This is a genomic window from Arthrobacter sp. B2I5 (assembly GCF_030816735.1).
GTDB lineage: Bacteria > Actinomycetota > Actinomycetes > Actinomycetales > Micrococcaceae > Arthrobacter.
Genome location: NZ_JAUSYF010000001.1, coordinates 730,922 through 1,185,433, shown reverse-complemented (window position 1 = coordinate 1,185,433; position 454,512 = coordinate 730,922). Strand labels below are relative to the sequence as shown.

Genomic DNA, 454,512 nt, shown 5'->3' with positions numbered 1-454,512 from the left:
CCCTCGTGGTCGGCGCTGGGAAGGCCGGTGCCGTCGGGCAGGTATTCCACCAGCAGCGACCGGTCCAGCCCCGTGGCCGACTGGCCTTCGGGCAGCCGGCGCAGGCCGCCGTCGTAAAAGTTCTTGCTCAGCTGAAGGACCAAGTCCTCATCCACCGCCCGGTACACCACGTTGAGCCGCCATACCGGAAGCACGGCGGAGAGCGCGGTGAAGGCACTCTCCACCCGCTGGTGGGCGGACTCTCCCGGCGCCAGCCGCTCCACCCCAACGGTGAAGGTCCGCGGCGTGGCAATGCGCGAATCGCCGAAGGCGATGATCTGCCGGGCACGGGCGATCGACGGCAGGACGGCCTGCAGGGACGTCGCTTCCGCATCGAGGATCACGACGGCGTCGAAATGCTGTTCAGCCGGAAGCAGGCCCGTCATCAGGTACGGGCTGACGGACCATACCGGGACCAGGGTGCCGATCAGGTCCGGAGCCTGCGCGGTCAGGGCCGGCAGGGACACCCGTCCGTCCTTGAGCAAGCTGCGCAGCAGATCGGCCTGGCGCGGCTGGGCGGCGATGGCGGTCCGCCACCGCTCGGCCAGGTCCCAACGCAGGCGGGCGGCGCCGCTGGCGATGTGGGCGTTGTCCGCCAGCCGGTACTCCGCTTCAAGCTGCCGCAGTGCATCGCCGTCGGACATGGCCAGGTAGTCGTCACCGCTGATCATTGCCTCAAGGGCTGACTGCCACCAGGCGAGCTCCAGTTCTGCGGCTACGGACCCTTCGGGGACTTCCCGTTCGGCGAGGTCGGCAAGGAGTTCGCCCAGGCCGTGTTCGCGCATGTTCTCGATGAGGAGTGTGCGTTCGGGCAGGGTCTTGAGCGTATCGGTGTCTGCCACCAAGCGCTCCAGGCGTTCCATCAGCCGCGCGTAGGGAACGGTGGACAGCGACCCGCCGCCCTCCGTATGCTGCAGCGCCTCGCCCAGCTGTGCCAGCTCCTGGTCCAGGGACCGGTACATGGCGTTCATTTCGGCCAGGCCGGAGGGAACGGCGGGGTGCCGCTGGGTGGTGGCATACCCCGCCCACAGGGCACGCTGTTCCTGGACCAGCACCAGGGATGAGTGCAGGTCTGCGATGTGGACACCCGGGCGGACGTATTCCTTGGCTACCCGGCGCAGCCTGGAGCGCTGCATGGCCGTCAGCTCGATCCCGCGCTCACGCCGCCAGGAAGAAAGGGCAGTGGCGGAAATAAGGTCCGTCACGGGCCGGTCGAAGATGTCCGGGGTGAACTTGTCCAGGCTTCCACGGACGGCGACCAGCAGTTCCAATTGCTCGCCCCACTCGGCGAATGACTCGCCCAGGCGGATTTCGGCGTGCTCCGCGACGGCGTCCATGCGGTCCCTCAGGAGGGGCAGGCTCTTGGCGACGGAGCGGACCAGGTCCTGGGCTTCCTCCGTTTCCTTGCGGGTCAACAGCCGGGCCCCGTGCCAGGGGCTGGTGGTGGCCGCTTTGCTGAAGCTGCCCAGTTCCGCGGCGCGCTTGAGCCTGCCGGCCAGTTCCTCGCGGTCCCGGATGCTGTCCAGCACGCTGCGCTTGAGCCTGACGGTGGTGGCGGGCGCAGGATGGATGGAGGTGAGCTCGGCCAGTGACTGCATGGCCTGGTAGGGCGAGCAGCCCCAACGCTCGCGGACGTTGTGGAGCGACGCCACGTGGTCCATAAGCGCGTGCCGGTGCTCGACCAGGGTGTTGTGGAGGTTCCCGAGCTGCGGTTCCAGTGACTTTTCGTTCCGCACAATGGCCCGGACCAGCTGGCCCTTCAGCTGCTGCGCGGTGACGTTTCCGGTGAGCTGGAACAGGATGGACTCCAGCCCCAGCGACTCGAGGTGTCCGGAGACCTCATTGAGGCTGGCGCGGCGGTCGCCCACCACCAGTACTGTCTTGCCGGCGTCCACCAGGGCACCGATGGTGTTGATGGCCGTCTGGGTCTGGCCGGTGCCGGGCGGGCTGCTGACAACGAGGGAGTCCCCGGCCCGGGCCGCGTCAATGACGTACTGCTGGTCAGTGTCCGCATCCAGCAGCAGCAGCTCGTCCTTGGGATCCCTGTTGTCCAGGTGGGGAAAGCGGGACGGGTCGGGCTGGTCGATGTCCACCATTTCGCCGCCGGCGGCAGTGGCCAGCGCGGACACCACGGGATGGGAGTCGTTGATCCAGGGGTCGTCGAGGTTGCCGGAGAGGTCAGCGAAGGTGGAAACGAGCAGGTTGTGCTGGGTTTCCGCTCCGTGGATGGGCCAGATCAGGGTGGCCAGGCGGTCCAGGACAGGCTGCGGGTCGAACCGGGCGGTGCTGTAGGCGAGGCGGGTGACGGCGTTGACGTCGAAGACGATTCCGTGGATGTTCTTCAGGTGCCGCACCAGGGCGGGGTTGATGTGCGCCTGCTCGGTGAGCTGCAGTTCGAAGTCGTCCTCCCCCGGCCGCACGGTGAGGGAGATGGCGGTCAGCATGACCGGGGCGGACACCCGCTGGGGTTTGCCGCCGACAGCCGATGTCCACACCACGGTGCCCGCGGACAGGTATCCGGCATCGATGCCGCGGTCGTTGGCGAGCTCGAAGATCTTGGACCGGATGTTGCGCGAAGCCCGGGCGGCTACCACATACTGCTGCCTGTCACGGATCAGCGTGGACAGGCGTGTGCGGCGCCCGGCCATGAGCTGGGCGAGCCCGGAGGGGTGCGCCGATGTCAGGTCGATGGAGCCTTCGGGCGTCTTGGTGAAGCGCAGCATCGTGTCCGCACCGGTGACGGGTTTAAGCCCTGACAGCCATTTACGAAGCTCTTCCGAGCCTTCCGGGTGGCCTTGACCAACTGACACTTCTGCCTTCTTTTCTGCGTTTGCACGTGACGTCCTGGACCATACCGGCATAGATTCGAGAGTAGCCGGTCCGGCGCCGGACTTGAGAGACCGCAACACTGGAGCACGGGAAATTGCCGAAGGATTCGTCCGGGAAAAGCAGTGGCCGGCCCCCGCTGGCGGAGGCCGGCCACTTAGGATGCTATTCCCATTCGATGGTTCCCGGCGGCTTGCTGGTGACGTCCAGCACCACGCGGTTGACGCCGTCCACCTCGTTGGTGATCCGGCTGGAGATCCGGGCCAGGAGGTCGTAGGGCAGCCGTGACCAGTCCGCTGTCATGGCGTCCTCGGAGGAGACGGGGCGAAGCACGATGGGGTGCCCGTAGGTGCGGCCGTCACCCATGACGCCCACGCTGCGGACGTCTGCGAGCAGGACCACGGGCATCTGCCACACTTCGTTGTCCAGGCCGGCTGCCGTGAGCTCGGCGCGTGCGATGGCGTCTGCCTTGCGCAGCAGGTCCAGCCGCTCCTTGGTCACCTCGCCGACGATCCGGATGCCCAGGCCCGGGCCGGGGAACGGCTGGCGGCCAACGATCTCCTGCGGGAGGCCCAGCTGGGCGCCCACGGCGCGGACCTCGTCCTTGAACAGGGCGCGCAGGGGTTCAACGAGTTCGAACTGCAGGTCCTCGGGGAGGCCGCCCACATTGTGGTGGCTCTTGATGTTCGCGGCACCTTCACCGCCGCCGGACTCGACGACGTCGGGGTACAGGGTGCCCTGGACCAGGAACTTGATCTTTTCGCCGTGGGCAGCTGCCTCGGCGATGATGGCAAGTTCGGCTTCTTCGAAGGCGCGGATAAACTCGCGGCCGATGATCTTGCGCTTGGTTTCCGGATCGCTGACGCCGGCCAGGGCCGAGAGGAAGCGTTCCTGTTCGTTGGCGACGTACAGCTTCACTCCGGTGGCGGCCACGAAGTCGCGCTCCACCTGTTCGGCTTCGCCCTCACGCAGCAGACCGTGGTCAACGAACACACAGGTGAGCTGGTCACCCACGGCCCGCTGGACCAGGGCTGCTGCCACTGCGGAGTCAACGCCACCGGAGAGGCCGCAGATGACCCGTGCGTCCCCCACCTGCTGGCGGATGCGCTCCACCTGCTCTTCCAAGATGTTGCCGGTGGTCCAGTTGGGCTCGAGCTTGGCGCCCTTGAAGAGGAAGTTCTCCAGCACCTGCTGGCCGTAGTCCGAGTGCTTGACCTCCGGGTGCCACTGCACCCCGTACAGGCATTTTTCCTCGTTGGCGAATGCTGCGACCTCGGCGCCGGCCGTGGTGGCCAGGACGTCGAACCCGGCAGGTGCCTCGTGGACGGAGTCGCCGTGGCTCATCCAAGTCTTCTGGTGCTGGGGCATGCCTTCCAGCACAGAGCGGCCATCACCCAGGATGGTGGTTTCGGTGGAGCCGTACTCCCGCAGTCCGGTCTTGTCCACCTTGCCGCCCAGGGCATTGGCCATGGCCTGGAACCCATAGCAGATGCCAAAGACGGGGACGCCGGCTTCAAAGAGGTCGGCACCCACGCTCGGGGCGCCGTCGGCGTAAACGCTGGAGGGCCCCCCGGAGAGGATGATGGCGGCGGGGTTCTTGGCCAGGAGCTGCTCGGTGGTGTACGTATGCGGAACCACTTCCGAATACACATTCGCTTCCCGGACGCGGCGGGCAATCAGCTGCGCGTACTGGGCACCGTAATCAACAACCAGCACCGGCTTCTGGGAAGTCTGGGATGCAGTGGGAGTAGTCACCGTAATAGCCTACTTGGCGCCCTTGCACCGGCGCACCTTGAGACGCCGCGCTGTGACGGAGCAGACGTACGACGGCGGATGGCCACCAGGCAGGGCCCGGCACCTCAGCGGCCGGAACGGCAGCGGCTAGTAGCGCTGCGGCGCCTGCGGGTTGGCGGCCAGTTCGGCCTCCACCTCGGCGTGGAACTTCTTTTCGACAATGAAGGACAGGAACGGAACCACACCGCCAAGGGCCAGCAGGACCAGCTTCAGGAAAGGCCAGCGCATCAGGGACCACAACCGGAAGTTGGAGATCAGGTACACGACGTACATCCAGCCGTGAACGATCAGGACCGTGACGGAGATGTTCACGCCGTTGAGCACTCCCGGCGGCTCCGCGTCGGCGAACCCGAAGCCGAACGGCTGGCCGGTCACCGCGTTGGTGCCGCCGGCGAACAGGTACTGCCCGAAGCCGTACCGGGCCACAAGTTCAGCGCACAGCAGGAGCAGCATAATGCCGGTGAGGTAGGCCATGACCTTGTAGAACTTCAGGGCAGACCGGATCTGGGCCTCGGTACCGCCGAAGCGGCGCTTCTTGCCGGCCTTGCCGCCGGGGGCCTGTGCTGACGGGGTGGCCGGTTTCGGATCAATCATGGCTGTACCTTCTGCTGGTGCTGGTCAGGCTGCTGGGGTGGCTGGTGTGGTTCGTGGGGCCCGTCGCCGTCGGTATTTTCGGCGTCATCGAGGGCTTCTTCGAGGTCCCGGTGGTAGTCATCCTTGACCAGCCGCCACCAGATGAAGAGGGCAAAGCCGGCGAAGACCACCCACTCGATGGAGTAGAAGAGGTTGAGCCAGTTGATGTGCTGTGCCGGCGGCTGGGGGCCGATGTCCAGCGGCAGGAGGCTCCCCGGTACGGCGGCGGCACTGACGTCCTGGCCGCCCACCACCTCTGCAGTGGCCGACACGAAGCCCGCATAGCTGCTCACGTCCCAGTAGTTGATGAGCTCGGCCACGGACACAGCCGAGGCCTCCCCCGGCTTCGGTGCTTTCCCGGCCACGGGCGCCTCGGACGGCAGCAGCCTACCGGTCAGTTCAACAAGGCCCGACGGCGGTGCTGCCGCGTCCTGGGGTTCCGCCACCCACCCGCGTGCCACGGGGATCCAGGTCTGTGGTGTTGCGGCGGCTCCGGTCAGTGTGGGGGCACCCTTGACGGCGAAGGCCGAGACCACCCAGTAGCCGGTCTTTCCGTCGTGGAGCCGGCCGGGGACAAGGACCTGTTTGTCCGCGCTGTATGTTCCCTGCGCGGTGATCATCTGGTCCGCCACGCTGCCGTGGAAGAACTCACCTGGCTGCAGCGTGCTTGTCAGCGGCTGGACCTGCTCGGTGGCCGGGTTAACGGGCACTTCGGGTTGGGTGGAGCGGCCGAACTGCCACTGGCTTAGCAGCACGAAGACCCCGGAGAGCGCGATCGCGAAGATAAAGCCTGCGATCCATCGGGGCTTGAGGGCTGTTTTCCACACGTCTTAACCGTACTTCGTACTCTTGTAGAACAACTAAACGCCTGGGGACGCCCGGAGCTGGAAAGGGCGGGCGGACGGAGGCTGGGGGGGCCAGCCGGGCCTAGTGGTCGAAGAACACCAGGCTGGAGTTGATGAGTTCGGCGATCACTTCGGCGTCGTACGCCCGCCGGAGCGACTCCCGGAAGGATTCCTTGGACAGCGACCGTGCCAGGGTGGCCAGCACTTCGAGGTGGTCCGAGAAGGAACTGGCGGGGGTGGCTATCAGCAGGATGACCGTGGCGGGCCCGTCCGTGGCGCCGAAGTCCAGGGCATGGCCGTACTTGGCGATGCCCACCGCGATGGAGGTTTGGGAGACGAATTCGCTGCGCGCGTGCGGGAGCCCGATGCCGCCCGGGAGCCCTGTAGCCAGCTGGTGCTCGCGGGCATTGACGTTTTTCAGGAACCCGTCAAGATCCGAGATCCGCCCGGCAGCGTGCAGCCGTTCCGCCAACTGGTTGGTGGCGTCGGTCTTGTCCTTCGCTTCCATTTCCAGGATCACCATGTCGGCAGTGGTGAGGTGGGCGTCGTACGGGTCCAGTGGTTCCGCCAAGGCGTATCCCTTCAGTCAGCGGTGCAGGGCTAGCGGGCCCCTCAGCGCAAGGGCACGATGTCTTCCGCGCCCAGGCGGGCGGCGTCTGCGGATTCGTCGTCCGGCTGTTGCTGGCTGAGGCGTTCGGCTTCCACGCGGGCAATGTAGTGGCGGATCTCGTTTTCACGCTGCGCGTCACTCCAGCCAAGGACGTCACCCATCAGTTTAGCGACAACGGGGGCAGCGGACACGCCGCGGTCCCAGGCTTCGATGGAAATACGCGTCCGCCGGGTCAGGACGTCCTGGACGTGGCGGGCACCCTCATGGCTTGCGGCGTAGACGGCCTCGGCCTGCAGGTAGTCGTCGGCTCCCGGGAGGGGCTCGGCCAGTTCCGGGTTCTGCTCGATGATGGCCAGCACCTCGGGCGTCATCGATCCGTACCTGTTGAGCAGATGCTCGATCCGGGCCACGTGGACCCCGGATTCCTCAGCGGTGCGGTTCCGGCGGTTCCACGCGGCCCGGAAGCCGCTGGCGCCCAGCAGCGGGATGGTTTCCGTGCAGCTCGGCGGGACCCGTTCGTCCATGGTTCGCGTTGCCTCGTCCACCGCGTCCTTGGCCATGACCCGGTAGGTGGTCCACTTGCCGCCGGCCACCACCACCAGGCCGGGGACCGGGTGCGCCACCACATGCTCGCGGGACAGCTTGGCCGTGGAGTCGTTTTCGCCGGCCAGCAACGGCCGGAGCCCGGCATACACGCCTTCCACATCCTCCCTGGTCAGCGGCCGTTTCAGCACCTGGTTGACGTGCTCCAGGACGTAGTCGATGTCCTTGCTGGACGCAGCCGGGTGGGCCTTGTCCAGGTGCCAGTCGGTGTCGGTGGTGCCGATGATCCAGTGGCGTCCCCACGGGATGACGAAGAGCACCGATTTCTCCGTGCGCAGGATCAGGCCCACAGTGGACTGGAAGCGGTCGCGCGGAACCACCAGGTGGATGCCCTTGGAGGCCCGGACCTTCAACTGGCCCCGGTCGGTCACCATGGCCTGGGTTTCGTCTGTCCAGACTCCCGTGGCGTTGATGACCTGCTTGGCGCGGATACCGAACTGCGTTCCGTCCTCGCGGTTTTCCACCTTGGCTCCGACCACCCGCTCACCCTCGCGGAGGAAGTCCACCACGGCCACCTGGTTCACGGCATGGGCCCCGTAATAGGCGGCGGTCCGGACCAGGTTTGCGACGTATTTCGCGTCATCCACCTGGCCGTCGTAGTACCGGATGGAGCCCACGAAAGCGTCATTTTTCAGGCTGGGGGCGGCGCGCAGGGTACCGCGCTTGCTCAGGTGTTTGTGGAACGGGACCCCGCGGCTGTGTCCGCTGGAGACGGACAGGACGTCATACAGGGCGATGCCCGCCCCGACGTAGGGGCGCTCGATGAACGGCTTGGTGAGCGGATACAGGAAGGGCACCGGCCGGGCGAGGTGCGGGGCAATTTCGGAGAGCAGCAGCCCGCGCTCCTGCAGGGCCTCCTTGACCAGGGCGAAGTCGAGCATCTCCAGGTAGCGCAGGCCGCCGTGGATGAGTTTCGAAGACCGCGACGACGTGCCGGCAGCCCAGTCGCTCGCCTCGACGATGCCGACGCTCAAGCCCCGGGTGACCGCGTCCAATGCGGCTCCCGCGCCCACGATGCCGCCACCGACAATCAGGATGTCCAGTTCCTGGCCTGGTTCGGTGGTGGCGCGCAACCGCTGGATGGATGCTTCCCTGGCTTCGGGGCCAAGGACCCCGCCGTTTGCAGGAACACTCTTCATTGAACGCCTCCAGTGCCGCTAGTGCCGGTAGTAAACCCACACTACTTGCTGGCGGCGTGCTTTGGGCAGGGCGGGAGGTGCCCGCCCTGCCCTGCGCGTCAGTTGCCTGCGTAAGGCGATACGACGACGTCGACCCGCTGGAATTCCTTCAGGTCCGAATAGCCGGTGGTCGCCATGGAGCGCCGCAGCGCGCCAATGAGGTTGGACGTGCCGTTGGTGTGGTGGCCGGGTCCGAAGAGGACCTCCTCCAGCGGGCCCACGGTACCCACGTTGGCGCGGTCGCCGCGCGGCAGTTCCAGGTGGTGCGCCTCCTGGCCCCAGTGCCAGCCCTTGCCCGGCGCCTCTTCGGCGCGGGCCAGCGCGCTGCCCAGCATGACGGCGTCGGCGCCCATGGCAATTGCCTTGACGATGTCACCCGAGGTGCCCATGCCGCCGTCGGCAATGACGTGCACGTAGCGGCCGCCGGACTCGTCCATGTAATCACGGCGGGCGGCAGCGACGTCGGAGATGGCGGACGCCATTGGCGAGTGGATGCCCAGGGCGCGGCGCGTGGTGGTGGTTGCGCCGCCGCCGAAGCCAACCAGCACGCCTGCCGCGCCGGTGCGCATAAGGTGCAGCGCGGGGGTGTAGCCCGCCGCGCCGCCGACGATGACGGGGACGTCGAGTTCGTAGATGAACTGCTTGAGGTTCAGCGGTTCGTGGTCCTTGGAGACGTGCTCGGCGGACACGGTGGTGCCGCGGATGACGAAGATGTCGACGCCGGCAGCCACCACGGTTTTGTAGTGCTCCTGGGTGCGCTGCGGGGTCAGCGAACCGGCGACGGTGACACCGGCCTCCCGGATCTCGGCCAGGCGGGACGTGATGAGTTCGGGCTGGATGGGGGCCTTGTACAGTTCCTGCATCCGGCCGGTGACGGCGGGGCTGTTGGTCTCGTCCTGGAGCGCCGCGATCTCGTCGAGGATGGCCTGCGGGTCCTCGTAGCGGGTCCAGAGGCCTTCGAGGTCGAGGACGCCCAGGCCGCCGAGCTTGCCCAGGGTAATGGCGGTCGCCGGGGACATGGCGGAGTCCATCGGGGCCGCGATGACCGGCATGTCGAACTGGTACGCGTCGATCTGCCAGGAGACGGAAACGTCCTTGGGGTCGCGGGTGCGACGGTTGGGGACGATTGCAATGTCATCCAGGGAGTAGGCACGACGCCCACGCTTGCCACGGCCGATCTCGATCTCATAAGTCACTGCTCTAGGTTATCCCAGCGGCCCCGCAGGTCCCGGACGGTGGTTACAGTGGCTTGATGGGCAGACGCTGGGTCTTCGACGGGCATATCGCCGGCATTGGCACGGCCTCCGGGCTGCGCGCGGTGGTCGGCATGTGGCAGGAGTCCCCTTTCGGGGCCTTCTCGGACGTCATGGTGCAGCGGCCTTCCGGACACCGGCTGTTGCTGGCGCCGTCCCCCGAGGTGGCGGAATTCATCGCGTCAACGTACAGCTTTGATGAGGTGCAGGTTGTGGACGTCCGGGCGTCGCTGACGGAGGGAACCTTGGCGGTCGACGCCGGCCCGCTGGCGATCCGGGCAGTCATCGGAGCGAGGACGTACCTTGGTTCGGCGCTGCGGGCTGTGCCCAGGCGCCTTGCAGTCCATCCGCGGTGGCTGTCAGCGGTCAGTCCAATGGCCGCCCTCGCAGCTCCCGGCGCCCGCACCTACGGCACGGCGGGCAGCGGCAGGGCGGAGTATTACGGGGTGACGGACCTGCATCACGTGGCCTCCGCCGTCGTGTCGTGGGAAGGCGCCGACGCCGGGGCACTGGCCCCCATAAGCCCCGCGGTGACCTTCGGCTTCAGCAGCGTCCCGCCGCGGCCCAGTGTGGCGCGGGTGCGCACCACCGTTGTGGAGGCTTAGAGCCCTGTCGGCTCTGGGCCCACGCCAGCAGGGTTACCTGTCCGAGCTTGCGAGGTCAGGGAGCTGGTGGGGACCGTGAGCTGGGATTCGAACATCCGGAAGTAGCGTCCGCGCAAAGCCACCAGTTCCTTATGGGTGCCCTGCTCCACGATCTGCCCGTCCTCCAGCATGTACACGATGTCGGCCTTCTCGATGGTGGCCAGCCGGTGGCTGATGGCAATGATGGTGCTGCTGCGGTCTGCGAAGAGGCGGGTAAAGATCCTGTGCTCGGCCAGCGCATCAATGGCCGAGGTGGGCTCGTCCATCACCATGAAGGACGCGTCGCGGTAAAAGTTCCGTGCCATGGCCAACCGCTGCCACTGGCCTCCGCTCAGGCCGCTGCCCTTCCGGCCGCGCGGGTCCTCCATCCAGTTGCTGACGTGGTTGTCCAGGCCGTTGGGCAGTTTGTTGATGAACTCCAGGGCCTCAGCGTCGGCGGCGGCGCGCCGGATCCGCCCGTCGTCGCGCGGGCTGTCCACATCGCCGAAGTAGATGTTTTCCGCGGCGGTGGCGAACTCGTACTTGAGGAACTCCTGACTCAGGACCGCCAGATGGCGGTGCCAGGAGGTGACGTCGACGGCGGCCAGGTCAACGCCGTCGAGCAGCACCTGGCCGGAGTCTGGACGGTAAAGGCCGGCGAGGATACGGATCAGCGTGGATTTGCCGGCGCCGTTCTCCCCCACGATGGCAATGTGCTGGCCTTGGCGGATGGTCAGGCTGATTCCCCGGATCACTTCGATGTCGCTTCCCGTGTACGTGAAGCGGATGTCCTTCAGCTCGACTTCCCTGGGCGCTTCCGGCAGCGGCGGGGCGTGTTCGGAGTGCACGGGCATCGCCATGAACAGCTCGTAGTCCTTCAGGTTGGCCAGGTCCTCGTCGATGGAGCTTAGGGAGGAAACCAGGTTGTTCGCGGTGGACAGGGCGCGGCTGACGATCTGCTGCACGTACAGGAACTGGCCGACGGGCTGGGCGCGCGCGATGATCTGCCCCACCACCCAGATCAGGGAGACCACCTCCGCGCCGTACTGGAGCGCATCCGCGGCCAGTTGTTTGGGGATGTAGCGCCGCTGGTAATCGAGGCGTCGCCGCTCATCCGCGTCCCGGAGCCGGGCACGGAGGTCCATGAGGAAACCGACAATGCCGTAGAGCCGCATTTCAGCAATGTGCTGCGGGCGGAGCAGGTTCTGCTCGATCATGCGGCGCTGCCGGCGTGAATCAACCTGAGTGTTCCAGTGGGCGATCTGTTCGCGGGACAGCTTGAACTGCAGGTAGACGCTGGGCACGATTGCCACGAGGACAATGACGGCGATCCACCAGCTGACCAGCAACAGGGCGCCGATGGCAAGGATGACCGAGACCAGCTGCGTGAAAATGGCAGCGATTCGGTCCAGCACGCGGGCGTAGGAATCTGAAAACCTCTTGGCGCGGTCATAGAGGTCAACGGTTTCCTTGTCGTCGTAGCGCCAAAACTCCAGGGCCAGGAAGCGCTCATACATTTGGTCGCCTACGATCGCGCCCACCTTGAAGCTCATCAGCTGCTGGATATAGCGGTCCACGCTGTTGAAGGCACCCCAGAACAGGCCGAGCGCGGCGGTGATGATGACGTAGACAATTGCCCGCTGCCCTGCACCGGCGTCACCGGCGTACGCCGCTGCCAGGGCCGTCGTGGTGAGCGATGCGAAGAATGTGGTGACCAACGGCAGCACAGCCGAGATCAGCGAGCCGAGCACCTTCATGACCACAGCGCCCGGTGAGGCGCGGAAACTGACCCGCAGCACCTGGGCTACGGCCTGGACATAGGGACGAAGGGCCAGCCGCTTTTGCGGATCACGTTTGGGCGTCAGTTCCGCCGGATGGCGCGGTTGGGACATGGATTCAGCCTAGTGCCGGGCCAGAGCTAAAAGGGCAGCGCCGAACGATCCGTCAAGGACGGGAGTCACGGGTTAGACCGGCAGCACGAACGGCTTCGCGAAGAAGTCCGCCCACACGGGGTCCTCCGGGGACAAGTCGTTGGGATCGATGAGGGTGCCGTCGTCCGGTTCCCACGGTGGGAGATCCTCGGGGAGGGCGTCGACGCACTGCCTGGACGTGGACATCAGCCATTGTGGCCAGTGGGTCGGGTTGGGGTCGGGGTGTTCGGGGTTGTAGTGGCGTTCGGTGGGTGAGGTCCAGCCGGGCGGCCCGTTGTGGGTTGCGGGGTCGGGGATCCATGGCCGGGCGTGCTTGAGCCGGTGATGTCTTGGGCAGAGCTGTGCCAGGTTGCGGACGTCTGTTCGGCCGCCGTGTTCCCAGGCGGTGAGGTGGTCGGTGTCATTGTCCGGGGTGTGGTTGTTGCAGCCGGGGAAGGTGCATTTTCCGTCCCGCATCCGGATCCATTGTTTGATGGTCTCCGGGAGCCGGTAGCGGGTGCGGCCGATCTCCAAGGGTGCCCCGTCGCGGGGGTCGACCAGGACCCGGTAAAACGAGTCCGCCCCGTCCGCGACCAGTTTCCGGGCCATGGAGGCCGGGATGGGGCCGTGGCCGTCGAGTTCTGCGGGTTCGTCGGTGATGCCGAAGAGGGAGAACACCGGGACCATGACCAGCACGTCCGCCCGCGGGGTGGGGACTTTCCCGATCTCACCGGTGCTTCCGTTGGCTTGGGTTGCGTCGGTGGCGCTGCTGGCGCTGCTGGCGCCGAGGAGCAGGGATGCCGCGATGTCGGGGCGGAGTTGGGTGATGGTGCGGGGTTCGTCGGGGCCTTGGAGGCCGCGGGCGGTGGCGGTGGTGCGGTTCCAGATCGCCGAAGCGGTGTGCCCGGGAAGGCGGAGGGAGATCCAGGCCATGCCGTCGCGGTCCGGGGTGTATTCCATCCGCCGGTCCGCAACGCCCTTCGCGTGGCGCTTCTCCAGGGTTTCGGGGTGGTGGCGCTCCCGCCAGCCCCGGACCTTCGCCCGGAGCCGGGAGGGAACGAGTTCCGCGGGCCCGGCGCCGCGGGCCGGGTTTGGCGCATCCGGGTCGAAGAAGTGTGCCACCAGGGCGGCGGCACCGTCCGGGGTGAGGCCTTCTGTTTCGTCCGCAACGATCTTGGCGTGCTGCCAGGACAGGTCCCCGGCGGCCAAAGCGTCCATCACCGGCGGCAGGGAACAGGCCCGCCGGGACTGGTCCACAAACGCCCTTGCAGCGCCGGAACTGATGGTCAGGACCCCGGCGATCTCCTCCACCGCTGACATCTCCGCGAACGTGCGCTCATGCACCGGCGCGTCCGGAGCAACCATCGCGTGCTGGATCTCAACGGCCTCGGCAACATCACGGGCTTTCACCGCGGCGAGCTGCGCCTCCAGCCGCTTCACCACCTCCAGCCGTTCCAGCCGGAGCTCATACCGCCGCTGCAACACATCAACATCAGGACCGACACCTGCCCCGGCAGCCAGGAAAGCATCCTCACGGTCCAGCGCATCAAGGGCAGCAACAGAGGCATGGATTCCTTCCAAAGCCACTCCACCACTGCCGCTGATCGTCATGGAAACATCATCCAACGAGGCACTGACATTCAAAGACAGGGATGCAGCGCGGAGGGAAGACAAAGGAGGCAAGGCCGAAACCTTGCCTCCTCGTGTTCACGCTCTAGTCAGCGAAACGCGACGGCCCGCCTAGCGGGAACCGTAGTTCGGTGCTTCGACCGTCATCTGGATATCGTGCGGGTGCGATTCCTTCAGCCCGGCAGACGTGATGCGGACAAACTTGCCGCGGGCCTTCAGTTCGGGGATCGTTGGCGCGCCGGTGTAGAACATGGTCTGGCGCAGGCCGCCCACCAACTGGTAGGCCACGGAGGACAATGGTCCGCGGTAGGCCACGCGGCCTTCGATGCCTTCGGGGATGAGCTTGTCGTCGCCGGACACGTCGGCCTGGAAGTAGCGGTCCTTCGAGTAGGACGTGTTCTTGCCGCGGGACTGCATGGCACCCAGGGAGCCCATGCCGCGGTAGGACTTGAACTGCTTGCCGTTGACGAAAATCAGCTCGCCCGGGGACTCGTCGCAGCCGGCCAGGAGCGAGCCCAGCATGACGGTATCCGCTCCGGCCACCAGCGCCTTGCCGATGTCGCCCGAGTACTGCAGGCCGCCGTCGGCGATCAGCGGCACGCCGGCCGGGATGGCAGCCTTGGCGGATTCGTAGATGGCGGTGATCTGCGGGACGCCCACGCCGGCCACCACGCGGGTTGTGCAGATGGATCCGGGACCGACGCCCACCTTGATGCCGTCGGCGCCGGCGTCGATCAGTGCCTGGGCGCCTTCGCGGGTGGCAGCCTGGCCGCCGATGATGTCCACGTGCGCGGCGACGGGGTCCGACTTCAACCGGCGGATCATGTCCAGCACGCCCTGGGAGTGGCCGTTGGCGGTGTCCACGAATAGGGCGTCGACGCCGGCATCGACCAGTGCCATGGCCCGCTCCCAGCCGTCCCCGAAGAAGCCGATGGCGGCGCCCACGCGGAGGCGGCCTTCGTCGTCCTTGGTGGCCAGCGGGTACTGCTCAGCCTTGGTGAAGTCCTTGGTGGTGATCAGGCCCTTGAGCCGGCCCTGGTCGTCCACCAGCGGGAGCTTCTCGATCTTGTTGGTTGCCAGCTTGTGCGAGGCTTCCTCACGGCTGATCCCCACGTGCCCCGTGACCAAAGGCATCTTGGTCATGACGTCGCTGACAAGCCGCAGCGGGAAGTCCGATTCGGGGACGAAGCGGGTGTCGCGGTTGGTGACGATGCCCAGGAGGCGGTTGTCCTCATCCACCACGGGCAGGCCGGAAACACGGTAGTGGGCGCAGAGATCGTCCAGTTCACGCAGCGTGGCTTCGGGGCGAATGGTCAGCGGGTTGGTGATCATCCCGGATTCGCTCCGCTTGACCCGGTCCACCTGGTCGGCCTGGTCGGCGATGGACAGGTTGCGGTGCACCACGCCCAGGCCGCCCTGGCGTGCCATGGCGATGGCCATGCGGGATTCGGTGACGGTATCCATGGCCGCGGAAAGCAGCGGGGTCTGCACGGTGATCCGCTTGGAGATCCGCGAGGAGGTGTCTGCCTCGGACGGGATGACGTTGGTGTGGCCCGGCAGGAGCAGGACGTCGTCGTAGGTCAGGCCGATAAAGCCAAAGGGGTCGTGTTGGGGCTCGGTCATGAGTGCGCCTCTTACCTTGGTTGCTGGGTCACGGGTAGGGGTTGCAGCCGATGACCAGCCCGTTATTACGGAACTGGCCTGTGCAGACGATCCTGCGGGAGCACCATGCAAGGACGGCGTTCCGGGGGCAGAAAGTGTTGAGTAAATATTAGAACCTCGGCGACGATCCCCCTATTCCACGCCGCCAATGTGAGCAACCGCACCCGAAAGACGCGCTCAGCTCCAGCCGGTCGCGGCCAGCAGCCGCTGCTCGAACATGGGGATCATGGTCTCCACATAGGTCCTGGTGAGGTGGTTGTCGTCCTTGTAGACGTACACGTTTCCCACCACGGCAGGGCAGACGCCCCGGGCACAGATGAAGTCGCTCATGTCCATGAGGTGCAGCCCGGTCAGCTTGCCCCGGTAATTCTCCAGCGGCGACGGCTCCACCAGCGATTCGGCCAGCGGCGGGTTGCAGGCAGGCGCGTCGGCACCGTTCCGCTGCGCGCACTGGGGCATGTTGAAGGTGAACCGCGGATTGTCGCGGATGCCCACGATCTCGATTCCCGCGTCAGCGAATGGCTTCACGCCATCCAGGTATCCCGGCACTTCGGTTTCGAACGGGGCGTCCTCATGGGTCAGCGACGCCACGGTGAACACCGCATCCGGGCGGTGTTCCAGGACGTAGGCGGAGCTGGCCTTGTTGTAGGCGTTGCATTCGGCATTCCTGGCCTCCGATTCGGCGCCGAACCGGCATGCGGGCATCAGCAGGGTCACCAGTTCCCAGCCGCGGGCGGCTGCCACGGGAGCCAGCGCGGCCAGGTACTGCTGGGCATGGGAGTCCCCCAGCACCACGATGCGCCTGGTGGCCGGTTCCTCCGGGAGCTCCTGCCGGCATCCCTCCAGGATGGGGTCGCTGGTGGCGTTGGCGCCGGTGCAGGGCGAGTCGATGCCGGCCCAGTCATTGTCCAGGGCGGTGGGCCCGGGGATGGTTCGAGCCCTGGGCGCGGGCGTGTTTTCGTTCTCCGGGGTGAGCGCCCGGGCCCCAGGCGTAAGCTCACGGGGTTGTGCCGCCGTCGCGCTTTCCTCTGCGGTGAGCGACGTCTGCCAGACGGCGACGGGCCCGGCCAGCAGGGCACCGCAGGCAACAATGACGACGGCGGTCCGCCAGGCGCGCAGCTTGGGCCAGTGCCAGTCGCGCAGCGGCTTTTCAACAAAGCGGGTGGTGAGGACAGCGAGCACGATGGAGGCGCCGACGATGCCCAGTCCCTGTTTGAGGTTGGGCGCCTCCACGCCGGTGGCCGCGAGCGCCAGCACCAGGACGGGCCAGTGCCAGAGGTAGAGGGCGTAGGAGTTGTCACCCAGGGCGACGGCTGGGCGGCTGCTGAGGAGCCGGTCCACGCCGAAGCGGCTGCCGGTCTGTCCCGCAACGATGATGGCCGCAGCAGCCAGCGTGGGCCACAGCGCCGCATAACCGGGGAAGGACCGGTCGACGGTCAGGACCAGCCCGCAGGACACCATGGCTGCCAGTCCGGCCCAGCCCAGGGCCACCCTCACTATGCGGCCGGGTTTCAGGTAGGGCAGCACCAGCGCCAGCAGGGATCCGAGCGCGAACTCCCAGAGCCGGGCGCGGGTATCGAAGTATGCGTACGCCTGGTTGGTGGCGGTCTGGTCAATGGAGTAGGCCAGCGACACCGCCAGCACAGCGCCAAAGACCACTGCCAGCACCCCTCGGTAGGTCAGCCCCTGCAGGCGGGGAACCCGGCGCAGCAGGTTGAGCACGGCAGCGGTGGCGGCAAAGATCAGCGGCCACAGGATGAACACCTGGCCCTGGATGGACAGGGACCAGAAGTGCTGCAACGGGCTTGCCCCGGCGTGGTCCTGCGCGTAGTAGTCCACGGCAGTGTCTGCCAGGAGCCAATTCTGCCGGTACAGCAGCGACGCCCATGCCTGGTCCAGTACCTGCGGCCAGCGGCCCTGCGGCAGGATCAGCCAGGTGCCCGCCAGGACCCCGAGGATCACCACGACGGCGGCGGGCAGCAGGCGCTTGAAAAGGTGCAGCCAGTGCGCCAGCAGGCGGAAGGGGTGGCCCGATTCTGCCTTGCGGACGAAGGACAGGGTGAGCAGGAAAGCCGAAATCAGCAGGAAGATATCCACGCCGCCCGAAACGCGGCCCAGCCAGACGTGGTAGGCCACCACCATCAGGACTGCCAGGGCCCGGAGCCCCTGGACTTCGGGGCGGAAGGTGGGTTTTCGTTTCCTGTTTGCGGCACCGGACTGCGGTTCAGGTGCCTTCGGGGTTTCCGTTATCGACACTAGAACCTCTCAGAATTCCCACCAGCCAAAACAGCAAGCCTAGCCAAGGCGGTCTGCAACGGCCAATCACAGCCCGGGGTCGGACTATGCTGGCCCCAACCATCGAAGGGAGCCGGCGTGGTTGTCCAACTGCGGATTTGCGTGCCCGGGGAGCTGTCCGCCGTGACCCTGAAGACGTGCCGCGAGCAGCGGGGCGCGGCAGAAGTTGCGCTGGTACCGGGCGCGTCCGTGGTGCCGCAGGGTGACGTCATCGAGGTCCTGATCGCCCGGGAGTCGGTGGAGGAACTGCTCGAGAAGCTGGAAATCCTGAAGGTCCAGGACATGGGCTCCATCGCCATGAGCGCACCGGAATTCGTCCTCTCCAAAAATGCCGACCGTGCGGAGCAGGCGGCACCCGGGGACGGCGCAGACGCCGTAATCTGGGATGACGTGACGCGGCAAACGGGCGAGGATTCCCGCCTGACGTGGAACTTCGTTGCCTTCCTGGTACTGGCAACCCAGCTCGCCGGTATCGGCATCGTGACGGACTCCCCCATTGCCATTGTGGGGGCCATGGCGGTGGGGCCTGAGTTCGGACCACTGGCCGCACTGGCCGTCTCGCTTGCCACCCGCCAGTGGAAGCTTGGCCGGCGCGCGGCTGTTGCGCTGTGCGTTGGCTTCCCGGTTGCCATGCTGTTGGCGGCGCTGACGGCGTGGCTGTCGGTGCCGCTCGGTCTTTTCCCGCGCGATGCGTTGGACAAGGGCTCCGCGGTGGAATTCATCTACCATCCGGGCCCGTATTCAATGATTGTGGCCGTCCTGGCCGGGATCGCCGGAATGCTCTCCATCATCGGCCGGCGCTCCGCGGCACTGATCGGCGTCTTCATCTCGGTAACCACCGTCCCTGCGGCAGGCTACGTTGCGGTGGCCTTGGTCCTTGGTGAATACCAGAAGGCGGCCGGCTCTGCCCTCCAGCTGCTGCTCAACCTCGTGGGCATCGTGGTGGCCGCCCTGGCGGTTTTGCTCTTTTACCGGATGGTTTACAGGCGGGTGCCCCACGGTGTGGCGCGGAGCCTCAGGCGGCAGCGGACAAGGAGCCGCGGTTAGCCGGGGCCGGGAGGCGCAGTTTGTTAAGGACGCAGCAGGCCGCGCAGGGTCTGGATCGTGTCCGCTTCAGCAGGAGCCTTGTCGTCGCGGTAGTGCTTGACCCGGGCGAACCGCAGGGCGATGCCGCCCGGGTAGCGCGGTGACTGCTGCACGCCGTCGATCGCGATTTCGACGACGGTGACCGGCTCAACCCAGACAGTGCCGGCAGTGCGCCGCACCTCAAGCTCCTGGAATCTCTCCGTCTGCCACCTCAGCAATTCATCGGTGAGGCCCTTGAAGGTCTTGCCCACCATCACGTAGCCGCCAGGTTCACCGAACTCCCCCTCAGGGTCAAGGGCGCCCAGGTGCAGGTTCGAGAGCGTCCCGGTGCGGCGTCCGGATCCCCACTCGCAGGCCAGCACCACCAGGTCGTACGTGAGCACCGGCTTAACCTTCACCCAGTTGGACCCGCGCCGGCCGGCCGCATAGGTGGAACCAATCGCCTTCACCACGACGCCCTCGTGCCCGGCGGCGAGCGCCTCCTGCGACACCCGCTCCGCGACGACCGGATCAGCCGTAACCTCTCCCGGTATCCGGTGCTCAGGCGCAATGCGCTCGAGCTCACTGATCCGGGCGGACAGTGGCTCGTCGAGCAGGTCCCGCCCGTCGAGATGCAGCACGTCGAAGAACCACGGATGCAGCAGCGTTTCCCGCGCTGCATCCGCACCAAAGCGCGCCATGGTTTCCTGGAACGGCCGCGGGCCGCCTTCCTCGTCCAGGGCCAGGGTTTCGCCGTCGAGGATCACGTCCCGCAGCGGCAGTCCGCGCACTACCTCCACTACCTCGGGGAGCCGGTGCGTGACGTCGGCGAGGTTGCGGGTGAAGATGCTGACGTCGTCGCCGACCCGGTGCACCTGGATGCGGGCGCCGTCGAGCTTGTATTCCACGGACGCCTCCCCGGTGGCTTCCAGGGCTGCGCTTGGACTGCCCGCGGTGGCCGCGAGCATGGGCTGCACGGGGCGGCCCACTACCAGGCCGACGGCGTCGAGCTCGGCTTCGGTGCCCGTAAGGGCGAGCAGGGCGGTTCCGCCCAGGTCCCCGGAAAGCATTGCAGCGCGGCGTACGGCGGCAACGGGCTTCCCGGCGGCCCGGGCAACGGCATCCGTCAGCACGCCCTCCAAAGCTCCGGTGCGGAGCTCGCCAAGGAGGACCCCGGCGATAAATGACTGCTCCGGCGCGGTTGCCGCCCCCATCAGCTTCCGCAGTGTAGCTGCGCGCCCGGCGCCCGATCCGGTACCTGCCATGGCAAGCAGCCGGTCCAGGCCCGCGTCAAGGTCGGCCACGGTGAGGGTCGGCTCGACGGCGGGCTCCTCCCTGGCCGCCGCCACGGCGCTCCAGCCGACACCCACGCGTCCCTGGCGGGGCTTGGCAACCAGCCAGCCCACCGCCGTCGGAATTTCCGCAGGCTCAAGCCGGACCAGCAGCTGGGCCAGCGCACCCACTTTCGCCAGCCGGGAACGGGTGGAGGTGACGGCCTCCGCGGTCTTGACGAGCTCAAGGAGCAGCATGGCTCCATCCTGCCACGGCACTGGACAGGCCCACGGTCCGGTTCCACAATGGGCGCATGGGACTCATCGCTGCGAACCTGTTCATCACCCTCGACGGCGTCTACCAGGCGCCCGGCGGCCGCGAAGAAGACCCGGAAGGCAGTTTCGCCTTTGGCGGCTGGCAGGCACCGGTCTCCGACGATGAGTCCGGCGCCGCCATTGCAGCTGGAATCGAGCAAATGGATGCCCTGCTCCTCGGGCGAAAAACCTATGACATCTTTGCCGCCTATTGGCCCCACCAGTCAGGGGACATCGCGGAGACGCTCAACCGGGTCCCCAAATTTGTGGTGTCCGGCTCCCTCACTGATCCGGCATGGGCAGGCACCACCGTGCTGCCGGATGCCATGGCGGCAGGCAGGCTGCGCGACGAGTACCAGCAGGTGCACATGTTCGGCAGCGGGGTCCTCATCCGGTCACTGCTGGAGGCAGAGGTGCTGGACCGCCTTCATCTCTGGCTGTATCCGGTCACTTTGGGGCAGGGCAAGCGGCTTTTCGACGCCGGGACGGTACCCGCCACGTTCCGCCTCGCCGAGCCGGCACGCAGCTACCCCAAGGGAGCCGTGTCGCTGGTCTATGAGCGGGCAGGTGGGGTCGAAACCGCGGAGATGGGAGCCGGCTGATCCCGAGCATCCTTACAGGAATACAAAAAACCGGCCCAGCTGATGCTGGACCGGTTTTCTGTATAGCGCCTGCCGCGCCCCCTGTGGTGGGCCCACGCCGTCAGGGTTCCCTGACCGAGCGAAGCGAGGTTAGGGGGACGGTGGGGACTAGTGGCTGTGGCCTGCGTGCTCGTCCTCTTCGGCCGGCTTCTCCACGACAAGGGTCTCGGTGGTGAGAACCAGGGCGGCGATGGAGGCCGCGTTGCGGAGGGCAGCACGGGTGACCTTGACGGGGTCGATGACGCCCGCGCCGATCAGGTCCTCGTACTCGCCGGACTTGGCGTTGAAGCCGTTGTTGGTTTCGAGGTCGGCAACCTTGGAGGTCACCACGTAGCCGTCGAAGCCGGCGTTCTGGGCGATCCAGCGCAGCGGCTGCACCAGCGCACGGCGGACAATGCCGACAGCTGCGGCAGCGTCGCCTTCGAGGGCCTTCACAGAAGCATCCTCATCCAGTGCCTTGAGGGCGTGAATCAGGGCCGAGCCACCGCCGGCCACGATGCCTTCTTCGAGGGCAGCGCGGGTGGAGGACACGGCGTCCTCGATGCGGTGCTTCTTTTCCTTCAGCTCAACCTCGGTTGCGGCACCCACCTTGATGACCCCGATGCCGCCGGCCAGCTTGGCCAGCCGCTCCTGGAGCTTTTCGCGGTCCCAGTCGGAGTCGGTGCGGGTAACCTCGGCGCGCAGCTGGGCAACGCGTGCGGCCACGTCCTCGGCCGAACCGGCGCCGTCCACGATGGTGGTGTTGTCCTTGGTGACGGTGATGCGGCGGGCGGTACCCAGCACCTCCAGGCCAACGGTGTCCAGGCTCAGGCCCAGCTCCGGGGAGACAACCTGCGCACCGGTCAGGGTGGCAATGTCCTGCAGCATGGCCTTGCGGCGGTCACCGAAGCCGGGAGCCTTGACAGCAACAACGTTCAGGGTGCCGCGGATGCGGTTGACGATCAGCGTGGACAGGGCCTCGCCCTCGACGTCCTCGGCGATGATGAACAGCGGCTTGGAGGCCTGCAGCGCCTTTTCCAGCAGCGGCAGGAATTCCTGGATGGAGGAGATCTTGCCCTGGTTGATCAGGATGAGCGCGTCCTCGAGGACTGCTTCCTGGCGTTCGGCGTCCGTGACGAAGTACGGGGACAGGTAGCCCTTGTCGAACTGCATGCCCTCGGTGAGGACCAGTTCGGTCTGGGTGGTGGAGGACTCTTCGATGGTGATGACGCCATCCTTGCCCACCTTGCCGAAGGCCTCGGCCAGCAGCTCGCCGATTTCGTCGCTCTGGGCGGAGATGGCGGCAACGTTTGCCACCTGGGTGCCTTCGACGGGGCGGGCGTTCTCCAGCAGGCGGGCAGCCACGGCTTCAACCGCAACTTCGATGCCGCGCTTGATCTGGCCGGGGGCAGCACCCGCTGCCACGTTGCGCAGGCCTTCCTTGACCAGGGCCTGGGCCAGGACCGTAGCGGTGGTGGTGCCGTCGCCGGCAACGTCGTTGGTCTTGGTGGCTACTTCCTTGGCCAGCTGGGCGCCAAGGTTCTCGTAGGGGTCGTCCAGTTCCACTTCGCGCGCGATGGTGACGCCGTCGTTCGTGATGGTGGGGGCACCCCACTTCTTGTCCAGGACGACGTTGCGGCCGCGGGGGCCGAGCGTCACCTTGACGGTGTTCGCGAGCTTATCGATGCCGGCCTCAAGGGACCGGCGGGCAGCGTCATTAAACGCAAGCTGCTTTGCCATGGTTTTGTCCTTTCAAAGACAGAACCCCGCACTGCCGGCCAGCATGAGCATGGCCGGCGGCACGGGGATCCGAAAGAGTTACTTTACGACGACAGCCAGGACGTCGCGGGCGGACAGCACGAGGTACTCGGTGCCGCCGGTCTTGACTTCGGTTCCGCCGTACTTGGAGTAGATGACGACGTCGCCAACGGCTACGTCAACGGGAACGCGGTTGCCATCTTCGAAGCGGCCGGGGCCTACTGCAACAACTTCGCCTTCCTGCGGCTTCTCCTGCGCGGAGTCCGGGATGACCAGGCCGGAAGCCGTGGTCTGCTCGGCTTCGAGCGGGCGGACAACGATACGATCCTCAAGAGGCTTAATAGAGACCGACACTCGGACCTCTCCTTTTCGTCAGCAAATTCGTGGACTGGAAAGCTTTCCGCCGTAGCTGGCAAACCGTCGTCGCGGTGCCGGCAGCAGCCTGGCTGGCAGCTCTTCATGTGTTAGCACCCTCCTAGGGAGAGTGCTAATGAAGACTCTATGTAAGGGTTAGCACTCGGTCAAGGTGAGTGCCAACGTTTCGTCATCGGCGTACGCCTTTTCCAGGGTCCGACGACGGCGGCCCGGGGCAACGGCCACGCTCCCCTATCGGCCCAGGTCGTCGAAGTCCACGTCTTCGCCGCCGTCGGCATCGCCGCCGCCTGCCTTACGGGCGCGGAAGAGCACCCAGCCCGCCCCGGCTGCGGCGAGCGCCGCAATGACGAGGACGAAGATGCTCCCCATTCGCGCGCCGTCGTACAGCCCCCGGATGTCCCGGGACTCCTGGGTGTTGTCCTGGATGTCGTTGCCGCCCACGGAATAGACGGTGGCGTTGAACGTGTCCAGCAGGAAAATGATCACCAGCAGGGCGATGCAGACCACCGCCACCACGGCGGCAGCGATCAGGACGGGACGGGCAAACCTTGCCGGGCCGCGGTCCCTGGGTTGGTGTCCGCCGAGCTCCACGGGGGCTGTGCTCTCATCCATGGTTTCAACAGTATCGGCATCCCGGCCGCGCGCTCCTCCACTAGGCTGGAACCCATGGCTCACGCTCCCCAGGACCAGATTGCACCCCTTTTGACCCCCGAAGGCTGGGACTTGCTGGCGTCGCTGGGTCCCTACCGGGATGAGGACTCCTTTGAGCTCAATTCCGCGCTCCGGAAGGCCGGGCACCCCGCCGGACTCGTGTCCGCCGTCCTGACGCAGTCGCGGCTGCGCACCAGGGCAGAGGCTAAGTTCGGCGAGTTTGCCCGCCAGATGTTGTTCACCCAGGCCGGCCTGGAGCAGGCCACGCGCCTGAACGTCGCTGCGCACCACGCTCAGCGGTTCGCTGCTGCAGGGATCAGCCGCGTGGCGGACCTGGGCTGCGGGCTGGGCGCCGATGCCATGGCCCTGGCATCCCTGGACATCAATGTCACCGCCGTGGAAATGGACGAAACCACCGCGGCCTGCGCCACCATGAACCTCATCCCGTTCCCCAATGCCACAGTGGTCCACGCCGACGCGGCATCAGTCCCGCTGGAAGGGATCGACGGCGTCTGGCTGGATCCCGCGCGCCGCGTCACCTCCACGTCCGGAACCAAGCGGATCTGGGACCCCGAGGCGTTCTCCCCGCCGCTGTCCTTCGTGGAGTCGCTCGCTGCTGGCGGGAAGGCCGTGGGCGTGAAGATGGGCCCGGGCATGCCGCACGAGTCTGTTCCTGCGGGCTGCGAAGCCCAGTGGGTGTCCGTGGCCGGTGACGTCACTGAAGTGACCCTCTGGTTCAACGCCGTGCGCAGGCCCGCGGTCCGCCGGGCAGCCCTGGTCCTGGGTTCCCAGGGGCCCGCCGAGCTGACCAGCGCGGACGATTTCGGTGCCGGCCCGGCCGCGCCGGTGGGACCAGTGGAAGGCTACCTGTACGAACCCGACGGCGCCGTGATCCGCGCCGGGCTGGTGGCCGACGTGGCGCTGCAGCTCGGCGGCCACCTGGTGGACGAACACATCGCCTACATCTGTGCCCCGGACCTCTCTGGACACCCCGTTCGCCCGGGCCTACAAGGTCCTGGAGGTCATGCCCTACAACGTCAAGGCACTCAAGGCCTGGGTGAAGCAGGAGGGCATCACCGTGCTGGATATCAAGAAGCGCGGCACCGCGGTAACCCCGGAGGAACTGCGGAAGCAGCTGCTGCCAGCCGGAAAGAACTCCAAAAAGGGTTCCGCGAGGACCGCCACCCTGGTCCTGACCCGTATTGGGGAGGACCGGGTGGCGATCGTGGTGGAACCAGTCCCGCACACCCTGAGTCCAGCCGCTACTGCGCGCGCATGAACTCCTCGGCTGCCCGCACCTGCTCCGCGGTGGGCCGCACGCCGGTGTAGAGCACGAACTGTTCCAGCGCCTGGATGGTGGCCACTTCCGCGCCGGTGATCACCGGTTTGCCTGCTGCCCGCGCGGCACGGACCAGCGGCGTCTCCGCCGGGAGCGCCACCACGTCGAAGACCAGCCGGGCAGCCTCGATGGCCTCAGCGGGGAACGACAGGCTGTCCGCTTCGGCGCCGCCGGCCATGCCGATGGGGGTGACGTTGATGATCAGGTCCGCCGTGCCGCCGTCGAGCGCTGCCCGCCACTGGAAGCCGTACTGGTCGGCGAGTGCACGGCCGGCAGCCTCATTCCGGGCGATGACCGTGACGTCCCTGAAGCCGGCATCGCGGAGGGCGGCAACCGTCGCCTTCGCCATGCCGCCCGCGCCCTGGACCAGTACCGAATAGTCTGTGGGGACCGCGTTTGACGCCAGCAGTTGTTCGGTCGCCGTGTAGTCGGTGTTGTACGCCTTGAGGTGGCCGTCCGTGTTCACGATGGTGTTCACGGAGTCGATGGCCTTGGCGGAGGGGTCCATCTCGTCCACCAGGGCGATGACGTCCTCCTTGTACGGCATGGAGATGGCACAGCCCCGGATACCCAACCCGCGGACGCCGGCGATGGCCTGTTCCAGGTTGGTGGGCGCGAACGCTTTATAGATCCAGTTCAGGTCGAGCTGCCCGTACAGGTGATTGTGGAAGCGGGTCCCGTTGTTGCTGGGCCGGGCTGAGAGCGAGATGCAGAGGGTCATGTCTTTATTCAGAATGGGCACCTGACCATTAAAGCGTCCCCTCTCAACTGAGTAGCGCCAAGTGTCGTTTTGAGCGGTCAAAACGACACTTAGCGCTACCTACTTGGGGGTCAGGGGCAGCCGGTTCCCGCAGGAAAGGGCCCGACGGCGGCAGGCAGCTTCCCGGGAGCGGGCGCCTTTCCTGCCAGCACGGCGGCCAGCGCGTCGAAGGCGGTGTCGGTGCGGCCATACAGTGCCAGCTTGACCGGGGCCGTGGAGTTCTGCAGCGGCCAGGGGGCGTCGAGGGCCACGGCGATGTCCCCGCCCGCCGCCTTCCCGCCGAGGCCGATCAAATTCACCAGCGGACCTGATCCAACCGCCAGGCCGGCGCGGGCCGCGGCTGCTTCGAAGCGCTCCCGGTCCCCCGGTCCCCCGCCGGCCACGCGGACCGCACCGGGAACAAGGGGGCCGCTGCAGGGACCGGAGACAACGGTCAGGGCCGATGCCGACACCCGGGCCGACAACGCGGCGCCGCTTCCGGCTGCAGCACCTGCACGCGCGGTTCCGGCGGCCGCCGTGGTCCGTGCATGCCAGATCATCATGGTGGCCACCCGCTGCACGGCCTCGTCGAGCCGGGCGGCCGGAAGGGTCCCGGCGGCCAGGGCCTGGAGGATGGCGGCGTGTGCCTGTTCCACGTCAGCGGGCATCAGCAGCAGGTCGGCGCCGGCTCCCAGGGCTTTCACCGCTGCCGCTCCGGCGGGGTACTGGTTGTCCACGGCCCCCATGTTGAGGGCGTCGGTCACGGCCACGCCTTTGAAGCCCAGGTCCCGCATCGCGGCGTAGCTTGGTGCGGAGAGCGACGACGGCACACCGGGTTCCAGCGCAGGCACGGCGATGTGCCCGGTCATGACAATGGGCAGGCCCGCGGAAACGGCTGCCTGGAAGGGTTTCCAGTCCCGGGCCCGGAGTTCGTCAATCCCGGCGGGCTGCACGGGCAGGCTGAGGTGGGAGTCCGTTGTCACCGAGCCGTGGCCGGGGAAATGCTTCACGGTGGGAAGCACACCCGCGTCCAGCATGCCTTGGGAGAAGGCCACCCCGTGGGCTGCGGCGGCGGCCGGATCGGCAGACATGGAGCGGGCACCGATGGTGGGGTCGCCGGGCCCGATGGTCACGTCCGTATCGGGCGCGAAGTCGAGGTCGAAACCCAGCGGCACCAGCTCACTGGCCAAACCCTTCCCTGCTTCCCGGGTCAGGGCCTGGTTGCCGGCCGCACCGTAGCTCATGGGCGTGGGCCATTCGGTCAGCGGGCGTCCCAGGCGCGCCACGGCGCCGCCTTCCTGGTCCACGCCGATGATGCCCGGCCAGCCCCGGCCGTCGGCGGAAGCGGCCTGCTGCAGCCGCTGGTTCACGGCACCCATGCCGGCAACGTCCACATTCCCCTGCGGGGTCCCGGGGCACGTTGTCGCCCATGATGATGGACCCGGCCAGGTGCAGGCGCTGGATGAGGGCGGCGTGCGCCTCCACCTGGCTGCCCTTGAAGAACGGGACCAGCACCTGCCCGGCCTTCTGCTCCGGCGACATGGCTTTGATAGCGGCTGCCGCGGCGTCCTGGTCGCGCTGCTCCGGGCCCCACCCCAGCGGGCGGGAGCCTGGGTCAGGTGAGGCGGAAGCGGTGGGAGGCGCCGCCGTCGTACTTGCTGATGCGGAAGGTGACGCAGTGGTGGGCGCCGCCGGGGACGACGGCGGGGCCGCGTTTGGCGAGGCGGTGCAGGAAGCCAGGGCCAGGGCAGACAAAGCAAGGAGGAGCGGGAGGGATTTGGCGGGGCTGGTTTTGGCGGCGCTGTGACGCAGGGGGAACGGGGCCATCAATACGATGCTACCCCTGCACTAGACTTGAACCACCCGTTCGCCAGCCGGCGCAGCCTGTGAGCGGCATCAGCCAGCGGCAAACCGGACAGTAAGGAAACGTGTGAAGATCGACTTCGCGTCATCGAGGCAGTCAACCCTCGGTGTTGAGTGGGAGCTTGCCCTGGTGGACGGAAAAACGGGCGAGCTCGCGTCCGTGGCCAACCAGGTGCTCCGCGGCGTGGCCTCGCGCCACCCGGAACTCAACGAAGACGACGAACATCCGCACATCAAGCAGGAACTGCTGCTGAACACGGTGGAACTGGTCACCGGAATCTGCGAAACAGCCGCCGAGGCCAAAGAGGACCTCAGCCGGTCCGTTGCCGCCGTCCGCGAAATCACCGATCCCATGGGCGTGGAGCTGTTCTGCGCCGGCAGCCACCCGTTCAGCCCGCCGCAGCTGCAGCCCGTGACGGACAAGGCGCGCTACGCCAAACTCATCGACCGCACCCAGTGGTGGGGCCGGCAGATGGTCATTTACGGCGTCCACGTGCACGTGGGCCTGGACCGCCGGGACAAGGCACTGCCCGTCCTGGACGGCCTGGTCAACTACTTCCCGCACTTCCAGGCACTCTCCGCATCCAGCCCGTTCTGGGGCGGCGAGGACACCGGCTACGCCTCCCAGCGCGCCCTGATGTTCCAGCAGCTTCCCACCGCAGGCCTGCCCTTCCAGTTCAAGTCCTGGGAGGAATACGAGTCCTACGTGCAGGACATGACCACCACCGGCGTCATCGACACCATCTCCGAGATCCGCTGGGACATCCGGCCGGTGCCTGCGCTCGGGACCATCGAGATGCGCATCTGTGACGGCCTGGCCACGCTGGAGGAAGTGGGCGCCATTGCGGCCCTCACCCAGTGCATGGTGGACGAGTTCTCCACCACCCTGGACAACGGCGGCACCATCCCCACCATGCCGCCGTGGCACGTGCAGGAAAACAAATGGCGCGCTGCCCGCTACGGCATGGACGCCATCATCATCCTGGACGCCGCAGGCCGTGAGCAGTTGGTCACCGAACACCTGCTGGAGACGCTCAACCGGCTGGAGCCGGTGGCGGCCAAGCTGCGCTGCCTGGACGAGCTTGCCGACGTCGAGAAGATCATCCGCCGCGGCGCCGGGTACCAGCGCCAGCGCCGCGTTGCCGCCGAGAACGGCGGGAACCTCCAGGCCGTGGTCCTGGACCTGGTCAAGCAGATGCGGAACGGCCCCACCGCCTGACGTGCTCCGTGACTGACGTGCCCCGTCCGAAAGGGGGCACTTCGACACGGACACGCCGGCCGCCGTCGTGATGTACGACGCCGACTCCCCCAAAGTGCCCCGCGACGGGTAGGCGGGGCCTACTGCCTTCAGCCCGGGAGCGACACCGAGGTGACGGGCATGGACGAGTCCGGAGCGAAGCCGATGCCGCTGGGGTCAACGCCGGCCATCACCAGCTGCGCACCCAGGGCCGCCACCATGGCGCCGTTGTCCGTGCAAAGGTCCAGGGGCGGCACGTGCAGCCGGATGCCGGCGGAGGCGCAGCGCTGGCCGGTCAGTTCGCGCAGGCGGGAGTTGGCTGCCACGCCGCCGCCCAGCAGGACGTCCCTGATGCCGTGTTCGCGGCAGGCCAGCACCGCCTTGGACGAAATCACGTCCACCACGGCTTCCTGGAAGGCGGCCGCGATGTCAGCAACAGGGATCTCCTCCCCCCGGGCCTCGAACTGCTCCACGCACCGCGCCACCGCCGTCTTGAGTCCGCTGAAGGACCAGTCGTACCGGTGCGGCCCCGGTTCCTCCGCCGTGCCCATGTACTTGGGCTGGCTGAGGCCGCGGGGAAAGCGGATGGCCTTGGGATTGCCGCCGCGGGCCACCTTGTCGATGGCCGGACCGCCCGGGTAACCGAGGCCCAGGATGCGGGCCACTTTGTCGTAGGCCTCGCCCGCGGCGTCGTCGATGGTGGAACCCAGGAGCTCCACGTCGCTGGTGATGCTGTTGATTTGGAGGATTTCGGTGTGGCCGCCGGAGACCAGCAGGGCGCCCAGGTTCTCCGGCAGCTCCTGCTTCCGGCCGTTGGCGCGGTCATCCAGGAGTCCCACGCCCACGTGGGCCACCAGGTGGTTAATGGCGTACAGCGGCTTGCCCGTGGCGACGGCGAGCGCCTTGGCAGCGCACACGCCCACCATGAGGGCGCCGGCCAGCCCGGGCCCGGACGTTACGGCGATGGCGTCCACCTCGTCAAGGCTCACACCGGCGTCTGCCAGCGCCTGTTCCAGGGTGGGGACGAAAGCGTCCAGGTGCGCACGCGAAGCGATCTCGGGAATGACGCCGCCGAACCGGACGTGCTCGTCCATGGAGGAAGAGACGGTGTTGGTCAGAAGCGTGGTGCCGCGGACGATGCCCACGCCGGTTTCGTCGCAGGATGATTCGATGCCCAGCACCAGGGGCTGTGAGCGGTTCATGGCTGGCCTGCCTCCGTTGCGTGTTGGCCATCAGTTTCGGCTGCGGCGAGCTGGAGCCGCATGATCAGGGCATCCACCCCGTCTCGGTAATAGCGGGGACGGATGTGGATCTGCTCGAAACCGAACCGCACGTACAGCTGCTGTGCCCGGGGGTTGTCCGCGCGGACTTCGAGCAGGACGTCGGCCGCACCGCGGTGCCTGGCCTCCCCGATCAGTTGCGTGAGTAGGGTGCTGCCAATGCCGCGCCCCTCATGGTCAGGGACGACGGCGATGGTCTGGATGTCCGCGATGGGCTCGATGCACATCAGCCCGGCATAGCCCACAATGCCGTCGCTGGTCTCCGCCACGAGGTAGCGGCGGGTCTCCGGCTGGGAGAGCTCGTCGATGAACATCTGCACGGGCCAGGCGTCAATCGGGAACAGCTGCTGCTCCAGCGCACCGACGCCGGGCACATCGTCCAGGGTCATGTCGCGGACGGTGACGCCTGCCATGCGGGGTTCCCGGCTGGTACTCACAGTGCCCGCTTCCGTGGTCCGGGAATCTGCGCGTCCGATTCGCGCAGGTACAGGGGTGTGGTGTCCGGCAGGATATCCCCCGCAGCCAGCCTGGCCAGGGCGAACTGGCCAAGGTACAGAGCGTCAGGCTGCTCCCCCGCGAACTCCGGATGGGCGTGCAGGACGCCATCGTAGAGCCCGGCACCGGCGCCGAATGCGGGCAGGTCCGGCAGATCGGCGGCGAATCCGACATGCGGACCGTCCTCCAGCTGCGGCAACTGGCCGTCGTCCAGGCTGTAGCGGGCCCAGTAGACCTCTTTCCGGCGGGCATCGGTCACCACCAGGAACTCCGGGACGGCGGCAGTGGATTCGGCCACCTCCAGGGCCACCGCGTCCAGGCTCATCAGCCCGTGCAGGGGCTTGCCCCAGACAAACGCGAGTGTCCGTGCCGTGGCGATGCCGGAGCGCAGCCCGGTGAAGGGGCCAGGACCCACCCCCACCACCAGCGCATCAATGTCCTGCCCGGTGACGCCGGCGTCTGCCAGCATGGCGTGAATGCCCGGCGCGAGCACCTCGGCATGGCTGCGGGTGTCTTCGGTGGCGAAGCTGGCCAGTACGCCCTCCGGGGCTTCATTGGACAGCAGCGCCGCGCTGGCCACCGCGGAGGTGTCAATCGCGAGGATCAGCATGGGACGTCTCCTCCCGGCGCACCCAAGTCAGGCTGGCCCAGTTCAGGGGCGCCCAGTTCCGGGGCACTTGCCCACCGCGGCCCGTACCCGCGCATCACAATGGTGCGGGGCTCGTCGGTGTCCTCGCCGTCGAAGTCCAGGGTCCCACCTCCGGCTCCACTGCCCGGGGCACCAAGCCCGATGGCACGGAGGAGGTCGATCTCCAGCCGGCTGTCGCTCAGGTGCTCCACCCGTTCATGCCCCCACTCCACCACCGTTACGGAGGAGTCCATGGTGTTTTCGAGGTCAATGTCGTCGATCTCCGCCGCCGAACCCAGCCGGTACGCGTCCACGTGCACCAGGTCCGGGCCGCCGGGACGCGGACCATCGGGCAGGTTGGGATGGATCCGGACCAGGACGAACGTGGGCGAGATGATGCCCGCGCGGACACCCAGGCCCTCGCCCAGGCCCTGCGTGAACGTCGTCTTGCCGGCACCCAACTCACCGGACAGCACCAGCAGGTCCCCGGCCTGCAGCACCTCCGCCAAACGTGCGCCGAACGCGTGCGTCTGGTCCGCCGTCGTCGCCGTGAATGTCTTTTCCCAGTTGGCGGCCTGGTTGGCGGGCATCTCTTCCGGCGCGCTCATGCGGCCCCCGCCGCACCGGGCACGCCCACCAGGCCCTGGCCGTTGACCGCCGGTTCGTCCTCGTTGATGAAGCGGCGCGGAACACGGGGGCTGATGCGGGTCACGATCTCGTAGTTGATGGTTCCGGCGGCGCGGGCCCAGTCCTCCGCGGTGGGTCCGCCGTCGGCACCGTCGCCAAAGAGCACCGCTTCCGTACCCTGCAGTGCCGCCCCGGATGCCGCCGGCCCAAGGTCGATGACCATCTGGTCCATGGCGATCCGGCCCACTACAGGGTAGGACTTCCCGCCCACGCGGACGGGCCCGCCGGTGGCAATCCGGGGGACCCCGTCGGCGTAGCCCATGGGAATCAGGGCCAGGGTGCTCGCGGTCCTGGTGCGGTAATGCAGGCCGTAGGAGACGCCCTGCCCTTCGGGAACCTCCTTGCACTGCGACACCAGGGTGCGCAGCGTCATGGCGGGCCGGAGGCCAAGCTCTGCCGAGGTCTGCCCGTCAAACGGCGAAAGCCCGTAGATGCCCAGGCCAACCCTGACCAGGTCGAAGTGGGTGTCCGGCCGGGACAGGGTGGCGGGGGTGTTGGCGAGGTGCCGGACCTCGGGGTCCACGCCCGCGTCCTCGGCGATGGCCAGCGCCTCCCGGAATGCGGCCAGCTGTTCGTCCGTCTCGGGCCGCTCCGGCTCGTCAGCCACGGCCAGGTGGGAGAAGATGCCCACCACGCGCAGGAGGCCCTGGTCCTGGTACTCCACGGCCTCCCCCACCAGGCGGTCCCAGGCCTCGGGAGTGGCTCCGTTGCGTCCCAGCCCGGTGTCCACCTTGAGGTGCACCCGGGCCGGGCGCTCCTGTTCACGGGCCGCGGCCACGATGCGCTCCAGCTCCCAGCCGGAACAGCCAATGTCGACGCCGGCGGCCACGGCGGCGCCGAAGTTGCTGTCCGTGGTGTGCAGCCAGGCGAGGAGCGGTGCGTCGATGCCGGCGGCGCGCAGCGCGAGGGCCTCGGAAATGTGGGCCACCCCGAGCCAGGCGGCACCGGCCTGCAGGGCTGCGCGGGCGACCGGAACGGCGCCGTGCCCGTACGCATCCGCCTTGACCACTGCCATGACTTTCGCGGGGGAAGCGGCGGCAGCAAGCCGGCGGACGTTGTGCCGGATGGCGTCCAGGTCGATCACGGCGGACCGCTCATGGCGGGGGTCCGGCCCGGAGGCAGCGCTGAATTCACCGGTTGTTGCGGGGTAAGTCACCTAAGTGATTCTAGTGCGGGCACTTCGCGCCGAATAATCAGGGCCTCCAGCACTCCCTAGGCGTCCGACAGGTGCGCGATGGTGGCGGCCGCCCGGCGCTGGGCTGCCAGCGGCACATCTTCGATGATGTCCGCGAGAAACCCGAAGCGCCGCAGCCATTGACTCGTTTGCCGTTCCGGACGGGCATTGGCGCGTCTCCACCAGTCGGCGATGTCGCCCCAGCCCGGGGCGGCCAGCGAACCGCCCACCTCCTGTACCGCCAGGGCTGCGCACAGGTTAGCGAACCGCAGCCTGTCCCCCAACGGCCAGCCGGCCAGGGTTCCCACAATGAACGCCGCATCGAAGCAGTCGCCGGCTCCGGTGGGGTCATGTGCCTTGACCGGAAGCGACGGGACCCACTCCTCCTCACCGGTTTCCGAGTCCACGGCCATGGCGCCCTGGGGGCCCAGGGTCACCACGGCCACCGGAACCCGGTCTGCCAGCGCATACAGTGCACTCCACGGATTGTCCTTGCCCGTGAACGCCATGGCCTCGCGCTGGTTGGGCAGGAAGGCATAGAAGTACTGCAGGTTCTCAAGCCGCACCGGGGCCCATTCACCGCTGGGGTCCCACCCCACATCCCCGAACAGTTTCAGCCCGGCGGCATGGGCTGCCCGGGCCCACGGCTCCACTTCCAGGCCTACTTCGGCGATGCCGGCGAGCGCCTTGGGCGGGTCTCCGATCAGCTCGGAGTTTGTCACGGGGGCGGAGTGTCCGTGGGTCACCAGGGAGCGGTCCTGGTCCACGCAAAGGGACACCGTTACCGGGGAGTGCCAGCCCGGGACGCGCCGGGAGAGACTGAGGTCCACGTGCTCCTGGCCGGAGAGGATCTTCCAGTTGAAGTCCCCGTAACCGTCGTCGCCGAACGCGGCGGCCAAACCAGTGCGGAGCCCCAGCCTGGCAGCGGCGATCGCCTGGTTCGCCACCCCGCCGGGGCAGCTGCCCATGCCGTCGCTCCAGATTTCGGTGCCCGGTTCGGGCCCGTGCGGCAGGCCGGTGAAGATGATGTCCTGGAACACGGTTCCGGCCAGCAGGAGGTCGAATCCGGGTTCCCCGGGTGAACGGACGGCAGCCAGGGGGTCGAAGGGGCGTGCGGGGATGGCGTCCATAGTGCGCAGGATACGCTGTGCCACTCAGCTGCGATAGGGGCGTTGGACAGGTGTGGACCGGCTGTCGGAGGCTGGTCCTAGACTGCAGGTATGCGGCTTCTGATTGCCGGCGGCGGGGGTTTCCGGGTTCCGTTGATCTTCCGGGCCCTGGTGTCCGGCCGCTTTTCCGGGCTGGTCACCGAACTGGTGCTGTACGACGTCGATCCCGCCCGCCTTGATGCCGTCACCGCGGTGCTGGAGAGCATGCCCGGGGGTCATGGTGCCCGTCTTCCGGTCCACGCCACCACCAATCTCGCTGAAGCCCTGTCCGGCACCACGATGGTGTTCGCCGCCATCCGGCCGGGCGGCACGGCGGGGCGCGTTGCGGACGAGAAGGTGGCGCAGGACCTGGGGCTGCTGGGACAGGAAACCACGGGAGCCGGGGGGATTTCCTATGCGCTCCGGACAATTCCGCACATGCTGCGCCTGGCCCGGTCAATACGGGAATACTGCCCGGACGCGTGGCTGATCAATTTCACCAACCCGGCCGGAATGGTCACCGAGGCGCTGGTCCCGGTCCTGGGGCACCGGGTCATCGGGATCTGTGATTCTGCGGGCGGGCTGGTGCAGCGGGCGGCGGCCGCTGCCCGCGTGCCGTTGCCGGAAGGGCGGCTCGACGGCGTGGGCTACTACGGGCTGAACCACCTGGGCTGGCTGTACCGGCTGGAGTCCGGCGGCCGGGACGTGCTGCCTGCCCTGTTGGCCGACGCCGGAGCCCTGCAGTCGTTCGAGGAAGGCCGGCTCTTCCCGCAGCCGTTCCTGGCGGAACTGGGCATGCTTCCCAACGAGTACCTGTACTACTACTACCAACGCGATGCAGCCCGGCTGGCCATGCAGGCAATGACGCAGACCCGCGGCGAAAGCATCCACCGCCAGCAGCAGGAGCTGTATCCCCGGCTGGCCTCTGCGGGGCCTGACGCCTACAGGTTGTGGGAGGAGGCGCGGCGCTCCCGGGAAGAGGGCTACCTGGCCGAGGCGCGGCAAGAGGGCGAGCGCCGGGCCGAGGAGGACCTGGCCGGCGGCGGCTATGAGAGGGTGGCGCTGGCGGCCATGCGGGCCCTCGCCGGCGGCGGAGACACCCAACTGGTCCTGAACACCCGGAACACGCTGGTGCCCGCCGGGCAACCCGAAGCCCGCCAGCCCGCGTCCACCACGGCTGCCGCAGCCGCTCCCCAACCCGCCATTCCCGGCCTACCCGCGGACGCCGTCGTCGAGGTTCCCTGTACCGTGACTGCGCACGGTGCGGTCCCCCTGCCGCAGCAGGCACCGGACGGCGCGCAACTGGAGCTGCTCCAGCAGGTCAAAGAGGTGGAACGGCTCGTGGTCCGCGCAGCCACCACCGGCAACCGTGATGCTGCCCTGGAGGCCTTTGCCCGGCACCCGCTCGTGGATTCGCCGGACCTGGCGGCGAAGCTTCTGGCGGGTTACGAGCAGGCTTTCCCGGTTTTGGGGAAGATGTGGGAGGGCGGCAGGCGTTAGCGGAAGGAGTAATGTTTTATCGAATGCGCACTGAGCCGGCTCCCCTCACACCTGCCGGCTGCCGGAAGGAGGTCCCGTGGCACTGATCCGCAGGGTCGCGTTACTTTCCCTCCACACCTCCCCCATGGAACAGCCGGGCTCCGGTGATGCCGGCGGAATGAACGTCTACATCCGCGAGCTGGCGTCCGCGCTGGCCGAGGCGGGCGTGGAGGTGGAGATCTTCACGCGCGCCACCTCAGCCGACCAGCCCGCCGTCGAACACCCCGATCCAGGTGTGTGCGTGCACAATGTCCTGGCCGGCCCGCCGCGGAAGATCCCCAAAGAGGAGCTTCCCGGGCTGCTGCACGCCATGGTGGCCCAGATCGAGCAGATCCGGCGCCGCCAGCCGCACGGCCGCTACGACGTCATCCATTCGCATTACTGGGTGTCCGGGATCGCGGGGCTGGAACTGTCCGAGCTGTGGGGCGTGCCGCTGGTGCACACCATGCACACCATGGCCAAGGTCAAGAACCTGCTGCTGGAGTCCGGCGAACAGCCCGAGCCCCGGCGGCGCGAGGTGGGCGAGCACCGCATCGTGGACGGTGCGGCCAGGCTTATTGCCAACACCAGTTCCGAAGCAGCCGAGCTCGTCTCCCACTACGGCGCAACGTACGACCGCATTGACATTGCCCCTCCCGGGGTGGACCTGGCCACCTTCACCCCTGCGTTCCGTGCCCGGTCCCGGACACAGCACGAAATCAGCCCGGACACCTTCCACCTGGTGTTCGCCGGGCGCATCCAAAGGCTGAAAGGTCCGCAGGTCCTGGTCAAGGCGGCGGCCCTGTTGCGGAAACGTCGCCCGGACATCGATCTGCGCGTCACCATCCTGGGCGCCTTGAGCGGCAACAAGGAATTCAACCTGCGCTGCCTGATTGCGGAGGCAGGAATGGACGACGTCGTCACGCAGCTTCCGCCCGTGAAGGCACCTGAACTGGCGTCCTGGTTCCGTGCGGCGGACGTTGTGGTGATGCCGTCCTTCAGCGAGTCCTTCGGGCTCGTGGCGCTCGAGGCGCAGGCCTGCGGCACGCCCGTGGTGGCCACCCGCGTGGGCGGGCTTTCGCGCGCCATCTTCCACGGCCGGACCGGCCTGCTGGTGGACGGGCACCACGCTGCCGACTGGGCCGATGCCCTGGAAGCCCTGTACGACGACCCCGCCACCCGCGAGGACCTGGGCCGGGCCGCAGCCATCCGCGCCCAGAACTCCGGCTGGCAGCGCACAGCCGCCATCACGCTGGAAAGCTACCACGCCGCCGTCGAGAACTTTGTGGGCAGGCGCCTGGCCCCGGTTATTCCCGCTTCCTGATTTTCCTTCGCCGGATTGCTCGCAGGCGCCCTGGGTGCTGTTAGCTTAGGGGCATGCGCCCGGCGCCTGCCGGTGCAGGAATGGACTGCGCAGGACGAACTGCGTGGGAAAGGACAAGGATGTCTGCTCTCCCTTCTGATCTTGAGATAGCCCGTGCCGCCCGGATCGAGCCGATTGCGGACATCGCCGCTGCCGCAGGGGTGAACCCGGAAGCCCTGGAGCAGTACGGGCGGTATAAGGCCAAGATTGATCCGGCCAGGCTGGCAGCCCCGGCGCCCTACGGCAAAGTGGTGCTGGTGTCCGCCATGTCCCCCACTCCGGCGGGCGAGGGCAAATCGACCACCACCGTGGGGCTGGCGGATTCCCTCGCCCGGGCTGGCCGTAAGGTGATGATCGCGCTGCGGGAGCCGTCGCTGGGCCCGGTCCTGGGGATGAAGGGCGGCGCCACCGGCGGCGGGTATTCGCAGGTGCTGCCCATGGATGAGATCAACCTGCACTTCACCGGTGACTTCCACGCGATCACGTCGGCCAACAACGCCCTGATGGCGCTGGTGGACAACCATATCTACCAGGGCAACACACTGAATATCGATCCCCGCCGGATGACGTTCAAGCGCGTGCTGGACATGAATGACCGGGCCCTGCGGGAGGTGGTCATTGGCTTGGGCGGGCCTTCACAGGGCGTGCCGCGGCAGGACGGGTTCGACATCACGGTGGCCTCTGAGGTTATGGCCGTTTTCTGCCTGTCCAAGGACCTGGCAGACCTGCGGTCGCGGCTGGGCCGCATTACTTTCGGCTACACGTATGACCGGGTGCCCGTGACGGTAGCGGACCTTGGGGTGGAGGGCGCCTTGACGCTGCTCCTGAAGGAGGCCATCAAACCCAACCTGGTCCAGACCATCGCCGGCACGCCGGCCCTGGTCCATGGCGGCCCCTTTGCGAACATCGCCCACGGCTGCAATTCGTTGATTGCCACGCAGACTGCCCGGCGGCTGGCGGACATTGTGGTCACGGAGGCCGGTTTCGGCGCTGACCTTGGGGCCGAGAAGTTCATGGACATCAAGGCCCGGTACGGCGGCCTGGCGCCATCGGCCGTGGTGGTGGTGGCCACGATCCGGGCCCTGAAGATGCAGGGCGGGGTGGCCAAAAACCAGCTGGCCCAGCCGGATGTGGTTGCCCTCGAAGCGGGGGTGGCGAACCTGCGCCGGCATGTGCGGAACGTGGAGAAATTCGGGGTCACCCCTGTGGTGGCCATCAACAAGTTCTCCTCCGATTCTCAGGAGGAACTCGACTGGCTGCTGGCATGGTGTGCTGCCGAGGGCGTGGCGGCCGCCGTGGCCGACGTGTGGGGGCGTGGCGGCGGCGGGGACGGCGGTGACGAGCTGGCGGCCCTGGTCCTCCAGGCTACCGAGGGGCCCAACAGCTTCCGGCACCTGTACGCCCTGGGGCTGCCGGTGGAGGACAAGATCCGGACCATTGCACAGGAGATCTACGGCGCGGACGGCGTTGACTTCTCTGTGCCGGCATTGAAACGGCTGGCCGACATCGAACGCAACGGCTGGAGCGGTCTCCCGGTGTGCATGGCCAAGACGCAGTACTCCTTCACGGACGACGCCTCCCGGCTCGGGGCCCCGAAAGGCTTCACCATCCACGTCCGCGACCTGCTGCCCAAGACCGGCGCGGGTTTCATCGTGGCGCTCACAGGGGCCGTGATGACCATGCCCGGCCTCCCCGCCGTCCCGGCAGCCCTGCGCATGGACGTGGACGCGGACGGCAACCCCGTCGGCCTCACCTGACCTCCCCGAGTTGCTCTATCAGATATGGTCCCTAACGCCGGATTTAGGGACCATATCTGATAGAGCAACGAAAGGGTGTGGACAACTTCTGCAGGGCCCGGGACTTACGGGCAACAATGATCCCCATGCGACCCGTCCCGCCACTGCCGGCCCATCTCGCAAGTTCTCCCTTCACGGTCCTTGAAGCGAGGGCCGCAAGCCTCAGCCCGGGACGGCTACGCTCGTCCGATCTGACTACCGGAGGCCGAGCGCTGTATCTGCCCTCCACGTGGGAGTTTGAGCTTCCGGATCTGGCACGCGCCTTATCGGCAGCAACTCCCGGAGCATGGATTTCACACCAGACAGCAGCGATCCTTCTGGGACTCTGGCTCCCGCCGTGGCTGAAGGATTGCAGGGATCTGCACCTCAGTAAACCGAGATCGTTGCCGCAGGTCAGACGCGAAGGTGTCATCGGACATACCGTTCTCACCTATGAGAACGAAACGATGGACTGGGAACAGATGAGGATCTCAACCCCGGCGCGGACGTGGCTGGACTTGGCTCGCCTGCTTCCTTTGGAACATGTCGTAGCTATCGGTGATCAGCTCGTCCGCCAACCTCACCAGGGACTTGAGCCGCGAACACAGTGTTGGTCGAGCATTACCGAACTTCGCCAGTTGCTGAAGCGGCACCCCAAGATGCAGGGCATCGTCAAGGCGCGCGCCGCCGTCGACATGATTCGTGTGGGAGCAGACTCCGCGCCGGAAACCTTCCTTCGCCTTGCCATGATCGAAGCAGGGCTTCCGGAGCCAGAGCTGCAGGTTCAGATTGTCCCGGGAGACGCCTACTCGCCTGCAGCCGATTTGGGCTATCGGCGGCACCAGATCGCTGTGCAGTACGACGGCGGCCATCACCTTACGCGCGAGCAACAGTCCCGCGATAACCGGCGGGACGAAAGCTTTCACTCTGCGCACTGGCGTTATTTCAAGTTCAACGCTGACGATCTTGCCGATGACTTCCGCCGGGCGGTACAGCAGATTCGGGCCGCGCTGCGGGACTCTTAAACACAGGTTGCTCTATCAGTTGTGGTCCCTAACCTTGGGGTTTAGGGACCACAACTGATAGAGCAACGAGGGGTGTGGAGCTTAGCGGTCCAGGTCGCCGCGGATGAAGGCTTCAACCTTCTCGCGGGCGAGGTCGTCGTTGAACTGCTCCGGCGGGGACTTCATGAAGTAGCTCGAAGCCGAGAGCAGCGGGCCGCCGATGCCGCGGTCCAGGCCGATCTTCGCCGCGCGGATCGCATCAATGATCACACCGGCGGAGTTGGGCGAGTCCCAGACTTCCAGCTTGTACTCAAGCGACACGGGGGCGTCGCCGAAGTTGCGGCCCTCAAGGCGGACGAACGCCCACTTGCGGTCATCGAGCCACTGCACGTAGTCGGACGGGCCGATGTGCACGTCCTTGGCGGCCAGCTCGGCCTCGACGTTGGAGGTCACGGCCTGGGTCTTGGAGATCTTCTTGGACTCCAGCCGGTCGCGCTCCAGCATGTTCTTGAAGTCCATGTTGCCGCCGACGTTCAGCTGGTACGTCCGGTCCAGGGTCACGCCGCGGTCCTCGAACAGCTTGGCCATGACGCGGTGGGTGATGGTGGCGCCGATCTGGCTCTTGATGTCGTCGCCCACGATCGGAACACCGGCGGCGGTGAACTTGTCAGCCCACTCCTTGGTCCCGGCAATGAAGACCGGCAGGGCGTTAACGAACGCAACGCCGGCGTCGATGGCAGCCTGGGCGTAGAACTCCGCCGCTTCCTGGGACCCGACGGGCAGGTAGCAGACCAGGACGTCAACCTCGGCGTCCTTGAGGGCCTGGACCACGTCCACGGGCTCTTCGGTGGATTCCTCGATGGTCTCGAGGTAGTACTTGCCGAGGCCGTCCAGGGTGTGGCCGCGCTGGACGGTGACACCGGTGGGCGGGACGTCGGCGATCTTGATGGTGTTGTTCTCGCTGGCCAGAATCGCGTCAGACAGGTCAACGCCGACCTTCTTGCCGTCAACATCAAACGCGGCGACGAACTGAACATCGCCCACGTGGTACTGGCCAAACTCAACGTGCATCAGGCCGGGAACGGTCTCAGCGGGATCGGCATCCTTGTAATACTGGACGCCCTGCACCAGCGAGGCGGCGCAGTTGCCCACGCCAACGATTGCAACACGGATCGGATGTGAAGACACAGAACTCCTTTGGGGACAAACGTCAGCCGGCCGGGTTTGCCTCGCAGAAAGTACGACGGCGGCCGGCTGGCACGGCGCCGCGCGGCGCCTTTTCATACTACCCAACGCAGCGGGACCGGGCGCGGTTGCGCCCGGTCCCGCCACGTAAGAAATCATCCGTCAGGCGTTTTGCTTCCAGAGGTTGATGTCCGACTCCACCGCGAATTCGTCGATGGCGGTCAGTTCGTCGTCGGAGAAGCTGAGGTTGTTGATGGCGGACAGGCTGTCCTCCAACTGCCGGACACTTGAGGCGCCGATCAGGGCGGAGGTAACGGGCGATCCCTTGGGCTGGTCCCGCAGGATCCACGCGATGGCCATTTGGGCCAGGGACTGTCCGCGGCCTTCGGCGATCGTCCGCAGCCCACGGACCCGGTCCAGCTTCTCCTCCGTGATGGAGTCCTCCGAGAGGAAGCGGGCCTTGGCTGCCCGGGAGTCTTCGGGGATGCCGTGAAGGTAGCGGTCCGTGAGCATGCCCTGTGCCAGCGGCGAGAAGGCGATGGATCCAGCCCCCACCTGGTCCAGCACCTCGTACAGGTTTGGCGAGCCGTCCTCGGTCCAGCGGTTGAGCATGGAGTAGCTGGGCTGGTGGATCAGCAGCGGTGTACCCAGTTCCTTGAGGATGCGGGCGGCCTCAACGGTCTGCTCGGGCGTGTAGGACGAGATGCCGGCGTACAGTGCCTTGCCGGAGCGGACGGCGTAGTCCAGGGCGCCCATCGTCTCTTCCATAGGCGTTTCCGGATCAGGCCGGTGGCTGTAGAAGATGTCCACATAGTCAAGCCCCATGCGCTGCAGCGACTGGTCCAGACTGGAAATCAGGTATTTGCGGGAACCCCATTCACCGTAGGGTCCGGGCCACATGTAGTAGCCAGCCTTGGTGGAGATGACCAGTTCGTCGCGGTAGGGCTTGAAGTCGTCCCGCAGGTGCCGGCCAAAGTTGGTTTCGGCGGACCCGTCCGGCGGGCCGTAGTTGTTGGCAAGGTCGAAGTGGTTGACGCCGAGGTCGAAGGCGCGGCGGAGGATGTCCCGCTGTTCCTCGAAGCGCTTGTCGTCGCCGAAGTTGTGCCACAGGCCCAGGGAGATGGCCGGGAGCTTGAGGCCGCTGCGGCCCACCCGGCGGTAGGGCATTGATTCGTAGCGGTTGTCCGCTGCTGAATAAGTCATATGTTCCATCCTGCCAGTTGTGACGTGCGCTACACATCAGGCGTTAGCGCTCAGCAGAAAAGTTACGCCGCGGACTGTGTCCGCGGCGTAACCCTTCGTTTTAGGACTTGAGGATCGCGGCGCTCCAGGGCGCCAGGTCCAGGGATTCGCTGTCCAGGGCGGTTCCTTCGTCCGTGGCCAGCAGGACGCTGCCGGAGGCTTCGTCCAGCCGGACCTTCGAGTCGGAGAAATTCACCAGCACCTCAACGCTCCCCCGCCGGAACCGCAGCCAGCCGGCGTCGTCGTCGAACGACACCTCCGTCTCGCCAAAGCCGAGCCCCGCCAGTTCCGGATGCTCGCGGCGCAGCGCCGTCAGCGCCCGGTACAGCTCGAGAAGCCGTGCATGGTCGCCGGTGGAGGCCTCGGTCCAGTCCAGCTTGGACCGGCGGAAGGTTTCCGGGTCCTGCGGGTCGGGCACGACGGCGGGATCCCACCCCATGCGCTCGAACTCCTTGATGCGCCCTTCCGCGGTGGCCTTCCCGAGCTCCGGTTCCGGGTGGGACGTGAAGAACTGCCACGGCGTGGTGGCGCCGTATTCCTCGCCCATGAACAGCATGGGCGTGAACGGCGATGTCAGCGTGAGGACCGCGGCCACGGCCAGCTGCCCGTAGGACAGGGACTGGGAGAGCCTGTCCCCGGTGGCGCGGTTGCCGATCTGGTCGTGGTTCTGGTTGCAGACCACCAGCGCCGCCGGGTGTGCCAGGGAGGCGTTGATGGGCCGTCCATGGTGGCGCCCACGGAAGCTGGAATAGCTGCCATCATGCAGGAACCCGTCCTTCAGCACCTTGGCCATCACGGCCAAGGACTCGAAGTCCGAGTAGTAGCCGGTGGTCTCACCGCTGACGCTGACGTGCACCGCGTGGTGGAAGTCATCGCTCCACTGCCCGGCCAGTCCGTACCCGTTGGTGTCCCGGGGATAGATCAGGCGCGGGTTGTTGAGGTCCGATTCCGCGATGAGCGTCTTGGGCAGCCCGGACTCGGCCGAGATGGAGTCGCCCAAAGCCCCCAGCTCCTCCAGGATATGCACCGCGCGTTCATCCTTCAGCGCGTGCACGGCGTCCAGGCGGAGCCCGTCCACGTGGTAGTCGCGCAGCCAGAGAGCGGCGTTGTCCAGGATGTAATCGCGGACCACGTCCGAACCGGGGCCGTCCAGGTTCACGGAGTCGCCCCAGGTGTTGGCGTCCCCCTGCTTCATGTAGGGGCCGAACTTGGGCAGGTAGTTCCCGCTGGGGCCCAGGTGGTTGTACACCACGTCCTGGATGACGCCCAGCCCTGCGGCGTGGGCGGCATCAACGAAACGCTGGTACGCCGCCGGGCCGCCGTAACCTTCGTGCACGGTGTACCACTGAACACCGTCGTAGCCCCAGTTGTGCGTGCCGTTGAAGCCGTTGACGGGCAGCAGCTCCACGAAGTCGATGCCCAGGTCCGCCAGGTAGCCCAGCTTCTCCACGGCCGCGTCCAGGGTTCCTTCGGGGGTGAAGGTGCCCACGTGGAGTTCGTAGATCACCGAACCCTGCAGGTCCTTGCCGCGCCAGTCCGAATCCTGCCATGCATAGGCTGCGGGATCGTAGGTCCTGGACTGCTCATGCACGCCGGAGGGGAGCCGCCGGGACCTGGGATCCGGGATGGGGGTGGTGTCCCCGTCCAGCAGGTATCCGTAGTCCACGTCACCGTCCGCAGGAGCGTCGGGGGCGGTCCACCACCCTTCGGAGCCCGGCTCCGTTTCCTTCGCCAGCATGGGGTACTGCCGGCCGTTTGCCAGCAGGATGACGGACTTGGCGTCCGGTGCCCAGACGTCGAAGCGTTCGGGTCCAACGTTGACCAGGGTCATGCCTTTTCTCCAACCGCGGGTACCAGCAGGGCCACCGGGTAGGTACCCAGGACCTCTGCCACCGAAACCGGGCCGGGTCCGTAGCTGGCCCCCGTGAGTTCGTCCCGCATAGTGGTGGAAAGCTCGACGGCGGTGTCCCGCCAGCCGCCGCCGGCCTGCAGTCCGGCGGGGAGCCGGGTGGCAAGCGTGAGGGCGCCGGAGGAGGCGTCGGTTCCCCGCGTGAACGCGAGCAGGTGCTCCGCTGCGGCGCCGGTGGCGGCCACCGGCGTGTATCCCTTGAACAGCTCCGGCCGGTCCCGGCGCAGGCGGAGGGCCCGCGAGGTGACCAAAAGCTTGCTGGCCTCCGTGCCCGCGTCAGGCAACGTGCCGGCGTCGAGCTTTGCCAGCTCCGCCTGCCGGGCGCTGAAGTCCACGGGACGGCGGTTGTCCGGGTCCGTCAGCGAACGTTCCCAGAACTCGCTGCCCTGGTACACGTCGGGCACGCCGGGCATGGTCAGCTGGACCAGCTTGGCGGACACCGAGTTGGCGGGTGAGTAGGTATCGATGCGGGCCACGAAGTCCGCCACCACCTTGGCAACCTTGTCGTTGTCGAAGACTGCGTCCACGGCGGCTTTTACTGACGCCTCGAATTCCTCGTTGGGGTCGGTCCACTTGGTGGAGTTGCCGGCTTCCCGGGCCGCCTTTTCGGCATAGCCCTGCAGCCGTTCCCGGCTGGCCGGCCAGGCGCCGATGATTGCCTGCCACAGCAGGTTCTCGTACGGGCCGTCAGGGATCGGTGCCAGGCCGCGGAGAGTCTCCAGCGTTTCTGCCCACTCCTGCGGCAGCTCGGCGATGACGGAGATCCGTGCCCGGGCATCCTCACTGCGCTTGGTGTCGTGGGTGGACAGGGTGGTCATGGACAGCGGCAGGTCCTGCTGGCGCCGCTGCATCCGCCGGTGGAATTCCTCCGGCGGCACGGCGAACTCGGTGGGTTCGGCCCCCACCTCAGTCAGGGTGCCCAGCCGGGTGTAGCGGTAGAACGCCGTGTCCTCCACCCCTTTGGCCATCACCATGCCGGAGGTCTGCTGGAACCGGATGGCAATGGGATTGGCAGGATCCAGGAGCAGCGGCAGGAGGGTTCCCACCGCCACGTCCAGGTCCGGCCGGTGCGCGGCGGCTGACTCGCAGGCCTCCTTGAGGACGTCGGCGCCCACCGGCAGGTAGGACCGGTACACGGGGAAGGACGCGATGATCTCGGCGATCGCGTCGGCCGCCTGGTCCAGTTCAAGCCCGTAGGACTCTGGAACCAGCCGGGCCAGGCGCAGCACCTCAGAGCGCAAGATGCCGTCGGCGATCATCCGCTTGGTGCCGCGGATCATCTCTGCATAGTTAGCTGGCTCCGAGGAACCGCGCAGCCTGGCATCCAGTGTGTCCAGTGCCTGCTGCCCTGCCGGGTCCACGAAGACCCGGTCCACGTCCGCCAGGGCGTCGTATCCGGTGGTGCCTTCGCACGCGAACTCCTGCGGGAGCACTTCCCCGGGTTCAAGGATCTTCTCCACCAGGACATATGCCCCGCCGCTGAGGTCCTTGAGCCAGCGCAGGTAGCCAGCGGGATCGGCCAGGCCGTCCGGGTGGTCCACGCGGAGCCCGTCCACCAGGCCCTCGGTGAACCAGCGGCCCACCTCGGCATGGGCCTCTTCGAACACGGACGGCACCTCAACGCGGATGCCCGCGAGCGTGGTGACAGCAAAGAAGCGCCGGTAGTTCAGCTCGGCGTCGGCACGGCGCCAGTCCATCAGCTGGTAATGCTGGCGGCTGTGCACCTCCTGAGGGGAGTCACCGTCGCTGTACGTGCCCTCGGCCAGGGGGAACCGGTGGTCGTAGTAGCGGAGTTCGCCGTCCTTGACCTCCAGCTTGTCCAGGTCGTCGTCCGAGCCCAGCATGGGGAGCCGGACCTTTCCGGCGCCCAGATCCCAGTCGACGTCGAACGCTTCGGCGTAGGGTGAGCCGCGGCCTTCCTTGAGGAGGGACCACCACCAGGGGTTCTGCGGCGGGGATGCTACACCCACGTGGTTGGGCACGATGTCCACCAGGACGCCCATGCCGTGCTCGCGGGCCGCCCTGGACAGCGCCAGCAGGCCTTCCGGCCCGCCGCGGTCCGGGTCCACCGCGGAGGGGTCGGTGACGTCATAGCCGTGGTCCGAGCCCTTCTCCGCGGTGAGGATGGGCGACAGGTACACCCAGTCCACGCCGAGATCCTTCAGGTACGGGACCTGTTCGGCGGCGTCGAACAGGGTGAAGCTGCTGCGGATCTGGAAACGGTAGGTGGAGACCGGGGTCCTCATGCCTTCGTTGCCTTTGCCTCGCTTGCTTCCGCTGCCTTGGTCTGAGCTTCCACCATCTCCTCCTGGGCTTCCTCATGTTCGGCCATGGACGCCAGGGATGCGGCTGCCGACGTGTCCACTTCTTCCTCGGGGCCGGAGTAGGCGCGCAGCACCACCATCGACTTCGCTTCCAGCGTCAGTGTCGCCTTCGCCTTGAGGGGCTCGTAGGCATCGGCCTGCTTGGCCGTATCAATCAGCACCTCCCAGTACTGCGAGTACTCGTCGGAGGGCAGGCAGAAGTCCACAACGTCGTCGTGGGCGTTGAACGCCATGATGAAGCTGTCGTCCGTGATCCGGCGGCCGCGGGAATCCTGTTCCTGGATGCCGTCGCCGTTGTAGAACACGCCGATGGTCCGGCCGAAGCCGCTCCCCCAGTCCTCCGGCAGCATCTCGGTGCCATCGGTCTTCAGCCAGACGATGTCCGGCAGCTTCTCGCCTTGGCCGCGGCGTACCGGGCGGCCGTCGAAGAAGCGGCTGCGGCGGAACGTGGGGTGGTCATGGCGGAGCTTGTTGACGAAGGCGGTGAACTCCACCAGCGGCTGGTCCATGGCTTCCCAGTGGATCCAGCTGAGCTCGGAGTCCTGGCAGTAGGTGTTGTTGTTGCCCTGCTGGGTGCGGCCGAGTTCGTCGCCGTGCAGCAGCATCGGCACACCCTGCGAGAGCAGCAGGGTGGCGATGAAGTTGCGCTGCTGGCGGGCGCGCAGGGTCAGGACCTTGTCGTCGTCCGTGTCGCCTTCAACGCCGCAGTTCCAGGACCGGTTGTGCGATTCGCCGTCGTTGTTGCCTTCGCCGTTGGCCTCGTTGTGCTTCTCGTTGTAGGAGACCAGGTCCCGCATGGTGAAACCGTCGTGGGCGGTGACGAAGTTGATCGAGGCCACCGGCCGGCGGGCGGAGCTCTCATACAGGTCGGCGGAGCCGGTCAGCCGGGACGCGAACTCGCCCAGGGTGGAGGGCTCGCCGCGCCAGAAGTCGCGGACGGTGTCGCGGTACTTGCCGTTCCATTCGGTCCACTGCGGCGGGAAGTTGCCCACCTGGTAGCCGCCGGGGCCAACGTCCCACGGTTCTGCGATCAGCTTGACCTGGGAGACTACGGGGTCCTGCTGGATGAGTTCGAAGAAGGTGGAGAGCTTGTCCACGTCGTAGAACTCACGGGCCAGGGTGGAGGCGAGGTCGAAGCGGAAGCCGTCCACGTGCATTTCGGTGACCCAGTAGCGCAGGGAGTCCATGAGCAGTTGCAGGGAGTGCGGGTGGCGCACGTTCAGCGAGTTGCCGGTGCCGGTGTAGTCCATGTAGTGCTTGAGGTCGTTGTCCACCAGGCGGTAGTAGGCCTGGTTGTCGATGCCCTTGAAGGACAGCGTGGGGCCCAGGTGGTTGCCTTCGGCGGTGTGGTTGTAGACGACGTCGAGGATCACTTCGATCCCGGCGCGGTGCAGGTCGCGGACCATGGCCTTGAATTCCTGGACCTGGTGCCCGACGTCGCCGGTGGAGCTGTAGGTGTTCTGCGGGGCGAAGAAGCCAATGGTGTTGTAGCCCCAGTAGTTGTTCAGCCCCTTCTCCACCAGGGTGCCGTCGTTGACGAACTGGTGGACCGGCATCAGCTCGATGGCGGTGACGCCGAGCTTCTTCATGTGGTCGATGACCGCAGGGTGGGCCACACCGGCATAGGTGCCGCGCTGTTCTTCGGGGATCTCCGGGTGCAGTTCGGTGAGGCCCTTGACGTGGGCTTCGTAGATTACCGACTGGTGGTACGGGATCTTCAGCTGGCGGTCGCCGTCCCATTCGAAGAAGGGGTTGATAACCACGCCGTGCATGGTGTGCGGGGCGGAATCGGCGTCGTTGCGGGAATCAGGGTCGCCGAATTCGTAGGAGAACAGCGCGGGATCCCAGTCGATCTGGCCCTGGATGGCCTTGGCATAGGGGTCCATCAGCAGCTTGTTCGGGTTGAAGCGGTTGCCGCTGGCGGGATCGTAAGGGCCGTGCACGCGGTAGCCGTACTTCTGGCCGGGCTGGATGTGCGGCAGGTAGCAGTGCCACACGTAGCCGTCCACCTCGGTCAGTTCGATCCGGGTTTCGGTCAGGTCATCGGACAGGAGGCAGAGTTCAACCCGCTCGGCCCGTTCGCTGAACAGGGCGAAATTGGTGCCGGTGCCGTCAAAGGTAGCTCCCAGCGGGTAGGCATTTCCAGGCCAGACTTCCATCGTGCTCCTCATTTTGTGGTCAGCAGCGAGGGCATCGGAACGCCCCTGCTGCTGGTGCGAACTAATGCCTACCGTAGTGGCTGGCTGTGACTATTACGTTTCCAGGCTCCATGTTTACTAAGCATGCTGACTTTACCCCAAATTTCCGGTATGGCATTCGCAACCCCGCCAGCGGTAATGGGACCGCCTGACACCGCCTCCGCCGCTACACGGCCGGCACGGCCGTGCAGGGCGGCCCCAAGTGCGGCGATGGCGGCCCACCGCCCGTCCGCCGCGATGCCCGCCGCACTGAAGGGTCCGACGTCGGGCCCTGCCTGGGCAAGCAGCGCACCGATGACGCCGGCAAGGACGTCCCCGCTGCCGGCAGTGGCGAGCCACGGCGTGCCGTCCGCCTGGCTGAAGGTTTCGCCCGAGGGCGCGGCCACGAGCGTGCTGGCGCCCTTGAGCAGGACGGTGGCTCCGGTGCGGCCGGCAGCTTGGCGGACGGCCGCGAGCGTCCCCGCCTCCACCGCATCGCGGTCCTCACCGCCGCCCAGGCGCTGGAACAGCGATGCCAGCTCCCCCGCGTGCGGTGTCAGCACCACGTGCGGGGCGAGGGTTTCGGGCAGCGCGGGCAGGGCGCCGGCGTCCGCAACGACGGGAAGGCCGGACGTGATGGCGTCACGCGCGCGGGCCAGCTGGTCGTGGTCCTGCGGGCCCATGCCGGAGCCCACTAGCCATGCCTGGACCCGGTTCTCGGCCACCATCCCGGTGCTGCACACCACCTCCGGGCAGGATTGCCGCACCAGGTCTGCCACCGACGGCGGACCAAGGTACCGCACCATGCCCACTCCTGCGGCAAGGGCGCCCCGGCATGCCAGGACGGCGGCTCCCGGGTAGTCCTCGGAGCCGGCCACCACGCCCAGCACGCCGCGGGAGTACTTCTGTGCCCGCCGTGCCGGCTGCGGCAGGAGGCGGGCCACGTCGGCGTCCTCGAGCCGGCGCAGGCACGGCTGCGGCAGGTGCTCCTCAATCCCGATCTCCACCACCAGGACGCGTCCGGAGTAGTCAGCGCCGGGGTCTGCAAGCAGGCCCGCCTTCGCTCCCCCGAAGGTGACGGTCAGGTCGGCGGGCAGGACCGGAAGGTGGGCCTCGCCGGTATCGGCGTCCACGCCGCTGGGAAGATCGCAGGCCACCACGAAGCCACGCCTGTTTCCGTCACTGACGGCCTGGACCAGGTCAGCGGCACTTCCGCGCAGCCCGCCCTTGGCACCGGTCCCCAGCACGGCGTCAATGACGACGTCGGCCGCGGCGGCTTCCCGCGCCACTTCCGGAAGTGCCGAATCAGCGAGCCGGTGCACCCGGCCGCCCGCGCGCTCAAAGGCCACCAGACCAGCCGGATGAGCCGCATCCCCGGTGAGTACCGCCGTCGTACGCATGCCGCGGGAGGCCAGGAAGGCGCCGGCGTAAAGGCCGTCACCGCCGTTGTTGCCCTTGCCCGCCAGCACCACCACGCGGGCACCGTTCAGGCGGCGGCCCCGGGACGTGAGTTCGCGGACGATGGCGTTGGCCAGGCCGTGCGCGGCGCGCTGCATGAGCACGTCCCCGAGGCCGGCGGCCAGGAGGGGTTCCTCGGCTGCCCGGACCTGGGTTCCGGTGTAGGCACTGATCATGCGGCGGCCGCCGGGTCAGCCTTCGGCCAGGACCGTGGCCGTGGCGATGCCGCCGTCGTGGCTGATGGACAGGTGCCAGCGCTTGACGCCCTTGGCCTCCGCAACCGCCAGGACGGTTCCCTTGACCTGGACGGTGGGTCCGTTGTGGTCAAGGCCGATCCAACAGTCCTGCCAGTTCATGCCGGCAGGGGCACCCAGGACCTTGGCCACGGCTTCCTTCGCGGCGAACCGGGCTGCCAGGGAGCGGGTGTTCAGCTCCCGCTCCGCCGGCACGAACAGGCGGTCCCTCAGGCCCGGCGTCCGTTCCAGCTGGCGGCCGAACCGCTCGATGTCTACTACGTCTACCCCAATGCCAACGATCATGCGCTTCATTCTACGGGGGCGGCCCTGGCCGCAAGCCGGCGCACGCCGCGGTTCAGACCGGATACTGTGCTTGTCCGCCATCAGCGCAACCATATGGTTTTGGCACTTGCGTGTTAAAGCAGAGAAAGCCCCAGACCGCAGGGTCTGGGGCCTCCCGCTAGCTTGTCCGCTATTCGACGGTGACGCTCTTGGCGAGGTTGCGGGGCTGGTCCACGTCGTAGCCCTTGGCGGCTGCCAGTTCCGCGGCGAAGATCTGCAGCGGGACGGTGGTGAGCAGGGGCATGAGCAGGGTGGGGGTTTCCGGGACGTAGAAGACGTACTCGGCGTAGGCCTTGACGGCTTCGTCGCCTTCCTCGGCGATGACCAGGGTGCGGGCGCCGCGGGCGCGGACTTCCTGGATGTTGGAGACCACCTTGGAGTGCAGCGAGTCGCGGCCGCGCGGGGAGGGGACCACCACGAACACCGGCTGGCCGTCGTCGATCAGGGCGATGGGGCCGTGCTTGAGCTCACCGGCTGCGAAGCCTTCGGCGTGGATGTAGGCGATTTCCTTGAGCTTCAAAGCACCTTCCAGGGCCACGGGGTAGCCCACGTGGCGGCCCAGGAACAGCACGGACTTCTCGTTGGCCATGGACCGGGCCAGTTCGCGCAGCGGGCCGGCGTTGTCCAGGATGGTCTGGATCTTCGCGGGGATCTTGTTCAGGTCCGCGAGGACGTCCTTGATCTGGCCCGAGAAGATGTTCCCGCGCAGCTGCGCCAGGTACAGGCCCAGCAGGTACGCGGCGGTGATCTGCGCCAGGAACGCCTTGGTGGACGCCACCGCGATTTCCGGGCCGGCGTGCGTATAGAGCACGGCGTCGGATTCCCGCGGGATGGTGGAGCCGTTGGTGTTGCAGATGGAGATGGTCTTGGCGCCCTGTTCCCGGGCGTAGCGGACGGCCATCAGCGTGTCCATGGTCTCGCCGGACTGGCTGATCGAGACCACCAGGGTCTTTTCGTTCAGGATGGGGTCGCGGTAGCGGAACTCGTGCGCGAGTTCCACCTCGGTGGGGATCCGGCACCAGTTCTCGATGGCGTACTTGGCCACCATGCCGGCGTAGGCGGCGGTGCCGCAGGCCAGCACGATGATCTTGTCCACCTGCTTGAGCAGCTCGGGATCGATCCGGAGCTCGTCCAGGGTCAGCTTGCCCTTGATGTCCGAGCGTCCCAGCAGGGTCTGCGCCACGGCGTCGGGCTGGTCATGGATTTCCTTCTCCATGAAGGAGGAGAAGCCGCCCTTTTCCGCCGAGGCCGGGTCCCAGTCCACGTGGTATTCCTTGCCCTGGGCGGGGTTGCCGTAGAAATCGGTGATCTCCACCGTGTCCGCGGTGATGGTCACGATCTGGTCCTGGCCCAGCTCCACGGCGCGGCGGGTGTAGTCGATGAACCCGGACACGTCCGAGCCCAGGAAGTTCTCGCCCTCGCCCAGGCCCACCACCAGCGGTGAGTTGCGGCGGGCGGCCACGACGACGTCGGGCTGGTCAGCGTGCACGGCCAGCAGGGTGAAGGCACCCTCCAGGCGCTGGCAGGCCAGCTCCATGGCGTGGGTCAGGCCGCCGTTGGCAGTCTCCCCGCCGAGCTTGTTCCGGAGGATGTCGGCCAGCAGGGCCGCGGCGACCTCGGTGTCCGTCTCGGACAGGAACGTGACGCCCTTTTCCAGCAGCTCGAGCTTGAGCTCGGCGAAGTTTTCGATGATGCCGTTGTGGATCACGGCCAGCTTGCCGCCGTCCGCCAGGTGCGGGTGCGCGTTGCGGTCCGTGGGGCCGCCGTGCGTGGCCCAGCGGGTGTGACCAATACCGGTCACCGACTCCGGCAACGGGCGGGCCTCCAGCTCAGCGATCAGGTTGCTCAGCTTCCCGGACTTCTTCCGTGACTCGATGGCGCCCTGGGACACCACCGCGACCCCGGCAGAGTCATAACCGCGGTACTCCAGGCGGCGCAGTCCCTCAAGGACAACATCCAGGGCACTGTGACCGTTAATTGCACCGTCAACCGGACGGCCTACGTATCCCACGATTCCACACATAGGCACAAGACTATCGGCAGCGTGGCTGTTGCTCTAAACCGGCAGGCCGTCCGGCACGCCGCCCTGCACGGCCAACGTGACGTGCGCCGCCGCGCTGAGCAGGGGCGTCATTTCGTGATGGGCCGGGCGCGGGGCAGAATCTTTACCGTGACTTCGCAACGCAATGAAGCGAACGGGGAGGGTGCCTCGCCGTTCGTGGAGCTGGACCGGCAAACCTGGTCCCGGCTCGCAGCCCAGATGGAACAGCCCCTTAATGAAGAGGACGTGCTGCGCCTTCGCGGGCTCGGTGATCCCCTGGACATCAGCGAAGTCAGGGACGTCTACCTGCCGCTGTCACGGCTTCTGCACCTGTACGTGGAGGCGGCGGGGCAACTGCACGCGGCCACCACCACGTTCCTGGGTGAGCAGACCCAGCGCACCCCGTTTGTGATCGGCGTTGCCGGTTCGGTTGCCGTCGGCAAGTCCACCATTGCCCGCGTGCTGCGTGAGATGCTCCGCCGCTGGCCGGGCACCCCCAATGTGGAGCTCATCACCACGGACGGCTTCCTCTATCCCCTGGCAGAGCTCAAGCGCCGGCAGCTGCTGGACCGGAAGGGCTTCCCGGAGTCCTACGACCGCCGCGCGCTGCTGCGCTTCGTCAGCGAGATCAAGGGCGGCGCCGAGGAAGTGCGCGCGCCCTGGTACTCCCACGTCACCTACGACATCGTTCCCGGCAAGGAAGTGGTGGTCCGCCGCCCGGACGTGCTGATCGTGGAAGGCCTGAACGTGCTGGCTCCGGCGCGGCCGCGGCATGATGGCCGCCAGGGCCTGGCGCTGAGCGATTTCTTCGACTTCTCCATCTACGTAGATGCCAAAACCTCCTACATCGAGGAGTGGTACGTGGACCGGTTCCGGAAGCTGCGGAGCACCGCGTTCGCGCAGCCGGAGTCCTACTTCCACCGCTACGCCACGCTGTCCGACGATGAAGCCGAAAGCACGGCCCGTGACATTTGGAAGCGGATCAACGAGCCCAACCTGGAGGAGAACGTCCTTCCCACGCGGGGCCGGGCGCAGCTGGTGCTGACCAAAGAGGCGGACCACTCCATCCGCCGCATGCTCCTCCGGAAGGTGTAGCACAGGTGTGCTACCAATGCGGGTCCCCCAGCCGGCGCAGCTTCACCCGTTTCCTCGCAGCGGGGGCCGGGCTGACTGTCCTGGCAGCCTGCACGCCTGCGGCACCCAAGGCCGTGCCGCCGTCGTCCGCTGCTTCCTCCGCGTCCCCCTCCCCCGCAGCCGTCACCGCTTCAGCGGGCCCGACGGCGGAAGCCGCCACGGTGGGCCAGTCACCCGAGGTGCCGTCCCCGTCGCCGTCCGCCACCTTGGCGCGGCAGTTCTCGCTTGATGACCCGGCCAGCCAGTGGGTCATCGTTAACAAGCACCGCCCCCTGAAGCCGGCGGACTTTGTGCCGGCTGACCTGGTGCGTCCCGCCGTCGCCATCTCCGCCGCCGGCGAGGCAGCGCTGCTGAACAGTACGACGGCGGCGGCGGCCGAGGCGATGTTCGCGGCGGCCGCGCAGGACGGAGTGGCGATGGTCCTGGCCAGCGGCTACCGCTCGTACAGCACGCAGGTGACCACCTACAACGGGTACGTCGCCGCACGTGGACAGGCCGACGCCGACACGGCCAGCGCGCGCCCCGGCCATTCCGAGCACCAAACGGGGTGGGCGTTCGACATCGGGGACGGCGGGGGCGCCTGCAGCTTCCAGCCGTGCTTCGCCGACCAGCCCGCGGCGTCCTGGGCGAAGGCGAACGGGCACCGGTTCGGGTTCGTGGTGCGGTATCCGTGGATGCTGCACCCGGTCACGGGCTACTACTACGAGCCGTGGCACCTGCGGTACGTGGGCGTGGAGGCGGCCACGGACATGGCGAACCGCGGCATCGGCACGCTGGAGGAATATTTCGGCCTGGAGGCGGCGCCCGCGTACCTGTAATGCCGGTGCGCTAGGTTGGTTTCCATGCTTAGTGGATTCAAAAACTTCATCATGAAGGGCAACGTGGTTGACCTTGCCGTCGCCGTCGTCATGGGTACCGCGTTCGGCGCGGTGGTGACGGCGCTGGTGAACAAGGTGCTGATGCCCTTCGTCTCCGGCCTGGTGGGCGCGCCCAACTTCGACAGCTTCGCGAGGGTGGAGCTGAACGGCAACGCCATCGAATTCGGGGTCCTGCTGACCGCCATCGTGAACTTCCTGCTGATCGCCGCGGCCATCTACTTCGTGGTGGTGATGCCGATGAACATCATGATCGAGCGCCGCAACCGCCGGCTGGGGATCAACAAGGACGTGAAGAAGGACGCCGCGGAGGATCCGCAGGTTGCGCTCCTGACCGAGATCCGGGATGCGCTGAAGGAGCGCGCACTGTAAGTTATTGCTGAACGCAAAGTGGCCCGCCTCCCTGCTGGGCGGCGGGCCACAATTCTTGGTGCGCTAGTTCGAGGCGAGCTCCAGCGCGAGCTCTGTCCGGACCACCTGGGCAAGGTGCTCGGCGATGGACTGGGCCGTCTCTTCGTCGGCGGCTTCCACCATCACGCGGACCACGGGCTCCGTGCCGGAGGGGCGGAGCAGGACGCGGCCGGTTTCACCGAGCGCTGCTTCCGCCGCTGCCACGGCCTGGGCCAGGACGTCATTGCTGCTGACCCGGCTGCGGTCAACGCCCCTGACGTTGATGAGGACCTGTGGGAGCTTGGTCATCACGGTGGCCAGCTCCTTGAGCGGCTTCTGAGTCAGCGCTACCTGCGCGGCGAGCTGCAGGCCAGTGAGGAGGCCGTCACCGGTGGTGGCGTGGTCGGAGAAGATGACGTGGCCGGACTGTTCGCCGCCCAGGTTGTAGCCGCCGTCGCGCATGCCTTCCAAGACGTATCGGTCCCCCACTGCGGTCTCCACGATAGTGATACCGGCCTCGCGGAGGGCGATCTTGAGGCCCAGGTTGCTCATTACGGTGGCCACCAGGACGTCGTCCTTCAGCTTCCCGGACTCCTTGAGCGCGACGGCGAGGATGGCCATGATCTGGTCGCCGTCCACCTCGTTGCCCTCGTGGTCCACGGCGAGGCAGCGATCCGCGTCTCCGTCGTGGGCGATGCCGAGGTTGGCGCGGTACTTGACCACGGCTTCCTTGAGCGGGCCGAGGTGGGTGGAGCCGACGCCGTCGTTGATGTTCAGGCCGTCAGGATCTGCGCCGATGACGATGACGTCAGCGCCGGCGTCCTTGAAGAGCTGGGGCGAGCAGCCGCTGGCGGCACCGTTGGCGCAGTCCAGCACCACGGTGAGGCCGTCCAGGCGGTGGGGAAGGGTGCGGAGCAGGTGGACGATGTAGCGGTCCTCGGCGTCGGAGAAGCGCTGGATGCGGCCCACGTCGGCACCGGTGGGGCGGACGGCTTCCTTGCTCATCTGGGCTTCGATGGCGTCCTCCACCTCGTCGGGGAGCTTCTGGCCGCCACGGGCGAAGAACTTGATGCCGTTGTCCGGAGCGGGGTTGTGCGAGGCGGAGATCATGACACCGAAGTCCGCATCCAGGTCCGCCACGAGGTAGGCGGCAGCGGGGGTGGGCAGGACGCCCGCGTCGTAGACGTCGATGCCTGAGCTGGAGAGGCCGGCTTCCACGGCTGCGGCAATGAATTCGCCGCTGGCGCGGGGATCCCGGGCCAGCACGGCGCGGGGCCTCTCCCCGTTGGCAGCACGGTCATGGCCGAGCACGACGGCGGCCGCCTGGGCCAGCTGCAGGGCCAGTTCTGCTGTCAGCAGGCCGTTGGCCAGCCCCCGGACACCATCTGTTCCAAATAATCTAGACACCGGTCAAGTGTAGAGGATGGGCCAGCCCGCACCTGCGTAAGCGACGACTAAACTCACACGCCCGCGGTGCCGAAGCTGCGAGTTTCTAGCTATCGCAACCGATGAATTTGTAGAGAACTGCCGGGCCCTGCTGGTCAACTTTCTGGAATGCTGATGAGCTCTCGGCGCCGTCCAAACCTGGAAAGTCATTTACTTCCGGTCGTTTCGGATCTATGTAGCGACCCCCCAAATCCAGGAGGAATTGAATGTTCTCCCGCTTGGCTGCCGCACAGACCTCGGACCCGCGGGTGGCTCGATTTAGCTCCTTTGACACCAGTAGCTTGTCTGCATTGGAACCCGTAATCGCGTGGACAAAAAGCACCCGTCGATCGGCTATGGCATATGCCGTGGAACTCCCGTCCCATGGGTTATTTGCCATGACCGCGCCCTCTGGTACATCGGCAGGGAGCCGCTTCAATAATTCGAGCTCATCCGGAGTCAACAGAGGTGAAGATTCATTGAGAGCGTAGGTGCGTTCTCGGCCGGGCGTAGTGTCGGAATTTGTCGGCAAGATGATGACGGACGCGGCCAACACTGCAATACCCATCGGAACAATCCACTTTATTCGGTACCGGGAGACGCTCTCGAAGATCCAGGCAGCAGTTGCTCCGGCAAATACGGCCCAGAACATTGGCAGAAGAGCAGCAAGGCGAGGTGGATCACCATACCAGGCCCCAACAACAAACACTCTGAGAAGTGAATGAGGAACCGCCGCCGCCACTATGTACAGCGTAACTGCACCCAAGTAGGACGCCAGAAACCACCGTTCGGTTGACCTCAGAATCAGCAGGCCCGTTCCCGCTACGACGAGCGCAGCCAGACCCCAAGCGACGTCGCCGTGTGTAGGTGCGGTCAGGAGCACACTCCCGGCTGCGGCAGGAAGTGAATCAATTGGATCCCACGAGTAGGTCCAAGGGCGTACGACTGCCCAAATTAGCAAATTACAGACGCAGACACTGATCCACAGGGCTGTCCACTGCAGATATTTGAAGAGTCCGGACCGACGTCGCTTGAGCTCCCGGAACGATCGCCACGCAGCCATGGCCGAAAAAAAAGATGAAAGTCCAACAAGAGCCACCAAGCCCGACATATGGGTGCTAACGAGTCCAGGCAGCCCGATAGCCAGCGTAATAGCGGCCAAAGGCCATGGTATCTGTGTGGTTTTGCCAAACTTCAATACCGCCGCTAGGACCGTAACGAGCGACGGCAAAAACGTCACCGCCAGCATATAGGGAAAGAGCGGTCCGAAGTCGCTCTTTTGGCTCTGCATCACTGTGAAAGGAAAGGCGAAGAAGCCCGCGCTAGCAACAGCGGCACATAGAAGGGCAACGATATTGGGCCCGATAACCACATAGACAAAAAGAAGGACGCCCAGTGGCCAAGCGACCGCCACTATCGCTAGGTTGAGGGCGTTCGAGGCTTCAACCACTGGCAACCGCGTCGCTTCAGCGATCAAAGCTGCGAGCGCGTGCCAAACCTGTGGATAAAAATCAGCTGAGCCCCCCATAAGCTCCCGCACAGAGAAGGGTGATCCGTCACCAGAATCTATAATATGCTGCGCCAAATTCACGTGGAACGGTGTATCAATGCCCTGGTTGATGTTGCCTGGGTGCTCAACGATCTGGGCATAACGCATCGTCAGCAAGATTCCGCCCGTCAAGAGAGCGATCCAGTACGCTCTCCCCGCTGAGTGGCTCACCGGTTTCCGTGCAAAGCTCTCCGGCCATCGTCTGCCCGCAAAACGGACCACCAAGAGAACGAATCCGGTAATCAGCACGGTGGTGACGCTGAAGATGCCTATGTGCCAGTTAACCTGCAACCACCAACAGGCCAGCGTGGAAACTGCAACAACTGACGCCGTCAGAACGGGTGCAAGTGAAATCACCCATGCGTGCCGAAGTCCTAGCGCCCAGCCCAAGAGCAGCCCGGGAATCATGAGCACTGCGATTGCCCCTGCGAAACTCGGCAGTGCAGCTAGCCAATCCATCAAGGATTTCCCCAATTCGTCAAGGATTCCTTAGGGAATTCATGAGAATCCCAAAGGTTTCCGCGCATCCCTAGTATGCCCCCACTGGCATCTGATCATACATAGCACAAATCCGAGCACTAGGGGCGCTGTCGGTTGAAATTGTTGTACCGGTCTTGGATGAGAAATTTATAATGGACAAGAGCATCAGAGAACTCGCTTATGTTTCAATCTGGAAGTGTCAACACGTGGCAGATTGCCATCACCGACAACGCCAGCACAGATAACACAAACAGCTATTGCCGCACCTTGCAGCCCTCACGGAGCGCGATTTTCAGCCCGAGGCTGCTCATCGCCGTAGCCACGAGGACGCCGTCCTTGGGATTGCCGGCCTTCTTCAGAGCAACTGCGGGGATAGCCATCCCCAACGCCGTCGTCGATGTTGTGGCCGTCCGGGAACAACGACGTCGGCGCCGGCGTCTTTGAAGACCTGGGGGAGCAAGCGCTGGCCTCCCCGTGGGCGCAGTGGATGCCTACTTTGAGGCTTTCGAGGTTGTGCGGGAGTGTGCGCAGCAGGTGGACGATAAAGCGGTCTTCGGCGTCTGAGTAGCGGTGGACGCTTCGGACATCGGCGCCGACGGGACGGACGGCTTCCTTAAAATCTGTTCCTCGATGACGTCTTCCTCTTCGTCGGGGAGCTTCTGGCCGCCGCGGGCAAAGACCTGATGCCGTTGTCCGGTGCCGGGTTTGCGGGAGGCGAGATCTTCACGCCGAAGTCCGCGTCAAGACCGGCCACAAAGTATTGTCCCCGCGGGAGTGCGGAGGACGCCGGCATCATAAACATCAGCGCCCGAACTGGAGAGCCCGGCCTCCAACTGCGGCCAGGAACTCGCCTCTACTGCCCGACATCAGGAGGTTCAAGTTGGGCCGCCGCACCATTTGTCATGAAGGGCGGTTGGCGCCCGCCGTTCGGCGGTGCGCACGCAGCCCTGTTTCTGGGCAGCCTGACCGCTGGTCTTTTTGTCGCGTCATTCTTCATGAACGGTATGACGGGCCACTTGCCTGTGACGTTCTCCAACCTTGTAATGATCCCCGGATTTTTGGTACTGATCGCCGCTTGCGCTGATGGTGACGTGTCGGGGAAGAAGGGCCTGCTTCGTTCCACCGGAATGATTCGGCTCGGCCAGTGGTCTTATGCTTTGTACCTTATTCATGAGCTCGTTATCAGGATGGTACGAGGGTTTGCTGCCGGCGCATCTGTAGGCGAGTCAGCCGTTCTCGCGGCCTTCGTCGTTGTGACATCCGTCGTCTTGTCTGGGTTTCTCCACGAACTTGTGGAGAAACCTGCCGAGAGATGGCTTCGGCGTAGACGCACCACACAGAACCCGCAGCAAGTACAGCACTCGTAACAAACTACTCCCACTGCCTTCTTGGTTGACCCAAGTACTCGACTACTTGGATTCAGCCTTCGAGTACCTGTCTTTATCCAAAAGCCTCGCGGGTCGGATTTAGCAGCCTCTACGATCCATGCATGACACCTAGCTATGGGGGCTTGGCGCTCGAAATTGTTGTACCGGTCTTCAACGAGGAATCGGTACTCGAAAGCAGCATCACGAGGCTCGCCGAATACCTGACGAACGAAATGCCGTCGACGTGGAAAATAACCATCGCCGATAACGCAAGCACCGACCGGACACCGGTGATTGCCGCTCGTCTCAGCGAGCACCTGCCGAACGTTGAATATCGGCGCCTCGAAGTCAAAGGCCGAGGCTTCGCATTGCGGGACGCATGGGGCGCCTCCGAAGCAAGAGTGCTTGCTTATCTGGACGTGGACCTCTCAACCGACCTCGTAGCGCTTCCGCCACTTGTCGCACCGTTGTTATCGGGACATTCCGATATCTCCATCGGCACGCGGCTTGGCCAAAGTTCTCGGGTCAGCCGAGGCCCGAAGCGCGAGTTCATCTCGCGGTCATACAATTTTCTGCTTCGACGGACGATGCAGGTGCGGTTCTCTGATGCCCAATGCGGTTTCAAGGCGATCCGTGCCGACGTCGCCCAAAGACTGCTACCCCATGTGGAAGACAACGGCTGGTTCTTTGACACCGAGTTACTGATCATTGCTGAGCGCTCGGGACTTCGGATCCATGAGATCCCTGTCGACTGGGTAGATGACCCCGACAGCCGAGTTGATATCAAACAAACTGCTCTTGATGATCTCAGGGGAATGATACGGGTTGCTAGTTCCCTTGTCCGAGGATCTATCCCTGTTCAGGCCATTTACGCAGAACTGGGCCGCCGGCCAATCGCTCCTCCGGGACGCCCCAGCTTCTTTGGCCAGGTCATCCGATTCGGGCTCGTGGGCATGGTCTCGACGCTCGCCTTCGCACTGCTCTACTTGGTGCTACAAGGACCCTTCAGCGCTCAGGAGGCCAACTTCCTGGCCCTACTCCTTACTGCCGTCGGCAACACCGCAGCCAACCGCCGTTTCACCTTTGGCATCAGTGGACCCTCGAAGCTCTTTACTCAACAGATTCAAGGGCTAATCGTCTTTCTCCTAGCCTGGGCGATTACTTCATCGTCACTCATCGTTCTCCATGCAGCCACGCCAGGCGCAATTCCCGGTGTGGAACTACTGACTCTTACCGGCGCCAATGTCTTCGCGACCCTTATGCGCTTCGTGTTACTCCGCCTGTGGGTATTCAGAGTGCGACGGGCCGATGAGATGGTGGTCCCCCTCGCTGTGGCGCAAATTGGTGGGGCACCACGATGAGCGTTGCAGAACCGCGTCAGGCCACGCCTTCTCAGGGCGTCCCCCCGGGGCATAAGACTTTCCCGTGGGACAAACATCGACTCTGGCCAAATCTTAAAAGACTGCTGCGCGGCCAGCTATCCCAACCCGCTTGGGAGCGTCCAGCGTTGCTAATCATTCTGGCTCTGAACGCAATAATCAATTTTTGGAATCTGGGCATCAACGGCTGGGCCAACTATTTCTACTCGGCAGCAGTGCAATCGGGCACCAAAGATTTAACAGCAGCCTTCTTTGGGTCGTCTGACTGGGGAAATTCCATCACTGTGGACAAGCCGCCGCTGAGTCTCTGGATCATGGAACTTTCGGCTCGGACCTTTGGGCTCTCGACCGTCAGCGTGCTGGCACCCCAAGCAATCCTGGGAGTGGCCTCCACTTTTCTAATTTACGCCATCATCCGTAGGCATTTCGCCCCAATAGCTGCCCTACTGGCTTCTCTCATCTTTTGCACAACGCCAATCGTGGTTTTGATGTCGCGATATAACAACCCCGATCCACTAATGATTTCACTCATGCTGAGCGCCATATATCTCATTCAAGCGGCAATCCTCTCAGGTAAAGGAAAATTCGTCATTTGGGCAGCGATCGCCTTAGGTCTCGCATTTATGGCAAAGCAGCTTCAAGCCCTTATGGTGCTGCCGAGCGTGGGCGTGGCGTACATAGTCTGGATTCCAAGCCCCTGGCCGAAGAAGGCCACGCAACTCCTTGCTGCTTCCGGGGCGTTGGCCATATCAGGCGGACTTTGGATGCTCGTCGTTGATCTCCTCCCGGCCGGGCTACGTCCATATGTGGGCGGCTCGCCAACGAATAGCGTCTTGGAACTGACGCTGGCGTACAACGGAGTGGACAGGATAATTCAAAAGGCCGATGAGACGACAGCGAATCTTGTTCCCTCACAATTCCGCCAGGTGGACTCGGACGCTGGTCCCCTACGGCTGCTCAACCCTAATTACGGCCAAGAAATCGGGTGGTTTCTTGTTGCTGGCGCCATCTGCACCCTCGCTATCATGCTGCTCTGGAAGTTGCTGCCGACCTGCGGCGGCGCTAGAGCCACGGCGTTCTTGGCAGTAAGTTGGTACTTGGTCAATTTCCTCGTGTTGAGCTTCATGGGAGACCAAATCCACACCTACTACACAGAAGCGCTTGCCCCACCTCTAAGTCTTGTTATTGGCGTTGCTCTCGGCCTATTTATCAAGCACAGGCGTTCCTCGGTCCTAGTGCGGCTCAGTACAGCGGGCGCGGTGCTGGCAGGAACAGGTACATCTTGGCTCCTACTCAACACCGTTGTCGGCTGGCCCGGGTGGCTGCCGGCAATCGTGCTTTGCTTGGGGGCTATCGGAACTTCGATGCTGGTTTTTGTGGCACCCAACCGCGGTCTCCTGATCCTCGGCAGCCTCGCCGCAGTGGCTGCCCTTTTGATCGGCCCCGTGCTGACATCACTGCATAACGTGACGGTTCCCCACAATGGGTCGAACCCCGTCTCTGGGCACCTCACAAAGAATACTGGCAGCATCAACAGATTCCTTGATGACATGCAAAACGGACACTACGGCTGGGCCTACAACATGGCGTTTGGCCAGGTACCTGAGCCCAGCGTCGTCAATAAGCTCAGAACGTCCACGGGGTGCACTTGGGCAGCAGCTACTTATGCATCGCAGACGGCTGCACGGTTGCAATTGGAATCGGACCGAGCGGTTATGCCGTTAGGAGGGTTTGCAGGCACTGACCCATCGCCGTTATTGCAGGATTTTGTCCGCAAAGTTGAAGAGGGAAAGATCTGTTATTTTCTCGCTCACGATGACTTCATTGCGAGCCAGCCGGAACCCACCGCTGTCGTCGAAATTACCCACTGGGTCAAGGCCAACTTCCCATCGGAGTCCCTGGACGGGCAGGCCGTATACGACCTTCGCGAGCGGGGTGAGGCGCCAGGCCAAGAATCTGACGGCACATAAAGAGGAACAAAAAGCCCGCCCCGCCGAATGGCGGGACGGGCTTGTGTGCAAGCGGGTTTAGCGCTTGGAGTACTGCTGAGCCTTACGGGCCTTCTTAAGACCGGCCTTCTTACGCTCGATGACACGGGCGTCGCGGGACAGGTAACCGGCCTTCTTCAGGGTGGCGCGGTTGTTCTCGACATCGATCTCGTTCAGGGAACGGGCGATGCCAAGGCGCAGGGCGCCGGCCTGGCCGGAGATGCCGCCGCCGTGAATACGGGCGATGACGTCGTAGGCGCCTTCGAGATCAAGGATCTTGAAGGGCTCGTTCACGTCCTGCTGGTGCAGCTTGTTCGGGAAGTAGTTCGCCAGCTCGCGGCCGTTGATGGTCCACTTGCCGGAGCCGGGCACAACGCGGACGCGTGCAACGGCTTCCTTGCGGCGGCCAACAGCTGCGCCGGCAACGGTCAGGGCCGGGCGCTCCTTCTTGGGAGCAGCTTCAGCAGCTGAGCTCTCAGAGGTGTAGCTGGTCAGGTTTTCCTCGGCCTCGACGACCTCGGTGGTCTCTTCGTTCTGAGCCACGATTCTCCTTGTATAGATAAGTTGTTTGGTGGCCAGGACTACTGGGCGACCTGGGTGATTTCGAAAGTCTTGGGCTGCTGGGCGGCGTGCGGGTGCTCAGCACCGCGGTACACCTTCAGCTTGCCCAGCTGCTGGGCAGCAAGGGAGTTCTTGGGGAGCATGCCCTTGATGGCCTTCTCAACGGCGCGGACCGGGTTGGATTCCAGCAGTTCCGCGTAGTTGACGGAGGTCAGGCCGCCCGGGTAGCCGGAGTGGCGGTATGCGCGCTTCTGCTCCAGCTTGGCGCCGGTCAGGGCTACCTTCTCAGCGTTGATGATGATGACAAAGTCGCCCATGTCCATGTGGGATGCGAAAGTGGCCTTGTGCTTGCCGCGCAGCAGGATTGCGGTCTGGCTTGCAAGACGACCAAGGACAACGTCGGTGGCGTCAATGACGTGCCACTGGCGGTTGATATCGCCGGGCTTCGGGGTGTACGTACGCACGGTGTTTGCCTCGTTCTTGTTCTGGCGTTCTTGTTTAGGTGTCGCTAGCTCGCGCACCTACTGTCTGCGCGCTACCGGAACAGAGGTGAGGGCTCCATGTAACCAGTCATCCTGAAGTTCCGAATGTGCACGTTGAGTAGTTATCCTGCAACCGGATCCTCAAGCGGGCACGCACCATCGGAATAGGACACGCACAACGACTACCAAGATTAGCGCGTTAAGCGGTTCGGGGTCAAAATGGGGTAGCCGGACGCCGCATCAGCGCTTGCCGGCCTGAGGAAGCAGGGGGGTCGCGGTGTTTGCAATGGGTTACGAAGGCTCCGCGGGATGGTTCCTCGTCATTGGAGCGGCCCTTCTGGGGTTGGCCCTCTCCCCCATCGCCGAGATTCTGATCGCCAGATTCCTTCCCAGGCTGGGGCGGGCGCCTGGCATGAGGGTGCGAATTACGACGGCGGCGATCACCGGCCTCGCATGCGTCGCCTTTGCTTTGCATTTTGGAATTACTTTCACCCTCCCCGCTTTCCTATTGCTTGCGATGCTGGGCGTGCAGCTGGCCCGGATCGACGTGGCGCTCCATCTGCTGCCCAACCCCTTGGTACTGTCACTGCTCGCCGGCGGTCTTTTACTGCTTTTATTGCCAGGGCTATTTAATAAGCAACCTGGCGATCTATTCCGAGCGGTCCTTGGAGCCGCTATTTTGTTCGCCGCTTACCTGGTTTTGGGACTTATTTCTCCCGGCGGCATCGGGATGGGAGACGTGAAGCTCGCAGCGCCGGTCGGGCTGTATCTCGGGTACCTAGGTTGGCCCCAGCTCCTCTATGGGGGGCTCCTTGGGTTCATCTTGAATGGAGTCGTCTCGTTACTGGTGGTAAGCAGAAAAGGCCGGAATCAAGCCACGGAGGTGCCCCATGGCCCCTCAATGCTCGGCGCTCTAGCAGCCGTCACGTTCTTCATCGGATAGATTTCCTCAGCCGAAAGCACGCCCCGCTCCGAGTAGTCGATCGGGCACCTGGCCTGCCTTCCGAGTACTGCTCACAATTTTCGAGTACGCACTCTTGCCACGTTCAGGAAAAGTCGAGTACCACTACGCATTGTTGCCCCATGCACCCCAGTGACAATCTCTTCTTAGCGAAGTCCAGCCGCTAAAGATTTATGGGGGCAGCTGGAAATTCGTTGAAATCATAAATTCATTCATTTCACCGAATTAAGGACAAGAAAATGACTTCTCTCATGGTCTCGATGATGGCTTTCGTTGCCGGCATCAAGGATCGCTTCTCATCTGAAAAGGGTGCCACCGCAACGGAGTACTCACTGCTCGTTGGCCTGATCGCCCTCGTAATCGTTGTTGGTGTCGGGCTCTTCGGTACCAACCTCAACGCCTTCTTCAACGGGCTTGCCGGCAAGGTCGGCGGCTGGTAGCGAGCAAGTCCAGAGGGAAGGTACGAAACGATGTCCAATTTCAACGCGTTTCTTGGAAAGTTGGTAGTTGCTGTTCGGACGATCATTTCCACCGAAAAGGGTGCCACGGCAACTGAATACTCGCTGCTGGTGGGTCTCATTGCCTTGGTGATCGTCGCCGGTGTCACGTTGTTCGGCACGAACCTGAACACCTTCTTCAGCAGCCTCGGCACCACAGTGGGCGGCTGGTAAGTCATAAAAGATCGGTGTGCCGTGCTGTTCAGCGCGGCACACCGTCCCTTTTCAAGCTGCAAATGTCCAGGGGGACCCTTTGAAACGCAGCAACAGAACTTCTGACAACGGTGAACGGGGTGCCGTTGCAGTCGAATTCGCACTTGTCGCCCCGATTCTGATCGCTTTGATCATCGCCATCGTCGAGTTCTCCAATGCATACAACATTCAGGTCTCTGTGACCCAAGCATCCCGTGAGGCTGCCCGGACGATGGCCATCACCAAGGACGCGACGAAAGCAACAACAGCTGGCAAGGCCGGCGCACCTTCAATCAACTCCTCTCTGCTCACCTTCGACTACTCGTCAGCGACCTGCCCGGCAGCAACGCCAGGATCGACTGCAGTAGTAACCGTCAAGTACAGCGGCTCATCTCTGACGGGGTTTTTCGGCCCCAGTCTCACAGTTACAGGTAAAGGGGCTATGCAATGTGGCGGCTAGTCAAGAAGGCAAGGGGTGCGAATGAGGGTGAACGCGGAGCAGCAGGTGTGACCGTCGCCGTCATGATGCTCGTCCTCATAGGCGCCGGTGCCATGGCGGTTGATGTTGGGCAGATTTATGCCGAGCGCGCGCAACTGCAAAATGGCGCCGACGCGAGCGCCCTAGCCGTTGCTCTCAGTTGCCAGGCTGGCTCCTGTACTCCTGCCCTTGCTGATGGCTTGGCAAACTCAAACTCAAACGACGGCGCCAGCACGGCCTCCGTGGATCTTTCGACGCCGGGTCAAGTGACAGTCACGACGTCCACAAAGAATGGTTCGTCCAGTTTTCTGACGAACTTATTCGCGAATGCAATCAACGCTGGCCCCGTAACGGTTGGCGCGCAAGCCGTCGCAGCTGCGGGCCCCCCCGGTGGCGGTTCCGGATTCCCGCTGGCCTTGTCGAACAACTGCTACAACCTGGCCTCAGGGATCCAGACGGCGGAAGTTCAGAAGATGTCATACAAGCCGGGAGGGACATGCACAGGTCCCTCCGGAACACAAATTCCAGGCGGTTGGGGCTGGCTTGATGAAGACTCGCCGTGTGTGGCCAGCACCCAAGTGGGAACAAATGATATGGGCTCCGACCCCGGCAACAATCCTCCAAGTGGCTGCGCGACGATTCTCGGTGACTGGAAGACCACGATCCAAGCAGGAGGGGAAGTCAAAGTCGAATTTCCCGTGTTCGACACTTCGTCTGGTACTGGGCAGGGTGGCTCGTTCCACGTCATCGGATACGCAACATTCAAAATATGGGGCTGGAAGTTCGGCAACAACGGCGTATACGAGTTCCGCAACACGGCCAGCGACCCCGGAATGACAAGTTCCCTGGCCTGTTCAGGCGGCAACGACCGCTGCATCATCGGTCAGTTCGTCAAGTACTCGGTTATCGGCTCCGGCAACTACGTTCCCGGAGGCCAAAACCTTGGCACATCGGAAATCCGACTTATCAAGTAGTTCCAATTGAGGGGAAGAAGAAATGAAAGTACGCCTACTGGGAGGCATAGCCGCGCTGGTCGTAGCAGTTTTAGGCACGGTTCTCCTTTTTAACTACGTACAGGGCGCGGACCGCCGCGCGTTGGCGAACACCGAAACAGAGGATGTACTGGTTGTAAAACAGAACGTCCCTGCCGGGACACCGGCCAGTCAACTCGCGCAATACGTCACGACGAAAGCAGTGCCACGCACCGCCGTCGCCGCCGATGGAGTTCACGACCTGGGCTCGTTAGGCACAACCGTCACTTCGGTGGCGCTGGTCCCGGGCGAACAGTTGCTCAGCAGCCGCTTGGTAGACGCAAATGCCTACCTCGGCCCCTCACGAGTTGCAGTCCCTGCCGGGCTCCAGGAGATCACTCTTCGCCTGGGTATTGAGAGGGTCGTTGGCGGCAAGATCCAGGCCGGCGACACAGTAGGCGTTTTCATCTCCATGGCTGATTCCGCCGGTGGCAACGGGACACAGTTGACGTTCCACAAGGTCCTCGTCACGGCCGTTCAGTTCAGCTCGGGAGCTGCAGCACAAACGCAGGCACAGGCAACACAGCCAAACTCAGCCGGCGCCATGAACGCAGCTAGTGAAAACAAACCAGCAACAAGTGACTCGTACCTGATCACCTTCGCGCGTGACGCTGTCGACACCGAAAAACTCGTCTACGCCGCTGAATTTGGGAAGGTCTACCTCTCGAAAGAGCCGGCCGACGCCACCGAAGGCACCGCAGGTGTCGTCAATCAGACAAAGGTATTCAAATGAGCCGCTTCATTTTGATCTCTCCCTCAACGGACTACGAACGGAAAGTTCGGGCGTCGATAGCACCCCTCAGTGGCTCGTTGCAGTATTTCCAAGCCGCTTACCTCCCGGAGTCCCCTGAGGACATCCTCCGGCAGCAAGCAGGCGAACCCCCGGAAGTGCTCATTCTTGGCCCTGGTCTTCCACAGGACGAGGCTCTCAAATTCGCCGCGGTCATGGACCTGCAGTACCCGGAAATCAGCATCGTTCTGGCAGCGGATGACGACGGCGAGCTGGCCTTGAACGCCATGCGTTCCGGCATCCGCGACCTAATCCCGCCCGCAGCAGACATGGACCAGGTCCGTGCACTAGTGGAACGGGCAAGCCTCGCCGCCGCCGGACGCCGGCGCGGTTTGGCCCCAAACACTGCAGAACGTCCTGCCGCTGACGGAGGGCGGGTCATCGCCGTCATGTCTCCCAAAGGCGGTGTGGGCAAGACGACAGTAGCAAGCAACCTGGCGATCGGCTTGGGACAGGTTTCACCCATGAGCGTCGTGGTTGTCGACCTGGATCTCCAGTTCGGGGACATCGCAAGCGGCCTGATGCTCGAGCCCGACTTTACAATCACGGACGCTGTGGTGGGTGCCGCGAGCCAGGATGCAATGGTACTCAAGACCTATCTGTCTCTCCACCCCGGAAACATCTACGTCTTGTGCGCGCCCCGCAATCCAATCGATATGGATCGGATAACCGGCGAACATATCAGCCACCTGCTTCGTCAGTTGCGGGCCGAGTTCCAGTATGTGGTGGTCGATACCGCACCCGGCCTTGGCGAACACGTGCTGGCCACGCTGGAGCAGGCCACGGACGCTGTCTGGGTATGCGGCATGGATGTTCCCAGTATTCGTGGATTGCGTACCGGGTTCCAGATCCTTTCGGAACTCGATCTGCTACCCGATAACCGGCACGTGGTTCTAAATATGGCGGATAGGCGGACAGGCCTGACCGTCCAGGACGTTGAGGCCACTATTGGCGCTCCTGTCGATGTGGTTCTTCCCAAGTCGCGCGCGGTGACGTTCTCGACGAACAAGGGAATCCCGCTTCTTCAGGATGGCAGCCGGGATGGAGCGGCTAAGGGGCTGCGAAAGTTGGTCGAACGGTTCAAACCTAATTGGGAAGCGCCACGCAAGAAGGTCCACAGAAGGGCGGTAGTGCAGTGAGTCTCTCCAACCGTTTTGCGAAGTTGCGTGGCGAGACCGATGCCGATGCTTCCGTTACTGCCCCCCACCTCCCCTCGACCCTGGGGGTCATTCAACAAGCTCAAGCAGCAGAACAAGCCCAAGCCCCGGTGGCTGTCGAAGTAACGGGTGGAACTGCGAGCGAAGCACTCACAGGCCTCAAAGAACGTGCCAGCCAGGCACTCTATGAGAGGCTTGGCTCCCGGATCACGGACTCATCCCTTGAGGAGGCTGAGCTCCATCAGTTTGTAAAGGATGAGCTACGGGCCGTCGTTGAGGAGGAACAAGTCCCCCTGTCACAGGGTGAACGACAGCGACTCACGCGGGAGATCATCGACGATGTTCTGGGGCACGGGCCGCTGCAACGATACCTCGATGACCCGTCCGTCACGGAGATCATGGTCAACAGAGCAGACCAGATCTACGTCGAGCGAAACGGCCGTCTGTTCCTCACAGACACTAAGTTCAGTAGCGAAGATGCGCTTCGGAGGGTCATTGAACGGATTGTCACCCGCATTGGGCGACGAATCGATGAATCGTCCCCCCTTGTAGATGCTCGCCTGACTGATGGGTCCCGTGTAAACGCGATCATCCCCCCGTTGGCTGTGAACGGCGCGTCGCTGACCATCCGTAAGTTCGGGCGTGAAGCGCTGACAGTACAAAAACTGATCAGCTTCGGAAGCCTATCTCCCGAAATGGCTGAATTGCTCCAGGCTTGCGTCTTGGCACGAATGAACATCATCGTTTCCGGCGGCACGGGCACCGGAAAGACAACTATGTTGAATGTCCTGTCCTCCTTTATCCCCGCTACGGACCGCATCGTGACCATCGAGGATGCCGTTGAACTGCAACTCCAACAGGATCATGTGGTCAGACTGGAAAGCCGGCCACCGAATATCGAGGGCAAGGGCGAGGTCTCGATCCGTGACCTGGTCCGCAACTCGCTTCGTATGAGGCCGGACCGCATCGTTGTCGGTGAGGTACGTGGAGGTGAATCTCTGGACATGCTCCAGGCGATGAACACCGGCCACGACGGCTCGATCTCGACCGTGCACGCCAACTCACCACGTGATGCAGTAGCCCGCCTGGAAACCTTGGTCCTGATGGCAGGGATGGACCTGCCGCTCAGGGCAATCCGGGAGCAAATTGCATCCGCGGTAAACCTGATCGTGCATATCTCCCGGCTCCGCGACGGAACTCGCCGGGTGACCCACATAACTGAAGTCCAAGGCATGGAAGGCGACATCGTCACGCTTCAGGATGCCTTCGTCTTCGACTACTCAGCGGGCATTGACGCGAACGGCCGATTCCTTGGGAAGCCCGTTCCGACGGGAGTCCGGCCCCGCTTCACAGACAGGTTCGAGGAACTGGGAATCAGAATTTCCCCGGCTGTTTTTGGTGCCCAAGGGCCAAGGAGCCGATAGATGGAAACTTCAGAAGCCCCGGTCATGATCATGGTCGCGGGGGTGTTGATGATCTTCGCGTCAATCATTGTCACCTTCGTTGTCGTACTGAAACCCCGACACGCGATCCCGCTCTCACGGCGCCGGCCGGATGTGCCCGCAAGTGCATCCAGGCTGACCGTCCTCACCGACACGGCAGTTGGCGCCATCAACAAGCGTATGAAAGGAAGAAAGGACTTCCTAGTCAGCCGCGAAAAGCTGGAACGGGCCGGGTTGAAGACCCAGCCCGCCGACTTCCTGCTCATGATGGGCGCCGGCGCGCTGGCGGGAAGCGTGTTCGGTTTCCTGCTCGGGGGGCTCTTCTTCGCAATCATTCTGCTAGCAGTTGTTCCCGCCGGAATGCTCGTCTACCTTTCGATACTTACTTCCAGGCGCAAGAGCAAGTTCGACGAGCAACTGCCGGACACCTTGCAGATGCTTACAGGAAGCATGCGGGCCGGTCATTCCCTCTTGCGGGCCATCGACGCGTCAGCCCGTGAAAGTGACGCACCTATGTCGGAAGAACTGAGCAGGATCGTCAACGAAACCAGGATCGGTCGCGACTTGGGGGAATCAATGACGGAAGTGTCTTCCCGCACCGGCAGCGAAGACTTCGGATGGATTTCCCAAGCCATCGAGATCCATCGGGAGGTGGGCGGAGATTTAGCGGAAGTGCTTGACCACGTCGGCGAAACCATCCGTGACCGTAACCAGATACGCCGTCAGGTAAAGGCCCTGAGCGCTGAAGGAAAAATGTCGGCTGCCGTTCTCATGGGACTGCCAGTGGTTTTGTTCTTCGCTCTGATTCTGATCAACGGTCAATACGCGAAAACGTTCACGAGTACAGTTCCAGGTTTCCTGATGCTGGGCGCTGCGGCTGTAATGCTCACTGCCGGTGGCTTCTGGCTCAGCCGGCTGATTAAGCCAAAGTATTAGGAGAGCGACATGTCACCCATTGCACTCGGAGCCATACTTGCCATCGTTTTGCCCGTCACATACCTCGTGTGGTCAGTAGCAGCTACAGATCGGGTTGCCCTTCGGAACATTCAGGCAAACCTGGGACAACGCGCCAGGAACGCAGCTCCGCAAAGCTTGACCTTGGAATTCAGCGCAGTAGCCCGCAAGGTTACGCCAGTTCGCTATGTCGCTTGGCTGGACAAACAGCTCGCTGCCCTGGGACGCCCTAAGGAGTGGCCCCTTGAGCGACTCCTGGTGGTAAAACCGCTGCTGGCTCTCGGAGCCGGACTTCTGGCCCTGTTTTACTTCCTCGCCTCGCCAGAGCCGGCACGCTTTGCGATCCTCATTGCCGCTCTTGCGTTTGGCTACTTTGCGCCCGACCTGTTGATTCGCAGTAATGCGGAGAAGCGGAGAGACAAGATTCGGCAGGAGCTGCCGAACACTCTGGACCAGATGCTGATCTCTGTCCAAGCGGGCCTAGGATTCGAAGCCGCTATGGCGCGCACGGCGCAAAACGGCGACGGCCCCCTGGCTGACGAAATGATGCGAACACTGCAAGACATGCAGGTGGGGCGTTCCCGCAAGGAAGCCTACTTGGCCATGTCTGATCGTGTTGACGTTCCCGACCTGCGCTCGTTCATCCGCGCAATCGTTCAAGCGGATGCATACGGGATTGCTATTGCGAAGGTGCTCAAAGTTCAGGCGCAGGAAATGCGTATGAAACGCCGCCAGCGGGCCGAGGAACATGCCATGAAGATACCTGTGAAGATCCTCTTCCCGCTCATCTTCTTCATCTTCCCGACCCTGTTCATCATTCTGCTCGGGCCGGCGGTCATGAACATCATCGCTGCGTTCTCCTAGGAGGAGCTATGAAAACCCTCATCCAGACTTTGTCCCTATTTCGGCATTTCGCCCCGCGGTTCAGAAGTGAGGAAGACGGCGCCACCGCGACAGAATATGGAATCACACTCGGTTTCATCGCCGTCGTAATTGTGGCTGGAGTTGGCTTATTCGGGCTCTCGCTCAACGGTTTTTACGACCATCTCACCACCGGGATAAAGACCGCACTCGGCATCCCCTAACAGAAGCTGTCAGCTTCGCGCCCTATGGCGCCAATCGACCGGACCCCCTCGGCACCCAGAACCGAGGGGGTCCTTTTTGCGGACTCCAAGTTCCTCAGAAACGCAGTTTTTGCGCAGTGAATGGGCAACAAAAGTGCAGGGAGCCAACAGTCCAAAGAGGCTTTGCGCAGGATGTTGCAAGATCCGGTCAAGGGGGTGATTTCCGTTGCTAACTTCGTATTAGCGCTGGTGCAGGGCCAGCCAAACTTACTCGCTCAGGAGTCAAAATGCTTTCTCTCATCGCTACCCTTCAGACCCTAGGTTTCAACCTCAAGAACCGCCTGGCCAGCGAAAAAGGCGCCACGGCCGTTGAATACGGCATCATGGTGGGCCTCATCGCAGTCGTCATCATCGTTGCGGTTAGTACTCTCGGCGGCACCTTGGGTGACTTCTTCGACAGCATCAACTTGAAGCTGGGCAAGCCCACGCCTGCCTGATCTCGGAACAGCGGGTTCCGGACCCCATATCGGAACCACGATAAGTGCCCTGGCTATTCAAGAGGAGGTGCAGCAGATGAAGCGAGACTCGGAACGCGGAGCAGCCGCCGTCGAATTCGCAATCCTACTGCCCCTCCTCTTGATGCTCGTACTCGGAACAATCGAATTTGGGCGGGCATACAACGCCCAGATCACCCTCACCAACGCAGCCCGCGAGGGTGCCCGAGTAATGGCCATAAATAAGATTCCCGCGGAGGCCAAGGCCAAGGCTCAGGACGCCGCGGCCCCAATCAGCACCAGCATCCCCACTACCGACATCATCCTCAGTACCGACACCTGCCCCGTTGGCACGCAAGTGACGCTCACCATCAAGTACACGTTGTCGACCATTACCGGCATCGCTGGCCCGTTCCCTATGACAGGTAAGGGAGTCATGCTGTGCGGCGGTTGATATCCGTGCAGGAAGACAAAGAACACGGAGCCGTTTCCGTGCTTGTCGCCATCCTCCTGGTGACTCTCCTAGGCTTCGTGGCGATCGCCGTCGACGTCGGGCTCATCTATTCAGAGCGGGCGCAACTGCAAAACGGTGCAGATGCTTCTGCCATCGCCCTGGCCCAGACTTGCGCCCGTGATGCCAAAAGCAATGCGTGTTTGACGCCGTCCACGATGGCGGGCAGCCTTGCAAACCAAAACGCGTTGGACGGCTCGAGCAACGTCAGCAGTATCCAGCTCAATGCAACAGCGGGAACGGTCACCGTCACCACTGGTGCCAAGGAAGCCGGGGGCATAGCCGACTCGGTGTCGCTATTCTTCGCCCGTGCAATGGGCATACCCACGAAAGAAGTTCGGGCTCAGTCTTCGGCGGTCTGGGGCGGCCCCATCAAAGGCCCTACAGCCTTCCCGCTGGCCTTTTCCATCTGCCAAGTCCAAAACATGGTCGACGGCGGTTCGCAGGTCCTGCAGAACAAGGACAGTAAGTCAGCGAACCCCGGCTGCACCCTCCCTTCCGGTGGGACTGTGCCAGGCGGATTCGGGTGGCTCGCCCAGGCCCCGGGCGAATGCGGCGCCAGCATCGATCTGAGTATCGACAAAGGCGGCAGCGACCCGACCAATACCAAGACAGGCAACAGCGCCCCCCCCAACTGTGACGACACCCTTAACGCCTGGGCTAACGGCATCACAGCCGGCCGCAAAGCAATCGTTCTGCTGCCAGTCTTCGACAAAGTCACCGGGACCGGCGCTGGGGCTGTTTACCACTTGCAGGCGTTCGCCGCCTTCAATGTCGTTGGCTGGAAGTTCAGCGGCCAGGACAACACCACTCCATTGTCATTCCGCAACACAGCGCCTAAAGGGTCCGGGTCCACTGCCACAGCGACATGCACCGGCGACTGCCGCGGCATCATTGGCGAATTTGTCACCTATGTCTCCCTCGCGGACGGCTACAAGCTTGGACCCGTAGGCCCCTACCGCGCAACCATCGCCCGTCTCACCCTCTGATCCATAAACCACACCACGGAGTTCAACGTGAAGTCTCGCCTGCTCGCCGGAACGGCCGCCGTCGCCCTGGCGCTTGTGGGAGCCCTCCTCATCATCTCCTACGCCAACGGAGCCGATCAGCGGGCCGTGGCCAACATGGAGCCCAGAGCTGTCCTCGTTGTAGCAAAGACTGTTCCCGCCGGTACCGGAGTGGAAAACCTGTCTGCCTCGCTTGTGACGAAGCATCTGCCGGCATCAGCCGTGTCCAGCAGCGCACTAAACACCCTGGACAGCAAAGCAGGCACCGTGACCGCCACCGACCTCGTCCCCGGCGAGCAACTCCTGTCCGAGCGGCTCATTCAGCCGGCCGATGCAAAGGACGATGGGACCGTGAAGGTTCCTTCAGGTTTCCAGGAAGTTTCCTTCCAGCTCGAGCCGCAGCGCGTTGTAGGTGGCCGAATTGCCCCTGGCGATCATGTTGGTATTGCCATGAATTTCAAGGCCGGTGCGGACAAAGCCAAACCCGGGGAGACCACCCAGTTGACCCTGCGGAAAGTACTGGTTACCACTGTTCAGGGCGCACCCCAAGAGAACTCCAAGGACGACAAAGCCTCCCAAAACCCAGCTGTCCCGGCGGGTGCACTCATCATCACCGTTGCCGTAAATGACGTGGATGCTAACAAAATCATCTTCACCTCAATCAACGGTGAGCTCTGGCTCACGAAGGAACCTATGGACGCGGCAGACAGCGGCCCCCGCATCGAGCACACGGACACGGTGTACAAGTGAGCCGCTTCGTCCTCCTCTCCCCCAACGCCGACTTCGACCAGAAACTGCGCAACGCCGTCGCCCACGGCCTGCGCGGCAGCGTCCAGACCATCGCGAGTGACATCCTCCCCGCCGGCCCGGCCGAACTGTTCGCCCTCCTCAACCAGGAACAGCCGGAAGTCCTGATCATCGGACCGGACGTTCCCTACGAGGAAGCACTCAGGTTCGCCAAGGTCTTCGACGTCCAGCTCCCCGGCCTCAGCCTGGTCCTGGTCAGCGACGTGCAGCCGGAATTCCTGCTGCATGCCATGCGCGCCGGCATCCGGGACATCCTCAGCCCGCAGGCCGACCCGGCGGAAATCAGGGTGCTGCTCGAACGTGCCTGCCAGTCCTTCGCCACGCGCCACCGCAGCCCCGAGGCACAGCAAACAGAGAACGGCAAAGGCCTGGTGATCGGCGTCTTCTCCCCCAAGGGCGGTGTCGGCAAAACCACGCTCGCCACCAACATCGCCATCGGCCTGGGCCAGATCGCGCCCATGAGCGTGGTGATCGTAGACCTGGACCTTCAGTTCGGCGACGTCGCCTCCGGCCTGTACCTCGACCCGCAGCACACCGTCACCGATGCCGTCACGCCCGCCGCCGCCCAGGACTCGCTGGTCCTCAAGGCCTTCCTCACCGTGCACCCGGCCGGGATCTACGCCCTCTGCGCGCCGCCCAATCCGGTGGACGCGGACCACATCACCCCAGAACAGGTCAGCCGCCTGGTGGAACAGCTGTCCCACGAATTCCAGTACGTGGTCCTGGACACCGCCCCCGGCATGCCGGAAATCGGCCTCGCCGCCATGGAGCAGTGCACGGACGTGGTGTGGGTCAGCGCCATGGACATTCCCAGCCTCCGCGGCCTCCGCTCAGGCCTGGAAGTCCTCCGGCAGCTGGACATCATGCCCGAATCCCGGCACGTGGTCCTCAACATGGCGGACGCCAAAGCCGGCCTCAACGTGCAGGACGTCGAATCCACCATCGGCGCGCCCGTGGACGTCAGCGTCCCCCGGTCCCGCGCCGTGGCACTGTCCACCAACCGCGGCATCCCGGTCCTCCAGGAATCCAGGAAGGACCCCGCCGTCAAAAGCCTCCGCCAGCTCGTGGAGCGCTTCAACCCGGCCTGGCGCGCCCAGGCACAGAAGAAGCTTCACCGAAGGGTGGTCATCTGATGAAACTCTCTGAACGCATCAACGCGGTCCAGACTCGCGACCAGGCCTCCGGCTCCGGGTCGGGCACGGGCACCGCCGTGCTCGAGGCCCCGCGCCCGGCGCCTTCACCGTTCCCCGCGGAAGCTGCGGAACGGCACCTTCCCGCGCATGCCGCCGTCGTGCATTCAACGCACGACGACGGCGCGCAGCAGGTGCCTACGGCACCCAAGGTGGACGTCTTCGCAGCCATGAAGGACAGGGCGGCCACCGCCCTGTTCGAACGCATGGGCACCCGCTTCAACGACGCCGCCGTCACCGAGCAGGAACTGCGGAGCACCGCCAAGAAGGAACTCACCCGCATCATCGACGCCGAACAGGTGCCGCTGACGCCGGAGGAACGCACCCGCCTGGTCCAGGACGTGGCCGACGACGTGCTGGGCTACGGCCCCCTCCAGCGCCTGCTGGACGACCCCGCCGTCACCGAAATCATGGTCAACCGCATGGACCAGATCTACGTGGAACGCAAAGGCAAGCTGACCCTCTCCGAGTCCCGCTTCAGCTCCGAGGAGCACCTGCGGAAGGTCATCGAACGGATCGTGTCCAAGGTGGGCCGCCGCATCGACGAGTCCTCCCCTTTGGTGGACGCCCGCCTGGAGGACGGCTCCCGCGTCAACGCCGTCATCCCGCCCCTGGCCGTTGGCGGGTCCTCCCTCACCATCCGAAAGTTCAGCAAGACCCCGTTGACGGTCCGTAACCTCATCGACTTTGGCACCCTGACCCCGGAGATGGCCGAACTGCTGAACGCGTGCGTGAAGGCCAAGCTGAACATCATCGTTTCCGGCGGTACGGGCACGGGCAAGACCACACTCCTCAACGTACTGTCCTCGTTCCTTCCGCACGACGAACGCATCGTCACCATCGAGGATGCCGTGGAACTGCAGATCCAGCAGGACCACGTGGTCCGGCTGGAAAGCCGCCCGCCCAACACCGAAGGCAAAGGCGAAGTCACCATCCGCGAGCTCCTCCGCAACTCCCTCCGTATGCGCCCGGACCGGATCGTGGTGGGTGAGGTCCGCGGCGGCGAATCGCTGGACATGCTGCAGGCCATGAACACCGGCCACGACGGCTCCCTGTCCACGGTCCACTCCAACTCGCCCAGGGACGCCGTGGCCCGTCTCGAAACCCTGGTGCTGATGGCCGGCATGGACCTTCCGTTGCGCGCCATCCGCGAGCAGATCGCCTCCGCTGTGAACCTCATCGTCCAGATCTCCAGGCTCCGCGACGGCTCCCGCCGCATCACCCACGTCACCGAAGTGCAGGGCATGGAGGGCGACATCGTCACCCTCCAGGACGCCTTCGTCTTCGACTACTCCGCCGGCGTTGACGCGCAGGGCCGGTTCCTGGGCCGGCCGGTGGCCACGGGCATCCGGCCCCGGTTCATCGACCGGTTCGAGGACCTGGGCATCCACGTGTCCCCCGCAGTGTTCGCCGGACCGCTGTCGCCGGGCGCGAAGTAGGGACGCGGCCATGATCATCGCCATCGGAAGCGTCATCCTGCTGGCAGCCATCTGCCTGCTCGGTGTGGCCGTGCTCCTGCCGAGCGCCCCCGCAGTGCCGCTGGACCGCCGTCGTCCATTTGAACCCGAGCCGCCGTCCTCCCTGTCCCGCCTAGCCCTGTCCGGCGTCAGGTCCTTCGAACGGCTCCTCGGCGGCCGGAACGTCAAGCTGTTCGCCCGCCCGGAGCTGGAAAACGCCGGACTGCGCCTCAGCCAGGCAGAGTTCTTCCTGCTGGTGGGCATCGGCGCCTGCGTCGGCATGCTCGTGGGCATCGTGACGGTCGGCCCCCTGGTGGGGGTGCTGCTGGCACTGCTGGCACCCTTTGTGGGCAAACTCGTCCTCGGATTCCTGGCCGGCAAGCGGCGCAACGCCTTCGACAGCCAGCTCGGCGACACCCTTCAGCTGCTCTCCGGCGGCCTCCGCGCCGGCCACAGCATCCTGCGCGCCATCGACGCCGCCGCCACGGAGTCCCAGAAACCGACCTCGGAGGAGATGCGGCGGGTGATCACCGAAACCAGCCTGGGCCGCGACCTGCTGGCCGCGCTCAACGACACAGCGGACCGGATGAAGAACGAGGACTTCGTGTGGATCTCGCAGGCCATCCAGATCAACCGCGAGGTGGGCGGCAACCTGGCGGAAGTCCTGGACCAGGTGAACGAAACCATCCGCGAGCGCGCGGAAATCAAGGGCCACATCAAGGCCCTGGCCGCGGAAGGAAAATTCTCCGCCTACATCCTCATCGCCATGCCCTTCGGCATCGTGGCCATGCTGCTTGCCGTGAGCCCCAGCTACATGAACTCGATGTTCACCCATCCCCTGGGCTGGGTGATGATCGGTGCCTCCTTTGTCCTGATGACCATCGGCGCGCTCTGGATGCGCAAGATCATCGACCTGAAGTTCTGAGGACCCCATGAACCTGATCGTCCTCCTCGCCATACTCCTGGTCTGCGTCCCCCTGGCGGCCGTGACATGGTCCATGCTGACCGTGGACAAGCAGGGGCGCATCGCCGCCGCCGAGCTGTTGGGCCGCGGCGCCCCGGCGGCCCTCACTGCCCCTGCCGGGAAACCGGGCATCCTCGAAACCGTGGGCCGCCAGCTGACTCCCCCGGCCTATGTTGCCTTCCTGGACCGCCTCCTGGCCCTCGCCGGCCGGCCCGCCTCCATGCCGATGGGCAAGGTCCTGGGCTCCAAGCTGGGCCTCGGAATGGCTGGTCTGGCAGCGGGCCTCTGGCTCGTGAGCATCGGCGCGAGCCCCCTCATGAAGCTCGCCGGCTTGTTCCTCATTGTCCTGGGCTACTTCATCCCGGACCTCCTCCTGTACAGCAAAGGCCAGGAGCGGCAGAAGGCGATGCAGCTGGAGCTGGCCAACACCCTGGACCAGATGCTGATCTCGGTGGAAGCCGGACTGGGCTTTGAAGGCGCCATGGCCCGGGCGGGCGAGAACGGCAAGGGCCCCCTCGCGGAGGAACTGGTCCGCACCCTGCAGGACATGCAGGTGGGACGCAGCCGCCGCGAGTCCTACGTCGCCCTCGCCGAGCGGACCAGCATCCCGGAACTGCGCAGCTTCGTGCAGGCCGTGGTGCAGGCCGACACCTACGGAATCGCCATCAGCCGGGTCCTCCGGGTCCAGGCGAAGGTCATGCGCGTCAAACGGCGCCAGCGGGCCGAGGAAAAGGCCATGAAGCTGCCCGTCATGATCCTTTTCCCGCTGCTGTTCTTTATCTTCCCGGTCCTCTTTATCGCCATCCTGGGGCCGGCCGTGATCAACACTATTGCGACCTTCAGCGGCCAGTAAAGATACTCAGTGCGGCGGCAAGGTTGCCTCAAGGTTTACACAGAATGATAAGAAAACGGACGCCGACGGATATCCAGGAAGTAGCCTTGAACAATGAACAGTCCCGATCCCGGCTCCAGCGGAAAGAGCCCCGCTGCGGACTACCCGCTGTCCGGGGTCGGTTTGCCCGCCGCTCCCGTTCCGGCCGCCGGCGCGGCCCCGTTGCTGGAAGAGGCCGCTCTCTTGCCGTTGGTTGATGCCGCCGTGCTGGCGGAACTCGAAGATGAGCTGGCCGGATCCGGGCTGGCGCAGCGCTTCGCCCGTGACTACGCCGCCATGTGGGACCTGCGGCTGGCCCGGCTGGGAACAGCAGTGGAGAGCCGGGACGAGGACCTCGCCCTTGATGCCGTCATCAGCCTCAAGATCAGCTCCGCCATGGTTGGTGGGCTAAGGCTCGCCAGGCTCGCCGAACTCCTTGAAGGCCTGATCAGGCAGGGTGACTTTGCCCAGGGCCAGGCGATGATGGCCGGTGTGGCCCTGGACGGGGCACGGACTGTGTCCGAGCTGCAGGCAACCTACATCCTGGAAAACGGTTAGCAGCTACGCATCGTCCGGCCGGCGCGGCGCCAGCCGATACCCCACCCCACGGACCGTCTGCAGCCACCGCGGGGACAGCTGATCCTCTTTGAGCTTGCGCCGCAAGTTCCCTACGTGAACCTCCACAGCGCGCTCGTCCGCCTCACTGATGTACGTGTCCCGGTCGTAGAAATCGCCCCGTACCGCCCGCACCAAATCAGCCCGGGTGCACACGGCGCCGCCGCCCTTCAGCAGGACATGGAGCAGGTCGAATTCGCTGCGGGTCAGGCCCAGCGGCTCACCCTTGATCTCCACAGTGCGCGTCCGGTGGTTCAGCAGCAGCCCGTTGTGCTGCAGGACCCCGGGCTCGGGCTGTGCGGGGGCAGGAGCCGCGGCCTGTCCCCACTGTGACGTGTTCCGCCCGGTCACCTCGTGGCGGGGCCGGCGCATCATTGCTGCCACCCTGGCCCGCAGTTCCCTGGGCCTGAAGGGTTTGGCGATGTAGTCATCCGCCCCCGCATTCAGGGCGGACAACAGGTCCGGTTCGTCCGTACGGCCCGTCAGCATCACCACGTAGGCGTTGCTGAAGTTGCGGATCCGCCGCAGGACCTCGAACCCGTCGATGTCCGGCAGGCCGATATCCAGCGTCACAACGTTGGCCTGCTTACTGCGGACCACCTCAACCCCGGCCCGCCCATCAACAGCTGTATGCACTTCGAAGCCCGCCTGGGTCAAAACACCTTCAAGGAGGTTGCGTACGTCGTCGTCATCCTCGATGACCACAGCTACACCAAGATCGTCCATTGCTATCCCTGCGCCAGGCGGAAATGGCCCCCCATTGACCCAGCGCCAATGCCAATCCCGCTCCAACCATTTATACGCTACTAGTAAGCCGGGCTGATGACAGCCGAATCGGCGCCGAAAATTGAAAAGTCAATTATTATGACAAGACATGTGCAATATCCAAAGGAAAGGGTGGATACCAAGGTAACCGGGGGAATTGCTGCACCTTGGCCTCACCTGCTTTCCAGGACCTAAAGGGGTACGAGTCAGAAACATGGCTGAGCCGTTGTTCCACCGGGGCCCCGGCCGCATCTTCCGGCGGCTGGGAACCCGCGCCCAGGTTGCGCTGTGCCAACTCCCCCTAACGCTCATTGTCGCGGCGATCGCCGTGGCAACCCCCTTCGCCTGGCCCTCGCTGATGCACAGCCCGTTGTACATGGCCGGCATCGTCCTTCACGCAGTCCTGTTCCTTGGCTGCTTCCTGGTGCCCTGGGAACGGCTGGCACATCGCCCGTACCTGCTGATCCCCGTGCTGGACTTCGCCGCTATTGGGTTCCTGCGCAACGGCGCCGCACCGCTCCTGCCGGGACTGGCGGTGCTGGTGGTCTTCCCGGTCATCTGGCTCTCCGCCTCCGGCATGCTGGCGCGCAGCAGCCTCGTGCTCAGTTTCCTGGGACCGTTCCTGATCATGGTCCCCTCGGTGGTGGCCCACTTCCCCGACGTCACAGCATCCGACATCACCAGCGCTGTCCTCTTCCCCGTCATGATGCTCGCGGTGTCCCTGGCAATCCGGTTCGCGAGCGTGAGTCTCCGGCAGCAGCAGGCCGAGCTCGCGGACAAGGACCGTGAACTCCGGGACCTGCTGGCCGCCAGCCGGGAACGGGAGAAGCTGCTCGAAACCGTACTGGACGCCACCGACGTCGGTATTGCCGCCGTCGACCGCTCCGGCCACTTCCTGGTGTCCAACAGCCGCCAGCGCAACTTCCGCCGTGTCACGGGGGCGGATGACGCCGTTCCCGGCCAGGGGCACCAGCTCATTTTCGGGCAGGACCGCCGCACCCTGCTCCCCCATGACCGGCGCCCCATCAACAGGGCCATGGCAGGCGAGTCCTTCGCGGACTACCTGGTGTGGGCCGGCGAGGGCCCGGAGCAGCGCGCCGTGTCCACCGCCGCCCGCCCGCTGGTCAATGAAGACGGCCAGCTGACCGGGGCTGTGGTGGTCTACAGCGACGTCACCGGCTGGGTGGAGTCCCTGGCCGCGAACCAGGAACTGGTCTCCAACGTCTCGCACGAATTCAAGAACCCGCTGAACTCGATTCTCGGCAACGTGGACCTGGTGCTGGACGACGCCGGCAACCTTCCCAAGCCCGTGGCCCAGCGCCTGCTCGTGGTGCAGCGCAACGCGGAAAGGCTGCTGGACCTGGTGGCCGACCTGACCGCCTCCGCCTCCACCACCCTGAACGTCCATCCCAAGCGGACCGACCTGGCCAGCCTGGTGGAGACCAGCGTGGGTTCGGCCCAGGCCCTGGCGCAACGGTCCCACGTGGAAATTGCCGCCGAGGTCCCTTCACCCCTGTGGGCCTACGCTGATCCGCTCCGGATCGGGCAGGTGCTGGACAACCTGGTCTCCAACGCCATCAAGTACTCCCCCGACGGCGGCAGGGTCAGCATCAGCGCGGACGCGGACCGCCAGTGGGTCCGGCTGAGCGTCACGGACACCGGGATGGGCATGACCGGCGAGGACGCGGCGAGGGCATTCAACCGTTTCTTCCGCGCCGAGTCCGCCCAGAAGGCCGCCATTCCGGGCGCCGGTCTGGGTCTTTCGATCACCCGGATGATTGTGGAGCGGCACGGCGGCACCATCGTGTGCCAAAGCGGCGAGGGACAGGGCAGCACCTTCACGGTGACGCTTCCGGCCGAGGGCCCGCCGCCCGCTTTCTAATCATCGGTTGCTCCGTACCTGCCGTTTTGAGCCTCGAAAACGACATCTACGGAGCAATCGATGGGTGGGGGTTAGTGCTCGCGGAGGGTTCCCTGGCCGAGCCTGCGAGGTTAGGCGATGGGTGGGGCTCAGTGCTCGCGGAGGGCGCGGGTCTGTTCGGCGCGGGCCAGGAGTTCGCTGTCCGAGGGGTAAGCCACTTCCTCCAGCACCAGCGGATGCGGGGCGGCCAGGACCGACTTTGCGTCGCGCTTTTGCAGCAGGAGCCGCTCGTACAGCCAGCCCGGCTCCTCCACGCCCTCCCCCACGTACAGCGCGGAGCCGATAAGTGCGCGCACCATGTTGTGGCAGAACGCATCAGCCTGGACCGTTGCCACAACGACGCCGTCCTCGCCGCGCCGGAACTCGAAGCGCTGGAGTTCCCTGATGGTGGTGGCGCCTTCCCGCGGCTTGCAGAAGGACAGGAAATTCTGCAGCCCCAGGAGCTTGGACGCCCCCTCGTTCAGGAGCGCCACGTCCAGCGGGTTCTTGTGCCACAACGTGAAGTACCGCTCCAGCGGGTCCCACCGGGCCGGCCCGTCCGCAATGCGGTAGCTGTACCGGCGCCAGAGGGCGGAGAAGCGGGCGTCAAAGCCCACAGGCGCCAGCGAAATGCGGTGCACCTCCACCGCGCCGGTCAGGTCGCCCAGGACACGGCTGAGCGCACCGCGGAGCCTGCGCATCATGGCGACGGCGGGATCCAGTTCGTGCCCGCGCGGCAGTCCCTGCCACTCGTCTTCCGTGAGGTCCAGGTGGACCACCTGGCCACGGGCGTGCACCCCGGCATCGGTCCGCCCGGCGACAGTCACGCGGATGGCCCGCCGGACCAGGAGGTGCAGGGCTTCCTCCAGGACGCCCTGGACCGTGCGCAGTCCCGGCTGCAGCGCCCACCCGCTGAATGGGCCGCCGTCGTAGGAAAGATCAAGCCGGATACGCAAAAACCCGCCGCCCCCTGGAACGGGGGCCGCGGGTTTTTGGTGGTTCACAGACCTAAGTCTATGCCAAGAGAATCAGCGAATTACTTCGCGTCCTTCTCCTCGGCAGCCGGAGCCTCGGCAGCTTCCTCAGCGGCCGGGGCCTCTTCGGTTGCAGCTTCTTCAGCGGCGGGAGCCTCTTCGGCCGGAGCCTCAGCAGCTTCAGTCTCGGGAGCTTCTTCTGCAACGGGAGCAGCAGCAGCTTCCTTCTTGTCGGCATCGCGCTTGGCAGCGGAAGTAGCCTCGGCTACGACAGCCTGCTTGGCGGAAACGGGCTCGAGGACCAGCTCGATGACAGCCATGGGAGCGTTGTCGCCCTTGCGGTTGCCGATCTTGGTGATGCGGGTGTAGCCGCCATCGCGGTTCTCCACAGCCTGGGCGATGTCGGTGAACAGCTCGTGGACGATGCCCTTGTTGCTGATCAGGCCGAGAACGCGGCGGCGGGAAGCGAGGTCGCCACGCTTGGCGAAGGTGACCAGGCGCTCTGCGTACGGCTTCAGGCGCTTGGCCTTGGTGACCGTGGTGGTGATCCGCTTGTGCTCGAACAGGGATGCTGCCAGGTTCGCGAGCATGAGGCGCTCGTGAGCCGGGCCGCCGCCGAGGCGCGGACCCTTAGTGGGGGTAGGCATAATTGTTTCTCCTCATGTGGAAGCCGTGGGCGGCACACCATGGTGCTGCCCGCCGGCCAAGGTCTGGTTTAGAGTTCGTCGTCGCCGAAGGCGGCGTCGTCCTCTTCGATTGCTGCGGCGCGTGCTGCGAGGTCAAAACCGGGAGGCGAGTCCTTGAGGGACAGGCCCAGTTCAACCAGCTTTGCCTTGACCTCGTCAATGGACTTTGCACCGAAGTTGCGGATGTCCATCAGGTCAGCCTCGGAGCGGGCAACGAGTTCACCCACTGTGTGGATGCCCTCACGCTTGAGGCAGTTGTAGGAACGGACAGTGAGGTCCAGATCCTCGATCGGCAGTGCCATGTCGGCTGCCAGGGCAGCGTCGGTGGGCGACGGGCCGATCTCGATACCTTCAGCTGCGGTGTTCAGCTCACGGGCCAGACCGAACAGTTCCACCAGGGTGGTGCCTGCGGAAGCAACGGCATCGCGCGGGGCGATGGCCTGCTTGGTCTCGACGTCGACAATCAGCTTGTCGAAGTCGGTGCGCTGCTCAACACGGGTTGCTTCCACGCGGAAAGTAACCTTCAGCACCGGCGAGTAGATGGAGTCGACCGGGATACGGCCGATCTCTGCATCGCCGGACTTGTTCTGAGCTGCCGAAACGTAGCCGCGGCCGCGCTCGATGGTCAGTTCGAGCTCGAACTTGCCCTTCGAGTTCAGCGTGGCGATGTGCAGATCCGGGTTGTGGAATTCGACGCCGGCCGGCGGAGCGATGTCCGCGGCGGTGACGACTCCGGGGCCCTGCTTGCGCAGGTAAGCCACGACAGGCTCGTCGTGCTCGGAGGAAACCGACAGGCTCTTGATGTTAAGGATGATCTCGGTGACATCTTCCTTGACACCCGGAACCGTGGTGAACTCGTGCAGCACACCATCGATCCGGATGCTGGTTACGGCAGCACCGGGGATGGAGGAGAGCAGGGTACGGCGGAGGGAGTTTCCGAGGGTGTAGCCGAAGCCCGGTTCCAGCGGTTCAATGATGAAACGCGAACGGTTTTCGGAGACTACCTCTTCGGAGAGGGTGGGGCGCTGTGCAATGAGCACTTAGGTTTCCTTTCGGCGAGCATCCGCTATATGACGCAACACAGGTGGTGGAAATTCGGTCTGAAGACTTAACGCGCTGGGCTTGCCCGGACCATCACTGGTCCGGGCAAGCTCCTGCTGCGGAAAAGAATTAGACGCGGCGGCGCTTCGGCGGGCGGCAGCCGTTGTGCGCTGCGGGGGTGACGTCCTGGATGGAGCCAACCTCGAGGCCTGCAGCCTGCAGCGAACGGATTGCGGTTTCGCGTCCGGAACCCGGTCCCTTGACGAAAACGTCTACCTTGCGCATGCCGTGCTCCTGCGCACGCTTGGCAGCGGCTTCGGCAGCCATCTGCGCAGCGAACGGGGTGGACTTGCGCGAGCCCTTGAAGCCAACCTCACCAGAGGAAGCCCAGGAAATAACAGCGCCGGACGGATCCGTGATGGAAACGATGGTGTTGTTAAAGGTGCTCTTGATGTGCGCCTGGCCAAGCGCGATATTCTTCTTGTCCTTCTTACGCGGCTTGCGAACCGCGCCACGAGTCTTCGGGGGCATTTTTTCTCCTACAGAAAGTTATTGGGGAAAGTCCGTAAATCCCGGGCGGGGATTTTAACGGGCCTTCTTCTTGCCGGCGACGGTACGCTTCGGGCCCTTGCGGGTACGCGCGTTGGTCTTCGTACGCTGACCGCGTACGGGCAGGCCCTTGCGGTGGCGCAGGCCTTCGTAGCTGCCGATTTCAACCTTGCGGCGGATATCTGCTGCTACTTCGCGGCGAAGGTCACCCTCAACCTTGTAGTTGCCTTCAATGTAGTCACGCAGCTCAACCAGCTGGGCGTCAGTCAGGTCCTTGACGCGAACGTCAGCGCTGATGCCCGTGGCAGCCAGGGTTTCGTGTGCACGGGTCTTGCCCACGCCGTAGATGTAAGTAAGCGCAATTTCCAGCCGCTTTTCGCGGGGAATGTCTACGCCAGCGAGACGAGCCATAGTGGCAGTACTCCTTGATAAACCGGAGGTCGTAGGCAGTACACCCGCACGTTCCGTGCGGCCCCAGCCTCCGACCGGGGGTTAGCTGCCCGGGCTCCATACGTCCCAGGTCAGCTTGTGCTGCCTTTATTTACTTGCGTGGGTTAGCAACCCAGGATTTCCTTCAGGGAAGGAAATTAGCCCTGGCGCTGCTTGTGGCGCGGGTTCTCGCAGATCACCATGACCCGGCCATTACGGCGGATCACTTTGCACTTTTCGCAGATCTGCTTGACGCTCGGCTTGACCTTCATGGCGTTCCTTTGCGTGTAGCAGTGTGGTCAACTGGAGCGGCGGTCAGCGTGCGCTGAAGCCGCCCAGCAATTTACTTGTAGCGGTAGACGATACGACCACGGGTGAGGTCGTACGGGCTCAGCTCCACCACTACGCGGTCCTCGGGGAGGATCCTGATGTAGTGCTGACGCATCTTTCCAGAGATGTGTGCCAGAACGATGTGCTTGTTGGTGAGCTCAACGCGAAACATCGCGTTAGGCAGCGCCTCGGTCACAACGCCTTCGATCTCAATGACCCCGTCCTTCTTGGCCATACCCTCCGCTAACTGTTGTTGCCGCAGCCCCGCCGGATTGCACCGGGCATGACCACGAACGTTTTTGTTGGATCGATTGCCGGCTCCAGGCCCAAAAGGGCGTGGCAGTCCAGACAACCAACAAACAACACTACCCTGTTGGCCGGTAAAAGTTAAATCGGCCATAGTAGCCTACGCGGTGCGATACGCACCATATTCACCCGCTGGAGTGCTGACGCCCTTAGCACTTGCCACCCCGTCCAGGATGGCTGAACGGACGACGTAGGCTGCCGCACTCTGCAGCGTAATCAGGCTCAGCTGCCGGGCAGCTTCGTCGCTGCGGTTGAGTGCCATAGCACCAGTTGCCAGGCAGAAAACAGTGTCCCCGTCAGCCAGTGTGTGGGAGGGGTTCAGCGCCCGGGCGATCCCGGCGTGGGAGGCAGAGGCCGTCCGCTTGCATTCGGCAACATCAAGAACAGCATTGGTAGCCACGACGACAAGGGTGGTGTTGAGGGGTGTCCCCTGGCTGGCTTCCGCCCCACCAGCCGAAGCCCTCGGCGTGCTCGCTCCTTCGTCGCTTAGACGCACGCTGCCGGGCTCCGCCAGCTGGGGCGTTGTGCCGAAAGGAAGTCCCAGCGCATTCACTACGGCAAGGGCACCGACAATCACCCCATTCTCCAAGGCGACGGCCGCGCTGCCGACGCCGCCTTTGTACGTCCTGGCGATGACTGCCCCGGTTCCTGCACCGACGTTGCCGCGCCCGACGTCGTGCCCTTCCTTTTGTGCCGCCGCGGCGGCCGTTGCCGCGTAGCCCATCTCCGGCGTCGGACGTGCTGTGAAGTCCCCTCCCCTGCCCAGGTCGAAGATGGCGGCGGCGGGAACGATGGGCACGACGCCGCCTGGAACGGAGAAACCCCTGCCGTTTTCCTCGCACCAGCGCTGGGCGCCGGCAGCGGACGCCAGCCCGTAGGCACTGCCGCCGGTGAGGACTATGGCGTCCACCGTGCTGACCAGGGTGGTGGGGTCAAGGGCGTCCGTTTCGTGGGTGGCAGGCCCGCCGCCCTGGACATCCACGGAACCCACAGTGTCCGGGGGCGGCAGGACCACGGTGACGCCGGTCAGCCATCCCCCACTGTCCCTTTGGACATGGCCGACCCGGATGCCCGGAACGTCACTGATGCTTCCCATCCCCCTATTCTCCCCTCCGCGGGCGTGCCCCTGCCGCATTGGGAAACTTTGTGCGAGACTGCATTCAACACAGCGTTAACGGGCGACGAAGCCTTGGATAACAGTCCCCTGACAAGGGCATATGCGGGTTTCAGCCCTCTGACGGTCTGGTGTAGTAGTGCCTAGATCAAGCCAGGGCCGGCCACAAGCAGGCTCCCAACCCGGGAGAGACACGCATGACCCGTCAACTCGCCCCGCACCCAGCCGCCAAACCCAAGAGGCCTCCGGGCCGCTCGGCGAAAGTCCCAAAGCGGCGGTGGACCGCGCGGACCCGGCGGGACTTCTTCGTTTTCCTCGCCATGGCGCTGCCCAACCTGGTGCTGATCGCCGTCTTTACCTACCGTCCGCTGTTCAGCAATATGTATTACTCCACACTGGACTGGACCCTGGGCTCCCCCACCGCAACCGTGGTTGGCCTCGCCAACTACGTCACCTTCTTCAGCAGCAATGACGCGCCGAAAGTCCTGGGGACCACCGCCGTGTTCACGCTGGTTACCGTGGGTGGTTCCATGGTCCTGGGCCTGCTGGTGGCGCTGGCCCTGAACGCGAAGATCCGTGGCACCACGTTCGCCCGTTCAGCCGTCTTTGCACCGTACGTCCTCTCCGGCGTCGGCGTGGGCCTGGTCTGGCTGTTCATCTTCGATCCCGGCTACGGCGTCCTGGCCTGGCTGCTGCGCGGCATCGGGCAGCAGAGCCCGCAGTGGATCAACGACCCCCAGCTCTCGCTGGTCATGGTGATCCTGGTGTACGTCTGGAAGAACCTGGGCTACTGCGCCGTGGTGTATCTCGCCGGGCTCCAGTCCCTTCCGCAGGATGTCATGGAGGCGGCGTCCCTTGACGGCGCCAACGGCTTCCGCCGTTTCACCAGCATCTCGCTGCCGCTGCTGTCCCCCACCACGTTCTTCCTGCTGATCACCACCATGCTCAGTTCACTGCAGGCCTTCGACCTCATCCGGATCATGACGCCGCTGGGCACCGGTACCAGCACCCTGATCTACGAGGCCTACCTGCAGGCCTTCGGCGCCTACAACAGGGCAGGCTACTCGGCAGCCATTTCCGTGGTCCTGTTCGCGATCCTCCTGGTGATCACCGTGCTTCAGCTGCGGTTCGTGGAACGAAAGGTGCATTACTCGTGACCTCCCTGTCCCCGGTCAGCCCCGACCCCACAGCTCCCGCCATCGCCCCGGAACCGGGCCTTCACCGCGACCGCCCCTTCTCGCGCCGCAATCTCGTCCGGACCGTGGTGGGCGGCTACCTGCCGCTGCTCGTGGCCACCCTGGTGGTATTCCTGCCCCTGCTGTGGATGGTCCTGAGCTCCTTCAAGCAGTCCGGCGAGATCGTCACCACGGACCTGAAAATCCTTCCGGAAAGCCTGAACCTGGAGAACTACCGGACCGCCATGACCACGGTGCCGTTTGGACAGTTCTTCCTGAACAGCACCATCGTCACGCTGGCCGGGGCCACCATCAAGGTGCTGCTGGCCATCCTGACGGCCTACGCTTTGGTGTTTGTCCGCTTCCCGTTCCGGAACTTCATCTTCCTGCTGATCCTGGTGGCCCTCATGGTGCCGCCGCAGGTGTCCATCCTGCCCAACTTCATCCTGATCGCGGGCATCGGTGGAAAGAACACGCTGTGGGGCATCATCCTCCCCGGCCTTGGCACCGCGTTCGGGACGTTCCTGCTGCGCCAGCACTTCCGCACCCTCCCCGCCTCCATCCTGGAATCGGCCGAGATGGACGGTGCTGGCCACTGGCGCCGTTTGTGGCAGATCGTGGTTCCCGTTTCGGTCCCGTCCATCGCCACGGTGGCACTGGTGACCATCGTGACCGAATGGAATGACTACATCTGGCCCCTCATCATCACGGACCGCCCGGAAACCATGACCCTGCCCGTGGGGCTCACCCTGCTGCAGAACAACGAAAGCAACGCTGCCGGCTGGGGTGTCCTCATGGCCGGGGCGGTCCTGGTCATCGTCCCCATCCTGATCATCTTCGCGGCCCTGCAGCGCTACATCGTTGCGGGCCTCACCCAGGGCAGCGTGACCGGCTAAGCTGCCGGCCGCCGTCGCACTTTCCAACCCTTACAAAGGCACCAACCGAAAGGAAACTGTCATGACACTGCACCTCGACCGGAGGCATTTCCTGGGCCTGGCAGGGGTATCCGCCTCTGCCGCTGCCCTTGCCGCATGCGGCGGACCATCCACATCGGGTGGCGGCCAGGCCACCTCCCAGGCGGCCGAGATCGACTTCAAGGACGTGAAGCCGGCGGCCAAGATCGACTTCTGGTCGAGCCACCCCGGCCAGTCGCAGGACGTGGAGAAGAGCCTGATCGAGAAATTCCACGCCAAGAACCCGGACATCACGGTCAACCTGGTTACCGCCGGGGCAAACTACGAGGAAATCGCCCAGAAGTTCCAGACCGCCCAGGCGGCAAAGTCGGGCCTGCCAGGTGTGGTGGTCCTGTCCGACGTCTGGTGGTTCCGCTACTACACCAACGGCAGCATCATTCCTGTTGACGGCCTGATCAAGCAGCTGGACATGAGGATGGACGACTTCCAGCAGTCGCTGGTGAACGACTACAAGTACGACAACAAGCAATGGGCGCTGCCGTACGGCCGGTCCACGCCGCTGTTCTACTACAACAAGGACCATTTTGCGGCGGCCGGCCTTCCCGACCGGGCACCGAAGACGTGGGACGAATTCGCTGAATGGGCGCCCAAGCTGAAGGCCAGCTCGGGCGCGCAGTACGCCTACATCTACCCCGCCCTCGCCGGGTACGCGGGCTGGACGCTGCAGAACATGCTGTGGGGATGGGGCGGCGGCTGGTCGAAGGAATGGGACATCACGTGTGACTCCACCGAGTCCGTTGCCGCGCTGCAGTGGGCGCAGGATTCGATCTACAAGGACAAGTGGGCCGGCGTCTCGTCCAAGGAAGCCGCTGATGACTTCTCTGCCGGCCTGACGTCCACCACCATCTCGTCCACGGGTTCGCTGCTGGGAATCCTGAAGTCCGCCAAGTTCAACGTGGGCGTTGGTTTCCTGCCGGGCGGGCCCAAGGCGCAGTCGAACGTGTGCCCCACCGGCGGCGCCGGCCTGGGTATTCCCAGCGGCATCACCAAGGAGGAGCAGCTCGCGGCCGGAAAGTTCCTGGACTTCGTCACCCAGCCGGCGAGCACCGCGGAGTTCTCTGCGGCCACCGGCTACATGCCCACCCGCAAGTCCGCGGACATGGCGTCCGTCCTGGCCAAGACGCCGCAGATCAAGACCGCCATGGACCAGCTCGCCGTAACCAAGGTCCAGGACAACGCCCGGGTGTTCCTGCCGGGCGCCGACCAGGAAATGGCCAAGGCCGCCGCGAAGATCCTCACCCAGCAGGGCGATGTGAAGTCCACCATGACGGACCTGAAGAACACGCTGCAGAGCATCTACGACCGCGACGTGAAGCCGAAGCTGAAGTCCTAGCCGCTTCCCCCCAACTGAGTAGCGCCAAGTGTCGTTTTGACGGGTCAAAACGACACTTTGGCGCTACCTACTTGGGCTGCCGCCCGGAACTACGGAATCGGCACCGGGGTGACGCCGAGGGGCACCAGGTGCTCCGCACCGCCGTCGGGCGCTGACAGCACCCAGATGCCCTTTTCATGCACGGCCACGGAGTGCTCCCACTGGCAGGACCGCTTGCCGTCGGTGGTGACCACGGTCCAGTCGTCGTCCAGGACTGCGGTGTCAATGCTGCCGCGCACCAGCATGGGCTCGATGGCCAGGCACAGGCCCGGTTTGAGCCTGGGACCGCGGTGGCTGGTGCGGTAGTTCAGGACGTCCGGCGCCATGTGCATCTCGGAGCCGATGCCGTGGCCCACATAGTCCTCCAGGATGCCCAGCGGCTTGCCTGGAACAGATGAAACGTAGTCGTCGATCGCGGCCCCAATATCCCCCACGTGCGTGCCGGTGGCCAGCGCCGCGATCCCCCGCCACATGGCTGACTGGGTGACGTCGGAGAGCCGCTGGTCCTCGGGGTCCGCGGTTCCCACGATCACCGTGCGCGCCGAGTCCGAATGCCAGCCGTTGACGATTGCGCCGCCGTCGATGGAGATGATGTCGCCGTCCTGCAGGACGCGGCTGCCGGGGATCCCGTGCACCACTTCCTCATTGACGGACGTGCAAATGGTGGCCGGGAAGCCGTGGTAGCCCAGGAAGTTGGACTTGGCGCCCGCCTCATTAAGGACGGCGGCGAAGACGTCGTCCAGGTGCTTGGTGGTGACCCCCGGCACCGCGGCGGCAACGGCGGCATCCAGTGCACGGCTGAGGACCAGGCCGGCCTCATGCATGGTGCGCATCTGGGCGTTGTTCTTGAATTCGATCCGGGGCTGGCCGAAGGCCATGGTGTTTCCTTTCAAATGGCTGAGGCTCCTCCCGGATGCCGGGAGGAGCCTCGATAAACCGGGCGCCTTGGTCAGGCTGCCTGAGCGGCCTTGATGGCCTGCATCACGCGGTTGGTAACTTCGTCGATGGGACCGATCCCGTCAACCTGGGTGAGGATGCCGCGCTCGGCGTACTTCGCCACCACGGCTTCGGTCTGCTCGTGGTAGAGGTCCAGGCGGTGGCGGATGACGGCTTCGTTGTCGTCGCTCCGGCCCGTTTCCTTGGCCCGGCCGAGCAGCCGGTGAACCAGTTCCTCGTCATCGGCGGTCAGCTGGAGGACCACGTCGAGCTTCTCGTCGCCATCGGCGAGGATCTCGTCAAGGTAGTCCACCTGCGCGGTAGTGCGCGGGTAGCCGTCCAGCAGGAAGCCGTTTTCGACGTCGGACTCGCCCAGGCGATCGCGGACCATCTTGTTGGTCACGCTGTCCGGAACGAAGTCCCCGTTGTCCATGTACTTCTTGGCCTCGAGGCCCAGCGGGGTTTCACCCTTCACGTTGGCACGGAAGATGTCGCCGGTAGAGATGGCCACAACGCCGAGGCGTTCTGAAATCCGCTCTGCCTGCGTTCCTTTTCCGGAACCGGGAGGTCCAATAATCAGCATTCTCGTCATCGCAAAAGCCCTTCGTAGTGACGTTGTTGTAGCTGCGCATCAATCTGCTTTACGGTCTCCAAACCAACGCCCACCATGATCAGGATCGAGGTGCCACCGAACGGGAAGTTCTGGTTCGCGTTGATCAGTACCAGTGCCACCAGCGGGATCAGTGCCACGAAACCCAGGTAGAGGGCGCCGGGCAGGGTGATCCGTGAGAGCACGTACTGCAGGTAATCAGCGGTCGGCCTGCCGGCGCGGATACCTGGAATGAAGCCGCCGTACTTCTTCATGTTGTCTGAGACTTCTTCAGGGTTGAAGGTAATCGCGACGTAGAAGTAGGTGAAGAACACGATCAGGACGAAGTAAACCGCCATGTAGATCGGGTGGTCACCGCGGGTGAGGTTGTTGTTGATCCACTCAACCCACGGTTGCATTGACTCGCCGTTCCGGGGCTGGTTGAACTGAGCGATCAGCCCGGGAATGTAGAGCATGGAGGAAGCGAAGATCACCGGAATGACGCCGGCCATGTTCACCTTGATGGGAATGTAGGTGCTGGTGCCGCCCACGGTGCGCCGGCCAATCATCCGCTTGGCGTACTGGACGGGAACGCGCCGCTGCGACTGCTCCACGAAGACCACGAGTGCCACGGTGAGCAGGCCCACGGCCAGGACAATGAAGAACGTCCCGGGGCCCTGCGAGGTCCAGATGGCACCCAGCGAGGTGGGGAACTGCGCGGCGATGGAAGTGAAGATGAGCAGCGACATGCCGTTGCCCACGCCCTTCTCCGTGACAAGCTCGCCCATCCACATGATCAGGCCGGTGCCCGCCGTCAGCGTGATGATGATGAGGATGGTGGTGATGATGCTGGTATCCGGGATGATCGGAAGCTGGCAGCCGGGAAGCAACTGCCCGGAGCGCGCCAGCGATACCAGGGTGGTGGCGTTGAGCAGGCCCAGCGCGATGGTGAGGTAGCGCGTGTACTGGGTCAGCTTGGACTGGCCCGAGGCTCCCTCTTCGTAAAGCTGCTGGAACCGGGGAATGACCACCCGGAGCAGCTGCACGATGATGCTCGCCGTAATGTAGGGCATGATGCCCAGGGCGAAGATGGACACCTGGAGCAGCGCACCGCCGCTGAAGAGGTTAACGAGCTGGTACAGCCCGCCGGCGGTCTGACCGTTCTGCAAGCATTGCTGGACATTCTGGTAGTTCACACCTGGCGAGGGAATGAAAGCACCCAAGCGGAATATGGTGATGATTCCCAGCGTGAACAACAACTTGCGTCGCAGATCAGGCGTGCGAAAGGCCCGGCCAAATGCGCTAAGCAAGCGTCCTCCTGTGGTGTCAATAAGAGTGGGGTGGCGGAACTTGATAAATCCCGACAACCGAGTCTAACGGTTCAATGTGCCGTGCGAACAATCCGTGCCGGCGCCCATGCGCCGGATGGCGGGAAAAATACGTCCGGCGGATATGGAAAACTCCCGGTATCCGGGGCCGTAGCCCATGGATACCGGGAGTTTCAACAGCTGGCGCCGCCCCTAGAGGGCGGTGGTGCTTCCGCCTGCTGCAGCAATCTTTTCAGCGGCACTGGCCGAGAATGCGTGGGCGGTGACGTCAACCTTGACGGTGATGTCGCCGGTGCCCAGCACCTTGACGGGCTGGTTCTTGCGAACGGCACCCTTTTCGACCAAGTTCTCCACGGTGACTGCGCCACCTTCCGGGAACAGCTCGCTGAGCTTGTCCAGGTTTACAACCTGGAACTCAACCCGGAACGGGTTCTTGAAGCCACGCAGCTTCGGCAGGCGCATGTGCAGCGGCAGCTGGCCGCCGGCAAAGCCAGCCTTCACCTGGTAGCGGGCAGCAGTACCCTTGGTACCGCGACCGGCGGTCTTACCCTTGGATGCCTCACCACGACCAACACGGGTCTTGGCGGTCTTGGCACCCGGAGCGGGACGCAGGTGGTGAACCTTCAGGGCGTTCTGCTTCTCAGCAGCCTGTGCCTTATCAGCAGTGTTCTCTGCCATTTACTTCGCCTCCTCTACCTTTACCAGGTGCGGAACCGTGTTGAGCATGCCAACGGTCACGGCATCGGCGGTGCGGACAACGGTGTGTCCGATCCGCTTCAGGCCGAGGGACCGCAGGGTGTCGCGCTGGTTCTGCTTGCCGCCAATGGCGGACTTGATCTGAGTGATCTCCAACTGGGCGTCGGAGGGAACCAGGTTCTTAGCCATGACTAAACACCTGCCTTCGGAGCCAGGAGGGCCTTCACCAGTGCCGCCGGAGCGATCTCGTCCAGCGGCAGGCCGCGGCGTGCTGCCACTGCTGCCGGCTCTTCGAGGCGCTTCAGGGCATCAACGGTCGCGTGAACGATGTTGATGGCGTTGGAGGAACCGAGCGACTTGGAGAGGATGTCGTGGATGCCCACGCACTCCAGTACTGCACGGACCGGACCACCGGCGATAACACCGGTACCGGCGGAAGCCGGACGCAGCATTACGACGCCGGCAGCGGCTTCACCCTGAACGCGGTGCGGGATGGTGTTGCCAACGCGGGGAACGCGGAAGAAGGACTTCTTGGCCTCTTCAACGCCCTTGGCGATAGCAGCGGGAACTTCCTTGGCCTTGCCGTAGCCCACGCCGACCATGCCGTTACCGTCACCAACGACGACCAGTGCGGTGAAGCTGAAGCGACGACCACCCTTGACGACCTTGGAAACGCGGTTGATGGTGACAACGCGCTCTACGAACTGGTTCTTTTCGGCTTCACGGCCACCGTCGCGGCCGCCACGGCCACCGCGGTCGCCGCGGCCCTGGCCGCGGTCGCCACGCTCGCCGCGACGGGCGCCACCACGGCGGTCCTCGGCAGCGGGGGCAGTGGTCTCAGCAGCGGCGGCCTCGGGGGCCTTCTGATCTGCAGACACAGTGTCCTTTTCGTTGTTTGCTTCGGTCACAGTGACAGCCCACCTTCGCGTGCACCGTCGGCGACGGCGGCAATGCGGCCGTGGTACTTGTTGCCACCACGGTCGAACACGACAGCCTCGACGCCGGCAGCCTTGGCACGTTCGGCAACGAGCTCGCCAACGCGCTTGGCCTTGGCAGTCTTGTCACCGTCGAATGCACGAAGATCGGCTTCCAGGGTGGATGCGCTTGCTACGGTCTGGCCAATGCTGTCATCGACAACCTGGACAAATACGTGGCGTGCGGAGCGGTTGACCACCAGGCGGGGGCGGACAGCCGTACCGGAAATGCGCTTGCGGATACGAAGCTGGCGGCGGCTGCGGGCAGCAGCCTTGCTCTTGTTCGTACGCTTCTTGTTAATGGAGATGGCCATGGTTACTTACCAGCCTTTCCGACCTTGCGGCGGATGACTTCGCCGGCGTAACGGATGCCCTTGCCCTTGTACGGGTCAGGCTTCCGCAGCTTACGAATGTTGGCAGCAACTTCGCCGACCTGCTGCTTATTGATACCTGAGACAGAGAGCTTGGTCGGTCCCTCTACTGCAAAGGTGATGCCGGCCGGAGCTGCAACGCTGACCGGGTGGCTGAAGCCGAGAGCGAACTCAAGGTCAGATCCCTTGGCCTGAACGCGGTAACCGGTACCAACGATTTCAAGCTTCTTCTCGTAGCCTGCGGTGACGCCCTGGATCATGTTGGCGATCAGGGTGCGGGTCAGGCCGTGGAGTGAACGGGAGGCGCGCTCGTCGTTCGGGCGGCTGACGGTCAGGGTGTTCTCGTCCAGGGCAACCTCGATGGGGCTGGCCACAGTGTGGGTCAGCTCCCCCTTGGAACCCTTGACGCTGACGACAGAGCCGTCAACCTTGACCTCAACGCCGGCAGGAACGGTGATGGGGAGACGTCCAATACGTGACATTATTCTCTTCCTTTCCCGTTACCAGACGTACGCGAGGACTTCGCCGCCCACGCCCTTCTTGCCGGCCTGCTTATCAGTCAGGAGGCCGGAAGAGGTGGACAGGATTGCGATACCCAGGCCACCGAGCACGTGAGGCAGGTTGGTGGACTTCGCGTAAACGCGGAGACCCGGCTTGGAGATGCGGCGTACACCGGCGATGGAACGCTCGCGGTTCGGACCGAACTTGAGGTCGAGGGTCAGCTTCTTGCCAACCTCAGCGTCCTCTTCCTTCCAGCCGGCGATGAAACCTTCGGCCTTGAGGATGTCGGCAACGCGTGCCTTGAGCTTGCTGTAAGGCATAGACACGGAGTCGTGGTATGCCGAGTTTGCGTTACGCAGGCGCGTAAGCATATCTGCGACAGGATCTGTCATTGTCATGTGGGCTCATGCCCTTCCTCGTAACGGTTTCCGCCGTTCCGTCCTTGACGGAGCGGAGCGGCCGGACCTTTTACGTAGTTAATTAAGCTTCGGTTTTGAACGGGAAACCAAGCGCCTTGAGCAGCGCGCGGCCTTCGTCGTCGGTCTTGGCGGTGGTGACGACCGTGATGTCCATACCGCGGACGCGGTCGATCTTGTCCTGGTCGATTTCGTGGAACATAACCTGCTCGGTCAGACCGAAGGTGTAGTTTCCGTTGCCATCAAACTGCTTGCCGCTCAGGCCGCGGAAGTCGCGGATACGGGGCAGTGCCAGGGTGACCAGACGGTCCACGAATTCCCACATACGGTCGCCACGCAGGGTTGCGTGTGCACCGATGGGCATGCCTTCGCGCAGCTTGAACTGTGCGATCGACTTGCGGGCCTTGGTGACCTGCGGCTTCTGGCCGGTGATCTGGGTGAGGTCGCGGACAGCGCCGTCGATCAGCTTGGAGTCCTTGGCGGCATCTCCAACACCCATGTTCACAACAACCTTGACCAGACGGGGAACCTGGTTCACGTTGGCGTACTTGAACTCATCCTGGAGCTGGCCCTTGATGGTTTCGGCGTACTTGGTCTTCAGACGAGGAACGATCTTCGTTGCCGGAGTCTCGAGAGTCTCAGTCATTAGATGTCCTTCCCGGAGCTCTTGGACACGCGGATGCGGACGGTCTTCTGGACGCCGTTCTTCTCCACGGTGTCGAGGCGGAAGCCCACGCGGGTCGGCTTCTTGGTCGACGGGTCAACCAGGGCCACGTTGGAAATGTGGATCGGGGCCTCTACGACCTCGATGCCGCCGGTCTTGGTGCCGCGCTGCGACTGTCCAACACGGGTGTGCTTGGTGACGCGGTTGATACCCTCAACCAGCACGCGGTTGGTGTCGGTGAATACACGCAGAACCTTGCCCTGCTTGCCACGGTCGCCGCCGCGCTCAGCCTTGGCGCCAGTGATGACCTGAACCAGGTCACCCTTCTTGATCTTTGCAGCCATGGACTAGAGCACCTCCGGAGCCAGAGAAACGATCTTCATGAACTTCTTGTCACGCAGTTCACGACCAACCGGTCCGAAGATACGGGTACCGCGGGGGTCACCGTCGTTCTTCAGGATCACAGCTGCGTTCTCGTCAAACTTGATGTAGGAACCATCCGGACGGCGGCGTTCCTTCTTGGTACGGACGATGACGGCCTTGACCACATCGCCCTTCTTTACGTTGCCGCCAGGGATTGCATCCTTGACGGTGGCGACAATGACGTCACCGATGCCTGCGTAGCGACGGCCGGATCCACCGAGAACGCGAATGGTAAGGATTTCCTTAGCACCCGTGTTGTCGGCGACCTTGAGTCGCGACTCCTGCTGAATCACTATTTACTCCTTGCGTCGCGCCGGTTCTCAGGCCGTGGTCTTGCTACGGAATGAGCCTTGCGGAACGGTTGATCGGGGTGTCTCTTGACCTGCCTGGATTTTGCCAGACCAGGCCTAAACGCCCGTGCCAGAAGCAGTTGCTCCCATCCGGTCCGGGACGGATCCCGGGCGCACAGGGGCACTATGCTGTGGCACGCTTGTTTACGAGGTTGATGATGGCGCGCGAAAGGCGCCATACAAACTCAATATCCTAGCACGTTTTCCGCCGGTCCCCATATCACCACCGTCCCCTGCCCTGCAAGACGGTAGGACGTCCCTGCAAGACGGACGACGGCGTCACGCACGGCAGTCTTTCGGCGCACCCAGGGTGCCGCTCCCCCGCCAGCCCGGGCCCCGCCGTCGTCCGCTGCCTCCAAAGCCGGCCTGGCGTGACGCGGGCGGCAACCACGCTGCCGGTTAAACGAGGAAGCCCCCGCTCCCGGAAGGGAGCAGGGGCAACAGCTAAGCAGCAGGTGCTACTTGGCCTTCTCGAGGATTTCCACGAGCCGCCAGTTCTTGGTGGCGGACAGCGGACGGGTCTCGGCGATGACTACGAGGTCGCCGATGCCGGCGGTGTTCTCTTCGTCGTGCGCCTTGACCTTGGAGGTGCGGCGGATGACCTTGCCGTACAGTGCGTGCTTCACGCGGTCTTCAACCTCGACAACGATGGTCTTTTCCATCTTGTCGGAGACCACGTAGCCGCGACGGGTCTTGCGGTAACCGCGCTGCCCAGCCTTGGCTGCGGTAGCAGTTTCGGTCACGTTCTGGTCCTTTTCACTCACTTGGCGTCCTCCTCGGTCTCAGCCTTTTCAGCCTTGTCGGCCTTCTTGGTTGAAGCCTTCTTGGACTTCTTCTCTTCCTTGGCTTCCACAACCGGTGCGGCAACCTCGGCACGAATGCCCAGCTCGCGTTCGCGGAGAACGGTGTAGATGCGGGCGATGTCCTTCTTTACCGCGCGCAGGCGACCGTGGTTCTCCAGCTGTCCGGTGGCGGACTGGAAACGCAGGTTGAACAGCTCTTCCTTGGCCTTGCGGAGTTCTTCAACGAGACGCTCGTTGTCGAAACCGTCCAGCTGTGCGGGAGCCAGATCCTTGGATCCTACTGCCATTTCTATTCACCACCCTCGCGACGCACAATGCGTGCCTTCAACGGCAGCTTGTGGATTGCAAGGCGCAGGGCCTCGCGAGCTACCTCTTCATTGACACCGGAGAGTTCGAAGAGAACCCGGCCCGGCTTGACGTTGGCGACCCACCATTCCGGTGAACCCTTACCGGAACCCATGCGGGTTTCGGCCGGCTTCTTGGTCAGGGGACGGTCCGGGTAGATGTTGATCCAGACCTTACCGCCACGCTTGATGTGGCGGGTCATCGCGATACGAGCGGACTCGATCTGACGGTTGGTGACGTATGCCGGGCTCAGGGCCTGGATGCCGTACTCACCGAAGGAGACCTGGGTACCGCCCGTAGCAGCGCCGGAACGACCCGGGTGGTGCTGCTTACGGTGCTTTACTCGACGTGGGATAAGCATTTAAGCCTGTCCTCCTTCTGCAGCAGCAGGTGCTGCTTCAACTGCCGGTGCTTCAGCAGCAGGAGCTGCGTCAGCGGCCGGGCGGTCGTTGCGACGGCGGCGGTCACCACGGTCAGCGCCCCCCGGACGGCCGGGACGTTCGCCACGGCCACCGCGGGACGGTGCGGCAGCAGCCTGTGCAGCCAGTTCCTTGGCGGTGACGTCACCCTTGTAGATCCAGACCTTCACACCGATGCGGCCGAAGGTGGTCTTGGCTTCGTAGAAGCCGTAGTCGATGTTCGCGCGGAGGGTGTGCAGGGGCACACGGCCTTCGCGGTAGAACTCCGAGCGGGACATTTCAGCGCCACCCAAGCGGCCCGAGCAGGCGATACGGATGCCCTTGGCACCTGCACGCTGTGCGGACTGCATGGCCTTCTTCATCGCACGGCGGAACGCCACGCGGGAAGTCAGCTGCTCTGCAACGCCCTGGGCCACAAGCTGGGCTTCCATCTCGGGGTTCTTGACCTCGAGGATGTTCAGCTGGACCTGCTTGCCGGTGAGCTTTTCGAGCTCGCCGCGGATGCGGTCTGCTTCTGCTCCACGGCGGCCGATGACGATGCCGGGACGGGCCGTGTGGATGTCCACGCGGACACGGTCACGGGTGCGCTCGATTTCGACCTTGGCGATACCGGCGCGCTCCATGCCCGTGGACATGAGCTGGCGGATGCGGATGTCTTCGCGAACGAAGTCCTTGTACCGCTGGCCGGCCTTGGTGCTGTCAGCGAACCAGTGCGATACGTGATCGGTGGTGATGCCGAGTCGGAACCCGTGCGGGTTTACTTTCTGTCCCACTTAGCGAGCCTCCTCTTTCTCCGGGGTAGCGACTACCACGGTGATGTGGCTGGTGCGCTTCTTGATCTGAAATGCACGACCCTGGGCACGCGGCTGGAACCGCTTCATGGTCGGGCCTTCATCAACAAACGCTTCGCTGATGATGAGGTCGCCTTCGTCAAACGCCACGCCGTCGCGGTCCGCGAGGACCCGGGCGTTGGAGATTGCCGACTGAACTACCTTGAATACCGGCTCCGAAGCTGCCTGCGGGGCAAACTTCAGAATTGCCAGAGCCTCATTCGCTTGCAATCCACGAACAAGGTTGACGACGCGCCGGGCCTTCATAGGCGTTACGCGGATGTGGCGCGCAATTGCCTTGGCTTCCATTGCTTTCCTTCTCTCGTCTTTGACGTAAACGCAGGCGCCTAGCGGCGCTTGCCCTTACGGTCGTCCTTGACATGGCCGCGGAAAGTCCGCGTGGGAGCGAATTCGCCGAGCTTGTGCCCGACCATCGACTCAGTGACAAACACCGGGATGTGCTTGCGTCCGTCGTGTACGGCGATCGTGTGCCCGAGCATGTCGGGGATGATCATCGAACGGCGGGACCAGGTCTTGATGACGTTCTTGGTGCCCTTTTCGTTTTCCCTGGCTACCTTCACAAAGAGGTGCTGGTCAACGAAAGGACCTTTTTTCAGGCTGCGTGGCATGTGTCCAGGCTCCTATCGCTTGTTCTTGCCAGTACGACGGCGACGCACAATAAGCTTGTCGCTCTCTTTGTTGGGGCGGCGGGTGCGGCCTTCCCGCTTACCGTTCGGGTTGACGGGGTTACGTCCACCGGACGTCTTACCCTCGCCACCACCGTGCGGGTGGTCAACCGGGTTCATGGCAACACCACGGACGGTCGGGCGGACGCCCTTCCACCGCATACGGCCGGCCTTGCCCCAGTTGATGTTCGACTGCTCGGCGTTGCCCACCTCGCCGACGGTTGCGCGGCAGCGCACGTCAACGTTGCGGATTTCACCGGAAGGCAGGCGCAGCTGGGCGAAACGGCCTTCCTTGGCAACAAGCTGGATGGATGCGCCGGCAGAGCGGCCCATCTTGGCGCCGCCACCCGGACGCAGCTCCACTGCGTGGATGACGGTACCCACCGGGATGTTGAGCAGCGGCAGGTTGTTACCGGGCTTGATGTCAGCACCGGCACCTGCCTCAACAACGTCACCCTGGGAGAGCTTGTTGGGAGCGATGATGTAACGCTTGGTGCCATCAACGTAGTGCAGGAGGGCGATGCGAGCCGTGCGGTTCGGATCGTACTCGATTTCGGCAACGCGGGCGTTGACGCCGTCCTTGTCGTGGCGACGGAAGTCGATCAGACGGTACTGGCGCTTGTGTCCGCCACCCTTGTGACGGGTGGTGATCTTACCGGTGTTGTTACGGCCGCCCTTTTTGGGCAGCGGACGTACCAACGACTTTTCCGGCGTCGACCGCGTAATTTCGATGAAGTCCGCTACGCTCGAGCCACGACGGCCCGGGGTAGTCGGCTTGTACTTACGGATTCCCATAATTTATTTCCTCGTTAAAGTGGTCTCCGCTACGCGAGCGGACCGCCGAAGATGTCGATGGTGCCTTCTTTGAGGGTGACAATCGCACGCTTGGTGTTCTTGCGGGTACCCCATCCGAATTTGGTGCGCTTGCGCTTACCGGCACGGTTGATGGTGTTGATCGATTCGACCTTGACGGAGAAGATTTTCTCCACGGCCAGCTTGATCTCGGTCTTGTTCGAACGGGGGTCCACCAGGAAGGTGTACTTGCCCTCGTCGATCAGGCCGTAGCTCTTTTCCGACACGACGGGTGCAAGCACGACGTCGCGGGGATCCTTGATGGTGGCTGCACTCACTTGGCATCCTCCTCGTTCTTAGCTGCCTTAGCGGCAACGAATGCGTCGTAGGCAGCCTTGGTGAAGACAACGTCATCAGAGACGAGAACGTCGTAGGTGTTCAGCTGGTCTACGTACAGAACGTGAACTCCGGCGAGGTTGCGCACGGACAGTGCGGCAACGTCGTTATCGCGCTCGATGACGACCAGCAGGTTCTTGCGGTCGGAAACACCGCGGAGCGTTGCCAGTGCGGTCTTGGCGGAGGGCTTGGTACCTTCAACCAGTTCTGCGACAACGTGGATGCGACCGTTGCGTGCCCGGTCAGACAGTGCGCCGCGCAGTGCAGCAGCAATCATCTTCTTGGGGGTGCGCTGGCTGTAGTCACGCGGGGTGGGACCGTGGACAATGCCACCGCCGGTCATGTGCGGAGCACGGATTGAACCCTGGCGGGCGCGGCCCGTGCCCTTCTGCTTGAACGGCTTGCGTCCTGCACCGGAAACTTCAGCGCGGGTCTTGGTCTTGTGGGTTCCCTGGCGGGCAGCAGCGAGCTGGGCAACGACAACCTGGTGCAGCAGCGGCACGTTGGTCTGAACGTCGAAGATCTCTGCAGGCAGGTCAACCTGGACAGTGTTAGCCATTGAATTAGGCTCCCTTCACGGCGGTGCGTACGAGGACGACCTGGCCGCGGGCGCCGGGAACGGCACCCTTGATAAGGAGCAGCGACTTCTCGACGTCAACCGCGTGGACCGTGAGGTTCAGCGTGGTGTGACGAACGGCGCCCATGCGGCCGGCCATTTTCATGCCCTTGAAGACGCGGCTCGGGGTGGATGCGCCACCGATTGAACCGGGCTTACGGTGGTTCTTGTGGGCACCGTGGGAAGCTCCAACGCCGTGGAAGCCGTGACGCTTCATAACACCGGCGAAGCCCTTACCCTTGGTGGTGCCGATGACGTCGATCTTCTGGCCGGCTTCGAAGACCTCTACGGAGAGCTCCTGGCCCAGCTCGTACTCGGCAGCATCTGCGGTACGGAGTTCGACGACGTGGCGGCGAGGCGTGACGCCTGCCTTTTCAAAGTGACCAGCCAGCGGCTTGGTGACCTTGCGGGGATCGATCTGGCCGTAGCCGATCTGAACGGCGACGTAGCCATCAGCTTCTGCGTTGCGCAGCTGGGTGATGACGTTCGAGTCTGCCTGGACCACAGTGACGGGGATGAGCTTGTTGTTCTCGTCCCAGACCTGGGTCATGCCGAGCTTCGTGCCCAGCAGGCCCTTTACGTTACGGGTTGCGGTCATAGTTTCTCAGCACCTCCCTACAGCTTGATTTCGATGTTCACGTCAGCCGGCAGGTCAAGACGCATGAGCGAGTCAACAGCCTTCGGCGTGGGATCGATGATGTCGATAAGACGCTTGTGCGTGCGCATTTCAAAGTGCTCGCGGCTGTCCTTGTACTTGTGCGGAGAGCGGATTACGCAGTACACGTTCTTCTCCGTCGGCAGCGGCACGGGGCCGACTACCGTTGCGCCTGCGCGCGTGACCGTCTCAACGATCTTCCGTGCTGAAACGTCAATGACCTCGTGGTCGTATGACTTCAGCCGGATGCGGATTTTTTGTCCCGCCATGTCGCCTGACTCTCTTTCAGTCTGTGCTTCCCCGGTTTAGGGCTGCCCTGTTCACTTACTCGTTGTATGGCTGCCGAAGCATTTGAGGTCGTAACCACCATCCGCCGCACAAGCTGAATCCGAATGACTCCGGGTTCCTCAACCTGCCGGCGTAACCGACCCCCGCGGTCGGGCGTGTCGCGCTGAACACGCATACAAATCCGCAATTCCATTGGGGTGGGTTATGTTTGGTCTTCAGCTTGGACCCTGCACCCGGCATTATCCGGATCGGGACGCGAAGAAGCGCTTGAACAACTCATCTAGTATGCCGGAAATCCGCTGCAGATGCGAATCGGCTGACGATTGGGCCTGTTCAAGAGCCATTGCCGGGCATTGCCGGGGACCGGTACGCGCTGGATGATAGGGGAATGACTCTGGAAGGCACTGAATCGGTGACCGAACTGGCCGGACGCGTGCCGCCGTCGTTCACTCTTGGCGTCGCAGCGGCGGCGTTCCAGATCGAAGGCGCACTCAAGGCCGGCGGCCGTGGACCATCGGGCTGGGACGCCTTTGCGGAAAAGCCTGGCGCCATCCAGGACGGCCACTCCCCCGCCGTGGCCTGCGATCACTACAACAGGTTCCCCGAGGATGTGGCACTGCTCAAGGAGCTGGGCGTTGACTCCTACCGGTTTTCGCTCTCCTGGCCGCGCATCCAGCCGGACGGCCAGAGCGGTTTCAATGCGGAGGGCCTGGACTTCTATGACCGGTTGATTGACCAGCTCCTCGAGGCCGGCATCTCCCCCATGGCCACGCTCTACCACTGGGACACCCCGTTGCCCCTGGAACACCGTGGCGGCTGGCTGAACCGGGACACGGCAGAGCGGTTTGGCGAGTATGCCAGGGTTGCCGGTGAACGATTCGGTGACCGGGTTGCGGAATGGGTCACCCTGAACGAACCCGTTTCGGTCACCTTGAACGGATATGCCCTGGGCGTGCATGCACCCGGGCGCCGGTTGATGTTCAACGCGCTTCCCTCCATCCACCACCAACTCCTGGCGCACGGGCTGGGCGTGCAGGCGCTGCGGGCGGCCGGAGGTACTGGGGGCATCGGCCTGACCAACCTGCACTCGCCCGTGAGGCCCGCCAGCCGGAAGATCGGTGACCGGCTGGTGGCGCATCTGTACGACCTGCTGGCCAACAGAATCTACGCGGACCCCGTCCTGCTGGGCCGGTATCCCACCCTGCCGTTGTACGCCAAGCCCTGGCTCCGCTCCCTCGGAAAAATCTCCGATGCCGACCTCCGCACCATCCACCAGCCGCTGGACTTCTACGGGCTCAACTATTACTTCCCGGTCAAGGTGGCCCTGGGGCCCGGCATCACACCAATGCCTGCCGACATGCACAAGGAAGTGGCCAAGCTGCCCTTCCATGAGGTTGGCTACGCGGAGTTCGGCAGCACCGGATTCGGCTGGCCGGTAGCCCCGGACCATCTGGGAATCCTGCTGCAGGAAATGCGGGACCGGTACGGGGAGGCCCTCCCGCCGGTGTACATCACTGAGGGCGGTGCCAGCTTCCCTGAACCTGACAGTGTTTCGGAGACGCTGGAGGATACGGACAGGGTGGAGTACCTGGCGACGCATCTCGGCGCGGCACTCGAGGCTACTGCCCCTGGCGGCATTGCGGAGGGCGTTGACCTGCGCGGCTACTACGTGTGGACGCTGATGGACAACTTTGAGTGGGCCGCAGGTTACTCTCAGCGGTTTGGCCTGGTGCACGTGGACTTCGAGACTCTTGAGCGGAAGCCAAAACGGTCCTTCTACTGGTACCAGGCGCTGTCCAGGGCGCGGAGCCACCGGCAGGTGTAGTGCATAGCGGGACCGTTAACCCTGCCCCAGCACCGTAAGGAAGATCAGGACGCAGTTCAGGCCGACGATCAGGGTGGCGCTGGTCCATCCGGCGATCCGCAGCGGCTTCGAGTCGGCGTGGATGCCCATCACCTTGCGGCTGCCGGTGAGCCGGATCAATGGAATCAGGGCGAACGGAATGCCGAAACTCAGGAGGACCTGGCTGAGGACCAATGCCAGCGTGGGTTCGATGCCGGCGCCCAGGACCGCAAGCGCAGGAATCAGCGTGACTGTGCGGCGCGCCAGCAGCGGAATCCGCACCTTCAGCAGGCCGCCCATGATGGTGGCGCCCGCATAGCATCCCACCGAGGTGGATGCCAGGCCGGACGCCAGGAGGCCCACGGCGAAGACGACGCCGATCACCGGCCCGAGTGCGGACGTCACCGCAGCATGGGCACCGGCAATCGTGTCGGTGCCCTCCACGCCGCGAAGGCTGGAGGCGGCCAGCAACAGCATGGCGATATTGACGACGCCGGCAAGCAACAAAGCGCCGGCGACATCCACCCGGGTGGTCCGGATCAGGCGGGTCCTGACGGCTGGATCTTCGGAGAAGCCGTGCCGGTCGCGGGCAAGGGCTGAGTGCAGGTAAATGGCGTGCGGCATGACGGTGGCGCCGAGCATACTCGCCGCGAGCAGAACCGTATCGGTTCCCTCGAACCGGGGCACCAGCCCGGCCAGGGCTCCCCCGGCATCCGGCGGTGCGACGAACAGTCCCGAAACGAACCCGACCGCAATCACGCCCAGCAGGGTGAGGATGGCGAATTCGAAGGATTTTTGGCTGCGGTGCGATTGCAGTGTCAGCAGCAGCATGGACGCGAGGCCGATAATGACTCCGCCCGTCAGCAGGGGCAGTCCGAACAGCAGGTTGAGGGCCACGGCCCCACCGATGACTTCAGCCATGTCGGTGGCCCCGGCAACCACCTCAGCCTGAACCCAGTACGCGCGACGGCGGCGCGTACCCAGGCGCTGGCCGAGAATTTCCGGCAGGCTCATGCCGGTGGCAAGCCCCAGCTTGGCTGACTGGTACTGGATCAGCACGGCCATCCCGTTGGCCGCCACAAGAACCCAAACCAGGAGGTATCCGAAGCTGGCACCGGCGGTCAGGTTCGCCGCGACATTACCGGGGTCCACATAGGCAATGGCTGCGACGAACGCAGGCCCGAGCAGCAGCAGGCGGGACCAGAACCCGGTGGTGGCGGATTCCGCCGTCAATGTTGAAACAGCCATCACGTGTCCTCGTCGTTGCGGGCGTCAATACAACGAGGATAGCGCGAATTTAGGCATACCGAAAAGTAGGAATAAGGGCTACCGGCAGATGGCTGCTTTGCTGCTCTGCTTACAGGTTCTTGTTTGCCCTGTTGATCCGCTTGGCCCGGTCAATCTCGCGCCGGAAATGCTTCCGGGTCCAGATCACTCCGGCTACAACGGCAACCGCGATGATCAGGAAAATAAGCCATCCCATGATGATCTCCTTTCAGTGCTGCAACAGTATCAGTGGCCTGTTAACGAAAAAGGACAGCCCCGCTGCTAGTGCAGCGGGGCTGTCCCTTCAGTTCAGCAAGTATTACTTGATGATCTTGGTAACACGTCCCGAACCAACGGTGCGGCCGCCTTCGCGGATAGCGAAGCCGAGGCCCTCTTCCATAGCGATCGGCTGGATGAGCGCAACGGTCATCTCAGTGTTGTCGCCAGGCATAACCATTTCCGTGCCCTCGGGCAGGGTGATAACGCCGGTTACGTCCGTGGTACGGAAGTAGAACTGCGGGCGGTAGTTGGAGTAGAACGGGTTGTGACGTCCGCCTTCGTCCTTGGAGAGGATGTAGACGTTGGCCTCGAAGTCGGTGTGCGGGGTGATGGAACCCGGCTTGACGACAACTTGGCCACGCTCGACATCGTCGCGCTTCAGACCGCGGAGCAGGAGGCCACAGTTCTCGCCGGCCCATGCTTCGTCGAGCTGCTTGTGGAACATCTCGATACCGGTAACCGTGGTCTTCTGGACCGGGCGGATGCCGACGATCTCGACCTCGGAGTTGATGGCGAGGGTTCCACGCTCGGCGCGGCCCGTAACAACGGTGCCACGGCCGGTGATCGTGAAGACGTCTTCGATCGGCATCAGGAACGGCTTGTCGCGGTCACGTACGGGGTCCGGAACGGACTCGTCGACAGCAGCCATCAGGTCCTCAACGGACTTGACCCACTCGGGATCGCCTTCCAGAGCCTTCAGGCCGGAAACGCGGACCACGGGAGCTTCGTCACCATCGAAGCCCTGCGAGCTCAGGAGCTCACGAACTTCCATTTCAACGAGGTCCAGCAGTTCCTCATCGTCAACCATGTCAGCCTTGTTCAGGGCCACCAGCAGGTAGGGAACACCAACCTGGCGGGCCAGCAGAACGTGCTCGCGGGTCTGAGCCATCGGGCCGTCGGTAGCGGCAACCACGAGGATTGCGCCGTCCATCTGGGCAGCACCGGTGATCATGTTCTTGATGTAGTCAGCGTGACCCGGGGCGTCTACGTGTGCGTAGTGGCGCTTTTCGGTCTGGTACTCCACGTGGGAGATGTTGATGGTAATGCCACGCTGACGCTCTTCGGGAGCAGAGTCGATCGACGCGAAGTCGCGCTTCTCGTTGAGATCCGGGTACTTGTCGTACAGCACCTTGGAAATGGCGGCCGTCAGCGTCGTCTTACCGTGGTCAACGTGACCAATGGTGCCGATGTTGACGTGCGGCTTAGTCCGCTCGAACTTTGCCTTTGCCACAGGTTCCTCCTAGAACGTTTTCAAATGACATACCCTTCTGCCGCTCTTGCCGCGGCAGAAACTCAGGTAAGTCTACTTGGGGGGCTTTGGATTGGTGAAATTGCAGATTCAGGAACTAATACTAATCCCCTGAGCCTGTTCGCGCAGGGGCCGGACCGGCTTGCCGGATAAATCCGGCCGGCCCGGCCACCTGCACCGGCTGAACTGTCCGCTGGCGGACGGCCCAACCGAGGTGTTCGCTTTGAAAGTCCGGAAGGACTACTCGCCGCGGGACTTCTGGATGATCTCGTCGGCGACAGCCTTCGGGACCTCGGCGTAGCTGTTGAACGTCATGGAGTACACAGCGCGGCCCTGGGTCTTGGAGCGCAGGTCACCGATGTAGCCGAACATGCCGGACAGCGGAACGTGCGCACGGATGACCTTGACGCCCTGTGCATCTTCCATGGACTGCATCTGGCCACGGCGGGAGTTGAGGTCACCGATAACTTCACCCATGTATTCCTCAGGGGTGCGGACCTCGACATCCATCAGCGGTTCGAGCAGGACCGGGTTCGCCTTGCGTGCAGCTTCCTTGAAAGCCATACGGCCGGCGATCTTGAAGGCCATTTCGGAGGAGTCAACATCGTGGTACGCGCCGTCAATCAGCGTGGCCTTGATGCCGACAACCGGGTAGCCCGCCAGGACGCCGTCGTTCAGCGCGTCCTGGATGCCCGCGTCAACAGACGGGATGTACTCGCGGGGAACGCGGCCACCGGTGACCTTGTTCTCGAACTCGTACAGCTCGCCCTCGGCGGTGTCCAGCGGCTCGATGGCAATCTGGATCTTTGCGAACTGACCCGAACCACCGGTCTGCTTCTTGTGCGTGTAGTCGTGGCGTTCGACGGCGCGCTTGATGGTTTCGCGGTAGGCGACCTGGGGCTTGCCCACGTTGGCCTCGACCTTGAATTCGCGTCGCATGCGGTCCACCAGGATGTCCAGGTGGAGCTCGCCCATGCCGGCGATGATGGTCTGGCCGGTGTCTTCGTTGAGGGACACCTGGAAGGTGGGGTCCTCAGCGGAGAGCTTCTGGATGGCCGTGGAGAGCTTCTCCTGGTCACCCTTGGTGTTCGGCTCGATGGCAACCGAGATCACGGGCTCCGGGAAGCTCATGGACTCGAGCACGATCTGGTTGGCGGAGTCGCACAGGGTATCGCCTGTGGTGGTGTCCTTCAGACCGATCGCTGCATAGATGTGGCCGGCGGTAGCGCCCTCAACGGGCATTTCCTTGTTGGCGTGCATCTGGAACAGCTTGCCGATGCGCTCTTTCTTGCCCTTGGTGGAGTTGACCACCTGGGCGCCTGCTTCCACGTGACCGGAGTACACGCGGATGAAGGTGAGCTGGCCGAAGAACGGGTGCGCAGCAATCTTGAAGGCCAGTGCGGAGAACGGCTCTTCGGAAGAAGGCTTGCGGGTCAGTTCCTTCTCTTCGTCGCGGGGGTCGTGGCCGACCATCGGCGGGACGTCGAGCGGGTTCGGCAGGTAGTCCACAACTGCATCGAGCATGGGCTGAACGCCGCGGTTCTTGAAGGCGGAACCGCAGAAGATCGGGTACAGCTCAGAGTTGATGGTCATCTTGCGGATGCCGGCCTTGAGCTCGTCGATCGAGATCTCTTCACCCTCGAGGTACTTCTCCATGAGTTCCTCGGAGGACTCTGCGACCGTCTCAACGAGGTTCGCGCGGTACTCCTCGGCCTTTTCCTGGAGGTCAGCCGGGATCTCACGGATCTCGTACTTGGCACCCATGGTCACGTCACCCTTGGCATCGCCGGGCCACACCAGAGCGCGCATGTAGAGCAGGTCCACGACGCCGATGAAGTCGTTCTCGGCACCGATGGGCAGCTGCATGACCAGCGGCTTGGCACCGAGGCGGCTGATGATGGTGTCTACGGTGAAGTAGAAGTCAGCGCCCAGCTTGTCCATCTTGTTGACGAAGCAGATACGCGGGACGTTGTACTTGTCAGCCTGGCGCCAAACGGTCTCAGACTGCGGCTCAACACCTTCCTTGCCGTCGAACACGGCAACTGCACCGTCGAGGACGCGCAGGGAGCGCTCAACCTCAACCGTGAAGTCCACGTGGCCCGGGGTGTCGATGATGTTGATCTGGTTGTTTTCCCAGAAGCAGGTCACGGCGGCAGACGTGATGGTGATGCCGCGTTCCTTTTCCTGTTCCATCCAGTCGGTGGTCGAAGCGCCGTCGTGCGTTTCGCCGATCTTGTGGTTCACACCCGTGTAGAACAGGATGCGCTCGGTTGTGGTGGTCTTGCCGGCATCAATGTGGGCCATGATGCCGATATTGCGGACCTTACTAAGGTCGGTAAGCACGTCCTGTGCCACGGGGTCTCCTTTTGGGATGGACTACGCGTTCGCCGCCGGCTCGATCGAGCCGGCGGCGTCCGGGGAGTATTACCAGCGGTAGTGTGCGAAGGCCTTGTTGGACTCGGCCATCTTGTGGGTGTCTTCGCGACGCTTCACAGCGGCACCGAGACCGTTGGAGGCATCCAGGATTTCGTTCTGGAGGCGCTCGGTCATCGTCTTTTCACGGCGGGCCTTGGAGTAGCCAACCAGCCAGCGCAGGGCGAGTGCGGTGGAGCGGCCCGGCTTGACCTCAACCGGAACCTGGTAGGTGGCGCCACCGACGCGGCGGGAGCGGACCTCGAGCGAAGGCTTGACGTTGTCCATGGCCTTCTTCAGGGCTGCAACGGGGTCGCCGCCGGACTTGGCGCGTGCGCCTTCGAGTGCACCGTAGACGATGCGCTCTGCCGTGGACTTCTTGCCGTCAACGAGCACCTTGTTGATGAGCTGGGTTACCAGCGGGGAACCGTATACCGGATCCGAAACGAGCGGCCGCTTGGGGGCCGGACCCTTGCGAGGCATATTACTTCTTCTCCATCTTTGCGCCGTAGCGGCTGCGGGCCTGCTTACGGTTCTTCACACCCTGGGTATCGAGGGCGCCACGGACGATCTTGTAGCGGACACCCGGGAGGTCCTTAACACGACCACCGCGAACGAGCACAATGGAGTGCTCCTGCAGGTTGTGGCCAACACCGGGGATGTAGGCGGTAACTTCCACGCCGCCGTTGAGGCGCACACGGGCCACCTTACGCAGAGCCGAGTTCGGCTTCTTCGGGGTGGTGGTGTAGACGCGGGTGCAGACACCGCGGCGCATGGGGCTGCCCTTAAGCGCGGGAGCCTTGGTCTTTGAGACCTTAGGCGTGCGGCCCTTGCGGACCAGCTGGTTAATCGTAGGCACTCTCGTGTTCTCCGTTTTTCCGGAGTGGCTGTTTCCGGCCACTCTCCTGTTGCGTTGCCCCGCCGCCCGGGCCTTGAAGAAGATCTCCAGGGCGGCGAAGGCGAAGCCTTAATAGTCGGATCGCATTCCCGGGGGCGACTGGTGTCGGACAAGTCCCTAGGCATGCAAAAATGTGGCATACGTTGCACAAGAACCCTGCAAACCGGAAACGTCGCTCTGGCCCAGCCTTTCAGCTGAAACCGGCGCTCTCATCCACTGCCACAATAACAATTGGTAACAAGTCTAGCATGGACGGGCTCCATGCCTTAATCGGGGTCCCTCCCCCATCGATTGCTCCGTAGTTGTCGTTTGGAGCGATGAAAACGACAGGTACGGAGCAATCGATGGGTTAAAGCGGGATGGTCCCCCACCTTGCGGTGCGGGACCATCCCTTTGTAAGGCTCTACCGGAGTTGGTTACCGGAAGTCGTTGCCCAGGTCGTAGTCATCCAGCGGGATGGCATGGAACTCGGGAGCCCCGTCACCGCCCAGGGTGTCGTACGAGAAGTCACTGAATGCGCTGGGGCCGGTGAACAGGTTGGCCTTTGCTTCCTCAGTGGGCTCCACGGTGACCTCGGTGTAGCGCGGGAGGCCCGTGCCGGCCGGGATCAGCTTACCGATGATGACGTTTTCCTTCAGGCCGAGCAGCGGATCGCTCTTGCCTTCCATGGCCGCCTGCGTCAGGACGCGGGTGGTCTCCTGGAAGGAAGCTGCGGACAGCCAGGACTCGGTGGCCAGCGACGCCTTGGTGATGCCCATGAGCTCAGGACGTCCGGAAGCCGGAGTCTTGCCCTCGGACACAACGCGGCGGTTCGCTTCCTCGAACCGGCTGCGCTCGGCGAGCTCGCCGGGCAGCAGGTCCGATTCGCCGGACTCGATGACCGTGACGCGGCGCAGCATCTGGCGGACGATAACCTCGACGTGCTTGTCGTGGATACCGATGCCCTGGCTGCGGTACACGCCCTGGACTTCGTCCACCAGGAACTTCTGTGCCGCACGCGGACCCATGATGCGCAGGACCTGCTTGGGGTCCACCGGGCCGTTGATCAGCTTCTGTCCAACGGAGACGTGGTCGCCGTCTTCGATCAGCAGGCGTGAACGGCGCAGGACCGGGTAAGCGATCTCTTCCGTTCCGTCATCCGGGGTGATGACCAGGCGCATCTGGCGCTCGGACTCTTCGATGGTGATGCGGCCGGCTGCTTCAGCAATCGGGGCAACACCCTTGGGAGTACGGGCTTCGAAGAGCTCCTGGATACGGGGCAGACCCTGGGTGATGTCGTCGCCACCGCCGGCGGAGACAGCACCACCGGTGTGGAACGTACGCATGGTCAGCTGGGTACCGGGCTCACCGATGGACTGTGCGGCGATGATGCCCACGGCCTCTCCGATGTCCACGGTCTTGCCGGTGGCCAGCGAACGGCCGTAGCACAGGGCGCAGGTGCCGACGCTGGACTCACAGGTGAGTACGGAGCGGACCTTGACCTCGGTGATGCCTGCCTTGAAGAGCTCGTCGATAACGACGTCGCCGCAGTCGGTGCCGGCGGCTGCGAGGACATTGCCCTCGGAGTCCACGACGTCGACGGCCAGCGTACGTGCGTAGGCGCTGTTCTCGACGTTCTCGTCCAGGACGAGCTCACCGTTGGAGTCGGCGACGGCGATCGGCGTGACCAGGCCACGTTCGGTGCCGCAGTCCTCTTCACGGACGATGACGTCCTGCGAGACGTCCACCAGACGACGGGTCAGGTAACCCGAGTTGGCGGTACGCAGGGCGGTATCGGCCAGACCCTTACGGGCACCGTGCGTGGCGATGAAGTATTCCAGCACCGACAGGCCCTCACGGTAGGAGGACTTGATGGGGCGCGGGATGATCTCACCCTTCGGGTTGGCCACCAGGCCACGGATACCCGCGATCTGGCGGACCTGCATCCAGTTACCACGTGCACCAGAGGACACCATGCGGTTGATGGTGTTCATCGGGGACAGGCTTTCACGCATCACTGAGGCGATGTCGTTGGTGGCCTTGTTCCAGATCTCGATCAGTTCCTGGCGGCGCTCGTCGTCGTCGATCAGGCCCTTGTCGTACTGGCCCTGGATCTTGGCGGCCCGCTCCTCGTACCCGGCAAGGATTTCCGGCTTGGCGGCCGGGACCTCGATGTCGGAGATGGCGACGGTGACGCCTGAACGGGTGGCCCAGTAGAAACCGGCATCCTTCAGGTTGTCCAGCGTTGCCGCGGTGACAACCTTCGGGTAGCGCTCGGCGAGGTCGTTGACGATGCGGGAAAGTTCGCCCTTGTCGGCAACAGCCTCAACCCAGGGGTAGTCCTCGGGCAGGGTCTCGTTGAAGAGAACCTGGCCCAGGGAGGTCTGGACGAGTGCGGGCTGACCCGGCTCCCAGCCTTCCGGAGCTTCCCAGCCGGCGTAAGGCACGAAGCCTTCGAGGCGGATCTTGACCTGCGAGTTCAGGTGCAGCTCGCGGGCGTCGAACGCCATGATGGCTTCGGAAACCGAACCGAAGATGCGGCCTTCGCCGGCTGACCCCTTGCGCTTGGTGGTCAGGTGGTACAGGCCGATGATCATGTCCTGCGAGGGCAGGGTGACCGGGCGTCCGTCAGAGGGCTTCAGGATGTTGTTCGAGGACAGCATCAGGATGCGGGCCTCAGCCTGGGCCTCGGGGCTGAGCGGCAGGTGGACTGCCATCTGGTCGCCGTCGAAGTCGGCGTTGAAGGCGCCACAAACCAGCGGGTGAAGCTGGATTGCCTTGCCTTCAACAAGCTGCGGCTCGAACGCCTGGATACCCAGGCGGTGCAGGGTAGGTGCACGGTTGAGCAGCACCGGGTGTTCGGTGATGATCTCTTCCAGCACGTCCCAGACCTGCGGGCGGTAGCGCTCCACCATCCGCTTGGCCGACTTGATGTTCTGGGCGTGGTTGAGGTCAACCAGGCGCTTCATCACGAACGGCTTGAAGAGCTCCAGTGCCATCTGCTTGGGCAGGCCGCACTGGTGCAGCTTCAGCTGCGGGCCGACCACAATGACCGAACGGCCGGAGTAGTCGACGCGCTTGCCGAGGAGGTTCTGGCGGAAACGGCCCTGCTTGCCCTTGAGCATGTCGCTCAGGGACTTCAGCGGACGGTTGCCCGGTCCGGTGACCGGACGGCCGCGGCGGCCGTTGTCGAAGAGGCTGTCAACAGCTTCCTGAAGCATGCGCTTCTCGTTGTTGACGATGATCTCCGGAGCACCGAGGTCAAGCAGGCGCTTGAGGCGGTTGTTGCGGTTGATCACGCGGCGGTACAGGTCGTTGAGGTCGGAGGTCGCGAAGCGGCCACCGTCCAGCTGGACCATGGGGCGCAGTTCCGGCGGGATCACCGGGACGGCGTCCAGGACCATGCCAAGCGGGCTGTTGTTGGTGGTCAGGAACGCGTTGACCACCTTCAGGCGCTTGAGGGCGCGGGTCTTGCGCTGGCCCTTGCCGTTGGCGATGACGTCGCGCAGCAGGTCGGACTCGGCCTGCATGTCGAAGTTCTCAAGGCGCTTCTTGATGGCTTCGGCACCCATGGAGCCTTCGAAGTACATGCCGTAGCGGTCGCGCAGTTCGCGGTACAGGCCTTCGTCACCTTCGAGGTCGGCGACCTTGAGGTTCTTGAAGCGGTCCCAGACCTGCTCGAGGCGCTCGATGTCGGCGTCGGCACGCTTGCGCACGTTGGCCATCTGGCGGTCGGCGGAGTCGCGGGCCTTCTTCTTGTCGGCAGCCTTGGCGCCTTCGCCCTCGAGGCGTGCGATTTCGCCTTCGAGGTCGCGGGCGATCGCAGCGATGTCAGCGTCGCGGTTGTCGATCAGCTGCTTCTTCTCGATGTCGTGCTCAACCTGCAGGTTGGGCAGTTCCTCGTGACGGGCAGCTTCATCGACGCTGGTGATCATGTAGGCAGCGAAGTAGATGACCTTTTCAAGGTCCTTCGGAGCCAGGTCAAGGAGATAGCCCAGGCGGGAGGGAACACCCTTGAAGTACCAGATGTGGGTTACAGGTGCGGCCAGTTCGATGTGGCCCATGCGCTCACGGCGGACCTTGGCGCGGGTGACTTCAACGCCACAGCGCTCACAAATGATGCCCTTGAAGCGCACGCGCTTGTACTTGCCGCAGTAGCATTCCCAGTCCCGGGACGGGCCGAAGATCTTCTCGCAGAAGAGGCCGTCCTTCTCGGGCTTGAGCGTGCGATAGTTGATGGTTTCCGGCTTCTTAACCTCGCCGTACGACCAGCCGCGGATGTCTTCCGCGGTGGCGAGGCCGATCTGCATGAGGCCGAAGGAGGATTCGCTGGACATATGGTCCCTGTTCTCTCTTGTTCTCTAAATTCTGAAGTCTTAGGTGCGGGATGAGGGAGGGGGCGTACGACGGCGGGTGGTCACCCGCCGTCGTCAACCGCCTGCTAGACCTCTTCTACGGAGCTGGGCTCTGCGCGAGACAGATCGATGCCCAGTTCCTCCGCAGCCGTGAAGACTGCGTCATCAGAGTCACGCATTTCAATTGTGGTTCCGTCCGTGGAAAGAACTTCCACGTTCAGGCACAGCGACTGCATTTCCTTGATCAAGACCTTGAAGGATTCGGGAACGCCCGGTTCGGGGATGTTCTCGCCCTTGACGATCGCTTCGTAGACCTTCACGCGGCCGTGGATGTCATCCGACTTGATCGTGAGGAGTTCCTGGAGCGTGTAGGCGGCGCCGTAAGCTTCGAGCGCCCACACTTCCATTTCTCCGAAGCGCTGGCCACCGAACTGTGCCTTACCACCCAGCGGCTGCTGCGTGATCATGGAGTACGGGCCGGTGGAGCGTGCGTGGATCTTGTCGTCCACCAGGTGGTGGAGCTTCAGGATGTACATGTAGCCGACCGAGATCGGATCCGGGAACGGCTCGCCGGAGCGGCCGTCAAACAGGCGGGTCTTGCCGGAGGAGTTGATCAGGCGGTCACCATCGCGGGTCACGTTGGTGGAGTCCAGCAGGCCCGTGATTTCCTCTTCGCGGGCACCGTCGAACACCGGCGTTGCAACAGTGGTGGGACCACTCTCGCGCGGCAGGTTCGGCAGCTGCTTGACCCACTCGGGCTCGCCTTCGATCTTCCAACCGGTCTTGGCAACCCAGCCAAGGTGGGTTTCGAGCACCTGGCCCACGTTCATACGGCCCGGAACACCCAGCGGGTTCAGGACGATGTCAACGGGGGTACCGTCGGCAAGGAAGGGCATGTCCTCAACGGGAAGGATCTTGGAGATAACACCCTTGTTGCCGTGGCGGCCGGCGAGCTTGTCGCCGTCGGTGATCTTGCGCTTGGCGGCCACGTAGACGCGGACCAGCTGGTTCACGCCCGGGGGCAGCTCGTCGTCGTTGTCGCGGTCGAAGACGCGTACGCCGATGACGGTGCCGGACTCGCCGTGGGGCACCTTCAGGGAGGTGTCGCGGACTTCGCGGGACTTCTCGCCGAAGATGGCGCGCAGGAGGCGCTCTTCCGGGGTCAGTTCGGTTTCACCCTTCGGGGTGACCTTTCCAACCAGGATGTCTCCTGCTTCAACCTCGGCACCGATGTGGATGATGCCGCGCTCGTCCAGGCCGGCCAGGACTTCCTCGGACACGTTGGGGATGTCACGGGTGATTTCCTCGGCACCAAGCTTGGTGTCGCGGGCATCGATCTCGTGCTCCTCGATGTGGATGGAGGAAAGGACGTCCTCGGCAACGATGCGCTGCGAGAGGATGATGGCGTCCTCGAAGTTGTGGCCTTCCCATGACATGAATGCCACGAGCAGGTTCTTGCCCAGTGCGAGTTCACCCTGGTCAGTTGCCGGGCCGTCGGCGATGATGCCGCCAACTTCCAGGCGCTGGCCTTCGTTCACCAGGACGCGGTGGTTGTAGCAGTTGCCCTGGTTGGAGCGGGCGAACTTGTTGATGCGGTAGTTGGTCTCGGTGCCGTCGTCGTTGAGCATGATGACGAGCTCGGCGGAAACCTCGGTGACCACACCGGCCTTCTTGGCGATGACAACGTCACCGGCGTCGACGGCGGCGGCGCGCTCCATGCCGGTGCCCACGAACGGAGCCTCGGAACGGACCAGCGGCACAGCCTGGCGCTGCATGTTGGCACCCATGAGTGCGCGGTTGGCGTCGTCGTGCTCCAGGAACGGGATCAGGGCGGTAGCCACGGACACCATCTGGCGCGGGGAGACGTCCATGAACTCAACGTCCTCGGCGGGAACCAGGACGGGCTCGCCTCCACCACCACGTGCACGCACCAGGACGGTGTCTTCAGCAAACTTGTTGTTCTCGTCCAGCGGCGCGTTGGCCTGGGCGATCAGGACCTCAGCCTCGTCGTCGGCCGTCAGGTACTGGACGTCGTCGGACACAACGCCGTCCTTGACCAGGCGGTACGGGGTCTCGATGAAGCCGAACGGGTTGATGCGTCCGTAGGATGCCAGCGAACCGATCAGACCAATGTTCGGGCCTTCAGGGGTTTCGATGGGGCACATACGTCCGTAGTGGGACGGGTGCACGTCACGGACTTCCATGCCGGCGCGGTCACGGGACAGACCACCGGGGCCAAGGGCCGACAGGCGGCGCTTGTGGGTCAGGCCCGAGAGCGGGTTGTTCTGGTCCATGAACTGCGACAGCTGGGAGGTTCCGAAGAACTCCTTGATGGCAGCAACCACGGGGCGGATGTTGATCAGGGTCTGCGGCGTGATGGCCTCGACGTCCTGGGTGGTCATACGCTCGCGGACAACGCGCTCCATGCGGGACAGGCCGGTGCGGACCTGGTTCTCGATGAGCTCGCCGACGGCGCGGATGCGGCGGTTGCCGAAGTGGTCGATGTCGTCGATCTCGACGCGCAGGTCCACTTCCTGGCCATCGCGGGTGCCCTTGATGGTCTTCTCGCCGGCGTGCAGCGCGACGAGGAACTTGATCATGGCCACGATGTCTTCAACGTGCAGGACAGAGGCTTCCTTGTCGCCAAGGGAGCGGTCGATGCCCAGCTTGCGGTTGATCTTGTAACGGCCAACCTTGGCCAGATCGTAGCGCTTGGAGTTGAAGTACAGGTTGTCCAGCAGGGACTGGGCAGCCTCGACGGTGGGCGGCTCGCCCGGACGCAGCTTGCGGTAGATGTCCAGCAGGGCGTCTTCGCGGGTCTCGGTGGCGTCCTTCTCCAGGGTTGCCCGCATGGAGTCGTACTGACCGAACTCTTCGAGGATCTGGCCTTCGGTCCAGCCGAGGGCCTTCAGCAGCACGGTGACGGACTGCTTGCGCTTGCGGTCGAGGCGGACACCGACCTGGTCACGCTTGTCGATCTCGAGCTCGAACCACGCACCGCGGGACGGGATGATCTTCGCGGTGAAGATGTCCTTGTCGCTGGTCTTGTCCGCGGCGCGCTCGAAGTAGGCGCCCGGGGAACGGACCAGCTGGGAGACGACGACACGCTCGGTGCCGTTGACGACGAAGGTGCCTTTCTCGGTCATCAGCGGGAAGTCACCCATGAACACGGTCTGCTGCTTGATTTCGCCCGTGTTGTTGTTCATGAACTCGGCCTTGACGTACAGCGGAGCCGAGTACGTTGCGTCCCGGTCCTTGCACTCGGCCATGGTGTACTTGGGGTCAGCGAACTCCGGATCGGAGAAGCTCAGGGACATGGTGCCCTGGAAATCCTCGATCGGGGAGATCTCTTCGAAGATGTCCGACAGGCCGGACGTGGTGGCGACGCTGAGATCGTTTTCTTCGACAGCCTTTGCCACGCGTGCCTGCCAGCGCTCGTTGCCGACCAGCCAGTCAAAGCTGTCCGTCTGCAGGGCAAGCAGATTCGGAACGTCAAGAGGTTCGTGAATCTTTGCGAATGAGAGCCGGCGAGTGGCACCATCAGTGCTGTCGGCAGTGTTAGCGGTTTCGTTATTAGAGGTGCTCGAGGCGACCAAGAGGGATCCTTCCACAGACCTTCAGGCGTTTTCAGATCTCCCCCGCTGTGCACCCTGCGGAGTGACTCCGCAGCGCTACCATCCGGTTCCGCTATATGACCCGGGGCCTGGACTGACTATGCTGTGACCGTTGTTACGGCACGTTGATTGCCAGCTGCCAGGCAAAGCCCACCGCTATATGAAGGCTGAAGGTAAACAGGGAAGACGCAAATATCTACGATACGGCAAAACAACCTACGTGTCTACCCCACTTCCGGCCGGATTGCAAGCACTTGATTTCGCGGACTCCCGCAGCAACCTCCCCGCGCCTGCGCTGGCGCCTGCTAGAGCCGCAGCGTGACACCTTCCGCCGTGCAGGCCGCGGAGTTTGCGAAGACTGCATCCCGCACGGCGTCCTGGGACTCCTGGGCCGGCTTGCCGCCGGACTCCGCTGCGGATGAGTGGTCGATGGCCAGCAGGCTAAGTGAAGCGAACAGGCCCTGCAGGTCCCCGGTGACGCTGTCCTTGGCGTCCTGGGCCTTCAGGTAGACGTCCTCGTAGCCCTTGGAGTCGGTGGGTGAAACTGCGGCGTAGTCCACCACCAGTTTGTTGAAGAGTTCGCAGGCTTCCCGGGTTCCGGTTGCCTTGGCGCCCTGGCTTGCGGTGCCAGCACCGGCTGCAGGGCTGCTGGCGGCGACGTCCCGCGTTGACGCAGGGGACGCCGTCGGCTTGACCGGTTCCGCCGGGGCCGGCGTGGACACCGAACAGCCGGCCAGCACCCCGCCCGTCAGTGCAGCCGTGGCGGCGATGACCCCTGCGGTAGCCTTCTTCACGTTCTCGCTCCGTCCGTCCCGGCCGCGGACCTTATGTCCCCCTGCAAAGCACTCCCCCTGCAAAGCCTCGCCGTCTACCCTACGCAAGCGGCCGGCGTCGTGCATAACGCCGGCAATGGGGACTTCTCCCCTGCCCCAGGAATGCACATAGCGGTTCCAGCGTTTGAATAGATGGGTGACCAGGCTCACGATAGCCTTGGTGGCTTACACCGGAACCGGATTGAAAGTGGTAACCATGGCCAACTCTCCTGACAGCAATGACGTTGTCATCCTTGGGGCAGCGCGGACTCCGCAGGGCCGGATCAACGGCCAACTCTCCAGCCTTACAGCGGTGGACCTCGGCGCCCACGCCATCAGGGCCGCCCTGGAATCAAGCGGCGTGGACGCAGGTGATGTGGAGGCCGTGATCATGGGCCAGGTGCTGCAGGCAGGAGCGGGGCAGAATCCCGCGCGCCAGAGCGCCGTCGGCGCCGGCGTCGGGTGGAATGTCCCCTCGGTGACAGTTAATAAGGTGTGCCTGTCCGGCCTGACTGCGGTGATCGACGCGGCGAGGATGATCCGCGCCGGCGAGGCCGCCGTGGTGGTGGCAGGCGGCCAGGAATCGATGAGCCGGGCGCCGCACCTGCTCCCGGGTTCCCGCCAGGGGTGGACGTACGGCTCGATCCAGGCCCTGGATGCTGCCGCGCATGACGGGCTGACCGACGCCTTTGACGGGCAGTCGATGGGCCTGTCCACCGAGACCCGCAACCTCACCCTGGGCATTGACCGCACCTCGCAGGACAACGTGGCCGCGCAGTCCCACCAGCGGGCGGCGCTGGCGGCAAAGAACGGAACGTTCGACGGCGAGATCGCACCAATCAGCGTCAAGCAGCGTAAGGGTGAGCCCTTGGTGGTGGACACCGATGAAGGCGTGCGCCCCAACACCTCGGTTGAGTCGCTGGCCGGCCTGCGGGCAGCCTTCGTGACCGATGGGACCATCACCGCCGGCAACTCATCTCCCCTGTCCGACGGCGCAGCCGCCCTGGTGCTCGCCTCCCGCGGCTATGCGGAGGAGCACGGACTGGAGTACCTGGTCGTGGTGGGAAAGCCGGGGCAGGTGGCCGGCCCCGACAACTCACTGCATTCCCAGCCGTCAAACGCCATCATGAACGCCCTGGGCAAGGCCGGGTGGAGCACTGCAGACCTCGACTTCATCGAGATCAACGAGGCTTTCGGCTCCGTGGCCGTGCAGTCCCTCAAGGACCTGGACTACCCCCTGGAGAAGTGCAACATCCACGGCGGTGCCATCGCCCTGGGGCACCCTATCGGGGCATCGGGGGCACGGCTTGCGGCCCATGCCGCCCATGAGCTGAAACGGCGCGGAACGGGCAAGGCCGCGGTGTCCCTCTGCGGCGGGGGCGGGCAGGGCGAAGCCCTCCTGCTGTACCGCGACTGATGGCGGGCCCAACTCCAAACGGGACGGACGGCGTCGGACGGGAACGCTTCCTGGCCGACGCCGCCGCCCGGGGCCTGCAGGTTGACGTGGTGGAGCGCCCCGCTGCCAAAAGCCTCGAAGAGGCCGCCGGCATCCTGGGCATCAGCCCGGCGGACATCGTCAAGTCCCTGGTGGTCAAGCACAAGGACGGCACCTTCCTGTTCGCCCTGATCCCGGGCGACCGGCAGATCTCCTGGCCCAAGCTCCGGGCCCTGGTGGGAGTCAACAAGCTGTCCCTCCCGCCCGCCCACACCGCCCTGGAGGCCACCGGTTACGAACGGGGCACCATCACCCCGCTGGGGAGCACCACCCCCTGGCCGGTCTATGCCGACGCCACGATCACCGGACGCCGGATCTCCATGGGAGCCGGCGCCCACGGTTACAGCGCCTTCGTCGACGCCGACGCCCTGACCCAAGCATTGGACGCCGTGGTGGCGGACATCAGCGACCCCGTGTAAGCAGGAGCGCCGCTTAAAGCAGGAGTGCCGCTTAAAGCAGGAAACCCCGCCCACCGGAGTGGACGGGGTTTCCGAAGGAAAAGGCGTTGTTACTTGAGGGTAACGGTAGCGCCTGCAGCCTCGAGCTGCTCCTTGGCCTTCTCGGCAGCTTCCTTGTTGGCGCCTTCGAGGACAGCCTTGGGGGCACCGTCAACCAGGTCCTTGGCTTCCTTGAGGCCGAGGGAGGTGATGGCGCGAACTTCCTTGATGACTGCGATCTTCTTGTCGCCGGCAGCTTCGAGGATGACGTCGAAGTCGGTCTTCTCTTCAACCTCTTCAGCAGCTCCGCCACCGGCGGGGCCGGCAACTGCAACAGCAGCGGCGGTAACTTCAAAGGTCTCTTCGAAGAGCTTGACGAACTCGGAGAGCTCGATGATGGTCAGTTCCTTGAAAGCTTCAATGAGCTCTTCGTTGCTGAGCTTCGCCATGGTAGGCGTCCTTCCTGTTGTGGTGTCCGAACGGCGTGTGGCCGGACGGGCACCGGAGTCTGGTGGGGGTAAGAGAATTAGTTCTCTTCGGCAGCGGGAGCTTCAGCGGCAGCTTCAGCTTCAGCGGCAGGGGCTTCTTCAGCGGCGGGCGCTTCGGCAGCTGCCGGTGCACCGTTCTCTTCTTCAAGCTTGAGGCGCAGTGCGTCGATGATGCGTGCGGCTGCGGCAGCGGGGGCCTTGAGGAGACCTGCAACCTTGGCGAGCTGCAGCTCACGGGACTCGAGGGCAGCAAGTGCGGCAACCTCGGTGGCGTCCAGCGCCTTGCCCTCGAAGTAACCGGTCTTGATGACCAGCTGCTTGTTGGCCTTGGCAAAATCCGTCAGGCTCTTGGCAGCGGCAACTGCGTCACCCTTGATGAACGCGATTGCAGTGGGGCCGGCAAGCTGGCCGTCGAATGCTTCGACGCCGGCTTCCTTGGCTGCAATGGCGGTCAGGGTGTTCTTGACGACCGCGAACTTGGTGTCCTGGCCGAGAGAAACACGCAGCTGCTTGAGCTGTGCAACGGTGAGCCCGCGGTATTCGGTCAGGACAGCGGCGTTCGATTCCTTGAAATCGTTAGTGATCTCAGCTACTGCTGAAACCTTGGTAGGCGTTGCCATAACCCTCCTTCCGGGGATAGTGCCGGTATTCGACGGTCCCCGCTCAAGAGAGCTAAAACTAAAAACGCCCCGCGCAGATGCACGGGGCTTGGCTCAACACGGCTGTACCGTGGAACTTTGCTTCGTTCACCTGCGCCGGCCGCCCTGCGTTGAGGGTCCTTCGTCCGGAAAGCCACTGTGGCCTCCAGCGCACAACTACAGAGTTGAGCCATGTTCAGGAGAGTGGATTTCCAACAACCGACGGTCTTTGGTACTTCCAGCTTACGCGAGGCGTTGCCCCTCCACCAAATCGGGCACTCAGCTGGTGCTGGTATGCAGACTGGGAAGCTCTTTTTGCCAGATCCCGGTCACGCCGGCCGTTTGGAATCCGAGTTGCCGGTTGACGGTCAGAAGGTACCGGTTCTCCGGGGCGTTCCAGGTGTAAATGATGCGGGCGTCCGGGAACTGCTCGCTGAGCCGCTCCATGTTGGCCACCTTGATCAGCAGGCCCAGTTTGTTGCCGCGGTGTTCCTGCAGCACCAGGGTGTCGTCCTGGAAGACGACGTCGGCGCGGTGCGCCAGCACCGTGATGGTGGTCAGGCCCACCAGGGCTCCGGTGGCGATGTGCTCGACGGCGGTGACCACCGTTCTGCGGCCCTGCGCGATGGCGACGTCCTCCGCTTCCCGCAGCAGACCGCCGTCGAACACCATTTCCTGCTCAACAGGCGCGTCAAGGGACGGGTCAAGTTCGGCCCCCGCCTGGTTTTCCAGGACGGCGACGGCCTCCAGCCAGCGTTCCGGGCACCGGTCGGTCCAGTGGTGCAGGCGGTACCTGCCGTTGTTCGCTTCGTCGGCCTCAGCCTGGAGATCGGCCACCAGCTTGGTATCCAGGGGCAGCAGGCAGGAACTGAACTGTTCAATGTGCTGCAGCGTGTACCCGGTTTTCTGGGCGAACTCCACTTCGCGGCTCTCCAGCGGCACGAACCCCTGGCCGGAGCCGGGGACCAGCTGCGCCTGTTCGAACTCGTGCAGGGATGCGCCGGGATGGTTGGTGTCCACCAGGATCATGGAGCGGCCTTCGCCCCTGGCCAGCTGTTCGGCGGCCTCGAGGAGCCGCCGGCCCACGCCCTGCCGCTGGAATTCAGGCAGGATGTCCAGGGTGAGCTCGGCGAGGTCCAGGTGGTCTGTCAGCGGCAGCGCAATGTCGACGGTTCCAACGATGACGCCGTCCACTTTGGCCACGAGGATCAGCTGGCGCTCATACGGGTCCGCGAACTCAAGCAGCTTCTCCAGCGGACCGTAGGCGAGATCGTCACTGCCCCACGTCTGCATCCGCACCTTGCGGCCCACTTCGACGGCGGCGAGGAAGTCCGCTGCGTCGGGAGTGTCCAGTGAGTCGGGGATCCATAGCTGTTCGATCTTTACGTCTATTGCCATTCGGGCATCATCCCAGCCGTTTCTGCCACTCACCTTCATAGCCAGCGGGCCTGAATCCAAGTGCGGTATTTATCGCCAGCATATGCTGGTTTTCGCTGGCATTCCATGTCAGGACCGAGCGCGCCCGCGGCCACTTTTCCTGGGCGCGGCGGAGGTTGGCCGCCTTGACCAGCAGGCCCAGCCGGTGGCCGCGGTGCTCCTCCGCCACCAAAGTGTCCTGCTGGATCAGCGACTCCGGCACCAGCGGGCGCCAGGTCAGGACACTGTAGGCCACCAGCTCGCCGGTGGGTCGGTGCAGGGCTGCCGCCACGGAGGACTGGACGCCGCCCCGGACCAGCACCAGCTCGTCGTCACGCACGCGGTCTGCATCCCAGTCCTCGCGCTCCCAATCCATGCCGGCAGTAGGGGCATCAGTGCTCATTCGTGCCCTTAGCCCGGCGTAAGCGGCAACGAGCGGATCCGGGCAGCGCCCGTCCCAGCCCGTCAGCACATAGTCCCCTGCGTGGCCAAAGGCGTCAGACTCCAGCCGGTCCAGCAGTTCCGCGGGAACAGGAAGCTTGAGCCGGCTGGAACGCTCCACCTGTTCCAGCCGGTACCCTGCGGCCAGGGCAAACGCAGTGGCGGGGTCGTCCAGCGGCAGTTGCCCTGCCCCGGATTCCGCGGCGACCAGTTGCGAACCAGCCCGCACTGCGTCGAGCGGCAGTTCATGGAAGGAATCGAGGGAGGACCTGCCGTGAGTCCGCGCCACGGCTTCGGCATACTCCAGCAGGGCACGGCCCACTCCCCTGCGCCGCCACCGGGGAACCACCAGCACATCGATTCCCGCGGTGGCCAGGTTCTCGCGCCGCGCGGCAGCGTAACCGAACACAGTCCCACGGGTTCCGGGCCGATCCGTGCCAGGAACAAATGCCGCTCCTCGTACCGGCTCCCACGCCAGAACTCCAGCGCCTCGGCCAGGGTGAGGCAGCGTTCCAAGTCCCCCCAGACAGCCATGGCATGGGCCTCCCTCATGGCCTGGCACACCAGGAAATCCGGGGACAGTTCGACGGCGCCATTGTCACCCTGGGTGCCTTGGCCCTTCGCTGGCGGAAGGCCGACGGCGGCAATCACCAAACCATCGAGGCCAGGAATTGGCGCTGGTTCGGTCGGCTCGGTCCAGTCCATGCAGCCAGCTTAGGCAAAGAGGGCGGACAAAAAAGAAGACCGTCCCGGCGCTGATGCGCCGGGACGGTCTTCGGTTGCGCCGAAATGAATCCGGTGCAGGAACTTCTTTCAACGACTATGCGTCGGTGAGCACCTTGGTGACGTTGGGGTCAACGGAGATGCCCGGGCCGAACGTGGTGGCCACGGTGGCCTTCTGGATGTAGCGGCCCTTGGCTGCGGACGGCTTGAGGCGAAGAACCTCTTCCAGTGCGGCTGCGTAGTTCTCGGCCAGCTTCACGGCGTCGAAGGAAACCTTGCCGATGATGAAGTGCAGGTTGGAGTGCTTGTCGACGCGGAAGTCGATCTTTCCACCCTTGATGTCGTTGACGGCCTTGGTGACGTCGGGGGTCACGGTGCCCGTCTTCGGGTTCGGCATCAGGTTACGCGGGCCCAGGACCTTACCGAGGCGGCCAACCTTGCCCATGAGGTCAGGGGTGGCAACCGCGGCGTCGAAGTCGGTCCAGCCGGCTGCGATCTTTTCGATCAGGTCGTCGGAACCAACGAAGTCGGCGCCGGCTGCGATTGCGGCCTCAGCCTTGTCGCCCGTGGCGAAGACCAGGACGCGGGCGGTCTTACCGGTGCCGTGGGGCAGGTTGACCGTACCGCGGACCATCTGGTCAGCCTTGCGGGGGTCAACGCCCAGGCGGAAGGCAACCTCAACCGTGGCGTCGAACTTGGACGGGTTGGTGTCCTTGGCCAGCGTTACTGCCTCGAACGGTGCGTAGTGCTTCTCCGCGTCGATCTTGGCGGCTGCTGCCTCATATGCTTTGCTGCGCTTTGCCATGCTGCTTATTTCTCCTTGTGCAGTTGTGGTCTGCGGACCGCGCTGGGCCCTGCCACAGTCGGTGATCCGGTTCGTTACCCGGCCCGGATGACCAACATTTCAATTGTTTGGTGCCGGTGTCCCGGCGGTGCCGCCCGTCGTCGTCAATTAGCCCGACGCTGGACAGCGGAAAGGGGTATTAGCCCTCGACGGTGATGCCCATGGAGCGGGCGGTGCCGGCGATGATCTTCGCTGCGCCTTCGAGGCTGGTGGCGTTGAGGTCTTCCATCTTGGTGGAGGCGATCTCGTTGACCTGGGCTTGGGTCAGCTTGGCAACCTTGACGGTGTGCGGGGTTGCTGAACCCTTGGCGACGCCTGCAGCCTTCTTGATGAGTTCTGCAGCCGGCGGGGTCTTGGTGATGAACGTGAAGGAACGGTCCTCGTAGACCGTGATTTCCACGGGGATGACGTTTCCGCGCTGGGCTTCCGTCGCAGCGTTGTACGCCTTGCAGAATTCCATGATGTTGACACCGTGCTGGCCAAGCGCAGGACCGATCGGCGGGGCCGGGTTGGCGGCACCTGCCTGGATCTGCAGCTTGATGAGGCCGGTGACCTTCTTCTTGGGAGCCAATGTAGGGTCCTTCTCTCAATAACGTCCTGGGGCACAGGAGCGTGCCTCAGGTTTGTGGCCGCCATGGCAAGGCGGCCGGCCGTTCCGGTGCCGCTAAGCAGGCGGCGCCGGGACGAATTCTAGGATTCTCAGATCTTGGTGACCTGGTTGAACGCCAGGGTGACGGGCGTTTCGCGCTCGAAGATGGAGACCAGGACCACGAGGGTCTGGGACTCGGGCTTGATCTCGGAGATCGTGGCGGGAAGGGTCTCGAAGGGGCCTTCCTTGACGATGACGGACTCGCCGACCTCGAAATCGACGGCCACGGGAGCCTGGTTCTGCTTGTTGACCGGCTTGCCCTTCTCGGCCTGCTCCTCTTCGAAGACAGGGGCGAGCATGGAGAAGACCTCGTCCAGGCGCAGCGGGACCGGGTTGTGGGCGTTGCCCACGAAGCCGGTGACGCCGGGGGTGTGGCGGACGGCGCCCCAGGAGGCGTCGGTCAGGTCCATGCGGACCAGGACGTAGCCGGGGATGCGGACGCGGTTGATCACCTTGCGCTGGGCGTTCTTGATCTCCACGACTTCTTCCATGGGCACCTGGATTTCGAAGATGTAATCTTCCATGTCCAGGGTCTGGATGCGGGTTTCAAGGTTGGCCTTCACGCGGTTTTCGTAACCGGCGTAGGAGTGGATGACGTACCAGTCACCCTCCTGGCGGCGCAGCTTGGCCTTGAACTCCTCTGCGGGGTCCACGGCTGCGGTTGCTGCCGCTGCGGCAAGTGCGTCGGCTGGCTCGTCTTCCCCGTCAGCGTCTGAAGCGTCGCCTTCGGCGGCTTCTGCATCATCGGAGGCGGCGTCGTCGAATTCGGGCGTGGAGGACTCAACCTCGGACTCTTCACCGGCTTCTGCCGTGACGTCCGGGGATTCTTCCAGCCCCGTCTCGGTTACCTCGAGCTCCTGCTCAGACACTTGGTCTCCTGCTTCCTCATTGCCTAACATGCCTATTTAAATGGCTCAATCCCGCACGCCAACGCATCCCTTCCGGTTTCCCGGGTGGAACACGCGGCCTGCGGACCGTGCAGCCTTAGCTGTCCTTGGGGCCGGTGCCGCCGAAGATCCAGCTGACAGCGGTTCCGAAACCGATGTCCAGCAGGCTGACGATGACCATCATGATGGCCACGAACACCAGCACCACGAGCGTGTAGTTGATCAGTTCCTTGCGGGTGGGGGCAACAACCTTCTTCAGTTCGCCAATAATCTGGCGGACAAAGAGTGCAATGCGGGCGAAGAAGTTTGCCTTGGCTTCCTTCTTAGCTGGGCGGCCCTTGGAGCTGCTGGCAGCTGTTTCGGTCACCTGGTCCTCGCTCATCTTTGCAATGGTGGATTACCCGGCCCTGATCAGAACCATGGTTGCTGCGCCTGCCCCGGGCTTTCGCCCGGAGCAGCTTGCGCAGGGCAGACAGGACTCGAACCTGCAACCTGCGGTTTTGGAGACCGCTGCGCTACCAATTGCGCCACTACCCTATGGAGTGAATTCCACTCTTTGACGGCCAGGCACCAGTTTGAACTGGGGCGCACGCCATCATCCGTGTTTCAACACCGGTGAACCAGTCTACGCAAGAACTTCGCGTAGGTAAAACCAGCCTGGCCCGGTCCGTCCGAAGTCCGGCCTGAAAGGTGCTGCCCGGGGCAGTCATAAATCAAAACCGGCTCCCCGGAGGGTCCGGTGAACAGCATAGAGTAGAACTCGTCGAATCCCACATTCCAGCCTCCCGGGCTGCCTGCGAAGAACGGACCTGCCATGTCTGCCGCCCGCGTTTCCCAACGCATTTCCGCAATTGCCGAATCCGCAACCCTGGCCGTCGACGCCAAGGCCAAGGCGCTGAAGGCAGCCGGCCGGCCCGTTATTGGTTTTGGCGCGGGCGAACCCGACTTCCCCACTCCGGACTACATTGTGCAGGCGGCCATCGAAGCTGCCGGCCAGCCCAAGTACCACCGCTACTCCCCCGCGGGCGGCCTGCCTGAGCTGAAGAAGGCCATCGCAGAGAAGACGCTGCGTGATTCCGGCTACCAGGTGGACGCCTCCCAGGTCCTGGTGACCAACGGCGGCAAGCAGGCCGTGTACAACACCTTCGCCACCCTGGTGGACCCGGGCGACGAAGTGATCGTTCCCACCCCATTCTGGACCACCTACCCGGAGGCCATCCGGCTCGCCGGCGGCGTCCCCGTGGAGGTTTTTGCCGGGCCCGAACAGGACTACCTCGTAACGGTGGAACAGCTCGAAGCAGCCGTGACGGACCGCACCAAGATCCTGCTGTTCGTCTCGCCGTCGAACCCCACCGGCGCCGTCTACTCCCCTGAGCAGGTGGCGGAGATCGGCAAGTGGGCCGCCGCCAAGGGCCTGTGGGTGGTCACGGACGAAATCTATGAGCACCTGACCTACGACGGCGTGCCGTTCACGTCAATCGCCACCGCGGCCCCCGAACTGGGCGACAAGGTGGTCATCCTCAACGGCGTCGCCAAGACCTACGCCATGACCGGGTGGCGCGTGGGCTGGATGATCGGCCCGGCAGACGTCATCAAGGCAGCCACCAACCTGCAGTCGCACGCCACCTCCAATGTCTCCAACATCATGCAGATCGCTGCACTCGCCGCCGTGTCAGGCCCGCTGACGGCCGTGGACGACATGAAGGTTGCCTTTGACCGCCGCCGCAAGGCCATTGTTGCCGGCCTGAACGCGATCGACGGGGTGGAATGCCCGACGCCGAAGGGCGCCTTCTACGTATACGCGGACGTGCGAGCGCTGCTGGGCAAGGAGTTCCCGACGGCGTCCGGCACCGCAACGCCGCAGACCTCCGCCGAGCTGGCCTCGCTCATCCTTGACGAGGTTGAGGTGGCAGTGGTTCCGGGCGAAGCCTTTGGCCCCTCCGGCTACCTGCGCCTCTCCTACGCGCTGGGTGATGAGGATCTGGCCACCGGTGTCCAGCGCCTGCAGGACTTCCTGGGCAAGGCCCAGTAGACGCGCCAAACACCTGATGCTCCATCACTTTTGGTTCCTAAAGAGCGTTTTAGGAACCAAAAGTGATGGAGCATCTCTCGTTTAAAGGAGGCGGCGTTCGGCGGCCCACTTGGTCAGTTCGTGGCGGCTTGAGAGCTGGAGCTTGCGCAGCACTGCTGATACGTGGGTCTCCACGGTCTTGATGCTGATGAAGAGCTCCTTGGCCACCTCCTTGTAGCTGTAGCCCCGGGCGATGAGGCGCATGACCTCGAGTTCACGGGCGGAGAGCCTGTCCAGCTCGTCATCGGCAATATCGGCGGGAGCGGTACCGAAAGCATCCAGCACGAAGCCGGCAAGGCGCGGGGAGAAGACGGCATCGCCACCGGCAACCCGGAACACGGCGTCGGTGATCTCGGCCCCGGAGATGGTCTTGGTGACGTAGCCGCGGGCACCGGCGCGGATGACGGCCACCACGTCCTCTGCCGCGTCGGAAACGCTCAGGGCCAGGAAACGGGTGGTGGACAGGAGCGGGGCGGAGCCGGCAATGACTTCGCGGCCGCCGCCGCCCAGGCCGCCGGGAAGGTGGACATCCAAGAGGACGACGTCGGGCCGCTGCTGGGCGATCACGGCGATGGCCTGTTCAACGGTGGCAGCCTCACCCACTACCTGAATGCTGGAATCCAGGTCCGCTTTGAGTCCGGACCGGAAGATGGCGTGATCGTCCACGATGACAACCCGCACGGAGTTGGCCGGGCGGGCGCCTCCGGCACCTGTGCCCTGGGTGGTGTTCATGATTTTCCTTCCGCATGTTCTGCTGCAGCCGACAGCCTCAGGCGGACCTCGGTACCGTCCCCCGTGCTGAGGATGGCCGCCGAACCGCCATGCCGTTTCATCCTGCCGATGATTGATTCCCTGATGCCGAGCCGGTCCGCCGGGACATCCCCCAGCTGGAAACCGGACCCCCTGTCCTTGATGAAGATCTCGGCCTGGCCCTCCGATGCTTCAAGGTAGACGGACACGGTTCCGCCGCCGTGCCGTGAGGCGTTGAGCATGGCTTCCCGGCTTGCCTGGACCAACGCCTCGTGCGCCTCGGTCATGGCGGCATCACCAACGGTGACGACTTCCACGGGATTGCCAAGCAGGTCTTCCACCTCAGCGGCAACAACCTTAATCCGGTCTGAAAGCTGTCCGCTTTCGCGGCCGGGATCCTGGAACAGCCAGCCGCGCAGCTCGCGTTCCTGGGCCCGGGCAAGCCGGACGACGTCATGCTCATTGCCAGCGCGCCGCTGGATCAGCGCGAGTGTCTGCAGCACGGAATCGTGCAAGTGGGCAGCAATTTCCGCCCGTTCCGTCTCCCGGATCCTGCCGGCCCGTTCCGTTTCCAGGTCCCGCCAGAACTTCAGCGCCCACGGCAGCAGGACCAGCACCACGCCGCCCAGGACGGCCACGGAAGCCAGCAGGGCAAGCCATGTCTGTTCCCAGGAGCCCGAGCCGGACACCATCACCAGGACCCCGGCCACCACCAGCGCCAGACCTGCAGCAAGCCTGCCCCACCCGCCTGCCTGGTCCGCTTTGGTTTTGTCCACCAGCCCTGCGCGCCGGGTCTCATCCAGCTGCATCCACGCGATCGACGCACCGCCCAGCACCGCTGCAGCGGGGATCAGCGTCCCCAGGGACACATCCACCCCCAGCATCTGCGCGATCATAATGCCGGCCACCAGCAGGAGCCCGCAGCCGAGCAGGATCTCCTTGCCGTACCGCATCCCGCGCACCCGGAACCAGGGAGACTCCGTGGCGCCGTCTGATGCAGCGGGTCCAAAGGCACCTGCGGATGTTCCGCCGTCGGACGGCGCTTCCTGCATCGGCTGGCTTTGCAAGGGCAGACCCTGTGCGGGCTGGCTGACGGCGGGAGCAATGGGCGACGCCGGCCGTCGGGCATTGCGACGCGCGGCCTCATCCGCCGTGGGCACCATGATCCAGAGCCAGGCGTAGAAGACCAGGCCGGCCCCTCCGGCGAACGCGGCCAGGACCATGCCAACCCGGACGTTCCGGACCGGCCAGCCCAGGTGCGCGGCGAGGCCGGAACACACCCCGGCGATGACGCGGTCGCTGCTCCGCGCCAGGGGCGGGCGCACCGGGAGGGTTGTCATGGATCAATCCAAACACGGATCAGGGTTGCCCGGACCGCATCCGGCCGCATACCGGGGACGGGTCAGGGGCCGTTCAGGGTTTCCCCCAGTAGAGCGGCGAAGGGGCCGGACGGGAGGATCGAGGTATGAACTCGCAGACTCCCTCCCCTGACGACGAACACCCTTCCGGGGCCTTCCCCGGTTCCGACAGCGAGCGGCCCACAGAGCCGCTGCCGTCCCCCTCCGCAGCGCCTTCGGACCCAGCGTCCGGTCCAGACAGTGGCTCCAGCACGAACCCGGGCACAGGTTCCAGCACGGGCCCTAGTACGGGGTCCAGCACCGGCCCTGCCGCTGGTCCGGGCATTGGTCCGGCTGACCCACCCCAGGGTTACGCATTCCCGAGCAGCTCCGCCGCCCCAACTCCTTCCACCGATTTCTTCGGCTGGATCCGCAGCAACGGCATCTACCGCGGCAACGACCGCTGGATCGGCGGCGTCTGCAGCGGCATCGCCCACCGGCTGAACGTGGACCCGATCATCATCCGCGGCGTCTTCATTGTCCTGACCCTCCTGGCCGGCATCGGCGTGTTCCTGTACGGCCTGGCATGGGCCTTCCTCCCGGAACCGGACGGGCGGATCCACGTCCAGGAAGCGGGCGCCGGACGCTGGTCCAGCGGCATGACGGGCTCCCTGATCGCCACCGTCCTGGGGCTCACCGGCCTGGGCGGCGGCTTCTGGGGCTGGAGCCACAACGGCCTGGGCGGACTGCTCTGGACCATCTTCTGGGTGGGCGGCGCGATCTACCTGGTCTACTACCTCTCCCAGCGCAATAAGGCCCACCCCACCATGGCCGGCCACACGGCCGGGGCTCCCGGCGCGGCCCACCCGGCGGGACGCCCAGGTGTGAATTACACCTCCGGGGAATACACCTCATCATTCTCTGCAGGCACCTCCGCAGGCATGGGCGCTGGCACCGCCCCAGGATCCGGCCCGGGCTTCCCCGCGGCACCCCGCTACACCGGCGGCGCCACCAGCGGAACCGGTACCGGAACCTACGGCCAAGGTGCCGCCGGCGTTCCTGTCCCCGGCGGACCTGGCGCAGGCGGGCCTGGCGCTGGCGGGGCTGGCGCAGGCGGGGCTGGCAGCGGAATCCCCGGGGGCAGCAGCTACCCCGCACCGTGGGTGCCGCCGCGGCCGCAAAAGCCCCGCCCCGCCGGTCCCGGCGCCCCAGCCGTCGCCATCGCAACCGGTTCTGCCCTCCTGGTGGGCGGTGGCCTCAAGGCGCTCGACGCGGCGAACATCATCGACCTGGGTGGCTCCGCCAACGCCATTGTGTGGGCCAGTGCGGCAGCAGTCCTGGGACTGGGCATCCTGGTGGCGGGCTTCCGCGGCCGGACCTCCGGCGTCCTGAGCCTCTTTGCCGTGATCGCACTGGTGACCGGCGGCATCTACAACACTCTGGACGACGGCCGGATGCGTTTCCAGCAGGTGGACTGGAACCCGGCCAGCATCGAGGAGGCACGCGGCGGCATCGACATCACCGCCGGACGGGGAACCGTGGACCTCACGGACCTCGCCCCAACCGCCCCGCTGACCTCCGACGTCGTGGTTCCCCTGGACATCACCGCCAGCAACGTCACCGTCGTGATCCCGCAGAACGTGCCCGTCGACATCAAGGCGGACATGACCATGGGCAACCTTAACGAGGCAACCGGCCAGCGCGGCGGCACCACCACCCGCGAAAGCAGCTACAACGCGGACAAGCCCGGCAACCACCTGGTGGTGCGGATTGACGGCACGTTCAGCAACGTCACAATCCAGGAAGGCAACTGACATGGACAACAGCAACAATCCGACGACGGCGGGCCAGGACAGCACCGGAACGGCACCTCCCAGGGTGGGGACGGTGGTGTGGGGACTGATCGTTCTGGCGCTGGCAGCACTGATCATCGTGGCGCAGCTGGGCATCGTGACCCTCAACGGCACCTACGTCCTGATCGGGCTCATGATCGGCGCAGGCGTGGCCCTGGTGGTTGGCGGCCTGCTCTCAGCCAGGAAACGTGACAACGAACCAACGACAGGGAAGTCTTGAACCATGGATAAGTTCTTCAGCATCGTCAGGGGCCTCGGCCTGCAGCGCGGCCCGGAGCGGTGGCTCGGCGGAGTCTGCGGCGGCATAGCTGCCAAGCTCAATGTGGACGTTGCGTTTGTCCGCATCGCCTTCCTGCTCTTCGCCCTGCTGCCAGGCCCGGCATTCGTCTTCTACCTCCTGGCCTGGGTGATCCTCCCGGACCAGCGGAACGAGATCGTGCTCCAGACGTTCCTGGACCGGCGGTCGCTCAACTGACCACCACGGGCTGGGCCCACTGGCCCGGCCCACCGGGCCGGCCCACGGGGCAGGGCCCAAGGCTCCTGATTTCGCTGACAATCCACGAAATCAGGGGCCTTTCCCATGTCCCGGGGTGTCCCTGCCCGGGCGCCTCCCCATGTAACCGGTTTGTGTCGTACCCCACACACCCCACTACACTTCTAGGTGAGCTCAGCGTGGCGCTCTGCCTGTAAACCCTCTCCCCAGGATTTGAGCCGAACATGAAAATTGGAATCCTCACCAGCGGTGGCGACTGCCCCGGATTGAACGCCGTGATCCGCGGCGCCGTGCTGAAAGGCATTGCCGTCCATGGCCAGGAATTCGTCGGATTCCGTGATGGCTGGCGCGGCGTGGTGGAGGGCGACATCATCGACATCCCCCGCACCATGGTCCGCGGCATCGCCAAGCAGGGCGGCACCATCCTGGGCACCTCCCGCACCAATCCCTTCGAAAACGGCGGCGGCCCCGAGGCCATCAAGGCCCACATGGACCGGCTGGGCATCGACGCCATCATCGCGATCGGCGGTGAGGGAACACTGGCAGCCGCCAAGCGCCTGACAGACGCCGGACTCAAGATCGTGGGTGTCCCCAAGACCGTTGATAACGACCTTGACGCCACGGACTACACCTTCGGGTTCGACACCGCCGTGCAGATCGCCACCGAAGCGATCGACCGGCTCCGGACCACCGGCGAATCCCACCACCGCTGCATGATCGCCGAAGTGATGGGCCGGCACGTGGGCTGGATCGCCCTGCACGCCGGTATGGCCGCAGGCGCGCACGCCATCCTCATCCCGGAGCAGAAGGTCAGCATCGAGCAGATCACCGAATGGGTCAACGAGGCCCACGCCCGTGGCCGCGCACCCCTGGTGGTGGTGGCTGAAGGCTTCGTTCCCGAGCACATGGAAAGCCCCCACTCAGAGCGTGGCCTGGATACCTTCGGCCGCCCCCGCCTGGGCGGCATCGCCGACCAGCTCGCCCCGGAACTGGAGGCCCGGACCGGCATCGAAACCCGCGCCACCATCCTGGGCCACATCCAGCGCGGCGGCGTCCCCTCGGCCTTCGACCGGGTCCTTGCCACCCGGCTGGGCATGGCCGCCATCGACTCCGTGGTGGAGGGCTACTGGGGCACCATGGTGGCATTGAAGGGCACCGACATCCGGCACGTCGCCTTCGAGGAGGCCCTGGGCCAGCTGAAGACCGTCCCGCAGAACCGCTACGACGAAGCCGCGGTCCTGTTCGGCTAAGCCACTGCGCCGCCCTAGGCTGGGACCATGACACTCGACCCCGGCTCAGCGGCCATCATCCAGCTGGCGTGGGCGCGCCGGCTGGGCCTTGACGACGACGCATTCGGTGACGCCCTGGCGTCGGGCGAACGGATTGTCCGCGCTGACGAATCGGCCCGCACCGTTGAATTCGTCCGGCTGTTCGGAAGTTCCGCACTGGTGGCCCCGCAGAACGTCATCGACGCAGCAACGCACATCCCTGACGAGGAGATGGCCCAGCACGTGACGCTGCTGAAACTGACCAGGGACCAGGGCGGCCACGGACTCGGTGCCGCCGCCCTGTTCTTCGCCGACGACCTGCCGCTTCAGCAGCCCTCCGAGGAACTGACGGTCTCGCACGGGAACCCTGAGGCCATCGAGCTGGAGGGCCGCTGCCCGCCGGATGACGTCAACGAAGTGGGTCTCTCCGACCTCGAAAACCGGTACACCATCGTGCACGAAGCGGACGGCAGGCGGGTGCCCCTGGCCTGCGGCGCCTACGGGGAATGGGAGGGCCTGCTGGCGAACATGGGGGTGCTGGTGGATCCTGAGTGGCGCCGCCGCGGCCTGGGCTCGCTGGCAGGCTCCATCGCCGCCCATGAAGCCCTGGCCGCCGGGCTGACGCTGCAGTGGCGGGCGGACGTCAGCAACACTGGCTGCCTGGCCCTGGCAAGGCAGCTTGGCCTCTCAGCCGGCGGAATCCAGACCAGCGTCCACCTTCGCTGACGCCCGGTCCTGCCCCTGCGTTCCCCAGCCCTGGACCGGCTGCGGCTTGGCAAAGAACAGCGCCACCGCAGCGCCCACCAGGATCACTCCGGCGGGCAGCAGGATGGACTGGCCCATCGCCGTCGAGAATGCTGCATGGAGGAACTCCGGCAGCGAGCCGCCCATCGCCAGCCCTTCCCCGGCGGATCCGCCGGGCCCGCCCGAGGGAAGCTCGGCGGCAAGCCGGGACTGGATCAGCACGGCGATGGCGGCACTTCCCAGGACCGCGCCGATCTGACGGGTGGTGTTGTAGACGCCCGAACCGGCCCCTGCCTGGCGCGGCGGCAGGTTCCTGGTGGCAGTTGTGCTGAGCGGGGCCCAGATGCCGGCGTTGGCGAAGCCCAGGACGGCGCTGGGCAGCAGGAACAAGAGGATGGGTGTATCCGGCTGCATCAGGGCCGAGTTCCATAGCAGCGCCACAGCCATGAGCACCAGCCCGGTGGCGGTGATGTATTTCGGGTTCACCCGGTCCACCAGCTTGCCCACCACGGGGGCAAGCCCACCGGAGATCAGGGCCATGGGCACCATCATCAGGGCGGACTGCGTGGGGGTGAGGCCCCGGACCAGCTGGTAGTAGAAAATCAGCGGCAGGCTGAAGGCGGTCACGGTGAAGCCAACGGTAGTGATCCCGATATTGGCCAGGGAGAAGTTGCGGTCCCGGAACAGCCCCAGCGGCAGGAGCGGCTCACCCTTGTTGAACCGCTGCCACAGGACGAAGCCGATCAGCACCACGATGCCGGCGATGATCAGGCCCCACACGCTGATGGGCCCCGTGATGGTGCCCCAGTTGTAGGTCTCGCCCTCCTGGATCCCGAACACCAGCAGGAAGAGCCCGACGGCGCTGAGCAGCACGCCGGGAATGTCGAACTTGTGCGGGTGGGTGCTCAGGGCCGGAACGTTGCGCAGGGCAAGGATGAAGCCAACGACGCCGATGGGCACGTTGATGAAGAAGATCCACTCCCAGCCAAGGCCGTCCACCAGGACGCCGCCCAGGATGGGTCCCACAAGCGTTGCCATCCCGGCGGTGGCACCCCACACGGCCATGGCTGATCCGCGGCGGTCCGGCGGGAAAATCCGGGTAATCACGGCCATGGTCTGGGGAGTCATCATCGCGGCGCCAAGGCCCTGGAGGACGCGGGCTGCAATCAGGATCCGGACGTCGCCGGAGAATCCACACCACAGCGAGGCGAGGGTGAAGACCACCAGGCCGGAGAGGTAGAGCTTCTTAGGCCCGAACCTGTCGCCCAGCCTGCCGGTGATGAGCAGCGGGACGGCGTAGGCCAGCAGGTACGCGCTGGTCACCCAGATCACCGAGTTGATGTCGGCGTCCAGGCCCTCCATGATGCGGGGGTTGGCCACGGACACGATGGTGGTGTCGATCAGGATCATGAAGAACCCGATCACCAGTGACCACAGTGCCGGCCAGGGCTTTGCTACGTTTTCCACTCGGTCTTCCTTCAGGAGTTTTTTGTACCGGGCGGAACCCGGGTGAAGCTAGCCCAGCAGGTCCAGGATCTCCGTGCGGGCGAACATTTGCGCTGCGGCGCGTGCCGACGGCGCGCCGGCGTCCGGATCCGCGCCGGCGCCCAGCAGGACGCGGGCCACTTCCGGGTAGCCCTTGAATGCCGCGCCGGCCAGCGGGGTCTGGCCCCGGTCGTTGGCGGTGTTGGGGTCGGCGCCGTGCTGCAGGAGCAGCCCGACCGTGCCGGCCTGGCCGTGGTAGGCGGCCAGCATGAGCAGGGAGTCACCGGCGGAGTTGGTCAGGGTGGCGGGAACCCCGGCGTCCAGGTAGGCACCCAGCAGCCCGTCGCTACCTTCCCGCGCCGCCTGGAACAGCGTCTGCGCCAAAGCCAGCGCGTCGTCGTCGTGCCCTTCCGCTGCCTGCGCCCCAAGGCCCGCAGGCGTGGTTCCGGTGTGTTCGGTCATCAGCGTGGCCCTTTCAGGAATCCGGTCTGGCGCCCCACCACCTGGCCGGCATCCGGGGCGACAATGAGTTCCTGGACGGCCGGATACGGCTCATCGCCGTCCAGGACCGTCAGTATTTCATCCGGTGCAACGGAACGCTTTATGACTGCCAGTGCCACCGGACCCATCTCGTAGTGCTGGGCCACCGAGGTCACCGTCCCGACTTTCCGTTCCCCTGCCATGACCGGGCTTCCGGCGGCGGGGAGGGTGTGTTGTGAGCCGTCCAGCTGCAGGAACACCAGCCGGCGGGGCGGGTGGCCCAGGTTGTGGACGCGGGCGATGGTTTCCTGGCCTTTGTAGCAGCCCTTGGCCAGGTGGACGGCGGTGCGCAACAGGTCCAGTTCGTGCGGGATGGTCTTGTCATCCGTCTCGGCACCAATCCGGGGCCGCCACGCAGCGACACGCAGGGATTCGGCGGCGAGCACACCGGCCAGCGCACGCCCGGAAACGGCTTCCTCCAGCTCCGGTGCTGGGATGAGGTACTCGAACCATGGGCGCTCAAGGCCAGGATGGTTCTCCTCGGAGACGGTGGCGTAAGAATATCCGCCGGCTGACACGTGCGGCCAGGGGTCCTGCCAGGCAAGGCGGCCCGACCATTCCGGCACGGCCCGGGTGCTGCCCACGACAGCCCAGTCCGCCGAAACGTCTGCGATTTCCACCCGCAGCATGAACTTCATCCGGTTGAGGTACTCTGCCAGCGGCGCTGCTTCGGCGGCCTCGACGATCAGCCAGGTGGTCCCGCCGTCGTCAACCACCCGGGCGTTAAAGTCGATGCGGCCCTGGACGCTCAGGAGCAGCAGTTCGCTGGACTCCCCCGGCTTCAGCGCCGCCACCTGTTGGGAGGACAGCGTATTGAGCCAGCTGAGCCGGTCCGGCCCGGTGACGGTGACCACGCCGCGGGAGGAAAGGTCGACGACGGCGGTTCCGGCAGCGAGTGCGCGCTGCTCGCGCAGGGGCTCGCCGTAGTGGGCGGCGACTCCTGCGTCAGGGCCGCCGGCCTCGACGGCGCCGGGGCGCGACAGCAAAGGGCTCGGGGTAGTCATATGAAGTAGAAGTCCTTGAAGGCTAACGGTATTCCGGGTTTTCGAAATCGAAATGGGTTCCGGCTTTCCATTCGTTGGGCAGGTTGCCGTAGGCGGGGTAGCCGCCCGCATTCTTCAGGATCTTTGCCAGGTGCAGCAGGTTCCAGGTCATGAAGGTGGTGTTGCGGTTGGTGAAATCACTTTCGGGGCCGCCGGAGCCTTCGTCCAGGTAACTCGGGCCGGGGCCAACAGGGCCGATCCAGCCGGCATCGGCCTGCGGCGGGATGCTGAAGCCGATATGCTGCAGGCTGTAGAGGACGTTCATGGAACAGTGCTTGATGCCGTCCTCGTTGCCGGTGATCAGGCAGCCGCCCACCTTGGGATAGAACGCCCACTGCCCATTGCTGTTCAGCTCACCGGAATGGGCGTAGAGGCGCTCAATGAGCTTCTTGGTCTGGGACGAGTTGTCACCCAGCCAGATGGGCCCCGCCACCACCACGATGTCGGCCTCCCGGACCGCGGGGTACAGCTCCGGCCATTCGTCTGTGGCCCATCCGTGCTGGGTCATGTCAGGGTAGACACCGCTGGCGATGTCGTGGTCCACGGTGCGGATCACCGTGGTGCTGACACCCTGTTTTTCCATGATGCCGCGGCTGATGGCGATCAGGCCGTCCGTGTTGGATGTCTGCGGCGACTTCTTCAGGGTGCCATTGAAGAAGACGGCTTTGAGGCCGCCGTAGCCGCCGGGCTTCCCCGCTTGTTCCATGCCGTTTTCCACGAGGGGGCCCTTTCCAGGTCAGGAGACCCTGTTGTGTCAGGAGACCCTGTGCAGGTACGCGGAGGCGTGGGCTTCGAGGCCGCTGCCGCTCTCTCCCCCTGTTGCCACGTCCCACCGCCACAACAGGTTGCCGTCCACCAGGCCGAAGATCCGGGTGGCTGCGCTGTACTCCTTGGAGTGGCTGCCGCGCATCACCATGTCGGTGCTCAGCTGGATCTGCGGGCCCTTGATCTGGCCGTAGTACAGCTCCGTGATACCGCCGGGGTGGGCGATGGACACCGAGATGTCGAAGCCGCCGTCCTTGTTGCGCAGCGCCTCCACCTCGTCGGCGCTCTTCAGCACCGGGACGATGTCCGCGGGCACCAGGCCGGGGCCGCCGTCGGCATCCAGCTGCTTGCGCTCCAGCGCCCAGAAGCCGGTCTCAACGGTAAGCGGCCGCAGGCGCGTGCCCTCGTCGTCGGTCAACCAGCTTTCGGCCCGGTACTGGAGGTACGGCAGGCCGTTGTGGGTGAAGGAGACGTGCTGCAGGAAGTGTTCCGAGTCCTCGTCGCCGCTGCCCAGCCGGCCGCGGCCCTCCCACTCACCAATGAGCCATGAAAGTGGGACGAGTTCAGGGGTCAGATCTGTAGGAATCTCAATGGGCATTGGTATTACCTCGAGATACGGCTGGCTCCGGAAAGGGGGTGGCTACTTCTGGCCCTTGAAGAGGCGGTAGACCACGAAACCGGCGAACCAGGCCATGGACAGGCTCGCGATGCCGAGCAGGACAAGGAAGAAGATTTCAAAAGCAAGTACGGACATGGTGCCATCCTAACCCGTTAGTAGATGAGTAGTTTGTCTATGAAGTAGGCGAGGGACCCCACCGCAGAAACCGGGGCAAGGCCCATGCTCAGCGCGGCAGGAAAATTCAGGGGCGCGCCGCGGAGCGTGGCCAGCCTGCGGAAGCTTGCCAGGACCGCACCCACCACCACCCCGAAGACGGCGGCGGGCAGGACGGCGATGTCCGACAGGACCAGCCCCGCCAGAGGCCCAGCCAGGCCGGCGAGGACAATGCCCAGCGGCGCAATGATGCTGTCCGGCCAGCGGATGAGGCCGGCGAGCAGGGCAACGGCTGCGCTGACGGCCGCCACCAGCAGCATCTCGCGGACGCCGTTGAAACGGGCACCGGCAATCCAGCCCGCTCCAAGGCAGGACAGGAGGACGCCTGCGCAGCAGCCGAGCGTGGACTCCAGCCGCTGGGCCTGGCCCGTGCCGCGGACCAGCTGCACCACGAAGACCGCCATCATTCCCAGCGCCACGAATGCCGGCGTCCAGTCCAGGTAGCCCGGAGCCGGTGTCAGTCCTGCGGCCACCGCAGCGCCCGCACCCGGCAGGGCAATGACGGCGGCGAGGGTCTTCTTGGCGGGGATGCGCAGGAAGTGCGGCCACCCGATGCCCACCGCCGCGGCAATGACGATGCCGACGGCGACGAGCGCAACAGGAGAGGCATAGAGTCCGGCGATGATGGCGATAAGGCCCGCGATCCCGATGACGCCGATGGCCCAGGAACCAAGCGAACGCACGGGTGCCTGCAGTTCCGCCGTCATGCGGGGCCCGGCCTGTGGTTCGTCGGTGCACTCACTGCGGTGTTTTCCCATCCTGGCGTCGGCCGGAAGGCTGGTCCGCCCCCTCATGGCAGGGCGGGTCCGCCCTGCTTCAATCCTGCCTTATGTGAACCGCATATGTCGCAAAACGTGCCTGTCCGCGGCCTGAATCTGTGGTCTGGAGGAGGCCGCCGGGTATACTCAAGGTTCAGCTACGCTCCCTGCTGAGGTGGCTGGCCGGCGGCGTGCTGACGGCTGGGAACCTCGTGCAGGAAGCCCGTACCGGCCGGTGAGAATCCGGTTCAGTCGCCCAATGATGCGCGGACGGCCCTTGGAGGAACAATGTCGCACATCCTGTTACTGACCAACAGCACCGGTTCTTCGGTGGACATCCTGCCTGCCCTCGAATTGCTGAACCACCGGGTCCATATCCTCCCTGCCGAGCCCACGGCCCTCCTTGAGACGGACCCCTGCGACATCGTCCTGCTGGATGCCCGCAAGGACCTTGTGGGCGCCCGTTCGCTCACCCAGCTCCTGAAAGCCACCGGACTGAGCGCTCCGCTGGTCCTGATCCTGACCGAAGGCGGCATGGCCGCTGTCTCCTCGGCGTGGGCCGTTGACGACATCGTCCTCGACTCCGCCGGACCCGCCGAAGTGGAGGCGCGCATCCGGCTCTCCGTGGCCCGGGCCGTGCCTGAGCAGGAAGACGCCCCGAGCGAGATCCGTGCCGCCGGCGTCATCATCGACGAGGCAAGCTACACGGCACGGGTCAACGGTGCGCCGCTGAACCTGACCTTCAAGGAATTCGAGCTCCTGAAATACCTGGCCCAGCACCCCGGCCGGGTATTCACCCGCCAGCAGCTGCTCACCGAAGTCTGGGGCTACGACTACTACGGCGGCACGCGCACCGTGGACGTCCACGTCCGGCGGCTCCGCGCCAAACTCGGCGCCGACCACGAGAACCTGATCAGCACGGTCAGGAACGTTGGCTACCGCCTCACCCTGGTCCGGCAGCAGGAAGACGAACTCACCGAGGCCTGAACCCCGGCCCGCCATTGACGTATAGCCTTGGCTCATGACTCCAGCGCATCCGCAGAAGTGGCCCGTCCATGTCGTCCGGGGCGGAGTTGACCAGCAACTCCTCAAGGACTGCCGCGACCTCCTGGCCGCGGCTGAGGAATCGGATGGAAACCCTTCCATTTCCGAGCAGACCGTGGTGACCATGCGTGCCGGGGATTCTGCGGAGCATACGCTGCTTACGCTGGCCCTCTATGCGCCCGATGAGGACTCAGATCCGGCCACCGGACAGGATCTGGCGGGGTTCGCCGTCGTGGTTGAGGAGCCGGACGGCCACGGCATCCTGGAAATCGCCGTCCACCCCTCCTACCGGAACCAGGGAGTGGCGGACCGGCTGGTCGGCGCACTCAAGGAGGTCCGGGGCTTTGAGGGGCTGAACGCCTGGTCCCATGGCAACCATGAGGCCGCCGCTGACCTTGCTGCGCGCTACGGGTACGCGCCGGTGCGTGAGTTGTGGAAGATGCGGATGACGACGGCGGGCGCGGACCTTCCCGAGGACGGCCTCCCGGACGGGGTGACCATCCGCCCCTTCGTGCCGGGCAAGGATGAGGACGCCTGGCTGGCCGCCAACAGGGCAGCCTTCGCCCACCATCCCGAGCAGGGGAACCTCACCCGGGCCGACCTCGAGGCGCGCATGGCGGAGGAATGGTTCGATCCCGCGGGGTTCTTCCTGGCAGAGGACCGGGACGGCCGCCTGCTGGGCTACCACTGGACCAAGGTCCACCCCCGGCACGGCTCGCACCCGGCGATCGGTGAGGTGTACGTGGTGGGAATAACGCCGGAAGCCCAGGGCATGGGCCTGGGCAAGGCCCTGACCATCGCCGGCATCAAGCACCTCCGCGACGCCGGGCTGAACGGCGTCATGCTCTATGTGGACGCCGACAATACCGCCGCTGTTGCCCTGTACCGGCGGCTCGGTTTCACGCGCTGGGACATGGACGTCATGTATGGACCGGCGGCAGGGTAGGAAGGGCAGCCACACCGTTCCCCTGCAGGGCGTAAAACTAGGGCCGTGGGGCAGGTGAATGCTTGTAAGGTTGAAAGGGAACCGCGCGGGGCGGAAGCGCCGGCACCACAGCGCAAGCTAAAGGAGAAGCCATGAACCCGGAACCCTCCGGAACAGCTACGTCCCAGGAAGTGGCGGTGCCCGTCCGGGCACGCTTCGGCTCCTCCGAGGTACCGGCGTCCAGGGCCACCCAGGACCGCATCGACATTCCGGAATTCGCCCCGAACCTGCAGCCGGAAGGCGACATCCGTCCGGACCGTTTCCTGGACCGTGAGCTGAGCTGGCTCGCCTTCAACTCCCGCGTACTGGAACTGGCCGAGGACCCCACCCTGCACCTGCTGGAACGCGTCAGCTTCCTCTCCATCTTCGCCTCAAACCTGGACGAGTTCTTCATGGTCCGCGTCGCCGGCCTTAAGCGCCGCATCGCCACGGGCCTCGCCGTCCCGTCGCCCGCCGGCCTGAGCCCTGTCGAGGTGCTGGAACGCATCAGCGAGGAAGCCCACCGGCTCCAGGAACGGCACGCCCAGGTCTACGCCGACCAGATCCGCCCCGCCCTGGCCTACGAGCACATCCACCTCATGCACTGGGACGAACTGGACGACGCCGCAAAGCAGCAGCTCAGCGTGATGTTCGCGGAAAAAGTCTTCCCCATCCTCACCCCCTTGGCCGTTGACCCCGCCCACCCCTTCCCCTACATCTCCGGCCTGTCGCTGAACCTTGCCGTGGTTGTCCGGAACCCGATCAGCGACAAGGAACTCTTCGCCCGCGTCAAGGTCCCGGACCAGCTGCCGCGCCTGATCTCCATTGACGGTCCGCGCGCCGGCGCAATCCCCGGCCGGGTGGCCCGGTTCATCGCGCTCGAGGAAGTCATCGCCGTCCACCTGGACAAGCTGTTCCCGGGCATGGAGGTCCTGGAGCACCACACCTTCCGCGTGACACGCAACGAGGATGTGGAGGTGGAGGAGGACGACGCCGAGAACCTCCTGCAGGCCCTCGAGAAGGAACTCCTGCGCCGCCGCTTCGGCCCGCCGGTCAGGCTCGAAGTCACCCATGACATCAACCCCAACATCCGTGCGCTGCTGATCCGCGAGCTGGGCGTGGAGGAGTCAGAGGTCTACTCGGTGCCGGCACCGCTGGACCTCCGGGGCCTGTCCGTCATCGCCGCCATCGACCGGGCGGACCTGCACTACCCCAAGCACGTCCCGCACACCTCGCGGTACCTGAACGAGTCCGAAACCTCCAAGGCCGCGAACGTGTTTGCCGCCATGCGCCGCCGCGACATCCTGCTGCACCACCCGTACGATTCGTTCTCCACGTCCGTGCAGGCGTTCCTGGAACAGGCTGCGGCGGACCCCAAGGTGCAGGCCATCAAGCAGACCCTGTACCGCACCTCCGGCGACTCCCCCATCGTCGACGCCCTGATTGACGCGGCCGAAGCCGGCAAACAGGTCCTGGCCCTGGTGGAGATCAAGGCGCGGTTCGATGAGCAGGCCAACATCTCGTGGGCCCGCAAACTGGAGCAGGCCGGCGTGCACGTGGTCTACGGCATCGTTGGGCTCAAGACGCACTGCAAGCTTTCCCTCGTGGTCCGGCAGGAAGTGGACGGGTTGCGCCGCTACTGCCACATCGGCACCGGCAACTACCACCCCCGGACCGCCCGCTACTACGAGGACCTGGGCCTGCTGACCGCGAACGAACAGGTGGGCGAGGACCTGTCCAAGCTGTTCAACCAGCTTTCCGGCTACGCCCCCAAGTCCACCTTCAAGCGGCTCCTGGTGGCGCCCCGTTCCGTCCGGTCCGGGCTGATCGACCGGATCGAGACCGAGATCCGCAACGCCCGGGCGGGTGTGCCCGGGCAGGTGCAGATCAAGGTGAACTCCATGGTGGATGAGGCCATCATTGACTCGCTGTACCGCGCCTCGCAGGCAGGGGTCAAGGTGGATGTGGTGGTACGTGGGATCTGTTCGTTGCGCCCCGGCGTTCCCGGTTTGAGCGAAAACATCACGGTCCGCTCCATCCTGGGCCGGTTCCTGGAGCACTCGCGGGTGTTCGCCTTCGCCAACGGCGGGGAGCCGGTGGTGTACATCGGCTCGGCAGATATGATGCACCGCAACCTGGATCGCAGGGTGGAGGCGCTGGTTCAGCTGACCAGCGCGGACGACATCACTTACGTCCTTGACCTCCTGAAGCGTTACATGGCACCGGAAACATCCAGTTGGCACCTGGACAATGAGGGCCGCTGGACCCGGCACCACCTGTCCGAGGACGGGAAGCCGCTGGAAGACGTCCAGTCCTGGCTGTTGGCTTCCCGGCCGCGCCAACGCAGCCTGAGCCGGCGATAGGCAGCCGCGTTGTCGAGCGATGCACTCGTAGCTGACCAGACTGACCACCCGGGGGAACCCGTAGCCGTCACCGCGGCGGGTGCCATCCCGTGGCGTGTCAACAAGGACGGCCTGGAAGTGGCGCTGATTCACCGTCCGCGCTATGACGACTGGTCCTGGCCCAAGGGAAAAATTGACGACGGCGAGACCGTCCCGGAGTGCGCGGTGCGTGAGGTGTGGGAGGAGATCGGCCTCCGGGCGCCGCTAGGGATACCCCTGCCGCCCATCCACTACCACGTATCATCCGGCCTCAAGGTGGTCTACTACTGGGCGGTCAAGGTCAACGGCAACACCCTGGTCCCGGACGGCAAGGAGGTGGACAGCGTCATGTGGTGCGCACCCGAGAAGGCGGCCCGCCTGCTGTCCAACCCCTCCGACGTCGTCCCTCTTGAATACCTGCGCGACGCGCACGACCGGGGAACGCTGGACACCTGGCCGCTGCTGGTGCTCCGCCACGCCAAAGCCAAACCGCGCTCATCCTGGAGCAAGGCGGAGGGCGAACGTCCGCTCGCGGCCACCGGCACCCGGCAGGCGCAGGCAGTGGGCCGGCTCCTGCAGGCGTGGAAGCCGATGCGGGTGGTCACCAGCCCGTGGCTGCGCTGCGTTGCCACCGTGGCCCCCTATGCGAGGGCAACGGGAGCCAAGGTGAAGCTGGCGGAAGGCCTGACAGAGCACAAGCACCAGCGCAGTCCGAAGAAGACGGCCGCCGTCATCGAGTCCCTTTTCGACAAGCAGCGGCCCGTGGTTGTCTGCACACACCGGCCCGCGCTGCCCACCGTCCTCAAACAACTGGCGGAGCACATGCCCTCTCACCTCACGAGGCTGCTGCCGGCGAAGGAACCCTGGTTGTCCCCCGGCGAAGTGGTGGTGTGCCATGTGGCCAACGGCGGGAGGAAACGGGTTGTGGCGGTGGAGCAGTTCAAGCCCTTCGACGATTAGGCGCGGACCTGCAGCTTGACCCAAGGCTCTTGTCGGCATTGACTTAGTGGCACGACGCACCGTTCTGGGGGAAAACGTGCAGGCTGCCGCAATCGCTGTTGTCACCGATGTTCCACCGATGGTTCTCCTGTGGCCGTTCGTGCTTGCCGGCGGCGTGTATTTCCTCCTCCGGTCCCTTATTCGGGGAGGCAGTGGGAGTGACCGCGTGGCAATCGCGTCCCGGCATGCTTTCTGGGTGGGCCTGGTCGGATGGCTGGTAAGTTCGTTGTTGCCCGCCGCCAATGCCGGGATCCTCCCGATGTCCCCTACTGGCACTGCGCCTGCGAACATCCCCACTGCCCTTGCGTGGCCCGTCCTTGGATGCCTGGCCGTTCATGCGCTGGGGCAACTCAGCTACCCCAGAGACGCCCTAACGCTTCAACAATCCGAAAACCCTCGGCGGGTCCGGGATCTTCTCCCACGCAGGCTCGGTTGGACCGTCCTGGCGGTCTTTGGAGGGTCCGCCGCGCAGATTCTGTGGACCTCCACCTTGCCTGGCTTCGCCCCACTCCCCTACGAATCGCGGCCCGACGACGGAGGCGGCTACTCAACCGTGGGCGGAGATGGTCGCATTCCCGGCGCGGAGCTGGCAGGTTATCTCGGCGGCGCCCTGCTGGTGCTGGCGGCTGGAACCCTGGTTGTCCTGGTCCTGATAACCCGCCGCCGCGCCTTGGCCGGACTTACTTCTATCCAAGATGGCCTTCTCCGGACCATCACCATGAACCGGCTGCTGCGGACTGTTGCCACCGTTGCCTCCGGCCTGGCAGCCATTGCGGGCAACCATGCGGCACGGCCTGATCCAGCGTTCGGAGCCACCAGCTGGCTGAACCCTGCGGGCGCGCTCAACCTGGCCGTCCTGCTGTTGATGCTGGCCTGGGCCCCGCCCAAGCTGGAAGGCCCATGCGGGCTGCACCCTGGCGCCCCCACCGCGGCTCAGCCGGCCACGCCGTGATCCCTGTGGGGACGTCCGGCCGCGGGGCGCCCGGCCTTTCCCAACGGCCAGCCAGTAGACTTGGGGCGTGAGCATCCCTACGCCTTATGAAGACCTCCTGCGCGATGTCCTGGCCTCCGGCACCCATAAATCGGACCGCACGGGAACCGGAACCACCAGCGTTTTCGGCCGCCAGATGCGGTTTGACCTGGCCAAGAGCTTCCCGCTGATCACCACCAAGCGGGTCCACTTCAAATCCGTGGCGGTGGAACTCCTGTGGTTCCTGCGCGGCGAAACCAACATCAAGTGGATGACGGACCAGGGCGTCACCATCTGGAATGAATGGGCGGATGAGGACGGCGACCTGGGCCCGGTCTACGGCGTGCAGTGGCGCAGCTGGCCCACCCCGGATGGCGGCCACATTGACCAGATCGCCGAACTCATCGAGAACCTGAAGTCCAACCCGGACTCCCGGCGCCACATCGTCTCTGCCTGGAACGTCTCCGAGCTCAACGACATGGCACTCCCGCCCTGCCACGCGTTCTTCCAGTTCTACGTGGCCAACGGCAAGCTCTCCTGCCAGCTCTACCAGCGATCCGCGGACATGTTCCTGGGCGTGCCGTTCAACATCGCCTCCTACGCGCTGCTCACCTGCATGGTGGCCCAGCAGGTGGGACTTGAGCCCGGCGAGTTCGTCTGGACCGGCGGTGACGTGCACATCTACGAGAACCACATGGACCAGGTCCTCAAGCAGCTGGAACGTGAGCCCTATGACTACCCGCAGTTGAAGATCACGCGCAAGCCGGCATCGATCTTCGACTACACGCTGGAGGACTTCGAAGTGGTGGGCTACCAGCACCACCCCACCATCAAGGCGCCGATCGCCGTATGAGCACCGAGAACTTCACCGATCCCCAGTCCTTCACGGAGGAACTGGCTGCATCCATCACCGGCGTCGGCCTGGTCTGGGCGCAGACCTCCGACGGCGTCATCGGCAAGGACGGGGACATGCCCTGGCACCTGCCCGAGGACCTAAAGCACTTCACCCGGCTCACCACGGGGCACCCTGTCATCATGGGCCGCAAGACCTGGTTGTCCTTCCCTGACAAGTACCGTCCCCTGCCCGGCCGGACGAACATCGTCATTACCCGGCAGAAAAGCTGGGCCAGCACGCCTGAGGCGGAGGGCGCCGTCGTGGTTCCTTCCCTGGATGATGCGCTCCTTGAGTCGCAGTTTGTCGACGGCGGCGAGACCGTGTGGATCCTGGGCGGCGGGGAGGTCTTCCGCCAGTCCACGGACCTCGCCAACGTTGCTGTGGTCACCACCATCGACGTGAAGGCCGAAGGCGACACGTTCGCTCCCGAGCTCGGGCCCAGTTGGGAGGCGTCCGCCTCCGTTCCGCCGGACGGCTGGCTGACCGCCGCCAACGGCACGCGCTACCGATTCACCAAATGGTCACGGACCGAGGGCTAGGAACATGCTGAAGAAACCCGAAACCCTGTTCGTGCTGGGCTACATGCTGCTGCCGCTGCTGGCGCTGCTGTCCGCGATCGTGGGGCTGACCATGATCCTGGGCGGGAACAAGATCGCCGGTGCCATCGTGCTGGTCATCGTTACCCAGGTCTTCGCCTTCGGAGCGTTCTTCGCGTTGCGGGCCCGGAAGGCTGCTGTGCTGGAGGAGTCGGACCGGGGCTAGTGCATATTGCCGTGCATGGGCAGGACAACCCATCGCGGCAGTTGTGATCCTGCCTTAGGCTGGGCCTGCAGCAGTCTGAACTTCTGCGGGATGAATATTGGGGGGATTCCTGGTGGCAGGAACTTTATGGGGTGCCGACGACGAATCCGGGGACCAATGATGGCTCTGGATCCCGCGGTACAAAAGTTGCTGGTAGAGCGGCCGTACTTCTATGCCACGGGCATGGAACGAACCGTATATGCCTACACGAAGGAAGAGTGGGGCATCGGTGGATCCCAGCCAACCGGTAACTACTCGGTCCACACGACCACCGGGCTATTCGTGGTGACAGCTCTCATGACCGTCCCTGCCCTGTGGGCACCTCTTATGCTCATCATCGCCCTGGCCAGCCTTAATCTGATTGTGGTTGTCTTTGGGTTGCTGGCCACCGTCCTCTTTACCGGCGGCTGGCTGCTGGGCATCAAGAATCTTCGCCACGAATGGCGCGCTTCCAAGCTGCGGAGGCTGAAGGGGCTGCCCAAGCTTCGTTTCGCCCTTACCGACGACCACGCCCGTGCGTGGTTTGAAGCTAATCCTTCAGGTATCGACATCACCCGGAACAACTTCCCTGACAGCACCCGCCCATTTCCTGGGGAGGCCTAATGCGACGAAGAATTGATCAGCACAACGACGACCGGGAGCGGCGCAACGACGACGTGTATGCCGAGCACAAGGCGGCGCTTGCCCGGGGTGAGAAGCGGGTGCTGCGAAAGACCAACACCGGCGAACTGCACAGCTATCCCGCCGAAGAAATTGGCTATTCTCCCGGTCGTGGCCAGGCGCAGGTCCGGACATGGTGGGGCATGGGAATCCTCACCGCCGTCATGGTGGTCCTGGCAGTACTGTCCTTGGTAATACTGTTGATACCCGTTCCAGACGGTGGCCAGCCGTTCTGGGGCGGCCTTGTTCTGACCGCGTTCGGCGTTTTTGGAGCCTGGTACACCTTCGGCATGGCCAGGGATGAGTACCGGGCCAAAAAGCTGCGCAGGGAACGGCATGCCCCCGAACCAGGAGCAGGACATGTCTCCCAGTAACCCGAAGGACAGGCACGAGGTGCGGGCCGCAAAGAATAACGAGCGGATCCTCCACCCCACGGTGACCGGGGAACTGCACAGCTACTCAAGGGAAGAACTCGGAATAATCATCGCCAGTTCACACGCCCAGGTGCGGTCTGCCACTGGCTTTCTGGTTATGGCTGTCTTCCTCGCTGCCGTCGCAGCCTTCTCCATCCTGCTGGTGGCAGGACCTGCCAGCAGGGGTCAAGACCCGATGTGGAGTGCCCTGTTCCTGACCGTGTTGGGATCGGCCGGCGCCGTCTACGCCGTTCGGATGGCGAGGATTGCCTCGAGGGCTAAACGCCTTCGCGCGGAGCGGGGACTCCCCGAGCCCAGCGCCCGACAGTTGGACTGGAACCAGGACCAGCATGGCCAGGCGTAGCCGCGACACTAGCGCCTAAGGCGCGGACCGCCGTCGTGCGCCAATCCCTGCCCTGACGTGACGTAACCGACTGCGCCCTGCCGGTCGCGCCGTCTAAAATAGTCCAATGACTACAGCAGCTACCCCCTCCGTCGGCCTGGTCGGATGGCGCGGCATGGTCGGTTCCGTCCTCATGCAGCGCATGCAGGACGAGGGCGACTTCGCCAACATCAACCCGGTGTTCTTCTCCACCTCCAACGCGGGAGGTGCCGCGCCTTCGTTCGCTGAAGGCGCCGGCAAGCTCGAGAACGCGTTCGACGTCGACACGCTGGCCAAGCTGCCCATTATTGTCACCGCCCAGGGCGGCGACTACACCAAGCAGGTCCACGGCGAGCTGCGCAGCCGCGGCTGGGACGGCCTCTGGATCGACGCCGCCTCCACCCTGCGCATGAGCGACGACTCCATCATCGTTCTGGACCCCATCAACCGCGACGTTATCGACAAGGGCCTGGTCAACGGCACCAAGGACTTCATCGGCGGCAACTGCACCGTCTCCTGCATGCTCATGGGCCTCGGCGGCCTGTTCAAGAACGGGCTGGTCGAATGGGGAACCTCCATGACGTACCAGGCTGCCTCCGGCGGCGGTGCCCGCCACATGCGTGAGCTTCTCAGCCAGTTCGGCACGCTCAACGCCGAGGTCAGCACGGAACTGGACGACCCCGCGTCGGCCATCCTGGACATCGACCGCAAGGTCCTGGCCCACCAGCGCACGGACATCGACGCCACCCAGTTCGGCGTCCCCCTGGCCGGCTCCCTGATCCCCTGGATCGACGCCGACCTGGGGAACGGGCAGTCCAAGGAAGAGTGGAAGGCCGGGGTTGAGACCAACAAGATCCTTGGCACCTCCGAGGAAAACCGGGTGATCATGGACGGGCTCTGCGTCCGCATCGGCGCCATGCGCTCGCACTCCCAGGCACTCACGCTCAAGCTCCGCGAGGACCTCTCCGTCGCCGAGATCGAGAAGCTCCTGGACGAGGACAACCAGTGGGCCAAGGTGGTTCCCAACACCAAGGAAGCCTCCATGGCCGAGCTGACCCCCGTCGCCGCTTCCGGGACCCTGGACATCCCGGTGGGCCGCATCCGCAAGATGGAGATGGGCCCGCAGTACATCAGCGCCTTCACCGTAGGCGACCAGCTCCTCTGGGGCGCCGCCGAGCCGCTGCGCCGCATGCTCAACATCGCCACCGGCAACCTGTAGCCCTTACAGCTGCCCCACGAGCGGCCCTTGCCTACCAGGCAGGGGCCGCTTTTGCGTGGAAGAGGGTCAGGTGGCCAGGAACGTCGTGTAACGGAACGCTGCCTTGGCAAAGGCTGCCTGGGCTGCCGGGCCCGGCGGCTTGGTCCCATCAAAGAGTTCGGGGACGACCGCGGCACCCCGGCCCGTGCCCTGGAGTGCCCAGGTGCCCACCACCTTCCCCGCCGCCACCACCGTCTTCTTAAAGACGCCGTTGCCGCCGGGCACGATCAGGTCGAAATGCTCCGGTGCCAGGACTGGGGTCCGGTCCGTGTAGCCGAGGACGAACTCATCGAATCCGGGCAGCAGGTGGACGGAGCGGCCGCCGGGGACTCCGGAATCCAGGAGGGCGGCCACGTCCGGTGAGAGCCAGTAGCCGGTGCCATCGATTTCCAACTCCACCAGCTGGCCCCGGACCTGCTGGAACGCGGCGCGCACCTCGGTCAGCGGCAGCTGCGTCCACCAGGAAAAGTCGCGGATGGTGGCCGGACCGTGGCTCCGGAAGTACCGCAGCGCAAACTCGGCAATGGCTTCCTGGCGCTCCATCCGGCGGGACTCCGGAATCCACTCGTCGAAGGCCGCGATCAGCTGCTGGTTGCCGGAAAGCGGCCCCGGCACCAGCCAGCCGTGGCGGCAGAGCGTCCCCAGGAGATGGATGCCGCGCTGCCCCTGCGTGGGCTGGCCGCCGGCGTCGAACACCTTGAACAGCCCGGATCGGCTGACCGGACCGTCAGCGAGAATGCGGTCCAGCGCCAGATCGCGCGCCTTCTCAACATCAGCCCAGGTGATTTCCAGCTGCCGGTGCCTGGCTGCGATACTCCTGGTGAGCCGCTCGGCGGTGAGGTCCAGCATCCAGCCCAGGTCGTCGGGGGCAACCAGATGGAGTGTTCCCCGCATGGGCCAGGACCGGACCACAGTCCCGGAATGTATGGCAGCACGCACTTCCGAGATCCCCGCACCGGGCACCCGCACCCCGACTGCCCACAGCGCGGCCGCCAGGTCCTGCGCCTGCATTGCGGTCATCCACCGCACCAGCCCCGGCACTGTTGGGGCTCCATCCCCCGCGAGCTGCTGGGATGCCAGGCGGAGCCTGCCAATCATCCTGCGGTCACGCGGGGAACCAGATACAGCCATGCGCCCATCCTAGGCCGGGCGCAGCCCTGGCGGGACTCCTACAGGTCCAGGCCGATGAGCAGGGGCTCCGGGTGCAGTTGGATGCCAAAGCGGCGTTCGACGCCGGCGCGCACCTCGCGTGCCACCGCCACCATGTCGGCGGCGCTGGCGGAACCGCGGTTGGTGATGGCCAGCGTGTGCTTGGTGGACAGCGATGCGCGGCCGCCGGCCACACCCTCCGGTTCCAGGCCAAAGCCCTTGCCGAACCCTGCCTGGTCAATCAACCAGGCTGCGGAAAGTTTCACCTGTCCGTCCTGGCCTGCCGGATACCGCGGTGCCGATTCCGGCAGCGTATCCGCCACGTCCGCGGAGACGATGGGGTTGGTGAAGAAGGAACCAGTGGAGTAGGTGTCGCGGTCGGCGCCGTCCCACACCATGCCCTTGGAGGCGCGCAGCCGGAGCACTTCCCGGCGGACGTCATTGGCGTAGGCGCGCTTGCCCACCTCCACGCCCAGGGAGCGGGCCAGCTCGGCGTAGCGGATGGGAGCGCTCATCCGCCCCAGCGGCAGCTGGAACTCCACGGTGAGGACCACGTACCGTGGCGAGCCGTTGACGGTGGTGCGCTTGAGGATGGAGTCCCGGTAGCCGAACTTCAACTCCGAGTTGGTAAACGTTTGGACGGCGTTGCGTTTGCGGTCCCAGGTGCGGACGGCCGCGATGGTCTGGGAAACTTCAGCGCCGTAGGCACCCACGTTCTGGACCGGGGTGGCACCCGTTGAACCCGGGATGCCGGACAGTGCCTCGATTCCGGACCAGGCGTGCCGGACCGCATGCTCCACGAGCTTGTCCCAGTTGTGGCCGGCCTGCACCACTACTGCCACTCCCCCGCAGGAGTCCTCCGCGTTGACCGTGAACCCCTCCGAGGCGATTTTGACGACCGTCCCGGGGTACCCGTCGTCGGACACCAGGAGGTTGGACCCGCCGCTGATGATAAGGACCTGCTCGCCGGCCGCATCCGAGGTCCGGACGGCATCGATTATCTCTGCCTCGGTCCGGGCCTCGATGAACTTGCCGGCGGGGCCGCCGACGGCGGAGGTGGTCAGGGAGGAAAGCAGGGTGGGAGTCACCCGTCAACAATACTAGGGAAAGCTAGCCGGCCTTCCGGGCCACCGGGGACAGCACGAAGCTCACAGCGAGCATCACCATCACGGCGAGGAGTGAGTGCAGGATCCCCACATGTTCGGCCAGCAAGCCCAAGAGCGGGGGCCCGCACAGGAACGCGCCGTAGCCGATGGTGGACACCACTGACACGCGGGCCGCGGCCTTGGCGGGGTCATCGGCCGCGGCGGACATGCCCACCGGGAAGCCCAGGGATGCGCCCAGGCCCCAAGCGGCGAGGCCAACGTACGCGAGCCACGGCGCGGGGGCGAAGACGAACACCGCCAGGCCCAGGACCGCAAGGGCGGCGCACCAGCGCATGACGGGCACACGGCCGAAGCGGTCCAGCACCACCGTCCCGGCGAACCGGCCGATGGTCATGAACGTGACAAAAAGCCCATAGCCGGCAGCACCGGCGGCATCGCTCTGCCCGTGGCCGTCCGCCAGCGCAAGGGCCACCCAGTCCCCGGCGGCGCCTTCAGCCAGGGCGAGGCCGAGCACCAGGACGCCCAGCAGCAGCGTCCGGCGGTCCCGCCACGCCTGGGCGATCTTCCGCTTGTTGTCCAGGGGCGGGTCAGCCGGGCTTCCGGCGGGGATCACGGGAATGGGGCCGGTGGTGGGGTCCTCAAAGTTGTCCGGGGTGTAGGTCCGCTCCCCCGCCGTGGTGATGTCGGCGCGGAACCAGGACGCCGCCGTCGCCACCGATACGGCCACCACCGCTCCTGCCGCAGCAAGGTGCCAGAACACGGGCACAGACGCAGCAGCCGCAGCGGCGCCCAGTCCTGCACCGGCCACGGTTCCCAGGCTGAACGCGCCGTGGAGCCGCGGCATGATGTGCCGCCCCACCGCACGCTCCACTGCCGCGCCCTCCACATTGGAAGCAGTGTTCCAGCTCCCCGTTCCCAGGCCGATGATGCCCAGGCCGACAGCGGTAGCCACAGGACTTGACAGCACGGTTGTACCAAACCCCGCCGTCAGCAGACCGACGCCGGCCATGATGCTGCCGGTGCGGATGGTCCTCTTGGATCCCAGCCGAAGCACGATGAGGCCGGAGGCCGAAACGGAGGCGAAGGAGCCAAGCGTCATGCAGAGCAGGATGATCCCGACGGTGCCCGGGCTGAGGTCCAGCGCGTCCCGGATGGCGGGCAGCCGGGACACCCAAGAGGCGAAGGCCAGGCCGCTTGCCGTGTAGGCCACCACCACGGCGTTCCGCCAGTGCCTGACCTGGAGGGACGTGGCGTCGATTCCGGTGCCTGCGCTCAAGGGTGCGGGCTCAGGACAGCTTGACGACGGCCTGGGCCTTCATCAGGACTTTTTGCCCGGCCGAGACAACGGTGAGGTCGACGCGGGCGGTGCCTGCATCGACGTCGAGCTTTCCGATGGTGCCGCTGACCTCGATGGTAGCGCCGGGCTCGTCTGTGCCGGTGGTGTCGGTGACCAGGACGGGCTTGGTGAAGCGGGTCTGGAAGTCGACGACGGCGCCCGGGTCCCCTGCCCAGTCACTGACGAGCTGGACGGCTGAGCCCATGGTGAACATGCCGTGCGCGATGACGCCTGGCAATTCCACGCCTGTGGCGAAGGCCTCGTTCCAGTGGATGGGGTTGAAGTCGCCGGAAGCTCCGGCGTACTTGACCAGGTCGGTGCGGGTGACCTCGATGGTACGGCTGCCGATTTCCTGGCCGGCGCTCAGTTCGTTGAAGGTGGGGCTCATGGTTACTGTCCCTCTCCGCGGACCAGGATGGATGACGTGGTGGTGGTGACCGGTTCCCGGGAGTCGCCGGAACCGAGGGCGAAAATTTCCGAGCGGGTGGTGATCATGGCGCCGCCGCCCATGGCCCGGACGCCGTCGACGTGCAGTTCCGCGACGAGGCGGTCGCCGGCAACGATGGGCCGGTGGTGGGTGAAGCGCTGGTCCGCGTGGACCACGCGGGAGAAGTCGATGCCGGCGTCCGGATCCTCGATGAGCTGGGCATCGGCACGCTGGGCGATGATGATGGCGAAAGTGGGGGGCGCCACCAAGTCACTGTGGCCCAGGGCCGTGGCTGCATCGACGTCGAAGTGCGCGGGGTGGGTGGCCTTCACGGCGCGGGCGAACTCGCGGATTTTCTCACGGCCAACGTCGTACACCTCTGCGGCAGGGTAGCTTCGGCCCTGCAGATCCGGATTGATAGTCATGGATTCCAGCCTATCCCCGGCGCACCCGGGACAGGTTCCGCAACCCACTGGTATGATGGATTCATCATTTCATCAAGCTGCAGGAGCCACTCCCTTGCTGTCTTCCGCCCAAGCGCCGCTGTACGAGATCAAGGCCAACCTGTTCAAGGGCCTGGCGCACCCGGCACGTATCCGGATCCTTGAACTGCTGGCCGCAGCTCCGCAGGAAACTGCGGCCGTCAGTTACCTTCTGGCAGAGACCGGGCTTGAAGCCTCGCACCTCTCCCAGCACCTGGCCACCCTGCGCAGGCATAGGGTGGTGACCTCCGTACGCACCGCCAACGCAGTGACCTACCAACTGGCACACCCAGGGGTTTCGGAACTGCTCGCCATTGCCCGGACCTTCCTCCTGGACAGCCTGTCCGAATCGAATGAACAGCTCCGGCTTGCACAGCAGCTGCCGGCGGAGCACCTCTCCCGCGAATCAGCCTCGTGACGGCCACCTCCGCCACCGGCCGCGCCACAGGCGGGGCTGCCCAGAGGCTTACGCGGTTCCTCCCGTCACGGCAGGATTATGCCGGTCTTCGCACATCGTGGCGCACCGACCTGCTGGCCGGCATCACCGTGGGCATTGTCGCCCTGCCGCTGGCCCTCGCATTCGGGGTGAGCTCCGGGGTGGGCGCAGAGGCAGGCCTTATCACCGCCATCGTGGCCGGCATGGTGGCAGCCCTCATGGGCGGGTCGTCAGTGCAGGTTTCGGGGCCCACTGGCGCCATGGTGGTGGTCCTGGCACCCGTCGTGGCCGTCCACGGCCCCGGCAGCGTAGCGCCGCTCTCACTGATGGCGGGGCTGCTGGTCTGCATTATGGGATTCAGCGGCCTGGGGCGGGCCGTCGCCTTCATCCCCTGGCCGGTGGTGGAGGGCTTCACACTGGGGATTGCTGCCATTATCTTCCTCCAGCAGGTTCCTCTCGCTACGGGCACGTCCGGCGTCCCGGGACACAACACTGTTGTCGCCGCCGTTGAAGCTGCCTCAGCCGCGCAGGCGCCCACTGTCCTGCTGACGCTGGCACTCGTAGTGCTGGTCGCCGTCGTGATGGTCCTGCTGCAGAAGCTGTTCCGGGCCCTTCCGGCGAGCCTGGTGGCGGTCCTCCTGGCCACCGCGTCGGCCGAACTCCTGCAGCTGGATGTCCCACGGATCGGCCCCCTGCCCCACTCCCTTCCCGCGCCGGCAATGCCCGCCGTGGACGTGGCCACCTTGGGCAGCCTTGCCATGCCCGCGGTAGCCATCGCCGTCCTGGCCGCCATCGAATCACTGCTCTCAGCCAGGGTGGCCGCCGGGATGGCCAGCCCGGACGGCAGACCCACCGGGCCCTACAGCCCGGACCGTGAGCTGACCGGCCAGGGCCTGGCTTCGATCGCCGCCGGACTGTTTGGCGGCATGCCGGCCACCGGAGCCATCGCCAGGACCGCGGTCAATGTACGTTCAGGGGCCCGGACCCGCCTTGCCGCAGCCGTTCACGCCGTCGTGTTGCTGGGCATCACCTACCTGGCGTCAGGAATGGTCAGCCGCATCCCGCTGGCAGCTCTGGGCGGGATCCTGATGGTTACGGCAACACGGATGGTTTCCCGGCGCACCGTTGCCGCGATCCTGCGTTCCACCCGGGCAGATGCAGCAGTCTTTGTCCTCACGGCGATCATCACCGTAGCCTTCGACCTGATCGTCGCCATCCAGATCGGACTCGCCGCGGCGGCGCTCTTCGCGCTACGGAAATTCGCCTCCTTGAGCGGCGTCCAGCGCGAGCCGGTCCCCGGGCCTTCCGCCGACGGCGATGAGCACATAGCGGTCCTTCGGCTGGACGGAGCCATGTTCTTCGGCGCCGCCGAGCGCATCCTCCAGGAAATCAGCCAGGTCAAGGATATCCAGGTGGCCATCATTAGGCTCTCGCAGCTGCGGATGCTTGACGCCACCGGCGCCCACGCCCTGGTGGAGGTCATCGCTGCGCTGGAACTGCGCGGAATTACCGTGCTGCTCAAGGGTGTGCGGCCGGACCACCTGGACCTGGTGACCAACGTGGGCGTGATCCGTTCGCTGCGGCACCACAAACACCTGTTCCAGCATCTTCCGGACGCTGTGGAACACGCCCGCAGCCACGTCCTGCGGAACGCAGCAGCTAGCGCCTGAGGTTTCTGCGGATCGACTGGCCGCGGACCACGATGCCCACCACGTGCAGGACAAGGCCCAGCCCGATCAGCGGCAGGGAGGCCATGGCCAGGGTTTGGTTGCCGCCGGTGTTGCCGATGATGTTCAGGATGATGCCGACAGCGATCAGTCCCATCGCGCTGAAGACGAGGACTTTGTAACGGGTTGGCGCGGTGGCCCAGAATTCGTTCAGCACCGTGCAAGTCTACCGTCCAGGCCTTGCGGGCCCTGTTAGAACAGGGACTCCTGCACTGCCGGGACCTCCGAAGCGTAGTCACCCAGGGTGATGATGCGGGCGGCCAGTTGGGACAGGTTCACCACGAACACGGCGTCCGTGCCGTCGAGCCGGGCCAGCACGTTGGCCCCGCTCAGGGCCGTGATCCCGAAGCCGTGCTGCCCCTGGTCCAGGGCATGCGGGTAGGGATGCCGTTGGCCTGGCCCGTGCAGTGCGTCAGCCTGCACCGGCCGCACCCACTGCTCCGCCACAGTTTCAAAGCCGTCGACGGCGGTGCGCGCCAGCAGCGCGCGTACCTCGGCGGCCGCGCGGGCATTGGTGGCCAGCAGGTCCGCCGCCGGGAGCGGCTGCAGCAGGGCGTCCGCCTTGGCCGCGGACCGCACTTGCTGCGTGAGGCCGACGCCGGCCGTCACCAGGTCCTCAAGGATCCGCACCACGCGGCCGTCCTGCGCCCTGGCAACATAGGCGGCCGCTGCGGCCCCCTGCTCCGCAAGCCTGTTCCACTTCCGCGGACCGGAGGCGGTACCCACCTTGGTGGCACCGCCGGCGAACGTGGCAACGTACAGCCAGTGTTCCTGCATCAGGTAGTCGCGAAGCCCGGGAGTGACCCGGCCGTCCCGGTGGAAGTCATGCATCAGCCGGGACTCATCCAGCACGAAGCACCGCTCGCACTGCTTTCCCCTTGCGGCCGGGGCCCGGGAGGCGCACAGGATGTGGCTGCGCGAGCTTGCCGACTGGACCTGGACGTGGCCCAGGCAGGACCTGCCCGGCTGTACCACTTGGAAGCCGAGGCGTGCGCCGGAATGCAGGCCCAGCTCCCGGAAGTCCCCCTCCGGTGACTGGAGGCGCAGAACCGGGCCGCCCGCGTCGTACATTGCCTTGGCAGGGTCAGTTGCCTTTGAACCCGCCGCTGGGCTGGAGCCCGGTGGCGGTCCATCCCAAAAGACCCCGTGGACCAGATAGCGGGTATCGGTCACGGGGTCTCCTGCAAGGTGATTGGTGGGGCTACAGCGCGGGCTGCACCCCGAAGGCGACGGCGAGTTTCATGATCTTCTCGGCGCGGCCCAGGCGGGGAAGGTCGGAGCCGTCGCGAATGACGCGGCCATTGGCTTCGAAGTCGTTCATGAAGTCGGTGGCCCAGGCGACGTCCGACGGCGTGGGGCTGATGACCTCGTTGATCACCGGCGTCTGGTCGATGGCCAGGCACAGCTTGCCGGTCATGCCCATCATGACGGTGATGCCGGTCTGCTCGCGCAGGATGGGGTGGTTGGTGCCGACGGTGGGGCCGTCGATGGGGCCGGGCAGGTTGCCCACGCGGCTGGCGACGACGAGCTTGGCCCGCGGGTAGGCCATGGCCTCCGGGGTGGCGGCCATGCCGGTGTCGCGGCGGAAGTCGCCCGAACCGAAGGCCAGGCGGAACGCGCCCTGGGCCTTGGCGATGTGGTTGGCTTCCTCGATGCCGAGGGCCGATTCCACCAGGGGGATCACGGGGGTCTTGCCGTCCATGCGGTGGAAGCTCTCGGTGACCTGGTCCGCGGACTCGGTCTTGGCGAGCATGACGCCAAGCAGGCCCGGAGTGCCGCGCAGCCCGGCGAGGTCATCGGCCCAGAACGGGCTGGTGGCGTCATTGATCCGGACCCAGGCCTTGCCGCCGGCGGTCAGCCAGTCGATCACGTTGCCGCGGGCCTGGTCCTTCTGCGAGGGGTCCACCGCATCTTCAATATCCAGGATGATCGAGTCGGCACGGGAGACGGCCGACTGGTCGAAAAGCTCCGGCTTCATGGCATTGACCAGCAGCCAGGAACGGGCGATCTCTGCGGGGATATTGCGTTCCGGCCTAACGGTTTCGGCGGCGATGGTAGACGTCATGCTTTCTACAGTATCCGCCCCGCAAGCGGCACGGCGAAGAAAAGGGCCAGCTTGTGAGGATCAATACGAACTAAACGGGATATGACCGAGGCCTCTGGGAAATGTGGGTAGCAGCAAGTGTCGTTACGAGGGTCCATAACGACACTTGCTGCTACCCAGTTGGGCGGGGTCAGGGGATGTTGCTCCCGCGCGCCGCGACCCAGAGTTTGTACCAGTCGGCGCGGCTGAGGGCCAGGGCCACCCGGGCCGCGTCACCGCAGGCCCGGATCCGGTCCGGATTGACCGTTCCGATCACCGGTGCGATTCCCGCGGGATGCTTCATCAGCCAGCCGAGCAGGACAGCCTCACCGGAGGTGCCGTACTGTCCCGTAAGCTCCGCCACGAGTTCGGCAGTTGCTGCATCGGCTGAGGTGGGGCTGTCCGGTTCCGCCCCGGTATAGACGCCGCGGGCCAGGGAGCCGTACGCCTGCAGGGTGATGTTGTTGCGGACGCAGTACTCCACCGTCCCGTGCGGGAAGCTGTAGTCCAGGTGTTCCGGGTGGTTGACCAGAACCTGGCTTTCCAGCCATGCGCGCTTGAGCAGGCTCATCTCCAGCTGGTTGGCCACCACCGGGGTTTCCAGCCGGTCCTGCAGCACCTCAATCTGCGCCGCTGACATGTTGGACACACCCAGCTGCCGGACTTTGCCTTCCTCCATCAGCTGCCCGACGGCGGATGCCACCTCCGCGGGGTCCGCCAGGGGGTCCGGGCGGTGCAGCAGGAGGATATCCACGTAGCCGGTCCGGAGCCGTTCCAGGCTGCCATTGACCCGTTCCAGGATGGCCTCCCGGCTCAGGTCGTAGTGGGTCTGCAGGCCGCGTTCGTTCAGCCGGATACCGCACTTGGTCTGCAGCCGGATCCGCTCCCGCAAGCCCGGAGTGGCGGCCAGGACCTCGCCGAACACAGCTTCGGACTTGCCGCTGCGGTAGATGTCCGCATGGTCGAACAGGGTGATCCCGGCGTCCAGGGCGGCCTGGACGGCGGCAGCGGCCTGGTCCACGTGATGGCTTCCATGTGGCTCGTCAGACCAGCTGCCGCCCAGTCCCATGCATCCGTAGATGACTTCCTGCATCAGGCCCGCTCCCCCATCAGGACAGCCGGCTTTCCCAGGGCTTCAGCCAGGCCCAACTCAGCGCAACCAGGCGGTGGTGTTGGCCGGCAGCTTGCCGTCCTCGAGCGGGCTGCTGCTGACCAGCACGTCGCCGGCTGGAAGGTCGACGGCGGTGTTCCCGAAGTTGGTCACGGACTGCCAGCCGTTGGGCCGCTTGAAGTGCAGGACATCCGGATTGCCGTTGTCGGCCCACTCGAGTTCCTCTTCCGTCATCAGTTCGCGGCGGAGCTTCAGGGCCTTGCGGTAGAGCTCCAGGGTGGAGCCATCGGTCCCGTCCTGAGCCTCAACGGCGTACTTGCTGAACCAATCCGGCTGCGGCAGGTGAGAGCCGCCGTCGCCGAAGCCGAAGGAGGTGCCCTCCACCTTCCAGGGCAGCGGCACCCGGCAGCCGTCGCGGCCGATTTCCACACCCTTGTTGCGGAAGAAGGAGGGATCCTGCCGTTCCGATTCGGGAATTTCGGCCACTTCCTGAAGGCCCAGTTCCTCGCCCTGGTACAGGTAGGCGGATCCCGGAACGGCGAGCATCAACAGGGTGGCGGCCCGCGCTCGGCGCTCGCCCAGTTCAACGTCCAGCTGGTCCTTGGGGCCGCCGGCCAGCAGCCAGTCCTTGCCGTCCTGGCCCTTGGCGCCGGCCTTTTCCTTGGCCACCTGGGGCAGGCCGTAGCGGGTGGCGTGCCGCACGACATCGTGGTTGGAGAACACCCACGTGGAGGAGGCACCGGTGGCGGCGGCCTCGGCCAGGTTGCGGGTGATGATCTCCTTGTATTCGGCGGCGTCGAAGTCGGCCTGGAGCAGGTCGAAGTTGAACGCCTGGCCGAGGCCCTGGGGGCTGGCGTAGCGGGCACGCCGGGTGGCGTGCACCCAGGCTTCGGCGACGGCGGTGCGCGGCGGGTTGTACTCGTTGAATACTTCGCGCCATTCGGCGTAGATCTCGTGGACCTCGTCGCGGTCCCAGAACGGGTGCGTTCCGTCGTCGAATCCGTCCACGCCGGTGTTGGCGGCGCTCAGTTCCAGCTTGGAGAGCAGCGGCTCGGTGAGGTCCTTGGTGAGGGCGTGGGCCACGTCGACGCGGAAACCGTCAACGCCGCGGTCGGACCAGAAGCGCAGGGTCTTCAGGAAGTCATCCCGGATCTCGCGGTTGGACCAGTTCAGGTCCGGCTGTTCCTTGGCAAAGATGTGCATGTACCACTGGCCGGGGGTGCCGTCCGGTTCCGTGATGCGCTCCCAGGCAGGTCCGCCGAACACGGAGTCCCAGTCCGACGGCGGGAACTCACCGTTGGGGCCTTTGCCGTCACGGAAGATGTAGCGGTCGCGTGCCGGGGATCCCTTGGGTGCGGCCAGTGCCTCCTGGAACCACTTGTGCCGGTTGGAGGAGTGGTTGGGGACGATGTCCGCAATCAGCTTGATGCCGGCCTCGTGCAGCGCGGCGGCCATTTCGTCGAAGTCGTCCAGCGTGCCCAGCTTGGGGTCAACGTCGCGGTAGTCGTCCACGTCGTAGCCGCCGTCGGCGAGCGCGGAAGGGTAGAACGGGCTCAGCCAGACGGCGTCGATGCCCAGCGACTTCAGGTACGGGACCTTGGCGGTGATGCCCTTCAGGTCGCCGATGCCGTCGCCGTTGGAGTCCGCAAAGCTGCGCGGATAGATCTGGTAGACGGAGGCCTGGCGCCACCAGTTGGGGTCAGCCGGACGGTCGGAGTCGGACAGGGTTGCCAGCGTGGCAGTGGTGGACAAGGGATGATCCTTTTCTGTGCAGCAGGGTACATTTATATTGAATCTAAATTTACTTTCCCAAGTATTATCTGGTGCTTTGTACAGGAAGGTCAACAGCATGCCTGAACTGGTTCCGGCGACTCCCCAGCTGCTGCGGCGGGTCAGTGCCGGCGCAGTCCTGGAGTTCCTGCGCGCCTCGGCTGCCGTGACCGTTACGGATGTCATGGCAGCAACAGGCCTGACCCGCGCCACCACCATCGCCGTCTGCGAGGACCTGGTCCGCCGTGGCTGGGTCCTGGAGCGGGAGAACCAGCGCGAATTCGGCGGGTACCAGAAGGGCCGCCCTGCCCGCCGCTTCGAGCTCGACGAGCGCGCAGGCGTGGTCCTGGGCATGGACATCGGCTACTCCAAGGTCACCGTGGTGGTTTCGGACCTCCGGGGCCGGACCCTCGGACGGTCCAGCCGCCCCTTCCAGGCCGGTGAAGTGGGCTCCCGGGAGCGCATAGCGTTCATCGACGGGGTGGCTGGGGCGGCACTGCGCTCGGCGGGAACGGATCCCGGGCAGGTGCTGGCTGTTTGCGCCGGAGTTGCCGCGCCGGTCGACCGGCATGGGGATGTGGTGGCCACGCAGGAGTTCTGGGGACTGTTCGACCTGGGACTGCGGCCGGCCCTCAAGGAAACCCGGGGGTGGACTGTGCTGCTGGAAAACGACGCCAACCTTGCGGCCCTGGGTGACCGCTGGCAGGGGGCCGCCGCGGGGATTGACGACGTGGTGGTGATCCTGGCCAGCGAACGGCTGGGTTCGGGCATCGTTGAGGGCGGCCGGCTGGTGCACGGAACGCGGGGCAGCGCGGGGGAACTCGCTTACCTGGACCTGGTGGAAGGGGTGGGCGACACCTACGGCATAGCGCACCTTGCCCGTACCTGGGCCGCCGAAGCCCTGGCCACCGCGGCCCCCACCACCCTCCGTTCCGTCCAGGGGCGGGTGGAAGCTGAACAGGTCTTCACCGCCGCCGATCAGGGTGACGCGGTGGCACTGGCCATCCTGGACCGGCTGGCGGACAGGATGGCCAGGGTGGTGGGCACCGTGGCCACCCTGCTCAACCCCGAGCTGGTGGTGATAGGCGGCGGCGTGGCCGATTCCGCAGGCTTACTCCTCGGGCCCATCAGCGAGCGCCTGAAGGAGTTCACCGCCACGCCGGCACGCGTGGCAGTCTCCCCGCTGGGCGACTCGATCGTCACGGTGGGTGCCGTACGCTGCGCGCTGGACTATGTGGAGAGGAACTCCCTGGACCTGGAGCTGGCTGCGCCGGCCACCCCGGCATAACCGCGCCCCTGCCCGTCCTCCCCGAAGGCGCTTATGCGCCCGGTTCCAGCGCGGCCGCCACCGGCAGGGTGCCGTCGCGGAACTCGATGGTCCGGCCCGCCGTTTGGGGCAGGTCCAGCACGGCCGCCGCCACGATCGCCGTGTTGGCGCGCGAGGTGTCCCGGTCACCGTCCGGGGACGGGTCGACGTCGATCAGTCCTGTTCCAGGCTTGTCCGTCAGTGCCCCGGGACCAAGGATGGTCCAGGCCAGCCCGGTTCCGCGCAGGTACTCGTCCGCGGCCGCCTTGGCTTCGGCGTACGCGAAGAAGCTGTTGCTTTTCGGCACCCCGTGGTCTTTGCCGGCACCGAAGTAGGACACCATGACGTACCGATCCACTCCTGCCTGGCCGGCGGCATCCATGGAGCGGATGGCGGCGTCCCGGTCCACGGCATAGGTGCGGTCCGGGTTGCCGCCGCCGGCACCGGCGGACCAGACCACGGCGTCGTGGCCGGCCAGTGCGCCGGCGATTTCCGCCGTCGTGGCATTCTCCACGTCCAGGACCGACGGCGAGGCGCCGGTGTCAGCGACGTCCCCTGCATGGTCCGGATTCCGGATGAACGAGGTGACGGAGTGGCCTTCGCCGGTGAGGAGCTGGGACAGGAGGAGGGCCACTTTGCCGTGGCCGCCAATAATGGCGATGCGTGTCATGGACCCATTGTGCCTTCTATGAATGGCGTCCATAGCGCAGGTACACCACACCGTTTCCGAACCGCCGCTCGCCCAGCAGGCCGAACCGTGCCTCCAGTCCGTCCGGAAGGAAGCGCAGGCCGCCGCCCACGGCAACCGGGTTGACGAAGAACTGGCACTCGTCCACGAGGCCGGCCTTGAGAGCGTGGGCCGCGAGCGTGGGGCCGCCGATGCTGATGTTCCGGTCCGCTGCGGCCTTCAGGTCCTCCACCGCCTCCGGACGGAACTGCCGTTCCAGGCGGGTCCGGGGCGTGGCCAGAGTATCCAGCGACGTCGAGTACACCACCTTGTCCGCCCCCTGCCAGATGTGCGCGTAGTCCTGGATGACCGGCGGGTCCTCGGACGTACCCATGGTTTCCCAAACGGACATCACCTGGTACATCCGCCGGCCCAGAAGATAGGTGCCCACATCCCGCTCCAGGTCGTTAATGAAGGCGTGGACTTCCTCGTCCGGCGCAGACCAGGCGAAGTTGCCGTCCCTGTCCGCCGTGTAGCCGTCGAGGGACATGATTGCGGAGTAGATCAGGTTCGCCATGGGCCCATTCTGCCGGTGCACCTCGGCCCGGGATAGGTTTTCGGCGCTCCTGGCGGCATTCCCTGGCTTGTTCGCACATCCATGCCCTTCAATGCGGGTAATTGCGAACAGGGTTAGGACCGCAGCGTCCGGCGGTACCGCGTCTCGTCGACTGCTCTTGCTAAACCGCTCCCTGAAAGCATTGACTGAGCCTTGCGCGGTCTTAGTCTCCGGGCAATTGGGAAGGAGTCCTCCATGATCCTCCTGGTCGGCGCCACAGGTGATCTGGGTGGCAGGGTTGCCAGGCGGCTTTGCTCTGCCGGACAAGAAGTCTGTTGCCTGGTCCGGCAGAACACGGACGATTCGCAGCTGCAGGCAATCGGCGCAGAAATTGTCCGTGGCGACCTCCTCGAACCCGCCACGCTGACGTCCGCCTGCAAAGGCGTCGAAACCGTCGTTGCCACAGCCACGGCCATGAGCCGTCGCCTGCAGGGCAGCAGCCAGGCCGGCATGCGGGACATCGACGAAGTGGGCATGGCACATCTCGTCGACGCTGCAGAGGCCGCGGGGGTTGGCCGCTTCGTGTACCTGTCCTTCGCTGGAATCGAAACCGCCGTCGAGACACCGCTGAGGCACGCGAAGCTTGCCACGGAGCGGCGCCTGGCTTCTTCTGGCATGCAGACGGTGATCGTGCGGCCGGATGCCTTCCAGGAAGTCCATTTCTCCCCCACCAGTCGCTTTGACATGGCCGCGGGCAAAGTATCGGTAATCGGAAGGGGCAATACGAGGACCCGATGGGTGGCGACGGAGGACGTGGCTGCCCTCCTCTGCGCCGTGGCCCTCGAGCCGGACCCGCCGCGGCTGGTTGAGTTTGGCGGCCCGGAGCCGCTGTCGAAGAATGAAGCCTGTGCCATGGCCGGGGAGCTGATGCACCGCCCAATGAAGGTGCAGCACATGCCGCGGCTCCTGGCACGTCTTGCCGTAAGGGTCCTCAGCCGCAGCAAGGACGGCCTGGCGTCCGCACTGGGGGCGGGCCTCACGGCGGACCTCAACAGGCCAACGTGGGACGACAAGCCCCTTCGCCAACGCGGGATCGACCCCAGGCCCGTCAGCGACTTCCTGAAGGAGCAGGCGCAGGCATTGGCCGGCCGCTGACGGCGCGCTCACGCCCGGCGGGACACCAGGGACTGCTGTCCCAGGGTCCAGAGGTTGGAAACTGTCCAGTAGACCAGGACTCCGATGGGAAAGAAGATCCCGCCCACACCGAAGACCACAGGCAGGACGTACAGAAGGACTTGCTGCTGGCGCATCAGCGGGCTTTCACTGTCCTGGCCGGCCGTGGTCCGTGAGGCAACAAGTTTCTGCGTCAGGAACTGGCTCGCAATCATCACCAGGATCATGACGACGGCGAGCACGGCCACGGCGGCCGGCTCGCCGCCGCCATGGAGCAGCGAAGCTGACAGCGGCGCCCCGAAGATGCTGGACGAGTCGAACTGGACCACCTGGTCGTGGCCCATCACCCCGATGCCTTCACCCTGGCGGGATGCATTGGAAATTCCTGACAGCACCTGGAAGAGCGCTAGGAAGAACGGTGCCTGGATCAACAGCGGCAGGCACGCCGAGAACGGGTTGGTGCCGTGTTTTTTGTAGAGGGCCATCTGCTCCTGGGCCATGGCCTGCCGCGACGCCTGGTCCGTCCTGCCCTTGTACCTGTCCTGAAGCTCCTTCAGGTCCGGCTGCAGGAGCCGCATCCTGCGCTGGGCCCGCACCTGTGCCAGGAAGACCGGGATCAACGCCGCGCGGATGACCAGCACCAGCCCGATGATGGACAGTGTCCAGGTCCATCCGCCTGCGGCCGGCATGCCCACGGCACTCAGCGCGTCGTGGAAGGCCACCATGATGGCGGACACCAGCCACCGGAACGGCTCCATTACCGCCGTGAAAAAGTCCACCAATCCCCCATCCGCACGTTGCTGCCAAGCTACTGCGGATCGGGGAAACAGGAAAGCCTTCCGTTGCGCGGCTGCTGCCGGAGCGAACCGGTGAGGGCGGCGGAGCGCACCATGTTCAAGAAGAATTCCCAGAGCTATCCTCGAACCTATGAACGAGCATGCGGTTCCAGGGGCGGCCGGCGGTCATCTGTTCGAATACCGGGACGGCGACCGTCGCCTCGGTCGGACCGCGGTACAGCTGGCGGGCCTTTGCCTGGTTGCCAGCGGCGTCGTCATCACAGTTGTGGGGACCACGTTCGGGCAACTGTCGTTCATTCTGGGCATCTTTTTTGCCCTTCTCGGCGCAACACTTCTGGTCACCCTCACGGTGGACTATTCGAGACTGCTCCGAAGGTTCAAGCTGCCGCACACTCCTGCGAACGTCAGCCCGAACGTCTCGGTGGCGTCTGAACTTGCCCTCCTGGCCGACCTCTATTCCAGCGGGGCGCTCTCCCCGGAAGAGTTCACAGCAGCCAAACGCCGCACCTTGGACCCCTAAGTGCACTAAGTCAACATGTTCGTCACATCGTGAACGGGTGAAGATCCCTTAGGCCGGCAGGCAGCGGCCGCCCACACAAAACGCTCGGCTGGAAACCTCCAGCCGAGCGTTTACGTGATTTTATTACTAACCACCTGAGTATCAGGTGTTGCAACGACTCCTAGAAACCCGCGCAACGTGGGAACGGCTTCGTTTTATTTCTACTGGCTTACACCGTCATATCCCTGGTGTCAGGACCGCGCCAGACGGACGTTGTCTAGTAATTGCTGTAGGTCAGCTTCACTTTGCCGTCTTCCAGCGTGACCCCCGCGCTCATGGAAACCGAGGTTGTATCCGTTGCGGGCTTCCAATCAGCTGTTCCGAAACCATATGAGTTGTCCTTCTCATAGGTGACGGCGGCTTTTCCGGGAGTCTGCGTACGAATACGCCAAGGGGAAGAGCCATAGGGATCTTTGCTCATAGTGAACGTGGGCTTCGCGGTGAGCGTCCAGTGGAAGTTCCGTGAATAGCGCGAGGAACTGTAGTTGTTGAGCGGACAGTTGGCCGGCTGGGCATCGGTCGACTTCACGCATTCGGCAAGATAAGCGTCGATTTGCCCCATGGCTTCAGACTTGAGGGCGTCAGAGGCGTCCACCTTGAGGCTGGCGGTCGGGGGTGCCTGGGCGGCCCCAATAGTTACCAACGCCGTCGACTTCGGAGCGGTCAAGTACTTTTCGGAGGACGGCAATTCCACCGTGTACTCGCCAGGCAAAGCAGGGAAATTCAGACCGGATGAACCGAAGGAGCTACCGGCAAGGTCGACGTCGATCTCCTGACCATTGATCACGACCTTCTTCACGGGGGTGTCCGAGGTGATGCGCACGCTCTGAAGAGGTGTCGACTCCATTGCCCAGTGATCATCCAACAGTTCGGGGTTGGACTTACGGAGGCTGAACGTCGTCTGCTGCTTGCGGCCGTCCTGACGCAGGTCGGCCACCACCGTGGCCTTGGCGTCGGAAACCTTCGTCGATACGATGTCGAACCCGTCAATGCGCTTGCCCGCCTTGGCATAAACCTGGTCGGAAAGCAGGACCCGCTGATCGTTGGCCAGGCCGGGATCAGCCAGCGCCATCGCCTTCGAGGCCTCGCCGTTCTGGAGCGCCTGAAGGTAGCTGCTCACGGCCTTATCAGGACCGTTGTTGCCCTTGATGATGTTGAGGGCGATGACTCCACCGACCACCATGACGACCACGAGGCCGGCAGATCCCAGAATGAGTCCAACCTTGCGCTTCGTGCGGGCGGACATCGGCTCCCGAAGCGCCAGCGCAGGATGACCTCCAGGGGTTGCATAGCCGGCCGGAACAGAAGCAGACGCAGTCGTAGCCGATGGGGCTGTGAGCGGCTGGGCTGGAGCGACCTTGTAAGCCAGGGGCAGGGGAACGTACCTGCTCAGCTGAGGCGCGACGTAACGTGCTGAAGCTTCCGTTGCACCGCCCCAAAGCATCAGGAAGAACGGGGTCCACCACGCCAGTGTCATGCTGCCGGCGCCCGAGGCCAGTGAGCCGGCGTCGAAGGTGCCAGTCACGCTGCTGAGCCACGTCATCAGCGTCCCGCCAATGAGGAAGGCGGCAGGGAGCATTGCCCAGTCAGTGATCTTGTTGTTGACCACCGGTCCGCGGCGCAGGTACCAGAAGACGGAAGCGACCATGATTGAAATCAGCGCCAGGAGAAGCAGCAACCAGCCCGCCCAGCCCGGGATGCCGTACTGGTCGAGCGCGCTTCCGAAGCCGAAGCTGCTGTCAGAACCTGAAGAATTCGCCGATGAAGCCACTGAGGAACCGAAATTCCAGGTGCGGCTGACAGCGCTCAGGTGGCCCAGGCCAAACATGAAAAAGCCTGCCGTCGGTGCCCACAAGGGCGATGAGAGCGAAGCCTGCCACCCTGATTTGATTCCCAGAACAATCACAACCACGGGGATGGCAATAGCCAGAAATACGCCGTAGTGCACGGCCACGGTTTCAAAGGCGCGACGAACTGCTGCGCGCACACCAACACCTGCGTTTGCGCCGGGGCGCACTGATACCCGTCCTGCGAAAGTCGCGAGCGTTCCGATAACGAGCGCAAACAGGAATGAACCGAACGTCACTGCCCCGAGCGGGCTGATCTTCACGCTCGGTACCGGCAGCGATATGGCGAAGATCGCCCCGACGACGTTGACCAGGAGAGTGAAGACCAGACCTGTTATTGCTGCCTGGATCCAGATTCCGCCTGTAGTTTGGGCTGCCGACCGTTTAGCGGCGTACCGCCCGCACAGGAACAGCACCGCCATCGACACAGCCGTCAACAGCAGGGGAACGGCGAAGAAGGAAGCTGAGCCGTGCACGTTTCCCATGAAGGGGATGGTCGCGTCGATACTCGAACCGAGTGCGCCAAGCTGGCTCATAACGACCAGTTGGACAGCCAGCTGCCCCATCAGGGACCACGGCGACGGCATTGAACCACCACTGGGAAGCATTGAACTTGAGGGTATTTCGGTGTTGCCACCGTTACTGGCGCTGATACCGATCAACGCCAGAATCAGGAAGAGAACCGCGGTTATCAGAACCGCCACATAAGAAATGGCCCCGAGCAGGGCCCCGGGAATCAGATTCTTGTAGTCGAAAGACTTCAGAAGGTTGGATGCTGGCGCAGCTCCCGAGCCAGGTCCTGTGCGATCACCGACCCATGCGTTAGTCGGCCTGTCAGGCGCGCCATTGGCCGGCCGGGATGGCCCGTTTTGCGGATAATGCTGTTCAGTCACAAATTCCCCCAAATTGTTTTGTATTTCTCATAGTGCCACGGGCGGGTTCTTGTTACGCGGGCCTGCCGTACCTTACGGAATCCCGAGGCATCCGCCCCGTTTCAACAATGCCACGGGGGTCCGACATCGGCTCACAGAACAGCCGCAGGCAAGTTCTTGGCTGCTGAAGCAGCACCACGGGCACGCCGACACGTTCTCCCGCTTCAGGGGTCGGATCCAAGCCGGCTATCGAGGCAGCGGTGTTCGAAAAAGGTGTTGTTCACAAACTTGAACGCTGTGTAAGAACGGGCGCTCTCCACTGGGGGCCGTTACCGGAGAGCTACCGTCTGCTTTTCTGAGTGCGGTACGCGCTAGCGCATCTTGGTTCAGGCCCCGCCCGTCCTTTCGAGGATGAGCCGGGGCCTCCTTTGCCTGTCCGGTATTGGGCGTTTCCTGGCGGGCGCGTGCTGGCAGTGGGTGACGGGGGCTGACTGTTTTATCTTGCATGGCTAACGTCACGGCTTTACCTGAAGCCCGAAAATTACACCGGGTTCTGCGTAGAAACAAGAAAGCCCCCGAATCCTTGCGGAATCCGGGGGCTTAGCCTGTAGCGGTGGGGAGGCTCGATCTCCCGACCTCACGATTATGAGTCGTGCGCTCTAACCAACTGAGCTACACCGCCACGAATGAGAAAAACCTGCGTCAAGCCGGTCAAACCGCCTTGACGCAGGCCCTCATTCAGAGCCCCCCACCGGAATCGATCCGGTGACCTCGTTCTTACCAAGAACGCGCTCTACCACTGAGCTAGGGGGGCAACGAGTAAATACTCTACCGGAAGATTTACGCACCAACAAATCGGCGCCAAGAGCCCTTCCGGGGGCCAGTGCGAACGCGATTTCAGGGACCGCGGGAGCGGCTTTTTCCGCGGAATTCCGCGGCTGGAGGGGCCGGGGAAAGCACAACGGACGACGCCGGGAAGCACCTTCCAAGCTCCCTTAACCGCCGCGTCGGCGCAGGAATGTGGCCAGTCCCACACTCTTGCTGTTAAACGCCGATGGGCCGGCTCGAAAGCCGGCCCATCGCCGTCGTCAATTCCTCAACGCGAGGGGTGGTTTACCACTTGCCCTTGCGGTTGAAGTCGCGGTGTCCGCTGTCGCCGCCGCTGCGGGGCTTGCGGGAGCCATCGCCGTGCCCGCCGAAGCGGGAGTCGCTGGCCTGGCCGCGGTCGCTGAAGGAACGCTCGCTGTACGAACGGCCGCCGCGGTCAGCGGAGGACCGCTCGCCGTCGTTCTTGCGGAATTCCTTCTTGAACCCGCCGTTGCCCTTGAAGTTGCCGCCACGGTCGCCGCCGCGGTTGCCCTGGTAGGCGCCACGGTCACCGGAGGGCTTGCGGCCGTTGTCCAGCTCGAGGTGGATCAGCTCGCCGCCGATCCGGGTGCGGGACAGGGCACGCAGCTGCTCGGCGCTCAGGTCCGCGGGCAGCTCCACCAGGGAGTGGTCCGAGCGGATGTCGATGCCGCCGATCTGTGCGGAGGAGATGCCGCCCTCGTTGGCAATGGCGCCAACGATGGAACCGGGCATGACGCGCTGGCGGCGGCCCACCGCAATGCGGTAGGTGGCGTTGCCCTCGGTCAGCGCACGGGTCGGCCCACGGGAGCCGAAGCCGTCCTTGGAGCGTTCTCGCTTCTGGAACTCGGGAGCAGCAGGCAGTTCCTTGACCAGCAGCGGCTGCCCGCCCTGTGCCATGACGGCCAGTGCCGCAGCGATTTCTGCTGCCGGCACCTTGTGCTCTTCCTCGTAGGAAGCGATCAGGTCGCGGAACATCGAGACGTCCTCGGACTCGAGGGTCTCGGTGATGCGCTCGGCGAACTTGCCAAGACGCAGCGAGTTCACGGTCTCGGCGGTGGGCAGGTGCATCTGCTCCACCGGCTGGCGGGTGGCCTTTTCGATGGCGCGCAGCAGGTACTTCTCCCGCGGCGTCATGAACAGGATCGCCTCGCCGCTGCGGCCCGCGCGGCCGGTGCGGCCGATGCGGTGCACGTAGGACTCGGTGTCGTGCGGGATGTCGTAGTTGACCACGTGGCTGATGCGCTCCACGTCCAGGCCACGGGCGGCGACGTCGGTGGCCACCAGAATGTCGATCCGGCCTTCCTTCAGCGCGTCCACGGTGCGCTCGCGCTGCTGCTGCGGGATGTCGCCGTTGATGGCGGCAGCCTGGAAACCGCGGGACTTCAGCTTGTCAGCCAGGTCCTCGGTGGCCATCTTGGTGCGCACGAAGGCGATGACGCCGTCGAACTCTTCGACCTCCAGGATGCGGGTCATGGCATCGAGCTTGTGCGGGCCCATGACCTGCAGGTACCGCTGGCGGGTGTTGGCGCCGGTGGTGGTCTTGGACTTGACGGAGATCTCGGCCGGGTTGTTCAGGTACTGCTTGGACATGCGGCGGATCTGGCTCGGCATGGTGGCCGAGAACAGTGCAACCTGGCGGTCCGACGGGGTCTGCTGGAAGATCTGCTCCACGTCTTCGGCGAAGCCCATGCGCAGCATTTCGTCAGCCTCGTCCAGCACCAGGTACTGGAGCTCGGACAGGTCCAGGGAACCCTTGGAGATGTGGTCGATCACGCGGCCGGGGGTACCGACAACAACCTGGGCGCCGCGACGCAGGCCGGCCAGCTGGGGGCCGTAGGCGGAGCCGCCATAGACGGGCAGCACGGTGAAGTCGTCGATGTGCTTGGCGTAAGAGGTGAACGCCTCAGCCACCTGGAGGGCAAGCTCACGGGTGGGGGCCAGGACCAGGGCCTGGGTCTTGCGGGACGGGCCGTTAAGGTCGTGGAGTTCGGCCAGGCGGGACAGTGCCGGTACTGCGAATGCTGCAGTCTTACCGGTACCGGTCTGGGCCAGGCCCACCACGTCGCGGCCTTCGAGCAGCAGCGGGATGGTGGCTGCCTGGATGGGGGACGGCTTTTCATAGCCGACGTCCTGCAGTGCGGCCAGGACACGGCCGTCGATGCCGAGATCGGCGAAGCGCACGCCGTCTTCCTCGTCCTCGTCAGCCTTGGTTGCCGCGGTTTCTTCGGCTTTGGCTGCGGGGGCGGCCGGGGCGGCTTCGGGAGCTTCAGCGGTTACGCCGGCGGCCTCTGCTGCGGGGGCAGCGGGCTCGGTGAATTCGATGCCGGCGGTTGCTTCGGTGGTGGTTTCGTTCTGGTTTTCGGGCATAGGGAGATATTCCTCATCCATAGGGGGCCAGGCGGCACTACCCGAGGTGAGCGGAGCCGCAGTACGCGTGCCGATGATGCCGGGCAAACGTTGACCGGCCGGTCACAGAAGTCCGGCGCTTTCGCAATCCCGTGGCAGGACTTCGCGCTGCATCTCTTGGCTGCTATCCCAGCAGTCTGTACAGCGTTTTCTTTAGCCGGCTCTCCCTATGAAAATGCCCGCATCGCTTGCGCGGGCCCCAACACTTGCCAGTCCTGCCTCAAAAATTGGGCAGGAATAAGGGATTTCCGGAGTGGGGGATGTTTCAAGTGTAAGGGATGGACGCCACTGACCGCCAATTCAGGGTCCGACGGCGGCGGTGAGCTTGCGCACACGGCCCGCCTGGACGGGGTGCTACTGCCCCAGCCGCCGCAGCAGCACCTCGAACTTGGTGTGGTATTCGTCCTGGAGCCTGATCTCGCCGTCGGCCTCTGCACTGCGGAGGGCCTCGATGACCTCCGCGTCCGGCGCGCTGAACCATCTGCCGATGGTGACGCCGTGGCGCGGCACGAAGGTCCGCTCGATGGTGTCGCCGGCCCGGATGCTGCCGGTGCGGAGGACGCGCAGGTACGTCCCCACCCGCCCCTCGTCGGTGAACCGCTTCACCCACTGCGGCTCCTTCATGCGGCGCTGGAACGTGGCGCAGGGGGTGCGTGGGGAGGTGACTTCGAGTTCGACGTCGGGCCCCACCTTCCAGCGTTCCCCGATGACAGCGTGGGTGGCTTCGATGCCTGCCACCCGCAGGTTCTCGCCAAAAATGCCCGGCGGCAGTTCCCGTCCCAGGGTCCCGGCCCAGAAGTCGGCGTCGGCCTGGGAGTAGGCGTAGACGGCCTGGTCCTCCCCGCCGTGGTGCGCCCTGTTGGCCTGGATGTCGCCGCGCAGGCCCAGCTTGTGGACCTTCACCGGCCCGTTTGCCGGCCGCTTGTCGATGGCGGTGACGCCAACGTTCCCCTGGTCCCCGATCAGTTGGTGCACGCGGCAGACGGCGAGGACAGAACCTGATTCCATGGCATCAGTCTAGGGTTCCCCCTGCTGCCTCCCGCCGATGCTGCCATGGGCACTTCTCCCCCGGCCTTCGAGCGCGGTGCTACTCGCAGCCGCCCCGCGGAGGGATTACGCTGATCCGAGGATTGCAATGGGGGTGCAGCGCTGTGCCCAATTCACGTGGACAACTGAAGGGGACGCTGTGGATTCAAACACCATGGACCCGAACGAGGACCCCAACAAAGCGCAGGACAACGCGTCCGGCGGAGCCTCCGGGCACGAATCTTCGGAAACCGCCGCGCGCAGCACCGCCAAGCCTCCGCCCTGGCAGGTCCCCAGGCCGGACCTGCGCCCCGAACTCCTCAATGAACCCGTCACCCCTGTGGACCCGTTCGCGCGGGAGCGGGAAAAACAGCTCAACGATGAGGCGGCGCGGAAGAAGCGTTCCCAGCGGCGCACGGTGGTGGTGGGCCTGGGCGTGACTGCGCTCCTGGCCGGAACCATTACGGCGGTGGTGGCCAGCAACCAGGACGACCCCGAGTACGCACAGGTGTGCTTCAACGACGAGACCGGCGAGCGCGTGGAGGACAGGAACTGTGACAGCTCGGCAGGGAGGGGTGGCGGGATCTATGCCTGGTATTTCTTCTCCCGCGGTGCCTATGTCCCGCCGATAGGGCAGAACCGGTCAACGGCCCCCAATTTCACCAGGACTGTTCCCAGCGGGGCCAAGGCCTCCACCGGCTACAGCAGCCAGGGCGGCACGGTCAGCCGCGGAGGTTTCGGCTCCAGCGCCAAGAGCGGCTCAAGCGGTGGCGGCGGCAAGGTCTCGGGAGGCTGACGGATGAAGAGGATGTTGTCCGAGCCCCGTCCCGGCTGGAAGCAGAAGATCGAAGAGCAGGGCCTGGTATTTTCCACCACCACCATGGATGACGGGCGCCGGATCGAGTACTGGAACGAGTCCGCGTACTACGAATTCACCATGGACGAGGTAGAGACCCTTGAGGTGGTGGCCGAGGACATGCACCGGATGTGCCTTGAGGCCGCGAAATTCCTGGCCACCGGCGCCATGGGCAGCATCGGCATCGGCCCGCAGGCCCTGGAACTGGCCGCGGCATCCCTGCAGGCCGGCGACGTGGATGTGTACGGCCGGTTCGACTTCATTTACGACGGCCGGGGCGGTCCGGCCAAGATGCTCGAATACAACGCCGACACCCCCACCGGGCTCATCGAGGCCGCCGTCGCCCAATGGTTCTGGCTGCAGGACGTCCACCCGGAGAAGGATCAATGGAACGGCATCCATGAAGCCCTGATCCGGCAGTGGAAGAAGTTCCAGTACCGCACCGGCATGAGCACCCTCCACGTTGCCCATTCGGAGGTGGAGGAATCCGGCGAGGACTGGATGACCGCGGCCTACATGCGCGACGTCGCCAGCCAGGCCGGGTGGACCACCATTGGGATCAACATGTCCGATATCGGCTGGGACCCCAACCTGAACCGCTTCGTGGACCTGGACAACTTTATGATCAGCACCATCTTCAAGCTCTACCCCTGGGAGCTGATGATGAGGGAGGAATTCGGGCCCCGCCTCCTGGAGCGGGCACACAACCCCCGCTGGGTGGAGCCTGCCTGGAAGATGCTGCTCTCCAACAAGGCCCTGCTCGCCGCCCTGTGGCACCTCTACCCCGACCATCCCAACCTGCTGCCTGCCTACCTCACCGATCCGGGGCCGCTGAAGGAATGGGTGGCCAAGCCCCTCCACGGCCGCGAAGGCGACAACATCCGGATCCATGCGGATGGAATCAGCCTGGAACAGCCCGGCGGCTACGGCCGGGAGGGCTGGTGCTACCAGCAGTACCACCCACTGCCGGACTTCGACGGCAACCACCCCGTCCTGGGCCTGTGGGTGGTGGACGGCGAGTCCGTTGGCTGCGGCATCCGGGAATCGGACGGGCCGGTCACCGACTACTTCTGCCGCTTCGTCCCCAACACCATTGACGCGCCGGCGCCGCTTTCCGCGGTGACCGATACCACCAAGGCAGGAATCGTTCTATGAAACCGGTGACAGCATGAGCACGGACATGACGACGACGGGCGGCCCCGGGCGCGGGACCGGCACCCCGGTGCCCGCCAAGGGGTTGCGGGCCGGCATCCTGGACCTGGGCGACTCGGTGATGCTGGGCCTGGCCTCCACCGCTCCGGTCTATTCGCTGGCCGCCACCCTGGGCCTCATCGTGGCGGTCAACGGTAACTACACTCCCCTGATCCTGCTGCTGGGCTTCATTCCGGTCCTGTTCATCGCCTACGCCTTCCGCGAGCTCAACAGCGCCATCCCGGACTGCGGCACCACCTTCACCTGGTCCCGCCGGGCCTTCGGCCCCTGGGCGGGCTGGCTGGGCGGCTGGGGCGTGGCACTTGCCGGCATCGTGGTCCTGGCCAACCTGGCACAGGTGGCAGGGCAGTATCTTTGGCTGCTGGTGGGCGACGGGTCCCTGGCGGAGAACAAAGTACTGGTCACCGGCACAGGGCTGGCGTTCATCATCCTCATGACCTTGGTGAACTACCGCGGGATCCGGCTCGGCGAACACGTCCAGCGCGTCCTGACCTACGTCCAGTACATTGCCCTGGGCATCTTCGCGCTTGCCATCGTGGTGCGGATCGTGGGCGGGGCGCCCGAGGGGCAAGCCTTCGATCTCGAGTGGTTCAACCCCGCAGGCGCCTTCGCCGATCCCGGCGCCGTGGTGCACGGGGCGCTGCTTGCCCTGTTCATCTACTGGGGCTGGGACACCTGCCTTGCCGTGAACGAGGAAACCGAGAACCCGTCCACCACCCCAGGCCGCGGCGCCGTGATCTCGGCGTTCGTCCTGGTGGCAATCTACGTTTCCGTGGCGCTGCTGGTGATGATGTACGCCACCGTGGGCTCGGAGGGGATCGGCCTGGGCAACGAGGCCAACCAGGACGATGTCTTCCTGGCCATGAAGGACGTGGTGCTGGGCCCGTGGGGCTGGCTGATCGTCGTCGCGGTTCTGGCGTCTGTCCTGTCTTCAACCCAGACCACCATCCTGCCCACGGCCCGCGGAACGCTCTCCATGGGTGTCCACCGGGCGCTGCCGGCAAAGTTCGCGGAGGTGCACCCGCGAAACCAGACGCCGGGTTTTTCCACCCGGGTGATGGGCGGCGCGGCGGCGGCCTATTACGTGGCCATGAGCTTCCTGAGCGAAAACCTGCTGGCGGACTCCATCAGTGCCATCAGCCTGTTCATCGCGTTCTACTACGCGCTGACCGGCTTCGCCTGCTTCTGGTACTTCCGTGGAACGCTGCGGGAATCAGCGCGCAACCTCTGGTTCCGCGGCATCCTGCCCCTGGCCGGGGCGCTGCTGCTGACCGCAGCGTTCTTCATCTCGGCGGTGCAGATGTGGGACCCGGCCTACGGCGACACCCGGATCTTCGGCGTCGGCGGTGCCTTTGTGAGCGGCGTGCTGCTGCTGGCGCTGGGCGTGGTCCTCGCCGTCGTCTGCCGCTTCCTGCCATCCACCCGCGGCTACTTCGTAGGGAAACAGTCATGACGGCCGGACCGTCCGACGTCCTGGACCTGGATTCCCTGCTCTCGGCCGGGGAACTGGAGCTCCGGCAGAAGGTCCGCGACTTCACCAACCAGCGGATCAAACCGGAGATTGCCGGCTGGTATGACGACGCCGTCTTTCCCCTGGACCTGGCCCCGGAGCTCGGTGAACTCGGGGTCCTCGGCATGCATCTGGAGGGCTACGGCTGCCCCGGCCGGTCCGCCGTCGAATACGGCCTCGCGGCCATGGAACTGGAGGCCGGCGATTCCGGCATCCGCACCTTCGTGTCCGTCCAGGGCTCGCTGGCCATGACGGCCATCCACACCTGGGGATCGGAGGAGCAGAAGCAGGAGTGGCTGCCGCGGATGGCCGCCGGGGAGGTGATCGGGTGCTTTGCCCTGACCGAGCCCACCGCCGGTTCGGATCCCGCCGCCATGGCCACCTTTGCTGAGCGGGACGGCAGTGGAGAGGACGCCGGCTGGGTGCTCAACGGCGCCAAGAGATGGATCGGGCTGGCCTCGGTGGCCGGCGTGATGGTGGTGTGGGCCATGACGGACGACGGCGTGCACGGCTTCCTGGTGCCGGCCGGCACCCCAGGGGTGACCGCCACGCCCATCCGGCAGAAGCTGTCCATGCGCGCCTCCATCCAGTGCGATGTGGTGTTCGACGGCGTCCGGCTGGGTCCCGAATCCCTGCTGCCGGGTGCGCGCGGGCTGCGTGGCCCGTTCACCTGCCTGAACGAGGCCCGGTACGGGATTGCGTGGGGGGCCATGGGAGCCGCCCGTGATTCCTATGAGGCTGCGCTGGCGTACTCGCAGGAGCGGCGGCAGTTCGGCAAGCCGCTGGCCGGCTACCAGCTCACGCAGGAAAAGCTGGTGAACATGCTGGTGGAGATCCAGAAGGGCACCCTGCTGGCCCTGCACCTGGGCAGGCTGAAGGATGCGGGGAGCATCCGGCCGGAGCAGATCTCGCTGGGCAAGCTGAACAACGTCCGGGAGGCGATTGCCGTGGCGCGGGAGGCGCGGTCCATCCTGGGCGGCAACGGCATCACCACGGATTACTCGCCGCTGCGGCATGCCGCGAACCTGGAGTCGGTCCGCACGTATGAGGGCACCGATGAGGTGCACACCCTGATCCTCGGCCGGCACATCACCGGCCTGGACGCCTTCCACTGATCTTGGCCTCCCCAACCCAACTAGGTAGCAGTTGATGTCGTTTTGGGGGCTCAAAACGACATCAACTGCTACCTAGTTGGGTGGGACTGGGTGCGCCTCAGGCGAGACCCTGCAGGAAGCGCCGGACCTCGGTGTTGAAGGGCTCCGGCGCTTCGGCGAACACCAGATGTCCGGCGCCGGGAATCACCGTCAGCGCCGCCCCGGGAATCTGCCGGTGCAGTTCCCTCGCCACCGGCAGCGGTGCGCGCTGGTCCTCCTCGCCGTAAATCAAAAGTGTGGGAACAGCAATCGTTGGCAGGACGCTGCGGTAGTCCGCGCGTCCGCTGGCGCTTAGCAGTGCCCGCAGGCTTGCCGGACGGACATCAAGCATCACGGCGGCGACTTCGGCCACCACTGCGGGGTCCGCGGCTTTCGTGAGGAGGGTGGGCAGCCACTCGTGGACAAACTTCCCCGGCGGCTCGCCGATCTCCGCTTCCACCATGGCCATCCGGCGGTCCACTTCCTCCGGCGGCAGCGATCCTGCCCAGCCGGCGTATGCCGATACCAGCAGCAATGATGCAGGGATCTCCGGGTACCCTTTGAACAGCTCCAGCGCCACGATGGAACCCCAGGACACTCCAAGGATGTGCGGCTTTCCCTTCCCGCCCGCAGCTTCCTCTATGAAGCCGGCGGCAAGCAGTCCCAGGTCGCGGGCGGAGAGGTCGGGTGCAGGGTCATCGGACTGCCCGCATCCGGGGGCATCCCAGGCGATCACGGTGAAGTCCCGGCAAAGGTCCTCCAGCTGGTGCCGCCAAATCCTGCTGTCCTCGCCGGCGCCGTGGAAGAGGACCAGCGGTGGCCCGCTGCCCACCCGCCGGTAGGCAATCCTGAGTCCGGCTACCTCAACGGCGTCCATATCCGCGATTGTAGGGCTGCGAAACCCTGTTGCCTACGGAAGGCATCATGCCGAGAAGCCGCCGTCCGCCTTGATCAGCTGCCCGGACACCCACCGGCCGGCCGGGGACAGGAGGAACGCCACGGTCCCGGCGACGTCGGCCGGGGTGCCCAGCCTGCCGGTGGGCTGGCGCGCGGTGAGCTCCGCGCGGATCTCCGGGGTCATCCAGCCGGTATCCACCGGCCCCGGGTTGAGCACGTTCGCGGAGATCCCCTGCGGACCCAGCTCGCGGGCCGCGGCAATCACGATCCTGTCCAGCGCCCCCTTCGAGGCGCCGTAGGGAAGGTTGAACGCTGTGTGGTCACTGGTCAGCGCAACGACCGCGCCGCCGTCGTCCGTTGCCTGCCGTGCAAAGGCGGCGATCAGCTGCCAGCTGGCGCGGGTGTTCACCGCGAAGTGCCGGTCAAAGGACTCCACGCTGGTGTCCAGCACGCCTGAATCCACCGACTCCGCGTGGCTGAGCACCAAGCCCTGCAACGGGCCAGCCAGCTGCGCGGCCTCTGCCACGAGACGGTCCGGGACGCCGGGATCCTGGAGATCGGCTGACAGGACATGGACCTTGGCGCCGATGGCCTCCAGCTCGGCGGTGAGGCGAACCACGTCCTCGGGTTCGCTCCCCCACGGCATACGGGCGTCGTAGTCGGCCCAGTAGGACAGCGCCAGGTCCCACCCGTCCGCGGCGAGCTGCCGGGCAATGCCGGCACCGATGCCCGCCAGCCGCCCCACACCGGTGACCAGGGCAACGGGGCGGGCAGGGACGGGTGTGACGGGTTCCATCGGACCAGCCTAACGGGGGGCCTGCTTCAGGCCGCTGCCGGCTCCGCTTCCCGCGAACTGTGGTTCCGGCGGATGGTGGCACTGATGACCGCGGCAATGGTGCACATGGCGGCTGCCCCGAGCCAGGCGTAGGTGTAGTGGCCGGTGGCGTCCCGCAGGGCGCCGGCGGCGATGGCGGCCGCGGCGGCGCCCAGTTGGTGGGCCGCGAAGACCCAGCCGAAGACCACGCTGCCGTCAGCGCCGAACGTTTCGCGGCAGATGGCGGCCGTGGGGGGAACCGTGGCCACCCAGTCCAGGCCGTAGATCACGACGAACACGATGATGCTGGGCTGCACCTCGACGTTCAGCAGCAGCGGGAGCACCAGCAGGCCGATGCCGCGGAACTGGTAGTAGACGGCCAGCAGGACACGGGGGTTGAAGCGGTCGGTCAGCCAGCCTGAGGCGATGGTCCCGATGATGTCGAAAATTCCGACGACGGCGAGCAGCCCCGCGGCGGTGGTTTCGGGCATGCCGTGGTCATGGGCGGAGGGGATGAAGTGGGTGCCGATCAGGCCGTTGGTGGTGGCGCCGCAGATGGCGAATCCGGCCGCGAGCGCCCAGAACGTGCGTACCCTGCTGGCCCGCTTGAGGACCTGGACGGCCCGGACGGCGGCGTTGCTGCGCCGGCCATCGCCCGGCGCGTTTGTGGAACCGTCCTGCACTTCAGCGGCAAGCTCGTCTGCGCCATACGGCAGCACTCCGGCGTCGGCGGGTGAGTTCCTGAGGAACTTCAGCACCAGCGGGACCACGGCGAGCGCGCCGGCGGCGATCAGCAGGGAAGCCTGGCGCCACCCCGGATCCTGCGCGAGGAGGGCGATGAAGGGCAGGAAAACCAACTGGCCGGCGGCGCTGCCGGCGGTTAGGATGCCGATGACCAGTCCCCGGCTTTTCGCAAACCAGTTGTTGGCTATGGTGGCGGCGAAGACCAGCGCCATGGAGCCGGTCCCGAGCCCGATCAGCAGGCCCCACGTCAGCAGGATCTGCCAGGACTGGTTCACCAGCACGGTCAGGGCGCTGCCGGCACCGATCAGCACCAGGGCCGTTGCCGTGACAGCCCGGATGCCGAACCGTTCCATCAGGGCGGCGGCGAACGGGGCCGTGAGGCCGAAGAGCACCAGGTTGATGCTGACGGCTGCCGAGAGGACCGTGGTGGACCAGCCGAACTCCTGCTGGAGCGGAACCATGAGGACGCCCGGGGCCGCCCGGAATCCGGCTGCTCCCACCAGGGCAAGGAAGGCAACGGCGGCAACGATCCAGGCCGGGTGCAGGCGCCGGCGCGGGCCCGGACGCTGCGAGGCGGCCGCCACAGCTGGAATGTCGGCTGTTTCTTCGGGCAGGGTGCTCACGAAACCGCTCCCGTCCCCGATGCGGTGGATAACGGGATGGGCTGGTCGGACCTGGACCGGCTGTGCCAGCTGGTGTTGGCCGCCGTCAGCCGTTCGCCACACCGGGTGCAGGTGTCCGCCGAGGTGGTGGGTTCCCCGCAGCCGGTGTGGATCACGTACAGGTGCGCCTGGTCCGAGGGCGCGGGCAGGTGCTTTTCGGCCCAGATGGTGACCGCGTTCAGGACCGGGAGCGCGTCCTCACCCTTGGGAGTGAGCACGTACTCGTGGCGTGTGCGGCCGCCGTCGTCGTATGCCTTCCTGGCCAGCAGCCCGGACTCCACCAGGCCTGCCAGGCGTTTGGTGAGCACCGAGTCCGCCACCTCCAGCCGGTTTTTCATGGCGTCGAAGCGGCCGTTTCCGAAGAACACCTCGCGCAGCACCAGGATGGACCAGGGGTCGCCGAGGATGTCCAGGCCGCGGGCCATGCTGCAGCTGCGTTGGGACCAGTCGGAGCGAAGAGGCATAGGGAAAACCCTAGCTGGCTTCTTTCAAGAAAGCCATACCCTGCGCGAGATAGCACTTAACGGCAGTCCGGGCTGTGAACATTGCCGCGAAGTGTCATCTCGCGGGGGTGGATTACGGGATGGCGGAGAAGGCCTGGTCCAGGTCGGCGATCAGGTCCTCCACGTCCTCGATGCCGCAGGACAGCCGGAGCAGGTTGACCGGGACGGCCAGCTCGGTGCCCTTGACTGAGGCGTGGGTCATTTCGGAGGGGTAGTTCATGAGGGACTCGATGCCGCCCAGGGACTCCGCGAGGGTGAACACGGACGTGGACTCCGCCACCTTCCGGGCCGCCGCCTCACCGCCCTTGAACTGCACCGAGACCATGCCGCCGAACTTCCGCATCTGCTTTTTGGCGAGCTCGTAGCCGGGGTGGGTGGGCAGGCCCGGATACAGGACGGCCTCCACCTCCGGGCGTTCCAGCAGCCACTCGGCCACGGCCTGGCCGTTCTCGCTGTGCCGGTCCATGCGGACGCCCAGGGTCTTCAGGCCGCGCGTGGTCAGGAAGGCATCCATCGGGCCGGACACGGCGCCCACGGCGAACTGGACGAAGCCGATCTTGTCGGCCAGTTCCGCGTCCTTGACCACCACGGCACCGCCCACCACGTCAGAGTGGCCGCCGATGTACTTGGTGGTGGAGTGGACCACGACGTCGGCACCCAGGGCGAGCGGGGTCTGCAGGTAGGGGGACGCGAAGGTGTTGTCCACCACCAGGAGTGCCCCGGCGTCGTGCGCTATGTCCGCGAGCGCCGCGATGTCGGTGATCTTCATCAGCGGGTTGGAGGGCGTCTCCACCCACAGGAAGCGGGTCTTGTGGGAGGCCACGGCGTCGCGGACCATGTCCAGGTTGGCCATGTCCACGGGGGTGTTGCCGATTCCCCAGTCGCCGAGCACCCGGCTGATCAGCCGGTAGGTTCCTCCGTAGGCGTCGTTGCCCAGCACGATGTGGTCGCCGGGGCGGGTGAGAGCGCGGATGAGGGCGTCCTCCGCGGCCAGGCCGGAGCTGAAGCTGTAGGCGTGGGTCCCCAGTTCCAGCGCCGCGAGCTGTACCTGCAGCGCGTCCCTGGTGGGGTTCCCACCGCGCCCGTATTCGTAGCCGCTGCGCAGGCCGCCGATCCCGTCCTGGGCGTAGGTGGAGCTGAAGTGCAGCGGCGGCACCACGGCCCCGGTGCGGGGCTCAAACTCCTGGCCCGCGTGGACGGCGCGGGTGTTGAAACCTTGGTTTTCAGAGGCAGGCATGGGTGCTCCTTTACGGGTAACGCAGAATCAGTTGCTGAGGTAGGCCAGCAGGTCGTGCCGGGTGAGGATGCCAACGGGCGCACCCACGAACGTAACCATCAGGGTGTCCGTGTCGGACAGCAGTTCCCTGGCGGCGGAGATGGTTTCCAGCGATCCGATGACGGGCAGCTTGGGTCCCATGTGCTCGGAGATCTTGTCCGTCAGCTTGGCTTCGCCGCGGAACAGCTTGGCGGTCAGCGTGCGCTCATCCACTGCGCCGAGGACCTCGCCCATGACCACGGGCGGTTCCTGCGACAGCACCGGGATGTGGCTGACGCCGAACTCGTTCATGATGTTGATGACGTCGCGGACCGACTCGTTGGGGTGGATGTGGACCAGGTCCGGCAGTTCGCCGTTCTTGGACTTGATGACCTCCCCCACCGAGGTCTCCTCACCGCCGGAGAGGAAACCGTAGGAGCGCATCCACTGGTCGTTGAAGATCTTGGCCAGGTAACCGCGTCCGGAGTCGGGGAGGATGACCACGACGACGGCGCTTTCCGGCAGGTCCCGCGCCGCCTGGAGTGCGGCTACTACGGCCATCCCGGAGGAACCGCCCACCAGCAGCCCCTCTTCCCGGGCAAGGCGGCGGGTCATGGCAAAGGAATCGGCGTCGCTGACGGCGATCACTTCGTCCGGGATGGTCTTGTCGTAGTTGGCCGGCCACATGTCCTCGCCGACGCCCTCCACGAAGTAAGGCCGTCCAGTGCCGCCTGAATAGACCGAGCCAGCGGGATCCGCGCCGATGATCCGGACCACGCCGCCGTCGGACTCCGGCCGGTCCGCCGAGACCTCCTTGAGGTACCGGCCGGTGCCGGTGATGGTGCCGCCCGTGCCGGCGCCAATGACGCAGTGCGTGACCAAGCCGTCCGTATCCCGCCAGATCTCCGGGCCGGTGGTCTTGTAGTGGCTCCCCGGTGCGGCCGGGTTGGAGAACTGGTCCGGCTTATAGGCGCCCGGGGTCTCCCGGGTGATCCGGTCCGAAACACCGTAGTAGCTCTGCGGGCTGTCCGGCGGGACGGACGTGGGCGTGACCACCACTTCCGCACCATACGCCTGCAGCACGGCACGCTTGTCCTCGCCCACCTTGTCTGGGACCACGAAGATGCACTTGTAGCCCTTCTGCTGCGCCACCAGGGCCAGGCCCACCCCGGTGTTGCCGGAGGTGGGCTCCACAATGGTGCCGCCGGGCTTCAGCTTGCCCTCGCGTTCGGCGTCCTCAATCATCTGCGCCGCGATGCGGTCCTTGATGGATCCGCCCGGGTTCAGGTACTCAAGTTTGACCAGGACAGTGGCTTTGATGCCTTCGGTCACGTGGTTGAGTTTGATGAGCGGGGTGTTGCCGATGAGGTCCAGGATGGACTGGGCGTACTTCATAGGTACAAAGCTACCGCTTCCTGCGCGGCGCTCCCTGCCCGGGATGCGAGGATAGGCCGGTGAAGCAGTTCGCATGGCTCAAAGCCGCCCGGAGCTACCTGCTGCCCGGCGCCGCCCTGGCGGCAGGCATGGCCATCCTTGCCCTGGGCGTGCTCCCCCTTCTCGCCTTCGGCGAACTCGCTTCGCGGACCATTCCCATCCTTGCCTTCGTGCTGGCCATGTCCCTGGTCACCGAACTGGTGGACGAGGCAGGCCTGTTCCGGGTGGTGACGGACAGGCTGGCCGCCCTGGGCAGGGGCCGGGTTTTCCAGCTGTGGCTCCTGGTGGTGGCAGTGGCCACGGGGTCCACCGTATTCCTGTCCCTGGACACGACCGCGGTGCTGGTGACGCCCGTGGTGGTCCTCCTGGCCGTCCATGCCCGGATCCCGCCGCTGCCGTTCGCGTTGACCAGCATCTGGCTGGCCAACACCGCGTCCCTGCTGCTTCCGGTTTCCAACCTCACCAACCTCCTGGCCCAGGACCGGCTGGGGTTGAGCCCGTGGCGTTTTGCGGGGCTGGTGTGGGCCCCTGCCCTGGTTGGCCTGCTGGTCCCGCTTCTGCTTTTGTGGCTGGCGTTCCGGCGCGACCTCCGCGGAACCTACGGGCCGCAGCCTGCGCATCCCGTCCGTGACCGCACCCTGCTGAAAGTTGCTGCGCTCACGCTTCTGGTCCTGCTGCCCGCCCTGGTGTCCGGCGTTCCGGTGCAGTACCCGGCATTGGCGGCAGCCGCCGTCCTCCTGGTGGTCTTCCTCCGACGCCGGCCGTCCGTCCTGCGGTGGTCCATGGTCCCCTGGCGGCCACTGATGCTGACGGTGGGCCTGTTCATGCTCATGGAAGCACTGCACGCCCACGGCCTGACCTCCCTGCTGGCGGGTGTGGCCGGTTCCGGCGAGGGCCTGCCTGCACTCCTGCAGCTGGCCGGGCTGGGGGCAGGCGCTGCCAACGCCGCCAACAACCTCCCCGCCTACCTTGCCCTGGAACCGGTGGCAGGATCACCGGCAAGGCTTGCCGCCCTGCTGATCGGGGTGAACCTGGGCCCGCTGGTGACCCCGTGGGCCTCGCTGGCCACGCTGCTGTGGCATGAGCGGCTGCGGGTACTCAACGTCCCCATCAGGTGGGGCGGGTTCGCCCTGGCAGGCCTGGTGGCCGTACTGCTGACGGTACCGCTGGCCGTCCTGGCGCTCTGGCTGGTCTCCGGGATGGCGTGACTCGGCCGGCAGCCACGGCTGTCAGGCGCCCTGGCCTGGTTCCCCTTCAGCTGGCAAGTTCTCCCAAAGCCCCATCACGTTGCCCTCGGAATCCTTGAAGTAGGCCGTGTAGCCCATGCCGGGAATCTCGTTTTTGGGTATGACCACCGACCCGCCCAGCTGCTCAACCCTCTTCAGCGTCGCGTTGATGTCCGGGACGTCCACGGTGATGACCGGGTGGGTGATCTGCCCCTCCCTGGCCATCATTCCGCCGTTGATGGCGCCGGCAGCCACCGGCTGGCCGTTGTCGTCCATATCCGCGGTGATGACCATGCTGTAGTCCATCCCCGGCACCGGTTCTATCCGCCAGTCCAGCGCTTCCTGGTAAAACTTCCTCGCCCTCTCCCGGTCATCCGCCGGGATCTCAAAATGTACTACTCCGCCCATCGTGGTCCTCCTGCCGCGTCGGGGTGCGCCCAATTGGTTGCGCACCACGGAGTGGATTCTAGGGTTTGCCCGCCCGCTGGATTAGGGCCGTTCTGCCTTTCCTTCCGCCCAATTTTCCACCTCGTGGCCGGCTTACCGGCAGGCCGGATGTCGCGCCGCTGTCAGTGCTCCGTGGGACGATGGAAGACATGACGATCGCAGAGGCACCTCCCCGGCTGGCAGCCGCGGCGGACGTGTCCCTGCGGTGGTATCCGGAGGCCCCTTACAGCCTTTCCCGGACCCTTGGGCCGCTCCTGCGCGGCAACAGCGATCCTTCGTTCTGTGTGCAGGGCGATGTCATCTGGAATGCGTTTACGACGTCGGCCGGCCCGGCAACAGTGCGGCTCGCCCCGGCGGGCGGCGAAGCAGGCGGGCCCCTGGTGGACATCCAGGCGTGGGGCCCCGGCGCCGCTGCCGCTGCCGAGGCTGCGCCTAGGCTCCTGGGTGCCGACGACGACTGGCGGGGTTTCGACGAACCGTCCTTCCATGCCACGTTGCCCCGGATGGTCCGGGAGGCCCGGCGGCGGAGCCTGGCGGTCCGGCTGCCTTCGAGCGGCCGAATGGTGGACCAGCTGGTCCCGATCATCCTGGAGCAGAAGGTGACGGTCATTGAGGCGCGGCGTGCCTACCGCTACCTGGTGCACCGCTACGGCACCCCGGCTCCCCCGGCCGGAACATCCACCCCGGCCGGGCTGGTGGTGGCCCCCACGGCAGCCCAATGGCTGCAGGTTCCCAGCTGGGAGTGGCACAAGGCCGGCGTGGGACCACAGCGTTCGGCAACCGTCATGCGGGCGCTGCACTCCGCCGTCGCGCTGGAACGGCTTGCGGCGCTGCCGGCCGCGGACGCTGCCCGGATGATGCAGGCCATTCCAGGGATCGGGGTCTGGACCGCTGCGGAGGTGGTGCAGCGAACCCACGGCTGCCCGGACTCGATTTCGGTGGGCGACTACCACCTCGCCGCCTACGTGGGTGCGGCGCTGACCGGGCGCAGGACGGACGACGCCGGCATGCTCCGGTTGCTGGAACCCTGGCGGGGGCACCGGCAGCGCGTGGTCCGGATGATCCAGTCCACCGGCTTCCGGAAACCCACCTTCGGCCCGCGGATGACCATCCAGGACCATCGAGGGCACTGAGCCGGGTATCCTGCGCCGGGTCGGCCATTGGAGCCCCGTCGCTTGATCTGCACAGGAATGGGTACGGCCACATGTAAGGGCCGCTGGCCAGGCGGACGGCTCCACCATGACGGAGGGGATACCCATGAGCACCAATCCAGGCAGCACGAACCAGGCCGGCGCCCGGCCGGACGACATGGATCCGGCGCGGCAGGATCCGGCCGCTTCGGACCCAATGGCGGATGAGAAGGTGCAGCTCCAGCTGGCCATCTTCGAGGTCACCCGGGACGCCGAGGGCAAGAGCCTGGAGGAGATCCGGGAGATGCTGCTTGCCGCCTTTTCCCGCCACGGGGTGGAACCGCCGCCCGGAACCTGGGTGGAGTCGGTGGCTTCGTCCGCGTTCTACGGCGAGCCCTACATTGTGGACCTCTCCGCCGCTGTGGCGGCCGACGCGGTGGTGCCCGCGCCAAATGATGACGTCCGGGAACGGCTCGCCTCCGCGCGGGAACTCCAGCAGGAGAAGCTGCCCGCCGGAATTTTTCCCGCGCCGGACGAATGGAAGCTTTCCCCGGACGAAGTCACTACTACTGGTCCGGGGCACCAACGGCGGGGCGCGTTCCGTGTCCTTGCGCCGGCTGCAGGCGCTTCACGCCGTCTCCTGACTGCAGCCGGGCTCGCCGCAGCCGTCCTGGTGGCCCTTGTGGCGGCCCGGGCGTCACGCCGTCCAACCTCGGACAGCGGCAAGAGCTGACGGGCAGTTCTCCCCATCGAGCCCTTTGCTCCCTTCGCATAGGCTGTTGGAAGCTTGGACTGATATGGGGGAACCGTGGCAGGCATTTATGGGTCGGACGTCGCCCAACTCCGTGCGTTGGGAAAGGCTTTGACAGCCTCCTCAACCCGCCTCACATCCACCAGGGCGGCGCTTTCCAGGGACGTGCGCGACGCAAGCCGCTGGAAAGGCTCCGACGCCGAGAGATTCCGCAGCGACTGGGACGGCACTCACAGCCTCCTGCTGGGCAAAGTCATTGAGGCGCTGGCTGAGGCAGGACGAGCAGCAGCACGGCACGCGGACGAGCAGGAGCTCGCCAGCGGCGCCCGTGACGCGGCAGGCAGCACCAGTACATCAGCGCCCGACGCCCGCAAAGGGGCAGGGAACATCAGCTTCCTTGGCGAAGACCACTCCATCCCGCGCCATCCGGACCGCGGAGAACCCAACCTGACGCCCGCGGACCTCGACCGGCTCGGCAACATGGTCGGTTCTGCTGCGTCCGGCGGCAACTTCCTCGCGGGCAATGATGCCGACGTCAATGGGCTGCGTGAGGCTCTGACTGCACTGAAGCCCGCGCAGCTGAATCAGCTGCTGGCATCGCTGTCCGATGACGAACTCCGCAACCTCGGTTCCGGTGCCGCCGGCGACGGCAAGGGTTGGTTTAATTACGAGGGAACCACCCCTTTCGAACGGCAGCAACTGCTGGACCAGCTGTTATCCAAGGCCTCACCGGAGCAGGTGCACAGACTGCAAGACCTCATTCCGTGGGCGCAGCCGGACGGAACGGCAATGGGCGACGCCGCCCGGCCTGGAGGTCCGGACCCGAGCACTCTAAACCGGTGGATGCAGCCGCGCTTCCCGGTGATCGGTGAGCGCCCCGGCCCGGATGACATCACCCAGGGGCGGTACGGCGACTGCGTGGTCCTTGCAGCCGCCGGTGCCATGGTCAATGCCGATTCCGGCTGGGCCCGCGAGCACGTCACGGACAACGGGAACGGGACCGTTTCCGTTCTGCTGTTCGACAAGAACGGACACGAGCAGTGGGTAACAGTCACCTCAGACTTGCCGGCGAACAGCAACGGCGGGCAGATGGGCGCCAAAGGGGGTTTCGGCGGAAACTGGCCGGCCTATCTCGAGAAAGCGCTGGCACAGGTCTACACCGAGGACGGCAACAACGACGGCACCAAGGAGGGGGCGCCCCCGGATGAAGCCTACCCGGCGGGCAACTACCGGGCCATCGAAGGCAACTGGGGTCCGGACGCGTTCCAATACCTTGCGGGACCGGACGTCGAGCGGACCCGGGATGCGGACGTGCTGTGGGGTGCAGCCTCCGGAGGCAAACCAGCCCTGGTGACGACACTGGGCGAGACACCTAACGGGGCTCCGGCCGGTTACCGCGCCAACCACGCGTACTTTGTCAGGGGAACCGATGAACGGGGAAATATCATCCTGCAGAACCCATGGGGCGCATTCGAGCCCTCCATGGCCGTCTCCAAGGAGGACTTCCGCCGCCTCTTCAGCGATGCGACGGTGACTAATTGAAACCTCAACCGCTGCGGACAGCCGCCTGGGTCTTCATGCCAGCGCTCCTGCTCCTGGCGGCCTGTTCCACCCCGGCCCCCAGTTCCCCCGACGCCACGAAAGACCCGGATATGACCCAAAGCGCCAGCTGCACCAATACCGGTTCCTACCGCATCGTTCCCTCTGTCAACGGCTCGTTCCCGCTGCTTCCGGTATCCCCCGGCGGCGCCGACGCCACGCCTCTGGTGCGGTTGTCCAGCACCCACCTGAAGGCGGAACCAGCGACTGCGGACCTTTCTGTTGTCCTCTTCGGGAGCGGCAGTCCGGCGTCCCAGGAGTTCCCCGGCCTCGCAGTGGGCCAGGAAGCCACCTTTGACGGCTACACCGTCAGGATCACCTCGATCTGCGACGGTGAAGTGCTGTTCGACCTCGTGCAGCAGCCCGGGTAGTCAGAGCCCCAGCCGGGCCACTGCTTCCTCGCGCATCTGGACCTTGCGGATCTTTCCCGAGACCGTCATGGGAAAACTCTCGCGGACTTCCACGTAGCGCGGGATCTTGTAGTGAGCCAGCCGCCCCCGGCAGTACTCGGCCAAGGCCTGGGCGTCCAGCGGACCGGCCCCTGGCTTGAGGATGATGCAGGCCATCAGCTCCTCGCCGAACCTGGCATCCGGGACCCCGATCACCTGCACGTCCTGGATGTCGGGGTGCGTGTACAGGAACTCCTCGATTTCGCGCGGGTAGATGTTTTCGCCGCCCCGGATCACCATGTCCTTGATCCGGCCCTCCACCACCACGTATCCGTCGTCGTCCATCCGGGCAAGGTCGCCGGTGTGCATCCATCCGTCGGCGTCGATCGCCTCGGCCGTCTTGTCCGGCTGGTTCCAGTACCCTGCCATCACGGCATAACCACGGGTGCAGAGCTCGCCGATCTGCCCGCGCTCCAGTTCCTCCCCGGTGGCAGGGTCCACGATCCGGCTCTCCAGCTGCGGCATGGTCCTGCCCACGGTCTCCGTGCGCTGCTGGAGGGTGTCCCCCTTGCGGGTCATGGTGGAGACGGGCGAGGTCTCGGTCATGCCGTAGCAGATGGCCACATCCACCATGTGCATCTCCGAAATCACCCGGTTCATCACCTCGATGGGGCACAGCGAGCCCGCCATCACCCCGGTGCGGAGCGTGGACAGGTCATAGGAGCCGAAGTCCGGCAACGCGAGCTCGGCAATGAACATGGTAGGAACCCCGTAGAGGGAGGTCCCGGCGAAGTCCTGCACTGCCTCCAGCGCGGCGGCAGGCGAGAAACCGCGGCCCGGGATGATGGTGGCAGCTCCGTGGCTGAGGGCATTGAGGTTGCCGATGACCATGCCGAAGCAGTGGTAAAACGGGACGGGGATGACCACGCGGTCCCGTTCGGTGTACCCCAGCAGCTCGCCGATGGCGTAGCCGTTGTTCAGGATGTTGTGGTGCGTGAGCGTGGCACCTTTGGGAAATCCGGTGGTGCCGGAGGTGTACTGCAGGTTGATGGGATCGTGCGGGTGGAGTTCGGCCATGCGGGCCTTCAGGGCGGCATGGCCGACGTCGTCCGCGCGCCTGAGCAGCTCGGTGTACGTCAGTTCGGCATCGCTTTGGGGGCTGCCGGCCGTCAGCCCGTGCAGGCCGTGGTCCGGGAGGAAGACGAGTTCCCGCAGGTCCGGGCAGGTGAGCAGGGCCTGCCGTGCCATGGCCACGTAGTCGCTGTTGGCGTCCGACGGCGCCGTGAACAGCATGCGCATGCCATTCTGCTTGACCACGAATTCGAGTTCGTGGCTGCGGTAGGCCGGATTGACGTTGACCAGGATAGCGCCGGCCTTGGCGGTGGCGTACTGCAGCAGCGTCCATTCGGCGCAGTTGGGGCTCCAGATGCCCACCCGCTCACCCTTGGCGATGCCCAGGGCGAGGAGCGCACGCGCCAGCCGGTCGACGTCGTCGTTCATCTTGGTATAGCTCCAGCGGCGGGCGTCCGCGCCCGGCACCGGCGCGGCCTCAATCAGGGCGTCGTGGAGGGGGAACTGCGCGGCCACGCGCTCAAAGTTCGCGCCAATGGTTTCCTCCAGGAGCGGGACGTCAGTGTCCCCGGCTGTATAAGCACGCATGAAGGCACGCTACCAACAGGATCCCGGCAGGAGAAGGAAGACAGGCGGGGAAACGGCCGCAACACAACCGGGCGGCCGCGCAGCCCCGGTATTGTGAAATCCATGAGTGCACCCATTGATCTGATAGCAACGTTCATCCCCAACGAAGGCGAATTCTTCCGCGTCAAGCTGGCCCTGGAAATCGCGATCGATGAGGTGGTGAACGAGCAAGGCTGCATCCGTTACGAGCTGACCGAAGCCACGGAGGAAAAGCTGGTCCTCACCGAACAGTGGGCGTCCGAGGAGGACCTGGACAAGCACTCCAAGGGCACCGCCGTACAGGACCTGAACGAGTCGCTCAGCGCGCTGCTGGCCGAACCGGTCAAGGTGGAACGCGTCTGACGCAGCCTTAACGCAAGAATGCGGGACCTCCTGAGGGAGGTCCCGCATTCCTGTTTAATAGCGGGTCTTAGAAATCGGGGATCTGGGTGCCGTCCTGGGTGGTGTCGCGGGGGCCGGATGGCTGGCTGGCCGCGGTGGCCGCTTCCTCACGCTGGCGGGCCACATGGGCGTGGACCTCGTCCATGTCCAGTGCCTTCACCGCGTCCACCACCTGTTCCAGCTGCTGGCCGTTCAGCGCGCCGGGCTGCGAGAACACCAGCACCTTTTCGCGGAAAGCCATCAGCGTGGGGATGGAGGTGATGCCTGCCTCCGCCGCGAGCTGCTGCTCGGCTTCGGTGTCCACCTTGGTGAAGAGGACGTCGGGATGCTTCTCCGAGACTGCTGAGTATGTGGGGCCGAACTGCTTGCAGGGACCGCACCATTCTGCCCAGAAATCGACCAGGACAATATCGTTGCCTTCGATCGTGGATGCGAACTGTTCACCTGTGATGTCGAGGGTAGCCATGTGTCTACGCTACGCGCCACGGCCGCGGCTGTCGCCCGTGTTCGCTCCCCGCGTCATCGGGAATAGGGGGAAGTACGACGCCGGCACGCGGGTTCAGCGGCTGGCATTCCACAGGTGCGGGGCGGGTGTGCGGCTGCCGGGGAGGGCACTGGAGGCGCGCCACTCGTGGATCCATTCGGGGAGCACCAGGTCCGCGGGCGGGGCTCCGAACTCGGCCATGATGTCCTCCTGGCTGACCGGGCCGGCCTTGGTGACCAGCCTGGTGGCGATGTAGGCACGTGCGTAAATCTCGCCGTCGGCCACCATGCGCTGCTCAAAGAAGATCGCCTTGGTGTCCAGGCCGATGATCCTGGTCTCGATCGTGTAGTCCTGCCACAGCTGGAGGGATTTGCGGAAGGAGATGGTTTCCGCGGACACCACCGGGGTCCAGCCGCGGCGGCGCATCCGCTTCCAGACGCCGCTGCGCACCATGAGGTCGAACCGGCCCAGGTCCATCAGGGACAGGTACATGCCGTTGTTGACGTGCATGGCGATGTCGATGTCCGTGGGCAGGACACGCAGCGGCAGGGATGACGGGTCCCATACGGTCAGCGGTGGACGCCGGGCGGAACGGACGAGCATGAGCAGTGTTCTCAGGAGCAGGTGCATGCCCCCATGTTACCCGCCGGTAACTTGGTCCCCGCCTACTCTGCCCCTGCCGTCACTCCGGGCGCATGCCTGGTGGTGGGCCTGCCTGTTCCGGGCCCGACGATGGCACGCAGCAGGCAAGTATTGGCCCTCCGGCGGCTGAGTAGCTTCGCTGCCACAGGGCGGGTACCGGCCCCGGAAACTCGGGTATTTCCTACTGGTGCCCCGGCCTTGGGGCAGTTCCTAGACTCGAAATTCCTAGGACCAACACGCACTGGCAGGTCCCCCGGGTGGCTTCCGGAAGTTCCTGCCTTCACGCGGAGTTCCGCATTTTCTGGGTATGCGGATGCCTCCAACCTGTGCCGCCTGCGGCTCCGGCAGCTGCCGGGGCCGGCGGTGCAATGACTTCTCCATCCGTCCGGCACACCGGCGTGCAGCGGCACAGCCGGGCTGGACCGAACCCAGATGGGCCAATTCCATGAGCCAGCCTTTCCACCCCTCCCCCGACGGCACCAGCAGAAGCTTCGCCACCGACGAACCGCGGACCGACCTCAACACCGGCCGGCCGGTCATCAGCAACAGGCTGTGGGCCGGAATGGCCACGGCGGCCGTTGTGGCCGCGGTGGGCGTGGGCGCAATGGCGGCACCCGCTACTTTCAGCGGAGGTACGACGGCGGCTGCACAGGTGGCAGAGACCGCCTCACCGGCGTCGCCAAGCGCCGCAGCCGAACCCGCCACGGACGCCGGGGCATCCGCCAATCCGGGTGCCGTATCGGCGGTCGCCGCACAGGCTGCTGCGCCGGCAGCTGAGGCTGCCCCCGCCCCGGCTCCAGCCGAACCAGCACCGGCGGCACCGGCGCCGGAACCAGCACCCGCCCCCGAGCCTGCCGGTGACCCCAACCTGTACACGGTGGCGCCCGGTGACACGGTGGGTGCGATCGCCGCCAGCCATGGCGTGGACATAAACGCCATGCTCGCCGCAAACGGGCTCGGCGCCTACAGCACCATCTACCCTGGCCAAACGCTCCTGCTGAACGGCCCGCCCGTAGCAGTGGCCGCACCTGCGCCGGCTCCGGCTGCGGCGCCTGCCCCTGCCGCCGCGGCAGCCGCTCCCGCGGCACCGGCACCGGCACCGGTTTTCGTACCCGCAGCACCTGCAATCCGGACCATTTACGTTGCAGGCTCCGGCGGCCAGTCCATGGTTGACGCGTGCATCGGGCCCATCCACTACACGCCCAACGACGGCTACTCGCTCTTCATCACGGAGCACGATTTCTGCGGCGGGTGGGCCAGGTTCTCCGGAATCGGCGTGGGTGAGACGGTCAGCATCCCGGGCTATGGAACCTTTACCGTCACGGGGCGCGGGACAGTCCCCAATCCCGGAACCACCAACGACGTAATTGCGGTGTTCGGCGGCTTCCCCCGGGCGATCCTGCAGACTTGCATCCCCGGCACCAGCCAGATGCTCCTGATCGCCCTGAACTGAATGCAGTGAACTGATATTTCCAAAGCTTGTCCGCGGGTCCGAACCTTCAAGGGGTGGATCCGCGGACAAGGCCATGCTGCGCTGCCGCCGCTACACCCCGTGGCGCTCGGAGATGTGTTCCACCAGTTCGCCCACGCGCTGTTCGGAGTAGTTGCGTGCAATGTCGCCCTGGCTGATGATGCCAACGAGCTTGTGGTCGGAGATCACCGGGAGCCGGCGGATCTGGTGCTTTTCCATCATGTCGATGGCTGCATCCACATTGGCGTCGGCGTCGACGCAGTACGGCTTGCCGGAGGCGAGGTCGCGGGCCATCATCTGGCCCGGGTCACGGCCGGCGGCGACGCACTTGAGCACAATGTCGCGGTCGGTGATCATGCCCTTCAACTTGCCGTCATCCCCGCAGATGGGAAGGGCGCCGCAGTCGAGGTCCATCATCATCCGGGCGGCGTCCACAAGGGACTCGCTTTCACGGATACATCTCGCATCCGTGGTCATGAATTCGCGTACAGCACTCATTGAATCCTCCTTCATCGATGGAAATATCGACGCAGGGCATCGAGGCAGGTGCGCCGATTCTGCCAGACTACGCCCGCACCCACACGGTGTCGACGGCGGATTGGCAGCGTCTGCAGGCGGCCTCCACAGCATCCCCGGAGACAAGAAAAGGGGCACGAAAAAGCCTCTGGAACCTGGTGGTTCCGGAGGCTTGATCGGACTCTGGCCAGCGCCCCCTTTCCAGCCATGCGAGAGGCCCCGTGGCATTGGGGGTCGCCGCGGGGCCTCTCTGGGACGTCCTCCCAAATGGGGGAAAATGGGAAGCCGCCTCCACAAAGTTACCGACGTGAACCAACGCCAGCAACATGCAATTTCGCAGGTCGGTCCTGCATCCGTACAGATCCATACCTGTCCGCCGAAGCTACTTTGCCTTGGGAGACTTTACCGGCCGAAACTACCTCCAAGAGGATCCGCCTTCCGCATCTCTTCTACCGTCAGATTAGGCGTGACTTCCTGTTCGCTTCACCAAAAATGTGGGAGCGCAGCGGCGTGCTTACAACCGTGCTCACGAAGCAATAAAGAGACCCGCCCGGACCTCCGAAGAGATCCGAACGGGTCTATGTTCCCGGAAATCCGGGAGGGTGGCAGATGAGGGATTCGAACCCCCGTAGGCGTTGCCAGCTGATTTACAGTCAGCCCCCTTTGGCCGCTCGGGTAATCTGCCGAACTTCAAAAGAAGTACCCGCCGATGCAGTGTTCGGAAGGGTCCGTTTCCGGTCCGTTCCGCTTCAGTAACCGCGGGCAAGACAACTTTACAGAACTTCCGCCGAAGAATCGAATCGGGCGCCGGACTGCCGCAAAAGACTTGGAACGGCGCGGAAAAACGGCGGGTTCACGCCTCGCCCAGGATGCGCCCGGCCAGCTTGGCTTCGAAGCTCAGGGCCTGCTCCTCGGTGATCTGGTTGAGTTGCACGGCCCGCTGCAGGTCCGCCCGCACCCCGTCCATGCGGGAGGAAGCGTCCGCCACCGGGCTGAAGATGATGGAGGCGGCCACTGCTGCCGCCGCCACCGAGGTTGCCGCCGTGGCTACCGCCCCGGCTGCTGCTGCGGTGGTCCGGGTGACGTAACGGGCGGCTTTGCGGTGCATGGTGTTCCCTTCAGACTGCGGTACAACTGCTCCAACTCTCGCCGGCGCTCCTTCGTTCCGCCGATGCGTCCGCTGAGAGGGAACTGTGAATGCGCGGCCCCCATCCCCCGGGGCATCCGTATTAGGCTGGATGGCAGTGATCCAGGCCCTGTCCCCGCGCAGGGCTCCCATCAACAAAGGAGAGTCATGGCAGGCGAGTCAACGTTCGACGTCGTAAGCAAGGTGGACAAGCAGGAAGTGGCCAACGCGCTCAACCAGGCCCAGAAGGAACTCGCCCAGCGCTACGACTTCAAGGGCGTCGGCGCCGAGGTGGACTTCAGCGGCGAGAAGATCCTCATGAAGGCCAACTCCGAGGAGCGCGTCCTGGCGGTCCTGGACGTACTGCAGTCCAAACTGATCCGCCGCGGAATTTCGCTGAAGTCCCTGGACGCCGGCGAGCCCTATGCCTCGGGCAAGGAGTTCCGCCTGGAGGCATCCATTAAGGAAGGCATCGCCCAGGACCTGGCGAAGAAGATCAACAAGCTGATCCGCGACGAGGGCCCCAAGTCCGTGAAGTCCCAAATCCAGGGCGATGAACTGCGGGTTTCCTCCAAGTCCCGTGATGACCTGCAGGCTGTGATGGCGCTGCTAAAGGACTTCGACGAGGCCGACCTGCAGTTCGTGAACTTCCGCAGCTAGCCCTCCCCCGCCGTCAAATCCGGCACACCATTCACGCTGCGCTTTAAGGCCGGCGCACCCGAAGCACGTGCGCCGGCCTTTTGCGTGCCAGGAGGTACTTCACCCGGCGCGTGCTGCCAAAGTAACCTGCGCGCAATTACCGCACGTTTAGTTTGCGTAATAGCGCGCGCCGGGTAACCTCTTCCTTAGGCCTGCCTAAGTAAGGCTTACCTGAGCGAAAGAACATCCATGACTGCCAACTTCCTGATCGGCCTGCGCGAAGGACTCGAAGCCACCCTGGTGGTAGTCCTCCTCATGGCCTACCTGGCCAAGACGGACCGCCGCCACCTCATCCCCCGGCTCTGGGCCGGCGTTGCCGCGGCTGTGGCCGTTTCGGTTGGTTTTGGTGCCCTCCTGACCTTCGGTCCCAAGGGGCTCACCTTTGAGGCGCAGGAGGCGATCGGCGGCGGACTCTCCATCCTCGCCGTCGGCCTGGTGACATGGATGGTCTTCTGGATGGCACGCACCGCCCGGACGCTCGGAAGTGACCTGAAATCACGCGTTGACAGGTCCACGGGCGGAGCCGGCTGGGGCCTGGCAGTGGTGGCCGCCATCGCCGTGGGACGTGAAGGACTCGAAACGGCGCTCTTCCTCTGGGCCGCGGCCAAGGCCACGGGCGAATCCACCCAGCCGCTGGTCGGCGCCCTGCTGGGCCTGGCAGTTGCCGCCGGCCTGGGCTACCTGCTGCACCGGGGCGTCCTCAAGGTCAACCTCTCCCGCTTCTTCACCTGGACGGGCGCGGCCCTGATCGTCATCGCCGGCGGCGTCCTGTCCTACGGCATCCACGACCTCCAGGAGGCCCGTCTCCTTCCGGGGCTGCACTCCCTGGCGTTCGATATCAGCGGCGCAGTCCCGCCGTCGTCCTGGTACGGCACCCTGCTCAAGGGCACCCTGAATTTCTCCCCGGCCACCACCTGGCTGGAGGCAGCCGCGTGGCTCCTGTACGTGGCGCCCGTGCTGTTCCTCTACCTGCGCATCAACCGCAAAGCCCCAGCCGGCCCCGCCCCGTCCGGCACCAACGCTGGGGTCAAGGCCGCAGCGGCCGTCTAACCCCCTCATCCCCGCCCCCGCACTCAAAGGACTTCCCCATGCCCGGCTTTTCCCTGCCCCAGAAACCCCGCCTCGCTTTCCGGAACAGGCAGGCACGCCTCGCTGCCGCCGTCGTGGCCGTCCCGCTGCTCCTTGCCGGCTGCACGGATAACACCAAGGCGGCAGACACCTCGGGCGGCGCCATCGAGATTGTCAGCTCCAACACCGAGTGCAAGGTGTCCACCGGCCGTGTGCCCAGCGGCAACCTCAACTTCTCGGTGAAGAATGAAGGCACCGAAGTCACCGAGTTCTACCTCCTGGCGTCCGACGGCCTTCGCATCCTGGGCGAAGTGGAGAACATTGGCCCGGGCCTGACCCGCAACCTGGTGGTCACCGCCGCGGCCGGCACCTACACCACCGCGTGCAAGCCCGGCATGGAAGGCGACGGCATCAGGGGCGCCCTGGAGGTCACCCAGTCCGGAAACCAGCCGACGGCGGACGCGGACTTCCAGCACCTCCTGGACACTGCCACCGCACAGTACTCGTCCTACGTAAAGGACCAAAGCGAACAGCTGCTCAGCGGCACGGAACAGTTTGCCGCGGCTTTCGCGGCAGGCGACACCGTGCAGGCCCGGGACTTGTATGCCACAACGCGCCAGCATTGGGAACGGATTGAGCCCGTGGCAGAGTCCTTCGGGGACCTGGACCCGCAGCTCGACGCCCGCGAGGCCGACCTTGAACCGGGCCAGGAATGGACCGGCTGGCACCGGGCCGAAAAGGACCTCTTCCCGCCCGCGGAGTACACCGCAATGACGGCGGCCGAACGGTCCGCCATCGCCGACCGCATGGTGGCCGATACCAAGGACCTGGTGGAGCGCACCAAGACCCTGGACTTCACGGCGGATGGGCTGGGCAACGGCGCCAAGGAACTTCTGGACGAGGTGGCCACCGGAAAGGTGACCGGGGAAGAAGAAATCTGGTCGCACACCGACCTCTGGGACTTCCAGGCGAACGTGGACGGTGCCCGCATCGCCTTTGAGAACCTCAAGCCCGCCCTCCAGCAGAAGGACGCAGCCCTGGCCGCCTCCCTGGATGAGAAGTTCGCTGCCCTGCAGGCCGAACTTGCCACCCATGCCCAGGGCTCCGGTTTCACCTCCTATGACAAGCTGGCCCCCGAACAGGTCCAGCGGCTCGCGTCACTGGTGGACGCGCTTGGGGAACCGCTGTCCCGGCTGACGGCGGCCGTGGTCCTGTGACCGGCTGCCCGTTCAGCGGCCGTCCGCCGGAGGCCTCCGGGGCGGACGGATCCGCCGTTTCCACTGACCCGCCGCTTGATGGCAGGGACAGGGAACAGCCGACGGCGGGAGCGCGCCTGAGCAGGCGCGGCCTGTTTGGGATTGCCGGACTGGGCGGTGCGGCCGCCGGCCTCGCCGCCGGCTTCCTGGGCCACGACGCCGTGGCCGCCTCCGCCGCGCCGCCGGCTGCCGACAGCCTGGTGGTCCCCTTCCACGGTGACCACCAGGCAGGCATCACCACAGCGGCACAGGACCGGCTGCATATGGCAGCGTTCGAAGTCACCACCACCAAGCGGGACGAACTGATCCAGCTGCTCAAGGACTGGACCGAGGCTGCGGAGGCCTTGACCCAGGGCCGTCCCGCCGGGGCAACAGGTGCCGTGGACGGACCGTACGGCGCCCCGCCCGAGGACACGGGCGAAGCGCTGGACCTGAATGCCGGAAAGCTGACCCTGACCTTCGGATTCGGGGCGGGCCTCTTCGAAAAGGACGGTGCGGCCCGTTTCGGCCTGGACGGCCGCCGGCCCGAGGCGCTGATCGACCTGCCGCATTTTCCCGGCGATGACCTGGACCCCGGGCGCAGCGGCGGTGACCTGGTGGTCCAGGCCTGCGCGGATGATCCGCAGGTGGCGGTGCACGCCATCCGGAACCTGGCCAGGATCGGATTCGGGAAGGTCCGGGTCCGCTGGTCCCAGCTCGGGTTTGGCCGGACATCATCCACGTCCCGCGCGCAGCAGACCCCGCGGAACCTGTTCGGGTTCAAGGACGGCACCAACAACCTCAAGGTGGAGGATGCGCAGCTGCTGGACCAGCACGTGTGGGCCCAGGCAGCGCGGCCCCAGGACGCCTGGATGGCCGGCGGCAGCTACCTGGTGGCGCGCCGGATCCGGATGCACATCGAAATCTGGGACCGCACCTCACTGGGCGAGCAGGAGGCCCTGGTCGGCAGAACCAAGGGCACAGGAGCCCCGCTGTCCGGCGGCGAGGAGTTCACAGACCCGGACTTTAACCGGCAGGGCAAGGGCGGCAAACCCCTCATTCCGCTGGACTCGCATGTCCGGATGGCCCACCCCAGCCACAACAACGGTGTGCAGATGCTGCGCCGCGGCTACAACTACACGGACGGTTCGGACGGCGTAGGCCATCTCGACGCCGGGCTGTTCTTCATCGCCTTCGTCACCGATCCGCGGACGCACTACGTCCCCATGCAGATGGCCATGGCGAAAGGCGACACCCTGGCCGTCGAGTACCTGAAGCACACCGGTTCCGGGCTTTTCGCGGTCCCCGGCGGCGTGAAGCCGGGCGGCTACATCGGCGAAGGACTCTTCACCTAAGAGTTCGCCCGGAGTTGCTACGGCTGCCGGCCCGCCATCCGCTCCAGCCTGGCGATCCGGTCGCGCATGGGCGGGTGCGTGGCGAACAGCTTGTTCATGGCACCGCCACGGAACGGGTTGGCGATCATCAGGTGCGAGGCGTTCACCAGCCGTTGGTCGTGCGGCAGCGGTGCAATGCTGACGCCGCGCTCGATCTTGGCCAGGGCTGAGGCGAGCGCCAGCGGATCGCCGGTGAGCTGCGAACCGTCCTCGTCGGCGTCGTACTCCCTGGTACGGGAGATGGCCATCTGGATCAGCGACGCCGCGAAGGGCGCCAGCAGGGCCATGGCGATCATGGCCAGGGGGTTGGCGTTGCGCCGGTCACCGCCGCCGAAGAACAGCAGCATCTGCCCCACCGAGGTGATGACACCGGCGACGGCGGCAGCCACGGATGAGGTGAGGATGTCCCGGTTGTAGACGTGCATGAGTTCGTGCCCCAGGACGCCGCGGAGCTCGCGGGCGTCCAGGAGCTGCAGGATGCCCTCGGTGCAGCAGACGGCAGCGTTTTGGGGGTTGCGGCCGGTGGCGAACGCATTGGGATTCATGGTGGGCGAAACATAGATGCGCGGCATCGGCTGGTTGGCGCGCATCGAAAGCTCGCGGACAATCTGGTAGAGCTGCGGTGCCTGCGCTTCGGACACCGGGACGGCCTGCATGGACCGGATGGCGATCTTGTCGCTGTTCCAGTAGCCGTAGAAGGTGGTACCGACGCCGATCAGGGCCATGATCCAGATGGGCGCGGAGCTGCGGGTCCCCACGCCGATGAGCCCGCCAAGGCCCAGCAGTACCGCCCACAGCACCCCGAACAGTGCCGCGGTTTTCAGTCCGTTGTGATGTTTGTGCACGTTTCCTCCTCAGTAAAGGAACGGCCCGCTAGGGTACCGGGTTCCTCGCATCGTACGTCCGGAAACCCGGCTGGAGTTTCGCCGCCAGCCACGCCCCTGCGATGCACAGCACTCCGCCCAGCAGCAGGACCCAGCCCTCATTCAGGATCCTGGTGGCGCCGCCGGCCAGGCCGCAGCAAATGGCTGCGGGCAGGAGCCACAGGGTCACTGCACCGCCCGGCGCGGGGCCGGCCAGCAGCACCACAAGGCCGAACGCCCCGATGGAGGCACCCCAGCCCATCACGGAAATAACGACGGCGGTCCCTTGGCGGCGCACGCTGCCCAGCGGCCCGGAGAAAAGGCCGGCCAGGAAAGCGCCGACGGCGGTGCAGGCCAGCAGGATGCCCACCGTCGCCTCGCCGCCGCCGATCATGAGGGCCGCGACGGCGGGCAGCAGCGCCCGTGGCTGGGCAAGGATCATGGCCACGAGGTCGATGATGAAGGTCATGCGGAGGTTGGGCCGCGTGCCGAGGAACCGGAACCCCTCGATGACGGAGCGGATCCCCGCCTTGCCGTGGCCCCCGGTGGGTGCCACGGGTGGGAGCCGGTAGACCGCCCACAGGACGAAGGCAAAGCTCACGAAGTCGATGGTGTAGGTCCAGCCGAATCCGATCCACGCCACCAGCAGGCCGGCCAGGAGTGGACCCGCGGTCATGGCCAGGCCCATGGACAGCATGCTCAGCGCGTTGGCGGCCGGCAGGAGTTCCTTGCGGATGAGCATGGGGATGATGGCGCGTGCGGGCCGGCTGGTTGATGGCCTGGGCCCCGCTTTGCAGCGCCACCAGCAGGTACAGCACCCACACGTTGCCCAGCTGCACCCAGGCCTGCAGCGCGATCAGGCCGGTGGTCAGCCACAGCACGGTGGTGGCCAGCAGGGCAATCCGCCTCCGGTCATGGGCATCGGCGATGGAGCCGCCCATCAGTCCACCGAATACCAGGGGAACCAGCGCGAAGATGCCCAGCAGGCCCACATAGAAGCTGTCCTGCATCAGGCGGTATACCTCGAGGCCTACGGCCACCAGGGTGAGTTGGCTGCCGACGGCGGACACTGCTGATCCGAGCCACAGCCGGCGGAATGCGGGGCTTTCCCTGAGCGGCGTGACATCGGCAAGTAATTTCCCCACCCCGTAACAGTAATGGGCGACACGATGAGGTAAGCCGCACCTTATTGTGAGTTGCTCAAAATAAGTGTTTCAATGGAGCCATGATGGAGCACTTTGACGGCCAGGACGCATGGGCTGCAGCCCTGCGCGCCCACGGACGCAGGGTGACCAAGCAGCGGTTGGCTGTACTGGCCGCCGTCGAACGCCACCCGCATTCCGCTGCCGAAAGCATCCTTGCCGCCGCCCGGGCCGAACTGCCGGAACTGACGGCGCAGTCCGTCTACGTTGTCCTCGGCGACCTGACGGACCTGCACATGCTGCGGCGCTTTGAGCCGCCCCACTCCCCCGCCCTGTATGAAACGCGCGTGGGCGACAACCACCATCACGCCATCTGCATCAGCTGCGGCCGCGTGGAGGACGTGGACTGCGCCGTCGGCCACGCCCCCTGCCTCACGCCCCACTGGAACCCGGACGCCAAACCCATGACCATCCAGATCGCGGACGTCATGTACCAGGGCATCTGCCAGGAGTGCCAGCAGGCCCAGCAACTTCCTTCCCACAGTCCCTCGCAAGAAAAAGAGAAATAGGAGAACAATGACTGCCGTTTCCACAACCCAGTCAGGTGCGCCGGTTACGTCCGACGCTCACTCGAAGTCAGTTGGTGCCGATGGTGCCATCATCCTGACCGACCACTACCTCATTGAGAAGCTCGCGCAGTTCAACCGCGAGCGGGTTCCGGAGCGCGTAGTGCACGCCAAGGGCGGCGGTGCATTCGGCACGTTCAAGACCACCGAGGACATCTCCAAGTACACCAAGGCCGCGTTCCTGCAGCCGGGCGTCGAAACCGAAATGCTGATCCGCTTCTCCTCCGTCGCCGGCGAGAACGGCTCCCCGGACACCTGGCGCGATCCCCGTGGCTTCGCCGTGAAGTTCTACACCACCGAGGGCAACTACGACCTCGTGGGCAACAACACCCCCGTCTTCTTCATCCGCGACGGCATCAAGTTCCCGGACTTCATCCACTCCCAGAAGCGCCTGCCGGGCACGCACCTGCGCGACGCCGACATGCAGTGGGACTTCTGGACCCTGTCCCCCGAGTCCGCCCACCAGGTCACCTGGCTCATGGGTGACCGTGGCCTGCCGGCCTCCTGGCGCGAGATGCAGGGCTACGGCTCGCACACCTACCAGTGGATCAACGAAGCCGGTGAGCGCTTCTGGGTCAAGTACCACTTCAAGTCCAACCAGGGCGTGAACTCCATGAGCTCGGAGCAGGCTGAACAGCTGGCCGGCTCCGACGCCGACTTCTACATCCGCGACCTGTCCGAGAACATCTCGGCCGGCAACTTCCCGTCCTGGGACCTGCACGTCCAGGTCATGCCGTACGAGGACGCCAAGACCTACCGCTTCAACCCGTTCGACCTGACCAAGGTGTGGCCGCATGCGGACTACCCCCTGATCAAGGTGGGCACCATGGAGCTGAACAAGAACCCGGAGAACTACTTCGCGCAGATCGAACAGGCCACATTCGCGCCGTCGAACTTCGTGCCCGGCATCGCAGCCTCGCCGGACAAGATGCTGCAGGCGCGCATCTTCTCCTATGCGGACGCACACCGCTACCGCGTGGGCACCAACCACGCGCAGATCCCGGTGAACCAGCCCAGGAACCAGGTCAACAACTACAGCCAGGACGGCCAGGGGCGCTTCCTGTTCAACGCCCCCTCGGTTCCGGTCTACGCCCCGAACTCGGTGGGCGGCCCGGCTGCCGTTGAGCCGCAGAACCCGGCCGGCGGCTGGGAGAACGACGGCGAGCTGACCCTCGCCGCGCACTCCCTCCACGCCGAGGACAGCGACTTCGTCCAGGCCGGCGCCCTGTACCGCGAGGTCTACGACGAGGCAGCCAAGGCCCGCTTCCTGGAGACCATCACCGGTGCCGTGGGCGGCGTCAAGAGCCCCGGCATCAAGGAACGCGCCATCCAGTACTGGACCAACGTTGACGCCGAACTCGGCGCCAAGCTGCGCGCCAACCTCGGTGCCGTCGCTGCTCCGTCCGCACCGACCTCCGACGCAGAGGCAGCCAACAAGATCGGCTGACCCTGCCGGTTGAACTGAAAGACCACCCCGCCACGGATTCGTGGCGGGGTGGTCTTTTCGGTCCCGGCACTTTTGCACATTCGTCTTTTTACACATACGGCCCAGGACCCCTGTCCCGCTCCCGGCACCCGTCCTAGGCTCCGTTCATGGACACATTTTCAGGCATTCCCCCGGAAGCCTTCCGGTTCTATGAGGAACTGGAGGACAACAACAACCGCGAGTGGTGGCTTGCGCACAAGGACACCTACGACAGGGCCGTGAAGGAACCTATCGCCGGGCTCCTCGCGCAGCTTGAGCCCGAGTTTGGCCCAGCCAGACTGTTCCGGCCCTACCGTGACGTCCGCTTCTCGCAGGACAAGTCACCCTACAAAACGGCACAGGGCGCGTTCGCCACCCGGCAGGAAGGCGTGGGCTACTACCTGCAGGTCAGCGCAGACGGGCTGCTGGTGGGAGGCGGCTACCGCTCGCACACGCCGGCACAGCTGGCCAGGTTCCGGGCGGCAGCCGATGCCTCCGGAAGCGGCGCCGCACTGCAGGAGATCGTGGACACTATTGCGGCGGCCGGGTTCAGTATTGACGGAGAGAAACTCAAGACCGTTCCCCGCGGTTTCGACAGGGACCATCCACGGGCGGAACTCCTCAAGTACAAGACCCTGTACAGCGGGTCCCACCTGGGCCGGGCGGAGTGGATTTCCACGGAAGCAGCCGCGGAGGAAATCGCGGGCAGGTGGCGGCAGCTCCGACCGCTCATTGAATGGGTGGGCCGCTATGCCGCACCCTGAATCGCCGGGACGCAGAGCCGCTGTAACCGGAATCCGCAGGAAACACAGGTTGCTTTTAAACGCGGCTGCCCGCCCGGCAGAGGCCGGGCGGGCAGTTCAACAGCGGGAGTGGCGGGCCGTCAGGTGCGGCTCAGCTCGTCCTCGTCGTCACGCTCACTGGTTGCTTCGGTCCTGGCTGCAGCGGGTGCGCCGTTAACGGACACGCTGGCTTCGGCGAAGCGCTCGTTGAGCCGGGAGTGCCGTTGTCCGTAGGCGAAGTAGATGGCCAGGCCGATGACCAGCCAGATGGCAAAGAAGATCCAGGTCTCCACGGCCAGGTTGGTCATCAGGTACAGGCAGAGCACTGCGGAAACGATGGGCAGCACCTTGCCGAACGGGACGCGGAAAGCGGGCTTCAGGTCCGGGCGCTTCCTGCGGAGCACCAGGATGCCCAGGCTCACCACCACGAACGCGGACAGCGTACCGATGTTGATCATTTCCTCGAGCAGGTCCACATTGGTGAGGCCTGCCACCAGGGCAACCGCGGCGCCGCAGATGATCTGGAGGCGCGCCGGCGTGGAGCGCTTGTCGCTGGTCTTGGACAGCGACCGGGGCAGCAGGCCGTCGCGGCTCATGGCCAGCACCACGCGGGACAGGCCCATGAGGAGCACCATGATGACGGTGGTCAGGCCCACCAGGGAACCGAAGGCGATGACCTTGGCGGCGGATGTGTCGCCCACGGCCTCGAACGCAGTGGTGAGGGTGGGGCTCTTGGCCTCGGCAAGCTGGGTGTAGGACACCATGCCGGTCAGGGCCAGGGAAACCAGGATGTAGAGCAGCGTGACCAGGGCCAGTCCGCCAAAGATGCCGCGGGGCAGGGTCTTTTGCGGGTTCTTGACTTCCTCGGCGGAGGTGGCCACCACGTCAAAGCCGATGAAGGCGAAGAACACGAGGGCGGCGCCGGCGAAGATGCCCATGGTGCCGTACTGCGCGGGCGCTGCACCGGTCAGGAAGCCGAAGAAGGACTGCTTCAGGACGTCCGCGGCGCCGGTGCCTGCCGTGGGCTCGGCGGCGGGAACGAACGGGCTGTAGTTCTCCACCTTCACGTAGGTGAAGCCCACCACGATCACGAACAGCACCACGCCGATCTTGATCAGGGTGAAGATGTTGCCCACACGGGCGGACAGCTTGGTGCCCAGCACCAGCAGCACGGTGAAGATGGCCACGATCAGGAAGGCACCCCAATAGAGGTCCACGCCGCCCAGCGAAATGGCCGGCGGGACGTCCAGGCCCGTCAGGGCAAACACCTTGCTGAGGTAGATGCCCCAGTACTTGGCAATGACGGCGGCTGCTGTGAACAGTTCCAGGATCAGGTTCCAGCCGATGATCCAGGCAAGGAGTTCACCCATGGTGGCGTAGGTGAAGACATAGGCCGAGCCGGCCACGGGGATGGCAGTGGCGAACTCGGCGTAGCACATGATGGCCAGCGCGCACGTGACGGCGGCGATGGCGAAGGAGACGGTAACGGCGGGGCCCGCAAAGTTGGCAGCGGCCTTGGCGCCTACGGAGAAGATACCGGCGCCGACAGCAACGGCGACGCCCATGATCATGAGGTCCCAGGTGCTGAGGGAACGCTTGAGCTTTCGTCCGGGCTCATCGGCGTCGGCAATCGACTGCTCGATGGATTTTGTCCGCAGAAGATTCATAAGGGGTCACAATCCTGATTTGTGAGGGAAACAGACCTATCAACGATAGTGTCCATCCACTGGACGGCCCCAATCGTCCCGAATAGTGAGACGCCCAGAATGCCGAATATTCTTCTGCCAACGCACTCGGGGCCCTCCGAATGGAGAGCCCCGAGAGGTTATACGTCGAACTTGCTAGGCGGGCCAGTCCATCAGCGTGGACCGGATCAGGAAGCGTTTGCCCTCCGGGGCTTCCACCGAAAAGCCGCTCCCCCGGCCTGGGACAACGTCGATGGTCAGGTGGGTGTGGCTCCAGTAATTGAACTGCTCCCGGGACATCCAGAACTCCAGCGGCAGGGGCTGCAGCCCGTCGGACAGGTCGAACAGCCCCAGCAGGACGTCCGAATCCCCGGTGATGAAGTCCCCGGCCGGGTAACACATGGGCGAGGACCCGTCGCAGCAGCCGCCGGACTGGTGGAACATGAGCGGTCCATGCCGGTCCCAGAGCATCCGCAATAGGTCCACGGCCGCCGGCGTGAGCGCCACCCGGGAAAAGTCTTCCCCGGGCAGCGTCACGGCGGCATCGATCCCATGTTCGGGCATCAGAACCTCAGCACCACGCGGCCGTCGATCTTGGCGTGCTTCATCTCGTCGAAGACGGCATTGACCTCGGAAAGCTCCCGGACGGAGACGGTGGGATGGATCTTGCCCTGCGCGTAGAAGTCCAGGGCTTCCTCCATATCCTGCCGGGTGCCCACGATGGAGCCGCGGACGGTCAGTCCCTTGAGCACAATCTCGAAGATCGGTGCCGGAAAGTCCCCCGGCGGCAGGCCGTTGAAAACGATGGTGCCGCCACGGCGGACCATGCCGATGGCCTGCCCGAATGCTGACGGATGCACCGCCGTAACCAGCACTCCATGGCACCCTCCTGTTTCACGCTGGATGACCTCCACCGGATCTTCGTGCAGGGCATTGACCGTCACTTCGGCCCCATGGGCCCTGGCCAGGGCCAGCTTGTCGTCGGCAACGTCAACGGCGGCGACCCGCAGGCCCATCGCGACGGCGTACTGGACGGCGATGTGCCCCAGTCCGCCGATGCCGGAGATGGTGACCCACTGGCCCGGCCGGGCCTCGGTCATTTTCAGGCCCTTGTAGACGGTGACGCCGGCGCAGAGTACCGGCGCCACCTCGACGGGGTCGGATCCCGCCGGTATGCGGGCCGCGAAGCGGGAGTCCACCAGCATGTACTCGCCGAAGGAGCCGTCCACGCTGTAGCCGCCGTTCTGTTGGGCTTCGCAGAGGGTCTCCCAGCCGGTGCGGCAATACTGGCAGTCACCGCAGGCGGACCAGAGCCAGGCGTTGCCCACCAGGTCTCCAACCTGGAGGTCGGTGACGCCGTCGCCCAGTGCCACCACTTCCCCCACGCCCTCGTGGCCGGGAACGAACGGCGGGGTGGGCTTGACCGGCCAGTCCCCTTCGGCTGCGTGGAGGTCGGTGTGGCAAACGCCAGTGGTCAGCACCTTGACCAGCGCCTGCCCGGGTCCGGGCGTGGGGACGTTGAGGGTCTGGACCTGGAGGTCCTTGCCGAATTCGGTTACTACGGCTGCTTGCATTGTCGTCGTCATTGGCGATCCTTGCTTCGTTGTAGCTGGGTTGGGATAGGTTCTGCAGCTGGGTTTAGAAGAAGCCCAGCTTGTTTTCGTCGTAGCTGACCAGCAGGTTCTTGGTCTGCTGGTAGTGGTCCAGCATCATGGCGTGGTTTTCACGGCCAATGCCGGATGACTTGTAGCCGCCGAAGGCAGCTCCGGCCGGGTAGGCGTGGTAGTTGTTGACCCAGACACGGCCGGCCTGGATTTCCCTGCCTGCCCGGTAGGCCACGTTGCCGTTGCGGGACCAGACACCGGCGCCCAGCCCGTAGAGGGTATCGTTGGCGATGCCCATCGCGTCGTTGTAATCGCTGAACTTCGTCACCGCCACCACGGGCCCGAAGATCTCCTCCTGGAAGATCCGCATCCTGTTGTGGCCCTCGAACACGGTGGGCTGGACGTAGAAGCCGCCCGCAAGGTCGCCCGGAAGTTCTGCGCGGGCGCCGCCGGTGAGGACCTTGGCGCCTTCCTGCTTTCCAATGTCGATGTAGGACAGGATCTTCTCCAACTGGTCGTTGGAGGCTTGTGCACCCACCTGGGTATCGGTGTCCAGCGGGTTGCCCTGGACCATCTTCTCCACCCGGGCCACGGCGTCCGCCATGAAGGAGTCGTAAATGTCCTCCTGGATCAGCGCGCGGGACGGGCAGGTGCAGACCTCGCCCTGGTTGAAGGCGAACAGCGCGAACCCCTCCTGGGCTTTGTCGTAGAACGCGTCGTTGTCCTGGGCCACGTCGTTGAAGAAGATGTTGGGGCTCTTGCCGCCCAGTTCCAGGGTGACGGGGATGAGGTTCTGGCTGGCGTACTGGCTGATAAGCCGGCCGGTGGTGGTCTCACCGGTGAAGGCAATCTTCCGGATCCGGGAACTGGACGCCAGCGGCTTGCCGGCCTCCACGCCGAAGCCGTTGACCACATTCAGCACGCCCGCGGGCAGCAGGTCCCCGATGAGTTCCACGAGCACCAGGATGGAGCTTGGGGTCTGCTCGGCGGGCTTGAGCACCACCGTGTTTCCAGCCGCCAGCGCGGGCGCAAGCTTCCAGACGGCCATGAGGATGGGGAAGTTCCAGGGGATGATCTGGCCCACCACGCCCAGGGGTTCGTGGAAGTGGTAGGCGGTGGTGTTCTCGTCCAGCTGGGACAGGCTGCCTTCCTGGGCGCGGACTGCCGAGGCGAAGTAGCGGAAGTGGTCCGCGGCCAACGGCAGGTCGGCGTTGAGGGTTTCCCGGACCGGCTTGCCGTTGTCCCAGGTTTCGGCGACGGCGAGCATTTCCAGGTTCTCGTCAATGCGGTCGGCGATCTTGTTCAGAATCGCGGCGCGTTCCGCGGCGGAGGTCTTGCCCCAGGACGGTGCCGCCTTGTGCGCCGCATCCAAGGCCAGCTCGATGTCCTCCGCCGTGCCGCGGGCCACCTGGCAGAACGCCTTACCGGTCACCGGGGTGATGTTCTCGAAGTACTGCCCTTTGACGGGGGCCACCCATTCGCCGCCGATCCAGTTTTCGTACCGGTCCTTGAAGGTGACCTTCGAACCGTCGGTTCCCGGCTGTGCGTAAACGGTCATGTGCTTAGCTCCTTTGCTGTGCAGGAGGCGGGCCACAGGGGCGTCCGCCGTTGAAGACAGCGTAGGAGCCGGGAGGTTGCAGCCAGGTTGCAATGCTGTGGCTCAGGTCACAGGGAACTTTTCAGGCGCGCAGTTCGGCTTCCAGCCGTTCCAGGTCGGCCACGACGGCGGCCCGCTTGGGTGAGCGCGGCGGCAGGAGGCGGAGCGCGGCGCGGCGGATTTCGACGTCGTCACTTGCCTCGGGCAGCGCGGCGTACTTGAGCAGGGACTCGGCACTGCCGTCAGTGAGGACCGCTTCCCGCAGCAAGGACGAAACCCTGTTCCTCAAATCCACGATGCCCGGTGCCTCGGAGCGCGGAAGCACCCCGCCGCGGTAAATCTCCAAGGCAATCCGGTGTGCACCACGCTGCAGGCAACTGAGCACCTGGCCCGTATCCGGCACCAGGTCGATGGGCAGCCGGTAGGGGCGGGACCCGGGAACCGCATCCGGGGAGAGCTGCTGGAGGACTCTGCGCAGGCGGACCATCTCCGCGCGCAGCGTCATGGTGGAGCCGTCCCCCGGGTACAGCAGCGAGCTCAGTTCCTCTGCCGTGAGGCCGTCCGGGTGCATGCTGAGCAGGGCAAGGATTTCGCTGTGCCGGGCGGATAGGGAAACGGTCCTGCCGTCCAGGCTGAGCAGTGCCTGGTCGCGGCCCAGCAGCTGCAGGCTGTTCCGGTAGAGGCTGCCTTCCTTGGCACCCTGGCCCTGCCTTCCGGCAGCAGCCGGGGACCGTCGTCGTACCGGCTTCCTGGCCAGCTCCGCCGCATGCTGCAGGCGCTCCACCCGCAACTGCGCCTGGGCGGCCGCCACCGTGGCCTCCACCAGGGACAGGGTGTGCGGCGCCACCGCCGTGGCCGTCCCGGTGATGTCCACGACGCCGAGCACGGCGCCTGAGTCGGGGTCATGGAAGGGGACCGCGGTGCAGCTCCAGGGATGGACGGTGCGCTGGTAATGCTCGGCGCCGGCGATCTGGATACCCCTGCCCAGGGCCAGCGCGGTGCCCGGGGCGCTGGTGCCAACACTGGCTTCGGACCAGTCGGCGCCGGGGACAAACATCATCCCTTCGGCCCGGCGTTGCAGCGTGGGGTCCCCGTCCACCCACAGGAGCCTGCCCACCTCATCCCCCACGGCCACCAGGAGACCGCTGTCGTGGCTGGGCTGGACCAGGAGCTTGTTGATGACCGGCATGATCGCGGCCAGGGGGTGCTGCCGGCGGTACTCCTCCAGCTCTTCGACGTCCAGGGCCAACGGCGCGGCCGTGTTGTCCGGGTTTGCCTTGAAGCTGGCGGACCGCAGCCAGGATTCCCTGATGAGTTTGCGCAGGCCGGGGATTTCGGGAGTGGCGCCGCCCAGGGCGTGATCCAGGCGCTCGTGCCCGGCCAGGGCGGCACGCTGGCGCGGTTCAGGCTGGAGCAGGTTCGTCATCGAACTCCCTGGAAGTGCAGGCTTCTGGCGCCGCTAGTCTAGCCGCAGCAGTTCCTCCAGCGCATCCACCCCTGCCGCCGCTCCCCCCGCCGCAGCGTAGCCCTCCGCAACCCGCCGCGCCCCCGGTGCTTTGGTCCGCGCCTCGTGGACGGCTGCGCGGAGCCGCTCGGGGGTGAGCTGCTTCCGGCTGAGCCGCACCCCGGCGTCGGCGGCAACCACCCTCGCCGCCACCTCGTGCTGGTCCCTGCCGAACGGAACCACCACGACGGGAACCCCCTTGGACAACGCCTTCTGGGTGGCCCCCATCCCGCCATGGGTAACGGCGACGGCCGCATGGTCAAGGACCCGGCCGTGCGGCACGAAGTGCTCCAGCCGGGCATTGGCCGGAACCGGTCCAAAGCCGTCGCTTCGGGGTGCACGGCCGGCACCGGCCGATCCGGCGTCCGCTGCCGGCAGGGTGGCCACCACGGTGAAGGGTTCAGCGGCCAGCCCGGCCAGCGCCGCACGCACGAGGGCCTCGTCGGCCTGGTATTCGGAGGATGTGGTCACCAGGACCAGAGGGTCCTGGTCGTCCCGCAGCCAGGCTGGAGCTTCCGCGGGCGGTTCCCAGCCGAGCGCACCGATCATCCGCACGTCCGGACCCCAGTCAGGATGGGGGTATTCGAAGGGCTCCGAGGTGGCCACGAGCATCAGCGGGGCGGTGCGGAACATTTCGTCCGCACCGCTGACGGGTGGCAGTGTGCCGGTGGAGAGCTCCGAGCGCAGCGCGTTGATGCGCGGCAGCATCAGCTTTTCCACGGCGCCGATCACCAGGCGGCGGGCCACCGCATCGCGGGCCCTGCCCAGGGGCCCGGACATGGGGGCAAGCCCGGGGCCGAACGGCGGCGTTCCCCTGGATTGCAGCGGCGGGGTGTAGGGGCTGAAAGTGGCCCACGGCAACCCGGATAGTTCGGCCTGGATGCGGGCTCCCCATGAGTTGATGTCGATCAGGAGCAGGTCCGGGCCCACCTCATCGATGGCCTTCTGCAGGTCCGGGGCGTCGAACCGGGCGCGGGCGGTGAAGGTTTCCACGCTGGAAGCCAAGGCGGCCTTCGCGTTCCCGGCCCGGTAGTCCGTGGCCTCGACTGCCAGGATCCGCTCGTCCACCGGCCCGGCATGGAACCCTTCCCCGTTGAGCAGTGGGACCTGCGGCCGCAGGGTGCGGACGTGGACATCATGGCCGCGGTCCTTCAGCTCCTGGAGCAGGGGGACCATCGGGAAGAGGTGGCCGATGGCCGGAGAGGTGTAGGCAAGGACGGTGGACATCAGGGGCTCCGGGTGAAGGGTTCCAGCATTTCGAGCAGGCATTGGGCCACCTGGTCGCGGCTGAGCCCGGCGTCCAGGCGCAGCAGTTTCCAGGCGTAGACGTCGCAGAGCGCGACGAACTGGGCCAGGCGGCGTTTCCGATCCACCCCGTCCGGCAGGCAGCCGTCCGCGAGGAAGGGGGCGAAAACGCGTTCACACCACTCCCGGTGGATCCGGCGGCCACCCTCGGTGATCTCTGCGAGGACAGGGGAAGTTTCCTCCTCGGCGAGCAGCTTCAGGGCCAGGGCGCCCGTGGTCTCGTAGTGGTCCAAGAGATTGTCGACGGCGGCAGGTACGTCCCCGGGAGGAGCGGCACCGCGCTGGGCGGCAACCTCCGTTGACGCGAATTCGGCCGTTGCGTGGATCAACTCCATGCGGTCACCGAAGCGGCGGATGACGGTTTGGACGGTAACGCCGGCGCGCCCCGCTACCTCCTTCAGGGTTACGTCGGCGAGCGGTCCCTCCATAAAGAGGTCCAACGTTGCCTGCAGGATCCGGCGCCCGGTTTCAGCGGCGGAGGCCGCACGGTTCCGGGAATCGTAGGTCCGGGCCCCCGCCGTATTCATGTTAATTAGACTAACTCGAATACGGCTTCGCGCCTAGGGGTCAGCCGCGGGAGATGCGGATCATGTCCTCCCGCGGCACCACCTTGATCCGTTCACGCACCACGTGGTCAAGCCCCTCGGGTCCGGTCCAGGCGGCGCCCAGGCCTGCCTCGTGGGCGTCGAGCCTGTTCCACCCTTCCCACGTGGTGTATGCGATGCCGCGTTCCTCAAGCAGGTCGATGATGGCCTGCGGATCCGGGTTTTGTGCGGCGGGGAGGTTCAGCCGGTCCTCCAGCAGGAAGCCGATGGTTTCCAGCGCATCGCCCTTGGTGTGGCCGATCAGCCCGACGGGGCCGCGCTTGATCCAGCCCGTGGTGTAGATGCCCGGGACGGGGTTGCCCCCGGCATCCAGGACGCGGCCGCCCTCGTTGGGGATGACGCCGCGCTTGGCGTCGTACTCCAGTTCGTCCAGGGCGGAGCCGTGGTAGCCGATGGCCCGGTAGACCGCCTGGACGGGGTACTCGACGTACTCCCCCGTACCCTTGGCGTTGCCGGTCCCGTCCAGCTGCATGCGCTCAAACTTGATGCCGCCCACTTTGCCCGTACCGTCGTCGAGCACTTCAACGGGGCTGTGCAGGAAGTGCAGGTGCAGCCTGCGGGAGGAGGGGTTCTCCGACTCCGCGTGCTCCTCCACCAGCCAGTTGGTGAGCGTGTTCACCATGGTCTTGACCTGGTTGTTGCTGCGGATGGCTTCGTCCGATGCCTCGTCGAATTCGAAGTCCTCCGGGTACAGGACGATGTCGACGTCGTCCATGTGGCTGAGCTCGCGCAGTTCCAGCGGGGTGAACTTCACCTGGGCCGGGCCGCGGCGGCCGAAGACGTGCACGTCCGTCACGGGCGAAGCCTTCAGGCCCTGGTAGACGTTGTCCGGAATCTCGGTACTCAGCAGCTCCTCGGGGTGCTTGACCAGCATGCGGGCCACGTCCAGGGCCACGTTGCCGTTGCCGATGACGGCGATCTCGCTGGCCTCCAGCGGCCACTCGCGGGGAACATCCGGGTGGCCGTCGTACCAGGACACGAAGTCGGCGCCGCCGAACGAGCCCTGCAGGTTGATCCCGGGAATCTCCAGGTCCGCGTCCTTCACGGCGCCGGTGGAGAAGATCACGGCGTCGTAGAAGGCCCGGAAATCGTGCAGCGTGAGGTCCCGGCCGTAGGTCACATTGCCCAGGAACCGGATGTCGCCGCGGTCCAGGACCTTGTGGAGGGCGTTCACGATGCCCTTGATACGGGGGTGGTCCGGGGCCACGCCATAACGGATCAGGCCATAGGGCGCCGGGTAGGCCTCAAAAAGGTCGATGCTGACCTGGAAGTCGCCGTCCTTCACCCCGCTGGACTTGGTGAGGATGTCCGCAGCATAGACTCCTGCCGGTCCCGCGCCGACGATGGCGACGCGGAGGGGACGGTTGGCGGCGGTTTCGCTCTGATCGGACACCGGGAGCCCTTCTGAACTGGTCCTGCTCACGTTTCATGAGACTGCGCCGCTTCATGCAGCGCACAGCCCCCATTCTAGTTGGCGGCCAGGGGCACCACCTTGCCCTCGCGGTACAGCAGCGCCCGCAGCTCGGACTCGGCCGAGTCCAGGCGCTTCGGGTCGATGGTTTCACCCGCATGGTAGTGGTCCAGGACCCGGGGGTCCACGTAGCTCTTGCGGGCGATGGAGGGTGTGTTTCCCAGCGTCTCCGCCGCATCATGCATGGCCCGGCTGATGGCCCGCTTCCGTTTGGCCGCCGTACGTTGGGCGCCCGTGCGGGCCAAGCTTGCCGCCGCAGCCACCGTGCCGCGAAGGGTGCGGAAGTCCTTGGCAGTGAAGTCCGAGCCCGTCCGTTCCTTCACGTAGGCGTTGATGTCCGCGCTGGTCACCGGACGCCAGGTCCTGCCCTCCTTATAAGCCAGGAGCCGGGCATTGGGCCCGCGGCGCTTGAGCAGGCGCAGCAGGACGGCGAGGTCTGGGTCGCGGATTTCCGATTCCCAGTCCTTGCCGCTCTTGGCCGGGAAGCGCAGCAGGATCCGGTCCTTGCGCACCTGGACGTGGGCGCACAGCAGCGTGGCCAGGCCTCGGCTGCCGTTCTCGTTGGTGTACCGTTCAGACCCCACCCGCAGGGATCCGCTGTCCAGCATCCGGAACGCCCCCGCCAGGACCCGATCGCGGGTGAAGCCCTCGCTGCGCAGGTCCATGGTGACCCGGCGGCGGGCCGCAGGCAGCGATTCGGCCAGCTGGAGGGACCGGTCGAACTTCACCCGGTCCTTACGCTCCCGCCACTCGGGATGGTAGATGTACTGGCGCCTGCCCACCGCATCCACGCCCGTGGCCTGGATGTGGCCGTTCTCAAACGGGGCAATCCAGACGTCGGTCCATGCCGGCGGGATGCCGATGCTCTCCAGCCTGTCGCGGACGGGACCGGGCGGCAGCGTGGAGCCGTCCAGGTCCCGGTAACTGAAGCCTTTGCCGGCCGGCACCCTGCGGTAGCCGCGGCCCGAGGCGTTGCTGCGCCGGAGCCTCATGGGGCCGGCCGCGGGGTACGGGCACATCTCATGAAAGCAAGCCTACTGATTATTTTTCGGATTTCCCGCCCGCCTGCTGGAATACCTGCCCGCGGGCTGCTGTTATGGACATCGTGCCCATGCCAGACGGAACCCCCACAGCCACCTCATCCGCCCCACACTCCAGGACCGGAACGGCGGGGCCCACGGGCCCCAAGCCTCTGGGCGCAGGCCCCAAGCCTCTGGGCGCTGACCCCATGCCACTGGCCAAGGACACGACGGCGGGAATGCTGTTCGGCATCGGCGCGTACGTTCTGTGGGGGCTGCTCCCCCTGTACTTCTTCATCCTGATGCCGGCCGGCGCCGTCGAAATCGTGGCCAACCGCGTGGTGTGGTCGCTCCTGTTCTGCGCCCTCCTGATCACGGTCACCAGGGCGTGGGGCGTCCTCGCCGCGGCGTTGAAGGACCGGAGGGTGTTTGGCTCCCTTGCGCTGGCGGCTTTCCTGATCGCCATCAACTGGCTGACCTACACCTACGGCGTGACCACCGGTCAGGCGGTGGAAACGTCCCTTGGCTACTTCATCAACCCGCTGGTCTCGGTGCTGCTTGGCGTGCTGGTCCTGAAAGAGAAGCTGCGGCCGCTCCAGTGGGCCGCCGTCGGCGTGGGCTTCGCAGCCGTGGGCGTCCTCACCTACTCCTACGGGAAGCTGCCGTGGATCGCCCTGACCCTGGCCTTCAGCTTCGGCCTGTACGGCTTCGTGAAGAACCGGGTGGGATCGAGGGTGGATGCCATTACCAGCCTCAGCGTGGAGACCATGGTGCTGGCCCCGCTGGCCGCCGTGGCCATGGTGGTCCTGGCCGCGAACGGCAGCGCCACACTGACCTCACAGGGCCCCGGGCACTTCTGGCTGCTGCTGGCGTCTGGCGTGATCACCGCCGTCCCGCTGCTCTTCTTCGGCGCCTCCGCACGGCGGCTGCCCATGACCACCATCGGGCTGCTCCAGTACTTTGCGCCCGTACTGCAGTTCCTGGTGGCCCTGCTCGTGTTCCGGGAAACCATGACCGTGGAGCGCTGGATCGGGTTCGGCGTGGTGTGGCTGGCGCTGCTCCTGCTGACCCTTGACATGCTCCGGACGGCGCGCAGGAACTCGGTGGCCCGCAGGGCAGCGCTCCGCCAGGCCGCCTGAGGCACCGTTCCTGACACAACGACAAAGAAGGCGGACTCCCGATGGGAAGCCCGCCTTCTGTGCGTTGCCGGAGGGAGTCGTTCCGGTTAAGCGTTGGCCTTGATGGCGGCGGCCAGGACGTCCAGGCCGTCGTTCAGCAGTTCGTCGGTGATGACCAGCGGCGGCAGCAGGCGGATGACGTTGCCGTAGGTGCCGCAGGTGAGGATGATGACGCCTTCCTTGAGGCAGGCGGCGGCAACGGCCTTGGTCAGTTCCGGGTTGGGTTCCTTGGAGCCGGCCTCGACGAGTTCGACGGCGAGCATGGCACCGCGGCCGCGGACGTCGCCGATCACGGCGGTGCCGGCAGCGGCGAGTTCGCCCTGCAGGTCGCGGAGCCGGCCCAGCGCGAGTTCCTCGATGTGGCGGGCGCGGCCGTTCAGGTTGTATTCCTCCATGGATCCGATGGAGGCAAGGGCTGCGGCGCAGGCCACCGGGTTTCCGCCGTAGGTGCCGCCCAGCCCGCCCGGGTGCACGGCATCCAGCAGGTCCGCACGGCCGGTGATGGCGGACAGCGGCATGCCGCCGGCAATGCCCTTGGCCATGGTCAGGATGTCCGGGACAACGCCCTCGTGGTTCACGGCGAACCATTCACCCGTGCGGCAGAAACCGGACTGGACCTCGTCCGCGATGAAGACGATGCCCTTGTCCTTGGCCCAGGCGGCCAGCGCCGGGAGGAAGCCCTCGGCCGGGACGATGAAGCCGCCCTCGCCCTGGATGGGCTCGATGATGATGGCGGCCACCTGGTCGCCGCCGATCTGCTTTTCGATCATGGTGATGGCGCGCTTGGCGGCCTCGGCACCCGTGATGGCGGGGTTTTCCTCGCGGTACGGGTAGCTCATGGGCATCCGGTACACCTCGGGCGCGAACGGCCCGAAGTTGGTCTTGTAGGGCATGGCCTTGGCGGTCAGCGCCATGGTCAGGTTGGTGCGGCCGTGGTAGGCGTGGTCGAAGGCCACGACGGCGTCCCGGCCGGTTGCCAGGCGGGCCACCTTGACGGCGTTTTCCACGGCTTCGGCGCCGGAGTTGAAGAGGACGGTGCGCTTCTCGTGGTCGCCCGGGGTGAGGCGGTTCAGCTGCTCGGCGACCGCGACGTAGCCTTCGTAGGGGGTGACCATGAAGCAGGTGTGGGTGAAGTGCTCCACGGCTTCCTTGACGGCACCGACGACGGCGGGATCGGACGCTCCCACGCTGGTCACGGCAATGCCGGAGCCGAGGTCGATGAAGGAGTTGCCGTCGACGTCGTGGATGATTCCGCCGTCGGCGTCTGCAACGTAGACCGGGACGCTGGAGGCGACGCCGGCAGCCACCACGGACTTGCGGCGTTCGGTCAGTGCCACGGACTTGGGGCCCGGGAAGTCGGCCTGGACGTTGCGCTTCTGCTCCAGGCGGTAGGTGATGTCTGATGCGGTGGTGGTCATGGTGTGGTGCCTTTCTTGAAAACCGGGGAAATGTCAGGCGTCGAGGGCGGACATCACGTGCTTGATGCGCGTGTAGTCTTCCACGCCGTACATGGAGAGGTCTTTGCCGTAGCCGGACTGCTTGAAGCCGCCGTGCGGCATTTCGGCGGTGAGCAGGATATGGGTGTTGATCCAGACGGCGCCGAAGTCCAGGTCGCGGCTCAGCCGCATGGCGGTGCCGTGGTTGCTGGTCCAGACGCTTGATGCCAGGGCGTAGTCCACGTCGTTGGCCATTGCCACCGCTTCTTCTTCGGTGCTGAATTTCTGCACCGTGATGACCGGGCCGAAGGTCTCCTTCTGCACCACGTCGTCGGTCTGCTTGGCTCCGGTGATGATGGTGGGTTCGAAGAAGTAGCCCTTCTCCCCCGCCCGGTGGCCGCCGGTCTCGATCCGGCAGTTGGCCGGCAGGTTCTCCACCACGGACGTGACGGCGTTGAAGTGGTTCACGTTGTTCAGCGGGCCGAAGTAGTTGTCTTCGTCGTTCTGCGAGCCGGTGTGCAGGGTCCTGGTGTGCTCCACCATGGCGGCCACAACGTCGTCGTGCACCGAGTCCTCCACCAGCACGCGGGTGATGGCGGTGCAGTCCTGGCCGGCGTTGAAGAAGGCGAACTCGGCGATGGCCGCGGCGCTCTTCTTGATGTCGGCGTCCTTGAACACGATGGCCGGGGCCTTGCCGCCCAGTTCCAGGTGCGCACGCTTGAGGCTCTTGGCGGCACCGGAGGCAACAGCGATGCCGGCGCGGACCGATCCGGTGATGGACACCAGGCCAGGGACCTTGTGCTCCACCATCATGGCGCCCGTTTCGCCGGTGCCCAGAACCACGTTCAGGACGCCGGCCGGGAAGATGTCGCCGGCCAGGCGGGCCAGGACCAAGGTGGATTCGGGGGTGGTGTCGGAGGGCTTCAGGACCACCGTGTTGCCGGCGGCGAGCGCGGGGCCGATCTTCCAGATGGCCATCAGGAACGGGTAGTTCCAGGGGGCCACCTGGGCCACGACGCCGATGGGTTCGCGGCGGACGTAGGAGGTGTGGCCCTCGAAGTACTCACCCGCGGACTTGCCTTCAAGGATGCGGGCGGCGCCGGCGAAGAAGCGCAGCTGGTCGGCACCGGCGGCAACTTCCTCGGAGGCGATGAGGGAGCGGACCTGGCCGGTGTTGCGGTGCTGGGCTTCGACGAGTTCGTCGCTGTTGGCCTCGATGGCGTCGGCGAGCTTGAGCAGCATCAGCTGCCGCTGGCCCGGGGTGACATGCTTCCAGGTCCTGAAGGCGTCCTTGGCAGCCGACATGGCGGCATCGACGTCCGCCTGCACGGAGACGGGGGCGTGCGCCACCACGTCGCCGTTGGTGGGGTTGACCACGTCCAGCAGGGTGGTGCCGGAGGGGGTGACGAACTTCCCGTTGATGAAGTTCTGCAAGGTTTGGACCACGGTGTGCAACCTCTTTCGTAAGGGCCATCGGCGGCCGGGCGGAGACCAGGACGGATGGATGGAACTGCCTTGAGCCTATGCCAGCGCCCAAGTGGGGTGAATAGCCACCTGCACACCCTTGCCGAAGAGGTTTAGTGCGGTTGCCCAGCTCACGTTTATCCTTGCTTCATGGCCATTTCCCTTGCTGCCCTGGTGGGCGTGTCTTCCCTGAAGCTGTCCAAGGCGGGCGTGGCGGAGACTACCTGGAACCAGGACATCAACTGGGTCGCGGTCACCGAACTGGAGGATCCGCAGCGGTTCCTCAACGGCGGCGAGCTGGTCCTCACCACCGGCCTGCGCCTGCGCTCCGCCCCCGAGCAGCGCCGCTTTGTCCGCCAGGTGCAGCGGGCCGGCGCGGTGGGCATCGGATTCGGCGTGGGCCTCTCGCATGAAGCGGTGCCGCCGGCCCTGCTCGCGGAGGCCAACCGCTGGGGCCTGCCCGTGGTGGAAGTGCCCTACGAGACCCCCTTCATCGCCATCACCAAGCTGGTGGCCGACGCGCAGTCCGCGGACCACTACGCCAAGCTGGAACGGCTGATCGCCGGCCACCAGGTCCTGGCCCGGGCGCTGCTGACCGGCGGCGGGGTGGCCGAACTGTTGAAGAACCTGGGCGGCATGCTCCGCACGGACATTGCCCTCACGCAGTTCACGGCGCAGCTGTACAACAGCAGCGCCGGCAGCCCGTCGGCGGACACCTGGTCCAGCTACCCCGTCCCCACGGGACGGCGCGATGCCTGCACCCTGTGGGTGCGCCAGCCGTTCGAGGACACCGGCATCATCGGCTATGCGCAGAACCTGATCAGCGTGGAGCTGAACAACATGGTCAAGCAACGGCAGGCCCAGCGCGCCCTGTGCGGCCAGGTGCTGGAGGACGTGATCCACGGGGCGCTCGAGACCAGCGAGGCCCAACGCCGCCTGGCCGGCGTGGGCGTGAACAGCACCCGCAAGAACGTGGTGCTGCTGGCCGTGTCGGCCGCCCACGGCAAGGCCCTGGGCAGCACCTCCGTGCCGCTGGAACTGGAAAAGGCGGTTGCCGCCGTGGTGGGCAAGGACTTGGTGCTTGTGGTCAATGACGACGGCGGGACGGCACCGGCGCTGGCACGGAAGCTCAGCGATCACCTCGCCGAAGCAGGGATCCACGCCACGATCGGCATCGGCGGGGCCTACACCAAGCCGAACGGCCTGCGCTGGAGCTACTTCGAGGCCCGGGACGCCGCGAGCCACGGCCTGCCGGTCAACGAGCCCGAGCGGCTCAGCCTGACCTCACTGCTGCTGGCCAGCGAGGATGTGCCGCTGGCGGACATGGCGCACGAGTCGCTGAACCCCCTGCGGTCCTTCGACGCCGCGCACGGTTCGGAGCTGATGGCCACGCTGGAGAGCTACCTGAACAACAACGGCTCGGTGGCCGCGGTGGCGGAGGAACTCACGCTGCACCGCAACACCGTCCGGTACCGGCTGGCCCAGATCACCGAGCTCACGGGGTACGACCCCGCCGTCACCGCCGACCGGGTGCAGCTGTGGCTCGCCCTGGCGGTGGCCCGGTTGTCGGCACGCCAGGGCAAGTAACGGGAAAGCTGCCGGTCAGATGACGCCGTGGCCCAACAGGTCCCGCGACTTCTTCCACGACTTCCGGAACCCGGCCTGGGCCGCCAGCATCCGTTCTTCCTGCTGGTTGAGCAGCTGCGCATAGACGCCTGCCGTGGCTGCCCCGGTGTCATCGGCGGCGATGCCGGCCAGCAGGTCGCGGGCCACGGCGGCGTCCTGGAACCGGCCCAGGATTTTTTGTTGCCTGCGGGCCGCCTTTGCCACCTTGCCCGCCCGCTTGCCGTGCACCAGCACAGCCGATTCCGCCACATGGCGCAGCCGCTTGGCGTCCTTGCGGACACGGTGCAGGGCCAGCTCCTGTTCCCTGCCGCGCCGCGCTCGCTTGACCGCCTTGCGGGAACGCCGAAGCCGTTTGGCCGCTTTGTCCACCGCCTTCGCCGCCGCCCGCCGCCCGGGCCTTACCGCTTCGGCACGCACCGGCGGGCTGTCGCGGAAGTCCTCGAGCTTATCCAAAAGCCGGAAGTAGCGCTCAGTCCCCAAGGCTTCCCGCAGGAGCCGGTACGCGGTGTCGTAATCGCCTCCCGTCCGCTCCTCCAGCCGTGTCGTAGCCTCCGCAATGCCTTCCCCCGGCGGCAGGCCCGCCAGCTGTCCGCGGAGCTGCTCCCTCAGGACTTCGGCGTCACGCGGCTGCCCCAGCAGCTGGCCCAGCCACTTCAGCTCGTTCCGCAGCTTGCGGACCGGTGATGCCCGGTAGAGCCTGCCGTAGGCACCGAGCACCGAGCGGATCCGGCGCGCTGCCGAGCGCATGGCGTGCACTGCCTCGGGTTCCTCGCCCCGGACGGCGGCATCGCTGGCAAGGATCTGGTCAATCTGCGCGCCCACGTAGACGGTGACGACGGCGGCTGCCGGCGCACGCTTTCCGGCCAGCAGGGCCGGGCTGCTTTCGGGCGTGGCGGTGTCGCCGCCTTCCCCACCTCCGGCCTCTTCATCGGCGCCGCTGCGCTTCGCGGCCGCCTTGCCGGCTTTCTTGTCATCGCCCAGTGCGCGGGCCAGTTTGGAGGCGTGGCCGGCCGGGCGGGCGCCGGCAGCCGCGAGCAGTTCCTCCACGGGCCCAAAGAGGCCGGGATCGCCGTGGACCAGTTCCAGTTCCCACTCGCGCCACTGCTGCCGGGTGGCCGCCGCCTTGTCCCGGTCCTGGAGCCGTTCGGCGGTCACCTGGTCGTCGGCGAGGTCGGCGAGGTGCACGCCGTCGTCGCCGTACAGGGGATACGTGGTGCGCCGGGTTTCCAGGCGGACCACCGGCACCGGGACGGCACCCCTGAGGTAGGCGTGAAGGTGGGTGAGCAGGGTGTCCGGGACGACGTCGGGCCGGCCCAGGGGTGCGTGCAGTTCCGTGCGGTGCTGCGGCCCGTCCCCGTCCGCGGCAGCTTGTGGCGGCAGCTTCAGGTGCCAGCCGGCGTCCTTCCCGCCGGTGCGGCGGCGCAGTGTGATGCGTCGGGCGGCGAGGGCATGCTTTGGCGTGTCGAAGTACACCGCCTCCAGGAGGTCGGTATGCGGCTTGCCTGTCCGGGCTACCCCGGCCGCCTGCTCAAGCGCGGGCACTGCGGCGCCGGCGTCGACGTCGTACTTCTTCTCGATTTCCAGTCCCCGGGAAGCCTCCACAGCCGTCCTTCCGCACCACCTGGTCCAAGCCAGGCCCTCCGACAGTCCGTTGGCAGTCTATTGCAGCGGCCGCAGCCCGGGAGAGGTTGGCCACAAAAGAGCAAACATCAAACGTCTAACCTTTAGGCTGGAAGGTATGCCCGCCACTCCCCCCTCCTCCCCATCCTTGGCCACCCAGGCACCCGCGGCCACCCGAAGCGCTCCGGCAACCGTCACGGCCGCTGGCAAGCCGCGCTCCGCCGTCGTGTTCGGGGTGATCGGCCTGGTGCTGATCGGGCTCAATCTTCGGGCGGGCATTACCGGGGCGTCCGCCCTGCTGCACGACCTCCAGGCGGTGCTTGGTTACGGGGCGCTGGTAGCGGCCATCATTCCGTCCATCCCCACGCTCTGCTTCGCGTTGGCGGGCGCCGCCACCTCCTGGCTCACCGGCAGGGTGGGGGTGGAGAAGGCGATCCTGCTGTCCCTGGCCCTGCTGGCCGGCGGCCTGCTGCTGCGCGGGATCCCCGCCACCGGCATGCTCGTGGCCGGCAGCGTGGTGGGCATGTCCGGCCTGGCAATCTGCAACGTGGCCATGCCGTCCTTCATCCGGGAACACTTTGCCTCGCGCACCTCGCTGATGACCGCCGTCTACACGGTGACCATGACCACCGGCGGCACCCTGACCTCCGTCGCAGTTGTGCCGCTGGCCCAGGCCCTCGGATCTCCTTCGGCCGCGGTGGGCGCCATCGGCATCGCCGCGGTGGCAGCCTTCCTGGGCTTCCTGCCGGTGGCATTGCACGCCCACCGCAACACGGTCCGGAGCACCGCCGGCCACGTCTCCCCCTGGCCCCTGCTGCGGACCCGCAAAGGCCAACTCCTCACCGCGATCTTCACCCTGCAGGCCCTCCTCGCCTATGCCCTGCTGAGCTGGTTCCCATATATGCTCACCACCATGGGCCTGAGCGCCTCGGACAGCGGGCTTATGTTCGGGCTCATGCAACTGGTCTCCGTTCCGGCCGGCATGGTGCTGATCGCCATCGGTTCCCGCCCGGGGATGCTGCGCCCGGCGTTCTACCTGGTGAGCATCACCATGGCCGTGGGCATCCTGGCGCTCCTGTTCCTGCCCGTGGGCCTGGCGGCCGTCCCCGCCGTCCTGCTGGGCTTTGGCCTGGGCATCTTCCCGCTGGTGATGGTCATGATCAGCCGCAGCGGCACCAGCACCTCCGAAACCACTGCACTGTCCACGCTGGCCCAGTCCTCGGGGTACCTGCTGGCCACGGCGGGCCCGTTCGGCATGGGACTGCTGCACAGCGCCACCGGCGGCTGGTTCCTGCCGCTGGCGCTGTTGCTGGCACTGGCGCTGGTGCAGATCGTGGTGTCCCACCTGATTACCGGCCGCGCCATGTCCGGGAAATCCGCAGGCGCCGCTCCCGGCGCTGTTCCGGCCCGCACTGCCGATGGAAGGAAGTAGCCCCGTGTCACTGAGCCCGTCAGTCCGCCCGCCGCTCGCCGCAGAAGTCACGGCCAAGCTGCGGGACATGGTCCACACCGGCGAGTGGCCCCTGAACCAGCGCATCCCTTCGGAGCCCGAGCTCATGGCCCGGCTTGGCGTCTCCCGTGGAACCCTCCGGGAAGCAGTCAAGGCCCTGGCCCACGGCGGGATGCTGGAGGTCCGGCGCGGGGACGGCACCTACGTGCGTGCCATCAGCGAGATGTCCGGTGCCGCCCAGCGGATGTACCGGGACCATACCGAGCAGCACATCCTGGAGGTGCGGCTGGGCCTGGATACGCAGGCTGCCCGGCTGGCCGCGCGGAATGCAACGGACGACGACGTCACCGCCCTGCGTGCCCTCCTCACCAGCAGGGACCAAGCCTGGAGCAGGGGCGACTTCGAGGCATGGGCGGACGCCGACTGGCATTTCCACGAAGGCATCGCGAGGGCGTCCTGCAATCCGCTGCTGCACGAGCTCTACGCCAGCTTCGGAACAGTGTTCCACCAGGATCTCCTCAAGCAGCAGCGCCGGCCCGGCTTCAACGGGCTGCCGCGGGACGGCCACGAGACGCTCCTGGATGCGATCGAACGGCGGGACGAAGACGCTGCCGTGGCCACGGTGAACCGGAACCTGAACTCCTGCGCGGAGTGGCTGGCGGAGTAGCGTTCAACCGCGGGCTGGCCGGTGAACTTTGTGGCCCGGGGTTTCTACCCGACCGGAATCATCAGTAGGCTTACCATCTGACGAAGGATGTTCTGCCCCGCACTGCATTCCGCCGTGCAGGGCACCCTCCGGACGATGAGGAGTCCCCATGGCGCGATCAACACGCCTCAATGATCAGGAATTGGACAACGGGTCCCCCCTGGAGGTGCCCCGCCAGGGGCAGCGCCTCGGCCACATCAGCAAATCGCAGGAGTCCCGGCCGCCGAAAGCACTGTGGTCCGACGGGCTGGGCAGGGCGGGCACCCGCGCGGCCCAGATCCTGCTGGTGGTGCTGGTGGTCGCCGTCTCCGTCTTCGCACTGATGCAGATCAAGCTCCTGGTGATCCCCGCCCTGATCGCCCTGATCCTGGCCGCAGCGATCGGCCCGTTCGTGAACATGCTTCGCCGCCGCGGCATACCGGGCGGCCTGGCCACCGGCATGGCCTTCGTGGCGCTGCTGGTGATTCTGGCCGGCGTGTCTACTGTCATCTACTTCTCGGTGCGGAACCAGTGGGGCGAACTGGCGGCGCAGGCCTCCTCCGGCCTCGACGAGCTGGAGCAGTTCCTGCTGACGGGGCCCGTCCCCATCGAGCAGGAGCAGCTCAACCAGGCACGGGAGGCGGTGGTGCAGTTCGCCACCAGCAGCCAGGTCCGCTCCGGCGCGGTCACCGGACTGTCCGTGGTGACCGAGTTCATTGCCGGGGCCAGCCTCATGGTGGTCATCCTGTTCTTCTTCCTCAAGGACGGCGCCAAGATCTGGGACTTCTTCCTCCGCCCCTTCTCCGGCCAGCGTGAAGCCAAGCTGCGCCGCTCGGGCCGCCGCACGCTTGAGGTACTGGGCGGCTACGTCCGGGGCACCTCCATTGTTGCCCTGGTGGATACCGTGGCCATCGGCGCGGCCCTGCTGATCATGCAGGTGCCACTGGCCATTCCACTGGCCATCATCGTTTTCATCACCGCCTTCATCCCGCTCGTGGGCGCAACCATCGCCGGCATCCTTGCAGCCCTGGTGGCGCTCGTGGCGAACGGCCCGGTGGTGGCCCTCATCGTGGTGGGCGTCGTCGTCGCGGTGAACCAGCTGGAGGGCGACCTCCTGCAGCCGATCGTCATGGGCAAATCCCTCCAGCTCCACGCCCTGGTGATCCTCATGGCCCTGACTGCCGGCACCATCCTGGCCGGGATCGTGGGTGCGGTCCTGTCCGTCCCGCTGGCGGCTGTGGCCTGGGCGATCATCCAGGTGTGGACGGCGGAAGACCCGAACCTGAAAGACATGAACCCGGACCTGCCGCCGCCCAATACGCAGCCGGTGTAGCAAGGACCCCCGCAGCAGGCAAAGCAGCGGCCCGGCACTTACGTACCGGGCCGCCGTCGTCCGCTCTTTACTGGCTGCTACTCGCCGCGCAGGCCCGCAAAGACGTTCTTGGGACGCTGCATCTCGCCGTGCTTGGCGCCCAGGATGATCACCAGCGCTGCGAAGCCGGGGACGGCCCACTGCAGGAGCTTGAGCTGCTGCTGGGCCGTCTTCAGCTCGTCCGAGGCTGCGCCGTGCGGCTCCGTTGCGCCCTCGGCGCCCTCACCGGAGAGCTTCTCCACCTTCTTGCCCAGGATGCCCGAGTACAGGGTCACCGCGGCGCCCACCACGGTGACGGCCGTCTTGATGACGGTGTCCCGGGCCACGCCCTCCTGCTTGGCGATGCGGCCCTTGTTCTCCCATGCAATGGCGAGGTCGGCCACCAGGTGGGAAGCGAAGGCCGCAGTCTGGAAGGGTGCCCACTTCATCCAGCCGGCGCTGGAAAGCCGGGTGCGCTCGGCGGGGTCCTTGGCTTGGGCTGCTGCGCCGTTAAGCCCGATGGCGCCCATCAGGGATCCGCCAAACCATGCTGCTGCCGTCAGGTCGTGAACTGAACGGGCAATGAGATTTCCTGCCATGATGTGCATTCCTAACGTTGTGAACTGGTTCCGGTTTGCCGCTGTGCCGCGGACTTCACTTGCCGTGTCCCATCGGGGTATGGTGCGCCCATGGTAAGCACACTTACTAATATTACGAAAGCCCGCCCCCGGGCTGGGGCAAACGCGTAATATCGTCGCCATGGGAAACACAGGAACATTGTTCGGCTGGGCCTTCGGGGACCCCGCCCGTGAAAGTGACAGCGGCTACGTGGACGGCCTGCAGCGCGAGGCGCTCAGGAATGCGCGGGAAACCGCGGAGGCCAAAGGCGTGGAAGCTGTGACCGGTTCCGAGGTGTTCACCGTCCTCAGCGCGGATGATTCCCTGGTGGAGCTGGACAACGCCCCCGGCCAACTGGTGGTCCGGTGCACCGTGCACGTCGAGGGACCGGGCGCAGAGAAGCTTCGGGCCGAAGGGCCCATGAACGGCTGAACCATGTCCGACGGCGATTCCACCCTCAGCCAGGCAGCGGACGCTGTCGAAGAGGCGTCCAACCACAAGGCCCTGGACGTCCTGGCCCGCACCGGGTTTGCCGTCATGGCACTGCTCCACGTGATCATCGGCGCCATTGCCATTGCCATCGCCTTCGGCCATCCGGGCGACGCCGAACCCACCGGTGCGATCGCCCAGCTCGCCGACAACACGTGGGGACCATTTCTCATGTGGGCCTGCGTGGCAGCGTGTCTCGGCCTTGCCCTGTGGCAGGCCAGCGAGGCAACACTGCGCGCCCGGAGCCTCCCTCGTAAGGAACGGCTGGCCAAGCTGGTCTCCTCGGGGTTCCTGGCCATCGCCTACGGCAGCGTGGGCCTCACCTTCGCAGGCTTCGCCCTGGGCCAGCGCAGCGACTCCGGCGAGAACACCCGGGATTTCAGCGCCAGCCTGATGGCCCACCCGCTGGGGCCGTGGGTCCTCGTAGCCTTGGGACTGACCGTCCTGGGCATTGGCATCTACTTCATGGTCAAAGGATTCCGCCGCGGCTTCAAGGAGGAGCTGTTCCACTTCGACGGGACCCGGCGCGGCAGGCTCATCGACAGCCTGGGCGTTACCGGCCACATCGCCAAGGGAGTGGCCCTGGTACTCACCGGCCTGCTCTTCGTCATTGCTGCCGCCAAGCACAACCCGGACGAGTCCACCGGCCTGGACGGCAGCCTCAAGGCCCTGCAGGACCACCCGTTCGGGCCCGCCCTGCTGGTGGCCATTGGAGCGGGATTCATCGCCTACGGGATTTTCGCACTTGTCCGCTCGCGGTTCGGTCGCATGTAGAGCCGCCTTTCCGGGGTAGGAAGGAAGCATGACCCAGCAGCTGCGCGTCGTTTCGGCCATCACCGGGAGTGCCGGTCAGGCTTTCGCTGCCCTCTTCCGGCTCCTGAAACTGGCACGCCCTGAACGGCCTATCCATCCCCGGGGCCTGGGCCTGGCCGGTGAGCTCACCAGGACCGGCAGCCCGGCTGAACCCAGTGGGATCGACTGGCTCGATTCCCCCGGCACGGACCAGGTGGTGGCCCGTTTTTCGCGGTCCGTTGGGCTGCCACAGGCGCTGCCGGACATCCTGGGCCTGGCCCTCCGGATTTCGCCGTCCGGCGATGCTGTCCCTGATGCTGCCCTTGGTGCCGCCCCAACTGCCGGTCCCGGCGCAGCCGCTGGTGCCAACCCCGCCGATGTCCTGTTCGCCTCCACCGGCTGGAAACTGCCCGGCCGGTTCCTGCTGATGCCGCGGCTGGATGTCGCCGGAGCCACCCTGACCACGCTCATGCCGTACCGCGGCCGGCGGGGCCCGGTGCTGCTGGGTCTGCGCACGCGGAACCTTCCCCCGGGTTCACTTGCATCGGGGGAATGGGAACTGGGCTTGTACTGGGCCAAACCGGGCGGGCCGTGGCGGGAATGCGGGGAACTGCGGCTGCATGCCGGCACTGATCCAGGGGACATCCCGCTGCGTTTCGACCCCCTGGGGAACCAGCCGCCAGGGGCCCGGACCTACGGCTGGGCCCGGCGTCTCCGGAAGCCGTCCTACCGGGCCGCGCGGCGGCCGGCACCTCCCGCCGTCGTACGTCCTAAGGAACCCGGACCCGCAGCAGCCGCACGCAAGGAAACCACCCCCGGAACCGGAAGGAACTCCATGTCCACCGTCTCGCAGCTGTTCACCTCCCCCGCGGCCGACGTCTGGCGGGTCATCGCCGACGGCTGGCTCTATTCCGGCTGGGTGGTGGGCGCGTCCCGGATCAGGGACGTGGACGCCGAATGGCCGCAACAGGACGCCCGGCTGCACCACTCGGTGGGCGCCTGGCCGCTGGTGATCGACGACAGCACGCGCGTTACCGCCGTCGAGCCGGGCCGCTCGCTGGAACTCGTGGCGCGCGGCTGGCCGATGGGCGAGGCGAAGGTGGAGATCACGCTGGAGGACCGCGGCGACCAATGCCTGGTGACCATTGCCGAGGACGCCATCCGGGGCCCCGGGAAGCTTATGCCGAAGTTCCTGCGGGATCCGCTGATCTCGGCACGGAACCGGGAGACCCTGCGGCGCCTGGAGCTGATGGCCGTTGGCGGCGCCGGCAAACAGAAGCCCTAAATAGCGGGGCCGGGTTAAGAACTTAAAGCAGGAACCGCGGGACCAAATGGCCCCGCGGTTCCTGCTTTGTCTCCAGGCGCCGGTTAGACCTGCGCGGCCACACCGTCGCGGGAGATGTCCACCATGTCCTCGCGCGGCACCACCTTGACGCGCTCACGCTTGACCTCGACGCCGTGCGAGCCGCCCGCCTCGGTGGCTGCTGCGCCGAGCGCAAGTTCGTGCGCGTCCAGGGCCAGCCAGCCTTCCCAGCTGGTGAACTTCACGCCCCGGGCGTCGAGGAGCTCGACGACGGCGTCCTCCTCGGGTGCCGAAGCGACGGGGAGGTTTTCGCGGTCTTCCAGCAGGTAGGTCACGGTTTCCAGGGCGTCGCCCTTGGTGTGGCCGATGAGGCCGACCGGTCCGCGCTTGATCCAGCCCGTGGCGTAGATGCCCGGCACGTGCTGGCCGTCGACGTCCAGGACGCGGCCGCCGTCGTTCACGACGACGCCCTTCTTGTGGTCGAACTCCACGTCCGGGAGGGCGGAACCAAAGTAGCCGATGGCGCGGTAGACGGCCTGGACAGGGTAGTCCACGTACTCGCCGGTGCCGCGGGCGTTGCCGGTGCCGTCCAGCTCGGTGCGCTCGAACTTGATGCCGGCGACCTTGCCCGGGGTCTCGGCGTCGTCATAGATCTCCACCGGGCTGTGCAGGAAGTGCAGGTGCAGGCGGCGGGAGGCCTTGAGCTCGGAGAGGTCCTCGGGCTGCTCGGCGATCCAGTTGGTGAGCGTGCCCACCATGGTCTTGGTCTGGTTGTTCGTCTGGATCTGGCGGTCCGATTCCTCGTCGAACTCGAAGTCCTCCGGGTACAGGATGATGTCCACGTCCTTGGAGTGGGACAGCTCGCGCAGCTCCAGCGGGGTGAATTTCACCTGGGCGGGGCCGCGGCGGCCAAAGACGTGCACGTCGGTGACGGGCGAGGCCTTCAGGCCGGCGTAGACGTTATCCGGGATCTCGGTGGTGAGGAGGTCGTCGGCATGCTTGGACAGCACGCGGGCCACGTCCAGGGCCACGTTGCCGTTGCCGATCACGGCGATCTCCTTGGCCTCCAGCGGCCATTCGCGCGGGACGTCGGGGTGGCCGTCGTACCAGGAGACGAAGTCGGCGCCGCCGAACGAGCCCTCCAGCTCGATGCCGGGGATGTTCAGGTCCGCGTCCTTGATGGCGCCGGTGGCGAAGATGACGGCGTCGTAGTGCGTGCGGAGGTCCTCGATGGTGAGGTCCGTGCCGTAGTCCACGTTGCCGAAGAAGCGGATGTCGCCGCGGTCCAGCACCTTGTGCAGCGCGTTCACGATGCCCTTGATGCGGGGGTGGTCCGGAGCCACGCCGTAGCGGATCAGGCCGTAGGGTGCCGGGTAGCGGTCAAAGAGGTCGATGCTGACGGTCAGCTCACCGCTCTTGACGGCTTCGCTCTTGGTGAGGATGTCCGCGGCGTAGACGCCGGCCGGGCCGGAGCCCACGACGGCGACGCGCAGCGGACGAGCAGCTGTTCCTACGGGAGTGCTGGATGACACGGCTGTGTTCCTTTTCTTCGGTCCGTCCCAACTAGGTAGCAGCTGATGTCGTTTTGAGGGCTCATAACGACATCTGCTGCTACCTAGTTGGGTGGGGGCTAGGTGGTGAGGACGGTCTTGCGGGGGCTGTTCGGGGTGGTGGTGCTGTAGTCAGCGGTTTTGAAGTGCGACGGCGCGAAGGGGCTCACGCGCACCACGTCACCAATGACTATCACGGCAGGATTTGCGACGCCGGCCGCCTGGGCCTGGTCGGCGATGGAACCGAGCGTGCCAATCGTGACGCGCTGGTCCGGCAAATAGCCGTTTTCCACGATACCAACAGGGGTGTCCTGCGGCAGGCCGGCTTCGCCCAGCGCGGACGCGGATTCACGCAGCTGGCCCACTCCCATGAGCAGGACGATCGTGTGGTCCGGGCGGGCGGGAACCTCGGAGAGTTCCTCGTGCCCGGTGACCACGCTGAAGCCCTTGGCCAGGCCGCGGTGGGTGACGGGAATGCCGGCCGCTGCCGGAACGGAGATCGCGGAGGTGACACCGGAAACCACTTCAACCTCTACGCCGTGCTGGCGGCAGTATTCGGCTTCCTCGCCGCCGCGGCCCAGCACGTACGGGTCGCCGCCCTTGAGCCGGACCACGCGGTGGCCTTTCAGGGCTTCCTCGACGAGGATCCGGTTGATCTCTGCCTGCGGGACGGGGTGGTGGCCGGGGGTCTTGCCCACTTCGATGATCCGAACATCCGGGGCGAGTTCATTCAGGAGTTCGCGCGGGCCCAGGCGGTCCGCCACGACGACGTCGGCCTGGCCCAGGAGCCTGCGGCCACGGACGGTAATGAGGCCGGTGTCGCCGGGACCGCCGCCAACCAACGCGACGCTGCCCGCGTGGGCGCGGCGCCGGCGCAGTGGAAGGTCGCCCGGTTTCGAGGGCAGTGGCCACTGCGTCCCGGACGGCCATGGCGCGGCGGGGGTCTCCCCCGGCGTTGATGGCGATCTTGACGTCGTCCACCTCTGCTACCGCGGGGGTCCAGGCGGCAGAAGCTTCATGGTTGGAGGCGTTCACGCACCAAACCCGCTGCGCCTCGGCGTCGGCCGATACCTGCTGGTCCACGGCGGAATCGCCGGTGGCGGTCTGGACGAACCAGACGCCGTCGACATCGCTGGAAACGTAGGGGCGCGCTGCCCAGGTGAGCAGGCCGGCGTCGGCCATCTCCTGGAGCGCGGGCGAGGCAACCGGAGCCACGACGGTGACCACGGCACCGGCGTCGAGCAGCCCCTTGGCACGGCGGGCAGCAACGGGGCCGCCGCCCACCACCAGCACCGGGCGGCCGAGCAGCCGCAGCGCCGTGGGGTAAATATCCTGAATTGCCATGAATCAACGGTAGGGCCGCGTCACAATGGGCTACAAAGGCCGAGCAACACCAGTTCACGTAAGGTAACGCTGCGTCACAAAGGGTTCTGCGGTCGCTCAACCCCACAGGCCCTCCGCCTGCGCCTTGGCCAGCAAAGCGTGGGCGGTCCACCGCATCGACTCGATGGCCTCTTCCCGGCCCAACCCGCCCACGTCCGTGAGCCAGACCAGTGCTTCAATGCCGATGGCACTGCGGATGGCCAGCACCAGTTTGTGGATCTGCTCATCGGTCAGTTCCCCCCGCAGCGGCATCAGCGCTTCGGTCAGCCAGACAATGGCGCGTCCCTGGCGCAGCGGCAGGCTCCGGTCCGGGCCGTCTGTGGACTCAAGCGACAAGCGCAGCATGGTCCGCTGCTGCGCCTCGGTTTCCAGGATCATGCGCGTGAACTCCACCACCACCGCATCGAGCCGCCCGGCCGCGTCCTTGGGCGGAGTGTCCGGCAGCATCGAGGTCCGCGCAGTCTCCGGGTGAGCCGCGGCGAGCAGTTCCCGCTGGCCAGGGAAATAGCGGTAGGCAGTACTCCGGGCAACCCCGGCTGCCTGCGCGGCCTCGTCCACTGTGGGCGTCCTACCGGCGGCAACAAGGGTTCTGGCAGCCGCCACGAGCGCATCCATGGTGCGGCGCTTCTGGCTGCTCCGCCCGCTGTCCGCATAGGGTCTTGACACGCTCTTTATGGTACATCAGTCTTGTTATGGGACGTTTGTCCCATAAAGTTTCCCAACGCATCGAGGCGAGCAGCATGGAAACGAAAAATGCGTCATCAGCCCTGGTCCGCCAGCCCGGCGAAGGACCACGACGCTGGTTCTACGGCGGCGGAGTGCACACCTGGAAGGCCAGGGAGGAGGAGACGGCCGGCGCGTTCCTGCTCTTCGAGGATGAGATGGCCTTGAACAAGGTCACCCCGCTCCACACCCACCCCGACTCCGACGAAACCCTCTACGTTTTGTCCGGCGAGATCCTGATGAACCTGGACGGCACGGAGCACCGGATCGCCGCCGGCGGCCTGGCCATGGCGCCACGCGGACTTCCCCACGCCTTCAAGGTTTTGCAGGAGGGCACCCGGATCCTTTGCCTGCAGACACCCGGCAGTGCCCAGTCCTTCTACGACGGCGCCAGCGAACCACTGTCCGGTTCTGATGACCCCAACGGTTCGGGCATCGTGGACTTCGGCCGGATCAGGGCATCCGGCGAGGCCCACGGCGGGATCGAGATCATTGGGCCGCCGCCCTTCGCTTAGCCGTGGAGGCTAGCTGATCCGGCGATCTGCGCCGGCGAGGAAACCACCGCGCCGTGCGATGAGGCGCTCCAGGTACCTCGCCAGGAACAGCCGTTCGACGGCGCGGCCCAGCACACCCAGCGAGGCGGTGAACTCCACCCGGTCCACCATGATGCTCCCAACGGCTGTGGGCTCGGATTCGTGGACGTGCCGGAAGGCCTTGAAGGGGCCCTTCACCTGCTCGTCGGTGAAGCTGCGGGGGAAATCCAGGCGGGTGATCCGGCTGGTCATGGTCAGCGGGATCCCGAAGTGCCTGGCCCGCCACGTCACCTCCTGGCCTTCCCCGATGAGCCCGCTCGTCACGCCTCCCACGCCCGCTCCCCCGACGTCCGTTGGGATTCCACGTGGACGTCGATGCTGCGTGCCAGGTCGAAGAGCCGCTCCACCGGCAGCTGAGACTCGGTGCGGCACACAAAGCTGGCGGTCATGGCGCCAGTCTGCCACTGTCTGCCCCGCAGCTGACGCGGTCGTGGGGCACTTTGGCGCGTCCCGGCGTCGAACTGGCCGGAAACCCCGGGCGTGTCCGTGCCAAAGTGCCCCGCTTTGGTTCGGCGCAGACGGCAGGGAAGCAGAGCCCGACGGCGGGACTCGCCGTCGGGCCTCTTGGGTGCCTTGGGGTGCCGGCTGGGTCAGCGGGTGCTGCCGGCCAGGAGGCCGCGGCGGCGCAGGAGCCGCTTCTCGATGGGGCCGAAGACCAACAGCTCGATCAGGATGCCGACGCCGAGGATCAGGAGGATGGCTGCCATTACGACGGTCATGTCCGACAGGTCCCGGCCCTGGTCCAGCAGGGAGCCCAGGCCGAACCCGATGGTGCCTCCCACCGCGATGATTTCCGCCGCCATGAGGGAGCGCCAGGAGAAGGCCCAGCCCTGTTTAAGGCCGCTGAGGTACCCCGGCAATGCGGCGGGAAGGATCACCTGCAGGGCCATCTGCAGCCGGGAGGCGCCAAGCACCGTGCCCACGCGCCGGTACTGCGGCGGGATCTGGTCTACCCCGGAGATGAGCCCGTTGATGATGGACGGGATGGCGCCCATGAACACCACGAAGTACACGGTGGCGTCGGTCAGGCCGAACCAGATGATCGCAGCCGGGACCCAGGCCACGGAGGGCAGGACCTGCAGGCCAGAGATCAGGGGCCCGAACGCGCGCCGCAGCGGTGCCACCTGGGCCAGCAGCAGGCCTACCGGCGTGGCGATGGCCACCGAAATCAGGAAGCCCACCAGGCCTCGCTGCAGTGATGTCCACACCGATTCCTGGAGCTTGCCGTCACTCCACAGCACGCCCATCTGGGTCACCACGTCCAGCGGCCCGGGCACGAGGTCGCGCCGTTTGACGCCCAGGGACACATAGAACTGCCACACGAGCACCAGGACCACCAGTGCTGCCACGGGCAGGAGGATCCGGCTCCACTCGATGCGGTGTTTGCGGTCGGCGTCGGACTGCAGCGAGTCGAGACCGGATTCAAGCTCCCGGAGGTCTTCGTGCCCGGTGGACGTCCGGGTCAGAGCGGCATGGATGTGCCGGGAGGACGAAGGCGTAGCGCCGGATGCCGTCCAGGGAGTGGCATCGGGCCTGTCGGAGCGGGACGCTTCGTCCGAAGGACGAAAGCCGTCCCGCGAAGGGGCGGGGGCGGCATCCGGCGCGGGCTCGGACAGGGACTTATTTGGCATGGCGGCGAATCTCCTCCCGCAGCCGGGCGGTGATGACCCCGGTCAGCTGGCCGGCGAGCCCGGCGTCGGTTCGGTGTTCCTCGGTGACGGCCCATTCCTGGACCACGCGGCCGGGGCGGGAGGACAGCAGCAGGACGCGCTGGCCCAGCCGGACGGCCTCGCGGACGTTGTGGGTCACGAAGACGATGGTGCGCCCGGTTTCCTTCCAGATGCGCTCCAGCTCATCGTGCAGCAGGTCGCGGGTGATGGCGTCCAGCGCCGCAAACGGTTCGTCCATGAGCAGCAGCTGCCGGTCCTGGGCCAGCGAACGGGCCAGGGAGACGCGCTGGCGCATGCCGCCGGAGAGCTCATGCGGCCGTTTGTCCCCGGCGGACCCCAGGTGGACCAGTTCCAGGAGTTCCTGCGCCTTGGCACGGCGTTCGGTCTTGCCCACCCCGCGCAGCTTCAGCGCGAGTTCGATGTTCTCCCGGGCGGTCAGCCACGGGAAGAGGGCCGCGTCCTGGAACATGAAGGCGGCGCCGTCGCTGGGGACTTCCAGGGCGCCCGACGTCGGCGCCTCAAGTCCCGCGATGATGTTCAGGAGGGTGGATTTGCCGCAGCCGGAGGCACCGAGGAGGGCAACGAACTCGCCCTGCCTGATGTTGGCGTTGACGTCGTCCAGTACCGGGGCGCCGTCGCCGAAGCGCTTGCCCAGGTGTTCCAGTACGACTGGCATGGTGCCGTCCTTAGGTAGTGGGTGGGTCAGTCCTGGCCGAGGCCGGCCGCAGAAATCTTGTGGGTACCGCCGGTGACCTGGTTGAGGGCGCGGAGGTCGAAGAGTCCGTTGATGTCGGCCTTCTTGGTGGTGCCCGCGTCGACGCCATCCTGGAGGAGCTTGGGGTAGCCGCCGGCCAGGGGGTCGAGGGTGAACGTGATGTTCGCCAGGGACCGGCTGAGGACGTCGCCCGGCAGCGCTGCCCCGGCGGCTTCCTGCAGGGCGGAGTTGATGAGGTCCGCCTTCTGGTCCCCCGGCGCCGAATTGAGCCAGGCCACCGACTCCGCGTTGCCCTTGATGAGGGCCTTGACGGTGTCCGGGTGGTCGGCGGCAAACTTCTGGTTCACGATCAGGATGGTGGTGGGGAACTCGCCGGGCTTGCCGGTGCCGGTTCCATCCCAGAGGTCCTTTTCGTCCACCAGCATCTTGGCGCCGGCCTGGAGCACCAGGCGTGACGCCCACGGCTCAGGCAACCACGCGCCGTCGAGCTTTCCGTCCTGGAACAGCTTCAGCGTCTGGGCGTTCTCCGTGGGATTGATGGCGACGTCCCCGCTGCCGTCCACGTTTGTCTTGTAGCCCTGTGAGGTGAGCCAGGAGCGGAGGGCCACATCCTGGGTGCCGCCCAGCTGCGGCGACGCGAGAGTCTTCCCCTTCAGGTCTGAAACCGAGTTAATTCCCGGCTTGACCACCAGCTGCGCACCGCCGGCCGCAGCTCCCGCAATCACGCGCACGGACTGCCCCTGGCTCTTGGCGAAGGAGTTGATGGCCGGGTTGGGGCCGATGTAGGCGGCGTCGATGGCCCCGGCGTTCAGGGCTTCGATGGCGGCCGGGCCGGCGTTGAAGGTTTCGGTGCTGAGCCTGGTGCTGCCCAGGGCATCTGCAAGGAAGCCCTTTTTGATGCCCACCAGTGCCGGGGCATGGGTGATATTCCCGAAGTAACCCAACTTCAGTTCCGCGGCGGGAGTGGGCTCGGCGGCCTGGGCTTCGGTGTTGCGGGAAATGTTCGAGGCCACGATGGCCCCGAGGGCGATCAGCAGGACCAGTCCGATGGCCAGGGCGGCCTCGACGGCGCGCCTGCGCGTAGGGGCCGCGCTTTCGCCTGCCACGATGCGGGTCATCCCGGGCTTGGAACTAGTCATTGTTTCACCATAGGGAGTGGCCCAAACCCGTTCAATGAAGCGGAAACGGGGGGTCACGCACGTTCATCCAGCGTCATATTTCGCCGCGCGGCTGCCCTGTTTGGCAGATTCAGTTGCCTTTGACGTTGACCAGCTGCCGCAGTTTGTGCCGCACCGTCACCAGGTCCGCGGCATCCTGCATGACCTGGTCGATCGACTTGTAGGCGGCCGGGATTTCGTCAATGAAGGCCTCCGAGGCGCGGAACTCGATTCCCCGCATGGCGCGTTTCAGTTCCTCCAGGGTGAACGTCTTCCGGGCGGCGTTCCGGGAGTACTCCCGCCCCGCGCCATGCGGTGAGGAGTTCAGCGAGGCAGGGTTGCCCCGGCCCTCCACCACATACGACGCCGTTCCCATGGACCCGGGGATCAGCCCGGGATCGCCGGGGCCGGCTTTGATGGCCCCCTTGCGTGACACCCACACCGTTTTGCCGTAGTGCGTCTCCTGTTCCGTGAAGTTGTGATGGCAGTTGATCCGCTCGCGTTCCCGGACAGGCCCGCCCACCCAGCGGCTGAACTGGGCGGCCACACGGTCCATCATCTCCTCCCGGTTCAGCAGGGCGAAGTGCTGGGCCCAGCGCAGTTCGGCGATGTACCGCTCGAACTGCGGGGTGCCCTCGTCCAGGTACGCGAGGTCCGGATCGGGAAGGTAGACCTGGTTTTTCCGGCTGACGTGCTGGGCGACGCCGATATGGTGCTGGGCGATCCTGTTGCCGATGCCCCGCGAGCCCGAATGCAGGAAGAGCCACACGCCGTCGTCCTCATCTGCGGAGATCTCGATGAAGTGGTTCCCCGAGCCCAGGGACCCCAGCTGCAGCTCCCATTTGGCAACGTACTGGGCCGGGTTGAAGCCGGCCTTCGCTGCGCGCTGTTTCAGCTCGGCGATCCGCGGCTCCGCGGTGGGCTGGACCTGCCGGTTGTTGTGCCCCGCCGACAACGGGATGACCCGCTCAATGTCCTCGCGGAGGCGCTTCCGGTCCCTGGGCAGATCCTTCACCGAGTACTGGGTGAGGACCGCGATCATGCCGCAGCCGATGTCCACGCCAACCGCCGCCGGAATGATGGCCCGCAGCGTGGGAATAACCGAGCCCACGGTGGCGCCCTTGCCCAGGTGGGCGTCCGGCATCAGCGCCAGATGCGGGTAGATGAACGGCAAGCGCGCCGTCATCACGGCCTGCTCGCGGGTCTTGTCATCCAGAATGGACGCCCAGTTCAGGAGCTTGGGGCTGATGGTCTCCATGCTTCGCCTCCCGCAGCTTGCCGAGGACTAACGTAGGTATCCCCGCACTCTACAGAGGAGAGCTCCCGTGGTGAACGTCCAGACCGAAGTTGTCATCAACCGGCCGCGCGCCCAGGTGGCGGACTACGCGGCCAACCCGGACAACGCGCCCAGGTGGTACGTCAACATCCACAGATCGCAGCGGCTCACCGATGGTCCCCTTGGTGTGGGCTCAAGGGCCGCCTTCACTGCCAGGTTCCTGGGCCGGGAGCTGAACTACACCTATGAGTTCGTGGAGTATGTGCCCGGCGAAAAGCTGGTGATGCGCACCGCCCAGGGCTCCTTCCCCATGCAGACCACCTACACGTGGACGGACGACGGCGGCGGGACCCGGATGGTCCTCGGCAACAGCGGCAGCCCGTCAGGTTTCTCGCGGCTGGCGGGGCTGGTCATGGCACCGATGATGCGCCGCGAGAACCGGAAGGATCTGCAGCGGCTCAAGGCGATCCTGGAGGGCCGGTAAGCCCCGGAACCACGAAATCGCCGGAACCGTGCGTGGGTAGCCGTAGCGATACGGCGACTTCGCACTTTTCCGGCGATCCGGGCGAAATCAGAGTCTAAACCCTGATCGATTACGCCCTGCGGTGTGCCGGCTGGCGCTGATCCTCAACGCCAAGGCCCAGCCGCGGCCGCCGCATGTTGCGCAGGTTGTACCAGCAAAACATTGCCAGCCCGAAATAAAGGGTCAACTCCATTACCTCGCCATATTCGGAAATAACGAAGGTGGGAGTGGGCCAGATGATCAAGCGGAAGAGGCGGTAAACCGCAGCCAATCCGAAGGCCGGCACAAGACAGAGCGGGGGAACGAGCAGATGGCTGTAGGTGGAGTGCTTCAGCCGTTTGCGGACCGCGGGCCCACAGAGGAACGCATGTTCCATACAGGCTGGCCAGGAGCATGGCGTAGGGAACTATTTCCTGGATGCCCCTGATGTTGTGCACGGTGGTCTCTCCCTGACGATTGACCGCCTGCAGGGATTCGGGTGTGCCCCACCCAAAAATGCGCTGGCCCCAGGAAATCTCCTCGCCCGTGAGGAACAGGACGCCAAGTGCCACCACGCCGTAAAGCAGTGCCATGCCCACCTGCCGTCTCCGAAGCAAGCGGACGCTGAGCAGCGCCAGGAACACTACCGCCCCAACGAGGCAAGCAAACTGGAGCCATTCGATCAAGGAGTCTTCCTCAACAAGCCAGAGATAGAATCCTCTGAAAGGAACCGTTGCCGCCACGACGACGGCCACGATGATGGGCAACAGCGCGAGAAGCCGCGCCCGTCGGGGGGCAATGTTCCATTCGCGCGCGTCAAGCGTGACGAGGTCACCGCCTCTTATGTACCACTCATGAATGGCTGGCATTCTGCCTCCTCAAGGTAACCCGCCACGGCCTGCAACACAGGAATTTATGCAATGCCTGAGCTTCCCACGCCCTGACGGGCAGGGAAACATGCATCGGGAACCTTTGTGGTTAATGTGCGGAATGCCGCAATCACGGAAGAATTCGTAAGAAACGACGCGAGGCTGCCGTAGCGATACGGCAGCCTCGAACTGTCCTGCGATGTGGGCGAAAACTAGATGCTGTAGCGCTCGTCCTCGTGGTCGCCCGGGTGGTCCTTGACCAGGCCGGCGGCCAGCGTGTTGCCGTCCAGCGGGTCGATCACCAGGAACGCGCCGGTGCGGCGGTGGTGCAGGTAGTTCTCCAGGGGCAGCGGTGCGGCGAGCCGGAGCTGTGCATGGCCGATGTCGTTCAGCTCCAGGTTTGAGGCGCCCTCGAGCTTGAAGGTGGCCAGGTCCAGCTTGCCGGAGACGCTGCGGACCATGGCCTGCACCGTCCGGGTGCCGTGCTTGACCAGCACCTTCTGGCCTTCGCGGAGCGGCTTTGGGGACAGCCAGCACAGGGCTGCGTAGAGATCGGCGGAGGCTTCGCGGACGGTGCCGGCGGCGGCGATGGTGTCACCGCGTGCCACGTCGAACTCGTCTGCCAGCCTGATCGCCACGGACTGCGGCGCAGCGGCTTCCTCCAGGGAGGCACCGGCAAAGTCGATGCCCACCACGGTGGTGGTCCTCGGCGACTGGCCCGGTGTCAGGACGGACACGTGGTCCCCCACCTTGACGGAGCCTTCGGTGATCTGGCCGGCGTACGCGCGGTAATCGCGGTACGCCTCCACGTCCAGGCCTTCAGCCACGGCGTCAGGAGCCAGCGCGCCCTGCGGCCGGATGACCAGCTGCACCGGGAAGCGGAAGCTCTCCAGGTGGCTTTCGAGTTCGTCCGCGGCGGGGAGGGTTTCGAGGACCTCGAGCAGCGCGGGGCCGGTGTACCAAGGGGTGCGTTCGGAGCGCTCCACCACGTTGTCGCCGTCGAGGGCGGACACCGGGATGACCAGCAGGTCGCTGATCCCGTCCGAGCCCAAGCCCAGTTCGCGGCCCACTTGCTGCACGTCGGCTTCGATGTCCCGGAACACGGACTCGCTGAAGTCCACCAGGTCGATCTTGTTCACGGCCACGATTACATGCGCCACGCGCAGCAGCTGCAGCACGGAGAGATGCCGGCGGGTCTGCTCCAGCACACCCTTGCGGGCGTCAATGAGTACGACGACGGCATCCGCAGTGGATGCGCCGGTCACCGTGTTCTTGGTGTACTGCACGTGCCCGGGGCAGTCGGCCAGGATGAAGCTGCGCTGGTCGGTGGCGAAGTAGCGGTAGGCCACGTCGATGGTGATGCCCTGTTCACGCTCGGCGCGCAGGCCGTCGGTCAGCAGGGCCAGGTCGATGCCGCCCTTTTCCCCGCCGAAGCCACGGTCCGCGGAGGTGCGGGCCACGGCGTCGAGCTGGTCAGCCAGGATGGCCTTGGAATCGTGAAGGAGGCGGCCCACCAAAGTGGACTTGCCGTCGTCGACCGATCCTGCGGTGGCGAACCGGAAGAGCGTGGTGGGCAGGGCCGTTTCCAGGTCTGCCGGGAGAACTGCTTCGGTGGTCATTAGAAGTACCCGTCCTTCTTGCGGTCTTCCATGGCGGCCTCGGAGATGCGGTCATCTGCACGGGTGGCGCCACGTTCGGTGAGGGTGGACGCGGCGACTTCCACCACGACGTCGGACACGGTGAAGGCGTTGGATTCGACGGCGCCGGTGCAGGACATGTCCCCCACGGTGCGGTAGCGGACGGTCTTGGTGATGACCTCTTCGCCTTCGCGGGGCTGGGACACTTCGCCCACCGCGCGCCACATGCCGTCGCGGGCAAAGACCTCGCGCTCGTGGGCGTAGTACAGGCCGGGCAGCTCGATGTTCTCGCGCTCGATGTAGCGCCAGATGTCCAGCTCGGTCCAGTTGCTGATGGGGAACGCACGGACGTGCTGGCCCACCGTGTGGCGGCCGTTGTACAGGTTCCAGAGCTCGGGGCGCTGGTTGCGCGGGTCCCACTGGCCGAACTCGTCGCGCAGGCTCAGGATGCGCTCCTTGGCGCGGGCCTTGTCCTCGTCGCGGCGGCCGCCGCCGAAGACGGCGTCGAACTTGTTCTGCTGGATGGCGTCCAGCAGCGGGACGGTCTGCAGCGGGTTGCGGGTGCCGTCGGCGCGCTCGGCCAGCTCGCCGCGGTCGATGAAGTCCTGCACGGAGCCCACCACCAGCTTCAGGCCCAGCCGCTCAACCGTGCGGTCGCGGAAGTCGATGACCTCGGGGAAGTTGTGGCCGGTGTCCACGTGCAGCACGGGGAACGGCACCTTGCCCGGCCAGAACGCCTTGGTGGCCAGGTGCAGCATCACCACGGAGTCCTTGCCGCCGGAGAACAGCAGCGCAGGCTTCTCGAACTCGGCAACAACCTCGCGGATGATGTGGATGGCCTCGGACTCGAGGGTGTCCAGGCTGGACAGGCGCGTGGATACGGCGGCGTCAGTCACCTGGGTCTCCTCGGTAAGTGAAGTGCTCATACGTGAAGCCCGCATTCTGTCTTGTCGGATCCTGCCCAGCGGCCGGCGCGGGGATCCTCGCCGGGTGCCACTTTGCGGGTGCAGGGCTGGCAGCCGATGGAGGGGTAGCCCTGGGAAAGCAGCGGGTTGACGGGCAGGAGGTTGTCGTCGGAGTACTGGACCAGCTGGTCGAACGTCCAGGCGGCCATGGGATTGACCTTGACCAGGCCGTTCTTCTCGTCCCAGGTGACCAGCGGGGTGTTGGTCCGGGTGGGGGCTTCGTCGCGGCGGACGCCGGTGAACCAGAGTTCGTAGCCGGCCAGGGTGCGCTGCAGCGGGGCCACCTTGCGGAGGGCACAGCACTGGGCGGCGTCGCGGGCAAAGAGGTCCTTGCCCAGCAGCCGGTCCTGCTGCTCCACCGTGTTCTCGGGGAGCACGTCCACCACGTTGACGCGGAGGTTCGCGGCCACCTCGTCGCGCGTGGCGTAGGTCTCCGGGAAGTGGTAGCCGGTCTCCAGGAACAGGACGTCGACGCCGGGCATCTGGTCCGCCACCAGGGCGGGCAGGACGGCGTCGGCCATGGAGCAGGCGACGGCGACGGCTGGCAGTTCGAAGTTGCGCTCCACCCAGGCGATCACGTCGCGGGCAGGGGCGTCCCAGCCGAGTTCGGCAGCGCCGGCTTCGGCCAGGGCCTTGAGCTCCTCCACGGGGCGCTGTGCGGGTGCCAGGTGTTTTGCCATTACTGGAGTGCCTCCTCGTCTGCTGCGTGGGCCCATTCGGCGAAGGTCTGGCCTTCGGCGCGGTCGGCCACGAACCGGCGGACAACGCGCTCCACGTAGTCGGGCAGGTCGTCCACGTAGACCTTCAGGCCGCGGACGGTGCGTCCCAGTCCAGCTTCCTCGCGGTCGTTGGAAGCCAGCCCGCCGCCCAGGTGGACCTGGAAACCCGGGGAGGGGTCGCCGTCGGGCGTTGGCAGCATCATCCCCTTCAGGCCGATGTCCGCCGTCTGGATGCGGGCGCAGGAGTTGGGGCAGCCGTTGATGTGCAGCGACAGCGCCTGCGGCAGCTGGCCCGAGCCGGCGAGGTCGGCCAGGCGGCGTTCCAGCTCGGCCACGGCGGTTGCGGCGGTGTACTTGGTCTCCACGATGGCCAGCTTGCAGTATTCGATGCCGGTGCAGGCGATGGTGCCGCGGCGGAAGACGGACGGGCGGGCGGACAGGCCCAGGGCGTCCAGTTCGGCCACGAGGGGCTCCACCTGGTCCTTTTCGACGTCCAGGACCACGAGCTTCTGGTGCGGCGTGGTGCGCAGGCGCCGGGAACCGCGGGCCTCGAGGGTGTCCGCGAGCTTGACCAGCTGGGCACCGGACAGCCTGCCGGCCAGCGGGGTGGCGCCGATGAAGAACTTGCCGTCCTTCTGCTCGTGCACGCCAATGTGGTCGCCGGGGGCGGTGGGCTTGGGCGCGGCGGGACCGTCGGCCAGCTTGTAGCCCAGGTATTCGTCCTCAAGGATCTGGCGGAACTTCTCCGGACCCCAGTCGGCCAGCAGGAACTTCAGGCGGGCCTTGGTGCGCATGCGGCGGTAGCCGTAGTCACGGAAGATGCTGGTGACGCCGAGCCACACGTCCGCGGCCTGGTCGGGCTGCACGAAGGCACCCAGCCGCTTGCCGAGCATCGGGTTGGTGGACAGCGCGCCACCCACCCAGAGGTCGTAGCCGGCCCCGAGTTCGGGGTGCTCAATGCCCACGAAGGCGCAGTCGTTGATCTCGTGCACAACGTCCTGGCTGGGGTGGCCGGTGATGGCGGTCTTGTACTTGCGCGGCAGGTTGGACAGCAGCGGGTTGCCGATGAACCGCTCCCCCAGCTCCTCGATGAGCGGGGTGGGGTCGATGATCTCGTCCTTGGCGATGCCGGCCACCGGGGAGCCAAGGATGACGCGGGGAACATCGCCGCAGGCCTCGGTGGTGGACAGGCCAACACCTTCCAAGCGGTTCCAGATCTCGGGGATGTCCTCCACGCGGATCCAGTGCAGCTGGATGTTCTGGCGGTCGGTGAGGTCGGCCGAGTCGCGGGCGAAGTCCACGGAGATCTGGCCGATGACGCGCAGCTGCTCGGTGGTGAGGGCGCCGCCGTCGATCCGCACGCGGAGCATGAAGTACTTGTCCTCGAGCTCGTGCGGCTCAAGGGTTGCGGTCTTGCCGCCGTCGATCCCGGGCTTGCGCTGGGTGTACAGGCCCCACCAGCGGAACCGGCCGTGCAGGTCCTGGCCTGGGATGGCGTCGAAGCCCTCTTTGGCGTAAATGGTTTCGATACGCTCGCGCACGTTAAGGCCGTCGTCTTCCTGTTTCCAGGTTTCGTTGGCGTTCAGGGGCGTCTTGCCGTCCACTTTCCACTGCCCGTGCGGCTTCGCAGCGGGTCGCGAGGGGCGGGCGGGGCGCTTGGCGGCAGCGGAGTCCGCGGACGCTCCGGCTAGAGCTGTATCAGTCATGCATCGACTGTAGGTCCCGCCCGAATTGCGTCACAAAGGACCGGAAACGCTAAGTCACCTAGGGAAATATTTCGTCACGAAACGCCGGACGGCCTTGAAGAAGCCACCCTCCTGTGCATTTGCCGGAGCTTCCGCGGGGGCCGCCGCAGCCGGTTCCCTGGGTGCTTCGGCGGGCGCTTCGTTCATCTTTGCGACGGCGGCGTCGTACCTGTCCAGCGCAATCTCCGCGAGTACCGGGGATGGCAGCAGGGGTTCGGTCACGACGTCGGCCCCGGCCTTGGCCAGCTGGTCGTGGAAGAAGCCCGGCGCCAGGAGGTAGGAGGCAATCACCACGCGTCCGCCGACGTCCACAGCCCCTGCGGACTCCCCCGCCCCGGCACCTCCTTCCAGTTCCTCGCGAAGCATCGCGACGGCGTCGGGCACTGACGGCTTGGCCGAGGCACCAAAGGCGGCCACCATCCGGTTGGACCGCAGCTCCCGCAGCTGGCCCAGCAGTTCCTCGACACTGACGGCGGCGTTGGGGTTGGAGGAGCCGGCGGCGGCCAGGACAATGACGTCGTTGTCAGTGGTGCCGGCCTCGCGCAGCCGCTGGTCCAGCAGTCTGGCGAGCCGCGGGTCGGGGCCCAGCGGCGCGGCAGCCGCACTGCCCGGACGGCTCTTCACGGCCCGGGCGATGTCCACCTTCACGTGGTAGCCGACGCTCAGCAGCAGGGGAACAACGACGGCGGCCTCCCCCTCCGGCAGGCCCGCCACCACGTCCACCAGGTCCGGCTGCTGGACGTCCACATAGGCTTCCCGGACATCAAGGCCGGGCCGCAGTTCGGCGATGGCGGCGCGCAGGGCATTGACCTCCGCGGCCCCCTGTGTGTTGGACGTCCCATGGGCACAGGCGATCATGATGGGGCTGTTCATAGGGGCTAGCGTAACGTTGGAGCCGCCCTGTCCGCCCTCTTTGAAATACCGGGGACGCCCCATGACATTCGCCTTTGACAACTCCCCGGTGTGGCTGGATCTGCTGGGCGTGTTCTTCTTTGCCGTCTCGGGTTCGCTGCTGGCGGCGCGGAAGCAGATCGACATAGTGGGATCGCTGCTGCTCGCCTCCCTGGTGGGGCTCGGCGGCGGCGTCATCCGCGACATCATCCTCGCCCTTGTCCCCGCGGCGTTCACCAATCCGGCATACCTGGCCCCGCCGCTGCTGGCCACGGTGCTGGTGTTCTTCCTGTTCTCCAGCGTGCAGCGGTACACCTCGCTGCTGATCCTTTTCGACGCCGCCGGCCTGGCCCTGTTCTGCATGACCGGCACGCTCAAGGCGCTGGCCACGGGGCTCAATCCGGTGGCGTCCGTGCTGCTGGGCGTGACAACGGCCGTGGGCGGCGGGCTCCTGCGCGACATCACTGCCAATGAGGTTCCCGAGCTGTTCAACCCCAAGGACATTTACGCGCTGCCCGCGTTTGTGGGGGCTGCCATGACTGCCGTGCTGTGGGTCTTCGGCGTGTTCAACGTGCTCACGGCGGCTGGCATTGCGGCTGTGGTTTTCACGTTCCGGGTCCTGGCTTGGCGGCGGTCATGGCAGGCCCCCCTTGCAGTCCGCGGGTGGCACCGGCGGGTGGGTGGCACCGGGCTGTGAGGGCCGGTCCGGGTGTCATTTTGGGGTGCTCTGCATTGGCTAGGATATGAGCATGACTGACATGTTCCTCGAGAAGTTCCGCGCGCTTGTTCCGAAGTATCTCGAGGATGAATGGCAGGAAGAGGACGGCCTGACCCCGGAGGAACTGGATAAGGCCCTCGCGGATCACCAGTTCGACATTCCACTGGTCCTGCGCGAGTTCTACCTGGCCCTGGGCGGCTGCGAGGACCTGATGGAGGCGTACCACTACTTCTGGGATCCCGAAGAGCTCGAAGTGGATGACGAAGGCTTCCTCATGTTCCTCGAGGATGAAGAGGAAGCATTCACCTGGGGCTTCCGTGTAGGCGACCTCAGCGTCCCCGATCCCATCGTGTACCGCCGCAACAACGCCCGCGGCCAGTGGAAGTCCGAGGAAGGCACCTTTTCCGAGTTCGTCTTCGACATGTTCGAGTGGGCGTTCGAGGACGAAGAGGAAGAGTAGGGGCCTCCCCGCTTCCCTGGGCTGGCTGACGCGGTCCCGGGGCACTTTGACACGGACACGCCGTGATCCAACGCCCAATGTGCGGTTGTCGCGGCCCAAAGTGCCCCGCGACGGCGGGACTCACCTCGCACTGAAGGACCCCTGCCGGCTCTGCTCCAGCACCGCCAACACCTGGGCCACCATCTGCTCGGGATGATGGACGACCTCAACATAGCCGAACCTTAGGCAGAGACGACCGCCAACCACTGTTGCATTGTTGCGTGCCCGGTCCTTTTTGACCTGCTTTGCCTCCAAGTGGGAGGCTCCGTCGGTTTCCACTACCAAGCAATCCTCAATCAGGAAGTCCACTTCCCCCACGCCTTGGAGCTCAACGTGGCGGCGTACATGAAGGCCAGCCCTCCGGAAGTGGTAGCTGGCCAAGACCTCCAGGACCGAATCGGCCCGGGGAATCACGTAATCCAGGACTGCCCGGGCCCGGGCGTTGCGGTTCCCGGGGAGTTTGCGCCGAAGGAATTCCACTGTCACGTCTCCTCGCTGCGCCGCGCACTGGACCATGACCAACGCTTCCAGGGCAGGAAGGCAACGCAGGGCATGGATGAGGACGTCCGCCAGGCCCGCCACCGGCAGCCACGGGTGGACAGGGTGGAGGATCCGGCCGTGGGTTACGGTTCCCGGCACTGTCTTCTTGTGCCCGGGGCTCAGGTGGACCGTGCCAGCCTTCTCCAAGGTCCACAGCTGATAGGCCGGGGCAGCGGATAGGCAGGTCACGAACGCATTGTGCTGCAGCGCCAAACCGAGCTCATCGCCTTCCGTTGGCAGGCCATAGACACCCCGGCGGACCCGGACGACGCTGCCTGCCGCGAGGGCCTTGTCCACACGCGTTCCCGTGAACCCGGCATGGTGTAGTGACGCAATTCTGGCCACGCCTCCCCGATGACGGAGGAAACCTTCAATATCCATGCTCAAAAGTCACCCGAACCCCACCGCGGACGGTAGTTCCATGCAGTGCCATGTGGAGAACCCGCCATCGCGGGGCACTTCGACACGGACTCGCCGCGGCTTAAGTCCTGTCTGCGGGAAGGTGGCCCCAAAGTGCCCTGCGACGAGACAGACGCAGCTGAAAAATCTTTGACACCAGCAGTAACAACAGACTTGCGCATTATGACAAACCTGTCATAAGCTATTCACGGATCCACTAAACGCCTCCGGCGGGTCTGATGCGAACGGAGAGATGGCCCCGGTTCACAGCAGCTTCGGTTGTTGAGGACCGGGGCCGTCCCGTTAACGCCACCTCCCATCGATTGCTCCGTACTTGTCGTTATGGCGCGTCAAAACGACAAGTACGGAGCAATCGATGAAAAGAAGAAGCCCGGCGCCACCTGGAAAAACCAGGGGAACCGGGCTCCCGACAAATTCGTGATCAGCTGGCGCGGTCCACCACAGCCAGCGCGAAATTGGACAAGGACTCCTTGACCACGCCTTCGGGCAGCGGAGCCAGGGCGGCGATGGCCTCATCAGCCCACCGGCGTGCCACCACCCAGGACTCCGCCGTCACCGGGTGCTCACGGAGCCCGGCAACGGCGGCGGCCAGGGCTTCGTCCGAGGACAGGTCGCCATCGATCAGCGTCAAGAGGTCGACGGCGGACTGGTCACCATCAGCGGCAGCCTTGCGCAGGAGCAGCACGGGCAGGGTGGGAACCCCTTCGCGCAGGTCAGTACCGGGTGACTTGCCGGACTTCACCTTGACGCCGGTGACATCGATGACGTCGTCGGCAAGCTGGAATGCCACGCCCACCTTCTCGCCGTACTCCACCAGGATGTCCTCGAAGGCCTCGTCAGCGCCGGAGAAGATGGCACCGAACTGGCCGGAGGCCGCCACCAGTGAACCGGTCTTGTCCGCGATGACTGACAGGTAGTGCTCCACCGGGTCCTCGTCCGGGCGGGGACCCACGGTCTCGTGCAGCTGGCCCAGGCACAGCCGCTCGAAGGTGCGGGCCTGGATTCCCAGGGCACGCCCGCCCAGTTCGGACACCAGGATGGAGGCGCGGGCAAATATGAGGTCGCCGGTGAGGACGGCCACGGAGTTGCCCCACACCTCGTGGGCGGTGGGTGCACCGCGGCGGAACGGGGCGGAGTCCATGACGTCGTCGTGGTAGAGGGTTGCCAGGTGCGTCAGTTCAACCACGACGGCGGCCTGCACCACCGCGGGCAGCGATGCGTCCCCGAGGTGGGCGCAGAGCAGCGTCAGCAGCGGCCGGATGCGCTTGCCGCCGGCTTCCACCAGGTGGCGCGACGTTGCGTCAGCCAGGGGATCCGAATTGGCGATGGCCTCGCGGAGCTTCTTCTCCACCCTGGCCAGGTTGTTGGTGATGGCAGGGCCCAGTTCAGCATCCGCCGCGATGGCCGCAAAGCCCGCCGGCAGCTGGAGACCCGTGGCAATGGCCGTGGTGTTGAGGCTGGGTTCGGAGTCCGGCAGGCCGTGCCCGGCGTGCGTCCAGCTGTGGTCTGCGGATTTGGTCACGGGTTAACCCTAACTTTTTGTTGCGGATACCGCTGGTTCGGAGCTGACGGGGTGGACGATGTATTTGTTGTGGCCGGAACCAGCGATTCCAGGACGCGGATCACCCGGTCCTCGAAGCCCTTGGCGGAGGGGTCCGTGAGGTTGGCCAGGAGCCGGACCACGAACCGCATCAGCACCGGGATGGGCATGCCGGTCCGCAGCGCGAGTTTCATGACGGCGGGCTTTCCGATCAGCGCGGCGAAGGCCCGGCCCAGGGTGAAATGCGAGCCCCACTGGTCCCGCACATAGTCCGCGTACCGCGAAAGGTGCGCGTCGGCGTCGTACGTTCCGCCCGCTGCCATGGAGCGCGAGGAGGCGTCGATGATGAACTCCGCGGCGAAACGCGCCGACTCCATCGCGTAGGAGATGCCTTCGCCGTTGAACGGGGAGACCATGCCGCCGGCGTCGCCCAGGAGGAGCAGGCCGGGCGAGTAGTGCGGGGTGCGGTTGAAGCCCATGGGCAGCGCGGCGCCGCGGATCTCCCCCACCTGGTTCTCCGGCGTGAAGCCCCAGTCGGCGGGCATGGCGGCGGTCCATTCGCGCAGGACCTGCTTGTAGTCGAGCTTGCCGAATTCCTTGGAGGAGTTCAGGATGCCCAGGCCCACGTTGGAGGTGCCGTCGCCCACGCCGAACACCCAGCCGTAGCCGGGGAGCAACTTGCCGTCGCGGCCGGGAAGCTCCAGCCAGCCTTCCATCCAGTCGTCGTCGGTGCGCGGGGAGGTGAAGTAGGTGCGGACGGCGACGCCGAGCGGGCGGTCGTCGCGCTTTTGGATGCCGAGGGACACGGCGGTGCGGGTGGAGTTTCCGTCCGCGGCGAGCACGACGTGGGCACTAAAGTCACGCGTCTCCCCCGTCTTGCGTCCGGACTCGTCGAGGAGCGCTGCGCGGACCCCGGTGACGCGGCCGTCGTCGTTCCGTATGGCTTCGGTGACGCTGTGCCGCTCGAGGATGGCGGCGCCCGCGGACTGGGCATGCCGGGCCAGTTCCTCGTCAAAGCCGAGCCGGGTGCGGATCAGCCCGTACTGGGGGAAATCGGAGACCTCGGGCCAGGGCAGTTCGATGGTGCGGCCGCCGGCGATCAGCCGCAGGCCCTTGTTCCGGCGCCAGCCGTCGTTCTCGGGGTGGGGCAGGCCGAGCTTCTGGATCTCGCGGACGGCGCGGGGGGTGAGCCCGTCACCGCACACCTTTTCCCGTGGAAACGACGTCTTTTCGAGGACCGTGACGTCAATGCCCGCTTTGGCGAGGTAGTACGCGGCGGTGGATCCGGCCGGACCCGCGCCGACAATCAGTACCTTCACAGGTCAGCGGACGATGTTGCGGCGCAGCTTGGCCACCGGGCCCTTGTGGGCGGCGATGGCGGCAGCGGCACCGTCCGGAGAGGAATCGGCCGGCTTGAAGGCACGGTGGACGGCCACGATGCCGCCGGTGAGGTTGCGGTAGGTGACGTTCTCCCAGCCGGCCTCCTGCAGCCAGGCGGCGAGGTGGTCCTGGTCCGGCCAGGCGCGGATGGACTCGGCCAGGTACACGTAGGCGTCCGGGTTGGAGGCGACCTTGACGGCGATGGCCGGCAGGGCCCGCATCAGGTATTCGGTGTACATGGTGCGCCACAGCGGAACCACAGGCTGGGAGAACTCGGCGATGACCAGCCGTCCGCCGGGTTTGGTCACGCGGAGCATCTCCTGCAGCGCCTTCTTGGGCTCGTTGACGTTGCGCAGACCGAAGGAGATGGTGGTGGCGTCGAAAGTGTTGTCAGCGAACGGCAGGTTGGTGGCGTCCCCGGCAATGAAGTTGATGTCCGGGCGGCGGCGCTTGCCCACCTTGAGCATGCCCAGGGAGAAGTCGCAGGCCACCACATCTATGCCCGCATCGGCATACGGTTCGCTGGAGGTACCCGTTCCGGCGGCAAGATCCAGGACCCGCTGGCCCTTGGAGACTTCCATGGCGTCCACCACGATCTTCCGCCAGCGGCGGGTCTGCCCCATGGAGAGGACATCGTTGACGACGTCGTATTTCGGTGCGACGTCGTCAAACATCGTGGCTACTTCGTCCGGACGCTTATCCAAGGATGCTCGGTTCACCATGACATTGTCTCAAATGTTCCCGGGGGTGCTGACCAGCCCCGATTTGCCGCCTACCGCCCGCGTCCGCCTGCACCAAGGCTGCACCAGGGCGCCGGGGAGGCCATGGTGTACGCGGGAGTAGTGTTGTCTCATCATGACGAGCACGTTCCGCACCTTGACAGTCCCCCTGGATGGCAAAGCGTTCCCCGGGGGGCTGCCTTCGTTTCTGGTCAGGGACGATGTCCTGTGCTGGACCCGCCGGGAAGCCGGCCTGGCCGGTTTCGGCGAGATAGCGCGCTTCACGGCCACAGGCCCGGACCGGTTCCTGGAGGCGGACATCTGGTGGCGGCACCTGGTCCTGGAGGCTGAGGCCACGGACACGGTTGAACTGCCCGGCACCGGCCCCGTAGCCTTCGGCTCCTTTGCCTTTTCCAAGACGTCCGCCCACGAATCCCGCCTGATCGTGCCGGAGATCGTGGTGGGCGTGCGGGACAATCAGGCTTGGCTCACGCAGTTGACGTTCGACGGCGGCCCGCTCACCGAGGAGTCGGCCCTCGCCGCACTTGACCGCTGGCTCAGCGGCGGTCCCGCCGGCACGGACGCTGCCGGAGCCCCGGACGCTGAGAGCACGACGGCGGCAGCGGACTCCGCTGGGGACGCCCCCTTGGGTGCCGTGCCCGGGAAAGCCGGCGGCGCCGTCGTACGTCCCCTCCGCCTGGCTGCCGACGCAACGCTGCATACCGGCTCCCTGAGCGAGGAAGCGTGGATGGATGCCGTGGCCGCCGGCGTTGCCGAGATCCGCACGGGCGCACTGGAAAAGCTGGTGCTGGCCCGCGACGTGGTGGCCACGATTCCCTCCGGCGTACATGCCGCAGACGTGCTGCGCGAACTCGCCGCGAGGTACCGCGAATGCTGGACTTATGGCGTGGACGGGCTGGTGGGGGCCACCCCCGAGATGCTGATCCAGGTGGAGGGCCGCACCGCCCAGGCCCGCGTGCTGGCCGGCACCCTGGACCGCCGCGACGCGCACGGCGAGGACGGGCCGCCCATGGATTACGCAACGCGCGTGCTGGCCGGGTCCGAGAAGCAGCGGCATGAGCATGAGATTGCCATCCAGTCGCTGACCAAGCAGCTGGCGCCGTTCTCGGAGGCCATGAACGCCCACGATGAGCCCTTCATCCTGGAGCTGCCCAACGTCTGGCACCTGGCCTCGGACGTGAAGGCGGAACTCACCGAGGTGGAGGGCCACGTGCCCACCTGCCTTGCCCTCATCAACGCACTGCATCCCACGGCGGCCGTCTGCGGAACCCCAACGCTGGTGGCGGGCGAACTGATCCGGAAGCTCGAGCATCTGGACCGCGGCCCCTACGCCGGGCCGGTGGGCTGGCTGGATGCCGCCGGGAACGGCGAATGGGGCATCGCCCTGCGCGGCGCCGTCATCGAGTCGTCCAAGACCGTGCGGCTTTATGCCGGGTGCGGCATCGTGGACGGCTCCCAGCCGAAAGCGGAACTGGCCGAAACGTGGGCCAAGTTCCGGCCGATGCTGGAGTCGCTGGGCATCAGCAGCTGAGCCCCCGCCCAACTAGGTAGCAGTAGATGTCGTTTTGAGGGCTCTAAACGACATTTACTGCTACCTAGTTGGGTAGGAGTCTGGGATCACGGACAACTAGTGGCGTGGAAGGCTTGAATCCCGTTGTGGTTTAGTTATCCAATAATCAAAAGAAGTTTTCTGTGATGCACATCTCCTTATCGGCGCTACACTATGAACCGGTTTAGTCCCGCATACCCCTGCAACAAAAGGTAAGAAATATGCAGCTCAAGTCCCTGGCCACGGCCAAAATGTCAGCCAAGGCAGCAGCACTCCTCGCCGCCGGCGCCCTCACCCTCACGGCATGCGGCGGGGGAAGCTCCACCCCGGCAGCCTCCGAAGGCGGCGTAAAGCTGATCAACGCCGGTAAGCTCACTGTCTGCTCGGACATCCCCTACGAGCCCTTCGAATTCCAGAAGGACGGCAAGACTGTCGGTTTCGACATCGACATCGCCAACGAGGTAGCCAAGGACCTCGGCGCGGAACTTAACACGGTGGACAGCTCCTTCGAAGCCATCGAGACCGGCACCGCACTCACCCAGTGCGACGTGTCCATCTCCTCGATCTCCATCACCGATACGCGCAAGTCGGTCATGGACTTCTCCACGCCCTATCTGGATGACGACCTGACGCTGGTGGCCAACACCGGTTCGGGAATCAAGAGCCTGGATGACGCCAAGGGCAAGAAGGTGGGCGTCCAGCAGGCCACCACCGGCGCTGAGTACGCCAAGGACAAGGGCATCGAGGCGCAGCAGTTTGAGGACACCGGCCTCCTGGTCCAGGCGCTGCAGGCGGGCACCGTCGACGCCGCCCTGGGCAACCAGTCCGTCCTGGGCTACGCCATCAAGGATGACCCCAAGTTCAAGAGCGTCGAGGACTTCGCAACGGGCGAGAAGCTCGGCATTGCCGTCAAGAAGGGCAACACCGCCATGCTGGAGAAGGTCAACGGCACGCTCAAGCGCCTGACCGACGATGGCTCGCTGGAAAAGTTCAAGACCACCTGGTTCGGCCAGACCGCCAAGTAGGCCTGCGGGCTATCGAACGCCGCTGGGGCCCCGGACAGGCTGTAGTCAGTCCGTCCGGGGCCTCAGCCACGCACAACGAAATGTGAGCTATTAATGGCAATGACCGCACGCCAACGGGCCCGGGTAAGCCTTTACGTCCAGGGCGCAATCTTCCTCGTGGCCCTGGTGGCCATCATCCTGGCCGTGGACTGGAAGACCATCGGCACCAGTGTCTTCAACTTCGGCAAGATCGGTCCGATGTTCCCGGACATCTTCCTGTCCGGCCTTAAGAACACCCTGGTTTACACCTTCCTCGGCTTTATTGTGGGGCTCTCGGGAGGCCTGCTGCTGGCCCTCATGAAGCTCTCCAGCTTCCCGCTCTACCGCTGGATCGCCACCGGCTACATCGAATTCTTCCGCGGCATTCCCGCGCTCCTGGTCTTCATCGCCTTTGGCTACGGCGTTCCGCTGGCCTTCGGCGTCCAGTGGAACGTCACCATCGTGGTCATGATCTCCCTGGGCATGGTGGCCTCGGCCTACATCGCCGAGACGCTTCGCGCCGGCCTCCAGGCTGTGCCCAAAGGCCAGCTCGAGGCAGCCCGGTCACTGGGCATGCCGCAGTGGCGTGCCATGGTGACCATCGTGATCCCGCAGGCCTTCAAGATCGTCCTGCCGCCGCTGACCAATGAGGTCATCCTGCTGACGAAGGACTCCTCGCTGATCTACGTCCTGGGCCTGACCGCCTCGCAGTACGAACTCACCAAATTCGGCCGCGACGGTATCTCCAGCCTGGGCGCGGGCCTGACTCCGCTCCTGGTGGCCGGTGCCTTCTACCTGGTGATCACCATCCCGCTGAGCCTCCTGGCCCGGAAGTTCGAAAGCCGCTCCGCGCGGACCAAGCGATAGGCAGGGAAATCAATGAACGACGTCGTCAATAATCCCCGCGGAGGGACGGCAACCGTCCACGCGGCAGGCGTATCCATCGCCAACCTGCGGAAGTCCTACGGTTCGAACGAGGTTCTGAAGGACATCAGCCTGACCGTTGCCCCGGGTGAAGTGGTCTGCCTGATCGGCCCTTCCGGCTCCGGCAAATCCACCCTGCTCCGCTGCGTAAACCTGCTGGAGCAGCCCAACCATGGCAGCATCCAGGTGGGAGGCTTCGAGGCCACCGATCCGGATGTGGACATCGACAAGATGCGCCGCAAAGTGGGCATGGTGTTCCAGCAGTTCAACCTGTTCCCGCACCTGGATGCCAAGCGCAACTGCACCGTGGCGCAGACCAAGGTTCTGAAGCGCTCCCAGGCCGAGGCGGACAAGGTGGCATTGCACAACCTGGAACGCGTAGGCCTGGGACACCTCGCGGACCGGTTCCCGGACCAGCTTTCCGGTGGCCAGCAGCAGCGTGTGGCAATCGCCCGCGCACTGAGCATGGACCCGGAATTGATGCTCTTTGACGAGCCCACGTCAGCGCTGGACCCGGAAACCGTGGGTGATGTCCTCTCGGTCATGCGCAACCTGGCCAAGGAAGGCATGACCATGCTGGTGGTGACCCACGAGATGGGCTTCGCCCGCGAGGTGGCCGACCGCGTGGTGTTCATGGACGGCGGCGTAGTTGTGGAGGAAGGCGTGGCCGAACAGGTCATTTCCGCCCCCACCCAGCCCCGCACCAAGGAGTTCCTGCGCCGCGTCCTGGACCCGACGCACATCGAGATCGAAGAGGAATAGGTCTCCGCTTTTCGACCCTCAGATTCCCTGGCGCTGCCAATATTTCGGTGGCGCCAGGGAATTTTTGCGTCCGGGGGTAAAGTGCGCTTGAGGTCGTAACCAGCCGGTGCCTACCGCCCCGCCAGCACACCCTCGACAGCGGCAGCAACGGCGTCCTTGATCCGGGCATGGAGCTGCCGCAGCTGCCAGCGGTCCGTCCGGACCTCCACAATGCTGCGCCCCTGCACAGGCCGGGCAAGCGCTTCGGAGAGTCCCGCCGTCGTACTTACCAGTGAATGGCCGACGCCGTACGCCGCGGCGAGTGCCGCGATGTCCACGGAGTGCGGGGTAGCGAAGAGCCGTTCGACGGCGTCTCCGTAGCGGCCGCCCTCCTCGACTCCCCCGTGTTCCAGGAGTCCGAAGATGGCGCCGCCGGAATCATTCAGGACCACGATCCGCAGGTCCGGCTGCTCTTCCCCTGCACCGAGGAGGAGTCCGCCGGCGTCATGGAGGAACGTCACGTCGCCTAGAAGGACGGTGGTCTCCTGCATGCCCCCCAGGGCGATGCCGGTGGCCGTGGAAACGGTGCCGTCGATCCCGGCGAGGCCCCGGTTTGCGTACACGGTGGCGGCGGGATCAGGCGCGGGCAATCCGGCCAGGTCCACATCCCGGATGCCGTTGGAGGATCCCAGCAGCAGCTGGCCGCGGGCATTCTTCCAGACCAGCGCGGCGACGGACGGCCCGGTGGCAGCGGCTTCTGCGGCGATTATCTGGTCCAGGGCATGCTGCGCGGCGGAGCCGGCGAGGAGCCAGGTGTCCAGCCAGGTGGAGTTGCCGCGGCCGGCGAAATCGGCGAGGTCCGCCAGGTTTTCCAGCGGCAGCTCGGTGCGGCGGCCGGGCTCGTACCAGGCCACCGGAATCGGCTGGTACAGGGCCGATTCAACATCGGCGCGGGCCAGGAGCGCAGCCACGGGACGGGACAGGGTGGGCCGGCCGAACAGCACCACACGTTCAACCGGCTGTGCGGAACCGGGACCGAAATGCTCCAGCAGCAGCCGGTATGGGCCCACGGCGTTGGGTCCGAAGCGGGAATTGGAGGACGGCTCGGCCAGCAGCGGCAGGTTGTGGGCGCGGGCAAACGCCTCGGCGACCGGACCGGCGTCGTGCCCTGCCAGCACCACGGTGCGCCGCTCCGGCAGGCTGTCCGGTGCCGGCGGCAGGTTCATGACCAGAGGCTCGGTGCCCACCCGGTAGCGCTGCCGCTCCACCGCCTCCGGCAGCCCTTCGTCCTGCGACGGAACCAGCGGGTCGCGGAACGCGAGGTTCAGCTGGACGGGGCCCGGCGGCAGGTCCGGGAAGGCGCCGGTTGCAGCGGAGAGCCCGGTTTGGACGGCCCGCTCGGGGTTGGTCCCGGCGGGAACGTCCACGGCAAACCTGACCTGCTCACCGAAGAGGTCCGGCTGGATGGTGGTCTGGTTGGCGCCGGTTCCGCGCAGCTCGTCGGGCCGGTCCGCGGAGAGGACGATCAGCGGCACGGCGGCATGGTTGGCCTCCATCACCGCCGGCATCAGGTTCCCGACGGCGGTCCCGGACGTGGTGAGCACGGCCGCCGGAGACCCGGTGGACAGGGCCAGGCCCAGGGCCGTGAACCCGGCCGACCGCTCATCGATCCGCACCAGCAGGTCCACCCGCCCGGCAGCAGATGCCTCGGCCAGGGCGTAAGCCATAGGTGCCGACCGGGAACCCGGCGACACCACCACGTGCCGGACGCCGCCGTCGAGCAGGACGTCGACGGCGGTCCGAGCCGCAGCGAGTGCGCTCAGTTCAACTTCCTGCAACTCAGCAGGAGTGTCCGGGGCAGGTTCGTTCAGCGAAGTCACCAAACCAGTCTGCCACCCTCGCAGCCACCCCTAATCCACGATGCTCCATCACTTGTGGTCCCTAAACCGGGGCCTGGGGACCAAAAGTGATAGAGCAACGATGGGAGTTAGGCGCGGAAAACCTGGACCACTGCGGGACGCGGGGCGCGCACCTGGCCGGGTGCCGGCGTCGTACCTGCCGGGACGTAGTCCGGGAAGAGGGAGTTGGGCGCCTCGAAGGTGCCGTCCTCGCCCGGGTGCTGCACGGCGACGAACACCGTGCGCTCGTCGTCGTGAATGACCGGGCCGCAGGTTTCGGCGTCGCGCGGGACGGACAGGAACTGCTCCACCTTTCCGCGCTCAGCACCGTCCAGGGTGACCTTGAAGAGGCCGTCGTTGTAGCCGATGCCGGAGGGGGCGCCGTCGGTGGAGATCCAGAGGTTACCCACGGAGTCGAAGGCCACGTTGTCCGGGCAGGAGATGGGCGAGACCTTGTCCACCGGGTACCCCGAGAAGTAGGTGACGTCACCCTGGGCCGGATCACCGCAGACCATCAGGAGCGTCCAGTTGAACTTCGTGGAAGTCTGGTCGCCGGTTTCGGTGATTTCCACGATGTGTCCGTCGCGGTTCTGGTTGCGCGGGTTGACTTCGGTGGCGCCTTCCTTGGTGCCGGTGCCGCGGTCCGAGTTGTTGGTGCAAACCACGTAGACCTTGCCGGTGTGCAGGCTGGGCTGGACATCCTCGCAGCGGTCCATCTTAGTGGGGCCCACCTTGTCCGCCGCCAGGCGCGTGTACACCAGGACCTCCTCCACGGACATCCCGGGGACGACGGACTTCCCGCCGACCACCAGGGGCAGCCATTCGCCGGTGCCGTCGAAGGCGCCGTCGGCCAGCAGCTTGCCCGTTCCGTCGATGTCCGCGGCAGGCGAGTTGCCGGTGAATTTGGCGACGTAGAGGTCGCCCTCGGACAGCAGGTTCATGTTGTGCCGTCGGTCGCCTTCACGGTACTTCTCTGCCGAGACGAACTTGTAGAGGTAATCGAACTTCTCGTCGTCGCCCATGTAAGCCACCACGTGACCCGATTCGGCCACAATCACGTTGGCGCCCTCGTGCTTGAAACGGCCCATGGCGGAGCGCTTCTTGGGGGTTGAGGTGGGGTCGAACGGATCGACTTCGACGATCCAGCCGAACCTGTTGGCCTCGTTCTCGTAGCCGGGGTTGCGAGTGTCGAAGCGGGAGTCGTCCAGCTCCCACTCGCGCGCAGTGGGCTTGGCGGTGAGCCCGTAGCGTTTGTCGCCGGCGGAGGTGCCGCCTGCGACGAAGTAGCCGTTGAAGTTCTCCTCGCCGGAAAGGATGGTGCCCCAGGGGGTGGTGCCGCCGGAGCAGTTGCCGAACGTGCCCTTGACGGCGCGGCCGGACGGGTCGGCGACGGTCTTGACCAGTGCCGAGCCGGCGACGGGGCCGGTCAGTTCGTACGTGGTGTCCGAGAGGTAGCGGCGGTTCAGCGGGGCACCCTTGACGTAGCTCCACGGCTTGGCCGTGTTCTTGCGCTCCAGTTCCACCACGGCCAGTCCGTGGGCGGCCCGGCCAATGGCCCGAGTTTCTGCGGCGTCGTAACCGGCCGGGACCATGATGCCCTCATTGGTGTATTCGTGGTTGGTGAACAGCACGGCGCGGCGGCCCTTGGTGCCCGGGATTTCCAGGATGTCCGTGTAGTCGTTGTTGTAGCCGAACTGGCGGGCCTGGGCCGCTGCAGTCTGGTTGTTCAGGTCGAAGTCGGGCGAGTCGGCGAACAGCGGATCGCCCCAGCGGATGATCGGCTGCCAGGTGAAGCCCTCCGGCACGGTGAAGGCGTCCACGGCCTTGTCCACGGGCTTGATGGCCGTGAACTGCAGCTTGGAGTTGCCAAAGCCTTCCTTGGCGGCCTTGGACAAGCCGGCAGCGGAAGCGGGCTCGGCGGAGCCCACCGCTGAGCCGAAGACGACGGCGAGTGCACCGGCGGCTCCCATGCCCAGGGCGGTGCGGCGGGACAGGGTGGCGGAGGCAATGTCGCGGAAGTAGCTGTTGGAGCTGGTGTTGCAGACATCGCCGGCGCAGGCGTTGTCACACTTGAGCGCGCAGGTGACGGGGCTCCGCTTGCCCTTGGTGTGGCCGAGCATGGGCAGCAGGGTGAACTTGCGGGCAGTTTCAGACATGGGAACCTTCCAAGGAATCTCGCTGGCGTGCCTGATCACCCTTCCAGCCGGTTCCTACAGGAAGCCATCAATTGGATGAAGTTATGGTGAACCGCCCGTGACCTGCAGGAACATCCTCCAAACCCTCATCGATTGCTGAGTAACTGCCGTTTTGGGACCTGAGAACGACAGTTACGGAGCAATCGATGGTGGGGTGGGTGTTGAGCTGAGGAGGGCGTGGACGCGGCGGAGCCGGGTCAGCCACCAGTTGAGGCGTTCGGCGGACGCTGCAAACTGCTCAAGCAGCCCGGCGTCGGCGCTGACGTCGCGGAGGCGGATGGCGCCGTCGTCGGCCACAAGGGGGTCCAGCGTGATGTCCGATTCGAACAGCGACACCGTTCCCAGGCCGCAGGCGTAGGGCAACTCCGGCAGGGCGGCGGCGAGCGCAAGGCCAGCACGGATGCCGACGGAGGTGTCCAGCGCGGAGCTGACGACGGCGGGAAGTCCGGCCTGTGCCACGATGTCCAGGGCGCGGCGCACTCCCCCAAGCGGTGCCACCTTGACGACGAGAAGGTCCGCCGCCCCCGCCCGGGCCACCTTGAGCGGATCGGTTTCCTTGCGGACGCTCTCATCCGCCGCGATCAGTACCGGCGTCCCGGCCTCCCGCAACCGGGACCGCACCTCAGCCAGGCCCTCGATCGACGACACCGGCTGCTCGGCGTACTCCAGCCCAAACGGCGCCAGCCGGGTCAGGGCATCCACCGCGCCGGGCACGTCCCAGCCACCGTTGGCGTCCACGCGGACGGCTGCGTCCGGCAAAGCGCTGCGGACAGCACCTACCCGGGCGACGTCGTCGTCCAGGGACTGCCCCTGCTCGGCCACCTTGACCTTGACGGCGTCCACCCGTCCGAACCGGGCCAGCACGTCAGGAACGCGGTCTGCGGAAACGGCTGGCACGGTGGCATTGACCGGGACGGAGTGCCGCACAGGGGGCGGGAACCCCTGCCAACCCGCTTCGATGGCGGCGGCCAGCCACCGGGACGCTTCGGCGTCGCCATACTCGGGGAACGGGCAGAACTCGCCCCAGCCCGCCGAGCCGCGCAGCAGCAGCGATTCACGTTCCATGATGCCGCGGAACTTCACCCGCATGGGCAGGCTGACCACATGGGCGCCTGACAGCAACTCGTCCAGTGGAGGGATCAGGGTATCGCGGGCAGGCATGGCTTCACTGTACCGGCGGCTCCGGGGGCAGCAGCGGGGCTGCCGGGGTCATGTGGACAACTCAGATCCACTTGTTGTGCTTGAACGCCAGGTAAAGGCCCAGGCCCAGCGCCGCCATCAGGCCCAGGGCGTAGGGGTAGCCGTAGGTCCATGCCAGCTCAGGCATGCTGGCGAAATTCATGCCGTAGATGGATGCCACCAGCGTGGGAGCGAACAGGATGGCAGCCCAGGAGGAGATGCGCTTGACCTGCTCGCTCTGTTCAAAGCTGGACTCGGTCATCCGCTGCATTTCCTCGTTTTGCCGCTGGGCCACCAGGGCTGCGTTCACGGCGAGCGCGTTCTGGAGCAGGGCGCGGAAAGATGCCACGCGCTCATTGATCCGGATGACGTGGTCCAGGACATCGCGGTAGTGGTCCCGGAGCTCGGTTGCCTGTTCGCGGTCCGGAGCCCCGGCAATGAGGGCCTGCAGGATCCCGGCCAGCGGACTGGTGGCCCGCTGGAAAATGATCACCTGGCGGGACAGTTCGTAGATGCGGCGGGATACATCCGGATCGGCCCCGAAGAGGTCATCCTCAATCTCATCGATGTCGTTTTCGAGGCCGGCCACCACCGGTTCGTACTCGTCCACCACCTGGTCCAGAATCCCGTAGAGCACGGCGTCGGGCCCCAGGGCCAGGAATTCGGGCATCGACTCCATCCGGCGCCGGACCTTGGCCAGGTCCGGAGACTCGGCGTGCCGGACGGTCACCACGTACTCATCACCGGCAAAGATGTGGATCTCGCCGAAGTCCACCTTTTCCTCGTCGTCCCGGTACCTTGCTGGCCGCAGCACCAGGAACAGGCACTCGCCGTAGTGCTCCAGCTTGGCCCGCTGATGGCCGGCAAGCGCGTCCTCGATGGCCAGGGCGTTGAGGTCGAATTCCTCGCCGACGGACTGCAGCTCCTCCCCGTCCGGCCGGTACAGCCCGATCCACGCCATCCCCTCGCGCTGGCGGAGCAGGAAGTAGGTCTCGTCCAGGTCCTCGGGGTCCTCGGTGCGCAGCCCGTTCACGTACACCGCGTTGTCAATGATGGTCACGGCGTACCCTCCCCGGACCGCTCCCGCTCCCAGTCGTCCAGCAGGGCCGGCATCCGCCAATTGAGGAACCGGTAGAAGCGGGCCATATCCGCCACGCGGGCCCGTGCGGCCGATCCCTCCGGGAGGGTATCCGCCGTCGCATCCGTCAGGGAAGCAAGCTTTTCGTATATGGGACTGTTCCGCATGGACACCACATACCACTCGTCCTCGTGCAGGGCGTAGAGGTCGCGGCGGCTGCCGGGCTGGGACACCCGGTGGATGAAGCCCACGGTCTGCAGGTACCGCACGGCCCCGGAGACCGCCGCGGCGCTGGCGCCCAGCCGCTCCCCGAGCTCGGCCGCCGTGAGGCTCCCTGTCTCGGATGACACCAGTGCAAGCAGCGTCCGTGCCGGCATCTTGGGGAAACCGGCGGCGGCGAAGGCAGCAGCGGTTCGTTCGGCAGCGGCGACAGTGGCACCGGCATCGGCAGACTCACCAGGCCCGGATACCGAACCAGGCCCGGATACGGAACCAGGCCCGGGAACCGAGCCAGGCCCGGATACCGAACCGGCCCCGGATACCGAACCGGCCCCGGGTACCGAACCAGGCCCGGATACGGGACCGGCACCAAGACGGGCCTCAGAGCTCATGCCGACCCCACTTCCCGCCGCCGCATCACCGCAACGGACAGTGCGGCAACCACCGCGGCGACGGCCAGCATCCACCATGCGCCGCTCCAGTCCGTGGCGTCACCCTGCGGAACCGGTGTGTGGGTGAACGGAGACAGGTTGCGCAGGTTTTGGTCCAGCCCCAGCATGCCGCCGAAAATGCCCAGCATCACGCCCAGGGCCAGCAGCGCCCAGCTGGCGGCGATGGTCGCGGCGGGCCACAGGACGAACACCAGGGCGGGAACGGCCAGGTAGATCAGCGCCGCCGGCAATTGGGCCAGGGCGGTCTCCCACAAGGCATCGGCCGGCATGGAGTCACCGGAGCCGGTCAGCGTGACCCATGCACCCAGGCCGGTCAGTCCTACCACCAGCACCACGGCCGCCGCGCCCAGCAGCAGGTAGCCGGCCAGCCACCGGACCCGCCCCACGGGAGCGGCCAGCAGGAGTTCGGCGGTTCCGGCCGCTTCCTCCTGCCGCAGCCTGATGACCGCTTGCAGCGCACAGGCCGCCGCCAGGACCCCGGCCATCGAGAAGATCACCGAGACCATGAGCTGGGTCAGGGAGACTCCCTGCGCCTGGAGCATTGCCCGCATCACCGCCGTGATACCCGTCCCGGGCGTATCAAGGGCGGCCACCGCTTTGCCCAGCGACCCCGCCAGCAGCCCCAGCGCCAGCCCGCTCAGCGCCCAGCCGATGATGGATCCGCTTTGCAGCCGCAGTGCCAGGGCCACCGGACTCCGGAGGCCCGGCCGGGCAGCTGGGCGTCCCGGCCTGGCACCCCACACGCTGGCCCCGGTGTCCCGTTTTTGAAGGATGAACCAGGCGGACGTCAGACAGACGACTGCGAGCGCCAACGGCAGCAGCAGCGGCCAGGCGCGGTTCCCTGAGTAGGCATACGTCTGCTGGCCCCAGCCGATCGGTGAGAACCAGCTGGCGGGCCCCTCGGTCATGGTGGTTCCGTCGGCGCCGGGCGTCCCGGTGGCGTCCCCGATCCCCCGCAGGAGGTAGGCAAGGACCACCAGCGCGGCAGAGACGCCGTTGGCGCCGCGCGAGGTCCCCATGAACTGGGCCACGAGCAGTCCCACGCCCAGGAATGCGAGGCCGACGGCGCCCGTTGCGGCTCCGGCGGTCAGGGAACCTTGCGGGTCCAGGCCCTGGGCGGTAAAGCCGGCGAACACGGCGAGCGCCACGAGGATGTTCGCGGCGGCGCCGTGCAGCAGGGTGGCGATATTGGGCAGCAGGCGTCCGGCGGGAGTTGCGGCCACCAGTTCCGCCCCGCCGGTTTCTTCGTCGGCGCGGGTGTGGCGTACTGCCAGGAAGGTGCTCATCAGGCCGGCCAGGAGGGCGAGGAATGCGTAGATCAGGAAGAACGTGAAGGCGCCCTGCTCCGCGCCGCGGGGCAGGCCGCGCAGCATCAGGATGGCGGGCGTGGCGATGGCCACCTGCAAAATCTCGGTCCGTGCCGCTGCGCTGCCGTAGGTTTGGGTGACGGCGGCCGCCGCAAACAGTGCGAACATCCCGATGGCCGCCACCCAGCTCACCAGCTGCCAGCGGTCCCGCCGCAGGCGCTGGCCCCAGAGGACAAGGAGGACGCCCATGTCAGCTCCGCCCACGCGCGCCGAGCAGGTGGCGCCGCGAACCATGTCCACCGGCGGGTGCATCACCCTCCGGAGCAGCCGAGGCATCCCCGTAGTGCCGGAGGAACAGCTCCTCCAGCGACGGCGGAACAATCGTCAGGCCCTGGACGCCCAGGGCGCCCAGTGCGGGAAGGACTTCCGCGATCCGGTCCGAGTCGGCACTGAACCGGACCCGCCCGGCGTCGAGCGTGAGGTTATGCACTGCGCCCAGGCGGGCCAATGCCTCCGCGTCCAGGCCGTCCGCGGCGAACGAAACTTCGGACCTGGTGAGGTGCCGCAGCGAATCAAGCGTGCCGCCGTCCACAATCCTGCCGGCGCGGATGATGCTCACGCGATGGCAGAGCACCTCCACTTCGGAGAGGATGTGGCTGGAGAGGAGCACGGTGGCTCCGCGGTCGACGGCGGCCAGCAGCTCGCGCCGGAAGACCTCCTCCATGAGGGGGTCAAGGCCGCTGGTGGGCTCATCCAGCAGGTAGACCTCGGCTTCCGTGGCCAGGGCCGCGATCAGCGCCACCTTTTGCCGGTTGCCCTTGGAGTACGCGCGCCCCTTCTTGGCCGGATCGAAGTCGAACACCTGGCACAGCCGGTCCTTCCGGCGCCGGTATGCAGCACCGTCCGCGGTGCCGCCGCGCAGCCGGGACAGCAGGTCGATGGTCTCGCCGCCGGACAGGTTGGGCCAGAGCCTTACGTCCCCGGGCACATAGGCCAGGCGCCGGTGCAGTTCCACGGCCTGGCTCCAGGGCTCGAAGCCCAGGACAGCCGCGGAGCCGGAGGTGGGCCTGGCCAGCCCCAGGAGGATGCGCAGGGTGGTGGATTTCCCGGCGCCGTTGGGGCCCAGGAAACCGTGGATTTCACCGCGCTGGACCTCGAGGTCCAGCCCGTCCAGGGCCCTGACGTGCCCGAAGTGCTTATGCAGATTCGCTGTGTGGACAACGGTGTTCATGCTTCAAGTCTTCGGAGTTTTCACAATTTTATGAAGGTACTAAAGTCCCCACTATGAGCACCGGCGACCCCCTGTCCAGCGGCCAGGCCGCCCGCTCTTCCTCGGCGCCCCTCTATGCCGCCGGGTTCGTCACCGCGTTCGGGGCCCACAGCATCGCGGCCGGATTGGGCGCGCAGAGCGGAAACATCGGCCTGACCCTGCTGAACCTGGGCATCCTGCTGGCCCTCTACGACGTCGCCGAGGTCTTCCTGAAGCCGGTCTTCGGTGCGCTCAGCGACCGCATCGGCGCCAAACCCGTCGTCGTCGGCGGACTCCTCGCCTTTGCCGCGCTGTCCCTTATCGGCCTGGGCGCTGCCGACCCATTCATTTTGGCCCTGGCCCGGCTGGGACAGGGCGCGGCGGCGTCGGCCTTCTCGCCGGCGTCGTCCGCCATGGTGGCAAGGATGGCCCGCGGCGGGAAGGCCGGCACCTACTTCGGCCGGTACGGGTCCTGGAAAAGCCTGGGTTACATCATTGGCCCGCCGCTGGGTGCGGGCCTGATCCTGGCCGGCGGCTTCCCGCTGCTGTTCGGCACCCTGTCGGCGCTTGCCGCGGTCACCGCGGTGTGGGTGCTGGTGTCCGTGCCGCACCTGGTGCCGCTGCCGCGGAAGCGGTACACGGTGATGGACCTGGCCCGGCAGGTGGGCGAGCGGCGTTTCCTGGTCCCCACGCTGGTACTGGCCGCCTCCACGGGAGCACTGGGCGCCGCCGTCGGCTTCCTCCCGGCGCTGGCCACGCGGCACGGCATGGATGCCTTGGCCGGGACGGCCGCGGTCAGCGTGGTGGCGCTGGGCTCGGTGCTGACCCAGCCGTGGATCGGGCGCCGGCGGGACCGGCACGCCGTCACTGACAACAAGGGGACGACGGCGGGCCTGCTGCTGATTGCCGCGGGCGTCGGCCTGGTGGCGGCCATCCCCGGCGTGGTCACCATTTTCGTTGCCGCGGCGTGCATCGGGGTGGGGATCGGCGCGGTGACCCCGCTCGGCTTCGCCCACCTGGCGGACACCACCCCGCCCGAGAGGATGGGCCGCACGATGGGCTCGGCGGAACTGGGGCGCGAACTGGGCGACGCCGGCGGGCCCCTGCTGGTGGGCGGCATCGCCACGCTCACGGTGCTTCCGTTCGGGCTGGGCGCCCTGGCGCTGCTGGTGGCCGCGGCAAGCATCCCCCGGCTGGACCCGGTCCAACCCACCTCCACCCCCTAAGCGGCCTTCCAGCTTTCTGTGTCACCCTTAACCGCGATGACTTTTTCACGGCAACTACCCACCAGGGCCCTGGCCCGGCCTGCCCCGGGCTCGGCGTTCCTGTTCGTGCTGTCCACCCTGGCGTGCATTGCCGGCCTGTTTGCCACCTACTACTTCTTCGTCCAGACCACCACCGGACAGTTCATCGACGAGTCCGCGCTGGTGGAAGCGGTGGAAATCCACGGGCCCGCCGGGAAGGCAGCCACCCGGTTCCTGGACCTGCTGCCCACCATCTCGCTGGTGATGGCCGCCGTCGTGGTCCTGTTCGTGACGGTGATCCGGCGGCACTGGGCGGAGGCGGGGATTGCCGTGGCCGCCTGCATCGGCGCGAACGTGGCCACGCAGGTGCTGAAGGACCTGCTGCCCCAGCGCCCGGACAAAGGGGTGCTGACGCTGGAGCTGAATTCCCTGCCGTCCGGGCACACCACGCTGGCGGCGTCGGCGGCGGCAGCAGTGTTCCTGATGGCGTCCCCGCGCTGGCGGCCCATGGCCGGCTTCATCGGCGGCAGCTTTGCCATCGCGTCCGGGGTGTCCACGCTGATCAACCAGTGGCACCGGCCGGCCGATGTGGTGGCCGCGTTCCTGCTGGTGGGCGCGTTCATGATTCCGGCGGGCTGGCTGATCCTTCGCCGCGGTTCCTGGAACGAGTGGGACGGGTTCGGCGAACATGTTGGCTCGGCCCGGATCTGGCTCACGCTGCCGGTGCTGATCGGGCTGGCCTCGGCCGTAGTGGCGGTGTTTTCGCTGATCCGGATTGCGCCCAGCCCGTGGCAGGAGGCCAGCACCACCAACTATTTCTGGGCGGGCATCGCGTTGATCGTGATCGCGGGCTACCTGGCCACCGTGGCCACCACGTCACTGTTCGCGTTCGCGGCACGACGGCGGGGCGCACCGCGCCGCTGACGGGCCGCCTTGGTGCCACCCACCCAACTAGGTAGCAGCAGATGCTGTTTTGGGCCCCCAAACCGACATCTACTGCGACCTAGTTGGGGAAGGGAGGGGAAGCAAAGGGTCAGCCGGCGTTGAGGCGGGCCAGCAGCAGGGCTTCGGCCACGATGGCGTTCTCGAAGTCGCCCAGGTGGATGGATTCGTTGGCCCCGTGGGCCCGCGAGTCCGGGTCCTCGGCACCCGTGATCAGGATTTCCGCCTCCGGGTACAGCCTGTTCAGGATGTTCACGGCCGGAATGGAGCCGCCCACGCCCATGGAAACAGCGGGAACACCCCAGACGTCACTCATCGCCGCGAGCATTGACCGTGAGGCGGGGGACGACGCATCCCCGGCGAACCCCTCGGTCCGGCCGCCCGGTGTGAAAACCACGTCGGCGCCGAACGGTACGTGGGCTTCCACGTGCCGGCGGACTGCCTCCATGGCGGCAGCGGTGTCAGACGACGGTGCCAGGCTCAGGCTGAACCGCGCCCGGGCCGCGGGCTGCAGCGTGTCGGAGGACAATGCCACGGATGGCGCATCGATCCCGATGATGGCCATGGCGGGTTTGGTCCACAACCGCGACGTCAAGGATCCCGAGCCGGCCAGCGGCACCCCCGGAAGCACCCGGGAATCGGCGCGGAACTCTGCCTCGTTAAGGGACGGACCCGGCTCCTCCGAAGCCGGCAGGCCCTCCACCGCCACGCTGCCGTCGTCGTGGTGGAAGGAGGCGATGAGCCGGGACAGTGCTGCCACGGCGTCCACCAGCGGCCCGCCGTAGGTCCCGGAATGCAGGGCATGCTCCAGCACCCGCACCTCGATGGTTCCCAGGACCAGCCCGCGCAGGCTGGTGGTCAGGGCCGGCACGCCCACCTTCCAGTTCCCGGAGTCGGCCACCACCAGCACGTCCGCCCGCAGCAGGTCGGCGTGCTGCTGCAGCAGGGGCAGCGACGGCGAGCCTGCCTCCTCCTCGCCGTCGATGAACACCGTAATGCCCACGCCCAGGTCACTGCCCAGGACCCGGAGTGCGTTGCGGACGGCGGCCACGTGCAGCAGCACGCCTGCCTTGTTGTCCGCCACTCCCCTGCCCCAAAGCCGGCCGCCGCGCTCCACCGCTTCGAAGGGCGGGCTCTCCCACAGCTCCAGGGCGCCGGCGGGCTGGACGTCGTAGTGCGCGTACAGCAGGATGGTGGGCTTGCCCGGTTCCGCGGGCCGGCGTCCCACTACTGGGGGGGCACCGGGACTGCCGTCCGGGCGGTGTGCCTGCAGGATGTCGACGTCGGCCAGCCCGGCGTTGCGGAGCAGGCCCGCCACCTGCTGGGCGGCCTGGTCCAGCTGGGAGGGGTCGAAGGAGTCCCAGGCCATGGCGGGGATGCGGACCAGCTCAGAGAGTTCGCCGACGGCGGCACGGAAGTCGCCGCGCACGGCTTGCCGGAGGCCGGCCAGGACATCCTGGTCCACTTTTGACGGCGGCGCCATCCCTCAGCCCACCCCGTGGCGCTGCAGCCACATTTCCAGCAGCGCGAACTGCCACAGGACCTTGCTTTTCACGGGGGTCCGCCGGCTGTTGGGATTTTCCAGCAGCCCGTCGATGTATTCGGGGCGGAACAGCCCGCGCTGCTTGGCCTCCGGCGCGTGGAGGGCATCGCTGACCATGGTGATGAACGGTTCTTCAAGGTGCCGCAGGGCCGGGACCGGGAAGTAGCCCTTGGGCCGGTCGATCACCGCGGCCGGCAGCAGCTGCCGGCCCAGGTCCTTCAGGATGCCCTTGCCGCCCTGGGTTGCCTTGAGTTCCGGCGGGCAGGACGCGGCGAGTTCCACCAGTTCATGGTCGAGGAACGGAACGCGGGCTTCCAGGCCCCAGGCCATGCTCATGTTGTCCAGCCGCTTCACCGGATCGTCCACCATGAGCAGGTGGGTATCCAGCCGAAGGACGGCGTCCAGGGCTGTCTCGGCCCCCGGCCGGGCCAGGTGGTCGGCGAGGACCTTCCGGCTGACGTCGGTCCCGGGCAGCCACTCGGGCTCCAGGATGCCCAGGAGCTCATCGTGGCTGTGGTCAACGAATGCTGCCGTGAAGGCCGGCAGGGCCTGCTCCCGGGGCAGACCGGCCAGCGGCTGGTGGTAGCCGTATCCGCCGAACACCTCGTCGGCCCCCTGCCCGCACTGGACCACTTTCAGGTGCCGGGACACGGTGTCGGAGAGCAGGTGGAAGGCGGTGACGTCGTGGCTTGCCATGGGCTCGGACATCGCGTCCAGGGCGCCGCCGATGGAAGGCGCAAACTCGGACGTGGGCACGTGCAGCCGTTCGTGCCGGGTGCCGAATTCGCGCGCCACCAGGTCCGAGTACTCGAACTCGTTCCCGGCGTCGCCGCCGGCGCCGTCATCGAAGCCGATGCTGAAGGTGGACAGTCCGTGCTGGCCCTCGTCGGCGAGCAAGGCAACCAGGAGGCTGGAATCCAGCCCGCCGGACAAAAGGACACCCACCGGCACGTCCGCAACCATCCGGCGTCGTACTGCCGTCCGCAGCGCATCCTGCACGGCATCCCGCCAGTCAACCACTGACCAGCCAGCATGCTCCGGCTTCCGGGTGTAGTCCGGCCGCCAGTACTCGCGGTCATGCCAAGTGCCGTCCGGGCGGATGGTGCGGATGGTGGCGGCCGGCAGCTTCTGCACGCCCCGCAGGATGGTGCGCGGCGCCGGAACGATCGAATGCCAGCTCAGGTAGTGGTGCAGGGCCACTTCGTCGATGCCCGTATCGATTCCGCCGGATGCCACCAGCGCGGGCAGGGTGGATGCGAAGCGCAGCTTCCCGGGCAGCTGCGAAACGTACAGCGGCTTGATGCCCAGCCGGTCGCGGACCAGGAGGACCTCTTCCCGCTGCGGATCGTAAATGGCGATCGCGAACATGCCCACCAGGTGATGGACAAAGTCGTCACCCCATTTCCGGTACGCCTTGAGGATCACCTCGGTGTCGCTGGTGGAGCGGAAGCTGAACTCGGGCTCAAGCTCCCGGCGCAGCTCCTGATAGTTGTAGATGCACCCGTTGAAGACGACGGTCAGTCCGCCGTCGTCCTCCATGGGCTGCGCCCCGGCTTCGGAGAGGTCAATGATGCTGAGCCGCCGGTGCCCCAGTGCAACCCAGCCGCCGTTCCAGTGTCCCCTTCCGTCCGGTCCGCGGGAGGCCATGGCCCCCATGATTTTCAGAACTGCTTCCCCCGACGCCGCCCTGCCGTTGAATGCGATCTCGCCGGCTATGCCACACATGTTTCTTCCTTGCTGTTCACTGCGGTTGATGAGGTCCTACTGCTCATGTTCATGCGGTACTTCCCGGACCACACGAATGGTCTTCAGGGTGGGGTCGGCAGGGTCCGGCAGGACCATTCCTGCTTCCACGCCGCTCCTGAGGTAATCGATGGCCGCCTGGTTGATCCGTTCGCCGGGCAGCAGCAGTGGCACGCCGGGCGGGTAGGGGGTGGCCATTTCCGCCGCGATGCGGCCTGGCGATTCCTCAATGGGAATGACTTCCACGGGCCCGAAGAAGGCGTCGCGGGGCAGCATCACGGTTTCCAGGAAGAGGTCCTCTTCCTTGGGAATGACGACGGCGGGCGCCCGGGGCAGGGACGGCGCGGCATCCACCAGCGCGCGCAGGCCGCTGAGCAGCTTGTCCGCTGTTTCGTCATCGTCGGAAACGGAAATGACCGCCTCCGTCCGCCGATGGTCGTTGGTGCCGAGGTCGATCCGGCAGTTTTCCCGCATCCAGTCCGTGGCCTGGTAGCCGCTGATGCCCAGCTGGGAAACGTCGATCAGGATGTGCAGGATGTCCAGGTCGTGGGAGGCTTCCTCGTGGACCAGTTCATCCTCGAGGACGTGCAGCCCGGGGAGCGCCTCAATCTCCTTCCGGACCCGGCGGGCAAGGTTCAGGGCCCGGTCGATCATGGCCTTGCCCTCCTGCACCATCTGCCGCCGCCACCCGTCCATGGCCCCGTAGATCAGGGTGTTGGCGCTGGTGGTGGAGAGGACGTCGGCGCACTGGTTGAGCCGGATGGGGTCCACCAGGTTGCCCTGGAGGTGGAAGATGGAGCCCTGTTCAAAACCCAGTCCCATCTTGTGCACGCTGACCACGCAGATGTCCGCACCGGCATCCATCGCCCATGTTGGGGTGTCCGGATGGAAGGGCAGCTGCGCACCCCACGCCTCGTCCACGATCAGCGGCTTCCCCCGCTTGTGGCAGATCTCAACAATGGCTTCGAGGTCTGCACACGTTCCGTAGGGGGTGGGGCTCACGATCAGAGCCGCGGAAGCATCCGGGTACCGCTGCCACATCTCCTCAACCGTTTCCGGTGCCGGCGGGTGGCTCATCTTCAGCTCGTCGTCCCAGCGCGGCTTGATCCAGCGGGGCTGCAGCCCGGACAGCACCAGGCCGGACACCACCGATTTGTGGGCGTCACGGCTGATCAGCAGGTCCCCCTCACCGCGCGTCACGGCCAGGATGGCGGCCTTGATGGAGAGCGAACTGCCGCAGGTGGAGAAGAAGGCCTTGTCAGCGCCGACGGCGGCCGCCAGCAGTTCTTCAGCTGTGGACAGGTAGCCGTTGGAAGACTTGCGGTCGTCCAGTCCTGAGGAGGCAACGACGTCGGCCTTGAAGCTTTGCTCCCCCAGCACCTCCAGCACGCGCGGGTCCACGCCCCGCCCCTGGCGGTGCGCCGGCGGCGTGAAGCCGTACCGGCCCAGCTTCTGGTGTTCCGCCAGCGCGTCAATCACTGGTGCCTGGTTCTGGTCCAATTCATTCTGGCCCAAGGGGGACCTCCTGGTGTCGGTTTACAGAGTCTGGTTGTCCAGCTGCGGTGTGCCACCCTGCGTGGGTCCGGGGGCGTTCCCCTGCAGCAGCTTGGTGGGTTGCCTGCGCCGGCGGGCGGGCACAGCCTGCCCCCGCACGGACGTTGCGGGCAGGGCCGTGGTGTCGACGGCCTGGGCGATCATGGCGGGAAGGTTCCCTAACCGGCCGAACCATTCCCGCTGGGCAGCGGCCCCGGTCCCCCTGGCCATCACTTGGAACAGCAGCAACTCCACGGTGGCCAGTTCGTCCTGCTCTTCCAGCACTGGACGGACATGGTCCAGCAGGGCCGCCAGCACATCGGACGCGGGCCGTGGCATCCCCTCAACGGGATCCAGCAGGTCCGTCTCCAGCCCGAACCGGCTGGCCTGCCAGCACGCGAGACGCAACTGGGCGGTGGGCACGGGGGCCGGGGACACGCCGTCGCGCCACTGCCTGGCGGCGGTTTCCGCCAATGCCCGGACCAGCGCGGCCACCAGGACCGCGTCGTCTGCGAACAGGCAGACATCAGCCACCCGGACCTCAACGGTGGGGTGCCGGTCGCTGAGCCGTGCGTCGAAGTAGAGGCTTGCCTTGTCCAGCGGGACGCCGGAGGACAGGATCTGCCTGACGTTTGAGTGGTAGGCAGCGGCGGATCCGAAGATCTCGGTCGGCCCCGTGGTGGGCCACCGGTTCCATGCCTGCGAGCGGTAGCCTGCGTAGCCCGAATCCGTTCCATTCCAGAACGGCGAGTTCGAGGCGAGTGCCTGCAGGACCGGCAGCCAGATCCGGATACGGTCCAGGATGGCCACGCCTTCCTCATCCGATTCGATTTCCACATGCACGTGGCAGCCGCAGGTCAGCTGTTCCACGGCGGTCAGCCCGTACCGCTGCATCAACTGGCCGTACCGTTCACCCGGTGCCACCGTGGAGTCGACGGACAGAGGAGACGTTGCGAGTGCAGCCACCCTGGCTCCGGCCTGCCGCGCCAGGGCATCGGCATTCCTGCGTCCCGCCGTGATGTCGTGGGCGATATCCGCCAAGGTCAGCCGGGGCAGGGTGCAGGTTTCAATCTGTTCCTGCTTCATTTCACTGCTGAGGTTGGGGTATTCCGCGGCGCGCTGCAGGACGCTGCCCAGCGCAACAGGATGGCCGCCGGCAGGATCGACGACGAGGAATTCTTCTTCAACACCTACTCTGCGCGTCATCGTGCACTTCCCATGCAATATGACGTCGCAACAACAACCCGCCTGACTGCGGATTCCAAGAGGTTTTGGGTCAGGTCAGCCACAACAGCTCCCAAGGTCAGCTAGCCGTAGGGCGGCTGCTTCACCTTACCTTCACATAGTAAGCATGCTTATTTCCTTGCTGCAAGCCGGACCAGTGCGGACCCGGCGTTGGCTGGCCTCCGTTTCGCGTGTCAGCGCAGGTCAGAAAGCTTCCGGGTGAACGGACATTGCCGGCGTGGAATCCTGCAGGAATGAAGCGGGTACGGCCGCAACGGACGGCGCCGCTGCCGGGCGCAGGCGGGTCAGGTACTTGGCCCGGGCTGCTTCGACGAACCCCTGGAACAGCGCGTAGTCCTCGGTGAGCTCCTCGGGATGCCACTGGATGCCAAGGGCGAACGTGGCTGCGGGGTATTCAATCGCTTCCACCACCTGCTCTTCTGTCCAGGCCGAGGCAACCAGGCCGTCTCCGAGCTTGTCCACTGCCTGGTGGTGGGCCACGGGAACCATCTGGACGTCGGCCCCGATGAGCTGTGAGAGCTGCGACTCAGGCCGCACTTCCACCGGGATCCGGTTGTACTGGAAGCCGCCCAGCTGGTGCTGGCCATGGCCAACCACTTCCGGCAGGTGCTGGTGCAGGGTGCCGCCGAGGGTGACGTTCAGGAGCTGCTCACCGCGGCAGATGCACAACAGCGGAATGTCCTGGCGGATGGCCTCGCGGATCAGGGCCTGTTCCCAGGCGTCGCGTTCGGGCCGCGGCTGGTCGGTGGCAGGGTGGGGTTCCTGGCCGTACAGGGCAGGATCCACGTCCCAGCCGCCGGGGATCAGCAGGCCGTCCAGCCGGCTTACCAGCACTTCGATGACCCCTGCCGCCACGGGCTGCGGCGGAAGCAGCGCGGGGATCCCGCCGGCAGCGATGATGGGGGCAAGGTAGGTTTCCGGCAGGAACGCGGCACTGACGTCACCACAGCCGGCAGTACCCGCCTGCTCAAGGTAGGTGCTGAGGCCGATGACGGGCTTTACGACGGCGTCCGTGGTTTCCATGTGCTGCTGCAATCCTTCCGGGAAAATCTCTCAGATAAGCGTATAAGAGCCCGGGCCCCGGAATGTTTCAGGCAGGTCAAAATCACATGTCATTGGCGTCACTGCCGGGTGCCGGAATGGAGTGGATCTAGAGGTTGGTCCGGGCCTCCGCGTCCTCCGCATACCTGGCGCCATGGACGGGAATCGCGGCGATCAGGCCGTTCAGCCCGGCCAGCTCCGCGTCAGTAAGGACCAGGTCCGCGGCCGCAATGTTCTCCTCCAATCGGTCCAGTCTCCGGCTTCCGGGGATGGGCACAATCCAGGGCTTCTGCGCCAGCAGCCAGGCCAGGGCGATCTGCCCCGCCGTCGCCCCCTTGTCCCGGGCGATGCTGCGCACAGCGTCCACCAAAGCCTGGTTGTGGGCCATGGCGTCCGGCCCGAAACGGGGGATGCTGGCACGTGCGTCATTGCCGCCGTCGAACGTGCTGGATGCGTCCAGCGTCCCCGTCAGGAACCCCCGCCCCAGCGGGCTGTAGGGGACGAAGCCGATGCCCAGTTCCCCGCAAACACCCAGGACCTCTTCCTCCGGGCGGCGCCACCAGAGGGAGTATTCGCTTTGGACGGCGGTGACGGGCTGGACGGCGTGGGCGCGCCGGATGGTTCCCGCTGCGGCCTCGGACATGCCGAAGCGCTTCACCTTGCCCGCCTCGATGAGTTCCTTGACGGCGCCGGCAACGTCTTCGATGGGAACGTTCGGATCCACCCGGTGCTGGTAGTACAGGTCGATCGCCTCCACGCCGAGCCGCTGCAGGGAGCCCTCCACTGCGGCGCGGATGTGCCCGGGATCGCTGGTGACGTTGCCGCGGGGCTTGCGGGCCGCGGGGTCGATGTCGAAGCCGAACTTCGTGGCGATCACCACCTGGTCCCGGTAGGGGGCCAGGGCCTCCCCCACCAGTTCCTCGTTCGCGAAGGGCCCGTAGATTTCGGCCGTATCAAAGAAGGTGACGCCACGGTCCACTGCCGCCCGCAGCAGAGCCACCATGTCTTTCCGCTCCGGCGTGCTGCCGTAGCCGCCGGTCATGCTCATGCAGCCAAGTCCGATCGCAGAAACCTCCAGGCCGCGGCCGAGTGTGCGCTTGTGCATGTGTGCTCCTGTTCGCTGTGGCAGTTCCGTCCTCCCTTGCCGTAACACGGAAGGACGCGTGGCGGTGATGTTTTGAGCAAATCTTGAGGAATTGGTGCCCCATAGCTTGAGCCAGGCCGGGAATAGTTGCAGGTGCCTGGGCGGCGTCTTGAAGTGGGCGCCGCCCGGCACACCTCCACCCCTCTCCCGCTACGGCCTCAGGCTATGGGATCGAGCCGCTTACGCAGGAGGCAGAATTCGTTGCCTTCGGGGTCCTGCAGGACGTGCCATTGTTCATCGCCGGTCTGCCCCACGTCGGCTGGCCGCGCACCGAGGGCCAGCAGGCGTTCCAGTTCCGCATCCTGGTCGCGGTCCACCGGGTTGACGTCGATATGCAGCGGAAGCCTTCCCACCCGCGGATTGCTGCTGGGGCTCAGGAAGATGGTGGGCTGCAGGCCGCCGAAGCCGGCGTCAGGCGGCCCGATCTCGATCGCACCGTCCTCCCTGTCGATCTCCACATACCCCAGGACATCGCTCCAGAACCGCGCAAGCAGTTCCGGGTCGGCACAGTTCAGGACCAGTTCGCTGATGCGGCATGACATGGTGCCAGTGTACGGACGGCCGCCGCCTGCCTGTGGGCAGACACGGGCGGCAAATTACGACGACGGCAGGCAGCTTCCGCACGCACCTCACCTTCGATGCGCACATCCGCCCTCGACGCGCATCCTCGGTTTCGAGGCGCATCTTCCCCTCCGCGGCCCGCATATCGGGGGCGAAATGGGACCTGCGGGTCGAAAGTGAATATGTGTGTCGCGAACGCCTAGAACCAGCTCGGCGGGAGGCGGCGCCGCTGCGTTGGGGGTATTGCCGCGGCACCTTCTTCCGCCCAGCTGGCGTGCTGTCGCCCGATATCTAAGGGGTCGCGGACAAGCAGATGACCTTGTCGCTGTTGTTGCCCTGCTCCAGGGCAACCTTGGCCGTGGCTATCGTCTGGGTCTGGTCCGCGTAGGTGGCCGTTACGCGGACTGTCAGCGGGGTGGTCGTGCGGTTTGCCAGGACGATCTGCGACGTAATCGTCAGGGTTACCGTGCTTGTTGTACCCAGGGCTACGGATTCTGTATACGAAGGTCCGTAGGTTCCGTTTGCTTGCAGGGCTGCGTAGGTCAGGGTGGCGGGCACTTTTAGCGCGACGGCCGTCAGGGTTGCCACCTTCTGCGGGTTGTCATTGGAACAGGTGAACTGCGAGAACGGCGCCGACGGCCAGGCGCCGGACCCAGTGACGGTCATGGTGGCCGTCGCACTCTGCTGCCAGAGGGCCGACGCCGAGGCGCCACCTACGCCCAGAAGCACCGTAAGTACGAAGGCTCCGAGGGCGGGACCCGCACCGGGAAGATTTGTAAACCGTGCCATTTACACGTCCCCGCCAGCCAAGTGGTCACGCGAACGGGTTTTGCGGACCGACTTGTAGATGGTGATGGCGCCGTAGCCGATGAGGGCCACGGCCGCGATGACCGTCCATATCCCCCGGTCCGAGTTGCCCAGGAAGTTCGCCACGAAACCCACGTAGGGAACGGCATAGAACAGCTTGCCCTTGACCTGGATGGCGCGGACGGGATTCTCGTCGGTGGCGCCGTTGTTGTCGCCCTTGGTGATCAGTGTCTTCTCGCCCTGCTGGGTGGACCCAAACCCGACGATCCGGTGCGTTTCCACCTCCGGCCGGCCCGAATAGAGCTGGAAGGTGATGACGTCGCCGTACTTGAGCTGGTCGAACGGCGCGGGCTTCATCACCATGAACGTGCCCGGCGGGTATTTCGGCGCCATGGAGTTGGTCAGCACCGTATAGGTCTGCGAGCCCGTCGCCACCGGCACCACGATCAGGACCAACGCAGCAAACAGTGCCGCCAGCATGGCAGCCATGCTCAGGAAACGTCCGACGGCGGTCCAGGCGGCGGTGCGCCTGCGTCCCCGCTGCTTCGTGGTCGTCGCCTTCGTCCCGTTCTGCGTTTCCCTGGGATCGTCGTCGCCGCACAGCAGGCGTTCGGTCAGGTCAGCAGCCACTTGGCACCCCGCAGAGCTGACGTGCGGTGAGTTGGAGCGAGATGTTCACTGCTTGTCCTTTCACTGTGGATGGGGCACTGGTGCTGAGACTGATTTGGAAGCAGAAGACCGTGGAAGCGCCTTTGGCTACCGTGGGCGAGACCAGCCCGGCGGTACTGATCGACGCGAAGCCTGTGGTGGTGCTGCATTCGGCGGAGGCAGCGGCCGTTTTGGCGCTGACGCTGACGTAGCCGGCAAGGCTTCCGCCGTTGATGTTCGCGAGGGTGGGCTGGCTTGCCGTAATGGCCGTGTTGAACAGGCCGCCGGCGTTGGTGTTGTTGGTGACCACCACACCGCCGTAGACCGAGGTGCCCGGCCCAAGCGTTCCTGCCGGTGACAGGGTTAGGGTGGCGGCAGTTCCGTTCCCGAGCGTCATGGCGGTTGTTTGTCCGGTGTTGACCGCCGTCAGCGCCGTATCGAACGACGCCGACGTAACGGTTCCCGGGGAGGCGGCCGCCGCCGCACTCCACAGCGCGTAGGTTCCCTGCACTGTGAACAGGCCCAGGACCACTGCGACGGCGGTCAGCGCTGCCGCCTGCAGCCTGCGCTTGATGCGCATGGTGTCCTCCTGGTCCTGGTCCCCTGCTTCGGTCGCTCTAGGCGGGCGGCGTTTCAGCCACCCGTCCAGGCATTGCTAGGCCCCCGCCTGGAGCACCTGGGAAAGCGCGAACTCGACGTTGTTGAAGTTGTACGTCTTGTTGGTATCCACCCGGCCTGTTGTCCCGGATTTGAACTCGAATGTGATGGTTGCGGTGACCTTCTTGGAGGTGGTGAGCGGATTAGCAACAACATCAGTTGCTCCGAGAGTCAGTACTGGCGCCGAAACGATGACACTGTCGCCCACGAATCCGTTGGAAGCATTTGCACCGCTTGCGGTGATGTTCGCTGCCATCTTGGTTCCCGAAAGCGTCACATCCAGATCCTGCCTGAAGGTGAGCAGGTCACCGGGAACTACCAAGTACGTGCCGTCCTTGATCTTGGCGGTGATGTCGGTGCCGACGCGATCCGTCCAGACACCAGGGGTGCTGTTCAGACCAATCTTGAGATCGCCCGAAACGATGCTGCCAGGAGCGGCGGTTGCCTGGTCGTTCCATGCGGCCAGCGTCCCGCCGCCGCCCAGCAATAATGCTGCGCCAACGGCGATGGCTGCGGTTCCCTTGATCAGAGTGCTGTTCTTCATGGTGTGTCCCCTCAGACTTTGTGGTGTGTTGGTCTAACTGGGGACAACATTGCCCGGCCAACCTCAGGAAGGGAGGGGGTAAAAGGTCAACGAAAGCTCAAGTTATTTGAAAGTTCAACACGCGTCTGACCTGCGGTTTCATTCAAATTCGCTCATTTGCGGAGCCTCGAGCAGCAACCGGCACCAGGCATCGCTGAGCCAGCCGGCGAACTGGTCAGGGCTCCAGTCGCGCTGGTCCACCAACAGCACCCAGTATTCGGGCCCGTTCATGCTCCAGACGGCGTCGGCGAGTTCGGCGGCCGGGCGGTCGGTGCGCAGTTCCCCCGTGGCTGCAAGATCCTCGACGAACTTCAGCATGTTGGCCGCGCGCCGGTCGGAAATTTCCTTCCAGAGTGCAGCACAGTCCGGATCGGTGCCGGCTGCGTCGCGGAGCGCCACATATACAGGAGCCAGCCGGGGTTGGATCCTTGCCAAAGCCTGCGCATAAATCCGGATCTTCTCAGCTGCACTTGTCGCTTCCCGCATCCGGATCACATAGCCGCGCTGCTCCGCCGGTACGGCCTGGCCGGTCCCCGAGATGGCTGTTTCCACCACTTCCCGCAGCAGGTCCGGCTTGCGGCCAATGGCGGCGTAAATGGTGTCGACGGCGACCCCTGCCCTCCGTGCGATGCCAGCCACGGTGGTGGAACGGTAGCCCTCCCCCACGAAGAGCTCACGGGCAGCAGCCAGGACGGCGTCGCGGGTGGCTGCCGCCTGTTCCTTGCGCCGTGGCGAGTGATAGCGGCGTGCCGGGGCATTGACTGCATTCATCGGCAGGCCTACCCTGATTTCATCCGAAGTGTATTCGGATGAATCTTAGCAGGAAGCCTGGACCGGCGGTGACAAAGCTGTGGTGAAGCAACGGCAAAGCGCAGCGGTCGCACGAATAGGAGGCCCAGGGCGGAAGGGCAGGGCGTCATGTCAGAGCACTTCGACACCGTGGTGATCGGCGGCGGCCAGGCAGGTTTGGCCATGGGCTACCACCTCTCCCGCCTCAAGCGTCCCTTCGTGATCCTGGACGAGAACGCCAGGACGGGTGACAGCTGGCGTACCCGCTGGGACTCCCTCCGGCTGTTCACGCCGGCACGTTACGATGCACTTCCCGGCAGCCACTACCCCGCGCCGCCGTGGTCCTACCCGTCCCGGGAGGAGTTCGCCGACTACCTCAGCAGTTATGCGGAAAAATACGGACTGCCGGTGAGGAACAACGTCCGGGTGACCAGCCTGAGCCACAACGGACACAGTTTCGCCATCGAAGCCGAGGGCCGGCACTTCGAAGCGGACAACGTGGTGGTCGCCGCCGGCTGGGACCGGAAGCCCAAAGTGCCGGCGTTCGCCCAGGACCTCAACCCGGCCGTCCACCAGTTGACGGCGGCCAGCTACAGGAGTCCAAAAGAGCTCGCAGCAGGCCCCGTGCTGGTGGTCGGTGCTGGCAACTCCGGTGCGGATATCGCGCTGGAGCTGGCAGCCACCCGAAAGACCCATCTCTCCGGCAGGCACCCCGGTGAAATCCCCTGGCCCATCGACGCCGTGGCCGCACGGCCACTCACCCTCGCCGTCTTCTTCGCCTTCTCCCATATCCTGACGCTGAACACGCCGATGGGCCGCAAGGCCCGGCCCCAAATCCTCGCGCACAGCGGACCACTGGTCAGGGTGAAGAACCGCGACCTGGTGCGTGCCGGCGTCGAACGCGTTCCCAGGACGGAAGGCAGCAAAGACGGCCTGCCGCTGCTCGCGGACGGGCGGACCCTGGAGGTGGCAAACGTCATCTGGTGCACCGGTTTCCGCCCGGACCTCGGCTGGATCCACTTGCCGGTGTTCGGCCCGGACGGCGGGCCGGAACAGGACTGCGGCGTGGCCAGGGCGCAGCAGGGACTGTACTTCCTGGGCGCCATCTTCCAGCAGTCGCTGGCCTCCTCCATGGTCCATGGCGTGGGCAGGGATGCGGCCTTCATCGCACGGCACATCGCAGCAACGGAAACAGCCGCCAAACTCAGGCCGGAAGGTTCAGCTGCTCCACAATGATCCGGGCGGTGGCGGGGTCGCCAAGGATTCGGAAATGCCCCGCCACAGGCAGTTCGATGTTGGTGGCCCCGGGCAGGATGCTCCGTTCGGGAATGTGCGGATCGAACGGCCCGTAGATGGAGGTGATGCGGCTGTTGATGGTCAGCTCGCGCGACATCTGGAGCGTCAGGGCGTTCTTTGGCGAGAAGATCCGCAGGCTGGGCAGCAGCATGTACCGGGCATAGCGGGAGCCGGAGAAGGGCGCACACACGGCGATCATTCGGTCAATCCGGTGCTCCGGGTCCAGGGACAGCATGGCGTATTTGCCGATCAGGCCGCCCTTGCTGTGCGCCACCAGGATGGCATCGCGCAGCCCCGCTTCCTCCAGGTGCTGGGCCACCAGCTTCGCGGCGTCCGGCACCTTCATCTTGTTGCGCTGGAGCACCGTGACCACGTGGACGGGATGTCCGGCGTCGTGAACGGCGTGGATGAGCGGCATCATGAACTGCCAGTTCTCATACACGCCGGGGATGATCAGCACGGGCGCGCGGTTGCCGGTGCGGAAGGACTCCGGCTTCACCCGCGACAGGAATCCGCGGACCTGCCAGCCCGCGGCGTAGGCATAGTCCTGGGCCCACCACACGGCTTTTTGCAGCGGACTGATGCGGGCCTCGGCGCCGGGATCACTCATGTGTCGAGAATATCCTCGCCACCCGCACTACCCAGCAATCCGGCCCGCAAACACGCGTTTGCTCCATCAGATCTGGTCCCTAAAACACCGGCTGATTCAAGGGGTCGTTGCAACACCTGAGTGATTGGGGTGTTGTCATGGGTTTTGGTCGGCCTGAGGTGTTGCGTGAGGTGGTTCGGATTTTCTGGGAGGCGAGGTCTTCTGGAGCGTCTGATGAGTTGGCCGCGGAGGCTGCCGGTCTTTCTCCGTCAGCGGCTCGGGTGATCGTCCGTCAGCATGGTGGGGTGAATCCTGCAATTAGGCCTGCCTGCCGGCGGTACTTGTCCTTCCGTGAACGCGAGCTGATTGCGGTCTGGCGGGCGGCCGGGTGTGGGGTGCGTGAGATCGGCCGGCGTTTGGGCCGGAGCCCCTCGTCGATCAGCAGGGAACTGGGCCGCAACATCCGCAACGGTGGCCAACGCCCTTATCTGGCGTCCTCGGCGCAGAATCGGGCGCAGAAGCTGGCACGCAGGCCCAAGACCCGGAAGCTGGCCGTTAACGAGGCCTTGGCACTCTACGTTGCCGGGATGCTGACGGCCCGGGAACGGTTATCCCCCGAACAGATCAGCGCCCGGCTGCGGATCGATTTCCCCGATGATGAAAGCATGCGCATCAGCCCCGAGACGATCTATCAGTGCATCTATATCCAAGGCCGCGGCGGGCTGAAGGCCGAGCTCACCGCTGCCCTGCGGACGGGCCGGGCCGTGCGCCAACCGAACCGGCGGGCCGGGAACCGAAAGCCCCGGGTCCCGAAAGAGTTACTGATCAGCGAACGCCCCGCGGAGGCCGATGACCGGGCTGTTCCCGGACACTGGGAGGGCGATCTGATCATCGGTACCCCCGGCACCGGGGCGATCGGAACACTCGTGGAACGCAGCAGCCGCTTCGTGATGCTCCTGCACCTGCCCAACGGGCACACCGGCGAGCAGGTACTGGCCGCTATCGAGGAAACCCTGCCTACGCTGCCGGCTCAGCTGCGCCGGTCCCTGACCTGGGACCAGGGCGCGGAGATGGTCGGCATTCATGAACGCGTCAGGATCGCCACCGGAGCGGACGTCTACTTCTGCGACCCCCACTCACCCTGGCAACGCGGCACGAATGAGAACACCAACGGACTCCTGCGCCAGTACTTCCCCAAAGGCATGGACCTCACCAAAGTCACGCCCGAAGACCTCGACTACGCTGCCGCCGGACTCAACGGCCGCCTGCGCAAAACCCTCGGCTGGAAGAAACCCGCACAAGTCCTCCAGCAAATTCTGGAAGAATCAGCCGCATAGGACGTGTTGCGACCACCACTTGAATCCGCCACCTGTTTAGGGACCAGAAGTGATGGAGCAACTAGTAGTTGCGGCGGTGCTTCAGGCGGGGAATGACGACGGCGAACACGGCCGCCGCCGCGAACCCCAGCAGGCCCGTGGCTGAGATCCCCGGACCCAGGGAGGCCAGCGCGGTCACCCCGGAGAGGAGGACGGGGCCGCCGGTGGAGCCGGCGTCCGCCATGAACCGCCAGAGCCCCAGGAACTGGCCGCGGCCGCGGTCCGGCGAGAAGTCGGCGCCCAGGGTCATCACCAGCCCGGAGCTGATGCCGTTGCCAAAGCCGATCAGCAGTGCCGCCAGCAGCAGCCCCACGAAGGAGCCGGCCAGCGGGATCAGGAGCAGCGCCGTACCCATGAGCAGCGTGGACGGAACCGCCACCCACTGCCGCCCCTTGCGGTCCATCAGTTTCCCGGCGGGATAGAACACCAGCATGTCGATGGCGCCGGAGAGCCCGTAGATAAGGGAGGCGGAAGTGGCATCCATGCCCAGATAGTCCGCCCACAGCGGGATCACCACCTGCCGGGAAGACCGCAGCGCACTGAGCAGCAGGATGCCCACGCCCAGCGAAAGGAACACGCCGGCATGCGACACCGCCACGCTCCGAAGCGTGGGCTGGGGGCCCGCGTGCCCGCCCAGGGGGACATCCGGCGTCGCAAGGTCCGGGATGGTGAGGGACAGCAGCGCGGCGGCTGCCATGGCCACCACCCCCACCCAGTAGGCTCCGGCGATGCCGAAGAACTGCATCGCGGCGGCTCCTGCGAAAGGGCCGATGAACACGCCAATGCGGTTCACGCCGCCCAGTGTGGACAGCGCCCGGGCGCGGAACGCCACCGGGACCGCCTCGGTGAGGTACTTCTGCCGGGCAAGGCCAAACACCGCCCCGGACATCCCGACGACGGCCATCGCCACCGCGAGCAGCAACAGTCCGTTTGGGGCCACGGCGGAGGTGGCTGCGGCTGCCAGCGCCAGGCCTGCAGCGACGGCGGCGCCCACGATGGACCAGCGTTCGCCGAAGCGAAGGGTCACCAGGGACGCGGGCAGGTTGAAGAACCAGGAACCCAGCCCGATCAGGGTGACGATCAACGCTGCCACGGCCACCGAGGCGCCCAGGTCGCGGGCAGACAATGCCACCACCGGAAGAATGGCCCCGGTTCCGATCCCGTAGAGCAGCGTGGGCCCGAAAGCGGCCACGGCAATGCTGCGCAGGCTGAAGGGCGGGGAGTCATCCGGGGAAGTCATCAGATTTATCCTATGGCCGCCCCTTCACACGGCAGGACCTGACCCAACCGGGAAAAGCTCACCGGGCCTTGGGCTCGAACCCTGCCAGGGCGCGGAACAGATTGACCACTTCCACCACGGCGCCGATCACGGAGCCCACGATGCCGAGCACCAGGAGCACCCGCACCACCACCGGCCAGCCGGACCAGCCGTCGCCGAAGTCGAAGGGAAAGACCTCCCACAGGCGCAGCACGGCGGCCACCCCGAAGCCCATGACAACAATGTTGCCCAGTGCCAGGAGGGCACGGGCACGGATCACCACGCAGACCAGGTTCACGATGATGCCCGCGATCAGGGACGCGTTGATGAGGTCAACGGCCCGGTCCATGTCCGCTGTCAGGAACGGCAGCACCTGCACACCCCGGCCAGATGTTAATCCCGTACAGCAGCAGGGCGTTGACGATGGCGGAGCCGAGGTTGCCGCTGGGCCGGGTGGTTGTCCTGTCCGCCATGCCAACAGGGTCCGGCAAACCAGCCATGCCCAGAAGTGCCGAAGGTCCCCCCGGCCTCCCCGTTGCCCATCCGTCCGGGATACCCAATCCCGAACACTGGCCGTTCGGCCCTTTTTCGCCGCCCCGCCTGCCAACCACGCTGTTAGTGGAGGTGATGGCAATGTTTACTCTTCGCACCCTGGGCGGCATCGCCCTCTTGATGGCTGGGAGCAGCTGGTTGTGGATCACGCCCTCGTTCGCCACGCGCGGCGTGAACACGTCCAGCATTTGGTGGAACATCACCATGATGCTCGCGCTGCTGACCGTGCTGGGATTCCTGATTGCCACGTGGGGATTGTTTGCCCGGTGGAGCTGGTGGGAATACGCCGCCCTGGCTTCGGCGGCCCTTGGGCTTGTGGCGCTGGTGCCGTTCTGGTTCGCGGCCATTGGCGGGGGCGAAACAGCCGGGACCACGGCGTGGAATGTGTTCGTTCACGTCCTGATGGTGGCCGGTGTGGCGGTACTGCTGCTGGTGCCCCCGCTGGAGCGGTGGGTGAACCAGCAGGTCATGGGTTAGCCGGAATCAGTACCCTTCCAGCACTTCCCTGGCCTTGCCGTTTGCCGCCGCGCTGATCAACTCTTCTGCCACGAGGTGCAGCTTGACGTTGGCGTGCTGGCTCCTGGTGGCAAGGACCTGGAACGCCGCCTCGGCATCCAGGCTCCGCAGGGCCATGACCATGCCTTTCGCCTGCTCGATGACCGCCTTGTGCCCGAACGCGCCCTCGATGGCCTCGGACGCGGCATGCTGGGACTCGATGCGCAGGCTCTGGGTCACATCCACCATGAAGCCGCGTGCCTGCTCCACCCGTCCGGAAGGCGCGGCGACAGCCTGGATGGCCGAAAAAACGCGCCGCTCCCTGCCCCGGGCATCCATGATCCGGTGCAGCAGTGCGCCCTGGCCGCCGCCCTCAAGCAGGTCCGCCCACAGGGCCCGCACCGGCTCCCGGTCCACCGGGTGCTTGTGGGCCATCAGCACCTCAAAGGTGGGCACCACATCACCCGGCCGCAGCCCGTGAATCCCGAAAATGCCCTCGGACCACTGCATGTTTCCGGAAGCGACGTCCAGTTCAAAGGTCCCTGAAGGACAGACCGCGGCAGCGGGCAGCGGGAAGAGGTACGCATCCAACTTCGACCACATCCATGCCTCCCAACAATCGCCCACCCCGGGCGGCCTTCTGGCATAAGAGTAGCTGAACCCGGCGCCCCTAATGTGCCCTGATCGCTTGCGTCAGGACGCGGATTAGGGGGTCACAAAAGCCGCGTGGAGGAGTAGCGTTCGCCTTATGGGGTGCTGAACCGCGTCCCAATCCAAGGGAAGGTCAATTCATGGGTGAGGCATGGATCCGGACGCTGGGCAACGGGCTGGTCCGGGCGGATCGGGTCACCGAGATTTCATCCACCCGCGGGTCCCTTTATGAGGACCAGGGGTATTCATTGAAGGTCATCGTGGACGGCAAGGGCCACGCGTTGATTGACGACGGCGGACTGCAGGGGTCCATGCCGGAGCGGCTGGAATACGCCAGGCACATGGAGGACGCCCTGCTGCTGGCCATCGACGAGGCACGCGAGAGCGACGCGTCGATGGTGATCTCCTACGAGCCGGAGCGGGAGCGCTGGTCTGCAGCTCCAGTTTCAGTCTTAACCGGGCGGCTTCCCGAAGTCGTCTGACGCTGCGCAGCGTGCTGCCCGGGCAACCGTGGGTGCCCGGGCAGCAGCAACTCAGCTGTGCGTGGGTTCTTCCACGAGTGCGGTGGCGATGCTGGCCGCGTCATCCAGTGCGGCCAGGAACCGTTCGGCGTCCAGGGCCGCGGCGCAGCCGGTGCCCGCGGCGGTGATGGCCTGCCGGTAGCGGTGGTCCACGGCGTCGCCACAGGCAAAGACGCCGGTCAGGTTGGTGCACGTGGTGGGGGCGTCCACCTTGATGTAGCCTTCCTCGTCCAGGTCCACCTGGCCTGCCACCAACTCGGTCCTGGGCAGGTGTCCGATGGCCACGAAGATGCCGGTGGCATCCTGGTGTCGGGTCTCGCCGGTGCGGGTGTCCGTGAGGGTGACGCCGGTGACCTTGCCGTCGCCGTGGATGGCGGTGACGGCGGAGTTCCAGGCGAAGCGGATCTTGGGGTTGTCCTTGGCGCGCTGGGCCATGATGCGGGAGGCGCGCAGTTCACCCTTGCGGACCACCACGGTCACGGTCTTGCCGAACCGGGTCAGGAAGGTGGCTTCCTCCATGGCTGAGTCGCCGCCGCCCACCACGATGATGTCCTGGTCCCGGAAGAAGAACCCGTCGCAGGTGGCACACCAGGAAACACCGTGGCCGCTGAACTTCTTCTCCTCCGGCAGGCCCAGTTCCTTATATGCGGAGCCGGTGGCCAGGATGACGGCCGGTGCCTCGTAGGTCTCTCCGCCGCCGGTGACCACGCGCTTGAGGGAACCTTTCAGCTCAACGGACGTGGCGTCGTCGTACTCAATGCGCGCGCCGAACCTTTCCGCCTGCTGCTGCAGCCCGTCCATCAGCTCCGGGCCCTGGATGCCGCCGGGGAAGCCCGGGAAGTTTTCCACCTCGGTGGTGTTCATCAGCGCGCCGCCGGCGGTGACGGACCCGGCCAGGACCAGCGGGTTCAGGCCGGCGCGCGCGGCATAGATGGCGGCGGTGTAGCCGGCGGGGCCGGACCCGATGATGATCAACTGCTCTTTACTCATGAATTGTCCTTAGGTGGCGGTACTACTGGGCGTCCGCGTGCTGCGCGGGCAGGAGTTCGGTGATCAGTTGTTCAACGCGTGCCTTGATCTCGTCACGGATGGGACGGACGGAGTCAACGCCCTTGCCGGCCGGATCCTCCAGCACCCAGTCCTCGTAACGCTTGCCCGGGAAGAACGGGCACTCGTCACCGCAGCCCATGGTGATCACCACGTCCGATTCTTTCACTGCCTCGGTGGTGAGTACCTTCGGGACCTCGGCGGACATGTCGATGCCCACCTCGGCCATGGCCTCGACGGCGGCCGGGTTGACCTTGTCCGCCGGCTGGGACCCGGCCGAACGGACCTCGACGGCGCCCCTGGACAGGGAGGTGAGGAAGGCGGCAGCCATTTGCGACCGGCCGGCGTTGTGGACGCAGACAAAGAGGACAGACGGCTTTCCTGTGGGGTCGGTGCTCATGGGTACTCCTCAAACTGATGGGAAACTGCGTTCGGTGTAATAAACGTCACCCGTGTTGCGTGGATCACACTAATTGCCTAATCTAGTTGAGGCTTAAGCAAACAGGCCATGCAAGAAGCTGCAGCGTCGCAGCCAATGCCGGGGAAGGCTTTACAACTTGAACTCTAAGCTGAACATCGTGGTCCGGGTGGATCTGGACCGTAGCAAGGCCAAGGTGATTGCAACGGGGCATATCACCATTCACAGCATCAACGCCCTCTATGTCGTGGCAAAGCGTGCCAACTCCCTCAAGGGCGGCCTGGACCTGGAGCTGGACATTTCCAGCGCCTGGGTGGACCAGGAAGCGCTGGACATGCTCCGCGCCTGCTCTGAAACAAGGCACCTGCCCGCCAAAATCGATCCGGACCAGGCATCCTGCACCATCAGCGTGCTGGCCGACCGCCGACATCGGCGCCAAACGGCAGGCCGCCTGGCCGCATAAATTTTCCGGCCCCTCGCCGAGCCCAGTTTTCGGGCCAGAACGGGCCGACCCACCGCTTCTTTTTCGCTCCGACGGCACGAAGTGCAGCTGCATCTGAACAAACGGATGGCTGCACTTCGGGGCCGGCGGGGCTTTTTCCGGATTACAGCAACTGCACGTCCGCGTCCAGGATGTCCTGGAGCTCCTCAACGGTGAGGCCGGCTGCCCTGCTCAGCGCGTCATGCCCGGCTCCCAGCTCCGCAGCATTCCGGAGTACGCTCCCGAACCGCTCCTGCGCCGCATCGAGCTCCCACTGCAGGCTCTCCACCCCGGCCGAGGCCAACCGGACGGCTTCCAGCGGATCACCGACAGGTCCGCCATCCATGATGTAGCCGCAGCTGCAGGACCATTCCGTCGAGGCAAGCTCCAGCGGCGCCCATCCCAGGGAGGCTATCGGAAAGGGAACGGCCGTCATGGCTGACCCGCAGTAAAATGGGGCCGCGGGCTCATCAAGCACAGCTACTGGTGCCGGTTGAAGACTAGATTCTTCGTAATGCCCGGCGCGGGTTGGCTGCCCCGGCGCGTGAGGCTCAAGTACTGCAGTCATAGAAACCCGCCCGTCCGATAGTTAACTAACAATGTAGCTAGTCTAACTAGGATTACGCCATTGTCTACCGTGCAGTAATCTCAGGCTCGCTATCGACGGAGTCCAGGGCTTGCCTCATGCACACCAGAAAGTGCATTACTGCCTTAAGCTCTTCCGGAGACAGCGATTCCGCAGCTTCAAGCATGCGCTGGTGCATCTGGTTGAGGTTGTCCCGGACTTCCCCGTCCGCTCCGGGGGTGGGACGAAGGATGACGGCCCGCCGGTCTGAAGGATGGGGTACGCGCGTCACGTAGCCACTGGCCACGAGCCGGTCCACGAGACTGGTCATGGACGCGGAGGTAATCCCCAGTCGGCCGGCAAGTTCGGTAGGGCGGACTCCCACCCCGGCAGCTTCTGCATCGATGAGGTAACGGAGAGCCAGGAGGTCCGTCTCCCCCATAGCAGCTGAAGAGCGGGTGCGCCGCCGCATGGAGCTTTCCGAGCTGCGGAACTTGCGGAGGGCGTTGATGACGTCGACGGCTCCGGGCTGCGCGCCCTTTGGCCATGGGTACCAGTAGCCTTCGCTTGTACCATCCGGGTTCATGCGAATTCCTTCGATATCCTAGTTGCTTGACTGTCTAACAAACCCATGTTAGCCGACTTGTTCCACCGCCACCTCCACAATGATGAAGAGCGCAAGCAAGTACCTGCGCACGTAGCCGGGGGAAAAGTAGAGTACCCGCTACTCGTGCCCTCCTCCGGCCGGGCCAATAAGTTTCTATGAAACCCGAGGCACCACCGCCGAGGGGCGTGACAAGACGGGGGTGCAGGGTGGCAGGTGGCCCGGCAAACAACGCGGAGCCCGAGCGGCAGGGGTTCCTGCTGGATCTGATGACAGGGGCCGACGACGATGCGGCGTCCCTGCAGAAGCTCGCCGATGCCTCCGCCCGCTGGATCAGCACCACGGCCGGAATCGCCATTGAGTGCGCCGCCGTGCTGCACCGTCAGCGGTCCTGTCCTGCCAGCGCCGGGAGCACGCCGGCCGCGGCCTCCCTGGCATTAGACGACGAAACCGGTGAAGATCCCGCAGCAATCGCGTCGGCACTGCTTGGACCGGCAGTGATCAACCCGGGCGGCGCCAGGTGGCAGGCGTACCGGAGGCGGTTGACGGACAGAGGTTTTGGCGCGGCCCTCGCCGTTCCCCTGGAACTGCAGCCCGGCTCTGCCGGCACACTCGTGTTCCTGGGACCGGCGAACTACGTTTTCAATGGCAAGGTGGTTGACGAGGCCGCGTGGTTCGCCGGGGTGGCGTCGCACAGCCTGAAACTGGCCCTTGATGTGCACGGCGTCATCCGCGCAGGCGACAACCTGAAACAGGTTCTCGAGAGCAGGACCAGCATCGACGTTGCCTGCGGCGTGCTGATGGCACAGAACCGCTGTTCCTATGCGGAGGCGTTCGGCAAGCTCGCCGGCACCTCACGGCACCGCAACCTGAAGGTCCGCAGCGTTGCGGAAAGCCTCCTCAGGTCGCTGCCCAGCGGCGCGCCGGTAACACGGTTCGAGCCCCCGGCCATCGCATAAGAACTGCGGCGGAATGCTGGTGCCGCGCTCTTGTCCCTAAGCCGCGCTCTTGCCCTACCTAGTGCCGCGCCCGGAACCGGATGAGGCCTGCCGCCACCAGCCCTGCACACCCGAGTGAAGCCAGCATGCCGCCGAGAGCCACGAAGTAATCGGTGATGGTCATTGTCCTGCGCTCCTTCCGAACTGCCTGATGAGCCCAACCTATGCGGCGAAACTCAGCGTTCCCTGAAGGATCGCCAGCAGGTTCGGTCAAGATCCGGTAAAGGAAAACTGCGGTGATCCACATACTTTGGTCCGCGATCTTCTCTTTGTCGGGGCGTTCCGTATTATTCATGCATGTGGACAAAACAAAGCCAGAGCTTCTGCCCCACCTGCGGCAGGACCACCAATCACGTCACGCACTTCCAAAAGGATGACGCCGGCGCCCTGGTTGCTGACGTCCGCTGCGTTGAGTGCCCCGAGATCGCCGGGGCGGTCGCCTAGGTTTTAGAGAGCACCCTGCTTTTGTTGACTGCGCGGTTCTTGCTGGCTGGGCGTGGCAGCGCTCCTCCCGGTCGCGTCACCGCCAGGATCACCCCGACGCCGGCCAGCGACGAAACCATGGCCGATCCGCCGTAGGAGATGAACGGCAGCGGCACGCCGATCACCGGCAGCAGGCCGCTGACCATGGCGATGTTGATCACCGCCTGTCCCAGGATCCAGGTGATCACGCTGCAGGCCACGATCCTGGAGAAGGTGTCCGTGGTGCGTGCGATGGTCTTGAACACGGCGATGGCCAAAATGGCGAACAGGACCAGCACCAGCAGCGTGCCGGCCAGGCCCAGCTCCTCGCCCAGAATCGAGAAGATGAAGTCGTTGTGGGCTTCCGGTATCCAGTTCCACTTCTGCCGGCTCTGTCCCAGGCCCACGCCGAACCAGCCGCCCGAGGCCAGGGCGTAGGCGCCGTGCTGCGCCTGGTAGCCCACTCCCTGCGCGTCCTCCTCCGATCCCATGCCCAGCCAGGACGAGATCCGGCCCATGCGGTTGCCGCTGGTGGCCGCGAGCAGCAGGGCTGCCACCACGCAGATCAGCCCGGCCACCGAGAAATACTTTCATCCGGACCCCGCCGTAGAACATGGTGGCGGCAAGGATCATCATGATGATCATGGTGGTGCCCAGGTCGTGTCCCAGCCCCACGATCAGCATGATCAGTCCGCCCGCGGGACCCAGCGGAACAACGGCATGTTTCCAATTGGCCAGCAGGGCCTGTTTCCGGTCCAGGATGCCGGCGGCCCACACGATCAGCGAGAGCTTGGCGAATTCGGACGGCTGCGCGGTGAAACCACCCACGCTCAGCCAGTTCCGGTTGCCGTTCACGGACATGCCCAGCGGCGTGAACACCAGCACCAGGGCAACCAGGGAGCCGATCAGCAGCGGCCAGCCCAGCCACCGGATCCGACGTACGGGCATCCGCGCCAGCACAAGCATGATCACCACGCCTGCCACGGTCCACATGGCCTGCTTGAGCGGAAGATCGTACGGATTGTTTCCGGCCGCCACGGATTCCACGGACGACGCCGATGCCACCTCCACGAGTCCGATCGCCGAGAGCGTGAGGACCACCGCCAGGATCAGGGGCCGGAGGCGTCCTGGGGAGTCATCCTCCAGCCACAACGCCAGTTTGCCGAGCCCGCGCCGGGCAGGACGGCCCGTCACGCGCTGCTTTTGTCCTGTATTCATCTGTCCGTTCCTCAACCTGCACAGCAGGGCTTCCCCCATGGCCGGGCCCATCACCGGGGCGGGTACCGCCGAGAAAAAAGAGTACGCCCTTTGCCGATCTACGCACGGTGCGGCGCGATGGCGGGGCTGCCGTTCTTGGGGAATTTCCAGCTTGGGCCTGTAGGGTAGCGGAAATCCGTCCCCTCCCGAAGGTCATTTTGCCGTGTTCGGTTCCAGAAAATCCCCCGGCCCGGATCAGGTTGGCTCCCCCGCCGCCTACCCCGGCCAAGGCGACCTGTACGCCGAAAGTCTGCGCCGCCGTCGGCCTGTCCGCCGCGTCCCGCGCTGGCTCAAGGCGCTTACCGCCGTGGTGTCCGCGCTGCTCCTGGGCGCCGTAGCCTTCGGCGGCTACTGGGCGTGGCGCCTGCAGTCCAACATCAGCTCTTCTGAGCTGACGGCCGGAGGGCAGCGGACCGAAGGGGCCGTGAACGACAGCACGGACAGGCTGCAGATCCTGGTCCTGGGCTCCGACACCAGGGACGGCAGCAACAGCCAGTACGGCGCAGCGGAGGACTCCTCCGGGTACGGGCAGTCCGATGTGATGATGCTGCTGGACATTTCCGCTGACAACAAGCATGTGAATGTGGTTAGTTTCCCGCGTGACCTGCTGGTGGACGTGCCCAAATGCAAGGACCCCAAAACCAACCAGTCTTATCCCGCGCAACAGGACGTGATGATCAACAGCGCCATGGCACAGGCCGGCATCGGCTGCGCCGTGGACACCGTGAACAAGCTGACCGGCCTGGAAGTGGACCACTTCATGATGGCCGATTTCAACGCCGTGAAGGAACTGTCCAATGCCGTGGGCGGCGTGGAGGTCTGCGTCAGCGACGCCGTGCACGATCCTGACAGCGGACTGAACCTGTCTGCCGGCACTTCGCAGGTGCAGGGCGAACAGGCCCTGGCGTTCCTGCGCACCCGGCACGCCTTCGCCAACGGCGGGGACCTGGGGCGCATCCAGGCCCAGCAGGGCTTCCTGGCCTCGCTCAGCCGCAAGCTCAAGTCCGAGGGCACCCTGGGCAACCCGCAGAAGACCCTCACTATCGCCGATACCATCACCAGGAACCTGACGGTCGACTCGGGGCTGTCCTCCGTCCCGTCGCTGCTGACCATCGCCAACCGGCTGAAGAACATCGATCCGGCCAACATCAACTTCATTACCGCACCCACCATGCCGGCGCCTGAGGACCCCAACCGGCTGGCACTGGATGAACCGGCGGCCTCCAACTTCTTCACGGCGCTGCGCAACAGCCCGGACCTGAGCCAGCCTGTCCCGACCGGGCCCACGGAGACGCCCGCCACTCCCGCGGCGCCCGCCTACGACAAGTCACTGCAGCCCGTTTCCATTGCCAACGGCACCGGTGTGACAGGCCGGAGCAACGCCATCGCCGGCCTGCTCTCGGATGCCGGCTTCACCAACCTGGCCAAGCTTCAGGCCCAGGCGCAGGACAAGACCATGGTCTACTACTCGGCCGGGTTCGAGGACGTCGCGGCGGACGTGGCGGCCCTGTTCGGCCTGCCGGCAGGCAGCATCCAGCAGGTGGCGAACATCCAGGGCGTGCAACTGTACGCCGGCACGGACTTTGCCACGGGCACCAAACCGGCCGCGCCGCCGTCGTCCGCCGACTCCGCCGGTGGCGTGGTGGCCCAGACGGGCAGCGACCAGACTTGCCAGTCCGCCAACCCGCTGGGGTAGCTGGCCGCGCGCGAGATGACAGTGGACGGCAATCCCGGGCACCGGCACCGCCGCGAAATGTCATCTCGCGGAGAGTTCACCTTTGCCTGAATACATCAGACGCTGTACTTTAAGACCATGCAGACCCTCACCCACGCTCCGGTGCTGGCGCGCTTCGGTTACGCCGTGTCGGACCCCACCCGCGCCCGCGTGCTGCTGGCACTCGCGGAAGCCCCGTCCTATCCTTCCGACCTAGCGGACAGCCTGGGGGTGTCCCGGCAGAGCATGTCCAACCACCTGACCTGCCTGCGCGGCTGCGGACTGGTGGTTGCGGTTCCGGACGGGCGCCGGAGCCGCTATGAGCTGGCGGATAACCGGATTGGCCACGCCATCAAGGACCTGATCAACGTTGTCCTCGCGGTGGACCCGGCCTGCTGCGCCCCGGACGGGGAGTGCTTCGCATGACCGGCACACTCCACTCCCCCACCACCGAGCGCCGGCAGGTGCTGAGCCGCCGGATCAGGCTTTTCGCGGCAGCCACCATCACCTACAACGTCATCGAGGCCATCGTGGCGTTGTGGGCGGGTGGCGTGGCTGATTCCTCCGCCCTGATCGGTTTCGGCCTGGATTCGGTGATCGAGGTGGCCTCCGCACTGGCGCTGTCCTGGCAGTTCTCGGCCAAGGACCCGGAGCGGCGCGAGCACCTGACCCTGCGGATTATCGCCATCTCGTTCTTCGCCTTGGCCGCCTTCGTGGCCGTCGATTCAATTCGCTCCCTGGCGGGCGGCGGGGAAGCACAGCACTCCCTGTCCGGCATCGTCATTGCGGCGCTGAGCCTGGCCGTCATGCCGGTCCTGTCCTGGGCGCAGCGGCGCGCGGGCCGGGAACTTGGATCGCGGACGGCGGTGGCCGATTCCAAGCAGACGCTGCTGTGCACCTACCTCTCGGCCGTGCTGCTGGTGGGCCTGGTCCTGAACGGCACCCTGGGATGGTGGTGGGCCGATGCAGGAGCGGCGCTGGTGATCGCCGGCATTGCCGTGCGTGAAGGCATCAACGCCTGGCGCGGCGACGCCTGCTGCGCTGTTCCGCATGCGCAGGCCAACGAAGCCGAAAACACCGGCTGCTGCCCCGACTGCTCCAGCGACGCCCGGCCGCAGTCCCTGGGTATGCCCGCCCTCCGGAAGGACTAACGCCGCAGCTGGGACTGCGTTAGTTGGTCAGCTGGCCCGCAGGCTGGGGTTCCGCCGCCCGCTGGTTGGCAGGAGCACCTGCCGTGGCGGCAGGCCCCGGCGTCGAAGGCCCAGCAGCGGAAGGCCCAGCAGGTGAAGGCCCGGAAGGTGAACGCACGACGGCGGGCTCCAGCCTTTCGTTCGCCCAGCGCCTGAGCGGCCGCTCAACAAAGCGGAAGGACGCGTATGCCAGCAGCACGGTGAGGGCTGCGGTCAGCGCGATGCGGAGCGGCAGCGCCGGGATCAGGGGCATCAGCAGCAGGTAGACCGGCAGGTGCCAGAGGTACATGCCGTAGGACAGGTCGCGGCCGGGTCGCGCCAGCCAGGGATGGCTCAGGATGCGCGAGAGGAAGCCGGCCGGCTGGAGCACCAGGGAGCCGATCAGCACCGCGGACAACAAGGCCAGCCCTGCGGGCCCGAATGTCCAGAAGAGATTGAACCAGTCGCCGGGGGTGTCCGGTTCCTTGAGCAGGAACAGGGCGGCCACCAGGGTGATGCCGGCCAGCGGGGCGCCCCAGCGGGAGGCGGATGCCAGGGCCGCGTGCAGCCGGGAACCCTGCCGCACGGCGGTGAACAGGAGGGCGAGCGCGCAGCCGATCAGCAGTTCGTCCGCCCGGGTGTCCGGCCCGTTGTAGATGCGGTCCAGCGGCTCGCCGGCGTTGACCAGCAGGAACCGGTTCAGTACGAAGAAGGCGGCCAGGGCCGCGGTGGCCAGGGCTGCGGTGCGGACCTTCAAGAATCGGAGCATCGCCAGCAGGAGCAGCGGCCACACGAGGTAGAACTGCTCTTCGACGGCGAGGGTCCAGGTAGGGCCCAGGGTTTCACCGGCAATGGAATCGCCGAACAGGCCAAAGTGCGCCAGGTTCATCACGTAGGCGGCGGCCGGAAGAACGAAGCCCGCCTGCCCGCCCCACCCGGAGGCGGGGAACACGAATCCGACGGCGACGATCACTGCACAGAGTGCCAGCAGCGCCGGCCAGAGCCGGGCAAGGCGCTTGGCGTAGAAGATGCCCAGGTGCAGCCGGCCGGTGGCGATCCGTTCCTTCATGATCAGCAGCGTGATGACAAAGCCGCTCAGCGTGAAGAACACGTCCACGCCGATCGATCCGCCCGGCATTGAGTCGGTGGCCGTGTGGAAGAAGAACACGCCTGCCACGGCGACGGTGCGGAGCCCGTCCAGGGCATGCTTGCGTCCGGTGATAAGCCCTGTTCCGGGCCCCGCCGGGCGTTCCTGTGCTGGCAAAATTTCACTGCTTGACCTCAAAACCACTAAGCAATTATATATAACGTTTCCATAACTGCGCTGGACGAATACTGGACGAACGCTGGCAGGCGGTCCATATATTCGTCCCTTGTGGCCGGTGGCTGCTGCTCCTAGATTGAACAGATGGTGAATCAGGACATGGCAGACGAACTTGAACAGCTTGTGGACCTGATCGCCGGCATGGAGGACATCAAATCTGTCCTCGATGGCCTGACGGAGGTTGCGGCAGCCGCCATGAGCGCCACCACAGGAGTGCCGATTGAATGTGCTGTGACGCTGCACCGGCGCAAGCGCTCAGCCACCATTGGCGGCAGCAGCGGTACGGCCATAGTGCTTGACCGGATTGAACAAACCCTTGGGGATGGCCCCTGCGTGGACGCTTTGGAAAGCGGCGTTCCCGTCCTCCTGGGGGATGTTTCGTCCGACCGGCGCTGGCCGGATTACCGAAGTGCCCTGTCCGCGGCGGGGATCGCCAGTGCCCTCGGCATCCCCATGAAATTGGATGACGACGCCGGCGCGGTCCTGGATTTCTTCGCTCCGGTCAGCGGGCGCTTCAGTGAGCAGGCGGTGGCCGACGGGGTCAGGTTTGCCGGGATGGCCGGAAAAGCACTGCGGCTCGCCGTCCGGATTGTGTCGGCGGACCAGCGTGCCGAGCACCTGAAAGCGGCCATGGACACCAGGACGGTCATTGACCTCGCTTGCGGGATCATCATGGCCCAGAGCAAATGCAACAAGGATGCTGCCTTCCAGCTTCTCCGCAACGCTTCCAACACCAGGAACCAGAAGCTCAACGATCTCGCGCAAACGCTGGTGGACCGGTTTGCAGGCCAAGGAGCCGCGGAAGCCTACTTCGACGACTAAGGCTTCCGTTCCGGCCCCTCGATCCCCTTCCCGCTGACGGAGTGCCCTGTTAGCATGGCGCGTGCCGACAATGGTGTCCGCCTTCTAAGGAGTCTCCGCATGCCCACGCAACTCAATCCCTACCTGAGCTTTCGCAACAATGCCCGTGAAGCCATGGAGTTCTATCAGGACGTCTTCGGCGGCGAACTGACCATCGGCACGTTCACTGAATTCCAGGCCAGCCAGGATCCTTCCGAAGACCAACTGGTGATGCACGCGCAGCTGGACACCCCGACGGGGCTCACGCTGATGGCATCGGACACCCCGCAGCGCATGGACTACACGCCCGGAAACACCTTCAGTGTTTCCCTCAGCGGCGATGACGATGCAGAACTGAGGGGCTACTGGGAGAAGCTGTCCGACGGCGGCACCGTCACCATGCCGCTGCAAACAGCCATCTGGGGCGACACCTTTGGCATGTGCACCGACAAGTTCGGCGTCCAGTGGCTGGTCAACATCGCCGGCCCCAAGCAGTAACCCGGCTGGCCGGCTGCTCAGCACCAGGTCTCAAGCGCCTCGGCAAGACCGTCCGCTGAGCCCTCCCCAACCCAGGCCGCGTACCCGTCCGGCCGGACCAGGACTGCAGTAGGTGCCGGCACGGCGCCCAGCACGGGAAGCTGCCACGCGCCGTCGTACGTTGCCTGGACGTGCCGGACCCTCCCGCTGGAAAGGTCCGCACCCACCTCCTGGCCGCCGAAGTCCAGCAGCACGGGCTCGGCCTGGTGCAGCAACCCGAACACCCGGACCGGCCCGGCAGTGGTGGTGATGTCCAGGTCCGGCATCCGGCGACCCAGGAGCGGGTGGCCGGGTCCCAAGTCATAGGCGACGTCGAGCCCGGTGACCAGGGCGGCAATGGGCTCGCCCGCTCCCTCCACGCGGAGCACGTCGCCGAGCAGGTCGCGCAGGGCCTCCTGGCGGGGATCGGCCTTCTGGAAGAGGGACTGCGCCATGTTGTACTTCAGTGCCCGCTCCCCAGCCGCGTGGCGCTCGGCGTGATAGGTGTCCAGCAGTTCCCCGCCGGAACCGCCCCGCACCACCTGCCCCAGCTTCCAGCCGAGGTTCACGGCGTCCTGCACGCCCAGGCCGATGCCCAGCCCGCCCGTGGGTGAGTGGACATGCGCCGCGTCGCCGGCCAGCAGCACCCTGCCCTTCCGGTAGGACTCCGCCTGGCGCGTTGCGTCAGTGAAGCGCGAGAGCCAGGTGGGGCTGTGCACGCCGAAGTCGGTGCCGAATACTTCCGTCAGCGCCTGCCGCAGGTCCGCGAGCGTGGGCTCGGTGGCCGGACCCAGCACGGCCTCTGTCACCACCACGCGGACGGTGCCGTCCCCCATCGGGTACAGCCCGTGGATGCCGCGGGCGTCCACCTTTCCGTGCTGGACAGGCTCACCGGCCACCTTCACCTCCGCGATCAGGCTGCTCCGGGTGGCGTCCGGGCCCACCATCGCGATGCCGGCCGAACGCCGCACCGCGCTGCGCCCGCCGTCGGTGCCCACAACGTACCGGGCCCGCACGGGTCCGACGGCGGCGAGCCGGACGTCCACACCGCCGTCGTCCTCCTGCACGCCCGTAACCTCCACGCCACGCCGGACCTGCACGCCCAGCTCTTCCACCCACTGGAGCAGCAGCCGCTCGATGTGGTTCTGGAACAGCGCCAGCGTGTACGGATGGCGTGTAGGCAACGCGCTGAGATCCAGCGGGGTGTTGCCGAACGTGGCGGTGTTCATCGTCTTGCCCTCGGCCAGGAACCTGTCCACGATGCCGCGCTGATCCAGCAGCTCAAGGGTGCGCGCATGGATGCCTCCGCCGCGCGAGCCCGCCAGCTCCTGCGACTCCCGCCGCTCCAGGACCACCGCATCCACCACCCCCGCCAGCCGCAGCTCGCCCGCCAGCATCAACCCCGTAGGCCCGCTCCCCACAATCACCACGTCATGCATGCCGTCCCCCTCCATCGCCGATTAGCCGACCGCCAGTATGCGCCACCCCCAGGGCCTTGCGGCAAGGCCCCCACGGCGGGGTACTTTGGAAATGGAAGGGGATCCCCCGCGCTGCTGTCGATTTTCACTTCCGGTGCGCGTCGTATGGGTAGGGGCTCCACCGAAGAGCCCTTGACCGACAGCAAAGGGAGCACGACATGTCCAAGTATCTGATCCTGATCTTCCAGGACGAGGCAGTGGCCCGGCAGGCCGAAGGCGAATCGATCAGCGCCAGCTACCAGGAGTTCATGCAGCGCCGGAGTTCCAACCTCATCAACGGGGCCGCCCTGCAGCCGTCCTCGACCGCGACGTCCATCCGGCGAGATGGGTCCGGCGGGTTCCTGGTCTCGGACGGTCCGTTCGCGGAGTCGAAGGAGACCCTGGGCGGCTACTACCTCGTGGAAGCCGCCGACCTGGATGAGGCCCTTGAGATCGCCAAGGAGGTTCCCGCCGGGGTTGGCGTAGAGGTTTGGCCAGTACGAGTGGTCAGCTGATGCCCCGGCCCGCCAGTTCGGAGGTTGCGGCGGCGGTTGCTGACGCGCACCGCCGCGAGTGGGGTTTCGTGCTGGCAGCCACGATGGGCGTTGCCGGCGACATTGATGCCGCCGAAGAGGCGGTCCAGGACGCCTACGCCAGCGCCTTGTCCACGTGGGGTGTGAAGGGGATCCCCAGGAATCCGGGGGCATGGCTTACGGTGACGGCGCGACGGCGGGCGCTGGACATGCGCCGGCGCGCCGCTACGGCACAGCGGGCCCTGCCCAAGCTGCTGGAGCCCGAAGAGTACAGCGGCGGCTCCGAGGAGGTCGGGGACATTCCGGACGACCGGCTCCGGCTGATCTTCACCTGTTGCCACCCGGCACTGGCGCTTGAAGCCCAGGTTGCCCTGACGCTGCGGCTGCTTTGCGGGTTGTCCACCGCCGACGTTGCCCGGGCGTTCCTCGTTCCGGAGGCAACCATGGCGGCCCGCATTACCCGGGCGAAAAAGAAGATTGCCGCCGCCGGCATCCCCTACCGGGTGCCGCCGGCGTCTGAGTTCCACGAACGCGTGGACGGCGTGCTGTCCGTGGTGTACCTGGTGTACACCACCGGGCACACCGCACCGTCAGGAGCGGACCTGATGCGGCGCGACCTTGCCGAACGCGGACTGGAACTGGCCCGGACCTTGCGTGCCCTGCTCCCCGCCGACCCCGATGTTGCCGGGCTGCTGGCCCTGATCCTGCTCACGGACGCCCGCAGGGATGCCCGGCTGGATGAGCATCAAGAGCAGGTCCTGCTGGCCCGCCAGGACCGGTCGAAATGGGACCGGCATGCCATCGCGGAAGGGGTGGCACTGCTGCGGGAGGCCCTGGTTACACGGCCGCCGGGCCGGTTCGCCCTGATGGCCGCAATTGCCGCGATTCACGACGAAAGCGGGACCTGGTCCGACACGGACTGGCAGGAGATCCTGGTCCTGTACGACCTGCTGATGGAAAAGTGGCCGTCCCCGGTGGTCCAGCTGAACAGGGCCATCGCGCTGGGCTTCGCCGTGGGATATGCAGAAGGCCTGGCAGCGCTGGATGCGCTCGGCGCCGAACCGCAGCTGCCCGATACCCCTATCTTGCCGCCGCGAGGGCTGATTTCCTGTCCCGGCTTGGCAGGCTGGAGGAGGCCCGGGTGGCATTCCAGGAAGCGCTGATCCTCACCGACAATGATGCAGAACGGCGTTCCCTCCGGGCCCGCATGGGCGAATTGGCCAACTGAACCGTGCCATCTGAACCCTGGCGGGACAGCTGCAGGACAAAGGGCCCGGCAAGTGGACGGCGGCTGAACTGGCCGGCTAGCAGCAGCCGTCACAGGTGCGGGGGCAAAGGGAAAGCCCCTCCTAAGAGGGGCTTTCGACGTAATGGTGGTCATTTGTCTTTAGGCATTGGTCAGTGGTGATGCACTCCCCCCTCCCGGACGCCCCCGGCGCCCATCCGGACTATGACCCAACCCACTTTAATAACGTGCGGTCAGTGCGTAAAGGGGATTGAAAGAAAAATTTGTGGGGCACATGAGGCACATCTCTGGAGAGTTCCTCTTCTACTGGAGCAGCCCGTACACCTACTGGATCAGGTAGTGGCGCTCCTGGGCTTGGGCCGTTGTGGCTGCCCCTTCAAAGACCGCCCGCGACAGCGCTTTCAGGCCAATAGCAGGAAGCAGAAGCGCAGCCGCGGTGATGGACACAGCGGTCCAGCCAAAATTCTCGAAGTGACCAAGCGTGGGCGGCTGAAGAGAGGTAGTTGTCAAGGTGTCGACCCTTTTGTGAGACCCGGGAGGGCGTATTGCTGCTACGAACGCCAGGCAGGCCCTCCCGAGGTTCTGCCCGAGCGACAGGATTTGTCACTAGAAGACTACGGCACGATGACACATGACGTGGACCTGCCTTCTGTACGGACGTCCCAGAGACACGGGGCATGTTTCATGTGGCCGCTCTGGCGGCGGGACCACCTCAAGGCGCAATATCGACAGAGGCGGAAAGCAACATACCAAGCCTATTTGCTCGGAAGGCTGGATCTTTATGGACCGAAAGTCCCCGTGGGCCCCTGCCCCCCAGCAGCACCGGCAAACGGTGTTTGCACTCCACCCCGGGCGTGCGGCGTTGGGGTTGATGGCGATGATGCTCGCGGTGTGCCTCTTCTTGGCAGGATGCATCCCATCACCGCCCCCGAATGCTCCAGCTTCCTCCGAAGCCGCCGCTGCACCCGACAAAAAGCCGAAGCAAGTCCACGGCGGGTTCCTTTTCGGGGTGGGATCCCAGGCATATGGAGCCCTCGACAAGACCATCGTCAAGGAGGCGCCGGTCAACATGATCACCAGCTGGTACAACTTCCGCTCCGACATGTCATTCTTTGACAAGTTCCGCACGTCCGTGACGCCCCAGATCTATGCTGCCGGGAAAGCAATGCATCTGGTCATCTGGGATGGTTACACACTCGACACGTCAGGGCCCAAAGGCTGGCCGGACGCGGAGATGGTGAAGACCAAGTACGGGCCGGTGTGCGGGGCAAGCTACCCCTTATCGAGGGAGTTCCAAGCGGACATGGTGCGGCTGGCCATGAATACAGGCGGCCCGGCAGATGGGCCGCCGCTGTACGTTTCCATGTTCACAGAGTTCCAGACGTACCCCTGCCACGAGGACGGAAACTACTGGGATACGGGGCAGAATTACTACAAAGCATTGAAGGACGCGTACCGGGAAGCCAAGGATACCTTCCACAAGTACGCCCCCAATTCCAAAGTGGCGCTCACCTGGGGCGGGTGGGCGGCAACATTTGATGACCCAAGCAGAGGTGGTGGCCGCTCAATGCTGCCGTTCTTTAGGGACGTCATGGACGAGTCCGACTTCCAGTCGTTTCAGGCCATGGGTAACAGCGAAAACGTGGACCAGTCAACATGGATGGTGAAGGCGCTGCACAACTACGGCAACGGCTTTTCGTTGCTGGCGCACTACAAACCGGACAACAATTCACTCGACGTCTACGACGCCGACATGGCCGGGTTCTTCACGGACGCCAAGATGGCTGAGCTGAAAGTGAACGGGCTCTTTGGATTCAGCTTCATGGAGCAGGACATGCTTATGTCAAGTCAATCCCGCTACCAGCAGGCCAAGGCGGCCATCACCAAATACCAAGTACCCGCGCCGCCCTGGCCACTGACATAGGGGCCTGACCTGGCAAATGACGACATCGTTGACTGGAGGCTATGCTTTCCTCATGGATCAAGCGCCGCTTGTGACCGCGAATAAGAAGGACCGGATCCGCGTCGTCGACGACGCGGAGTGGGACGCACATATCACACGCCTCGGCATCACCGATACCTACAGCTGTGCCGCATACCACCGCGCCTCAGCCCTTCTCGAGCCCGAGGGCACCCGGCCGGTCCTGCTCGCTTTCAGTAGCGAAGCCGGGGAAGTGGCGCTTCCGCTGCTGCTGCGCCCGCTCCCGGACGGCGTGGGATGGGACGCCACCAGCGCCTACGGATACGGGGGCCCGGTCTGGCAGGGGACTCCGGATCTGGCTGCTTTCGATGCGGCTCTCCACGGGTGGGCTCAGGAGCAGCGGGTCGTATCCACTTTCCTCAGGCTCAACCCGTTACTCCACAACGGCCGGTTCGTGCCCCCCACGGCTGAATTGGTGGACGTCTCAGCCACGGTGGCATGGGACTTGTCCCCCGGCCGGGACCTGCAGCAAGGCTTGCACTCCGCCCAGCGGGCGTCTCTGCGAAAGGCAGCGCGGGCCGGTATCACCATAACCGTGACGTCGCGCCCATCGGACCTTGGGCATTTCCAAGAGCTGTACGCTGTCACGATGCAGCGCCAGAAGGCTAGCGACTTCTTCTTCTTCCCCAACACCTACTGGCAAGCATTGGTCACCGACGATCAACTGCTGGCTCCGCTGTTGGTCGAGGCCCGGCTGGCTGGCCGTGTGATCAGCGCACTGCTGTGTTTTGCGTCGGACCCTTCGTTGCATGCCCACCTCTCGGCCAGCGATGACGCCGCGCGGGCGGTAGGCGCCTCCGCCGCCTGTTATGTGACGGCTGCGGAATGGGGGCAAACGCACGGGCTCACCTGCTTCCACCTGGGTGGCGGACTTGGCGGCAGCAGCACCTCGCCGCTCTACGCTTTCAAGCAGCGGTTTGATCCTCACAGTAGCCCGCGTCAGTTCCAGGTCGCTAAGTTGGTCCACGACTTAGACCGGTACCGGCAGCTCGCCGGGACCGACTCGACCGACGGATTCTTCCCTCCGTGGCGACGCCCCTAGTGAAGATGGGTCAACCATCTGTGTCGCCGGAGTAGTACGCTTGCTTGTACCTTGTCCAGCGCCGGGAGTCGGAGGACTGCATGTCCACGAACAGGATTCACACCAGGATGCCGATCGGTCGTCGGGCCATCTACGGCGCTGGTATGCGTGCCCTGGGACCTGTTTACTCGCGCGCAGGGTCCGCATACCTGGCTGGGCGTGAGCGATCATCAGCGCTCGCCATTGCCGGGCTCCTCGTGGCGGCCGGGTCGGAGGTGACCCTGGGTTACTGGCCGCGCCAAGGGGAGTCATCCGTGGAGGTAACGGCAGAGGAGAGCACCACCCTCGATGCACTTGGGCGACCCGGCGCCTATGGCAATAGTGCGGCGTTGTCCCTGAAGGCGGCACGTCTCGGGTTCGACGCGGACGCCGTCCTCCGCCTGGCGGGGCTGGCGGCGGAACGGCAAGTCCGGCTAGTCTTCGATGCTCATTCACCGGCCGAGGCCGACCGGACCTTGGAGTTGGCCCGTCTGTCTCATAGCGAGGGAGCATCTACCGGAGTGGTGTTGCCCGCGCGCTGGGGACGGAGCGCCGAGGACGCTGTCATGGCGTCCGAATGCGGCCTCTCGGTTCGTGTGGTCAAGGGGCAGTGGCCTGACACCGTGGCAGGCACCAGGTTGAGCGGTGAGGAGGCGTTGCGCTCGTCTTTTCTTAATCTGGTCGCCCGACTTGGAAGTCTCGACGTGCACTTCGCCGTGGCGACCCACGACGTCGTCCTGCTGGAACATACGCTGACGCGCTGCACCGCTTTGGGGCGTCCACCCGAGGTGGAACTTCTTCTGGGCCTGCCGATTCGGCGGACCCTGGAGATCGCTCGGAGAGCCGGCGCGTCCACAAGGTTCTACGTCAGTTTCGGGTACCCGGGGTTGCCCTACCCGTTCCGCTCCCTTCTCCAGCGTCCGCGGCTCGCATGGCTGCTCGCACAGGGAGTCGTCCTCGGAGGACGCAACCAGGTAATCCAGCAGCGTGCTGCCCTCGGTTGATGGGGCCAAGACTGGCGGCGGACAAAAAAGTAGCGACGAAAGATCACCGGTCAGACACGGCGCTTCTGGCTGCCCCCTGAAGAATCTGGTGCATGGCTTCCAGACCGGCCTCCATGGACAGCCGGGACTTGTAATAGTGCCGTGCTGACTCTGCCATGATTGCCTGCTCCTGGCGGCCTGCGGCAACAGCCTGGCGGCATGCTGCGGCCAAAGCTCGCGGGTTCTCGGGCTCACTGACCCAGCCAAAGCCGCCTTCCGAGCACATTGCGGCTACATCGCCGAGGACAGTTGTAATGATAGGAACACCGGCAGCCAATGACTCTCCAACTTTCGAAGGAACCGTTCCCCGAAAAACTTTCCGATCCAGCAGTGTTACCAGCTGAAAATCGGCAACAGCATGAACGGCGCCCATCTCGGCGAAGGGAACCCGATCGAGAAAGGTGAGGTTATCTACGGTCAAGGAATCGGCTAACTGTTTGACCCCATCCAGAGAGGCGCCGTCACCGACAACTACAAAATCGATACCCGATTCATACCCCAAAGACGCAGCAGCGGTGACGATGGTTTCAACGTCCTGCATCTTGCCGACGTTGCCTGCGTAGGCTATCAACCAGCGTCCCGGTGAAGATAGCCGTTCGCGCAATGCGGCAACCTTGCCAGGGTCGGGCGCCGGCCGTTCAGCCGCCCAGTTGTACACCAGCGAAACGGAGCAGTGCCGGGCTCCCCGAGCCTGGAGAGTCGAAGCCATGGAAGGTGCGATCGCAACAATGTGCGCAGCGTTTTTGTAGACCATCTTCAGCACTGTACTGAGTACAAAGTTTACGGGTTTACGAAGGAACGCAGGCCTAAGCATCCCAGAGTCGAGCACTGACTCCGGCCAAAGATCCTGAACATGCAGGACATAGGGAATCCGGTGCATCCATCGAAGGTACAGCACGCTCAAACACACCGTCATGGGCGTTGCGTACACATAGATGACCTGGCGGTCGCGAAGCCAGCCAGCATGAAACAAGGCCATGAAAGCGAACGTTAGGAATGACGCCATCCGGTGCAGTCCATTGGTGTCATGACTTATATATTGTGGAACACGCAGAGTCCGAAAGCGGGGACCCTCATCCAGTTGCCTCCAGCGCTGGCGATATGCAGGATATACCCTCCCAGCAGGGTAGTTTGGAAATCCCGTCAGCACTTTTACATCATGGCCCTTAGCACCGAAATGCTGCGCCAGCGATGTTGGAATTTGGGCTGGCTCCGGGTCAAACCACTGGGTCAAAACACCTATCTTCATCGAGACCTCCTCGGCCGGGAAAAACCTTCACATTCAAACGTCGACTTGTCGCGGCGACGGTGGCGAAGTCATTTGGCCTCCGTCCCCCTTGGGTCCAAAGTCATCAACCTCCGCAGGAGACAGCGTCTCAACTACGCCCTCGGCCCGAAGAACCTTGAACGCAGTGGCAATGATGATTCTGAGGTCCACCAAAGGGCCCGCTTTGGAAGCGTATTCCAGGTCCTTTTCGATACGGAGACTCCAGGGTGCTTCAGCCCGATAGGCTATTTGCGCCAATCCCGTCAGCCCCTGTGGCACCAATACCCGCTGAGCCTGCTCCGCGGTATAGCGCGCGTATTGCTCGGGCAGCGCTGGTCGGGGCCCCACGAAGCTCATGTCCCCGCGAACTATGTTCACCAGTTGGGGAAGCTCGTCCAGACTGTACCGCCGTAGTTTCTCGCCCAGCGGTGGCACGAGATTCAGGTCCGCAGGAATGCATCCGCCCCCGATTTCTTCGGCGTTGTTAATCATGGTGCGGAATTTGAGGATCCAAAAAACTTTGCCGTACTGGCCCACTCGCTGTTGCCGAAACAGAATCGGTCGTCCCATCAGCACCGCTATAAGAATCGCGACCGATGCGAAGACCGGGGAGAGAATAACAAGCATCAACGCCGCTGCGATCCTTTCCAGCACCGCGCGTTTTGCGAAATATGCTTGAGCATTATCATTCATCATAAGTCTCTCTCTTGGGTTGCTCCTGAATTTTTTCAATTGCCAAGCGGTGGTAATGGCACGAGTGCAAGGCCGTGACCTGGCGGCTGCGGCCCGTCGCTAACATCCAGGGCTATCGAGTATGGCCAACGCTGCACTCCGGCAGGAGAACTTATCCCTAAAAAGCCGACTTGCTGACTCGGCCATGCTCTCGAGCGTGCCTGCCCGGTGTCTGGTTTCAAGATCCTGCAGAGCATCAGCCAACGCTCGACTGTCATCGGCTCCAATCACGAGACCCGCTTCGTATTCGAGCAACAGGTCACCACCGTCACTGGCGGGATCAAGGCAGGCCACCACCGGTATACCCGAACCACAGTATTCAACTATCTTCGAAGGAAAAGCGGGAACTGATACGCCGGTAACGGTGGCGGCAATGCCCACGTGAACCGTTCTAAGTAGGCTCCTGTATTCGGGGCGTGGAAGAGAACCCAGAAAGCACACGTTTTTGAGCTCCAGCGAAGCGGCCAGCGACTCGTATTTATGCCTGAGGACACCATCGCCGGCGATGATGATATCTATTGGGACATTTTGCTGGCCAAGGAGCACTGCCGCCCGCAAGATACTCTCCACACCTCGACCCGCCACGAGCTGCCCACCGAACATGGCCTTAAATCTTTCGGACTTTGACGCCTCGCCGCATGTCTCCGATCCTGCCCAAGGTGGCAGAAGCATTGTGCGGCCGCGATACTTCGGGAAATAGCTCCGCAGGAATCTTTCATTGGCAGGCGACATCACCGCAATGACGTCGGACTTGGCAATGCAGAAAGACTCAATATGCCGTAGCGAACGCGTTATTGGATTTCCGGGTAGTCGGCCAATCTCAATCTGATGTATTGGAAAGAAGTCCCACTGAATGAAGACGAGTCTTTTGATCACGTTCTTGTTTCGCAGCCGTCGCGCTAATCCAGCTGAAGTGGCTGCAACCGATGTAAACACGCCGATGTCATACTTCTGCCTCTTCAAAATGCCATAGGCATTTGTATACATACGCACCGCTGACAGGGCTCGACTCAGTATCTTATCCGCGGCAGTGCCGGGCAGTCGTTCGGGGCCAACACTGATAATCCGTACGCGGCCTTCCTTGCGCTGCTCTACTCCTCGAGGCCGAACCCGGGTGTTGTCAAAAGCCAGGACATCAACTTGGCTGCCTTGACTTACTAATTCATCAACGAGGTCATCGAGCAGCCAACGATCGTCGTCCGATGTGGAGAATGCCCCAGCGAAGACCAGTACGCGGGTAGCCCTTCCTGGGTAAACAGCTTCTGGACTTCCTGCCTTAGCTCGCATGACGTGCAGCGATCTCGGCGTTGCGCTTTGTGAAAAAGAGGGGCCCAAGAAAGGATCCAATCGTTGAATTAACACCGAGACGTAACCGGATTATGAACGAAGAGATTGCAGCGTACCCAAGTGATGCAAGCGCGCTTGCCGCCGCGATACCTGAAACGCCAAGTGCGGGGGCACCGGCAACGGTTACAACGGCCACTAGAAGCAGGAGCACAGAGTTCAACAGCAGCGCTGGCCGCTCCAAGCCGGCCGTCAGCATCACAGTATTGACTTGGCCAAAGGCCAGAGTTGCGTACGCACCTGCGCAAAGAATCAGTGCGGGAGTTGCTGCTTCCTGGTAGCCCTCCCCGAAGATCCGTAGAACGGACGTGGATTGAAATGCCACCAAAGTCAGCAAGGGGACCGCAACCAAAGAGGCCACCAAGGCTGCTCCGCCACACTCCCTGCTCAACTCCTTAACTTGCCTTGCATGGGCAAGCTCGGCAAGTTTCGGCGCCAGATAGGAGGTCTGCATCCCAGGGAAAATATTGATCAAAGCAGCGACTTTCGCCGCAGCGGTGTACTGCGCGACCTGCGTGCCGGTGCCCACTAAGCCAAGCCCCAGCTGCGGAACCCAAACCAAGACGAAGAACAGCAGTGAAGTGCCCATGAGGGAAGCTAGGCTGCTCAGCTGACACCTCACAAAAACCAGACCTTGACCCCACTCTGCCCTTCCCGGGACATGGATTATCGTACGAGTGGCTCTGTAGGCCCAAAAAGACGTTGCGAATGCTGCCGCCAGCAGGGAGCACAACACAGTCAAGACGCTGGATTTCACGAACATTGCTTGCGCTCCGACCAAGAGTATAGATAGCCATGGCGTCGTCCCGAGTTCCGCGAGTATTCCTGAAACCATCCGTCCCGAGGCCCGAAGGACCGCGCCCGCGAAGACATTGAATGAATAGAAGACCGTCATCAGGCCAACACAGATTGATTCCAGCAGACCCATCTGCGCCCCAAGGATCGACAACATTCCTGAGGCGAGGCATATGGTCAAGGCAGTTCCGGCCACGCACGAAACAATCCAACAAACCATCCTCAGCAAGTACGCCTCAGGATCTTCCGCATCCGGCAGGGAGGCGATTCTGCGCAAAATCAGGTTGTCCGTACCAAAGCGTCCCAGCGTTGCGGCCAGATTCATTAGTGTGAAAAGGAGGAAGACCAGGCCGGCATCGTCCAAGGTTAAGGTTCGGGATATCACCACAACCTGTATAAACGATCCCGCCAGGGCAAAACCTCGAATCCCGATAGCGGTGAGACGCGTACGCATCATACCCTCGCGTCTGTCGGCCGAATTCCCACCCTTTGGTTGTGGCTGTGAGCGGTTGAACGGATAAAGGACACTACCCTGCGGGATGTGTCGTTGATCTGGTAGTCGGTCGGCGGAGCTACATAGCCGTCTTCTGCGATCTGCTCCAAAGTTATCTCTACGGCATCAAGGATGCCTTCAACCTGGATACCAGCCGTTATCATCCCACCGGTATCAAGTGCTTCCGGGCGTTCGATGAAATCCCGCAGAGTTACAGCAGCGAAGCCGATCAGTGAGGATTCCTCACTGATTGTTCCGCTGTCCGATAGGACAATCAGTGCCTCCTTCTGCAGCTTGACGTAGTCATTGAAGCCGAAGGGCGGGTGCAGAACAACGCCTGACTTTAGATCTTCGGGCTGGCTTTCCAGGCGCTTACGGGTCCTGGGATGGGTCGACAACAGCACGGGAACTTTGTATTTGTCTCCGACAGCGTTCAGCGCTTCAAGCACAGTCCGCAGGCGCTCCGGGCTGTCCACATTTTCTTCACGGTGCAAACTGACCAACACATATTCACCAGGTTTGAGGTTCTGTCGCTCGAGAACCTCACTGGCTTCAATCGCGGCTGCATTGCCCCTCAACACTTCTCCCATAGGCGAACCCGTCAAGAGAATTCTGGCCGGGTGAATTCCTTCAGCAAGTAGGTTACGCCGCGCATGTTCTGTGTAGACCAAGTTGTAGTCGGCAACGTGGTCGACCATCCGACGGTTCACCTCCTCGGGCACATTCTCATCGAAGCACCGGTTGCCCGCCTCCATATGGAACACGGGGATTTTTAGCCGGCGCGCGATTACTGCAGAGATGCAGCTGTTCGTGTCTCCCAGCACTAACATCGCATCGGGTTTTTCTGCCAGTAGGACCGTTTCCACCTTCAGTAGAATCGATCCCAAGACAGCGCCGAGCGATGAGACATCGGCAGCCAAATAATGATCAGGCTTTCGGAGACCCAGATCATCAAAAAAGACAGCGTTGAGTTCGTGATCATAGTTTTGACCGGTGTGAACAAGCACATGATCGGTATGTCTCTCAAGTCGCTTAATGGTGGGTGCGAGACGAATGATTTCAGGTCTCGTGCCCACTACTGTGACCACTTTCAGTTTGGACATATCACCTACTAAACTTTCTCCGGAAACGTGTCGGGGCGGACTGGATCGAAAATTTCGTTTGCCCAGAACATCGTGAAAAGCTCAGAATCGCCGGTGTTCGTAATATTGTGCGTCCACAGTGTTGGCATGTCTATGGCCACAGGTTCAGAACCATCAACTTTATAAAGAAGAACATCATCGCTGAAGAGGCAACGTATGGCTATCTCCGCCCTGCCATGCAGCACAACGAATCTTTCAACCTTTCTGCGGTGGAAGTGCTGGCCACGAGTGACTCCTGGGAGGGTTGTAGAAAAAGAAGTCTGGCCCTCCCCACCCTTTGATCGGCACACCTCGAAGAAACTACCTCTGGCATCCGCGCGGCGGCTCATCATAAACGGTAATTCCAGCGGCCGCTGCAATCGAAAAGACCGATAGGTATTGAACAGGCCCAAATCGAAGTTTGATTTTAGTGCCGGGATCTCCCCTTTGCGGTATACGTGGGCGATCTCTTGAAGCTGCTCTAGAACAGCCGAGACGGTCCGCGATGCGGTTAGGGATTTCAGGTTCTCTGAAGGGACGGATCCAAGGAGAACATCGGCTGCATCCTGAACATGCAGAAGTGCCAAGTCCTTGTCATCCAATATCTCTGGCGTCTGGCCTGCATTGAGCAAATGACAGAAGGTCGCCACTACCGAGTTGTAGAAGGGCCTGCCATGTTCGCCGAATAAGTTCGGGAGCAAAACATTGCAGAACCTTGCGCCGGTAGATATGGCTGCCGCCTGCAGGACTTCCGCCGCCTCTGCCTTCGCCTGCCCGTAGGCAGATGAATTTCCCGCCTGAATGGAATTGGCGTAGACAACGACCGGCGGGGGTGTATTGACTCGACGTAAGGCATCACTCAGTTGTGTTGCGAACTCCAGGTTCCTGTCGTGAACCTCCGTATCAGAACCACGATTTACGCCAGCTACGTGGATAAGACAGTCACTGCCATTTATTGTTTCCATCGCAGTTTGACAATGGAACTTACTCCCTAAGCCCACGGAGCCGACCTCATACCCCAGACTGTTGGCAGCGACACGCGTATGCAATCCAAGGAAACCGCCGGCGCCCGTGAGTGCAATTCTCATAGGAACGCGTCGATGCGTGCCATTTTCCCTGCCAGTGTCAATTCTCGTCGGATTTCAGGGAGAGTAAGCAGCAACTCCTCAACCTGATCCACAGTTAGCCGTTCAACTGTATGCGAGTCATAATCTGAGTAAAACGCTTGGGCGATGTTTCCTGAGTCGAAGTACACGTCGTAGTTAAGGTCCCGCTTGTCGGCGGGAACTTTGAAGTAGTCGCCCATGTCCTGGGCCCGGGTGAGTTCTTCCCGAGTAGCCAATGCTTCCGAAAGTTTTTCTGCGTGGCGCGTACCGATAATCTCAACTTTGTTTTTGAGGTCAAAAAGATTGGCAACCGCTTGCGCAAGATCGGCAATTGTGCAAGCAGGTGCCTTTTTAACAAACAGATCGCCTTGTTGGGCATGTGTGAATGCGAACTCGACAAGGCTAACGGAATCGGCAAGTGACATCAGGAAACGCGTCATTTTGGGGTTAGTGACGGTGAGCGGCTTACCAGCCTTAAGTTGGTCTATAAACAGTGGTATTACGGAGCCACGGGAGTACATCACATTCCCATACCGCACGCACGAGACTACGGTCTCGGCGTTTGGGTTATTGAGCCCATGGGATTGGGCGACTTTTTCCATCATCGCTTTGCTCATGCCCATCGCATTGACGGGATAGACGGCCTTGTCAGTACTCAGGCAAACAACCGAAGCAATGCCGTTTTTTTCCGCCGCGCGGACAACATTCTCGCTACCGACGATGTTTGTTCGGACAGCTTCCATTGGGAAGAACTCACAGGACGGAACCTGCTTGAGCGCGGCTGCATGGAATATGTAATCAGCGTCTCGCGTCGCTCGGTCAACGCTGTCAAAATCGCGTACGTCACCGACATAGAATTTTAAGCGCGAGTCAGGCAGTTCGTGACGCATCGCATCTTGCTTGGCCTCGTCACGACTCAAGACACGAACCTGCTCCGCACCAGTTTCGAGCAGTCTCTTTGCAAGAGTGTGGCCAAAGCTGCCTGTTCCGCCAGTAATCACAATCCGCTTTCCAGCATATGGGACGTTCTCCACTTTAGGGCCTTCCGTTCTCATTGGTTAAGCATCAGTTTTGGCAAGCCAGGAATGAGCGAAGTTGCTCGATAACACGCGAAAACTCCTCAGTGGTCAAAGCTGAGCCAGACGGTAGAGTGAGTCCCGTTTTGAAGTAGCGTTCCGACGTACCGTCGATGAGACAATCCGCTCCGGCAAAAGCCGGTTGAAGATGCATTGGCTTCCATAGTGGGCGGGTTTCAATGTTCCCGGCTGCCATGTGTGCTGCCAGGTCCTGCACGTTAAATCCGGCCTGCCCTGAATCGACTGTTATTGAAGTCAGCCAGCAATTGTCCTCGTCGTCGTCACTAGCGCCGAAAAGCTCCACCCCGTGTACTGGTGCGAAGAATTCACGATAGGTTTCACGATGGTGACGGCGTTTGGATAGCATCTCGTCCAACCGCATAAGTTGTGCACGGCCTATCGCAGCCAGAAGATTGCTCATCCGGTAGTTGTAGCCAATGTCCGTATGCTCATAATGGGCTACGGGTTGCCGCGCCTGAGTGGCCAAATACCTAGCCCGCGCGGCAACTGTGCTGTCTTCAGTCAGCAGCATTCCTCCCCCGGAAGTCGTCATGATCTTGTTCCCGTTAAAGGACACGATTGCCGTGTCCCCGAATGACCCCGCCGCTTTCCCTTCACGGGTGGCGCCCAACGACTCTGCGGCATCGGCAATAACCACCATTCCAAAACGTTCGGCGATGCGGTGTATTTCGCTGAAATCGCAAACTTTGCCCAGCAGATCCACTGCGAGGATCGCCTTGGCCGGACGGGATTCAGCAACGAGATTCTCTGCGGCTTCTTCCAGCAAGACGGTGTTGATATTGCCTGACGCGTCACTGTCGACAAAAAAAGGATGCGCTCCCGTATAACAGATGGCATTGGCCGTTGCGGCGAAAGTCATGGTCGAGGTCAGTACTGTGTCACCCATTCCGATGCCACGGGTCAGCAGCGCCAGGTGAAGGGCGGCTGTCCCCGACGCAAGCGCTACTCCGCAGGTGACACCTACCCGCTCCGAGATTTCGGCCTCGAATTCATCGACATCAGGTCCCAACGGGGCTACCCATCCGGACCGGAGCGCATTGAGGACAAATTTCTCCTCCAACTCCCCTACATCAGGCGACGAAAGATAGATCCTGCTGCTCATGGTCGGGTCTCCAGGCTTTCTGTATGCAGCAATCCATCCATCATGTGAGAATGCGTCGGCTCCCAGTGATTCAGCAGGAGGTCGTTTGGGGACAGGGGCGGCGCGACTGTATGACTGATTTTCGGGTGGATTGGACGATCATCTGCTTCACCTGCCCCTACGAGATCCTCATGCAGCTTTTCTCCCTGCCGAAGTCCCGTAATGGAGATGGTGATCTTGCGGCCGGACTTTGCAATCATTCGTTGGGCCACGTCCATGATTCGGACGGGCTCCCCCATGTCCAAGATCAGCACCTGGCCTGGGCAGCCGATTGCTCCTGCTTGCACAACCAGTTGGCAAGCCTCGGGAATGGTCATGAAGTAGCGAGTCACGTCTGGGTGGGTCAGCGTCAACGGCCCACCCGCCTCGATTTGTAGCTTGAATGTTGGCAACATCGAGCCGCGGCTGCCAATAACGTTGCCAAAGCGAACCGACAAGTAGGCCTTTTTTGTATCAGCGGCAAACCAAGCAGTCAGTCTTTCGCCCAACCGCTTGGAGTAACCCAATACACTCGTCGGATTTGCCGCCTTGTCAGTGGAGATGTTGACGAAGGTTTCGACTTTTGCTGCCTTGGCGGCACGCAGGACATTTAAAGTTCCGAGAACGTTCGTTTGCCACGCCTCATTCGGATACTGCTCAAGCATGGGAAGATGTTTGAGGGCAGCGGCATGAAACACTACCTCGGGCCGGCGCCTCAAAAATATGTCACGGATGGTCTTCTCATCTCGAATGTCGGCGAGAACTACTTCGTCCGTATCGAGCAGTCCGTGGCCCGAGATCGAGATCTGCGTACCCTGAAGACCGGTTTCGTCGCGGTCAAGCATTATGACTTCGGCGGGCGAAAAACGCATAACTTCCCGGCAGAGTTCGGATCCTATCGAGCCGCCTGCGCCTGTCACCAAGACACGCTTGTTGGTTATGAAGCCAGCGATCGAGTCCAGTTCCGTGTCAACTGCGTGGCGGCCAATCAGGTCGGAAATGGAAACATCGCGCAAGTCACCGAGCCGCGTCCGGCCTTCGAGGACGTCTGCGAGCAAGGGCAGAACCAGAAGCCGAAGCCCTGCAGTATCAGCATCGTCCGAAACCTGCCGCAGTTGTTCAGCATCTGCCCGTGCTATCGCAAAAATCAGCACTTCTGCACGCCTTTCCCGCGCCACGTTCGCGAGCTGGGCGCGGCCCCCCAAGACCGGAACACCTTCGAGGCGAAAGCTGCGGAGCCGAGGGTTATCGTCGATAATCCCAACGGGACGAAACGGCGAATATTTGTCTCTGATCATCTGCTGGATCACGTGCTGTCCCAGCTGTCCTGCCCCGTACACGAGAGTGGGCGTCGCAGATTCCCCCGGGCGGAGACGTCGATCATAAGATGCGCGATATACCAGACGCGCACCTGCCATCAACACAAAAGCAACTAGCAGTCCGATAAGCGGTGAGCTGCGCGGGAAATCGTCAGACGCAGGGAGAAGGAGCCTGTTAAATGTCAGGACCAGGCCCACGCTGCCAACGACGAGCATGAGGTTTATGGCATCGTGCCGTGAACCATAAGGATGCAGGTACCGGTAGAGCCCGAAAAGCCATCCAAAGAGGGCCTGCAGCAGCACAGCCAAGAAAGCCGCGGTGGCGACAACGACGAGTGAAAGCCTCGTAGGATCGAAGTCCAGCCGTATTAGTGTGGCGATGGGAAAGGCTACAGCCCACACTCCAACGTCAACCAGGCACTCTCGCCATCGAAATAACTGCCGTGGCATGAGGCGGAGATCTGTCGCTATAGTTTGGGCAGTTTTTTGAATTCGTTGTCGTGTCGATCCGATCCTGCCAGCAAGATATGCAGGCGGAATGCCGCCGAAATGTCCGATCATGGCTACCGTCAGGGAGTGTCGCTCGGACAGTGCTTCATACCGTCGCCGCGTCAACAAAAGAAGTAAAGCAGATCAGTTCGTTGGGGGTGGGCCCTGGAGCGAATCTGATGATGCAACGGTAATTGGCGTGAAAAGACAAGACCACAGTAGGGACTACCCGAGTTCGGGAAGGCACACTACTTGAGGTAGACATCCCCCAGAACCCGCACTGGACGCCCTAACGAAACCCCTAACCCACCCTCCGGTTTCGGTCCGGCACTGAGGCCTGGAAGTGACAATTCAGGAGCGAAATCTTCTTTTCGCGAAAAGATGCTTCTTTGCCCGCTTTTTGGAGGGCCGGCGGGGCTCTTCGTATTCTGGTCGCTGATCGTAGTACGTGTGCCTGTGGGCGGTGTCCGTATCAACTTGGTTGACTACTACGCCCAGCAATCGAGCGTTGACCGCTTTCAGGTTTGCAACTGCTTGAGACACATCTGTCCTTGTTGTCCGACCGTCCGCGCTGACCACAAGAACAACTCCGCCCGCCTTAGCTCCCAAAATTTCCGGATCCGTTACCGTGAGAAGTGGCGGCGTGTCGACTAGGACGACTTCGTAGTCCGTCTCAGCACGAGCAATGAGCTTGTCCATTGCGGGCGAGCCCAGAAGTTCGCTGGGGTTTGGCGCCGGGCGTCCAGAAGCAAGAATGTGGAGTGCTCCATCAGGGCCCCATTTTTGAATTGCGTCTTCAAGAGCAACCGTATTCGAGAGCACCCCCGACAGCCCCACAACCCCAGCAATACCGAGCATTCGTGCAACCTGTGGACGACGCAGGTCCGCGTCGACCAGTAGCACGCGCGTACCGCTTTCAGCCAGCATGATCGCCAAGTTCACGGCGATGGAGGTCTTACCCTCTCCGGGGACGGCAGACGACAGAACTATGGTCTGCGGTCCTCCATTAATATTTGCGAATTGCAAGTGGGTCCGCAACTGACGGAAGCTTTCGGCCTTGCGGCTGAAAGCTTCCGATCGAATGATCACGGGTTCACTTTCCGCGGTCGCATCGAAGGCGAAGGTCCCCAAAATTCCTGCATCGACGCTCCGTTCGACGTCCGCTTGCGTACGAATCCGAGTGTCGAGCTTCTCGCGAATAAATGCGTAGCAAACTCCGACGAGGAGTCCTAAAAGCAGCCCAAGCACGAGGTTGAGTGGCAGCTTTGGTGAGGACGGCGCACTCGGAGCCACCGCTTCTTCGAAGACGCTCAATCGCACGATGCTTACGTCTTCGACTTCGTTGACGGCCGCGATGAGTTGCCTGGCGGTTCCGTTTGCGATCTTGGCAGCCTGCTGCGCGTCGGAGTCGGTGACTGTGATGTCAACAAGGACGGTCCCGGCTGGAGTGGTAGCCACGACTTCGTCTGCAAGTGCCTCTGCTCCACCGCTCAGACCCAGTTCCCGGGCGGCGGCTTGGAGTACTCGGGCGCTCGTGGCCAAGCTCACGTATGAAGCCACGCGCTTTTCAGCGAACGCGTTGCCTTCGGCTACGTCACCGGGAGAAGTACCCGGCTGAACGGAAACGAAAAGCTGGCTCGTTGATTGATAGCGGGGGGTTTGCAGGAACGTATATCCTGCGGCTAGTCCCAGCCCGATCACAATGGCAGCTACAATCGTTAGCCACCTCAGCCGCACCACACGTAGGTAGTCTTTCAGCTCCATGAAATCCCCGGCAATTCCGCTACGGAAGTAGCTTCTTGTCCAACCAACCCTTTAAAACACAAGGCCTGCCACTGCCGATTAAAGCATGCCAAGGATACCGTTACTCTCTCGCGCCCTCCCGCAGCTATGTAACTTCTTGTTTCCTCAGCACGGGAAATTGCTCCTAAGCGGGACTGTCGTCGGATATCTTTCGCCAGGTTGTTCCGTCACTGTAGACAAAGGCATTGATGGTGCTGTCAAAGATTTGGCTGCCGGCTCCGGCGGCGGAGGCAGCCGGACGTTGGCTTGTGGGCGTCTGGGGAAATTTGACGGCCTGGCCCGAGATGATTGTTGCTTGGGTGCCGCCGCTGACAAGTGGGTTGTCGCCGACCACCAATCCGGTGGTACCAGACATGTTCACCTGCACTGCCGCGGTCAACTGATGTCGGGGGTGCATAATGCTCGTGAACTCTGTGCCGGCCCCAAGCGCGATATCATAAACGCCGGGTCCAAGCTTGCACATTGCGTCGCGGACGTAGTGGCTGATTTCGTTGTTGCTGGAGACCACGCCATTCTTGGCTGAGGTCCCAATGTACATGAGGTGCTTTGTCGCGTCTCCCTGTTTGAAGTCCCACACCCCTGGATTATTGATGCTCGTGTTCCGGGTCGAGAGCAGACGGACGGCTCCCCCTTCAGATTCCTCAAAGTTGGTGTCCCTGATGCTGAAATTCTCCACGACGGACCCGTCTGTCCCTTCTAAGTGGATCGCATAATCGCCAGTCTTCGTGAAGCGGTTGGATAGGAAAGTGGATTGCGCCAGTTCTCCCGTGTCGCTGACTGCCTTGAAGGTCGGTACGGTAGCGGAGTGGGTGTGGTCGAAAGTGCATCGGATCACCAACATGTCAATCCAGCCAGTGACGTTGAAGCATGAAGACCCGTCCTGGTATTGGACGAAGGCGCAGTCTTCAAACATCCCAAGGGACCACATGCCAGTGAACAGATCTCCGCCGCCTCCAAACGAGTCGAACACGAGCCCTGAAACTTTAGTGCTGAAGGTGGCGGGGCCACTGGTGCGGAAGATGGTTCCTGTTTTGGAGCGCAGACGCGATCTTCCCAGACCCGCCGTGCCAACGCCCACCAAGCGCATGCCGTCGGCAGCTACCAGGTCGCTGACTTCGTAGGTACCCGGCGGGAAATAGGTGATGCCACCGGCCGCTATGGCCGCTTGCACTGCGTTGGTGTCCACTGCCGTGCCATCTCCGACAGCGCCGAAGTCCTTTACGTTCCTAATCGCAAAATCTTGCGCATTCCCAAGCGTTGGTGCCTTCGTGTCGTGCTTGGTGTCAGGAGAGGTGGACTGGCTAATGCCGACTCCCGCCAAAACTGACGTCCCAGTGACGACCGAAGCCAGGGCACCGACGCGGAACAACTCCCGGCGTCGAACCCTCTCGTCATCATTCTTGGTCATAGTCAACGAAGATATGCTCTACGTGTGGGGAATCCTAGTGACCGCATCCAGTTTCACAACGCAAAGTTGCTAATGCCTGCAATGATCGCTGTGCTTGCGGCGCTTGTGTATGTTGCTGTGAGCTCTGTACTTCTACTGGCTGCCGTCCTGGGCCTTGCCGTCTACTCGGTAATCCTGTACAAGGCGGGCTTGTGGAGAACCATGGTGGGCACGTCACTTTTGGTGTCGGTCCTGAGGTCCGGACCCACGTCGGCTCTCCTGAGCGAGACCGGGTGGTACATACTACAGTTCGGACCCATAGTTCTGGCCGGCATCGCGCTTCTTCCAAAAAAGCCCGGGCGTATCCGTGATTCGGACCGGGCCGTCGTTCTGTTCATGATCTTGTTTGCCGTCATAGCCTTGGCCACAAACCTGACCACTTTGGCCCCGAGCGCAACGTTGCCACAGTCGATCCTCCTGGCCGGCATGACGACTTTCCTTCTGTTGACGTTTGTCCGGCGTTGGTCCGGACCGAGCGACTTGCGCGGCGACGTGTCAATGGTCTTCCTGCTGATCACGATGGTGCAAATAGTGGGTGTCGTCGCCGTTCTTGCGGGTCAGGCATGGCCCGTTGACCCGGATTATGGACGGTTCAGGGGTATGTACTCCAACGCCAATTATGCGGGAATGATGTCAGCCATAGGTATCGCTGGTGGCGTCTACCTATTCAGGGCATCAAAGCGCCGCATCCTCGTGCTGGCTTCCATGGCAGTCCTTACAGCCGCGATGCTGCTGTCAGGTTCCCGCGGTGCTCTCTTGGCCGTGGTGATCGCAGTGCTCATACTTATGCTGTCCGGCACCCAGCGGACGCTCATTCTCCCCCTGGCTGTCTTGGGCGGATTGTTTTTCGTATTCGCAATGGTCATCGATCCGCAATTGCTGGAACCGCTGGATAGGTTCTTTTTGCGTGACGGGTCCTCCCCCGACGTAACCTCCGGCAGGCTGCAAATCTACCAGCAGCTGCTTGACATGTTTCAGAAGTCCCCTTTGACCGGGACGGGATACAGGTCCATCGAAGAGGTTAAGCCCGGGGCACCGGGACTGGCGGCGCACAATATCTACCTGAGCATCCTTACGGAAACCGGCCTTTTCGGAGCTTTCATCTTCGTAGCACTGGGATTGTCAGTGCTGGCTGCATCACGGCTCGAAAATTCCGCGCGCCCCCTGCTCGTTGTTGTTGTGACAATAGCAGTCGTGGAACTGACAGAATCTTCTATTTATGGCTGGGGCGGCCCATCCGCGCTGACGGCGTGGATGCTTATCCTGGCCTTTGCGGCTAATGGCCGTTTCCGGTCAGAGGAAACAGTCTCTACCGGTGAAACAGCAGCCAATGGCGTTGCGACCTCGGCTGCGACGCGATCAAGGGACCTATAGCGAGAAGTTGCCAGCTTCCCGTCACTGTATGCGGCATACGGTTTACCCTAGTGACCATGAAACCCCCGCCGCCACGGTCGGAAGGTGGTCCCAGGCGGGAGAGAACCCCCGGTGGTCGCCCTCGCCGTATGCAAAGGTTGTTGACCAGGGCCGCCATATGGGGCCTCGTACTACTCGCTTCATGGGGCGTGGCAAGCTTTTTCCTTGTTGCAGTTCCCGCAGTTGACCAGCCTGAGCAATCGGACGCTGTGGTGGTCCTCGCGCCTGCCGTTCCAACGGGCCGACTGGACTATGCAACGAAGCTCATGTCCGAGGGGTACAGCCCCGTTTTGGTTATTTCCGTGCCCGTTGGCGAGAGTGGCAATCCGCCAGCCGACATCTGTGAAGCCCACATGCCGTACCGAGTTATTTGCTTCAGTCCCGATCCGGCCACCACACAGGGTGAAGCCAGGGCAATCCAGAAGCTGAGTGACGAAAACAATTGGCATCATGTCACAGTGGTAACAGATGATTCCCACGTATCACGAGCCCGAACCATCATTGGCCGGTGCTACTCGCGCAAGCTGGACATGATCGCTGTCAGGCCAGATCTCTCGCCAATTAACTGGACGTACCGGTTCGTCTATGAGAGTGCCGCATTCGTCAAGGCAGCTGTTGATTGGGAATGTTGATCCAATGACAAGGGGCGAAACCAGGTGTGCAAGGAGGCCAACGATGTGCTCCCGGGGCATTCACCGGATTAGCGGCCGATTGAAGGCTAGGCTCATGAACGGTCCCCGGTAGATAGGTCATCCGCATAATGCCGTTACCGGAGGCCAGCGGAAAAACCATCCAAGTCGGGGCTTTCGACGGCGGCGGGTTTGCCGCCGTCGACGCTTCACTTGATGGGGGACGGTCAGATGTCAGCGAGGAGCGAGGTGGGATTTTCGATGGCGTCCGCCACGAAGCGGAGGAAGCCGGCCGCTGTGCCGCCGTCGCACACGCGGTGATCGAAGGTCAGCGTCAGCTCCGTGACCTTGCGGACCGCCAGCTCGCCGTTGACCACCCACGGCTTGTCAATGATCCGGCCGACGCCCAGGATGGCCACCTCCGGGTGGTTGATGATCGCCGCGGACCCGTCCACGCCGAACACGCCGTAGTTGTTCAGCGTGAACGTGCCGCTGCCCAGCTCCGTGGGGGTCGCCTTGCCCTGGCGTGCGACGTCGGTGAGGCGCCGGATCTCCGCGTCCAGTTCCCGGGCGGTCAGCTTCTCCGCGGCCCGGACCGAGGGCACCACAAGGCCCCGGTCGGTCTGCGCCGCGATGCCGAGGTTGACGCCGTCGAACGCGACAATCTCCTGGGACCTGTCCTCCGCGGTTTCAATCCGCGTGTTCAGCTCCGGGTACTTCTTTAGCCCCGCGGTGACGAACCGGGCGATGAAGGCCAGCAGCCCGGGAACCTCGGCGCCGTTGGCCTTCAGCCCCCCGCGAAGTTCCATCAGTGCGGTGGCATCCACGTCCACCCACACTGTTGCTTCGGGAATCTCGGAGCGGCTGCGGGCCATGTTGGCGGCCACGGCCTTGCGGACACCGCGGACGGGAGTGCGGGCGGCAATGGGCAGCCCGGTGCGGGCATCCACGCCGTTCGCTGCCTGCGCTTCCTGAGATGCGGCGGCGGCTTCGGATTCCAGAGGCCTGGTTTCCGCCGGCTTGGCTTCGGGAACCTGGGCCGGAGCAGTTGTCCGCAGCGCAGCCTCCACGTCGCGGCGCATGATGAGGCCGCTGTCGCCTGAGCCGGAGATGTCGCCGAGATCGACGCCGTGCTCCCGGGCCATGCGCCGGACCAGCGGCGAGATCACGGCCCCGAGTTTGCCGGGCACACGGGTGCGCAGGAGGGTGAGGTCGTCCTCCTTGGACAATTCGGGAGCAGTGGATCCGGTGCGCTCAGCCACCGTCACAGAAGACTTCCGCGCACGGGTACGCCGTGCCTGGCTATGCCCGCCTGGAGTTCCATAACCGATCAAGACATTTCCCGAGCCGGCCTTTTCTTCCTCCCGATAGGTCTCGGCGACGGCATCAGCAGGTTTAGCTTCGGCAAGCTCGGTCTCGTTGGGTTCAACCACGGGATGGGCCGGCGAAGGGGCGGGGGCGGCATCATCCGCGGCGACACCCGTAGAGAGCGGCGTCACCGAGATCAGCGGCTTCCCCACGTCCAGGGTCTCGCCCGGCTGCCCGTGCAGTTCGGTGACGATCCCGGCGTACGGGGACGGCACCTCCACAGCGGACTTGGCAGTTTCCACCTCGGCGATGGGCTGGTCAACGGCAATCTCGTCGCCCACGGCCACATGCCAGGCCACCAGCTCGGCTTCGGTGAGGCCTTCGCCCAGGTCAGGCAGCAAAAACACACGTGGTTCGCTCATGGTCAGTTCTCCCACTGAAGGTCGTCAACGGCGTCGAGGATGCGGTCCACGCCGGGCAGGTAGTACTTCTCGAGTTTGGGCGCCGGGTACGGGACGTCGAATCCGGTGACGCGGCGGATGGGGGCGGCCAGGTAGTGGAAGCAGCGCTCCTGGACCCGGGCCACGATCTCGGAGGACACGGACGCGAAACCGTGCGCCTCGGCGATCACCACGGCCCGGCCGGTCTTCCGGACGGACGCGCAGACGGTGTCGTCGTCGAACGGGACGATGGTGCGCACGTCAATGACTTCCAGCGAGCGCCCTTCCAAAGCAGCGGCCTCCGCAGCAGCCAAAGCGGTGGGGACGGACGGGCCGTAGGCAATCAGCGTGGCGTCCGTGCCGGGACGGGCGACGGCGGCCCGGCCTTCGGTGGTGCGTCCCGCCGTCGTGCCTTCCCCAGGAAGTTCGTGAAGGCGGCGCAGCTCGCCCAGGTCCACCGAGTCCTTGGTCCAGTACATCTTCTTGGGTTCCATGAACACCACGGGGTCGTCGGAGTCGATGGCTTCGCGGAGCATCCGGTAACCGTCCGCCACGGTGGCCGGAGTGTAGACCTTCAGGCCGGCGGTGTGGGCGTAGTAGGACTCGGAGGAGTCACAGTGGTGCTCCACTCCCCCGATGCCGCCGCCGTAGGGGATGCGGATGACCATGGGGAGCCTGACCGCCCCGCGGGTGCGGTTGTGCATCTTGGCCACGTGGCTAACGATCTGTTCGAACGCGGGGTAGGCGAACGCGTCGAACTGCATCTCGATCACCGGGCGCATCCCGTTGATGGCCATGCCCACGGCCATGCCCACGATGCCGGATTCGGCCAGCGGGGTGTCGAAGCAGCGCTGCTCGCCGAACGTGGCGGTGAGGCCGTCGGTGATGCGGAAGACGCCACCCAGCATGCCCACGTCCTCGCCGAACACCAGGACGGAGGAGTCGGCGTGCATGGCGTCGGCCAGGGCGGTGTTCAGGGCCTTGGCCATGGTGACGGGCTGGGGTCCGGCGGCTTCGGCGGAAGCGGCGGCGGAGGCTGCGGCCCGGGCCGTGGCGGCAGAAACGTTGCCGTTGGCCTCGGAAGAGGTGGTGATGGTGGGGCTCACTTGCCGGCCTCCTGTGAATCAGTAGATGCCGCGTCGCGGGCGAGCTCGTCGGCGAGCATGGCGGACTGTTCCTTCAACTGCGGGGTGGGGGTCGAGAAGACGTGCCGGAAGAGTTCCTGCGGGTCCACGGGCACATCCTCACTGAGACCTTCGCGGAGCTGCGCCGCCACGGCCTCGGCGTGTGCAGCGATCTGCTCCTCCGCGGAGTCATCCAGGAGCCCGCGCTCCGTCAGGTAGGTGCGCATCCGGTTGACCGGGTCCTTGGCCCGCCACTCCGCAACTTCAGCGCTTTCCCGGTAGCGGGTGTCGTCGTCGGCGTTGGTATGCGCCTGCATGCGGTAGGTGTTGGCTTCCACCAGCAGCGGGCCGGAGCCTTCGCGGGCGAGCTTCACGGCGCGGTCCAGGACGGCGAGGAGCGCCACAACGTCGTTGCCGTCCACGCGCTCGCCCGCCATGCCGTAGCCCACGGCCTTGTGCGCGAGCGACGGCGCCACGGACTGGTGTGCCAGCGGCACCGAGATGGCGTACTTGTTGTTCTGGACGAAGAAGATGACGGGCAGGTGGAAGACGGCGGCGAAGTTCAGGGCTTCATGGAAGTCGCCTTCGCTGGTGGCACCGTCGCCGCACATGGCCAGCACCACGGTGTCCTCGCCGCGAAGCTTGGCGGCGTGGGCCACGCCAACGCCGTGCAGCAGCTGGGTGGTCAGCGGGGTGCACTGAATGCCCACCTTGTATTCGAGGGGGTCGTAGCCGCCGTGCCAGTCGCCGCGGAAGATGGTCATTACCTGCACAGGGTCCACGCCGCGGGTCATCACGGCCACGGCGTCGCGGTAGGTGGGGAACATCCAGTCAGCGTCGGAGAGGCACAGGGCGGCGGCCACCTGGCAGGCTTCCTGGCCGTGGCTGGAGGGGTAGACAGCCATGCGTCCCTGCCGGACCAGGGCTGAGTTCTGGTCATTGACGCGGCGGCCGACGACGAGGCGTTCGTACGCTGCCAGCAGTTCGTCATCGCCGGGCACGGGGTATTCGTGGCCGGGCTGGGTGCCCTGCTCACTTTCCGGGATGAGCCGGCCGTCCGGGTCCACCATCTGGATCTGGTGCCGGGCGGGGAGCATGTAATCCTCCACCGTGATGCCGAACTTCTTCACAGCTTCCGTCAGCGCATTGTCTGCTGCTTCCGGGCTGGTGCTGTGCGGCGCGGTGTGGTCTGCGGAGATCGTCATTGGTCCGTCCTTCGGTAGCCACTATTCGTTCCCAGTATTGTCCTGATGCAGGTTTCGTATCCAGCATCTGTGGAAATCGTGGAGAAGCTGCGCGCAAACGGGTCTATCGGAAGACGATTTGTAAGTGTGACGTGGGTTACCGGCAGGGGTTGTGGACGAATCGGCGGGCGGCGATACGGGACGGGATTTCCATCGTGGTAATTTTCTGCGGCGGCAGAGGGTCAGCAGCTCCGGGGCGTCGGATAATGGGATGCGTAGCCGAAGGGAGCGTAGGGCATGAACAGCTACGACATTGATATTGAGAGCCGCCAGGTTCGGGGGCATGAGGCCAATGACCGCGGATTGGCCGGAGCGTCAGTGTACGCTGCCGCGGAAGTGTTCAAGGCGGTGGCGCATCCGGTCCGGGCCACCATCCTGGAGCTGCTTTCCCAGGGTGAATTGTCCATCCCAGAAGTCTGCGAGCGCACCGGCGTAAAACCCTCGCACCTGTCCCGGCACCTGGCCCAGATGCGCGCACAGCAACTGATTGACTGCACCCGCTCCGGCGGCCGCCTGGTCTACCGGCTGGCCTGCCCGGAGGCCGCCGAACTGCTCGCCGCTGCCCGGTCCGTCCTTCACGCCCGAACAACCGCCGCCCTCAACTCCCTTGGTCCCCTGCCGGAAGAGGATCCGTTCACGGCGGCATGGGGTGAGCGGATTTCGGCGCCGGAAACAGCACTGGTGTCCCGTTCGGTCATCGCCGACGCCTGCCGGGCCATAGCGGACCGCACCGGCTGCAGCTCAGAAGCAGCAGCCGGACGGCTCATCATGACGGCGAGGACCTGCCACATGACGCTGCTGGAGGCCGCCCTGGATGAGCTCCGCAGCGGCCAGGACAGCTCCCGCCCCTGACGCTTGGCAGGTTGCGCGCACCTACCCGTTCCAGGAGAGCAGCATGGCCCATCCGGTCATGCCTTCCTCCAGCTGCCCCTAATGTCCCTAATTTCCAAGAATTGCGTTGACCTCTACCCGTCAAAGGGGGCAGACTCGTGAGCGTGGAAATTGACAAAAATGTCTATCCGTCATATCCACGCTCTTCCGCCCATTCCGCGTAAGAGACTTCGCACCACGTGACCGGGGGTACTTGGGGGTTCATGGTGCGGGGATGGACGCGGAGGGGACAGCGTGGTCCCCTCCGCCTCTCCATTTGGTTCCTCAAGCACGTTCAAACCCGAGTTCAAAAAGTTGGACACGCATGGTCCCGGGGCATCCGCCCCGGCAGCATTTCCTCAACAGCAATGACAAGGGTGGGTGTTAGCTATGGAGATAGCCAAGTTGTGGGATCAGCTCGACCCTGAAACGCGGCAGTGGCTGGTTGATAATCCTGGATGCCAAATCCTCCCGCGCACCGTCGCGGCAGCAATTATGAAAGGCACTGGGGAGCAGTTGGAACAGGACCGGCACGGCGAAACTGTCCTCTCCCCCAGCGACTGCGACTTTATCCGGGGAGCGGCGGACCGGCCCGATGCCCCTCACGGCGCATCCCCATTCCCGCGCTCCTAACAGCCACCGGAAACGGCGTCCTTCCGCAGGCATTACTCGCCCAAGAGCCCTGCTGCGCGCCTGTTTCGTATCCGCCGCCCGCCCTGAGGCAGAGAGGCTGCTCTAATCTGCCTAGTATGGGAGACGATTTATAGCGATCCGGGTCACGGCGGGAGTGGGCACAATGGCGGGCAAGGATGCCGGCAGCGATCAGGTGGCGCTGGACGAGATCGACCGGCGGATCATCAGCGAACTCACCCGCGACGGCCGGATGTCCGTGACGCAGGTGGCGGAGAACGTGCACATCTCCCGCGCGCATGCCTACAGCCGGATCGCGCGGCTGACCGGCGACGGGGTGCTGACCCGGTTCACGGCGCTGGTGGATCCCATCAAGGCGGGGTTGAAGTCCTCGGCGTACGTGACCCTGAAGCTCAAGCAGGACTCCTGGCGCGAACTGCGGGACCAGCTCGGCGCCATCCCGGAGGTGCACCGCATTGCCCTGGTGGGCGGCGACTTCGACGTGATCCTGCTGGTCCGCGCCGTGGACAACATCGACCTCCGACGGGTTATTTTCGACCAACTGCAGAGCATGCCCGGCGTACTGGATACACAGACATTCCTGGTATTTGAGGACGTGGATACTCGGTAGACCCAGCTCAGGAGACCGGGACTTTCGCGCGCCCGCATATCCCTGCCGCCGCAAAGAGCCCCATACTGTGAGGATGAAATTCACCACCACCATCCAGGGCAGCGGCAACAAGACAGGCATCGAGGTCCCGGAGGAGATCGTTACTGCGCTTGATGCCGGACGGCGGCCTCCGGTGGTGGTCACCATGAACGGCGAAAGCTACCGCAGCAGCATCGCGGTGATGGGCGGCAAGAACATGGTCAGCGTGAGCGCGGCGAACCGGGAACTGACGGGAGTGGCCGCCGGGGACACCGTGGAGGTGGGGCTGGAAGTGGACACCGAACCACGGGTCATTGAGGTTCCGGATGACCTGGCCAGTGCCCTCGAGGCCGAACCGGAAGCGAAGGCCTTCTACGGGAGCCTGAACTACAGCAGCCAACGCCGCTACGTGGAGCCAATCACCGATGCGAAGACGCCGGAAACCCGTTCGCGCCGGGTGGCCAAGGCGGTGGAAGACCTCAAGGCAGGCAAGAAGTAGGAACGCAGCGCCGCACTGCTGGACACTACGTCCACTGGTAAGTGTACTTACTATCAGCCTGAATGTACCGGTGCGGGTCGCGACAAAACTGCGTTTCGGTCAATTATCCTGCGCCCGCGGGCGGCTGGAGGACGGACCCGAGGGGAGTTTCCGCAGGCCAAACGCGTGCAGTGAGGCGCCGAGCAGCAAAAAGACTTTATGGAACCTTGAGGGAAGGCAGGGGCATAAGTTGAGTGGCCGCTTCAAGGATGGGGTGCGGCCCAATGGGGGGCCACCAACCCAAACGAGGAGCCCTCCATGCCTGCCCGCCTGTCCGCTGCCCCTGCCCGCACCGCATCCGCTCCTATCGGACACCCCTTGCGTCTGGTGGTGCTGGTCCCGGCCTACAACGAAGCGGGCTCGATCGGCGACACCCTTGACGGCTTGATGCTCCAGTCACGCCCGGCAGATTTGGTGGTGGTGATTCCCAACGGCTGCACCGATGACACCGCCCGGGAAGCCAGGAAGTACCCGGTCACCGTGATGGAGCTGCCACGGCTGGAGCACCGCAAGTCCGAGGCGCTCAACCGGGCCTGGAACGAACACGCGTACGGCCGACGTGGTGGTCTGCCTGGACGCGGACACCGTCCTTCCACCCAACGCCCTGGCCGCTTGGGAGCGTGAGTTCCTGGGGCGCCGGGCCGCACGGCTGGGCGGATCGTCGTCGAAATTCACCATGCAGGACCCCGGATTCCTCAGCCGGCTGCAAAAAGCCGAGTTCGCCACCTGGACGGACACCGCCCTGCGCCGCCGGCAGACCAGCGTCCTGGCAGGGACGGGCTGCGCCATCAACAACGTGGTGCTGCGGCAGATCGCCGACCGGGACGACAGGGACGGCCCCTGGGTCTATACCTCCCAGGTGGAGGACTTCGAGCTGACCTATCGGATCCGCGAACTGGACTACATCTGCCAGGTGTCCCCCGACGTCCGCGCCTACACGGACTCGATGAAGACCATCAAGGCGCTGTGGGGCCAGCGGATGAAGTGGCAGGTGGGAACCGTTGAGGACCTCCTGGACCTGGGCATCAACCGGCTGACCCTCCGCGACTGGGGGCAACAGGCCATGGGCCTGCTGGGCGTCTTCCTGAAGTTCCTATGGATCGCCGTCATGGTGCTTTCACTCGCCCTGGGCGTCTTCAGGTTCGTCCTGTTCTGGTGGCTGGTTCCCGTCCTTTTCATCGCGCTGGACATCAAACGCGCGTGGCGGATTCCGCACCGGGACTGGAAGGACATCCTTCTGGCCGCCACCTTCTTCCCCCAGGAATTGTTCATGTGGCTGCGGTCCGGGTGGTTCCTTGCCTCCTGGGGCGCGGCCCTGACCACCAAAATCACCCGACGGCGGATCGACCGTTGGGAAGCCCAATACACCGCAGAGGACATCTGACCATGTATGGAATGACCGCCACTATCCCCGCTACCGGAGCCGCCGCCCTGGCCTACACAGGGCTCAACGTCGGCTCGTCCCTTCTTACCGCCCTGGGCACCGCACTCATCGGCGTGGCCCTGCTGTCGCTGCTGCGCAAAGGCAGCAAGGTCAAGCCCTGATGCCGTCCGCCCTGGCCCGGCCTGGAGCACATTCCGGGCCAGCGGCGGTTGGCCGGAACCACCAGCTAAGACGTACGCCTGGCCTGAAGCACGTTCTTGAACGCTGTTGCGGAGGCGGCGCTGCTGTTGATGCGCCAGTCCGTTTCCTTTTGCAGGTGGAACCACACGAAACCCATCACATCGGGCTGGGCCGCCAGGTAGGACACCAGGTCAGAGTTCCACGCGGCTTTGTCGCCGCCGGCCTCGCTCGACGCCGTTTCGGCAATGAGGATGGGCACCCCGGGAGCCAGGGTTCGAAGCTGGGCTATGCCCGGCGCGAAGAGGTCCTGCGCGGAGATCCAGGCACTCCAGGAGGCGGAAGTTCCCCAGTTGTAACCGTCCAGGGCCACGATGTCCACATAGCCTGCCCCGGGATACAGTCCGGCCAGGTCCGTGGCGCCGTGGTACGGAACGTTGGGGCTCCAGACCCACGACACATTGCTGGCGCCCTGTGCCGTGACAACATCATGCACGTGCCGCCAGGCCGCGGCGTAATCCCCGGGCTGGTTGCCGTTGACGCTTTCAGCCCACGGGTACCAGTCGCCGTTCATTTCGTGGGCGAACCGCAGCTGGACCGGGTAACCCCAGGAGGCCAGCGCCTGGCCCCACTGGGCAATGTATGGATCGAAATCGCCGGCGGTGATCCGGTCCAGGCTGTAGGCCGGCTGGTTCACACCGCCGCCCCACAACCAGGGCTCCCAGGTGACCAGGGGAACCGCGCCCCGGGCACGGACCGCGTTCATTTCGGTGATGGGTGCGGGCTGTGCGAAGTCCTCGTAGAACAAGACGCTGGACGGTGCTTCACCGGCGAGGACCGCCACCTCGTCAAGCTCGCTGCCAGCCAGGGGTCCCCCGGCCGTGGCCGCCCCGAAGCGGAGTTTGGCGTCGCTGACGGGCGGCACGGTCGGGGCCGTCGGGGCCGGCACGGTAACCGTGAACACGGCCGAACCCTGGACGGAGGACGTCTTGGCAGTCACGGTGATCTTGCCTGTGGCGGTTGCCGGGATGGTGGCCGGGGCGCTGAAGGCGCCGGTCGACGTCGTTTTCAAGGGGAAAGTAGCCGAACCGATGATCACGGTTCCGGTGGTGGAGGCTTTGAAGCCTGTGCCGGTGACCGTGATGGAGGACCCGGCCGGCCCCGTGGCCGGATTCAAGGCGATCTGTCCCGCAGCTGCCTGCGCGGCCACGGGCTGAACCACCGTCAGGGCCAGGGCCACGCCCAGACCTGCGGCGACGGCCGCGAAGCGTGTCTTTATGGAGTTGAACAAGGCTATCGATCCCCAGAATCGTTCGTGGCAGCCAAGTCTGCTGCCGGCCAGGTGCACCGGACGGCACATGCCTGATCCTAAAGGCCGTGTGGTGAAACTGATCAGGCCTTGATGGAATTCTGCGCAAGAACTTGCTGGAAAATGAGGAATACGTGAACCACCGTGATGATCCCGAGCGGCTTCTGGTCGATCCGGCAGTCCTTGCGACGCTGCGCGCCGAGCTCGACGACGAGGAGGGCTGGCTCCTCTTCCTGGAGTGCTTCCTGGCCCAACTGCCCCTCCGAATCCGGAAGCTGCGCACGGGACTGCTCACTGCGGACCATGCGCTGGCCATGGACGCGGTTCTCAGCCTCAAGATTTCGTCCCAGATGGTAGGCGCTGACCGCCTTGCCGGAATGGCACTCCAGTTGCAGGGCTTCCTGGAGGACATGGGGCAGCAAGGAAACGCGGCCCTGCCGCAGCTGGCCGGCCGGCACCTCGGCCGCATCACGGCATGCGCCGAAGAGACCGCAGTGTCGCTGGCGGGCGGGCCCGTCGCCGCCGGTGCTGCCTAAAGACGGCGTTGGGCCATGCCGCACATTGCGGCATGGCCCTGCACAGCGTTGTCGGTAAGTTACTGCGGTGCCATCGGTCAGGATGACTTCTTCATCCTTGGTTCTGCCGCCGCCCCTCCGGAGTGGGCTTCCTGCAACCGGTCACGTGAGAGCGGCCTGTCACCGCTGCGCCGCAGTGTCAGCATCACCAGGCCCGCGGCCAACAGGCAGCATGCCAGGAAAATGGACGTGGCCAGGAAACTGCCTTGCGTGACATCCTGCAGAAAACCGCCAACGTAGGGTCCTACGAATCCACCGAGATTGCCCACCGCATTGATCAGCCCCATAGCGGTGCCGGCGACGGCCACTGGCATTGCCCGGGACGCTGACGCCCAGAAGGGACCGTCGTAGGCCAGTGCCCCGGCGACGGCAACGCTGATGAGGGTGACCGCAAGGATGGGCATGTTGTCTCCGGTTGCTACCGAGACAACCAAGGCAACAGCCCCGACTGCCATCGACAGCAGAACGTGCGTGGAGTAGCGGCCCGAATGGTCGGCTGCCTTGGCGTTGTACCAGAGCCCCACCATGGCCAACACGTACGGAATGGCCGTAATCAGCCCCACCTCCATGGAGGAACCGGAGGTGATCGTCTTGATCACGTGCGGGAGCCAGATATTGATGCCATAGAAGCCGATCTGGATGAGGAAGTACACGAGGGTCAGCCTCCACACCACTGAGTTGGACACCACGTGGCGCAGGCCCAGCTTCTCCTGCTGCGGATGTGCCTTTGCATCTTCGGCAAGTCCCCTCTCGATGTACTCACGCTCCTGGACCGAGCACCATGAGGCCTCGCGGGGATGGTCGGCGATCAGGGCCCACCACAGGGGTGCGGCGATCACGAACGGGAAAATGCCCTCGATGATGAACAGCCACCGCCAGTCCGAGAAGGAAAGAATCCAGCCGGAGAGGGGCGCCGTGATGATCGAAGCGATGGCAATGTTCATCATCCAGAACGCGTAGGCCCGCGCCCGCTCAGCGGCGGGGAACCAGTGGCTGATCAGGACAAGGATTGCCGGCCAGATGCCGGCCTCCGCGACGCCCAGGAAGAAGCGCACCACCAGCAGTTGGGTGAAATCCTGGATGAATCCGGACAGAACGGCCAGGACGCCCCAAATCAGCACCATGATTCCGACGAACTTCTTGGCGCTCCAGTGCTCGGCGAGGTGGCCGCCCGGAATTTGCAGGACGAGGTAGCCGATAAAGAAGATGCCTGCAGCCAGGCCCTGCTGGGCGGCGTCGATACCCAGGTCCTTATGGAGTCCGTTCAAGGCGAACCCGATATTGGTCCTGTCCATGAACGAGATGATGTAGACGACGATGGCGACCGGAATCAACCGCTTCCACCGGGCATTGCCCACTGCCGTTGCTGACTTAACGCTCTGTGCCATTGGAAATGCTCCTTAGCTATATGGCAGATCAGACCGCGTCCCCCAGTAAAGCTATTGCTCTCCCGCGGGCCCATCGGGTCCGCTTTCCGCCGCCGGGCGGAACGAGCAGGACTTGTTCGGGAGGGGCCGGCATGGCGGCGCATATTCCTGCACCTTCAGCCGGGATCCTTGCCCCGGAACCATGCTCTTATTTTTACGCAACTATTGCGTACACGCAAGAGCACGTTCCAAAGACCCGTCCGGCGCGGGACCGCACAGTTGGGAACCGCCCTTCCGGGAATATCCCCCGCGTGCCTGGCGTAATGCGGGCCTTAGCATGGAGGAGTGGAAGAGGATCGGGAATTCTCGGCGGAAGAGATGCGCAGCTACGCGGCCGACTGTCCACTCTGCGGTGAAACGGCCTATCCCATGTGGGAGCGGGCGGGCGATGACAAGGAACCGGAGTCAGTGGAGAGATGGAAACTGGCCTCGCTTGAGTGCTACACGCCCGGCTGCCCGAACTCCCGCTACCGCGCGTAGTCCCCTCCTGGCACCAGCTAGCCCCCGATCACGCGGTCGCGTCCTGCAAGTGAGCCAATGAGCGTCAGGACGGCCATGGCCGCGGCGATGGTGATGAGCGGGGCGGTCCAGGAACCGGTGAGGTCATGCAGACCGCCGAATAAGACGGGGCCTATGGCGCTGAGGCCGTAGCCTACGGATTGGGCCATCCCTGACATGGCCGCCGCCTGGGGGTGGTTCCGCGTGCGGAGGCTGAACAGCGATAGGGCGATGACGATGAGGCTCCCGCAGCCGATTGCCCCCAGCAGGACCCAAAGGAGTATGAGGTCAGGAGCAAGGGCCAGCCCCAGGAACGTCATGAAGGTGAAGGCGGCGCTTGCAGAGGCTGTGAGCCGTTGGTCCCGCCCACGGTGAAGGACCGCCCCTGTTCCGAGGCTTGCAAACACGCTGACCAGCAGGAAGACGGATAGATGGATGCCTGCAGTGGTGGCGGGAACTCCTTGGCTTTGCTCAATGGTGGGCAGCCACGCCATCAACACGTAGAAGGCCACCGACTGCAGTCCCATGAACAGTGTCACCTGCCATCCCAGGGACGAAGTCCAGGGGGATTGGTAGGAGTTCGGTGCCCTCCGGGCGGTGGCGTGCGTGCCGGCTGTGGCCGGCCTGCGCAGGAACGGCAGCAGGACGGCTGTGGCGATAATGGCCAGCCCCGCCCAGATGCCAAGGGCAAGCCGCCATCCGGCAGGTGAAGTTTGGGCCACGGGGACCACCACAGCGGCCCCGACGGCGGCGATAGCTGCCTGGGCCGCCGTGTAGCTGCCGGTGACCTGGCTGACTTTCAGCGGGAAGTCCCGCTTCACCAGGGAAGGCACCAGGACGTTCAGGAAGGCGATGGCCAAACCAAGCGTGGCCGTGCCTGCCCAGATGAAACCGGGCACGGGCAGTGAGCGAAGCATGATGCCCGAGGCGAGGATCAGCAGGGACAGCCACAGCGCCCGGTCCAGCCCCAAGCGGTCAGCAAAAGCGGGCGCGACGGGTGAGAAGACCGCGAACGAGATGAGCGGAAGGCCGGTGAGAAACCCTGCTGCCGGATTGGACAGTCCAAGATCACTGCTGATGTTGGCCAGGACGGGACCCACACTGACAAAGGAAACCCGAAGGTTTACGGCAATGAGCAGAACCCCAATGAAGGCAAACCCGAATCTGAGGGTGTGTTGAGGCGCATTCCGGGTGGCGGCAGTCATCGTAGCTTCTTTCCCTCGTCAACCTGGTCCTTCTTGCCAGGGAAAGGTACCCAAAAAGGCGGTGATATTCCCAGCTCAGCGCTCTCCGGCCAGGTCTCCAAGGGTGATGTGCAGGTTCTGTGACGTTGAACCGCGCTGCACCACGACGTCCACCTGCTGCCCGGGGTCCTGCTTCCTGAGGGCTACGAGCAGGTCGGTCACACTTCGAATGTCCGTCTGGGCGAACTTGGTGATGATGTCGCCTGGCTTCATGCCGCCTTGTTCCGCCGGGCTTCCTTGGGAAACATCCACGATCAATGCCCCGGCCGTCGTGGGCAGCGAGAAGCGTTTGGCGAGCTGTGGCGTGATGTCGGTGGGGACCACGCCGAGGGCGGCGTGCTTGACCGACCCGCTTGCCAACAGTTGGTCGGCAACGTCGGTAACCGTGGAAGACGGCGTAACGAACCCGATGGCGACGGCTCCCGTGCTGGGTGGAAGGTACGCCTCGGAAAGACCGATCACCTGGCCACTGGAATCCGCTACTGCACCGCCGGAATTGCCGGGGGAAATCGGCGCGTCGGTCTGCAGCAGATCGATGGCGCCGTGAGGTGATTCCTTCGACGGCGGCATGTTCCGGTGCAGGCTTGAAACGATCCCGGCAGTGACGGTCTCCTCCAACCCCAGCGGACTTCCGATGACCACGGTCATCGAACCCACCTCGGGATCGGACGTGGCGAATTTTGCCGCCGGAAGGCCGGTACGGTTGACCTTCAGGACAGCAAGGTCCGTGACGTCGTCAACGCCGATGACGGCACCTTGGGACTGGGAGCCGTCCGCGAACTGGACCTCGATGTTCTTAAAGGGCTGTTTTTGCTGGTCCTCCACGACATGTGCGTCCGTGACGATCGATCCGTCGCTGTGATAGATAACCCCGCTGCCCAGGCCGATTGCTGTCCGGATGGTGACGACGGAAGGCTCGACTTCCCTGACAACGCCGGGAACCGCAGGCAAACCCCCGCCGCCTGCCAACGCTCCTTGCGACGCTTCAGGGGATGCGATGGAGGAACCGGGCACCGGTGCCGGGGTACCGGTGCAGCCCGTTAACGTAAGTGCCGCCGCCGCCACTCCAGCCGCGGCGCAGAGTCCAAACTTCATATGACACCTCCTCTTTAGGCGTCACGGGCTGGCGGAAGGGATATAGGGCTGGTACTGGTCAAAAGTCCCGTTCTGGATGGGGACATTGATGGTGGTTTCCTGCCCCTTCACACTCACTGTCAGGTCAGCCCGCGCCCCCGGAGCTTCCGGGGCGCTGTTGAGTATGACGGGCGTCTGGTCAAACTCCCTGTTCCCGTTGGCCGGGATCTTGACCCGCACCTGCTCGTCGGAGTCGGCCAGGACCAGCTCGATATCCGTGGCCGTGGTGTTGATGATCGTCCCCAGGACGCGGGCGGGTTCATCCTGCCCTGATGTCACCAGCAGGACGCTTCGCAGCTCCAGCCCCGCAAAATTCAGGTCGGAGCCGAGCGCAACAGGGTCGCGGTCCCCTTCAGCGGGGTCCGAGCAGCCGGCCATCAGGAGGGCTGCAGCCACCAGGACCGCCAGGAAGCGGAAGAATTCGATGGTGCCGTTGGTGGGTTTCATGGCTGTTCCCTTCCTTGGCCTTGCGATCCCTTTTAATGCCCCCCGCCCGCTCTTTCGTCCCCTTCAGTGTCACCCAGCAGTTGCGCCCGCGCAACAGCTTCGGACGCATCCCGCTCGCTTTTCCCGAATCGTTGCCCTCCCGTGACCGAAAAATGGCCTGCCCGTTCAGATAGGAAGATAGCGTTGTTTGCACGTTGCTAACTATTGCCCAAGAGACGCGCACGCACTCCCTGACGACACGACAAGGAATTCTTTTGCATGCTTCTTATGGACACCACGTGGAAAAGGGCAGTAGCCTTCGTCGCCGCCTGCGTCATCGGCGGCTTTCTGGTCGCAGGGCTCCTGGCCCCGGCCGCGGCACTGGGTTCCACCGTAACCGCGGCATCCGGCAGGTTCTTCGATCAACTGCCCTCTGATCTCGATCTGGATCCGCCGGCCAGGAACTCCCAGGTGCTGGCCAAAGATGGATCGGTCATCGCACGGTTCTATTCGCAGAATCGAGAACCCGTGCGCCTGGAACAGATATCACCCTTCATGCGCCAAGGGATCGTGGCCATCGAGGACTCCCGCTTCTATGAGCACGGCGGCATCGACCCGACCGGCATCCTCCGGGCCCTCTATGTGAACGTCCAGGGCGGCCGGCAGGGCGCGTCCACCATTACCCAGCAGTACGTCAAGAATGTGCTCATCCAGTCGCTGATATCCAACGGCAGGGCGGACGAGGTTGAGCCCAGCGCCGCCAGGACCATCGGCGACAAACTTCGGGAGATGAAGCTCGCCGTCGCACTCGAAGACAAATACTCCAAGGACCAGATCCTTCAGGGCTACCTGAACCTGGTCTATTTCGGCAACGGAGCTTACGGCGTCCAGACGGCAGCCAAAGAGTATTTCGGCGTCCCCGCAAGCGCCCTCAGCCTTACCCAGGCCGCCGCCCTGGCAGGAGTAGTCAACAGGCCCGGGTACTACGATCCGCTCACGGAACCGGGCCATGTGGTGGCCCGGCGCAACGAAGTCCTGGACCAAATGCTTCAACAGGGCTACATCTCCAGGGTCCAGCACCGCAAGGCTATTGCCGCTCCCCTTGCCTTAAACGTCCAGCCATCAGCCCAGGGATGCGCCGCCGCCAACTCACCGTACTTCTGCGACTACATTCAACGCCTGATCCTGAACGATCCCGCATTTGGTCCCGACGAAGCCGCCCGGCGCAAACTGCTGTACCAGGGCGGGCTGACCATCCGCACCACCCTGGACCCGGAGCTGCAAAGGGTGGCACAGGAACAGGTCAACGCCTCACTTCCCCCCACGGACCCGCTGCAGCGTGGGGCCGCCCTTGTGAGCGTGCAGCCCGGCACCGGCAAGGTCCTGACGATGGCCCAGAACACCATCTACAGCCCGGCGCCGGGACCCGGACACTACACCGGCAACCTCACCCTTCCGGAAACGGACAGCCGGGGCAAGCCTCTCCATGGCGCCGGCGGCTTCCAGATCGGTTCCGCCATGAAACCGTTCGTCTTCGCCGAATGGCTCAATTCCGGGCGGTCCATGGCCACCAGGCTGGACGGCTCCGTCCGCATCTACAAAGCCGGATTCCCTTGGAAAAACAGCTGCGGCACCACCACCGGGTCCTACGATCCTGCGCTCGGCCAGACGCCCCTGCCCAACGACGACCCCTACCACTACTACCCGATGAGCGTGCTCGAAGGCCTCTACCGCTCCATCAACACCATCACGTTCCAGTCAGCAACGCGGCTGGACTTTTGCAACATCCAGAAAATGGCCACGGCGGCCGGAGTCAAGAACGGGCACACCAACAAGCCCTACGACCTGTCCAGTATCGCCAATCTGATCGGCACGCAGGATGTGGCGCCGCTGGACATGGCCACCGCATACGCCACCTTCGCCGCCGGCGGAGTCCGTTGCTCCCCGGTTGCCCTGGAGAGCGTCACCGGGCCCAAGGGACACAACTATCCGGTGCCGCCCGCGGACTGCACGCAGACCATCGATCCTGACGTCGCCGCCGGCGTCACCTACGCCCTCCAGCCCGTCCTGACCATAGGATCCGGCTATAACATCCCTGTGAACAAGGATCACGACATCTTTGCCAAAACCGGCACCACCGACGGACACACGCAGACCTGGACCGTTGGCGCCACCACGGGCATCGCTACCGCCTCATGGTTCGGGAGCTACAAGGGATTTGGGCCGGAATGGGCAAATGAGCACATCACCATCAACGGGAAGTACTACGCCGGCCTGGACGGAGCCAACATTGCAGGGACGCAGTGGGCCCATCTCATGAACGCCGCGGCCGCCAAATACCCCGGCGGCCCTTTTCCCGCACCGCCCCCATCAATGCTCCGGTAACCGGGGCGTGCTCAGAGGCCTCCGGCAACAGCATACCGTTGCGCACCTACAACTGTTGCGCTACCCTTGCATATCATTTTCACTCCAAACCGAAGAGCGGCCGTTCCAACAGGAGAAATGAGTACGCCGTGGCAAGCGATGACGACGACGTCCGGCCAGAGGTCAAAGGGCGGCAGGAACGGTCCTGCTTCGTGGTCCGCTACCGCCCGCAGCCGGCCAGGGAAGTGGACGGCGACGCCTACTGCATCCAACGTGAGGGATGAGCGGTGACAAACAAGTCACCTGCCCCGGAAGCCGGACATGCACAGCCAAGCCACCCCGCACCGGCGCCCCAACTGGACAGGCCGTCCCCCAGGCCGTCCCCCGGAGCGGGCACCGGCCGCAGCCGGACCCCGGGGAAGGGCGGGCCAAGGCATTTCCGGTTAGGTGACGGGTACATCCTTTCCCCCGGCCGGCACCTCATCCTGTGTACGGTGTCCCTGATGCTGGCCCTGGCCGGCGCAACCTCCTTCTTATTGACACTCGGGGAAGTGCTCCAGGGACAAGGCGTGGCAGCAGCTGACAGGCCCATGACCGATTGGTTCGTAGATCACCGGACCGCAGCAGCCACAGCCGTCCTGGCAGGACTCGCCTTCGTGTTCGGCCCGTTGGCCCTTCCGGTGATAACACTGGTCGCCACCACGGGGTGGGCCCTGCTGACCCGCCGTCTTTGGCGACCCCTTCTGCTCGCCGGGTCGATGCTTACGGGGGTCATCGTCACGGAAGTTATTGCGCACGCCATAGGTCGCTCCCGGCCCCCAACGGCCCTGATGATGCTGGGCGCCGATGCGACGTCGTCGTTTCCTTCCGGGCACGTCGTCGGCGCCTCCAACTTCCTGCTGATCGGCGCATACCTGCTCTTCTCCCCGGTCCTCCCGCACGCTGTCCGTCATACTGGCCTTCGCCGCTGCTGCCGGAGGCCTGGCGCTGGAAGCAGCAAGCCGCGTCTACCTTGGCTACCACTGGTTTACTGACACGCTCGCATCCGCCTCAATCTCCGTAGTCCTCCTTGCTGTGGTGATCATGCTGGACATCAGCCGCGGCGGCCAGCGGCAGAACAGTGAGGGCAGCCCCAATCCGGGTACCGTTGCGTACCCGCAAATAAAGCGCGACACTGGCAAAGACAACCACGGCTAAAGGGAGGCATCATGCGTGCGCTGACAGTTACCCCTGGAGTCAAGGACTCCCTTCACCTGCGCGATATTCCCCAACCGGAGGCGGGCGGGGGCCAGGTGCTGGTGGAGGCACTGGCCGTGGGCCTGTGCGGCACGGACAGTGAGATCATCGACGCCGAATACGGCGAGGCTCCGCCCGGCCAGGACTACCTGGTGCTGGGGCACGAGAACCTGGGCCGGGTGGTGGAGGCGCCGGAGGGGTCGGGGCTGGCGGCCGGAGACCTGGTGGTCGGCATCGTCCGCAGGCCCGATCCCGAGCCGTGCAAGGCCTGCGCCGCGGGCGAGTGGGACATGTGCCTGAACGGCAAGTACACCGAGCACGGCATCAAAGGCCTGGACGGATTTGCCCGCGAGAAATGGCGCGCGGACCCGGATGCCATGGTGAAACTGGACCCTGGACTGGAAAACGTGGGAGTGCTGCTGGAGCCCACCACCATCGTGGCCAAGGCCTGGGAGCAGATCAACAGGATCGGGCAGCGGGCCTTCTTCGACCCCCACGTCGCGGTGGTGACCGGGGCCGGACCCGTTGGCTTGCTCGCCGCGCTCCTGGGCGTCCAGCAAGGCCTGGAGGTGCACGTGTTCGACATCGTCAAGGACGGGCCCAAGCCGGAGCTGGTCCGCGCCCTTGGCGCCACCTACCACAGTGAATCCCTGCCGGGCTCCGGGCTCAAGCCCAATGTCCTGGTGGAATGCACGGGCGTGACCCCCGTGGTGCTGGACGCCCTCCGCTGCCGCGCCCAGGATGCCATCACCTGCCTGACCGGCGTCTCAGGCACGGGGAAGCAAACCGAGGTGGACGTGGGCGCGCTGAACCGCGAGGAAGTTCTGATGAACGGCGTGGTCTTCGGCAGCGTCAATGCCAACCGGCGTCACTACGACGCCGGCGCCAAGGCCCTGGCTGCTGCCGACGCAGACTGGCTGGGGCGACTGATCAGCCGCCGGGTTCCCCTGGGCAAATTTGCCGAGGCCTTTGACCGCCACCCCGATGACGTCAAAGTGGTGCTGGACCTCCAGGCAAAGGACGACGGCGGGACCCGCCAGCCATGAGCGCCGCAGCCACGAGCCCGGCAGCGAAGAGTCATGGCCAGGCAGGGCAGGAGGCCGCCAGCGGCCGCCGGCTCCCGTCAGGGCGCCAATATGACATCCGGCACGCCCGGCAATCCGCGCACCTCACGGAGGTGGGCGGGGCGTTGCGGGACTACCTGCTGGACGGCCGCCCCCTGGTGGAGGGCTACGGCCCGGAGGAGATGTGCACGGGGGCGCGCGGACAGTCCCTCATCCCGTGGCCCAACCGGGTCAGGGGCGGCAGCTACGAGTGGGGTGGCAGCACGCTGCAGCTTGACCTCAGCGAGCCCGACAAGGGCGGGGCCATCCACGGCTTGACCCGCTGGCGGAGCTGGGAGGCCGAGGATCAGCGGGAGGACAGGATCGCGTTCACGCATACCCTTCACGCCTGCCAGGGCTGGCCATGGGTGCTTGATTGCCGGCTGGATTACGGGCTCGACGACGGCGGGTTGAGGGTGCGGACGACCGTAACCAACCGCAGTCCGGAGCCCTGCCCGTTTGGCACAGGCGCGCATCCGTATCTGAGCCTGGGGCTGCCCGGCCAGGCCATCGATGCAGGATTGGTCCAGGTGCCGGGGCGGACGTACCTGCCCGTGGATGAACGCGGCATCCCCACTGGGCACGAGCGGGTGGACGGCACGGAGTACGACCTGCGCGAGCTCCAGCAACTGGGGGCCCGGCACATCGATGTGGCCTACACCGACCTGATCTGTGACGGGGACGGGCGCGCCAGCGTGACACTGCTGCGTCCGGACCGATCGGGTGGCGTTGAGCTGTGGGTGGACGGTACCTACCCCTACCTGGAAATCTTCACGGGCGACAGCCTCCCGCAACCGGACCGCCGCCGCACCGGACTGGGCGTGGAGCCCATGACCTGCGCCCCCGACGCCTTCAACTCAGGCGAAGGCCTGATCACCCTGGAGCCCGGGCAATCCCACACCGGCCAGTGGGGCATCAGACCGCTCTGAATGGCCCCCTGCGCCCCTCCGGACCGATCGGAAAAGTCACCCGCAATTACCGCCAACTATTGCGCATACGCAAACATTGGGGTTCAATGAAGGCATGGCTTGCCGCACCAGGATCCGGTTACGTCAGGAACTGGAGCCCAACGTAAAGCGACCGTCGGAGGTCCCTTGGCCGCCGGCGGCGGCTGCGAAGGCCTCCAGCGCTGCAGCCAGTGCAGGTCGCCGCCCGGCAGGCATCCTGGCAATTACCTCGGCGATGGCCTGCCGCCGGTGCTGCAGCACGGTATCGACCAGTTCCCTGCCTTCACGGGTCAACTCCAGCCGGATGTACCGGCGGTCAGCGGGATCTTCGCGGCGCTGCAGCAGGTCAGCGGCTACCAGCCGGTCACAGATGCGGGTGGCGTTGGAGGCGTGCACGCCAAGCTCTGCGGCCACACCGCCCAGGTTTTGGGGCCCGTGGGTGTGGATCAGCACCAGCACCCGCAGTTGCGGGGTATTAACGATGTCCTCAACCTCGGCAACGGAGCGCGCCACTACGCGCATGAGGGTGTCGGCGGCGGCCATCACGGCTTCGACTTCCCGACTCAGAGCTTCCGGGACCGGCCCAGATCCGGCAGATGTTTCCATGGGCATCAGTTTCCTCCAATAGTTGCTGCCCCGCAAAGTTTGCCGGTTCCCCCGCCTGTTGGGCCGCCGGCAAGAAGGAGAATCATGAAGACGCAACATCCGGCCGATCCGGTCGCCAGCACAGTCAACGGCATTGACCGCCTCATCAAGAACGTCCAGACGGGGCGGTTTGAACGTTCCCTGTCAGGCCTGACAGCAGCCGGGGCACTGGTCACTGCGGCCGAGATCTACCTTGAACATGACAAGGCCAGCTTCGGCAACGCGTGGATGTGGGTTCCCGTGGCACTGGGCCCGGTGGGGGCCGCCGCAGGGGTGGCCGGGGTATTCAGCCGCCGCATGGCAAAGACCGCCCTCCCCCTGGCCAGCGCGGCCATCATCGCCAACGGACTGCAGGGAACCTGGCTGCACCTGCAGGGGATCCGGCAGAAGCCCGGCGGCCTGTCCAACCTCCGCTACAACCTGGAGATGGGTCCACCGCTGTTCGCGCCGCTGCTGGTCACCCTGGTGGGCGGGATGGGAGTGCTGGCCTCCGTCCTGAGGCGGGAACCATGAGCAGCCTTCCGCTGGAAACGTCCGACGGCGGCGGCCGCTACCCCGGCTTCAGCACCCTTGCGCAGGGGGACCATTGGGACCGGGCCACTGCCGCCGTCGTCGAATCCCGCCTGGGCATGCCGCCCGACGTCCGTTTCTTCACGCCGCCGGAAGAGGCTGCGGCGCGTACCCTCTTCGACCTGCTGCTGGGCCAGCAGGGCGAGCCCCGCGTGCCGGTGGTGAACATGGTGGACGCCCGGCTGGCCGAGGAGCAAACCGATGGTTGGCACTACGACAACATGCCGCGGGACGGTGAAGCGTGGCGCGCAACGCTGGCGGCGCTGGACAGTGAAGCCCACTCCCGTACCGGCTGCACCTTCGCCCGGCTGGATCCGGAGCAGCAGGCAGAACTCCTGCAGGACATCTGCAACCTTCACCGGGAACTCTGGCACGGACTGCCGGCGGACCGGGTGTGGAGCCTCTGGACCCGGTACGCCTGCACCGCCTTCTACTCCCATCCCCTGGCCTGGGACGAAATCGGCTTCGCGGGGCCGGCCTATCCCCGCGGCTACAAGAACCTTGGGGTGGACCGGCTGGAGCCGTTCGAGGTGCGGGACGTCCGCCCGGACGACGATCCGACGCATGGGGCAGACAGATGAGCACCCTGCGGGAACGCAACGAATCAGCCTGGCTGTTGCCGAAGGGCCCCGGCAGCAACCTCCGGCTGCGGGAGGACATGCAGCGGTATGGCGAAACCGACGAGGTGGATATGGTGATCGTGGGCTGCGGAGCCGGCGGGGCCACGCTGCTGCAGCGCCTTGCCCGCGCCGGCTGGCGTGCCGTGGCTCTGGATGCGGGGCCGTTCTGGGAGCCGGAGCGGGACTGGGTCAGCGATGAAGCGGGGTCCCACCACCTGTACTGGACCGAGCCACGCGTTATCTCCGGGACGGATCCTGTGCCCCTGGGGTCGAACAATTCGGGCCGCGGAGTTGGCGGATCGATGGTGCACTTCGCCGGTTACACACCGCGCTTCCACCCCAGCGACTTCAGGACCTTCACCGCAGACGGGGTGGGCGCAGACTGGCCCCTGGACTACGCGGAGCTGCGGCCGTACTACGAGGACATCGAAGCGGAGCTGCCGGTGGCCGGCGAGCGCTGGCCGTGGGGTGATCCGCACGGCTACCCCCACCGGCCGCATCCGGTATCCGGCAACGGTGAACTGTTCCTCCGCGGCGCCAATGCCTGCGGCGTCACCGCGAAGGTGGGCCCGGTGGCCATTGCCAACGGCCGGTTCGGCAACCGGCCGCACTGCATTTACCGCGGCTTCTGCCTGCAAGGCTGCAAGGTGAATGCCAAAGCGTCCCCGCTGATCACGCACGTCCCGGACGCGCTGGCCCACGGAGCAGAAATCCGCCCCGACTCCATGGCCATCCGGATATGTTTCGATGAACAGACCGGGCTGGCCACCGGCGTCGAATACGTCCAGGGCGGCGTCACCAGGTTCCAGCGGGCCCGGATGGTGGCGGTGGCCGGCTACTCGATCGAAACCCCGCGGCTGCTGCTGAACTCCACCTCGCCGCGCTTCCCGGACGGGATGTGCAACGACTTCGACCAGGTGGGCCGGTACCTGATGGTCCAGGGCGCACCGCAAACCGCCGGCAGGTTCCAGGCCGAGGTGCGGATGTGGAAGGCCCCTCCCCCGGAAGTCAGCACCGAGGACTTCTACGAGACGGACCCCGCCAAGCCGTACAAGCGGGGGTTCTCCATCCAGTGTGTGTCCCCGCTGCCCATCACCTGGGCTGAACATGTTGCAGCCCAGGGGCACTGGGGGCCCACCCTTCGCCGTTACATGAGCGACTACCCGCACTGGGCCTGCCTGGGCGCGCTGTGCGAATTCCTCCCCCTCGAGGAGAACCGGGTGACCTTGGCGGAGGAAACGGACCGGAACGGGATCCCCGTGGCCCGCTTCAGCTACAGCCAGTGCGATAACGACCGGCAACTGATGTCCGCCGCGCAGAAGGTGATGGAGGAAATCCTGACCGCCGCGGGGGCGGAGGAGGTCATCACCATCAACCGTTACGCGCACCTGGTGGGCGGGGCGCGGATGTCAGCCACCCAGGAGGACGGCGTGGTGGACCGGAACTGCCGCAGCTTCGCGGTACCCAATCTCCTGGTCACCGACGGCAGCGTGCTGCCCACCCAGGGCAGCGCCAACCCGGCCCTGACCATCATGGCGCTGGCGGCCCGGACCGCCAGCGTCCTGGTCCAAGGCGCCCGCCGCGGCGCCCCGATGAGCGCAAAGGAAGACTGATCATGGCAACAACAGTGGCCGACTACCTGCTCTCCCGGCTGGGTGAGTGGGGCGTGGACAAGGTCTTCGGTTTCCCCGGAGACGGCATCAACGGCATCCTGGCCGCCTTTGGCAATGCGGGCAACCAGCCGAAATTCATCCAGGCCAGGCACGAGGAGATGGCGGCCTTCGAGGCCGTGGGCTATGCCAAGTACGGCGGACGCGTTGCCGTGTGCATGGCCACCTCCGGGCCGGGGGCCATCCACCTGCTCAACGGCCTCTATGACGCCAAGCTGGACCACAATCCGGTGGTGGCCATCGTGGGGCAGACCGCACGCAGTGCCATGGGCGGGTCCTACCAGCAGGAGGTTGACCTGCTGACCCTGTTCAAGGACGTTGCCTCGGATTACGTCCAAATGGTCACCGTTCCCCAACAGCTCCCCAACGTCATCGACAGGGCCATCCGGATCGCCGAGGCCCAGCAGGCACCCACCGCGGTGATCATCCCCGCGGACGTGCAGGAACTCGAGTACGCCGCCCCCACGCACGATTTCAAGATGGTGCCCTCCAGCGTCGGTGTGCGCTGGCCGGACATCCAGCCGGACACCGAGGCAATCCGGGGCGCCGCGCAGCTCCTGAACGAGGGATCCAAGGTGGCCATCCTGATCGGGCAGGGCGCCCGCGGAGCGGCCGCCGAGGTCCGGGAGGTGGCGGAACTACTGGGGGCCGGGGTGGCCAAGGCGCTGCTGGGCAAGGACTCGCTGCCCGATGACCTGCCCTACGTCACCGGCTCCATCGGGCTGCTGGGCACCCGCCCCAGCTATGAAATGATGCGGGACTGCGACACCCTGCTCACGGTGGGCTCCAGCTTCCCGTACACGCAGTTCCTGCCGGAACCCGGGCAGGCCCGCGGCGTGCAGATCGACGTGGACCCGAAGATGATCGGCCTGCGCTACACCAACGAATTCAACATCGTGGCCGACGCCGCCACCGCCCTGCGCGCCCTGATCCCCCACCTGGCCCGCAAGCAGGACCGGTCCTGGCGGGAAAACCTGGAGTCAAACATCAGCCGCTGGTGGGAGATCATGCATGACGAAGCCATGGTCAGCGCCAACCCCATCAACCCGATGCGGCTCTTCGCCGAGCTCTCCCCCCGGCTGCCGGCGGACGCGATGCTCAGCGCGGATTCCGGCTCGTCAGCGAACTGGTACGCGCGGCAGCTGAAGTTCCGGGACGGCGTCCGCGGTTCGCTGTCCGGGAACCTGGCCACCATGGGCCCGGGCGTCCCCTACGCCATCGGTGCCAAGTTCGCCTTCCCGGGCCGACCCGCCATCGCGTTCGCCGGTGACGGCGCCATGCAGATGAACGGGCTGGCGGAGCTCATCACCGTGAAGCACTACTGGCGGGAATGGGACGATCCCCGGCTGGTGGTGGCCGTCCTGCACAACAACGACCTGAACCAGGTCACCTGGGAAATGCGGGCCATGGGCGGAGTCCCGGCCTTCCGCGAATCCCAGGTGCTGCCCGACGTCGACTACGCGGGTTTCGCCGAAAGCCTGGGTTTGCAGGGCCTCCACGTGGAGGATCCCGACGACGTGGGGCCGGCCTGGGAGAAGGCCCTCGCCGCGGACCGGCCCACCGTCCTGGACGTCCGCACCGATCCCGACATTCCGCCCATCCCGCCGCACGCCACCTTTGAGCAGGCGCGGAAGACGGCGGAGGCCATGGTCAAGGGCGATGACAGCGCCTGGGGAGTGGTGAAGGAAGGGGTCAAGACCAAGATCCAGGAATTCCTGCCGCACAAGGAGGGTTGAGACATGTCCGCCGCCACCCCCGTCACCGCAATCCGGGCCAGCACCTACACGGTTCCCACCGACGCGCCCGAGGCGGACGGCACCTACAGCTGGGACTCCACCACGCTGGTCCTGGTGGAGGCGGACAGCGGCGGGAGGACGGGGCTGGGCTGGACCTATGCCCCTGCAGCAGCGGCGGCCCTGGTGGAAGGCCTCCTGGCCCCGGCCGTCGAGGGCATTGACGTCCTGGACGTGCCGGCGGCGGCCGCGGCGATGGCCCGGGCGGTGCGCAACCCGGGGCGGACGGGCCTGGCCTCCTACGCCGTGTCCGCCGTCGACTGCGCCCTGTGGGACCTGAAGGCCCGGCTGCTGGAGCTGCCGCTGCACAAACTCCTCGGCGCTGTCCGGGACACCGTGGCCGTGTATGGCAGCGGCGGCTTCACCACCTACACTCAGGACCAGCTGCGGGACCAGCTGCAGGGCTGGGCGCGGGAGCAGCACATTCCCCGCGTGAAGATCAAGATCGGCCAGGACAGCGGAACGAACGTCCCGCGGGACCTGGAGCGCATCCACCAGGCGCGTGCCGCCGTCGGCCCGGGTACCGAACTGTTCGTGGACGCCAACGGTGGCTACACCGCCAAGCAGGCGGTCCGGGTGATGCGGGACGCAGCGGAAGAGCGCATCTCCTGGTTCGAAGAACCGGTCTCCAGCGACGACCTCGCAGGACTGCGGGCGGTGCGTGCCGCCGTCGAGGCCGACGTGGCAGCCGGGGAATACGGCACGGGACTGCCCTACTTCCAGCGCATGTGCAGCGCGGACGCCGTGGATTGCCTGCAGGCGGACGTCAGCAGGTGCGGCGGGATCAGCGAATGGCTGCGGATCGCCGCCGTCGCTGCCGCCCACGGCCTGGAGGTCTCGGGGCACTGCGCACCCCACCTGAGTGCCGCCGTCGCCGCCGCAACACCCAACTTCCGGCATCTGGAATGGTTCCATGACCACGTCCGGATCGAGGACCTGTTCTTCGACGGAACCCTTGACCCCGGCGGCGGTTGCGTCCGGCCATCGGATGCCCCCGGCAACGGGCTGGCCTTCCGGGCGGCCGACGCAGAGCCCTACCGGATTCGCTGAAGAACAGGACGGAGAGGAAGCCCATGAGCACCAGCCCAGGCAGCGGAGACCCATCGGACGCCACACCGTTGAACCCGGACCCGACGGGCCAGGATCCCAGCGCCACGGACCCTGCCGCCGGTGAGAAGGCGCAGCTCCAGGCGGCAATCTTCCAGGTGGCGCGGGCGGCCGCCGGCAGGAGCCTGCACGAGATCCGGGAGCTGCTCCAGGCGGAATTCTCGCGCCGGGGCGTGAAGGCGCCCACCACCATCTGGCTGGACTCGGTGGCCTCCGCGGCGTTCCATGGGGAGCCCTACCTCATCGACCTTCCCGCAGCCCTGGCGGCCGAGGCCGCGGTGCCTGCCCCGAATGACGGGGTGCGGAAGCGCCTGGCCGGGCGCCGGGAGCTGCGGCAGGACAAGCTGCCCGTCGGCACTTTCCCTCCCGCCTCGGCATGGGAGCTGGACAGCGGCGACGTCACGGGCGGGACGCCGGAGCCGCGTCCGGACCCGCGCGCCGTCCTCGGAAACACCCGGGCCGTGCGGCAGCTTCTGGCGGTGGCAGCATCAGGCGTGGCCTCGCTCCTGGCCGTCGCGGCCGTCTGGGCAGCCAGGAACGCCAGGCACCGGAGGCCAGGGCGTTCGACGGCGGGTGGTGCCTGATGCCGGAATGGTTGCAGGCATGGATGTGGGGCACCATCGCCGGCGGGGCTCTGGTGGTGGGGTGCGCCCTGGCGTGGAAGTGGCGGATCCCGCCGAAGGTGGTGTCCTCCGTGATGTCCTTCGGGGCGGGGGTCCTGATTTCGGCACTGTCCTTTGAACTCGTGGAGGAGGCCGTCAACGGCGGCGGGCTCTGGCCCACCATCGGCGGGTTCGCCACCGGTGCCCTGGTGTACGTTGCCGCCAATTTCCTGCTGGCTAGGAAGGGCGCCAAGCACCGGAAACGCTCGGGCGGCAAGCAGCCCTCTGAGCAGGAGAAACCGGGCAGCGGGACGGCCATTGCCATCGGGGCGCTGCTGGACGGCATCCCGGAATCGGTGGTTTTGGGGGTGGGGCTGGTGACGGCCGGGGCCGTGAGCCCGGCGATGCTGGCCGCCGTCTTCATCTCCAATGTCCCGGAGGGGCTTTCCAGCACTGCGGGCATGAAGAAGGCCGGACGCGGTGCCAACTATGTGTTCGGCGTATGGGGCGGGATCGCGGTGCTCTCCGGGCTGGCCGCCCTGATCGGATTTGTGCTCCTGCAGGGCGCCCCGGGGGAAGTGGTGGCCTTCATTACCGCCGTGGCGGCCGGAGCCATCCTGGCCATGCTGGCGGACACGATGATTCCCGAGGCCTTCGAGGAGCACCACCTGCTCACCGGGTTGATTGCCGCCGCGGGTTTCCTTGCCGCCTTCACGGTGGACCAGGTGGGCGGGTAGGTCCGGGCGGAAGGCTGCACTGCCAGCGCCAGGCCACACAGAATTTGCTTAAGACACGAAACCCGGGAGGGACGGATGGCAAGGATCGAAGACTACGCGATCATCGGTGACCTGCATACGGCGGCGTTGGTGGGCCGCAGCGGGTCCGTTGACTGGATGTGCCTGCCGAACTTTGATTCACCGGCCTGCTTCGCGGCCCTGCTGGACACCCCGGACGCGGGCCGGTGGCGGCTGGCCCCCGCCGGCACCGGTGACTGCACCCGGCGGCGCTACCGGCCCGGCACCCTGATCCTGGAGACGGAATGGGACACGGCGGACGGAAGCGTCAGGGTCACGGACTTCATGCCCGCCCGGGATGATTCTGCTGACATGGTGCGGATCGTCGAGGGCCTGAAAGGGAGCGTGGCCATGCATGGGGAACTGTGCCTGCGCTTCGATTACGGGCGGATCGTTCCGTGGGTCCGCCACATGGACCACGGCATCAGCGCCGTCGCGGGTCCGGATGCCGCCTACCTCAGCACTCCCGCGTCCCTGGAGGGCCGGGATATGCGGACTGTCAGCGATTTCACGGTCAAGGCCGGGGACCGCGTCCCGTTCGTCCTGCGGTGGGCACACAGCTACAAGCCGGTTCCGGACCGGACCGATCCGGAGAGCGCGCTGGCCTCCACGCAGGAGTATTGGGAGCAATGGAGCGGCCGGAACTCCATGGACGGGAAGTACAAGGACGCCGTGGAGCGGTCCCTGATCACGCTCAAGGCGCTCACTTACGCGCCCACCGGGGGCATCGTGGCCGCCGCCACCACCTCGCTGCCGGAGGATCCGGGCGGCAGCCGCAACTGGGACTACCGCTTCTGCTGGCTGCGGGACGCCACCCTGACGCTGCAGTCCCTGCTGGCCTGCGGGTATGTGGATGAGGCGGCGGCGTGGCGGGAGTGGCTGCTGCGTGCCGTGGCCGGCAACCCCGCTGACCTGCAGATCATGTACGGGCTGGACGGTACCCGCAGGTTGCCCGAAGCCGAACTGCCATGGCTGGCGGGCTTTGAGAAGTCCAAGCCGGTCCGCACCGGCAACGCCGCCGCCCCGCAGCTGCAGCTGGACGTGTGGGGTGAGGTCCTGGATGGCCTGGCCCTCACCCGCGCCGCGGACCCCGATACCACTGACGATTCCTGGGACATCCAGGTGGCCTTGATGGAGTTCCTGGAGGGGGCGTGGGACCGGCCGGACAACGGGCTCTGGGAGATGCGTGGGCCCCGGCGCCACTTCACCCATTCCAAGGTGATGGCCTGGGTGGCGGCGGACCGCATGGTGAAGGCCGTGCAGGAGTCCGGCCTGCCAGGACCCGGCGACCGGTGGACCAGGCTGCGGAAGGAGATCCACGATGACGTGATGGCCCACGGCTTCGACGAGAAACGCAACACTTTCGTGCAGTCGTACGGCAGCAAGGAACTCGACGCCAGCCTGCTGCTGATCCCCCGTGTGGGGTTCCTCCCCCACGACCATCCCCGCGTGGTGGGCACCGTGGAAGCGATCCAGCGGAACCTGACGGAGGACGGGTTCGTCCTCCGGTACCATCCGGAAGCGAGCAATGACGGGCTGCCGGGAACGGAGGGCGTCTTTTTGGCCTGCTCCTTCTGGCTGGCGGACGCGCTGCTGGGCATCGGCCGCCGGGATGAGGCCGTGGACCTGTTCGAGCGCCTGCTGTCACTGCGCAACGACGTGGGGCTGCTCAGCGAGGAGTGGGACCCCCGCCGCGGACGGCAGCTGGGCAACACACCACAGGCCTTCAGCCACTTCCCGCTGATCCACTGCGCCCTCCAGCTGCACCACGGTCCGCACCACAGCAACGCCCCGATGAAAGGAAAGCATTCAGACCTGAAGTGAGTGGGCAGCCTGGAGCGTTCCCATGAATTACATTTCCGGCGCGGCCTCAACGTCGGCGGCGCAGGCCTGCGCCCGGTCGAGCAGGCGCCGCCGCTCCGGCGCAGAGTAATCCGCCGCAGCTATTGCAGTGCGCATGCGGTCCAGATGGTCCTTCACAACGTCCCGGTACCGGCCCCGGGCGTCACAGAATGCCACCTCGTGCAGGAGGTCCAACAGGCGGCGGGCCACATCCGGGTCCCCGGCGCCATAATTCCTTGCCTGGTTAATCGCCAGGTCCATCAGTGCCGGCAGCCCGGGGAGCGAAAGCACCACCCGGACCTGCCCGTCGTCGTCGCTGACGGACTCCGGGCCGGGGTCCCTGTCAACCAGCCTGCACAGCAGCGCCGAGAGGTGGCCCAGGACGTGCACCGCCGTCGTCGGGTCGTTGATGCCGGGTGACAAGGCACGCGCTGCGACATCCACCAGCTGCCGGAAGCCGAAGCCGACGTCCTGGACACTGGTGCGTTCAAAGCCAGTGGCCACTGCAGCGTTGACGTCCCGGCACAACTCCTCCCGGGCGTCCGGCCCCAGGCCGGTTCCCGTTTCCAGCGGCCAGGCGGTGGCGAAAGGAACACCCTCCACCAGGGAGCTCCCCGGTTCCCTGTCGACCCGGACCACGGCCCGGGAGTTCACAGCCGCCGCCAGGAGTGCGTCCTTGTCCAGTGAGGTGAGGAACCCTGAGGATGTTGCCGTGATGGGCAAACCACCCGGCCGAGGTATGGGCGGGGGGCCTGCCAACGGCCGGTCCTTCGGGAACACGCGGTCGATGGTGTCCCGGGTTTCGCCGTCCACCCGGCGCATCATGGTCTCCACCCGGATCTCCCGGGTGAGGTGGGCGAGGAACAGTACCAGGCCCACCACGCTGGCAATGGCGAGGGCGAACGCCACGGTTACTGATATTTCGGGGACAAACGCCGTGCTTCCGTTGGTCTCACCGCGGACGCTGCGCAGCACCGTCAGGGCGAACGCAAACGCTGCCAGGAACAGCGCCAGCGTGCCGTGGACAAAGCGGTCGGCGGTGAAAGTCCGCAACAGGCGGGGCGAAAACTGGCTGCTGGCCAGCTGCAGCGTGACCACCGTCAGCGAGAAGGTCAGGGAGGTCACCGTGATCAGGGATCCCGCGATTGACTGCAGGACCGCCCTGGCCGCTTCCCCGCCCCCGCTGAACAGCAGGACGCCGACGCTGTCCGGCAACTGCCCGTCGATGCCCGAGTCCAGCGCCGGCAATGCGACCCCCAGCGCCACTGCGGCGGCAACCGCCAGCACCGGCAGCGGCCACAGCTGGGTCCGCAGCGCGTCCAGCCAATGGGCGGCGCGTCCGTTCAGCAACGCTCCGTCTCCCGTGGGAATGCTTCAGCCATGGAACTCCCTGTCTCCCCGGCGCCGGTTTGCCCATGGGTGGCGGTACTGTTCAGCTGCCGCTGCCCGGTCCAGGGATACCCACCCTACTGTCTGCGGCTCGGTGACGTCATGCAGCGAAGCGCCGCCGCGAGTGGCTCCGCCAACTCGCCGGAGCCACTCGCGGCATGCGCCGAAGAGACTGTAAGTGTTGCTGGCAGGCAGCATTGGGCAGACGCCATCCAACAGCCCAGGGGTTCCGGGTATCTAAGTGAGGGCTCCTGCGGCGTGCGCTACTTCTGCTCCGGAATCCAGTAGGGCGCATCAACCCCTGTGCCCGTGAGGTTGTCGCAGCGGACCAGCTGGGTGCCGATGCGCTCCAGGGGGCAGTCGACGTAGGTGTTGAGGACGTCGTCGTCTGTGTAATTTGCGGCAGGGGCCGGCCCTGCGGAGAGGAACAGAGCTGGGAAAATGGCAGCAATGACCGGGACAGTTCGTGTGTACACCGCGGGTCTCCTTGGATGCGGCAAGGGAGATGGAAAGGCGGCCCGGCCCAGGACGAGGGCAGGCGCAACGGGCTCCCAGCCGATGGCCCAAAATGGGAATCCCGCCAGCACGGGACTCTCCGGCAGGAGCTACCGTACCCGGGTCCCCAGGCCGGCCATAAGGGTAACCACTACCTCTTATGCGCCTCCGCCTACCCAATCAGATCCCCCGGGTCCGCCGCCAGGCAACGCGGGGCATACCCCCATCAACCCGCCCCAGCAGGTTAAAGCAGGCTCCACGGGCTTGGGTGGATACGGGCAGCCGCCGTCGCGTCCGCGCATAGTTCGCTGAGCGCCATGCCGAGCACTTGCTGCTGGAGGTCAGGAAGGGCCAGCTCTCCACGCAGCTGGGCGGCGACTGCCTGTTCGGTGGCTTCACCACCCAGGCTGTAGTAGCGCAGCCAGAGTTCCCAAACGGTGCAGCCGGCATGATTGAAGCGGGTGCTCAGGGAATGCGCGTCCAGTTGCTGGGTGATGTCACAGTCCATCGGTTTCCGATATTCCTTCGGGTGGTGTGAAGCTTTGTGGGAGCGGTCCTCATCGTCTTGATCTGACTGACCGACGGCGAGCATGTGCAGCAGCAAGGCCTTCTCCGGCTGGCCGGGATAGTCGGCCACGTGGCGCCTGAGGGACTCACGGACGCCGGCCTCACCTGGAACCGCGCTGCTGAGGATCTCGTCAATAATCTCCATTGCCTGCAGTTGCAGCGGCAGGATGTAGAGGTCCGCCGAGCCCATGGAGGGCAATTCCTGGCTTCCGGGCATGGGTCCCACCTTCGCCTTCCAACGCGGCAACGATCCCCCAAGAGCTGCGGCCCGGGACTACTGCCCTGCCGCCGAATAATATGATAAGGGTACTTAGCATCACGTCTGGATAACAAGGGGAAGTCATGAAGTTCCGAAATTCGCCCATCATTGCCCGGTGACGGCTGTCGGCGCGGAGGTCTCCCCTCCCCCGGAAGCCACGGTGGGTTCCGGCGTGGGATAAACAACGGACGACGTCGGCTGCCCGCCTTCCACATACTGTCCCGCCGGGGCGGTGGGCTCCTGGGTCGTGGCCGGGTTGGGGACACCGGCCGGGGCCGTCTCCTGGGCAGGGGCGGTGGGCTGGGCCTGGGCGCCGGACGGGGTGGAGCTCGGGGCGGGGTCAGCTGATGCCGGGGATGTCGGCCCGGAGGACGGTCCGCTAGATGTTGTCCCGGAGCTGCCCTTGATGATGGCGGTGATCTGCTCCTTGTACCCGTTCAGCGTGGCCTGGATCTCGGAGAGCGGCACGTCCTGGATGGTCCTGCCGTACTCGGCGATCTGCGCCCACAGCGCTTCCAGCTGCTGCTTGCTGTCCCCGTCCAGGGGTCCGTCGAGGGTGAGCACCAGCTGGCTGGCCAGGGCGTACGCCAGGCAGTCCAGGCAGTTGTAGTTGGCGGCCGCGGAGAGGTTTTGCGGCACGATGACGTCCGTCTGGCCCACCACCAGGACCACCTGGAACCCGACAGCCACCGCCGCGCACCCGGTGCAGCTGGCAAAGGCGTAGGCCTCATTGGTGGTGGTGACCGGCTCTCCGTCCTCGGCCCACACCAGCGCGAACGCCACGCTGTAGGTCACCGAGCCGTCGGTGGTGTTGACGGCGAGCGCCTGGTTTCCGTCGCCCTCCGGAGCAGCCGGCCGGTCGAACGGGAACACCCATGAGGGAGCCGCAGCACCGGACCCACCAGTTCCGGAACCACCAGTTCCGAAGGAAACAGCTCCACCCTTTGACGAGGCGCCGGACTCAGCCGGCACCAGCACCATGCTCAACTGCGGATTGTCCCGCGTCGGTTTGGTGACGCCTGCCGGCCACAACGCAACCGTCCGGCCGGCGCTCCCCTGCCGCAACGCACCGCCCTCGCGCTTCGGCAAAATAGCCCGGGTGGCGTCATCCAGCGTCCCGCGTTCGTACGCCTGCACCGGGCGGTACGTCCCGCCGTCGGGCCACCATGCCCAGGCGAGGCCTGCCAGCAGGGCCGCCACGGCGCCCATCGCGACGGTGCGCTGGACCGCTTTGCCACGGGTCTTCTGCCACAGGCCGGTGACCAGCTGGCGCAGCAGCCGCACCACGATGTAGAGCAGGCCCAGGACCGGCACCGCCACCACCACAATGGCCACCGCCCGCACGGCCACGCCCACGAAGTCCCCGGACGACAGGTTCGCCGCCAGCAGTTCCTGCTGCTTGCCCACGCTGGCCCAGCCGGTAGCCAGCAGCCGCGGCAGGGACAGCACCATCATCACCATGCTGAACAGCAGCACCGGCACGGTGACCAGGACCCAGGCGGTGACCACGGCCCGCGCCCATGGCTTCAGCACCTTGCTCTCCGGGCTTCCCCACCGCCAGGGCAGGATGCCCAGGAGGGTGGGTTTGATCCGCTGGAACAGGTCGGGCACGCCGGTGGCGTCGGCCAGGATGTGGTAGCCGTCGTACTTCACCAGCGGGATCAGCTGCCGGACCATCTGCAGGATCTGCGTGACCACCACCAGCAGCAGCGCGTCAAAGCCGGTGGCCCACCACAGTCCCATGATGGCCACCGCCACAATGGCGTTGAAGTACAGCCCGCCCAGGTCGGTGCGGATCCTGCCGCCGCGGCCCAGCCGGTAGGAGTCGGTGACGTCCGTGAAGAACGCGGGCCACAGCAGGTAGATCCCGGCGCCCATGGCCCCAGGGGTTGCCCCGCCCTTGCGGGTGGCGGCGGCATGGCCGAACTCGTGGAAGCCCGCGGAGAGGATGGTGACGGCGAGGATCAGCAGCAGCAGGGCAGGCTGTTCGAACGCCTGGTGCGTGGCAGAGCCCAGGCCCTTGACCAGAAGCACCCACCAGCAGGCCGCCAGGAACGCGGCCGTCACGGCCACCACGATCAGCGGGTTGAACAGCACGGCGAAAGGTGCGGTGATCCTGCGGGTGCGTTCAGGATCGGACACAATGTAGCGGAACCGCAGGCCCAGCAGCGGGTTGGCCTTCTTCACCTCCGGCTGGGTGCCGTCGGCGAGCCGGAGCAGGCCCTTGGGCAGCAGCTGCGAGTCGATCAACTTACGGACGTTCTCCGCGCTGACCAGCCGCCCGAACCCCTCGCTGGCGTGGCGGGCGATGTCCTCCAGGCCGCGCGTTCCGTCGGCGGCCTCCAGCACCAGGTACAGCAGCGGGGTCAGCTGGAGGGTCTGGCCGTCGGCGCGCCGCACCAGGGCGGGCGGTGTCCGGTAGCCGGACCCCTCGGCAGGGCCGAGCAGCTGCACACCGTCGGCCCGGGCAGGAAGGTGGGCTCCCGCCGTCGTAATTGTGCTGCCCGGCGGATCCTGGGCAAGGGTGGCGCGTGACGACGGCGGGCCCGCCTCGGGAGGCGGCCCGCCGTGGGCGTGGGTCATCTTGGTTACTGCTGCAGGTCGGACTGCTGGTCAGCGGTGGCGTTGGCCTCGCCGTCGATGTGCTGGCTGATGGTGGCGCTCTGGTCCGAGATGGCGTACGCCTGGCTGTCGATGGAGCCGATGTTGGCGGCCACGGCAGCATCGATGGGGGCGGCCACGTTGGCGTTGGCGGCCACGGCACCGTTGATGGGGGCGGCGATGGCGGCGTCTGCATCGAGGTTCACGTCGACGTTGAGCAGGTTGCCGTTCAGCACGCCGGCGGCGTCCGTGAGCCCGCCGGTGCTGGTGGGATCGGTGACCGCGCCGGCCGTTCCGTCCGTGGTTCCGGCGTCGGTGCCGGCATCGGCGGTGTCGTCCGCCTGGCCGATCACGCTGTCCTGGGTGGAGTCGGCGTTGGCGTCGGCCATGATGCCCTGGTCGATCACGGCGTCCTGGCTGGAAAGTGCCTGGGCGTCGGAACCGAAGGACAGGATGTTGGCCGAGGCGGCGGCATCGATGGGCGCGGCCACGTTGGCGTTGGCGGCGACGGCGAGGTCGATGGGTGCTGCGGCGTTGATGCCCAGGTCCAGGTCCGCGTTCAGGTCCAGGACGGACGCCACTTCCTTGTCCGGCAGGGCGGTGGCCTGCTCCGACATCAGTTCTTCATCAGTGAGGGGACGCATTTCGTTGTCCATGCTTGAGACCTCCGGTGCGGCGCGGGTGCTCTGCCCCCAGCGGGCAGCCCGCGCCACATAATACTAAGCATGATTAGCAGTTTTGCGAAGTACGCGTTTAGGCATCACGCCTTTCGCCGGAAGCCGTGCGGAGAGGGGCCCGTTGATCACGTGCCGCACCACGCGTACCGTAAAAACCATAATCCGTGCGTGGAGGCGGCAATGGACGGCAATTCCAAAGGCAAAAACGGCTATGAATTCCTGACCATCTGGCGAGTCGCCGGGACCCCGCGCGAGGTGATGGACGTTTTGGGCGATGCGGGTTCACTGGCCCGCTGGTGGCCCTCGGTGTATCTGTCAGTTCTGCCCTTGGAGTCGGGTGGCCCTGACGGCGTTGGAAAGGCGTTCTTCCTTCACACCAAGGGCTGGCTGCCATACACGCTCACGTGGAAGCTCACCGTCACCGAGCCCATCACCGAACAGGGGCTTGCCCTCTCCGCCCAGGGCGACCTCAACGGCACCGGCCGCTGGACCTTCAAGCAGGACGGACCGGAAACAGTTGTCACCTATGAATGGCAGGTCAGCGCGTCAAAACCGCTCCTGCGGCGGCTGGGATGGTTGCTCAAGCCTGCCTTCGCAGCGAACCATCGCTGGGCGATGGCCCGCGGGCAGGAGGCCCTTGCGTTGGAATTACGACGACGGCGGGCCGGCGCCGATCTCTCCGACATCCCGCAGCCGGCGGGTCCCACCTTTGTCAGCCGGCGCCGGCGGCGGAAGACGGCACACCTCCCCCTTTGACAGCCCACGTTAGTGGGAAGCCAGGTCGGGCGGGATCCCCTGGCGAGGCTGCGGTGCATTCACGGACGGGAGTACATTGTGGGCATGGGACTGACTTCCGCGTCGCGCCGCGATCTGCTCACCGATCGGTTCCTTGACGTTGCGGAGTTCAGCCACGCGCACTGGTTCTTTGGAAACCTGTATGAGCTGCTGGTCAAAGTGCCGCACCGCGTCGCGGCCTCGGAGGCAAGCAAAGAGCTCCCCCGGTCCCCCTTTGGCGCGGGCAGCCCGGGACGCTACTACGCACCGCTCGCCCCGATTAACGCCCCGGCCGCCGTCGGTGCCCTCGCGGTGGGATGGCGTGATCCGGCCACCAGGACCTGGCTGATGTTGGCCGCCGCCAGTTCCGTCACGGGCGCTGCCGCTACCGTTTACGTCCTCCGCTCGCTCAATCCCAAGCTGTTCTTCAGCCCGGAACCGCTGGCCGAGGACCAACGGGAGCCCTTATTAAGGCGTTGGTATAACGTCCACGCCCTAAGGCTGGCCGCCAGCGCCGTTGCGCTGACCGCCATCCAACGTGCCCGGACCATCCGGCTGAGAAGCCGATGACCACTGCAACCCCGGCTCGTCGCCAGCGGCGCAAGGTCTGATCATGATCCAGGCTGCGGCGGTGTCCGCACTGACGTCCTACCACTGGCTGGGGATACCGATCGCCGCCGTCGGCGCGGTCCTGCTCGCACTGGGGACGCTGTTCCAGCACCGGGCCGTGGGAGACCAGCCGGCTGCAGCCGGGCGGGCGGCGGGCAGCATGGGCGGCGGACGGCTTCACGCCCTGATGCGGAAACCGGTATGGCTGGCCGGGACGGCGATGCTGGGAGCTGCGATCCTCCTCCAGCTCACCAGCCTCCGGTTCTCGCCCCTGATCGTGGTGCAGCCCATCGGCGCAATCGCCCTGGTGGTCACCACGCTGGCCACGGCCCGGATGACCCGCAGGTCCCCGGGGCGCCGGGCCCTCACCGCCGTCGCATTATGCGTGGGCGGGGTAAGTGTTTTCGTTGCCGTGGCGGCGCTGTCCGCGGTGGACGTGGAGATCAGTGACCGGCAGCTGGTCACCATCCTGATCGTGCTCGCCGTGGTCCTGGCCTGCGTCGCCGTGGCCTATCTCTTGTGGCGCCACCGCTCGCACGCGGTGGTCTTCACGGCCGGAGCCGGCATCCTGTTCGGGTTCGTCGCGGCCCTGGCCAAGACCGTCATCGCACGGCTGTTCCAGGGCGACTTCGAGTGGCTGTCCCTGACGTGCCTGGCGGGGCTTCTCATTGCCGCCCTGGGCGGCAGCTTCCTGGTCCAGAATGCCCACACCCGGGGCTCCCCCGAACTGGTGGTCGCCGGCCTGACCGTCATCGATCCGCTCGTCGCCGTGGCGATCGGCATCACCATCCTCGGCGAGGCCGATGCAGCTCCCCCGCTGGCGATCGTCCTGTTCCTCCTGTCGGGGGCCACCGCCGTGGCTGGTGTCATCCTGCTCGCCACGGTCAAGAAGCCAGTTATATCGGGTTAGCACTACTGCGACGGTCCGGCCTTCTCAGCACCGGCGGAGCCGCCGAAAAGCCGGATGCGGACTATGCGGACCACCACTCCCGTCAAGACCAGGCCGACGCCCACGGCCATGAGGATCCAGACAGGTACGGAATCGGCCTCGATGGTCCGGTAGCACCTGGCCGCCGCGCCAACACCGCCCTGCGCAAAGTCGAGCTGTTCGGCAGCGCGGCTGTTCGGGAACAACGGGCTGCCGCAGAGAGGACCGGAGGGTTGTAGCCCGATGACGAAACCAAGGATGTACACGTCCAGTCCCGCGGCAACAACCCACAGCCACGCCCGCTGCTGCCAAAACCCCAGTTTGCCGGCAGAAACAGGCTTCGCCGGAGCATCATGCATCTCCATAGTCCGAGCATAATCGGCACTGGAAGTAATAGGCGGTGTCTATACGGGGTCCGTCAGACTGTTTCACGTCGGGTGAGAAGTCCTACCGCGCAACTGCCCTGCGCCTCCCAGTAGCCCCAGATGACTAACGGAACACCTGCAGGCGGAGCGGAGGACGATCTTGGATGCGTGCGTGGGTTCTTGTCTGCACGACAAGACGCGCGACGCCCGGGTGTCCCGAGTGCATGCGCCCGGCGCCTGGGCGTTCCATACCTGCCCGCGCGTCAGGAATATGCGCAAACCTCACTAGGAGGTTGGCCGCTTAACCCCCATGTGGCGCCTCAGATGACTGGAAGTGTCGGTCGGCAGGTGCGGCGATTCCGGTACAGAAGGAAGCAGATACACGGCAACTAGCTGTTTGTTCCCGGGCTCTTCTGCGCCAGCCGATAGAGATCACGGTAGCTAGGAACCTTTAGTCCTTGGGGAAAGTGTTCCTGCCTATACTGCCAGCTTTCAAGGCACGCGCGGGAACAAAATACCGGCGGCGGCGTCCGTCGAAGGGAGATCCCACAGAACCTGCATTTAGGACCAAGCCCGAGTACTCGAATAACAGTTCGCAACATGCGTGCAGGCTAGTCCCGGCCCACAGCCACATTCACCAGTAGGCACTACGCGCTTTCTGCAGGAGGTACTACTTGCCCCGAGATTCGCCAGATTCCTGTTTCGAGGCTCCGGCAAGTCGACGTTCCTCCGCTGCATCAACCAGCTGGAAATACTCGACGGCGGGTACATCCTTGTGGAGGGACAGCCGGTTGGGGTGAAGATCAGGAAAGGCCGGCTGCACGCGCAGAGCAACGCCGAGGCCGCGAAAATGCGCGAGAACATCGGCATGGTCTTCCAGAGCTTCAACCTTTTCCCGCACATGACGGTGCTGGAGAACATCTGCGAGGCGCCGGTCAGGGTCAGGAAGGAGAACCGGAAGGCCGTGCAGGACCGGGCACGGATCCTCCTGGAGCGGGTGGGGCTCTCAGAGAAGGTCCACGCCTACCCCGCGTCCCTTTCCGGCGGCCAGCAGCAGCGGGTGGCCATCGCCAGGGCACTGGCCATGGAGCCGCGGCTGATGCTCTTTGATGAGCCCACATCGGCCCTGGACCCGGAGCTTGTGGGCGAGGTGCTGGACGTGATGCGCAAGCTCGCGGACGGCGGGATGACCATGATCGTGGTGACCCACGAGATCGGCTTCGCCCGGGAAGTCGGCGATCACCTGATCTTCATGGACGGCGGCGGCATCGTGGAGCAGGGCGACCCGCGGACCGTGCTGCGCGAACCCCGGCATGAGCGCACCAAACAATTCCTGGCGAAAGTAATTTAGCCCTTCACATTGGAGCAGGACTCTTGAGAAACAAATGGATTGTCAGCGTTGAGGACTACCGCAAGGCCTCCCGCAAGCAGCTTCCGAAAATGATTTCGGACTATTTGGAGGGCGGGGCGCTGGACGAGACCACCATGCGCGCCAACGAAGACCGTTTCGATGCCCTGATGCTGCGCCAGCGGTCCATGGTGGACCTTCGGGGCTTGAATACGTTCACCACCGTGCTGGGCCATTCCTTGGCGATGCCGCTGATGGTGGCGCCCATGGGCATGCTCACCATCTTCCACCCGGGTTCGGATCCTGCCGTTGCCAAGGCCGCGGTCAGGGCGGGCTCGATCTTCATCCACAGCGCCTGGGCCGGCTGCTCGCTGGAGGAGGTGGCCAAGGTGGCGCCGAACAATCTGTGGGCGCAGATCGCCTTCTGGAAGGATCCGGCGGAAACCGCCAGCTATATCAACCGGGCACGGGCTGTGGGGGTTGAGACGCTGGTGGTGGCTGGCGATGTGGGGTCTTCCAGCAAGCGGGAACGGGACCTGCACCACGGGCTGTCCATGCGGCCGCGGCCACCGGTGGCAGACTACTTCAACGCCGCAACACGCCCGGCCTGGCTCTGGCGCTGGCTCACCGGCCGGAAGATGACCTACGGGAACTACCAGATCAACGGCCGCCCGCTGCGCATGGACGAGATGAACAACTGGATGGCGTCCAACAAGAACCCGGGCGCCAACTGGGACGACTTCGCCAGGCTCCGCTCCGAATGGAAGGGGAACCTGGTGATCAAGGGCATCATGGACGCCGAGGACGCAGCCCGGGCAGTGGATGAGGGGGCAGACGGTATTTTCGTCTCCAACCACGGCGGCCGGCAGTTCGACTCCCAGCCGGCGACCATCGACGTGCTGCCGTCAATTGTTGAGGCAGTTGGCGGACGTGCGGAGATCTATCTCGACGGCGGCGTGCGGCGTGGCCACGACATCGTCAAGGCAGTGGCGCTGGGCGCCAAAGCCGCACTGGCCGGGCGTCCGTTCGCGTACGCTCTCGCCACGGGCGGAGAGCCGGCCGTGGACCGGGTGTTCTCCATCCTGCAGGACGAGTTCAAGGGCGCGATGGGGTTCGTCGGCAAATCATCAGCTGCCGACCTGGACAGCAGCGTCTTCGCAGGGCGCAGCACGTCAGCCGTACCCGAGAGCCTGCTTGTATAGGCGCTACCACGATACTCAGGACTGCGAACGGCCCGCCTCAATCAAGTGGCGGGCCGTTCTAGTTCGAGCCGGACGTCGGCACTGGGTCTCGATCAGTGCGATCTGCGGGTACGCCCCCATGAATACAACTTCTATTGTCTAAAAGCAAACGGGACCTGATTCTCGCGGCCCGTGTAAGTCCGGGCCCAACTCGATCTACCGAGTCTGCGATGGGACAACCTGGCTTAGGTGCACTATGCCCGACTGCTCTAAATACTCTCTTACGACTGGCGCGATGTAGGTGGCGTACTGCGGCGTCATGTGCCGGGCATCCATCTTCATGACGTTTGCCCCGACGAAGCTTGGGCAAGAGCCTTGATAACAGAACCAATTACTCGAGTCCACAAACGCTGCCTTCAGGTCGCTCGCAAGGGACCTCTCGGCCGCCCCGAAGTTGGGCTGCGTCTTGCCGACGCAGTCAGCAGGCCGACTTATTTTGGTGTAGCAGGCGTGTAGGTCTGCGTCACCGGGAGGACCCGGAAGGAAGATTAGTTTTGTGTTGGCCGTGATTTTTGCTAGCTGAACCTTTGCGGAGTCGGTAGAGCCAACCCCAGAGACAAAGACGATGTCTGGTTTGACGCGGTTTATGGCCTCAATGGTCTTATCCAACCTCTCGCTGCACCCGTCCATCGTCCCGGCTGGGACGTTAGCAGAATCTACAATGGGGCACCCGAACATCCCATAGCTCATCAGCTTCCATCCGCCGTTAGTTCCGATTGCGGAACGCAATGCCTCGACGTACGTCATGCTGATTGAGTTACCGATGGTCATCGCCGTATGCTCGGACTGACGGTCGCCCCAAGTGCATTTTCGCTCGTCGACGGCGCCCATGCCGCAAGGAGCAATATCCGGCGATGCTTGGGGACTTGTCAAAGCCTGGTCCATAGCTGTCCGAATCGTCTCGGGCCACTCGGTTGCGGCAAGGGCTGCGGCGATTTGCGACTGGAGTGCTTCTAATTGTGGCGTCTTTGTCACCGCTGCTTCAGCAGGACTGCTGACTTGCGGTTTGGGTGCTAAAGCTGTGGGCGTCTGCGTGGGAGGAATCATCGCCGTCCAGACAACTCCCGCTGTAATTGCAGCTAAGAGGCTCAGGGCTGTCATCTGATACCTCGGGGACACCTTCAACTCGCCTCCTCCGACGCGCTTCCGCATGCCCTTGAGTTTGCCGAGCCCCCCAGACTTTCGGATGGGGTCTTCAACTAGGTGGTAGGCGTAGATGGCTCCTGCAGTAAATATCAGTGCGAGGAGTCCAAGCTGTTGGGGCGCGTGCCCGAGAAGAGTGGTGCCGATGACAATGACAGGGAAGTGCCAGAGGTAGAGGGAGTAGGAGATGTCTCCGATGTATCCCATTGCCCTGTTCGTCAACACGTAGAGACCATGGTGCTTTGCCGTCCCCGTTCCTGCCGCTACAACCAGTACGGTCGAGAACACCGGCAGAGCTGCAGCGGGTCCCGGAAACGCTGTCTGTGCGTTGATGGTGAACAGGGAGATAAGCATTCCTCCTAACCCGACCCATGCAAGGTAGGGGCGAATCCGCGACGGGAGGCGCGTCAGGACCGGGGAGACACAGGCCAGCAAGGCTCCGGCGCCCAACTCCCACGCTCGAGAGAGGGTAGAGAAGTATGCGGTCGTGGGGGAAGTGCTCGTTTCGAAGATAGACCACGCGAACGACGAGGTGGTCAGCACTAGCATGGCCGTGCCGGCTATGAGCCTCGGACGACCCTTGGCTCTGAGCAGACGGACTGAAACCGCGAACAGCGCAAGCATGAGCCAGGGCCAAAGGAAGTAGAACTGCTCCTCAACAGCGAGAGACCAGTAATGCTGGACCGGCGATTCAGGACCAGACGCTGCGAAGTAGTCCGTTCCGACAATGGCCTGACGCCAGTTTGCGGCAAAAAGTAGCGCCCAGATCGAGTCGACCAACGTACTCTGGGTGCGTGCGCTGTTGAAGACTAGAAAGGACGCAGCAACTGTCAGGGCTAAGACAAGGACTGCCGCGGGCAGGATGCGCTTTACCCTGCGAAGGTAAAACCCTGAGAAGGAAATGCGCCCGGTTCTCTCGTGTTCACGGAGGAGCAGTCCGGTTATCAAAAAGCCAGATAGGACGAAGAATATGTCGACGCCAACGAATCCTCCGCTCGGCCAGCCCAGAAGGTGATCCAGAATAACGGCGATGACGGCAAATGCACGAAGGCCCTGAATGTCAGGGCGAAGTCCACGCTGCCGAGTAGGCTTGCGGCCCCGCCGCCGGGAGCGGGGCGCGAGCATATTGAAGCGATCGAGAAGCAGCGACAAAGGGTCCCCCAGAGAACGAATGTGATCGCGCCTATTCTACCTTTCCTAGGGGCTCCTATACTGACAGGTAATTCCGGCTACGTAAGGCGAGATAGTTTATTGGACTACTGGTACCCATCCACGATCGCGGCGGCAATCTGCTTGTAGGCCCGCCGGGTCTCAGGCTTCAGAACGTCCAGAGTCACCAGGTCGCCATCGGCAACGCCACGGTCATGCGGCACGGCAATAAGTTGGCGGCAGATCCCGGCCAGGTGCTCCTCGATCGCGTCCTTGTCCACCCGGGAGGACACCTCGTCCTTGTCCGTGATCACCACAATCGCGTTGCGGGCCAGGTCCTCGTAGCCGTGGCTGGCCAGCCAGTGCAGGGTGCTGCGGGCCCGCTTTGCACCGGATACCGCGTAGCCGGCGGCGATCACCAGGTTGTCGGCCGACTGCAAAATCCCGCTCATCGCATTGTGGGTCACGCCGGTGCCGCAGTCGGTCAGCGCCACGGCGTAGTAGCTGGAGATGAGCTTGCGGATCCGCAGGTACTCCTCGGCCGTCAAAGAGTCGGAGACCTCCGGGTCCTGCTCCCCCGCGATCAGGTGCAGCCGGCCGGCGTGGTGCATGTACCGGGCCAGGGCCGTCAGGGAGTCGATCGACTCGATGTTCTCCAGCAGGTCCGTGATTGTCCGCGGGCTGGCCTGCTGGTAGATGCCTTCGCCCAAGGCACGCTCCACCAGGTCTCCGGAGTCCGGATTGGCGTCAATGGCACAGGGCGCGTCTCCTCGGTACTCGGCCAGGGTCAGGCCCACACCTACTGTGGTGGAGGTCTTGCCGATCCCGCCTTTGAGGCTCAGGATCGCGGTGTTGTAGCTGCCCTGGAGCTGCCGCGAGATCCGGCGGGCCAGTTCGTCCTCCTGGCGCTGCTTGGGTCCGGGGCCCAGGTTCCAGGCGCCGCCGGTCAGGTTGTACAGGGCACCGCGGATGCCACCCCTGGGACGGGGCTTCTGCTCCTTGACGAACAGTCCCGGCGAGCTGATGAAGTCCGGCATGGGGCTTTCGGCGATCGCGTCCGCCACGGTGGGCCGGCTGCGGCGGAAGGAGGGCGTTGGGGAGGGAACGTCCGACGGCGGCACGGCAGCTTCGGGAGTCGCCTCAGCTTCCGCGGCAGTCGGCTCAGAAGACGGCTCGGCGGACGGCACAAAAGCGATGGGCGGCACGACAGGATCAGCGGCAGGCTGCCTGGCGGGTGGCGCAGGCTGGGAAGGAGCGGCACTTGCAGGCGACGGCGCGCGGGACGGCTTGGTGGCATCGGCTGCCGCAGCCGCTTCCGCCCAGGATGTGCGGCGAGTGAGCGGCAGACCGGCGTCATTGGAACTGGAAGGGGAAGGGGTTACTGCTGGCATGGTTCCTGTCCAGGCATCCTGAACTGAGCCGTCGGCACGACGAAGGTCGCGGCGTCGGCGCAGCTGCGGCTGCCCTGCATCCTCTGCTTGGGCGCCTGCATTCTGATCCGCCGGATCTGGCATGTCTGTCCCCCCGGACCTTTCGGCAAACGGTTCTGCGGCACTGGTTCAATCAGTAAGTCTAGGGGGTCCGGCAGGAGCTCCTGCCCAGCATCCGGCGATTCGTGGCGCAGCTCAGTGGTGGATGAGCGCAGCCGAAACCACGGCAGCGGTAAGTACCAGAAGGATGGCAAGGATCGTGTAGCCCACCCACTTGGGACGGCCTTTGTGAGGGTTGATGTCGACATACGGCATGGTCAGCGCTGGTTACCTCGGGGTGCGGGCCGGACGGGGATCCGGAGTGCGCGGCGCTTGAGCCGCAGCATCTGATACAGGACAGCGAAGGGAACCAACAGGGTGCCCAGCAGAGCGCTGAGCGCCAGAGCGTAGTCCGAAAAAGCCACAACAGCCTCCATTGGTCAAAGTGATCCCCATCGCCTTGACATAAGCACGTGACAAATTAATTGACAAGTCACATCTAAAAGGGGGACCTAAGCCCCTAGACCACTCCCTCCCAACCGCCGACACTGCGACCAGTGCGGTCAGAACCGCGAGGATAGCCAGCAAAACAAAGGAAAGTAGCCTTATCTTCCGCTTTTAGCGTTCCTGCCCGTACAGCCAACCAGAGGTTTCCCGCAGTGGAGAGCCGTAGGGAACCAAGCTCAAGATTTCCTCAAGAAAGACGTATTGTTACGAGGCTTCCTGGGGGTTGCGCCGGGTCTCCTGCAGCCGTTTGATGAACCAGCGGGATTGCTCCGGCCCATAGGGCAGGACGGGAATTGCCTTGGTTGCGTCGTTGGGAGTATCGCGGATGGACTGGCGGGCCTGCCGGACGGCGGTAGTCATGGTGTCGGCCATGGTCTTGACGAACTGGTCACTGCACGGCTTGCCGTGCCCGGGAATCAGGAATTCATAGCGGTGACGCAGCGCGGAGATGTGCCGGAGCACGTCCGCCCATTCCTCCGGGTAGGAGTCCTCGAAGGATGGGTGGGCGCCCTGTTCCACAAGGTCGCCCACATAGAGTGTTGTCGGCGTGCCAACCAGGAGGTCCCCATCCGTATGCCCGCGGCCAAGGTAGAAGAGGGTTACTGTCAGTCCGCCAAGATCAACGAGGACGGGCTGGTCCTTAACAATGACGTTGGGGACCACGAGTTCCACGTTGTCACCCTCCCCTGCGGACATCTCCGGCTCCAGCGTCCCGACATGCCGGCGCTGCAGGTCGCCGTGTTGGTCGATCTCGGTGGCACAGTTCTGGTGGGCCCAGAATTCGGTGACACTGGCTTCGGCGAACATGGCGTTACCGAAGAAGTGGTCATAGTGCGCGTGGGTGTTGACCACTACGAGGGGCAGGGCTGTCCTTTGCCGGACCGCGTCCAGGATTTCGCGCCCCTGCCGGGGTCCGCAGCCGGTGTCGATGACCATGGCACGTTCAGAGCCTATAATCAGGCCCGTGTTCAGCAGGGACCCTTCGGTGACCAGTACATAATTGTCCGTGCCGACTTCGAGCCATTCCGACATTGTTCCTAGTACCTCCGGCAAAGCAGTGAGCGTTCGTCTTGGTGATCGATTGTACCTAGGCACGCTGTCTTCTTACGCAGTAGTGGTCGACCGGCCGCCCAACGAGCTGCTGTTTCTAGCTGCACGGAATGCCGGCCCTGTCGTTCGCCGAAAATGAACAGCGAGGGAAAGTCGATCGCGAAGTGGGGTCGCCGAAATTCACCTTCGGCGGTGACTTCGTCGCGGCAAAAGACCTCCTTCAATCTGCGCTATCCCCTCACCGCCCTCGGAGACCAGCCGACGGAGTTCTCCTGGGTATCTTATTGTTGGGAAATCAGGCCTATCGCCCTCGTCCGATTGCCACAACCGGCCAACTCTTTACGAAAAACGTACTTTGCTACTGACGAACGCTGGCAGCTTCCTTAGCCGTTGCCAGAGAAATCCTGGTAGTGTCCGCCGTCCATGCTCCTTGGGCATCGGTAGCACAAGAGAAGCGTTAACTTCCATATATCCACCTGTGGCAGCGACCATGGATCTATTGAAGGTCACGTGCTCACATACGCAGGGCACATCAGCGCGAGGGCGATATGAGCCGAAATGGTAGCTCTCCCCCTTGTAGAAACACATACCGTTGAAGGCAGAAGTGCAAGTGAAGTCAAATGTCCTAGTAAGTCGATCCTGCTCGGGATAAATTGTGTTCTTGAAGAGCATGTAGTACCTATACGGGTTCCCGCGGAGGCGACGAATGCGCTCCTCGAGATCGTGAAACGACGTGTGCTCGTCCTCGTATGCCAGCAAGTCGTAGTAGGAGGGTTTGGACGTGGCAGAGACCGCGAAAAGGCTGTCGCAAGAAGAGAGCTTCTGTAAAACGACATTCAGGGCCGTCGCACTTACGTGATCAAGAAAGGGTTCATCAACGTCGATGACACATACAACTCGCGCAGAAGTCGACAGGCTTTTGGCCCGGTCTGCTAGGAGCTGACGCCCGAGCGCCATGCGCTCCAGTCTGTCAGTTGAGTTCGACATAACGGCCGTATCCACCACGGTCAGAAGACCGGTGGAAGCTGAGGCAGCACTTAGAAGGTACCTAGTTCCGTCATCAGAGCCGTTTTCTCCTACTAAAGCGTGGACCCTGATACCCTCGCCACTCATCCGGGCTAAGCTCGAAACAAAATTCGGTATAGTCTTCGCACAGTTTCTGGCTAATGCCAAAAAAAGAACGTCGTATCGGTATTCTTTAGACACCCAAAAGGCTCCCTCAACAGTTAGCCCAAAGGAGGTGATCCCGAGGGAACAAAGCAAACAAAAGACAAACAGAAAGCCCATGTGCTCGCATCGCGCCTCATTCGTACGTGTCGAGCACTGTCCGGGCGAACAATTGAGCGGGCCGCATCACAAAGGCTAAAGCTAACTGACTGTTTGCCTGAGCCACCCAGGATAATCTAGCGGCTGCAAAGGCGGAGGTACAAATGGATAGGGGGAAATAACGTGCTGTCTTGGTCGGTCCGGCAGTACTCCCGCCCACCAGCTAAATGTGCTTCGGGAAAGAACTAGATAGTCGGATGACAGCAAAGATAAAAAATCGTCCCTTGTGTCTCGCGGGGGCGAGTAGACCACTGGAAAATCAAACTGAAGTTCTCTTTGGCACCAGGCCACATCGTCGGAAAAAACAGTAATACGAGTAGACTTGACGTCAAGACCGTTAGCAGCAACCAGCGACTTGAGCGCAATTCGATAGTAATTCGGCGAGAGAATCATGTCGTTTGCCACATAGTCCCCTCTGCGGACATGGATCCCGATAGTTCCCCCTTGTATGGGTGGCAGCGCGCCGCACATGGACGCTCGCATATCAGCTAGGACCTCTCCAACCCGCGACGGTGACTGCCAATAGCCGTACCACCAGGACCGTTCAGCGTCTGACGCCTTAAAAGGGACCTCGATCTGATCTTCGAATTTTACGGAACGAGGTCCGCAAGCCCGACGAATCCAGGCCCCCACGGGACCGAATCGTCCTCTTGGGTAAGGAGCAAGCGCGAGCCATCTCTCCATGGTGAGAAGTCCCTCCGGCACTAGTCCAGGAAGCTCAAATTTGCGGCTTCCGGTCCGCAGAGCTGATGCGTCATATGTCACCGTGACGCCCGATTTGGAAAGCCAAAGACCAAAGGAGTACTGAAAAAGCTGATTACCCAAGCCTCCTATGAAGCCGACCGTATGCCTCTGAGAACGCCCCATCATAACCGAACCGTCTTCGTGTTTCCCGCAGCAATCATCCTGTACCTACTGACGCTCAAGGTCATGTCTAGGAAGTCTGCTAGGCGTCCTACGAGCTTCATCAACCAAGAGGGCATCAAACGCCCCGTACGAGCGGGCACCTCTCATCCCTTTTTCCCAATTACGTCCTCCCGCTTGGTCACCTCGGGACGGGAGATTATTCTCTACCCCTTCCTCGTAATACCCATAGGCGTAGGCATAGGCATCTGGACCCTTCACGGGCAGTCTGTTCAGGACGACACCAAGGATCTCGGCGTCTACCATATGAAGCGAATTGAGAGACTTCGCCAAATCATTGTGCTTTAGTTTTTGAGCCCCAACGACAAGAACAACGCCCCCTACGTGCTGGGCTAAGACGACCGCGTCAGTTACTGGCAACAGTGGGGGTGCATCGACCACAACGATGTCAAATAACTCTTCGAGCCGATCAGTCAGGTTCTCCATATGCTTTGAGCCTAGGAGCTCGCTAGGGTTTGGCGGGATTGCCCCGCTGGTCAAGACAAAAAGGTCGTCGTCTCCCCATGGTTGAAGCAAATCCTCCAGGTCTCCCCCAAGAAGGGCAGTTGTCAGACCAGCATTTCGTTCGAGCCCGAAGTACTCATTGACCATTGGCCTGCGAAGATCCGCGTCAACAAGACAGACCCTCATGCCTGCCTCAGCAAGCGAAATCGCAAGGTTTGCAGCGGTAGTGCTTTTGCCTTCACCGGGTAGCGATGAGGTGACGAGAACAGTCCGCGCTTGCCCGGACAAGTTTGCGAACTGGAGATTCGTACGCAATTGCCGAAATGACTCCGAGCGCGGACTCTGCGAAGCAACATGAGTAATCAGGGGTCGAGTTGTTGCGTCGTGGTCGAAGGCGATTCCGCCGAGAATCGGTAGGTCAGTGATACGCCTAAGATCTTCTTCTCCCCGGACCCGAACGTCCAAATGCGCTTTGAGCAGCGCGATTCCGACCGCGACTAGAGCCCCAGCCAATAAGCCGACAACGAGGTTTAGTACGGTATTAGGGGAGGCTGGAGCGGATGGTGGGGTGGCTGGCTTAATTACGGAAAGGCTAACTGGGGAACTTCCCCCCGATTTTGGCTGCTCAAGACGATTGACCGCAGAAATCAGACTGTCTCCGACGGCCTGCGCCAAGGCGGCAGCCTGAACCGGGGAAGGATCCGTCACACTAATATTTATAAGAACCGTATTGAGATCGGTAGTTGCCTTCACCCGAGAACTCAAGGCCGCTGGAGATGTAGACAGGCCCAACGAATCGATGGCAGGCTGCAGAACAACCGGCGAACCCACTATGCTCACATATGACTGGACCCGCGCTTGGCTAAACGTATTGCCCTGTTGCAGTTCCTGTATCGAGCCAGAGCCTTGGATTGAAACGAAAAGCTGGGTCTCCGCCGTGTAAGCAGGTTTCGTCGCCATTGTCGCCGCGCCCCCAAGAAGAAGCCCAACTAAGGTTATGGAGGCGATCAACATCCAATCGCGGCGAAGCTTTCGCACAAAGTCGCGTAAATCCAAAACTAGGGTCCCCCTACGTAGAGTTGCCGGCGCGCCAAACTGCCCCAGCAAGAGTGGCGAATTCATGCAGTCCGTTCAATTGTACCGGGGCGGCTTCGTTCTGCCGCGCAGCGCGGGCGTCACTGCGGGCAGGTCTGGGTAAGTGGGTGCGACATGGAATTGCCAACGCGGACCTGCGCGGGTATATGCGCCTCCCGCAGTGCCTCAGCGCTTAAGCTTCGCTCATTCGTAAGACGAGGGTGCATTGTGACCAGAGGCGAAGGGCCGTCAACTGCCGGAAACAAGCCCGTATTTATGGGCCAACACGAAAAATGGAAGGCGGCGTCGGAACAGCCAGCACATTGAAAGGAATCCGCCCGTCAAGAGGCTTGCCGCCACCCATGGACCAGGAGCAGTTGCGTCACAAAGGACTAGGTGTAACGAGGCCCAGAGGACCAACGCAAGCGTCAGCGAAAAGATAGTAGCGACGACATATTGACGGAGTAGCCGTAGAGAGTCCACGTAACCGTGGCGCCCGGCCAGCCAAACCTGCCATCCATGTCGGATAACGTTTGTGAGTATGAGCGCAACGATAGCCACCCAAACGTTCTTATAGACAACCATCAGGGTAGCGCTACATATCTGAATCAGAATCAGAATCAGATCGGTGGACCATATCCAACGAAACTTGCCCAAGGCCTCCATTGCACTTGTCAAAAGAATCGAGACAATTTGCAACCCGCCGGCAACCGCAAGCGGAGCAATCAATGATGCAGCGAATTCCCATCCAGGCCCAAAAATAAGGGGAACAAAGGGGGGAAGTAGTACAGCCATGCAAGTGCTAAGGCAGAGTGCAATCCAGGCGACCATGACGAGCATGTCCGTCCAGACTATACGCGTCCTCGAAGAGTCCTTCAGGTCATGACGAAACTCGGGATATACAGCCCTCGTCAAAGCCGCTTGGACCTGCTGTAGCGGGATGGTCGTGATCACTTCAGCTCGGTTCCAATGTCCCAGCACGCCTAGATCCAAACTACGGGCCATGCTGAGCTTGACTATGTTGCCTGTTAGATAGCTGAATAGACTCCCAAATACCAGCTTCCCGCTATAACCGATGTCGTCACGCCCATGACGTAAACTCCCAATACCAAGGAGCCCTCCCTCTGATGCCAGCACGGTCGAAATCAAGATGAGAAATTGAGCTAGAAGTGCTGACACAACTAGGGAGCTCGCGGACTGCCAAATGGAAACGGCATATGCGCCCACCGCCATACCAATAAGGTTACTGCAGACCGTTATAAGAGCCAGTTGACGGAACTTTCCTCTACGCGCCATCAAGCCCGTAGAGAGTCCAAGAAGGGGGCTAAAGGCATTCCCGACCGCAAGCAGTCTCATAGGGGCTATAGATTCCTCCACTCCCCAAATCACCGACCAGAGGGGTGCGGTCAGGAAAAGCACCAGCGCCCCCGCAAACCCAAGTACAAGTCCGTACGATACAAGCGATCGCAACCTGCTTCGGTCCAGCTCTGTCATCCTGGATACGGTCTGGCCAAGTCCGCCAGTAGCAAGAAGAGAAACCAAACCCGTCACGGACAACGCAACCGTGTATGCTCCGAAGCCGCTGGGGGAAACAGACCTGGAAGTCGAGGCAGCATAAGCAAACTGCGCAAGGACTGTGACTAATTGCGACCCATAGACCCATGCAGCCCCCGCGAGCAATTTTCTAGCAGTCGACATCGTCGAACTGGGTTTACTCACGCTGCTCTCCATTCAGAAGCGCGCGACCACCGCACATCCTTTTTGTAAAAGTTATTCTTCACTACAGTCGGCTTTCATTCGGCCTGTTGACGCACGCGTTTCAGGAGGAAAGGACGAGAGTACGGTTGTCGCTTGAGTAAAACGTTGTGGTCTGATTCGAGCATTACAACGTTTATACCTTCCTGGCACCCACGCGACTTCTTTCAAAGCGCACCATGATCAGAAGACCGCGTCTTCTGATCATGGTGGCGCCAAACGGTCCTAAAGACCCGATATACCGGGGGCGTCAAGATTCCATGCCTGAACGGCCGCACTCGGGTCTACCCGCGTGCCTCTGTAGTTCAAGAAAGACACGAATTGGTTGTCCTGTCTGTAGTACTTATACGCGAACTCTTGAGCGCGGTCGATTGCTGCAATTCGCTGTTCGGAGTTGGTACGCGCCAGGACTCCCTCTATTGCGTCTGCCAAAGCAGAACGATCTCTCTCCACGAACAAGAAGTCACCGATTCTTCCCGCAAAGAGATCCTCGTAGCCTCGGTGATAGGTTGTGGCATGAATTGATCCGGCGGCAAGTGAAATAGGAAGCCGATTCGAGAAATAATGAGGTTCACTAGCATAGTGGTCCCAATTGGCGCTCACCCAGGCCGAGCGTATGGCGTCGTCCTGTGAAGATGGGTCGACAGGCCCCATCGCACCGGGTCCCGTCCATCCACGACCGTATATGGCTATGCGCTCTCCGAATCTCTGCTGGAGATCAGAGACGAACGCGATACGGTCGCGCCAGTTGGGATGGCCCCTGAAGCGCGGGCTATTTCGATTAGCCACAATGACAACATCGTACGGCCGTGGTGTCTCACGACTCACAGGTATGCGACGATAACGTTCTGGCTCGAACACGTGGGACGCCCACCTAACATCCTTTGCCCCGCTCCGTCGAAAATTCCCAGAAAACACACCGCTTCCCACTGTGAAAGTGACGTCGGAAAATCGTCCAGCGGCTCGAGCGGGCCGTGGTAGCGGATGGAGGAAACGGCTGTAGGGATCAGCTTCATGATATATAAGCTCAAAATCTGCTGCAGCTCGCATCGCCAAAAAATGCTTTTCCGTCAGCCCCGTCTTGCCGACATGTTGCATTAAAACAACATTTGGTCGAAAGTCTCGCACGCGTTTGATTAGATCCTGCCTGTGCTGCTCAGCATCGCCGCCATTCCGGATACGCCACTGCAAGCTAAAAACGCTTACCTGTTCAAGCATGTCAGCTTCAAGCAAATTAGCCATGGGCCGGCGAAAACCCAACTGCCTAAAGTCGCCCGACTCATTCGGAACATATAAAAGCCGAATCGAGCTCTTGTTCACCTTACCTCCTTGACAACAGTATGGCCGTCACCGCGTGCGAACCTAGTCAGCCTTCGGCAACGATTCACAAGGATCACGGCGCAATTTTTCGAAATCCGCGGTTAGCCAAAATTACCCAATGCTCATCAAAGTCAGCATCTGATTGGAACCTTTTCCCCACAACACGTGCGGGGTTTCCAACCGCTATGGAATTTGAGGGTATGTTATTTACGACCACAGAGCCGGCACCAATCACGCTACTATCGCCAATTTCTACACCGGACAAAATTGTCGATCCATAGCCTATCCACACATCAGAACCTATTTTGACGGGAATGCTGAGCTCATTGGGGAACTTACCAACCCATTTTCCCTCTGTAACCGGAACTCCAACGATCCCAATTTCGTGGTCATTACGGCCTACGATTCCCGTCGAATTCGCGATCATTACGGCATCTCCTATCACGCCGTCGACTTCGATTCTGACGTTTGAACCAATACTTACATTTTTACCTATCTTTAGCTGCCTAGGAGCCCAAACAAATGAACCCACGTCGTAGCGGAACCCGGACCCCGCCTCGACGTTGGCGGTGAGAGGACTACGGGGGACGATTTTCGAACGGACAAGCTGAAAAATTCTGCGGATCATTGCCTAACCCCCAATCGAGAAGAAATGCCGTGTCCGATCGACCTTCGCAGTACGGCTATAAACTTCAACATATTCTCTTGCACCGCGTACAGCAGATAGGTCGGGCGGAAGAAGTTCACTATCGCTCATTGGAGGCTGCCAGTGGAGAACAGCCTGCAACCACGCTTCTTGCTCATCCGACACCATAGTGACGCCTGCGACTCCCTTGGCCCACTGAAGCCCCTGCACATCGTTCACCAGCGCAGGAACCCCCGCCACGATGGCCTCGGCCAAAGCAACACTCATACCTTCGTGCCGGCTCGGCAGCATGAAGTAGTCTGCCCTCGCTAGGGCCTCATGAGGCCGGGCAACTCCACGTTCAACTAGAAAGCCGCGCTCCTGGAGTCCACCTAAAAGGCTGAGCTCCGATGCACCTGCATCACGCTCGTCGCCTAAATGGATTAGACGATGGCCAGCGTTCGCCAAAGCTATGAGAGCCCGTTCGTGCTGTTTTATGCCAGAACAATTTCCAACTATAAGAGCCGTAGGAGTTGAGTCATGGGCTGTCCCTCTGGTGGCTCTGCGGGACGAAATCGAAAAAATGGCATCATCGACCCAGTTGAAAATGACGACAGGGCGGCGCCAAAAGCGCCGTTCATTTCTTGACACGTCCGTGGATGGAGCCACCACTGCAGCAACGAACCGATCGGCGATAGCGGCCTGCACGAAGCGACTTGCCCACCACATACCTTTGGCGTCAAAGACGCTATGAATCGTCCGAACTATTGTTCCTCTACGCCCCAGTGCCCACCGCGCTGCGAGTACCGTCCGCAAATAGTTAGCTTCAGTGTGGATATGAACAACGTCCACGCCCAATCCCCGGACGAGTTTCCGGAAGGTCTTTGCATTTGTTAGCGATAGACCGATTGGTTCTACTACGTGAACGTCGTGTCCCACCTTGCGTAGCTCATGTTCAAAGGAATGCTCTTTGCCTTGACCAACAATAATGTTGGTAACATCTGCGGCGCGAAAATGATCAGCGGCAGTCACGAGCATTCGTTCCATACCACTCGGTCGCAACGATCCGAGCAGATGTAAAACCTTGGTAGTCACGGTTGAAATGTCCTATCGCTAATCACTCGGCTATTTCTAGGCTTAGACATGGAACGACGTGCCCGGGAGCCCAAAACCTGCTCCTCACGGAGCCCTACTTTGGTGCTAGCTTGCACGAACGTCCACCCCAGGAACATAGATATGTACCAAATCCAAGAATAACTCCAGCCATAAACGATGAGTGCGGTCGCGATCGCGATGGCTGCCATGTTCGACCTTTGCCGAAGAAGGCGGGAAAAAACTACAAATAAGAAACATAGAAAAACTGCCAAGCCGAGAATCCCAACGCGTAAATAAAGAGTGAGATACCAGTTATGGGGTGCAAAAAGTACCCAACGGCCAGCACTTTCATATCTACCGAAGCCGCTACCCATGGGTTCTCCAAAGGCCACAGTCAGGGGTCCCGACTGCACGGACTGGCTCAGCAAGTTTAGCCAACTACGCATACGGCCGTCGTACGTGCCCGAGTCTTCCGCAGCCGTAAAGAGGTGCCCTAGGACATCTGGCATCAGTTGGGTACCAGTGACTACAAAAAGAAGCGCGACCGCCACCAGCCCAGAAAATAGAATTCGGAACTTTAGTCTGGCTTGGGCCGACAAGAAGACAACGAAGAGGGCAGAAAAGGCCACTGCCCAAACCGTGCGCTGCTGGCTCACCAGAACAACGCCGAAGAAGACAACCGAGCTGAAGAGCAGTCCTCGACCTCCATATTCACGCCAAAACCAAAGGCAAACTATCGCACACAAAAGAATAGCTAATGCCTGACCGGAAACGAGCGGCCGGGTCGTCTGTTCGAGGCCAGTACCGGAATCAACAAAGCCAGATGTACTGCCAAGACCGTGCAAGGCGATGTGATAGGTGGCTACGATTGTCAAAAGCCACCCGAAGAATACAGAGAACCTGAGCAACAAATGCTTTACTAAAAGGTAATCCCAATAAAGCGCCATAGCCCAAGTCATCATTGCATAGGGATACAAGAACGGCCTGAACTCGTTAAGGGCGGTTCCAGTCGAATTCGCAGCTAAACCCAGAGCTAAAGAGACTAGAAGTAGCGAACCAAAACCCAGCCAATACCAAACTGCGGCACGAAGTCTAATAACGAGACGTGCGAATTGGCTAAATGCGACAATTAGAAATGCGATACTTAGGACATCCAGATAGTACACACTGAACCCGCCTAAACTCACGAGCGGGGGCGGGTATGGTACTTCCCATGCGATTACGGTATAGAAGGCAGCGGAACCGATGCCTACGATGGGCCACTTTTTGAGTGCAAGTACGAAGAGACCAAAAGCAACCAGCCCTGCAAGGGCCTGAAAGAGTAGCCAGATGTAGGTCATCTCCGACCATACCCGGAGCGAATGTATACAGCAATGCGTCGCATCCACCAGAGACAATAGCTAAACCCGATAATAAGTTTGGCGCTTCTTGGATGACTCTTGCCGAGGACTTGCTTAAGAGATGAGTAGTTGCCGCCCCCCTTCACGCCGACAAATCGCTTCCAATCCTGAAAAAGAGGTCCCAGAGGCGCAACTGGATTACGTGGACAGGACCCGAATGTGCCGGGACAAAGAAGGATCTGTACGCCGGCCCTGCCGCACCGCAGGCCATAATCAATGTCCGCCAGGGCATGGGAGAAGGTCCCGTCAATACCGCCTATTGCTTTAGCTACGGCAATGGGGATGAGCACAAAATTTCCGTTGAAAGTCTCGACATCTTTCGGTCGGCTTCCTGGTGGAACAGACTGAAAGCTTAGTGGATGGATACCGCCTTTTTGCAGACCGGAGTAGGTCAGCTCTCCCCCAGTTGGGTCCCGCATTGCACCGACTAGGACTCCGTCAGGGTGCCGTTCCATGTACTCGCTCATTCGGCTGAAGGCGTCCTCATCAAGCTCCACGTCGTCATTGAGCCACACGAGAAAACCATCCCCATCAGAGGGCGTTGCTTTGAGCGCTGCCGCCTCCGCCTGAGCCATGCCACTTGCCCAGTACGCGGAACCATCCCCCGTCAGAATCTGTACAGGAACGGGCATCTGGGACACGGCGTCAGATGTACCGTCACTAGAACCGTCGTCAAAGAGAGTGAAGGTTATGGGCAGCCCGGCGCGTGTTGCTGCTGCGTTTGCCCTTTTTATGGAACGAAGAGTTAACTCTCTTCGGTTATGGCATGCCATTATCACCGACAGATTCATCGTTTCCTCAGCATTAGCGCACCCTTGATTCCCGACAAAAAGTTATCAACCATTGCCTCAACGGTAAATATGTCAGCGGCCTTCCTAGAACAATCTGTTAGCTCAGCCAGAGATTCTGCGTTATTCAAAACACTGATAACTGCCTCAGCATAAGCATGGCTGTCATTTGCCGACACGATAGCGTTGCTACCGTCAACGAGATACTCATACTCCGGCGCGTGCCATGCCCATTCAGTTGTGATTATCGGCGTGGCCGCCGCAAAACTGTCCACGGCCACCAAACCGACGCGCCCAGGCATGGCTAAAACCTGCGACGAGGCCAAGGCGACACCCTTAGCGGAACCGGAAAGGGGACCCAGGTACGACAACCACGAATACTTCCTCTCCCACTCTTCCACTTGGGAACGCATCGGACCCTCGCCAGCAATAACTAGACGAAATTCCGAGTCTTTGCTGTATGCCATTTCCGAAGCTTCCACAAGAAAAGGTAGCCTTTTAGATGGGTCAAGTGCACCCACAAATATAGCCGTTTTTCCACGCAGGTCCTTATCAGAGATAAAACGCGCTGTGGATTCCGGGTCAGCATTACGCACGCTCTCGCGTAGAGACGCCGTATCGATAGAGTTTTGGACTACAGTGATGCGCTCGCTCGGATATCCATACTCTTTCACCGCTCTTTCGCCACCGGCTGTGTAGGAAAAGAACCAGTCCGCTTTTAAGGTGAGTTTACGTACGAGCCATCGCTCGACCAGGCTGTTATGACGCGTGTAGTCCCTACCGTGCCCCCATAGAGCCACCACTGGTCCATCCCGACGTTTCGTAAACAGGAAACCGTACGCGTCCACGTTTCTCCGCGCCTGTTCAAGGATGACCAAGTCAGCACCGCAAGTTACCTCTGCAAGTGAGCGAACCACGATGCGGCGACCAGCGACATTCCATTCTCTTTGCATGACGGGAGTACCAAAATCCAGATGCACCGCGTCCCGACGACTCGCCTGCCGAATTCCAACCTCACCGTAGGCTACCTCCAGTCGGATGCCTTGTTCCTCCGCCTTCTCGCGAAGCTGGCTGAAGAAAGGGGCTCTGTACTGAGCGACATATTCCTGTGCTATAACAACTTTCTTCATAGGGTAATTCCCTGCTTTTCTCTCAGTATGATCAGATACCCGACTTCATGCACCGCATCCAAAAGCTCCACGAACCACGTTCAGGTGAGAGACTGGTGCGGGCAATTTCAACCGAAGCTGCGAGCGACTTACATTCATTGGATGAAGCCAGTCCGTCCAGGCTTGGATCGAGCTAATCTCTATCTAAATCGTAACGAACGACACTTTTTTCAGCATTGCCGTTGAACCGTTGGTTGTTTCAGCCACCGCAGGATAAGTTGTGCGATTAGCCCGTTTTTAAGCAATTCGGTCTCCCAAGCACCTGTTAAGGTGCCTTCTTTGGAGCGACCAGCGAAGGGTGGCCGTCAAGAATCTAACGTTGCCGAACAAATATCGACGCCAAAGCCGACGCGGTTCACAGGCAAGCCGAAATGCCCACTCCAGTCCACACGCCGTCATCCAGGTCGGGGCTTCCCGCGCTGTACCTGCCGCGAAGTCAAATGCAGCTCCCACTGCAACGGCCACGATCGGCAACGACTCCGCTAGGCGACGCGCTTCATAATCTTGTTTGGGCGTACCTAATCCGACCCAAACGACATCGGCATGACTTTCAGAAATGCGCTTGTCCTGTTGCATAAGTTCAGGGTCCGTAAGCGGGCGAAATGGTGGGCTTTCAGCACCTACGATTAGCACTCCAGGAAATCTGAGTCTTAGATTGTCCTCTAATGCTCTCAGCACTTCCGGCGTTGAACCCAAGAGGAAATGTTTGGTACCAGAGCGTCGTCCCAAATCGAAAGTATCAAGAAAAAGTTGGGGTCCCCTTATTTGCGTTAGAGCAGGTGAGTGCCCACTTAGGAGTGATATCCAGCTAACAGGTTTTCCGTCGGGGAAATTCCTAGCCGGCTCCGCCAAAACATTGCGATAATCGGGAGATTTGTCTGCCAAAGCGATGGAGTACGCGTTCGCCAAGTGGACATGTGAGGGTTCGTTGTTCTTGACCATCCGAATCAACGATTCTGCAGCCTCGTGCCGGGTACTCGCGATGAATTTCACGGGACCGACCCAGTGAGCGGCTCGAACGCTAGCGTCATCGCTAGTACCATCAAGTCGACTACTCGAATTCAGGCTCAACTGTTGGCCCCCCAAAGCTCATTTGTAAGTTGTCGTCGACGTCGCGACTCCCACGGTTAAGGCAGCGGTCCTATCAGGCGCCTGCTACAACCCAAACAATGGACTGATCGTGGCCATGCTACAGGAAGAATCGGCAATGATGGCCGGGGGTCCGATGGCTGGCGATCATGGTGAGCAATGTCTCTGTATGTCTTCTCAACCCTTGCCCGAAATTCCTGGAGTTGGGCTTGGGGCACTATGATTGCGGAGGATTCCGGCGTTCGTTGCCGGAGTCATGTCTAAGAACTGCTCATAGCCTCTGGGGGATATATCATGACCAAGCGTGCACTGATCACCGGCATAACGGGCCAAGACGGCTCGTATCTTGCGGAGTTGCTGCTTTCTAAGGGCTACGAAGTGCATGGCCTGATTCGCCGGGCTTCCACATTCAATACGGCGGCGCGTTGATCACCTCTATGTTGACCCGCATGATCCGGAAGCCAAGCTTTTTCTCCATTATGGAGACCTTAGCGATGGTGCACGCCTAGTCACTTTGCTTGCGGATATCAACCCCGACGAGGTCTACAACTTGGCCGCCCAGTCGCATGTTCGCGTCTCCTTCGATGAACCGGAACACACCGGTGACACTACCGGCGTTGGAACGATTCGATTGCTAGAAGCCGTGCGCATGTCTGGAATTGAGACTAAGTTCTACCAGGCGTCGTCTTCCGAGATGTTCGGGGCAACACCGCCTCCTCAGAACGAAGAGACCCCGTTTTACCCGCGATCCCCCTACGGCGCCGCGAAAGTCTACAGTTACTGGATTACGAAGAACTATCGTGAAGCCTATGGAATGTTCGCCGTCAACGGCATTCTGTTCAACCACGAGTCGCCTCGGCGCGGAGAAACCTTCGTGACAAGGAAAATCACGCGGGCAGTAGCGGCTATCAAGGCAGGTAAGCAGGACCTGCTCTACATGGGTAACTTGGATGCTATACGTGACTGGGGCTATGCGGCCGAGTACGTAGAAGGCATGTGGCGCATGCTTCAAGCTGACGAGCCCGATGACTTTGTCCTCGCAACCGGCGGGAACTACACGGTGCGAGACTTCCTTCAGATCTCGTTTGAACATGCGGGGCTAAATTGGGAGGACCACGTCCGGTTTGATGAGCGCTACCTCCGCCCGACCGAGGTTGATGCCCTTGTCGGCGACGCGTCGAAAGCCCAGGAAAAGCTTGGTTGGAAAGCGTCCATCCACACGCCGGAACTGGCACGGATTATGGTGGATGCTGACATCGAAGCTCTGAAGCACGCCGGTAACCACTGGATCGACACCGTAAACCTTGAAAGCTGGAAGAACTAGTGTCCAAGGACCTCAAGTTCGAGCCCGCCAGGCTCGACAGATTTGCGCCGTTTTATGTCGCCGGCCACCGGGGACTTGTCGGTTCGGCTATCTGGCGAAAGTTGGATGGTGAAGGATTTACGAATCTGATCGGCCGCACTTCCTCAGAGCTAGATCTCAAGGACCGGGAAGCCGTGTTCGAGTTCTTCGAGCAATCGAAACCGCGATATGTGATCCTTGCAGCAGCAAAAGTGGGCGGCATTCTAGCCAATAACACCTATCCGGTAGATTTCTTGAGCGATAATCTCCGCATTCAGGTAAACGTCCTTGATGCAGCACGTCAATTCGGAGTTGAGCGTCTCCTCTTTCTTGGTTCCTCATGCATCTACCCAAAGTTCGCTGATCAGCCCATCAGGGAAGATTCGCTTCTTACTGGTCACTTGGAGCCGACGAACGACGCGTACGCCATAGCCAAGATCGCCGGCATCATGCAGGTTCAAGCTGTTCGCCGCCAGTATGGCTTGCCGTGGATCTCTGCGATGCCGACCAACCTTTACGGGCCAGGAGACAATTTTTCGCCGCAAGGATCTCATGTGTTGCCCGCGCTTATCAGGCGCTACGATCATGCCGCCAAGTCAGGCCAGAAGTCTGTTACGAACTGGGGTACAGGTTCCCCCATGCGAGAGTTTCTGCACGTGGACGACATGGCAGACGCTTGTCTTCATCTCCTCGAAAATTATGACGGCCCGTCCCAAGTGAACGTGGGAACAGGCTCAGACGTCACCATCAAGGAACTGGCTAGTATCGTCGCAGCGGCAGTCGGCTACACCGGGGATATTGAGTGGGACGTGACCAAGCCTGACGGGACCCCACGAAAGCTCCTCGACGTCTCGAAACTCGCGGAGGCCGGGTGGAAGTCCTCTATTAGCCTCGAGGACGGTATTCGTTCCACCGTGGAATGGTACCGCACGCATGCCGAGAGCATTCGCAGCTAGTACTGCCGTCTGGTCAGTCATCGAACGCTCAAACCTCGGGGGAACTTTTCGTGAAAGACGTGCGCGACTGGCGGGCTAAATGCAGTCGCCAGCTACGGATTATCGACGCCTTCGTAATCATTTGGGCAGTTGCTGGTGCCTACGTCATCCGCTTCGGTTGGGCCTCAGACTTCGTTGTCGAAGGCCAGGAAGCAATTTACATATGGCTTTCCTTTGCTCTAGTCCTGTCCTGGTGGGTCATGCTGGGAGCTTGGAACAGCCGCCAAAGCCGCATCCTTGGGGCGGGGCCTGATGAATACAAGCGGGTGGCGGCCGCATCGTTGTGGCTGTTTGGCTTAGTCGCCATAGTGTCGTACGTGCTAAGGCTTGACACTGCCCGGGGCTACGTGGGGGTGGCGCTGCCGGCGGGCCTGTTCGGACTCTTACTTGCGCGCTGGCTGATCAGACAACATCTAAACGTGAATCGGCAGATGGGGCACAGCATGTCTCGATTGCTGTTGCTCGGAGGCCCGAGTGCCGTAGCGCACCTTGCCCGTTCACTCCGAACTGCCAAGCACGCAGGTTATCTTCCCGTTGCTGTTTACACGCCCAACACCTTCGACTTTCCGTCCATCGAACCAGAGTCCGGACTGCCTGTTGTCGGAAATTCTCCCGATGCCAAGTCCATAGTGGAGGCGATACAGGCTTGCAAAGCCGATGCGGTCGCTGTTTCCGCTGGCGTGCAATTACATCCGCAAACTCTTAGGCACCTTGGTTGGGAATTGGCGTCTCGGAACATTGGACTCATAATGGCTCCCGCACTTACTGATATAGCGGGACCACGAATTCATACCCAACAAGTTGCGGGTCTTCCGCTGATTCATGTCACCACGCCGACTCTTGAGGGCGGGCAGAGAGTGGCAAAACGCCTCTTTGACGTGGCGGTCTCGGCTCTTCTCATCGTGGTGAGTCTGCCGGTAATGGCCATCGTGGCACTCCTGATCAAATTGAGTGATGGCGGTCCCATACTTTTCAAACAAGATCGAGTTGGAATCGAAGGTGCTGGATTCCGGATGTTCAAATTCCGTTCCATGGTTGCCGACGCTGAGGCGCGACTTGAATCTCTCAAGCCTCTCAGCGACGGAAATGGGCTGCTATTTAAGTTGAAAGATGATCCCAGGGTTACTTCCGTTGGCCGAGTAATCCGCAAGTTCAGTCTCGACGAACTTCCCCAGCTCTTCAACGTCTTCATGGGATCGATGAGTCTTGTTGGTCCCCGCCCTCCTCTTCCTTCTGAAGTAGAAGCCTACGAGCAAGACGTTAGGCGAAGACTCCTTGTCAAACCCGGCCTCACCGGACTATGGCAGGTGAGCGGCCGCTCTAATCTCTCCTGGCAGGACTCCGTACGACTTGATCTCTACTACGTCGAAAACTGGTCAATGGCCGGGGACCTACTTATCCTCGTAAAGACCTTCCGTGCTGTTTTCCAGAGCGCCGGAGCCTATTAATTCTCTGGCCGTCAGTTCACCGCCTTCGGAAGGACAAATAAATGCGAATAACCGTAATTGGCTGTGGCTATCTCGGAGCCGTCCACGCTGCCTGTATGGCAAAGCTCGGACACGAGGTGGTGGGTATCGATGTCGACGAACGAAAAATTGCCGATTTGTCTGCCGCTCGCGCACCTTTCTTTGAACCTGGTCTCGAAGACTTACTTGGAGAAGTCCAAGCCACTGGAAGGCTTTCATTCACCACAGATATGGCAGCGGCCAAGGGAAGCACAGTGCACTTCATCTGTGTCGGAACTCCACAGAAGAAGGGTGAGAATGCTGCTGATCTGACATACGTCGATGCAGCTACAACAGGCCTCATCCCCTACCTCTCTCCTGGCGACGTAGTAGTCGGTAAATCAACAGTGCCGGTCGGAACTGCTGCGCGGCTCGCCATCATTATTGAAGAAGCCCAACCTGAGGGCCACCTGATGTGGAATCCAGAGTTTCTTCGGGAAGGACACGCTGTCTCGGACACTCTTCAACCTGACAGGCTGGTCTATGGCGTAACCGGCGGTTCCGAGGAGCATGATGCCGTTCAGATCCTCGACCGCGTCTACGCCGCCCCTCTCGAATCCGGCACACCCCGCCTAGTCACGGATCTGCCGACTGCTGAACTGGTCAAAACGGCTGCCAACTCATTCTTAGCTACAAAGATTTCCTTTATCAACGCCATGGCCGAACTCTGCGATGCAGCGGGTGCTGACGTTACGCTGCTGGCAGATGCCATCGGTCTGGACGACAGAATTGGCCGGAAGTTTCTCAACGCGGGAATTGGCTTTGGTGGCGGTTGTCTTCCAAAGGACATCCGGGCTTTTATGGCACGCGCCGGTGAGTTGGGCGCTGACCAGGCCTTAACGTTTCTTCGCGAGGTTGACGCCATCAATATGCGCCGCAGAACCCGAGTAGTGGAACTCACCCGCGAACTTTGCGGTGGCTCACTTCTAGGGCAGCGGATCACTGTACTAGGGGCTGCCTTCAAACCGGAAAGTGATGATGTAAGGGATTCCCCAGCTTTGAGCATCGCGGCACAGTTGCAGCTCCAAGGAGCGGTGGTGACCGTTACCGATCCTGAGGCCCTGCAGAATGCGGCTCGCCGCTTCCCTGAGTTGCACTACGAGGCGTCCACCGGCATTGCCCTTCAGCGAGCCGATGCCCTGCTGCTGTTGACCGAGTGGCAGGAGTATCGAGACTTGGATCCGTACGAGGCGGCAAGCGTAGTCTCGACGCCCAAGATCTTGGACGGCCGAAACGTCTTGGATGCAAGCAAGTGGCGGGCGGCTGGTTGGACCTACCGAGGGCTAGGCCGTCCCTAACCATGAGCACATCCACTTCACACCAGGAGAAGCAACCCTCCGCTCGACCTACCCACACGACCGGACCTATCCGTAGGAAGCGATCACAAAAGCTGCTGAGAATCGGACTCCCGATCCTTGCTATCGCTTTACTTCTCTGCGGGGTCACAGCTTGGTTAGGACTCAAGGCGTCTGTAATCAAAAGTGAGTTGGAGGCATCTGCTGATCTGGTTCCGCAGCTAAAGCGAGAAATCCTGGGCTCAGAGGCTACCTCCGCCAAAAGCACTGTCACTAAATTGCGCGAACATACTTCAGCCGCCCGGAAGGAGTCGGAGGACCCTCTGTGGACTCTTGCGTCCGGCCTACCCTGGGCAGGGTCAAACCTGAGTGCCATTTCCGAAGTAGCACGGTCAGCTGACGACGTCGTTGGTCTTGGTTTGAGTCCTCTGGTCAGCATTTACGGTTCTCTTGACTGGAATGCGCTTGTGCCCTCCAATTTGGGCAGCAATTTGGGTCCCCTTGAAGCTGCAGCCCCAAGAGTTGCTTCGGCTGCTTACAGCGTTCGCGCTTCCGCTGAGCGGCTCCGGGAAATTGATTCGTCACACCTCTTGCCGCAGGTAGCCGGCCCTCTGCGTCAGGCAGCTGAGGAACTCAGCCAAGCGACAGATGCACTTGACTCGGCAGCCGACACAGCCAGCATTGCTCCCAATATGTTGGGAGCGGCCGGCCCCAGGAATTATCTGCTCATGATTCAAAACAACGCCGAAGCCAGAGCGTCGGGCGGCATCCCGGGGGCGCTCGCTGTCTTGACATTAGATCAGGGAAAGCTCGCCTTGGGTGCGCAGAGCAGTGCGGGAGACGTCGGGATAATGACACCAACGCTGCCCGTTGATCCTCAACAGCAGCAGATCTATTCGACGCGGTTGGGAAAATACATGCAGGATGTGAACCTGACTCCTGACTTTCCTACCGCTGCCGCAACCGCTCAAGTCATGTGGGAGAAAAAGACCGGCCAGCCTGTCGACGGCGTAGTTTCGATTGATCCAGTCGTCCTTAGCTACATCCTGCAGTCCACAGGACCGGTTGAAATTAGCGGCCCCGGACTGGCAGCAGTAAAAGCCGCAGGTTTGCCGACAGCACTATCGGGCAGCAATGTAGTTCCCACCCTACTTTCGGATGTTTACGCTAAAATCCAGCAACCGAAACTGCAAGACGCATACTTCGCGGAAGTCGCAAAGGAAGTCTTCAACGCCCTTTCCAGCGGCAAGGGAGAAGCAAAAGGGCTCATTACGGGCCTTACCCGCGGGACCAACGAAGGACGTGTCCTGGTCTGGTCCGCGAACGCTTCCGAACAGTCCGTGATCGCAAACTACCCACTCAGCGGGTCCGTCTCTGGACCGAGTGTCTCTCCTGCCCAATTCGGCGTCTATTTCAACGACGGAACAGGCGCGAAGATGGACTACTACATCAAACGGACGGTGCAGCTCGTCCAGGAATGCCCTGCTGACGGCTACGAACAGACGAGGGTTCGGATTACTAGCACTAATACAGCCCCAGCTGACGCCGCCACCTCATTGCCGGAGTACGTGACGGGCGGAGGCGCTTTCGGTGTACCGCAAGGCATAGTGCAAACCAACATCGTTGCCTACGGCCCAGTTCAGGCCAACGTTGAGTCAGCTACAGATGAGGGCCAAAAAATTCCGTTTGCCCCGTACATCCATGCGAACAGGCCGGTGGGTGTCGTTGCTCAGCAACTCGCACCAAGTGAAAGCAAAACTGTGGAGTTCACCTTCGGGAAAATCGTCCAGCACACCGAACCTAACGTAGTTGTCACGCCTACTGTCCAGTCTGTTAAGGACGTTATCCTTCCAACGGAAAACGCGACCTGCCAGTAAGGAGGGTGACGGCCTCGTTAACACTATGTAAACCGAGTGGATTGAGCTTGGTTCCGAGCGATCAAGAATGGTATCTTCTATCTGGGATATCTATCCGTAGTTCTGCACACGGTCTCGTGCGGAGGGGACATTTTCCCCAATTCGGGTATCAAAAATTAAACGTCTCCGGGGGGACACTCATGAAAAAGACTTTCGCTGCGCTCGCACTTGCAGGTTCAATCGCACTTATCGGCTCGGCTCCTGCCATGGCCGCCACCTACCCGGCGCTTCCGCCGCAGGCCGCCGTATCTGACGGTGTTGTTGGCCCTGGTGAAACCTTCGTCTTCCGCGGGCAGGGCTTCCGCGCCGGAGAACCACTGATCATCCGTGTTACGCCCGGCCAGGCTCCTGCCTCCAATGGCGCTGGCGTTGGTAACCGCGCGGTTGCCGCCCGCATCGCCGTTGTTACCGAGGCACAGGAACTGACCGCTACTGCCGACGCCCAGGGCGCTGTGGCACTTCCGATCGCCATCAACGAGGCGGGCACCTACTCCATCACAGCCACTGGCACCGAGTCCGGCGTGACCGTCGGCCCTGTCACCGTTACCGTTGCTGCTTCGCTGGCTAACACCGGTGGCAACACCGCCGGCGCTCCGCTGGCTAATACAGGCGGACTTGCCAAGACCGGCGCGGACTCCGGACTGGTCCTTTGGACCTTGGTTGGCGCAGGGGCCCTCGCAGCCGGCGCAACCTCGGTAGTGGTGGTTCGCCGCCGCGCCAAGGCTGAGGCTGCTGCTTAACCGCAACGCTTTCCAGCACCAACGAAGGTGGGTGCTTCTCCCAAATCGGAGAAGCACCCACCTTTTGCTTTGTGTGGTATCTATTTGATGTATGGGGAGACATTGGCGCAGGGCACCACGAGAGTACAACTTTTCCATCCCACTCCCCCGGCCGCAGGTGCTGCAGTACCTGCTACTCCTCTTCCTTGCCGCCTCCGCCTTGGGGACCGCTGCCTTCGCCCTCCTACGGGCCTCCTGAGGTCCGTTTGAGGGTCCTGCAGAATCCTCGGCTCTGGCGGACAATACTCGTAGCCATGCTCATTCCCTTGGCGCTCATTGCCTTTTGGCCGTCGCCGGTAGACAAGCCCGTTTCCGGACAACTCTCAGCGACGCTGCAATTTCTTCACGGACATGGCTTCCCCGGCTGGTTCAACTACAAATTTATCGAAGCCGCAGCCAACGTCGTCCTATTTGTGCCTGTTGGTTTTACTGGCAGCCTGGCCTTTCCGCAAAAACAGTGGTGGCAAATCGGAGCATTCGGATTGCTGGTTTCGGGTTGCATCGAGCTGGGTCAGCTCCTGTTTCTTCACGACCGCTTTGCAAGCCCGTCAGACATCGTGACAAACGCGTCAGGATCGGTCATAGGCGCCCTCGTGGCGGCCCTGGCGGTCCGGACGCGGAGGAGGCCCGTTGCCTTCCGGCAACGGGCCTCCAAGAAGCAGTAGAGCGTCAGGACTAGCCGACGAAATTCTTCATCCAGGTCTTCAGGTCCTCACCGAACTCCACGCGCTCTGAGGCGAGCGTGATGACGGCCTTGAGGTAGCTGAGCTTGTCACCCGTGTCGTAACGGCGGCCCTTGAAGACCACGCCGTAGACGCCGGAGCCGTCGCCCTCGCCCGCGGCAAGGGTCTGCAGGGCGTCCGTCAGCTGGATCTCGTTGCCGCGGCCCGGCTCGGTGTTCTCCAGGACGCCGAACACGGAGTGGTGCAACACGTAGCGGCCGATCACGGCCAGGTTGGACGGTGCCTCGCCGACGGCCGGCTTCTCCACCAGGCTGTTGACGCGGACATAGTCCTCACCTTCCACAGGGGTGATGTCTGCGCAGCCATAGGCACTGATCTGCGACGGATCAACCTCGATCAACGCGATCACGGAACCGCCGGTCTTCTGCTGCACCTCCATCATGGTGCTCAGCAGGTCTTCAGCCTCGTCGATGAGGTCATCACCCAGAAGCACCGCGAACGGCTCGTCACCCACGTGCTGCTGGGCGCAGAGCACAGCGTGGCCCAGGCCCTTGGCCTCGCCCTGGCGGACGTAGTGGATGGGGCCCAGGTTGGAGGCGTACTCCACCATGCCCAGCTTGTCCTTGTCCCCCTTGGCTTCGAGCGCGGCTTCCAGGCCGGGCTCGCGATCGAAGTGGTCTTCCAGGGCACGCTTGTTGCGGCCCGTGATCATCAGCAGGTCAGTGAGGCCAGCATCAACCGCTTCCTCCACCACGTACTGGATGGCCGGGCGGTCAACCACCGGCAGCATTTCCTTCGGCATTGCCTTGGTGGCGGGCAGGAAGCGTGTCCCCAATCCGGCAGCAGGAATGACGGCTTTGGTAATAGCTTTCCCCTTAGTCATAGCTGAACCTTAACAAATTTGATGCGGTGACCGGCAATCGGAGGCGGATCTCGGAGGGCCGGATCGGCAGCAGAACTTACCCATTTGACCCATTGACAGCCGCACCGTGACCGCCTGACTGGAGGTGACGAAGATCCCGAACAAGGCTCGGGACTGTGCGAAGAAACCTCGCCCATCTGGCGTGATGCTGATTCAGTCGCCCTAAGAAAGACATGTCCGCATAGATGTTCCCGCTCAGGAAGACTTCGGCGGTCGGAAAGAGCGCCCGCCACAGCATCTTTGGCCTATCCCTCCAGGGAGCCTGAATGATGGCTATGAGCCGGGCGCCTCCAGGTTCCCGTGCGGCGATGCGGTTGTGCCACTCCTGCGAGGGTTGCGGCCATGCAGGGCCGATGGTTTCAGGCAGTAGATCCTCAAGTAAGGGCCGGACGGCGGCCAGGGAACCCGTGGCCGTTGCGAGCTCCAGGACCTCCTCCGCCTGAGATTCCAGCCGTGTGAGGCCGGCCAGATACTGAAGCTCCTGGCGACAGGATGGCAGCTCGGGCGATCGCAAGGCGTGCAGCGCCAGGAACAAGGTCCCAAGGGCCTTCGAGGGAACTCTTAGCTCCTGTCCTGCGAGTTCCATGTGCACGGTGTGCGCCCACAGAACCTCGAAGCAGCTGCCGGCTGGTTCTTCCATTCCTGGAAAGCGGAAGTGGACGTCAATGCAGCAAGGCCACTCGGGGTGATGGACGGTGACCGAGTGCTTTGGGAACGTCCTGGTGTCCCGATCAACGGGACGTTCACGCCAGCCGCGTGCATGGAGGCCCGCCAGCAATGCATTCAACTTGGAGGGATCCACGAAGACGTCCACGTCTGCCGAAATCTTGGCCTGACGCAGCCCCTGCATGACGCTTGCTGGTCCCTTGATGAAGAAGACCCTGACGCCGAGGCCGTCCGCCAGACGTGCCGCGAGGGCGTGGCCGAGGAGCACGCCCTCCGGGATCCTGAGTTGGGTTTCGCGGCCAGTGGAAGTCATGGGACGCCTAGATCCTGGCCCTGCGCGCGCCAGGGACGGCTTCCAGCGCGTGCGTGTCCGCGTCCTGCCAATCGTCGACGGGCTCAGGTTCTGCAGACGACGGCGCGGCCGCCGAGGTGTAGGTTCCGTAGTACGAGTAGGCGTCGGTTCCCTTGATGGGAACGTAGTTGAGCACGGCTCCGAGGACCCGCCCCTTGACTTTCTCAAGGTTCCCCAGGGACTGGTCCAGCTGCTCCTGGGTGGTCCTGCCAGAGCGAATCACGAGAATGGCGCCATCGGCGGCGCGCGAGAGGACCGCGGCATCCGTCACGGGAAGAAGCGGCGGTGCGTCGATCAGGACCACAGCATCCTTGGCCAAGGTGGTGAGCATGTTCTTCATGGCACGGGAACCCAGCAGCTCGCTGGGATTCGGTGGGATGCGGCCCGATCCCAGGACTGAGAGGTTGGGCAACGCACCCCAGGGCTGGAGGACATCAGCGAGGTCGGCGGTGCCCGTGAGCACATCGGTGACCCCTACTCCCGGCACGAGATTGAAGACGTCCACCAGCGTGGGCCGGCGGAGGTCGCCGTCGACCACCACCACGTTTTCACCCGCTGCCGCCATGGTGACCGCCAAATTGGCCGTCACCGTGGACTTACCCTCAGCCTGGAGCGAGCTGGTGACCACGATTATCCGCGGTGGCTGGTCGACGTCAAGGAAACTAATGTTGGTGCGAAGCTCGCGGAGGGCTTCGGCCATGGCCCCGCCAGCGTCATGAAGCTCTGCGGCGGTACCCGCGTCCACGATGGTGCTCTTCCCATCCAACCGGTGGTCCACAGGGAGGGTACCGATCACGGGAACGCCGAACAGCCGTTCGATGTCTGCAGCCTTCCGGATCCGCCGGTCCAGGTGCCTTCGGATCAGTGCATAGGCCACGCCCAGGGCCAGCCCGACGAGGGCACCCAGGGCCAGATTGAGCTTGGTGTTGGGTGACGTGGGGCTGGCAGGAAGGACAGCTTTGCCCAGCGGGAGTACCCGGACGGCCGTCGCTGCATTCGCCTGCGATCCCTCGTTAGGCGTTGCCGCGGCGCTGCCCTGTCCGGCCGAGTCAGCTGGGGGCGCCGTCTCAATGGCCTCCACTTGGGCGGCGAGGCCGTTGACCCAGGCATCGGCCACCCGCTGCGCAGTTGCGGGATCCGTTGACTGTGCGGTGACCCTGATCTCGGCAGTGTCCAGCGGCACCTTGACGCTGATGCTGCCGAGGAGCGCATCGGCAGTTGTTTTCAGGCCCAGGGATTGAATGACCCGGTCCGCGACGAGCCGCGATTTTGCGACGGACTCATAATTCTTGACCTTGGCCTTGGCCAGGCTGTCCCCGGCCAGTGCCAGGCTCACGTTGTCCGAGCCCGGCGTGACCACTATGCCGCTGGAATCGGAGGAGTAGATCTTTGGCTGCAGAACAGTCCATCCTGCAGCTGCCAGCGTGACCAGCAGGGTGAAGGCGACAATGGCCTTCCAGTACACCCGCAGAATGTTCAGGTAGTCCGCCAGGTCCAGGCCCGGGGAGGCCTCCGGGGGCGTGGTTGCTGCGCTCATAGTGGTTCCTTAAATTCAGGTCTTTGTACTTGCCTTGCAGGCGGGTTCAGTTTTCGCCGCGTTCCAATACCGACTTGGCGGTGAGCTGCTCTACGGCTGAGGCGACGGCGGCTTGGTAACCTTCGGCTTCGCCGTGCAGCTTCGCGATGTGTTCCGTTACTTGGTCCAGCCCCACCGGGCCGGCGCAGGCTTCCCACACGGCCGGGCCGATCCCACTCAGCCGCACTATGTCCTTGTCCAACATGACCAGCAGGTCGCCGCCGATCTTCACCGCATCTCTTGCGGCCCTACGCTGGATGCTGGCCGCCGGAAGGGGCGTCCGCTGTGCATCGTCCGGTGCGGCCGCTTCCCACTCTGTGCCTGACATTGCCTGCAGCTGGAACAGGGGCTCCAGAGCGGCTGGGAGGTCCGCTGCCTCCGAGTAGGTCACCTGCCACACTCCCCCAACACTCTCGATGAGGCGGCACAGCGACTGCAGCGGATCCACGAATTCTGCCTGCGAGGACGATTCAGGGATCAGCGCGAGAATGGCGTCGGCCAGCGGTACCCTTTCCAGCACCGGAGCCACTGGACGCGCCCCCTGGACGCGGTTCAAGAGCACGATGGACTGGATGAAGGGCATGGCCGGGGCCGGCTGGAGTCCAAACTCATCCGGCCCCGCCTGGCGTTTAGGTGAGCCAGCTCCCTGCTTTACCGACAGCGGCTTGGGGTAAGGAACCACAGAGCCGTCCCAGGCGATGGCCACCGTCTCGTCCGTGACGTAGCCATAGGTCCTGGCGAGTACAGAAGCTGCAGTGGTCTTCCCTGTTCCCGACTCTGCCACAAGCGCCACAACAGCCCCCGTGACGGGGTCCGCAACCCCGCAGGCGTGGAGCATGGTCAGTTCACCGGCGTTGGCCAGGATCGCGGACACAGTCAGCCGGGACGTGAGGTTCTCAGCAAGCTCCTCAAAGGTCGGTGCTCCGATATGGAAGGTGCCGTCGCCATACTTCATGGACGCGCAGGTGACTGAGGCCGTGAAGGGACTGCCATCAGCGGGTTCCATCGGCTCAGGCGGCAGCAGCGGCTCAAGGCTGTTGCTTGTACACCGTGCCCAGGCCGAACTCATTGATGCCCGCTGCTGCCACGTGACCGCACGGCCCCAGCGGACCACAAACCGCTGTCCCACAACGTTTAGGCACAGCAGGTCACCGCCTTGTGCCAACTCTTCGAACAGGCGTTGCTGCCAGGCCAAACGTTGGCTCGCTGTGATCCCCGCGGACGTCATGCCGTTAGTGGGAAACGCCGCGGGCGGCCTCGATCAGGCGCTGCGCTTCGAGGCTCGCCAGGAACCCTTCCACCTGCACCTGCATCTGTCCTGACTGGTCCTTGAAGGTGGCCTCAAGCTCGCTGAAGATGTCCTGTTCGGTTCTGTGACCGTCAATCAGGTCCCAAATTACGGCAGCCGGCCCTTCCAGGACTACAGGTTGGGCTGCGTCGAGGTGCAGGAGAGCGACCCGAGCCCTTGGTTCCGTGCAGACCTCTGCGACCAAGCGGGCGTGGTGCCAGATCACGGAATGACCATTTTGATGCCGGGTATAACAAAAGTGGACGAACCGGCAGTGAGGGTCATCGTAAAGGTGTAAGTCTGACCGCTCGTCACCTTGGCTTGGCCCGTACCGTCGAGGTAATAGAAGGAAATGGCTTGAGCCGCCGATTGGTTGGCGGAGATGGTAATAGTTGCGGTCGAGGCATAGGCCGAGTTGAAAGTTGCCGCATTTACTACGTTTCCATTCAACGACTTAACGGCTATGCCTGTAGCAATCGCTCCCTTGTCGACGGTGGGAACGATTCCTACAGTTACTGTCTGGGCCGTTGCGAAGGTGTTCTGGATGGTGAGCGTCGCAGGTCCTTGACCGGTACGCGTGCCACTTGCCCCTTGCTGCTTAGAAATGTTGATAGTGACGATCGGGCTGGCCGCCAGGGTAAGCGCTCCCGAGGCCGCAGCCGCTGGAGCGGCGATGGCGGTTGCGATCACCGGCAGCGACCAGGCAACTCCTGCGACTACCCTCCGACGGCTGAAGCCGTTCTCTTCCTTACCATCGACATCCGCGTTCAAAACCTCAGACAATTATTGCCCCCAGAGTAGGTTCCCAGATGGGGCTGCCTATTTGAGACCGGCAGCGCGCATCGGCCGGTTTGCCCGGCTTCGCCTACTCTCGCGAACACAAATAAAGATTTCTGCAATCGCCTTGCAAGGTTCAATCAAGAATTCTTCAAGAGCTCTTGATCAATATTTCGAATCCTCTAGTGGCCGCCGGTGAATTTCGGCTCACGCTTCTCCTGGAAAGCCCTGAAGCCCTCCGCGTAATCGTCGGTTTTGCAGAGCCGCGCCTGCTCCTCGTTCTCCTCCTGCATGGCCTCCCACAAGCCCAGGCGCTGGTCGCGGATGTGCGCCACCAGCTCCTTCGACGCAACGAACGCCTCGGTGGCACCGGCAGCCACCCGCTCCACAATGGCCCGCGTCGTATCCAGCAACTCGTCAGCGGGCATGGCGCGGCTGAACATCCCCTGTGCCACCGCCTCGGCGCCCGAGATCAGGTCCGCCGTGTAGATCAGGTCCAGCGTCCGGTGCATGCCCAGCCGCTCCGTGAAGTACCAATGCCCGCCCGAATCCAGCGTGGCCCCCAGCTTGGCGAACGGCGAGCCGAACTTCGCGTTCTCCGCCACGTACACCACGTCCGTGGCCAGCAGCAGCCCCAGCCCCACGCCCAGGCAGGCCCCCTGCGCGGCAGCGAACGTCGGCGCGGGGAAGGACGCCATCTTCTTCAGCAGCGGCTCCACGAGCCCGCCCAGGTACGCCGCGGCGTCGTCACTCTCCGGGGTGACCCCCGCGATGTCCCGGCCCGCGCAGAAGGCCCTGCCCTCTCCCCTTAGCAGCAGCGCCCGCACCTCACCGCGTGAGGCGGCGGCAGCAGCGTCGTCGTACGCCTGGGTTAAATCCCGCAGCGCCCGCTCATCCAGCGAGTTCAGCTTCTGCGGCGCGTCCAGGACGACTTCTGCAACACCGTTGCTGATGGAAAGGGAAATCATGGAACTCCTTTGTTCGGAAAGGGGTAAGCGGGGGAACGGCTTAGACGTCGAAGTCGACCGTGACTTCCTTGCTGGTGGGGTGGCTCTGGCAGGTCAGGACGTAGCCCTTGTCCAGCTCATCCTGCTCCAGCGCGTAGTTCTCGTCCATGGTCACGCTGCCGGTGATCACCTTGGCGCGGCAGGTGCCGCACACTCCCCCGGCGCACGCGAACGGCACGTCCGGGCGGACCCGCAGCGCGGCGTTGAGGATGGACTCGCGGGCGTGGGTGGGGCTGGCCACCTCGCCCTGCAGGCCGTCCAGCTTGAACGTGATCTTGTACGTCTCCTTGGACTCGTCCACCACCACGGGACGGCCGGCGTTGCCCTCCGGGCGGTCCGGCTTGCCCGACGTGAAGAGCTCGAACCGGACGTTCTCCGGCTTCACCCCGCGCTCGGCCAGGGTGTCCCGGCACAGCTGCACCAGCTCGAACGGCCCGCACAGGAACCATTCGTCCACATCGTCCGCGTGCAGGGCGGTGCCCAGCAGCTGCTGCAGCTTCTCCGAATCGATCCGGCCACTCAGCAGCGGCGCGATCCGCTGCTCGCGCGAGAGCACGTGGTGGATGGCCAGCCGCTGCGGGTACTTGTCCTTCAGGTCCGCCAGCTCCTCCAGGAACATCACGTCCATGGCGGCCTTGTTGGCGTAGATCAGGTCGAACCGGGTCTCCGGGTTGGCGGCCAGCAGCGTCCGGGCGATGGCGATCACCGGGGTGATGCCGGAGCCGGCGGCGATGGCCACGAAGTTCCCGGCCTCCCCCGCCAGGTCCTCCGGGTGGTTCATTGAGTTCATGACGTTCTGGTCTACAGCCACGCCGTCACGGCCGTGCTTGGACACGAACGCGCCCATAGGGCTCATCACGTCCAGGGTGTCCCCGGCCTTCAGCTCGGCGTTGGCCCACGTGGAGAACAGCCCGCCCAGGTCCTTCTTGATGGCCACGCGGATCTCGCTGGTGCCGTCCGCGAAGCTGCGCGGCTCGGCGCAGATGGAGTAGCTGCGGCGAATCTCTTTGGGTTCGCCGGTTTCATCCGGCAGCGTGGTGCGCAGGGCCACGTACTGGCCGGGCAGGTAGTCGAACTTGCCGGCGAGCTCCGCCGGGACATGGAAGCTGACCTCGATGGCATCATCAGTGAGCCGGCGCACCTCCTTCACGGCCAGGGTATGGAAGGACGGACGACGGCGGCCGGTCACCTCAGCCTCTTCGGCGGCGGTCTGGCGGACAACAGGCATGGCGGTTCCTTACAGGACTTTGAAGTAGTCGAACGGTTCCCTGCAGTCCTGGCACACATACAGCGCCTTGCAGGACGTGGAACCGAAGCGGGTGAGTTCCTTGGTATTGAGGCTGCTGCACTGCGGGCACTTCACGGCCAGGCTCAGCCGGATGGGGCCGGAGTGGCCGCCGGCCCTGGAGTTTCCGCTGGGCGGGGCGATGCCGTACTGCTGCAGCTTCTGCTTTCCGGCCTCGGTCATCCAGTCCGTGGTCCAGGCCGGGGCCAGGACCAGGTCCACGTGCACGTCGTCGTAGCCTTCCTTCTTGAAGGCCGTGTAGAGGTCGTCACGGATGGCGTCCATGGCCGGGCAGCCCGAGTACGTGGGCGTGATGGTGACGGTGACTTTTCCGTCCTGCACTTCCACGTTGCGCAGGATGCCCAGGTCCGCGATGGTGAGCACCGGGATCTCGGGGTCGCAGACGGTGGCCGCAATGTCCCACGCGTCCTGCTGCGGGGTGCGGGTGCGGGACTCGAAGTCCGAGATGTACACGGCGGTCACCAGCTGGCTCCGGGATGCTCGCGGGCCAGCACCTGCATTTCGGCGAGGATGTAGCCCAGGTGTTCCGAGTGCTTGCCGTACCGGCCGCCGCCCGGGGCTGCGGGCACGTCCGGGATCTCCAGCTCCGCCTCCGTGAGGATTTCACCGGCCAGGCGGTCAAAGTCCTCCTTCAGCGAGGAAGGAGCGACGGCGGCACCCGCCTCAGCGAGGCGCTGCGTCAGGTCATCGTCCCGGAACAGTTCGCCGACGTACGGCCACATGGTCCGCAGGCCGTGGATCATCCGTTTCCGCGATTCGTCGGTGCCGCCGGCAAGGCGCAGGACCCACTGGGCGCTGTGGTCCCGGTGGTAGTCCACTTCCTTCACGGCCTTGGCGGCGATGGCGGCCAGGGTCTCATCCGTGGACTCGGTGAGGCGGCGGTAGAGCAGGTACTGGTAGATGCTCACCACGAACTGGCGGGCGATGGTGGCCGCGAAGTCACCGTTGGGCTGCTCGAACAGCTGGACGGAGCGGAACTCGTGCTCGCGGCGGAAGTAGGCCAGGTCATCCTCTGACTTCGCCGACCCGTCGTCGTTGGTCAGGGCGGCACCGGCGTAGGTGAGGAAGCTGCGGGCGTGGCCCAGCTGGTCCAGGGCGATGTTGCCCAGCGCGATGTCCTCCTCCAGCTCGGGGGCACGGGAGATCCAGTGGCCCAGGCGCTGGGCGAGGATCAGGGCGTCGTCGCCGAGGCGGAGGGCATACTCGGCGATGTCCTCCGACGGCTTCACCAGGCCCGTGCGGACCTCCAGGGCGATGTCCTCCGGGCGCAGGGCGTTGCCGGGGGTGATTCGGGTGGCCGAGGCGTTGGAGTCGCCGCCGGCCACACCGGTGGAGATGTCGCCGTGGCCGGTGGTGGTTTCGGGGGTGCTCACAGGTGCTTTACCCCTTCGCTCTTGGTGTAGTACGTGGCGTGCCGGTAGTCCTTGCCCTGCGGGGACTCGAAGAAGGAGCCCTTGGAGTCGGGATCGCTGGCGGCGATGGCGTCCGCCGGGACAACCCAGATGGACACGCCCTCGTTGCGGCGGGTGTAGAGGTCGCGTGCGTTGCGGAGGGCCATGGCAGCGTCCGGGGCATGCAGGGATCCGGCGTGGACGTGGCTCAGGCCGCGGCTGGACCGGACGAAGACCTCCCAGAGGCCCCAGGCGCTCCGGTCGTGGTGCTCGGTTGGAGCTGGGGATGCCTTGGGGGCTTCGCGGTTGATTTCGGTGGCGGCGCTTGCGGGGGCGTCCGGGTTGCCGTGCGGGCTCATGCTGCGTATTCCTTCGTCGTCATTGACTCTTTTGCTGCCTGTTTTGCTGCGTAAGCCGCCGCTGCCTCGCGGACCCAGGCGCCGTCGTCGTGCGCTTCCCTCCGCCGCTCAAGGCGCTGGGCGTTGCAGGGACCGCGGCCGGCCAGGACTTCCTGGAACTCGTGCCAGTCCAGGGGGCCGTGCTCCCACTTTCTGGTGTCCTCGTTGAAGCGGACCTGGTCATCCGGGAGGGTGAGGCCCAGGACCCTGACCTGCTCCACCATCATGCCCACGAAGCGGCTGCGGAGCTCGTCATTGCTGAACCGCTTGATGTTCCAGGCCATGGACTGCTTGGAGTTGGGTGAATCGTCGTCCGGCGGGCCGAACATCATCAGGGCTGGGGCGTACCAGCGGTTCACGGCGTCCTGGGCCATCTGCTTCTGCTCGGGGGTGCCGTTGGAGAGTTCAAGGAGGATCTCGAAGCCCTGGCGCTGGTGGAAGGACTCTTCCTTGCAGATGCGCACCATGGCGCGGCCGTAGGGGCCGTAGGAGGCGCGGCACAGCGGGACCTGGTTGCAGATGGCTGCGCCGTCCACCAGCCAGCCGATGGCGCCCATGTCCGCCCACGTCAGGGCCGGGTAGTTGAAGATGCTGGAGTAGCGGGCCTTGCCTGCGATGAGGTCGTCCATCATCTTGTCCCTGGACTGTCCGAGGGTTTCGGCGGCGGAGTAGAGGTAGAGGCCGTGGCCGGCCTCGTCCTGGACCTTGGCCATGAGGATGGCCTTGCGCTTCAGGCTGGGGGCGCGGGAGATCCAGTTGGCTTCCGGCTGCATGCCGATGATCTCGGAGTGCGCGTGCTGGGAAACCTGGCGCAGGAGGGTCTTGCGGTAGGCCGCGGGCATCCAGTCGCGGGGCTCGATGCGCGAGTCCTCGGCGATGATGCGGTCGAAGTGGGCCTGGCCTGCGGCTTCTTCTTCCGGGGTTAGCTCAGCGGGCACTGACTGCAGGTTCTGCGCTGCCATGGTTGCTCCTATGCAAAGACCGTCTGGGACGTGCCGAATTATTTACCGACCGTTCGTTCAGGATATGCGGGAGGGTGCGAGGGCGTCAAGCGTGGCGCCCCCTCTTTCGACGCGCCATCGCGTCCTGCCGCCTTTCCCCCAACGCCCCATCACGTCCTGCCGCCTTTCCGCCGACGCACCATCACGTCCTGCCCCCTTTCCACCAACGCCCCATCACGTCCTGCCCCCTTTCCATCAACGCCCCATCACCTCCTGCAGAGGCGACTTGGACAGCTCTTCCACTGGAGTTCAAGACTCAAGGTTGCGTAAAGACTCAAGTTTGCGTGAAAGTTTCCGAAGGCAGAGCCAACTACTGATTTCTGTGCGGCAGGATGAAAGCTGTTCGGTACCTCGTCCAGTGCGGGGTCTGAGCCGACGGGACGGTTTTTCTTTGTGAAGGAACTTTAGTGGTGGAGAAAGTGAGTAAGTATGCAAATGGATGACGTGGGAGCAATACCTATTGGCCGACAGGAAGGAAGCCCGGCAAACGGCGGCACGCTGGTTATACGTACGTGGATTGAAGGCGGCGAGATACCACCCGGTTTTCGTGCCAGGATCACCTATGGCTTCGGGGCTAGCACTGAACAAACTGCGGTTTCCGCTGCTGATCCCGACAGAGTGCTAAGCATTGTGCGTCAGTGGCTGCTCACTCAAACTGCTGTCGATGGGAGAGGGTAACTGTTCTCCTGTGCGTTGCGTCCCTGACGGTTCAGTTTCTCCTGCATAAGACGGCTTAGGCCTTCCGAGGGGCGAACGCCTATTTCCGACTGCAGTTGACCTGCATACTTGTCGTAGGCCAACAAAGCCGAAGCAACGTTTCCCTGCGCAAGTTCCGACATGACGAGTTCTCGGACGGCACTTTCGTAAAGAGGTTCGATTTCCAGTGCGGCGATTGCCGCATCTGCGGCAGCCTCGTTTTCGCCACGGGCTGCAAGCTGCCGTGATACCAAAGTGAATGCCCGGACCTGGTCGTGCTGCAGCCGGCTCTGCTCGAACATTACCCAGTCTTCGTACCAGCCAGGCAAGAGGTCCACGTCCCGAATCTCCGGCAGCAGGGACGCCGCATCGCAGTTATTGGCCTTCGCCGCTTCCGCCAGGGCGGCACGCACCCTGTGCAGATCCACGTCCACCCGCCTGTCCAAAGACAGTAATGCTCCGCTCTTGACGAGTAAGCCTGGCAATTGCCGGGTAATCAGGTGGACCGTCACCCGCAGGCTTTCCAGCGCATTTGCGTCCGGATACTCCGGCCACAACATGCCCGCCAAGTAAGTTCTGAGCCGGGTTCCCCGCACCGCAAGAGCGGCGATCAGCCGCTGCTGACGGGCCGCAACACAGATTGTTCTTCCTTCCTGGCGGAGTTGCCAGGCGTGCATGAGGTCTAGTTTGAATATTCCACAGTCATCGTCGCCCATGGCTACCCGATTCCAGCAGCGTTAATACATCGAATATGTAAGTTCGAGGATCCTCACGTTGAAAAAGAAAGTCAATGCGGCAAATCCCCCTACTTGTTAGGGAGAGGCGTGTCTCAGACATTAAGTAACGAGGCCCGGGGTTTTACGGAAGATGTAACTGCGCGCAACCACTTTATGAAGTGAGTTGAACGGGCCTAGATGCCGAATTCGTTGTCCGCGGTATTCAGCAGCCACTGCCCGAAGCGGGTGCCGTTGGGCTTGATGACCGGGTTACCCAGCGTGCGTCCCGCCTGTTCCAGAAGACCGATCCCCCAGGGGCTGGTCACCAGGATCTCCGCGCGCGTATCCCCATCAAAGTCAGCAAGGGCTCCCTGACGGTTGTCTGCGGTGTTGAGCAGCCACCCGCCAAACCGCGTGCCATTGGCCGCGATCACCGGATTGCTGAACGTGTTGCCCTGCTGCTTCAGGATGCCGATCCCCCACGGACTGGTCACCAGCAGCGTCGTCAAGGTTTTGGAATCCGTTGCCCGCTGCCTCAACGACGATGATGCCCCGGTTGCTGCTGCACGAATGGCAGCGAAGAGGTCCGGCCACCATTCAAGGGCGATGAGGCCAATGTCCGAATTCGGGTTGGTGTGTTTGGGCCCGCCCAGTTGGCCCTCGAGGAGCAGGAAGTCACCGGGCCGCAACTCGTCTGCAGCTTCTGTAATTGCTGTTGCTGCAGCCTGGTTGGTCCACGACGAGGCCGCAAGCCAAGCGTCCGCCGCAATACCCGTGACTCCCTTGGTGTCCCGGTCTCCTCCGAGGATGCCAAACACGGCAGTGCCATGATCATTTGAGGCGTTGTTGGACCCGCTGACAATTCCCCCGTTGTTGGCCAGCAGATCCTCGTGGTCGAACAGCCAGCCATGCTCGCAATCCACAATCCGTATCCGGGCTCCACGGCCGCCTGCAATGGTCCACGCAAATCGTGCGTCCACTCCGGCGGGGGCCGGATCCAGGTAGCCCTGGCGGGATGTGAAATCCGGGGTGGCGGCTGCCGGTTCCTCCGGCCTGGGAACCATCGCGTTCAGCGGAGCGGAGGGGTCTGGATGGTCGGCAGCAGGATGGGAGGCCGAACATAAGCTCCTGCCACGCCGTCGCTGGCGCGGAGTTCCTCCGCGATGGATTCCAGATCCCCGGTGGGGGCTTCCACCCGGAAGTACGTAGGGAGGTCCCCCTCACGCTCCGCCCCGGGTGTTGCAGGGCTGACGCCGTCGTTGCCTTCCTGCCTTTCCTCAGCTGGGGCGGACGGAGCGCGGCCGCTCTCAGCGAAGGCCTGAGGGAAAAGCGGGACCAGGGCGGCGCCGTGGGCGCCGAGCACATCGGACAATGGACCCGCTGCGGAAGTGAACGCTGCCCCTGATACATCTCGCGATTCCGGAGCAACCGCTGCAAGGCGGCGTGCTTGCTTCGGTTGCAACACGACAATCAGTTCCGGTTTTGAGCGGGGAAGATCTCTTTGGTCTTCGTTAATGGTCGTGCCCACAGCGTTTTCTCCCGTTCGGCCATGCCTGCTGCTTATGGCAGCCAGAGTGCAAAACGTGGCGTTACGGCGCCGTTATTGGGAGGATCAGCGCTCCGGCAAGTTCTTGGTCACCCACCCATAAGCAGTCTGGCGATGGGCTGCCCAAGCGGGCCCAGCCACGTGATCAGACTTTGAATTGGGCCGGCCAGACCTGCAAGGGCCCCTGCGGCGCCTGCAATTTCCGTTATCTTCTTGAGGGCCCCTGCAACCCTTTCCGGTTCTGGATGGGTGTGGCTGACTTCCTGGTTCAGCTCTTTGATGTGTCCGGAGATCGCCGCCAGCTGTGAGCTGGACAGCTCAAGTGAGGCAACACCCCGTTCCAATTCCCGGATCACGTCGCGTATCGAGCCTGTGTTGACCATCCCGCTTCGCTGATCCCCGTGAATGTACTGGTTCCCTTCAACGTTGTTGACTACTCCGCCTGTCTGATGGTTGATGTTGAATCCCAATTCATTTACTCCTTCACTCGCTCAATAGCCTGTTGCACGAGGCGACGGGAATTCGCGGTCCAACCTCTTCCGTCTGGACGTTGCAACGATGTGAAGGACCACGCCTATGATCATCAGCAGTTGCCCTCCGCCCACGATGAAAATACCGACGATGTAGCCGCGAAACGAGGAAGGAAAACCATTACCGGTGTAGGTGGACACGTCCTCCACGAACTGGACAAAGTTCACTCCAACCACCACGACACCCGCAATGGTCAGGCCAAAACCAATCCAGATCGTCCAGCGTGCTTTCGTCCGTGTGGCCGCTATTGTCTGGAGGAAGCTTTCACGTTCTTGCCTAACATGGCTGACATAGGCGGTGTACTGGTTACCTGCCACGTTGCTGATATTTCCCGCGCGCTGGCTCTCTATGTCGTACTGGCCCCTGATGTGCTCTTCGTGTGGCCGCCGGCGGTCCCCCTGCTGGACCGGCAAGGCAGCCGTTGCCTCATCCCTTTCGGATGCACCTTGATACCGGAACCGGGCACCGCCAAAGGCGATTACGTCGCCAGAGCGCAGAAGAACCGGCCCGGATGCGGGTCGTCCGTTAACGGTCGTTCCGGCACTGGACCCCAGATCCCGGACGCAAACACGGCCACAGTCGTCCACAGAAAGCGACGCGTGCACCCTGCTCACGGTTGGTTCCGAAAGCACTAGGTCGTTGGTATGGCTACGGCCCAGAGTCATGGAACCGGGCGTCAGCTCCAGGTCGGCGACGTAGTTGCCCTGCAGCCCGAGGGCAACGAGTCGGGAAACTTTTGAGTCCACTGCAGTTTCCTTAGGACTGATTCTCCGTGCTTGGTCGGCAGATGAAAACCAGGCTAAGACCGAGGCGTTACAGGCGCGTTATCCCGTATGGCCGCTGGTTGCCTTGGTCAACGGTAACGCAGCAATAACGCCATGGGAGATGGACTCCCCCTACAGCCCAGACTCTGTGGGGTGAGCAGGCGGGAGAGGACTATGCCATGGAATTGGGGAGAAACTGCGAGCCTCACGGCGGACCGGCTCTTGACCTTCGACTCTTAGGGGACTTTCGGCTGAGACACGGCGAGTCAACAGTGGAACTAGCCCCCCGCGCTGAGCATCTGCTGGCATTTTTGGCGCTGCGCAACACGGTGACGCGAACAGCGGTCTCCGCCCAGTTGTGGCCTGACCTTGACGAGGCGCAGGCACGGGGATGCCTCCGCTCGACGCTATGGAGGCTTCCGCGGCCGGACGACCGTTCCCTAGTGGCGGCGGTCGGTGACAGGCTCTACCTGGCCTCGTCCATGCGGGTGGATGTGACCCTGCTGCGCGATCGGCTGGATCGGTGGTTGCCGGGCCAAGCCCCGCCGGTACAGAGCGGTTCGCTCAGCTGGGAATTACTGCCCGGCTGGTACGACGACTGGCTGGTGATCGACCGCGAGCGCCAGCACCAGGTCCGGCTCCACGCCCTGGAGCGAATGTCCGCCTGGTACGTAAGTGCAGAAAGGTTCGACGACGCGATCGAAGCGGCGCTGCAGGCGATTGCGGGTGATCCGTTGCGGGAGAGCGCCCACCGTTGCCTCATCCGGGTTCACCTTGCGGAAGGTAATGTCAGCGAGGCCCGGCGGCAGGTGGATAGATACAGGGCCCTCCTGGTTGAGGCCGGTATTCCCACACAACTCTCGTCGCGCATGTACGAGCTCATGCTGGCAAGCCCAAATCCAGCTCGTGTGCGCTGAAACCCCTGCGTTGAGAGCCTCGGGCATGGAGTCCCAGTCCCACTTCGAAGTGGCTATCATCGGCGGTGGCCCGGCCGGCATGGCGGCCGCGCAGGTGCTTGGCAGACAGCGAAGGCGTGTCGTTTTGCTGGATGGCCACCAAGGGCGGAACGCAGCCGCTTCCAGTGTGCACATGCTGTTGGGGCGCGAGGGAATGACTCCGGAAGGGTTGGTCCTCGCGGCCCGCCGGGAGCTTGCGGGACTCCATACCGTTTCACTGCTGCTGACGGAAGCCACGAATGTTCTGGTGGAGGATTCGCGGGTCCTGGTGTCCGCTGCGGCAGCGGGAACCATCTACGCGGATTTCCTGATTCTGGCCACTGGGGTGGTGGACGTGCTTCCACCAATCCCGGGAGTCGGCAGCGCATACGGCACCTGCCTGTTCCATTGTCCCCTGTGCCACGGCTTCGAGGTACGGGATCAACGCCTGGTTGTGCTTGGCAACAGCGAACACGCAGCCTTCATGGCTGCTTACGTGCATGACCGCATCAGCCGGGACGTAGAGCTTTGCACCAATGGAAAGCCGGACTTCTGCACCGGGACGCGGGAGCGGCTCAGCAGGGGCGGCATCCTGATAGTGAACCGCGACATAGTTGGGATCCGGGCCTCAGCAGGGGGTTTGGCGCTGCTGATGGGAGATTCCACTGTGCGGACCTACAACGCAGGCTTCCTCTCGACCCGCTTCCGGCAAGGCTCGCCCCTCCCCCACACACTTGGGTGCCGCCTAACGGACGATGGCCGCGTCCAGGTGGACCACTTTCAGCGCACGTCGGTGCCCCGTGTCCTCGCCGTGGGCGACATGGCCAAGGCGACCACGGCTGCCGCAAACATGACGTTCGTGGCCACGGCAGTAGCAAGCGGCGTTACGGCTGCCGCGTTCCTGGACGAGGACATCTTCGCGAAGACCTGGGACGCCCAGGGCAGCTAAACCTCGAATTCACCATTTTTGACTCCGGCGAGGAAGGCCCGCCATTCCTCCGCGGAGAAGGTGATCTGCGCGTCGGGGACCTGTGAACTGCGCACCAGGACGATTCCCGCCCGGCTCACCACGGCCACCTCAACGCAACAACTGTTGGCGCAATAGGAAGAGCGCTCGAACCGCACTGCGTCATGCACTTCTACTCCTTGTGATTCGTTGGAGGTCCGGGCGGAGCTTCCTGTCCCGCCCGGGCCGTTGGTGACTTCTGACGCGCAAGGGTGTTGTGCTTACGGGAAGCACTTGCTCGCAATTTGCTCGCCGGCGACGTAAAGCTTGACGCATACGCCCGTTGGGATACCCCACTTGGTGCGGGTGCTCAGGCACGCCCGGACCGCGGTGCCGTTAGGAAGATCGAACGGCAACGGGAGGCAGACATTCCCGATTCCCAGCGGAAGCTTAAGGCAGACCCTGTGGTTTCCGGACGTGACTGAGATGCATGACGCACGGAGTTCGAGTTCGCCGCCATCCACGGCGGAGAAGTCAGCCTCCTGAAGGTTGCGCCCTTCAAACGGTTGCCTCGATGCCTCAAGGGTGGCCGTGACTGCTTGCTCGTCGAACTCGGCGTATTCATCGCTTGTTTCGTTTGCCATCGTTCTCCCCTTCGCGAGTGTGGGCGGGTCGGATTGACCCGTTCAAGGCATGGTCGCAACGGCTCGTCACCGGAGCGTCACCCGTGACCGCGCCGGTGTGGGCGGGCAGTGCTACGGTGACGCCAATGTGACGCGGACGCGGGAGAATCTTCCCGATCACCACGTCCCGCGCAGGTGCGGGGCACTCAACAGGCAGTACAAGAGTGTGTGGCCGGAAAGTTTCCGGCTGCCGGATGGAGGTGGCACATGATCCCTGAGGACTACCACGCCCTTTACGACCGCGGCGTCCAGGCGGCACGCAGCGCCGAGCAGCCCGCCGCGGAGATGCCCACCACCGGGCGGGAGCAGTTATCCGCGGACGTGCCGGACCTCATCATCGAGGAGGATGAAACCACGGGGCTGCCCAACCGTGTCATCAGCCGCCGGCCCGCCGGAAGGCTGTCCGAGCCCGGCTCGGAGGACCCGGCCGATGCCGCGCGCCAGTTCATCCAGGACAGGCGCGCCGTGTGGAACCTGGCCGACGACGACGCGGACGCTGTGCAGGTGCGTTCAGTCAGCCGCACCGGCCTGAAGACCGCGCAGCTTTACCAGAGCGTGGATGGCGTGGAGGTCTTCGATTCGGACATGACGGTGGCGCTCGACGACGCCAATCAGGTCATTTCCCTCGCCGGCCAGTTTTTCCCCGGGGCGGGCGCCGCGGGCCGCCAGTCCCGCGAGTCCCTCGCGGCGCAGCCGCGGACACCGGAGGACAGTATCGCCAGGGCCGCGTTCGACCTTACCCGGGTGATGTACCAGGCCGCCGACTTCGGGGCAGCGGAAACACAACCCGGCGACGGACCCTACCGGCTGTACGAGTTCAGGCCCCGAGACAACGATCCGCGGCCCAGGTTCGAACGGCAGGTCCGCGTCAAGGACGTCATGTTCCCGCTGGGCAATCAGCAATTTGCCGCAGGCCACTACCTGGAACTGTGGATCGCCGGATTCCCCGCATTCAGCTACGTAATCGACGCGGTGGAAACCCCCTTCGTGCTGTACCGCAAGAACCTCTCCAGCGAGAGCGCCCCGTTCACCTACCGGGTGCACAACACGGGAGACACCCTGTTCAGGCCGCATGACGGCCCCGCGCCCGGCTCCCCCCACCCGACCGGAACTCCCAACGGATTCCAGGCGGACCCAGTCAAGGAACGCCTGGTCACGTTAGAGAGCCTGCCTGGCCATGACCCGTGGCTGCCACCGGGGGCAACCACCACCCAGGGCAACAACTGCGTAGCCTACGCGGATCTGCAGGGGCCCACCGGGTTGGGAGCCGGCGATGTGCTGGGAAAGGTCACCGCACCCGAAACGTTCGATTACACCTACGACCACGCCAAGAACGCCAGCGACGCCACGAACCTCCAGAACAGCCTGGTGGGCATGTTCTTCCACGTCAACTGGCTCCATGACCGGTGGTACGAGGCCGGTTTCGACGAGGGGGCCGGAAACGCACAGATGGACAACTTTGGTCGCGGCGGCACCGGCGGGGATCCGGTCCTCGCCGAAGGCAACGACTTCAGCGGCACCGACAACGCCAACATGTCCACCCCGGCGGACGGGGCCAGCCCCCGGATGCAGATGTACGAGTTCCTGGGACCGCAACCCAACAACCCCACCCGCACGAGCAACCACGAGGCCCTGATCACGTTCCACGAGATGGGCCACTACATCACCAACCGGCTGGTGGGAAACTCCACGGGGCTGACCAACCAGCAGGGCCGCGCCATGGGCGAGGGCTGGGGCGACTTCTTTGCCATCACCATGACGTCGCAGCCTGCCGATGACTTCACCGGCGGCGCCTTTCCGGTGGGCGGCTGGACCGACCTCACCCCAACGTTCAACGACAACTACTATTACTCGATCCGCCGCTATCCCTACAGCGCCGACACCGCCAAGAACCCGCTGACGTTCCGCCACATCAGTGCCGGGCAGATGCTTCCCGTGGGACCGCCCATAAGCCCCAATGCCGGCGGGCCCAACAACGTCGTGCACAACGCCGGGGAAATCTGGTGCGCAGCCCTCTGGGAGGTCTTCGTAAATCTGGTGGCCAAGCACGGGCACGAAGAAGCCGAGCGTCTGGTCCTGCTGGACGTGGTTGGCGGGCTCAAGCTGACGCCGTCGCGGCCAACGTTCCTGCAGGCCCGCGACGGGATCATTTCCGCGGCAGCCGCCCTCAACCCGGACGATCTGCCGGACATCTGGGCGGGGTTCGCCAAGCGCGGCATGGGCCTTGGTGCGGTTGCCCCGGGACAGAACTCCACCGATCTGACCGGGGTTACGGAAAGCTTCGACGCACCTGAGAGCTAGGTAAAAACCATGAATGGACAGGTCCCGGGTTCAGGATGCCGGCGTGCACCGGGCGGGCGGCCCCGGCCTGTCCCGCTCCCCCGGGAGGAAGTGGCCCGACGCCGGGCCGCCGCGACGGCCACAGCCACAGCAGCTGACGACGTTTCGGCCGAAACATACCGGGAAGTCCTTGAGGAACTGACCGCTCACCCCACCCGGCATTCGTTCTCGCAGTCCTACCGCGACGCGGCCCGCCAGGCAGGGGAACGGCTCGCCGCCCTGGGGTATGCCACCCGGGAAGAGCCGGTCTCCTTCAGCGGCCGCCACACCCTCAACGTCATCGCCGACAAACCCGGCACCGCGCCCGCGAATGAACGGCGGCTGGTGTACGTCATGGCCCATCTGGACTCCATCAACGAGGCGGGCGGAGTCAACGCACCGGCACCGGGGGCGGATGACAACGCCTCCGGCGCCGCAGGCGTCCTGGAGATCGCACGGGTGCTGGCCGCCACCATCACACAGCATGACCTGCGCCTGGTCACGTTTGGCGGCGAGGAACAGGGCCTGCACGGCAGCCGCATCCACGTGGCCGGGCTGGCACAGGCCGAGCGCACGAGGATCATCATGGCGGTGAACATGGACATGATCGGGCGCCTCAACACCGCAGCGCCGTCAGTCCTGCTCGAAGGGGCGGCCGTTTCCCAGCACGTAATTGACGCACTGGCACAGGCAGCCCACGAAACGTCGGACCTGAAGGTCTTCACGTCACTGCACCCGTTCGCCTCGGACCACGTGTCCTTCATCGACGCCGGGCTCCCTGCCGTGCTGACCATCGAGGGCGAGGACCAGCTGAACACCGATGAACATACGCCCAGGGATACGACAGCGGGGCTGGACCTGTCCGTGGCGGTCAGCATCCTCCGGATGAACGTCCTTGCGGTGGCAACCGCACTTGGACGCCAAAGTGACGGGTCTGTCCCCGACGAGTGAAGGGTTAAAGCAAGTGGAGGACCTCATCGGCCGGCTCAAGGCGGCCAACGCACGGATCGGCAGCCGGGATGGCCAGCTGGCCCAGGAAATGCTCGAACGCCGCGAGACCGTCCCGTCCAGCCTTCAAGAGGCCGCAGCCGACCTCGAAGGGGCCCCGCCTGGCCGCGCTCCAACCATGGACATCGGCGGCCAAACGGTGGGCAGGTCCGAATTCGCCCAGGAAACTATCGTCCTGCGGACGGGACGCCCCGTCCTGGCCGTTGTGGACGACGAAGCCCAGCTGATCTTCTCCGACGCCGAGAGCAGCGTGTGGGGAGCACGGTTGCGGGACGCGTCCGCGCACTTGGCGGCCGCGGCACGCGCCGTTGGCCGCATCGAGGTTGAGGGGCACAGCCTGGCATGGTTGGGCACGGGCTGGCTGGTGCAGCCCGATGTGCTGGTCACCAACAGGCATGTGGCGGCCGAGTTCGGGCGCAGCAACGGCACATCGTTCGTGTTCAAGCAGGGTCTCACCGGCACCCAGATGAGCGCTTCAGTCGACTTCCTGGAAGAAATCGGCAGCAGCAGGGACAGGACGTTCCGGCTGAACCGCATCCTGCACATCGAGGATCCGGACGGACCAGACCTGGCGTTCATGAGCGTCACCCCAACCAGGGAGAGCCCGCTGGCAACGCCGATCAGGCTGTCGACCCAGTCAGGTGCGGAGGAACTGGTGGCGGTGATCGGCTATCCGGCACGCGACAGCAGAATCCCGGACCAGCAACTGATGGACGAAATCTTCGGGAACGTCTACGACAAAAAGCGGCTCGCTCCCGGGCAGCTGATCGGGTCGGACGCAGCGGCGGCCCGCCACGATTGCTCAACATTGGGTGGCAACTCCGGATCCGTGGTCCTCTCCCTGGCCACCGGCGAGGCCGTGGGCCTGCACTTCGCCGGCCGGTTCCTGCAAAGTAACTTCGCGGTACCCGCTGCGGCAGTTGCGGAACGCCTGGACCAGGTTCTGAATGGACGACGCCGGCCCGCTCCAGCCGTTCAGCAAGTCCCGGACCGTCCGTTGCCGGCCCCGGCAGCGTCCCGCATCGAAAACAGGTTCACATTCGTCATTCCCCTGCGGGTCACGGTCGAGGCCGGTAACCCGTATCCGGAGGAGGACGGCCAGCACGGCCGGACGGCGTCGGCGTCGGCGTCGGCGTCGCCCGCCGCGGACGCGGAAGACGACGTCTTCACCGAGGGAGTCGCCGCCGACTACCGCGACCGGAAGGGATACGACGAATCGTTCCTCGGCGAGGCCGTGCCTCTGCCGGCAGTGACACACCTGCGCGATGACGTCCTCACGTTTATGGCCGATGGAAAGACCGACGGCGTGCTGCGGTACGAACACTTCTCCGTGATGATGAGCAAGGGGCGCAGGCTGTGCCTCTTCAGTGCCGTGAACATTGACGGGCTGCAGTCCACTCCGTTGCCCCGCACGGGCTGGCGCACCGACCCCCGCATCCCGCTTGAAGCTCAGATCCACAGGGAGTGCTACGGCGTCGAACCGAAATTCTCCCGCGGCCACATGACACGGCGGGAGGATCCGGTCTGGGGCCCCGGAGCTTCGGCGTCCAAGGCGAACGCCGACTCGATGCACGTCACAAACGTTGTCCCCCAGATGCAGCCGTTCAACGGCGGCATCTGGCTTGAACTGGAAAACTATGCCCTCCAGAATGCCCGAAAAGACGACATGCGGATCTCCGTCTTCACGGGTCCAATCCTGGCCGACGATGACCCCGTGAGGTTCGGTGTGCGGATTCCCGTCGAGTTCTGGAAGGTGATCGCGTTCATCCATGACGTTACGGGGCAGCTCTGCGCCACCGGCTACACCATGTCCCAGCGGGATTTCCTTCGCGAGGAGGAGTTCGTATTCGGCAAGCACAAAACCGCCCAGCAGTCCCTCGCCTCCATCGAACAGCGCACGGGGCTCTCGTTCGGCGGCCTCACCGCGTTGGACCCTCTCGAGGATACCGAAGGACTATTGACCGAACTGACCGATCTCCGCCAGATCCGGTTCGTGGGACTCCAGCAGTAGCTCCACAGTCAGGCTGTCAGGGGTTTACTCCTGATTCAAAGGAGGTATGGAGATGGCGGATGAGTCTTTCAATAGTAGGGGCGAGCCCCCTTTCCCTCTCGGGCAACAAACTAACCGTGCTTGGCGGGAACAAGCACTGACACGCGTCGCGGAAATGAAAGCGATCTTCGACTGGTTTTCTGGCCAGTCAATGGATGACAACCACGTCCCAACAGCGACAACCCGCCAAACTTTCGACCACGCGATCTTAGGACATCTGGAAGCGGCCTTTCAGGCGGCGCGTCGCAATTCCCACTGGTGGGATATGAAAAACGGGGCAGTCATTGAAAGGGCGATGAGCAATCTGGATGCCGCCGAGGCCATGCTCCTCCGCCGGGCACCCCTGCCGTATTTGAAGGGCCAATTGCCCCACCTCTGGGCACACGTCCGGCAACACCTTCCGGTCAACGATCCTCGTCGGCAATATATGCAGAACATAGCCTTTCTGAAAAACCATGAAAACCTGGACGACAGTGACGTGGAACTCGTGATCCAGAGCGTAAGGGCGGCGAGTTCGGAGGCGAGAAGGGAATTTACGCGTGTCCGGAATTTCCGAAACACGCTGCTGTCCACGGCCGTACTGATGACGTTCATAGCAGTGGCAGTAGCCGTATGGGGGCTCCTCCGACCCGACGATCTGAACATTTGCTTTAATCCTCCCGATGGGAGGGTTTGCCCTAGCGGAAACGCGCCCGTCAGCACTGACATTATGCTCCTGGAGTTCGTCGGCATGGTCTCCGGCGCGCTGTCCGGTTCCTTCTTCCTCAGGCATATGAGAGGCACCTCAAGCCGGTTGGGACTCCCAGTAGCACTTGCCGTCCTCAAACTGCCGACCGGGGCACTCACAGCTTTTCTTGGGTTGGTTCTTATGCGGGGGGAGTTTGTTCCCGGTCTGAGCAATCTGGACACTTCTGCCCAAATCATTGCCTGGGCGGTTGTATTCGGAGCGGCGCAGCAACTGGTTACAGGCCTGATAGACCGGCAGGCTGACACCGTGCTCAAGCAGATCCGGGGCAAAGCGGATTCACCCGGTACCGCCGCATCTGACGGCCCTACGCGAGGATCGGCGTGAAGGGGAAGACAAGGGCGGTAACGCAGCAGTAACGGCTGGGATGGTGAAGTTCTTCCTGTACAGACTGAACGACTGGGTCGTTTCAGAACTGCCCTCAAGGAGGTAGCCATGGCCACGCGGTCAGATCATGGACGGTAGGGCAGAACCTCTCGGCAAAGGAACGGGTGCCGAGGCGTTACCGGATTCCAACCCAAGGGACACCCGCGGGTTCACTCCGGAGGTCCTGGACAAGACCGTCATAGCTGTTCCGCTCCTGAGACTGATGAAGCCATGGCTTGACAAGTGGAAAACCGAGGGACCGAAGCCGGAGGAAGAGCGGGACTACAATCCCCCGATTCTGGATGTCATGATCGACGTCAATCTCGCATACGAGAGAGGCCGCAAAGGGGCAGCCGACGACCTCAGTGAACTGATTGAAGTGGCACTGCAAATAGGGGTAAACAAAGCCAGGCAGGGAGTTGATCCCGTCAGTCCCATGAATAGCCAATATGTCGTAGCACAGCTGGAGCCACAGGTCATCAGCAGACTCGTTGAGCTGGATGAACGGCAATCCGAGAGATCTCCCAGTAAGCGGTTGATCTTCAGGATCTGGCCGGACTTTCCGGTCAGCAAGCTGACCTATAAGTCCGTCAGTACCGTGAAGGCCGATGCCGCTCGCATCTCATTTTCCGCGTTCGGCGAGAACATCGTCTGGGCCGTCGTCGACTCAGGCATCGACGGAAGCCACCCCCATTTCACCAAGTACCGGAATCTTGAGCTCCGGAAACCTCTGGCACATTGGAATTTCACCAACTCAGGCACGGCTCTCTCGGACGAGTTCGGACACGGAACGCATGTCGCCGGAATCATCGCCGGAGGCTTGTTCAAGGGGGACCGCATCAAAGAGAAAGCTGCCGCAGGCAGCGAAGAAGCAGTCACAGTAAAAGAAGCTGCTTCAGTCCACGAAACAACAACTGCAGTCCATGAACAGACCAAACCTCCGCGTGCGCGGATCCGTGCGGCTGCGAAGCGCCGCGACCAAGAGGGAGAGGTCTCATACGACCCGCTGTCCCTTTCCTCAATCACCGGCATGGCGCCCAAATGCAAGCTCGTCAGCCTCAAGGTGCTTGACGCCAACGGCCAGGGCAAGGTCAGCCAGATAATTGCCGCCCTTGAACAGATACAGCAAGTCAACGCGTACGGCCGCAATATCCAGATTCACGGTGTCAATCTAAGCGTCGGATACGAATTTGAACCCGAGTGGTTCGCCTGCGGACAAAGTCCGCTGTGTGTTGAGGTGGACCTTCTTGCCCGCTCCGGCGTTGTCGTCGTCGTCGCGGCTGGCAATACCGGGTACGGCTTCAATAATGACAAATTCAAGGGCATGGTGTCTGCCGGCCTGGACCTGACCATCAACGATCCCGGAAACGCCGAGCGGGCCATCACTGTCGGATCCACCCACCGGGAAAGCCCCCATAAATATGGGGTTTCCTACTTTTCCTCAAAGGGTCCAACAGGGGACGGACGGTTGAAACCGGACCTCGTGGCGCCTGGCGAAAAGATCCTCTCCTGCGCGGCCGGTGAGGCCAGAAGAAAAGCCGAAGACAAATTCAAGCAGCCGTGTGATTACGTTGAGGACAGCGGCACCAGCATGGCCGCCCCTCACGTGTCAGGCGTCATCGCAGCCTTCCTGTCAGTGCGCAGCGAGTTCATCGGAAAATCAGACGACATCAAAGAAATCTTCCTTTCGTCCGCAACGGATCTTGGGCGTGACCGGCATTTCCAAGGTCACGGCATTGTCGATCTGATGCGTGCCATCCAATCCATATAAGGAGGAGCAGAAATGACGGAAGTTTCAGGGTTTCCGTACTTCGAAGTGGAATTCAGCGAGCGCGGGGAGGTGGTGGTACCCGCCCAGGCCGACGCGTTGAAGACGTATCTCAGCACCAGTCCGGAGGCGGAACTCATAGTTCTCGCCCATGGATGGAACAACGACGCGGAAGATGCCCGGCGTCTGTACCGCGGCTTGCTGGGCGAGCTCAGGGCGGAATTAACCGCCGCCCGCGTAGCAGGAAGTCCGCCCGACTTCAGCATCCTTGCCGTGCTGTGGCCGTCAAAAAAATTTGCTGACACCGAGATCGCCGCTGGACCTGCCGCGGGACTGGACGACGCCGTCTCCGATGCTGCACTCATCGAACAGATCGATAAATTGGAGGACGCTACCACCAGCCCAGACTCACGGGCCAAACTCGCCACGGCGAAGGCCCTGCTTCCTGACCTTGAAGACAGCCCGAAAGCACAGGCTAAATTCGCCGACCTCATCCGGTCTGTTCTACCCAACCCCCAGAACGAAGTCACGGAGGAAGATACCTCCCAAAAATTCTTCGTTCTTGATGGAAGCGACCTCATGGTCCGGCTTGCTAAACCAATTCCTGTGGAAATTGCGCCCGGTCAGGGGCCAGAAACCGGGGCAGACACGGAGGGCCTGGGTGAGCTGGGCGGGGCGAGCGGACTTGGAGAGTTCTTTTCCGGAGTCAGATCCGCAGCAAGAAACCTGCTCAACTATTCAACTTACTATCTGATGAAGGAAAGGGCCGGGACAGTAGGGGCCGGTTTGAACGCCCTGCTCCGCCAAATCCGCGACTTCCACACCGGCTTAAAGATTCACCTCGTCGGCCATTCGTTCGGTGCCCGGCTCGTGACAACCGCTGTCAGGGGCTCTGACGCCGGCACAGCATTGACGGTTCATTCCATAGCTCTGCTGCAGGCTGCCTTTTCACATAACGCGTTCGCCGTGGACTTTGATGAAGAAAAGGACGGCAGAACGGGAGCGTTTCGCCGGGTAGTCGCGGACAAACTTGTTCGCGGTCCGGCACTCGTCAGCTACACCGTGAACGATACTGCAGTGGGACTGGCCTATCCCATCGCATCGAGCATCGTCGGAGACGACGCTGCCGGCCTCGGCGATAAGAATTCCCGTTTTGGGGGGTTGGGCCGAAACGGCGCCCAGCATACTCCCGAGGCCGCTGCCGCAACGCTTCTGGCCGTTCAGGACGAGTACAGCCTGGAAGGAGGAACTATCTACAACCTGCAGGCTGACAACATCATTCGTCAGCACGGGGACATTGTTCATCCCGAAGTAGCCCACGCCATCATTTCCGCTATCGCAGCGGCACGCTCATAAACATGAACGAGTGTGCCGCTCATAACGCTGCCGTAACGGCTGGCTCCGTACGTTCGGCAGTACTGAATAGTTTGGAGGAGCACCTTTAATTTAGGGAGAAAGTAATGAATTCCACGCCGGAAGATTTGGTCCACATCATCGCGGATGGGTTCGTCTGCGACACCGAAGGCCGCGGCCATGCCATCCCCGGAGGACGCTCCCCCGCGGAAATTGTTGTGGATGCCACTGAGGGTTTTGTTCCTTTGTGGCACGCTGGTTCGATTCTGAAGTGGCGCTTTCAGGAACGGTCCTTCGCTCTGGCTCCCGACCCGGCGGCGAGCAAAGAAGCCGTTCGCGAACTCATGAGTGAGGCTCTGTTGCGCTGGGGTTCCGCGGCGCCCATCCGGTTCACGCAGGACAACGACCTGTGGGATTTCGAAATCGTTCTGCGCAACGCAGCGAATTGCACGCCGGCGGGCTGCGTCCTGGCAAGCGCATTTTTCCCGGACGCGGGACGCCATGAACTGACCATTTACCCTACAATGTTCAACCAAATCCGCGAGGAGCAGATCGAGACCTTGATCCACGAGTTCGGACACGTCTTCGGGCTGCGACACTTCTTCGCCAACTTGAGTGAGACAGCGTGGCCCTCACAGATATTTGGGACACACAACCCCTTCTCCATCATGAATTACGGGTCGATGAGCGCCCTCACGGATGCCGACCTGAGTGATCTGAAGGACCTCTACCGGTTGGCGTGGAGTGGCCACTTGCCCAGTATCAATGGCACCCCGGTCCGGTTCGTCAGGCCATACAGCGCTGCCGGGCTGGTTGACCTGTCAGCCGTGGGACCCGTGCCGGCCGTAGGAGCCCTGCAGGATGCCACCCAGGCTGCCGCCGGGTCCATCGACTATTGAGCAGTAGAAGGTGGCCCACCTCGATTCCAGGCACAGGGCCTGACTTCACACGTACTGGTCAGGTCAAGCGCACGGTGTGATCCAGGATTCCCCACCCCACCTCAAATTTTGCGAGACCAAGTGTCCGGCTGTCGGTACTTCCGGTTTGCCAGCACCAGTCAAAGGCCCTTGAGGGTAACTGCGTGAAAAACGGGCCGGACCAGGCTCTGGTGCGGGACTCGTTCTCGGCGAAGACGAAGTACTTCCCAGGTCCCGCCCACCCGCTGAAGACCTTTACGGTTCCACCGGGCGTGATGCGGTACCAGCCCTTCTTTGACCAGTCGGTGCCGCCCTCGCAACCGGGAGCGTGGTATGCGTAGGCCACGAAGAGAGTGTCTCCGGTGCCGTTCTTGAAGTAGAGTCCCATCACCGGCCTCCCTGATCTGTCGGGCGTCGCGGCGGGTCCGGCGGCATTCCCGATTCGCTGCCTGTACCTCTGGCTGCTGGCACATCCTCCTCGTACAGATCCTCGCCTGCGTGCAAGTCCATTCCACTTGCTGTGCCTGCTACCGGAAACCTGTCCGTGGTCCGTGCTTCAGGCAGGTTTTCGTTGGCGTCGCCGAGGTTTTCCTGCACTTGCTGGGGCGACCATTCACTCCGATGTCCACTCACTGTGTCACCTTCCCTGTTGTCCGGCACGGCCAGTCACACTCTTGAAAACCGGACGATCCGGGGAAGAATGTCGGTGCGGGTCGCGCCGCCTTCGAGGGTGTAGCCGGAGGCGACCCAGGTCTCGTTAGACGGCGTGTGCTGACGGCAGGATAGATAGTCTCCCCATTTAGGATCATCGGGTGAGTGGGTTCCCAGCTTGCTGTAAGCGGTGCTCCAAGTTCCGTTGGCATCACGGACGCCGACGATGTGTCCCGGGTTGCGGTCTTCCCCGCCGTAGAACGCCGTGAACCCGGGCACTCCGGCACTGTTAGTGCATGCCGCCGGATATGCCCAGGACCGGGTGGAACTCCAGATGTCGGGCTGGGCCGTGACCTGCTTGGAGGCTTCTGCGATTTGCACGACTCTGCAGTACGGGTGGGGACGGTTCGGTCCGCTGCCGGAGGTCCACATGAGGGTGATGGTGCCGTTGCCTATGCAGGCGCCGGTGATCCGCCGGTCGGTCCGGGCCAGCCAGTTCACGTTGTTGGGAGCATTGGAAGAAATCGCGTCGCTGGAGGCTGCGACGTTGATGTCCCACCAATTGACGGCGTTCTGCCCGTCTGCCCACGAAAACAGGCGTACCTGCTGCGTTGAATTGTGGCTGGCGAAGTACATTGTCCGGCCGGCGCCCTGCGTGAGCCGGATGGAGCCGTTTTGGGTGGTCGACCAGGAGTTGAAGATCAACGTTCCACGATTGTCGATGGTGGCCAATGGAAAGCGCATGACGACAGCCCGCTGCCATTGCCCAGCGCCGACATTGTTGAAGACGTTGAACGTGACGAACAGGTTGTCTGCGGTCATTGCGGCATCGGGGTAGTCAAACCACAGCTGCGTCCAGGAGCCGTCCACCGTTGTCGGCGCGATATCCCACCAGTACCACGCTCCCGGGTTGCCGAAATCGCTGTCGTGGACCGCGGCCAGCCGGAAAACGTTGGCGCCATTGCGGCGGATGTATTGAAGGATCCAGATCCAGAGCCTGCGCCGGGCGTCATACAATACAAGCTGATCACAGCAGAAACCCCCTGCGGCCGAGGGCAGCGCGGTAAAGGGATCCACGTGCTTCCAGTTCGTGCCGCCGTCGGTACTCTGGCTTGCGTACCAGTTCCCGGTCACGAACATGTGGTTTCCCGCCACCGCCGCTGTCGGTTCGCCTACCGTTGAGGTGTTGTTGTTTGTGGGCCCATCGGCCAGTGAGATGTTGGACAAGATCGACACGGGAGACATGGCTACTCCTGGGAACTTTCTGCGGGATCAGTTTCAGGCTCGTTATCGCTACGCGGAGCCTCGTTTTCGAATGCTCCCTCTTGGTCCTGGTTTGTTGACTCCGGGCCTGCCGCGCGTCGTTCAGTGCGGATCGCTTCTTGCCGCTGGTCCAGGTCGGGCAGGTGTTGTTCCTCCCGGGGGGCGTTCTCGTCAGGCTGAAAGGTTGGGCCGGAAAGCTCAACGCGCCTGGACTGCTCTGAGCCTTGTGGAGCGGTGGAGTCTGCTGTCTCGCTCATGACGGCTCCTTTCTACTACTAATAGACAACTGATGAAGGGCGACGGGGGCGTAGTTGGACGCAGGACTAAGTCGCCTCCCGAACGACGGACCGCCGCCATTCACGCCCAACCAGCGTCAGCGACAGCAACATAAGCGCCGCCAAGACGATGACGACGGCCCACTCCATGGTTCCGTTGCCCCCATCCGGTTCCACTCCAAAAACGATCTCAATCCACTCGCGGTTGAAAAGCGTGATGATGAAGAGAACAGCACTCGCTACCGCCCCGGCCGCCTCCCACCAGAAGATTGTCCTCAGCTTCCTTTTCATGCCCTGCCCCTTTCCAAAACGAAGATTGGCGTCGCGGACCATTAAAGATGTGCCGGCGTTACTGGTCCGTTACTGAGTCAGATCGAGCAAGGGCGAACCCAGATTCGGAGTGGCAAGGCAGATAGGAGGAACTTGTGTCGGGCAACAGGCGTTATTGCAGCATGCCCGATCTGCTCCGCTTGCTTGCGTCTGTGGTCATCGCGGGGTGCCTGGCAGGAACAGCCGTTTCGTGCGCGACGCCCCCTTCGAAGTCCGGAATCAACGGACATGTCACTGTCGATGCCGGATGCCCTGAAACCATGGACTCCACCCCCTGCCCCGACATTCCACTGCCGGCCCACATCACAGTCAAGGACCGCTCAGGAACAACGGTCGGTGAAGCTACGAGCAACGACCAAGGAGAGTTCCGGCTCGAGCTTCAGGCGGGCACTTACGAACTTCAGGCCGCAAACCTCTCCGGAGCTCCAATGCCGTCCGCTCCGTCGCAGGACGTTGTCATCAAGGAAGGGTCTTTCACCGAAGTAAGAGTGGCATTCGACTCAGGCGTCCGCTGAAGTCGAGGTTTTCCGCTTCTCACCAACTGTTCTTATATTCGGGCTTGCCGTTAAAAAGCGGGGGTGAAAAAGTTTCTGGCGCGAGGTCGCGGAGATTGCCTGGGTAGTTGCTGTGCAGCCACCTGTCGCCGCCCACCCGTGTGCCGGGTGCCGCATTGCGCCTGCGCTAGGGAGCCGACCATGGCCGCCGTGCTGATGCAACTGCCGATCTTGCGCCAATCTTTCAGGAAAAACCGCGGGTTGCTGAGGGTTTTTCCGCATGATCAGGGTCAACAGATGAGGAGTCAGGCAACCACATGATTGACAACAGCGTCCCTGGCGGATCCGGGGCCCCCGGCAGCGGCGGCACCTTAGTGATCCGCACGTGGAGCGAACCCGACGGCGAGCAGGGCTTCCGTGCGCGGGTCACCTACAGCGAGCGGGACGGGCAGCACGGCAGCCTCTCCACCGTGGACCGGGAGGAAGTCCTCCACGCTGTGCGCCAGTGGTTGGCTGGCCAGGAGGGGTGAATAGGCCGGGACGGCGCCGATGAGCTTCATGAGGGCTTCGGACGGCAGGACACCCATGTCCCGGCGCAGGGCTGCTGCGTAACTGTTATAGGCGTGCAACGCGGAGACGGAATTTTCCATTCCTAAATCGGCGGTGACCAGGGCCCGAACGGCGCCCTCGTAAAGGGGTTCTATCTCCAGCGCGGCGGCGGCCGTTTCCGCAGCGGCCTCGCAGTCACCGGCCTGCAGCAGCGAACGCGACAGGGTGGTCAGCGCGCGCAGCCGGTGCTGCTGCAGCCGGCTCTGTTCGAACAGCACCCAGTCCTCGTACCAACCGGGCAGCAGTTCCGCGTCACGCAGGTCTAGCAGGGCTCTCTGGGCCGGCCCGACGCCCGCGGAACTTTCCTGGAGCAGTGCCCGCACCCGGTAAAGGTCAACCTGTACCACGGGGTCCAGGGCAAGCGTCGATCCCTCTTTTGCCAAGATGCCGGGTATCTGGCGCGTGACCAGGTGGACGCTGACCCTGAGGCTCTCCATGGCCCTGGGTTCGGGACAGTCCGGCCAGAGAAGGCCGGCAACGTAGTTCCGCAAACTGGGGCCGCGGACGGCGAGCACAGTGATCAGGCGCTGCTGGCGGACGGCAACGTGGACAATTTCCCCGTCACGGCGCAGTTGCCAAAACCGGAGCAAGTCTAATTCCAAACGTCCGCAGCCACTGCCCACGGGACACCTCAGCCGGGTTGAACTACCTGAAATACGTAGGAATGAGGATCCTCAGCTTGACAATGAATGTCAATGAAGTGGGGCCCCTAATCGGGTTGGGAGGGCACGCTCTCGAAAGCCTGACGGCGGTGCCGGCCACTGCTTAGGCTGCGGCTCTTCGGGTGGGCCGGGTCCGGAAGGGCGCGCGCCGCCGTCGTGCCAAGGTTCTCACTTCCTGACCCCACACCCCTAGGGGGTGCCTCACCTAAAACCCTATTGCCCCTGGCCAACAGCACGGGCTAGCTTGTGGGAATCCCGACTTTACCCGCGCGGGAGGCTGGTGCCCATCGCGTGCGTGGTCGCAGGGCGAGGAGAGGGGATCCATGCCGGTACTGACGAAGATCATGACAAGGGCCGCGGGCCTCTTACTCTGCAGCGCCGTGGCCGGATGTGACTCACTGGCACCTGAGCCCCAGGAAACGACGGACGGGACGGACCAGCGGACCGTGCACTTCACTGCCGCGGGCGACGCAGGCATGGAGGACGGCGCCCTGGCGGTACTCGACAAAATCAGGGAGCTTGGTCCCGATTTCAACATCCAGCTGGGGGATCTGTCCTACACCCATGCCCCGGAGCAGGAGTTCTGCGACATGGTGACCAGCAAGCTCGGCAGCGAACTCCCCTATGAACTGGTGGCCGGCAACCATGAGAGCAACGGCGCGGATGGCCATATCAGCAACTTCATCAAATGCCTCCCAAACAAGCTTGAGGGCCTTGAAGGCGAATACGGCAAGCAGTGGTACGTCGACATACCCCGGGATGACCCGCTGATGAGGCTGATCGTGGTGTCACCCGGCATTGATTTTGATGAGGACGAACTGGACTACTCGGAGGGGAGCAAGCGCTGGCATTGGACGAAAGAGGCCGTTGAGGGGGCGCATGCTGCTGCTATTCCATGGACTGTCGTGGGGATGCATACCCTTTGCTTCAGCATGGGGCACTACGGCTGCGAGGCAGGCCACGAGTTGACGGAGCTCCTGCTCAGCAAGAAGGTTGACCTGGTTTTGACAGGCCACGAACACATTTACCAACGGACACATCAGCTGGCCATCGGCAGGGACTGCCCGGGGTCAATGCTCCTCCGGGAGATGTGTGTGGTGGATATCGATGACTCGCTTTCCAAGGGCAAGGGAACGGTGTTTGCCACGGTGGGCGTCGGCGGGAAGAGCATCAGGCCCGTCCGAAACCGCGATCCCGAGAAGCCGTACTTCGCAACATGGTCTGGAAGCAACAGGGACCCCGCCTTCGGAACTTTGAACGTGACCTTGACGCGTTCGCGCATGGACGTACAGTTCGTGGCGGCGGAGGGTTACACCTTCAGGGATGCCTTCACTATTGGCAAGTAAAACGGGCAGGAAAGTTGTGGCTGACCTGCGGGAAACCCTATTGCCCCTGCGGGAGGACCCGGAATACGTTGGTTGCGCCCCGCCACTCCGCGCCATCACGAGCATTGAGCGACGGGGCGCCATTTCATGGGGAGGAGAACATGGCGACACGGAGAGGGAGCGCATCCGCATTACTGGCGCTGCTGATGTGCATTGGGCTCGCGGCATGCGAATCGAAGCCAGCACCCGAGCAGCCCAAAACCACCGACGCGAGATCGGTTCACTTCACCGCTGCCGGTGACACCGGTGTGGAAGAGGGCGCCGAAGCCGTGCTCGACAAAATCAAGGAACTGTCACCCGATTTCAACCTCCACCTTGGCGACATGTCCTACTCCAATGTCCCTGAGCAGCAGTTTTGCGACATGGTGACAGGAAAGCTCGGAAAAGACTTTCCCTACCAACTGCTGGCCGGCAACCATGAAAGCGACGGCCTGCAGGGTGATATCGAGAAGTTCGCGGAGTGCCTGCCCAATAAGCTGCCAGGCCTCAAAGGTGAATATGCCAAGCAGTGGTACGTGGACATGCCCCAGGAACGGCCCCTGGTGCGGGTGATCATGCTGTCCCCGGGTATCCCCTTCGAAGGCGGCGACGAGCTGGACTACTCAGAGGGCAGCGAACGCTGGAAGTGGACGGAAAACGCCATCAACAGCGCCCACGAGGCGAAGATTCCGTGGACGGTGGTGGGCATGCACACCCCCTGTTTCAGCATCGGGCGCTACAGCTGTGACGCCGGCCGGGAACTGACCAACATGCTGGTCAAGAAGAAGGTGGACCTGGTCCTTAACGGCCACGAGCACATTTACCAGCGGACCAAGCAACTGGCCACCAGTGTCAGCTGCCGGGAAATGGAAGCCAGGAAAGGGTGCATGGCGGATACCGATGACTCCCTCGACAAAGGCAAAGGCACGGTATTTGTCACCTCCGGCCTGGGGGGCAGGAACATCAGGCCTATCAACCACGGTGACGAGGAGAAGCCCTACTTCGCTGCCTGGTCCGGGAGCAACGAGGATCCCGCCATGGGGACTGTGGACGTCCGTGTGACGGGTTCCCGAATGGATGTGAAGTTCGTGCCCGCCGACGGATACACGTTTACGGATTCGTTCAGCATCAGCCGGTGAGCCCGCAGGAGTGCCAGCCTCGCCCCGCTCCAAAATAGGCAGTAGGCTTACTATCTTGCAGCTGGGCACCTGGAGTGCCTGATGACCAGAACCCTATTCGGCGGCGTAACCCGTAAAGGAGTCCCATCATGAAAGCTCTCGTATGGCACGGTGAAGGCGACATCCGCCTGGACACCGTTGATGACCCGGCCATCCTGGACCCGAACGACGCGATTGTCCGCATCACCCGCAGCGCCATCTGCGGCACGGACCTGCACTTCATCCGCGGCACGATGTCCGGGATGAAGGAAGGCACCATCCTGGGCCATGAGGCCGTGGGCGAGGTGACTGCCGTGGGCAAGGCCGTGCGCCGTTTCGCGCCCGGGGACCGCGTGATCGTGTCCTCCACCATGTCCTGCGGCGTGTGCTGGCAGTGCCGGGCCGGGCATACCGCGCAGTGCGACACCGCCAACCCGAACGGGCCGCAGGCGGGGACCTGTTTCTTCGGCGGACCCGAGACCACCGGCCCCATCAACGGGCTGCAGGCCGAGTACGCCCGCATCCCGTGGGCGTCGAACACCCTGACGTCCCTGCCGGACAACGTCAGCGACGAACAGGCCATCCTGCTCTCGGACATCTTCCCCACCGCGTGGTTCGGCGCGCAGCTGGCCGGCGTCCAGCGCGGTGACACGGTGGCCGTGTACGGCGCGGGCATCGTGGGGCAGCTGGCCATCGCCTCGGCCTTCCGGCAGGGTGCCTCCCGGGTGTTCGCGATCGACGGCATCGAGACGCGGCTGGTGCAGGCGCTGGACCAGAACGCGGACGTCATCAACTTCAACAGCGAGGACCCGGTTGAGGCTTTGCAGGAGGCGACGCTGGGCATCGGCGTGGACGCGGTGATCGACGCCGTTGGTGTGGATGCGCAGCGGCCGTGGGCCGGGCCCGCGGCAGCCAAGGGCGAGGAACAGGCAGAGCAGTTTGCGCAGGAGGTGGCCGAGGTGGCCCCGAAGACGAACGTCCAGGGCGAAAACTGGGTGCCGGGCAACGCCCCTTCCCAGGTTTCGCAGTGGAGCGTGGAGACGGTGCGGAAGTACGGGCGGATCGGCATCATCGGGGTGTACAGCCCGACCATGACGACGTACCCGATCGGCCAGGCCATGAACAAGAACCTGACCATCCGGATGGGCAACTGCGACCACCGGTCCGTCACTCCGCCCCTGGTGGACCTCGTGGCCTCCGGCGTCTTCGACCCCACCCGGTTCATCACCCAGCACGAACCCATCAGCGACGTGGTGGACGCCTACCTGAACTTCGACCGGCGCGAGGAAGGCTGGTTGAAGACGGTGCTGACTACGGCTTAGCCGCCACCTGCATCACCCGGCGGTCCGCTCCTTTTGGTGCGGGCCGCCGTCGTGCGTGGGACATTGTCCATTTGAGTTAGGTAAGCCTCACCTTCTAAAGTGCTCCGGGTGAACTTAGAGACAAAGCTCGCCGGAGTTCCGTTCGCCGCCGACCTGGCGCGCGTCGGCGACCGCATTGCCGTCAGCACCCCCGGGCAGTCCCTGAGTTACCGGGAACTGGCACGGCAGGTGGAGGACATGGCCCGCTCGTTCGGGCCCGGCCGGCGCCTGATTGCGCTGGAGGCCGGGAACACGCTGCCGGCCCTGGTGGCCTACCTGTCCGCGCTGTCCTCCGGCAACCCACTGCTGATCCTGCCTACTGGCGGCGGCCCAGCTGCAGACGCACTGATGGCGGCCTATGAGCCGGACGTTGTTGTCCGCGCGTCGGGAAATGAAGCCGTCCTGGACGTCCGCCGCGACCAGACCCGCCACGAACTTCACCCGGAACTCGCGCTGCTGCTCAGCACGTCCGGGTCCACGGGGTCGCCCAAGCTGGTGCGCATCTCCGGGGACAGCATCCAGGCCAACGCCGCCGCGATTGCTGAGTACCTGCAGCTGCGTCCGAGCGACAAAGCGGCCACCACACTCCCGCTCTCCTACTGCTACGGGATGAGCGTGGTGAACAGCCACCTCCTGGCGGGCGCGTCCCTGGCGCTGACGGACCTCTCGGTAGTGGACACCTGCTTCTGGGACCTGGTCCGCACCGAACACGTGACCTCCTTCGCCGCGGTGCCTTACACCTTCGACCTCCTGGACCGCGTGGGCTTCCAGGACATGGACGTGCCAAGTCTGCGGTACATCACCCAGGCGGGCGGACGGCTCGCCCCGGACCGCGTGCGCTCCTACGCCGAACAGGGACGGCGGCAGGGGTGGGACCTGTTCGTCATGTACGGGCAGACCGAGGCCACCGCCCGCATGGCCTACCTGCCGCCGGACCAGGCGCTGCAGAATCCACAGGCCATCGGCGTGCCGATTCCCGGCGGGTCCTTCCGACTCGAGCCCGTGCCCGGACTGGACGCTTCCGAGCTGGTGTACGCCGGCCCCAACGTGATGCTGGGATACGCCGAACGGCCCGAGGACCTCAGCCTGGGGCGGGTGGTGACCGAGCTTCGCACCGGCGACCTGGCCCGGCTCGGAGGCGACGGCCTCTACGAGATTGTGGGCAGGCGCAGCCGGTTCGTGAAGATTGTGGGGCTTCGGGTGGATCTGGGCCAGGTGGAGCGGCTGCTGGCGGACCTCGGGGTGACGGCGGCGGCCGCGGGCTCGGACGAGGCGGTGGTGGCTGCCGTGGAAGGCGACCACGACGTGGCCTTGATCGCCAAAACCCTCGCCCAGGACCTGGGCCTGCCGCGCGCCGCCGTCGAACTTCACCCGGTGGAAGCCATCCCCCGCCTGGGCAACGGAAAGCCGGACTATCCCGCAGTGGCCGCCCTCTCCTGTGGAGGAGAAGAGGACGACGGCGGCCCGGCCGAGGTCCCGGGCGCCGGGTCCACTGACGTGCGGCGCATCTTCGCTGAGGTGCTGGAGGTGGACAGCGTCGCCGGGACTGATTCGTTCGTGTCCCTGGGCGGCGATTCGTTGTCCTACGTGGCGGCATCCGTCCGGCTGGAGCGGGCACTCGGTTACATTCCCGAAGGCTGGCACCTGATGCCGGTCTGCGAACTGACGCCTGCGCCGCACGTGGCGGGTCCCGCCGTCGCGCCTTCCGGGAAAGCTGCGCCTGCCGGGCGTCCTGCGCCTACCCTGGTGCGCCGCGTCCGCCGCCGGCTGTTCGCGCCGATGGAGACGGGGATTGTGCTGCGGGCCGTGGCGATTATCGCGATCGTTTCCACGCACATCGGGTTCTTCCACTGGCAGGGCACCGCGCACGTGCTGATGGCGGTGGCGGGCTACAACTTCGCCCGCTTCCAGCTGTCCGGGGCGCGTGTGGAGCGGTTCCGGCGGCACCTGCGCAGCACCGCGCGGATTGTGGTGCCATCCGTTGCGGTGATTGCGCTCGCGTTCGCCGTGACGGACAAGTACGCCCTGCACAATGTGTTCCTGCTGAACGCGCTGGTGGGGCCGGAGGGTTGGAGCGACTACTCCCGGTTCTGGTTCGTGGAGGTCCTGGTCCACATCCTGATCGGGCTGGCCCTGGCGCTGGTGGTACCGGTGGTTGACCGGGTGGTTCGCCGCTGGCCGTGGGACTTTGGCATGGCCCTGGTTGCCGTGGACCTGCCCCTGCTCTTTGGCCTGGCGGACAGCCGTTACCCGGGCCAAGGACCGGTGCTGTGGCTGTTCGGGCTGGGCTGGGCGGCCGCTGCCTCCCGCACGCTGTGGCAGCGGTGGGCCGTTACGATTCTCGCTGTTGTGGCGGCTCCGGCTTCCTTTGAGGATCCGCACCGCAGCGGCACCATCCTGGCGGGGTGCCTCATCCTCCTCTGGCTGCCCACCCTGCGGGTGCCGCGCGGACTTCACCGGATCACGGCGCTGCTGGCGAGCGCGTCGCTGTACATCTACGTCACGCATTGGCTGGTGTACCCTCTGTTTGATTCCGACAACCCCTCGGATAAAGGGCTTGCCGTGCTGGCGTCCCTGGCCTGCGGCGTCCTCTACTGGGCTGCGGCCACCCGGGTCATGGGCCTGGCGGAACGGTGGCTGAAGCGGCCGCTTTCGCGACTCCGGCCTGTTCGTGAGCCGGCGGCGGCGTAGCGGGTCTGACGTGAGGGCCGGGTATCCCGGCTTTAAAAAACGCGTACCGACTACTGAGGCCGGGCGGCAGGCAGAGACCTTAGGCTCGATACGAGAGCTGGCGGCGAAGGCGTTCGTCTGAGACCGCGAATGCCACCCCCAGCCGCCGCCAGCTCTCCACTCACTGCGCTTTGCAGCCGCAGCCGCTGACTTCCTAGTTCCAAAAGACCCTTCCTCCACTTTTCTGCAGGCCGTACGCTGTGGTCACCCATCCTCAAAGGAGACATCCATGCGCACAGCAGAACTCACCGAGACCGAACACGCCCACCGTCTTTCCGAGAACCTCATCAACCAACTGGCCAAGGGCCGGGAATGGGCCACGCCGGGGGTGGAAGCGGCGCTGCAGAGAGCGGTGGCAGGACTGGATACCGGCATCGAGACAGCTTCCCCACGCCTCCAGGCGCTCCTGCGCCGCCTGGCGGACGAACTTGCCGGCGGCGTGGAAACCTACACGCCCCGGGTCCAGGAACGGTTGAGGCGTGTTGGGCCGAAGGCTGCCCCCGTGGCGGCCCGGGCTCCGCGGCGGGCGGGCAGGATGCTGTGGTGGGTCGGCGCGCTTATGGCCCTGGCAGGCGGGGCAGCAGTGTGGCGCTCTATGCAAGCGTCCAAAAAAGAGCCAGCGCCACCGCTGGAATCACGGGAAAGCAGCAGCGCAGATCCGAACGTGGACGCGGACCTGGCCTCTGGCCGGATGTAGGAGCGCGCCCTACGGAGGCAGCAGCTACTGGCGCGGCAGGATGTCGATCTGTCCCAGGACCGCGTCGGTGAACTCCCTGGTGGAGGACGTCCCGCCCACGTCCCGGGTCCCCGCTCCGTCCCGCAGCGCCGCCTCGAAGGCCAGCTGCAGGTGCGAGGCCGCGGCCGCGTGGCCCAGGTGCTCCAGCATCATGGCGCCGGACCAGATCTGCCCCACGGGATTCGCCAGGCCCTTGCCGGCGATGTCCGGCGCGGAACCGTGGACGGGCTCGAACAGCGAAGGGAACTGCCGCTCCGGATTCAGGTTGGCGCTGGGAGCCACCCCAATGGAGCCCGTGACGGCGCTGCCCAGATCCGAAAGGATGTCCCCCAGCAGGTTGGAGGCCACGATCACGTCCAGGGTCCAAGGCTTGAGTACCAGGTGGGCCGCGAGCGCGTCCACCAGTTCGGAGGACAGCTCCACGCCGGGATATTCGGCCGCGGTCTGGGCCACCACCTCGTCCCAGAACGGCATGGTGTGGATGATGCCGTTGCTCTTCGTGGCGGAGGTCAGGAGCCCGCGGCGGGATGCGGCCAGTTTGGCCGCAAAATGCGCTGCCCTGGTGATTCCCATCCTGGTGAACACCGTCTCCTGCACGGCCGCTTCCTGCGGCAGGCCGCGGAACATCCTGCCGCCGATTTCGGAGTATTCGCCTTCATTGTTCTCGCGCACGATCAGGAGGTCGATAGGTTCCCGGGACGCCAGTGGCGAGGCCACGCCGTCGAGCGTTTTGACCGGCCGGAGGTTGATGTACTGCTGGAATTCGCGGCGGATGGGAATGAGCAGGCCCCACAGGGTTTCGGCGTCGGGAATCTCCGGGCTGCCCACGGCGCCAAGGAAGATCGCCTCGTGCCGGCCGAGCCGTTCCAGGCCGTCGGCCGGCATCATGCGGCCGTGCCGGAGGTAGTAGTCCGAGCCCCAGTCAAGGTGCTCATAGTCGAAGCTGATTCCGTAGATCCCGGCCACCCGGTCCAGGCACTCGATCGCGGCGGGGACCACTTCCTGGCCGATGCCGTCACCGGCGATGACGGCGATGCTGTGGGTTTGGCTCATGCTGCACGCTCCCGAAGGTTGATGATGCGATCGGCATGGAGTCTATCCACACATTAGTGGTGCCAACCGTCGGCGGCTCGAACTGCCCGTCGCCCGGGGCTGACCCCTTGCCGTCAGGGTCTTGACGGACCACTTGTTTTTTGCAAGTATCAGCTATCCGAACCATTCTTGGGAAAAGAGACCACAATGACCGCAATGTTCGTCAACCTGCCGGTGACCGATCTGGAGCGCGCCAAGGCGTTCTACACGGCAGTTGGGTTCACCATCAACCCGCTCTTCACGGACCACAACGCGGCCTGCGTGGTGGTGGAAGAAGACCACAGCTTTTTCATGCTCCTGGTCCGCGAGTACTTCCAGACCTTCACTAACCGGCCCATCGGGGATCCTTCGGCGGCGGTGTCGGTGTCCACTGCGGTCTTCCTCGACAGCCGGGACGCAGTGGATGCCAGCGTGGCCAGCGGCATCGCTGTGGGCGGTTCCGAGGCACAGCCGGCCTCCGATTACGGCTTCATGTACCAGCGCCAGCTCACCGACCCCGACGGCAACATCCTCGAATTCGGCTACATGGACCCGGCTGCCGCGGAACAGGGCCCCGAGGCCTTCATGAACCAGCAGGCCTGAGGTTCATGGCCGCACGCGACTACGGGCAGTACTCCGGCATCACGCATGCCATGGAGCTCGTGGGCGAACGGTGGGCCCTGCTGATCGTCCGGGACCTGCTGGTGGGGCCGCGCCGCTACGGAGAGCTCGCCGCGGGTCTGCCCCGGATCCCGAGCAACATCCTGGCCGCCAGGCTCAAGGAACTCCAGGCGGCCGGCGTCATCCGGCGCGCGCCCCGCTCACGCGTGATCGTCTACGAACTGACGCCGTACGGCCGCGAGCTGGAACCGGTTATTCTCGCGCTGGGCGCCTGGGGATTCAAGGCCATGGGCGACCCCCGCGAGGAACAGATCATCACCCCGGATTCAATGACCATTGACCTGCGCACCACGTTCCGCCCGGACGTGGCGGCCACACTCCCGCCGACTGCCTACGCAGCGCACTTCGGATCCACCGAACTCCTGATCCGGGTGGATGGCCCGAGCCTGGACGTGAGCCGTGGTGATGGCCTGGCCGACCTCGCCTTCGCCACGGGGCCAGGAATCCGCCGGCTCATCTCCGGCGAAATAGCACCCGACCACGCGATCGAGACCGGAGTGATCCAGGTCCTGAGCGGGCAGGGGAAACTCCTTTACCGCTTCGCGGACACCTTCCACCTGGCCGCCTAGCGGTACAGCAGCTTCCTTCCACCACCTCGACCTGCCACTGAATGGAGCATCCCGATGACCAACACCAAAGAAGCAGGCACGGTCCTCAGCGTCCTGTCGCCCGACGGCACCGCCCTCAGCGTTGAGCGGATGGGGACCGGCCCCAGCCTTGTCCTGGTGGACGGCGCCTTCTGCGGCCGGACGTTCGGGCCGGCACGTGCCCTGGCGAATGAGCTGAAGGATGCCTTCACTGTCTATTTCTACGACCGCCGCGGACGAGGTGACAGCGGCGAAACGATGCCCTACGCTACTGAACGTGAAATCGAGGATCTGCAGGCCGTGCTGAATGAGGCCGGCGGCAGCCCGTACGTCTACGGCATCTCCTCCGGCGCCGCCCTGGCCCTCGAAGCGGCCGCAGCGGGAGTGCCAATGCGGCGTCTGGCCACCTACGAGGCCCCCTACACCGGCGTCCAGGGCGCGGACGGAACGCCCGGCAGCCACCGTGAGCACCTGGAGGCCCTGCTCAGGGACGGCAAGCGGGGCAGCGCCGTGTCCTACTTCCTGGTCAAGATGGTGGGGGCGCCGGCCTTCCTGCCCTACCTGCTGCGCCTCATGCCCGGCGTGTGGAAAAAGCAAACCGCAGCCGCGAACACCCTGCCCTATGAGGCCCGGGTGACCAACGACTTCGTGGCCCCGCTGGAAAGGCTCCGGCAGGTCACTGTGCCCACCCTCGTCATGGTGGGCGGAAAAGCTGCCGCCCCCATGGCCGCAGGACAAAAGGCCATCGCCGGGGCAATCCCCAGCAGTGAACACCGGATCCTGGACGGCCAAACCCACCAGGTCTCGGCCGCGGCCATAGCCGCCCAGCTCAGGGACTTTTTCACCTCCGGGACCTAGCCTGCCGCCGTCGTACGTTCCTGCCCAACCCGCCGCCGCACGCTCACTGGTCCGCGAAGAATTCCGCAACCAGCTCTTTCGGTGCCCGTGCCGCCCAGGCGTCAATGAGGATCTCCTCCAGTTCGTCGCGCGAAATCTCACCCAGGCGCGACTCCTGCACCAGGACGGCGTTGTACCCGTCGAAGTGCGGGACGGTGAAAAACGGCACGGACGGGTCCTCGACCAAGGCTGACTTGGCGGAATCATCGGGGACGACGATGACAAGCAGGTCAGTGAACAGCTCGCCCGTGTCCGGGTCTACAGCCGTTTTGTGCGGTGCCCGGTACAGCACAAAGCCGCGCCCTTTAGGTCCGCGCGGCACCTTGTACGTCGGCCGGTCGCCTCAGGAAACCCCAAGCTCGACCTCAGGCAGACCACGGCAGATCGCATCAATATCTTCGGGTACGGCACTGCGTTCCATGACAAAAAGGTAGCGCCGTTTTGGAAGGAGCGTCAGTACGGCATTTTTGCCGGCTTTTGGTGTGTCCCCCGGATCAGCAGCACAGTAGAAGGCATGAAAGACCAAGCGGATGACAACGTCACCGGAACCATCGAGCTCTCCGGCGCACTGCTGCATCTGAAGTGGGTGCCCGGTGCCGTGGTCACCGAACGCGACGCCAAGGCGCTGATGAAGAAAGCCAGGGAACTCAGCGCCGGCCGAACCCTACCGCTGCTGGTGGAAATGACGGGCTTGGCCTGGATAGATCAAGGGGCCCTGAAAGCTTTTGCCGGTCCCTGGCCCGTAACCCGCGCGGCCGTGGTGGGCACCTCCCCCGTTGACCAGACCCTGGCCGGCTTCTACACGGGGCGGCACAAACCGGTGCACCCCACGAGGTTCTTTATCTCAATGGAGGAGGCGATGGCCTGGCTGACCGAGGATACTCCGGAGCAGTAGCGCCCGGCCGAACTGGACCTCCGCCCTGGAAAGACATTCTCGACGCGGAGATTCCTCCACGCAGGCCATATTTTGGCTGCGTTAGGGAATTTGCGCATCGGGAAAGAACCCCCAGGTCGCAGCCACATTTCCACATAGCAGGGAGGGCCAGTACCGGCAGGGACCGCTGTCAGCCAGCTTAGGTATATGCCAGACCTTCCACGCCTCTTGTTATCCCGGGACCGCAACCTGTACGGTCTGGTGCCGAATGAGCTTGCCAAGCGTGTGAAGTCGGGCGCACTCGTTCGAATCCGGCACGGCGTTTACGTTGACGGACCGGAGTGGAGGGCGCTGAAGCCATGGGAGCAGTACCGACTCCGCATCCAGGCCGCCGCGGAGACATTCGAAAAAACCACAATTTTCGCGCGTCATTCCGCCGCCAGCGTTTGGGGAATCCCCACCATCGGCCTTCATCATCCGGTCCAGGCACTCACTTGGAAGAACCACGGCGGGAGGTCGCGTGCCGGAGTCAGCCGCCACTTCGCGACGCGGGCTGGCTTAGCGGTGGTCACGGTGGAAGGCCTCCTGGTCACCGACCGCATCCGCACTGTCCTTGACCTGGCGGCGTTCATTCCCTTCACCGAGGCCATCGCGCCGCTGGACCATGTGCTCCGGCCGGACCCGGTCCGGAGTCTGCCCGCCCTGACCAAGACCGACCTGGAGAGCGGGATCGGATCGATCTACTCCGCCGCTGCTGGCCGCAGGATCCGTGCGGCCATTGCCTTTGCCGATCCCGCTTCCGGGTCCGCCGGCGAATCCTGGAGCCGCGCGTTGATCCATGTTGCCGGCTTCGAAGCCCCGGTCCTGCAACACCGGTTTTCCGACGCCGCCGGGCTGGTGGGCTACACCGACTTCTACTGGAAGCAATCCAGGGTGGTAGGCGAATTCGATGGCGAGGAGAAGTACCTCAAGCCCGAGTTCCTCAAGGGCCAGACCGCCTCCCAAGCTGTTGTGGCCGAAAAGCAGCGCGAGAACAGGATTCGTGCCCTGGGCATCAACGTGGTGCGGTGGGACTGGGCCGACCTGAAGTCGGGGAGGCTGGAAGGCAAGCTGGCAGCGGCCGGTGTGGGCCGCCGTCGTACGCGCTCTGCTGTTTTCGACGCCCAAAACCGCCAGTGAGGCGCATAATCCTTTGCGCGCCCGTTATTTGGGTAGCACCGAGGAATATGCGCAGCGAAAACGGATGTGCGTGTCGAAGGAGGGACTGGCAATCCCTCCCACAAACCGCCACACCCGAATAGCGTGAAAGGCATGGTTATGGAACTCACGCTCAACAACGGCGTCACCATGCCCGCGCTCGGCCTGGGCGTCTTCCAAAGTCCCCCGGAAGAGACGACGGCGGCCGTCCAGACAGCGTTGGAGGTGGGCTACCGGCACATTGACACCGCCGCCGCGTACGGCAACGAGCGCGAGGTTGGCGAAGGCATCCGCCGCTCCGGCCTGGACCGCTCCGAGGTGTTTATCGAGACGAAGGTGTGGGTAAGCGACTACGGCTACGACGAGGCGCTCCACGCCTGGGACAAGTCGGCAGGCAAGCTGGGCGTGGAGCAACTGGACCTGCTCATCCTGCACCAGCCCGCTCCGGACCGGTTCGAGAAGACCGTCGCCGCGTACAAGGCCCTCGAGACCCTGCTCAAGGACGGGCGGGTGCGGGCCATCGGCGTCAACAACTTTATGCCGCACCACCTGGACCGGTTGCTGGCGGAAACGTCCGTGGTTCCGGCCGTGAACCAGATTGAGCTGCACCCGTACTTCGCCCAGCGGAACGTCCAGGCGGCGGACGCCGAGCATGGGATCCTCACCCAGGCGTGGTCCCCGATCGGCGGTATCACCTTCTATCCGGGCTGGGGCGAGAACCGGAAGAACGTCATGCGCGACCCGGCGATTGCCGCCGTCGCGCAGGCCCACGGCAAGACCCCCGCCCAGGTGATGCTGCGCTGGCACCTGCAGCAGGGCCGCTCCGCCATCCCCAAGTCCACCAACCCGACACGCATCGCGGAGAACTTCGACGTGTTCGGCTTCGAGCTTTCCGCGGCCGAACTTGCAGCCATCGACGCCCTGGACACCAACGTCCGCAGCGGCCCCGACCCGGATGTGGCCCGCCCCGAGCGGTTCGCCATGGTCATCCCCGAAGCCTAGAACCTCCACCCCTTACGAAAGGAACACCATGTCAACGTGGCTCATCACCGGCTGCTCCACCGGACTTGGCCGGGCACTGGCCGAAGCCGTGCTCGCGTCCGGGCACAACGCCGTCGTCACCGCCCGGAAGGTGGAAACCCTGCAGGACATCACCGCCGGCTTCCCGGATACCGCGCTGGCGCTCCCCCTGGACGTCACCGACAAGGCGCAGATCAGCGCGGCGGTGAAGCAGGCGGAGGACAAGTTCGGCAGCATCGACGTGCTGGTCAACAACGCCGGCTACGGCTACCGCGCCGCCGTGGAGGAAGCGGACGACGGCGACATCCGGCGTCTGTTCGACACGAACTTTTTCGGGGCGGTGGACATGATCAAGGCCGTTTTGCCGGGCATGCGCGCCAACAAGGCAGGGTCTATCCTGAACGTCTCCTCCATCGGCGCCCGGATCACGCCCGCCGGCTCGGGCTACTACGCGGCCACGAAGGCGGCGCTGGAGGGCATGTCCGGATCGCTGCGCAACGAACTGAAGCCGCTGGGCATCAACGTCACCGTCATCGAACCCGGCGGCTTCCGGACCGACTTCGCGGGGCGCTCGCTCACCCAGTCCGCGACGGCGATCGACGACTACGCGGACACGGCGGGCAAGCGCCGCAAGGAGCACGACACGGCGCACGGCAACCAGCCCGGGGACCCGGACAAGGCCGCCCGGGCGATCATCGCCGTCGTCGAATCCTCCAACCCGCCGGGCCTGCTGGTCCTGGGCACGGACGCGTTCGGTGCCTTCGGCAAGGTGGCAGATGCCCAGCGCGCGGAGCTGGAGCAGTGGCAGGAGCTGAGCACCGGCACCGACATCACCGACTGACCCAACTGGGTAGCAGTTAATGTCGTTTAGACGCGTCAAAACGACATCAACTGCTACCTAGTTGGGGGGCCGGGCTCTTCTCGGGCCGCACCCACAATCGAGTACTAAATACTCATGACACGGCGCAAACCCGGTGCGAGAGTTAATTTGTTCCGTCAACATGTCGAGACAAAGTTGGATACCGCACCATGGCAGCAAAACGGGGTCGCTCACGCAGCAAGGGCGGTGGCACCCTCGGGTGTGCCCCCTTCTTCGCCCTCATCGTCATTGCCCTCATCATTCAGTACTGGTGGGTCCTCCTGATTGCCGCCGGCGTGGTTGCCCTGACCGTGGCACTCGTGCACACAGCAAAGGCTCCGCCCCGCCCGGCCAGGGTGCCCCCGCCCAAGCCGCAGCCCGTCATGGCCCCGCCCCGCCAGGTCCTCAGCGGTGACGACCTTGCAGCCCACATGCGCGCCGCAAAACAGGCCGGCCGTGTACGGGACATGCAGGAGTGGGACTACGAGTGGATCCGGCTGGCGTACCCGGGAAAGAGTCTTCGCGAAGTCAACGACATCGCAAACGCCCATTTTGCCCGCGGCCGTTCCATCGGTATCAACTGGGAGGACCCGTCCGCCCCGTGAGCGGCCTGCTAAGTAATTGGCCGTCAGGACGGCAGTGTGGTCAGGCTCAGCTGTGCCCGGTGGTGGCGGTAATGCTTGGGCGCCCACTCCAGGATGTCCCGGCGGCTCATCCAGGGCAGGAAGTACGGGTCCCAGCGGATGGGCATGGTCATGCCGCGGTCCAGCGCTTTGCTGTCCGCACGGCTGCACCAGTTGACGATGATCCGCGTGGTCCGGTCCATCATTCCCGTCATGGCCTGCGGCTTGAGAACCCGGCCCCCGGCGGCACTCCCGGCCCAGTTCACCCAGTTGTAGGGACGCGCGCAGGCGTCCAGGAGCTTGCTCCAATTCCGGGATGCCGGCGGCGGGAGGCGGGAGAACAGGCCCAGGAGCGGTATTCCCGCCAGTGCGATGTTCTGCCCCAGCGCCATGTGAAAGAGCAGCTGCCGGTTGGTCCAGCGCGTTCCGATCGACGGCAGGTCCAGCTCGCCACTGCTGGCGCTGGACACGATGTTCCGGAAGTCTTCCGCGATCCACAGCAGGTCCGCCTTTACGGGATCCTCGTCGGGTACCGCCATCGGAGCCTCCCGTCCATCGGCATCAGCCCGTCTCCACAGCATAGGCTCACAGTCCAAGAGGCTCTGTCATACATCGACGCCTATCGATAGCATGAGGCCCATGAAGTTCCTCCAGGACGCGCCCCGGTTCCTCTTCTTCACAGGCAAGGGCGGCGTCGGCAAAACGTCGGTGGCGTGTGCAACGGCGCTCACCCTCGCCAGGGGAGGAAAGCAGATCCTCCTGGTCAGCACCGACCCCGCCTCGAACGTGGGCCAGGTGTTCGGCCAGACCATCGGCAACACTGTCACCCAGATCAGCGGCGTGCCGGGGCTCCAGGCCCTGGAAATCGACCCCGAGCAGGCAGCCGAAGCCTACCGGGAGCGGATCATCGGCCCCGCCCGCGGTGTCCTGCCGGATGCGGAGCTGGCCGGGATAGCGGAGAGCCTCTCCGGTTCCTGCACCACGGAGATCGCCTCCTTCGATGAATTCACCAGCCTGCTTGCCGACGACAGCAGCTACGGCGAGTACCACCACATCGTTTTCGATACCGCCCCGACCGGCCATACCATCCGGCTGCTGCAGCTGCCGGGTTCATGGACGGACTTCCTGGCGGCCGGGACCGGCGATCCCTCCTGCCTGGGACCCCTCTCCGGCCTCGAGAAGCACAAGCAGGTCTACGCCAAGGCAGTGCAGGCCCTCACGGACCCGGCCCGCACGCGGCTGGTTCTGGTGAGCCGGGCGCAGGCGTCGTCGCTGACCGAGATTGAGCGGACCTACCTGGAGCTCAACCAGATAGGCATCGGCAACGGGTACGTCGTGGTCAACGGGGTGCTGCCGGACGCGGCCGGCGATGAAGACCTGGCGAAAGCACTCCGCGCCCGGGAGGCCGCTGCCCTGGCCGCGATCCCCCGCATGGTGGCCGGCCTCCCGCGCGACGTCCTGGAGCTGAAGGCAGGGAACATGGTGGGGATTCCCGCGCTCGAATCCCTGTTCACCACGTCCCCTGCCACCACGCCGCAGCCACCTGCAGCGCCGGCTCCGGGCGCGGAAGATGCCCCGCTGGCCGCCCTGGTGGACGAGATGGAGCGCGATGGCCGCGGCCTGGTGATGTGCATGGGCAAAGGCGGCGTGGGAAAGACAACTGTTGCTGCCGCCGTCGCGGTTTCCCTGGCCAGGCGCGGACACGACGTCCACCTAACCACAACCGATCCTGCCGCACACCTGACCGAGACGCTCCACGGCTCCGTCCCCGGCCTCACCGTCTCACGCATCGATCCCGAAACAGCCATCCTCGAGTACCGGGCCCACGTCATGGACACCAAAGGCCGGAACCTGGACGATGAGGGCCGCGCTGCCCTGGCCGAGGACCTGATGTCCCCATGCACGGACGAGGTGGCGGTCTTCCGGCAGTTCTCCAAAGTGGTCCAGGAATCGCGCCGGCACTTCGTGGTGATTGACACCGCACCCACCGGGCACACCCTGCTGCTCCTGGACGCCACGGGTTCCTACCACCGCGAAATCGCCCGCCAGGTAGGCAACACCATGGGCTTCGTAACGCCCCTCATGCGGCTGCAGGATCCGGCGCAGACCAAGGTGGTCCTGGTGACGCTGGCCGAGACCACACCGGTCCTCGAAGCCCAGGAGCTGCAGGACGACCTGGAACGGGCCGGGATTCATCCCTGGGCGTGGGTCATCAACAACTCGATCGCCGCCGCACATCCGCAGACACCGTTCCTGCAGGCGCGCGCAGCCAGTGAGCTTGAACAAATTTCACAGGTGTACCGGCTGGCGGACCGGGTGGCCCTCATTCCACTGCTTCCGGAAGAACCGATTGGCGAAGAAAAACTGTCCGCCCTTACGGCCTACAGTTCCCAGCCCGCCTGACAATCGCAGGGTTTACAGGGACGCCAGGAGGCCGGTGGTCCGTTCGATCGCGCCGGGGACCAGGGAGTAGTAGGCCCAGGTGCCGCGCTTTTCGCGGTGGAGCAGGCCGGCGTCCACCAGGATTTTCAGGTGGTGGGACACCGTGGGCTGGCTCAGGTCCAGCGGCTCGGTCAGGTCACAGACGCATGCTTCACCGTCTCCGGCGCCCTTGACAATCGAGAGCAGCCGCAGCCTGTTCGGGTCGGCCAGCGCCTTGAACACAAGGGCCCTGCGCTGGGCTTCCTCTGCATCGAGGGCAGCCTGGCCGGAGGGAGCGCAGCAGGCATCGTCGACGGCGGGCTCAACCGTTTGCAGGGAAGTCATGGATCCATTATGCACATGGATTGACAATCATCGATATAGGTGCCAATACTTCATATCGACGAACATCAATGTTTGGTCCAGATCGCACAAGAACAACAGCACAGGAGCCCCGTGAGCACCCAGACTGACCCCTCCGCCCGCCCTGATGGTGAGGCCGCCGTCGTCGGTAAGCTCTCCACCCTGGACCGCTTCCTGCCGGTCTGGATCATCGCTGCCATGGCGCTGGGACTGCTGCTGGGCAACGTGGTCCCGGGGCTGGACACCACGCTCGAAGCCGTCAAGATCGGCGAAGTGTCGCTGCCGATCGCCATCGGCCTGCTGGTGATGATGTACCCGGTGCTCGCGAAGGTCCGGTACGACCAGACGCACCGGGTGATCGGTGACCGCAGGCTCATGATCACGTCGCTGGTACTGAACTGGGTCCTGGCTCCGGCGTTCATGTTCGCGCTGGCCTGGATCTTCATTCCCGACCTCCCGGAGTACCGCACCGGCCTGATCATCGTGGGGCTGGCCCGCTGCATCGCCATGGTGATGATCTGGAATGATCTTGCCTGCGGCGACCGGGAAGCCGCGGCGGTGCTGGTGGCCATCAACTCCGTCTTCCAGGTCCTCGCCTTCGGCGCCCTGGGCTGGTTCTACCTCCAACTCCTGCCGTCCTGGCTCGGCCTGCCCACCACCAGCGCTGACTTCTCCTTCTGGTCCATCACCGCCTCCGTGCTGGTGTTCCTGGGAATCCCTCTGCTGGCCGGCTTCCTGACCCGCACCATCGGGGAAAAGACCAAAGGCCGTGAATGGTACGAAGGCTCTTTCCTGCCGAAGCTCGGCCCCTGGGCCCTCTAAGGACTGCTCTTCACCATCACCCTGCTCTTCGCGCTGCAGGGCGGCACCATCACGTCCCGGCCGCTGGACGTGGCCCGGATCGCGCTGCCGCTGCTGGTCTACTTCGTGGTGGTTTTCGGGGCCGGCATGGTGATCGGCAAATGGCTGGGCCTCGGCTACGCGAAAACCACCACGCTGGCCTTCACGGCCGCCGGCAACAACTTCGAACTCGCCATCGCTGTGGCGATTGGCACCTTCGGCGTCACCTCCGGGCAAGCCCTGGCCGGCGTCGTCGGACCCTTGATCGAAGTCCCCGCCCTCGTTGCCCTGGTGTACGCGGCACTGTGGGCCCGCGCACGCTTTTTCACCCCCAGCCCGCTGTCCGCTTGACCCCACCAGACTCCAGGAGAGACCCCGTGACCACCGAAACCGCCAAGAAGCCCTCCGTTCTTTTCGTCTGCGTCCACAACGCCGGCCGTTCCCAGATGGCTGCCGCGTTCCTCACCACCCTCGGAAAAGGCCAGATCGAGGTCCGCTCCGCCGGATCCCAGCCCGCCGACAAGATCAACCCTGCCGCCGTGGAAGCCATGGCAGAGCTGGGGATCGACATGTCCGCCGAGGTCCCCAAGGTGCTCACCACCGAGGCCGTCAAAGAGTCCGACGTGGTGATCACCATGGGCTGCGGTGACGAGTGCCCCTACGTCCCGGGCAAGCGCTACGAGGACTGGGTCCTGGAGGATCCGGCCGGCAAGGGCGTCGAATCCGTCCGTCCCATCCGTGACGAGATCAAGGCCCGCGTCGAAGACCTGATCGACTCCCTGATCCCGGCCGCCAAGTAGCACGGACGCTAAGGAACCCAACATGAGCGACGAACAGCAGATCATCATCGGCGCCAGCCCCGCCGGCTACACCGCCGCCATAGGTATCGCCACTGCGCTGGCCGAAGAACCCAGCCACGCCTAAACGGGAACAGGGAAGGAGGTGAGCCCGAATGACGAACGGATGCTGCGGCGACTCTGGTTGCTGTGACGACGAGGACTGCTGCTAACCCCCTCCCACCCAACTAGGTAGCGCCAAGTGTCGTTATGGAGCCTCAAAACGACACCTAGTGCTACCTAGTTGGGAAAGCACTCCTGCATAACCACTACGGATGAAAGAGGACACCATGGAATCAGCGCAGAACCTCCCGGTCGCCGTGATCGGCGCCGGCCCCATCGGCCTCGCCGCGGCGGCCCACCTGCTGGAACGCGGCCTGGAACCGCTGATCTTTGAAGCCGGCCCGCGACCCGCCGCGGCGATCGAGCAGTGGCGGCACATCCGGCTGTTCTCCCCGTGGCAGTACAACACCGACGCCGCCGCCGTCCGCCTGCTGGCCGAAACGGGCTGGACAGCACCGGAGGCGGCGGAGTTGCCCACCGGCGGGGACCTCATCGACCAGTACCTCATCCCGCTAGCCGCCCTGCCCGCCATCGCGTCCCGGCTCCAGACGGGCGCCCGCGTGCTTGCGGTGACCCGGCAGGGCATGGACAAGACCCACAGCCGGAACCGGAACAGCACGCCCTTCCTGGTCCGCGTTGAACACGCCGACGGCGACGTCCGCGACTACCAGGCGGCGGCGGTCATCGATGCCTCCGGCACCTGGTCCACCCCCAATCCGCTCGGAACCTCGGGACTGCCGGCCGTTGGTGAAGCTGCCGCCGCCGCCCGCATCTCTTCTCCTCTGCCGGACGTGCTGGGCCGGGAGCGTGCAGCGTTTGCCGGGAACACCGCCGTCGTGGTTGGCGCGGGCCACTCCGCCGCCAACACCCTGCTCAACCTCGCCGACCTCGCAGCCGGGGAGCCCGGAACAAAGGTCGTGTGGGCCATCCGCGGCGCGTCGCCGGCGAAGGTCTACGGCGGCGGCGATGCCGACGGGCTGGCCGCACGGGGCCAGTTGGGCAGCCGGCTCCGCGCCCTCGTCGAGTCCGGCGCCGTGGAACTTCACACCGGCTTCGGAATCGCCTCCCTCGCGGCAAACGACGGTGCCGTCACGCTGACCGCCACGGACGGCCGCACCCTCCGCGCCGACGTCGTGGTTCCGGCCACCGGCTTCCGTCCCGACCTGACGATCCTCCAGGAGCTCCGGCTGGAACTGGACCCCGGCGTGGAGGCGCCCCGCGAACTCGGGCCCCTGATCGACCCGGAATTCCACTCCTGCGGCACCGTGGAACCGCACGGCGCGGCAATGCTCTCCCACCCGGAACAGGACTTCTACATCGTGGGGATGAAGTCCTACGGCCGGGCGCCCACCTTCCTGCTGGCCACCGGCTACGAACAGGTCCGCTCCGTCGCGGCTGCCCTGGCCGGGGACCGCGAGGCAGCGGACACGGTGCAGCTCGAACTGCCGGAGACCGGCGTCTGCTCCTCGGACATCGGCACCAGCTGCGACGTCCCCGCGGCAGCATCTGCAGGCTTCGTGGCAGAAACATCCGGTGCCTGCTGCGGCACCCCCGAGCCGGTGCTCATCGGCTTCCCCACGGGCCTGGCCCACGGCCGCTCCGGTGACGCATGAGCACGTCACCGAAGACCCCCGGCGTCCTGTTCGTCTGCAGCAAGAACGGCGGCAAATCCCAACTCGCCGCCGGACTCATGAACCAGCTGGCCAACGGCACGGTTACCGTGCACTCGGCAGGCACCAGCCCGGGCAAGTCGTTGAACGCCCAATCGGTGGAGTCCCTGGCTGAACTCGGCATCGACATCACCGGTGAACACCCCAAACCCATCACCGATGACGTGCTGAACAGCGTGGACGCAGTCATCGTCCTGGGCACGGAGGCGAAAGTCCAGGCACCCAAAGGCACCCGGTTTGAGGTCTGGGATACGGATGAGCCCTCCAAACGCGGCATCGAGGGCATGGAACGCATGCGCCTGGTGCGGGACGACATCAAGGCCCGCGTCCAGAAGCTGTATGCAGAGCTCACCGGGAGCTGATACATGCCGGCCCGCGCGCTGTCCCGGACCCTGGCCGCGGAGGGTGCACCGCGCGGCGGCTTGGCCGCGCTGTGCATCACGCAGACCACCGCCTGGGGCATCCTCTACTACGCGCTGATCGCCGCGGTGGGCCCCATCAGCCAGGACACGGGCTGGGACCCCGCCCTGGTAACCGGCGCCTTCTCCGCCGGCCTGCTGGTCTCCGCCGCCGCCGGCATCGCCGTGGGCAGGCTGCTGGACAGGACCGGCCCGCGCCGCGTGATGCTCACCGGCTCCGTGGTGGGGGTACTGGCGCTGCTCCTGGTGGCGGCGGCCCCCAGTCTGCCGGTATTCCTTGCGGCCTGGCTGCTGGCCGGGACCGCGCAGGCCGCCGTGCTGTACCAGCCGGCCTTCACGGTCATCAGCCGCTGGTACGGGCCTGCGCGGATCCGGCCCCTGACCGTCCTGACGCTCGCGGCCGGATTCGCGTCCACCATTTTCGCGCCCACAACCGCGGCCCTCTCGGCCCCGTTCGGCTGGAGGGGAGCTTTCACCATCCTGGCCGGGTTGCTGGGACTGGTGACCGTGCCGCTGCACGCCCGCTATCTCAACCGGACCTGGTCACCCGCCGCCGAAACCCGTGCGGAAGAGCAGTCGACGGCGGCGCGGGCCATCCGGCGGAGTCGGGACTTCATCAGCCTGCAGGCCCTCATGGCCCTCCTGGGCCTGGCGCTTTACACCGTGACGCTGAACATCATCCCCCTGCTGATGGAAAAGGGTGCCGACTACACCACCGCCACCCTGGGCCTGGGCTGCATCGGCGCCGGGCAGGTGGCCGGGCGGCTGGTCTTCGCCGCCATCCCGGCCAGTGCCCGGCTGCCCGCCACGGCCGCGGCCGCAGCCTTTTCCATTCTTCTGTTGGCCTTCCTTCCGGGCCCGGTTCCGGTACTGATTGCGGCAGGGACACTGGCCGGCGCCGTCCGCGGCTGCCAGACCCTGCTGCAGGCCACCCTGGTTGCCGAGCGCTGGGGAACCGGCAACCTCGGTGCGCTCCAGGGAGCCTTCGCGGCGCCCCTTACGGCCGTCGCGGCCCTCGCCCCGGTGGCCGGAACGGCGGTGGCAGCCTGGTTTGGCACCTACACGGCCATGGCGTGGGCCATGGTTGCCGCGGCGGTGACGGCCGCGGCGGCAGCAGCGGTGGACTGGCGCCGCACCGGCTGAAAGTTTCCCGCGTCAGCTCTTGCTCCTGTTCGTTGCCGGGCCAATAGGATGGGGCGCATAGTTATCGGCCACAGCAGAGGGGCACCCCATGATCGAGATCCTCAACCCCTCCGAAGTGGCCCGCGCCCGGGAGACCGGTGCCCTGGTGGCTGACATCCTGCAGGCCATGAAGACCCGCGCCACCGTGGGCACGAACCTCCTGGACATCGACCAGTGGACCAAAGAGATGATCACCGAGGCCGGGGCTGAATCCTGCTACGTGGACTACGCGCCCTCCTTCGGCCGCGGCCCCTTCGGCCACTACATCTGCACCGGCGTCAACGATGCCGTGCTGCACGGGCTGCCCCACAACTACGCCCTGGCCGACGGCGACCTGCTGACCCTGGACCTCGCCGTCGTCAAGAACGGCATTGCCGCGGACGCCGCCATCAGCTTCATCGTGGGCGAGTCACAGCCTGCGGAGAGCGTGGCGATGATCGAGGCGACCGAGCGTGCCCTGGCCGCCGGGATCGCCGTGGCCGGGCCGAACGCCAAAATCGGGGACATCTCGTACGCCATCGGCCGCGTCCTCATCGATGCGGGCTATCAGGTCAATACTCAGTTCGGCGGCCACGGCATCGGCTCCACCATGCACCAGGACCCGCACGTGCCCAATACGGGCCGGCCCGGACGCGGCTTCAAGCTGCGGCCCGGGCTGCTGCTGGCACTCGAGCCATGGATCATGGCGGACACGGATGAGCTGGTAACGGACGACGACGGGTGGACGCTCAGGAGCGCCACCGGCTGCAGGACGGCCCACACGGAGCACACCATCGCCATCACGGCCGACGGCGCCGAGATCCTGACGCTGCCAACGCAAAAGTAGCGTCGGGCCAGGTCAGCGGCGGCCAGTTTTGTGGACGGGTTTCAGAAAAGCCGGTTCAGTAGAGGTAGACGTCCACAATGAGGGCGGCGAGCGCCGTCACCGCTGCTGTTGCCGCAATGCTGCGGGGCGCGTCGCGCCTGCAGGGCCCGGTCATCAGGGCCAGAGCCGTGCCGGCAAGGGTGAAGACAGCTGTTCCCGTATCCTGCCAGCTCACCGGAAACGGTGGGAACGGGAGGTCATGGGAGAACAGGCCAATGGCTCCGGTCCAGTTCAGGATGGAATTCCACAGGATGGGCATCAGGAGCGCCGCGGCTGCCGCCGTGGCCACGACGGCGGCCCGGCGTTCCCTGCGCACCAGCAGCAGGAGAACCAACGTGGCAAGGGCGGACAACAGCCCGCCCAGGAACATCGCTGGCAGGCTCATTTCAGGCCCCGGTACCGGCCGCCGGAGATCATGGATCCAGTGTAGGACCCGAGGCATGCCGTCGGGCCCTACACCCGAAACCGTGACGGCTTTCCATTCGCCGCGCTGGACAGGAGGCACGGGATTGCGTACATTCGAAGTGGCAAGCGTCACACTCTTATGGGGCGTTTCCCCCTTTTTTGGCCGAGTGCAGGGCCTTGAGGAGTACCGCTAGAGCCTGCTGGCGGACAGATGCACACCGGGGAAAGAGAGCCGACATGGCCCCCTCGCATTTCACAACGTTCCTTGCAGAAGCTACTGTCCCTGAATTCGACACGGACTGCCCCCTGACCGCCGACTGCCTTTACGGCCTATACGTCAGCTGGTGCATCCTGAAGGGCATAGATCCACAACCCGACATCACTTTCCGGGCAGCAATGCACTGCCGGGACGTGGACGTTCATGACAGTCGGCTTCGGATGGTGGGCCCGGCGGCTGCGGACTATATTCTCTCCAGCTACCCGACTGCTGCCTGACCATGTCCCTACATCCGGCCCCGCTCGGAGATCCGTCCACTCACCGCCCCGAGCGTCACCGATTCCGCGGCGGAAGACCGCTTAGGCGTCTATCTGATAGCCCAGGTACTGCATTGTCCCTGCGGATTTCAAATAGCACTGCCCGAACGGCTTATTCCTAATCCCGCCACGCCCGGGGCTTACCCCCGGATGCTACTGCACCTCAACCCAACAAAGGTGTTGTGCTCGTACTTCAACTATCCGGCAGCCTCGATTGCCGGCAGGACAAGGTAAATCATGAACTATTCCCTTCCCCAGGCCTATGAACTGGCCGGAGTAACCGGGAGGATGATTAGCGGCCTCCTCACCGAGGAGGATGCTTCCGAAGCGGTGCAGTCCCTGGCGTTCGTCTTGAAGGACTCAATCCCGAGCTCCGCAGGAGCCGGTGCGTCATTCATCAACCCGCGCGGCCTCAGCAGCGAAAGCACCGGAGCCACCGATACCGTCATGCTTCAAGCGGACAAATTGCAGTACGAGCTCGGCGAGGGTCCGTGCCTGAGCGCCTGGGCGGAACAGCGCCCCGTCATCATCCAGGACACCAAAGAAGAGACGCGATGGCCTAGATGGACGGCGGCGGTGGAGGACCTTCCTCTCCGTTCCGTTCTCAGCGCACCACTGACCACCAGGGGAAGACAAATTGGTGCCCTGAAGGTCTACTCCCCCTTCCCGCTGGCATTTGATGACAATTCAGTTTTACTGATCGAGCGGCTCGCCAGCCCGGCCGCTGTCTTGCTCAGCCATATCCGGGACCGGGAAGCTGCACAACGGATGAGTGAGGAAATGGCGGAGGCCCTGGCGAACAGAGACATGATCTCAAAAGTGCAAGGGATCCTGATTGAGCGCATGAATTTGAACTCACAAGAGGCTTTAGAGATATTGTTGGCCCGCTCGCGCGGAGAGAGCACCCCACT

General features: G+C 64.6%; 433 protein-coding genes, 4 tRNA genes and 9 pseudogenes (2 of these 446 only partly in view). 185 read left to right on the top strand and 261 right to left on the bottom strand.

Annotation, left to right across the window (positions count from 1 at the left end):
* The 7 genes from QFZ60_RS05685 to QFZ60_RS05655 form a co-directional block, all read right to left on the bottom strand.
* On the bottom strand, window positions 1-2,900 hold the 5' portion of the coding sequence (locus tag QFZ60_RS05685; protein ID WP_307088900.1) for a DUF4011 domain-containing protein. It extends 1,363 nt beyond the left edge of the window; only the first 2,900 of its 4,263 coding nucleotides appear in the window; the start codon lies at window positions 2,898-2,900; the stop codon falls past the left edge of the window.
* 130 nt (window positions 2,901-3,030) lie between these two features.
* Window positions 3,031-4,620: a glutamine-hydrolyzing GMP synthase gene (gene guaA / locus QFZ60_RS05680; protein ID WP_142117130.1), complete on the bottom strand. Its 1,590-nt coding sequence runs from the start codon at window positions 4,618-4,620 to the stop codon at window positions 3,031-3,033.
* Window positions 4,621-4,746: 126 nt separating this feature from the next.
* On the bottom strand, window positions 4,747-5,253 hold the full coding sequence (locus QFZ60_RS05675) for a DUF3817 domain-containing protein (protein ID WP_307088897.1): 507 nt from the start codon (window positions 5,251-5,253) through the stop codon (window positions 4,747-4,749).
* Window positions 5,250-6,119, bottom strand: coding sequence for an SURF1 family protein (locus QFZ60_RS05670; protein ID WP_307088896.1), 870 nt, complete (start codon window positions 6,117-6,119; stop codon window positions 5,250-5,252). Before QFZ60_RS05670 ends, QFZ60_RS05675 begins: the two co-directional genes overlap by 4 nt.
* A 100-nt stretch (window positions 6,120-6,219) precedes the next feature.
* Window positions 6,220-6,708: a PTS sugar transporter subunit IIA gene (locus tag QFZ60_RS05665; RefSeq protein WP_142117134.1), complete on the bottom strand. Its 489-nt coding sequence runs from the start codon at window positions 6,706-6,708 to the stop codon at window positions 6,220-6,222.
* 41 nt (window positions 6,709-6,749) lie between these two features.
* Window positions 6,750-8,489 carry a glycerol-3-phosphate dehydrogenase/oxidase gene (locus QFZ60_RS05660; RefSeq protein WP_142117135.1) on the bottom strand — a complete coding sequence of 580 codons (1,740 nt, stop codon included), beginning with the start codon at window positions 8,487-8,489 and terminating at the stop codon, window positions 6,750-6,752.
* 98 nt (window positions 8,490-8,587) lie between these two features.
* On the bottom strand, window positions 8,588-9,724 hold the full coding sequence (locus tag QFZ60_RS05655) for a GuaB3 family IMP dehydrogenase-related protein (protein WP_142031892.1): 1,137 nt from the start codon (window positions 9,722-9,724) through the stop codon (window positions 8,588-8,590).
* A gap of 56 nt (window positions 9,725-9,780) precedes the next feature.
* Here QFZ60_RS05655 and QFZ60_RS05650 point away from each other — a divergent pair, with 56 nt between their 5' ends.
* Entirely contained in the window at window positions 9,781-10,386 is a 606-nt protein-coding gene (locus QFZ60_RS05650) for a hypothetical protein (protein WP_307088892.1), read from the top strand.
* Here QFZ60_RS05650 and QFZ60_RS05645 read toward each other — a convergent pair.
* From QFZ60_RS05645 to QFZ60_RS05630, 4 genes are all read right to left on the bottom strand, one after another.
* Window positions 10,383-12,296, bottom strand: coding sequence for an ABC transporter ATP-binding protein (locus QFZ60_RS05645; RefSeq protein ID WP_307088891.1), 1,914 nt, complete (start codon window positions 12,294-12,296; stop codon window positions 10,383-10,385). The two genes, QFZ60_RS05650 and QFZ60_RS05645, sit on opposite strands and share 4 nt — an antisense overlap.
* 72 nt (window positions 12,297-12,368) lie before the next feature.
* Window positions 12,369-13,925: an HNH endonuclease signature motif containing protein gene (locus QFZ60_RS05640; protein ID WP_307088889.1), complete on the bottom strand. Its 1,557-nt coding sequence runs from the start codon at window positions 13,923-13,925 to the stop codon at window positions 12,369-12,371.
* Between the two features lie 129 nt (window positions 13,926-14,054).
* Window positions 14,055-15,566: an IMP dehydrogenase gene (gene guaB, locus QFZ60_RS05635; RefSeq protein WP_142117142.1), complete on the bottom strand. Its 1,512-nt coding sequence runs from the start codon at window positions 15,564-15,566 to the stop codon at window positions 14,055-14,057.
* Window positions 15,567-15,782: 216 nt separating this feature from the next.
* Window positions 15,783-17,855 carry an acyltransferase family protein gene (locus tag QFZ60_RS05630; protein ID WP_307093213.1) on the bottom strand — a complete coding sequence of 691 codons (2,073 nt, stop codon included), beginning with the start codon at window positions 17,853-17,855 and terminating at the stop codon, window positions 15,783-15,785.
* Between the two features lie 123 nt (window positions 17,856-17,978).
* Here QFZ60_RS05630 and QFZ60_RS05625 point away from each other — a divergent pair, with 123 nt between their 5' ends.
* The gene (locus tag QFZ60_RS05625) at window positions 17,979-18,947 is read left to right on the top strand and encodes a DUF389 domain-containing protein (RefSeq protein WP_307088887.1); all 969 of its coding nucleotides are present in this window, start codon (window positions 17,979-17,981) and stop codon (window positions 18,945-18,947) included.
* A 23-nt stretch (window positions 18,948-18,970) separates the two neighbouring features.
* On the opposite strand, the gene QFZ60_RS05620 is transcribed toward QFZ60_RS05625, so the two are convergent.
* A complete protein-coding gene (locus QFZ60_RS05620; RefSeq protein WP_307088884.1) occupies window positions 18,971-20,494 on the bottom strand; it encodes an ATP-dependent DNA ligase in 1,524 nt (507 codons plus the stop codon).
* A gap of 56 nt (window positions 20,495-20,550) precedes the next feature.
* On the opposite strand from QFZ60_RS05620, the gene QFZ60_RS05615 reads away from it, so the two are divergent.
* Window positions 20,551-21,153, top strand: a complete 603-nt coding sequence (locus QFZ60_RS05615) for a dihydrofolate reductase family protein (protein WP_307088883.1) — start codon at window positions 20,551-20,553, stop codon at window positions 21,151-21,153.
* 147 nt (window positions 21,154-21,300) lie between these two features.
* On the opposite strand, the gene groL is transcribed toward QFZ60_RS05615, so the two are convergent.
* The 3 genes from groL to QFZ60_RS05600 all read right to left on the bottom strand — a co-directional run bounded on the left by groL (window position 21,301) and on the right by QFZ60_RS05600 (window position 23,916).
* Window positions 21,301-22,911, bottom strand: coding sequence for a chaperonin GroEL (gene groL, locus QFZ60_RS05610; RefSeq protein WP_142031913.1), 1,611 nt, complete (start codon window positions 22,909-22,911; stop codon window positions 21,301-21,303).
* Between the two features lie 78 nt (window positions 22,912-22,989).
* A complete protein-coding gene (gene groES, locus QFZ60_RS05605; RefSeq protein WP_043454746.1) occupies window positions 22,990-23,283 on the bottom strand; it encodes a co-chaperone GroES in 294 nt (97 codons plus the stop codon).
* A gap of 252 nt (window positions 23,284-23,535) precedes the next feature.
* Window positions 23,536-23,916, bottom strand: a complete 381-nt coding sequence (locus QFZ60_RS05600) for a hypothetical protein (RefSeq protein WP_307088879.1) — start codon at window positions 23,914-23,916, stop codon at window positions 23,536-23,538.
* A 54-nt stretch (window positions 23,917-23,970) separates the two neighbouring features.
* Here QFZ60_RS05600 and QFZ60_RS05595 point away from each other — a divergent pair.
* Window positions 23,971-25,234 (top strand): annotated as a pseudogene (locus tag QFZ60_RS05595) (methyltransferase domain-containing protein).
* Here QFZ60_RS05595 and QFZ60_RS05590 read toward each other — a convergent pair.
* Window positions 25,218-26,015 (bottom strand): shikimate 5-dehydrogenase, encoded by a 798-nt coding sequence (locus tag QFZ60_RS05590; RefSeq protein ID WP_307093211.1) that lies wholly within the window; start codon window positions 26,013-26,015, stop codon window positions 25,218-25,220. The pseudogene QFZ60_RS05595 and the gene QFZ60_RS05590 sit on opposite strands and share 17 nt — an antisense overlap.
* 110 nt (window positions 26,016-26,125) lie before the next feature.
* Window positions 26,126-27,575: pseudogene (locus QFZ60_RS05585) on the bottom strand (glycoside hydrolase family 3 protein).
* Between QFZ60_RS05585 and QFZ60_RS05580 the strand changes: the two are divergent.
* Complete coding sequence (locus tag QFZ60_RS05580) at window positions 27,463-27,840, top strand: hypothetical protein (RefSeq protein WP_307093428.1); 378 nt, start codon at window positions 27,463-27,465, stop codon at window positions 27,838-27,840. The pseudogene QFZ60_RS05585 and the gene QFZ60_RS05580 sit on opposite strands and share 113 nt — an antisense overlap.
* Before the next feature lie 123 nt (window positions 27,841-27,963).
* Window positions 27,964-29,115, top strand: coding sequence for a glutamate--cysteine ligase (locus QFZ60_RS05575; RefSeq protein WP_307088877.1), 1,152 nt, complete (start codon window positions 27,964-27,966; stop codon window positions 29,113-29,115).
* A gap of 128 nt (window positions 29,116-29,243) precedes the next feature.
* Here the strand turns inward: QFZ60_RS05575 and tsaD are convergent, their stop codons facing one another.
* The 6 genes from tsaD to QFZ60_RS05545 are packed head-to-tail and all read right to left on the bottom strand — an operon-like array spanning window position 29,244 to window position 34,527.
* Complete coding sequence (gene tsaD, locus QFZ60_RS05570) at window positions 29,244-30,335, bottom strand: tRNA (adenosine(37)-N6)-threonylcarbamoyltransferase complex transferase subunit TsaD (RefSeq protein ID WP_307088875.1); 1,092 nt, start codon at window positions 30,333-30,335, stop codon at window positions 29,244-29,246.
* The gene (gene rimI, locus QFZ60_RS05565; RefSeq protein ID WP_307088873.1) at window positions 30,332-30,826 is read right to left on the bottom strand and encodes a ribosomal protein S18-alanine N-acetyltransferase; all 495 of its coding nucleotides are present in this window, start codon (window positions 30,824-30,826) and stop codon (window positions 30,332-30,334) included. The genes tsaD and rimI overlap by 4 nt, the downstream gene beginning before the upstream one ends.
* A gap of 20 nt (window positions 30,827-30,846) precedes the next feature.
* The gene (tsaB, locus tag QFZ60_RS05560; RefSeq protein WP_307088872.1) at window positions 30,847-31,518 is read right to left on the bottom strand and encodes a tRNA (adenosine(37)-N6)-threonylcarbamoyltransferase complex dimerization subunit type 1 TsaB; all 672 of its coding nucleotides are present in this window, start codon (window positions 31,516-31,518) and stop codon (window positions 30,847-30,849) included.
* Entirely contained in the window at window positions 31,512-32,144 is a 633-nt protein-coding gene (gene tsaE, locus QFZ60_RS05555; protein WP_307088870.1) for a tRNA (adenosine(37)-N6)-threonylcarbamoyltransferase complex ATPase subunit type 1 TsaE, read from the bottom strand. Before tsaE ends, tsaB begins: the two co-directional genes overlap by 7 nt.
* Window positions 32,141-33,379, bottom strand: a complete 1,239-nt coding sequence (gene alr, locus QFZ60_RS05550; RefSeq protein ID WP_307088868.1) for an alanine racemase — start codon at window positions 33,377-33,379, stop codon at window positions 32,141-32,143. Before alr ends, tsaE begins: the two co-directional genes overlap by 4 nt.
* Before the next feature lie 56 nt (window positions 33,380-33,435).
* The gene (locus QFZ60_RS05545; RefSeq protein WP_307093210.1) at window positions 33,436-34,527 is read right to left on the bottom strand and encodes a carbohydrate kinase family protein; all 1,092 of its coding nucleotides are present in this window, start codon (window positions 34,525-34,527) and stop codon (window positions 33,436-33,438) included.
* Between the two features lie 90 nt (window positions 34,528-34,617).
* On the opposite strand from QFZ60_RS05545, the gene QFZ60_RS05540 reads away from it, so the two are divergent.
* The 4 genes from QFZ60_RS05540 to QFZ60_RS05525 all read left to right on the top strand — a co-directional run bounded on the left by QFZ60_RS05540 (window position 34,618) and on the right by QFZ60_RS05525 (window position 40,226).
* On the top strand, window positions 34,618-36,045 hold the full coding sequence (locus QFZ60_RS05540) for a 6-phospho-beta-glucosidase (RefSeq protein ID WP_307088865.1): 1,428 nt from the start codon (window positions 34,618-34,620) through the stop codon (window positions 36,043-36,045).
* A gap of 76 nt (window positions 36,046-36,121) precedes the next feature.
* The gene (gene mshA, locus QFZ60_RS05535; RefSeq protein WP_307088863.1) at window positions 36,122-37,387 is read left to right on the top strand and encodes a D-inositol-3-phosphate glycosyltransferase; all 1,266 of its coding nucleotides are present in this window, start codon (window positions 36,122-36,124) and stop codon (window positions 37,385-37,387) included.
* 119 nt (window positions 37,388-37,506) lie between these two features.
* The gene (locus QFZ60_RS05530; protein ID WP_307088860.1) at window positions 37,507-39,183 is read left to right on the top strand and encodes a formate--tetrahydrofolate ligase; all 1,677 of its coding nucleotides are present in this window, start codon (window positions 37,507-37,509) and stop codon (window positions 39,181-39,183) included.
* Between the two features lie 422 nt (window positions 39,184-39,605).
* Window positions 39,606-40,226, top strand: coding sequence for a DUF559 domain-containing protein (locus QFZ60_RS05525; protein ID WP_307088858.1), 621 nt, complete (start codon window positions 39,606-39,608; stop codon window positions 40,224-40,226).
* A gap of 81 nt (window positions 40,227-40,307) precedes the next feature.
* Here the strand turns inward: QFZ60_RS05525 and QFZ60_RS05520 are convergent, their stop codons facing one another.
* The 8 genes from QFZ60_RS05520 to glmS form a co-directional block, all read right to left on the bottom strand.
* Window positions 40,308-41,393, bottom strand: a complete 1,086-nt coding sequence (locus tag QFZ60_RS05520; RefSeq protein WP_307088856.1) for an inositol-3-phosphate synthase — start codon at window positions 41,391-41,393, stop codon at window positions 40,308-40,310.
* A gap of 159 nt (window positions 41,394-41,552) precedes the next feature.
* Window positions 41,553-42,593 (bottom strand): L-glyceraldehyde 3-phosphate reductase, encoded by a 1,041-nt coding sequence (mgrA, locus tag QFZ60_RS05515; RefSeq protein WP_307088854.1) that lies wholly within the window; start codon window positions 42,591-42,593, stop codon window positions 41,553-41,555.
* 100 nt (window positions 42,594-42,693) lie between these two features.
* Entirely contained in the window at window positions 42,694-44,463 is a 1,770-nt protein-coding gene (gene treZ, locus QFZ60_RS05510) for a malto-oligosyltrehalose trehalohydrolase (protein ID WP_307088851.1), read from the bottom strand.
* Window positions 44,460-46,787, bottom strand: coding sequence for a malto-oligosyltrehalose synthase (treY, locus tag QFZ60_RS05505; RefSeq protein ID WP_307088849.1), 2,328 nt, complete (start codon window positions 46,785-46,787; stop codon window positions 44,460-44,462). Before treY ends, treZ begins: the two co-directional genes overlap by 4 nt.
* The gene (glgX, locus tag QFZ60_RS05500; RefSeq protein WP_307088847.1) at window positions 46,784-49,024 is read right to left on the bottom strand and encodes a glycogen debranching protein GlgX; all 2,241 of its coding nucleotides are present in this window, start codon (window positions 49,022-49,024) and stop codon (window positions 46,784-46,786) included. Before glgX ends, treY begins: the two co-directional genes overlap by 4 nt.
* A gap of 68 nt (window positions 49,025-49,092) precedes the next feature.
* Window positions 49,093-50,676 carry an NAD(P)H-hydrate dehydratase gene (locus QFZ60_RS05495; RefSeq protein WP_307088845.1) on the bottom strand — a complete coding sequence of 528 codons (1,584 nt, stop codon included), beginning with the start codon at window positions 50,674-50,676 and terminating at the stop codon, window positions 49,093-49,095.
* Between the two features lie 15 nt (window positions 50,677-50,691).
* Window positions 50,692-51,039: a holo-ACP synthase gene (locus QFZ60_RS05490; RefSeq protein ID WP_013601780.1), complete on the bottom strand. Its 348-nt coding sequence runs from the start codon at window positions 51,037-51,039 to the stop codon at window positions 50,692-50,694.
* Window positions 51,040-51,208: 169 nt separating this feature from the next.
* Window positions 51,209-53,101 carry a glutamine--fructose-6-phosphate transaminase (isomerizing) gene (glmS, locus tag QFZ60_RS05485; RefSeq protein WP_307088843.1) on the bottom strand — a complete coding sequence of 631 codons (1,893 nt, stop codon included), beginning with the start codon at window positions 53,099-53,101 and terminating at the stop codon, window positions 51,209-51,211.
* A gap of 117 nt (window positions 53,102-53,218) precedes the next feature.
* Here glmS and coaA point away from each other — a divergent pair, with 117 nt between their 5' ends.
* From coaA to mscL, 3 genes are read left to right on the top strand one after another with little or no spacing between them, the layout of a single operon-like run.
* Window positions 53,219-54,214, top strand: coding sequence for a type I pantothenate kinase (coaA, locus tag QFZ60_RS05480; protein ID WP_307093209.1), 996 nt, complete (start codon window positions 53,219-53,221; stop codon window positions 54,212-54,214).
* A gap of 5 nt (window positions 54,215-54,219) precedes the next feature.
* The gene (locus QFZ60_RS05475; protein ID WP_307088841.1) at window positions 54,220-55,071 is read left to right on the top strand and encodes a D-alanyl-D-alanine carboxypeptidase family protein; all 852 of its coding nucleotides are present in this window, start codon (window positions 54,220-54,222) and stop codon (window positions 55,069-55,071) included.
* A gap of 24 nt (window positions 55,072-55,095) precedes the next feature.
* On the top strand, window positions 55,096-55,500 hold the full coding sequence (gene mscL / locus QFZ60_RS05470) for a large conductance mechanosensitive channel protein MscL (protein WP_307088839.1): 405 nt from the start codon (window positions 55,096-55,098) through the stop codon (window positions 55,498-55,500).
* Between the two features lie 63 nt (window positions 55,501-55,563).
* Here the strand turns inward: mscL and glmM are convergent, their stop codons facing one another.
* The 3 genes and pseudogenes from glmM to QFZ60_RS05455 all read right to left on the bottom strand — a co-directional run.
* On the bottom strand, window positions 55,564-56,925 hold the full coding sequence (gene glmM / locus QFZ60_RS05465; protein ID WP_307088837.1) for a phosphoglucosamine mutase: 1,362 nt from the start codon (window positions 56,923-56,925) through the stop codon (window positions 55,564-55,566).
* A gap of 85 nt (window positions 56,926-57,010) precedes the next feature.
* Window positions 57,011-58,966, bottom strand: a complete 1,956-nt coding sequence (locus QFZ60_RS05460) for a DUF6541 family protein (RefSeq protein WP_307088835.1) — start codon at window positions 58,964-58,966, stop codon at window positions 57,011-57,013.
* 263 nt (window positions 58,967-59,229) lie between these two features.
* Window positions 59,230-59,824: pseudogene (locus tag QFZ60_RS05455) on the bottom strand (phosphoglucosamine mutase); the annotation flags it as partial.
* Between the two features lie 50 nt (window positions 59,825-59,874).
* Here QFZ60_RS05455 and QFZ60_RS05450 point away from each other — a divergent pair.
* The 3 genes from QFZ60_RS05450 to QFZ60_RS05440 all read left to right on the top strand — a co-directional run bounded on the left by QFZ60_RS05450 (window position 59,875) and on the right by QFZ60_RS05440 (window position 63,688).
* Window positions 59,875-60,339, top strand: a complete 465-nt coding sequence (locus QFZ60_RS05450; protein WP_307088834.1) for an acyltransferase — start codon at window positions 59,875-59,877, stop codon at window positions 60,337-60,339.
* Window positions 60,340-60,461: 122 nt separating this feature from the next.
* Window positions 60,462-61,700 carry a bifunctional glycosyltransferase family 2/GtrA family protein gene (locus tag QFZ60_RS05445; RefSeq protein WP_307088832.1) on the top strand — a complete coding sequence of 413 codons (1,239 nt, stop codon included), beginning with the start codon at window positions 60,462-60,464 and terminating at the stop codon, window positions 61,698-61,700.
* Window positions 61,697-63,688, top strand: coding sequence for a glycosyltransferase family 39 protein (locus QFZ60_RS05440; protein WP_307088831.1), 1,992 nt, complete (start codon window positions 61,697-61,699; stop codon window positions 63,686-63,688). The genes QFZ60_RS05445 and QFZ60_RS05440 overlap by 4 nt, the downstream gene beginning before the upstream one ends.
* 57 nt (window positions 63,689-63,745) lie before the next feature.
* Here the strand turns inward: QFZ60_RS05440 and rpsI are convergent, their stop codons facing one another.
* Together rpsI and rplM are read right to left on the bottom strand one after the other, a co-directional pair.
* Window positions 63,746-64,249 carry a 30S ribosomal protein S9 gene (rpsI, locus tag QFZ60_RS05435; RefSeq protein ID WP_018769171.1) on the bottom strand — a complete coding sequence of 168 codons (504 nt, stop codon included), beginning with the start codon at window positions 64,247-64,249 and terminating at the stop codon, window positions 63,746-63,748.
* Between the two features lie 38 nt (window positions 64,250-64,287).
* On the bottom strand, window positions 64,288-64,731 hold the full coding sequence (rplM, locus tag QFZ60_RS05430) for a 50S ribosomal protein L13 (RefSeq protein WP_015937805.1): 444 nt from the start codon (window positions 64,729-64,731) through the stop codon (window positions 64,288-64,290).
* 304 nt (window positions 64,732-65,035) lie between these two features.
* Between rplM and QFZ60_RS05425 the strand changes: the two genes are divergently transcribed.
* The 20 genes from QFZ60_RS05425 (at window position 65,036) to QFZ60_RS05330 (ending at window position 81,174) form a co-directional block, all read left to right on the top strand.
* On the top strand, window positions 65,036-65,692 hold the full coding sequence (locus tag QFZ60_RS05425; protein WP_307088828.1) for a prepilin peptidase: 657 nt from the start codon (window positions 65,036-65,038) through the stop codon (window positions 65,690-65,692).
* 257 nt (window positions 65,693-65,949) lie between these two features.
* On the top strand, window positions 65,950-66,150 hold the full coding sequence (locus tag QFZ60_RS05420) for a Flp family type IVb pilin (protein WP_307088826.1): 201 nt from the start codon (window positions 65,950-65,952) through the stop codon (window positions 66,148-66,150).
* 30 nt (window positions 66,151-66,180) lie between these two features.
* Window positions 66,181-66,381: a Flp family type IVb pilin gene (locus QFZ60_RS05415; RefSeq protein WP_307088824.1), complete on the top strand. Its 201-nt coding sequence runs from the start codon at window positions 66,181-66,183 to the stop codon at window positions 66,379-66,381.
* Window positions 66,382-66,460: 79 nt separating this feature from the next.
* Window positions 66,461-66,859: a TadE/TadG family type IV pilus assembly protein gene (locus QFZ60_RS05410; RefSeq protein ID WP_307088823.1), complete on the top strand. Its 399-nt coding sequence runs from the start codon at window positions 66,461-66,463 to the stop codon at window positions 66,857-66,859.
* Entirely contained in the window at window positions 66,847-67,851 is a 1,005-nt protein-coding gene (locus tag QFZ60_RS05405) for a TadE/TadG family type IV pilus assembly protein (RefSeq protein ID WP_307088820.1), read from the top strand. Before QFZ60_RS05410 ends, QFZ60_RS05405 begins: the two co-directional genes overlap by 13 nt.
* A 22-nt stretch (window positions 67,852-67,873) precedes the next feature.
* Entirely contained in the window at window positions 67,874-68,641 is a 768-nt protein-coding gene (locus QFZ60_RS05400) for a Flp pilus assembly protein CpaB (RefSeq protein WP_307088819.1), read from the top strand.
* Window positions 68,638-69,837 (top strand): AAA family ATPase, encoded by a 1,200-nt coding sequence (locus tag QFZ60_RS05395; RefSeq protein ID WP_307088817.1) that lies wholly within the window; start codon window positions 68,638-68,640, stop codon window positions 69,835-69,837. Before QFZ60_RS05400 ends, QFZ60_RS05395 begins: the two co-directional genes overlap by 4 nt.
* 128 nt (window positions 69,838-69,965) lie before the next feature.
* Window positions 69,966-71,279, top strand: coding sequence for a CpaF family protein (locus QFZ60_RS05390; RefSeq protein WP_307093207.1), 1,314 nt, complete (start codon window positions 69,966-69,968; stop codon window positions 71,277-71,279).
* Window positions 71,280-72,233 carry a type II secretion system F family protein gene (locus tag QFZ60_RS05385; protein WP_307088814.1) on the top strand — a complete coding sequence of 318 codons (954 nt, stop codon included), beginning with the start codon at window positions 71,280-71,282 and terminating at the stop codon, window positions 72,231-72,233.
* A 9-nt stretch (window positions 72,234-72,242) separates the two neighbouring features.
* Window positions 72,243-73,115 (top strand): type II secretion system F family protein, encoded by an 873-nt coding sequence (locus QFZ60_RS05380; RefSeq protein ID WP_307088813.1) that lies wholly within the window; start codon window positions 72,243-72,245, stop codon window positions 73,113-73,115.
* An 8-nt stretch (window positions 73,116-73,123) separates the two neighbouring features.
* A complete protein-coding gene (locus QFZ60_RS05375) occupies window positions 73,124-73,336 on the top strand; it encodes a Flp family type IVb pilin (protein ID WP_307088811.1) in 213 nt (70 codons plus the stop codon).
* A gap of 266 nt (window positions 73,337-73,602) precedes the next feature.
* Window positions 73,603-73,812: a Flp family type IVb pilin gene (locus QFZ60_RS05370; RefSeq protein WP_307088809.1), complete on the top strand. Its 210-nt coding sequence runs from the start codon at window positions 73,603-73,605 to the stop codon at window positions 73,810-73,812.
* A gap of 76 nt (window positions 73,813-73,888) precedes the next feature.
* Window positions 73,889-74,263 carry a TadE/TadG family type IV pilus assembly protein gene (locus QFZ60_RS05365; protein ID WP_307088807.1) on the top strand — a complete coding sequence of 125 codons (375 nt, stop codon included), beginning with the start codon at window positions 73,889-73,891 and terminating at the stop codon, window positions 74,261-74,263.
* Window positions 74,264-74,301: 38 nt separating this feature from the next.
* Window positions 74,302-75,309 (top strand): Tad domain-containing protein, encoded by a 1,008-nt coding sequence (locus QFZ60_RS05360; RefSeq protein ID WP_307088805.1) that lies wholly within the window; start codon window positions 74,302-74,304, stop codon window positions 75,307-75,309.
* Between the two features lie 27 nt (window positions 75,310-75,336).
* Window positions 75,337-76,077, top strand: coding sequence for a Flp pilus assembly protein CpaB (locus tag QFZ60_RS05355; protein ID WP_307088803.1), 741 nt, complete (start codon window positions 75,337-75,339; stop codon window positions 76,075-76,077).
* Window positions 76,074-77,267 (top strand): AAA family ATPase, encoded by a 1,194-nt coding sequence (locus tag QFZ60_RS05350; RefSeq protein WP_307088801.1) that lies wholly within the window; start codon window positions 76,074-76,076, stop codon window positions 77,265-77,267. Before QFZ60_RS05355 ends, QFZ60_RS05350 begins: the two co-directional genes overlap by 4 nt.
* Window positions 77,267-78,763: a CpaF family protein gene (locus tag QFZ60_RS05345; RefSeq protein ID WP_307088800.1), complete on the top strand. Its 1,497-nt coding sequence runs from the start codon at window positions 77,267-77,269 to the stop codon at window positions 78,761-78,763. Before QFZ60_RS05350 ends, QFZ60_RS05345 begins: the two co-directional genes overlap by 1 nt.
* A gap of 10 nt (window positions 78,764-78,773) precedes the next feature.
* Window positions 78,774-79,706 (top strand): type II secretion system F family protein, encoded by a 933-nt coding sequence (locus tag QFZ60_RS05340; RefSeq protein WP_307088799.1) that lies wholly within the window; start codon window positions 78,774-78,776, stop codon window positions 79,704-79,706.
* Window positions 79,707-79,713: 7 nt separating this feature from the next.
* A complete protein-coding gene (locus QFZ60_RS05335) occupies window positions 79,714-80,598 on the top strand; it encodes a type II secretion system F family protein (RefSeq protein ID WP_307088798.1) in 885 nt (294 codons plus the stop codon).
* Window positions 80,599-80,691: 93 nt separating this feature from the next.
* The gene (locus tag QFZ60_RS05330) at window positions 80,692-81,174 is read left to right on the top strand and encodes an Hpt domain-containing protein (RefSeq protein WP_307088797.1); all 483 of its coding nucleotides are present in this window, start codon (window positions 80,692-80,694) and stop codon (window positions 81,172-81,174) included.
* Window positions 81,175-81,177: 3 nt separating this feature from the next.
* Here the strand turns inward: QFZ60_RS05330 and QFZ60_RS05325 are convergent, their stop codons facing one another.
* On the bottom strand, window positions 81,178-81,957 hold the full coding sequence (locus QFZ60_RS05325) for a response regulator transcription factor (RefSeq protein WP_307088795.1): 780 nt from the start codon (window positions 81,955-81,957) through the stop codon (window positions 81,178-81,180).
* Window positions 81,958-82,210: 253 nt separating this feature from the next.
* Here QFZ60_RS05325 and QFZ60_RS05320 point away from each other — a divergent pair, with 253 nt between their 5' ends.
* On the top strand, window positions 82,211-83,878 hold the full coding sequence (locus QFZ60_RS05320) for an ATP-binding protein (RefSeq protein ID WP_307088793.1): 1,668 nt from the start codon (window positions 82,211-82,213) through the stop codon (window positions 83,876-83,878).
* Window positions 83,879-84,006: 128 nt separating this feature from the next.
* Here QFZ60_RS05320 and QFZ60_RS05315 read toward each other — a convergent pair whose 3' ends face one another.
* From QFZ60_RS05315 to QFZ60_RS05280, 8 genes are all read right to left on the bottom strand, one after another.
* Window positions 84,007-84,900 (bottom strand): tRNA pseudouridine(38-40) synthase TruA, encoded by an 894-nt coding sequence (locus tag QFZ60_RS05315; RefSeq protein ID WP_307088791.1) that lies wholly within the window; start codon window positions 84,898-84,900, stop codon window positions 84,007-84,009.
* Window positions 84,901-84,932: 32 nt separating this feature from the next.
* Window positions 84,933-85,517, bottom strand: coding sequence for a 50S ribosomal protein L17 (gene rplQ / locus QFZ60_RS05310; protein ID WP_056334298.1), 585 nt, complete (start codon window positions 85,515-85,517; stop codon window positions 84,933-84,935).
* Between the two features lie 68 nt (window positions 85,518-85,585).
* On the bottom strand, window positions 85,586-86,596 hold the full coding sequence (locus QFZ60_RS05305) for a DNA-directed RNA polymerase subunit alpha (RefSeq protein WP_013601812.1): 1,011 nt from the start codon (window positions 86,594-86,596) through the stop codon (window positions 85,586-85,588).
* A 130-nt stretch (window positions 86,597-86,726) separates the two neighbouring features.
* Complete coding sequence (gene rpsK / locus QFZ60_RS05300) at window positions 86,727-87,128, bottom strand: 30S ribosomal protein S11 (protein WP_018760435.1); 402 nt, start codon at window positions 87,126-87,128, stop codon at window positions 86,727-86,729.
* A 54-nt stretch (window positions 87,129-87,182) separates the two neighbouring features.
* A complete protein-coding gene (gene rpsM / locus QFZ60_RS05295; RefSeq protein ID WP_003803743.1) occupies window positions 87,183-87,557 on the bottom strand; it encodes a 30S ribosomal protein S13 in 375 nt (124 codons plus the stop codon).
* Window positions 87,558-87,733: 176 nt separating this feature from the next.
* Window positions 87,734-87,847, bottom strand: a complete 114-nt coding sequence (rpmJ, locus tag QFZ60_RS05290) for a 50S ribosomal protein L36 (RefSeq protein ID WP_009358722.1) — start codon at window positions 87,845-87,847, stop codon at window positions 87,734-87,736.
* Between the two features lie 71 nt (window positions 87,848-87,918).
* Window positions 87,919-88,140 carry a translation initiation factor IF-1 gene (gene infA / locus QFZ60_RS05285; RefSeq protein WP_009358723.1) on the bottom strand — a complete coding sequence of 74 codons (222 nt, stop codon included), beginning with the start codon at window positions 88,138-88,140 and terminating at the stop codon, window positions 87,919-87,921.
* 171 nt (window positions 88,141-88,311) lie between these two features.
* Window positions 88,312-89,307, bottom strand: coding sequence for a P1 family peptidase (locus tag QFZ60_RS05280; RefSeq protein ID WP_307088788.1), 996 nt, complete (start codon window positions 89,305-89,307; stop codon window positions 88,312-88,314).
* 215 nt (window positions 89,308-89,522) lie between these two features.
* Between QFZ60_RS05280 and QFZ60_RS05275 the strand changes: the two genes are divergently transcribed.
* The 3 genes from QFZ60_RS05275 (at window position 89,523) to QFZ60_RS05265 (ending at window position 92,807) form a co-directional block, all read left to right on the top strand.
* Window positions 89,523-90,482, top strand: a complete 960-nt coding sequence (locus QFZ60_RS05275; RefSeq protein WP_307088786.1) for a carbohydrate ABC transporter permease — start codon at window positions 89,523-89,525, stop codon at window positions 90,480-90,482.
* Between the two features lie 41 nt (window positions 90,483-90,523).
* A complete protein-coding gene (locus QFZ60_RS05270; protein WP_307093206.1) occupies window positions 90,524-91,396 on the top strand; it encodes a carbohydrate ABC transporter permease in 873 nt (290 codons plus the stop codon).
* 61 nt (window positions 91,397-91,457) lie between these two features.
* On the top strand, window positions 91,458-92,807 hold the full coding sequence (locus tag QFZ60_RS05265; RefSeq protein WP_307088784.1) for an ABC transporter substrate-binding protein: 1,350 nt from the start codon (window positions 91,458-91,460) through the stop codon (window positions 92,805-92,807).
* Between the two features lie 89 nt (window positions 92,808-92,896).
* Here QFZ60_RS05265 and map (QFZ60_RS05260) read toward each other — a convergent pair whose 3' ends face one another.
* The 23 genes from map (QFZ60_RS05260) to rpsJ all read right to left on the bottom strand — a co-directional run bounded on the left by map (QFZ60_RS05260) (window position 92,897) and on the right by rpsJ (window position 105,905).
* On the bottom strand, window positions 92,897-93,724 hold the full coding sequence (gene map / locus QFZ60_RS05260; RefSeq protein ID WP_307088782.1) for a type I methionyl aminopeptidase: 828 nt from the start codon (window positions 93,722-93,724) through the stop codon (window positions 92,897-92,899).
* A 71-nt stretch (window positions 93,725-93,795) separates the two neighbouring features.
* Window positions 93,796-94,365, bottom strand: a complete 570-nt coding sequence (locus tag QFZ60_RS05255) for an adenylate kinase (RefSeq protein WP_200830555.1) — start codon at window positions 94,363-94,365, stop codon at window positions 93,796-93,798.
* Between the two features lie 5 nt (window positions 94,366-94,370).
* On the bottom strand, window positions 94,371-95,681 hold the full coding sequence (gene secY / locus QFZ60_RS05250; RefSeq protein WP_142117232.1) for a preprotein translocase subunit SecY: 1,311 nt from the start codon (window positions 95,679-95,681) through the stop codon (window positions 94,371-94,373).
* Between the two features lie 210 nt (window positions 95,682-95,891).
* Window positions 95,892-96,377: a 50S ribosomal protein L15 gene (gene rplO, locus QFZ60_RS05245; protein ID WP_056334273.1), complete on the bottom strand. Its 486-nt coding sequence runs from the start codon at window positions 96,375-96,377 to the stop codon at window positions 95,892-95,894.
* On the bottom strand, window positions 96,378-96,584 hold the full coding sequence (rpmD, locus tag QFZ60_RS05240; protein ID WP_009358731.1) for a 50S ribosomal protein L30: 207 nt from the start codon (window positions 96,582-96,584) through the stop codon (window positions 96,378-96,380).
* 2 nt (window positions 96,585-96,586) lie between these two features.
* Window positions 96,587-97,303: a 30S ribosomal protein S5 gene (gene rpsE / locus QFZ60_RS05235; protein ID WP_142032007.1), complete on the bottom strand. Its 717-nt coding sequence runs from the start codon at window positions 97,301-97,303 to the stop codon at window positions 96,587-96,589.
* Complete coding sequence (gene rplR / locus QFZ60_RS05230; RefSeq protein ID WP_056334267.1) at window positions 97,300-97,683, bottom strand: 50S ribosomal protein L18; 384 nt, start codon at window positions 97,681-97,683, stop codon at window positions 97,300-97,302. Before rplR ends, rpsE begins: the two co-directional genes overlap by 4 nt.
* Before the next feature lie 2 nt (window positions 97,684-97,685).
* A complete protein-coding gene (gene rplF / locus QFZ60_RS05225) occupies window positions 97,686-98,222 on the bottom strand; it encodes a 50S ribosomal protein L6 (RefSeq protein WP_142117233.1) in 537 nt (178 codons plus the stop codon).
* Window positions 98,223-98,240: 18 nt separating this feature from the next.
* Window positions 98,241-98,639 carry a 30S ribosomal protein S8 gene (rpsH, locus tag QFZ60_RS05220; RefSeq protein ID WP_015937843.1) on the bottom strand — a complete coding sequence of 133 codons (399 nt, stop codon included), beginning with the start codon at window positions 98,637-98,639 and terminating at the stop codon, window positions 98,241-98,243.
* An 82-nt stretch (window positions 98,640-98,721) separates the two neighbouring features.
* The gene (gene rplE, locus QFZ60_RS05215; RefSeq protein ID WP_110541323.1) at window positions 98,722-99,303 is read right to left on the bottom strand and encodes a 50S ribosomal protein L5; all 582 of its coding nucleotides are present in this window, start codon (window positions 99,301-99,303) and stop codon (window positions 98,722-98,724) included.
* The gene (gene rplX / locus QFZ60_RS05210) at window positions 99,303-99,665 is read right to left on the bottom strand and encodes a 50S ribosomal protein L24 (RefSeq protein ID WP_142032009.1); all 363 of its coding nucleotides are present in this window, start codon (window positions 99,663-99,665) and stop codon (window positions 99,303-99,305) included. The genes rplE and rplX overlap by 1 nt, the downstream gene beginning before the upstream one ends.
* 3 nt (window positions 99,666-99,668) lie before the next feature.
* A complete protein-coding gene (rplN, locus tag QFZ60_RS05205; protein WP_307088779.1) occupies window positions 99,669-100,037 on the bottom strand; it encodes a 50S ribosomal protein L14 in 369 nt (122 codons plus the stop codon).
* 515 nt (window positions 100,038-100,552) lie between these two features.
* Window positions 100,553-100,858, bottom strand: a complete 306-nt coding sequence (gene rpsQ, locus QFZ60_RS05200; protein WP_018769137.1) for a 30S ribosomal protein S17 — start codon at window positions 100,856-100,858, stop codon at window positions 100,553-100,555.
* A complete protein-coding gene (gene rpmC, locus QFZ60_RS05195) occupies window positions 100,855-101,184 on the bottom strand; it encodes a 50S ribosomal protein L29 (protein WP_018769136.1) in 330 nt (109 codons plus the stop codon). Before rpmC ends, rpsQ begins: the two co-directional genes overlap by 4 nt.
* Before the next feature lie 2 nt (window positions 101,185-101,186).
* Entirely contained in the window at window positions 101,187-101,603 is a 417-nt protein-coding gene (gene rplP, locus QFZ60_RS05190) for a 50S ribosomal protein L16 (RefSeq protein ID WP_043454603.1), read from the bottom strand.
* A complete protein-coding gene (rpsC, locus tag QFZ60_RS05185) occupies window positions 101,604-102,434 on the bottom strand; it encodes a 30S ribosomal protein S3 (protein WP_043454600.1) in 831 nt (276 codons plus the stop codon).
* On the bottom strand, window positions 102,435-102,800 hold the full coding sequence (rplV, locus tag QFZ60_RS05180) for a 50S ribosomal protein L22 (RefSeq protein ID WP_009358304.1): 366 nt from the start codon (window positions 102,798-102,800) through the stop codon (window positions 102,435-102,437).
* A 38-nt stretch (window positions 102,801-102,838) separates the two neighbouring features.
* Window positions 102,839-103,120: a 30S ribosomal protein S19 gene (gene rpsS / locus QFZ60_RS05175; protein WP_003803803.1), complete on the bottom strand. Its 282-nt coding sequence runs from the start codon at window positions 103,118-103,120 to the stop codon at window positions 102,839-102,841.
* 12 nt (window positions 103,121-103,132) lie between these two features.
* A complete protein-coding gene (gene rplB, locus QFZ60_RS05170; RefSeq protein WP_026264302.1) occupies window positions 103,133-103,972 on the bottom strand; it encodes a 50S ribosomal protein L2 in 840 nt (279 codons plus the stop codon).
* A gap of 29 nt (window positions 103,973-104,001) precedes the next feature.
* Window positions 104,002-104,307 carry a 50S ribosomal protein L23 gene (rplW, locus tag QFZ60_RS05165; RefSeq protein WP_011692807.1) on the bottom strand — a complete coding sequence of 102 codons (306 nt, stop codon included), beginning with the start codon at window positions 104,305-104,307 and terminating at the stop codon, window positions 104,002-104,004.
* Window positions 104,304-104,924: a 50S ribosomal protein L4 gene (gene rplD, locus QFZ60_RS05160; protein WP_018769134.1), complete on the bottom strand. Its 621-nt coding sequence runs from the start codon at window positions 104,922-104,924 to the stop codon at window positions 104,304-104,306. The genes rplW and rplD overlap by 4 nt, the downstream gene beginning before the upstream one ends.
* 4 nt (window positions 104,925-104,928) lie before the next feature.
* A complete protein-coding gene (rplC, locus tag QFZ60_RS05155) occupies window positions 104,929-105,579 on the bottom strand; it encodes a 50S ribosomal protein L3 (protein WP_013601833.1) in 651 nt (216 codons plus the stop codon).
* A gap of 17 nt (window positions 105,580-105,596) precedes the next feature.
* Window positions 105,597-105,905: a 30S ribosomal protein S10 gene (rpsJ, locus tag QFZ60_RS05150; protein WP_003803825.1), complete on the bottom strand. Its 309-nt coding sequence runs from the start codon at window positions 105,903-105,905 to the stop codon at window positions 105,597-105,599.
* Between the two features lie 407 nt (window positions 105,906-106,312).
* Between rpsJ and QFZ60_RS05145 the strand changes: the two genes are divergently transcribed.
* Entirely contained in the window at window positions 106,313-107,749 is a 1,437-nt protein-coding gene (locus tag QFZ60_RS05145; RefSeq protein ID WP_307088774.1) for a GH1 family beta-glucosidase, read from the top strand.
* A gap of 15 nt (window positions 107,750-107,764) precedes the next feature.
* Here the strand turns inward: QFZ60_RS05145 and QFZ60_RS05140 are convergent, their stop codons facing one another.
* From QFZ60_RS05140 to QFZ60_RS05100, 9 genes are all read right to left on the bottom strand, one after another.
* The gene (locus QFZ60_RS05140; protein ID WP_307088772.1) at window positions 107,765-109,015 is read right to left on the bottom strand and encodes an Nramp family divalent metal transporter; all 1,251 of its coding nucleotides are present in this window, start codon (window positions 109,013-109,015) and stop codon (window positions 107,765-107,767) included.
* A gap of 109 nt (window positions 109,016-109,124) precedes the next feature.
* A complete protein-coding gene (locus QFZ60_RS05135; RefSeq protein ID WP_307088770.1) occupies window positions 109,125-109,250 on the bottom strand; it encodes a hypothetical protein in 126 nt (41 codons plus the stop codon).
* A 102-nt stretch (window positions 109,251-109,352) separates the two neighbouring features.
* Window positions 109,353-110,543 carry an elongation factor Tu gene (tuf, locus tag QFZ60_RS05130; protein WP_056334246.1) on the bottom strand — a complete coding sequence of 397 codons (1,191 nt, stop codon included), beginning with the start codon at window positions 110,541-110,543 and terminating at the stop codon, window positions 109,353-109,355.
* Between the two features lie 258 nt (window positions 110,544-110,801).
* Entirely contained in the window at window positions 110,802-112,916 is a 2,115-nt protein-coding gene (gene fusA / locus QFZ60_RS05125; RefSeq protein WP_142117238.1) for an elongation factor G, read from the bottom strand.
* Window positions 112,917-112,985: 69 nt separating this feature from the next.
* Entirely contained in the window at window positions 112,986-113,456 is a 471-nt protein-coding gene (gene rpsG / locus QFZ60_RS05120) for a 30S ribosomal protein S7 (RefSeq protein ID WP_003803829.1), read from the bottom strand.
* A 1-nt stretch (window position 113,457) separates the two neighbouring features.
* Window positions 113,458-113,832: a 30S ribosomal protein S12 gene (gene rpsL, locus QFZ60_RS05115; RefSeq protein WP_009358312.1), complete on the bottom strand. Its 375-nt coding sequence runs from the start codon at window positions 113,830-113,832 to the stop codon at window positions 113,458-113,460.
* A 455-nt stretch (window positions 113,833-114,287) separates the two neighbouring features.
* Window positions 114,288-118,187: a DNA-directed RNA polymerase subunit beta' gene (locus tag QFZ60_RS05110; protein ID WP_307088766.1), complete on the bottom strand. Its 3,900-nt coding sequence runs from the start codon at window positions 118,185-118,187 to the stop codon at window positions 114,288-114,290.
* 104 nt (window positions 118,188-118,291) lie between these two features.
* On the bottom strand, window positions 118,292-121,801 hold the full coding sequence (gene rpoB / locus QFZ60_RS05105; RefSeq protein WP_141942688.1) for a DNA-directed RNA polymerase subunit beta: 3,510 nt from the start codon (window positions 121,799-121,801) through the stop codon (window positions 118,292-118,294).
* A 323-nt stretch (window positions 121,802-122,124) separates the two neighbouring features.
* Entirely contained in the window at window positions 122,125-122,613 is a 489-nt protein-coding gene (locus tag QFZ60_RS05100; RefSeq protein ID WP_307088764.1) for a hypothetical protein, read from the bottom strand.
* Between the two features lie 235 nt (window positions 122,614-122,848).
* Between QFZ60_RS05100 and QFZ60_RS05095 the strand changes: the two genes are divergently transcribed.
* Both QFZ60_RS05095 and QFZ60_RS05090 read left to right on the top strand, forming a co-directional pair.
* Window positions 122,849-124,048: an acetyl-CoA C-acetyltransferase gene (locus QFZ60_RS05095; protein ID WP_307088762.1), complete on the top strand. Its 1,200-nt coding sequence runs from the start codon at window positions 122,849-122,851 to the stop codon at window positions 124,046-124,048.
* Window positions 124,048-124,545 (top strand): aminoacyl-tRNA deacylase, encoded by a 498-nt coding sequence (locus QFZ60_RS05090; protein ID WP_307088760.1) that lies wholly within the window; start codon window positions 124,048-124,050, stop codon window positions 124,543-124,545. Before QFZ60_RS05095 ends, QFZ60_RS05090 begins: the two co-directional genes overlap by 1 nt.
* 89 nt (window positions 124,546-124,634) lie before the next feature.
* Here the strand turns inward: QFZ60_RS05090 and rplL are convergent, their stop codons facing one another.
* The 9 genes from rplL to QFZ60_RS05045 all read right to left on the bottom strand — a co-directional run bounded on the left by rplL (window position 124,635) and on the right by QFZ60_RS05045 (window position 131,186).
* Complete coding sequence (rplL, locus tag QFZ60_RS05085) at window positions 124,635-125,012, bottom strand: 50S ribosomal protein L7/L12 (RefSeq protein WP_018769123.1); 378 nt, start codon at window positions 125,010-125,012, stop codon at window positions 124,635-124,637.
* Between the two features lie 77 nt (window positions 125,013-125,089).
* Entirely contained in the window at window positions 125,090-125,671 is a 582-nt protein-coding gene (rplJ, locus tag QFZ60_RS05080) for a 50S ribosomal protein L10 (RefSeq protein ID WP_307088757.1), read from the bottom strand.
* Window positions 125,672-125,968: 297 nt separating this feature from the next.
* Entirely contained in the window at window positions 125,969-127,087 is a 1,119-nt protein-coding gene (locus QFZ60_RS05075) for a GNAT family N-acetyltransferase (RefSeq protein ID WP_142117243.1), read from the bottom strand.
* Window positions 127,088-127,094: 7 nt separating this feature from the next.
* Window positions 127,095-127,955 carry a GNAT family N-acetyltransferase gene (locus QFZ60_RS05070; RefSeq protein WP_307088754.1) on the bottom strand — a complete coding sequence of 287 codons (861 nt, stop codon included), beginning with the start codon at window positions 127,953-127,955 and terminating at the stop codon, window positions 127,095-127,097.
* Between the two features lie 411 nt (window positions 127,956-128,366).
* Window positions 128,367-129,074, bottom strand: a complete 708-nt coding sequence (rplA, locus tag QFZ60_RS05065; RefSeq protein WP_307088752.1) for a 50S ribosomal protein L1 — start codon at window positions 129,072-129,074, stop codon at window positions 128,367-128,369.
* A gap of 178 nt (window positions 129,075-129,252) precedes the next feature.
* A complete protein-coding gene (rplK, locus tag QFZ60_RS05060; protein WP_003803853.1) occupies window positions 129,253-129,684 on the bottom strand; it encodes a 50S ribosomal protein L11 in 432 nt (143 codons plus the stop codon).
* A 128-nt stretch (window positions 129,685-129,812) separates the two neighbouring features.
* The gene (nusG, locus tag QFZ60_RS05055; protein WP_056334217.1) at window positions 129,813-130,631 is read right to left on the bottom strand and encodes a transcription termination/antitermination protein NusG; all 819 of its coding nucleotides are present in this window, start codon (window positions 130,629-130,631) and stop codon (window positions 129,813-129,815) included.
* 115 nt (window positions 130,632-130,746) lie between these two features.
* Window positions 130,747-131,031, bottom strand: coding sequence for a preprotein translocase subunit SecE (gene secE, locus QFZ60_RS05050; RefSeq protein ID WP_056388913.1), 285 nt, complete (start codon window positions 131,029-131,031; stop codon window positions 130,747-130,749).
* Between the two features lie 82 nt (window positions 131,032-131,113).
* A tRNA-Trp gene (locus QFZ60_RS05045) sits at window positions 131,114-131,186 on the bottom strand.
* Window positions 131,187-131,463: 277 nt separating this feature from the next.
* Between QFZ60_RS05045 and QFZ60_RS05040 the strand changes: the two genes are divergently transcribed.
* The gene (locus QFZ60_RS05040; RefSeq protein ID WP_307088748.1) at window positions 131,464-132,681 is read left to right on the top strand and encodes a pyridoxal phosphate-dependent aminotransferase; all 1,218 of its coding nucleotides are present in this window, start codon (window positions 131,464-131,466) and stop codon (window positions 132,679-132,681) included.
* Window positions 132,682-132,762: 81 nt separating this feature from the next.
* Here QFZ60_RS05040 and QFZ60_RS05035 read toward each other — a convergent pair whose 3' ends face one another.
* Complete coding sequence (locus QFZ60_RS05035) at window positions 132,763-133,452, bottom strand: response regulator transcription factor (protein WP_142117247.1); 690 nt, start codon at window positions 133,450-133,452, stop codon at window positions 132,763-132,765.
* Complete coding sequence (locus QFZ60_RS05030; RefSeq protein ID WP_307088746.1) at window positions 133,449-134,810, bottom strand: ATP-binding protein; 1,362 nt, start codon at window positions 134,808-134,810, stop codon at window positions 133,449-133,451. Before QFZ60_RS05030 ends, QFZ60_RS05035 begins: the two co-directional genes overlap by 4 nt.
* Before the next feature lie 125 nt (window positions 134,811-134,935).
* On the opposite strand from QFZ60_RS05030, the gene QFZ60_RS05025 reads away from it, so the two are divergent.
* From QFZ60_RS05025 to QFZ60_RS05005, 5 genes are all read left to right on the top strand, one after another.
* A complete protein-coding gene (locus QFZ60_RS05025; protein ID WP_307088744.1) occupies window positions 134,936-136,621 on the top strand; it encodes a PspC domain-containing protein in 1,686 nt (561 codons plus the stop codon).
* Window position 136,622: 1 nt separating this feature from the next.
* Window positions 136,623-136,880, top strand: a complete 258-nt coding sequence (locus tag QFZ60_RS05020) for a hypothetical protein (RefSeq protein ID WP_307088741.1) — start codon at window positions 136,623-136,625, stop codon at window positions 136,878-136,880.
* Between the two features lie 3 nt (window positions 136,881-136,883).
* A complete protein-coding gene (locus tag QFZ60_RS05015; RefSeq protein ID WP_056334192.1) occupies window positions 136,884-137,135 on the top strand; it encodes a PspC domain-containing protein in 252 nt (83 codons plus the stop codon).
* Between the two features lie 242 nt (window positions 137,136-137,377).
* Entirely contained in the window at window positions 137,378-138,403 is a 1,026-nt protein-coding gene (locus tag QFZ60_RS05010) for an ATP-dependent 6-phosphofructokinase (RefSeq protein WP_056334189.1), read from the top strand.
* Between the two features lie 27 nt (window positions 138,404-138,430).
* On the top strand, window positions 138,431-139,147 hold the full coding sequence (locus tag QFZ60_RS05005; protein ID WP_142117251.1) for a GNAT family N-acetyltransferase: 717 nt from the start codon (window positions 138,431-138,433) through the stop codon (window positions 139,145-139,147).
* Here the strand turns inward: QFZ60_RS05005 and QFZ60_RS05000 are convergent.
* The 6 genes from QFZ60_RS05000 to QFZ60_RS04975 form a co-directional block, all read right to left on the bottom strand.
* Window positions 139,109-140,632, bottom strand: a complete 1,524-nt coding sequence (locus tag QFZ60_RS05000; RefSeq protein ID WP_307088739.1) for a DHA2 family efflux MFS transporter permease subunit — start codon at window positions 140,630-140,632, stop codon at window positions 139,109-139,111. The genes QFZ60_RS05005 and QFZ60_RS05000 overlap by 39 nt on opposite strands.
* A 48-nt stretch (window positions 140,633-140,680) precedes the next feature.
* Window positions 140,681-141,112, bottom strand: coding sequence for an ankyrin repeat domain-containing protein (locus QFZ60_RS04995; protein ID WP_307088737.1), 432 nt, complete (start codon window positions 141,110-141,112; stop codon window positions 140,681-140,683).
* On the bottom strand, window positions 141,112-142,194 hold the full coding sequence (locus QFZ60_RS04990) for a folate-binding protein YgfZ (protein ID WP_307088735.1): 1,083 nt from the start codon (window positions 142,192-142,194) through the stop codon (window positions 141,112-141,114). The genes QFZ60_RS04995 and QFZ60_RS04990 overlap by 1 nt, the downstream gene beginning before the upstream one ends.
* A 22-nt stretch (window positions 142,195-142,216) precedes the next feature.
* Window positions 142,217-142,939 (bottom strand): flavodoxin family protein, encoded by a 723-nt coding sequence (locus QFZ60_RS04985; RefSeq protein ID WP_307088733.1) that lies wholly within the window; start codon window positions 142,937-142,939, stop codon window positions 142,217-142,219.
* Between the two features lie 48 nt (window positions 142,940-142,987).
* Window positions 142,988-143,596, bottom strand: a complete 609-nt coding sequence (locus QFZ60_RS04980) for an FABP family protein (RefSeq protein WP_142117255.1) — start codon at window positions 143,594-143,596, stop codon at window positions 142,988-142,990.
* Between the two features lie 173 nt (window positions 143,597-143,769).
* Window positions 143,770-144,537 (bottom strand): permease, encoded by a 768-nt coding sequence (locus QFZ60_RS04975; RefSeq protein ID WP_307088730.1) that lies wholly within the window; start codon window positions 144,535-144,537, stop codon window positions 143,770-143,772.
* 339 nt (window positions 144,538-144,876) lie between these two features.
* Here QFZ60_RS04975 and QFZ60_RS04970 point away from each other — a divergent pair, with 339 nt between their 5' ends.
* From QFZ60_RS04970 to asd, 12 genes are all read left to right on the top strand, one after another.
* Window positions 144,877-145,575, top strand: a complete 699-nt coding sequence (locus QFZ60_RS04970) for a response regulator transcription factor (RefSeq protein WP_018769102.1) — start codon at window positions 144,877-144,879, stop codon at window positions 145,573-145,575.
* A 34-nt stretch (window positions 145,576-145,609) separates the two neighbouring features.
* Window positions 145,610-146,578 carry a mycothiol synthase gene (gene mshD, locus QFZ60_RS04965; RefSeq protein WP_307088728.1) on the top strand — a complete coding sequence of 323 codons (969 nt, stop codon included), beginning with the start codon at window positions 145,610-145,612 and terminating at the stop codon, window positions 146,576-146,578.
* Between the two features lie 131 nt (window positions 146,579-146,709).
* Entirely contained in the window at window positions 146,710-148,959 is a 2,250-nt protein-coding gene (locus QFZ60_RS04960; RefSeq protein WP_307088726.1) for an RNA degradosome polyphosphate kinase, read from the top strand.
* 9 nt (window positions 148,960-148,968) lie between these two features.
* On the top strand, window positions 148,969-149,937 hold the full coding sequence (locus QFZ60_RS04955) for an NUDIX hydrolase (protein ID WP_307088724.1): 969 nt from the start codon (window positions 148,969-148,971) through the stop codon (window positions 149,935-149,937).
* A gap of 592 nt (window positions 149,938-150,529) precedes the next feature.
* Window positions 150,530-150,928, top strand: coding sequence for a hypothetical protein (locus QFZ60_RS04950; protein WP_307088722.1), 399 nt, complete (start codon window positions 150,530-150,532; stop codon window positions 150,926-150,928).
* Window positions 150,929-150,995: 67 nt separating this feature from the next.
* Window positions 150,996-151,799, top strand: coding sequence for a thymidylate synthase (locus QFZ60_RS04945; RefSeq protein ID WP_307088720.1), 804 nt, complete (start codon window positions 150,996-150,998; stop codon window positions 151,797-151,799).
* On the top strand, window positions 151,796-152,380 hold the full coding sequence (locus tag QFZ60_RS04940) for a dihydrofolate reductase (RefSeq protein ID WP_307088718.1): 585 nt from the start codon (window positions 151,796-151,798) through the stop codon (window positions 152,378-152,380). The genes QFZ60_RS04945 and QFZ60_RS04940 overlap by 4 nt, the downstream gene beginning before the upstream one ends.
* Window positions 152,381-152,384: 4 nt before the next feature.
* Window positions 152,385-152,603: an NF038396 family protein gene (locus tag QFZ60_RS04935; RefSeq protein ID WP_056334146.1), complete on the top strand. Its 219-nt coding sequence runs from the start codon at window positions 152,385-152,387 to the stop codon at window positions 152,601-152,603.
* A 222-nt stretch (window positions 152,604-152,825) separates the two neighbouring features.
* Window positions 152,826-153,245 (top strand): hypothetical protein, encoded by a 420-nt coding sequence (locus tag QFZ60_RS04930; RefSeq protein ID WP_307088714.1) that lies wholly within the window; start codon window positions 152,826-152,828, stop codon window positions 153,243-153,245.
* Window positions 153,245-153,676: a hypothetical protein gene (locus QFZ60_RS04925; protein ID WP_307088712.1), complete on the top strand. Its 432-nt coding sequence runs from the start codon at window positions 153,245-153,247 to the stop codon at window positions 153,674-153,676. Before QFZ60_RS04930 ends, QFZ60_RS04925 begins: the two co-directional genes overlap by 1 nt.
* Window positions 153,663-154,079 (top strand): hypothetical protein, encoded by a 417-nt coding sequence (locus tag QFZ60_RS04920; RefSeq protein WP_307088710.1) that lies wholly within the window; start codon window positions 153,663-153,665, stop codon window positions 154,077-154,079. The genes QFZ60_RS04925 and QFZ60_RS04920 overlap by 14 nt, the downstream gene beginning before the upstream one ends.
* Window positions 154,080-154,185: 106 nt before the next feature.
* Window positions 154,186-155,316: an aspartate-semialdehyde dehydrogenase gene (gene asd / locus QFZ60_RS04915; RefSeq protein ID WP_307088708.1), complete on the top strand. Its 1,131-nt coding sequence runs from the start codon at window positions 154,186-154,188 to the stop codon at window positions 155,314-155,316.
* A 66-nt stretch (window positions 155,317-155,382) separates the two neighbouring features.
* Here asd and QFZ60_RS04910 read toward each other — a convergent pair whose 3' ends face one another.
* From QFZ60_RS04910 to QFZ60_RS04890, 5 genes are read right to left on the bottom strand one after another with little or no spacing between them, the layout of a single operon-like run.
* Window positions 155,383-156,486 carry a winged helix DNA-binding domain-containing protein gene (locus QFZ60_RS04910; RefSeq protein ID WP_307088706.1) on the bottom strand — a complete coding sequence of 368 codons (1,104 nt, stop codon included), beginning with the start codon at window positions 156,484-156,486 and terminating at the stop codon, window positions 155,383-155,385.
* Between the two features lie 38 nt (window positions 156,487-156,524).
* A complete protein-coding gene (locus QFZ60_RS04905; protein WP_307088704.1) occupies window positions 156,525-157,592 on the bottom strand; it encodes a UDP-N-acetylmuramate dehydrogenase in 1,068 nt (355 codons plus the stop codon).
* A gap of 22 nt (window positions 157,593-157,614) precedes the next feature.
* Complete coding sequence (locus QFZ60_RS04900; protein ID WP_307088703.1) at window positions 157,615-158,886, bottom strand: MFS transporter; 1,272 nt, start codon at window positions 158,884-158,886, stop codon at window positions 157,615-157,617.
* A gap of 10 nt (window positions 158,887-158,896) precedes the next feature.
* Complete coding sequence (locus QFZ60_RS04895; RefSeq protein ID WP_307088702.1) at window positions 158,897-159,334, bottom strand: MaoC family dehydratase; 438 nt, start codon at window positions 159,332-159,334, stop codon at window positions 158,897-158,899.
* 2 nt (window positions 159,335-159,336) lie between these two features.
* Window positions 159,337-159,798 carry a MaoC family dehydratase N-terminal domain-containing protein gene (locus tag QFZ60_RS04890; RefSeq protein WP_307088700.1) on the bottom strand — a complete coding sequence of 154 codons (462 nt, stop codon included), beginning with the start codon at window positions 159,796-159,798 and terminating at the stop codon, window positions 159,337-159,339.
* A gap of 94 nt (window positions 159,799-159,892) precedes the next feature.
* On the opposite strand from QFZ60_RS04890, the gene QFZ60_RS04885 reads away from it, so the two are divergent.
* Both QFZ60_RS04885 and QFZ60_RS04880 read left to right on the top strand, forming a co-directional pair.
* Window positions 159,893-160,273 (top strand): metalloregulator ArsR/SmtB family transcription factor, encoded by a 381-nt coding sequence (locus QFZ60_RS04885; RefSeq protein ID WP_307088698.1) that lies wholly within the window; start codon window positions 159,893-159,895, stop codon window positions 160,271-160,273.
* Window positions 160,270-161,961, top strand: a complete 1,692-nt coding sequence (locus tag QFZ60_RS04880) for a SulP family inorganic anion transporter (RefSeq protein ID WP_307088696.1) — start codon at window positions 160,270-160,272, stop codon at window positions 161,959-161,961. Before QFZ60_RS04885 ends, QFZ60_RS04880 begins: the two co-directional genes overlap by 4 nt.
* Here the strand turns inward: QFZ60_RS04880 and QFZ60_RS04875 are convergent.
* From QFZ60_RS04875 to QFZ60_RS04855, 5 genes are all read right to left on the bottom strand, one after another.
* Window positions 161,951-162,175: a DUF3188 domain-containing protein gene (locus QFZ60_RS04875; RefSeq protein WP_307088694.1), complete on the bottom strand. Its 225-nt coding sequence runs from the start codon at window positions 162,173-162,175 to the stop codon at window positions 161,951-161,953. The two genes, QFZ60_RS04880 and QFZ60_RS04875, sit on opposite strands and share 11 nt — an antisense overlap.
* Window positions 162,176-162,210: 35 nt before the next feature.
* The gene (locus QFZ60_RS04870; RefSeq protein WP_307088693.1) at window positions 162,211-163,191 is read right to left on the bottom strand and encodes a DUF2797 domain-containing protein; all 981 of its coding nucleotides are present in this window, start codon (window positions 163,189-163,191) and stop codon (window positions 162,211-162,213) included.
* Window positions 163,192-163,219: 28 nt separating this feature from the next.
* Entirely contained in the window at window positions 163,220-164,083 is an 864-nt protein-coding gene (locus QFZ60_RS04865) for a CoA ester lyase (RefSeq protein ID WP_056334094.1), read from the bottom strand.
* A 169-nt stretch (window positions 164,084-164,252) separates the two neighbouring features.
* A complete protein-coding gene (locus QFZ60_RS04860; RefSeq protein WP_307088690.1) occupies window positions 164,253-165,194 on the bottom strand; it encodes an aldo/keto reductase family oxidoreductase in 942 nt (313 codons plus the stop codon).
* A 57-nt stretch (window positions 165,195-165,251) separates the two neighbouring features.
* Window positions 165,252-166,964: a glycoside hydrolase family 13 protein gene (locus QFZ60_RS04855; RefSeq protein ID WP_307088688.1), complete on the bottom strand. Its 1,713-nt coding sequence runs from the start codon at window positions 166,962-166,964 to the stop codon at window positions 165,252-165,254.
* A gap of 97 nt (window positions 166,965-167,061) precedes the next feature.
* Here QFZ60_RS04855 and QFZ60_RS04850 point away from each other — a divergent pair, with 97 nt between their 5' ends.
* Window positions 167,062-168,270, top strand: coding sequence for an ROK family transcriptional regulator (locus QFZ60_RS04850; RefSeq protein WP_307088685.1), 1,209 nt, complete (start codon window positions 167,062-167,064; stop codon window positions 168,268-168,270).
* Window positions 168,271-168,301: 31 nt separating this feature from the next.
* On the opposite strand, the gene QFZ60_RS04845 is transcribed toward QFZ60_RS04850, so the two are convergent.
* Together QFZ60_RS04845 and QFZ60_RS04840 are read right to left on the bottom strand one after the other, a co-directional pair.
* Window positions 168,302-168,958 carry an SDR family oxidoreductase gene (locus tag QFZ60_RS04845; protein WP_307088683.1) on the bottom strand — a complete coding sequence of 219 codons (657 nt, stop codon included), beginning with the start codon at window positions 168,956-168,958 and terminating at the stop codon, window positions 168,302-168,304.
* 16 nt (window positions 168,959-168,974) lie between these two features.
* Window positions 168,975-169,532: a dihydrofolate reductase family protein gene (locus QFZ60_RS04840; protein ID WP_307088681.1), complete on the bottom strand. Its 558-nt coding sequence runs from the start codon at window positions 169,530-169,532 to the stop codon at window positions 168,975-168,977.
* 234 nt (window positions 169,533-169,766) lie between these two features.
* Here QFZ60_RS04840 and QFZ60_RS04835 point away from each other — a divergent pair, with 234 nt between their 5' ends.
* Window positions 169,767-170,666 (top strand): SDR family oxidoreductase, encoded by a 900-nt coding sequence (locus tag QFZ60_RS04835; protein ID WP_307088678.1) that lies wholly within the window; start codon window positions 169,767-169,769, stop codon window positions 170,664-170,666.
* 8 nt (window positions 170,667-170,674) lie between these two features.
* Here QFZ60_RS04835 and yidC read toward each other — a convergent pair whose 3' ends face one another.
* Window positions 170,675-171,463, bottom strand: a complete 789-nt coding sequence (yidC, locus tag QFZ60_RS04830) for a membrane protein insertase YidC (RefSeq protein ID WP_307088675.1) — start codon at window positions 171,461-171,463, stop codon at window positions 170,675-170,677.
* Window positions 171,464-171,611: 148 nt separating this feature from the next.
* On the opposite strand from yidC, the gene QFZ60_RS04825 reads away from it, so the two are divergent.
* On the top strand, window positions 171,612-172,001 hold the full coding sequence (locus tag QFZ60_RS04825; RefSeq protein WP_307088673.1) for an SHOCT domain-containing protein: 390 nt from the start codon (window positions 171,612-171,614) through the stop codon (window positions 171,999-172,001).
* 256 nt (window positions 172,002-172,257) lie between these two features.
* Here the strand turns inward: QFZ60_RS04825 and QFZ60_RS04820 are convergent, their stop codons facing one another.
* From QFZ60_RS04820 to QFZ60_RS04800, 5 genes are all read right to left on the bottom strand, one after another.
* Entirely contained in the window at window positions 172,258-174,780 is a 2,523-nt protein-coding gene (locus tag QFZ60_RS04820) for a hypothetical protein (RefSeq protein WP_307088671.1), read from the bottom strand.
* A 587-nt stretch (window positions 174,781-175,367) separates the two neighbouring features.
* Window positions 175,368-175,441, bottom strand: a tRNA-Met gene (locus tag QFZ60_RS04815).
* A 60-nt stretch (window positions 175,442-175,501) separates the two neighbouring features.
* Window positions 175,502-175,573, bottom strand: a tRNA-Thr gene (locus tag QFZ60_RS04810).
* Window positions 175,574-175,872: 299 nt separating this feature from the next.
* The gene (locus QFZ60_RS04805; RefSeq protein WP_307088669.1) at window positions 175,873-177,975 is read right to left on the bottom strand and encodes a DEAD/DEAH box helicase; all 2,103 of its coding nucleotides are present in this window, start codon (window positions 177,973-177,975) and stop codon (window positions 175,873-175,875) included.
* Between the two features lie 393 nt (window positions 177,976-178,368).
* Window positions 178,369-179,022, bottom strand: coding sequence for an MOSC domain-containing protein (locus QFZ60_RS04800; RefSeq protein ID WP_307088667.1), 654 nt, complete (start codon window positions 179,020-179,022; stop codon window positions 178,369-178,371).
* A 178-nt stretch (window positions 179,023-179,200) separates the two neighbouring features.
* On the opposite strand from QFZ60_RS04800, the gene QFZ60_RS04795 reads away from it, so the two are divergent.
* The 4 genes from QFZ60_RS04795 to QFZ60_RS04780 are packed head-to-tail and all read left to right on the top strand — an operon-like array spanning window position 179,201 to window position 183,733.
* A complete protein-coding gene (locus tag QFZ60_RS04795) occupies window positions 179,201-179,836 on the top strand; it encodes a Tat pathway signal protein (protein ID WP_373427662.1) in 636 nt (211 codons plus the stop codon).
* A 3-nt stretch (window positions 179,837-179,839) separates the two neighbouring features.
* Complete coding sequence (locus QFZ60_RS04790; RefSeq protein WP_307088663.1) at window positions 179,840-181,051, top strand: glutathionylspermidine synthase family protein; 1,212 nt, start codon at window positions 179,840-179,842, stop codon at window positions 181,049-181,051.
* 13 nt (window positions 181,052-181,064) lie between these two features.
* Window positions 181,065-182,561: an APC family permease gene (locus QFZ60_RS04785; protein ID WP_307088661.1), complete on the top strand. Its 1,497-nt coding sequence runs from the start codon at window positions 181,065-181,067 to the stop codon at window positions 182,559-182,561.
* Window positions 182,558-183,733 (top strand): acyl-CoA dehydrogenase family protein, encoded by a 1,176-nt coding sequence (locus tag QFZ60_RS04780; protein ID WP_307088660.1) that lies wholly within the window; start codon window positions 182,558-182,560, stop codon window positions 183,731-183,733. The genes QFZ60_RS04785 and QFZ60_RS04780 overlap by 4 nt, the downstream gene beginning before the upstream one ends.
* Before the next feature lie 97 nt (window positions 183,734-183,830).
* Here the strand turns inward: QFZ60_RS04780 and QFZ60_RS04775 are convergent, their stop codons facing one another.
* The 6 genes from QFZ60_RS04775 to QFZ60_RS04750 form a co-directional block, all read right to left on the bottom strand.
* Entirely contained in the window at window positions 183,831-184,628 is a 798-nt protein-coding gene (locus QFZ60_RS04775; RefSeq protein ID WP_307088657.1) for an alpha/beta fold hydrolase, read from the bottom strand.
* Window positions 184,629-184,673: 45 nt separating this feature from the next.
* Window positions 184,674-185,444 (bottom strand): SDR family oxidoreductase, encoded by a 771-nt coding sequence (locus QFZ60_RS04770; RefSeq protein WP_307088654.1) that lies wholly within the window; start codon window positions 185,442-185,444, stop codon window positions 184,674-184,676.
* A gap of 26 nt (window positions 185,445-185,470) precedes the next feature.
* A complete protein-coding gene (locus QFZ60_RS04765; protein WP_373427661.1) occupies window positions 185,471-186,829 on the bottom strand; it encodes an MFS transporter in 1,359 nt (452 codons plus the stop codon).
* Window positions 186,826-187,332 carry a helix-turn-helix domain-containing protein gene (locus tag QFZ60_RS04760; protein WP_142117298.1) on the bottom strand — a complete coding sequence of 169 codons (507 nt, stop codon included), beginning with the start codon at window positions 187,330-187,332 and terminating at the stop codon, window positions 186,826-186,828. Before QFZ60_RS04760 ends, QFZ60_RS04765 begins: the two co-directional genes overlap by 4 nt.
* A gap of 112 nt (window positions 187,333-187,444) precedes the next feature.
* Entirely contained in the window at window positions 187,445-188,608 is a 1,164-nt protein-coding gene (locus QFZ60_RS04755) for a cystathionine gamma-synthase (RefSeq protein WP_307088651.1), read from the bottom strand.
* Between the two features lie 27 nt (window positions 188,609-188,635).
* A complete protein-coding gene (locus QFZ60_RS04750) occupies window positions 188,636-190,021 on the bottom strand; it encodes a cystathionine beta-synthase (protein WP_056329585.1) in 1,386 nt (461 codons plus the stop codon).
* Between the two features lie 59 nt (window positions 190,022-190,080).
* Between QFZ60_RS04750 and QFZ60_RS04745 the strand changes: the two genes are divergently transcribed.
* The gene (locus tag QFZ60_RS04745) at window positions 190,081-191,268 is read left to right on the top strand and encodes an SLC13 family permease (protein WP_307088648.1); all 1,188 of its coding nucleotides are present in this window, start codon (window positions 190,081-190,083) and stop codon (window positions 191,266-191,268) included.
* Window positions 191,269-191,289: 21 nt separating this feature from the next.
* Here the strand turns inward: QFZ60_RS04745 and QFZ60_RS04740 are convergent, their stop codons facing one another.
* Window positions 191,290-191,694 carry a VOC family protein gene (locus tag QFZ60_RS04740; RefSeq protein WP_307088646.1) on the bottom strand — a complete coding sequence of 135 codons (405 nt, stop codon included), beginning with the start codon at window positions 191,692-191,694 and terminating at the stop codon, window positions 191,290-191,292.
* A 188-nt stretch (window positions 191,695-191,882) separates the two neighbouring features.
* Here QFZ60_RS04740 and QFZ60_RS04735 point away from each other — a divergent pair, with 188 nt between their 5' ends.
* The 4 genes from QFZ60_RS04735 (at window position 191,883) to QFZ60_RS04720 (ending at window position 195,584) form a co-directional block, all read left to right on the top strand.
* Window positions 191,883-192,866, top strand: a complete 984-nt coding sequence (locus QFZ60_RS04735) for a DNA-3-methyladenine glycosylase (protein WP_307088644.1) — start codon at window positions 191,883-191,885, stop codon at window positions 192,864-192,866.
* 124 nt (window positions 192,867-192,990) lie between these two features.
* Window positions 192,991-193,596, top strand: coding sequence for a hypothetical protein (locus QFZ60_RS04730; RefSeq protein ID WP_307088642.1), 606 nt, complete (start codon window positions 192,991-192,993; stop codon window positions 193,594-193,596).
* Between the two features lie 129 nt (window positions 193,597-193,725).
* Complete coding sequence (locus QFZ60_RS04725; RefSeq protein WP_307088640.1) at window positions 193,726-195,156, top strand: hypothetical protein; 1,431 nt, start codon at window positions 193,726-193,728, stop codon at window positions 195,154-195,156.
* Window positions 195,157-195,266: 110 nt separating this feature from the next.
* A complete protein-coding gene (locus tag QFZ60_RS04720) occupies window positions 195,267-195,584 on the top strand; it encodes a hypothetical protein (RefSeq protein WP_307088638.1) in 318 nt (105 codons plus the stop codon).
* Here QFZ60_RS04720 and QFZ60_RS04715 read toward each other — a convergent pair whose 3' ends face one another.
* Window positions 195,585-197,261 carry an AMP-binding protein gene (locus QFZ60_RS04715; protein ID WP_307088636.1) on the bottom strand — a complete coding sequence of 559 codons (1,677 nt, stop codon included), beginning with the start codon at window positions 197,259-197,261 and terminating at the stop codon, window positions 195,585-195,587.
* Window positions 197,262-197,363: 102 nt separating this feature from the next.
* Here QFZ60_RS04715 and QFZ60_RS04710 point away from each other — a divergent pair, with 102 nt between their 5' ends.
* Complete coding sequence (locus QFZ60_RS04710) at window positions 197,364-197,642, top strand: putative quinol monooxygenase (RefSeq protein ID WP_142117307.1); 279 nt, start codon at window positions 197,364-197,366, stop codon at window positions 197,640-197,642.
* A gap of 67 nt (window positions 197,643-197,709) precedes the next feature.
* Here QFZ60_RS04710 and QFZ60_RS04705 read toward each other — a convergent pair whose 3' ends face one another.
* Window positions 197,710-198,147 (bottom strand): co-chaperone YbbN, encoded by a 438-nt coding sequence (locus QFZ60_RS04705; protein WP_307088633.1) that lies wholly within the window; start codon window positions 198,145-198,147, stop codon window positions 197,710-197,712.
* A 93-nt stretch (window positions 198,148-198,240) separates the two neighbouring features.
* Entirely contained in the window at window positions 198,241-198,795 is a 555-nt protein-coding gene (locus tag QFZ60_RS04700; RefSeq protein ID WP_307088630.1) for an acyl-CoA thioesterase, read from the bottom strand.
* 457 nt (window positions 198,796-199,252) lie between these two features.
* On the opposite strand from QFZ60_RS04700, the gene QFZ60_RS04695 reads away from it, so the two are divergent.
* Complete coding sequence (locus QFZ60_RS04695; RefSeq protein ID WP_307088628.1) at window positions 199,253-200,260, top strand: LysM domain-containing protein; 1,008 nt, start codon at window positions 199,253-199,255, stop codon at window positions 200,258-200,260.
* A gap of 90 nt (window positions 200,261-200,350) precedes the next feature.
* Here the strand turns inward: QFZ60_RS04695 and QFZ60_RS04690 are convergent, their stop codons facing one another.
* From QFZ60_RS04690 to QFZ60_RS04680, 3 genes are all read right to left on the bottom strand, one after another.
* Window positions 200,351-200,776, bottom strand: coding sequence for a CBS domain-containing protein (locus QFZ60_RS04690; RefSeq protein ID WP_307088626.1), 426 nt, complete (start codon window positions 200,774-200,776; stop codon window positions 200,351-200,353).
* Between the two features lie 621 nt (window positions 200,777-201,397).
* Window positions 201,398-201,479, bottom strand: a tRNA-Tyr gene (locus tag QFZ60_RS04685).
* Window positions 201,480-201,647: 168 nt separating this feature from the next.
* Window positions 201,648-201,902, bottom strand: a complete 255-nt coding sequence (locus QFZ60_RS04680; RefSeq protein WP_142117312.1) for a hypothetical protein — start codon at window positions 201,900-201,902, stop codon at window positions 201,648-201,650.
* A gap of 186 nt (window positions 201,903-202,088) precedes the next feature.
* On the opposite strand from QFZ60_RS04680, the gene QFZ60_RS04675 reads away from it, so the two are divergent.
* From QFZ60_RS04675 to efeB, 4 genes are all read left to right on the top strand, one after another.
* Window positions 202,089-202,580, top strand: a complete 492-nt coding sequence (locus QFZ60_RS04675; protein WP_142032167.1) for a YajQ family cyclic di-GMP-binding protein — start codon at window positions 202,089-202,091, stop codon at window positions 202,578-202,580.
* Window positions 202,581-202,808: 228 nt separating this feature from the next.
* Window positions 202,809-203,669, top strand: a complete 861-nt coding sequence (efeU, locus tag QFZ60_RS04670; RefSeq protein ID WP_307088624.1) for an iron uptake transporter permease EfeU — start codon at window positions 202,809-202,811, stop codon at window positions 203,667-203,669.
* A gap of 38 nt (window positions 203,670-203,707) precedes the next feature.
* Window positions 203,708-204,904 (top strand): iron uptake system protein EfeO, encoded by a 1,197-nt coding sequence (gene efeO / locus QFZ60_RS04665; protein ID WP_307088621.1) that lies wholly within the window; start codon window positions 203,708-203,710, stop codon window positions 204,902-204,904.
* Window positions 204,901-206,277: an iron uptake transporter deferrochelatase/peroxidase subunit gene (efeB, locus tag QFZ60_RS04660; protein ID WP_307088619.1), complete on the top strand. Its 1,377-nt coding sequence runs from the start codon at window positions 204,901-204,903 to the stop codon at window positions 206,275-206,277. The genes efeO and efeB overlap by 4 nt, the downstream gene beginning before the upstream one ends.
* A 17-nt stretch (window positions 206,278-206,294) precedes the next feature.
* Here the strand turns inward: efeB and htpX are convergent, their stop codons facing one another.
* Window positions 206,295-207,161, bottom strand: a complete 867-nt coding sequence (gene htpX / locus QFZ60_RS04655; protein WP_307088617.1) for a zinc metalloprotease HtpX — start codon at window positions 207,159-207,161, stop codon at window positions 206,295-206,297.
* 28 nt (window positions 207,162-207,189) lie between these two features.
* Window positions 207,190-208,324, bottom strand: a pseudogene (locus QFZ60_RS04650) (MFS transporter).
* An 80-nt stretch (window positions 208,325-208,404) separates the two neighbouring features.
* Between QFZ60_RS04650 and QFZ60_RS04645 the strand changes: the two are divergent.
* From QFZ60_RS04645 to QFZ60_RS04635, 3 genes are all read left to right on the top strand, one after another.
* On the top strand, window positions 208,405-208,890 hold the full coding sequence (locus QFZ60_RS04645; RefSeq protein WP_307088615.1) for a Fur family transcriptional regulator: 486 nt from the start codon (window positions 208,405-208,407) through the stop codon (window positions 208,888-208,890).
* A gap of 7 nt (window positions 208,891-208,897) precedes the next feature.
* Window positions 208,898-210,394: a catalase gene (locus QFZ60_RS04640; RefSeq protein ID WP_307088613.1), complete on the top strand. Its 1,497-nt coding sequence runs from the start codon at window positions 208,898-208,900 to the stop codon at window positions 210,392-210,394.
* 146 nt (window positions 210,395-210,540) lie between these two features.
* On the top strand, window positions 210,541-211,176 hold the full coding sequence (locus QFZ60_RS04635; protein ID WP_307088611.1) for a DUF2461 domain-containing protein: 636 nt from the start codon (window positions 210,541-210,543) through the stop codon (window positions 211,174-211,176).
* 119 nt (window positions 211,177-211,295) lie between these two features.
* On the opposite strand, the gene QFZ60_RS04630 is transcribed toward QFZ60_RS04635, so the two are convergent.
* The 9 genes from QFZ60_RS04630 to QFZ60_RS04590 form a co-directional block, all read right to left on the bottom strand.
* Window positions 211,296-212,861 (bottom strand): amino acid permease, encoded by a 1,566-nt coding sequence (locus tag QFZ60_RS04630; protein WP_307088609.1) that lies wholly within the window; start codon window positions 212,859-212,861, stop codon window positions 211,296-211,298.
* A gap of 174 nt (window positions 212,862-213,035) precedes the next feature.
* Window positions 213,036-213,443, bottom strand: a complete 408-nt coding sequence (locus QFZ60_RS04625; RefSeq protein WP_307088607.1) for a DUF779 domain-containing protein — start codon at window positions 213,441-213,443, stop codon at window positions 213,036-213,038.
* Window positions 213,443-214,465, bottom strand: a complete 1,023-nt coding sequence (gene adhP, locus QFZ60_RS04620) for an alcohol dehydrogenase AdhP (protein ID WP_307088605.1) — start codon at window positions 214,463-214,465, stop codon at window positions 213,443-213,445. Before adhP ends, QFZ60_RS04625 begins: the two co-directional genes overlap by 1 nt.
* 52 nt (window positions 214,466-214,517) lie before the next feature.
* Window positions 214,518-216,041: an aldehyde dehydrogenase family protein gene (locus QFZ60_RS04615; protein ID WP_142032188.1), complete on the bottom strand. Its 1,524-nt coding sequence runs from the start codon at window positions 216,039-216,041 to the stop codon at window positions 214,518-214,520.
* A gap of 121 nt (window positions 216,042-216,162) precedes the next feature.
* Window positions 216,163-217,506, bottom strand: coding sequence for a GAF domain-containing protein (locus QFZ60_RS04610; protein ID WP_307088601.1), 1,344 nt, complete (start codon window positions 217,504-217,506; stop codon window positions 216,163-216,165).
* Between the two features lie 33 nt (window positions 217,507-217,539).
* Window positions 217,540-218,811: a glycosyltransferase gene (locus QFZ60_RS04605; protein WP_307088599.1), complete on the bottom strand. Its 1,272-nt coding sequence runs from the start codon at window positions 218,809-218,811 to the stop codon at window positions 217,540-217,542.
* Window positions 218,811-219,416, bottom strand: coding sequence for a TetR/AcrR family transcriptional regulator (locus QFZ60_RS04600; RefSeq protein ID WP_307088598.1), 606 nt, complete (start codon window positions 219,414-219,416; stop codon window positions 218,811-218,813). Before QFZ60_RS04600 ends, QFZ60_RS04605 begins: the two co-directional genes overlap by 1 nt.
* A 40-nt stretch (window positions 219,417-219,456) precedes the next feature.
* The gene (locus QFZ60_RS04595) at window positions 219,457-220,887 is read right to left on the bottom strand and encodes an FAD-dependent oxidoreductase (protein WP_307088595.1); all 1,431 of its coding nucleotides are present in this window, start codon (window positions 220,885-220,887) and stop codon (window positions 219,457-219,459) included.
* 74 nt (window positions 220,888-220,961) lie between these two features.
* The gene (locus QFZ60_RS04590) at window positions 220,962-221,957 is read right to left on the bottom strand and encodes a DNA topoisomerase IB (protein WP_307093201.1); all 996 of its coding nucleotides are present in this window, start codon (window positions 221,955-221,957) and stop codon (window positions 220,962-220,964) included.
* Between the two features lie 236 nt (window positions 221,958-222,193).
* Here QFZ60_RS04590 and rarD point away from each other — a divergent pair, with 236 nt between their 5' ends.
* Window positions 222,194-223,123: an EamA family transporter RarD gene (rarD, locus tag QFZ60_RS04585; protein WP_307093199.1), complete on the top strand. Its 930-nt coding sequence runs from the start codon at window positions 222,194-222,196 to the stop codon at window positions 223,121-223,123.
* Between the two features lie 86 nt (window positions 223,124-223,209).
* Here rarD and gabT read toward each other — a convergent pair whose 3' ends face one another.
* Both gabT and QFZ60_RS04575 read right to left on the bottom strand, forming a co-directional pair.
* Window positions 223,210-224,580: a 4-aminobutyrate--2-oxoglutarate transaminase gene (gene gabT / locus QFZ60_RS04580; RefSeq protein ID WP_307088593.1), complete on the bottom strand. Its 1,371-nt coding sequence runs from the start codon at window positions 224,578-224,580 to the stop codon at window positions 223,210-223,212.
* Window positions 224,581-224,613: 33 nt separating this feature from the next.
* Window positions 224,614-226,044: a gamma-aminobutyraldehyde dehydrogenase gene (locus tag QFZ60_RS04575; protein WP_307088591.1), complete on the bottom strand. Its 1,431-nt coding sequence runs from the start codon at window positions 226,042-226,044 to the stop codon at window positions 224,614-224,616.
* Between the two features lie 168 nt (window positions 226,045-226,212).
* On the opposite strand from QFZ60_RS04575, the gene QFZ60_RS04570 reads away from it, so the two are divergent.
* The gene (locus tag QFZ60_RS04570) at window positions 226,213-227,649 is read left to right on the top strand and encodes a PucR family transcriptional regulator (RefSeq protein WP_307088588.1); all 1,437 of its coding nucleotides are present in this window, start codon (window positions 226,213-226,215) and stop codon (window positions 227,647-227,649) included.
* 15 nt (window positions 227,650-227,664) lie between these two features.
* Here QFZ60_RS04570 and QFZ60_RS04565 read toward each other — a convergent pair whose 3' ends face one another.
* Complete coding sequence (locus QFZ60_RS04565; protein ID WP_307088585.1) at window positions 227,665-229,290, bottom strand: CYTH and CHAD domain-containing protein; 1,626 nt, start codon at window positions 229,288-229,290, stop codon at window positions 227,665-227,667.
* 136 nt (window positions 229,291-229,426) lie between these two features.
* Between QFZ60_RS04565 and QFZ60_RS04560 the strand changes: the two genes are divergently transcribed.
* From QFZ60_RS04560 to QFZ60_RS04550, 3 genes are all read left to right on the top strand, one after another.
* Window positions 229,427-230,740 (top strand): CynX/NimT family MFS transporter, encoded by a 1,314-nt coding sequence (locus QFZ60_RS04560; RefSeq protein ID WP_307088583.1) that lies wholly within the window; start codon window positions 229,427-229,429, stop codon window positions 230,738-230,740.
* Window positions 230,741-230,744: 4 nt separating this feature from the next.
* A complete protein-coding gene (locus QFZ60_RS04555) occupies window positions 230,745-231,425 on the top strand; it encodes a FadR/GntR family transcriptional regulator (protein ID WP_307088581.1) in 681 nt (226 codons plus the stop codon).
* Between the two features lie 148 nt (window positions 231,426-231,573).
* Complete coding sequence (locus tag QFZ60_RS04550) at window positions 231,574-232,776, top strand: AI-2E family transporter (RefSeq protein WP_307088579.1); 1,203 nt, start codon at window positions 231,574-231,576, stop codon at window positions 232,774-232,776.
* A 77-nt stretch (window positions 232,777-232,853) separates the two neighbouring features.
* On the opposite strand, the gene QFZ60_RS04545 is transcribed toward QFZ60_RS04550, so the two are convergent.
* Window positions 232,854-233,393, bottom strand: coding sequence for a hypothetical protein (locus QFZ60_RS04545; RefSeq protein ID WP_307088577.1), 540 nt, complete (start codon window positions 233,391-233,393; stop codon window positions 232,854-232,856).
* A gap of 160 nt (window positions 233,394-233,553) precedes the next feature.
* On the opposite strand from QFZ60_RS04545, the gene QFZ60_RS04540 reads away from it, so the two are divergent.
* The 3 genes from QFZ60_RS04540 to QFZ60_RS04530 are packed head-to-tail and all read left to right on the top strand — an operon-like array spanning window position 233,554 to window position 235,978.
* Window positions 233,554-233,844: a hypothetical protein gene (locus QFZ60_RS04540; protein ID WP_307088575.1), complete on the top strand. Its 291-nt coding sequence runs from the start codon at window positions 233,554-233,556 to the stop codon at window positions 233,842-233,844.
* A 3-nt stretch (window positions 233,845-233,847) separates the two neighbouring features.
* The gene (locus QFZ60_RS04535; protein WP_142117335.1) at window positions 233,848-234,675 is read left to right on the top strand and encodes a DUF1206 domain-containing protein; all 828 of its coding nucleotides are present in this window, start codon (window positions 233,848-233,850) and stop codon (window positions 234,673-234,675) included.
* 28 nt (window positions 234,676-234,703) lie between these two features.
* Window positions 234,704-235,978, top strand: a complete 1,275-nt coding sequence (locus QFZ60_RS04530) for an SRPBCC family protein (protein ID WP_307088573.1) — start codon at window positions 234,704-234,706, stop codon at window positions 235,976-235,978.
* Window positions 235,979-236,061: 83 nt separating this feature from the next.
* Here the strand turns inward: QFZ60_RS04530 and QFZ60_RS04525 are convergent, their stop codons facing one another.
* The 3 genes and pseudogenes from QFZ60_RS04525 to QFZ60_RS04515 form a co-directional block, all read right to left on the bottom strand.
* A complete protein-coding gene (locus tag QFZ60_RS04525; RefSeq protein ID WP_142032237.1) occupies window positions 236,062-237,528 on the bottom strand; it encodes an FAD-dependent oxidoreductase in 1,467 nt (488 codons plus the stop codon).
* A gap of 98 nt (window positions 237,529-237,626) precedes the next feature.
* Window positions 237,627-238,890 (bottom strand): annotated as a pseudogene (gene cobA / locus QFZ60_RS04520) (uroporphyrinogen-III C-methyltransferase).
* 96 nt (window positions 238,891-238,986) lie between these two features.
* Window positions 238,987-239,595, bottom strand: a complete 609-nt coding sequence (locus tag QFZ60_RS04515; RefSeq protein ID WP_307088570.1) for a TetR/AcrR family transcriptional regulator — start codon at window positions 239,593-239,595, stop codon at window positions 238,987-238,989.
* 74 nt (window positions 239,596-239,669) lie between these two features.
* Here QFZ60_RS04515 and QFZ60_RS04510 point away from each other — a divergent pair, with 74 nt between their 5' ends.
* Entirely contained in the window at window positions 239,670-240,167 is a 498-nt protein-coding gene (locus QFZ60_RS04510) for a cupin domain-containing protein (protein WP_307088568.1), read from the top strand.
* Window positions 240,168-240,176: 9 nt separating this feature from the next.
* On the opposite strand, the gene QFZ60_RS04505 is transcribed toward QFZ60_RS04510, so the two are convergent.
* The 6 genes from QFZ60_RS04505 to QFZ60_RS04480 form a co-directional block, all read right to left on the bottom strand.
* Window positions 240,177-240,509, bottom strand: a complete 333-nt coding sequence (locus tag QFZ60_RS04505; RefSeq protein ID WP_307088566.1) for an SRPBCC family protein — start codon at window positions 240,507-240,509, stop codon at window positions 240,177-240,179.
* A complete protein-coding gene (locus QFZ60_RS04500; protein WP_307088564.1) occupies window positions 240,506-240,634 on the bottom strand; it encodes a hypothetical protein in 129 nt (42 codons plus the stop codon). The genes QFZ60_RS04505 and QFZ60_RS04500 overlap by 4 nt, the downstream gene beginning before the upstream one ends.
* Window positions 240,635-240,835: 201 nt before the next feature.
* On the bottom strand, window positions 240,836-241,876 hold the full coding sequence (locus QFZ60_RS04495) for an ABC transporter permease (protein WP_307088562.1): 1,041 nt from the start codon (window positions 241,874-241,876) through the stop codon (window positions 240,836-240,838).
* Window positions 241,866-242,591 (bottom strand): ABC transporter ATP-binding protein, encoded by a 726-nt coding sequence (locus QFZ60_RS04490; protein ID WP_307088560.1) that lies wholly within the window; start codon window positions 242,589-242,591, stop codon window positions 241,866-241,868. Before QFZ60_RS04490 ends, QFZ60_RS04495 begins: the two co-directional genes overlap by 11 nt.
* Before the next feature lie 26 nt (window positions 242,592-242,617).
* The gene (locus QFZ60_RS04485; RefSeq protein WP_307093197.1) at window positions 242,618-243,748 is read right to left on the bottom strand and encodes an ABC transporter substrate-binding protein; all 1,131 of its coding nucleotides are present in this window, start codon (window positions 243,746-243,748) and stop codon (window positions 242,618-242,620) included.
* Between the two features lie 130 nt (window positions 243,749-243,878).
* The gene (locus QFZ60_RS04480; RefSeq protein ID WP_307088557.1) at window positions 243,879-245,045 is read right to left on the bottom strand and encodes an RtcB family protein; all 1,167 of its coding nucleotides are present in this window, start codon (window positions 245,043-245,045) and stop codon (window positions 243,879-243,881) included.
* Window positions 245,046-245,112: 67 nt separating this feature from the next.
* Between QFZ60_RS04480 and QFZ60_RS04475 the strand changes: the two genes are divergently transcribed.
* Window positions 245,113-245,547 (top strand): SRPBCC family protein, encoded by a 435-nt coding sequence (locus QFZ60_RS04475; RefSeq protein ID WP_307088555.1) that lies wholly within the window; start codon window positions 245,113-245,115, stop codon window positions 245,545-245,547.
* 109 nt (window positions 245,548-245,656) lie between these two features.
* Here the strand turns inward: QFZ60_RS04475 and QFZ60_RS04470 are convergent, their stop codons facing one another.
* The 6 genes from QFZ60_RS04470 to QFZ60_RS04445 form a co-directional block, all read right to left on the bottom strand.
* Window positions 245,657-245,962, bottom strand: a complete 306-nt coding sequence (locus QFZ60_RS04470; protein ID WP_307088553.1) for a hypothetical protein — start codon at window positions 245,960-245,962, stop codon at window positions 245,657-245,659.
* A gap of 684 nt (window positions 245,963-246,646) precedes the next feature.
* On the bottom strand, window positions 246,647-248,053 hold the full coding sequence (locus QFZ60_RS04465; protein WP_307088551.1) for a sulfate adenylyltransferase subunit 1: 1,407 nt from the start codon (window positions 248,051-248,053) through the stop codon (window positions 246,647-246,649).
* Complete coding sequence (gene cysD, locus QFZ60_RS04460; protein WP_307088549.1) at window positions 248,053-248,997, bottom strand: sulfate adenylyltransferase subunit CysD; 945 nt, start codon at window positions 248,995-248,997, stop codon at window positions 248,053-248,055. The genes QFZ60_RS04465 and cysD overlap by 1 nt, the downstream gene beginning before the upstream one ends.
* A complete protein-coding gene (locus QFZ60_RS04455; RefSeq protein ID WP_307088547.1) occupies window positions 248,994-249,716 on the bottom strand; it encodes a phosphoadenylyl-sulfate reductase in 723 nt (240 codons plus the stop codon). Before QFZ60_RS04455 ends, cysD begins: the two co-directional genes overlap by 4 nt.
* Window positions 249,716-251,461: a nitrite/sulfite reductase gene (locus tag QFZ60_RS04450; protein ID WP_307088545.1), complete on the bottom strand. Its 1,746-nt coding sequence runs from the start codon at window positions 251,459-251,461 to the stop codon at window positions 249,716-249,718. Before QFZ60_RS04450 ends, QFZ60_RS04455 begins: the two co-directional genes overlap by 1 nt.
* A gap of 54 nt (window positions 251,462-251,515) precedes the next feature.
* Window positions 251,516-252,373, bottom strand: a complete 858-nt coding sequence (locus tag QFZ60_RS04445) for a sirohydrochlorin chelatase (protein WP_307088544.1) — start codon at window positions 252,371-252,373, stop codon at window positions 251,516-251,518.
* Window positions 252,374-252,434: 61 nt separating this feature from the next.
* On the opposite strand from QFZ60_RS04445, the gene QFZ60_RS04440 reads away from it, so the two are divergent.
* On the top strand, window positions 252,435-253,088 hold the full coding sequence (locus QFZ60_RS04440) for a trimeric intracellular cation channel family protein (protein ID WP_307088541.1): 654 nt from the start codon (window positions 252,435-252,437) through the stop codon (window positions 253,086-253,088).
* 52 nt (window positions 253,089-253,140) lie between these two features.
* The gene (locus QFZ60_RS04435; protein WP_307088539.1) at window positions 253,141-253,569 is read left to right on the top strand and encodes a hypothetical protein; all 429 of its coding nucleotides are present in this window, start codon (window positions 253,141-253,143) and stop codon (window positions 253,567-253,569) included.
* A gap of 120 nt (window positions 253,570-253,689) precedes the next feature.
* On the opposite strand, the gene QFZ60_RS04430 is transcribed toward QFZ60_RS04435, so the two are convergent.
* The 4 genes from QFZ60_RS04430 to QFZ60_RS04415 form a co-directional block, all read right to left on the bottom strand.
* Window positions 253,690-254,529, bottom strand: a complete 840-nt coding sequence (locus tag QFZ60_RS04430) for a DUF559 domain-containing protein (RefSeq protein WP_373427660.1) — start codon at window positions 254,527-254,529, stop codon at window positions 253,690-253,692.
* 460 nt (window positions 254,530-254,989) lie between these two features.
* Complete coding sequence (locus QFZ60_RS04425; protein ID WP_307088535.1) at window positions 254,990-256,090, bottom strand: polyprenyl synthetase family protein; 1,101 nt, start codon at window positions 256,088-256,090, stop codon at window positions 254,990-254,992.
* Window positions 256,087-257,427: a geranylgeranyl reductase family protein gene (locus tag QFZ60_RS04420; protein ID WP_307088533.1), complete on the bottom strand. Its 1,341-nt coding sequence runs from the start codon at window positions 257,425-257,427 to the stop codon at window positions 256,087-256,089. Before QFZ60_RS04420 ends, QFZ60_RS04425 begins: the two co-directional genes overlap by 4 nt.
* A 3-nt stretch (window positions 257,428-257,430) precedes the next feature.
* On the bottom strand, window positions 257,431-258,207 hold the full coding sequence (locus tag QFZ60_RS04415; RefSeq protein WP_235008696.1) for a demethylmenaquinone methyltransferase: 777 nt from the start codon (window positions 258,205-258,207) through the stop codon (window positions 257,431-257,433).
* A 136-nt stretch (window positions 258,208-258,343) separates the two neighbouring features.
* Between QFZ60_RS04415 and QFZ60_RS04410 the strand changes: the two genes are divergently transcribed.
* From QFZ60_RS04410 to QFZ60_RS04395, 4 genes are all read left to right on the top strand, one after another.
* Window positions 258,344-259,759, top strand: a complete 1,416-nt coding sequence (locus tag QFZ60_RS04410) for an isochorismate synthase MenF (protein ID WP_307088531.1) — start codon at window positions 258,344-258,346, stop codon at window positions 259,757-259,759.
* 239 nt (window positions 259,760-259,998) lie between these two features.
* Complete coding sequence (locus QFZ60_RS04405; protein WP_307088529.1) at window positions 259,999-260,802, top strand: ABC transporter substrate-binding protein; 804 nt, start codon at window positions 259,999-260,001, stop codon at window positions 260,800-260,802.
* A gap of 93 nt (window positions 260,803-260,895) precedes the next feature.
* Window positions 260,896-261,687: an amino acid ABC transporter permease gene (locus QFZ60_RS04400; RefSeq protein WP_056329418.1), complete on the top strand. Its 792-nt coding sequence runs from the start codon at window positions 260,896-260,898 to the stop codon at window positions 261,685-261,687.
* Between the two features lie 12 nt (window positions 261,688-261,699).
* Window positions 261,700-262,506 (top strand): amino acid ABC transporter ATP-binding protein, encoded by an 807-nt coding sequence (locus tag QFZ60_RS04395; protein WP_307088523.1) that lies wholly within the window; start codon window positions 261,700-261,702, stop codon window positions 262,504-262,506.
* A 110-nt stretch (window positions 262,507-262,616) separates the two neighbouring features.
* Here the strand turns inward: QFZ60_RS04395 and menD are convergent, their stop codons facing one another.
* The 7 genes from menD to QFZ60_RS04360 form a co-directional block, all read right to left on the bottom strand.
* Window positions 262,617-264,365, bottom strand: coding sequence for a 2-succinyl-5-enolpyruvyl-6-hydroxy-3-cyclohexene-1-carboxylic-acid synthase (gene menD / locus QFZ60_RS04390; RefSeq protein ID WP_373427659.1), 1,749 nt, complete (start codon window positions 264,363-264,365; stop codon window positions 262,617-262,619).
* Between the two features lie 107 nt (window positions 264,366-264,472).
* The gene (locus QFZ60_RS04385) at window positions 264,473-266,539 is read right to left on the bottom strand and encodes a PhoX family phosphatase (protein WP_307088519.1); all 2,067 of its coding nucleotides are present in this window, start codon (window positions 266,537-266,539) and stop codon (window positions 264,473-264,475) included.
* A gap of 171 nt (window positions 266,540-266,710) precedes the next feature.
* Complete coding sequence (locus QFZ60_RS04380) at window positions 266,711-267,739, bottom strand: o-succinylbenzoate synthase (protein ID WP_307088516.1); 1,029 nt, start codon at window positions 267,737-267,739, stop codon at window positions 266,711-266,713.
* Between the two features lie 61 nt (window positions 267,740-267,800).
* Window positions 267,801-268,817: a magnesium/cobalt transporter CorA gene (corA, locus tag QFZ60_RS04375; RefSeq protein WP_307088514.1), complete on the bottom strand. Its 1,017-nt coding sequence runs from the start codon at window positions 268,815-268,817 to the stop codon at window positions 267,801-267,803.
* Complete coding sequence (locus tag QFZ60_RS04370; protein WP_307088512.1) at window positions 268,814-269,446, bottom strand: GbsR/MarR family transcriptional regulator; 633 nt, start codon at window positions 269,444-269,446, stop codon at window positions 268,814-268,816. Before QFZ60_RS04370 ends, corA begins: the two co-directional genes overlap by 4 nt.
* On the bottom strand, window positions 269,443-271,062 hold the full coding sequence (locus tag QFZ60_RS04365) for an ABC transporter permease (RefSeq protein ID WP_307088510.1): 1,620 nt from the start codon (window positions 271,060-271,062) through the stop codon (window positions 269,443-269,445). The genes QFZ60_RS04370 and QFZ60_RS04365 overlap by 4 nt, the downstream gene beginning before the upstream one ends.
* A gap of 1 nt (window position 271,063) precedes the next feature.
* A complete protein-coding gene (locus tag QFZ60_RS04360; RefSeq protein ID WP_307088508.1) occupies window positions 271,064-272,044 on the bottom strand; it encodes an ABC transporter ATP-binding protein in 981 nt (326 codons plus the stop codon).
* 53 nt (window positions 272,045-272,097) lie between these two features.
* Between QFZ60_RS04360 and QFZ60_RS04355 the strand changes: the two genes are divergently transcribed.
* Complete coding sequence (locus QFZ60_RS04355) at window positions 272,098-273,288, top strand: MFS transporter (RefSeq protein WP_307088506.1); 1,191 nt, start codon at window positions 272,098-272,100, stop codon at window positions 273,286-273,288.
* Between the two features lie 36 nt (window positions 273,289-273,324).
* Window positions 273,325-274,230: a phosphatase PAP2 family protein gene (locus tag QFZ60_RS04350; RefSeq protein WP_307088503.1), complete on the top strand. Its 906-nt coding sequence runs from the start codon at window positions 273,325-273,327 to the stop codon at window positions 274,228-274,230.
* Between the two features lie 109 nt (window positions 274,231-274,339).
* On the opposite strand, the gene QFZ60_RS04345 is transcribed toward QFZ60_RS04350, so the two are convergent.
* The 12 genes from QFZ60_RS04345 to QFZ60_RS04290 form a co-directional block, all read right to left on the bottom strand.
* A complete protein-coding gene (locus QFZ60_RS04345; RefSeq protein ID WP_307088501.1) occupies window positions 274,340-275,731 on the bottom strand; it encodes a M20/M25/M40 family metallo-hydrolase in 1,392 nt (463 codons plus the stop codon).
* Between the two features lie 3 nt (window positions 275,732-275,734).
* Entirely contained in the window at window positions 275,735-277,516 is a 1,782-nt protein-coding gene (locus QFZ60_RS04340; RefSeq protein ID WP_307088500.1) for an N-acetylglutaminylglutamine amidotransferase, read from the bottom strand.
* Window positions 277,517-277,552: 36 nt separating this feature from the next.
* Window positions 277,553-279,049: an aminotransferase class I/II-fold pyridoxal phosphate-dependent enzyme gene (locus QFZ60_RS04335; RefSeq protein ID WP_307088497.1), complete on the bottom strand. Its 1,497-nt coding sequence runs from the start codon at window positions 279,047-279,049 to the stop codon at window positions 277,553-277,555.
* A 21-nt stretch (window positions 279,050-279,070) separates the two neighbouring features.
* Window positions 279,071-280,273: a glutamate--cysteine ligase gene (locus QFZ60_RS04330; RefSeq protein ID WP_307088496.1), complete on the bottom strand. Its 1,203-nt coding sequence runs from the start codon at window positions 280,271-280,273 to the stop codon at window positions 279,071-279,073.
* A gap of 222 nt (window positions 280,274-280,495) precedes the next feature.
* Window positions 280,496-281,335, bottom strand: coding sequence for a gamma-glutamyl-gamma-aminobutyrate hydrolase family protein (locus QFZ60_RS04325; protein WP_307088494.1), 840 nt, complete (start codon window positions 281,333-281,335; stop codon window positions 280,496-280,498).
* 127 nt (window positions 281,336-281,462) lie between these two features.
* Entirely contained in the window at window positions 281,463-282,458 is a 996-nt protein-coding gene (locus QFZ60_RS04320; RefSeq protein WP_307088492.1) for an aldo/keto reductase, read from the bottom strand.
* A gap of 197 nt (window positions 282,459-282,655) precedes the next feature.
* Window positions 282,656-283,039: a VOC family protein gene (locus tag QFZ60_RS04315; protein ID WP_307088490.1), complete on the bottom strand. Its 384-nt coding sequence runs from the start codon at window positions 283,037-283,039 to the stop codon at window positions 282,656-282,658.
* 310 nt (window positions 283,040-283,349) lie between these two features.
* Window positions 283,350-283,847, bottom strand: coding sequence for a hypothetical protein (locus QFZ60_RS04310; RefSeq protein ID WP_307088488.1), 498 nt, complete (start codon window positions 283,845-283,847; stop codon window positions 283,350-283,352).
* Window positions 283,848-284,495, bottom strand: coding sequence for a signal peptidase I (locus tag QFZ60_RS04305; protein WP_307088486.1), 648 nt, complete (start codon window positions 284,493-284,495; stop codon window positions 283,848-283,850).
* Window positions 284,485-285,093, bottom strand: a complete 609-nt coding sequence (locus QFZ60_RS04300) for a hypothetical protein (RefSeq protein ID WP_307088483.1) — start codon at window positions 285,091-285,093, stop codon at window positions 284,485-284,487. Before QFZ60_RS04300 ends, QFZ60_RS04305 begins: the two co-directional genes overlap by 11 nt.
* Before the next feature lie 75 nt (window positions 285,094-285,168).
* Complete coding sequence (locus QFZ60_RS04295) at window positions 285,169-285,714, bottom strand: alternate-type signal peptide domain-containing protein (RefSeq protein ID WP_307088481.1); 546 nt, start codon at window positions 285,712-285,714, stop codon at window positions 285,169-285,171.
* A 138-nt stretch (window positions 285,715-285,852) separates the two neighbouring features.
* Window positions 285,853-286,524: a TetR/AcrR family transcriptional regulator gene (locus QFZ60_RS04290; protein ID WP_307088479.1), complete on the bottom strand. Its 672-nt coding sequence runs from the start codon at window positions 286,522-286,524 to the stop codon at window positions 285,853-285,855.
* Window positions 286,525-286,671: 147 nt separating this feature from the next.
* Between QFZ60_RS04290 and QFZ60_RS04285 the strand changes: the two genes are divergently transcribed.
* The gene (locus QFZ60_RS04285; protein ID WP_307088478.1) at window positions 286,672-287,778 is read left to right on the top strand and encodes an NAD(P)/FAD-dependent oxidoreductase; all 1,107 of its coding nucleotides are present in this window, start codon (window positions 286,672-286,674) and stop codon (window positions 287,776-287,778) included.
* On the opposite strand, the gene QFZ60_RS04280 is transcribed toward QFZ60_RS04285, so the two are convergent.
* The gene (locus tag QFZ60_RS04280) at window positions 287,747-288,448 is read right to left on the bottom strand and encodes a triacylglycerol lipase (protein WP_307088476.1); all 702 of its coding nucleotides are present in this window, start codon (window positions 288,446-288,448) and stop codon (window positions 287,747-287,749) included. The two genes, QFZ60_RS04285 and QFZ60_RS04280, sit on opposite strands and share 32 nt — an antisense overlap.
* Window positions 288,449-288,585: 137 nt before the next feature.
* Between QFZ60_RS04280 and QFZ60_RS04275 the strand changes: the two genes are divergently transcribed.
* Window positions 288,586-289,764 carry an IS30 family transposase gene (locus QFZ60_RS04275; protein ID WP_307088475.1) on the top strand — a complete coding sequence of 393 codons (1,179 nt, stop codon included), beginning with the start codon at window positions 288,586-288,588 and terminating at the stop codon, window positions 289,762-289,764.
* 61 nt (window positions 289,765-289,825) lie between these two features.
* Here the strand turns inward: QFZ60_RS04275 and QFZ60_RS04270 are convergent, their stop codons facing one another.
* From QFZ60_RS04270 to QFZ60_RS04260, 3 genes are read right to left on the bottom strand one after another with little or no spacing between them, the layout of a single operon-like run.
* Entirely contained in the window at window positions 289,826-291,043 is a 1,218-nt protein-coding gene (locus tag QFZ60_RS04270; protein WP_307088473.1) for an MFS transporter, read from the bottom strand.
* A gap of 58 nt (window positions 291,044-291,101) precedes the next feature.
* Window positions 291,102-291,410: a hypothetical protein gene (locus QFZ60_RS04265; protein ID WP_307088471.1), complete on the bottom strand. Its 309-nt coding sequence runs from the start codon at window positions 291,408-291,410 to the stop codon at window positions 291,102-291,104.
* Complete coding sequence (locus QFZ60_RS04260) at window positions 291,394-291,534, bottom strand: hypothetical protein (protein WP_307088469.1); 141 nt, start codon at window positions 291,532-291,534, stop codon at window positions 291,394-291,396. The genes QFZ60_RS04265 and QFZ60_RS04260 overlap by 17 nt, the downstream gene beginning before the upstream one ends.
* Before the next feature lie 160 nt (window positions 291,535-291,694).
* Here QFZ60_RS04260 and QFZ60_RS04255 point away from each other — a divergent pair, with 160 nt between their 5' ends.
* On the top strand, window positions 291,695-292,090 hold the full coding sequence (locus tag QFZ60_RS04255) for a hypothetical protein (protein WP_307088467.1): 396 nt from the start codon (window positions 291,695-291,697) through the stop codon (window positions 292,088-292,090).
* A gap of 6 nt (window positions 292,091-292,096) precedes the next feature.
* Here the strand turns inward: QFZ60_RS04255 and QFZ60_RS04250 are convergent, their stop codons facing one another.
* Entirely contained in the window at window positions 292,097-292,711 is a 615-nt protein-coding gene (locus tag QFZ60_RS04250) for a PAS and ANTAR domain-containing protein (protein ID WP_307088465.1), read from the bottom strand.
* Window positions 292,712-292,899: 188 nt separating this feature from the next.
* Here QFZ60_RS04250 and QFZ60_RS04245 point away from each other — a divergent pair, with 188 nt between their 5' ends.
* Window positions 292,900-293,241 carry a hypothetical protein gene (locus QFZ60_RS04245; protein ID WP_307088463.1) on the top strand — a complete coding sequence of 114 codons (342 nt, stop codon included), beginning with the start codon at window positions 292,900-292,902 and terminating at the stop codon, window positions 293,239-293,241.
* Between the two features lie 51 nt (window positions 293,242-293,292).
* Here the strand turns inward: QFZ60_RS04245 and trxB are convergent, their stop codons facing one another.
* Both trxB and QFZ60_RS04235 read right to left on the bottom strand, forming a co-directional pair.
* Window positions 293,293-294,270 carry a thioredoxin-disulfide reductase gene (trxB, locus tag QFZ60_RS04240; RefSeq protein ID WP_307088461.1) on the bottom strand — a complete coding sequence of 326 codons (978 nt, stop codon included), beginning with the start codon at window positions 294,268-294,270 and terminating at the stop codon, window positions 293,293-293,295.
* A gap of 22 nt (window positions 294,271-294,292) precedes the next feature.
* Window positions 294,293-294,727, bottom strand: a complete 435-nt coding sequence (locus QFZ60_RS04235; RefSeq protein ID WP_307088459.1) for an arsenate reductase ArsC — start codon at window positions 294,725-294,727, stop codon at window positions 294,293-294,295.
* Window positions 294,728-294,884: 157 nt separating this feature from the next.
* Between QFZ60_RS04235 and QFZ60_RS04230 the strand changes: the two genes are divergently transcribed.
* Window positions 294,885-295,208: a hypothetical protein gene (locus QFZ60_RS04230; RefSeq protein ID WP_142032349.1), complete on the top strand. Its 324-nt coding sequence runs from the start codon at window positions 294,885-294,887 to the stop codon at window positions 295,206-295,208.
* A gap of 142 nt (window positions 295,209-295,350) precedes the next feature.
* Here the strand turns inward: QFZ60_RS04230 and QFZ60_RS04225 are convergent, their stop codons facing one another.
* The gene (locus tag QFZ60_RS04225; protein WP_307088455.1) at window positions 295,351-295,662 is read right to left on the bottom strand and encodes a hypothetical protein; all 312 of its coding nucleotides are present in this window, start codon (window positions 295,660-295,662) and stop codon (window positions 295,351-295,353) included.
* 196 nt (window positions 295,663-295,858) lie between these two features.
* Window positions 295,859-296,377, bottom strand: a complete 519-nt coding sequence (locus tag QFZ60_RS04220; RefSeq protein WP_307088453.1) for a MarR family winged helix-turn-helix transcriptional regulator — start codon at window positions 296,375-296,377, stop codon at window positions 295,859-295,861.
* Between the two features lie 227 nt (window positions 296,378-296,604).
* On the opposite strand from QFZ60_RS04220, the gene QFZ60_RS04215 reads away from it, so the two are divergent.
* A complete protein-coding gene (locus QFZ60_RS04215; protein ID WP_307088451.1) occupies window positions 296,605-297,354 on the top strand; it encodes an ANTAR domain-containing protein in 750 nt (249 codons plus the stop codon).
* 336 nt (window positions 297,355-297,690) lie between these two features.
* Window positions 297,691-297,837, top strand: a complete 147-nt coding sequence (locus QFZ60_RS04210) for a hypothetical protein (RefSeq protein ID WP_160141978.1) — start codon at window positions 297,691-297,693, stop codon at window positions 297,835-297,837.
* Here the strand turns inward: QFZ60_RS04210 and QFZ60_RS04205 are convergent.
* Window positions 297,834-298,433 (bottom strand): FtsW/RodA/SpoVE family cell cycle protein, encoded by a 600-nt coding sequence (locus QFZ60_RS04205; RefSeq protein WP_307088448.1) that lies wholly within the window; start codon window positions 298,431-298,433, stop codon window positions 297,834-297,836. The two genes, QFZ60_RS04210 and QFZ60_RS04205, sit on opposite strands and share 4 nt — an antisense overlap.
* 67 nt (window positions 298,434-298,500) lie before the next feature.
* Window positions 298,501-299,073: pseudogene (locus tag QFZ60_RS04200) on the bottom strand (FtsW/RodA/SpoVE family cell cycle protein); the annotation flags it as partial.
* Window positions 299,074-299,275: 202 nt separating this feature from the next.
* On the opposite strand from QFZ60_RS04200, the gene QFZ60_RS04195 reads away from it, so the two are divergent.
* The 3 genes from QFZ60_RS04195 (at window position 299,276) to QFZ60_RS04185 (ending at window position 301,977) form a co-directional block, all read left to right on the top strand.
* A complete protein-coding gene (locus tag QFZ60_RS04195) occupies window positions 299,276-300,808 on the top strand; it encodes an LCP family protein (RefSeq protein WP_307088446.1) in 1,533 nt (510 codons plus the stop codon).
* A gap of 117 nt (window positions 300,809-300,925) precedes the next feature.
* Window positions 300,926-301,252: a helix-turn-helix transcriptional regulator gene (locus QFZ60_RS04190; protein WP_307088444.1), complete on the top strand. Its 327-nt coding sequence runs from the start codon at window positions 300,926-300,928 to the stop codon at window positions 301,250-301,252.
* A complete protein-coding gene (locus QFZ60_RS04185) occupies window positions 301,249-301,977 on the top strand; it encodes a cation diffusion facilitator family transporter (RefSeq protein ID WP_307088441.1) in 729 nt (242 codons plus the stop codon). Before QFZ60_RS04190 ends, QFZ60_RS04185 begins: the two co-directional genes overlap by 4 nt.
* 19 nt (window positions 301,978-301,996) lie before the next feature.
* Here QFZ60_RS04185 and QFZ60_RS04180 read toward each other — a convergent pair whose 3' ends face one another.
* On the bottom strand, window positions 301,997-303,259 hold the full coding sequence (locus QFZ60_RS04180) for an acyltransferase (protein WP_307088439.1): 1,263 nt from the start codon (window positions 303,257-303,259) through the stop codon (window positions 301,997-301,999).
* 144 nt (window positions 303,260-303,403) lie between these two features.
* Between QFZ60_RS04180 and QFZ60_RS04175 the strand changes: the two genes are divergently transcribed.
* Window positions 303,404-304,141: a GAF and ANTAR domain-containing protein gene (locus QFZ60_RS04175; protein ID WP_307088438.1), complete on the top strand. Its 738-nt coding sequence runs from the start codon at window positions 303,404-303,406 to the stop codon at window positions 304,139-304,141.
* Window positions 304,142-304,240: 99 nt separating this feature from the next.
* Window positions 304,241-304,657: a VOC family protein gene (locus QFZ60_RS04170; protein ID WP_307088436.1), complete on the top strand. Its 417-nt coding sequence runs from the start codon at window positions 304,241-304,243 to the stop codon at window positions 304,655-304,657.
* A gap of 17 nt (window positions 304,658-304,674) precedes the next feature.
* Here the strand turns inward: QFZ60_RS04170 and QFZ60_RS04165 are convergent, their stop codons facing one another.
* Window positions 304,675-306,114, bottom strand: coding sequence for an FAD-dependent monooxygenase (locus QFZ60_RS04165; protein WP_307088434.1), 1,440 nt, complete (start codon window positions 306,112-306,114; stop codon window positions 304,675-304,677).
* A 197-nt stretch (window positions 306,115-306,311) separates the two neighbouring features.
* On the opposite strand from QFZ60_RS04165, the gene QFZ60_RS04160 reads away from it, so the two are divergent.
* Both QFZ60_RS04160 and QFZ60_RS04155 read left to right on the top strand, forming a co-directional pair.
* A complete protein-coding gene (locus tag QFZ60_RS04160; RefSeq protein WP_307088432.1) occupies window positions 306,312-306,647 on the top strand; it encodes a YciI family protein in 336 nt (111 codons plus the stop codon).
* Window positions 306,647-307,828, top strand: a complete 1,182-nt coding sequence (locus tag QFZ60_RS04155; protein ID WP_307088430.1) for an RNA polymerase sigma factor — start codon at window positions 306,647-306,649, stop codon at window positions 307,826-307,828. Before QFZ60_RS04160 ends, QFZ60_RS04155 begins: the two co-directional genes overlap by 1 nt.
* A gap of 407 nt (window positions 307,829-308,235) precedes the next feature.
* Here the strand turns inward: QFZ60_RS04155 and QFZ60_RS04150 are convergent, their stop codons facing one another.
* Complete coding sequence (locus QFZ60_RS04150; RefSeq protein ID WP_307088428.1) at window positions 308,236-308,421, bottom strand: hypothetical protein; 186 nt, start codon at window positions 308,419-308,421, stop codon at window positions 308,236-308,238.
* A gap of 499 nt (window positions 308,422-308,920) precedes the next feature.
* Between QFZ60_RS04150 and QFZ60_RS04145 the strand changes: the two genes are divergently transcribed.
* The 3 genes from QFZ60_RS04145 to QFZ60_RS04135 all read left to right on the top strand — a co-directional run bounded on the left by QFZ60_RS04145 (window position 308,921) and on the right by QFZ60_RS04135 (window position 311,956).
* Window positions 308,921-309,835 (top strand): hypothetical protein, encoded by a 915-nt coding sequence (locus QFZ60_RS04145; protein ID WP_307088426.1) that lies wholly within the window; start codon window positions 308,921-308,923, stop codon window positions 309,833-309,835.
* A gap of 52 nt (window positions 309,836-309,887) precedes the next feature.
* On the top strand, window positions 309,888-310,934 hold the full coding sequence (locus QFZ60_RS04140) for a GNAT family N-acetyltransferase (RefSeq protein WP_307088422.1): 1,047 nt from the start codon (window positions 309,888-309,890) through the stop codon (window positions 310,932-310,934).
* Between the two features lie 293 nt (window positions 310,935-311,227).
* Window positions 311,228-311,956 carry a hypothetical protein gene (locus QFZ60_RS04135; protein ID WP_307088420.1) on the top strand — a complete coding sequence of 243 codons (729 nt, stop codon included), beginning with the start codon at window positions 311,228-311,230 and terminating at the stop codon, window positions 311,954-311,956.
* Window positions 311,957-311,999: 43 nt separating this feature from the next.
* Here QFZ60_RS04135 and QFZ60_RS04130 read toward each other — a convergent pair whose 3' ends face one another.
* The 11 genes from QFZ60_RS04130 to QFZ60_RS04080 all read right to left on the bottom strand — a co-directional run bounded on the left by QFZ60_RS04130 (window position 312,000) and on the right by QFZ60_RS04080 (window position 326,089).
* Entirely contained in the window at window positions 312,000-313,244 is a 1,245-nt protein-coding gene (locus QFZ60_RS04130) for a glycosyltransferase family 4 protein (RefSeq protein WP_307088418.1), read from the bottom strand.
* Between the two features lie 33 nt (window positions 313,245-313,277).
* Entirely contained in the window at window positions 313,278-313,958 is a 681-nt protein-coding gene (locus QFZ60_RS04125; protein ID WP_307088416.1) for a sugar transferase, read from the bottom strand.
* Between the two features lie 96 nt (window positions 313,959-314,054).
* On the bottom strand, window positions 314,055-315,281 hold the full coding sequence (locus QFZ60_RS04120; RefSeq protein WP_307088414.1) for a glycosyltransferase family 4 protein: 1,227 nt from the start codon (window positions 315,279-315,281) through the stop codon (window positions 314,055-314,057).
* Window positions 315,271-316,587 (bottom strand): lipopolysaccharide biosynthesis protein, encoded by a 1,317-nt coding sequence (locus tag QFZ60_RS04115; RefSeq protein WP_307093195.1) that lies wholly within the window; start codon window positions 316,585-316,587, stop codon window positions 315,271-315,273. Before QFZ60_RS04115 ends, QFZ60_RS04120 begins: the two co-directional genes overlap by 11 nt.
* Complete coding sequence (wecB, locus tag QFZ60_RS04110; RefSeq protein ID WP_307088412.1) at window positions 316,587-317,729, bottom strand: non-hydrolyzing UDP-N-acetylglucosamine 2-epimerase; 1,143 nt, start codon at window positions 317,727-317,729, stop codon at window positions 316,587-316,589. Before wecB ends, QFZ60_RS04115 begins: the two co-directional genes overlap by 1 nt.
* A gap of 8 nt (window positions 317,730-317,737) precedes the next feature.
* The gene (locus tag QFZ60_RS04105; RefSeq protein ID WP_307088410.1) at window positions 317,738-318,835 is read right to left on the bottom strand and encodes an NAD-dependent epimerase/dehydratase family protein; all 1,098 of its coding nucleotides are present in this window, start codon (window positions 318,833-318,835) and stop codon (window positions 317,738-317,740) included.
* A complete protein-coding gene (locus tag QFZ60_RS04100; protein ID WP_307088407.1) occupies window positions 318,832-319,887 on the bottom strand; it encodes an SDR family NAD(P)-dependent oxidoreductase in 1,056 nt (351 codons plus the stop codon). The genes QFZ60_RS04105 and QFZ60_RS04100 overlap by 4 nt, the downstream gene beginning before the upstream one ends.
* A gap of 31 nt (window positions 319,888-319,918) precedes the next feature.
* Window positions 319,919-321,052, bottom strand: a complete 1,134-nt coding sequence (locus QFZ60_RS04095; protein WP_307088405.1) for a DegT/DnrJ/EryC1/StrS aminotransferase family protein — start codon at window positions 321,050-321,052, stop codon at window positions 319,919-319,921.
* Window positions 321,049-322,605 (bottom strand): nucleoside-diphosphate sugar epimerase/dehydratase, encoded by a 1,557-nt coding sequence (locus QFZ60_RS04090; RefSeq protein WP_307093194.1) that lies wholly within the window; start codon window positions 322,603-322,605, stop codon window positions 321,049-321,051. The genes QFZ60_RS04095 and QFZ60_RS04090 overlap by 4 nt, the downstream gene beginning before the upstream one ends.
* Before the next feature lie 624 nt (window positions 322,606-323,229).
* Complete coding sequence (locus QFZ60_RS04085) at window positions 323,230-324,642, bottom strand: polysaccharide biosynthesis tyrosine autokinase (RefSeq protein ID WP_307088403.1); 1,413 nt, start codon at window positions 324,640-324,642, stop codon at window positions 323,230-323,232.
* A gap of 163 nt (window positions 324,643-324,805) precedes the next feature.
* Window positions 324,806-326,089: a glycosyl hydrolase family 28-related protein gene (locus tag QFZ60_RS04080; RefSeq protein ID WP_307088401.1), complete on the bottom strand. Its 1,284-nt coding sequence runs from the start codon at window positions 326,087-326,089 to the stop codon at window positions 324,806-324,808.
* Between the two features lie 24 nt (window positions 326,090-326,113).
* Here QFZ60_RS04080 and QFZ60_RS04075 point away from each other — a divergent pair, with 24 nt between their 5' ends.
* Entirely contained in the window at window positions 326,114-327,502 is a 1,389-nt protein-coding gene (locus QFZ60_RS04075; protein ID WP_307088399.1) for an O-antigen ligase, read from the top strand.
* A gap of 56 nt (window positions 327,503-327,558) precedes the next feature.
* Complete coding sequence (locus QFZ60_RS21635) at window positions 327,559-328,173, top strand: YdcF family protein (protein WP_373427658.1); 615 nt, start codon at window positions 327,559-327,561, stop codon at window positions 328,171-328,173.
* A 224-nt stretch (window positions 328,174-328,397) separates the two neighbouring features.
* On the opposite strand, the gene QFZ60_RS04070 is transcribed toward QFZ60_RS21635, so the two are convergent.
* The 3 genes from QFZ60_RS04070 to pdhA are packed head-to-tail and all read right to left on the bottom strand — an operon-like array spanning window position 328,398 to window position 332,247.
* Window positions 328,398-329,900 (bottom strand): dihydrolipoamide acetyltransferase family protein, encoded by a 1,503-nt coding sequence (locus tag QFZ60_RS04070; RefSeq protein WP_307088396.1) that lies wholly within the window; start codon window positions 329,898-329,900, stop codon window positions 328,398-328,400.
* Between the two features lie 2 nt (window positions 329,901-329,902).
* Entirely contained in the window at window positions 329,903-331,024 is a 1,122-nt protein-coding gene (locus QFZ60_RS04065; protein ID WP_307088394.1) for an alpha-ketoacid dehydrogenase subunit beta, read from the bottom strand.
* Window positions 331,021-332,247 carry a pyruvate dehydrogenase (acetyl-transferring) E1 component subunit alpha gene (pdhA, locus tag QFZ60_RS04060; RefSeq protein WP_307088392.1) on the bottom strand — a complete coding sequence of 409 codons (1,227 nt, stop codon included), beginning with the start codon at window positions 332,245-332,247 and terminating at the stop codon, window positions 331,021-331,023. Before pdhA ends, QFZ60_RS04065 begins: the two co-directional genes overlap by 4 nt.
* Before the next feature lie 276 nt (window positions 332,248-332,523).
* Between pdhA and QFZ60_RS04055 the strand changes: the two genes are divergently transcribed.
* The 6 genes from QFZ60_RS04055 (at window position 332,524) to QFZ60_RS04030 (ending at window position 336,518) form a co-directional block, all read left to right on the top strand.
* A complete protein-coding gene (locus QFZ60_RS04055; RefSeq protein ID WP_307088390.1) occupies window positions 332,524-333,138 on the top strand; it encodes a helix-turn-helix transcriptional regulator in 615 nt (204 codons plus the stop codon).
* Window positions 333,139-333,952: 814 nt separating this feature from the next.
* Complete coding sequence (locus tag QFZ60_RS04050) at window positions 333,953-334,417, top strand: Lrp/AsnC family transcriptional regulator (RefSeq protein WP_307088388.1); 465 nt, start codon at window positions 333,953-333,955, stop codon at window positions 334,415-334,417.
* A 73-nt stretch (window positions 334,418-334,490) separates the two neighbouring features.
* The gene (locus QFZ60_RS04045; protein ID WP_307088387.1) at window positions 334,491-334,934 is read left to right on the top strand and encodes a YdeI/OmpD-associated family protein; all 444 of its coding nucleotides are present in this window, start codon (window positions 334,491-334,493) and stop codon (window positions 334,932-334,934) included.
* Between the two features lie 297 nt (window positions 334,935-335,231).
* A complete protein-coding gene (locus QFZ60_RS04040) occupies window positions 335,232-335,597 on the top strand; it encodes a glycosyltransferase (protein WP_307088385.1) in 366 nt (121 codons plus the stop codon).
* A complete protein-coding gene (locus QFZ60_RS04035; protein ID WP_307088383.1) occupies window positions 335,536-336,357 on the top strand; it encodes a glycosyltransferase family 2 protein in 822 nt (273 codons plus the stop codon). The genes QFZ60_RS04040 and QFZ60_RS04035 overlap by 62 nt, the downstream gene beginning before the upstream one ends.
* Window positions 336,358-336,368: 11 nt before the next feature.
* Window positions 336,369-336,518 (top strand): hypothetical protein, encoded by a 150-nt coding sequence (locus tag QFZ60_RS04030; RefSeq protein WP_307088381.1) that lies wholly within the window; start codon window positions 336,369-336,371, stop codon window positions 336,516-336,518.
* A 65-nt stretch (window positions 336,519-336,583) separates the two neighbouring features.
* On the opposite strand, the gene QFZ60_RS04025 is transcribed toward QFZ60_RS04030, so the two are convergent.
* Window positions 336,584-337,825: a glycosyl hydrolase gene (locus QFZ60_RS04025; protein WP_307088378.1), complete on the bottom strand. Its 1,242-nt coding sequence runs from the start codon at window positions 337,823-337,825 to the stop codon at window positions 336,584-336,586.
* A 152-nt stretch (window positions 337,826-337,977) separates the two neighbouring features.
* Between QFZ60_RS04025 and QFZ60_RS04020 the strand changes: the two genes are divergently transcribed.
* Complete coding sequence (locus tag QFZ60_RS04020; RefSeq protein ID WP_307088376.1) at window positions 337,978-338,379, top strand: Hpt domain-containing protein; 402 nt, start codon at window positions 337,978-337,980, stop codon at window positions 338,377-338,379.
* A 77-nt stretch (window positions 338,380-338,456) separates the two neighbouring features.
* Here QFZ60_RS04020 and QFZ60_RS04015 read toward each other — a convergent pair whose 3' ends face one another.
* The 4 genes from QFZ60_RS04015 to QFZ60_RS04000 form a co-directional block, all read right to left on the bottom strand.
* The gene (locus QFZ60_RS04015; RefSeq protein WP_307088374.1) at window positions 338,457-339,806 is read right to left on the bottom strand and encodes an MFS transporter; all 1,350 of its coding nucleotides are present in this window, start codon (window positions 339,804-339,806) and stop codon (window positions 338,457-338,459) included.
* 536 nt (window positions 339,807-340,342) lie between these two features.
* Entirely contained in the window at window positions 340,343-341,548 is a 1,206-nt protein-coding gene (locus QFZ60_RS04010; protein ID WP_307088372.1) for an MFS transporter, read from the bottom strand.
* A gap of 75 nt (window positions 341,549-341,623) precedes the next feature.
* Window positions 341,624-342,682, bottom strand: a complete 1,059-nt coding sequence (locus QFZ60_RS04005; RefSeq protein ID WP_307088369.1) for a S1C family serine protease — start codon at window positions 342,680-342,682, stop codon at window positions 341,624-341,626.
* A 21-nt stretch (window positions 342,683-342,703) separates the two neighbouring features.
* Entirely contained in the window at window positions 342,704-343,168 is a 465-nt protein-coding gene (locus tag QFZ60_RS04000; RefSeq protein WP_307088367.1) for a hypothetical protein, read from the bottom strand.
* Window positions 343,169-343,426: 258 nt separating this feature from the next.
* On the opposite strand from QFZ60_RS04000, the gene QFZ60_RS03995 reads away from it, so the two are divergent.
* The 6 genes from QFZ60_RS03995 (at window position 343,427) to QFZ60_RS03975 (ending at window position 348,779) form a co-directional block, all read left to right on the top strand.
* The gene (locus QFZ60_RS03995; RefSeq protein WP_307088365.1) at window positions 343,427-345,532 is read left to right on the top strand and encodes a transglycosylase domain-containing protein; all 2,106 of its coding nucleotides are present in this window, start codon (window positions 343,427-343,429) and stop codon (window positions 345,530-345,532) included.
* 128 nt (window positions 345,533-345,660) lie between these two features.
* A complete protein-coding gene (locus QFZ60_RS03990; protein WP_307088363.1) occupies window positions 345,661-345,795 on the top strand; it encodes a hypothetical protein in 135 nt (44 codons plus the stop codon).
* Window positions 345,796-346,080: 285 nt separating this feature from the next.
* Window positions 346,081-346,545: a hypothetical protein gene (locus QFZ60_RS03985; protein ID WP_307088361.1), complete on the top strand. Its 465-nt coding sequence runs from the start codon at window positions 346,081-346,083 to the stop codon at window positions 346,543-346,545.
* Window positions 346,454-346,708 (top strand): phosphatase PAP2 family protein, encoded by a 255-nt coding sequence (locus tag QFZ60_RS21630; RefSeq protein WP_373427711.1) that lies wholly within the window; start codon window positions 346,454-346,456, stop codon window positions 346,706-346,708. The genes QFZ60_RS03985 and QFZ60_RS21630 overlap by 92 nt, the downstream gene beginning before the upstream one ends.
* Before the next feature lie 11 nt (window positions 346,709-346,719).
* Window positions 346,720-347,793 carry a glucose 1-dehydrogenase gene (locus QFZ60_RS03980; protein WP_307088359.1) on the top strand — a complete coding sequence of 358 codons (1,074 nt, stop codon included), beginning with the start codon at window positions 346,720-346,722 and terminating at the stop codon, window positions 347,791-347,793.
* Window positions 347,790-348,779 (top strand): aldose 1-epimerase family protein, encoded by a 990-nt coding sequence (locus tag QFZ60_RS03975; protein ID WP_307088356.1) that lies wholly within the window; start codon window positions 347,790-347,792, stop codon window positions 348,777-348,779. Before QFZ60_RS03980 ends, QFZ60_RS03975 begins: the two co-directional genes overlap by 4 nt.
* Before the next feature lie 123 nt (window positions 348,780-348,902).
* Here QFZ60_RS03975 and QFZ60_RS03970 read toward each other — a convergent pair whose 3' ends face one another.
* Entirely contained in the window at window positions 348,903-349,403 is a 501-nt protein-coding gene (locus QFZ60_RS03970) for a MarR family transcriptional regulator (RefSeq protein ID WP_307088354.1), read from the bottom strand.
* Window positions 349,404-349,487: 84 nt separating this feature from the next.
* Between QFZ60_RS03970 and QFZ60_RS03965 the strand changes: the two genes are divergently transcribed.
* The 8 genes from QFZ60_RS03965 (at window position 349,488) to QFZ60_RS03930 (ending at window position 358,422) form a co-directional block, all read left to right on the top strand.
* The gene (locus tag QFZ60_RS03965; RefSeq protein ID WP_307088353.1) at window positions 349,488-349,955 is read left to right on the top strand and encodes a hypothetical protein; all 468 of its coding nucleotides are present in this window, start codon (window positions 349,488-349,490) and stop codon (window positions 349,953-349,955) included.
* Window positions 349,952-350,593 carry a gluconate 2-dehydrogenase subunit 3 family protein gene (locus tag QFZ60_RS03960; protein ID WP_307088351.1) on the top strand — a complete coding sequence of 214 codons (642 nt, stop codon included), beginning with the start codon at window positions 349,952-349,954 and terminating at the stop codon, window positions 350,591-350,593. The genes QFZ60_RS03965 and QFZ60_RS03960 overlap by 4 nt, the downstream gene beginning before the upstream one ends.
* The gene (locus tag QFZ60_RS03955; RefSeq protein WP_307088348.1) at window positions 350,590-352,245 is read left to right on the top strand and encodes a GMC family oxidoreductase; all 1,656 of its coding nucleotides are present in this window, start codon (window positions 350,590-350,592) and stop codon (window positions 352,243-352,245) included. Before QFZ60_RS03960 ends, QFZ60_RS03955 begins: the two co-directional genes overlap by 4 nt.
* Window positions 352,246-352,247: 2 nt before the next feature.
* Window positions 352,248-354,038 (top strand): thiamine pyrophosphate-requiring protein, encoded by a 1,791-nt coding sequence (locus tag QFZ60_RS03950; RefSeq protein WP_307088346.1) that lies wholly within the window; start codon window positions 352,248-352,250, stop codon window positions 354,036-354,038.
* Window positions 354,039-354,041: 3 nt separating this feature from the next.
* The gene (locus tag QFZ60_RS03945; RefSeq protein WP_307088344.1) at window positions 354,042-355,145 is read left to right on the top strand and encodes an enolase C-terminal domain-like protein; all 1,104 of its coding nucleotides are present in this window, start codon (window positions 354,042-354,044) and stop codon (window positions 355,143-355,145) included.
* 23 nt (window positions 355,146-355,168) lie between these two features.
* Window positions 355,169-355,786: a hypothetical protein gene (locus tag QFZ60_RS03940; protein ID WP_307088342.1), complete on the top strand. Its 618-nt coding sequence runs from the start codon at window positions 355,169-355,171 to the stop codon at window positions 355,784-355,786.
* On the top strand, window positions 355,786-356,541 hold the full coding sequence (locus tag QFZ60_RS03935) for a ZIP family metal transporter (RefSeq protein WP_307088340.1): 756 nt from the start codon (window positions 355,786-355,788) through the stop codon (window positions 356,539-356,541). The genes QFZ60_RS03940 and QFZ60_RS03935 overlap by 1 nt, the downstream gene beginning before the upstream one ends.
* Window positions 356,542-356,616: 75 nt before the next feature.
* Window positions 356,617-358,422 (top strand): glycoside hydrolase family 15 protein, encoded by a 1,806-nt coding sequence (locus QFZ60_RS03930; protein WP_307088338.1) that lies wholly within the window; start codon window positions 356,617-356,619, stop codon window positions 358,420-358,422.
* Window positions 358,423-358,449: 27 nt separating this feature from the next.
* On the opposite strand, the gene QFZ60_RS03925 is transcribed toward QFZ60_RS03930, so the two are convergent.
* The 5 genes from QFZ60_RS03925 to QFZ60_RS03905 form a co-directional block, all read right to left on the bottom strand.
* Entirely contained in the window at window positions 358,450-359,790 is a 1,341-nt protein-coding gene (locus QFZ60_RS03925; RefSeq protein ID WP_307088335.1) for a DUF2254 domain-containing protein, read from the bottom strand.
* Between the two features lie 302 nt (window positions 359,791-360,092).
* Window positions 360,093-360,305 (bottom strand): hypothetical protein, encoded by a 213-nt coding sequence (locus QFZ60_RS03920; RefSeq protein ID WP_307088333.1) that lies wholly within the window; start codon window positions 360,303-360,305, stop codon window positions 360,093-360,095.
* Window positions 360,306-360,568: 263 nt separating this feature from the next.
* A complete protein-coding gene (locus tag QFZ60_RS03915) occupies window positions 360,569-361,108 on the bottom strand; it encodes a hypothetical protein (protein WP_307088331.1) in 540 nt (179 codons plus the stop codon).
* A 147-nt stretch (window positions 361,109-361,255) separates the two neighbouring features.
* On the bottom strand, window positions 361,256-363,733 hold the full coding sequence (locus QFZ60_RS03910) for a hypothetical protein (RefSeq protein WP_307088329.1): 2,478 nt from the start codon (window positions 363,731-363,733) through the stop codon (window positions 361,256-361,258).
* A gap of 5 nt (window positions 363,734-363,738) precedes the next feature.
* Window positions 363,739-364,407 carry a peptidoglycan-binding protein gene (locus QFZ60_RS03905; RefSeq protein ID WP_307088327.1) on the bottom strand — a complete coding sequence of 223 codons (669 nt, stop codon included), beginning with the start codon at window positions 364,405-364,407 and terminating at the stop codon, window positions 363,739-363,741.
* A 201-nt stretch (window positions 364,408-364,608) separates the two neighbouring features.
* Here QFZ60_RS03905 and QFZ60_RS03900 point away from each other — a divergent pair, with 201 nt between their 5' ends.
* The 3 genes from QFZ60_RS03900 (at window position 364,609) to QFZ60_RS03890 (ending at window position 366,721) form a co-directional block, all read left to right on the top strand.
* Window positions 364,609-365,184 (top strand): SRPBCC family protein, encoded by a 576-nt coding sequence (locus QFZ60_RS03900; RefSeq protein WP_307088325.1) that lies wholly within the window; start codon window positions 364,609-364,611, stop codon window positions 365,182-365,184.
* Window positions 365,185-365,268: 84 nt separating this feature from the next.
* Window positions 365,269-365,772: an anthrone oxygenase family protein gene (locus QFZ60_RS03895; RefSeq protein ID WP_307088323.1), complete on the top strand. Its 504-nt coding sequence runs from the start codon at window positions 365,269-365,271 to the stop codon at window positions 365,770-365,772.
* Between the two features lie 43 nt (window positions 365,773-365,815).
* A complete protein-coding gene (locus tag QFZ60_RS03890; RefSeq protein ID WP_307088321.1) occupies window positions 365,816-366,721 on the top strand; it encodes a DMT family transporter in 906 nt (301 codons plus the stop codon).
* A 2-nt stretch (window positions 366,722-366,723) separates the two neighbouring features.
* Here QFZ60_RS03890 and QFZ60_RS03885 read toward each other — a convergent pair whose 3' ends face one another.
* Window positions 366,724-367,104, bottom strand: coding sequence for a hypothetical protein (locus QFZ60_RS03885; RefSeq protein WP_307088320.1), 381 nt, complete (start codon window positions 367,102-367,104; stop codon window positions 366,724-366,726).
* 658 nt (window positions 367,105-367,762) lie between these two features.
* On the opposite strand from QFZ60_RS03885, the gene QFZ60_RS03880 reads away from it, so the two are divergent.
* Both QFZ60_RS03880 and QFZ60_RS03875 read left to right on the top strand, forming a co-directional pair.
* Complete coding sequence (locus QFZ60_RS03880) at window positions 367,763-368,455, top strand: amino acid ABC transporter ATP-binding protein (protein WP_373427710.1); 693 nt, start codon at window positions 367,763-367,765, stop codon at window positions 368,453-368,455.
* A gap of 23 nt (window positions 368,456-368,478) precedes the next feature.
* Window positions 368,479-369,654 (top strand): alpha-hydroxy acid oxidase, encoded by a 1,176-nt coding sequence (locus QFZ60_RS03875; protein WP_307088319.1) that lies wholly within the window; start codon window positions 368,479-368,481, stop codon window positions 369,652-369,654.
* A 195-nt stretch (window positions 369,655-369,849) separates the two neighbouring features.
* Here QFZ60_RS03875 and QFZ60_RS03870 read toward each other — a convergent pair whose 3' ends face one another.
* The 15 genes and pseudogenes from QFZ60_RS03870 to QFZ60_RS21605 all read right to left on the bottom strand — a co-directional run bounded on the left by QFZ60_RS03870 (window position 369,850) and on the right by QFZ60_RS21605 (window position 387,873).
* Entirely contained in the window at window positions 369,850-371,988 is a 2,139-nt protein-coding gene (locus tag QFZ60_RS03870) for an acyltransferase family protein (RefSeq protein WP_307088318.1), read from the bottom strand.
* A gap of 104 nt (window positions 371,989-372,092) precedes the next feature.
* Window positions 372,093-373,499 (bottom strand): MinD/ParA family protein, encoded by a 1,407-nt coding sequence (locus QFZ60_RS03865; protein ID WP_373427657.1) that lies wholly within the window; start codon window positions 373,497-373,499, stop codon window positions 372,093-372,095.
* A gap of 233 nt (window positions 373,500-373,732) precedes the next feature.
* Entirely contained in the window at window positions 373,733-373,879 is a 147-nt protein-coding gene (locus QFZ60_RS03860) for a hypothetical protein (protein ID WP_160144467.1), read from the bottom strand.
* A gap of 286 nt (window positions 373,880-374,165) precedes the next feature.
* Window positions 374,166-374,993, bottom strand: a complete 828-nt coding sequence (locus QFZ60_RS03855) for an MBL fold metallo-hydrolase (protein ID WP_307088311.1) — start codon at window positions 374,991-374,993, stop codon at window positions 374,166-374,168.
* 1,386 nt (window positions 374,994-376,379) lie between these two features.
* The gene (locus QFZ60_RS21625; protein ID WP_373427709.1) at window positions 376,380-377,021 is read right to left on the bottom strand and encodes an alpha-1,2-fucosyltransferase; all 642 of its coding nucleotides are present in this window, start codon (window positions 377,019-377,021) and stop codon (window positions 376,380-376,382) included.
* Between the two features lie 228 nt (window positions 377,022-377,249).
* Window positions 377,250-378,020 (bottom strand): CpsD/CapB family tyrosine-protein kinase, encoded by a 771-nt coding sequence (locus QFZ60_RS21620; RefSeq protein ID WP_373427708.1) that lies wholly within the window; start codon window positions 378,018-378,020, stop codon window positions 377,250-377,252.
* Window positions 378,021-378,557: 537 nt separating this feature from the next.
* Window positions 378,558-378,719, bottom strand: a pseudogene (locus QFZ60_RS21615) (Wzz/FepE/Etk N-terminal domain-containing protein); the annotation flags it as partial.
* Window positions 378,720-379,028: 309 nt separating this feature from the next.
* On the bottom strand, window positions 379,029-380,477 hold the full coding sequence (locus QFZ60_RS21610; RefSeq protein WP_373427707.1) for an oligosaccharide flippase family protein: 1,449 nt from the start codon (window positions 380,475-380,477) through the stop codon (window positions 379,029-379,031).
* A 282-nt stretch (window positions 380,478-380,759) separates the two neighbouring features.
* Window positions 380,760-381,854 carry a hypothetical protein gene (locus QFZ60_RS03845; RefSeq protein ID WP_307088308.1) on the bottom strand — a complete coding sequence of 365 codons (1,095 nt, stop codon included), beginning with the start codon at window positions 381,852-381,854 and terminating at the stop codon, window positions 380,760-380,762.
* Window positions 381,855-381,927: 73 nt separating this feature from the next.
* A complete protein-coding gene (locus QFZ60_RS03840) occupies window positions 381,928-382,482 on the bottom strand; it encodes a DapH/DapD/GlmU-related protein (RefSeq protein WP_307088305.1) in 555 nt (184 codons plus the stop codon).
* A 3-nt stretch (window positions 382,483-382,485) separates the two neighbouring features.
* Window positions 382,486-383,574 carry a glycosyltransferase family 4 protein gene (locus QFZ60_RS03835; protein ID WP_307088303.1) on the bottom strand — a complete coding sequence of 363 codons (1,089 nt, stop codon included), beginning with the start codon at window positions 383,572-383,574 and terminating at the stop codon, window positions 382,486-382,488.
* On the bottom strand, window positions 383,571-384,914 hold the full coding sequence (locus tag QFZ60_RS03830) for an O-antigen ligase (RefSeq protein ID WP_307088301.1): 1,344 nt from the start codon (window positions 384,912-384,914) through the stop codon (window positions 383,571-383,573). The genes QFZ60_RS03835 and QFZ60_RS03830 overlap by 4 nt, the downstream gene beginning before the upstream one ends.
* Window positions 384,911-385,765: a glycosyltransferase family 2 protein gene (locus QFZ60_RS03825; RefSeq protein ID WP_307088299.1), complete on the bottom strand. Its 855-nt coding sequence runs from the start codon at window positions 385,763-385,765 to the stop codon at window positions 384,911-384,913. The genes QFZ60_RS03830 and QFZ60_RS03825 overlap by 4 nt, the downstream gene beginning before the upstream one ends.
* The gene (locus tag QFZ60_RS03820) at window positions 385,762-386,892 is read right to left on the bottom strand and encodes a glycosyltransferase family 4 protein (protein ID WP_307088297.1); all 1,131 of its coding nucleotides are present in this window, start codon (window positions 386,890-386,892) and stop codon (window positions 385,762-385,764) included. Before QFZ60_RS03820 ends, QFZ60_RS03825 begins: the two co-directional genes overlap by 4 nt.
* A gap of 276 nt (window positions 386,893-387,168) precedes the next feature.
* Window positions 387,169-387,873: a WecB/TagA/CpsF family glycosyltransferase gene (locus QFZ60_RS21605; RefSeq protein WP_373427706.1), complete on the bottom strand. Its 705-nt coding sequence runs from the start codon at window positions 387,871-387,873 to the stop codon at window positions 387,169-387,171.
* A 441-nt stretch (window positions 387,874-388,314) separates the two neighbouring features.
* On the opposite strand from QFZ60_RS21605, the pseudogene gmd reads away from it, so the two are divergent.
* The 7 genes and pseudogenes from gmd (at window position 388,315) to QFZ60_RS03785 (ending at window position 396,517) form a co-directional block, all read left to right on the top strand.
* Window positions 388,315-389,344, top strand: a pseudogene (gmd, locus tag QFZ60_RS03815) (GDP-mannose 4,6-dehydratase).
* Window positions 389,344-390,318 (top strand): GDP-L-fucose synthase, encoded by a 975-nt coding sequence (locus tag QFZ60_RS03810; RefSeq protein WP_307088295.1) that lies wholly within the window; start codon window positions 389,344-389,346, stop codon window positions 390,316-390,318. Before gmd ends, QFZ60_RS03810 begins: the two are co-directional and overlap by 1 nt.
* Window positions 390,319-390,368: 50 nt before the next feature.
* The gene (locus QFZ60_RS03805) at window positions 390,369-391,805 is read left to right on the top strand and encodes a sugar transferase (protein WP_307088293.1); all 1,437 of its coding nucleotides are present in this window, start codon (window positions 390,369-390,371) and stop codon (window positions 391,803-391,805) included.
* 41 nt (window positions 391,806-391,846) lie between these two features.
* Window positions 391,847-393,160: a UDP-glucose/GDP-mannose dehydrogenase family protein gene (locus QFZ60_RS03800; protein ID WP_307088291.1), complete on the top strand. Its 1,314-nt coding sequence runs from the start codon at window positions 391,847-391,849 to the stop codon at window positions 393,158-393,160.
* A gap of 689 nt (window positions 393,161-393,849) precedes the next feature.
* Complete coding sequence (locus QFZ60_RS03795) at window positions 393,850-395,034, top strand: DUF4012 domain-containing protein (protein ID WP_307093193.1); 1,185 nt, start codon at window positions 393,850-393,852, stop codon at window positions 395,032-395,034.
* 179 nt (window positions 395,035-395,213) lie between these two features.
* Window positions 395,214-395,813 (top strand): LPXTG cell wall anchor domain-containing protein, encoded by a 600-nt coding sequence (locus QFZ60_RS03790; protein ID WP_307088289.1) that lies wholly within the window; start codon window positions 395,214-395,216, stop codon window positions 395,811-395,813.
* A 293-nt stretch (window positions 395,814-396,106) separates the two neighbouring features.
* Complete coding sequence (locus QFZ60_RS03785; protein WP_307088287.1) at window positions 396,107-396,517, top strand: VanZ family protein; 411 nt, start codon at window positions 396,107-396,109, stop codon at window positions 396,515-396,517.
* Between the two features lie 10 nt (window positions 396,518-396,527).
* Here QFZ60_RS03785 and galU read toward each other — a convergent pair whose 3' ends face one another.
* From galU to QFZ60_RS03700, 17 genes are all read right to left on the bottom strand, one after another.
* Window positions 396,528-397,418: a UTP--glucose-1-phosphate uridylyltransferase GalU gene (galU, locus tag QFZ60_RS03780; protein WP_307088284.1), complete on the bottom strand. Its 891-nt coding sequence runs from the start codon at window positions 397,416-397,418 to the stop codon at window positions 396,528-396,530.
* Between the two features lie 76 nt (window positions 397,419-397,494).
* The gene (locus tag QFZ60_RS03775) at window positions 397,495-398,436 is read right to left on the bottom strand and encodes a nucleotidyltransferase family protein (protein ID WP_307088282.1); all 942 of its coding nucleotides are present in this window, start codon (window positions 398,434-398,436) and stop codon (window positions 397,495-397,497) included.
* Window positions 398,437-398,443: 7 nt separating this feature from the next.
* On the bottom strand, window positions 398,444-400,012 hold the full coding sequence (locus tag QFZ60_RS03770) for a polysaccharide biosynthesis tyrosine autokinase (RefSeq protein WP_307088280.1): 1,569 nt from the start codon (window positions 400,010-400,012) through the stop codon (window positions 398,444-398,446).
* 46 nt (window positions 400,013-400,058) lie between these two features.
* Window positions 400,059-401,057 carry a hypothetical protein gene (locus QFZ60_RS03765; RefSeq protein WP_307088278.1) on the bottom strand — a complete coding sequence of 333 codons (999 nt, stop codon included), beginning with the start codon at window positions 401,055-401,057 and terminating at the stop codon, window positions 400,059-400,061.
* A gap of 226 nt (window positions 401,058-401,283) precedes the next feature.
* The gene (locus tag QFZ60_RS03760; RefSeq protein ID WP_307088276.1) at window positions 401,284-401,565 is read right to left on the bottom strand and encodes a PqqD family protein; all 282 of its coding nucleotides are present in this window, start codon (window positions 401,563-401,565) and stop codon (window positions 401,284-401,286) included.
* On the bottom strand, window positions 401,562-402,122 hold the full coding sequence (locus QFZ60_RS03755) for a hypothetical protein (protein WP_307088274.1): 561 nt from the start codon (window positions 402,120-402,122) through the stop codon (window positions 401,562-401,564). Before QFZ60_RS03755 ends, QFZ60_RS03760 begins: the two co-directional genes overlap by 4 nt.
* Window positions 402,123-402,298: 176 nt before the next feature.
* On the bottom strand, window positions 402,299-403,084 hold the full coding sequence (locus tag QFZ60_RS03750) for an enoyl-CoA hydratase/isomerase family protein (protein ID WP_307088272.1): 786 nt from the start codon (window positions 403,082-403,084) through the stop codon (window positions 402,299-402,301).
* Between the two features lie 40 nt (window positions 403,085-403,124).
* Window positions 403,125-404,351 (bottom strand): 1,2-phenylacetyl-CoA epoxidase subunit PaaE, encoded by a 1,227-nt coding sequence (gene paaE / locus QFZ60_RS03745; protein ID WP_307088270.1) that lies wholly within the window; start codon window positions 404,349-404,351, stop codon window positions 403,125-403,127.
* 9 nt (window positions 404,352-404,360) lie between these two features.
* Window positions 404,361-404,891 carry a 1,2-phenylacetyl-CoA epoxidase subunit PaaD gene (gene paaD, locus QFZ60_RS03740; RefSeq protein ID WP_307088268.1) on the bottom strand — a complete coding sequence of 177 codons (531 nt, stop codon included), beginning with the start codon at window positions 404,889-404,891 and terminating at the stop codon, window positions 404,361-404,363.
* A complete protein-coding gene (gene paaC / locus QFZ60_RS03735) occupies window positions 404,888-405,802 on the bottom strand; it encodes a 1,2-phenylacetyl-CoA epoxidase subunit PaaC (protein WP_307088266.1) in 915 nt (304 codons plus the stop codon). The genes paaD and paaC overlap by 4 nt, the downstream gene beginning before the upstream one ends.
* Window positions 405,799-406,179, bottom strand: coding sequence for a 1,2-phenylacetyl-CoA epoxidase subunit PaaB (paaB, locus tag QFZ60_RS03730; RefSeq protein ID WP_307088264.1), 381 nt, complete (start codon window positions 406,177-406,179; stop codon window positions 405,799-405,801). The genes paaC and paaB overlap by 4 nt, the downstream gene beginning before the upstream one ends.
* On the bottom strand, window positions 406,176-407,180 hold the full coding sequence (paaA, locus tag QFZ60_RS03725; RefSeq protein ID WP_307088261.1) for a 1,2-phenylacetyl-CoA epoxidase subunit PaaA: 1,005 nt from the start codon (window positions 407,178-407,180) through the stop codon (window positions 406,176-406,178). The genes paaB and paaA overlap by 4 nt, the downstream gene beginning before the upstream one ends.
* A 689-nt stretch (window positions 407,181-407,869) precedes the next feature.
* The gene (locus QFZ60_RS03720) at window positions 407,870-408,631 is read right to left on the bottom strand and encodes a BTAD domain-containing putative transcriptional regulator (protein ID WP_307088260.1); all 762 of its coding nucleotides are present in this window, start codon (window positions 408,629-408,631) and stop codon (window positions 407,870-407,872) included.
* 194 nt (window positions 408,632-408,825) lie between these two features.
* Window positions 408,826-409,695 (bottom strand): hypothetical protein, encoded by an 870-nt coding sequence (locus tag QFZ60_RS03715; protein ID WP_307088258.1) that lies wholly within the window; start codon window positions 409,693-409,695, stop codon window positions 408,826-408,828.
* Window positions 409,696-409,700: 5 nt separating this feature from the next.
* Window positions 409,701-409,994, bottom strand: coding sequence for a hypothetical protein (locus QFZ60_RS03710; protein WP_307088257.1), 294 nt, complete (start codon window positions 409,992-409,994; stop codon window positions 409,701-409,703).
* A 272-nt stretch (window positions 409,995-410,266) separates the two neighbouring features.
* A complete protein-coding gene (locus tag QFZ60_RS03705; RefSeq protein ID WP_307088256.1) occupies window positions 410,267-410,647 on the bottom strand; it encodes a hypothetical protein in 381 nt (126 codons plus the stop codon).
* A gap of 21 nt (window positions 410,648-410,668) precedes the next feature.
* Window positions 410,669-411,454, bottom strand: coding sequence for an FHA domain-containing protein (locus QFZ60_RS03700; RefSeq protein ID WP_307088255.1), 786 nt, complete (start codon window positions 411,452-411,454; stop codon window positions 410,669-410,671).
* A gap of 461 nt (window positions 411,455-411,915) precedes the next feature.
* Between QFZ60_RS03700 and QFZ60_RS03695 the strand changes: the two genes are divergently transcribed.
* Both QFZ60_RS03695 and QFZ60_RS03690 read left to right on the top strand, forming a co-directional pair.
* Window positions 411,916-412,389 carry a bacterial transcriptional activator domain-containing protein gene (locus QFZ60_RS03695; protein ID WP_307088253.1) on the top strand — a complete coding sequence of 158 codons (474 nt, stop codon included), beginning with the start codon at window positions 411,916-411,918 and terminating at the stop codon, window positions 412,387-412,389.
* A 25-nt stretch (window positions 412,390-412,414) separates the two neighbouring features.
* Window positions 412,415-413,356: an NAD(P)/FAD-dependent oxidoreductase gene (locus tag QFZ60_RS03690; protein WP_307088252.1), complete on the top strand. Its 942-nt coding sequence runs from the start codon at window positions 412,415-412,417 to the stop codon at window positions 413,354-413,356.
* Here the strand turns inward: QFZ60_RS03690 and QFZ60_RS03685 are convergent.
* On the bottom strand, window positions 413,353-413,544 hold the full coding sequence (locus QFZ60_RS03685; RefSeq protein WP_307088251.1) for a DUF397 domain-containing protein: 192 nt from the start codon (window positions 413,542-413,544) through the stop codon (window positions 413,353-413,355). The genes QFZ60_RS03690 and QFZ60_RS03685 overlap by 4 nt on opposite strands.
* 90 nt (window positions 413,545-413,634) lie before the next feature.
* Window positions 413,635-413,997 (bottom strand): hypothetical protein, encoded by a 363-nt coding sequence (locus QFZ60_RS03680; protein WP_307088250.1) that lies wholly within the window; start codon window positions 413,995-413,997, stop codon window positions 413,635-413,637.
* A gap of 246 nt (window positions 413,998-414,243) precedes the next feature.
* Between QFZ60_RS03680 and QFZ60_RS03675 the strand changes: the two genes are divergently transcribed.
* The 7 genes from QFZ60_RS03675 (at window position 414,244) to QFZ60_RS03645 (ending at window position 424,544) form a co-directional block, all read left to right on the top strand.
* The gene (locus QFZ60_RS03675) at window positions 414,244-416,337 is read left to right on the top strand and encodes a M36 family metallopeptidase (protein ID WP_307088249.1); all 2,094 of its coding nucleotides are present in this window, start codon (window positions 414,244-414,246) and stop codon (window positions 416,335-416,337) included.
* Between the two features lie 9 nt (window positions 416,338-416,346).
* Window positions 416,347-417,306, top strand: a complete 960-nt coding sequence (locus tag QFZ60_RS03670) for a M28 family metallopeptidase (protein ID WP_307088247.1) — start codon at window positions 416,347-416,349, stop codon at window positions 417,304-417,306.
* A gap of 13 nt (window positions 417,307-417,319) precedes the next feature.
* Window positions 417,320-419,374, top strand: coding sequence for a DNA/RNA non-specific endonuclease (locus tag QFZ60_RS03665; RefSeq protein ID WP_307088245.1), 2,055 nt, complete (start codon window positions 417,320-417,322; stop codon window positions 419,372-419,374).
* Between the two features lie 46 nt (window positions 419,375-419,420).
* The gene (locus tag QFZ60_RS03660; RefSeq protein WP_307088243.1) at window positions 419,421-420,485 is read left to right on the top strand and encodes a hypothetical protein; all 1,065 of its coding nucleotides are present in this window, start codon (window positions 419,421-419,423) and stop codon (window positions 420,483-420,485) included.
* Between the two features lie 346 nt (window positions 420,486-420,831).
* Entirely contained in the window at window positions 420,832-422,295 is a 1,464-nt protein-coding gene (locus QFZ60_RS03655) for a S8 family peptidase (RefSeq protein ID WP_307088241.1), read from the top strand.
* A gap of 12 nt (window positions 422,296-422,307) precedes the next feature.
* On the top strand, window positions 422,308-423,648 hold the full coding sequence (locus QFZ60_RS03650) for a hypothetical protein (protein WP_307088240.1): 1,341 nt from the start codon (window positions 422,308-422,310) through the stop codon (window positions 423,646-423,648).
* Window positions 423,649-423,752: 104 nt separating this feature from the next.
* Window positions 423,753-424,544, top strand: a complete 792-nt coding sequence (locus tag QFZ60_RS03645; protein ID WP_307088238.1) for a matrixin family metalloprotease — start codon at window positions 423,753-423,755, stop codon at window positions 424,542-424,544.
* A gap of 58 nt (window positions 424,545-424,602) precedes the next feature.
* Here QFZ60_RS03645 and QFZ60_RS03640 read toward each other — a convergent pair whose 3' ends face one another.
* The 3 genes from QFZ60_RS03640 to QFZ60_RS03630 all read right to left on the bottom strand — a co-directional run bounded on the left by QFZ60_RS03640 (window position 424,603) and on the right by QFZ60_RS03630 (window position 427,042).
* Entirely contained in the window at window positions 424,603-424,950 is a 348-nt protein-coding gene (locus tag QFZ60_RS03640; RefSeq protein ID WP_307088236.1) for a DUF1036 domain-containing protein, read from the bottom strand.
* 278 nt (window positions 424,951-425,228) lie between these two features.
* Window positions 425,229-426,458, bottom strand: a complete 1,230-nt coding sequence (locus QFZ60_RS03635; protein WP_307088234.1) for a hypothetical protein — start codon at window positions 426,456-426,458, stop codon at window positions 425,229-425,231.
* A 341-nt stretch (window positions 426,459-426,799) separates the two neighbouring features.
* The gene (locus QFZ60_RS03630; RefSeq protein ID WP_307088232.1) at window positions 426,800-427,042 is read right to left on the bottom strand and encodes a hypothetical protein; all 243 of its coding nucleotides are present in this window, start codon (window positions 427,040-427,042) and stop codon (window positions 426,800-426,802) included.
* A 299-nt stretch (window positions 427,043-427,341) separates the two neighbouring features.
* Here QFZ60_RS03630 and QFZ60_RS03625 point away from each other — a divergent pair, with 299 nt between their 5' ends.
* The gene (locus tag QFZ60_RS03625) at window positions 427,342-427,596 is read left to right on the top strand and encodes a carboxypeptidase-like regulatory domain-containing protein (RefSeq protein WP_307088230.1); all 255 of its coding nucleotides are present in this window, start codon (window positions 427,342-427,344) and stop codon (window positions 427,594-427,596) included.
* A gap of 350 nt (window positions 427,597-427,946) precedes the next feature.
* Here QFZ60_RS03625 and QFZ60_RS03620 read toward each other — a convergent pair whose 3' ends face one another.
* Window positions 427,947-428,774 carry a BTAD domain-containing putative transcriptional regulator gene (locus tag QFZ60_RS03620; RefSeq protein ID WP_307088228.1) on the bottom strand — a complete coding sequence of 276 codons (828 nt, stop codon included), beginning with the start codon at window positions 428,772-428,774 and terminating at the stop codon, window positions 427,947-427,949.
* Between the two features lie 395 nt (window positions 428,775-429,169).
* Between QFZ60_RS03620 and QFZ60_RS03615 the strand changes: the two genes are divergently transcribed.
* The 5 genes from QFZ60_RS03615 to QFZ60_RS03595 all read left to right on the top strand — a co-directional run bounded on the left by QFZ60_RS03615 (window position 429,170) and on the right by QFZ60_RS03595 (window position 436,155).
* Entirely contained in the window at window positions 429,170-430,192 is a 1,023-nt protein-coding gene (locus tag QFZ60_RS03615; RefSeq protein ID WP_307088226.1) for a metallophosphoesterase, read from the top strand.
* A gap of 140 nt (window positions 430,193-430,332) precedes the next feature.
* Entirely contained in the window at window positions 430,333-431,349 is a 1,017-nt protein-coding gene (locus tag QFZ60_RS03610; protein ID WP_307088223.1) for a metallophosphoesterase, read from the top strand.
* Window positions 431,350-431,477: 128 nt separating this feature from the next.
* Window positions 431,478-432,689: an alcohol dehydrogenase catalytic domain-containing protein gene (locus tag QFZ60_RS03605; protein ID WP_307088221.1), complete on the top strand. Its 1,212-nt coding sequence runs from the start codon at window positions 431,478-431,480 to the stop codon at window positions 432,687-432,689.
* Between the two features lie 108 nt (window positions 432,690-432,797).
* Entirely contained in the window at window positions 432,798-435,419 is a 2,622-nt protein-coding gene (locus QFZ60_RS03600) for an AMP-binding protein (protein WP_307088219.1), read from the top strand.
* A 268-nt stretch (window positions 435,420-435,687) separates the two neighbouring features.
* Window positions 435,688-436,155 (top strand): hypothetical protein, encoded by a 468-nt coding sequence (locus QFZ60_RS03595; protein ID WP_307088217.1) that lies wholly within the window; start codon window positions 435,688-435,690, stop codon window positions 436,153-436,155.
* A gap of 24 nt (window positions 436,156-436,179) precedes the next feature.
* On the opposite strand, the gene QFZ60_RS03590 is transcribed toward QFZ60_RS03595, so the two are convergent.
* Window positions 436,180-437,247, bottom strand: coding sequence for a tartrate dehydrogenase (locus QFZ60_RS03590; RefSeq protein WP_307088215.1), 1,068 nt, complete (start codon window positions 437,245-437,247; stop codon window positions 436,180-436,182).
* A 186-nt stretch (window positions 437,248-437,433) separates the two neighbouring features.
* Between QFZ60_RS03590 and QFZ60_RS03585 the strand changes: the two genes are divergently transcribed.
* From QFZ60_RS03585 to QFZ60_RS03575, 3 genes are read left to right on the top strand one after another with little or no spacing between them, the layout of a single operon-like run.
* Window positions 437,434-437,868: a VOC family protein gene (locus QFZ60_RS03585; protein ID WP_307088213.1), complete on the top strand. Its 435-nt coding sequence runs from the start codon at window positions 437,434-437,436 to the stop codon at window positions 437,866-437,868.
* Between the two features lie 5 nt (window positions 437,869-437,873).
* Window positions 437,874-438,515 carry a helix-turn-helix domain-containing protein gene (locus tag QFZ60_RS03580; RefSeq protein ID WP_307088211.1) on the top strand — a complete coding sequence of 214 codons (642 nt, stop codon included), beginning with the start codon at window positions 437,874-437,876 and terminating at the stop codon, window positions 438,513-438,515.
* A 54-nt stretch (window positions 438,516-438,569) separates the two neighbouring features.
* The gene (locus QFZ60_RS03575) at window positions 438,570-439,391 is read left to right on the top strand and encodes an alpha/beta fold hydrolase (protein ID WP_307088209.1); all 822 of its coding nucleotides are present in this window, start codon (window positions 438,570-438,572) and stop codon (window positions 439,389-439,391) included.
* A 43-nt stretch (window positions 439,392-439,434) separates the two neighbouring features.
* Here the strand turns inward: QFZ60_RS03575 and QFZ60_RS03570 are convergent, their stop codons facing one another.
* The gene (locus QFZ60_RS03570) at window positions 439,435-439,722 is read right to left on the bottom strand and encodes a hypothetical protein (protein WP_307088207.1); all 288 of its coding nucleotides are present in this window, start codon (window positions 439,720-439,722) and stop codon (window positions 439,435-439,437) included.
* A gap of 222 nt (window positions 439,723-439,944) precedes the next feature.
* Here QFZ60_RS03570 and QFZ60_RS03565 point away from each other — a divergent pair, with 222 nt between their 5' ends.
* From QFZ60_RS03565 to QFZ60_RS03545, 5 genes are all read left to right on the top strand, one after another.
* Window positions 439,945-440,325 carry an STAS/SEC14 domain-containing protein gene (locus QFZ60_RS03565; RefSeq protein ID WP_307088205.1) on the top strand — a complete coding sequence of 127 codons (381 nt, stop codon included), beginning with the start codon at window positions 439,945-439,947 and terminating at the stop codon, window positions 440,323-440,325.
* 186 nt (window positions 440,326-440,511) lie between these two features.
* Entirely contained in the window at window positions 440,512-441,483 is a 972-nt protein-coding gene (locus tag QFZ60_RS03560; RefSeq protein ID WP_307088203.1) for a hypothetical protein, read from the top strand.
* A 138-nt stretch (window positions 441,484-441,621) separates the two neighbouring features.
* Window positions 441,622-442,503: an aldo/keto reductase gene (locus tag QFZ60_RS03555; RefSeq protein ID WP_307093192.1), complete on the top strand. Its 882-nt coding sequence runs from the start codon at window positions 441,622-441,624 to the stop codon at window positions 442,501-442,503.
* Between the two features lie 28 nt (window positions 442,504-442,531).
* Complete coding sequence (locus QFZ60_RS03550) at window positions 442,532-443,362, top strand: oxidoreductase (RefSeq protein WP_307088201.1); 831 nt, start codon at window positions 442,532-442,534, stop codon at window positions 443,360-443,362.
* Window positions 443,363-443,550: 188 nt separating this feature from the next.
* Window positions 443,551-443,985 carry a hypothetical protein gene (locus tag QFZ60_RS03545; RefSeq protein ID WP_307088199.1) on the top strand — a complete coding sequence of 145 codons (435 nt, stop codon included), beginning with the start codon at window positions 443,551-443,553 and terminating at the stop codon, window positions 443,983-443,985.
* 23 nt (window positions 443,986-444,008) lie between these two features.
* On the opposite strand, the gene QFZ60_RS03540 is transcribed toward QFZ60_RS03545, so the two are convergent.
* Entirely contained in the window at window positions 444,009-444,542 is a 534-nt protein-coding gene (locus tag QFZ60_RS03540; protein ID WP_307088197.1) for a DinB family protein, read from the bottom strand.
* A gap of 100 nt (window positions 444,543-444,642) precedes the next feature.
* Here QFZ60_RS03540 and arsA point away from each other — a divergent pair, with 100 nt between their 5' ends.
* Window positions 444,643-446,406 (top strand): arsenical pump-driving ATPase, encoded by a 1,764-nt coding sequence (gene arsA / locus QFZ60_RS03535; protein ID WP_307088195.1) that lies wholly within the window; start codon window positions 444,643-444,645, stop codon window positions 446,404-446,406.
* A gap of 12 nt (window positions 446,407-446,418) precedes the next feature.
* On the opposite strand, the gene QFZ60_RS03530 is transcribed toward arsA, so the two are convergent.
* The gene (locus tag QFZ60_RS03530; RefSeq protein ID WP_307088193.1) at window positions 446,419-446,769 is read right to left on the bottom strand and encodes a helix-turn-helix transcriptional regulator; all 351 of its coding nucleotides are present in this window, start codon (window positions 446,767-446,769) and stop codon (window positions 446,419-446,421) included.
* A gap of 111 nt (window positions 446,770-446,880) precedes the next feature.
* Between QFZ60_RS03530 and arsB the strand changes: the two are divergent.
* From arsB to map (QFZ60_RS03500), 6 genes and pseudogenes are all read left to right on the top strand, one after another.
* Window positions 446,881-447,978 (top strand): annotated as a pseudogene (gene arsB, locus QFZ60_RS03525) (ACR3 family arsenite efflux transporter).
* Between the two features lie 26 nt (window positions 447,979-448,004).
* Entirely contained in the window at window positions 448,005-448,427 is a 423-nt protein-coding gene (locus QFZ60_RS03520; protein WP_307088190.1) for an arsenate reductase ArsC, read from the top strand.
* Window positions 448,428-448,753: 326 nt separating this feature from the next.
* Window positions 448,754-450,139 carry an FAD-dependent oxidoreductase gene (locus tag QFZ60_RS03515; RefSeq protein ID WP_307093191.1) on the top strand — a complete coding sequence of 462 codons (1,386 nt, stop codon included), beginning with the start codon at window positions 448,754-448,756 and terminating at the stop codon, window positions 450,137-450,139.
* Entirely contained in the window at window positions 450,136-450,558 is a 423-nt protein-coding gene (locus tag QFZ60_RS03510) for a low molecular weight phosphatase family protein (RefSeq protein ID WP_307088188.1), read from the top strand. The genes QFZ60_RS03515 and QFZ60_RS03510 overlap by 4 nt, the downstream gene beginning before the upstream one ends.
* Window positions 450,559-450,561: 3 nt before the next feature.
* Window positions 450,562-451,758 carry an MFS transporter gene (locus QFZ60_RS03505; RefSeq protein ID WP_307088186.1) on the top strand — a complete coding sequence of 399 codons (1,197 nt, stop codon included), beginning with the start codon at window positions 450,562-450,564 and terminating at the stop codon, window positions 451,756-451,758.
* A gap of 88 nt (window positions 451,759-451,846) precedes the next feature.
* Entirely contained in the window at window positions 451,847-452,623 is a 777-nt protein-coding gene (map, locus tag QFZ60_RS03500) for a type I methionyl aminopeptidase (RefSeq protein WP_307088184.1), read from the top strand.
* A 55-nt stretch (window positions 452,624-452,678) separates the two neighbouring features.
* Here the strand turns inward: map (QFZ60_RS03500) and QFZ60_RS03495 are convergent, their stop codons facing one another.
* Window positions 452,679-453,047: a hypothetical protein gene (locus tag QFZ60_RS03495; RefSeq protein WP_307088182.1), complete on the bottom strand. Its 369-nt coding sequence runs from the start codon at window positions 453,045-453,047 to the stop codon at window positions 452,679-452,681.
* A 791-nt stretch (window positions 453,048-453,838) separates the two neighbouring features.
* On the opposite strand from QFZ60_RS03495, the gene QFZ60_RS03490 reads away from it, so the two are divergent.
* Window positions 453,839-454,512 carry the 5' portion of a GAF and ANTAR domain-containing protein gene (locus tag QFZ60_RS03490; RefSeq protein WP_307088180.1) on the top strand. It continues 46 nt past the right edge of the window, so 674 of the gene's 720 nt are visible here — the first part of the coding sequence; it begins with the start codon at window positions 453,839-453,841; the stop codon falls past the right edge of the window.

Bases quoted from the DNA above. Each gene is read 5' to 3' on its own strand.
- QFZ60_RS05675 (WP_307088897.1), bottom strand. From the start codon at position 5,253: ATGATTGATCCGAAACCGGCCACCCCGTCAGCACAGGCCCCCGGCGGC.
- QFZ60_RS05660 (WP_142117135.1), bottom strand. From the start codon at position 8,489: ATGAAGAGTGTTCCTGCAAACGGCGGGGTCCTTGGCCCCGAAGCCAGG.
- QFZ60_RS05650 (WP_307088892.1), top strand. From the start codon at position 9,781: ATGGGCAGACGCTGGGTCTTCGACGGGCATATCGCCGGCATTGGCACG.
- QFZ60_RS05645 (WP_307088891.1), bottom strand. From the start codon at position 12,296: ATGTCCCAACCGCGCCATCCGGCGGAACTGACGCCCAAACGTGATCCG.
- QFZ60_RS05640 (WP_307088889.1), bottom strand. From the start codon at position 13,925: ATGACGATCAGCGGCAGTGGTGGAGTGGCTTTGGAAGGAATCCATGCC.
- guaB (WP_142117142.1), bottom strand. From the start codon at position 15,566: ATGACCGAGCCCCAACACGACCCCTTTGGCTTTATCGGCCTGACCTAC.
- QFZ60_RS05620 (WP_307088884.1), bottom strand. From the start codon at position 20,494: ATGCTGCTCCTTGAGCTCGTCAAGACCGCGGAGGCCGTCACCTCCACC.
- QFZ60_RS05615 (WP_307088883.1), top strand. From the start codon at position 20,551: ATGGGACTCATCGCTGCGAACCTGTTCATCACCCTCGACGGCGTCTAC.
- groL (WP_142031913.1), bottom strand. From the start codon at position 22,911: ATGGCAAAGCAGCTTGCGTTTAATGACGCTGCCCGCCGGTCCCTTGAG.
- QFZ60_RS05600 (WP_307088879.1), bottom strand. From the start codon at position 23,916: ATGGATGAGAGCACAGCCCCCGTGGAGCTCGGCGGACACCAACCCAGG.
- QFZ60_RS05590 (WP_307093211.1), bottom strand. From the start codon at position 26,015: ATGACCCTCTGCATCTCGCTCTCAGCCCGGCCCAGCAACAACGGGACC.
- QFZ60_RS05580 (WP_307093428.1), top strand. From the start codon at position 27,463: ATGATGATGGACCCGGCCAGGTGCAGGCGCTGGATGAGGGCGGCGTGC.
- tsaD (WP_307088875.1), bottom strand. From the start codon at position 30,335: ATGAACCGCTCACAGCCCCTGGTGCTGGGCATCGAATCATCCTGCGAC.
- rimI (WP_307088873.1), bottom strand. From the start codon at position 30,826: ATGGCAGGCGTCACCGTCCGCGACATGACCCTGGACGATGTGCCCGGC.
- tsaB (WP_307088872.1), bottom strand. From the start codon at position 31,518: ATGCTGATCCTCGCGATTGACACCTCCGCGGTGGCCAGCGCGGCGCTG.
- tsaE (WP_307088870.1), bottom strand. From the start codon at position 32,144: ATGAGCGCGCCGGAAGAGATGCCCGCCAACCAGGCCGCCAACTGGGAA.
- QFZ60_RS05545 (WP_307093210.1), bottom strand. From the start codon at position 34,527: ATGGACGCCATCCCCGCACGCCCCTTCGACCCCCTGGCTGCCGTCCGT.
- QFZ60_RS05540 (WP_307088865.1), top strand. From the start codon at position 34,618: ATGCGGCTTCTGATTGCCGGCGGCGGGGGTTTCCGGGTTCCGTTGATC.
- QFZ60_RS05530 (WP_307088860.1), top strand. From the start codon at position 37,507: ATGTCTGCTCTCCCTTCTGATCTTGAGATAGCCCGTGCCGCCCGGATC.
- mgrA (WP_307088854.1), bottom strand. From the start codon at position 42,593: ATGACTTATTCAGCAGCGGACAACCGCTACGAATCAATGCCCTACCGC.
- treZ (WP_307088851.1), bottom strand. From the start codon at position 44,463: ATGACCCTGGTCAACGTTGGACCCGAACGCTTCGACGTCTGGGCACCG.
- treY (WP_307088849.1), bottom strand. From the start codon at position 46,787: ATGAGGACCCCGGTCTCCACCTACCGTTTCCAGATCCGCAGCAGCTTC.
- glgX (WP_307088847.1), bottom strand. From the start codon at position 49,024: ATGGAAGTCTGGCCTGGAAATGCCTACCCGCTGGGAGCTACCTTTGAC.
- QFZ60_RS05495 (WP_307088845.1), bottom strand. From the start codon at position 50,676: ATGATCAGTGCCTACACCGGAACCCAGGTCCGGGCAGCCGAGGAACCC.
- QFZ60_RS05490 (WP_013601780.1), bottom strand. From the start codon at position 51,039: ATGATCGTTGGCATTGGGGTAGACGTAGTAGACATCGAGCGGTTCGGC.
- glmS (WP_307088843.1), bottom strand. From the start codon at position 53,101: ATGTGTGGAATCGTGGGATACGTAGGCCGTCCGGTTGACGGTGCAATT.
- coaA (WP_307093209.1), top strand. From the start codon at position 53,219: ATGGGCCGGGCGCGGGGCAGAATCTTTACCGTGACTTCGCAACGCAAT.
- mscL (WP_307088839.1), top strand. From the start codon at position 55,096: ATGCTTAGTGGATTCAAAAACTTCATCATGAAGGGCAACGTGGTTGAC.
- QFZ60_RS05450 (WP_307088834.1), top strand. From the start codon at position 59,875: ATGAAGGGCGGTTGGCGCCCGCCGTTCGGCGGTGCGCACGCAGCCCTG.
- QFZ60_RS05445 (WP_307088832.1), top strand. From the start codon at position 60,462: ATGACACCTAGCTATGGGGGCTTGGCGCTCGAAATTGTTGTACCGGTC.
- QFZ60_RS05440 (WP_307088831.1), top strand. From the start codon at position 61,697: ATGAGCGTTGCAGAACCGCGTCAGGCCACGCCTTCTCAGGGCGTCCCC.
- QFZ60_RS05425 (WP_307088828.1), top strand. From the start codon at position 65,036: ATGGGTTACGAAGGCTCCGCGGGATGGTTCCTCGTCATTGGAGCGGCC.
- QFZ60_RS05420 (WP_307088826.1), top strand. From the start codon at position 65,950: ATGACTTCTCTCATGGTCTCGATGATGGCTTTCGTTGCCGGCATCAAG.
- QFZ60_RS05415 (WP_307088824.1), top strand. From the start codon at position 66,181: ATGTCCAATTTCAACGCGTTTCTTGGAAAGTTGGTAGTTGCTGTTCGG.
- QFZ60_RS05405 (WP_307088820.1), top strand. From the start codon at position 66,847: ATGTGGCGGCTAGTCAAGAAGGCAAGGGGTGCGAATGAGGGTGAACGC.
- QFZ60_RS05400 (WP_307088819.1), top strand. From the start codon at position 67,874: ATGAAAGTACGCCTACTGGGAGGCATAGCCGCGCTGGTCGTAGCAGTT.
- QFZ60_RS05395 (WP_307088817.1), top strand. From the start codon at position 68,638: ATGAGCCGCTTCATTTTGATCTCTCCCTCAACGGACTACGAACGGAAA.
- QFZ60_RS05385 (WP_307088814.1), top strand. From the start codon at position 71,280: ATGGAAACTTCAGAAGCCCCGGTCATGATCATGGTCGCGGGGGTGTTG.
- QFZ60_RS05380 (WP_307088813.1), top strand. From the start codon at position 72,243: ATGTCACCCATTGCACTCGGAGCCATACTTGCCATCGTTTTGCCCGTC.
- QFZ60_RS05375 (WP_307088811.1), top strand. From the start codon at position 73,124: ATGAAAACCCTCATCCAGACTTTGTCCCTATTTCGGCATTTCGCCCCG.
- QFZ60_RS05370 (WP_307088809.1), top strand. From the start codon at position 73,603: ATGCTTTCTCTCATCGCTACCCTTCAGACCCTAGGTTTCAACCTCAAG.
- QFZ60_RS05365 (WP_307088807.1), top strand. From the start codon at position 73,889: ATGAAGCGAGACTCGGAACGCGGAGCAGCCGCCGTCGAATTCGCAATC.
- QFZ60_RS05345 (WP_307088800.1), top strand. From the start codon at position 77,267: ATGAAACTCTCTGAACGCATCAACGCGGTCCAGACTCGCGACCAGGCC.
- QFZ60_RS05340 (WP_307088799.1), top strand. From the start codon at position 78,774: ATGATCATCGCCATCGGAAGCGTCATCCTGCTGGCAGCCATCTGCCTG.
- QFZ60_RS05335 (WP_307088798.1), top strand. From the start codon at position 79,714: ATGAACCTGATCGTCCTCCTCGCCATACTCCTGGTCTGCGTCCCCCTG.
- QFZ60_RS05330 (WP_307088797.1), top strand. From the start codon at position 80,692: ATGAACAGTCCCGATCCCGGCTCCAGCGGAAAGAGCCCCGCTGCGGAC.
- QFZ60_RS05325 (WP_307088795.1), bottom strand. From the start codon at position 81,957: ATGGACGATCTTGGTGTAGCTGTGGTCATCGAGGATGACGACGACGTA.
- QFZ60_RS05320 (WP_307088793.1), top strand. From the start codon at position 82,211: ATGGCTGAGCCGTTGTTCCACCGGGGCCCCGGCCGCATCTTCCGGCGG.
- rplQ (WP_056334298.1), bottom strand. From the start codon at position 85,517: ATGCCTACCCCCACTAAGGGTCCGCGCCTCGGCGGCGGCCCGGCTCAC.
- rpsK (WP_018760435.1), bottom strand. From the start codon at position 87,128: ATGCCCCCGAAGACTCGTGGCGCGGTTCGCAAGCCGCGTAAGAAGGAC.
- rpsM (WP_003803743.1), bottom strand. From the start codon at position 87,557: ATGGCTCGTCTCGCTGGCGTAGACATTCCCCGCGAAAAGCGGCTGGAA.
- rpmJ (WP_009358722.1), bottom strand. From the start codon at position 87,847: ATGAAGGTCAAGCCGAGCGTCAAGCAGATCTGCGAAAAGTGCAAAGTG.
- infA (WP_009358723.1), bottom strand. From the start codon at position 88,140: ATGGCCAAGAAGGACGGGGTCATTGAGATCGAAGGCGTTGTGACCGAG.
- QFZ60_RS05280 (WP_307088788.1), bottom strand. From the start codon at position 89,307: ATGGGAAGCATCAGTGACGTTCCGGGCATCCGGGTCGGCCATGTCCAA.
- QFZ60_RS05275 (WP_307088786.1), top strand. From the start codon at position 89,523: ATGACCCGTCAACTCGCCCCGCACCCAGCCGCCAAACCCAAGAGGCCT.
- QFZ60_RS05265 (WP_307088784.1), top strand. From the start codon at position 91,458: ATGACACTGCACCTCGACCGGAGGCATTTCCTGGGCCTGGCAGGGGTA.
- map (WP_307088782.1), bottom strand. From the start codon at position 93,724: ATGGCCTTCGGCCAGCCCCGGATCGAATTCAAGAACAACGCCCAGATG.
- QFZ60_RS05255 (WP_200830555.1), bottom strand. From the start codon at position 94,365: ATGCTGATTATTGGACCTCCCGGTTCCGGAAAAGGAACGCAGGCAGAG.
- rplO (WP_056334273.1), bottom strand. From the start codon at position 96,377: ATGGCAGAGAACACTGCTGATAAGGCACAGGCTGCTGAGAAGCAGAAC.
- rpmD (WP_009358731.1), bottom strand. From the start codon at position 96,584: ATGGCTAAGAACCTGGTTCCCTCCGACGCCCAGTTGGAGATCACTCAG.
- rplR (WP_056334267.1), bottom strand. From the start codon at position 97,683: ATGGCCATCTCCATTAACAAGAAGCGTACGAACAAGAGCAAGGCTGCT.
- rplF (WP_142117233.1), bottom strand. From the start codon at position 98,222: ATGTCACGTATTGGACGTCTCCCCATCACCGTTCCTGCCGGCGTTGAG.
- rpsH (WP_015937843.1), bottom strand. From the start codon at position 98,639: ATGACAATGACAGATCCTGTCGCAGATATGCTTACGCGCCTGCGTAAC.
- rplE (WP_110541323.1), bottom strand. From the start codon at position 99,303: ATGACTGAGACTCTCGAGACTCCGGCAACGAAGATCGTTCCTCGTCTG.
- rplX (WP_142032009.1), bottom strand. From the start codon at position 99,665: ATGGCTGCAAAGATCAAGAAGGGTGACCTGGTTCAGGTCATCACTGGC.
- rpmC (WP_018769136.1), bottom strand. From the start codon at position 101,184: ATGGCAGTAGGATCCAAGGATCTGGCTCCCGCACAGCTGGACGGTTTC.
- rplP (WP_043454603.1), bottom strand. From the start codon at position 101,603: ATGCTTATCCCACGTCGAGTAAAGCACCGTAAGCAGCACCACCCGGGT.
- rplV (WP_009358304.1), bottom strand. From the start codon at position 102,800: ATGGAAGCCAAGGCAATTGCGCGCCACATCCGCGTAACGCCTATGAAG.
- rpsS (WP_003803803.1), bottom strand. From the start codon at position 103,120: ATGCCACGCAGCCTGAAAAAAGGTCCTTTCGTTGACCAGCACCTCTTT.
- rplB (WP_026264302.1), bottom strand. From the start codon at position 103,972: ATGGGAATCCGTAAGTACAAGCCGACTACCCCGGGCCGTCGTGGCTCG.
- rplD (WP_018769134.1), bottom strand. From the start codon at position 104,924: ATGGCTAACACTGTCCAGGTTGACCTGCCTGCAGAGATCTTCGACGTT.
- rplC (WP_013601833.1), bottom strand. From the start codon at position 105,579: ATGACCGCAACCCGTAACGTAAAGGGCCTGCTGGGCACGAAGCTCGGC.
- rpsJ (WP_003803825.1), bottom strand. From the start codon at position 105,905: ATGGCGGGACAAAAAATCCGCATCCGGCTGAAGTCATACGACCACGAG.
- QFZ60_RS05145 (WP_307088774.1), top strand. From the start codon at position 106,313: ATGACTCTGGAAGGCACTGAATCGGTGACCGAACTGGCCGGACGCGTG.
- QFZ60_RS05140 (WP_307088772.1), bottom strand. From the start codon at position 109,015: ATGGCTGTTTCAACATTGACGGCGGAATCCGCCACCACCGGGTTCTGG.
- QFZ60_RS05135 (WP_307088770.1), bottom strand. From the start codon at position 109,250: ATGGGATGGCTTATTTTCCTGATCATCGCGGTTGCCGTTGTAGCCGGA.
- rpsG (WP_003803829.1), bottom strand. From the start codon at position 113,456: ATGCCTCGCAAGGGTCCGGCCCCCAAGCGGCCGCTCGTTTCGGATCCG.
- QFZ60_RS05110 (WP_307088766.1), bottom strand. From the start codon at position 118,187: ATGTCCAGCGAATCCTCCTTCGGCCTCATGCAGATCGGCCTCGCCACC.
- QFZ60_RS05095 (WP_307088762.1), top strand. From the start codon at position 122,849: ATGGCCAACTCTCCTGACAGCAATGACGTTGTCATCCTTGGGGCAGCG.
- QFZ60_RS05090 (WP_307088760.1), top strand. From the start codon at position 124,048: ATGGCGGGCCCAACTCCAAACGGGACGGACGGCGTCGGACGGGAACGC.
- rplL (WP_018769123.1), bottom strand. From the start codon at position 125,012: ATGGCGAAGCTCAGCAACGAAGAGCTCATTGAAGCTTTCAAGGAACTG.
- rplJ (WP_307088757.1), bottom strand. From the start codon at position 125,671: ATGGCAACGCCTACCAAGGTTTCAGCAGTAGCTGAGATCACTAACGAT.
- QFZ60_RS05075 (WP_142117243.1), bottom strand. From the start codon at position 127,087: ATGGCAATAGACGTAAAGATCGAACAGCTATGGATCCCCGACTCACTG.
- rplA (WP_307088752.1), bottom strand. From the start codon at position 129,074: ATGGCAAAGCGCAGCAAAGCATATGAGGCAGCAGCCGCCAAGATCGAC.
- secE (WP_056388913.1), bottom strand. From the start codon at position 131,031: ATGAGCGAGGACCAGGTGACCGAAACAGCTGCCAGCAGCTCCAAGGGC.
- QFZ60_RS05040 (WP_307088748.1), top strand. From the start codon at position 131,464: ATGTCTGCCGCCCGCGTTTCCCAACGCATTTCCGCAATTGCCGAATCC.
- QFZ60_RS05035 (WP_142117247.1), bottom strand. From the start codon at position 133,452: ATGAACACCACCCAGGGCACAGGTGCCGGAGGCGCCCGCCCGGCCAAC.
- QFZ60_RS05030 (WP_307088746.1), bottom strand. From the start codon at position 134,810: ATGACAACCCTCCCGGTGCGCCCGCCCCTGGCGCGGAGCAGCGACCGC.
- QFZ60_RS05025 (WP_307088744.1), top strand. From the start codon at position 134,936: ATGAACTCGCAGACTCCCTCCCCTGACGACGAACACCCTTCCGGGGCC.
- QFZ60_RS05020 (WP_307088741.1), top strand. From the start codon at position 136,623: ATGGACAACAGCAACAATCCGACGACGGCGGGCCAGGACAGCACCGGA.
- QFZ60_RS05015 (WP_056334192.1), top strand. From the start codon at position 136,884: ATGGATAAGTTCTTCAGCATCGTCAGGGGCCTCGGCCTGCAGCGCGGC.
- QFZ60_RS05010 (WP_056334189.1), top strand. From the start codon at position 137,378: ATGAAAATTGGAATCCTCACCAGCGGTGGCGACTGCCCCGGATTGAAC.
- QFZ60_RS05005 (WP_142117251.1), top strand. From the start codon at position 138,431: ATGACACTCGACCCCGGCTCAGCGGCCATCATCCAGCTGGCGTGGGCG.
- QFZ60_RS04995 (WP_307088737.1), bottom strand. From the start codon at position 141,112: ATGACCGAACACACCGGAACCACGCCTGCGGGCCTTGGGGCGCAGGCA.
- QFZ60_RS04990 (WP_307088735.1), bottom strand. From the start codon at position 142,194: ATGACTACCCCGAGCCCTTTGCTGTCGCGCCCCGGCGCCGTCGAGGCC.
- QFZ60_RS04985 (WP_307088733.1), bottom strand. From the start codon at position 142,939: ATGGAACAAGCGGGGAAGCCCGGCGGCTACGGCGGCCTCAAAGCCGTC.
- QFZ60_RS04980 (WP_142117255.1), bottom strand. From the start codon at position 143,596: ATGCCCATTGAGATTCCTACAGATCTGACCCCTGAACTCGTCCCACTT.
- QFZ60_RS04975 (WP_307088730.1), bottom strand. From the start codon at position 144,537: ATGACGGCGGAACTGCAGGCACCCGTGCGTTCGCTTGGTTCCTGGGCC.
- QFZ60_RS04970 (WP_018769102.1), top strand. From the start codon at position 144,877: ATGTCGCACATCCTGTTACTGACCAACAGCACCGGTTCTTCGGTGGAC.
- mshD (WP_307088728.1), top strand. From the start codon at position 145,610: ATGACTCCAGCGCATCCGCAGAAGTGGCCCGTCCATGTCGTCCGGGGC.
- QFZ60_RS04960 (WP_307088726.1), top strand. From the start codon at position 146,710: ATGAACCCGGAACCCTCCGGAACAGCTACGTCCCAGGAAGTGGCGGTG.
- QFZ60_RS04940 (WP_307088718.1), top strand. From the start codon at position 151,796: ATGAGCACCGAGAACTTCACCGATCCCCAGTCCTTCACGGAGGAACTG.
- QFZ60_RS04935 (WP_056334146.1), top strand. From the start codon at position 152,385: ATGCTGAAGAAACCCGAAACCCTGTTCGTGCTGGGCTACATGCTGCTG.
- QFZ60_RS04930 (WP_307088714.1), top strand. From the start codon at position 152,826: ATGGAACGAACCGTATATGCCTACACGAAGGAAGAGTGGGGCATCGGT.
- QFZ60_RS04925 (WP_307088712.1), top strand. From the start codon at position 153,245: ATGCGACGAAGAATTGATCAGCACAACGACGACCGGGAGCGGCGCAAC.
- QFZ60_RS04920 (WP_307088710.1), top strand. From the start codon at position 153,663: ATGTCTCCCAGTAACCCGAAGGACAGGCACGAGGTGCGGGCCGCAAAG.
- asd (WP_307088708.1), top strand. From the start codon at position 154,186: ATGACTACAGCAGCTACCCCCTCCGTCGGCCTGGTCGGATGGCGCGGC.
- QFZ60_RS04910 (WP_307088706.1), bottom strand. From the start codon at position 156,486: ATGGCTGTATCTGGTTCCCCGCGTGACCGCAGGATGATTGGCAGGCTC.
- QFZ60_RS04895 (WP_307088702.1), bottom strand. From the start codon at position 159,334: ATGAGCCCCACCTTCAACGAACTGAGCGCCGGCCAGGAAATCGGCAGC.
- QFZ60_RS04890 (WP_307088700.1), bottom strand. From the start codon at position 159,798: ATGACTATCAATCCGGATCTGCAGGGCCGAAGCTACCCTGCCGCAGAG.
- QFZ60_RS04865 (WP_056334094.1), bottom strand. From the start codon at position 164,083: ATGACGTCTACCATCGCCGCCGAAACCGTTAGGCCGGAACGCAATATC.
- QFZ60_RS04860 (WP_307088690.1), bottom strand. From the start codon at position 165,194: ATGCAGGAAGTCATCTACGGATGCATGGGACTGGGCGGCAGCTGGTCT.
- QFZ60_RS04850 (WP_307088685.1), top strand. From the start codon at position 167,062: ATGCCTGAACTGGTTCCGGCGACTCCCCAGCTGCTGCGGCGGGTCAGT.
- QFZ60_RS04845 (WP_307088683.1), bottom strand. From the start codon at position 168,958: ATGACACGCATCGCCATTATTGGCGGCCACGGCAAAGTGGCCCTCCTC.
- QFZ60_RS04840 (WP_307088681.1), bottom strand. From the start codon at position 169,532: ATGGCGAACCTGATCTACTCCGCAATCATGTCCCTCGACGGCTACACG.
- QFZ60_RS04835 (WP_307088678.1), top strand. From the start codon at position 169,767: ATGATCCTCCTGGTCGGCGCCACAGGTGATCTGGGTGGCAGGGTTGCC.
- QFZ60_RS04825 (WP_307088673.1), top strand. From the start codon at position 171,612: ATGAACGAGCATGCGGTTCCAGGGGCGGCCGGCGGTCATCTGTTCGAA.
- QFZ60_RS04805 (WP_307088669.1), bottom strand. From the start codon at position 177,975: ATGCCCGAAAACCAGAACGAAACCACCACCGAAGCAACCGCCGGCATC.
- QFZ60_RS04800 (WP_307088667.1), bottom strand. From the start codon at position 179,022: ATGGAATCAGGTTCTGTCCTCGCCGTCTGCCGCGTGCACCAACTGATC.
- QFZ60_RS04790 (WP_307088663.1), top strand. From the start codon at position 179,840: ATGAAGAGGATGTTGTCCGAGCCCCGTCCCGGCTGGAAGCAGAAGATC.
- QFZ60_RS04785 (WP_307088661.1), top strand. From the start codon at position 181,065: ATGAGCACGGACATGACGACGACGGGCGGCCCCGGGCGCGGGACCGGC.
- QFZ60_RS04780 (WP_307088660.1), top strand. From the start codon at position 182,558: ATGACGGCCGGACCGTCCGACGTCCTGGACCTGGATTCCCTGCTCTCG.
- QFZ60_RS04775 (WP_307088657.1), bottom strand. From the start codon at position 184,628: ATGGACGCCGTTGAGGTAGCCGGACTCAGGATTGCCTACCGGCGGGTG.
- QFZ60_RS04770 (WP_307088654.1), bottom strand. From the start codon at position 185,444: ATGGAACCCGTCACACCCGTCCCTGCCCGCCCCGTTGCCCTGGTCACC.
- QFZ60_RS04760 (WP_142117298.1), bottom strand. From the start codon at position 187,332: ATGCCTCTTCGCTCCGACTGGTCCCAACGCAGCTGCAGCATGGCCCGC.
- QFZ60_RS04755 (WP_307088651.1), bottom strand. From the start codon at position 188,608: ATGCCTGCCTCTGAAAACCAAGGTTTCAACACCCGCGCCGTCCACGCG.
- QFZ60_RS04750 (WP_056329585.1), bottom strand. From the start codon at position 190,021: ATGAAGTACGCCCAGTCCATCCTGGACCTCATCGGCAACACCCCGCTC.
- QFZ60_RS04740 (WP_307088646.1), bottom strand. From the start codon at position 191,694: ATGGGCGGAGTAGTACATTTTGAGATCCCGGCGGATGACCGGGAGAGG.
- QFZ60_RS04735 (WP_307088644.1), top strand. From the start codon at position 191,883: ATGACGATCGCAGAGGCACCTCCCCGGCTGGCAGCCGCGGCGGACGTG.
- QFZ60_RS04730 (WP_307088642.1), top strand. From the start codon at position 192,991: ATGAGCACCAATCCAGGCAGCACGAACCAGGCCGGCGCCCGGCCGGAC.
- QFZ60_RS04720 (WP_307088638.1), top strand. From the start codon at position 195,267: ATGACCCAAAGCGCCAGCTGCACCAATACCGGTTCCTACCGCATCGTT.
- QFZ60_RS04715 (WP_307088636.1), bottom strand. From the start codon at position 197,261: ATGCGTGCTTATACAGCCGGGGACACTGACGTCCCGCTCCTGGAGGAA.
- QFZ60_RS04710 (WP_142117307.1), top strand. From the start codon at position 197,364: ATGAGTGCACCCATTGATCTGATAGCAACGTTCATCCCCAACGAAGGC.
- QFZ60_RS04705 (WP_307088633.1), bottom strand. From the start codon at position 198,147: ATGGCTACCCTCGACATCACAGGTGAACAGTTCGCATCCACGATCGAA.
- QFZ60_RS04700 (WP_307088630.1), bottom strand. From the start codon at position 198,795: ATGCACCTGCTCCTGAGAACACTGCTCATGCTCGTCCGTTCCGCCCGG.
- QFZ60_RS04695 (WP_307088628.1), top strand. From the start codon at position 199,253: ATGAGCCAGCCTTTCCACCCCTCCCCCGACGGCACCAGCAGAAGCTTC.
- QFZ60_RS04690 (WP_307088626.1), bottom strand. From the start codon at position 200,776: ATGAGTGCTGTACGCGAATTCATGACCACGGATGCGAGATGTATCCGT.
- QFZ60_RS04680 (WP_142117312.1), bottom strand. From the start codon at position 201,902: ATGCACCGCAAAGCCGCCCGTTACGTCACCCGGACCACCGCAGCAGCA.
- QFZ60_RS04675 (WP_142032167.1), top strand. From the start codon at position 202,089: ATGGCAGGCGAGTCAACGTTCGACGTCGTAAGCAAGGTGGACAAGCAG.
- efeU (WP_307088624.1), top strand. From the start codon at position 202,809: ATGACTGCCAACTTCCTGATCGGCCTGCGCGAAGGACTCGAAGCCACC.
- efeO (WP_307088621.1), top strand. From the start codon at position 203,708: ATGCCCGGCTTTTCCCTGCCCCAGAAACCCCGCCTCGCTTTCCGGAAC.
- QFZ60_RS04645 (WP_307088615.1), top strand. From the start codon at position 208,405: ATGATGGAGCACTTTGACGGCCAGGACGCATGGGCTGCAGCCCTGCGC.
- QFZ60_RS04640 (WP_307088613.1), top strand. From the start codon at position 208,898: ATGACTGCCGTTTCCACAACCCAGTCAGGTGCGCCGGTTACGTCCGAC.
- QFZ60_RS04635 (WP_307088611.1), top strand. From the start codon at position 210,541: ATGGACACATTTTCAGGCATTCCCCCGGAAGCCTTCCGGTTCTATGAG.
- QFZ60_RS04630 (WP_307088609.1), bottom strand. From the start codon at position 212,861: ATGAATCTTCTGCGGACAAAATCCATCGAGCAGTCGATTGCCGACGCC.
- QFZ60_RS04625 (WP_307088607.1), bottom strand. From the start codon at position 213,443: ATGCCCGAACATGGGATCGATGCCGCCGTGACGCTGCCCGGGGAAGAC.
- adhP (WP_307088605.1), bottom strand. From the start codon at position 214,465: ATGACGACGACAATGCAAGCAGCCGTAGTAACCGAATTCGGCAAGGAC.
- QFZ60_RS04615 (WP_142032188.1), bottom strand. From the start codon at position 216,041: ATGACCGTTTACGCACAGCCGGGAACCGACGGTTCGAAGGTCACCTTC.
- QFZ60_RS04610 (WP_307088601.1), bottom strand. From the start codon at position 217,506: ATGACGAACCTGCTCCAGCCTGAACCGCGCCAGCGTGCCGCCCTGGCC.
- QFZ60_RS04605 (WP_307088599.1), bottom strand. From the start codon at position 218,811: ATGTCCACCGTCCTTGCCTACACCTCTCCGGCCATCGGCCACCTCTTC.
- QFZ60_RS04600 (WP_307088598.1), bottom strand. From the start codon at position 219,416: ATGAATACGGCGGGGGCCCGGACCTACGATTCCCGGAACCGTGCGGCC.
- QFZ60_RS04590 (WP_307093201.1), bottom strand. From the start codon at position 221,957: ATGAGGCTCCGGCGCAGCAACGCCTCGGGCCGCGGCTACCGCAGGGTG.
- rarD (WP_307093199.1), top strand. From the start codon at position 222,194: ATGCCACTGGCCAAGGACACGACGGCGGGAATGCTGTTCGGCATCGGC.
- gabT (WP_307088593.1), bottom strand. From the start codon at position 224,580: ATGACCACCACCGCATCAGACATCACCTACCGCCTGGAGCAGAAGCGC.
- QFZ60_RS04570 (WP_307088588.1), top strand. From the start codon at position 226,213: ATGGCCATTTCCCTTGCTGCCCTGGTGGGCGTGTCTTCCCTGAAGCTG.
- QFZ60_RS04560 (WP_307088583.1), top strand. From the start codon at position 229,427: ATGCCCGCCACTCCCCCCTCCTCCCCATCCTTGGCCACCCAGGCACCC.
- QFZ60_RS04550 (WP_307088579.1), top strand. From the start codon at position 231,574: ATGGCGCGATCAACACGCCTCAATGATCAGGAATTGGACAACGGGTCC.
- QFZ60_RS04545 (WP_307088577.1), bottom strand. From the start codon at position 233,393: ATGGCAGGAAATCTCATTGCCCGTTCAGTTCACGACCTGACGGCAGCA.
- QFZ60_RS04540 (WP_307088575.1), top strand. From the start codon at position 233,554: ATGGGAAACACAGGAACATTGTTCGGCTGGGCCTTCGGGGACCCCGCC.
- QFZ60_RS04535 (WP_142117335.1), top strand. From the start codon at position 233,848: ATGTCCGACGGCGATTCCACCCTCAGCCAGGCAGCGGACGCTGTCGAA.
- QFZ60_RS04530 (WP_307088573.1), top strand. From the start codon at position 234,704: ATGACCCAGCAGCTGCGCGTCGTTTCGGCCATCACCGGGAGTGCCGGT.
- QFZ60_RS04510 (WP_307088568.1), top strand. From the start codon at position 239,670: ATGGAAACGAAAAATGCGTCATCAGCCCTGGTCCGCCAGCCCGGCGAA.
- QFZ60_RS04500 (WP_307088564.1), bottom strand. From the start codon at position 240,634: ATGACCGCCAGCTTTGTGTGCCGCACCGAGTCTCAGCTGCCGGTGGAG.
- QFZ60_RS04495 (WP_307088562.1), bottom strand. From the start codon at position 241,876: ATGCCAAATAAGTCCCTGTCCGAGCCCGCGCCGGATGCCGCCCCCGCC.
- QFZ60_RS04490 (WP_307088560.1), bottom strand. From the start codon at position 242,591: ATGCCAGTCGTACTGGAACACCTGGGCAAGCGCTTCGGCGACGGCGCC.
- QFZ60_RS04485 (WP_307093197.1), bottom strand. From the start codon at position 243,748: ATGACCCGCATCGTGGCAGGCGAAAGCGCGGCCCCTACGCGCAGGCGC.
- QFZ60_RS04480 (WP_307088557.1), bottom strand. From the start codon at position 245,045: ATGGAGACCATCAGCCCCAAGCTCCTGAACTGGGCGTCCATTCTGGAT.
- QFZ60_RS04470 (WP_307088553.1), bottom strand. From the start codon at position 245,962: ATGGAACATGCGTTCCTCTGTGGGCCCGCGGTCCGCAAACGGCTGAAG.
- QFZ60_RS04465 (WP_307088551.1), bottom strand. From the start codon at position 248,053: ATGACCACCGAAGCAGTTCTCCCGGCAGACCTGGAAACGGCCCTGCCC.
- cysD (WP_307088549.1), bottom strand. From the start codon at position 248,997: ATGAGCACTTCACTTACCGAGGAGACCCAGGTGACTGACGCCGCCGTA.
- QFZ60_RS04455 (WP_307088547.1), bottom strand. From the start codon at position 249,716: ATGGCAAAACACCTGGCACCCGCACAGCGCCCCGTGGAGGAGCTCAAG.
- QFZ60_RS04450 (WP_307088545.1), bottom strand. From the start codon at position 251,461: ATGACTGATACAGCTCTAGCCGGAGCGTCCGCGGACTCCGCTGCCGCC.
- QFZ60_RS04445 (WP_307088544.1), bottom strand. From the start codon at position 252,373: ATGAACAGCCCCATCATGATCGCCTGTGCCCATGGGACGTCCAACACA.
- QFZ60_RS04440 (WP_307088541.1), top strand. From the start codon at position 252,435: ATGACATTCGCCTTTGACAACTCCCCGGTGTGGCTGGATCTGCTGGGC.
- QFZ60_RS04435 (WP_307088539.1), top strand. From the start codon at position 253,141: ATGACTGACATGTTCCTCGAGAAGTTCCGCGCGCTTGTTCCGAAGTAT.
- QFZ60_RS04430 (WP_373427660.1), bottom strand. From the start codon at position 254,529: ATGGATATTGAAGGTTTCCTCCGTCATCGGGGAGGCGTGGCCAGAATT.
- QFZ60_RS04410 (WP_307088531.1), top strand. From the start codon at position 258,344: ATGACGAGCACGTTCCGCACCTTGACAGTCCCCCTGGATGGCAAAGCG.
- QFZ60_RS04405 (WP_307088529.1), top strand. From the start codon at position 259,999: ATGCAGCTCAAGTCCCTGGCCACGGCCAAAATGTCAGCCAAGGCAGCA.
- QFZ60_RS04400 (WP_056329418.1), top strand. From the start codon at position 260,896: ATGGCAATGACCGCACGCCAACGGGCCCGGGTAAGCCTTTACGTCCAG.
- QFZ60_RS04395 (WP_307088523.1), top strand. From the start codon at position 261,700: ATGAACGACGTCGTCAATAATCCCCGCGGAGGGACGGCAACCGTCCAC.
- QFZ60_RS04385 (WP_307088519.1), bottom strand. From the start codon at position 266,539: ATGTCTGAAACTGCCCGCAAGTTCACCCTGCTGCCCATGCTCGGCCAC.
- QFZ60_RS04380 (WP_307088516.1), bottom strand. From the start codon at position 267,739: ATGCCTGCCCGCGATACCCTGATCCCTCCACTGGACGAGTTGCTGTCA.
- QFZ60_RS04370 (WP_307088512.1), bottom strand. From the start codon at position 269,446: ATGAGCTCTGAGGCCCGTCTTGGTGCCGGTCCCGTATCCGGGCCTGGT.
- QFZ60_RS04365 (WP_307088510.1), bottom strand. From the start codon at position 271,062: ATGGGCGTCCTCCTTGTCCTCTGGGGCCAGCGCCTGCGGCGGGACCGC.
- QFZ60_RS04360 (WP_307088508.1), bottom strand. From the start codon at position 272,044: ATGAACACCGTTGTCCACACAGCGAATCTGCATAAGCACTTCGGGCAC.
- QFZ60_RS04355 (WP_307088506.1), top strand. From the start codon at position 272,098: ATGAGCACCGGCGACCCCCTGTCCAGCGGCCAGGCCGCCCGCTCTTCC.
- QFZ60_RS04350 (WP_307088503.1), top strand. From the start codon at position 273,325: ATGACTTTTTCACGGCAACTACCCACCAGGGCCCTGGCCCGGCCTGCC.
- QFZ60_RS04345 (WP_307088501.1), bottom strand. From the start codon at position 275,731: ATGGCGCCGCCGTCAAAAGTGGACCAGGATGTCCTGGCCGGCCTCCGG.
- QFZ60_RS04340 (WP_307088500.1), bottom strand. From the start codon at position 277,516: ATGTGTGGCATAGCCGGCGAGATCGCATTCAACGGCAGGGCGGCGTCG.
- QFZ60_RS04330 (WP_307088496.1), bottom strand. From the start codon at position 280,273: ATGACGCGCAGAGTAGGTGTTGAAGAAGAATTCCTCGTCGTCGATCCT.
- QFZ60_RS04325 (WP_307088494.1), bottom strand. From the start codon at position 281,335: ATGGAAACCACGGACGCCGTCGTAAAGCCCGTCATCGGCCTCAGCACC.
- QFZ60_RS04320 (WP_307088492.1), bottom strand. From the start codon at position 282,458: ATGCACAAGCGCACACTCGGCCGCGGCCTGGAGGTTTCTGCGATCGGA.
- QFZ60_RS04315 (WP_307088490.1), bottom strand. From the start codon at position 283,039: ATGTCATGCCGCATCAGCGAACTGGTCCTGAACTGTGCCGACCCGGAA.
- QFZ60_RS04310 (WP_307088488.1), bottom strand. From the start codon at position 283,847: ATGGCACGGTTTACAAATCTTCCCGGTGCGGGTCCCGCCCTCGGAGCC.
- QFZ60_RS04300 (WP_307088483.1), bottom strand. From the start codon at position 285,093: ATGCGCATCAAGCGCAGGCTGCAGGCGGCAGCGCTGACCGCCGTCGCA.
- QFZ60_RS04295 (WP_307088481.1), bottom strand. From the start codon at position 285,714: ATGAAGAACAGCACTCTGATCAAGGGAACCGCAGCCATCGCCGTTGGC.
- QFZ60_RS04290 (WP_307088479.1), bottom strand. From the start codon at position 286,524: ATGAATGCAGTCAATGCCCCGGCACGCCGCTATCACTCGCCACGGCGC.
- QFZ60_RS04285 (WP_307088478.1), top strand. From the start codon at position 286,672: ATGTCAGAGCACTTCGACACCGTGGTGATCGGCGGCGGCCAGGCAGGT.
- QFZ60_RS04280 (WP_307088476.1), bottom strand. From the start codon at position 288,448: ATGAGTGATCCCGGCGCCGAGGCCCGCATCAGTCCGCTGCAAAAAGCC.
- QFZ60_RS04275 (WP_307088475.1), top strand. From the start codon at position 288,586: ATGGGTTTTGGTCGGCCTGAGGTGTTGCGTGAGGTGGTTCGGATTTTC.
- QFZ60_RS04270 (WP_307088473.1), bottom strand. From the start codon at position 291,043: ATGACTTCCCCGGATGACTCCCCGCCCTTCAGCCTGCGCAGCATTGCC.
- QFZ60_RS04265 (WP_307088471.1), bottom strand. From the start codon at position 291,410: ATGGACCGGGCCGTTGACCTCATCAACGCGTCCCTGATCGCGGGCATC.
- QFZ60_RS04260 (WP_307088469.1), bottom strand. From the start codon at position 291,534: ATGGCGGACAGGACAACCACCCGGCCCAGCGGCAACCTCGGCTCCGCC.
- QFZ60_RS04255 (WP_307088467.1), top strand. From the start codon at position 291,695: ATGTTTACTCTTCGCACCCTGGGCGGCATCGCCCTCTTGATGGCTGGG.
- QFZ60_RS04250 (WP_307088465.1), bottom strand. From the start codon at position 292,711: ATGTGGTCGAAGTTGGATGCGTACCTCTTCCCGCTGCCCGCTGCCGCG.
- QFZ60_RS04245 (WP_307088463.1), top strand. From the start codon at position 292,900: ATGGGTGAGGCATGGATCCGGACGCTGGGCAACGGGCTGGTCCGGGCG.
- trxB (WP_307088461.1), bottom strand. From the start codon at position 294,270: ATGAGTAAAGAGCAGTTGATCATCATCGGGTCCGGCCCCGCCGGCTAC.
- QFZ60_RS04235 (WP_307088459.1), bottom strand. From the start codon at position 294,727: ATGAGCACCGACCCCACAGGAAAGCCGTCTGTCCTCTTTGTCTGCGTC.
- QFZ60_RS04225 (WP_307088455.1), bottom strand. From the start codon at position 295,662: ATGACGGCCGTTCCCTTTCCGATAGCCTCCCTGGGATGGGCGCCGCTG.
- QFZ60_RS04220 (WP_307088453.1), bottom strand. From the start codon at position 296,377: ATGAACCCGGATGGTACAAGCGAAGGCTACTGGTACCCATGGCCAAAG.
- QFZ60_RS04210 (WP_160141978.1), top strand. From the start codon at position 297,691: ATGTGGACAAAACAAAGCCAGAGCTTCTGCCCCACCTGCGGCAGGACC.
- QFZ60_RS04190 (WP_307088444.1), top strand. From the start codon at position 300,926: ATGCAGACCCTCACCCACGCTCCGGTGCTGGCGCGCTTCGGTTACGCC.
- QFZ60_RS04185 (WP_307088441.1), top strand. From the start codon at position 301,249: ATGACCGGCACACTCCACTCCCCCACCACCGAGCGCCGGCAGGTGCTG.
- QFZ60_RS04175 (WP_307088438.1), top strand. From the start codon at position 303,404: ATGGTGAATCAGGACATGGCAGACGAACTTGAACAGCTTGTGGACCTG.
- QFZ60_RS04170 (WP_307088436.1), top strand. From the start codon at position 304,241: ATGCCCACGCAACTCAATCCCTACCTGAGCTTTCGCAACAATGCCCGT.
- QFZ60_RS04165 (WP_307088434.1), bottom strand. From the start codon at position 306,114: ATGCATGACGTGGTGATTGTGGGGAGCGGGCCTACGGGGTTGATGCTG.
- QFZ60_RS04160 (WP_307088432.1), top strand. From the start codon at position 306,312: ATGTCCAAGTATCTGATCCTGATCTTCCAGGACGAGGCAGTGGCCCGG.
- QFZ60_RS04155 (WP_307088430.1), top strand. From the start codon at position 306,647: ATGCCCCGGCCCGCCAGTTCGGAGGTTGCGGCGGCGGTTGCTGACGCG.
- QFZ60_RS04140 (WP_307088422.1), top strand. From the start codon at position 309,888: ATGGATCAAGCGCCGCTTGTGACCGCGAATAAGAAGGACCGGATCCGC.
- QFZ60_RS04130 (WP_307088418.1), bottom strand. From the start codon at position 313,244: ATGAAGATAGGTGTTTTGACCCAGTGGTTTGACCCGGAGCCAGCCCAA.
- QFZ60_RS04125 (WP_307088416.1), bottom strand. From the start codon at position 313,958: ATGATGAATGATAATGCTCAAGCATATTTCGCAAAACGCGCGGTGCTG.
- QFZ60_RS04120 (WP_307088414.1), bottom strand. From the start codon at position 315,281: ATGCGAGCTAAGGCAGGAAGTCCAGAAGCTGTTTACCCAGGAAGGGCT.
- QFZ60_RS04115 (WP_307093195.1), bottom strand. From the start codon at position 316,587: ATGCGTACGCGTCTCACCGCTATCGGGATTCGAGGTTTTGCCCTGGCG.
- wecB (WP_307088412.1), bottom strand. From the start codon at position 317,729: ATGTCCAAACTGAAAGTGGTCACAGTAGTGGGCACGAGACCTGAAATC.
- QFZ60_RS04105 (WP_307088410.1), bottom strand. From the start codon at position 318,835: ATGAGAATTGCACTCACGGGCGCCGGCGGTTTCCTTGGATTGCATACG.
- QFZ60_RS04095 (WP_307088405.1), bottom strand. From the start codon at position 321,052: ATGAGCAGCAGGATCTATCTTTCGTCGCCTGATGTAGGGGAGTTGGAG.
- QFZ60_RS04090 (WP_307093194.1), bottom strand. From the start codon at position 322,605: ATGCTCGTCGTTGGCAGCGTGGGCCTGGTCCTGACATTTAACAGGCTC.
- QFZ60_RS04085 (WP_307088403.1), bottom strand. From the start codon at position 324,642: ATGGAGCTGAAAGACTACCTACGTGTGGTGCGGCTGAGGTGGCTAACG.
- QFZ60_RS04080 (WP_307088401.1), bottom strand. From the start codon at position 326,089: ATGACCAAGAATGATGACGAGAGGGTTCGACGCCGGGAGTTGTTCCGC.
- QFZ60_RS21635 (WP_373427658.1), top strand. From the start codon at position 327,559: ATGAAACCCCCGCCGCCACGGTCGGAAGGTGGTCCCAGGCGGGAGAGA.
- QFZ60_RS04070 (WP_307088396.1), bottom strand. From the start codon at position 329,900: ATGAGCGAACCACGTGTGTTTTTGCTGCCTGACCTGGGCGAAGGCCTC.
- pdhA (WP_307088392.1), bottom strand. From the start codon at position 332,247: ATGACGATCTCCGCAGACCACACCGCGCCGCACAGCACCAGCCCGGAA.
- QFZ60_RS04055 (WP_307088390.1), top strand. From the start codon at position 332,524: ATGAACAGCTACGACATTGATATTGAGAGCCGCCAGGTTCGGGGGCAT.
- QFZ60_RS04050 (WP_307088388.1), top strand. From the start codon at position 333,953: ATGGCGGGCAAGGATGCCGGCAGCGATCAGGTGGCGCTGGACGAGATC.
- QFZ60_RS04045 (WP_307088387.1), top strand. From the start codon at position 334,491: ATGAAATTCACCACCACCATCCAGGGCAGCGGCAACAAGACAGGCATC.
- QFZ60_RS04040 (WP_307088385.1), top strand. From the start codon at position 335,232: ATGCCTGCCCGCCTGTCCGCTGCCCCTGCCCGCACCGCATCCGCTCCT.
- QFZ60_RS04030 (WP_307088381.1), top strand. From the start codon at position 336,369: ATGACCGCCACTATCCCCGCTACCGGAGCCGCCGCCCTGGCCTACACA.
- QFZ60_RS04015 (WP_307088374.1), bottom strand. From the start codon at position 339,806: ATGGCACAGAGCGTTAAGTCAGCAACGGCAGTGGGCAATGCCCGGTGG.
- QFZ60_RS04010 (WP_307088372.1), bottom strand. From the start codon at position 341,548: ATGACTGCCGCCACCCGGAATGCGCCTCAACACACCCTCAGATTCGGG.
- QFZ60_RS04005 (WP_307088369.1), bottom strand. From the start codon at position 342,682: ATGAAGTTTGGACTCTGCGCCGCGGCTGGAGTGGCGGCGGCGGCACTT.
- QFZ60_RS04000 (WP_307088367.1), bottom strand. From the start codon at position 343,168: ATGAAACCCACCAACGGCACCATCGAATTCTTCCGCTTCCTGGCGGTC.
- QFZ60_RS03995 (WP_307088365.1), top strand. From the start codon at position 343,427: ATGCTTCTTATGGACACCACGTGGAAAAGGGCAGTAGCCTTCGTCGCC.
- QFZ60_RS03980 (WP_307088359.1), top strand. From the start codon at position 346,720: ATGCGTGCGCTGACAGTTACCCCTGGAGTCAAGGACTCCCTTCACCTG.
- QFZ60_RS03975 (WP_307088356.1), top strand. From the start codon at position 347,790: ATGAGCGCCGCAGCCACGAGCCCGGCAGCGAAGAGTCATGGCCAGGCA.
- QFZ60_RS03970 (WP_307088354.1), bottom strand. From the start codon at position 349,403: ATGGAAACATCTGCCGGATCTGGGCCGGTCCCGGAAGCTCTGAGTCGG.
- QFZ60_RS03965 (WP_307088353.1), top strand. From the start codon at position 349,488: ATGAAGACGCAACATCCGGCCGATCCGGTCGCCAGCACAGTCAACGGC.
- QFZ60_RS03960 (WP_307088351.1), top strand. From the start codon at position 349,952: ATGAGCAGCCTTCCGCTGGAAACGTCCGACGGCGGCGGCCGCTACCCC.
- QFZ60_RS03955 (WP_307088348.1), top strand. From the start codon at position 350,590: ATGAGCACCCTGCGGGAACGCAACGAATCAGCCTGGCTGTTGCCGAAG.
- QFZ60_RS03950 (WP_307088346.1), top strand. From the start codon at position 352,248: ATGGCAACAACAGTGGCCGACTACCTGCTCTCCCGGCTGGGTGAGTGG.
- QFZ60_RS03945 (WP_307088344.1), top strand. From the start codon at position 354,042: ATGTCCGCCGCCACCCCCGTCACCGCAATCCGGGCCAGCACCTACACG.
- QFZ60_RS03940 (WP_307088342.1), top strand. From the start codon at position 355,169: ATGAGCACCAGCCCAGGCAGCGGAGACCCATCGGACGCCACACCGTTG.
- QFZ60_RS03935 (WP_307088340.1), top strand. From the start codon at position 355,786: ATGCCGGAATGGTTGCAGGCATGGATGTGGGGCACCATCGCCGGCGGG.
- QFZ60_RS03930 (WP_307088338.1), top strand. From the start codon at position 356,617: ATGGCAAGGATCGAAGACTACGCGATCATCGGTGACCTGCATACGGCG.
- QFZ60_RS03915 (WP_307088331.1), bottom strand. From the start codon at position 361,108: ATGCCCGGAAGCCAGGAATTGCCCTCCATGGGCTCGGCGGACCTCTAC.
- QFZ60_RS03910 (WP_307088329.1), bottom strand. From the start codon at position 363,733: ATGACCCACGCCCACGGCGGGCCGCCTCCCGAGGCGGGCCCGCCGTCG.
- QFZ60_RS03905 (WP_307088327.1), bottom strand. From the start codon at position 364,407: ATGGACAACGAAATGCGTCCCCTCACTGATGAAGAACTGATGTCGGAG.
- QFZ60_RS03900 (WP_307088325.1), top strand. From the start codon at position 364,609: ATGGACGGCAATTCCAAAGGCAAAAACGGCTATGAATTCCTGACCATC.
- QFZ60_RS03895 (WP_307088323.1), top strand. From the start codon at position 365,269: ATGGGACTGACTTCCGCGTCGCGCCGCGATCTGCTCACCGATCGGTTC.
- QFZ60_RS03890 (WP_307088321.1), top strand. From the start codon at position 365,816: ATGATCCAGGCTGCGGCGGTGTCCGCACTGACGTCCTACCACTGGCTG.
- QFZ60_RS03885 (WP_307088320.1), bottom strand. From the start codon at position 367,104: ATGGAGATGCATGATGCTCCGGCGAAGCCTGTTTCTGCCGGCAAACTG.
- QFZ60_RS03865 (WP_373427657.1), bottom strand. From the start codon at position 373,499: ATGCCAGATCCGGCGGATCAGAATGCAGGCGCCCAAGCAGAGGATGCA.
- QFZ60_RS03855 (WP_307088311.1), bottom strand. From the start codon at position 374,993: ATGTCGGAATGGCTCGAAGTCGGCACGGACAATTATGTACTGGTCACC.
- QFZ60_RS21625 (WP_373427709.1), bottom strand. From the start codon at position 377,021: ATGGAGAGATGGCTCGCGCTTGCTCCTTACCCAAGAGGACGATTCGGT.
- QFZ60_RS21610 (WP_373427707.1), bottom strand. From the start codon at position 380,477: ATGTCGACTGCTAGAAAATTGCTCGCGGGGGCTGCATGGGTCTATGGG.
- QFZ60_RS03840 (WP_307088305.1), bottom strand. From the start codon at position 382,482: ATGATCCGCAGAATTTTTCAGCTTGTCCGTTCGAAAATCGTCCCCCGT.
- QFZ60_RS03830 (WP_307088301.1), bottom strand. From the start codon at position 384,914: ATGACCTACATCTGGCTACTCTTTCAGGCCCTTGCAGGGCTGGTTGCT.
- QFZ60_RS03825 (WP_307088299.1), bottom strand. From the start codon at position 385,765: ATGAATCTGTCGGTGATAATGGCATGCCATAACCGAAGAGAGTTAACT.
- QFZ60_RS03820 (WP_307088297.1), bottom strand. From the start codon at position 386,892: ATGAAGAAAGTTGTTATAGCACAGGAATATGTCGCTCAGTACAGAGCC.
- QFZ60_RS21605 (WP_373427706.1), bottom strand. From the start codon at position 387,873: ATGGTCAAGAACAACGAACCCTCACATGTCCACTTGGCGAACGCGTAC.
- QFZ60_RS03800 (WP_307088291.1), top strand. From the start codon at position 391,847: ATGCGAATAACCGTAATTGGCTGTGGCTATCTCGGAGCCGTCCACGCT.
- QFZ60_RS03795 (WP_307093193.1), top strand. From the start codon at position 393,850: ATGTTGGGAGCGGCCGGCCCCAGGAATTATCTGCTCATGATTCAAAAC.
- QFZ60_RS03790 (WP_307088289.1), top strand. From the start codon at position 395,214: ATGAAAAAGACTTTCGCTGCGCTCGCACTTGCAGGTTCAATCGCACTT.
- QFZ60_RS03785 (WP_307088287.1), top strand. From the start codon at position 396,107: ATGCTCATTCCCTTGGCGCTCATTGCCTTTTGGCCGTCGCCGGTAGAC.
- galU (WP_307088284.1), bottom strand. From the start codon at position 397,418: ATGACTAAGGGGAAAGCTATTACCAAAGCCGTCATTCCTGCTGCCGGA.
- QFZ60_RS03775 (WP_307088282.1), bottom strand. From the start codon at position 398,436: ATGACTTCCACTGGCCGCGAAACCCAACTCAGGATCCCGGAGGGCGTG.
- QFZ60_RS03770 (WP_307088280.1), bottom strand. From the start codon at position 400,012: ATGAGCGCAGCAACCACGCCCCCGGAGGCCTCCCCGGGCCTGGACCTG.
- QFZ60_RS03765 (WP_307088278.1), bottom strand. From the start codon at position 401,057: ATGGAACCCGCTGATGGCAGTCCCTTCACGGCCTCAGTCACCTGCGCG.
- QFZ60_RS03750 (WP_307088272.1), bottom strand. From the start codon at position 403,084: ATGATTTCCCTTTCCATCAGCAACGGTGTTGCAGAAGTCGTCCTGGAC.
- paaE (WP_307088270.1), bottom strand. From the start codon at position 404,351: ATGCCTGTTGTCCGCCAGACCGCCGCCGAAGAGGCTGAGGTGACCGGC.
- paaB (WP_307088264.1), bottom strand. From the start codon at position 406,179: ATGAGCCCGCACGGCAACCCGGACGCCCCCGCAAGCGCCGCCACCGAA.
- paaA (WP_307088261.1), bottom strand. From the start codon at position 407,180: ATGGCAGCGCAGAACCTGCAGTCAGTGCCCGCTGAGCTAACCCCGGAA.
- QFZ60_RS03720 (WP_307088260.1), bottom strand. From the start codon at position 408,631: ATGGGCGACGATGACTGTGGAATATTCAAACTAGACCTCATGCACGCC.
- QFZ60_RS03715 (WP_307088258.1), bottom strand. From the start codon at position 409,695: ATGGTTCCCAGGCCGGAGGAACCGGCAGCCGCCACCCCGGATTTCACA.
- QFZ60_RS03690 (WP_307088252.1), top strand. From the start codon at position 412,415: ATGGAGTCCCAGTCCCACTTCGAAGTGGCTATCATCGGCGGTGGCCCG.
- QFZ60_RS03680 (WP_307088250.1), bottom strand. From the start codon at position 413,997: ATGGCAAACGAAACAAGCGATGAATACGCCGAGTTCGACGAGCAAGCA.
- QFZ60_RS03675 (WP_307088249.1), top strand. From the start codon at position 414,244: ATGATCCCTGAGGACTACCACGCCCTTTACGACCGCGGCGTCCAGGCG.
- QFZ60_RS03670 (WP_307088247.1), top strand. From the start codon at position 416,347: ATGAATGGACAGGTCCCGGGTTCAGGATGCCGGCGTGCACCGGGCGGG.
- QFZ60_RS03660 (WP_307088243.1), top strand. From the start codon at position 419,421: ATGGAGATGGCGGATGAGTCTTTCAATAGTAGGGGCGAGCCCCCTTTC.
- QFZ60_RS03655 (WP_307088241.1), top strand. From the start codon at position 420,832: ATGATCGACGTCAATCTCGCATACGAGAGAGGCCGCAAAGGGGCAGCC.
- QFZ60_RS03650 (WP_307088240.1), top strand. From the start codon at position 422,308: ATGACGGAAGTTTCAGGGTTTCCGTACTTCGAAGTGGAATTCAGCGAG.
- QFZ60_RS03645 (WP_307088238.1), top strand. From the start codon at position 423,753: ATGAATTCCACGCCGGAAGATTTGGTCCACATCATCGCGGATGGGTTC.
- QFZ60_RS03640 (WP_307088236.1), bottom strand. From the start codon at position 424,950: ATGGGACTCTACTTCAAGAACGGCACCGGAGACACTCTCTTCGTGGCC.
- QFZ60_RS03635 (WP_307088234.1), bottom strand. From the start codon at position 426,458: ATGTCTCCCGTGTCGATCTTGTCCAACATCTCACTGGCCGATGGGCCC.
- QFZ60_RS03630 (WP_307088232.1), bottom strand. From the start codon at position 427,042: ATGAAAAGGAAGCTGAGGACAATCTTCTGGTGGGAGGCGGCCGGGGCG.
- QFZ60_RS03625 (WP_307088230.1), top strand. From the start codon at position 427,342: ATGGACTCCACCCCCTGCCCCGACATTCCACTGCCGGCCCACATCACA.
- QFZ60_RS03615 (WP_307088226.1), top strand. From the start codon at position 429,170: ATGCCGGTACTGACGAAGATCATGACAAGGGCCGCGGGCCTCTTACTC.
- QFZ60_RS03610 (WP_307088223.1), top strand. From the start codon at position 430,333: ATGGCGACACGGAGAGGGAGCGCATCCGCATTACTGGCGCTGCTGATG.
- QFZ60_RS03605 (WP_307088221.1), top strand. From the start codon at position 431,478: ATGAAAGCTCTCGTATGGCACGGTGAAGGCGACATCCGCCTGGACACC.
- QFZ60_RS03595 (WP_307088217.1), top strand. From the start codon at position 435,688: ATGCGCACAGCAGAACTCACCGAGACCGAACACGCCCACCGTCTTTCC.
- QFZ60_RS03590 (WP_307088215.1), bottom strand. From the start codon at position 437,247: ATGAGCCAAACCCACAGCATCGCCGTCATCGCCGGTGACGGCATCGGC.
- QFZ60_RS03585 (WP_307088213.1), top strand. From the start codon at position 437,434: ATGACCGCAATGTTCGTCAACCTGCCGGTGACCGATCTGGAGCGCGCC.
- QFZ60_RS03580 (WP_307088211.1), top strand. From the start codon at position 437,874: ATGGCCGCACGCGACTACGGGCAGTACTCCGGCATCACGCATGCCATG.
- QFZ60_RS03575 (WP_307088209.1), top strand. From the start codon at position 438,570: ATGACCAACACCAAAGAAGCAGGCACGGTCCTCAGCGTCCTGTCGCCC.
- QFZ60_RS03565 (WP_307088205.1), top strand. From the start codon at position 439,945: ATGAAAGACCAAGCGGATGACAACGTCACCGGAACCATCGAGCTCTCC.
- QFZ60_RS03560 (WP_307088203.1), top strand. From the start codon at position 440,512: ATGCCAGACCTTCCACGCCTCTTGTTATCCCGGGACCGCAACCTGTAC.
- QFZ60_RS03555 (WP_307093192.1), top strand. From the start codon at position 441,622: ATGGAACTCACGCTCAACAACGGCGTCACCATGCCCGCGCTCGGCCTG.
- QFZ60_RS03550 (WP_307088201.1), top strand. From the start codon at position 442,532: ATGTCAACGTGGCTCATCACCGGCTGCTCCACCGGACTTGGCCGGGCA.
- QFZ60_RS03545 (WP_307088199.1), top strand. From the start codon at position 443,551: ATGGCAGCAAAACGGGGTCGCTCACGCAGCAAGGGCGGTGGCACCCTC.
- QFZ60_RS03540 (WP_307088197.1), bottom strand. From the start codon at position 444,542: ATGGCGGTACCCGACGAGGATCCCGTAAAGGCGGACCTGCTGTGGATC.
- arsA (WP_307088195.1), top strand. From the start codon at position 444,643: ATGAAGTTCCTCCAGGACGCGCCCCGGTTCCTCTTCTTCACAGGCAAG.
- QFZ60_RS03530 (WP_307088193.1), bottom strand. From the start codon at position 446,769: ATGACTTCCCTGCAAACGGTTGAGCCCGCCGTCGACGATGCCTGCTGC.
- QFZ60_RS03515 (WP_307093191.1), top strand. From the start codon at position 448,754: ATGGAATCAGCGCAGAACCTCCCGGTCGCCGTGATCGGCGCCGGCCCC.
- QFZ60_RS03510 (WP_307088188.1), top strand. From the start codon at position 450,136: ATGAGCACGTCACCGAAGACCCCCGGCGTCCTGTTCGTCTGCAGCAAG.
- QFZ60_RS03505 (WP_307088186.1), top strand. From the start codon at position 450,562: ATGCCGGCCCGCGCGCTGTCCCGGACCCTGGCCGCGGAGGGTGCACCG.
- map (WP_307088184.1), top strand. From the start codon at position 451,847: ATGATCGAGATCCTCAACCCCTCCGAAGTGGCCCGCGCCCGGGAGACC.
- QFZ60_RS03495 (WP_307088182.1), bottom strand. From the start codon at position 453,047: ATGAGCCTGCCAGCGATGTTCCTGGGCGGGCTGTTGTCCGCCCTTGCC.